Source organism: Enterobacter sp. 3U4 (genome assembly GCF_057224565.1).
The window spans coordinates 57,672-519,044 of the sequence record NZ_CP136665.1 but is presented as its reverse complement, the minus strand read 5'-3'; the positions used below and the strand labels follow the sequence as shown (position 1 = coordinate 519,044).

Here is a 461,373-nt window from a genome sequence, read left to right as displayed (position 1 = left end):
GTGGTGCAGCGATGCCGTGGTAATAAACAGGGTATCAAGCGGCTGGGAGAGGAGTTCAGCCAGTGTGGCACAACGCGTTACCCCCTTCGGCTGTTTTACGGGCTGGATATCAAAACCTAAACAGCGAGGGAGATTATCAAAGCGTTTTCGTATTGCGGGCAGGTAAGCTGTTTCAACGACTGCGCCAAGACCAACAAACCCTAACAGCATGTTCTTACCTCGTTGAGTAAATTGCCGGGGCATAACGCCGCCCCGGCAAGATCGAGGTTTATGAGGCGTTAGCAGCCGGTTTAGTCTGCGCATTTTCCAGCATGCGGCGCACCGGAACAATGAGGACGATCAGTACCGCGGCACAAATCAGCAGGGCGATGGAGCAGCGCGCGAAGAGATCCGGCAGCATATCCAGCTGGTCGGCCTTCACGTGGCCGCCAATCAGACCCGCCGCCAGGTTACCCAGCGCGCTCGCACAGAACCACAGCCCCATCATCTGACCGCGCATTCTCTCCGGCGCCAGCAGCGTCATGGTCGCCAGGCCAATCGGACTCAGGCACAGTTCGCCGAGCGTCAGCATCAGGATGCTGCCCACCAGCCAGAACGGCGACACGCCCGCTCCACCGCTGCTCAGCACGTTCTGTGCCGCCAGCATCATCAGGCCAAAGCCCGCTGCGGCACACAGAATACCGATAACAAACTTGGTGATGCTGCTCGGGCGAATGTTCATGCTCGCCAGCTTCGGCCACGCCCAGCTGAACACCGGTGCCAGCAGGATGATGAACAGGGCGTTGATTGACTGGAACCACACCGCCGGGATTTCGAAATCGCCGATCATGCGGTTAGTGTAGTCGTTGGCAAACAGGTTGAACGAGGTTGGCTTCTGTTCAAACGCGGACCAGAAGAAGGCAGCGGAGATCAGCAGAATAAAGCAGACCAGCAGCCTGGCGCGCTCTTTACGGTTCAGCCCCGCAAAAACAAACAGATAAATAAAGTAGAGGGCAACGGACGCCGCAATCACGTAGACCAGCACGCTGGCTACCGCGACCGGGTTAATCACAATCACGCCCTGCGCAATCAGCGTCACGAGCGTTGCCACGCCTGCCGCCAGCGCCAGCAGCCAAACGCCCACGCCGTTACGCTTCACCACCGGGCTGTTCCAGGTGGAGTCGAGGCCGACTTCGCCGTCATAGCGTTTCATTGCCGGAACGGCAAACACGCGGAAGATAATCAGCGCCACCAGCATCCCGATACCGCCAATGCCAAAGCCCCAGTGCCAGCCGTGGGTTTTAATCAGCCAGCCGGAAATCAGCGGAGCGATGAACGAGCCCATGTTGATGCCCATATAGAACAGCGAGAAACCGCCGTCACGACGCGCGTCGCCTTTTTTATACAGGGTGCCGACCATCACCGAGATACAGGTCTTGAACAGGCCGGAGCCGAGCACGATGAACATCAGGCCGATAAAGAACAGGTTATTGCCCATCACCGCCGAGAGCGCAATCGACAGGTGACCGAGCGCAATCAGGATCGAACCATACCAGACGGCTCTCTGCTGACCGAGCCAGTTATCCGCCAGCCAGCCGCCCGGCAGCGCGGCCAGGTACATGGTACCGGCAAAGATGCCGACAATCGCCGAGGCGTTTTCACGCGCCAGGCCCATCCCGCCGTCATAGACGGTGGCGGCCATAAACAGGATCAGTAACGGACGAATGCCGTAAAACGAGAAACGCTCCCACATCTCGGTGAAGAACAGTGAACCGAGCGGATACGGATGGCCGAAGAACGTTCGGCTCTCTTTTTGATTAACAGAGGATTGCATAATTCTCCCGAAAGGTATGTCGTCGTGCTTGTAAACACCAGCATGTACGCCGGCCAGTTACGTATCAGGCCGATTTTTTACATGCGGCGAAAAGTTGGTTAACCATTTGATAACCAGGCGCTAGTTTTGTCTAGTACCGGACCCTGGACTTTAAGATGAAAATTCGACGATTGTCTACTTTCTTAGATTTAAACATGGTTAAAAGTGAATAGTGATTGACTTCACACAGAGAAAACCAGCGGTATGGTTAGGCGAAAAAAAAGCCCGCGATAATCGCGGGCTTTCGTGAGAGCAGCAAAGCTTATTTGCTTTTCTTAATGTGCTTAATCAAGCGCTTACGCTTACGCATCTGGTTTGGCGTCAGGGTGTTGCGCTTGTTGGCGAACGGGTTTTCCCCTTCCTTAAACTGGATACGGATAGGCGTGCCCATCACGTCCAGCGATTTACGGAAGTAGTTCATCAGGTAACGCTTGTAGGAATCCGGCAGGTCTTTCACCTGGTTGCCGTGAATCACCACGATTGGCGGGTTATAACCACCGGCGTGGGCATATTTCAGCTTCACGCGACGGCCGCGCACCAGCGGCGGCTGATGATCTTCTGCAGCCATGTTCATGATGCGCGTCAGCATCGCGGTGCTCTGACGACGAGTTGAGCTGTCGTAGGCTTCACGCACGGATTCGAACAGGTTGCCGACACCGCTGCCGTGCAGCGCAGAAATGAAGTGCACGCGGGCAAAGTCGATAAAGCCCAGACGGAAGTCGAGGGTCTCTTTCACCTGCTCACGCACCTCGTTGCTCAGGCCATCCCATTTGTTGACCACGATAACCAGTGAGCGCCCACTATTGAGGATAAAGCCGAGCAGAGAGAGATCCTGGTCGGAGATGCCTTCACGCGCATCAATGACCAGCAGCACCACGTTGGCATCTTCAATCGCCTGCAGGGTTTTGATAACGGAGAATTTTTCCACCACATCGGTGATTTTCCCGCGCTTACGCACCCCGGCGGTGTCAATGAGGACATACTCACGTTCATCGCGCTGCATCGGGATGTAGATACTGTCACGGGTGGTGCCCGGCATATCGTAAACGACCACGCGCTCTTCACCCAGAATACGGTTGGTAAGTGTAGACTTACCAACGTTTGGACGACCCACGATGGCCAGCTTGATCGGCAGATCCTGCGGGTTGAAGTCGTCTTCAGGCTCTTCTTCGCCCTCTTCACCTTCTTCGAACTGCGCCCAGTATTCAGCGTCTTCATCGACTTCTTCCGGCGGGTTAACTTCGTCAACCCACGGCAGCAGAACGGTTTCCAGCAGGCTGGTCACGCCGCGACCGTGCGATGCCGCAATCGGGTAGATTTCACCCAGACCTAAAGACCAGAAGTCGGCAACGGCCTGATCGGCATCGATACCGTCAGTTTTGTTCGCCACCAGGAAGGTCGGTTTTTCGCGTGAACGCAGGTGCTTGGCAATAGCGGAGTCCGCCGGCATCAGGCCAGCGCGCGCATCTACCATGAACAGCACCACGTCCGCTTCTTCAATCGCCAGCAGCGACTGTTCCGCCATGCGGGTTTCGACGCCGTCTTCCGTGCCGTCAATACCACCGGTATCAATACAGATGAACTCGCGTCCTTCCACCTCTGCACGACCGTACTTACGGTCACGCGTCAGCCCCGGGAAATCCGCAACCAGCGCATCACGGGTGCGTGTTAAACGGTTAAAAAGAGTGGATTTTCCAACGTTAGGGCGCCCGACAAGCGCGACCACAGGTACCATGTTTGAAGCCTCATAAAATTCAAAATAACGTCGCTTTTGCGGCGTTTTTAAAAATGTCAAAACGGCTCCTGAGTGAACAGGAGCCGTTTAGTATACTACAACCGCCGGGTAATTAACGCGTGATCGCGTACAGCGTGCCGTCTTTTGCCTGAATCAGCAGTTTGCCGTCGGCCACAACCGGATCGGTCAGGAAACCAGAGCTGTCGACTTTTTGCTGCGCAACAAAGCGGCCGTTATCCGGATCGATCCAGTGCATATACCCTTCGCTGTCGCCGACAACCAGGCTACCGTTGTACAGCGCTGGCGCGGTCAGCAGACGGTGCAGCAGGTCGCTTTGCGTCCACAGCGTTACGCCGCCTTCGGTACTCAGGGCCAGCAGACGGTCGTTCTGGTCAACCATATAGATGCGGTTACCCTCAACGATGAAATCATTTACAGAGCCCAGCTCACGTTTCCACATGATCTGGCCGCTGCGCAGATCCAGCGCGGTCAGGTTGCCGTTATAGGCCAGCGCGTAAACCACACCGTTAACGATAACCGGTGTTGTATCCACGTCGCTCAGACGGTCAATTTCCGTTGAGCCAGTAGCCTGAGAGATACGCTGCTGCCAGATCATCTGGCCCTGCTGCATCAGCACGGCGCTCACGCGACCGTTGTCACCGCCCACAATGGCAGCACCAAATGCGGTAGCCGGTGCAGATTCGCCACGCAGAGAGAGCGCAGGCATATCCAGGTTAACGGTCCATTTCACCAGGCCGTCCGCTTCGTTCAGCGCCTGCAGCTGGCCATTGCTGGTGTGAATCAGCACCAGGCCGTCGCTCACCACCGGACGCGACAGGGATTCACCCGCCACGGTTGTTTGCCAGGCAATGGAGCCGTCGCTGCTGTTCAGGGCATAAACCTGCGCTTTTTCGCTGCCCACGTAGACGTGGCCACCGGCAACGGTCAGGCCGCCAGACAGCAGAGCCGGCTTACGGGAGAACCAGCCGTCTTTTTCCGCCAGGTTAACGGACCACACTTCTTTTCCGTCATCAGCGTTCACCGCTTTCACGGTACCTTTGCGGTCAGCGGCATAGACGACGCTGTCGGCATACGCTGGATGAAGGTTGGAATAGAAATCACCAATCCCACTGCCCACGGAGACATCCCACGCGGTGGATGGGGTAAACTGGTTTTCAACCGTCGGCAGTGGGGACATTTTCACAACGTCTTCTTCGCCACTGAACAGTGAACAACCACTCAATAACGTAACAGAAAGCAGTCCTGGCAGAAGTAATTTACGCAATTGCATCGGGTCCCTCTCAGACGGACAAATTATTTATTTTCATCTGCATCATTTCGCTCAGCGCAGGTGAAGCATTGCTCTCTACGCCAGCTTGCCACGCTTTACGCGCGCCCGCTTTGTCACCTTTGCTCAGCAGTGCTTCGCCGCGCAGATCGGCAACGATGGCAGCAAAGCCTTCGCCTTTGATGGTATCGAGCGTTTTCAGCGCATCGTCAGCTTTCTTCTGCTGAACCTGAATACGTGCCAGGCGCAGATTGATCACCGCTTTCAGGTTTTCATCACTGGCGGCAGCGAGGCCCTGAGACAGCTGTGCTACGGCTTTATCCAGTTCGTTCTTATCAACGTACTGCTGAGCCACTTCCAGCGCAGCCAGTGCACCGTAGGTGTTTTTGTTGTCAGCCGCAAATTTTTCTGCTGCCGTCAGCGTTTGCGGCTGATCGGCACGAATTGCGCTCACGGTATTTTCATAGGACAGGGACGCGCCGCGCGCGGAATCTGCCTGATGATTGTTCCAGTAACGCCAGCCTACCAGCGCACCGACACCTAAAATAACCCCAACAACCAGCGCTTTGCCGTTTTCAACAAAGAAGCGTTTAATCGCGTCGACCTGATCGTGTTCGTTCTCGTAAATTTCCACGCAGTCCTTCTCCTTAGCCCAATAGAGTGCGCAAGTGCGCCGCAACGCCGTCCTGCGTTACCGTTGTCTGCTCACCAGAGCGCAGGTCCTTCACCACCACTTCGCCGCTAGCCACTTCGGACTCGCCCAGCACCAGTGCGATACTTGCGCCCCACTTATCGGCACGAGCAAACTGTTTTTTGAAGTTGCCGCCGCCATGGTTGGTCATCAGCTTAACGCCCGGCAGCGCATCGCGCACGCGTTCGGCAAGCTGCATTGCCGCAGACTGCGTTTCCGCGCCTGAGGCTACCAGGTATATATCGACAACGGATTCTGCTTTAAATTCCGGATTAACTGCCTGAACCAGCAAAACAAGTCGTTCAAGACCCATTGCGAAGCCAACAGCAGGCGCTGCGCGACCGCCAAGTTGCTCAACCAGACCGTCATAACGACCGCCCGCGCACACGGTGCCCTGAGAGCCGAGGCTCGTGGTCACCCACTCAAACACGGTACGGTTGTAGTAGTCCAGACCGCGCACCAGGCGCTGGTTTACGGTATAGGCGATGCCTGCCGCTTCAAGCAGCTTGCACAGGCCCGCGAAGTGTTCGCGAGATTCTTCATCCAGGTAGTCACCCAGCGCAGGCGCATCGTTCAGCAGTGCCTGAACATCCGCGTTTTTGGAATCCAGAACGCGCAGCGGGTTACTGTACATGCGACGTTTGCAGTCTTCGTCCAGCTTCTCTTTATGCTGTTCCAGGAACGCTACCAGCGCATCGCGGTAGTTAGCGCGTGCTTCCAGAGAACCGATAGAGTTCAGCTCAAGGGAAACGTGATCGGCGATACCGAGCGCACGCCACCAGCGGGCGGTCAGCATAATCAGTTCGGCGTCGATGTCCGGGCCCTGCAGGCCAAAGACTTCCACACCCAGCTGATTGAACTGGCGATAACGACCTTTCTGAGGACGTTCGTGGCGGAACATCGGGCCGATATACCACAGGCGCTGCTCCTGATTGTACAGAAGACCATGTTCGATGCCGGCGCGTACGCAGCCCGCCGTACCTTCCGGACGCAGGGTCAGGCTGTCGCCGTTGCGGTCCTCAAAGGTGTACATCTCTTTTTCAACCACGTCGGTGACTTCACCAATCGCGCGTTTGAATAACGGGGTCTGCTCTACAATCGGCAAACGGATTTCGCTGTAACCGTAGCTGCCGAGCACCTGCTTCAGCGTGCCTTCAATGCGCTGCCAGATGGCGGTTTCGCCAGGCAGATAATCGTTCATGCCGCGGATGGCTTGAATGTTTTTTGCCACGTTTATTCTCTTTCTATATACAAAAAAAACCCAAAGAATGGGTTCAATCATACATGGGAAGCGGCACGCTTCCCATCACGTTATTTTTCAACCTGCTGAACGCTGATACGCTGTGTTTCGTCCATCATGGCGGCTTTGGCGCGGATGCGGGCTTCAAGCTGGTCGATCATGTCGCTATTATCCAGACGATCTTTACGAACGCCATCTTCATAGAGACCACTTTTCTTGTTACCGCCGGTTACGCCCAGCGTTGACACCAGTGCTTCACCCGGACCGTTTACCACGCAGCCGATAATGGAGACATCCATCGGGGTGATAATGTCTTCCAGACGTTGCTCCAGGGCATTCACCGTCCCGATCACATCAAACTCCTGACGTGAGCAGGTTGGGCAGGCAATGAAGTTGATCCCACGCGCGCGAATACGCAGCGACTTCAGGATATCGAAACCGACCTTGATCTCTTCGACCGGATCGGCCGCCAGCGAGACGCGCAGGGTGTCACCGATCCCTTCAGAGAGCAGCAGCCCCAGACCGATCGCGGATTTTACCGAGCCGCTTCGCAGGCCACCCGCTTCGGTGATCCCGAGGTGCAGAGGCTGGTCGATCTGCTTTGCCAGCAGGCGGTAAGATTCTACGGCAAGGAACACGTCGGACGCTTTTACGCTGACTTTGAACTGATCGAAGTTAAGGCGATCGAGATGATCGACATGACGCATCGCGGATTCCAGCAGCGCCTGCGGCGTAGGCTCACCGTATTTTTCCTGCAGATCTTTTTCCAGCGAACCGGCGTTAACGCCGATACGAATAGGAATATTTTTATCGCGGGCGCAGTCCACGACCGTGCGGATACGCTCTTCGTTACCGATGTTGCCCGGGTTAATACGCAGGCAATCGACGCCATATTCGGCCACTTTCAGGGCGATACGGTAGTCGAAGTGGATATCAGCCACCAGCGGAACGCTGACCTGCTGTTTGATCAGTTTGAACGCCTCAGCAGCATCCATGGTTGGGACGGAGACGCGAACAATGTCCGCGCCTACACGTTCTAATGCTTTGATTTGATTGACCGTCGCTTCCACATCGGTGGTGCGCGTGTTGGTCATCGACTGAACGGCGATAGGTGCCCCATCGCCGATTGGCACATTCCCAACGTAAATCCGTTTCGATTTTCTACGTTGAATCGGAGCCTGGTTATGCATGAAAAATCTCCCGCGTTGCCCGTCTGTTACTGTGCTGCTGATTGTTCGGCATTAACGGTAAGACGTGCAACCTGGTTAGTTCTGATAAAGCGGCTCAGGTCGACAGGTTTTCCTTGATACTGGATCTGTACCGCTGCCGGAGCGCCGATTTTAAGTTTATAGGGAGCCTGGCCGGTTAGATTTAACGTGCCATCTTTACGCTGCAGGCCGCTGAACAGTTTTTTACCTGTCGCATCAGTCACTTCCAGCCAGCAGTCGGCGCTAAAGTTCATCACCAGCGCATTAGGGTCGGCTGCTGTTGTTGCCGTACCCGCCGGGCTGGTTGGCAGAGACGCTGCGGTATTGTCCGCAGGCTGAGTGGCTGCAGGCGCGTTCGCCGCCGTATCAACATTTGCCTGAGAAGGGGCAACTACCGCGTTTTGATCCTGAGACTGAGTCGCAGCGGTGTTAGCCGTGGCTGCCGGAGCCTGTGCAGCACCGGTTGCTGACGCGTCTGGCGCTGCTGTCTGTGGCTCGCTGGAGGACGCTGCGCCGTCGGTATTCAGCGGCACGCTCTGGGCGTTATCATTTCCGGTCTGGTTGAGTTCGGCGGAGGATTGATCGGCCATAGTGGTAATCTCTTCCTGCTGCGCCTTGTGGTTCTGCCACCACCATGCACCGGTCAGACCGATCACCACAAACAGCACCAGCCAGGTAAAGCTCATCAGCCAGCCATCACGTTTTTTACGACGTTTCCCCAGGGAGAAGGTCTGCATCGGCGCAACTTTTGCTGCACGGACCGGCGCCTGCTTCTCCATCATTGGCAGTAATTCGTTTTCGGGGATGTGCACCAGTTTTGCGTAAGAGCGGATATAACCGCGCAAGAACGTTGAAGCCAGATCGGCAGGCGCCTTATCTTCTTCAATATCGCGAACCGTGGAAACCTTCAGGCACAAGCGTTCCGCAACGGCTTGCTGGCTGAGTCCGAGTTGTTCACGGGCGTTGCGAAGACGAACGCCAGTGGAGAGTGCTTCATGTTGGTCGTGAGTGGCTTCAGTATTCATTCGCTACAACTACTGGTACGTGAAAAATAAGGGTTCAGGCGCCGGTGAGTCACAATGCCACCCGCACCGCGAAACTTCTGGTCAGTTAACCTTGAACAGAGAGTATAAGACTGTCAGCCCGGAGATGACAGTACAGCCCTGCCCGTACGGCTAAACTGTTGTTACGTCGTTACATACTGCCCGAAAGTCGGATGAAACGCACCGTAATTATTGATCAGTCTTCACGAATCTGACTGATTATTCAGTAAGACTATGCATCACGGCGCAGATAATGCGCCGTGAGTGCATAATAATCAAACAGCTTTGACCGCGATCGTCTCGCCCTGCATGCGTTTACGCAGCGTACGCTTGGTACGGTCAATAACATCACCAGCCAGCTGTCCACATGCGGCATCAATATCATCACCACGGGTTTTACGCACGATGGTGGTGAAACCGTACTCCATGAGCACCTTGGAGAAACGGTCGATACGGCTGTTCGAGCTACGGCCATACGGCGCACCCGGGAACGGGTTCCATGGGATCAGGTTGATTTTGCATGGCGTATCTTTCAGCAATTCAGCCAGCTGATGCGCATGTTCGGTACCGTCGTTAACGTGGTCCAGCATCACGTACTCGATGGTGACGCGACCCTGGTTAGCGTTGGATTTCTCCAGATAGCGACGCACCGCAGCGAGGAAGGTTTCGATATTGTACTTTTTGTTGATCGGCACAATTTCGTCACGAATTTCGTCGTTTGGTGCATGCAGGGAGATTGCCAGCGCAACGTCAATCATGTCGCCAAGCTTGTCCAGCGCAGGCACAACGCCAGAAGTAGACAGCGTGACGCGACGCTTGGACAGACCAAAGCCAAAGTCATCCAGCATGATTTCCATCGCCGGAACGACGTTGGTCAGGTTCAGCAGCGGCTCACCCATCCCCATCATCACGACGTTGGTGATAGGGCGCGTACCGGTTACTTTTGCCGCACCAACGATTTTCGCGGCACGCCAGACCTGGCCGATAATTTCCGACACTCGCAGGTTACGGTTAAAGCCTTGCTGCGCGGTTGAGCAGAATTTGCATTCCAGCGCACAGCCAACCTGGGAGGAGACGCACAGCGTGGCGCGGTCTTCTTCCGGAATGTAGACCGTCTCAACGCGCTGATCGCCGACCGCAATCGCCCATTTGATGGTGCCATCCGCGGAGCGCTGCTCTTCCACCACTTCCGGCGCGCGGATTTCAGCCACTTCTTTGAGCTTGTTGCGCAGGACCTTGTTGATGTCAGTCATGTCATCAAAATTGTCGCTGCAGTAATGGTACATCCACTTCATGACCTGATCGGCACGAAACGGCTTTTCGCCCATCTCTTTAAAGAACTCGCGCATCTGCTGACGGTTCAGATCCAGCAGGTTGATTTTTCCATTTTTATTGGGAACCGCAGGAATGGCGACTTCGGAGGTATTCACTAATTCAGACATAATATTTACCGGCCTCGTTGTTACACGTTATGGCCCATGGAGGGTTGAATAGAAACGCCCCGGAAAGCGGTCTGCTCGTCCGGGGCGTTGCATTGTACAAAGTCTGGCGCAGGGATGCCACGTCTGGACGCGGCATTTACGAAAATAATGTGTAAACGAAACCGTTAAATTAACGGGTACGTGGACACACTTCGCCTTCTGCGAAGAAGAAAGCGATTTCGCGCGCAGCAGATTCAACAGAGTCAGAACCGTGGGTGCCGTTCTCGGTGAAGCTGTCTGCATAATCAGCGCGCAGAGTACCTGCCAGCGCGTTGTCCGGGTTGGTTGCGCCCAGCAGGTCGCGGTGACGCTGAACTGCGTTTTCGCCTTCCAGTACGGATACCACGATTGGACCGGAGGTCATGAACTCAACCAGGCCGTCAAAGAATGGGCGACCTTCGTGCTCAGCGTAGAAGCCACGAGCCTGCTCAACGGTCAGGTGCAGCATTTTGGTGCCAACAATTTTGAACCCTGCAGATTCAAAGCGAGCGAAGATGCTGCCAATAACGTTTTTTGCCACCGCGTTTGGTTTGATGATGGAAAAAGTACGTTCAATAGCCATGATAACCTCTGTCAATGTTCTGTTGTTTTGCATACCTGAGTATGGTGTGGCGCGGATTATAATGAGCAATGACGCCATTGCCTATGGATTCAGGTAACATTTTTTTAAAATAAGACGAATTTTAGCAACAGCTCACGTCTGAAAGCTGTTTTCAGGTCACTGCAGCGTAAAATTCACCGTCGCGACCTGCCCGGTCTGATCCATAACGAGTAACTGATAATCGCCCGGTTTATCAAGCTGTAATGTGTAAACTCTTCCCTTCACACCCAACGGCTCACCGTTCAAAAACCACCAGCGCTCACCGCTGTTGCCGGTCGCCTGAAGCGGCAGCGAAACGCGGGATTCCCCCGGTAGACGTTTGATAACGGCCCCTTCGCGCACGCCGGTCAGAATGAGTGGCGCAGGTGCGTCCTGCGAGAGTGGAGGACAGGTTGTGGATGAAGGGGGAACCCGTACCGCACGACGCTCGGTTGCTGGTAACCACGGCTCCAGCGGCAGCGGCCAAACATCCAGGACTTTTTCAGTAGCATCCGGGCAATCAGCGGCCACGCGTTTGCCCGTTTTATCCAGCCAGACCGGGAAACGAATGCCGCGTATGCCTTCCTGTTCGGGCAAGAGCAGCGTGGGCGGTTCGCTGCCTTCGAGCAGCCAGGTCGACAAGCGACGTCGACAGTTTTCACTGCCTTCCGGCAGCGACTGGCCGCCCGGCCAGCAGATCACGCCCTGCCCGACGCTTGCCGGACGCGGATCGCGCGGCAGGCGGGCTTCGTCTATCGTTGAGCGCGACTGAAGCAGGTTATTGACCTGGTTTAATAGCGGAACCGCGCTGGCAAACCCAAACTGTCCCGCCACGGGCGTGCCGTCCGGACGTCCGGTCCATATGCCTATCACATAACGGGCATTCAGACCGATGGCCCAGGCATCACGGTAGCCGTAGCTGGTGCCGGTTTTCCACGCCAGCGGCGCAACCTGCGGTAGCGCATTATCCGGCAGCGGCTGCGCTTCATTGGCCAGAATACGGCGAATAATCCACGCCGAGCCTGATGATAACAGCGGACGTTCAGTCAGCGGATCGCCCGGCTGCAGGCGCAGCCTACCCGCCTTACCGTGTCGGGCAAAGGCGCTGTAGGCAGCGGCGATATCGGCCAGCCGCGCGCCTGCTCCACCGAGGATCAGAGACAGATTCGGCTGCGCCCCCGCTGGCAGGATCAGCGGCAAGCCTGCGTTGCTCAGCATCCCGGCAAACCGTTTTGGTCCGTAGGCTTCCAGCACCTGAACGGCAGGCAGGTTGAGGGAGCGTACCAGCGCTTCACTCATGCTGACCGGTCCATGGAACCCGCTGTCAAAATTCCCGGGACGATAATCACCGGTTTTTCTCGGAACGTCCTGAAGCAGCGAGGCGGGATGGATCAGGCCATCATCCAGCGCCATGCCGTAGATAAAGGGTTTTAACACCGATCCCGGGGATCGGATCGCATTGACCATATCCACATGGCTAAAACGCGTGTCATCGTTAATATCCACCGATCCGACCCAGCCGCGCACTTTCATATCGGTATGATCGACCACGATCATCGCCAGCGAGCTGCGTGCCGGCAGGCGGGATTTCCAGTTCATCGCCAGCTCTTCCAGCTGCCGCTGCAGTCCGGCATCCAGCGTGGTGACTATTTTCGTATCGCGGCTTTTGCCGAGCATCATGCGCGCAAAAAGCGGTGCCAGCTGCGGCATCTGCCGGGGCGCCAGCCATACAGATTCTTCACGGGACTCTTTGACCTGCTTTGCGGACCAGACCCCCTGCGTCGCCATGCGGTCGAGCACTTTATTGCGCGCCGCTTCTGCCCGTTCAGGCCAGCGGTCCGGGCGTAAACGACTCGGTGCCTGCGGCAGCACCGCCAGCAGCGCCGCGTCGGAATAGCTGAGCTGCGACGGCGGCTTGCCCAGATACGTCCAGCTTGCCGCCCCGACGCCCTGCAGCGTACCGCCAAACGGAGCGCGGTTGAGATAGAGCGTGAGGATTTCGCGTTTGGAAAGATGCCACTCCAGCTGCATGGCACGCCAGAGCTGGCGAACTTTGCCGCCAAAGGTGCGCGGGTGCGGGTCCAGCAGCCGCGCGACCTGCATGGTGAGCGTGCTTCCGCCGGAGATGACTTTCCCGGAACTGAGATCCTGCCAGGCGGCGCGCAGGACAGAAAGCGGATTTACGCCGGGGTGATCCCAGAACCAGCGATCTTCGTACTGAATCAGCGCTTCAAGATAACGCGGAGAGACCTCTTCGATCGTCACCGGATAGCGCCAGATCCCGTCACTATCAGCAAAGCGCCACAGCGGCGTGCCCTTCTCATCCACCACCACCCGGGCGGGGTTAACCTCTTTCAGAGGCAGCGGCCACAGACGGTCGGCGACGACAATCAGCCCCCATAAAACAAGAAGCGCTCCCGCCAGCCATAGCCAGCGGGAGCGTGACGGACGTGCCATTCGCATATTATGGGACAACAATCAGCGGGCCGCTGGCCGCCCCCGTTGCCCGCCACTGTGGCACATACATAGACTCGACCATCGGCACCGGCACCTGGTAGGTTCCCGGCGTCACGGCGCGTGCCAGATAAACCAGCGTGACCGGCTGACCTTCATTTACCGGCACGGCCGCCACAAAGCGGTCGTCGCGGAATTCCATATGCTGAATGTCCGCCTGCTGCATCTGGCTGAGCAGGTTCTGTAGCTCACTGCCGCTGTCCTGCAGGCTGGCGCTGCTGCTCGCCAGGTTCTGGTTTTCCAGCTCCAGACCCGCAGGAAGGAGATCCACCACCAGCGCATCCGGCACGTTCTGGCTTGCTTTAACTTCCAGCCACACCAGCACCAGTTCGCCGCTCTTAAGGGAAGAGAGTGATTTACTGCTGCCGTCGGTTGCCAGGATATGACGTTCAACCTGCAGCACGTTCGAGCTCGGCTGAGGGGCATATTCCGGATAACCGGTGCTGTCCAGGCGTACCCACAGCGGTGTCGTTCCGGTATTGGTGACCTGCAGCGCGCCAAGCTGGTCGCCGCTCACGTTTTGCACCAGTGACTTATCGCCGCCTGATGCGGTCTCAGACAGAGACGTTTTCGCCTGCCACGTTCCGGACAAGGTTTGCAGCGAACGACCGGCCAGGAACAGCGCATTGCTCTCCTGCGTTGACAGCCAGCGCTGGCTGAAGGCCTGTTCAGACAAGGCATTCAGCAGCGTATTTTGTGCATCCGGCAGGAGCTTGTACTCTTCCAGAAGAGAGAGCATCAGCGCGTTATCGCGAAGCTGGCTGCCGTAATCGGCCATCCAGGTTTTGCTATCGTTGCGCGGCGTTTTAAGTGCCAGGTCCAGCGCTTGCTGGCTGCGCGGGGCATCGCCCATCAGTTTGAGCGCCATGCCCAGCTGCATCAGCGGCAGCCCGGAAGCCGCCTGAGCGTGGCGATCCCAGATTTCACGCAGCGCGCCCAGCGGCGCTTTTTGCTGACGTGCCAGCACCAGAGCGGCATAGGCCTGCACGGCAAATTTACTGGCCTGAGTATCATCGCTGTAGCGAATGGACATCATGCCCGGATCCTGCAGATAGCGCAGCAGGCGGCTATTGGCGTTATTCACCGAGTCGGCAGGCACGCTGTAACCCTGCTCCCCCGCTCGCACCAGGAAGTCGGTCACGTAGGCCGTCAGCCAGTACTCTTCCGGACCGTTTTTATCCCACAGCGCGAACCCACCGTCTCCACGCTGCATCTGCAACAGACGGGAGATGCCAATATCAATCGCTGCACGGCGCTTGTCATCGGTGTCGCCCTTGATGCCAAGTGCAGTAAGCTGCGCCGCGTTGGTGTAGAGCGACGGGAACAGGCCGCTGGCGGTCTGTTCCAGGCAGCCATATGGATAGGCCTGCAGTTCGCGAATATAGCGCGCCAGGTTGAGCGGTGGTTTACCGCTCAGCAGCAGTTGTCCCTGCAGGGTAGCAGGAGAGAAACCGTTGCTGTGCTGCGCCGGTGCGGTCCAGGACTCACCGGGGTTCAGCATGGCACCAGTATTAACCGTCTGCGCCGGGAACGCCGGACGCACGCCGATTTTCCAGCTCTTCTGCTGCGGTGCGAAAGTCTCGCCCGGAAGCTGCAGACCGGTTACCTGCGCGGTTATTTCACCATCTCCATAACCGTCCAGTGCGCGCACCGGAATAAACAGCGTATTGCGCGCGCCCGGTGGCAGCTGAACCGGCTGAGGCTGTGCGCCTTCCAGCGCCAGTTTGCCGTTAGAAGACAGGGCGACGTTGAGCGTTTGAGGCTGGTCGGTCAGGTTGGTGATATCCAGCGTCAGCCGCGAGGTGTCCCCGCTTGCCAGGAAGCGCGGGGTATTAAGCTCGGTAATTACCGGAGCGGCCACCACGACCTTGCTTTCACTGCTGCCGAAATCGTCCTCCGTCCAGGCCTGCGCCATCAGACGCAGCTCGCCGTTGAAATCACCAATCGGCAGCGTAATCGAGCCTTCCCCGTTGGCATCCAGCGTAACCGGCTGCGCCTGCTGGGCAATGATGGTGACGTGGTTCACCGGCGGTTTGCCGCCGCGCTTCAGTTCATCCCCATCGCCGCCAAAGCGCAGCGCGGCCAGACGGCCCTGCCCTTCAATGACCTGGCCGTAAATATCGTAGATATCCGCGCCGTAGCGCTTCTGGCCGAAGAAAGCCTGCCACGGATCCGGCGTGACGTAATCGGTAATGTTCAGCACGCCGCTGTCCACCACCGAGATCAGCACGTTCACTTTCTGCGGAACCGCCCCCTCTTTCACGCTGGCTTTCACCTTCACAGAGAGCGTCTGGTTTGGTCGCATTTTCTGCGGGCTATCGAGCGCAATGTTCAGGCGGCGGTTTTCGTCGCCCATCGGCAGATGCAACAGGCCGACCGCGCGTTTAGGCGTGGCGGATTTGGATTTATCCCCGGGACGTACCACCAGCGTACTCAGGTAGAGATCGTGACGCTTCCAGGCTTTGTCGACCGGGATAGCGAGATCCAGCCCGTTTGCCGGTACGTCGATCTCTTTCCACCACAGCGGCCCTTCGCTGGACTCGATCATCGCATAGCCCTTGCCTGCGGCTGGCGCGGCAATGTGCAGGTTGATGGTATCGCCTGGCTGATAGGCTGGCTTATCCAGTTTCAACGTCACGCGGTCAGGGCGCGCGGCTCCTGTGCCGTCGCTGTTATCCTGCCAGCTATACCCTGCCCAGAAGCGTACGCTGCTGACCATCTCATCAGGTGCTTTCACCTCGAGACGATAAGAGCCCCACTCCACCGGGAAGGTGACTTTACCCGTCTCGTCGGCCTTGAGCGTCAGTTCCTGCTCGCCTTCAACCAGGTCTTTCTGATCGAACTGAGACTGCCAGCCCTCGCTCTCAGACCAGTTCCAGAAGTAGTCGCGGCGCTCGCGGATCAGGCGAACCTGCAAACCGGACACCGCTTTTTTCGCGCCGCTGGCATCGGCGTAAACGATATCGAAGCTGGCGTTGCCGTTCTCATCAACAATCGGCTGGTTGACGGTGGTATCGGTGCGGTAATCGTAAACCGCCTTGCTGGCGAACTGAGGACGGATACCCGGCAATTCCGCTGCGGGCCAGATGGCCTGCTCAGCACGACGCGTCACTGGGCGACCGCCCGACTCCAGCAGGCTGGCCTGCAGGATAAGCTGCAGCGGAGAGTGCACCTCTTTCCACTGGCTTTCGGTAGAAACCTGCCCACGTCCCTGCTCATCCAGCGTAAGCTGCACTTCATCCAGGCTGCGGCTCAGGTTCTCCTCGGCGATATCGCCAAACTGGAAGCCCGGCAGCGCAGCCACCGCGTCACGCAGCGGACGCAGGAAGAGCTGGCCCTGCAGAGAATTACCGTTGGCCGGTGCGCCATACAGGTAATAGCCCACCACGTTAAAGTCGACGTTATCCTGCGGTGAAACCGGGGCTTTTTGCCCGGTCAGGTTGAGGGCCATACGCTCTGGCATGAAGTCTTCAACGTGGAAGTCCCACAGGCGCTGCAGGTTATCGCCCGTGTTGGCGCGGATATGCCACATACCGGTCTGCGCCCCGCTGTCCAGCGGATAGTTAAAGCGATAGAGTCCGTTCTCTGGCTTGACGACAATCGTACGCGCGACCTGTCCATCCGGACGCAGCACGTCAAGCTTCACGGGCTGATCCGGAAGTGGCTTACCGTCACTGTCGCGCAACAGACCGTTGAGGAACACCGTTTCACCCGGGCGGTAGAGATCGCGTGGGCCAAACATAAAGAATTGCTTGCTGTAGCCGGGGCTACCGGCAATATCGAACTCCGCCAGATCCAGCGCCGGAAGCTTAAGGTCAAGCAGCGTGGTCTGACCGTCTTTGCTGGCCAGGATCAACGCGGCCTCTTTGTCGGTCTCAAGCTTTGCGTGGCCATCGCCGTCGCTTTTCGCTTCGGCAAGCGTCTGCCCTTTATCGTTCAGCAGCGTGACGGTCACGCCAGACTGCGCCGCACCGTTTTCCAGACTCTGGGTGAAAATATCCAGGCGGTTATGGTAACGGTGAGCGGACAGACCAATATCGCTTAAGGTAAAGAGCGTTGCGGCGTTGCTGTAGTTGTAGTGCCCGGCCTGGTTCATGACCGCGATATAAACGCCAGACTGCTGGAGCGGTTTAATATCCTTCAGGGGCAACAGCAATTTTTCGCGCGTATTGCGCGCCGGATTAAGATCGAATCGACCGGTGTAAACCAATTCCGCCATCTTAAGCAGGTTATCGGATTCCCAGTTGGTCAGCGAGTTACGGTACTCCCACTGGCTGACAAGGGAGGCCAGCGATTCAGGCTTCACGCGGTAGAAGTTGACGTCAACATTATTGACGTTGAGCGCCATCACCGGCAGACCTTCCACCACTTTGCCCGGCAGCAACGAGCCGCGGCTGGCAAAACCAACGGTGGGTTCAATGTCCCGGGTGGTAAGGGCTTTTTCATAATCAATGCCAAACGACGACTTGTTCAGCGCCTGAAGGTCACGTTCAACGGTGACGACCAGGTTACGGTTAGGCTCCAGATGACGCAGGCGAAGCTCTTTCAGGTTAGGCGCAAGTTCCCACGCCCCGTCAACCTTGCCGCTTTTCTTATCCACAACATGCACCGTTTTAGCGAAATCCTGATCGGGATTTAGCGGAACAGAAAAGGTCAGCACCAGCGTGGCAGCACCGTCAAGCTGGACTTCAGAGGCATCCAGCAGGGTCAGCGCTTTTCCCTGACTCTGGGCGGCAAGCTTAGCCAACGTTTCAGCATTTGGCTTTTCTGCAGCTTTCGGTGTGGATGCGGTAGATGCCGCGGGAGCCGCAGCCTGAGATTTATCGTCACTGTTATCACAGCCGACAAGCGTAAACGTGGTGAGCAGCGCAAGAGAGAGCGCGGCTAAGCGAAACGGTTTCATCCTTTGTCCCTGGCCCATGGAGCCTGTTGGTCGTCGTCCGGATAAGTATTATCCGCAAGTTTCATTAATTCAAAAAGTCCAATTTTAGAATCTGGAAAGCGCCTCGCAGAATGGCATCACTCCGCTACGCCGTGATGGAACCGCGATCACAGCCCCAAACGTCACATGTTACCTTTCAGGTCATTTGTTTTTAAAACAAGAAGATAGCTGGATAAGCGTGCCTGAGGACTGCTAGTTTTATGATCATGACGCACCCCGAGTGCGCGGTTCAAAAAGAGAGAAAGCCATGAAACGAGCCGTGAACGCCCTACAAAATTTCGGAAAATCACTGTACGGACCGGTACTTATCTTACCGATCGTCGGTCTGTTTATCGCCTTTGGTAACGTGCTGGGTAACGGTAATCTCGCTGAATACCTGCCGTTTCTGGGCCATCCACTGATTCAGCATCTTGGTCAGCTTATCGCGAAATCTGCCGTGTCGGTGCTGGTCAACCTGGCGCTGGTGTTTGCCGTCGGGATCCCGATAGGCCTGGCGACGCGTGATAAAGGCTATGCCGCGCTGATTGGTCTGGTGACCTTTGTCGTGTTCATCAACGCTATGAACGTCACGCTGCAGCTGCAGGGCGCGCTGGCGCCAGCAGCCCAGATGAAGGCGGCCGGGCAGACCATGGTGCTGGGCGTGCAGGTGCTGGAGATGGGCGTTTTCGCCGGGATCCTGACCGGAGCGCTCTCCGGATATCTGTACAACAAATACTCCGGCGTACAGTTTAACGGCGCGATGGCGATTTACTCCGGCCACTGTTTTGTCGCCATCGTCATGCTTCCCGTCTCCATGCTGCTCGGCGTAGTGATGAGCGAACTGTGGCCGTTTGCCCAGCACGGCATAAGCGCTCTGGCGCTGGCCATCAAAGGCTCCGGACCGTTTGGCGTGGCCATCTACGGTTTCCTGGAGCGTATTCTGGTCCCCACCGGCCTGCACCATCTTGTCTATACGCCATTCCTCTATACCGAGCTGGGCGGCACGCAGGAGGTGTGCGAGGCAACCTATCAGGGCGCGCGCAATATCTACTTCGCCGAGATGGCCTGCCCGGACGTGAAGCAGCTCAGCGGTACCGTGGTATGGGACGCGCGCGGCATCAGCAAAATGTTCGGCCTGCCTGCCGCCGCGCTGGCGATGTATATGACCGCAAAGCCGGAGCGTAAAGCCGTTGCGAAAGCGATTCTGATCCCGGCGGCGCTGACCTCGCTGCTGGTCGGCGTAACCGAACCGATTGAGTTCTCCTTCCTGTTCGTCGCCCCGCTGCTGTTCGTGGTGCACGCGGTGCTGACCGGCATCGGCATGATGCTGTTTTCCCTGCTGGGCGTTCACGCCATCGGCGCTAATGGGATTATCGACTTCATCCTCTACAACCTGCCGCTAGGCACGGAGAAGTCCAACTGGCCAATGTACATCGTGGTCGGGCTGATCATGTTTGCCCTCTACTTCGCGGTGTTCCGCTTCCTGATCCTGCGCTTCAACATGAAAACGCCGGGCCGTGAAGATGAAGACCAGGAGACGCGCCTCTACAGCAAGCAGGAATACCAGGCGAAGGGCAATAACGACGGTCTGGGCGAATCCATCGTGGCGGGTCTGGGCGGCCGGGAAAACATTGAAGTAGTGGACAACTGCTACACCCGCTTACGCGTCACGGTGAAGGACGTCGACATTATCGACGAGCCGCGTCTGAAGGCGACCGGCGCGAAAGGGATTATCAAACAAGGTAACAACGTTCAGGTGGTCTACGGGCTGCACGTCAAAAAAATGCGAGAAGCCGTTGAGACGTTTCTCTGAAAGGAGCTAAAGATGCTTACACCCCCATTTATTCTGTCAATCGCCGGCGGCGGCAGCACCTACACGCCGGGCATTGTTAAAAGCCTGATGGTGCGCCTGCAGGATTTCCCGCTGGCCGAAATCCGCCTTTATGACATCGACGAGGCGCGTCAGAACACCATTGCTCCCGTCGTTGAAAAGGTCATTCGCGACCACAGTCAGAGCATCAAATTCACCGTCACCAGTGACCCGGAAGTGGCGTTCAGCGGCGCGCATTTTGTCTTCGCCCAGATGCGCGTCGGCCAGTATAAAATGCGCGAGCAGGATGAGAAGATCCCGCTGCGCCACGGCGTGGTCGGCCAGGAAACCTGCGGACCCGGCGGTCTGGCCTACGGCCTGCGCACGATCCTGCCGATGGTGGAGCTTATCGATCTGGTCGATCGCTACGCGCATGAAAAAGCCTGGATCGTGAACTACTCCAACCCGGCGGCGATCGTCGCGGAGGGCGTCCGTCGGCTGCGCCCGAACGCGCGGGTGCTGAACATCTGCGATATGCCTGTCGCCGCCATGCGCAATATGGGGGCGATTCTGGGCGTCGATCGCCACAAGCTCGAAGTCGACTACTTCGGCCTGAATCACTTCGGCTGGTTTACCCGCGTACTGGTGGACGGCGAAGACAAGCTCCCCGAGCTGCGTAAGCATATCGCTAAGTTTGGCCTGCTGACGGAAGATGCGGCTAAAACCGATCCGCAGCATTCCGATCCCTCCTGGGTGAAGACCTGGCGCAACATTAAGCCGATCATGGACAACTTCCCGGAGTATCTGCCGAACCCGTATCTGCAGTACTACCTGATGCCGAACCAGATTGTGGAGCATCAAAACCCGGACTATACCCGCGCCAATGAAGTGATGGACGGGCGCGAGAAAAAGCTGTTCGCCGCAGCTGAAGAATACAAGCGCACCGGGATCCTGCCGGACGCCTTCCACGTGGGCGTCCACGGCGAGTTTATCGTCGATGTCGCCCGCTCGCTGGCCTTTAACCTACGGAGCCGCCATCTGGTGATGGTGGAAAACCGCGGGGCGATCGCCAACCTGCCTTACGATGCCGTGGTGGAAGTGCCCGCTTATATCACCTCCGAAGGCCCGGAACCGATTCGCGTCGGCCAGGTGCCCCTGTTCCATCAGACCCTTTTGCAGCAGCAGCTCGCCTCCGAACAGCTGCTGGTGGAAGCCACCATCGAGGGCAGCTATGAGAAAGCCCTCCAGGCGTTCACCCTCAACCGCACCGTGCCGACCATGGAACACGCGAAGGCGATTCTGGATGAGATGATCGAGGCCAACCGCGACTACTGGCCAGCGCTGCAAAAAGCCTGGCAGGATGGCGAAACGGTGAAAAAATAGGGGCTTGCTCGCGAGTTGAACGTGGTTAGCTTGTCGGTGTCAGAAAAAACACCGACAATCCTTTTTTACGGAAAAGAATGGAGGCAACCCATGTCCACCTCATATTTTGTCGCTGCCGACTGGCTGATCGAGCACGGCGACGATCCGGAAGTTCAGATTATCGACGCGCGTATGGCCCCTCCGGGGCAAGAGCATCGTGACGTGCCCGGTGAATACCGTGCCGGGCATCTGCCGGGTGCGGTATTTTTTGATATTGAAGCCCTCTCCGATCACACCTCTCCCCTGCCGCACATGATGCCGCGCCCGGAAGCGTTTTCCGTGGCGATGCGCGAGCTGGGCATCAGCAAAGATAAGCACCTCGTTGTCTATGATGAAGGTAACCTCTTCTCCGCGCCGCGCGCGTGGTGGATGCTGAAAAACTTCGGCGTGGAAAAAGTCTCGATTCTTGCCGGCGGGCTGGCGGGCTGGAAGCGCGACGAGCTGCCGCTTCAGCAGGGTGACGTGACGCTGCCGGAAGGTGAATTCGACGCGACCTTTGACGCCCACGTGGTAAAACGCCTGACCGACGTGCTGGTCGTGAGCCATGAAAAAACGGCGCAAATCGTCGATGCCCGTCCTGCTCCACGCTTCAATGCCGAAGCGGATGAACCTCGTCCGGGGCTGAAGCGCGGACATATTCCGGGTGCGCTGAACGTGCCGTGGGGCGATCTGGTGTTTGAGGGCGAGCTGAAAACCACCGACGAGCTGCGCGCCATTTTTGACCGTGCAGGCGTTGATTTACATCGTCCGATTATTGCCAGCTGCGGTTCCGGCGTCACGGCCTGCGTGGTGATCCTGGCGCTCGCCACGCTCGGCGTAAGCGACGTCACGCTTTACGACGGTGCCTGGAGCGAATGGGGTGCGCGAGACGATCTGCCTGTCGAACCCGCGAAATAATGGATAACCGCCTGGCCACGCTGTTAACGCGCGGGGCGTCATTGACCCGCGCGGAGTATCGCGTCCTCTCCCACCTCACGGAGCATCCGCTGCTGGTGGGCAATATCACGGTGCGCGAGCTGGCGCAGGCGACGTTCGTTTCTACCGCCACCATCATGCGGCTGTGTCAGAAGCTGGGGTTCAGCGGCTTTAGCGAGTTTATCTGGCACTGCAAGCAGCTGCTTTCCGACACGCCGCACATTGCCGTTCAGGGGCAATCGCCCCCTGAACTCCCGGCGCTGTTTAATCAGTTTATCGCCAACTATCAGCACACCTTTCAATGGGTCACCCAGGACAAACGCCAGCAGTTTGCTAACCTGCTGCGCCAGAAAGAGAGTTTCTTTCTCTACGGCGCCGGGTTTTCTTATTTGTTTGCGGAGTACCTGACCAAGAAGCTGCAGGTAATGGGCAAAACGGCGTTTATCTCCGGACCGGGGGACAGCCGGAACATTTTTCTCAGCAATGCCGCCCGCTATCAGGTGTTTATTGCCGTTTCACGCAGCGGTGAAACGGAGCAGGTGCTGGATAAAGCGCGGATAGCCAAAAACGTCGGCATGACGATCGTCGCGTTTACCCGCGCCTCGGCCAACACGCTGGCGGAAATGGCCGACGTGCACTTTGCGCTCTATGACGAGGCGGTACACTTCGCCGCCGAAGCCGCAGGGGTGACGTCGTTTGAGTCAAATCTGGTGCTGCTGATGGATTTACTGCTGCTGGAAGCAACGGGGTGATATTCACCCCGCCGTAATCAGATGATGCGGTTGGTTTTGAGATCGCGCAGGAAGCCGCCCCAGCGACGCTCGTAGAACGGGGTGATGTGCTCGGTAATAAAGTGGCTGATGCCCTTCTCACCGTTCTTCACCTGACAGATATCAATCGGCTCATCGCCCGGCAGCGTGTCGGTCGCCACGCTGCCCGCCGCCTGAACGATCTCGTCGAAATCGCCATCGGCTTCAATCCCGATCAGCAGCACCGGCTTTTCGTCCGCGCGCTCTTTAATGGAGCAGAGAAACGCGCGCCTGACGGGCTTGAGCGTTTTGAACAGCGTCGTCAGAGAATCAATCATCTGTGCGGGCGGCTCGGCCACTTCAGACAGCAGCAGCGTTTCGCCCCCTTCCAGCACTTCCTGCGTGCTGAGCGGGTTGCCCTCTTCACCTATCAGATGGCTGATTTCACGCGGCGTGAACTCTTTCCCGGTCGGCAGCTTAGCGTTAAGGAACAGCGTCTGGCCGAGCGTCATTTCAAACAGGGTACGCACCGGCATCACCACGAACGCCTGTTCGTCTTCTACCGCTTCCTGCAGCGCTTCCAGCGAGGTGAAGAACGGGATCACCGACGTGCCGTCGTCTTTCTCCCAGTGCAGCAGATCCAGCGCGCTGTCTTCGACAACCTGCTCACCTTCCGCGGCGGTACCCGGAACCCAGACGGTGGACTCCAGCAGCGTGCGGAAAAATGCCGGACGGTGGGCGGGCTCGGTCGCCGCCTGCTCCAGAAGGGTTTCTAATTCGTTTTTGGTATCTGACATAGTTTGGCTACTTCAAAAAACGCCGGGTGGCGCTTCGCTTACCCGGCCTACAAAACCGTAGGCCCGTGCAAGCGCAGCGCCGCCGGGCAATATGATGAGTCCGAAGGCGAGCGTAAACGTAGCGCCACCCGGCAAAAAAGATTACTCAGCCGTCAGCAGGTTCGCCACGGTACGCACGCCCAGACCGGTCGCACCCGCGGACCACTGCTCAACCGCCGCTTTGCGGTAGGTTGCGGAGCAGTCAATGTGCAGCCAGCCTTCGTGATAATTCTCAACGAAGTGGGACAGGAACCCTGCTGCGGTGCTTGCACCCGCCGGGTACGCCGCGCTTGCGGTGTTGTTCAGCTCGGCAAAGTTGGACGGCAGCTGGCTGCGGTGGAACTCGGCCAGCGGCAGACGCCAGAACGGCTCGTTTTCCGCAGCGGCGCTTGCCAGCAGGCGTGCGGCCAGCTTGTCGTCGAAGCTGAACAGCGCATGGTAGTCGTTACCCAGGGCGGTTTTCGCCGCACCGGTCAGGGTCGCCATGTCGATGATCAGCTCTGGCTTCTGCGCAGACGCGTCGATCAGGCCATCGGCCAGCACCAGACGGCCTTCGGCGTCGGTGTTCATCACCTCAACGTTTTTGCCGTTGCGATAGCGAATGATGTCGCCCAGCTTGAAGGCGTTACCGCTCACCATGTTGTCCGCGCAGCACAGATACAGCTTCACGCGCTTGTTCAGACCGCGGGTAATCGCAAACGCCAGCGCGCCGGTGATAGTTGCCGCGCCGCCCATGTCGGACTTCATGGAGTCCATAAACGCGCTCTGCTTCAGGCTGTAGCCGCCGGTGTCGAAGGTGATGCCTTTCCCGACCAGGCAGGCAAAGACCGGCGCTTCTTTATCGCCGGTTGGGTTGTAATCCAGCGCCAGCAGGACCGGAGGGCGCTCAGAACCACGGCCCACGGTGTGGATGCCCATGTAATTCTGCTCGCGCAGGTCTTCACCTTTGGTGATGCGGTAGGACATCTTGTCGCCCGCCACGCCGCACAGAAGGTCAACCGCACGCTGCGCCAGCTGCTCCGGACCGAGCTCTTCCGCCGGGGCGTTGATGGTGTCGCGTACCCAGTCGATAATTTGCAGGCGGCTTTCCAGCTCTTTCTGACCGGCGGCATCGAGGTTTGCCCACTCAATTTTGCGGGTGCCTTTCGGGCCTTTGTAGCCTGCCCAGAATGCCCAGCTGCGGTCGGTGTCCCAGCCTTCGCCTTCCAGCGAGACATGCTTAATGCCCAGACCGTCAATTTTACGCGCGGCGCGCTGGATCAGGCCCAAATCATCGTTGCCCGTCAGGTGCAGGGTAATACCGTCGTTGTTGATGCTGTAGCTGGCTTTCTCGCCCCAGCGCGCGTCGGCGGGCTGCGTAGAGAGCGTAATCTTCATCGCTTCGGTCATTTTATTTTTCCTTATTAGCAACTAGCAAACGGGCCGCCTGAAGGCAGCCCGTTTTGTTATTTATTCTGCTTCATCTAACCAGACTAACAGAATCGCCTCCAGAATTTTTTCATTGGATGCGTTTGGATCGTCGTCGAAATCTTCCAGATCGCAGATCCACTGATGCATATCGGTGAATCGTACGGTCTTCGGATCGAGATCCGGGTTCGCGTCGTAGAGCGCTTCGCCGATTTCACGGCTGTCTGTCCACTTCAGTCCCATATTAATGCTCGCGTGCGTGGTTGATGGTGTAGCGTGGGAACTCCACGACCAGATCTTCATCGGTCACCGCGGCCTGGCAGCTTAAGCGGCTGTCTGGCTCCAGACCCCATGCTTTATCCAGCATGTCGTCTTCGTCTTCGGTGCTCTCGGCGAGAGAGTCAAAACCTTCACGCACGATGCAGTGGCAGGTGGTGCAGGCACAGGATTTTTCACAGGCGTGTTCCACTTCGATACCTGCACGCAGGGCAACATCGAGAATGGTTTCACCGGTCTTCGCTTCCAGAACAGCGCCATCCGGACAGAGGTCCGCATGAGGCAAAATTACAATCTTTGGCATATTAAACCTCGTCCACGGACTGGCCTTTCAGCGCGACGCGGACAGATTTGTCCATGCGGCGAGCAGCAAAGTCCTGGGTTTGTTTATCAACGTTTTTAATGGCTTCTTCTATTGCGTCAGCGTCATTGCCTACTGCGACAGCGCTTAAGTGCGCGGCAGCCTCGTCAATCACCTGGCGCTCAGCGGCGCTTAACAGCGCGGCATCGGCAGCGAGCGCGCCGTTCAGGCTCTCCAGCACGCGTGCGGCTTCAACTTTCTGTTCGGCCAGCATACGCGCCTTCACGTCCTGCTCGGCGTAGCTCATTGAGTCCTGAATCATGGAGGCGATTTCGCCATCGGTCAGGCCGTAGGACGGCTTCACCTGAATGGATGATTCCACGCCGGTGGATTTTTCCATCGCCGTGACGCTCAGCAGGCCGTCCGCATCCACCTGGAAGGTGACGCGAATATGTGCCCCACCCGCAGGCAGCGCCGGGATGCCGCGCAGCGCAAAGCGCGCCAGAGAGCGGCAGTCCTGCACCAGTTCGCGTTCGCCCTGCATCACGTGGATGGACATCGCTGTCTGACCGTCTTTGAAGGTGGTGAACTCCTGCGCGCGCGCCACCGGAATGGTGGTGTTACGCGGGATCACTTTTTCCACCAGGCCGCCCATGGTTTCTAACCCCAGCGACAGCGGAATGACGTCCAGCAGCAGCATTTCGCTGTCCGGCTTGTTGCCGACCAGGATATCGGCCTGGATTGCGGCGCCCACGGCAACCACTTTATCCGGGTCGATGGAGGTCAGCGGCGTGCGGCCAAAGAACTCGCCGACACGCTCGCGCACCAGCGGCACGCGGGTCGAACCGCCGACCATGACCACTTCCAGCACCTCGTTTGCCTCAACGCCCGCATCTTTCAATGCGCGACGGCAGGCCAGCAGGGTGCGTTTCACCAGCGGGGCAATCAGATCGTTGAACTGGTCGCGGGTGATGTCACCCTGCCAGCCAGCAACATTTACGGTAACCGTCTGCGCATCGCTCAGAGCGATTTTGGCGTCGATGGCCGCATCCAGCAGTTCACGCTGTACGCGCGCATCGCTGCGATCGCTGATGCCCGCCTGCTCGCGGATGTAGTCCGCCAGCAGGTGGTCGAAGTCATCGCCGCCCAGCGCGGAATCCCCGCCGGTCGCCAGCACTTCAAACACCCCGCGGCTCAGGCGCAGGATTGAGATATCAAAGGTCCCGCCGCCGAGATCGTAAACCGCGATCACCCCTTCCTGACCGGAATCGAGGCCGTAGGCAATCGCCGCTGCCGTCGGTTCGTTCAGCAGGCGCAGAACGTGCAGGCCCGCCAGACGCGCGGCGTCTTTGGTGCCCTGACGCTGTGCATCGTCAAAGTAGGCCGGAACGGTAATCACCACGCCGTCCAGATCGCCGCCGAGCGTCGCCGTAGCGCGTTCCGCCAGCGCTTTGAGGATGTCGGAGGAAACGCGAATCGGGTTCAGCAGACCGGCCGCGGTCGCGATCATCGGCAGGCCGTTTTCACTGGCCTGCAGCTGATACGGCAGATGCGGATAGCGGGTCTGAATATCGGTCAACGAGCGGCCCATCATGCGCTTTACGGAGCTGATGGTGTTGGCCGGATCGCGCGCGGCGTTGGCGCGGGCATCATAGCCGACCGCGTGACCCTGCTGCTGGTAGTGGACTACGGAAGGCAGCAGATGGCGGCCATGCTCGTCGGCCAGCGTTTCCGCCTGGCCGCTACGCACGGTCGCCACGAGGGAATTGGTGGTGCCCAGATCGATACCGACCGCCAGACGACGCTGGTGCGGTGCGGCACTTAAGCCAGGCTCACTAATTTGTAATAAGGCCATAATTGCTTCCGAAATTAAAAATCGAGCAGCTTTTCTTCGAGTTGTTCAGCACTGCTTCGCAGTTTATCGAGAAAACGGAGTTTGCGCACAGTATCTGCCGCCACGTCCCAGGTCTCGTTGTTCAGTTGCTCCACCATCTGCTGATGGCGGGTATCGAACATGCCCTTCACGCGCTTGATGAAGCTTTCCAGCCGCGCTTCGTCTTTGGCCTGTTCAATCTCATCGAGCTCTTCACGAAGCTCCAGCTGTTCCATCAGAAACGCCGTGTCGCGCACGGTGTGCTGCTCGCTCGCCAGATCAAAACCGTGGAGCGAGAGCAGATATTCAGCGCGCGCCAGCGGATGGCGCAGCGTCTGCCAGGCCTGGTTAATGGTGGCAGAGTGGGAAACCGAAGCCAGCTGCTCTGCCTGAGTACCGCTCGCGAACTTATCCGGATGGTACTGCCGCTGCAGATCCTGAAAACGGATCGTCAGCGCCTGGAGATCAATCGGGTATTGAGCGGGTAGTCCGAAGAGAGTGAAGTAATCCATAACAATCTCAGGGGTAGCCTGTTAGAACAAACCCCACGCGCAGCAGATACGCCACGGTGGGGTTTCGGATGACGCGCGGTTAAACGTGGAAGCTTTCGCCGCAACCACACTCGTCTTTGACGTTCGGGTTCGTGAATTTGAACCCTTCGTTCAGGCCTTCTTTAACGAAGTCCAGCTGAGTGCCGTTGAGGAATTGCAGGCTTTTGCCATCGACCACCACCTTCACGCCCTTGTCTTCAAACACGGTGTCGTCAGACGCCGGTTCGTCAACAAACTCCAGTACGTAAGCCATACCAGAACAGCCGGAGGTACGTACGCCCAGTCGCAGGCCAAAGCCTTTACCACGGTTCGCCAGAAATGAGCTTACTCGCGCGGCAGCGCTGTCGCTAAGGGTAATCGACATACTCAAACCTCAATTATTTTGCTTCACGTTTGCTTTTATAGTCCGCAATAGCGGCTTTGATCGCGTCTTCTGCCAGAATTGAACAGTGAATTTTCACCGGTGGCAGTTCGAGTTCTTCAGCAATATCCGTGTTCTTGATTGCCTGTGCTTCGTCCAGAGACTTGCCCTTCACCCATTCGGTAACCAGGGAGCTGGACGCGATAGCAGAACCGCAGCCGTAGGTCTTGAAGCGCGCGTCTTCAATGATACCTTCATTGTTGACTTTAATCTGCAACTTCATCACGTCGCCACACGCCGGCGCGCCAACCATGCCGCTACCAACAGATTCGTCGCTGTTGTCAAAAGAGCCAACGTTGCGTGGGTTTTCGTAATGATCGATGACTTTTTCGCTGTATGCCATGATTGAATTCTCCTTATGTACCGATTAGTGATGTGACCATTCAATGCTGTTCAGATCCACGCCCTGCTTGAACATTTCCCACAGTGGAGAAAGGTCGCGCAGACGGCCGATGGAGTTGCGAACCAGCTTGATGGTGTAGTCAATCTCTTCTTCGGTAGTGAAACGACCTAAAGAGAAACGGATAGAGCTGTGTGCCAGCTCGTCAGTCATACCCAGCGCACGCAGCACGTAGGATGGCTCAAGGCTTGCAGAAGTACAGGCAGAACCGGAAGAAACCGCCAGGTCTTTCAGCGCCATGATCAGCGACTCGCCTTCAACATAGTTGAAGCTGACGTTGAGGATGTTTGGTGCGCCCTGCTCGAGATCGCCGTTCAGATACACTTCTTCCATATCCTTCACGCCGTCCCACAGACGGTTACGCAGCGTGCGCAGGCGTGCCATCTCGGTTTCCATCTCTTCTTTTGCAATGCGGTAGGCTTCGCCCATGCCCACGATCTGGTGAACAGGCAGCGTACCGGAACGCATGCCGCGCTCGTGACCGCCGCCGTGCATCTGTGCTTCGATGCGGATACGTGGCTTACGACGAACGTAGAGCGCGCCGATCCCTTTCGGGCCATAGATTTTGTGGCCGGAGAAGGACATCAGGTCCACTTTCAGCTGGCTCAGGTCGATAGGCAGTTTGCCCACGCTCTGGGTCGCGTCCACGTGATAGATGATACCGCGCGCGCGGCACATTTCGCCGATGGTCGCGATGTCTTGTACCACGCCGATTTCGTTGTTGACGTGCATGATAGAGACCAGAATGGTGTCATCACGCATGGCCGCTTCGAGCTCTTTCAGGTCGATGATCCCGTTGCTCTGTGGCGCCAGGTAAGTCACTTCGTACCCTTCACGCTCCAGCTGGCGGCAGGTATCCAGCACGGCTTTGTGTTCGGTTTTGCTGGTGATGATGTGCTTGCCTTTTTTCTGATAAAAGTTGGCTGCACCTTTGATCGCCAGGTTGTCGGATTCGGTCGCACCGGAGGTGAAAACAATCTCACGCGGGTCGGCACCCACCAGGTCGGCAATCTGATTGCGGGCGATATCAACCGCCTCTTCAGCATGCCAGCCAAAACGGTGTGAACGGGAAGCTGGGTTACCAAAGTTTCCGTCCAGGGTCAGACACTGCATCATTTTCTCGGCAACACGCGGGTCCACCGGCGTGGTTGCGGAGTAATCGAGATAAATCGGTAATTTCATTGCTCTTTAAACTCCGTACATCGCTTCAATGCAAGGAATCAGGCAACCGGCTGGATGTACGACCGAGTACGCGGGGCGTGACCGCCCCGGCCTGATTCTGAAATCTTTATCGTTTTATTACGCGCGCAATTTGACGTCGATAGAGTCTTGCGCGCGGGTGCTGCGTTGGGAATCATGGCCGTGCTGACGGCCCGATACGTCCAGAACTTCCTGGTTATTCACCAGCTCACCGAGGGTGATGTTGTTCAGGAAGCCGGTCAGACGGTCGCTCAGATCGCGCCACAGCGCGTGGGTCAGGCACTTATCGCCGCCCTGGCAGCCGCCTTTACCCTGGCAACGGGTCGCGTCAACGGATTCGTCAACTGCGCTAATCACTTCACCAACTGCAATACTGCCCGCGTCTTTACCCAGCAGATAACCGCCGCCTGGGCCACGAACGCTGGAAACCAGTCCATTTTTACGCAGTCTGGAGAACAGCTGTTCCAGATAAGAGAGGGAGATCCCTTGTCGTTCAGAAATATCAGCCAACGGAACCGGGCCCGCTTCGGAGTTGAGCGCAACGTCCAGCATCGCGGTCACGGCATAACGCCCTTTAGATGTCAGTCTCATGTCTTACTTAACCTCAAACTCGCCCCTGCCCGGGGTTTTTTATAGTAAAATGGGGTATTGCATAGCAGGGCCAAGTCTGACATTCCTGACTAAAATGGTCAACTATTTACTTGACTGTTTTAGTCAGGTATTTAACCTTCTGTGCCTTCATAATATAGGTGCGGCCTGATGCCCTCACCCCGCCCCTCTCCCACCGGGAGAGGGAGAAAACAAACCGGCACTACTCTTTATTCTTCTGCTCAATCGACGCCAGGATCCCGCGCAGGATGTTCAGCTCCTGGCTTTCCGGGCGCGCGCGGGTAAACATACGGCGCAGCTTGTTCATTACCTGCCCCGGGTGGCCTTCGCGGATAAAGCCGGTTGAGAGCAGCGTCTGCTCCAGGTGACCGTAAAAGCGCTCAAGGTCGTCCACCAGCGGGTAAGCCGTCTCTTCTTTCGGCTCGACCTCTTTTTCCTGCGTTGCCAGCCACGCCATACGGACTTCGTAAGCGATAACCTGCACCGCCATCGCCAGGTTCAGCGAGCTGTACTCCGGGTTTGCCGCAATCGCGACGTGATAATGACACTTCTGCAGCTCGTCGTTGGTCAGGCCAACGCGCTCCCGGCCAAACACCAGCGCAACCGGGGCCTGTTCTGCTTCCGAGACGCTTTTCAGGCCGCATTCGCGCGGATCGAGCATTGGCCACGGCAGCGTGCGCGAACGCGCGCTGGTTCCAACAACGAGGCTGCAGCCGGCCAGCGCTTCGTCAAGGGTATCGACGATCTGGGCGTTGCCGATCACGTCGCTGGCCCCTGCCGCCAGAGCGATGGCCTGCGAGTCAGGTTTCACCAGCGGGTTAACCAGCCACAGGTTCGTTAAGCCCATGGTTTTCATAGCGCGGGCAACGGAGCCCATGTTGCCGGTGTGCGATGTTTCGACCAGCACGATTCGAATGTTTTGCAGCATAATTTTTAATGTCTGAATTCAGCGTCTGAAGAATATTACGGCATATTATCATAAACGGGAGACATAATCCGATCCCACTGCTATACTCTGCGCCGATTTTCCTGTTCTTTAACATCCAGTGAGAGAGACCGATGCATCCGATGCTGACCATCGCCGTGCGCGCAGCGCGCAAGGCGGGTAATGTAATTGCCAAACACTACGAAACGCCAGACTCCGTAGAAACCAGCCAGAAAGGCAGCAATGATTTCGTGACTAACGTCGATAAAGCCGCAGAAGCGATTATTATCGAAACGATCCGCAAATCTTACCCACAGCACACCATCATCACCGAAGAAAGCGGTGAACATGAAGGTACCGATCAGGATGTTCAATGGGTTATCGATCCACTGGATGGCACCACCAACTTCGTCAAACGCCTGCCACACTTCTCTGTGTCTATCGCAGTACGCATTAAAGGCCGTACTGAAGTCGCCGTTGTTTACGATCCAATGCGTAACGAACTGTTCACCGCGACCCGCGGTCAGGGCGCACAGCTGAACGGCTACCGTCTGCGCTGCAGCAACGCACGCGATCTGGACGGCACCATCCTGGCGACCGGTTTCCCGTTCAAGGCAAAACAGCACGCGACCACCTATATGAATATCCTGGGCAAACTGTTCACCGAATGCGCAGACTTCCGTCGCACCGGCTCTGCAGCGCTGGATCTGGCCTACGTGGCAACCGGCCGCGTTGATGGTTACTTCGAGCTGTCACTGAAGCCGTGGGATTTTGCAGCGGGCGAGCTGATCGCACGTGAAGCAGGCGCCATCGTGTGTGACTTCACCGGCGGCCATAACTATTTGTCTACCGGCAACATCGTTGCGGGTAACCCACGCGTTGTTAAAGCCATGCTGGCAAACATGCGTGATGAACTGAGCGATGCGCTGAAGCGTTAATCCCGGTAATACCCTCTCCCAGTGGGAGAGGGTATCCCAACTAAAACGGCCGTAATCCCCTTCCCACCGGCACCGCACTCATCCACATCGTCACCGCCGCCGCCAGCAGAATCACCCCACCCGCCAGCGCAAGCGTGGTCCACCCTACCTGTCGCCACAGCACCGGCGTTTTATTGCCGCTGAGTTTGACCGCCAGCTGACGGAAGCTGTGTACCAACAGCGCTAAAGACGAAATGGTGAGAGAGGTTCCTGCCGCCATCGCCAGCGCAGACAGCATTCCCCAGCCAAACACGCCTATCACCTTACTGAACAGCAGCACCATGATGGCACCCGAGCACGGGCGCATGCCCATCGAGAGAACGATCGTTAGCCGCGCGCGCCAGTCATCGCCGTTCTGTAATTGTTCCTGCGTAGGCAAATGCTGATGTCCGCAGCCGCAGTGTTCATCATGAACGTGGTGCGGCGTAAAGGTTTTGAATGTCGGTTTTTGCAGCAGCACGCGCAGCTTTTTTAGCGCCCGCCAGCAGAGGATCAGCCCCAGCACGCCCACCAGCGCATAGCTGCCCTTCTCCAGCCAGAAGCTGCTCATGTGCAGCTGGCGCGCCGGAAGCTGCAAAAGTGAAAGAACAACAACGACGAGTGCAATCGCCACGCCGCCCTGCAGCAGCGAAGAGGCCAGCGTCAGGCCGATGCTTGATTTGAGCTTTGACGGATGGGTGGCGAGCCAGGTTGTAATGACGATTTTGCCGTGCCCCGGCCCCAGCGCGTGCAGAACGCCATAGACAAAACTGAACGCCAGCAGGGATCCGCCCGCTTTGGTCGGGTTCTCCGCCACCGCCTTCAGCAGTCCGCTCATCTGCTGGTTGACCTCACGCTGCCAGATAATGCTTTTCATCATGACCTGCGGCCAGGCCTGCCATAGCCACAGCGCGCCGCAAAACGCTAACAGCAAAAAGAGCGCCAGCGGCCAGAGGTGCAGCCAGCGGCGAGGTTTTCGAACCGGAGAGGAGATCACTGACATTGTAACGTCACCTCCTGCGCAAACTGTTTACCCAACTCCATGTCCTCAGGTGGGGCATCTTCTTTATCAAGCGAGACCGCAAAGTTCAGCGTCTCTTCGCTGGGTTTCGGGGTGTGCACGCCAATTTTGCAGCTTTTTTGCAGCGCGTCCGGCAGCCGTACGTCGCTGTCTTTGTCATAGCGCATATCGACATAGTAGGTAGGGTCAAAGGTGGAAAAACGGTACGTTTGCCCGGCCAGCGGCTGCGGGTGCGCCAGCGGAAGCACGAACGTCAGCACCGCCTGGTGCCCTTCACGCGTTATCCCGTATTCCGTGGGTCGGTTCAGAAATTTGACCTTTTGACCGTTATGCCAGAACTCGGTGAAGTAGTGCTGGCCGAGCACGTTGGCCATCACTTCCGCAGCCAGCTTTTTCCAGATCTCGTCGCCGGGCTTCGCGTTTCCCGCATCGTAGAGCAGATCGGCCGAGGTGATTTCGTCCATCGTCCAGCGCATTTTCAGGCCGCTCAGCTGCGTGCCGTCGGTAACCAGCTCGGTTTTGATGTCAATAAAGCTGTGAGGGTGTGCGCTGGCGGTGAAGCTGATAACCGCCAAAAATAACGCCATCGCACATTGTTTAACTGTTTGCATCAATTCCTCACGTCATAAATTCTGTGATGTTCTCCAGCAATCCTGAGTGAAAGGCCTGCCGGCGCGCTTTTCAGCGCTCATCCTTTAGCTATTCTTATCAAACATTCACACTGGATACCCGACAGATGATGACGACGCTTGAAATTCCATCTGTGCTTTCCAGTTCGCAGCGCCGCTGCCAGGTGCTTTTGATGCTTTACCTGCCCGATGCTGCCGTCACCGCGCAAAGCATAATCGCTGCCAACGGTGTGGACGACGCGATGGCACGGCAAGATATAGCCGAGACTCGCGATGAAATCCAGCGCTATCACCGGCTGGACATCGTCACGCACCACGACGGCAGCTACCGGATTGAAGGTACAGCCCTGAATCAGCGTTTATGCCTGCTGCACTGGCTGCGCCGGGCGCTGCGGCTTTGCCCGCAGTTTGTCTCGCACCAGTTTACCCCCGCATTAAAAACCGCGCTTAAACAACACGGCATTGCGCGGCCGCTATACGACGATGCGAACCTGCGGGCGCTGATCGGCTTCTGCTCCCGCAAGCTCCAGCGTCAGTTTGAATGCCGCGACGTCCAGTTTTTACAGCTCTATTTGCAGTACTGTCTTATTCAGCACCAGCTCGGGAATACGCCGCAGTTTTCCCACGTTCAGCGCAGCTGGACCCAGTCGAGAGGGGAGTATTTTACGGCGCAGGAGATCGTGCGCCACTGGAGACGGCGCGTCCCGCAGGGTACGCACGGGGATGAACAGCTGTTTCTGGCGCTGCTGTTTATGATGCTCCGCACGCCCGATCCGGTGCTTGATAAGCACCAGCAGGATCAGCGTCTACGCCGGGCCATCGTGCGCATGGTCGCCCGTTTTCGCTCCCAGACCGGGATGAACTTCAGCGATGAGCAAGGGCTGACCGATCAGCTGTATATCCATCTTGCTCAGGCGCTGGACCGCTCGCTGTTTGAGATCGGCATCGACACTAGCCTGCCGGAGGAGATCCATCGTCTCTATCCCCGGCTGTTACGTACCACGAAGGAAGCGCTGTTTGAGCTGGAAGCGGAATTTGGGCTGCGTTTTTCCGATGAAGAGATGAGCCTCGTGGCGGTGATTTTTGGTGCCTGGCTGATGCAGGAGACCGATCTGCACGAAAAACAGGTGATCCTGCTGACGGGAGACGATAAGGCCAGCGAGGATCTGATTGAACAGCAGCTTCGCGAGCTGACGCTGCTGCCGCTTAATATTCGCTATTTGACGCTGCAGGCCTTTCAGAAAGAGGGGGCGCCGCGCGAGGCCGCGCTGGTTATCACCCCCTACCCTACGGCCCTGCCGCTGTTCTCGCCGCCGCTGATCCATGCCGTTGAGACATTAAACGCGCAGCAGCAAGAACATATACGCGCCATGCTGGAATCATAGCGACGCGCGGGCGGCCACTTTAGGGCGAACAACAATGGCGGGCAAGGCGACCAGCGCCATCACCCAGAAGACGCCGTGCCCCAGGTGCTGATAGAGGAACCCGGCAAACACCGTCATGATCGCGATACTGCCTCCCATTGCGACCGCCGAATAGACGGCCTGCAGGCGAATCACGTCCCCGCCCTCGCGCGCAGCGATATAGCGCATGGCCGCCAGATGGCACACGGTAAAGGTGCCGCAGTGAAGAATTTGCGCCACAATCAGCCACGGCAGATCGGTCGTCCATCCCATAATCCCCCAGCGCGCCACGCCGCACACGGCGGAAAGCAGCAGCAGGTCACGCGCGCCAAAGCGACGGAACAGTTTTTTACTCAGGGCAAAGATAATGACTTCGGCCACCACCCCCAGCGACCACAGATAGCCCACGGCGGAAGCAGAATATCCCGCCCCCTGCCAGTAGATGGCGCTGAAGCCATAGTACGCCGCATGTGCCCCCTGAAGGAGACACACGCACGCCAGAAAACGCCAGCTTTGTGCGACCAGGCTTCGCCAGGCGGGCCAGCCAGCGCTCTCCTGATGGCGACTTTCCCCTTGCGGCATCACCGACGGTCGCAGCAGCATGCCCAGCAGCATCGAGGCAATACCGATGCTCAGCAGGGCAAGAATGGCGCGGTAATCGTAAAGACTGACCAGTTTGCCCACCAGCGCCGAGCCAATCACAAAGGCGATAGAGCCCCACAGGCGCACGCGACCGTAGTCCATGGTGATCTGCTTTTGCCAGGTGTTCGCCAGGGCATCCGTCAGCGGCACCAGCGGAGAGAAGAACAGGTTAAAGCCGACCATCACCACCATCAGCCATGCAAACTGGTGGCTGACCCAGAAGCAGGCCACAAAGACCAGGGTCAGCAGAGCCAGAATGCGCACGGCCTTGATCAGTAAGGAGGGATCGCTGACGCGCGGGGCAATCAGCAGGCTGCCGAGGAAACGAGCCACCAGCCCGGCTCCCAGCAGGACGCCGATGGTCTCAGGAGTCAGGCCGATACCCTTGAGCCAGACGCTCCAGAAAGGCAGAAAAATGCCGTAGCTAAAGAAATAGGTGAAATAACTGAGCGCCAGCCAGCGCATGGAATGCAAGACCATGAATCCCTCCCGAAATCGAGGCCATAGTCTGGCGAGAATATAAAAATTAAGCAAGTAGATAGCCTGCTATAAATTAACGAAAATTTAACATCTCGTGCAGTCGCCTGGCTTATGGCAGGGAATAAAAATATGTATTACGTTTAAATTACTCCCCTTGCCGAGGTTTTTCTGCCATGAACTCACTACGTTATCTCGATTTCGGCCAGTCACGTCACCTGCTGCTGCTCATTGGCCGCATCGCGCTTGTCGTGCTGTTTATTATCTTTGGTTATCCAAAACTGACGGGATTTAGCGGCACCGTACAATACATGACCTCGCTGGGGACGCCGATGCCCATGCTGGCGGCCATTATTGCGGTGGTGATGGAAGTGCCTGCCGCCATTCTGATCGTACTGGGCTTTTTCACCCGTCCTCTCGCGGTACTGTTTGTGTTCTACACCCTCGGAACGGCGGTGATTGGGCATCACTACTGGGATATGACCGGTGATGCGGTCGTACCGAATATGATTAACTTCTACAAGAATATCAGTATTGCTGGCGCCTTTATTTTGCTGGCGATTGTGGGGCCAGGCGCCATCTCCCTGGACCGGCGTTAAGCCATAAAAAAAGGCCGCATGCGCGGCCTTTTTTATTTCTGCAAAGCAGAGGAATTATGCGTAAACCGGGAAGCGTGCGCAGATATCCAGAACTTTACCTTTGACGCGCTCGATAACCGCTTCGTCATTGATGTTGTCCAGAACGTCACACATCCAGCCAGCCAGCTCTTTCACTTCCGCTTCTTTGAAGCCGCGGCGAGTCACGGCCGGAGAACCGATACGAATACCGGAGGTCACGAACGGGCTCTTAGGATCGTTTGGCACGCTATTTTTGTTCACGGTGATGTTGGCGCGGCCCAGGGCAGCGTCAGCTTCTTTACCGGTCAGGTTCTTATCAACCAGATCCAGCAGGAACAGGTGGTTTTCAGTCCCGCCGGATACCACTTTGTAGCCGCGGTTCAGGAACACTTCCACCATCGCTTTGGCGTTCTTAGCAACCTGCTGCTGGTAAACCTTGAACTCTGGCTCCATCGCTTCTTTCAGCGCTACCGCTTTTGCTGCGATAACGTGCATCAGCGGGCCGCCCTGCGCGCTTGGGAACACCGCGGAGTTCAGTTTTTTGTACAGCTCTTCGTCACCGCCTTTCGCCAGGATCAGGCCACCGCGTGGACCCGCCAGGGTTTTGTGGGTGGTGGTGGTCACAACGTGAGCGTGTGGAACCGGGTTCGGGTAAACGCCTGCGGCAATCAGGCCCGCAACGTGCGCCATGTCAACGAACAGGTAAGCACCGATGCTGTCTGCGATTTCGCGCATTTTTGCCCAGTCAACGATACCGGAGTAAGCAGAGAAGCCACCGATGATCATCTTCGGCTTGTGCTCTTTAGCCTGCTTCGCCATGTCTTCGTAGTCAATTTTGCCGGACTCATCAATACCGTAAGGGATGATGTTGTACAGTTTGCCGGAGAAGTTAACCGGGGAGCCGTGAGTCAGGTGGCCGCCCTGCGCCAGGTTCATACCCAGAACGGTATCGCCCGGCTGCAGCAGCGCGGTGTAGACCGCAAAGTTAGCCTGAGAGCCAGAGTGCGGCTGCACGTTCGCGTAGTCAGCGCCAAAAAGCTCTTTCGCACGGTCGATAGCCAGCTGCTCAACGATATCAACGTACTCGCAACCGCCGTAATAGCGTTTGCCCGGGTAACCTTCAGCGTATTTGTTGGTCAGCTGAGAACCCTGCGCCTGCATAACGCGCGGGCTGGTGTAGTTTTCGGAGGCGATCAGTTCGATGTGCTCTTCCTGACGTACTTTTTCCTGCTCCATAGCCTGCCACAGTTCGGCATCATAATCGGCAATGTTCATTTCACGCTTTAACATCCGCATCTCCTGACTCAGCTAACAAGTAAATTTTGGCCTGAAAAGGCAGTCCTGTTGGACGACGGGCAACAGTATAACTGATTAGTTCTGTGATAACAGGTCTTGACAAACGATTTTACGCAAACGTTTTCCTACCCGCCACGCAAGGGTTTGAGGAATAAAGCTCTAGCCCTTTCCAGCGGATTTCTTTTCAGGTTTGTGATGCATATTTTTCATCTTGCAAAGAACCATTTACAACGCAGGGGTATTTTTTATAAGATGCATTTAAAATACATCATTAAAGTGACATCAGAAGGACGCGCTCATGCTCGACGCTCAAACCATCGCTACCGTTAAAGCCACCATTCCCCTGCTGGTGCAAACCGGCCCTAAACTCACCGCCCATTTCTACGATCGCATGTTCACGCACAACCCGGAGCTCAAAGAGATATTCAACATGAGCAACCAGCGTAACGGCGATCAGCGTGAAGCGCTGTTCAACGCCATCGCGGCCTACGCCAGCAATATTGAAAACCTGCAGGCATTGCTGCCTGCGGTGGAAAAAATCGCGCAGAAACATACCAGCTTCCAGATCAAACCCGAGCAGTACAACATCGTGGGCGGTCATCTGCTGGCAACCCTGGACGAAATGTTCAGCCCGGGTCAGGAGGTGCTGGACGCGTGGGGTAAAGCCTACGGCGTGCTGGCCAACGTGTTTATCAACCGTGAAGCACAGATCTACAGCGAAAACGCCAGCAAGAACGGCGGCTGGAAAGGCACGCGCGCGTTCCGCATCGTTGAGAAAACGCCGCGCAGCGCGTTAATTACCAGCTTCGAGTTTGAGCCGGTGGACGGACAGCCGGTTGCCGATTACCAGCCGGGCCAGTATCTGGGCGTGTGGCTGAAGCCTGAAGGCTTCCCGCATCAGGAGATCCGCCAGTATTCCCTTACGCGCAAGCCAAACGGCAAAGGCTACCGCATTGCGGTGAAGCGTGAGGACGGCGGTCAGGTTTCCAGCTGGCTGCACAACGAAGCGAACGTGGGTGACGTGGTCCATCTGGCCGCGCCGGCGGGCGATTTCTTTATGGCCGTTGAAGCCCATACGCCGGTCACGCTGATCTCTGCGGGCGTCGGCCAAACGCCAATGCTGGCGATGCTTGATACGCTGTCGAAAGCAAACCACGGTGCGCAGGTAAACTGGTTCCACGCGGCGGAAAATGGCAACGTGCACGCTTTTGCGGATGAAGTGAAAACGCTCGGGACGTCCCTGCCGCGCTTCACCGCGCATACCTGGTATCGCCTGCCGACGGAAGCAGACCGCGCAGCTGCACGCTTTGACAGTGAGGGTCTGATGAATCTGAGCCAGCATGAAGGCCTGTTCAGCGCACCGGATATGCAGTTCTACGTCTGTGGGCCGGTGGCGTTTATGCAGTATGCCGCGAAGCAGCTGGTGGAGCTGGGCTTAAACAAAGACAACATTCATTATGAATGTTTCGGGCCGCATAAGGTGCTGTAATGCAAAAAGCCCCTCTTTCGAGGGGCTTTTCTTTCGCCGGGTGGCGGCTGCGCCTTACCCGGCCTACAAAACCGTTGGCAATGTTAAATCGCGGCGTCGTCTTCTTCGCCGGTACGGATACGGATCACGCGCGCCACGTCAAAGACGAAGATTTTACCGTCGCCAATTTTGCCGGTTTGCGCCGTGCGGATAATGGTGTCCACACAGGTATCGACGATATCGTCGCTGACCACGATTTCAATTTTCACTTTCGGCAGAAAGTCGACCATGTATTCTGCGCCACGGTAAAGCTCGGTGTGACCTTTCTGACGACCAAAACCTTTCACTTCCGTCACGGTCATCCCGGTGATGCCGACTTCCGCCAGCGCTTCACGCACATCATCCAGTTTGAAAGGTTTAATAATCGCATCAATCTTTTTCATGGTGGGTCCTTAAACTCTTGCCTGTAAGCTGCCTCGTAATCGATTGCTCACAGTACCATATTCAGGCAAATTTTGCGGTACTACTCTTTAAAATCGTTTGCTTCCAGCTCGTGGCGCGAGAGTAGCTTGTAAAATTCGGTGCGGTTGCGCCCGGCCATCCGCGCCGCGTGGGTCACGTTGCCTTTGGTGATCTGCAGCAGCTTGCGCAGATAGTTCAGCTCAAACTGGTTGCGCGCTTCCGCAAACGTCGGCAGCGCCGTGTTTTCCCCTTCCAGCGCCTGCTCCACCAGCGCATCGCTGATCACCGGTGAGGAGGTCAGCGCCACGCACTGCTCAATCACGTTGACCAGCTGACGCACGTTACCCGGCCAGCTTGCGGCCATTAGCCGCTTCATCGCATCGGTGGAAAAAGCGCGCACGAACGGTTTATGGCGGTCGGCCGCCTGGCGCAAAAGGTGGTTCGCCAGCAGCGGAATATCTTCCGCGCGCTCCGCCAGCGCCGGGATCTTCAGATTCACCACGTTCAGACGGTAGTAGAGATCTTCACGAAACTCGTTGCGGGCCATCACTTTTGGCAGATCGCGGTGGGTCGCCGAAATAATACGCACATTAATATCGATATCGCGATTGCTGCCCAGCGGGCGCACTTTGCGCTCCTGCAGCACGCGCAGCAGCTTGACCTGCAGCGGCGCGGGCATGTCGCCAATTTCGTCCAGGAACAGCGTGCCACCTTCCGCGGCCTGGAACAGCCCTTCCCGGCTGCTCACCGCGCCGGTGAATGCGCCGCGGGCGTGACCAAACAGTTCGGATTCGAGCAGCTGTTCCGGGAGCGCACCGCAGTTAATGGCGATAAAGGCGTTTTTACTGCGCGGGCTGGCGTTATGGATCGCCTGCGCCAGGATCTCTTTCCCGGTTCCGCTCTGGCCGTTGATGAGCACGCTGACGTCAGACTGTGCTACCATCCTCGCCTGCTCTAGCAGGCGCAGCATCACGGGGCTACGGGTGACGATGGACTCCCGCCACGCTTGATCCCCCGCCGGAGCGGCATGTTCCAGCGCGCTGTCGATAGCCTTATACAGCGCGTCTTTGTCTACCGGTTTGGTCAGGAAGCTGAATACCCCCTGCTGCGTCGCGGCAACCGCATCCGGGATCGACCCGTGCGCGGTCAGGATAATCACCGGCATACCCGGCTGCTGCTTCTGGATCTCCGCGAACAGCTGCAAGCCATCCATTTCGTCCATCCGCAGGTCGCTTATCACGAGATCGATTTTCTCGCGGCTGAGGATCTTAAGCCCCTCCTGCCCGCTTTCCGCGGTCACGACGCTGTAGCCTTCACTCACCAGACGCATGCCCAGCAGCTTTAACAGCCCAGGATCGTCATCCACCAGTAACAGATGGGCAGGTTTACGGCTCGTCATGCTTCACATCCTCTTGTTTCGGCGTATCGCTGTCCGGTGCCGCGGATGAACTCCCCGGCTGATATTTACGCGACGAGAGCTGCCGTTCGATATCGGTCAGGTTCTCCAGCTTACGCGTTGTGGTATCCAGCTGCGTACGTAGATGTTGCTGCTGTTGACGCAGCGTATCAAGCTCGCTGTCGGTTGACTGTTGCAGCTTGCTGTAGCGGGAGCGCTCTTCAGACAGCTGAAGCTGTAATGTCTGCCCATCGCGCCAGAGCTGGTATACCGGGCGTACCTGCACGGGAAGATTGACCACGAACGTGTCCAGTCGCGTCACGTTGGCGCGGCGTTCGACGGGGGTGATTTTGGCATCAGCCAGCAAAATGCCGCGCTTGAAAGCGTCCTGCCAGGTGTCGTCATCCAGCATTGCCGCCTTCGAGCGAGCGTCTACCGGGGCCAGACGCTGGGCGCAATCTATTCCACGCAGCCAGAACAGCGGGTTGCTTTCAACGTCATGACCTGACAGGTTCCAGATATCGTCACAGCGGGTTGAGAGGAAATCGGCCAGCTGGTTATCGGGCCATTTATCTTCCTGTTTATCGCTAATGGCACTTTGTGGCGCATGGGAAACACACCCTGCCAGAAATAAACAGGGCAGGCTCAGGCGAAGCGTGTTGCGGGAAAACACCGCGCGTACGGCGCGGGAAAAGACGTGTGTCATACTCACCAGACATAGATTCATTTTATTGATTTTTCCGGCTCAGGGGCAGTTCAATACGGAAGCAAACATCCGAACGTTCGTCAGTGGCAATGTTTAGCTCACCCTGCATGCGTCGTATGCAGTCCCGGGCGATGCTCAAGCCCAGACCACTGCCTTTCACCGCACCTTTCCGCTGATGACTCCCCTGGAAAAAGGGCTCGAAGATCATGGTTTTTTCGTCATCGGGGATCGGGGTGCCGGTGTTAGCGACGTCGATAAACACCCGGGAACCCTTCGTATAACTTCGGATATAAATGTTACCGGATTCAGTACCATAGTGCACCGCATTGGAATAAAGATTATCCAGCACGCTCATTAAGAGCATGGGTTCAGCGAGACAGGTCGGCGCATTCAGTTCTACACCGGTATGCATCATTTTAGCTCTTGCTGGCAAGCTATGGGCGGATATCACCATATCCACCAGGGGCTCAATCTCAACGTTTTCCAGTACGACCGCCCCGTCAGCCAGCTTGCGGTTGTAATCCAGCAGTTGCTCAATCAGCTTTTGCAGATTGCGGCTGCTGTTATCCAGGATCTCGACAATTTCTTTCTGCTCGGGCGTAAGGGGCCCTGCCACTTCGTCCGCCAGCAGCTCCGTCCCTTCGCGCATGCTGGCCAGCGGCGTTTTAAGCTCATGAGAGATATGGCGCAGAAACTGATGACGCTGAGATTCGAGCCACGCCAGGCGCTCGGACAGCCAGATAATACGCTGACCTACGGATCGCAGCTCGCGCGGACCTTTAAAGGCGACCGTATCTCCGAGCGATTTCCCCTCACCCAGGCGGTTGATCATCCGCTGAATGCCCTTCACCGGGCCGATGATCATGCGGGTAAAGAGCAGTACCAGACCGAGGCTCACCAGGAACAAAACCAGCGCCTGCCAGCCGAAGAACTGGCCGCGCTCTGCAATCTCCTGCTGGAGCTGCTGTCCGCGAGAGAAAATCACCGCGCGCGTTGACTGCACCATCTCGGTGTTGGCGCTGGCAAAAGCTTCGAGGCGCGCGGCGGCGGCGGCATCCGGGCCGCTGTTGCTGCACTGCAGCTGCGCGAGATCGTTCAAATCCTGACGTAACGCCTGGTAGAGCTTGTCGTCAGGCAAAACCCCCGCGTGAGCGTCCAGCATTTCGCTGTAGCGTTTACGCTGACTTTGATAAACCTTTTCCAGCGTCCGATCGTCAAGCACGCAATACTGACGATAGCTGCGCTCCATCTCCAGCGCGGCGTTGGTCATCGCCTCACTGCGTCTGGCGTCGATGAGCGTCGTGCGGTTGGTCAAAGCCGCCTGTGCGCTCAGCGCGTTCAGGCTTTGCCACGCCTGCCAGGCAAGGATAAGCAGCGGCAGCAGGATCAGCAGGAAGGCCATCATGACGAGCTGCCGCAGGGAGCGGGGGAAAACGGGCCAGCGTTTCAACGCATTACTCTCTAAATGGGGGTTTACGCAGAGCGTAACTGAGTCTGCCCTTCAGATACAACAAAGCCGGGTAAAAACCCGGCTTTGTCATGGAATGAGGCGGTGCCTAACTCGACGTTTCGCCCTGGCCTGATAAAGCATCGCTATAATCAGTAGTTGGACGGCAGGCACCTTTTTGTGCGTCATTCGAAGTTTATGTAGCGCTTCCCGAAGGGGCTGACATAAGAAGGTGAATGAGCCACTGGTTAATATTATGCAACACCCGTGCCAGAATGCAAAACAAAATATTAACACATTGAAATATATGATTTTTACTCGTTTAACCTGTTAATTATCGGTTGAATGATTTTCAGGCTAAGTGTCGCTATTAAGCAACACCTTAACAGGAACCTCTACTGCCATATATAAATCAATAAGTTAAGTGTCTCCATTTGGAGACAGCTACATACCCTCTTTGTCGCAATTTTGCGACAGGCATAAAAAAGCCCGGTAGCGCTCGCGCTTACCGGGCCTACAGGTACTGCCTGAAACTTAACCCAGCTGCTTACGCGCGTTGCGGAAGATACGCATCCACGGGCTGTCCTCGCCCCAGTTTTCAGGGTGCCAGGAGTTGCTCACGGTGCGGAACACGCGTTCCGGGTGCGGCATCATGATGGTCGCGCGACCGCTTTCGCTGGTCACCGCGGTAATACCGTTGGCGGAGCCGTTCGGGTTAGCCGGGTAGGTTTCTGTCACCTTGCCGAAGTTATCGACAAAGCGCAGCGCCACCAGACCTTTGCTCTCCAGCTGAGCCAGATGCGCAGCATCACGCACCTCTACCTGACCCTCACCGTGGGAAACAGCGATTGGCATCTGTGAACCAACCATTCCCTGCAGCAGCAGAGACGGGCTTTGGGTCACTTCCACCAGGCTGAAGCGCGCTTCGAAGCGGTCAGACTGGTTACGCACAAAGCGAGGCCAGGCTTCGCTGCCCGGGATCAGCTCGCGCAGGTTAGACATCATCTGGCAGCCGTTACACACGCCCAGCGCCAGGGTCTGCGGCCGGTGGAAGAAAGTTTCGAACTCGTCGCGCACGCGGCTGTTGAACAGGATGGACTTCGCCCAGCCTTCGCCCGCGCCCAGCACGTCGCCGTAGGAGAAGCCGCCGCACGCCACCAGCGCCTGGAAATCCTCCAGACCGGTACGTCCGGCCAGCAGGTCGCTCATGTGGACATCGATAGCGTCAAAGCCCGCACGGTGGAAGGCAGCCGCCATCTCAACGTGGGAGTTAACGCCCTGCTCGCGCAGCACGGCCACTTTCGGACGCGCGCCGGTCGCAATGTACGGCGCGGCGATGTCTTCGTTGATGTCGAAGGAGAGCTTCACGTTCAGGCCAGGATCCTGGTCATTGGCCTTCGCGTTGTGCTCCTGATCGGCACATTCCGGGTTATCACGCAGGCGCTGCATCTGCCAGGTGGTTTCCGCCCACCACATGCGCAGCGTGGTGCGGCTTTCGCTGAACACGGCGTGACCGTCTGCTTCAATGACGAAGCGGTCGCCCTGAACGGCTTTACCCAGATAGTGCACGCAGTCTGCCAGACCGTGCTTCGCCAGAATCGCTTCAACCGCGTCGCGATCTGCCGCACGCACCTGAATCACGGCGCCCAGCTCTTCGTTAAACAGCGCCGCCAGACGATCTACGCCCAGCGTAGCGATGTTGGCTTCAACCCCACAGTGGCCGGTGAAAGCCATCTCTGCCAGGGTCACCAGCAGGCCGCCGTCGGAACGGTCGTGGTAGGCCAGCAGCTTACGCTGCGCCACCAGCGCCTGAATCGCGTCGTAGAAGCCTTTCAGCTGCGCCACGTCGCGCACGTCGGCTGGCTTATCGCCAAGCTGGCGGTAAACCTGCGCCAGCGCGGTGGCACCCAGCGCGTTGTTGCCTTTACCCAGGTCAATCAACAGCAGGGCGTTGTCTTCGGTGGAAAGCTGCGGCGTAACGGTATGACGCACGTCTTCCACGCGGGCAAACGCGGTGATCACCAGCGACAGCGGAGAGGTCATCTCGCGCTGCTCGCTGCCTTCCTGCCAGCGGGTTTTCATCGACATGGAGTCTTTACCCACCGGAATGGTCAGGCCGAGGGCAGGACACAGCTCCTCGCCCACCGCTTTCACGGCTTCATACAGGCCAGCATCTTCGCCAGGGTGACCGGCAGCGGCCATCCAGTTTGCGGAGAGCTTAATACGTTTGATATCGCCAATCTGCGTCGCGGCAATGTTGGTCAGCGCTTCACCGACCGCCAGACGGGCGGAAGCGGCGAAGTCCAGCAGCGCCACCGGGGTGCGTTCGCCGAGCGCCATCGCTTCGCCGTAGTAGCTGTCGAGGCTCGCGGTGGTCACGGCGCAGTTAGCGACCGGGATCTGCCAAGGACCGACCATCTGGTCGCGCGATACCATACCGGTCACGGTGCGGTCGCCGATGGTCACCAGGAAGGTTTTCTCTGCCACAGCAGGCAGGTGCAGCACGCGGTTAACCGCTTCTGCCACGGTAATGCCCTGGCGATCCAGCGCTTTGCCCGCCGCTTTGCGGGTGGTTACGTCGCGGGTCATCTTCGGCGTTTTACCGAGCAGAACGTCGAGCGGCAGATCGATCGGCTGGTTGTCAAAGTGGGTGTCGCTTAAGGAAAGGTGCTGCTCTTCGGTCGCCTCACCGATGACGGCATACGGCGCACGCTCGCGGCGGCACAGCTCGTCAAACAGCGGAAGCTGGTCCGCAGCAACCGCCAGCACGTAGCGCTCCTGGGATTCGTTACACCAGATTTCCAGCGGGCTCATGCCCGGCTCATCGCTCAGGATATCGCGCAGGTTGAAACGCCCGCCGCGGCCGCCGTCGCTCACCAGTTCCGGCATGGCGTTGGACAGACCGCCCGCGCCCACGTCGTGGATGAAGAGGATCGGGTTGGCATCGCCCAGCTGCCAGCAGCGGTCGATCACTTCCTGGCAGCGACGCTCCATCTCAGGGTTGTCACGCTGCACGGAGGCGAAGTCGAGATCCGCATCAGACTGGCCGGAGGCCATAGATGAAGCCGCGCCGCCGCCCAGACCGATGTTCATCGCCGGACCGCCGAGCACGATCAGCTTCGCGCCGACGACGATCTCGCCTTTCTGCACGTGATCGGCACGGATGTTGCCGATCCCACCCGCCAGCATGATCGGTTTGTGGTAGCCGCGCAGCTCTTCGCCGTTGTGGCTGTCCACTTTCTCTTCATAGGTACGGAAGTAACCGTTCAGCGCCGGACGGCCAAACTCGTTGTTAAACGCCGCGCCGCCCAGCGGGCCTTCGGTCATGATATCCAGCGCGGTCACAATGCGCTCTGGCTTGCCGAAATCTTCTTCCCACGGCTGTTCAAAGCCCGGGATACGCAGGTTGGAGACGGAGAAACCGACCAGACCCGCTTTTGGTTTTGCACCACGACCGGTCGCACCTTCATCACGGATTTCACCGCCGGAGCCGGTCGCCGCACCCGGCCACGGGGAGATCGCCGTCGGGTGGTTGTGGGTTTCCACCTTCATCAGGATATGCGCGGGCTCCTGGTGGAAGTCATAGCGCCCTGCTTCGCGATCGGCGAAGAAGCGGCCCACCTCGGAACCTTCCATTACCGCAGCGTTGTCTTTATAGGCAGACAGCACGTGGTCAGGGGTTTGCTCCATGGTGTTTTTGATCATTTTGAACAGCGACTTCGGCTGCTGTTCGCCGTCAATAATCCAGTCGGCGTTGAAAATCTTGTGGCGGCAGTGCTCAGAGTTAGCCTGCGCGAACATGTAGAGTTCGATGTCGTTCGGGTTACGGTTGAGCTTAACGAACGCATCCTGCAGGTAGTCAATTTCGTCTTCTGCCAGCGCCAGGCCGAGACGCAGGTTGGCGTCAATCAGCGCCTGGCGGCCCTGCCCCAGCAGATCTACGCTCTGTACCGGCGCAGGCTGATGGTGAGAGAAAAGCTTCTGCGCGTCATCGAGAGAGGCAAATACGCTCTCCATCATGCGATCGTGCAGTTCAGCCGCAACCGCCTGCCACTGCGTGTCATTCAGGGTAGAGGCTTCCACGTAGTACGCCACGCCGCGTTCCAGACGGTTAATCTGGCTCAGGCCACAGTTGTGGGCGATGTCGGTGGCTTTGGAAGACCAGGGGGAGATGGTGCCCGGACGAGGCGTCGCAAGGATCAATTTGCCGGTTGGCGTATGGCTGCTCAGGCTTGGGCCATACTTGAGCAGGCGTTCCAGCTGTACGCGCTCCTCTGCATTCAGGGGGGCATTCAGGTCAGCAAAATGGACATACTCAGCGTAAATATTGCTTACCGGAAGGTCGGCCGCCTGAAAACGTGCCAGCAGTTTAGTGATACGGAAGGCAGACAGTGCAGGCGAACCACGCAGAATTTCCATCATAAGTCTCTCGTCTTCGAAGCGCCGGGGCGCTTACAGTGTGCGCAAGGGGGGAAAACGGGCGTCATTATAGAGAATCCTGAGCGCCGACGAAACCGTTTGCGTCGAAATAAAATTTGCACAGAGATTTAACAATAGATGTGACCTGTCTCTCTAATTGGTTGCCAAGTGGCGCAAGTTTACGCAAAATGCCGCTCATTCAATGGCAAACCTTATGATTAACATGGCTACAGCAGACTGAGGCAACCGGCGTCGCAGAGAATTAACTAATTGAAAAAATTAAAGATTAATTATCTGCTCATCGGCATTGTAACGTTGCTGCTGGCAGTGGCCCTCTGGCCTTCTATCCCCTGGTTCGGCAAAGCCGAAAACCGTATCGCCGCCATTCAAGAGCGGGGGGAATTGCGCGTCAGTACCCTCAACTCCCCGCTGATTTACAGCGACGTCAACGGCAAAATCATTGGTCTGGATTATGAACTGGCGCAACAGTTCGCCGATTATCTTGGCGTGAAGCTTAAAATCACCGTCCGCCAGAATATCAACGAGCTGTTTGACGACCTCGATAACGACGATGCCGATATGCTTGCTGCCGGGCTGGTGTATAACAGCGAGCGCAGCAAGAACTACCAGCCAGGCCCGACCTACTACTCCGTTTCTCAGCAGCTGGTTTACCGCGTCGGAAGCCTACGCCCGCGCTCGCTGTCTTCAATTAACGATCGGCAGCTGACGATTGCGCCCGGCCACGTGGTGATTGACGATCTGCGGGAGCTCAAGGAGAAGAAATATCCCGAACTGAGCTGGACGGTGGATCCGAAACTCGGCACGACGGAGCTGCTGGAGCAGGTAAAAGATCAGAAGGTGCCGTACACCATCGCCGATTCGGTCGCGATCAGCCTGTTCCAGCGGGTGCATCCTGAAATCGCCGTGGCGCTGGACGTCACCGACGAGCAGCCCGTGACCTGGTTTAGCCAGCTTGATGACGATCAGACCTTCTCTGCCGCGATGCTTGATTTCTTCAACACCATCAATGAAGACGGTACCCTGGCGCGTCTGGAGGAAAAGTACCTCGGGCACGGCGATGACTTTGACTACGTTGACACCCGCAGCTTCCTGCGTGCGGTGGACAGCGTCCTGCCGGACCTGCAGCCGCTGTTCGAAAAATACGCCCAGGAGATTGACTGGAAACTGCTGGCGGCTATTTCTTATCAGGAATCCCACTGGGATACCCAGGCCACGTCGCCCACGGGCGTACGTGGTTTAATGATGTTAACCAAAAATACCGCGCTAAGCCTGGGCGTGAATGACCGTACCGATGCCGAACAGAGCATCAGCGGCGGCGCGCGCTACCTGCAGGATATGATGACCAAAGTCCCGGAAACGGTGCCGGAAGAGGAGCGGATCTGGTTTGCGCTGGCGGCCTACAATATGGGCTACGCGCATATGCTTGATGCGCGAGCGTTGACGGCCAAAACGAAAGGTAACCCGGACAGCTGGTCAGACGTGAAGCAGCGGCTGCCGCTGCTGAGCCAGAAGCCATGGTATAACAAACTGACATACGGCTACGCTCGCGGACATGAAGCCTACGCCTACGTGGAAAATATCCGTAAATATCAGATTAGCCTGGTCGGGTATCTGCTGGAGAAAGAGAAAGAGGCGACCGAGGCAAAACAGCTGGCTCAAAGTTACCCGGTCGTGGCGCCGGACGAGCTTAATCGTCCGACAGCTTCAATTCTGCCTTTTGCTGCTTTTTCTGCTGACGGCGCATTCGAAAGAAATCGCTTAATAGCCCCGAACACTCTGGTGCAAGTACCCCACCGATAGTCTTCACCTGGTGATTCATTCCCGGGTGACCCAGCACGTCCATCAGCGAACCGGCCGCACCGGTTTTTTCATCCCGCGCACCAAAGACCAGAGTCCCGATCCGGCTGTGCACCATTGCGCCGGAGCACATCACGCACGGCTCAAGCGTCACATACAGCGTGGTATCAAGCAGACGATAGTTTTGCAGCACCAGCCCTCCCTGACGAAGCGCCATAATTTCGGCGTGTGCAGTAGGATCGTGGCGGCCTATAGGACGGTTCCACCCTTCGCCAATCACCTGGTTGTTATGAACCAGCACGGCCCCGACGGGCACTTCGCCCTCTTCCCAGGCGCGTTGAGCCAGCGTCAGCGCATGGCGCATCCAGTATTCATGGTCGAGTTCAGGGTTGGACAACGGTTGATACTCCAGTCGAAAAGCGGGCGGCATTATACACGCCCATTATGGATAAGACTATTCGAGTTGCTGGAGTTCACCTGATGGCGTGACGCGCCAGCGATGCTGGCAAAAATAGAGCAGCGGGTTGTCTTGCTTGCTGTCGCTGTAGCCGCTGTACAGGCGCAGCGGCGTACCAATGCGTTTCTCCAGCTGGACCACTTTTTCATGCCCCAGGCAGCGCAGGGTCAGCACCCAGCCGCCGTAACCGCGGGCAATTTGCGTGGCGATAAGATTCACGCGCGGAAGCCAGGGGGTATCAAAATAGACCTGCTCCACCAGCGTCTGCGGGGAGCCGGTAATCAGCCAGATGTCGGCATCGTTCGCGTCGAGGTAGCTGGTCAGGCGCGCCTGCACCACCGGAAAGGCGGCAACGTGGCCGCGAAACCAGTGCGCAAAATCCTGCTCAAGCTGTTTGAGCCGCGCTTCGCTGTGCCCAAAGGTACATCCCCACAGCAGCAGACTCATCGGCCATCGCGCCGCCCGGCCTTTCACCAGCAGCGCGATACCGATCGCCGGTAAGAGCGGCAGCACGAGCAGCGCATTCAAAGGCTGACGCCGCAGCAGGTAACGCATAAACGTACCAAACATATCCTGCTGATGCAGCGTTCCATCCAGGTCGAAAAAGACAACGCGACGCGCGTGATTTGCCAAACCTTACTCCTCTGGGTCGTTGAAACCTAATAGCCAGGTAAACAGGAACCCGGCGATCACCGCCACTAAATAGCCTAACAGATAGAGCATCACTTTTCCGGTCACGATAGTTAATGCCAGCGGTAAACCGGACAGCCCAAAGGTGATCACAGTGGCGACCTTCCAGTAGCTGATCAGCGCCCCGCCTACCGCACCGCCCAGACAGGCGGCGAGGAACGGTTTACCCAGCGGCAGCGTAACGCCGAAAATCAGCGGCTCGCCAATACCCAGCAGGCCGACCGGAAGCGCGCCTTTTATCATTTTTTTCAGACGCGCGTTGCGGGTTTTCATCAGTACGGCAATGGCCGCGCCGACCTGCCCCACGCCCGCCATCGACAGGATAGGCAGCAGCGCGTTATAGCCGTGCGCCTGCACCAGCTCGACGTGGATCGGCACCAGCCCCTGGTGCAGGCCGGTCAACACCAGCGGCAGGAAGGTACCCGACAGCACCGCCCCCACTAACAGGCCGCCGCGGTCAATCGCCAGAGACGCGCCGTGAGCGATGGCTTCAGAGATCCAGCCGCCTAATGGCTGGAGGGCAACAATCGCTACGCTACCGGTAATCAGCGTGGTCAGCAGCGGGTTGAGAATCAGCTCGATCGAGCCGGGCAAAACCGCGCGCAGCCTTTTCTCGATCCAGCACATCAGGATGACCACCAGCAGCACGGCGATCACCCCGCCGCGCCCGGGCTGGAGCGCCTCACCAAACAGCGTGATCTGCGCCAGCTGCGGGCTGGACAATATGCCCGCCATCACGCCGCCCATCGCCAGCGATCCGCCAAACACCTTCGCGGTATTCACCCCGACGAGAATGTTCATGATGGCGAACACAGCGCTGCCGAAGATCCCGAGAATCCCCAGCAGGTTCGGATACTGCGTGGCGAAATCCCCCACAATATCCGGTCGCTTGAGGATATTGATGATCCCGGTGATCAGGCCCGAGGCAATAAACGCCGGGATCAGCGGAATAAAGACGTTTGCCAGCTGTCGCAGCGCGTCGCTCATCGGGGCTTTGTATTTGGCTTTCGCCTGCGCTTTGGTGCGTTCCGCATCGTCAATCGTCACGCTCGCGCTAACGCCCATCAGCGCGCGCATGGCATCGACAACCTGCGCCGCTTTCCCCGGCCCGACGATCAGCTGATGCTGCTGCCCCTGTTTCACGTAGCCGCTGACGCCAGAGAGTTGCTTCAGGCGCGGCACGTCAAGCTGGTCGTCGTTATGCACCTCGACGCGCACGCGCGTCATGCAGTTTTCGAGACGCTGAATATTTTTTTCCCCGCCAATCCCCTGAAGGATATCGCTGGCGAGCGCTGCTGTTTTGTCCATAGACGCCTCTGTTAGTTTTCTAATGCCGCCCGTAAGAAGCCGTTGTGCGCATCGAGTTTGGCTCTCGCGGTCACCGCATCCAGCCCGCTCAGGATCATCAGAATGGCAGGTTTAACATCATGATCGGTCTGTTTAAGTACCGCTTCTGCCTCTTCACGGCCTGCGCCCGTCGCCTCCATCACCATGCGGCAGGCTCTGTCCACCAGCTTGACGTTGGTGGCCTGCATATCGACCATCAGGTTCTGATAAACCTTGCCGAACTTCACCATCGCGCTGGTGGAGATCATATTGAGCACCAGCTTTTGCGCGGTCCCGGATTTGAGGCGCGTGGAGCCGGTGAGCGCTTCCGGCCCGACAACCGGAGAGATAGCGATAGCGGCCACCTGCGCAATCGGTGAGCCCGGATTACAGGAGATGGCCACCGTCGTGCAGCCCGTCCGGTTGGCGTACTCCAGCCCGCCAATGACGTATGGCGTGCGCCCGGATGCCGCCAGCCCGACCACCAGATCCTTCGCGGTGAGATTCAGACCCTTCAGATCATCCTCACCCAGCTGTTTGTTATCTTCCGCCCCTTCAACGGCTTTCAGCAGCGCGCCGGGTCCACCGGCAATCAGCCCAACCACCAGACCATGCGGCACCCCAAAGGTGGGCGGACATTCTGACGCGTCAAGAACCCCAAGACGCCCGCTGGTTCCCGCGCCCATGTAAATAATGCGTCCCCCAGCCTTGAGGGCTTCCGCCGCCGCATCGACCGCATTTGCCACCTCAGGTAATGTCTCTTTTACTGCCTGCGCGACCAGCGTATCCTGTTGATTAAAGCGGTTAACCAGCTCCAGGGTGGAGAGCGCATCCAGATCCATGGTTTGCGGGTTACGCGTTTCAGAAACAAGTGAGCCAAGATTCATTTTTTCACCTCAAGAATTTTTAATTCATAATAATCACACTATAATGGAATATAAAATTCATTCAGGCGAGCAAAATCCGTATTTGCGCAGATAATCACATTTTCGCCAGGAGACCGTATGAACTGTTTAATTCGCATTCGCCAGCGCTACGCAGGCTTTGCCCAAAGCGACAAGAAGCTGGCGGATTTTCTGCTTTCTCAACCCGACCACGCGCGCCATCTCAGCTCGCAGCAGCTGGCGAGTGAAGCCGGCGTGAGCCAGTCCAGCGTGGTGAAATTTGCGCAGAAGATTGGCTTTAAGGGATTTCCCGCCCTCAAGCTGGCGATCAGTGAAGCGCTGGTCAGTAACCCCAACCCACAGTCAATGCCGGTGCATAACCAGATCCGCGGAGACGATCCAATGCGGCTGGTTGGCGAAAAGCTTATCAAAGAGAACGTGGCGGCCATGCACGCGACGCTTGATGTGAATACCGAAGAGAAGCTGCTGGAGAGCGTGGCGATGCTGCGCGGCGCACGGCGGATCGTTCTGACCGGCATCGGCGCGTCCGGACTTGTGGCGCGTAACTTTGGCTGGAAGCTGACGAAAATTGGGCTTAACGCCATCGTCGAACAGGATATGCACGCCCTGCTGGCAACCGTACAGGCAATGGATCCTGACGATCTGCTGCTGGCTATCTCCTACTCCGGCGAGCGCCGTGAAATCAACATGGCGACCGATGAAGCGCTGCGCGTCGGCGGTAAAATTCTGGCAATCACCGGTTTTACGCCGAATGCCCTGCAGCAGCGGGCTACGCGCTGTTTATATACTATTGCCGAGGAGCAGGCCACGCGCAGCGCGGCTATTTCGTCCACCAGCGCACAAATGATGCTGACGGACCTGCTGTTTATGGCGCTGGTGCAACAGGATCTGGAGCGCGCGCCCGAACGCATTCGTCACAGCGAAGAACTGGTAAAGAAACTGGTTTGACGCGTATAATGCCCGCCCAGTTTGTGTTGTTTCTGAGAATTTCCTGATGGCGCTGTTAATTACCAAAAAATGCATTAATTGCGATATGTGCGAGCCCGAATGCCCGAACCAGGCGATTTCGATGGGCGACAGCATTTATGAGATTAACAGAGACCGCTGCACCGAATGCATCGGCCACTATGAAACGCCGACCTGTCAGAAAGTGTGCCCGATCCCGAATACCATCCTGAAGGATCCGGCCCACGTCGAGAGCGAAGAGCAGCTGTGGGATAAGTTTGTCCTGATGCACCACGCGGACAAACTTTAACTTTCGATGATCACCGTTGCGCTGGCATAGTGGCGTTCATCGGCGATCGTCACGTGCATATGATTCACCCCCAGCTTTTCCGCCAGCTTTTGCGCCTCGCCCCATAAACGCAGGCTTGGTTTGCCCAGCTCATCGTTAAACACTTCGAACTGGTTAAACGCCAGGCCGTTACGAATGCCGGTCCCGAAGGCTTTGGCCGCCGCCTCTTTTACCGCAAAGCGCTTTGCCAGAAAGCGCACCGGCTGCTGATGTGCTTCCCAGATGGCCCACTCGTTATCGCTCAGCACGCGTCTCGCCAGGCGATCGCCGCTGCGGGCGATCACCGCTTCAATGCGGGCTATTTCAACGATATCGGTGCCTAAGCCCAGAATGGCCATTACTGACGCGCTTCCAGCATCAGGCGTTTCATTTCTGAGACCGCCTCTTTCAGGCCGCTCATCACCGCGCGGCCAATGATGGCGTGGCCGATGTTCAGCTCGTGCATTTCAGGCAGGGCGGCAATGGCCTTCACGTTATGGTAGGTCAGGCCGTGACCGGCGTTAACCTTCAGGCCCAGGCTTGAGGCATACGTGGCCGCTTTGGCGATACGCTCCAGCTCTTTGGCCTGTTCGACATCATTTTTGGCATCGGCATAGCAGCCGGTGTGGATTTCGATATACGGTGCGCCCACGTCGGCTGCCGCTTTAATCTGTGTGAAATCGGCGTCGATAAACAGAGAAACCAGGATACCGGCATCCGCCAGACGTTTGCAGGCATCGCGCATTTTGTCGAGCTGACCCGCCACATCCAGACCGCCTTCGGTCGTGACTTCCTGGCGTTTTTCCGGCACCAGGCAGCAGAAGTGCGGTTGGGTCTCGCAGGCAATCGCCAGCATCTCTTCGGTGACCGCCATCTCCAGATTCATACGGGTGTCCAGCGTCTGACGCAGAACGCGCACGTCGCGGTCAGTAATGTGGCGACGGTCTTCACGCAGGTGAACGGTAATGCCGTCGGCGCCAGCCTGTTCAGCGATAAACGCCGCCTGAACCGGATCGGGATACGCCGTGCCGCGCGCGTTACGCAGCGTGGCGATGTGATCGATGTTGACGCCTAACAGTAATTCAGCCATGACAATCCTCGGTTTTCTTTTCGATTCTGTGGTCTAACGTTTCGGCACAAACTGCCTGAATAATTCGCGGCTCTTTAAGGGCTTGCCGCCAAGATACGGCTTGAGGGCAATCCGGGTAAAGCGTTTTGCTGCGCGCAGGGTATCCTGATCGGGAAACTCGCGCTCATACAGCGCCCGGAGCTGGCGCCCGGTAAAGGTGCTGTTGTCGATCACGATGCTGGCAATAAAGCCTTTTTCTTCACGGTAGCGGTAGGTCATGGTGTCTTCTACCTCGTCCCCGCTGCCCGCACAGTGCAGAAAATCTACGCCGTACCCGAGGTGGCCCAGCAGCGCCAGCTCGAAACGACGCAAGGCGGGTTCGGGCGTGCCGGTTGCGCCAGCCAGCGCCTGGATACAGTGCAGATAATCGAAGAAAAGTTCAGAGAAGCGAGTCTCATGCTCAAGAACCCGTGAGATGAGTTCGTTGACATACAGGCCGCTGTAGAGCGTGATGCCAGAAAGAGGAAGCGCCAGGGAGACGGCTTCGGCACTGCGCAGGGTTTTGACTTCCCCTCGCCCGCCAAAGCGAACCAGCAGCGGCGTGAAAGGCTGTAGGGCACCTTTCAGATTAGAACGTTTGGAACGTGCGCCTTTCGCAACAAGGCGCACGCGGCCCGACTCTTCCGTGAAGACGTCCAGCATAAGGCTGGTTTCGCTCCAGGGGCGACTATGCAGGACGAAAGCGCGCTGCCATCCATCCATATGCTCGTCGTCTTAAGTTACTGGTCTTCGCCGTAACCGAGGCTGCGCAGAGCACGCTCATCATCGGCCCAGCCAGATTTCACTTTCACCCACAGTTCGAGGTGAACCGGCGCTTCGAACATCTCCATCATGTCCTTACGGGCTTCAATACCGATGGTTTTGATCTTGGCGCCTTTGTTGCCGATCACCATCTTTTTCTGCCCTTCGCGCTCAACGAGGATCAGGCCGTTAATGTCGTAGCCACCGCGCTCGTTGCTCTGGAAACGCTCGATCTCCACCGTCACAGAGTACGGCAGTTCAGCGCCCAGGAAACGCATCAGCTTTTCACGGATGATTTCAGACGCCATAAAGCGCTGAGAGCGATCGGTGATGTAGTCTTCCGGAAAGTGATGAATCGCTTCCGGCAGATGCTTACGCACGATGCCCGCGATGGTATCCACGTTCAGGCCCGTCTCAGCAGACAGCGGAACGATGTCGAGGAAGTTCATCTGGCTACCGAGCCACTGCAGATGCGGCAGCAGGTCGGCCTTTTCCTGCACGTTATCAACTTTGTTGACCGCGAGGATGACCGGCGTTTTGCCGTCACGCAGCTTGTTCAGCACCATCTCGTCGTCCGGCGTCCAGCGGGTGCCTTCCACAACGAAAATCACCAGCTCTACGTCGCCAATCGAGCTGCTCGCCGCCTTGTTCATCAGGCGGTTAATGGCGCGCTTCTCTTCCATGTGCAGGCCCGGGGTATCGACGTAAATCGCCTGATACGCGCCTTCAGTATGGATGCCGACGATGCGGTGACGCGTGGTCTGCGCCTTACGCGAGGTGATAGAAATCTTCTGCCCGAGCAGATTATTCAGCAGGGTGGATTTGCCAACGTTCGGACGTCCGACGATGGCAATAAATCCGCAATAGGTTTTTTCTTCGCTCATTCCAGCTCCAGCATTTTTAACGCCTGTTCGGCGGCAGCCTGTTCAGCCTTACGACGGCTTGAACCTGTGCCCACCACCGGTTCACTCAGGCCACTGACCTGGCAATGGATGGTAAATTCCTGATCGTGCGCTTCGCCACGAACCTGCACCACCAGATAAGACGGCAGCGGCAGATGACGACCCTGCAAATATTCCTGCAGACGCGTTTTCGGATCTTTTTGTTTATCGCCCGGGCTGATTTCGTCCAGACGGGTCTGATACCAGTTCAGGATCAGCTTTTCTACGGTCTGGATATCGCTGTCCAGGAACACACCACCAATTAATGCTTCGACCGTATCGGCAAGAATAGATTCACGACGGAAGCCGCCGCTTTTCAGTTCACCCGGTCCAAGACGCAGACATTCGCCCAGTTCAAATTCGCGCGCGATTTCCGCAAGGGTATTACCCCGAACCAGCGTGGCACGCATGCGGCTCATATCCCCTTCATCCACACGCGGGAAACGATGATAAAGCGCATTCGCAATCACGAAACTTAAAATAGAGTCGCCTAAAAACTCGAGACGCTCATTATGCTTGCTGCTGGCACTGCGGTGGGTTAATGCCTGTTGCAACAACTCCTGATGATGAAAAGTGTAGCCCAGCTTCCGTTGAAGCCGATTAATTACGATGGGGTTCATGCGATACCAATAAATGAATGCGTCAAAAATGCAGCACACGAAACCGACCTGAGAAAACCAACGCGGTTTCGTGTGCCGTGGCACCCTTGCAGGGCCAACCTTAAACTTCGGGGGAATATTCTATACACAACGACAGGGGATGTCGTTAGTTCGAAGAGATTTATCGTGGAAATAATTCACGTAGCCGCTAATTGGAGCGGCTACGCGTTCATTTATTGAGAATTAATGGATTCCGCCAATACGATTCAGGCGAACACCGGTCGGCCATTCGCCTTCCTGTTTCTCAAAACTCATCCAGATGGCGGTGGCTTTACCGACCAGATTCGCTTCCGGCACAAAGCCCCAGTAACGGCTGTCCGCGGAATTATCGCGGTTGTCACCCATCATGAAGTAATGTCCTGGCGGTACAATCCAGCTCGCCAGCTGCTGGCCCGGCTGGCGATAGTACATACCCAGCTGATCCTGCGCGATTGGCACGGTGAGGATTCGGTGCGTCACGTCACCCAGCGTCTCTTTGCGCTCAACCAGACGGATACCGTTATCTTTGGTTTCGCCTTTCGGTACCTGGAAGAATCCGCTGGTCGCTTCGCCGCCGTTACGACGGGCAAAGGTCTGCACAAAATCACTTGGCTCAACGTTTGAGTAGGTGATTGGCAGCGCGTTTTCACAGGCGGTACCGGAGCTGCAGCCCGGCTGAACGGTAACTTCTTTCGCAACCGGATCGTAAGTGACTTTGTCACCCGGCAGACCTACCGCGCGCTTGATGTAGTCCAGGCGCGGATCTTCCGGATATTTGAACACCACGATGTCGCCACGTTTCGGATGACCGGTTTCGATCAGCGTTTTCTGGTAGATCGGATCTTTAATGCCGTAGGCAAACTTCTCTACCAGAATAAAATCACCAATCAGCAGCGTTGGCATCATTGAACCTGATGGGATCTGGAACGGTTCGTAAATAAACGAACGTACCACCAGCACAATCGCCAGCACCGGAAATACCGAGGCGCCCGTTTCCAGCCAGCCCGGCTTCGGACCAACTTTCTTCAGGGTTTTCGCGTCAATCCCATCGCCAGTAGCTGCCTGTGCGGCAGCCTGACGTTCACGACGTTTTGGGGCGAAGATAAACTTATCCAGACACCACAGCAGACCTGTCACCAGGGTAGCAATGACCAGGATCAGGGCAAACATGTTCGCCATGCCAACTCCTTAGGGTTATTTGCCGTCTTTACCAACATGAAGGATGGCAAGGAATGCTTCCTGCGGCAGCTCGACGTTACCGACCTGCTTCATACGCTTCTTACCTTCTTTCTGCTTCTGCAGCAGCTTTTTCTTACGGCTGACGTCACCGCCATAGCATTTCGCCAGAACGTTTTTACGCAGCTGTTTCACGGTTGAACGCGCGATAATGTGGTTGCCAATCGCCGCCTGAATCGCGATATCGAACTGCTGACGCGGGATCAGATCTTTCATCTTCTCAACCAGCTCGCGGCCACGGTACGGCGCATTGTCGTTGTGGGTGATCAGCGCCAGCGCATCCACGCGCTCGCCGTTGATCAGCACGTCCACACGCACCATGTTGGAGGCCTGGAAGCGTTTGAAGTTGTAATCCAGTGACGCATAGCCACGGGAGGTGGACTTCAGACGGTCGAAGAAGTCGAGTACCACTTCAGCCATCGGGATCTCATAGGTCAGCGCCACCTGGTTACCGTGGTAAACCATGTTGGTCTGCACGCCACGCTTCTCAATACACAGCGTAATAACGTTACCGAGGAATTCCTGCGGCAGCAGCATGTGACATTCGGCAATAGGCTCACGCAGCTCGTGAATATTGTTCAGCGGCGGCAGCTTGGACGGGCTGTCGACGTAGATCACTTCTTTCGAGGTGGTTTCAACTTCATACACTACCGTCGGTGCCGTGGTGATCAGGTCCAGATCGTATTCACGCTCCAGACGTTCCTGAATGATCTCCATGTGCAGCAGGCCAAGGAAGCCGCAGCGGAAGCCGAAGCCCAGCGCCGTTGAGCTTTCTGGCTCGTAGAACAGGGAAGCATCGTTCAGGCTCAGTTTACCGAGCGCGTCACGGAAGTTTTCGTAGTCGTCAGAGCTGACCGGGAACAGACCCGCGTAGACCTGCGGTTTTACCTTTTTAAAGCCTGGCAGCGCTTTATCTGCCGGGTTACGCGCACCGGTCAGGGTATCGCCCACTGGCGCGCCGAGGATGTCTTTAATGGCGCAGACCAGCCAGCCTACCTCGCCGCATCTCAGCTCGGTACGGTCAACCTGTTTTGGCGTGAAGATGCCCAGACGGTCGGCGTTGTAGACCTGTCCGGTACTCATAACTTTGATTTTGTCGCCTTTGCGCATGGTGCCGTTTTTAATACGCACCAGGGAGACAACGCCCAGATAGTTATCGAACCAGGAGTCGATAATCAGCGCCTGTAGTGGCGCATCCGGATCGCCTTCCGGGGCTGGAATATCACGCACCAGGCGTTCCAGCACGTCGGTCACGCCGACACCGGTTTTAGCAGAGCAGCGCACAGCATCGGTCGCGTCAATGCCGACAATATCTTCAATCTCTTCCGCGACGCGCTCAGGATCGGCAGCTGGCAGGTCAATCTTGTTCAGAACCGGCACAACTTCGAGGTCCATTTCCATCGCGGTGTAGCAGTTTGCCAGGGTCTGGGCTTCTACGCCCTGCCCGGCATCGACTACCAGCAGCGCGCCTTCACAGGCCGCGAGCGAGCGTGAAACCTCATAGGAGAAGTCAACGTGGCCTGGGGTGTCGATAAAGTTCAGCTGATAGGTTTCGCCATCAGCCGCCTTGTAATCCAGCGTGACGCTCTGCGCCTTGATGGTGATACCGCGTTCGCGTTCCAGGTCCATGGAGTCCAGAACCTGGGCTTCCATTTCACGATCAGACAGGCCACCGCAAATCTGGATAATACGGTCAGACAGCGTCGACTTACCGTGGTCAATGTGAGCAATGATCGAAAAGTTACGTATGTTCTTCATATAGTTAAATAATTATGCCTTACGAATTCCTGGAGGCCGCTGTTCTTAGCCTGACGTTTTTCAGTGCGAAAACGCAGCATTCTACACTACATCCTCGCTACCTGGAAATGCACTTAGAAGCAGGTATAGCGTGAAGAAAGGTCGTTTTCTGTTTTAAGACGTAAAAATGATGAAGCCCGATGAATCACCGGGCCTCAGAAGAGAGCGTCTCAACGCGAAGCTGGTCTGGCGCCAGCCCAACGCTGAGAATGACAGGCTGCCACTCCTCGCGCGCGGCAAGCGTCGGGGAGAGGCCTTTAGCAAGCCAGAATCCCCCCAGACCACCCAATGCGGCACCGCACATAGCGGCTCCGTCGGTGCCAAACAGCATCTGGAAAACGCCGCCCATGATAAACAGCCCGATTAGCGGAGAGAGATACACCAGCATGGCGGAGCTGAGCAGACTGCCTTCAGCGATGCCCAGCTCAACCTTTTGCCCGGCCATCAGCGGCTGTTCACTCGGCACAGAAATCGTGTGCGAGGTTTGCGGCCCGAGCTTATTTAGCACGCGGCTGCCGCAACCGGCTCGGGATGCGCAGCTATTGCACGAGGCTTTTACATCGCAGCTCACCAGCGCAATGCCGTTTTGCCACGAGACTACCGTCGCCCACTCTTTGATCATTGTGCTGCCCTGAATTTAATGCTGTCGGAGATGCGCTTCGCCGTCTGCGGAGGGAGTTCTCCCACAATGGTGATCTCTGCGTTATCGCGTACCGTTGTACTCACCGTACGGCGCCCGGTGCGCAGCATTTGTTCGGCGCTGTTTGCCGTTGCGCGATTGATATTCACCGAGAAGCTGAACAAACCATCGGAATAGAGGCGCGATTCCACCGGCGTTTCAATCGTTGGAAGCTGACGACGGCTGCTGGACACTTCGCTAAACCCTTGCGGGATCCAGGCAGGTACCCAGTTAAAATTAACGGAATCCCCGGCAGGAACTGAAAGCAGCGGCGGCAGGCTGGCCTTAGCCAGATTCTGCATGCTGTTGCCAACCTGATTGTTCACGCTGAAGGAGATAACGCGGAACTGTTCCAGCGTTTCACCGTCACGGTCGAGCAGGTCTACACGCATGGGGAGTTTGGTTTCCGCGTCGATCCAGACGATATAGCTGTATCGCGTTCCATCCCGGGCGACAACGCGGATCACTTCGCACAGTCTGTCCGCGATACGCGTACGCCCTACCGAGATAAAATCGTAGTAAGGGGCCAGCCGTTTGAAGTCGGTGTAAATGAGTGACGGCAGGGAATCAACGATATAGTCGCCATTCAGCGTGAAAGGCTCCAGGCCGGGCTCGAAATAGCTGATTTCGTTACCACGCTGGACAACTTCCCGACGCGGGCCATCCATCTGTAAAAGCTGGGCGAGCGGCTGGTTATCAAGACGGGCATGGCGATAGCGTAACGACTCGACGCCCTGCTTATTAATGCTGATAAATGCCAACTCGTAATTGAGTGACTGGCTGGCCAGATTCATTTGCTGCAACAACGCCCCGGATGATACATCAGCCGAGGCGTTGGCAGAGAAGAACAGGCTACCCGCCATCAGAGACATGGCGAACCAAAGTTGCTTCATTACTGCGATTGCGTTCCTAAAGTTTGGTTTCCGGGCACCTGCACAGCAGCTTGCTGTGTCTGGGCCTGCTCAAACTGAAGCTGTTCAGAGTGCAGACGACGCTGCAACTCGTAATCCTGCAACATCGCATTAATGCGACGGCGCTGCTCCTGAACCTGCTGTTGCTGGCCGCCGCTGGCGGAAGCATCAGCCGGTACGCCCAGGCTTACCGGGCTGGCTTTGCCCATCATCGGCAGTGTGTTAAACACTGGCGCTTCTGGCTGCTGATTAGTTTCAGACTGAGTATTATAGTGCTGGACGCCAACGATAACTGCAAGCGATACGCATGCAGCCACACCCATTTGGGTAAGCTGGCTGGCCCACGGACGCACCTTTTGCCAGAACGGCATTTTCTGCCACTGGTGAGGCGCGGGTTGAGCTTCAGGAATCAGCGGAGTGGTCTGATGAACAGGCTCATTCTCAATCGCCGCCATGACGCGGGCTGAGATATCGAAATGGAGAACCTCGCCGGTGTCACCGCGAAGGGTGTCACGGATGAGATGGTAACTCTCCCAGGTCTCTTGCATTTCGGGAGAATGAGACAGCTCGTTGAGCAGCTCATTATCTACCGTTTCACCATCCATTAAAGCGGAAAGTTTTTCTTTCTGCATGCCTAATACCTTTTCCAGTATCCCGCTATCGTCAACGCCTGATAAGCGGTTGAACTTTATTATCAATAGCTTCTCGCGCACGGAAAATTCGTGAACGTACCGTGCCGACCGGACAATCCATGATAGCGGCTATCTCTTCATAGCTCAGACCATCCAGCTCCCGTAACGTAATTGCCATGCGTAAATCTTCCGGGAGCGACTCGATCGTGCGAAAAACGATTTGTCTCAGTTCTTCTGACAACATTAAGTTCTCAGGGTTCGAAATTTCTTTCAATGCGCCGCCACTTTCGAAGTTTTCGGCGTCGATTGCGTCCACATCACTAGAAGGCGGACGACGGCCCTGAGCGACCAGATAATTCTTTGCCGTATTGACCGCAATACGGTACAGCCAGGTATAAAAAGCACTATCTCCCCGGAAAGAATCCAGCGCGCGATAGGCCTTAATAAAAGACTCTTGCACCACATCAGGCACATCGCCTGACGGTACATAGCGGGAAACCAGGCTCGCCACCTTATGCTGGTAGCGCACCACCAGTAGGTTAAAGGCTTTCTGATCTCCCTTCTGGACCCGTTCAACCAGGACCTGGTCCGTTAACTGCTCGCTCATCCGAGGTAATGTCTCCCCAAACCTAAATTCCACGCGTTATCGAAACGCCACTCTAAAAAAACCGCACTTTGAGCAAGCACCGAATTAGAGTGTCTGATCTTCAATAAGTTCCGTAACGCCTTTGTTTTTGTTCATCGCGCCGCAGACTGTTCATTTTCTCTCATTATAAGTCTGTTCACGATCCGCACCACTTTCTGACAAGAAACATCTTTTTCCCGCCAGAAGAGTAACGCAACCCAGTCTTTATTTCATCACAAAATCTGACGCTAACGATCTGCTTCGCAAAATAATTTCACTCATTTACCCTCCGTTTACCTCCGCTTACGCGTTTAGTCATTGCAACAGCCTCTAAAAAAAACGTGCGATATATCGCATTCGAGTGCTATTCTGACCCAACACTGTTTAGTAAATTAAACAACAATCATGAACACAACACCTGAACTCCATTGTGATGTACTGATCATCGGTAGCGGTGCTGCCGGTCTCTCTCTGGCGCTGCGCCTGGCGGAGCATCAAAACGTTATCGTTCTGAGTAAAGGGCCGATAAGCGAGGGTTCCACGTTTTATGCCCAGGGCGGGATTGCCGCCGTGTTTGATGAGACAGACAGCATTGCCTCCCACGTCGACGATACGCTGATTGCCGGGGCCGGGATCGTGGATGCGCACGCCGCAGAGTTTGTCGCCAGCAATGCCCGCCATTGCGTGCAGTGGCTCATCGACCAGGGCGTATTATTCGATACGCAGGTTCAGCCCAACGGTGAAGAGAGCTACCACCTGACGCGCGAAGGCGGCCATAGCCACCGCCGCATCCTGCACGCAGCGGATGCCACCGGAAAAGAAGTGGAGACCACGCTGGTCGGCAAAGCGCTGAGCCATCCTAATATTCGGGTTCTTGAACGAAGTAACGCCGTTGATCTGATTATCTCCGACAAGATTGGCCTGCCCGGCACGCGTCGCGTGGTGGGCGCCTGGGTCTGGAACCGTAATAAAGAGAAGGTGGAAACCTGCCAGGCGAAGGCTGTAGTGCTGGCGACGGGCGGCGCCTCTAAAGTGTATCAGTACACCACGAACCCGGACATTGCCTCCGGAGACGGTATCGCGATGGCCTGGCGCGCCGGCTGTCGGGTGGCGAATCTTGAGTTCAATCAGTTCCACCCCACCGCCCTGTTTCATCCTCAGGCGCGCAACTTCCTGCTGACGGAAGCCCTGCGCGGCGAAGGTGCCTATCTGAAACGCCCTGACGGCACCCGCTTTATGCCGGACTTTGACGCCCGGGGTGAACTGGCCCCGCGCGATATCGTTGCCCGCGCCATCGAGCATGAAATGAAGCGCCTTGGCGTGGACTGCATGTATCTCGATATCAGCCATAAGCCAGCAGAGTTCATTCGCCAGCATTTCCCGATGATTTACGAAAAGCTGCTCGGTCTGGGCATTGATTTAACCCGCGATCCGGTGCCGATTGTGCCAGCCGCCCACTATACCTGCGGTGGCGTGATGGTTGATGATCATGGGCGTACCGATGTGGACGGACTTTATGCTATCGGAGAGGTCAGCTATACCGGGCTTCACGGCGCGAACCGTATGGCCTCTAACTCGCTGCTTGAATGTCTGGTGTACGGCTGGTCGGCCGCAGAAGACATCACCAAACGCATGCCCTACGCCCGCGAGACAGACCGCCTGCCTGCCTGGGATGAAAGCCGCGTGGATAACCCGGACGAGCTGGTCGTGATCCAGCACAACTGGCATGAGCTACGGCTGTTTATGTGGGACTACGTGGGGATTGTGCGCACCACGAAACGTCTGGAACGCGCCCTGCGCCGCATCACCATGCTGCAGCAGGAAATTGATGAATATTATGCCAATTTCCGCGTGTCGAATAACCTGCTGGAGCTGCGCAATCTGGTACAGGTTGCCGAGCTGATTGTTCGCTGCGCGATGATGCGTAAAGAGAGCCGCGGGTTGCACTATACGCTGGACTACCCGGATCAGCTTGCGGAGTCCGGCCCGTCGATCCTCGCCCCGCAGGTTTACATAAATAGATAAAACGCCTGGGTCAGGGCAGTGTAATCTTCGGAATAACGCTGGTCTGGCCCACGGATCACCATTCGATCATTAAAGCATTCACCCTCTTTTGGCGAGAGCGCCAGCAGCACGCGGTGCGGCAGTCGGCCTTCCGTATCCGAAATATCGGTACGCAGACGTAGCGTCCAGCCGATCTCCTGCGCGATACCGATGAACGTGTTGCCGGTACTCTCAGGCAGGACCACGCAGAAAAAACCTTCTTCGGAGATGAGTTCTGCCGCACTGGTGAGCAGCGCTTTATGATCGAGGGAGCCGGTATAACGCGCCTGTTCACGCTCGGGTGTCCCGCACTCAACGCCGGGCTCGTAGTAGGGAGGGTTGCTGACGATCAGATCGTAACGCGCGGTTTGTTCAGACGCCCAGGCCAGCACATCGGCGCAGTCCACTTTCATGCGGGCAGCCCAGGGGGATTCGGCCATATTGTCACTCGCCTGCTCTGCGGCCTGCGCATCCAGTTCGACGGCATCAATGGTGACATGCTCTTCCGTACGCTGCGCCAGCATCAACGCCACCAGCCCGCTGCCGGTACCGATATCAAGAATACGCTTAACACCTGCGACAGGCGCCCACGCTCCAAGTAAAATGCCGTCTGTACCGACTTTCATGGCACAGCGATCGTGGGCGACAAAAAATTGTTTAAACGTAAAACCATCGCGGCGCAGCTGCGCTTTGAGTTGAGACATGTCAGGGCAACCTTCTAAGTGAAACTGGAGTAGCATAGGGGAAAGCGAAGTGGCCGAAAAGCGATATCCATACAAACAGATGAAGATTACAGCCGTAACGTCTATAATCAGCGCCCCACACAGAGGTAGAACATGACTGTAACGACTTTTTCCGAACTTGAACTCGATGAAAGCCTGCTCAATGCACTTGAGAGCAAAGGCTTTACACGCCCGACCGCCATTCAGGCAGCGGCCATTCCGCCTGCGCTTGAGGGCCGCGATGTGCTCGGTTCTGCGCCAACCGGCACGGGGAAGACAGCAGCCTATTTGCTGCCTGTGTTGCAGCATCTGCTCGACTTTCCGCGTAAAAAATCTGGCCCGCCGCGTATTTTGATCCTGACGCCTACGCGCGAACTGGCAATGCAGGTTGCCGATCACGCGCGTGAACTCGCGGCAAATACTCATCTGGATATCGCCACCATTACCGGCGGCGTCGCGTACATGAACCACGCCGAAGTGTTCAGCGAAAACCAGGACATCGTCGTTGCGACGACGGGCCGTCTGCTGCAGTACATTAAAGAAGAGAACTTCGACTGCCGCGCGGTTGAAACGCTGATCCTCGACGAAGCTGACCGCATGCTGGACATGGGCTTTGCACAGGATATCGAGCACATTGCAGGGGAAACGCGCTGGCGTAACCAGACGATGCTGTTCTCTGCCACCCTCGAAGGGGAAGCGATTAAAGACTTTGCAGAGCGTCTGCTGGAAGACCCGGTGGAAGTCTCGGCGACGCCGTCCACCCGTGAGCGTAAGAAGATCCACCAGTGGTACTACCGCGCGGACAACCTTGAGCACAAGGTCGAATTGCTCAAACACCTGCTGAAGCAGGAAGATGCGCTGCGCACAATCGTGTTTGTGCGTAAGCGCGAGCGCGTGCACGAGCTGGCTGAAATGCTGCGTAACGCCGGGATCAACAACTGCTATCTTGAAGGCGAGATGGCGCAGATCAAGCGTACCGAAGGGATTAAGCGCCTGACCGACGGTCGCGTTAACGTGCTGGTCGCGACTGACGTTGCCGCACGCGGGATCGACATCCCGGACGTCAGCCACGTCATTAACTTCGATATGCCGCGCAGCGGAGATACCTACCTGCACCGTATTGGCCGTACCGGCCGCGCGGGCCGCAAAGGGATTGCGATTTCACTGGTCGAAGCGCATGACTACCTGCTGCTGCAGAAAATTGGCCGCTATGTTGACGAGCCGCTGAAAGCGCGCGTTATTGACGAACTCCGCCCGACCACGCGCGCGCCGAGTGAAAAAATGACGGGTAAACCGTCCAAGAAAGCGCTCGCGAAACGTGCTGAGAGAAAAGAGAAAGAAAAAGAGAAACCGCGCGTGAAGCAGCGCCACCGCGATACCAAAAATATTGGTAAGCGCCGTAAGCCAAGCTCTGCCGCACCAGAGACGAAAACTGAAGAGTAAAAAAAGCCGGGGAAATCCCCGGCTTTTTTATTCCCCCCTGCTGAAGCCGTTACAGGCTTTCAGTAAAGGTACGAGCGATAACGTCGCGCTGCTGTTCTGGAGTCAGTGAGTTGAAGCGTACCGCATAGCCGGACACGCGAATGGTCAGCTGTGGATATTTTTCTGGGTGCTCAACCGCGTCCATCAGCGTTTCGCGACGCAGTACGTTTACGTTCAGGTGCTGACCACCTTCCACGCGCACTTCCGGTTTTACTTCCATTGGAATTTCACGGTATTCGATTTCGCCCAGTTTGCTCACCGGCACGATTTCATCTTCAGCAAAACCCGCTTTCGCAACGACACAACGCGCTTCGTTTTTCTCGCTGTCCAGCAGCCAGAAAGAGTTGAGCAGATCGTCATTTGCAGCTTTAGTAATCTGGATACCTGTAATCATGTGTTGCCTCCCTAGGCTACATTAACTGATGTCGGCCTCTCGCGGCCAATTGGTAAAACCATTGTTTCTTGTGTGTATATATATCATTCACACCCCGGTGATTTATTGATTTAAATCAACAAAAACACCAACCACATAAAGAGTGTGGTTTGAATTTATTGCTTTAGATCAATTTTACGGCCTTACCCATTCAATTTTACCTGCACATTTTCAACATAAATTTAGCCACTTAGCGCGCATTTCAGCGTGTAATTTTGCTCACCGGAGTTAAACAGGTAAGCTAGTCACAGATTGAGATTCGCAGGAGAGCGAGATGACGACACCTTTAACCTGGCATGACGTGCTGGCAGAAGAAAAACAGCAGCCTTATTTTATCAATACGCTCAGCACCGTTGCCGCTGAGCGTCAGTCCGGGCAGACGATTTACCCGCCGCAGAAAGACGTGTTCAACGCCTTTCGCTACACCGAACTGAGCGATGTTAAAGTGGTCATTCTGGGCCAGGATCCTTATCACGGCCCCGGGCAGGCGCATGGGCTGGCGTTTTCCGTTCGTCCGGGCGTGGCTATCCCCCCTTCTCTGCTCAACATGTATAAAGAGCTTGAGGGAACCGTGCCCGGTTTTACCCGGCCAAACCACGGTTACCTGGAAAGCTGGGCGCGCCAGGGCGTGCTGTTACTGAATACGGTGCTTACCGTACGGGCGGGTCAGGCGCACTCGCACGCCAGCCTTGGGTGGGAGACGTTTACCGATAAGGTTATCAGCCTGATCAACGAGCATCGTGAAGGGGTCGTGTTTTTACTCTGGGGTTCTCACGCGCAGAAGAAAGGGGCGATTATTGACCGTCAGCGTCATCACGTGTTGAAGGCACCGCACCCGTCACCGCTGTCTGCTCATCGCGGGTTCTTTGGCAGTAATCATTTTGTTCTGGCGAATGAATGGCTGGAAAAACGTGGCGAAACGCCAATTGACTGGATGCCTGTGTTACCGGCAGAGAGCGAGTAGAATTTGAATGTGCCGGGTCAGGCCCGGCACATTAAGAGGCTTATGCCTTGTTCTGACGCCACCATTCGGCCAGCAGTACGCCGGTAGCAACGGATACGTTCAGACTTTCCACATTGCCTGTCCCATCAATAGAGACGCTCAGATCCGCGCTGGAGAGCGCCGCATCAGACAGACCATCGCGTTCCTGACCCAGCACCAGCACCATTTTACGCGGCAGCGTCGCTTTAAACAGCGGCGTGCCGGCATGGCTCGAGGTGGTCACGATGGAATAACCCGCTTTACGGAACTGCTCAAGGGCATCCAGCACGCTGTCGCCGGTGATCGGCTGTACGTGCTCGGCTCCGCCTTCCGCAGTACGGATCGCGGCACCGGATTCCAGCAGCGCGGCATCCTGCAAAAGCACGCCTTTCACGCCAAAGTGCGCGCAGCTGCGCATCATTGCGCCCAGGTTGTGCGGGTTACCCACATCTTCCAGCGCCAGCACGCAGTCATCGGCATCCGCCTGGCTGACCCACTGCTGCACGGTCGTGCCGTTACGCTTTTTGATCAGGAAGCAGACGCCGCCGTGGTGTTCAGTACCGGACGCTTTGGTCAGCTCCGCATCATCCACCACGTGGTAGGCTTTACGGTTCGCGGCCATCCAGCGCAGCGCTTCTTTAAAGCGCGGGGTCACGCTCTGGATAAACCAGGCGCGGACGATACACTCAGGACGGCTCTGGAATAGCGCCTGGCAGGCGTTCTCGCCATACACGCGGGTCTCTTCCGCACGCTGACGGCGCAGCACTTCCGGGTCGATAAAGCTTTTACCGCTGATACCGCCGTGATCGGCTTTTTCCGGCGTCTCATCGCCAGGGGCGCGAGAAACGGTGCGCCACGGGGAGGCGTTATCACGTGAGAAGTCATCACGCGGACGATCGTCGCGTGGACGGTCACTACGTGGGCGGTCGGAACGCGGACGGTCATCGCGTTTGCGATCGTCGCGTTTGCGGTCATCACCGCGGTTGTTTCTGTCATCGCGGGCGGGGCGACGGCCACCGTCTGCACGAGAAGACGCCGGACGCCCGCCACCTTTTCCGGTACGCGGATTTTGGGTGCGTTTATCAGAGTCATCATCACTGCGGACATACATCACTTTGACCTTGCCGCTTTTATTTTTCATTTCGTCGTTCATGCTTTTCTCCACCAGCGCTGCGCGAAGCGCGCAGATTACCCGATGTGCCAGCGCATAGCCATAATTTCGTACAAAAGCCTGTGACTATTGTTCTCATTGAATAAAACGCATTGTTGTTTCAAACAGGCTCATTGATAATATGTAACATATTAGAAACATTATCGGCATTTTGCCGCTGTCCCACGGCTTTATCAGAGGTTAGTTATGAATACCGTATGTGCCAACTGTCAGGCTCTTAACCGCATTCCGGACGATCGGATGGAAGATGGTGCGAAATGCGGACGCTGCGGCCATGAATTGTTTGATGGCGAGGTCATTAACGCGACGGGTGCTACGCTGGACAAACTCCTCAAGGACGATCTTCCTGTCGTGATCGATTTCTGGGCGCCATGGTGCGGCCCATGCCGTAGCTTCGCGCCGATCTTCGAAGATGTAGCCGAAGAGCGTAGCGGAAAAATGCGGTTCGTTAAGGTCAATACCGAAGCCGAACCCGAACTAAGCGCACGTTTTCGCATTCGCAGCATCCCGACCATTATGATTTTCAAAAATGGCGAAGCGATCGATATGCTCAACGGTGCGGTTCCAAAAGCGCCTTTTGAAAGCTGGTTAAACGAGTCGCTGTAACATTCACGGGGCACATCTTGTGCCCCGCTCCCGCCTCTGCGAAAATAGCGTTTTTCCTGCATTTCGCTCATGACTGATAACGCTGTCCTTAAATTACGCGCCGAACGCCTTGCGCGCGCCACCCGACCGTTCCTCGCCCGAGGCAACCGTATTCGCCGCTGTCAGCGCTGCCTGCTGCCGCTGAAGGTTTGTCTGTGCGAAACGCTGGCTCCGAGTACGGCGGAGAGCCGTTTTTGTCTGGTCATGTTCGATACCGAGCCGATGAAACCCAGCAATACGGGGCGTCTTATCGCCGATATTCTGCCGGATACCGCCGCGTTTCAGTGGTCCCGTACGGAGCCACCTCAGGCCCTGCTCGATTTAGTGACCAGCCAGGACTATCAGCCGATGGTCGTTTTCCCCGCGTCATATGCAGGCGCGGATCGCCAGGTGCTTTCAGTGCCGCCATCCGGTAAACCACCGCTATTTATTATGCTTGACGGCACCTGGACCGAGGCGCGAAAAATGTTTCGCAAAAGCCCCTATCTCGACGCGCTGCCGGTAATTTCTGTCGACCTTTCCCGCGTCTCCGCCTACCGCCTGCGTGAAGCGCATGCTGACGGGCAATACTGCACCGCTGAAGTGGCCATTGCACTTCTGGATTTAGCAGGAGATACCGCTGCGGCTGGTGCCCTGGGCAACCATTTCTCATGCTTCAGGGAGCGCTATCTGGCGGGAAAAACCGTTCATAAGGGCAGCGTCACAGCACTCGAGACAGAAAGCGTTTAAAATCATCAGGTCGCTTGCATTCACAGGAGGCCTGCATGAGCCAGCGAGGGTTAGAAGCGCTACTTCGTCCTAAATCCATTGCCGTCATCGGCGCATCAATGAAACCGGATCGTGCTGGCTATCTGATGATGCGCAACCTGCTGGCCGGGGGTTTTAATGGCCCCGTAATGCCCGTTACGCCGTCTTATAAGGCCGTTCAGGGAGTGCTTGCATGGCCTGATGTACAAAGCCTGCCTTTCGTGCCGGATCTTGCCGTACTTTGTACAAACGCGAAGCGTAACCTGGAACTGCTGGAATCACTCGGCAAGAAAGGGTGTAAAACCTGCATTATTCTCTCGTCTCCGCCTGAACAGAAAGCCGAGCTTCTTGCCTGCGCCAGCCGCTATCAAATGCGCATTCTTGGGCCAAACAGTCTGGGCCTGCTCGCCCCGTGGCAGGGGCTGAATGCCAGTTTCTCCCCGGTTCCGATCCGTAAAGGCAAACTGGCGTTTATCTCACAGTCGGCTGCGGTATCGAACACCATCCTTGACTGGGCGCAGCAGCGTGAAATGGGATTCTCCTACTTCATTGCCCTGGGCGACAGCCTGGATATCGACGTTGATGAGCTACTGGATTTTCTGGCACGTGACGGCAAAACCAGTGCGATCCTGCTTTATCTTGAGCACCTCAGCGACGCGCGTCGTTTTGTCTCGGCTTCGCGAAGCGCTTCGCGCAATAAGCCGATCCTGGTGATCAAAAGCGGGCGCAGCCCTGCGGCACAGCGTCTGCTACATTCGCATTCCGGCATGGATCCCGCCTGGGACGCCGCCATCCAGCGCGCGGGGCTGCTGCGGGTACAGGATACGCACGAGCTTTTTTCCGCCGTTGAAACGTTAAGCCATATGCGTCCGTTGCGCGGTGAGAAGCTAATGATTGTCAGTAACGGTGCGGCCCCTGCCGCGCTCGCGCTGGACGAGCTGTGGCGGCGTTTCGGCAAGCTGGCAACGCTGAGTGAAGAGACGCTGCAGCGCCTGAAAGACGCGCTTCCGACAAGCGTTACGCCCGGCAATCCGCTTGATTTGCGCGATGACGCCAGCAGCGACCGCTATATCAGGGCGATCTCCATTTTGCTGGATAGCCAGGATTTCGATGCGCTGATGATTATCCACTCCCCCAGCGCGGTCGCGCCGGGCAGTGAGAGCGCGCGTGCGCTCATTGACGCCGTGCGCAACCATCCACGCGGTAAATACGTTACCCTGCTCACCAACTGGTGCGGTGAGTTTTCGTCTCAGGAGGCGCGGCGCTTGTTCAGCGAGGCCGGGCTGCCAACCTACCGCACGCCGGAAGGCACTATCACCGCATTTATGCATATGGTGGAATATCGCCGCAACCAAAAACAGCTGCGTGAGACACCGGCTTTGCCGGGTAATCTGACGGCGAACACCGTCGACGTTCACCGGCTGTTGCAGCAGGCAATTGAAGAAGGCGCGACGTCGCTGGATACGCATGAAGTCCAGCCCATTCTGGGCAGCTACGGGATGCAAACCCTGCCGACCTGGATCGCCAGCGACAGCGCTGAGGCGGTGCATATTGCCGAACAGATTGGCTATCCGGTTGCCCTGAAGCTGCGCTCCCCGGATATCCCGCATAAGTCTGATGTTCAGGGAGTTATGTTATACCTGCGTACGGCGACTGAGGTGCAGCAGGCAGCTGATGCCATTTTCGATCGGGTCAAAATGGCCTGGCCGCAGGCAAGGATCCACGGCTTGCTGGTGCAAAGCATGGCAAACCGCGCAGGGGCTCAGGAGTTACGGGTCGTGGTTGAACACGATCCCGTTTTCGGCCCGCTCATTATGCTGGGGGAAGGCGGCGTGGAGTGGCGTCCGGAGGAGCAGGCCGTCGTGGCGCTACCGCCGCTGAACATGAATCTGGCGCGTTATCTGATCATCCAGGCGATTAAAAGCAAAAAGATCCGCGGCCGGAGCGCGCTGCGTCCGCTCGATATTGCCGGACTAAGTCAGTTCCTGGTGCAGGTCTCTAACCTGATTGTGGATTGTGCCGAGATCCAGCGGCTGGATATTCATCCGCTGCTCGCCTCCGGCAATGAGTTTACGGCGCTGGACGTGACCCTGGATATCGCGCCATTCGAAGGTGACAGAGAGAGTCGTCTGGCGATCCGCCCGTATCCCCTGCAGCTGGAGGAGTGGGTTGAGATGAAAAATGGGGAGCGCGCACTCTTCCGCCCTATTCTGCCGGAAGATGAGCCCCAGCTGCGGGCCTTTATCTCTCAGGTAACGAAAGAAGATCTTTATTATCGCTATTTTAGCGAAATCAACGAATTTACCCACGATGATTTAGCCAATATGACCCAGATCGACTACGATCGTGAAATGGCGTTTGTTGCCGTTCGTCGCGTTGATGAGGGGGATGAGATTCTCGGCGTCACGCGTGCGATTTCTGACCCGGATAACGTCGATGCGGAGTTTGCCGTGCTGGTACGCTCCGACCTTAAAGGTCTGGGTCTGGGAAGACGACTGCTGGAAAAACTCATCAGTTATACGCGCGATCACGGATTGTTACGCCTTAATGGCATTACTATGCCTAACAATCGCGGTATGGTGACCCTGGCGCGAAAACTTGGATTTGACGTTGATATTCAGCTGGACGAAGGTATTGTTGCCTTGTCCCTCAGTCTGACATCAGCAGTCAAACGCGAGTAAGCTACTGGAAATGTTACCCACTTTGGACGGGACTGGTGGTATCATTGTCCGCTTATGTTGTTTGCATGGTACAGACAACCCTTCAATGAACAGAGAAGAAACGCACTGTGATGTTGTCAAAATTTAAGCGTAATAAACATCAACAACACCTTGCTCAACTACCGAAGATTTCTCAGTCAGTTGATGATGTAGAGTTCTTTTACGCTCCCGCTCATTTTCGGGAGACGCTTCTGGAAAAGATTGCCAGCGCCACGCGACGCATTTGCATTGTGGCCCTGTATCTTGAACAGGATGAAGGCGGGCGCGCGATCCTGAACGCGCTCTATGAAGCCAAACGCCAGCGTCCGGAACTGGATGTTCGCGTGCTGGTAGACTGGCATCGCGCTCAGCGTGGCCGTATTGGCGCTGCCGCCTCAAACACCAATGCTGACTGGTATTGCCGCACGGCGCAGGAAAATCCTGGCGTCGATGTGCCTGTTTATGGCGTCCCGGTAAATACACGTGAAGCGCTCGGCGTCCTTCATTTTAAGGGGTTTATCATTGATGACAGCGTGCTTTACAGCGGCGCAAGTCTGAATGATGTTTACCTTCATCAGCTCGATAAATATCGCTACGACCGCTACCATCTGATCCGTAATCCGCAGATGGCCGATATCATGTTTAACTGGGTTGATAAAAATCTGGTCCATGGCCGTGGTGTTAATCGCCTTGACGATCCCGAGCGTCCTAAAAGCCCGGAAATTAAAAACGATGTTCGCGCCTTCCGCCAGGAGTTGCGTGATGCGGTCTATCATTTCCAGGGCGATGCGAACAACGAAGAGTTATCCGTTACTCCGCTGGTAGGGCTCGGCAAATCAAGCCTGCTGAACAAAACGATCTTCCATCTGATGCCGTGCGCGGAGCAGAAACTCACCATCTGTACGCCGTATTTCAACCTTCCTGCCGTGCTGGTGCGTAATATCATTCAGCTGCTGCGCGACGGTAAAAAGGTGGAAATCATCGTTGGCGACAAAACCGCAAACGACTTCTTCATTCCTGAAGATCAGCCGTTCAAAATCATCGGTGCGCTGCCTTATCTCTATGAGATTAACCTGCGCCGTTTCCTGAGCCGTTTACAGTATTATGTAAACACTGACCAGCTGGTAGTACGTCTCTGGAAAGACGAAGACAACAGTTACCATCTTAAAGGCATGTGGGTCGACGATGAGTGGATGCTGCTGACCGGTAACAACCTGAACCCACGCGCGTGGCGACTGGATCTGGAAAACGCTATCCTGATCCATGACCCGCAGCATGAGTTAGCCGCAAAACGTGAACGTGAGCTGGAGCTGATTCGCACCCACACGACCGTGGTTAATCATTACCGCGAACTGCAGAGCATTGCCGATTATCCGGTGAAAGTCCGCAAGCTTATCCGCCGCTTACGTCGTATCCGTATCGACCGACTTATCAGCCGTATTCTGTAATGTCCAGGCCCTGCCATCCGCAGGGCTTTTTTATGGAGCCTGTTGATGCGTATTCCTCTGTTACTGAGCGTCATTTTCCTGAGTGGCTGTAGCCATATGGCCAACGATAGCTGGTCCGGACAGGATAAGGCACAGCATTTTCTCGCTTCTGCGATGTTGTCCGCAGCCGGTAATGAATATGCACAGCATCAGGGATACAGCCGGGACCGTAGCGCGGCGATCGGGTTGATGTTCTCAGTCGGTCTTGGGGCATCAAAAGAACTGTGGGATAGCCGCCCCGCAGGGAGCGGCTGGAGCTGGAAAGATTTCGCCTGGGATGTTGCCGGTGCAACGACCGGCTATACCGTATGGCAGATGGCACGCTATTAAAGTCGAATGCCTTTCCCTTTGCGATGCAGCATCAGGGAAACAATAAAGGCCAGTGCGCCCATTATCGTTACGTACCAGAAAAATGTCGTTTCACTTCCCCATGATTTAAGCGACAACGCAACGTACTCCGCCGATCCGCCAAACAACGCGTTGGCTACCGCATAAGAGAGCCCTACCCCTAAAGCACGTACCTGCGCCGGGAACATTTCAGCTTTCAGTATCCCACTGATAGAGGTATAGAAACTGACAATCACCATCGCTATCATCACCAGCGCAAACGCGGCATACGGCGAAGTCACATGCTGAAGGGCTGACAGAATAGGCACGGTACATAGCGCCGACAGGCCGCCAAAAATCAGCATAGATGTACGTCGACCGATTTTATCCGAGAGCGCACCGATAATGGGTTGTATGAGCATAAAGACAAACAGTGCCACGGTCATGACTACGCTGGCAACGTTTGCGTGCATGCCGGTAGTGTTCACCAGGTACTTCTGCATATAGGTCGTGAACGTGTAGAAACTGAGAGAGCCACCCGCAGTAAAGCCCAACACCATCAGGAAAGCTTTGCGGTTTCGCCATAACCCTTTGAATGTTCCCGCCTCCTTCAGCGTTCTGACCTCCTTCTGAGAGGTTTCATCTAACTGACGGCGTAGCCAAAGTGCGACAACCGCCAGTACGGCCCCCATCGCGAAAGGAATTCGCCATCCCCAGGCGTGAAGTTGTTCATCCGTCAGGATCTGCTGCAGGATCACCACCACGAGAATGGCCAGCAGTTGACCACCAATCAGGGTGACGTACTGGAACGAGGCGTAAAAGCCTTTACGCCCTTCCAGGGCAATCTCACTCATGTAGGTCGCACTGGTACCGTACTCACCCCCCACCGATAATCCCTGGAATAAGCGGGCCAGTAATAGTAGCGCCGGTGCCCAGGTACCAATCGATTCGTATCCCGGTAAGCAGGCAATCACCAGAGAGCCAAAGCACATCATGCACACCGAGATCAGCATAGAGGCCTTACGCCCGCGACGATCCGCAATACGGCCGAACAGCCAGCCCCCTATGGGTCTCATTAAAAACCCTGCGGCAAATACCCCTGCTGTTTGAAGCAGCTGCGTAGTGGTGTTGCCGGAGGGGAAGAAGATATGTGCGAAGTAGAGTGAACAGAATGAGTAGACGTAAAAGTCGAACCATTCAACCAGATTCCCTGAAGAGGCGCTGACGATTGCCCATACCCTTCTTCGGGTATCACTGTTAGCCAGCGTCCCGTTTGATGTAATGCTTTCTGTCATTGTGATTATGCTCCTGCCATAAACTGCGGCGTATTGAGCCTGGAGACTCAATTACCTCGTGAACAAAATGTTATAATTTTGTTATAAATAACATTGCGACAGGGATCACACATTCCATTAGCAGGATAAGGGATTAAGAGAAAGGCCAGAGAGGGAAAGCACAAAGCAAAAAACCCGCACCTTCCGGTACGGGGTTCTTCTTATTATTTGATGCCTGGCAGTTCCCTACTCTCACATGGGGAGACCCCACACTACCATCGGCGCTACGGCGTTTCACTTCTGAGTTCGGCATGGGGTCAGGTGGGACCACCGCGCTAAAGCCGCCAGGCAAATTCTGTTAAATCTGTATCAGAGCTGAAAATCGCGTCTCTCTTCGCCGAAACAGCTTCGGCGTTGTAAGGTTAAGCCTCACGGTTCATTAGTATCGGTTAGCTCAACGCATCGCTGCGCTTACACACCCGACCTATCAACGTCGTAGTCTTCAACGTTCCTTCAGGACCCTTAAAGGGTCAGGGAGAACTCATCTCGGGGCAAGTTTCGTGCTTAGATGCTTTCAGCACTTATCTTTTCCGCATTTAGCTACCGGGCAGTGCCATTGGCATGACAACCCGAACACCAGTGATGCGTCCACTCCGGTCCTCTCGTACTAGGAGCAGCCCCCCTCAATTCTCCAGCGCCCACGGCAGATAGGGACCGAACTGTCTCACGACGTTCTAAACCCAGCTCGCGTACCACTTTAAATGGCGAACAGCCATACCCTTGGGACCTACTTCAGCCCCAGGATGTGATGAGCCGACATCGAGGTGCCAAACACCGCCGTCGATATGAACTCTTGGGCGGTATCAGCCTGTTATCCCCGGAGTACCTTTTATCCGTTGAGCGATGGCCCTTCCATTCAGAACCACCGGATCACTATGACCTGCTTTCGCACCTGCTCGAGCCGTCACTCTCGCAGTCAAGCTAGCTTATGCCATTGCACTAACCTCCTGATGTCCGACCAGGATTAGCTAACCTTCGTGCTCCTCCGTTACTCTTTGGGAGGAGACCGCCCCAGTCAAACTACCCACCAGACACTGTCCGCAACCCGGATTACGGGTCTACGTTAGAACACCAGCCATTAAAGGGTGGTATTTCAAGGTCGGCTCCACGCAGACTGGCGTCCACGCTTCAAAGCCTCCCACCTATCCTACACATCAAGGACCAGTGTTCAGTGTCAAGCTATAGTAAAGGTTCACGGGGTCTTTCCGTCTTGCCGCGGGTACACTGCATCTTCACAGCGAGTTCAATTTCACTGAGTCTCGGGTGGAGACAGCCTGGCCATCATTACGCCATTCGTGCAGGTCGGAACTTACCCGACAAGGAATTTCGCTACCTTAGGACCGTTATAGTTACGGCCGCCGTTTACCGGGGCTTCGATCAAGAGCTTCGCGTTGCCGCTAACCCCATCAATTAACCTTCCGGCACCGGGCAGGCGTCACACCGTATACGTCCACTTTCGTGTTTGCACAGTGCTGTGTTTTTAATAAACAGTTGCAGCCAGCTGGTATCTTCGACTGATTTCAGCTCCACCCGCAGGGGCTTCACCTACATATCAGCGTGCCTTCTCCCGAAGTTACGGCACCATTTTGCCTAGTTCCTTCACCCGAGTTCTCTCAAGCGCCTTGGTATTCTCTACCTGACCACCTGTGTCGGTTTGGGGTACGATTTGATGTTACCTGATGCTTAGAGGCTTTTCCTGGAAGCAGGGCATTTGTTACTTCAGCACCGTAGTGCCTCGTCATCACACCTCAGCGTTAAAAGGTACCGGATTTACCTGGAACCTCCGCCTACATGCTTAAACCGGGACAACCGTCGCCCGGCTAACATAGCCTTCTCCGTCCCCCCTTCGCAGTAACACCAAGTACAGGAATATTAACCTGTTTCCCATCGACTACGCCTTTCGGCCTCGCCTTAGGGGTCGACTCACCCTGCCCCGATTAACGTTGGACAGGAACCCTTGGTCTTCCGGCGAGCGGGCTTTTCACCCGCTTTATCGTTACTTATGTCAGCATTCGCACTTCTGATACCTCCAGCATGCCTCACAGCACACCTTCAACGGCTTACAGAACGCTCCCCTACCCAACAACACATAGTGTCGCTGCCGCAGCTTCGGTGCATGGTTTAGCCCCGTTACATCTTCCGCGCAGGCCGACTCGACCAGTGAGCTATTACGCTTTCTTTAAATGATGGCTGCTTCTAAGCCAACATCCTGGCTGTCTGTGCCTTCCCACATCGTTTCCCACTTAACCATGACTTTGGGACCTTAGCTGGCGGTCTGGGTTGTTTCCCTCTTCACGACGGACGTTAGCACCCGCCGTGTGTCTCCCGTGATAACATTCTTCGGTATTCGTAGTTTGCATCGGGTTGGTAAGCCGGGATGGCCCCCTAGCCGAAACAGTGCTCTACCCCCGAAGATGAGTTCACGAGGCGCTACCTAAATAGCTTTCGGGGAGAACCAGCTATCTCCCGGTTTGATTGGCCTTTCACCCCCAGCCACAAGTCATCCGCTAATTTTTCAACATTAGTCGGTTCGGTCCTCCAGTTAGTGTTACCCAACCTTCAACCTGCCCATGGCTAGATCACCGGGTTTCGGGTCTATACCCTGCAACTTAACGCCCAGTTAAGACTCGGTTTCCCTTCGGCTCCCCTATACGGTTAACCTTGCTACAGAATATAAGTCGCTGACCCATTATACAAAAGGTACGCAGTCACACCACGAAGGTGCTCCCACTGCTTGTACGTACACGGTTTCAGGTTCTTTTTCACTCCCCTCGCCGGGGTTCTTTTCGCCTTTCCCTCACGGTACTGGTTCACTATCGGTCAGTCAGGAGTATTTAGCCTTGGAGGATGGTCCCCCCATATTCAGACAGGATACCACGTGTCCCGCCCTACTCTTCGAGTTCACAACCTGTGTGCTTTCGTGTACGGGACTGTCACCCTGTACCGTGCGACTTTCCAGACGCTTCCACTAACACACAAGCTGATTCAGACTCTGGGCTGCTCCCCGTTCGCTCGCCGCTACTGGGGGAATCTCGGTTGATTTCTTTTCCTCGGGGTACTTAGATGTTTCAGTTCCCCCGGTTCGCCTCGTTAACCTATGTATTCAGTTAACGATAGTGCAACGAATTGCACTGGGTTTCCCCATTCGGACATCGCCGGGTCAAAGGTTCATATCACCTCGCCGGCGCTTTTCGCAGATTAGCACGTCCTTCATCGCCTCTGACTGCCAGGGCATCCACCGTGTACGCTTAGTCGCTTAACCTCACAACCCGAAGATGTTTCACTTCTGATTGCGAAAATTTGAGAGACTCGAACACACCTTAAAGATGTGTCGTTTCAATTTTCAGCTTGATCCAGATTTTTAAAGAGCAAATATCTCAAACATGACTCGCAAGTCAGTTTTGAGATATGACGGCAGGTGACTTTCACTCACGAACCAGCAAGTGGCGTCCCCTAGGGGATTCGAACCCCTGTTACCGCCGTGAAAGGGCGGTGTCCTGGGCCTCTAGACGAAGGGGACACTGAAGTCTCAATCGCAAGACGCCTTGCTATTTACTTTTCATCAGACAATCTGTGTGAGCACTACAAAGGCAGGTTCTTTAAGGTAAGGAGGTGATCCAACCGCAGGTTCCCCTACGGTTACCTTGTTACGACTTCACCCCAGTCATGAATCACAAAGTGGTAAGCGCCCTCCCGAAGGTTAAGCTACCTACTTCTTTTGCAACCCACTCCCATGGTGTGACGGGCGGTGTGTACAAGGCCCGGGAACGTATTCACCGTAGCATTCTGATCTACGATTACTAGCGATTCCGACTTCATGGAGTCGAGTTGCAGACTCCAATCCGGACTACGACGCACTTTATGAGGTCCGCTTGCTCTCGCGAGGTCGCTTCTCTTTGTATGCGCCATTGTAGCACGTGTGTAGCCCTACTCGTAAGGGCCATGATGACTTGACGTCATCCCCACCTTCCTCCAGTTTATCACTGGCAGTCTCCTTTGAGTTCCCGGCCGAACCGCTGGCAACAAAGGATAAGGGTTGCGCTCGTTGCGGGACTTAACCCAACATTTCACAACACGAGCTGACGACAGCCATGCAGCACCTGTCTCAGAGTTCCCGAAGGCACCAAAGCATCTCTGCTAAGTTCTCTGGATGTCAAGAGTAGGTAAGGTTCTTCGCGTTGCATCGAATTAAACCACATGCTCCACCGCTTGTGCGGGCCCCCGTCAATTCATTTGAGTTTTAACCTTGCGGCCGTACTCCCCAGGCGGTCGACTTAACGCGTTAGCTCCGGAAGCCACGCCTCAAGGGCACAACCTCCAAGTCGACATCGTTTACGGCGTGGACTACCAGGGTATCTAATCCTGTTTGCTCCCCACGCTTTCGCACCTGAGCGTCAGTCTTTGTCCAGGGGGCCGCCTTCGCCACCGGTATTCCTCCAGATCTCTACGCATTTCACCGCTACACCTGGAATTCTACCCCCCTCTACAAGACTCTAGCCTGCCAGTTTCGAATGCAGTTCCCAGGTTGAGCCCGGGGATTTCACATCCGACTTGACAGACCGCCTGCGTGCGCTTTACGCCCAGTAATTCCGATTAACGCTTGCACCCTCCGTATTACCGCGGCTGCTGGCACGGAGTTAGCCGGTGCTTCTTCTGCGGGTAACGTCAATTGCTGAGGTTATTAACCTCAACACCTTCCTCCCCGCTGAAAGTACTTTACAACCCGAAGGCCTTCTTCATACACGCGGCATGGCTGCATCAGGCTTGCGCCCATTGTGCAATATTCCCCACTGCTGCCTCCCGTAGGAGTCTGGACCGTGTCTCAGTTCCAGTGTGGCTGGTCATCCTCTCAGACCAGCTAGGGATCGTCGCCTAGGTGAGCCGTTACCCCACCTACTAGCTAATCCCATCTGGGCACATCTGATGGCAAGAGGCCCGAAGGTCCCCCTCTTTGGTCTTGCGACGTTATGCGGTATTAGCTACCGTTTCCAGTAGTTATCCCCCTCCATCAGGCAGTTTCCCAGACATTACTCACCCGTCCGCCGCTCGTCACCCAAGAGCAAGCTCCCTGTGCTACCGCTCGACTTGCATGTGTTAGGCCTGCCGCCAGCGTTCAATCTGAGCCATGATCAAACTCTTCAATTTAAGTTTGATGCTCGTGAATTAAACTTCGTAATGAATTACGTATGTTCACTCAGAGACTTGGTATTCATTTATTGTCCGAAGACATTAAGAATCCATGTCACTTTGAGTGCCCACACAGATTGTCTGATAAATTGTTAAAGAGCAGTGCCGCTTCGCTTTTCGCAGCGGCGCGGGGTGTGCATATTACGCTTTCCCGCTTCAGAGTCAAGCGTTTATTTACGCTATTCTCTGCTGACCCGGCGGCGTGTGTGCCGTTGTTCCGTGTCAGTGGAGGCGCATTATAGGGAGTAATTCTGAACCTGCAAGGATAAAGTGAAAATTATTCACTGACTGCTCACTTTCCAGGCAATACCAACTCCAGACCTCAATTTTCGCCTGGTTTTTAAACAAAAACGAGCCGCAAGCGGCTCGTTTTTGCGTTTTGTGACTTACTGCACTGCCACAATGCGATCGTCGTTGGCTTCCAGACGGATAACTTTGCCTGGAATCAACTCTCCGGAGAGGATCTGCTGCGCCAGCGGGTTTTCGATCTGCTGCTGGATAGCACGTTTTAATGGACGCGCACCGTACACCGGATCGTAACCATTCTCGCTCAGCAGCTTCAGCGCCTCGTCGGAGATGTGAATTTCATAGCCACGCTCTTCCAGACGTTTGTACAGACGCTGCAGCTGAATCTGTGCAATCGACGCAATGTGTTTATCCCCCAGAGGATGGAATACCACCACTTCATCAATACGGTTGATGAACTCAGGACGGAAGTTATGGCTCACAACACCGAGCACCAGATCCTTCATATGACCGTAATCCAGTTCACCGAAGCGTTCCTGAATCAAATCAGAACCCAGGTTTGAGGTCATGATGACAACCGTATTACGGAAGTCGACCGTTCTCCCCTGCCCGTCGGTCAGACGACCATCGTCCAGCACCTGAAGCAGAATGTTGAACACATCCGGATGCGCTTTTTCCACCTCATCCAGCAGGATGACGGAATAAGGGCGTCGGCGAACCGCTTCCGTCAGGTACCCCCCTTCTTCATAACCAACGTATCCCGGAGGCGCACCGACCAGACGCGAGACGGAGTGTTTCTCCATAAACTCTGACATGTCGATACGCACCATCGCATCGTCGCTGTCAAACATAAAGTTAGCCAGCGCTTTACACAGCTCGGTTTTACCGACACCCGTCGGCCCCAGGAACAGGAACGAACCAATCGGACGGTTTGGATCGGACAGCCCCGCACGACTACGACGAATAGCGTTCGATACCGCCTCAACCGCTTCGTTTTGACCAATCACACGATTGTGGAGATCGTTCTCCATGCGCAGCAGTTTTTCACGCTCACCTTCCAGCATGCGCGCCACCGGAATACCGGTCCAGCGGGCAAGCACTTCCGCGATTTCTGCATCCGTCACTTTATTACGTAACAGACGCATCGTTTTCCCTTCTGACTGCGTCGCTATCTCAAGCTGTTTTTCCAGCTCAGGAATTTTGCCGTACTGCAGTTCAGACATCCGCGCCAGATCGCCGACGCGGCGAGCTTGCTCAATGGCAATTTTTGCCTGTTCGAGTTCAGCTTTAATGGTCTGAGTGCCGGAAAGGGATGCTTTCTCGGCTTTCCACTCTTCTTCCAGCTCAGAATACTGGCGCTCTTTATCGTCCAGTTCTTCATTGAGCATATCCAGGCGTTTCTTACTGGCTTCATCAGACTCTTTCTTCAGCGCCTGCTGTTCCAGCTTGAGCTGAATGATGCGTCGATCGAGTCTATCCAGCTCTTCCGGCTTCGAGTCAATCTGCATACGAATGCTCGACGCCGCTTCATCAATCAGGTCGATTGCTTTATCCGGCAGCTGACGGTCAGCGATATAACGATGCGAAAGCGTCGCGGCCGCAACGATGGCCGGGTCTGTGATCTGCACGTGGTGATGCAGTTCATAGCGCTCTTTCAGACCACGCAGGATCGCGATGGTATCTTCAACGCTTGGTTCAGCAACAAACACTTTCTGGAAACGGCGTTCCAGCGCAGCATCTTTCTCAATGTACTGCCGATACTCGTCAAGCGTAGTGGCACCGACGCAGTGAAGTTCACCGCGCGCCAGGGCAGGTTTCAGCATGTTCCCGGCATCCATCGCGCCGTCCGCTTTACCCGCACCGACCATGGTGTGCAGTTCATCGATAAACAGAATGACGTTGCCTTCCTGCTTCGCCAGGTCGTTAAGCACGCCTTTGAGACGCTCTTCGAACTCGCCACGGTATTTCGCACCGGCCACCAGCGCGCCCATATCCAGCGCCAGTACGCGGCGACCTTTCAGGCCTTCCGGCACTTCCCCGTTGACGATACGCTGCGCCAGCCCTTCAACGATGGCGGTTTTACCGACACCCGGTTCACCAATCAGCACCGGGTTGTTCTTGGTGCGACGCTGCAGTACCTGAATCGTACGGCGGATTTCTTCATCACGGCCGATAACCGGGTCAAGTTTGCCCTGTTCAGCTCGCTCGGTCAGATCGACCGTAAATTTCTTCAAAGCCTGACGTTGGTCTTCGGCTCCCTGATCGTTCACGCTTTCACCTCCGCGCATTTTCTCAATCGCCTGAGTCACATTGGCGGTGGTCGCACCGGCAGATTTCAGCAGGTCGGTCAAGGTACCGCGTGATTCAAGCGCCGCCAGAACAAACAGCTCTGACGAAATAAAGTTGTCCCCACGTTTTTGCGCCAGCTTGTCGCAAAGGTTCAGCACGCGCACCAGATCCTGCGACGGCTGAACGTCGCCGCCGGTACCTTCTACCTGCGGTAAACGGCTCAGCGCCTGATCGATAGCGGTGCGTAGCTGGCCAGCATTAATGCCAGCGGACGTTAATAAAGGACGTACCGATCCCCCTTCCTGATTCAGCAAGGCGCTCATTAAATGAAGAGGTTCGATAAATTGGTTGTCGTGCCCCAGTGCAAGGGACTGGGCATCGGCGAGAGCAAGCTGGAATTTATTAGTAAGACGATCCAGACGCATAACTCCTCCCATAACAGGTCAAATTTGCTACTGGAGATTAAATGAGGTCATCCCTCAATTATTCAAGGTTAATGACCTGAATTATGTGAAAAGAAAACGGCACGTACCGGATCGTCTTGATTCTTTAGGTTATATCAGCCAAATAAAACTTGCCATACGACCAGTGGTCTTGTCGCGGCGATAAGAGAAAAAATCACCCTTTTCGGTGAATGTGCAGCGATCGCCGCCGGAGATCTGCGTTACGCCCACGTTATTCAAACGCTGGCGGGCAAGCTGGTAAATATCGGCCAGATATTTATCTCCCGTAGGCAGGAATGCTTCCACCGCTTGCGGATCTTTTTCCATAAAGGCTTCGCGGACCTCTGCGCCCACTTCAAAAGCGCGAGGACCAATGGCCGGGCCAAGCCAGGCCAAGATATTGGCTGGCTCATCCTTAAAGCAGGCGACTGTTTCTTCGAGTACGCCTTCACACAGACCACGCCAGCCCGCGTGTGCTGCTGCCACCTCCGTACCTGCACGGTTACAGAACAGAACCGGCAGACAATCAGCGGTCATCACGGCACAAACGGTTCCCGGAGTATTACTGTAAGAGGCATCAGCGCGTTTAGAAGCATAGGGTTCTCCCGTCAACTTCAGTACCGCGTTACCGTGAACCTGTTCCAGCCAGACCGGTTTCGACGGCAAGTTCCCTGCAGCAAAAAGACGCCTGCGGTTCTCTTCCACGTGTTCCAGGTTGTCACCACAGTGCGCGCCGAGGTTCAACGACTCCCACGCGCCCTGGCTAACACCGCCAGTACGGGTTGAACTGCAGGCAGCCACGCCAGCAGGCAATGGCCACTCCGGGACAATCAGTTTGGTCATAACCAGTCCACTTGATCCTTATGTTCTTCGAAATCAGCACGCATGGCGTCAATAAGATCCACCATATCCTGCGGGATAGGCGCATGCCACTCCATCTGAATACCGGTGATAGGGTGGTAAAGACGCAGCATGGTTGCGTGCAGCGCCTGACGATCGAATTTACGCAATACGCTGATGAATTCATCCGATGCGCCTTTAGGCGGACGCGGACGGCCACCGTAGACCTGATCCCCCACCAGCGGATGGGTAATGTGGGCCATATGCACGCGGATCTGGTGAGTACGCCCGGTTTCAAGACGCAGACGCAGGCGCGTATGAATACGGAAGTGTTCCATAATGCGATAGTGCGTCACCGCCGGTTTACCCATCGGATGCACCGACATATGGGTACGTTTGGTTGGGTGACGGCTGATTGGCTCTTCTACCGTCCCGCCAGAGGTCATATGCCCAATAGCTACCGCTTCATACTCACGGGTGATTTCGCGCAGCTGCAGCGATTCCACCAGACGGGTCTGAGCGGGAACGGTCTTCGCCACCACCATCAAACCGGTAGTGTCTTTATCCAGACGGTGCACGATGCCCGCGCGTGGGACATCCGCGATCGGCGGATAGTAATGGAGAAGTGCGTTAAGTACCGTACCGTCCGGATTCCCCGCGCCCGGATGAACAACCAGGTCGCGCGGCTTGTTGATCACCAGAATGTCATCATCTTCATAGACGATGTCCAGTGGGATATCCTGCGGCTCGAAGCGGATTTCCTCTTCGATTTCAGCATTGATGGCGACAGCTTCCCCACCTAACACTTTCTCTTTTGGTTTGTCCCAGATCTTGCCGTTTACCAGCACGCGCTGGTCAAGGATCCATTCTTTTATGCGTGAACGCGAATAATCAGGGAACAATTCGGCCAAAGCCTGATCTAAGCGTTGACCGAGCTGATTTTCGGAGACTGTTGCGGTGAGTTCTACTCGTTGTGCCATAAACTGCTTCTTCGTTTAACGTTGGGTTTTACGGCTTTGCCGTTTAATATAGTGTGCTATTGTAGCTGGTCTTAATCGGGAGCAGGAACAGAGTTTCTCCCGGACAAACATTTGAGGAAAGTCAAAACGTCATGACGCGCATGAAATATCTGGTGGCAGCGGCCACGTTGAGCCTGGCTTTGGTGGGCTGCTCCGGTTCAAATGAACAGGTCCCTGACAATCCGCCGAATGAAATCTATGCGACTGCACAACAAAAGTTGCAGGACGGTAACTGGAAACAGGCGATAACGCAACTGGAAGCGTTGGATAATCGCTATCCATTTGGTCCATATTCGCAGCAGGTACAGTTAGATCTCATCTACGCATACTATAAAAATGCCGATCTGCCGCTGGCTCAGGCAACCATCGATCGTTTCATGCGTCTGAACCCGACTCATCCTAACATCGACTACGTGATGTACATGCGCGGCCTCACTAACATGGCGCTGGACGACAGTGCGCTGCAGGGCTTCTTTGGCGTGGATCGTTCTGACCGTGACCCGCAGCATGCGCGTGATGCCTTCAATGACTTCTCCAAGCTGGTGCGCGGCTATCCGAACAGCCAGTACGTGACCGACGCCACCAAGCGTCTGGTGTTCCTGAAAGATCGTCTGGCGAAATATGAATACTCCGTGGCGGAATACTATACCCGCCGTGGCGCATGGGTCGCCGTGGTTAACCGCGTAGAAGGTATGCTGCGTGATTACCCGGATACTCAGGCAACCCGCGACGGCCTGAAGCTGATGGAAAACGCTTACCGTCAGATGCAGATGACCGCTCAGGCTGAAAAAGTGGCGAAAATCATCGCCGCGAACAGCAGCAACACCTGATTTTGCCTCAATGCAAAACGGCAGCCCTCGGGCTGCCGTTTTTTTATTCGTTTCTCAGCATCGCTGAAGCGCTTAAGCCTCAACACATCCAGTCAACTATGGCTCCAATTTTTGCCTTCTACAAGGTAAATCTCACCTCTTCCTGCCCTGCCTCACAAAAAAGATTCCCTGACAAAAACCGACAAAATAACGTGATCTAAATCACACATTTTGACATTAGGTCGGGTATGCTGGAATCACCAAGACGGAAAGACAAGAGGTAAAATTTATGACAATGAACATTACCAGTAAACAAATGGAAATTACTCCGGCAATCCGCCAGCACGTCGCAGACCGTCTCGCCAAACTGGATAAATGGCAAACTCATTTGATTAATCCACATATCATCCTGTCCAAGGAGCCGCAGGGTTTCATCGCTGACGCAACTATCAATACTCCAAACGGCCATCTGGTCGCCAGCGCAAAACACGAGGATATGTACACCGCTATTAACGATTTGATCAACAAGCTGGAACGGCAGCTCAATAAAGTGCAACACAAAGGTGAAGCCCGTCGCGCCGCAACATCGGTGAAAGACGCCAGCTTCGCGGAAGAAGTTGAAGAAGAGTAATCCTTTAAATTGAGTGTACCGCCAACGCGCCTTCGGGCGCGTTTTTTGTTTTTTATTGACAGGGTGAAAACAGTACGGGTACTTTAACGGTATCAATCACAGGATGACTTCATGAAACTTACGCCGTTCTTCTTCGCATTCTTTTTTACCTTCCCCTGACCGGGAGGCGTTTCGTCGTGTGATAAAGAATGCGAAGACGAACAACAAGGCCTCCCACACCGGGGGGCCTTTTTTATTGATAACGATAAAATGAGACAGGCAACACTATGACACCGGAAAACCCGTTACTGGATCTGCGAGTAAAAATCAGCGCGCTGGATGAGAAACTGCTGGCGCTGCTGGCCGAACGCCGCGCCCTTGCCGTTGAAGTGGGCAAAGCCAAGCTGGACTCCCATCGTCCGGTCCGTGATATTGACCGCGAGCGGGATCTGCTGGAACGTCTTATTCAGCTCGGCAAAGCGCATCACCTTGATGCCCACTACATTACCCGGTTGTTCCAGCTCATCATCGAAGACTCCGTTCTTACCCAGCAAGCGCTGCTCCAGCAGCATCTGAACAAAACCAATCCACACTCTGCGCGTATCGCCTTTCTCGGTCCGAAGGGTTCTTATTCTCACCTGGCAGCGCGTCAGTATGCAGCACGCCATTTCGAAGAATTTATTGAGAGCGGCTGCGCTAAGTTTGCCGACATTTTTAATCAGGTTGAGACCGGCCAGGCGGATTACGCCGTCGTACCGATTGAAAACACCAGCTCCGGCGCCATCAACGACGTTTACGATTTGCTGCAGCACACCAGCCTGTCGCTGGTAGGAGAGCTGACGATCCCTATCGATCACTGTGTGCTGGTCTCCGGCTCAACGGATCTGAACACAATCGAAACCGTCTACAGTCACCCGCAGCCGTTCCAGCAGTGCAGCCAGTTCCTGAACCGCTATCCGAACTGGAAAATTGAGTACACCGAAAGCACCTCGGCGGCGATGGAAAAAGTGGCGCAGGCGAACTCCCCCACCGTCGCGGCGCTCGGCAGCGAAGCGGGCGGCGCGCTGTATGGTTTACAGGTGCTGGAACGTAACCTGGCAAACCAGACGCAAAACATTACCCGCTTCGTGGTGCTCGCCCGCAAGGCAATCAATGTGTCAGACCAGGTGCCAGCCAAAACCACGCTGCTGATGGCCACCGGCCAACAGGCCGGTGCGCTGGTTGAAGCCCTGCTGGTACTGCGTAATCACAACCTGATCATGACCAGGCTGGAATCGCGCCCAATCCACGGTAACCCGTGGGAAGAGATGTTCTACCTCGATATCCAGGCCAACCTGGAGTCTGCTTCCATGCAGAAGGCCCTTCGCGAGCTGGGCGAAATCACCCGCTCTATGAAAGTGCTGGGCTGCTATCCGAGCGAAAACGTCGTGCCGGTCGATCCGAGCTAGCGTTCGATAAAACGGCTTTTCTTCATCCCTGCCACGCTCACCGGCAGGGTGAAGATGGCGCCGGAGAGCGGATATTTCGCCACCTCCTCCGCATCCATATTTTCCCGCGTGGTGGTAATAAACAGCGTTTTCATATCATCGCCGCCAAAGCAAACCATCGTCGGACAACGTACCGGCATACGGTATTCTTCCAGTTGCTCCCCTTGCGGTGAAAAACGCGCAATACGCCAGCCGTCAAACAGCGCGCTCCAGTAGCAGCCTTCCACATCCATCGCCGCGCCGTCCGGTATCCCTTCGCCCTCTTTAAACTGGCGAAACACCTCACGCCTGCCGGGTTCGCCCTGCTCATCAAGCGGCGTACGGTAAATAACGCCGTTTGGCGTGTCTGAGGTAAACATCCACCGCTCATCAGTACTAAACGCTAAACCGTTGTGCCCGTGAATATCGCACTGGATCACTTTCGGCGTCAGGTCGTTGTCGATTCGCATTAACAGGGCACCGTTGTAATCTCCCGGCCCCCAAAACGTGCCCGCGTAGAACCGCCCCAGAGAATCGGTGCCGCCGTCGTTAAAACGCGCCAGCTGAGGGTTAGAGGGGTTGTCACACACCTTGCGGCGCAGCAGCCCGTGTTTATCGGTCAGCCAGATACCCGTTCGCATCGCAACGATAAACCCACCCTGCTCGCGCAGCGCAAAACAACCCACCTCCTCATGGAAAGAGAGCACGGTGTGTTCCGCCGTCGGCAGATGATATTTGTGGATTTCTCCTTCCAGTATATCGGCCCAGTAAAGCGCGTGCTCTTCTGCGCTCCACGTCGGGCATTCAGGCAGATGCCCGGTGTAATTCAACAGCAGCTGCGGTTCGGCCATGACAGTTCCCCAAAATAAAAAAAGCCAGCGATGCTGGCTTTCAGTATATACATCATCGCATTACTGGCGACTGTCATTTGCCTGGCGCAACAGCGTCCGGCTTTCACTCTGGAAACGCTGCGCGTAATCGCCAAACCAGTGCTCGACCTTGCGGAAGCTGTCGATAAACGCCTGCTTGTCTCCGTGCTCCAGCAGCGTAATGGCTTCACCAAAGCGCTGATAGTAACGCTTGATCAGCGCCAGGTTGTTCTCGGAGGACATAATAATGTCCGCGTAAAGCTGCGGATCCTGAGCAAACAGACGCCCGACCATCGCCAGTTCCAGACGATAGATAGGTGAAGAGAGTGCCAGCAGTTGTTCAAGCTGCACGTTCTCCTCCGCCAGATGCAGACCGTAGGCAAACGTCGCAAAGTGGCGCAGCGCCTGAATGAACGCCATGTTCTGATCGTGCTCGACCGCGCTGATGCGGTGCAGTCGCGCACCCCATACCTGAATCTGTTCCAGGAACCACTGATAGGCTTCTGGCTGTCGACCGTCGCAGTAAACCACCACCTGCTTAGCCAGGCTGCCGCTGTCCGGGCCAAACATCGGGTGCAGACCCAGCACCGGGCCAGTATGTGCAGCCAGCATTGCCTGCAGCGGACCATTTTTGACGGAGGCCAGATCCACCAGGATGCAATCTTTCGGTAAAGGAGGAAGCTTCCCGACGATCTGCTCCGTCACGTGGATCGGCACGCTGACGATAACCATCCCGGCATCTTTCATGAGTTCCGGTGCCTGCGCCCAGTCCTCTTTTTCCAGAATGCGCACCTGATAGCCAGAAAGCGTCAGCATCTTTTCAAACAGGCGCCCCATCTGCCCAGCACCGCCGACAATCACCACCGGACGCAGGGTCGGACAGAGGGTTTTGAAGCCCTTGTCGTTTTCGCTGGAATAGGACTCCCGCATCACGCGACGCAGAACATCTTCAATCAAGTCCGGCGAAACGCCCAGCGCCTGCGCCTCTTTGCGACGGGAGGCCAGCATGGAGGCCTCGCGCTCCGGGACGTAAATCGGCAGGCCGTATTTGCTTTTCACCTCACCGACTTCGGCGACCAGGGCCATGCGGCGCGCCAGCAGATCCAGCAGCGCCTTATCCACTTCATCAATTTGATCGCGCAGTGCGGTCAATTCAGCAACCATAACTAACCTCTTAAGCCAGACGCGTCGCCAGCTGGCCGTTCAAATCTTTGTGGATCTCACGCAGCAGCGCATCGGTCGTCTCCCAACTGATGCAGGCATCCGTCACGGAAACGCCGTGCTTCATTGCGCTACGCGGTTGTTCAGATGACTGATTGCCTTCATGAATATTGCTCTCAATCATCAGACCGATAATCGAACGGTTGCCATCTTTGATCTGTGCGACCACGGATTCCGCAACCGCAGGCTGGCGACGGTAATCTTTATTCGAATTACCATGACTGCAATCTACCATCAGTGCCGGGCGCAGTCCCGTCTGCTCCATCTCTTTTTCACACTGCGCTACGTCAGCCGGGCTGTAGTTCGGTGCTTTCCCGCCGCGCAGGATCACATGACCGTCCGGGTTGCCCTGCGTTTGCAGGAGGCAGACCTGGCCCGCCTGGTTGATACCGACGAAACGGTGCGGCATGGCGGCAGCGCGCATGGCGTTGATCGCCGTCGCCAGGCTGCCATCGGTACCGTTTTTAAAGCCAACCGGCATCGACAGACCAGACGCCATCTCGCGATGGGTTTGCGATTCTGTGGTTCGCGCACCAATAGCCGACCAGCTGAACAGATCGCCCAGGTACTGCGGGCTGTTCGGGTCCAGCGCTTCGGTTGCCAGCGGCAGCCCCATGCTGACCAGCTCCACCAGCAGGCGACGCGCAATCTTCAGGCCTGCTTCCACATCAAACGAGCCATCCATGTGCGGATCGTTAATCAACCCTTTCCAGCCGACGGTAGTACGTGGCTTCTCAAAATAGACGCGCATCACCAGATAGAGGCTATCGCTGACCTCCTCCGCTAATGTTTTAAATCGACGAGCGTACTCAATGGCGGTTTCAGGATCGTGAATGGAGCAAGGACCACACACCACCAGCAGGCGCGGATCGCGGCCGGCGATGATATTTGAAATGGTCTGACGCGAGTGCTCAATCTGAGCCTCCTGCGCGACGCTCAGCGGAAATTCCGCTTTCAGTTGATCCGGAGTGATTAACACCTGTTCGTCAGTGATATGTACGTTGTTCAGCGCGTCTTTTTGCATGATGGCGATCCTGTAAAGCTCGTTTGCGATAGTTGTTTTCCTCAATGAGGTGAAACCACGATACCATAAAAAGTAAACATTTCAATCCAAAATACGTACACATTAGTTTACACAAGCCAATTTATTGCAAAAATCAGCCGATAAAAACGTAAACTTTAAATTACATACAGATTTTTCTTAGCCAGGCTATGCTGAAGAAAAAAGGAGAAAGGCTATGCGTTCAATTGCTCTCGCGCTGTTGTCGCTGTTTTTAACGGGCTGTCAGATCAATCCTTACACCTTCCAGCCCGACTGGACCAGCCCATCCTGGTTTGATGCCGGGAAAGAAGACGCCATGAATGGCCTGCCGGTTAAAGATAACCAGGCCCTGGCCGATAGTTTTAACGATACACACGTTGATCGTAGTGAATATCTTCGCGGCTATGCTGACGGTCAGAAGAAAATCTGCGAAGAAGGGTTTATTCACGCCTGGGGATTAGCGGGCAAATCGTTCCCTGCCAGTTGCGATACTGCCGAAAACGCGGCAAAACTACGTGCGTCATGGCAGAAAGGGATGGATGAAAGTATGCGCTCCAGCAGAATGAATTAATCTATTTTTATCCACCGGAAAATAAACAACAGTAGGATTTAGCTTAGGTCGGCCTTAGGCTATTTCTGACATAATGACGGCTCTGACAAACAATGGTATTCTGCCCGCAACTCTTAAGGACATCTATTTCCGGAGCGATGTGGCGGATTCTGGTGAGAAATTTATTCTTGATCTCTTTTTTCCGACTCACTCTGGTGATAACGCTATTCCTTATGGTGGGCCCAGCGACGGCAGGCACGCTTACGGAAACGGATAAATCGGTACGCTCGATTGTCTCAGGCATTGTGAGCTATACGCGATGGCCGTCACTATCCGGACAGCCTAAACTCTGCATCTATGCCACGTCTCACTATACGCACGCGCTTAGCGGCGACGAAGGGCACAACGAGTTTCCTTATACTCCCGTTATTGTACGTAACGATCGGGAAGCCCTGGCCGCGACGTGCGATGCGATATATTTCGGGTCTGAATCGCCGGCAAAACAACTTGAATTAATAAGTCAATACCAGGGCAGAGCGTTGCTATTAATCTCAGAGCAAAATCCGGAATGTGTAATTGGCAGTGCCTTTTGCCTGATGATCGATCGCGGCCAGGTACGGTTTTCCGTCAACCTGGATGCATTGACGCGCAGTGGCGTAAGAGTCAATCCGGATGTATTAATGCTGGCACGGAATAAGCAGCATGGATAAAGATTTCACTTCAACGCCACGTCCGACGTTTAAAAGAACGTTGAGGCGAAACAGCATGATAAGCGTCATCATTACGATGACGTTAATATGGCTGCTGCTCTGTTTCGCTTCCGTCGTGACGTTAAAACAATACGCGCAAAAGAATCTCGAATTAACCGGCGCCACAATGAGCCACAGCCTGGAAGCCTCGCTGGTTTTCAACGACTCGCTGGCGGCCAACGAAACGCTTGCCGCCCTGGGCAAACAGGGGCAGTTTGCTGCGGCGGAGGTGATTAACGCGCATAAAAAGCGGTTCGCCTACTGGTCCTGGAACCCGGAGGATAACAACGACACGCTGGGCGCACTGGTCAGCCGCTGGCTTTTCCCCGTTCCGGTTGCGCAGCCCATCATGCATAACGGCTTAACGATCGGCGAAATCCGCCTTACCGCGCGTGACAGTTTGATCAGCCACTTCATCTGGACGTCGTTTGCCGTACTGACCGGCTGCATTCTTTTTGCCGCCGTCGTCGCCCTCATCATTACCCAGTCTTTGCATCGTGGGATGGTCACGGCCCTGCAGAACATTACCGACGTCGTGCATGACGTACGTACTAACCGCAACTTCTCCCGCCGGGTGAAAGACGGCCGTATCGAAGAATTTCACCAGTTTGGCGAGGACTTCAACAGTCTGCTGGATGAAATGGAAGAGTGGCAACTGAAGCTTCAGGCGAAAAACGCCCAGCTGTTGCGGACCGCCATGCACGACCCGCTTACCGGTCTTGCCAACCGCGCGGCGTTTCGTAACAGCATTGCGGCCTTAATGAACGACCCTTCAGCCAAAACAAACTCGGCCCTGCTCTTCCTCGACGGTGATAATTTTAAGTTTATTAACGACACCTGGGGCCACGCGGCAGGAGACTGCGTGCTGATCGAAGTTGCCAGCAGGATGATGGAGTTTGGCGACAAACGTCATCAGGCATACCGCCTTGGCGGTGACGAATTCGCCATGGTGCTGTACGGCGTGCACTCTGAGCTTGAGGTTCAACACATTTGTGCTGCGCTTTCGCAGCAGTTTATCCGTCCGTTTGATCTTCATAACGGACAAAAAGCATCGATGTCACTCAGCATTGGCTTTGCTCTGGCGTGGGAAAATGCTTCCGTGGAAGCATTACTGGAGAGGGCTGACCGCAACATGTACCAGGTGAAAAACCAGCGTACGAAAACAATAAGTTAGAAAGGATACACTATGTTAAAACGTTACTTCGCGCCGTTAGTCCTGGCCTCACTGGTTCTGGCAGGCTGTCAGTCGCCGCCTCAAGGCAAATTCACTCCTGAGCAAATTACGGCGATGAAGTCTTACGGTTTTAACGAACTGAATGGTGACTGGTCCCTTGGCATGTCGGACACCATCCTGTTTGATAAAAATGACGCCAGGCTGCGCCCGGAAAGTGAAAAGCAGATCCAGTCCATGGCCTCTCGCCTGGCGGAAACCGGTCTGAACCACGCACGAATGGACGGTCACACGGATAACTACGGAGAAGAAAGCTACAACGAAGCGCTGTCGTTAAAACGCGCCAATGCCGTGGCCGACGCCTGGGCGAAGGGGGCAAATATCCCGCGCAGCAATCTTACCACGCGGGGATTAGGTCAAAAATACCCGGTTGCGAGCAACAGTACCCCGCAAGGGCGCGCTGAAAACCGCCGCGTCGCAGTGGTGATCAGCACGCCATAGGGTTATTTAGCGGATGATTCGGCGAGCGTCACCCTGGTTGCCGCTCGCCAGCGCAGCCAGTCCACCAGAACAAACAGTGCCAGACTCGCGCCCATGACCGGCAGGGCCAGCCCCAACAGTACGCTAGTTATCACCGTAACGCCTCTTCCCCATCCTGACAGCGCCAGCCAGCTCTGACAAAGCGTTTGTACCGGACTCACTGCCGATTGCGCCGGACGACGCATCCACCACATCCGGTATCCCCAGATAATGAGCACGCACAGCGCGAGGCCGAACGCCACGAGCAGCAGCTGATTTGCAAGGCCGAATAAGATCCCCATATGGAAATCAACGCCCCAGCGGGTCAGTTTTGCCATTAGCGGGAAATCCTCGAATCGGGTTCTGTCCAGAACCTGCAACGTATGAGGATCAACCGCAACGGCATCGACCTGAGTCGGCCAGCTGCGATCGATTTCCGTCACGGTCCAGGCACTATCCATCGTTTTCGCCGGGCGGATCTCCAGCCTGTTGGCATCAATCCCCGCTTTACGCGCCGCGCTTAATACCCCGTCAAACTGCGTCAAATCCATCGCCGTTTCCGGCATCATCATCCCGCCGTGATGACCGCGATGTTCGGCATGTTCATCCGTAAACTCATGTTGGCCGGATAGCGTCGTGTTCACCTGCGGGGTGAGCCAGTTCATCTCTGCCCGCAGCTTATCCACGTTCCCGCCAGCCCACTGGGACCAGGTCAGGCCGGTTGCGGAGAACAGCAGCATTCCACCCAGCAGAACCCAGCCCAGCGTCACGTGCACCCGACGCCGGTTCTGGAAGCGATTGTTGATCCGCCGTTTGGGTCGGGTATAAAACCAAAGGGCAATACCGCCCAGCGCGGCGATCCACATCCACGAGGCTGCAAGCTCGCTGTAGAGTCGCCCCACGTCGCCCAACATCAGAGAGGTATGCAGGTAATCAATGGTCTGACGCAGCGGTAAAATCCCGCTGGTGCCGTATACCGTCATATCTCCCAGCACCGACAGGCTTACCGGATCCACGAAAATAGCGCGGTTCTCCGATGGCCCAAGTTTCGGATCAGCGAACATCACACGGGTGGTTTCGCCTTCAGCCAGCCCCGGACGAACGGCGTGCAAACGTAAATCTGAGCCAACGGTTTTTTCCGCCACGGCGATTTGTTCTGCCAGAGGCTGCGGCTCGCCCGTGGAATCCGTGTGGAGCGCGTTCCGGTAGAGGGCGTTTTCCAGCTGTGGGGTCGCCACATACAGCGTCCCGGTCAGCGCGGCGAAGAAGATAAACGGGCCGACAAACAGCCCGACGTAGAAATGAAGGCGACGCAGCAGGTTTCCCCATGCCGCGCGCGGAGTGCAGGTAGTCATACTTTTCCTTTTTAAGGCAAAAAGTTATCGATTTTGTTTTTAAAGGGAAAAAGCTGACTGCCGCGGCGGCGCGCGGGTATCAGGGTAAAGCCAGGGGAAGAAGTGCCAGTGGCTGACCGCCTGGCGCGGCGGCTTAACGCGAAGCCTCTGCAGCACCACGCTGAGCAGGACGATGAGCGCCAGCATCACGCCAGGGACATGCGCTAACAGCACGCAGTAGCCGCACGCTTCCGCATGGTCGACAGGCATCGTATGCGTCATATCGTCGTGATGGTCATCCATCGACATCATGCTCATATCATGATGCATGCCCGGCATGGCGCTCATGGGATCTTTCTGCAACGAGACGGAGATAAGCGGCGCCACCACGATCAGCAGGATCGCAAACAGCGCGGTCAATGCCGCTGCGCGTTTACGTTTAGGCTGATGCAGTACGTTATCCACTTCCCCTCCATTCAAGAGGCAAGCATTGTAAATGATTTATGACGAAAGGGTTAACGCGAGAGGTGCGATGGGATAAAAAAAGGCCAGCCTTTCGGCCAGCCCTTTCTAACAGGATGTCGCTTAAGCGAATCTTAGTTCAGACGCTCTTTAATACGAGCAGACTTACCAGTACGCTCACGCAGGTAGTACAGTTTAGCTTTACGTACAGCACCACGACGTTTAACAGCAATGCTGTCAACTACCGGAGAGTGAGTCTGGAAGACACGCTCAACGCCTTCGCCGTTGGAAATTTTACGAACAGTGAATGCAGAGTGCAGACCGCGGTTACGAATAGCGATAACCACGCCCTCGAATGCCTGCAGACGTTTTTTGGAACCTTCAACAACCCATACTTTCACTTCCACGGTGTCACCTGGACGGAAGGAAGGTACGTCCTGCTTCATCTGCTCTTGTTCAAGTTGCTTAATAATGTTGCTCATAATTTAATCTCTTATCCTGGGTAAACTGATATTCGGGAGCGTATTACGCATTCCCATCATGTTCATGCTGCTGTTGCGCGTGTTCGGTTTTGAACTCGGCCAGCAACTTTGCTTGCTCTTCAGTCAGAGCCAGGTTTTCCAGAAGTTCAGGTCTTCTAAGCCAGGTTCGGCCCAGCGACTGCTTCAAACGCCAGCGACGTATCTCGGCATGGTTTCCAGACAGTAACACCGCCGGTACTTCCATCCCTTCTAACACTTCAGGACGAGTATAGTGTGGACAGTCCAGCAACCCGTCGGCAAAGGAATCTTCCGTTGCCGAAGCTTCATGGCCCAGAACACCCGGAATAAACCGGGCGACGGAGTCAATCAGCGTCATTGCCGGTAACTCACCACCGCTGAGAACGTAATCGCCGATAGACCATTCTTCGTCAATCTCGGTTTGAATTACGCGCTCATCTATCCCTTCGTAGCGCCCACAGACCAGAATCAGCTTTTGATTCGTCGCCAGTTCGCTCACGCCCGCTTGATCAAGCTTGCGTCCCTGAGGTGACAGATAAATCACCTTTGCGCCTTCACCTGCCGCGGCTTTTGCTGTGTGAATGGCGTCCCGTAAGGGTTGCACCATCATTAGCATCCCCGGTCCGCCGCCGTAAGGACGATCGTCCACGGTACGGTGCCGGTCATGAGTAAAGTCACGAGGACTCCAGCTCTGGATGCTCAGCAGGCCATTCTTTACTGCCCGGCCAGTTACCCCGTAATCGGTAATCGCGCGGAACATTTCAGGAAACAGGCTAATTATGCCAATCCACATAGCACCGTCTTTTACCGTTTATCCGGAGAATTTAAAAACCAGGATCCCAATCTACTTCAATGGTTTGAGTAGTGAGATCGACTTTCTTGATAACCTGTCCATCGAGGAACGGGACCAACCGCTCCTTGATGCCAAATGCATCTTTCAGGTTTGCCTTAATGACGAGAACGTCATTTGACCCGGTTTCCATCATATCGATGACTTTTCCCAGGCTGTAGCCTTCGGTAGTGACTACCTGGCAACCCATAAGGTCTTTCCAGTAGTAGTCGCCCTCTTCCAGCTGTGGCAACTGCGACGAATCCACGACAATTTCACAATTAGTCAGCGCATTCGCAGCATCACGATCGTCAACGCCTTTCAGCTTGATGATGATGTCCTGATTGTGGTGACGCCAGCTTTCCAGCTCGACCTCTTCCCACTTACCGCCTTTCTGGATAAACCAGGGCTGGTAATCAAAAATGCTATCAGCGTCTTCAGTGGAGGAAAACACTCTGAGCCAACCACGGATACCGTAGCAAGAACCCATTTTTCCCAATACGATCGGTTCAACAGGTGCTTTATTGCTCATCATGACCACCGTGACAGATTAAGCTGCTTTGTTTGCTGCTTTGATCAGCGTAGCAACGCGATCGGATACAGTAGCGCCCTGGCCAACCCAGTGAGCGATACGATCCAGATCCAGACGAGTTTCTTCTTCTGCGCCAGCGGCCAGTGGGTTGAAGAAACCAACGCGCTCGATGAAGCGACCGTTGCGTGCATTACGGCTGTCAGTCACAACAACCTGGTAGAACGGACGCTTTTTAGCGCCGTGACGTGCTAAACGAATAGTTACCATAACATCCTCTTGTGTGAATAAAACAACCGGGCCCCATCGAGGAACGGAGCCCGGGTGTCATATTAAAAGCCCGAAAATTTTACTGATTTTTGGGGAAAATGCAATCAGCATCTTAATGCTGAGCATTAAACACGATTTATCTGCCAGGGAATCCTGGTGGCATCATGCCTTTCATCCCGCGCATCATCTTCGCCATGCCGCCTTTCTTCATTTTCTTCATCATGCGCTGCATGTCGTCAAACTGTTTCAGAAGGCGGTTAACGTCCTGCACCTGCATGCCGCAACCGGCTGCGATACGGCGTTTACGAGAACCTTTGATGATGTCCGGGTTAGCGCGCTCTTTCAGCGTCATAGAGTTGATGATTGCCTCCATGCGCACCAGCACCTTGTCATCCATCTGCGCTTTCACGTTGTCAGGGATCTGGCCCATGCCCGGCAGTTTGCCCATCAGGCTGGCCATGCCGCCCATGTTTTTCATCTGACGCAGCTGCTCAAGGAAGTCGGTGAGATCGAAACCGTCACCTTTTTTCAGCTTGCTGGCCAGCTTCTCGGCCTGCGCGCGGTCAACCTTGCTCTCGATATCTTCGATCAGCGACAGCACGTCGCCCATGCCGAGGATACGGGAGGCGATACGATCCGGGTGGAACGGCTCCAGCGCTTCGGTTTTCTCGCCCACGCCGAGGAATTTGATCGGCTTGCCGGTGATGTGACGAATCGAGAGGGCAGCACCGCCGCGGGCGTCACCGTCCACTTTGGTCAGCACCACGCCGGTTAACGGCAGCGCTTCGTTAAACGCTTTCGCGGTATTCGCCGCATCCTGACCGGTCATGGCGTCAACAACAAACAGGGTCTCTACCGGGTTGATAGAGGCATGCACCTGCTTGATCTCGTCCATCATCGCTTCGTCAACGTGCAGACGACCGGCGGTATCCACCAGCAGCACGTCGTAGAATTTCAGCTTCGCCTCTTTCAGCGCGGCGTTAACGATGTCGACAGGCTTCTGCGCCACGTCTGACGGGAAGAAATCCACGCCAACCTGCTCTGCCAGCGTTTCCAGCTGCTTGATCGCCGCCGGGCGATAGACGTCCGCAGAGACCACCAGCACTTTCTTCTTGTGCTTTTCGCGCAGGAATTTACCGAGCTTACCGACGCTGGTGGTTTTACCCGCACCCTGCAGGCCCGCCATCAGCACCACGGCCGGTGGCTGAGCGGCCAGGTTAAGCACCTGGTTCTCTTCGCCCATCGCCGAAACCAGTTCATTACGAACGATTTTGACGAACTCCTGACCCGGGGTCAGGCTCTTGTTAACTTCATGACCAACCGCCTTCTCTTTAACGCGGTTGATAAAATCACGAACAACCGGCAACGCGACGTCTGCTTCCAGCAGCGCCATGCGCACTTCGCGCAGCGTTTCCTTGATGTTCTCTTCAGTAAGGCGTCCGCGGCCGCTGATGTTGCGCAGCGTGCGCGACAAACGATCGGTTAAATTATCAAACATTGTCTCTCGCCTGAGTAGAAACGTTGGGCCGCCATGGGCGACACATACACAGAATTTTGCCGGAGTATAACATGAAGGCGCCTTTGTTGTTATGCAACGGTTGGAGCAGGCGTCACGTAACGTTATACTGCTTCTCTTTCTTATTAAGACAACTGTCGATGCCTATATGCCTGTTTTCGCACTGATCGCCCTTGTTGCCTACTCTGTCAGCCTCGCGCTGATCATTCCCGGACTGCTGCAAAAAAACAGCGGCTGGCGGCGCATGGCTATTCTCTCGGCGGTGATCGCACTGATTAGCCACGCCTTTGCGCTGGAATCACGCATCATCCCCGGCGACGGCAGCGTGCAAAACCTGAGCGTCCTCAACGTCGGCTCGCTGGTCAGCCTGATGATCTGTACGGTAATGACCATCGTCGCGTCTAAAAATCGCGGCTGGCTGCTGCTGCCGATTGTCTACACCTTCGCGCTGATCAATCTGGCCCTCGCCACCTTTATGCCTAATGAATTCATTACGCATCTTGAGGCCACCCCGGGGATGCTGGTGCATATCGGCCTGTCGCTCTTTGCCTACGCGACGCTGATCATCGCCGCGCTTTACGCCATGCAGCTCGCCTGGATTGACTACCAGCTGAAAAACAAAAAGCTGGCGTTTAACCATGAAATGCCGCCGCTGATGGTCATTGAGCGTAAGATGTTCCACATCACCCAGGTGGGCGTGGTGCTGCTGACGCTCACGCTTTGCACGGGCCTGTTTTACATGAAGAACCTGTTCAGCGTGGAGAATATTGATAAAGCAGTGCTCTCCATCATCGCGTGGTTTGTCTATATTGTCCTGTTATGGGGCCATTATCATGAAGGCTGGCGCGGTCGTCGCGTGGTCTGGTTCAACGTCGCGGGTGCGGGCATTCTCACCCTTGCCTATTTTGGCAGCCGCTTCATACAGCAATTTGCTGGCTAAGTAACAAAAGGAGTTCCCCCTGGAACACATCTCTACCACCACGCTGATCGTTACGCTGATCGTCATGGTGGTCATCTCCGCCTATTTCTCCGGCTCGGAAACCGGCATGATGACCTTAAACCGCTACCGGTTACGGCATCGTGCTAAACAGGGTAACCGCGCCGCCCGTCGCGTTGAAAAACTGCTCCGCAAGCCGGATCGCCTGATAAGCCTGGTGCTTATCGGCAACAACCTCGTCAACATTCTGGCCTCTGCCCTCGGCACCATCGTCGGGATGCGCCTGTACGGCAACGCCGGGGTGGCGATTGCCACCGGCGTGCTGACGTTCGTGGTGCTGGTGTTTGCCGAAGTGCTGCCGAAAACTATCGCCGCGCTTTACCCGGAGAAGGTCGCTTACCCGAGCAGCTTCCTGCTGGCACCGCTGCTGATCCTGATGATGCCGCTGGTCTGGCTGCTGAACATGGTGACGCGCGTCCTGATGCGGATGGTGGGAATCAAAGCCGATGTCACCATCAGCAGCGCGCTCAGCAAAGAAGAGCTTCGCACCATCGTGCATGAATCCCGCTCACAGATCTCCCGGCGCAATCAGGACATGCTCCTGTCGGTGCTGGATCTGGAAAAGGTGAGCGTGAACGACATCATGGTGCCGCGTAATGAAATCGTCGGTATCGACATCAACGACGACTGGAAAGCCATCGTTCGCCAGCTGACGCACTCCCCGCACGGGCGGATTGTGCTGTACCGCGACTCGCTGGATGACGCCATCAGCATGCTGCGCGTGCGCGAAGCCTACCGTCTTATGACCGAGAAAAAAGAGTTTACCAAAGAGGTAATGCTGCGAGCCGCCGACGAAATTTACTACGTGCCGGAAGGAACGCCGCTCAGCACGCAGCTGGTGAAATTCCAGCGCAACAAGAAGAAGGTCGGCCTGGTGGTCAACGAGTACGGCGATATCCAGGGGCTGGTGACGGTCGAAGATATTCTGGAAGAGATTGTCGGGGACTTTACCACCTCAATGTCGCCTTCCCTCGCGGAAGAGGTCACCCCGCAAAACGACGGCTCGGTGCTGATTGACGGTAGCGCGAACATTCGTGAACTCAACAAAGCCTTTAACTGGCATTTGCCGGAAGATGAGGCTCGGACCATTAACGGGATGATTCTGGAAGCGCTGGAAGAGATCCCGGCGGCGGGCACGCGGGTGCGCATTGAGCAGTACGATATTGATATCCTGGACGTGCAGGACAATATGATTAAGCAGGTGAAAGTCCTGCCCGTTAAACCCCTGCGCGAAAGTATCGCGGAGTAAGGCTGTAGGCCGGGTGAGGCGAACGCCGCCACCCGGCACTACGGATAGCGAATTACGCTTTCGCTTTCGCCACGGTCACCATCGCCGCGCGAATGGTACGGCCGTTCAGGGTGTAACCTTTCTGCATCACGCCCAGCACTTTACCGGCTTCCACCTCTTCTGACTCCACCATCGCAATCGCCTGGTGAACGTTTGGATCCAGCGGAACGTTGGTATCGGCAATCACTTCCACGCCAAACTTACGCACCACGTCGAGCATGGATTTCAGCGTCAGTTCGATACCTTCGATCATCGCCGCGTTGTCCGGATTCGCTTTGTCAGCCACTTCCAGCGCGCGATCGAGGCTATCAATTACCGGCAGCAGTTCGTTGACGAATTTCTCCAGCGCAAATTTATGCGCCTTCTCTACGTCCTGCTCGGTACGGCGACGCAGGTTTTCCATTTCCGCCTTGATGCGCAGAACACCATCGCGTTCGCGATTCTGTGCTTCTACCAGCTGGGCTTCCAGATTCGCAATTTTTTCATCGCGCGGGTCCACCTGCTCAGCAGATGCGTCTGGCTCTACAGCCTCAACTTCATCGTGCTGTTCCGTGATAATTTCTTCAGGGGCTTGCCCCTCAGGCGTTTTCTGTTCTTTACTACTCATGAATTTCTCCGCGTTTTTCTGCATTCATCTCGCTAACTTCGCTTATTATGGGGATCAGTTTCCGGGATTCAAGGGAACAAGACAGATTGTCATCATTCATCAGGCACAAGGACCTCCAGAAAATGAATAATCATTTCAGGTGTATTGGGATCGTCGGGCATCCGCGTCACCCTACCGCACTAACGACACATGAAATGTTGTATCGCTGGTTGTGTAGCAAAGGCTATGAAGTGATGGTCGAGCAGCAGATTGCCCAGGAGCTGCAGCTGAAGAGCGTCAAAACCGGCACGCTGGCGGAAATTGGCCAACAGGCCGATCTCGCCGTGGTAGTGGGCGGCGACGGCAACATGCTCGGCGCGGCCCGCACGCTGGCGCGCTATGACATTAAGGTTATTGGCATCAACCGTGGCAACCTCGGCTTTTTAACCGACCTCGACCCGGACAATGCGCAACAGCAGCTGGCCGACGTGCTGGAAGGCCACTATATCAGCGAAAAACGCTTTTTACTGGAAGCGCAGGTGTGCCAGCAGGACTGCCAGAAGCGCATCAGTACCGCGATTAACGAGGTGGTCCTTCACCCCGGTAAAGTGGCGCACATGATCGAGTTCGAAGTCTATATCGACGAAATCTTTGCCTTCTCCCAGCGTTCTGACGGGCTGATTATCTCCACCCCGACCGGCTCAACTGCCTACTCGCTTTCTGCCGGCGGCCCGATTCTGACGCCTTCGCTGGATGCCATCACCCTAGTGCCGATGTTCCCGCACACGCTCTCCGCCCGCCCGCTGGTCATCAACGGCGACAGCACGATACGTCTGCGCTTCTCGCACCGCCGTAACGACCTGGAGATCAGCTGCGACAGCCAGATAGCGCTGCCGATCCAGGAAGGTGAAGATGTTCTTATTCGCCGGTGTGATTACCACCTGAATTTGATTCATCCGAAAGATTACAGCTATTTCAACACATTGAGCTCGAAGCTTGGCTGGTCAAAAAAATTGTTCTGATTTTGCATCCAGTACTTTACTGTATAAAAAACCAGTTTATACTGTATGAAAACACAGTTATGGTTTTTCATACAGGAAAACAATTATGCTGGCACAACTGACCATCAGCAATTTTGCCATAGTTCGTGAGCTTGAGATCGATTTCCACAGCGGCATGACGGCGATCACCGGGGAAACCGGTGCAGGTAAATCCATTGCCATTGATGCCCTCGGCTTGTGCCTTGGCGGCCGCGCCGAGGGCGACATGGTGCGCATGGGCGCAAACCGTGCCGACCTGTGCGCCCGTTTCTCCCTGAAAGACACCCCTGCCGCCCAGCGCTGGCTGGAGCAGAACCAGCTCGAAGATGGACGTGAGTGTTTACTACGCCGCGTGATCAGCAGCGACGGTCGTTCACGTGGCTTTATCAACGGTACGGCGGTTCCGCTCTCCCAGCTTCGCGAGCTCGGACAACTGCTTATCCAGATCCACGGCCAGCACGCACATCAGCAACTCGTCAAACCTGAACAGCAGAAAGCGCTGCTGGATGGCTATGCGGGTGAGTATGCGCTTACTCAGCTTATGGCAGAGCACTATCGCCAGTGGCATCAGAGCTGCCGTGAACTTGCCCAGCACCAGCAGCAAAGCCAGGAGCGCGCCGCACGTGCGGAGCTGCTGGCGTACCAGCTTAAAGAGCTAAACGAATTCAACCCGCAGCCGGGTGAGTTTGAGCAAATCGACGAAGAGTACAAGCGGCTGGCGAACAGCGGCCACCTGCTCTCAACCAGCCAGAATGCGCTTAACCTGCTGGCAGATGGCGAAGACGTGAACCTGCAAGGCCAGCTGTATAACGTCCGCCAGCTGATTACCGAACTGGTCGGCATGGACAGCAAGCTTTCTGGCGTTCTGGATATGCTGGAAGAAGCGGCGATTCAGATCTCCGAAGCCAGTGACGAACTGCGCCACTACTGTGAGCGTCTGGATCTCGACCCTAACCGTCTGTTTGAGCTGGAGCAGCGTATTTCCCGTCAGATTTCACTGGCGCGCAAGCACCACGTCACGCCGGAAGAGCTGCCGGGCTACTATCAGTCTCTGCTGGAAGAACAGCAACAGCTTGACGATCAGGCCGACTCGCAGGAAACCCTCTCTCTGGCGGTGAATCTGCACCATGAACAGGCGCTGGCGACAGCGCAAAAGCTGCATGAAATCCGTCAGCATTACGCCCAGGAGCTAAGCCAGCACATCACCGACAGCATGCACACGCTGGCGATGCCGCACGGTGTTTTCACCATTGATGTCCGCTTTGAAGAGAACCACCTGACGGCGGAAGGTGCGGACCGCATCGAGTTCCGCGTCACTACCAACCCGGGGCAGCCGCTGCAGGCTATCTCCAAAGTGGCCTCCGGCGGTGAACTGTCGCGTATTGCGCTGGCGATTCAGGTGATCACCGCGCGTAAAATGGAAACCCCGGCGCTGATTTTCGATGAAGTGGATGTCGGCATCAGCGGCCCAACGGCGGCGGTGGTGGGTAAACTGCTGCGCCAGCTCGGCGAATCAACGCAGGTGATGTGTGTCACCCACCTGCCGCAGGTTGCGGGCTGTGGTCATCATCACTTTATCGTCAGCAAAGAAACCGACGGTGAAATGACTGAAACGCACATGAAGCCGCTGGATAAACGTGCGCGTCTGCAGGAGCTGGCACGCCTGCTCGGCGGCAGCGAAGTCACGCGTAACACACTCGCGAACGCGAAAGAACTGCTGGCGGCATAAACTTTTTCGGGATCTCAGGGTCATACAGAACAACAAAAACGCCGCCAGACCGGTTTCAAAGTGGGGCAAGGTCTATTATCATCGGCATATTACATATGAGCCGCGTTCTGCTCGGGCCCGAAAAGGAATCAAATCACTATGCGTTGTAAAATGCTGACCGCTGCCGCAGCGGTTCTTCTGATGTTGACCGCAGGCTGTTCCACTCTGGAGAAAGTGGTTTACCGTCCTGACATCAACCAGGGGAACTACCTTACCCCTAACGATGTGTCCAAAATCCGCGTGGGGATGACACAACAGCAGGTCGCTTATACACTGGGAACCCCGATGATGTCCGATCCGTTCGGCACTAACACCTGGTTCTATGTATTCCGTCAAAAGCCGGGCCACGAAGATGCGACCCAGCAGACCCTGACGCTGACCTTCAGCAGCGCCGGCGTGTTGACCAACATCGACAACAAGCCTGCCCTGACCAAATAATCAGAAGTCAGAAATGCAAAAAGGTGCTCATTGAGCACCTTTTTTGTATCTGAATTCTTACGCAGAATCGTAGCCCCGGTTAGCGAAGCGCCACCGGGGGAGAAAGAGCTACTTACCCGCTTTCTCCGCACGCTGACGACGCAGCTCTTTCGGGTCGGCAATCAGCGGACGATAAATCTCCACCCGGTCGCCCTCTTTCAGCATATCACCCAGCTTCACCGGACGGCTGTAAATCCCGACCTTATTCTTCGCCAGGTCGATATCGCTGCGAAGCTCAAGTATGCCGGAAGCACGGATGGCCGCCTCAACGGTCGCTCCCTCTTCCAGCGTCACGCGCTGCAGATACTGCTTCTCCGGCAGAGCGTACACCACTTCTACAGCAATCTTATGCGACACTGTAAACCTCTTTGGCGCGAGTGGTGAACGCCTGAACCATATTCGACGCCAGCTCTTTAAAGATGCGGCCAAACGCCAGCTCAATCAGCTTATTGGTAAATTCAAAGTCCAGCTGGAACTCGATGCGACAGGCGTCAGCGCTCAGCGGCGTAAACTTCCAGCCTCCCATCAGGGTTTTAAACGGACCATCCACCAGATGCATCAAAATACTCTGATTGCTGGTCAGCGTATTGCGGGTGGTGAACGTCTTGCTGATCCCCGCTTTGGAGACATCCACCGCCGCGGTCATCTGCGTCGGGCCGGACTCCAGAACGCGGCTTCCGGTGCATCCCGGAATAAATTCTGGATAAGACTGAACATCGTTCACTAACTGATACATTTGTTCCGCGCTGTAAGGCACAAGCGCAGTACGGCTAATCTGAGGCATAGCATTTCCCATGGTCACACAACGGACAAATAATAACATTTATCACCTGTTAAAAAAACGCTAAGCCTCATCTCGTGCTAAGATAGCGCGTTAGACCTCACGGGACGCAATGAGGTGACTTTTTGAAATCAGATTACCGACGGCTTTACGACACTTATGACGAAGAAAAAAGCACATAAACCAGGCTCGGCGACCATTGCGCTCAACAAGCGTGCTCGCCACGAGTATTTCATTGAAGAAGAATTCGAAGCTGGCCTTGCGTTGCAGGGCTGGGAAGTAAAATCGCTGCGCGCCGGGAAAGCCAACATCGGCGATAGCTACGTGATCCTGAAAGATGGCGAAGCCTTCCTGTTCGGCGCGAACTTTACGCCGCTAACCGTCGCCTCCTCACACTACGTGTGTGACCCAACGCGCACGCGCAAATTGCTGCTGAACAAGCGTGAGCTGGAATCCCTCTACGGACGCATCAACCGTGAAGGTTTCACCGTGGTCGCCCTGTCGCTGTACTGGAAAAACGCCTGGTGCAAAGTGAAAGTTGGCGTTGCGAAGGGTAAAAAACAGCACGACAAACGTACTGACCTGAAAGAGCGCGAGTGGCAGTTGGACAAAGCGCGCATAATGAAAAACGCAGGACGTTGATTCTGCACACTTATTGTACTATTCAATAAGTTAGCGTTCCGGGCTGGTATCCAGGAAGTGAAATCTGGTATACTCAGTTCAACACTATTGGGGCTGATTCTGGATTCGACGGGATTTGCGAAACCCAAGGTGCATGCCGAGGGGCGGTTTGCCTCGTTAAAAGCCGCAAAAAAATAGTCGCAAACGACGAAAACTACGCTTTAGCAGCTTAATAACCTGCTCTGAGCCCTCTCTCCCTAGCTTCCGCTCTTAAGACGGGGATCAAAGAGAGGTCAAACCCAAAAGAGATCGCGTGGAAGCCCTGCCTGGGGTTGAAGCGTTAAAACTAATCAGGCTAGTTCGTTAGTGGCGTGTCTGTCCGCAGCTGGCGTGCGAATGTAAAGACAAACTAAGCATGTAGTACCGAGGATGTAGAAATTTCGGACGCGGGTTCAACTCCCGCCAGCTCCACCAAAATTCTCCATCGGTGATAACCAGAGTCATCCGATGAAGTCCTAAGAGCCCTCACGGCGCAAGCCCTGCGGGCTTTTTTGTGCCCTCAATTTCTCCCGCCAGACCCATAAAATTTCCCGGCGACACAGAAACATCACGCAATTAAAGATTATTTCTCTCATGCTCAATGAGCCATTCTTTGCGTGAAATCCCCCCTCCGTAACCTGTCATCGCGCCATCTTTTCCAATTATCCTGTGACAGGGGATCACAATCGCAATCCGGTTGGCACCGTTAGCTGCAGCGACGGCGCGCACAGCATTGGGCTTATTAAGCCGTAGTGAAATGGCCTGATAGTGTGAGGTCTGTCCATAGGTAACAGCACGCAACGCATGCCAGACGGATTGTTGAAAATCACTGCCCGGAGCATCTAAAGCGAGATCAAACTGTCGGCGCGTTCCGGCAAAATACTCGCCGATCTCTTTTACCGTCTGCCGGGTATGGCTGTTTTCTCCGGTGACGATTCTGGCGTTAAATAAACGCTGGATATCGCGAAATTCTGTTTCTAACATCCGGCGATCGGTAAACTCCAGCAGACAGACTCCCCGCTCTGTCGCGCAGACAAACATCGGTCCAAGCGTCGTAGTAAACCGGTGAATGACTATCACCTGGGTTGCCTGAGTCGGCGCTGCGCCAGTAAGACGCTTGTAGGTATAACCAAACCCGCTCAGGGATTCATAGCCATTGTCCAGCGCAACGTCAGTCGCCGCGCGCCCACTTTTCAGCTCCTGCAGGGCAACGTTCACCCGCTGCATTCGCTGGAAAGCCTGAAAAGTGATGCCGTGATGTTGCAGGAACCAGCGCCTTACCCGCTCCGGGCTGATGCCATGCTGACGAAGCTCCGCGTCTGCTACACGGGATTTGATATCGCGCCTGACAAGCGCAAGCGCCTGCTCAACGAATAATGGCGCGCTGTGCGCATTTTCAGCGGGTCTGCAGACTTTACACGGACGAAAACCGTCCGCCAGGGCAGATTTGGCATCTTTATAAAATTCGACATTTTCGCGTTTGGGCTTTCGCGCCCGGCATACCGAAATGCAAAATACGCCAGTGGTTTTGACGCCAACAAAAAACACGCCAGTGTAGTCTGAAGCACGTTCAAGTAATGCCTGATACCAGATATCACACAGATTTTTATCGGTTATTTTCATCACCAAAAAGTCCTTCAAACGTCTGACGAGAAAGGATCGCATGCATGACATCAGTCAGCGTTGACTGAATAGATGAATGAACAAAATTGCCCATTGAAATGCGCCTTACCCCGGCCCGTTTCAGCCTGTCGAATGACGGAAGATCGGGCATACACATAACATTCAGGGGCAGATCCGTTGCCTCTGCAATGAGGCTGATGTCTTTCTCTGACGTCAGGCAGGGAACAAAAAGGCCGTCAGCACCTGCGGCTTTATAGCGTTGACCCCGTAATATCGTCTCCTGCAACGCGGCTTCATGCCCGAGCAGGTAAGTGTCAGTCCGGATGTTCAGAAACAGGCTGTAATTTTCGCTTCTCAGCGTATCGCATACTGTTCTCAGGTTACGGGAAAAATCAAAGGCATCGTCAAGCTGACGAACCCCGTTTATGACTCGGCTGTCTTCGAGATTAACGCCTGCGACGCCTGTCTGAGCAAGGCGCCGCAGATTGCCTGCTATCTCTTCGGCTGAATCACCATACCCTGCTTCCATGTCAACGCTCAATGGCAGGCTGCTGGCAGCCCGGATCCGGGTGACCATATAAAACAACTCATCAAACGGCATTCCCTGCCCGTCGTCATATCCCAGTGTGGACGCTATAGCTGCACTGGACGTTCCCAGAACCTGGTAGCCTGCTTTTTGCGCTGCGACAGCACTGGCGGCATCCCAGACGTTGGCGATAAGAAGAGGCTCATGCTGATAGTGGCGTTCTGCAAAGTTCATATTCATATCCTCTCGATAGATTGAAAATGAATCTAAGCACTCAGGAAGAACCTCACAACCGAAATTCAGACGACCATTTTTTAGCAAACGTCGACTGAACATGGGGGCGGAACAGACTAAACCTTCTAAGGTCGGGTTCTGGCTTCGAGCATGGCAATAACCGCCCAACGAGCCGCATCGTCTGCGATATTTTCCGGCAGCGCATCAGCCCGCAGCGTGATATAAGCATCAACAGCTTTTCTGATGGCCATGCTGACGGAATCACGATCGTGCGTTGCCAGCGTGGAAGTCAGCAGGGCATCAGGATCAATGCTGAGGAATTCGATGCGGCGAACCCCGCGTTGCGGTAGATTTGCTCGACGGTATAGCATCGGCCCCAGCACTTGCTCCCGAAAGAATGCCAGCATGCCTATCGCTTCAAAGAGTTCTCCCCTTTCCAGTTTCACGACCGCGTAATGAAGCCAGATCCAGGCTCGGGACTCAAACCACTCCGGCGTCATGTTGGGCCAGTGAGCGCTAAATTTTGCCAGCTGGCGCTCCAGAGCCAGGTTATCACGGGTAAATAACACCGCTGGTTCCTCAACGCGTTGAGTGAGCATTTCGAGGGTGACAAATTTCAGATCGACATGAAGGAGTTCGGGGCCATACAGGCAGATAAGCAGACGAGGCTCTCCCACATGTTCCCCGGTGAAAGCATGGAGCAGGTGACCCAGAGTTCCGGCGAACACAATACGCTGAGCCATGATGTCGTCATAATAGAGAGGGTCTACCACAACGACAAAATCGAGATCGGAGTATTTATCGAACCCGCCATGAACAAGCGAGCCGCCAGCGAGAAGGGAATGAATCCGCGAATCAGACTGAAATTTAAGCTTGAGTTGCTCTGCAAAACTTCTGTGTAAATCGGGTAACGTACTAAGCATACTTTTTCCTGTTCACAAAAAAGACAAAGCATTACAGAATATCGCGCTATTTATAGGCAGGCCAGATATTTTTTGCAGGAACAATAATGTCCTGAGAGGTTTCTCCCGATGCGTTATATTGCCCTGTAAATTCGGAGAAATTTCTGACCATCGTAGATTACTCGGATATCTGACTAACATAGTCGTACCAGTAAAGGCAACAAAGCAGTCCTTATGAGATTATGACACGGCCCTCTGCGTAGCCCTTGCTCTGCAAGAACATATGCAAACGAGTAAACATTGTTATATGCTTTTGGCCGGTGCTGGCATAACGCGTTCCTGAGGATATATATGGACATTTCACTGCTTACAGGACAACAGACAAACGCATGGTCAGCGACCATGATTAATCTGGAAGCACGTAAACTCATTAATACCGCAAATAGGGAAGCTGCTGACCATCTCAAAGATGGGCTCACCAGAATTCAGTTTATGGAAGACATTAAGTCTTTTATCACTGAGCAATTTTCTCTTGCCCGCAGAGCGAAATCCGACGAAGAAGGGATTTCCTATATAAAAAATCTCAGGGCAGAGAACGAAAATCTTCTTGAACAAGATCGCCTGCTCAGAACGAAAGCTGCGCAGCTTTATGTAAGGGTTGAGTTCATTAAGGAAAACAATAAAGTTGTTGGCTATGTCATTTCCGCTGTACAGGTTGTTTTTGCTGGGTTACAAGCCGCAGGTGGATTACTCCTTGCGAGCTCGATGACGCCTGTCGGTGTGTTGTTAGGTGCCACACTGGTCATTGATGCGGCTAATACCGTATCCAGAGAAGTGAATAATCAATTACTGAACGAAACTGATTCGCAGGGATTTGTTGCTGACACAGCAATGTCGGTTGCAGAGTTTATGGGATTTCGCGGTGAGACTGGTCTGGCTGCGTATAAAACGGTAAGCCTTGCTGCAAATGCGTACAGCGTATTCGGCTTACTTCGCAAACCGGGTTCCTGGCGTCTTTTTTATTTTATGCGCTCAGATTTTTACAGAAAAATGGACTCTATGAGTCGGCCAAAACTCACCATGAAAATCATCGGATATGGCATAAACGCAAAAATTGTTTTTGACTTGCTGTCTATTGATAATAATCCTGCTTAAAACGCCAGGCTTTATACGTTAATTTGAGGGGAGTCATCCAACAGAAGATACCAAAGATAAACACTACAGCAATGCCTGATGAGATGATATTTTCTCGGGAAGCAAAGCATACCGCCAGGATGAACAGAACCGTAAGTACGACGGAAAGAATGATTGTCCCTTTAAACCGATTTGAAAGCGCAGGAAGCAAAATATCCAGCGTCGAATGCTGAGTATCCACATAACGTTTAAGCTTTTGCAGCTCTTCTTTTGTGAAACCCGACCTAAGCAACGCTTCTTCTGTTATCGCCATGACATTCCTCTCCTTTTAATCAGAGCCAGTATACCGTGATCTTTGCAAAAAAAAACCGACCAACGGGCCAGTAGTTGATATTGTTAACCCCCTGACATTGACAAATATCAACACCCTCTCACTCCCTCCTGTGCAAAATTACCCACACAACCCAGCGCTACGGAATAGCCGCTCAACCCGAAAGGAATCCCATCATGTACAGACCCATAACCGTCATAATATTCATTCTCCTGACCCTCGCCGCCCTCGCGGAAATAGGCTTTTTATCCTTTGGATAATCCTCAGGCGAAGTACCTCACATGAGGGCTCATTGATCTCATTACAGTTTTTTCCTAAAGCCATCCCGCTTCGCCTGTGCCATGCTGAATCACGCTCATAACCGAAACGTTAAATGAGGATATTATGAAAAAAACAATTATCGCATTATCTGCCGTTCTGCTGGCTTCCCCAGTATTTGCTGCGACCACACATGCAACTGACGATACCGTCGCTGCGGCGAACGCAAACGCCAACGAGGCGAAGCAAAAACTGCACGAAGAGCAGAACAAAGGTGAAGAGCTGAAGCTGAAACAGAAGCATGCAGCGGAAGGCAAGAGCGAGAGCCTGGGCAGCAAGGTCAGCGAAGATTCCCAAAAAGCCTGGCATAAAACCAAAGAAGGCACCGAGAAAGGGTGGGATGCCACCAAAGAAGGCGCTGAGAAAGGCTGGAACAAAACCAAAGAAGGTGCCAGCGAGCTGGAAAAGAAAGTCACTGAGTAAGTATTTATACTCACAAAAAGGTCGCGCTTGCGGCCTTTTTTATTTCTTCGAATATAATTAGCACCTCGGGCGTTTACGCAGTGCGCACTTATCGGAGAAACCACGATGTATCGCCTTTTGGCCTTTCTGACCGTTCTGCTGTTATGCCCTTCCCTGCATGCCGCCCCAAAAAGCTACCTTATCGACACCGATAACACCGCCATTCGGCTCTCGTGGCATGCCTTCGGCGGCATCCTCTCCTGGGCGACATTCAGCGGCGTGACGGGCGCCGTGACCCTCAACCCGGAAAACGACGTCGACGACCATATTCACGTCACCATTCCCGTAGCGACTCTCGTCGCCTCAAACAAGCTGCTTACCTGGCAGCTGAAAAGCGACATGTTTTTTGATGCGGAGCACTACCCGACCATTGAGTTCATCAGCTCTCGCGTGGTCGCCCAGGGCGACGGGCGGTTCAGGGTGTTCGGCACGCTGACCGTGCGCAACATCGCCCGCCCGGTGATCCTGGAGGCCGTGGTGAAAGACCCGCACGCGCAGTCCCTCACGCTGGATGCCACCACGGCGATCTCGCGCGCGTCCTACGGGATGGATAAGTTTGCGCTGGTGGTGGACGATCGTATTGCCATCGCCATTGCGATTAAGACAAACGACGTGCCGTCATCCTGAGATAAGGCGCCGCAGCTGCTCCGCGTTTTCCCTCAGGTGAGACGACGGGTTGCGGCCAATAAGAACAAACTGGAAGCCCGCCTCCTGCCACCACGCCAGGTTCATGCCGTGCCGCTGCTCCTGGCGAAGAGAGGCCGTCGTCTTCTCATCCAGAGGAGAGATACAGAGCGCCATCGGGCCGTAGTCGGCGTTGATCCAGGCAATCTGCGCAATCGAGGTGGTTTCATAGCGCAGCATTCGCACCATTTTCAGCTCTGCCCCCTGCAGGACAAGCTGCGACATGTGCAGCTTCATGCCGATATCCTGCGCGGCCCGCTCCAGCCCGCGCTGCAGTACCGGCGTTGCGCTGTCCATATCCAGCAGCGTCTCGACGCTGTACAGGGACATATATTGCGCTTCGAGGTCGCGAATATGGGCATTCTCATCCGCTGGAGCGGAAGCGGGCCGCAGCAGGTAGCCCAGCCCGGAGCCGACCATCAAAAAACTGACCGACGCGGCAATCAGCACCCGCCTGCTGACGCCAGACGGCGTGGAAGACTGTGGTTCGGGAATCGCGGCCAGACGCGCGTGCATCGTCTCCAGAGGAGCGTCATCCAGCAGAGAGGCAAACGCCCCGGCGAAATCCTGGCTGCTTTTCATCAGTTCGGCGGCTCGCCCGGAGAGGTGTTCGTCACTTGTCATCTGTTCTTCAAATTTCTGCGCGTCGGCGCGACACATCTCGCCATCTATCCAGGCCACGATGGCGTCGTCGTTATAGGGCGGTGTAAAACGGTGCGCGTTCAAGAGCGTTTCTCCTTTACCGGAGGCAGTATGTCAGCAGATCTGGCAAGCCGAGCCCGCGCCGTCGCCAGCCGGCTCATCACGGTACCGATCGGCACCGCCAGGGTCTCTGCCGCCTCCTGGTAGGTAAAGCCTTCGACATAAACCAAAAATACCGCATTGCGCTGGGCTTCAGGCAGCGCGTTAACGCGCTGCATCACCTTCAGGTAATGCAGGCGCGTCTCATTCTGTTCGCGAGTGTCCGGTGCCAGCAGCTCGTCGCTGGCAACAAATCCCTGCCCCTGTCGAACGTGTCGTGCCCGAAGCTCAGAGATCCAGATGGAGTGCAGGATCGCGAACAGCCACCTGTCGATGCGCGTACCCGGCGTATACTGGCTGCTTCTTTCAAGCGCGCGCACGCAGGTGGACTGAACCAGCTCTTCGGCGATATCTCTGTTTCGCGACAGCACCAGCCCGTAGCGCCAGAGGCGCGGCAGGTGTGCGGCGAGCTGTTGACGAACCTCACGGGTTGCGATGGGGTTTCCCTCCACGAGAAAATCAGGATTCCGGATGTCCGTTGATGGCCGCCTGCAGGTCACGGTACTCCTCGCAGGACTGGCCACAAATACCGGCAATCACCTTCAACTGTTCTTTCGCGAGGTCCGGACGTCCTTTCACCATCCACGCTTCACCGAGATACTCCCGGGCTTTGGCATAATCCGGGGCGATCGCCAGCGCGCGCTGGTAGTAACCAATCCCTTCGTCCGTGCGGCCCAGTTTGCGCGTGGCGAACCCGCGATAGTTCCACGCTTCAGCCGTATTGCCATTTTTCAGCGAATCAAGCAGATTGAGCGCCGCCTGGTACTCGCCTTTCTTCGCGAGATGGTACGCATAGTTGGTTTTGTCCTGGTCGCTGAGGCTGCTGCTCTTGTCCGGCACGCATTTCTGGGTAGCGCTGTCATACACCTGTCCGGCAGGACAGTCGGGCGTTTTGCTCTCGGTACTATTATTGCCCATTGCCAGCGCCAGTGGGGACAGCAGGGAAAAAATCAGCACTGGGATCAAACGGAACGAGGTCGTGTTCATATAAAGCTCCAGGGTAAGAAGGGAGTGACGTCAGTAAACGCCCGACTGACGATTTTTATTCATTCTCCCCGTAATTTTTTTGCTGGCGCAAAATCATGCTGACGTTGTAGCCCAATGAAATTAAATCAGGTTATTCACCTTCACCTTAACGTTATTATTTCGCGTGATAGCAGAGTTTTAACCCCGCACAAGAATATATTTTATTGTTCAAGTGATATAATATATCTTACATCAAAAACGTTACCCTAACTTAAATGAATATTAAGCAGATTTAAATAATATCGTTTTACATTATATTCAAAATATCCCCTACCAATTATCACAGTGCGTAAACCGCACTAAGAATAAACATTGCGCACCCAAATCAAATCAATACAAAACAACAGGTTATATCAAGTCAATTGTTAACAGCATCAATAGATTAATGCCCTCCACATTGTTTTTGAACTTATTTACGAAAGCTGAATTTGCACAACTCGTGTTTTCTGTCTATATCATTTTTATATCCTCGAAAATAATTCCCCTATTAATTACAGGGTTTTACAAAACATAAAACACGAATAAAACGGTTCTCTTTCATTAGAAATTAGATTCGCTCTGATGTTGCCACTCTGAATCCTGGCGGGCATCGTGCGCGCTAAAAACAACGGTCAGTGCTGCGTTTGCGTTATAACAGCGACTGCGCCGGGGGCGCCCTTTACCTTCTGCAGAGATGGCTCGTCTTGCTCGCCGTTCATGACACATCTGCTGGAGTAATGCCTAAATGAGCCAAATCTCTGTTATATCGAAACTTACTGGCGTGGAAACGACCACGGAAGGCACACAGGTTACGCTGAGCCATTCCTCTATCGTTGAGCTTCATATCGAGCGAGCGAGCGTCTCCCACTTCGCGCGAAATGGTAACGATCTGCTGGTTACGCTGCACTCCGGCGAGGTGATCACCCTTAAAAACTTCTACGTCACGGACGCGCAGGGCGTGAGCCAGCTGGTACTGCAGGACAGCGAGGGCGCATTATGGTGGATTGAAGATCCGACCGGAGCCGCAACGTATGAATCTATCGCGTCCACGGACGTGCTGCTTGCGGCCTCCGGGAGCGACGCCGGTGGTGCCGCCATCTGGCCATGGGCACTGGGCGGCATTGTCGCAGCTGGCGGCATCGCGGCGGCGGCAAGCACCGGTGGTGGTGGCGGCGGCGGTGGTGATGGCGATGGCGGCAATAACAATAGCCCCAACCCCAACACACCCGTCGATCCTGCCGATCCGGATACAACGCCGCCGAACGCACCTTCCGGCCTTAAGTTCTCTCCAGATGGTAAAACCGTCACCGGTACCGCTGAACCCGGCAGTACCATCACGCTGAAAGACGCGAACGGGAACGTTATTGGCTCAGGAAAAACGGGCAGCGACGGCAGCTTTACCGTTTCCCTCGGCACACCGTTGACTAACGGCGAGCAGGTGACTGCCACCGCGACGGATAGCGCCGGGAATACCAGCCCGGGCACAACGCTCAACGCACCGGACATCACCGCGCCCGATGCGCCAGCAATCACCAGCGTAACGGATGATATTGCCCCGCAGACGGGAACAGTCAGCAACGGAGGCAGCACCAACGATCAGCGCCCGCAGCTTACCGGTACCGGCGAAGCGGGCTCGACCGTGACGATTTATGACGGTGGAGTCGCCATTGGTACGGCGGTGGTCGCCAGCAACGGCACCTGGAACTTTACCCCGTCGGTTGATCTGAGTGAAAGAACTCATGAGATTACCGTACGGGCAACCGATGCCGCGGGCAACACCGGGCCTGCCTCACCGGTGTTTACCCTGACGGTGGATCTTACTCCGCCGGACGCGCCGACCGCGATTGTGCTGACCGACGATACGGGCGCTATCAGGGGAACCATCACGTCGGGCGCGCTTACCGATGCTTCACTGCCGATCCTGGCGGGAACCGGCGAGCCCGGCGGAACCATCACCATTTACGATAACGGCGTGGTGATTGGCACAACGACGGTGCAGCCCAACGGCACCTGGAGCGTCACGCCGAACGGCCCGCTCCCGGAAGGGACACACTCCATAACCGTCACTGAAACCGATGCCGCCGGAAACCTGAGCGCGAGCTCAGAGCCTGTCATCTTCACCGTTGACACCACGCCGCCGTCTGCCCCTGGAAACCTCGCGGTGTCGAATGATGGCGGCACCATCAGCGGCATCGCGGAAGCCGGCAGCACGGTGACCATCCGTGAAGGCGATGTCACTCTTGGCACGGTTGTTGCGGACAGCCAGGGTAACTTCAGCCTGACGCTGACCCCGCCGAAGCTCAACGGCGAAATCCTGACCGCTGACGCCACCGACACGGCAGGCAACACGGGACCAGCAACCGCCGCCGCATCACCGGATATTACTCCACCGGCGACGCCAATTATCGTATCTGTGATTGATGACGTGCAGGCCAGCACCGGCCCCGTGGGCCCAAACGGGGTTACCAACGACCGGGCGCCGACCGTGACCGGAACGGGGGAAGCGGGCTCCACCATCACGGTTTATAACGGCAGCGATGTCCTCGGTACGGTGGTTGTTTCCTCTTCCGGCCTGTGGAGCTTTACGCCGCCTGCACCGCTGGCCGATGGCATCTGGGTACTGACCGCGAAGGCGACGGATGTAGCCGGTAACCCGAGCGGGTTATCAGATTCGTGGACAATTACCATCGACGGCACGGCGCCTGGCGCCCCGGTAATTTCACAAGTCGTGGACGATGTCCCCGGCCGCACCGGTTCGCTCGACATTAATGAGACCACTAACGACGCCACCCCAACGCTCAGCGGTACCGCCGAACCAAACGCAACGGTCACCCTCCGCGTGGACGGCGTTGCTATTGGTACGACCGTAGCCAATGGCCTTGGCGTGTGGATCTTTACCCCAAACACCCCGATCGCTGAAGGGCCACATATCCTGACAGCCGTCGCAACTGACGCGGCGGGCAACACCAGCGACGTCTCCAACAGCTGGGGCATCACCATTGACAGCGTTGCCCCGGGAGCGCCGGTCATTACCCAGGTTGTGGATGACGTGCCAGAGCGTCTCGGCGCGCTCAATTCTGGCGACAGTACTAACGACACCACGCCAACGCTCAACGGCACCGCGGAGCCGGGCTCAACCGTCACCATCCGCCAGGACGGCGTCGATGTCACAACGATTGTGATCGACAGCAGCGGCACGTGGACCTATACCCCGACCACGCCGCTCGTTAACGGCACCTATACCTTTACCGCCGTCACCACCGATGGGGCGGGTAACACCAGCCAGCCGTCAAGCGGCTTTACTCTGACCGTCGATACCACGCCGCCAACAGCAGCCACTATCGCCACCGTGACCGATGACGTCGGCGGCGTTCAGGGCACGCTCAGCAACGGCGATTCCACGGATGACACCCAGCCGCTGCTGCAGGGCTCCACCCCGGCGGATACGGTGATCACCGTTTATGACGGTGCCACCCTGCTCGGCACCGCCACCCTCGACGGCAGCGGCGGCTGGAGCTTTACACCCGTTAGCCCGCTCACCGACGGCCCGCATTCCCTGACGGTTCACGCCACGGATGCCGCCGGCAATACCACGATTTCCAGCCCGTTTGTATTGACGGTGGATACCGTCGCGCCTGCCACGCCGGATATCCCGGCAATCACCGTCAACCCTGACGGCACAGAAATACCGTTGAACCCGGGAGAAACCACCCGCGACACCACGCCGACCCTTAGCGGTACCGGCAATCCGGGCGATACCGTGACGATATACAACGGCGGCGTCAAACTTGATGATGTGCTCGTGGACGGTACCGGCAACTGGACCTGGACACCATCAACCCCGCTGCCTAACGGCACCTATGACATTACCCTGACCGTCACCAACATGGACGGCACGGGCAACGAAAGCGCCCCATCGCAGCCGGTCACCATCACCATTGATACCGACCCGCCGGCTACGCCTGCGGCACCGACCGTCACCGACAGCGTCACCCAGATCACCGGCCCCGTTCCCGATGGCGGAACCACTAACGATCCTCGCCCGGTCCTGAGCGGCACCGGCACGCCGAACGACGTAATCAACATCACTGACACCGTCAACGGCATATCCACCGTTGTGGGCACCGTCACGGTAGACAGCAGCGGCAACTGGAGCTGGCGTCCTGGCAGCGACATTGCCGAGGGCAGCCACGCCTGGACCGCCACCGCCACCGATGAAGCAGGCAACATCTCTGACCCGTCGCCAGCGATTACGATCGTCGTGGATACCGTGGCGCCACCTACGCCGGTGATTGGTGCAGTGGGCGGCGCGCCTGATGGTGGTTTTACCACGGATTCGACGCCAGCGGTCGGCGGCACCGGCGCCATCGGTGAGAGAGTGATCGTCTACAACAACGGCGTCGAATTAGGACGCGTAACGGTGAATGGTACTGGCGAATGGTCCTTCACCCTGCCACAACAAACGGACGGCCCGCTAAACATTACCGTGGCGGGCGTGGACACAGCGGGCAACCTTAGCGCGCCGAGTGCGGTCTTTACCGTCACGCTAGATACCGTTGCGCCTGGGATACCGCAGATTAATGCCGTCTCAGACAGCCAGCTTACCAACAACGTGCTCTACACCCGCGACGGCACGCCGACCCTTACCGGGACCAGCGAACCCGGCACCACCGTTATCATCTCCATCGACGGTAGCCCGTCGGGTGTGCCGGTCACGATACAGCCGGACGGCAGCTGGAGCTGGACTGCAGGTACAACCCTGCCGGATGGCCCTCATACCTTCACCGTCTCGTCTGTCGATCCTGCCGGTAACACGTCAGGGAGTTCCGCACCGCTGAGCGTGACGGTGGATACCGCCGCGCCTGCAAATCCGAGCGGCATGGCCCTGGCTCAGGAAGGAACTCCTCTGACCGGTAACGCCGAGGCAGGAAGTACCGTTACCGTGAAAGACAGCGGTGGGACCGTTATTGGTAGTGGCGTTGCCGCAAGCGACGGCAGCTTCTCCATTGCGCTGAGTCCGGCGCAGCTGGACCCGACCACGCTGACCGTGACCGCCACAGATGCCGCTGGAAATGCCAGCCCTGGCGCGTCCTTTATCGTTACCGATTCACCGCTCGACCTGCCGCAGGTGCCGGTCATTACGGCCATCAACGATGACGTCGCCCCGATCGTCGGCGACGTGAAAGGCAAAACAACCAACGACACCACGCCAACGCTTACCGGTACGGCTCAGGCGGGAAGCCTGATCGCCATTTATCAGGACGGTGGCGTAACGCCCGTGACGACGGTGACCGCCGACGGCAGCGGCAACTGGAGCTATACGCCGACCGCGCTTGGCGAAGGGCTGCACACCTTTGAGGTGACCGCGACCCTCAACGGCCAGACCAGCGGCCGCTCTCCGGCGGCCAGCGTCACCGTCGACCTCACCGCACCGGGCACGCCGACCATCGGCGCCGTGATTGACGACGTCGGTCCGGGTACCGGCCCGCTGACCAGCGGCCAGACCACCAACGACAACCAGCCGACCCTCACCGGCACCGGCGCGGTGGGCGATACCATCTCCATTTACAACAACGGCGTGCTGCTGGACAGCGTGGTGATCGGCAACACCGGCACCTGGAGCTTCACCACGCCAGCCCTGGCAGAGGGCAATAACGTCCTGACCATCCGCGAGACCGATCCGGCGGGGAATCAGAGCGGTCCTTCGGCGGGCTTCACCGTCGTGGTGGACTCCGTTTCCGCCACGCCGGTCATCACCAACGTCACGGATAACGTCGGTAACGCCGCCACCACGGTGGTTAGCGGCACCGAGACCAACGACGCCACGCCAACCCTTTCGGGGACAGCGGACGCAAACAGCGTGGTGACCATTTTCGACGGCGGCGCTCAGATTGCCGTGGTAACGGCTGACGGCACCGGCGCGTGGACATTTACTCCTGACACCGCGCTCGGCGAAGGCACGCACAGCTTCACCGTCCGGGCGACCGACCCGCTGGGCAACGTCAGCGCGGTCTCAACGCCCTGGAGCGTGGTGGTTGACCTGACGGCACCGACGGTTCCGACGCTGGATAATGTGAATGACAACGCCCCTGGCGGCGTCACGGGCAACCTCACCAGCGGCCAGGTGACCAACGACAGCACACCGACCATCAGCGGCACCGGCCAGGCGGGCAGCACGATTCACATCATGAACAACGGCACGCAGATTGGTACGGCGCTCGTTGACGGAAGCGGCAACTGGACCTTTACACCGACCGCGCCGCTGGGCGACGGCAGCTACTCCCTGCGCGCGTATGCAACGGATACAGCAGGCAACGCCTCGGCGAACTCGTCGGTCTTCGCCTTTACCATTGATACCGCAGCTCCCGGCGTACCGGTGGTGACGAGCGTCATTGACGATATCGGTCCGGTCACCGGGACGCTCACGTCGGGTAACAGCACCAACGACGCGCGTCCAACCTTCAACGGCACGGGCGACGTGGGTGCTACAGTGCACGTGATCGTTGATGGTACCGAAATTGGCACTGCCGTGGTCAATGCCCAGGGTAACTGGACCTTCACCCCGGGCACCGATCTGGGCGAAGGGCCGCACGCGATCGTCTTCAACGCCACCGACGCGGCTGGCAACACCGGCAGCACGACGGCGCCGTTTAACCTGACGGTGGACACGGTCGCGCCGTCGGCACCGGTCATCTCGACCGCGGGTGACAACGCGGGCAGCATTCAAACCCCGCTCTCTTCCGGGCAGAGCACCGACGACACCACGCCGACGCTGAACGGCACCGCGACCGCCAACGCCACGGTCACCGTTTATGAGAACGGCCAGCCTGTCGGCACCGTGCAGGCGGACGGTACCGGCGCATGGAGCTTTACGCCGTCAACGCCGCTGGCCAGCGGCAGCCATACCTGGACCGCCACGGTCACCGATGCGGCTGGCAACGTCAGCCCGAACTCGCCGGACTTTACCCTCATTGTTGATACCACCGCACCGAACGCGCCGGTTATCAGCCAGGCGATAGACGACGTAGGCAGCATCACCGGCCCGCTTACGTCCGGGCAAACAACCGACGATACCGTTCCGCGCCTTGCCGGAACCAGCGAACCGTTTGCTACCGTTAAGATCTATGAGGGAACCACGCTTGTCGGAACGGGCACCGCGGATGGCAGCGGGAGCTGGAGTATCTTGCTCACCACCACGCTGTCGAGCGGTCCGCACAGCTTCACCGCGCAGGCCACGGATGCGGCAGGCAACACCAGCGTGTCGTCGGCCAGCTTCAGCCTCACCGTCGACACCACGCCGCCTGCGCTGCCGGTGCTGACCAGCATTCTGGATGACGTGGGCAATGCGGCGACGCCGGTTGCCAACGGCGGTTTCACCAACGACGCGCAGCCGACCCTCACCGGTACGGCGGAAGCAGGGTCAACGGTGAAAATCTTTGATAACGGCGTACAGATCGGCAGCGTGACGGCGACCGGCGGGGCGTGGAGCTTTACGCCATCCCCGGCGCTGAGCAACGGCGCGCACACGTTGACCTTTACCGCTACCGATGCGGTGGGCAACGCCAGCGCGCCTACCGCCGGGTATGTGATTAACGTCGATACCCTCCCGCCAGCCGCGCCGGTCATCAGTTCGGTGATTGATGATGTCGGCAGCGTTACCGGGCCGGTAACCGGTACGAACCCGACCAACGATACCCGACCAACGCTGAGCGGGACGGCCGAAGCGAATGCCACGGTAAGGATCTACGATGGCATTACGCTGGTAGGCACGGTGACCGCCGACGGCAGCGGCAACTGGACCCTGCCGCAAACCACCACGCTGACGCAAGGAACGCATAACTTCACCGCCACCGCCACCGATGCGGCGGGCAACACCAGCGTGGCGTCAGCCGTGACGACGATTATCGTCGATACAACCGCCCCAACGGCGCCGACCGGAACCTTCAACGCCGACGGTAGCGTGCTGACCGGGACTGCGGAAGCCGGCAGCACCGTCGCGATCCGCCTTGCGGACGGTACGACGGTGACCGCCATTGCGGGCAGCAACGGCACCTACAGCTACACCTTCATTAACAAACAGACCGAAGGCCAGACGCTGCAGATCACCGCTACCGACGTCGCGGGCAACACCTCCCTGCCGGGCTCTGCCCTTGCGCCGGTGGTGCCGCTCTCCGCCAGTAATAACGTAGAGGAGCTGAACCTCAGCACCACGGCGACCGTGACCAACAGCCAGTACAGTGACTACGGCTTCCTGCTGGTCGGCGCCGTGGGCAACGTCCTGACGCTGATCGGTAATGACACCGCGCAGGTGAACTTCTCGGTGGTCAGCGGCGGCAGCGCGGATATCGTGGTGAACGCCAACGCTACGGGGGCGGTGCTCTCTCTGCTCAATACCCTTGAGCTGGTAGTGCAGCACTACGTCAACGGCGTCTGGACTACCGTGGTGGACACCGGCCAACCGCAGTTTGCCGATCTCCTGACCCTCGGCGCAACCGGCGTATCGCTGAACCTGTCCGGGCTGGCTGACGGTAACTACCGCGTGCTCAGCTACAACACCAACCTGCTGGCGACCGGCTCTTACACCAGCCTCGACGTGGCGGTGAAAGAGACCGGACCGGGTACGGTCACGGGCGATACCAGCCTCAACGGCAACGTGATCCTCGATACGGATCCGACCGCCGGCAGCGACAACGCGCCGGCCGGAACCACCATCTCCGCGGTCACTAACGCGCAGGGGGTCACCACCAGCGTGAACGCCGACGGCACGGTGATCCAGGGCCAGTACGGTACGCTGACCATTAACCGCGACGGCAGCTATACCTACAGCCTGACCGACACCAGCGCCGCGGTCATTGGCCGGACGGAGAGCTTCACCTACACCATCACCCATAACGGCGTCAGCGCGTCGGCGAACCTGGTGCTGTCTCTGGGTGCCGGTACGGTAGTCAACGGCATTGTGGCGGTGGACGACACGGCCTCGCTGACCTTTGACACCACCGTGAGCGAGATTAATAACGGCGCCTCGTCTCAGAACGGTTTTACCCTGGTAGGCATTAATCTCGGCAGCACGCTGGGGCTTAACCTGCTGGACGACATGACCAACCCGATTATCTACAACGTGGAGGAAGGCACGACCCGCACCATGACCATTCAGGCCTCCGTGGGCGGCGTGGCGCTGGCATCGGTATTCGATCTGTACGTCTATAAGTTCAACAACGCTACCCAGACCTTCGAGCAGGTTCGCGTCGAGTCGGGCTGGCTGCGCGCCCCGCTGCTGGGGGGCACGTCATCCCAGCTGACGCTGAATCTGCCTGCCGGGGAGTACCTGTTCTTACTCAATACCGCATCGGGGATCGCCGTCCTGACGGCCTACACGCTGAGCGTCCTGCAGGATCATGTCTACAGCGTGGCGAGCATCAGCGAAACTACCACGGGCGACGTGCTGGCGAATGACCCTGTTCCGGCGGGCACGGTAGTTACCGAAGTGAACGGCGTGGCGGTCAACAGCAGTGGAACAACCACTATTCAGGGGGAATACGGCACGCTGACCATTAATTCGTCCGGTCAGTACACCTACACCCTGAGGAGCGGCGTGGGGGCGGACCATATCAGCACGCCGGACACCTTCGTCTACACCGTTACCGCGCCTGACGGCTCGAAGGATACGGCATCGCTTAACATCACCCCAACCGCGCAGGCGATGAATGCGGTCAACGACGTCAGCACCGCAATGGACGTCACCTCGGTGCACCACACGTCGGTCTACTCCGATACCACCGTGGGCGTCGCCAGCTGGACGACCGCGGTGCTTTCATCAACCCAGGGCAGCGGCAGCGGAACCTTCGTGGTCGACCCGAACACCGCGCTGCATAACGCGTCGCTGCACTTTAGCGTGGTCTCGCTGCTGGCGCTGGGCGGGCTGACGGTGAACTGGACGATTAGCGATGCCAACGGCGCGATCCGCAGCGGCTCCTTCAGCGGCGCCTCGCTGCTGGGCGGCAGTATCGACGTCCCGCTGACCGGGCTGGATCTCAACGCCGGGACCTATACGCTGAGCTTTACCGGTAGCGTACCGGGGCTCAGCGTCGGGAACATCACCATCACGCCAAGCGTAAACGGCACCACCTACTCGCTGACTGACTTCGACGCGACCGGCACCCACACCGTCAACGGCAATATCTTTGACGGCACCGATTCTGGCGGCGTGCTGGATCAGCTCCACTCGGTGGACACCCGCCTGAGCGTGACCGGCTACAACGGCGTGACCACCACGCTTGATCCGTATACCGGCAGCGCAACGGTGAATATCACCGGCCATTACGGCGTCCTGGCGATCGGCGCTGACGGCCACTACACCTATACCCTCAACAGCGGGGTATCGCTCTCAACCATGACCTCGAAGGAGACCTTCAACTACACCCTGACCGACTCTGCCGGAAGGACGGACAGCGCCACGCTGACTATCAATATGGCGCCGCAGTTCATCAGCTCGGAGCATAACGACACCATCACCGGCACGGCCTACGGCGATACGCTGATTTACCAGGTGCTGAACAGTACGGTAGGGAATGCCACGGCGGGTAACGTCAGCAGCACCGCGGGCGATCACTGGACCGGCTTCTCGCTGGCGCAGGGGGACAAGATCGACATCGGCGATCTGCTGGTGGGCTGGAACGGTAGCGCCTCGACGCTGGGGAATTATCTCCATGTTACTAATAGTAATGGCAATACCGTGATCTCCATCGACCGTGACGGTGCGGGGGGCACCTACACTAATACCACGCTCGTTACGCTTGATGGCGTTCAGACCACCTACGACGAGCTTGTTAACCAGCAGCACATCATTACCTGATAGCACCTGCAGTACCTAACCCGGGCGCACAGCGCCCGGGCATAAATAATAAAGCCGTACTCTTTTTATTAGGGACATGACATGGGAATGAAGATGCCTTACTGGTGGCTCTCGTGCTGCCTGATATCTGTGTCCGCTTTCTGCGCAAATCCGGCGGCAACCATCAATACCGGACAGCTTCGCGAAACGCAGGAACTCCCCTCACTCAACGGTCGCGTGGCCCCGGTGGCCGGCAACGCCGCTCCCGGCTCATTACAGCTTGGCGAGGCCGTTAACCGCGCCGTTACCTGGCATCCGGCCATCAGCGAAGCCGTGGGCAAACTCTACCAGCAGAGCGAAGAGGTGGACGTCGCGAAATCAAAATACTATCCGCAGATTAATGCCGGCGTGGACAACGGTTATTCCCATGACGGCGACCAGAACGGCTTTACGCCATCGCTGGTGCTTTCTCTCTCACAGATGCTCTACGACTTTGGCAAAGTGGACAGCCAGGTGAGGGCCGAGAGCGCGGGCGTTGCCCAGCAGCAGGCCAACGTGCTGGTGAGTATCGACACCATCGCCCACGATACCGCTATCGCCATGGTGCAGGTGCAAACCTGGCAGCAGATGGTCGACACCGCCAAAGAGCAGCTTGAGGCCCTCTCCTCCATCGGCACGCTGACCCGCCAGCGTAACGACGAAGGCGCCACGTCGCTCTCTGACGTGGTGCAGACCGATGCCCGTATCGAAGGCGCACGCGCCCAGCTAATGCAGTATCAGGCCAGCCTGGACAGCGCCCGCGCGACGCTGATGAGCTTTCTCGGCTGGAACAGCCTGAACGCGATCGGCAACGACTTTCCGCAAAAGCTGGCCCGCAGCTGCGATGTCGCCGAACCGGATGACCGCCTGGTCCCTGCGGTACTTGCCGCCTGGGCACAGGCTAACGTCGCCCAGGCTAACCTCGACTACGCCGACGCGCAGATGACGCCAACCGTCTCGCTGGAGCCGGAGGTGCGCCACTACATGAACGATCGCTATGCGGGCAGCGACACGCGGGATCGGACCCAGTATTCCGCCTGGGTGAAAGTGCAGATGCCGCTCTATCAGGGCGGCGGCCTCACCGCCCGGCGTAACGCCGCCGGACACGCGGTGGAAGCGGCGCAGTCCACCATTCAGCGCACGCGCCTGGATGTCCGCCAGAAACTGCAGGAAGCCCGCAGCCAGGTGATGAGCCTGCAAAGCACGCTGCAAATTCAGGGCCGCCAGGAGGCGCTCAGCGCCCGCACCCGCGAACTGTACCAGCAGCAGTATCTTGACCTCGGCTCGCGCCCGCTGCTCGACGTGCTCAACGCCGAACAGGAGGTTTATCAGGCGCGCTTCACCCAGCAGCAGACCCTCGGTCAACTGCACCAGCTGCAGCTCAACTGCCTGTATAACACCGGGCAGCTGCGACATGCGTTCGATCTTGATAACCGCACCATCCAGACCGTGGAGATCCAGCCATGAAGCAGCGTGATATCCCGCAGGGTGAAAACATGACGGATGAGGCGCTGGCGCAGTGGGCGCAGGCCTTTGGCTTTATCGCCACCCGCTACCGCGTCGCCTGCTCGCCCGGCGCGCTGATCGCAGGCGCACCGTGGCTGAAAGGCAAACCGATGGTACCCGCCCTCACCCAGCTGGCGCGCGAGGCGGGGCTGTCGTTTCAACTGCTCACCGCTGACCAGCAGTCGATCAACAGCTGGCGTCTGCCGGTGGTGGTGGCGCTGAATGACGGCCGGGTCGGCGCGATCGAACACTTCGACGGCGACGACACGCTGGAAGTCAGCTTCTTCGACGAACAGACCTACACTAACCGGCTGTCGATGACGGCCATGCTGCCCGCCATCCGCCACGTCATTGCCCTGCGGCCACTTGCCGCGCTGAAGGACAGCCGCGTGGACGCCTATATTTCAAAATACCGACCGGACTGGCTCTACAGGCTGGTGATGCGCGATCTCCGCCCCTACAGCTGGGTGATGCTGGCCGCCCTCTTTATCAACGTGCTCTCCCTCTCCGGGATTGTCTTTTCCATGCAGGTGTATGACCGGGTGATCCCCGCCCAGTCCTACCCGACGCTGTACGTCCTGACCATCGGGGTGCTGATCGCCACCCTGTTTGGCTTCGTGCTGCGCGTGGCGCGCGGGCACATTATGGATCTGCTGGGCAAGCGCTCGGATATGCGCGTCTCGGATCGCGTCTTCGGCCACGCGCTGCGGCTGCGCAACAGCGCGATCCCCCGATCCACCGGGAGCTTTATCTCACAGCTGCGCGAGCTGGAGCAGATCCGCGAGATGGTGACCTCGTCCACCATCTCGACGATTGTCGACCTGCCCTTCTTTTTACTGTTCGTGGTGGTGCTGGCGATCATCGCCCCGCAGCTGGCGTGGATCGCCCCGGTCGCGGCGGTGATCATGGTCCTGCCCGGCCTGCTGCTGCAGAAGAAGCTGGCGGAGCTGGCAAAGCAGTCGGCCCATGAATCGACCCTGCGCAACGCGGTGCTGGTGGAGAGCGTGCAGGGGCTGGAGGACATCAAGCTGATGCAGGCGGAAAACCGCTTTTTGCAGCAGTGGAACAGCTATATCCAGATCACCGCCGAATCCGGCCTGCGCACCCGCGAGCTGACGCAGAACCTCATCAGCTGGGGGATGACCATCCAGAGCCTGGTTTACGCCGCCGTGATTGTGGTCGGCGCCCCGATGGTGATCGACGGCACCCTGACCACCGGCTCGGTGGTCGCCGCGTCGATGCTGGCATCCCGCATGATCGCCCCGATGGCGACGCTGTGCGGCGTGCTGGCCCGCTGGCAGCAGGTCAAAGCCGCAAAAGAGGGGCTGGACAGCATCATGCAGCTCCCCACCGAAAACCAGCGCGAGGAGACGCCGATCCGCCGGGACGTGCTGCGCGGTCACTACCTCTTTGAACAGGCGCAGTTCCGCTACCAGCCGGACGATCCGCGCATGGCGCTGCGCATTAACCGGCTGGAGATCCGGCCGGGAGAAAAAGTGGCGATCCTCGGGCGCAACGGCGCGGGTAAATCGACCCTGCTGCAGGCGATGGCGGGCGGGATGGACCTGGCGGCGGGCGAGCTGCGGCTCGACGGCTTCAGCCTGCCGCATCTCGACGTCGCCGACGTCCGGCGCAACGTCGGCTTTATGACCCAGAACGCGCGGCTGTTTTACGGCACCCTGCGCGAGAACATCACTCTCGGCATGCCGCGCGCCACCGACGAAGAGATTTTCGAGGCGCTGGAGCTGACCGGCGCGGCGGGCTTCGTGCAGAAGCTGCCCAAGGGACTGGACTACCCGATCATGGAAAACGGCGTAGGGCTCTCCGGCGGGCAGCGCCAGTCTATTCTGCTGGCGCGAATGCTGCTGCGCGATCCGAATATCGTTCTGATGGATGAACCCACCGCCTCGCTGGACGAGCACACCGAGCGGGAATTCATCCAGCGGCTGGGCGACTGGCTCGGGCATCGCACCCTCATCGTCGCCACCCATCGCGTACCGGTGCTTGAGCTGGTGGAGCGCGTAGTGGTGTTGAAAGAGGGGATGCTGGTGATGGATGCGCCAAAAGCCCAGGCGCTGAGCAACAGCCGCATGCAGCAGCAACAGCAGCAGGCAGCAACCGGACGGGAGTGGAAAAATGAAAATCAGTCAGCGTGACGTGGCGGCAATGGACGATCTGGATAACGCCCTCGACTCCGAAAGCGGCTACACCGGCGCGCGTCGGATCGTGATCTTCTCGCTGCTGATGTTTGTGGTGCTGGGCGTCTGGGCGTGGTTTGGCGTGCTGGATGAGGTGTCAACCGGTTCGGGGAAAGTGATCCCCAGCTCGCGCGAGCAGGTCTTACAGTCTCTCGACGGCGGGATCCTCACCGAGCTGAACGTCCACGAGGGCGATCAGGTGCAGGCCGGACAGGTTCTGGCGCGGCTTGACCCAACTCGTTCCGAGTCAAACGTCGGCGAAAGCGCGGCGCGCTACCGCGCGTCTCTGGCCTCCAGCGCCCGCCTGTACGCCGAGGTGAACGATCTGCCGCTGAAGTTCCCTCCTTCGCTGGCGAAATGGCCGGATCTAATTGCCGACGAAACGCGGCTGTACAACTCGCGCCGCGCGCAGCTGGAGGATACCCAGCGGGAGCTGCGCGCCGCGTTAGATCTGGCGAATAAAGAGCTGACCATTACCCAGCGGCTGGTAAAAACCGGGGCTGCCAGCCACGTGGAGGTGCTGCGCCTGCAGCGGCAGAAAAGCGATCTGGAGCTGAAGCTCACCGACGTGCGTTCGCAGTATTACGTCCAGGCCCGCGAGGCGCTCTCCAAGGCCAACGCGGAGGTGGATATGGTTTCGGCGATCCTCAAAGGCCGCCAGGATTCCGTCACCCGTCTGACGGTAAAATCCCCGGTGCGCGGGATCGTGAAAAACATCAAGGTCACCACCATCGGCGGGGTGATCCCGCCCAACGGCGAGCTGATGGAGATTGTGCCGGTGGACGATCACCTGCTGATCGAAACCCGCCTGTCGCCGCGCGATATCGCTTTTATCCACCCGAATCAGGAGGCGCTGGTTAAAATCACCGCCTACGATTACGCCATTTACGGCGGGCTGCACGGGGTGGTGGAGACGATTTCCCCGGATACCATCCAGGACGAAGCCAAGCCGGAAGTGTTCTATTACCGGGTGTTTATCCGCACCAGCCAGGATTACCTGGTCAATAAGGCGGGCAGGCACTTCTCGATTGTGCCGGGGATGATTGCCACGGTGGACATTAAGACCGGCGAGAAAACGGTGCTGGATTATCTGATTAAGCCGTTTAACCGGGCGAAAGAGGCGCTGAGGGAGCGGTGATGAAACGCCTTACATCATTTTCTGAAGCCGCCTCGCAGGATTTAACTTCTTCTGGGTAGCCTGCTTTTTCTTAGGGTTAATCGGGCGTATGTTCCTTCCACACCAGCAAAATCTGGCGTCGGGATTGGCATCCCGGTTAAACTTAATGGCGGCGTGAGCTCTTGTTGCGCCGTGCGTCTGGCTACATTTCAATGGTGGGCTGGACGGGGGCGTCGCAAGACGCGCCGGTGTCCATTAAGGCCGGTAATGCCAACTCCGTTCAGTCCTGCCACCCGGGAAATTGGCATTTCTCTGGCAGGGTCTTAATCACTTAATGGAAACTGTCATATGACCACCAGTAACGCACTTTTCACGACCCCCTTCGGCCACAATACCGACTTCACTGAACTTGCCGACAACTGCCAACGCTATTGCGAAGCATTGGTGGAAGAGACCGATCCTGCAAGAAAAATAGCGCTCTGCGGTCGTCTTGCATCGACCCTCGCCCTGCTTCGCCCGATGCTGCTGGAGCCGCTCCCTGAGCACTTACAGGAACGTCTTACCGTCAGTGTGTTCCCCGAATGTGAACCTGCATTCAACGCTGAATCCGATCAGCTCTGTCGCTACTGTGAGGAAATTACGCAACTGTTGATGGGGGGCGCGCTCGCCCCTGAATCCGCTGGTGTGATGGGAGATTTACTCTTTGAACTGACGGGATATTTTGCTGACCAGCTAAAAGCCCCGCGCTGGCTGAGAACCGAGGCTGGCGTCGCGTTGCTGGGTTGACATGGTTTTCTCCCTCTCCCTGTGGGAGAGGGTCGGGGTGAGGGCATCAAACCGCACTCATTTTATATTTATAAACAGGACGTTAATTATGAATAACCAGGAAAAGCTACGCATCTCAACCACACCAGGCGAAGTTTTGCTGCACGATTATCTTAAGCCACTCAGTCTCGGCATCTCAGAACTGGCAGAGAGAATAAACACCGATCACACCACTGCCAGCGCGCTGGTAAACAATAAAATCAAACTCACCGTTGATTTGGCCACAAGACTGGCGAACGCATTCGATACCAGCATGGAATTCTGGCTGAATCTGCAGCAAAACGCAGAAAACCAAGGAGCGAGAATCGAACACCTCTAACATAATCATCCTCCCTATCTGCTAAAGTAGCCCAAACTCATTTTTCAGGAAGAAATCATGCGCCAACGAACCATTGTCTGCCCCATCATCCAGAACGACGGTGCCTACCTGCTATGTAAAATGGCCGACGATCGCGGCGTTTTCCCCGGCCAGTGGGCTCTCTCCGGCGGTGGAATGGAGCCGGGCGAAACCATGGAACAGGCGTTGCGCCGTGAGATCCGCGAAGAGCTGGGCGAAGCGCTGGAGATCGCCTCGGTCACGCCATGGGCTTTTCGCGACGACATCAGGGTGAAAACCTACGCCGATGGCACCACTGAGGAGATTTACATGATCTATCTGATCTTCGACTGCATCAGCACCAACCGGGCAGTCACGTTTAATGAAGAGTTTCAGGAGATCGCCTGGGTTTATCCGGAATCGTTAAAAGAGCTGGATCTCAACGAAGCCACGCGCATTACCTTCGCCCAAAAGGGCCTTCTTTAATTGCCCACTGCCCCGGCGTTTTACCGGTCCATGCTCTGAAAACCTCAATAAATGCGCTGACGCTGCTGTAGCCGCAGGACAGCGCAATCCACCCTACCGGCTTCCCCGCCGCCAGCCACTCCATTGCTCGCATGACGCGTGCCAGCTGCCGCCAGTTAACAAAGTTCATCCCGGTCTGGGCACTAAACCGACGGTTGAACGTACGCACGCTCATCCCAGCATGAATAGCATGGCTCTCGACCGTCTGGTTATCATCGACAAACTGCAGTAAATGGCTGACCACGTTCTTCAGACGCGGATCCGTCGGCACGGGAAGAGAAAAGTGAGCCTGGGGCGTCAGGGCAAGCTCATCCAGCAGCAAAGTCAGCTTTCGCGGATCGTACTCACTCTCTGCACCACATAAACGGCTAAACAGTGCATGAGTGAGATCGTCGGGCTCGAACAGCGCGGGCGTATCGGGAAGCCCTGCACAGCTGGCGGGTTCAAGATAGATAGCACAGCCCTCTATCTCACTTTCAGAAAAAGCGGCGTGCTGCTGTTCCGGAGGGATCCAGCCGATGTGTTTTGCCGGTACGACCGAGCGCGCCTGCAGCGTCTCAATGACCAGCAGCCCTGTTGCAATGCGCCACAGCTGGCCGGTGCGATGACTGTGCCAGGGCGTTCGGTACCCGCTGGGATGAAGGAGCGTTTCAAAACTGACCATATCATTTTGACCGAAAATCGTTATTCATTGACGCATTACGGAAAAAACGTCTTCGGCTGTCAAGGATAATGGTGATTCAACCATATAAGGAGCCCGCATGAGCATTATCACGTCCCTGATAGCCGACACCGACAACGCCGCGCAGCGCGAAAAGATGGCGTGCCTGTTAACCCGCTTATTCAACGGTGATATCGATCCGGCAGAGATATTTACGCCCGATTACCAGCAGTTTACGGACGGTCACGCGCTTGACTACCGGGGTTTTGTCCAGCATCTGAGCCACGTAAGCTCACAGATCCGCGCGATCGCCTTTACCGTGGCAGAGATAGCCTGTCATAGAGAACTTCTGGCTGACCGGCATATCGTGACGGTCACGTATCCCGATGGTCGTCAGGCAGAGATCGAGGTTTATCTGTTTGCCGCGCTGCGTGAAGGGAAAATCTGGCGGATCCATGAAGTCACGCGAGCCCTCAGCGGCGATGCTGCAGACCGCACGCTGGCACACGCGACAGAATAACGTCACTCCGCCGGGCGCGGTGCGGCGCTGTTATACACGCCAATATAACGCGCAAATTTCCCAATAAACACACCGGCAAACACGCCGCCGGAGACGATCGCCAGCGCGCTCATGGCAGGCTGCTGCATCGTCTGAGGAGAGACCGCGCTCATCACGCCCAGCACATACTTCACGCCGAACGCCAGCATCATAAACGGCAGCGCGGTATAGTCTGCCTGGCGGAAAAGGGTGCGCGGCGCCTCTGTGCGGGTGATAACCGCCTGCTTAATCAGGAAATACCCCAGCGCAGCTCCGGCGAGGATCCCCGCCGTCCACAATGCCACGGTCCCGGGAGTCAGCGTGCGGTAGACCACCAGATCGTAGATATCCCAGATAAGAAAGATCGCCGGAATAATGGCAAGCCTCTCCAGCGTGACGGTGGCAGGCCTGCGGGCCTTAATGCCGCGAGAGATGAGAAAGATAAACAGCACCCACACCCACACGGGGGTGTGGGTAACGACACCGAGCAGAAATTCAAACATGGAACTCACCATGAACGATCGCGGCCCCTGCCGCCCTGAACGCGTATTGCGCATAACGGCAGGAAAGCCATTATGCGCAGCTCTTTTAGAGCGATTTTTTCAGGCGTTGAACCGCCTCTTTCAGATCTTCATCCGTTGGCGTGACAAACGACATGCGCAGCGTCGTTGGGTCTGGCTCATTGCAGTAGAAAAACTCGCCAGGCACAAATACTACGCCGTTGCTTAACGTTTTTTCAAGCCAGCGGGTGGTGTTCATGCCGTTGTTCATTTTCGCCCACAGGAACATGCCGCCCTTCGGCTTGTGGAACGACATCACATCGCCCAGCTCCGCCTCCAGCTCGGTTGCGAACGTCTGGTATTTCTGGCGATAGGCTTCGCGGATCGTTTTAATCTGATCGGCCAGACGACCGGTTTTCAGGTATTCATACGTCATCAGCTGCGACAGCGTGCTGGTGTGCAGATCGGTGGTTTGCTTAAGGTTCACTACCGCGCGCTTCAGCCATTCCGGTACCAGCACCCAGCCTACGCGAGTACCCGGCGCGAGAATTTTAGAGAAGGTTGAGGTATACACCACGTTCTCTTCATTGCCGATATCTTTGGCGTGAGCAATCAACGGGCGGAACACTTCGTCGGTGTAATTAATTTCGCTGTACGGATCGTCTTCAATAATCACGAAGTCATAGCGCTTCGATAATTCCACCAGCTGTTTACGACGCGCTTCAGAAAGGGTTACCCCGCCAGGGTTGCCAAACGTCGGAACAATATAGACCGCTTTGATGGTTTTCTTCGCCGCCAGCGCTTCAAGCTCATCCACCTTCATGCCGTCGCCGTCGGTGCCAACGGATTCAAAATTCGCCTGCGCCAGACCGAAGACCTGCAGCGCGGCAAGATAGGTTGGACGCTCAACCACAACGGTGTCACCCGGGTTGATTAACGCACGCGCCAGCACGTCAAGCGATTGCTGTGAACCAGAGGTCACGACCACATCATCGGCCTTACAGGCGATACCGCGCCCCTCGCAGATGCGTTTAATTTCCTCGCGCAACCCCGGGACGCCTTCCGTCAGGCCGTATTGAAACGCCTCGCCAAAATGCTGATATAATACGGCATCAGCGGCAATTTTCAGCCCTTCGCGATCGAACAGGTCAGGGTTTGGAATACCGCCCCCAAGCGAGATCACGCCCGCCATTTTGCTGTGTTTTAATAATTCGCGGATGGCAGATGATTGCAGGCCCTGCGCGCTGCTGGCGAGTTTACTCACGGACATTCTCTTGTTACCTTCTTTTTTTATGATATGACCACTCTTACTAGCACAAGTCCCCGGATTTTTCATGCGCTTCGTAGGATCCTCGCTACACTGCTCGGTATGGGCTTATCTGCCAGCACATTCTCATAAGGCATTATTAATGAAAATCATCGTAACGTTATCCTGTTTCCTGCTGAGCGGCTGTGTTGTCGGTAACATGGACTCTACCGACTATAAATATGTTCGCTATGCTCAAACCTTCCAGAAGCCGGGGACGGGAGGCTACACCGATAATGAGCAGCGCAAGAAAGATCTTTACTTCTGCGGCGTAGACAAAGACGCCAATCTTGATGACGGCAGCTATAACGGGGGCAACAGCAGACCTGACCAAACACTTCAGGAAATCGTTGCCAGAAACGATAAAATATCGAATTGCATGAAGCAGAAGGGCTATACGGTCTACGGCTATGACGAGTGTGGCCCCCTCAAAGCGCCAACCGGACGTTGCCCTAATTAACGCTGATATGCCCATTCTGCATGATGTGCGCAATAAACTGAGTGAGTTTAGGCAGCGGCCGCAAATCCTGCCGCCACAATAAATGCACCGGCCTCGGCGCGGGCGTGAACGGCTCCAGCACCCGCACCAGCCTGCCGCTTGCCAGCTCTTCCGCCACCAGCACTTCCGGTTGCAGCAACAGCCCCGCCCCGGCCCGCGCCGCCATGCGTAAGCCGTAGCCGTCGTTACATCTTAAGATTGCATCCCGCTTCCAGCGCACCTCCCCTTCCACGCCCGGCAGCCGCCACTCGTTGCGTGCCGTCCACACCGTGTGCGAAAGACAGAGATGATCCAACAGATCGTCTGGCGTTTGCGGCGTGCCGTGTCGCGCTAAATAGTCCGGCGCGGCGCAGATCACCATGTTGTAGGGGCATAGGTATTTCGCCACCAGATCGTCATTGCGAACGTCACCAATGCGAATGGCCAGATCGACGCCCTCCTCCACCAGATCGACCATCCGGTTGGTGAGATCCAGCTCGATGCGTACCTCCGGGTAGCGCTGTAAAAAGGTTGCCGTCAGCGGGGCTATCACGCAGCCGCCAAACGACGTGGGCGCCGTGACGCGCAACGTTCCGGCGGGTGCAGCACGCAGCCGTTCAACCGAGCTTTCGGCAATCATGACCTGCTCCAGCACCCGCTTCGCCTCGTCGAAATAGACGCGTCCGGCATCCGTCAGGCTCTGGCGGCGCGTGTTGCGCTCCAGCAGCCGAGTGCCGAGCTGGGACTCCAACAGGGCAATATACTTCCCCACCATCACCGCCGACATCTCCAGCCGCGTCGCCGCACCGGTGAAGCTGCCGCTTTCCACCACGGCAATAAACGTCTCCATGCTGCGGAGCTTATCCATATTCCAAACCTCTGGTTAGTAATCTTCTAACTTTAGCCCAGTTTATCTGCATTTTTATTTATTAAAGAATGAAGGCTCACAACATAAGGAGTCGGCTATGAAAATCGTCATTATTGGTGCCAGCGGTACGGTCGGTCGTGCGGTAACGGAAGAGCTGAGTCGTCGCCACGAGGTCATCCGCGTCGGCCGCACGCAGGGTGACGCGCAGGTGGATATCACCTCACAGGCGAGCGTTCAGGCGCTGTTTGAGAAAATCGGCCCGGTAGATGCGATTGTGTCCGCCAGCGGTGGCCTCTACTTCGGCCCGCTCGCGACCATGAAAGACAGCGACTTTAACCAGGGTCTGCAGGATAAGCTGCTGGGGCAGGTGCGCCTGGCGCTGACCGGCCAGCATTATCTTAACGAAGGCGGCTCGATTACGCTGATAAGCGGAATTGTGGCGCACGAGCCGATTGCGCAGGGCGTGAATGCCACCACGGTGAATGCGGCGCTGGAAGGGTTTGTTCGCGCCGCAGCCTGCGAACTGCCGCGCGGGATCCGCATCAACCTGATTAGCCCGACGGTCCTCACCGAATCCGTCGAGACGTACGACGGCTTCTTCCCGGGTTTTGAAAGCGTTCCCGCCGCGACCGTGGCGCAGGCCTACCGCCGCAGCGTGGAAGGCGTGCAGAGCGGGCGGGTGTATAAGGTGGGTTACTGAGCCTTACGGGCGGCGATCAGCACCAGCATCGGGCGCTCCGCCTCTTCGGCCAGCGCGGGCCAGGCGTCAATCTGCGCCTGCGTTGGCCCCCACTCGTTGACTTCGCTTATCGTTAATCCGGCCCTGATGAGCGCGTTAAGCGTGGTGCCCAGCGTGCGGTGGTATTTGATCACCCCGTTCGCCAGCCAGTTGCTGACGCGCTGGCCTTCGTCCTGATAATGGTTCACGCCCCAGAACCGCTCGCCGTTATCGTCGGTAAGCCAGCCCTGACGCGAGGCGCAGGTGTATATAGGGTGCTCCATCGAAAAGACCAGGCTGCCGCCGGGCTTGAGCGCGCGCTGAACCCTGGCGAAAAGCGTGTCCAGCTCCGGAAGGTAGTGCAGCGCCAGCGAGCTGTAGACCAGATCGAGGCTGTTCTCGTTGAGCTTGAGTGACTCCAGATCGCTACGCTGATAGTGAATCCGTGGGTCCGCGGTAAGCTCCGCTGCGCGGGCAAGCATCTTTTCTGAGATATCGACCCCCGTGACGTGAGCAGCGCCCAGCTCGCGCGCGGCGCGGCAGAACCAGCCGTAGCCGCAGCCGAGATCGATAACCGATTTACCGTTTAAATCCGGCAGCATGGCCTTAAGCGCGGGCCACTCCGGCGCGCCGTCCAGCCCCTGCACCGAGCGCGGAAGCTGGGCGTAGCCTTCAAAAAATGCCGGGTTGTCGTAGATGTTTTGTGCCATGGCAGATCCCTCTTTAAGAATGTGCATAGCAGTATACTGCATTGTCGGGTGGCGGCTTCGCCTTACCCGACCTACAAAACCGTGAACCGTAGGCCGGGTAAGCGCAGCGCCACCCGGCGCCATATTAGTCCACCGAGCCCCAAACCAGATTTCCCTTATGGAACGTTGCGGTACGAGGTGAAATGCGCGCCACGGCCTCGGCGGAGCAGGTGGCGTCCACCAGCACAAAGCTTGCATCGTCCTGCGCCTTCGGCCACACGCGCTCGCCTTTCTCATTCAGCGGCAGCACGTCTCCGGTGGCTATACCGAGCGCGCGGGAGAGCGTCTGCTCGTTCGGACGGATGTAGAGCTGGGCATAAAGATTGGCTTTTTCCAGCATGTCCCCCAGACCGTACGGCGACCAGTGGTCGATCACGCTGTCGGTGCCGGTCATCACAAATACGCCCTTGTCCCGCAGCTGCTTCAGCGGCATATGCAGGGTGCCAATCGGCACGGTGGAGGCGATGGTCACCTGCTGCGCCGCCATGCGGGTAGCGATCTCATCCACCTGCTGCTCGTTGAGCGTCGCCAGCGCGAAGGCGTGGCTGATGGTCAGCTTGCCCTTCAGTTCCGGCGTTTTCTCCACGGTTTCGACCATATAGTTCACCGCCGCCACGCCCGCCGGGCTGGTTTCGTGCAGGTGAATATCCACCCCTTTGTCGTAGTCCAGCGCAATCTGGAACATCAGATCGAGAGATTTCTCCATCGCGCCGTCGACGTTGGTCGGGTCCAGCCCGCCCACGTAGTGCGCCCCGGCCTGCATCGCCTCGCGCATCAGCTTTTCGGAATTCGACAGCAGCAGCCCGTGCTGCGGGAAAGCGACGATTTCACAGTCAAAACCCGCTTTGCGGCGCGCCAGCACCGCCTGCAAATTTTCCAGGTTTTTCAGGCCGGAAACCGGCTCAATGTTGCAGTGGCTGCGGGCGATGGTAGAGCCTTTCGACTGGATCAGGTCGATGAGCTTTTCCGCACGCTCCTGGGTGTAGGGCTGTAGCTCCGGCAGCAGCTTCTGCTCCAGGCGGATCATGTCCTGAATCGTGGTACCCGCAGGGCGGTTGAGCGATCGCCACGGGCCGCCGTAGAAGGTTTTATCCAGGTGGATGTGCATGTCGCGCATCGCCGGAAGCATCAGCTTGTTGCCCGCATCGTAGCGCGGCAGGGTGGCGTCGGCGTGGCGCTTGTTGTCGCGCAGGGCGACGATCTTCCCGTCCTTAATCTCCAGCGTTTTCAGCTCGGTGCGTGTGCCTGTCGCCACGCCGCCGTCGAAATTAAACCCGGCTTCGAGCAGCACGTTATCCAGATAGTAATGTTTCGCTTTGATATTCATCGGTTTACCGGTCTCGCAGAGTGGCTTCGCGGAGTCAGCAGCATACGCGACGGATCCGGTGGCGCCAAACAGCGCGCAGGCGGTGACCATTTTGCCGCTCTGGCTGATAAATTCGCGGCGGCTTTTGTTTTCACTCATCTTATCTTCCTTCATTAACGATATGTGTGCCGGTTTCTCCGCGCAGCGCGGCGGGCAGGCAGTCCGGCGAGGTGATGATCACCCGCCTGCCGCCGTGGTGTAAAAATTCCAGCGAGGCGACGATTTTGGGCAGCATGCTGCCCGCCGGGAAATGCCCTTCTTCCCTGTAGCGCATCATCTCCGCTACGTTGACGGTGTCCAGCGCCTGCTGGTTTGGCTTGCCGAAGTTGACGCACACTTTTTCCACGCCGGTGGTAATCACCAGCACGTCGGCGCGGATCTCGCGCGCCAGCAGCGCGGTGGAGAGATCTTTATCTATCACCGCATCGACGCTCTGGTAATCGCCCTGTTCGCTGCGCACCACGGGAATACCGCCGCCGCCCGCGCCAATCACTACAAAGCCTTTTTGCGTCAATGCCTTGATCGCATCAGCCTCGACAATGCGCAGCGGCTGCGGAGAGGCCACCACGCGACGATATCCCCGGCCCGAATCCTCAACAAAGTGCCAGTCCGGGTGTGCGCGCTGCAGTTCGTCGCGCTGCGCCTCGCTGAAGAACGCGCCGATCGGTTTCGTTGGGTGCGTAAAGCCGGGATCGTTTTTATCCACTTCCACCTGCGTGACGACCGTAACCGCTTTTTGCTCCCCGCGCGCGGCCAGGCGGTTGTTAAGCGCCTGCTGGATCAGGTAGCCAATCCCGCCCTGGGTGTCCGCCACGCAGTTTGCCAGCGGCGTCAGGGGAAGCCCCTCCCGCTCGTGGGCGATTTCAGCGCGGCGCAGATCCAGCCCCACCTGAGGACCATTGCCGTGGGTAAGCACGATGTCATAGTCGGAGGCCAGCATTTCGAGCACGGACTCTGCCACCGCTTTTACCGCCTGCGTCTGATGTTCAACCGACTGGCTGGCGTTGTCTTTGATAATGCTGTTGCCGCCAATGGCGACGACCATAAGCTCTTTCATACGTGCTCCTTCGCAACAGTACCCGGCTCAGCGCTCGCCGCTTCGCGGCTATCCAGCACATGCTTCACCACAAACATGCCGCCCATCATCAGATATGCGGTGACGAACATCAGCGAACTGCCTTCGGCAAAGCCCACGACCGGAGCGTGGATCACCCCAAACAGCGCCAGCAGCGCCCCGCCCGCCGCAGCCACGGCTCCGCGCAGCGGTTTGTTGATGATGGCGAAAATGGCGATACAGCCCCACAGCATGCTGGCGAGCGGCGCGCCGTTCCCCAGATGGACTAATCCTTCGTAGTAGATCCCCTTGCTGTGCAGCACGTCAGTACCGATTTTGGCGGCATTCGTGCCCGCCGCACCCATCACGCTGTTCATCATGGTCAGCGCCCAGTTGGCGATCCACGGGAACAGACAGATGAAGATCACCGGCACCTCCACTTTCGGCGTTTCCCTTACCACCTGATTGGCGGTGACGACGCCGATAAACACCAAAATCGGCACGATGGCGGTCATCGGAATGATGGCGAGCATAAACGCCCCCAGCCCGAACAGCGGCACGATGAACATTGTTACGCCGGAGGCCAGCGTGTAGCCGATGCTCGCGCCCATCGCTTTCCAGCCGGGATGGCCGACGTAGACCGTCACCGGGAACGGGTTCCCCATCAGGCAGCCGAGCATGGAGGCCAGACCATTCGCCAGCATGACTTTACGCGTCGGATATTCATCTCCCGCCGCGTGGGCGCTTTCGATGTTCTCCAGGTCAAAGATGTAGTTCGCCAGCCCCAGCGGCACGGCAGAGGCAAGATACGGCAGCGCGTGCGGCAGCCCCTGCAGGAAACCTTCCACGTGCACCTGCGGCGGGTTAAAGCCGAAGGATGACATCGACGCTTTGATCGCCTCCGGGCTTTGCAGGCCGGAGATCCACGCCAGTGCTGTACCGGCTATCAGCAACAGCAGGCCGGTCGGGATGCGGGCGAAAATCGGCTTTTTGCCGAACCAGTTGATGAAAATCAGCAGCAGGACGATAAACGACACGGTCGGCGCTTCGAACGCCTGCAGCATCGGGTTCATCGCCAGCAGCAGCAGACCCAAACCGGAGAGACACGACAGCAGCACGGTACGCGGGATCATCTTGCGGATGGTTTCGCCTAAGAACGAACCGCCCGCGAGGATCATCGCCTCCACGAAGCACCACACCAGGCCAATCTGGATCGCGAACTCCGCATCGCCCGTTTGCTGATAAACCGGCATCAGCACCAGGAAGGTCACGGTAAAAATCGACGGCGCGCTGGGGCCGGACGGCAGCGCGGTGACGTCCGTTCGTCCGGTGGCGCGCGCCATCTGCATGCCGAACCAGGCGTAGCAAATACTCGCGGTCAGCACCGCCAGCCCGAAGGCTGGCGCAATGCGTCCATAAACAATCTCCTTCGGGATGCCGACGACAAAAATGAGCAACCCCATCATGGTCAGCAAATTGGTCAGGTTGTTGGTCATCAACCCGAAATACGCCGCCCAGTCACCTCTTTTCCACTCCAGTTTCATGTTTTTCATGGATGCATGCCTTATAAAAAGTAGCGATCGCGGAAGGTCAACAGCGCCTTTTCAAAACAGCTAAACGGCGGGTGAACGATGCCCGCCCCAATCATGCCGATGCCCGCATCTTTATGGGCAATGGCGGTGTTAATCACAGGCAGAATGCCGCTGCCCGCGACTCTGGTGATGTCGATGGCGGTCGGAATGCCCATAAACGAGAGCAGCGGAATGGTGACGTTCGGGTTTTCGCCGAGGGTGATTTCGCGCATCTGACGGGAGAAGTCGATGGCTTCCTCCACCGTCCCGCCCACCAGGGCGACGATCGCAGGGGCCGTCGCCATCGCAAAGCCACCTATGCCGTAGGTTTCGGTGATTGCGCTGTCGCCGATATCCAGCCCGGAATCCTCCGGCTTATAGCCCGCGAACATCGGGCCAATCACCTGCTGCGCCGGGCCGGTGAACCACTGCCCCGGCAGGCCGGAAACGCGCAGGCCGAACTCGTAGCCGTTGCGCGCCATAGTGGTGACGACGGTGCTGTACTCAATGCCGTGGGCGGCGTCCAGCGCGGCCTTACACATCGCCATCCACGTCGGGCCGGAGAAGTAGTCGCTGCTGGCGACAAATTCGAATACCTCGCGCTGCTGCTCCACCGGATAGCCCGCCTGGATCAGCCCCGGCGTCAGCGCCTGGATCAGCAGCGTGGTGCCCGCGTTGTTGCGGTTGTGGCACTCGTCACCCATGTGCAGCGCCTGGGCCAGCATCAGGCGCAGGTCGATTTCGCCGATAATGTTCATCGCATCGCGCAGCATCGGGCCGAGCACGTCGCGCATCCAGTTCAGGCGGTCGATGACGCTCTGGTCGTTGGCCCCCATGCGCAGGATCTTCGCCATCTGCTCGCTGAGGTTGGTGAACGCGCGGTTGCCGTAGGTTTTGTTTTCAACGATGTGCATAAACATCGACGCGGAGGTGACGCCCGCCATCGAGCCCACGCAGTCATGCTCGTGGCACGGCGAGAACGTAATATCTCCGGAGGCGGCGAGCCGTGCCGCGTCGTCCAGATCTTTCGCCAGCCCTTCAAACACCAGCGCCCCGGTGACCGCGCCCTTCATCGCGCCGCACATGTTTTCCCAGGAGACAGGCGGACCGGCGTGCAGAATGGTGGTGCGGGTCATCCCCGGCACGACGTTAATCGCCTGGTCATAGCCCACCAGCACCGGGTGGGACTGGATAATGCGCTCAAGCGCGATTTGGTTGGCGGCGGCGATCTTCTCCGCCAGCGGTTTTTCCGCCAGCCGATCCAGCGCTTCCACCACCTGCATATTGCCCTGCCCCGGCGGCGTCCAGTCGAGCTGGGTCACGGGAACGTGCTGCTTTTTAAGATCGTCGCTGAACATCGCAATGCCGACGTTAATGACGTTCAGCGGCTGGTTGAATAAGGTCGTCATTGTGCTTTCTCCCCTTTGCAGACAAATTCGCGTGCCAGTAATCCGGTATTGGTGCTGCTGCTTGCCCAGATGACGCCTGCGTCGGTCAGCATCTGGCACTGCTGCGCCAGCGACTGCGGATCCCGATCGGTGCCGAGCACGTAGCCGAGGATCTCAAGCGGACGGTTATCGGCCTTCGCGACGGCCTGCGCCTCTTTAATGGCGTCGATCATCACGCCGACCGGATCCTCATGCGCGCCGAAGCCCAGCACAAAGTCCATCACGATGACGCCCACTTCAGGATCGCGGGCCTCCTGCAGCAGGCGGCTGATGCGGTTGGTCGGGTCGATCATCGGGTGCGGCTTGCCGTTGGTGAAATCGTCATCGCCAAAGTCGAGGAAGGTGTGGGCTTTACTGACGTTGATGTCGCTCAGGCGCTTAGACAGATCCGGCTGGATGTTGCTGTAGACGTCGTCGAACTTCTCCAGCGCGGCAAACATCGCCTCGTCGCACAGGGTGCCGCCGCAGAACAGGCCGCGAATGTACTTCTGCTGCGGGGTCAGGCGGGCGCGCACCTCTTCAATCAATGGCCAGTTGAGCGGATGCAGATCCAGGAACTCTTTTTTGATGCCGGTGAGCAGAACGGCCTTCAGGGCAGCCTCTTTGGTGCCGCGCGCAAACTGCAGGCCGCCTTCATCGGCGGCCGGTTCGCTGCGGCCGAGGAAGCAAACAACCACCGGCTTGCGGCAGGCTCTGGCGCGGGCCAGCACCTTTTCTGCCACCGCTGGCGCCGGCGGCTTGGAGATCAGCGCGATAACCTGGGTACCCTCGTCGGCTTCCAACATGTCGATGGCGTCGAGCATCATCAGGCCGCCGATTTTCTCGCTGAGATCGCGCCCACCGGTGCCGATCAGCTGGGACACGCCGCCGCCGAATTCGTGAATGCGCACGCTCAGCTCCTGGCTGCCGGTGCCGGATGCGCCGACGATGCCAATCGAGCCGCGGCGCACCGCGTTAGCAAAGCACAGTCCCGTGCCGTTGATGATGGCGGTGCCGCAGTCCGGCCCCATCATCAGCAGCCCTTTCTGATGCGCCAGCTGCTTCAGCGCCAGCTCGTCGTCCAGCGACACGTTATCGGAAAACAGCATCACGTTGAGATCGTTTTCCAGCGCCTGGCGCGCTTCGCGGGCGGCGAAGGTGCCGTTGACGGAGATCGCCGCAAGGTTGCTGTCCGGGCGATGTTTTTTGGCGCTGGCAATCGTCGCGTAGCGCGCTTCATGGGAGCCCGCGCTCTCTTTACGCGTGAACAGCGCTTCAATAGCGGCCAGCGTTTCATCATTCGCCGCGTCGCCTTTAATGACGATCATCAGGTCGCCGTTTTTCGCCTCATTTAATTCCGGCGTTAACAGCCCGAGGTTTTTTAATACGCCTTTATTCATTTCCGTTGCCATGGCGACAAAGGCCTGTTCGACGCCCGGCAATTTATTGGCTTTTGTGGAAACGGACATTAATGACACGGAGTCAAAATACGTGTTCTTTTTAATCACGATTTTCGTTGGCATTATTTTCTCCAGAATGCGGATAAAAGGGGGCCGCCAACGTGCAAAATGCACGTCGGTAAAAATGCTTTATTTAATTAACGGTCAGCCGGAACGGGCTGACCGATCGTTTTACGCGCCCGCCGCCAGAAGCAGGTCAGCAATCTCAGTGAAGCCTTTCTCCCGCGCCAGTTCGAGCGGGGTTTTGCCGTATTTATCGGTCATATGCGGGTTCGCGCCGTGATCCAGCAGCAGCTTTACGATCGCCTGCTGCTTTGCGCCGCCGTCGTTTAACACGATGGCTTCCAGCAGCGGCGTCCAGCCGACAAAGTTGGTGTGGTTGACGTTTATATCGGTTTTTTCCAGCAGCTCGCGGACAATCTCCACGTGCCCTTTTTCACTGGCTGGCGTAATGCCCACGCCGCCAAAACGCGTCAGGCGGTCAAGATCCGGGCTCGCGGGTAATACCAGCCGCAGGAGAGTTAAATCATTCGTCAGGCAGCTAATCAGGAAGGGGTTAAAGCAGGTCTGATCCTGTTTATCAATATCCGCCCCGGCGGCAATTAATAACTCCACGCAGGCATAATGTTTTTTCAGGCTGGCAATCGTAACGGCGGTTCTTTTCTGGCGGTTAGTGGCGTTAATATCCACGCCTTTCTCCAGACAGGCTTTTAGCGCATCGCTATTTCCCTCTTCTGCCGCCAGCAAAAATTCCGTAACCAGGTCAGTTGCAGACATATTCAGACTCCCGATGTTTTTATTTCTGTTGACCTGAGAATAGCAACAGCCTGGTCATAAAAGAATCCGCTTAAAAATGATTCATCGACAGTCAATTCATTGTTGAGTTAAATTCAATAGTTCGGTCAAAACGTGCGTCTGTGCAACCTTTTTCTTATGTTTAACCGCTTTTTAGCGCATCAAAACGCATTATGCTTATGCCTGATAAAGCCTTATACACCAGGACTTTCCGCAAAGATTCAGAACTGTGATCGGCTTCAAATGCGTTGTAACAGCGTTGTTAAAATATGTTCAAAACTGATGTCTGACGGAGCCGTGATATGAATTCCATCTTTACCGAAGAGAACCTGCTGGCCTTCACCACCGCCGCACGCTTCGGCAGCTTCAGCAAAGCCGCCGCCGAACTGGGCGTTACCACCTCCGCCATCAGCTACACCATTAAGCGCATGGAGACCGGGCTGGACGTGGTACTGTTTGTGCGTAACACGCGCAGCATTGAGCTGACCGAGTCCGGCTTTTACTTTTACCGCAAAGCCACCGACCTGCTTAATGACTTTCACGCCATCAAGCGCGGGATTGATACCATCTCGCAGGGCATCGAGGCGCGGGTGCGCATCTGTATCAACCAGCTGTTATATACGCCGCGCCATACCGCGCGGCTGCTGCAGGTGCTGAAAAAGCAGTTTCCCACCTGCCAGATCACCGTCACCACCGAGGTATACAACGGTGTGTGGGACTCCATCATCAACAACCAGGCCAATATAGCTATTGGCGCGCCGGACACGCTGCTCGACGGCGGCGGAATTGACTACACCGAGATCGGCGCTATTCGCTGGGTGTTTGCCATCGCGCCGGCGCACCCGCTGGCGTTCGTTCCGGAACCGATAGCGGAAAGCCAGCTGCGCCTGTATCCCAACATCATGGTAGAAGATACCGCGCACACCATTAACAAAAAGGTCGGCTGGCTGCTGCACGGGCAGGAGGCGATTCTGGTCCCGGACTTTAATACCAAATGCCAGTGTCAGATTCTGGGCGAAGGGATAGGTTTTTTACCGGAGTATATGGCGCGGGAAGCGGTGGAAGACGGGCTGCTGGTGACGCGGCGTATCAATAACCCGCGTCAGGACTCGCGCATGCTGCTCGCCACCCAGCATGCCGCGACCGGCCAGGTCACGCGCTGGATCAAACAGCAGTTTGGCCCCCAGGGCGTGCTGACCGGGATCTACAGCGACTTACTCTGGCGTGCTTAGCTTTTGCTCTGTACCCAAAACGCGTGAATGAGGCCGGGGAAGTAGCCCAGCAGCGTCAGAAGAATGTTGATAATAAACGCCCAGCCAAACCCTTTACCCAACAGCACGCCCAGAGGCGGCAACAGGATGGTAAAAACAATACGCCAAAAACCCATATCAAAACTCCGTGCAAGCTAATCCATTGAAAATAATAAAGAGAACTATCTCTAAGCATAGCCAGTTTACCTGTCTGCGCCAGTTCTCTCCCCTGCGTTTACCCTCTTTTACGCTTTTGAGGCTGGCGTAATGCGCACAATTACTTTAGCATTATCTTAATTAAGCAAATTCTAAATTACCATGACCGAACTCGAACAGCTTCAGGCCAGCGCAGAGCAGGCCGCAAACCTTTTAAAAGCGATGAGCAACCCGCGTCGGCTACTGATCCTCTGCACCCTGTGCGGAGCGCCCGGCACCAGCGCGGGGGAACTGGCGCGAGCCACGGGGCTAAGCCCTTCCGCAACGTCGCAGCATCTGGCGCGCATGCGTGAGGAAGGTCTGATCGACAGCACCCGCGACGCGCAGCGCATTCTCTATTTCATTAAAAACGATGCGGTGCATCAGCTCATCAGCACCCTGAAAAAGCTTTATTGCCCGTAAGGAGCCGCCATGTCACTTCCCCTTCTTTCGCCGCGTGAGGCCAGTGCCCGCATCGCTGAGGGCGCAAAACTAATTGATATTCGTGATGCCGATGAGTACGCCCACGAGCATATTGCCGACGCTCGGTCCGTGCCGCTGGATACCTTACCCGGCGGACTTAAAACGCAGGCAGGCGAAACGGTGATTTTTCACTGCCAGTCCGGTGCCCGTACCTCAGGCAATGCCGATCGCCTGGCGCAGGCTGCCCTTCCCGCTCAGGCATTTGTCGTCGAGGGAGGCATTCAGGGCTGGAAGCAGGCGGGCCTGCAGACCGTCGAAGACAAATCCCAGCCGCTGCCGCTGATGCGTCAGGTGCAAATTGCCGCCGGGCTGTTGATACTCTGTGGCGTAGTGCTGGGCTATAGCGTCTCCAGCGGCTTTTTCCTGCTCAGCGGTTTTGTTGGAGCCGGGCTGCTGTTTGCCGGTGTGACTGGCTTTTGCGGCATGGCCAGGCTGCTTAAGGTGATGCCATGGAACCGGCGTACCTCATAAGCAGTAATCAGTGAAATACGCTGTACCCCGCGTCATGCGTGGGCTAATGTGAAGATCGCTAAAACGATGAGGAGGTAATATGTTTTCTGTCGGTGATTATGTGCAACCGCGTAAAGGCGGCCCGAAACTGAAAGTGCTCGAAGTGAACGGTGACAGCATTGTGGCGGTCCAGGCCAGCAATGAGCAAGGTGAGAAATATACGCTGAAAGCCGCCGATGTGGCGCCGTATACCGAAGAAGGTGATTTCGGCGTCTGCTGAACTGATAACCGGGCGGCATGTTCCGCCCGGTCCATGCATTAGATCAGAAAATCATCCAGTGATTTACCGTTTGCCAGCGCGCTGGCAATAGGCTTAGGCGTGCGGCCCTGACCAGTCCACGTTTTCTCTTCACCGTTCTGGTCAATAAAGCGATATTTTGCTTCACGCGGCTTACGCTTTTTCGCTGGCTTACCCGCCTGCGCCAGTTCAGAACCCAGCAGGTCGGTCGGTGAAATACCATCGGCTTTCATCAGCTCTAGCAGGGCATTAATTTTTTCCTGCTGCTCAGCACGCTGCTGCTCTAATTCCGTCAGCTCGCTGCGTTTCTCTTCAGTAACGACCCTGACCTTTTCCAGCATTTCCTCAAGAACGTCCAGGGATAATTCACGCGCCATGGCGCGCAGGGTTCGGATATTATTAAGATTCTGTAGCGTCAAAGACATATTATTTGAAAACCTTTTCTTTGGGGTAAATAGATAAATCGTCGACAGAATAATTCATTTGAGTTGAAATATCTACCCAAGGATCCGGATGGGCATCAGTGTAAATATATTAAGATCTCATTTCGAATAATAACGCACGGGGCTGTCTGGAAACAGGGGAATCGAATCACCGCATTAATATAAATGGTCAACTTTACTTCAAATCGCAGCATACTGTGCCGCTACCAGGAGAGGATTCGCCACCCTCGTCACCCACAAAATCAAGACATTGATTTAAATAGAAAAAAAAGCAAACAAGACAGATTATAACGATCGGGACAAAAAACGAACAATTTTAGAGAATTTTGTGGACAAAAGGCGATTAAATAAAAATTAATCACTAGTTGTTAGTTCAAACTCAGAGATATACGCTATACACGTCAACCAAACCAACCTAAAGCACTAAACACTGAAGGAAAATCGTTTCTTTTGTGTTCTTCTCAAGGAGTTCAGACATGTTCTCGCCGCAATCTCGCCTGCGCCACGCGGTGGCGGATACTTTCGCGATGGTTGTTTACTGTTCCGTCGTGAACATGCTGATCGAGATATTCCTCTCCGGAATGTCCTTCGAGCAGTCACTTTCTTCTCGTCTGGTGGCGATCCCGGTCAATATTATTATTGCATGGCCTTACGGGTTATACCGCGATGCGGTAATGCGTTTCGCGCGTCGAATCAGTCCTGCAGGCTGGGTGAAAAACCTGGCAGACGTTCTGGCGTATGTGACGTTCCAGTCGCCGGTTTACGTGGCCATTCTCCTGACAGTCGGTGCAGACTGGCACCAGATTGCAGCGGCCGTCAGTTCGAATATTGTGATTTCAATGCTGATGGGTGCGGTATACGGCTATTTTCTCGACTACTGCCGCCGCCTGTTTAAGGTCAGCCAGTACAGCCAGGCTAAAGCGTGAAGTGAAACGACTGGCGAAAGCCAGTCGCGAATTTACTGTACGTCGCCAAACAGCCCCTTCAAAAACCGCTCCAGCGCCATACGCGAGCTGAAACCATGCGGAATACCATAATGCTCATGCCGTTCACCGCCTAAATAGAGCGGAAATTGCTGATAATGATCGCAGGTTTTAATATCCGAGGCAGGCTCAGCAAATGACAGACTTCTGTCTTTCAGCGTCGGGTGAATAATGAGAGCGGTACGTCCCATTCTTGCTTCACGATTAACGTAAACATAATTCTCGCCACGGCGATATCCATACGCTTTTGGCGTCACCTCATCCATGGTGAATCCCTCTTTTTCAAGAACGCGTGCCACCTCGTCAGGTCGTAAATACATATCTTTTCCTCGTTATCTTTTCCTGCCCGGCAACCTTACAGTATTCAGCAATAGCAGGGCTTTCAGAATAGTCCATAAACTGCCGGATAACTCGTGATGCGCTTCCGATATTAAATTTCTGAACTAAACTGAACGGGAACACAAAATTACGGAGGATCGTATGTTTAACAGACCGAACCGAAACGATATTAACGACGACGCTCAGGATATTCGTAATGATGTCAGCCAATTAGCGGACACGCTGGAAGAGGTGCTGAAGTCCTGGGGAAGTGACGCGAAGGACGAAGCGGATGCAGCAAAGCGTAAGGCTCAGTCTCTGCTCCGTGAAACCCGCGCGCGTTTAAACGGCCGCACGCGTACGACACAGACTGCCTGCGATGCGGTCAACTGCGCAACGACCTTCGTGCGCGAAAAACCGCTCTGTACGCTCGGCACGGTAGCGGCGGTCGGTATCTTTGTGGGCGCTCTGCTTAGCCTGCGTAAATAACCCGCTCACGCACCGTTATCTGCCCCGGGGGTCAGTGGCTGCCGGGGCTTTTCTTTGCCTTCTCGCCTGTAATACCCGTATAGCCTGCCCAGCCCCGCTGAGCTCATCATCGGGACAACATCAATCTGAATTTCCCATATCTTGTATGGTTAAAACTTAAGACAACTACATCTAGTATTCCTTTTAGCAAGACACACACAACCTGACGCGATGATTCGCGCCGCTCTCTCATTTTAAATGGAAATACGAATCATGAGCATTATTATTTACACTCGTAACGATTGTGTTCAGTGCCACGCGACCAAACGGGCGATGGAAAGCCGCGGCGTGGCGTTTGAGATGGTGAATATCGACCAGCAGCCCGAGGCCGCCGATACCCTTCGCGCGCAGGGTTTCCGTCAGCTTCCGGTGGTGGTGGCCGGGGAGACCAGCTGGTCTGGCTTCCGCCCGGACATGATCAACCGCATCGCCGCGCAGGCCGCCCGGGCATGAGTGGGCTGGTGTTCTTCTCCAGCAGCTCGGAAAACACGCTCCGCTTTATTGAGCGCGTCGGGCTGCCTGCGGTGCGCATTCCCCTTAACGAGCGGGAGCGGATCCGGGTAGAGGAACCTTACATTCTGGTGGTGCCCAGCTATGGCGGAGGCGGTACGGCGGGCGCTGTGCCTCGCCAGGTGATCCGCTTTCTGAACGATCCCCATAACCGGGAGCTGATCCGCGGCGTCATTGCGGCGGGGAATCGCAATTTCGGCGATGCCTTTGGCCGCGCCGGAGATGTCATCTCTCAAAAGTGCGGCGTGCCGTATCTCTATCGCTTTGAGCTGATGGGGACGCAGCAGGACGTCGAAAACGTGCGTAAAGGAGTGAACGAATTTTGGCAACGACAACCGCAGAACGGGTAATGCAGGCGACGCCGGATTACCACGCATTAAACGCCATGCTTAACCTCTATGACCGGGAGGGACGCATTCAGTTTAATAAAGACCGTGAGGCGGTGGACGCCTTTTTTGCCGCCCACGTGCGGCCCAACAGCGTGACTTTTGCAAGCCAGAATGAACGTCTCGACTATCTGGTTAACGAGGGCTACTACGACGCGCGCGTCCTCACCCGCTACGCACGCGCCTTCGTCGTGAAGCTGTTTGAACGCGCCCACGCCAGCGGCTTTCGTTTCCAGACGTTCCTTGGCGCGTGGAAATACTACACCAGCTATACCCTGAAGACCTTCGACGGTAAACGCTACTTAGAAAGCTTTGAAGATCGCGTGGTGATGGTCGCGCTGACCCTGGCGCAGGGCGATGAAGCGCTGGCGGAACAGCTCACCGACGAGATCCTCTCCGGACGCTTCCAGCCCGCCACGCCAACCTTCCTCAACTGCGGCAAGACCCAGCGCGGTGAGCTGGTCTCCTGCTTCCTGCTGCGCATCGAAGACAATATGGAGTCGATTGGCCGCGCGGTGAACTCGGCGCTGCAGCTTTCCAAACGCGGCGGCGGCGTGGCGTTTCTGCTCTCTAACCTGCGTGAAGCGGGCGCGCCGATCAAGCGCATCGAAAACCAGTCCTCCGGCGTGATCCCGGTGATGAAGATGCTGGAAGATGCGTTCTCCTATGCCAACCAGCTTGGTGCGCGCCAGGGCGCGGGCGCGGTTTACCTGCACGCGCACCATCCGGACATTCTGCGTTTTCTCGATACCAAACGCGAAAACGCCGACGAAAAAATCCGTATCAAAACCCTGTCGCTGGGGGTGGTGATCCCGGATATCACCTTTAAGCTCGCCAAAGAGAATGCCGAGATGGCGCTCTTCTCGCCGTATGACGTTGAGCGAATTTACGGCAAGGCCTTTGGCGACGTGGCCATCAGCGAGCTCTACGACGAACTGGTGGCCGACGATCGCATTCGCAAAAAAACCATCAACGCCCGCGATTTCTTCCAGACGCTTGCCGAAATTCAGTTTGAGTCCGGGTATCCGTACATCATGTACGAAGATACGGTGAACCGCGCGAACCCGATTGCCGGGCGCATCAACATGAGCAACCTGTGCTCGGAGATTTTGCAGGTCAACGGCGCGTCAGCCTACGACGAGAACCTGGATTACGCGGACATCGGGAAGGATATTTCCTGCAACCTCGGCTCGCTGAATATTGCCCACACCATGGATTCCCCCGACTTTGGCCGTACGGTGGAGACCGCCATTCGCGGGCTGACTGCGGTGTCGGACATGAGCCACATCCGCAGCGTGCCGTCTATTGAAGCGGGCAACGCCGCGTCGCACGCCATCGGGTTGGGGCAGATGAACCTCCACGGCTATCTGGCGCGGGAAGGCATCGCCTACGGCAGTCCGGAAGGTCTGGATTTCACCAACCTCTATTTCTACACGATTACCTGGCACGCGCTGCACACCTCGATGATGCTGGCGCGCGAGCGCAACCAGCGGTTCGCGGGCTTTGAGCAGTCCCGCTACGCCAGCGGGGAATATTTCAGCCCGTACCTGGAAGGCGACTGGCAGCCGAAAACCGAAAAAGTGCGCGAACTGTTTGCCCGCGCCGGGATCGTGTTGCCGACGCGCGAGATGTGGCTGCAATTGCGTGATGACGTGATGCGCTACGGCATCTACAACCAGAACCTGCAGGCCGTGCCGCCAACCGGATCGATTTCCTACATCAACCACGCCACGTCGAGCATTCACCCGATCGTGTCGAAAATTGAGATTCGTAAGGAAGGCAAAACCGGACGCGTTTACTACCCTGCCCCGTTTATGACCAATGAGAACCTGGCGCTGTATCAGGACGCGTATGAGATCGGCCCGGAAAAAATCATCGATACCTACGCGGAGGCGACAAAACACGTGGATCAGGGACTCTCGCTGACGCTGTTCTTCCCGGATACCGCCACCACGCGGGACATCAACAGAGCGCAGATCTACGCCTGGAAGAAAGGTATCAAGACGCTCTACTACATTCGCCTGCGCCAGCTTGCGCTGGAAGGCACCGAAATCGAAGGCTGCGTGTCCTGCGCGCTGTAAGGAGAAAGGATGAAACTGTCACGCGTGAGTGCCGTTAACTGGAACAAAATCCAGGACGACAAAGACCTGGAGGTGTGGAACCGCCTGACCAGCAACTTCTGGCTACCGGAAAAGGTCCCGCTCTCCAACGATATTCCGGCCTGGCAAACGCTCGGTCACGCCGAACAGCAGCTGACGATCCGCGTCTTTACCGGCCTGACGCTGCTGGACACCATTCAGAATACCGTCGGCGCACCGGCGCTGATGAGCGACGCGCTGACGCCGCACGAAGAGGCGGTGATGTCGAACATCAGCTTTATGGAGGCGGTACATGCCCGCTCCTACAGCTCAATTTTCTCCACCCTGTGCCAGACCAAAGACGTGGACGCAGCCTACGCCTGGAGCGAGGAGAGCGAGTCATTACAGAGAAAGGCGGAGCTGGTTCTGGAATATTACCGCGCCGACGAGCCGCTGAAGAAGAAGATCGCCAGCGTGTTCCTGGAATCGTTCCTCTTCTATTCTGGCTTCTGGCTGCCCATGTACTGGTCGAGCCGGGGCAAGCTCACCAACACCGCCGATTTGATTCGGCTCATCATTCGTGATGAAGCGGTGCACGGGTATTACATCGGCTATAAATATCAGAAAGGGCTGGAGAAAGTCAGCGAGGCAAAGCGCGAGGAGCTTAAAGGCTTTGCGCTCGATTTACTGATGGATCTGTACGACAACGAGCTGAGCTATACCGAGGAACTCTACGCCGGCACCGGCTGGGAGGAAGACGTGAAGGCCTTCCTCTGCTACAACGCCAACAAGGCGCTGATGAACCTGGGTTACGAGGCGCTTTTCCCGCCTGAGATGGCGGAGGTGAACCCGGCGATTCTGGCCGCGCTGTCGCCCAATGCCGACGAAAACCACGATTTCTTCTCGGGATCGGGCTCATCGTACGTGATGGGCAAAGCGGTAGAAACCGAGGATGAAGACTGGGATTTTTAATGAACGCTAACGTTCGTTAATTTAATATAAACCCAACAATTCCCACTCTAATATTTACAAAACAACTACACTGTAATTTCCACGTCATATTCGCCTGAATCATTCCAGTTCAGGCGAAATTTCCCGATGCAGCAGCAAAAAATTGAGAAAAATTCAGATCACGCTCAGCCCTTTACTCATGGGAAATTCAGCCGTTTCGCTTACCTGAAAATTCATGCCATAAGCAAACCTAGGGTTGTCTCAGATTCTCAGTATGTTAGGGTTATGCCCGTTAACAATTTACCATGGTAATCATATCGGCATAAACAAATAACAGGACATTCTCTATTGCATGGCAATTAAATTAGAAGTGAAAAATCTTTATAAAGTATTTGGCGAGCATCCGCAGCGCGCATTCAAATATATTGAGAAAGGCCTTACGAAAGAGCAAATTCTGGAAAAAACCGGGCTATCGCTTGGCGTTAAAGACGCCAGTCTGGCCATTGAAGAAGGCGAGATTTTTGTCATCATGGGATTATCCGGTTCGGGTAAATCCACTATGGTTCGCCTTCTCAATCGCCTGATTGAACCCACCCGCGGACAGGTGCTGATTGACGGCGTGGATATCGCCAGAATATCAGACGCCGAGCTTCGCGAGGTGCGCAGAAAGAAGATCGCAATGGTGTTCCAGTCATTCGCGCTGATGCCCCACATGACGGTGCTGGATAATACCGCTTTCGGCATGGAATTAGCCGGCACGCCGGCTCAGGAACGTCAGGAAAAAGCCCTGGATGCACTGCGTCAGGTTGGGCTGGAAAATTATGCGCATGCGTACCCGGATGAACTTTCCGGCGGTATGCGTCAGCGCGTAGGATTAGCCCGCGCATTAGCCATTAATCCAGACATATTATTAATGGACGAAGCCTTCTCCGCCCTCGATCCGTTAATTCGTACCGAGATGCAGGACGAGCTGGTAAAATTACAGGCTAAACATCAGCGAACTATTGTGTTTATTTCCCACGATCTGGATGAAGCCATGCGTATTGGCGACCGTATTGCCATTATGCAAAACGGTGAAGTGGTGCAGGTCGGCACGCCGGATGAAATTCTCAATAATCCGGCGAACGATTATGTCCGCACCTTCTTCCGCGGCGTGGATATTAGCCAGGTCTTTAGCGCCAAAGATATTGCCCGCCGAACGCCAAACGGCATTATCCGTAAAACCCCAGGCTTCGGCCCGCGCTCGGCGCTGAAGCTGCTGCAGGACGAAGACCGTGAATACGGTTATCTGGTTGAACGCGGTAATAAATTTGTTGGCGTTGTCTCCATCGACTCCCTGAAAACGGCTCTCACTGAAAACCAGGGAATCGATGCGGCGTTAATTGACGCTCCGCTTGCCGTGGACGCCGAAACGCCGCTCAGCGAGTTGCTCTCTCACGTGGGCCAGGCGCCGTGCGCCGTACCGGTCGTGGGTGAGGAACAACAGTACGTCGGCATCATATCAAAACGGATGCTGCTGCAGGCTTTAGATCGCGAGGGGACAAATAATGGCTGATCAATCAAACCCGTGGGGCACCACTGAAGCAGCGGACAACGCTGCGCAATCCGCCGACGCGTGGGGTTCCACGCCAGCTCCTGCCGACGGCGGCGGCGCGGCAGACTGGCTGAACAGCGCACCCGCGCCTGCGCCAGAGCACTTCAATATTATGGATCCGTTCCATAAAACACTGATCCCGCTGGACAGCTGGGTCACGGAGGGGATCGACTGGGTGGTCACGCACTTCCGTCCGGTCTTCCAGGGGATCCGCGTCCCGGTGGATTACATCCTGAACGGCTTCCAGCAGCTGATGCTGGGCATGCCGGCACCGGTGGCGATTATCCTGTTCTCCCTGATCGCCTGGCAGTTTGGCAGCGCCGGAATGGGTATCGCCACGCTGGTTTCGCTGATTGCCATCGGCGCGATTGGGGCCTGGTCGCAGGCGATGATCACCCTGGCGCTGGTGCTGACCGCCCTGCTCTTCTGCATCGTCATCGGCCTGCCGATGGGGATCTGGCTGGCGCGCAGCCCGCGGGCTGCGAAGATTATCCGTCCGCTGCTGGATGCAATGCAGACCACCCCGGCGTTCGTCTATCTGGTGCCGATTGTGATGCTGTTCGGCATCGGCAACGTGCCGGGCGTGGTGGTTACCATTATCTTTGCCCTGCCGCCGATTATTCGTCTGACCATTCTCGGGATCAACCAGGTGCCTGCGGACCTGATCGAAGCGTCACGCTCGTTCGGTGCCAGCCCGCGCCAGATGCTGTTTAAGGTTCAGCTCCCGCTGGCGATGCCGACCATCATGGCGGGCGTAAACCAGACGCTGATGCTGGCCCTGTCGATGGTGGTGATTGCCTCGATGATCGCCGTTGGCGGTCTGGGCCAGATGGTGCTGCGCGGCATTGGCCGTCTCGATATGGGGCTGGCCACCGTCGGCGGCGTCGGAATTGTGATCCTCGCCATTATTCTTGACCGCCTGACCCAGGCCGTCGGTCGTGATTCACGCAGTCGCGGCAACCGTCGCTGGTATTCCACCGGCCCTGTCGGGTTACTCACCCGCCCTTTCACGAAATCAAAATAAGGACCAACGATGCGACATAACGTACTTTTTGCCACAGCGTTTGCCACCCTTGTCTCCACCAGCACGTTCGCGGCTGACCTGCCGGGCAAAGGCATTACCGTGCAGCCGGTGCAGAGCACCATTTCGGAAGAGAGCTTCCAGACCCTGATCGTCAGCCGCGCGCTGGAGAAGCTCGGCTACACGGTTAACACGCCGAGCGAAGTGGATTACAACGTGGGCTACACTTCGATTGCCTCGGGTGACGCCACCTTTACCGCCGTCAACTGGCAGCCGCTGCACGACGATATGTATGCCGCCGCCGGTGGCGACAAGAAATTCTATCGCGAAGGGACTTTCGTGACGGGCGCGGCGCAGGGTTATCTGATCGACAAGAAAACCGCCGATAAGTATCACATCACCAATATTGAACAGCTGAAAGACCCGAAGATCGCCAAACTGTTCGACACCAACGGTGACGGCAAGGCCGATATGATGGGCTGCTCGCCGGGCTGGGGCTGTGAAGCGGTGATTAACCACCAGAATAAAGCTTTCGATCTGGCGAAAACGGTCGACGTGAGCCACGGCAACTATTCAGCGATGATGGCCGACACCATTGCCCGCTTCAAAGAGGGTAAACCGGTGATCTACTACACCTGGACGCCGTACTGGGTGAGCGACGTGCTGAAGCCGGGTAAAGACGTGGTGTGGCTGCAGGTGCCGTTCTCCTCCCTGCCGGGCGAGCAGAAAGATATCGACACCAAACTGCCGAACGGCATGAACTACGGCTTCCCGGTTAACACCATGCATATCGTGGCGAACAAAGCCTGGGCAGAGAAAAACCCGGCGGCGGCGAAGCTGTTCTCGGTGATGAAGCTGCCGCTGGCGGACATCAACGCCCAGAACGCGATGATGCACGCGGGCAAATCCTCCGAAGCAGATGTGAAAGGCCACGTGGACGGCTGGATCAAAGCCCACCAGCAGCAGTTTGACGGCTGGGTGAAAGAGGCGCTTGCGGCGCAGAAGTAAAAACAAAACCTTACTCCTCACCCTAACCCTCTCCCCAAAGGGGAGAGGGGACTTTATACACCCTCTCCCCTTTGGGGAGAGGGTCGGGGTGAGGGGGCACCAGACCGCCCCCAACCTAAACCGCACAATCCATCACCCAACTATCCCCCAACTTTCACAATCATTCGCTATTATGGTTTCCGGAAAAATAATCACTCAACTAACGATTCCCGAAACTAATGACAAAAACAACTCAAGGGCTTAGCCCCGCACTCATCCTTTTAATGTCCGTGGCAACGGGTCTGGCCGTCGCCAGCAACTATTACGCGCAACCTCTTCTCGACACCATCGCCCGCGCGTTTGACCTTTCCGCCAGTTCAGCAGGCTTTATTGTTACCGCTGCACAGCTGGGCTATGCCGCCGGGCTGCTGTTCCTGGTGCCGCTCGGCGATATGTTTGAACGCCGAATGCTGATTGTCTCCATGACCCTGCTGGCCGCCGGTGGAATGCTGATCACCGCCAGCAGCCAGTCGCTGACGATGATGATCGTCGGTACCGCGCTAACGGGGCTGTTCTCCGTGGTGGCGCAAATCCTGGTTCCGCTCGCCGCGACCCTCGCCTCCCCGGAAAAACGCGGCAAGGTGGTGGGTACCATCATGAGCGGCCTGCTGCTGGGGATTTTGCTGGCGCGTACCGTTGCAGGACTGCTGGCCAGCCTCGGCGGCTGGCGCACCGTATACTGGGTGGCGAGCGTGCTGATGGTCATCATGGCTCTGGCGCTGTGGCGTGGGCTGCCAAAAGTGAAGCAGGACAATCACCTGAACTACCCTCAGCTGTTGGCCTCCGTGTTCAGCTTGTTCACCCAGGATAAGCTTCTGCGCACCCGCGCCCTGCTGGGCTGCTTCACCTTCGCCAACTTCAGCATCCTGTGGACGTCGATGGCGTTTCTGCTGGCCGCGCCGCCGTTCAATTATTCGGAAGGGGTGATTGGCCTGTTCGGCCTGGCCGGTGCCGCAGGCGCACTGGGCGCGCGTCCCGCAGGCGGGCTGGCCGATAAGGGCAAATCCCACCTGACCACCTCCGCAGGGCTGGTTTTACTTCTGCTCTCCTGGGCGGCGATCTGGTACGGACACATCTCGGTGCTGGCGCTGATCGTCGGTATCCTGGTACTCGATCTCACCGTACAGGGCGTTCACATCACCAATCAGACCGTCATCTATCGCGTGAAGCCTGAGGCGCGTAACCGCCTGACGGCCGGATACATGACCAGCTACTTCATTGGCGGCGCTGCGGGTTCGCTAATTTCAGCGTCGGCGTGGCAGCATGCGGGCTGGTCTGGGGTATGTGCGATAGGGGCCATCGTCGCCACCCTTAACCTGCTAGTATGGTGGCGCGGCTACCATCGTCAGGATGCAATTCACTAAGTTTTACATTGCGTTGGCCTCTTAGGGTGTTAAGAGGCCTTTCACTCTGTTAATGTAAACGTAATCATTTATCCCAGAAATTTTAATGTGGGTGACATATTTACGATCGGCATGAATAGTTCAGACCCCCGTCCTCACATCCTCTCTTCAGCGGGTTCACACCCTACGCTTTCTGTGCTCACCGGGTCACGGACTTACCCGGCGCTTTCTGATGGTGACATAATTTTGGCGGATATAACCGCACAAATAATTCATTTACATTATTTGTCACTATCGTTACTATATCGGCTGTAATTAATGAGGTTATGCCCAAATGGATAGTTCGTTTACGCCCATTGAACAAATGCTTAAATTCCGCGCCAGTCGCCATGAGGACTTCCCGTACCAGGAAATCCTGCTGACCCGCCTGTGTATGCACATGCAGGGTAAGCTACTGGAAAACCGTAATAAAATGCTGAAAGCTCAAGGGATTAACGAGACGTTGTTTATGGCGTTGATTACGCTGGAGTCTCAGGAAAATCACAGCATTCAGCCTTCCGAACTGAGCTGCGCGCTGGGCTCCTCCCGTACCAATGCGACGCGTATTGCCGATGAACTCGAAAAGCGTGGCTGGATTGAGCGCCGTGAAAGCGACAACGATCGCCGCTGCCTGCATCTGCAACTGACCGATAAAGGTCACCAGTTCCTGCGCGAGGTGCTGCCACCTCAGCACAATTGCCTGCACAAACTCTGGTCTGTCCTCAGCACCGCCGAGCGCGACCAGCTTGAGCACATCACTCGCAAGCTGCTCACCCGTCTGGACCAGATGGATGAAGACGGTGCCGTTCTTGAGGCGCTGCGCTAACGCGACGACACGCTCACCATTCCAGATTCATAAGAAAACCGACAGGCCAGCACGTCACACTGCTGGCCTTTCTGACAACAGGTCGGCTCAGCCGATGTGAAAATAAGAAGATCGTGGAGAACTACAATGAGCGCAAATGCGGAGAGCACTACCCCGCAGCAACCGGCCAACAAGAAAGGCAAACGTAAGAGCGCCCTTCTTCTGTTGACCTTGCTCTTTATCATTATTGCCGTGGCATATGGGATCTATTGGTTTTTAGTACTGCGTCATGCCGAAGAGACTGACGACGCGTACGTGGCAGGGAACCAGGTACAAATTATGGCGCAGGTGTCGGGCAGCGTGACGAAAGTCTGGGCTGACAATACCGACTTTGTGCAAAAAGGCGATGTGTTGGTGACCCTCGATCCAACCGACGCTCAGCAGGCGTTTGAAAAAGCACAGACCGCGCTCGCCTCGAGCGTCCGTCAGACCCGCCAGCTGATGATCAACAGCAAACAGCTGCAGGCCAACATCGACGTGCAGAAAACCGCACTCGCACAGGCGCAGAGCGACCTGAACCGCCGCGTACCGCTCGGCACGGCTAACCTGATTGGCCGTGAAGAGCTGCAGCACGCCCGCGACGCCGTCGCCAGCGCTCAGGCACAGCTGGATGTGGCCATTCAACAGTACAACGCCAACCAGGCGATGGTGCTGGGCACCAGCCTGGAAAACCAGCCCGCCGTTCAGCAGGCGGCGACCGAAGTGCGTAACGCGTGGCTTGCCCTGCAGCGTACTAAAATCGTCAGCCCGATGACCGGCTATGTCTCCCGTCGTTCCGTCCAGCCAGGGGCGCAGATTAGCCCAACCACGCCGCTGATGGCGGTCGTGCCGGCAGACAATCTTTGGGTCGACGCCAACTTTAAAGAGACGCAGCTTGCCCATATGCGTATCGGCCAGACCGCGACGGTTGTCAGCGACATCTACGGCGATGACGTGAAGTACACCGGTAAAGTGGTCGGCCTGGATATGGGGACCGGCAGCGCCTTCTCCCTGCTGCCTGCGCAGAACGCCACCGGTAACTGGATCAAAGTGGTTCAGCGTCTGCCCGTGCGTATTGAGCTGGATGCTAAACAGCTGGCGGATCACCCGCTGCGTATCGGCCTCTCTACGCTGGTGACGGTTGACACCGCCAACCGCGACGGTCAGATCCTGGCAAGCCAGGTGCGTAGCAGCCCGGCTTATGAAAGTAACGCCCGTGAAATTAGCCTCGATCCGGTCAACAAGCTGATCGATGACATCGTGAAGGCAAACGCCGGTTAATCCGAAGGTGAGCGTTATGCAACAGCAAAAGCCGCAAAAACCGCTGGAAGGGGCGCAGCTGGTCATTATGACCATCGCGCTCTCTCTTGCGACATTCATGCAGGTGCTGGACTCCACCATCGCAAACGTGGCGATCCCGACCATCGCCGGTAACCTTGGCTCGTCGCTGAGCCAGGGGACCTGGGTCATTACCTCGTTTGGGGTGGCAAACGCCATCTCCATTCCGATTACCGGCTGGCTGGCAAAGCGCGTCGGTGAGGTGAAGCTGTTCCTCTGGTCGACGGTATTGTTCGTTCTTGCCTCCTGGGCGTGCGGCATGTCCAGCAGCCTGACGATGCTGATCTTCTTCCGCGTTATTCAGGGGATTGTCGCCGGGCCGTTGATTCCGCTGTCGCAGAGTTTACTGCTGAACAACTACCCGCCCGCCAAGCGCTCGATTGCGCTGGCGCTGTGGTCAATGACCGTGATTGTCGCCCCGATTTGCGGACCGATTCTCGGTGGCTACATCAGCGACAACTATCACTGGGGCTGGATCTTCTTCATCAACGTACCGATTGGCGCCGTCGTGGTAATGATGACGCTCCAGTCGCTGCGCGGCAGAGAAACCCGGACGGAACAGCGGCGTATCGACGCCATTGGTCTGGCATTGCTGGTTGTCGGCATCGGTAGCCTGCAGGTCATGCTCGACCAGGGCAAAGAGCTGGACTGGTTCAACTCCCGGGAGATCATCATCCTGACGATTGTCGCGGTGGTGTCGCTGAGCTTCCTGATTGTCTGGGAGCTGACGGACGATAACCCGATAGTCGACCTGTCGCTGTTTAAGTCGCGAAACTTCACCATAGGCTGTCTGTGTATCAGTCTCGCCTACATGCTCTACTTCGGCGCGATTGTACTGCTGCCGCAGCTGTTGCAGGAGGTATACGGCTACACCGCAACCTGGGCAGGTTTAGCCTCGGCGCCGGTTGGATTGATTCCGGTTCTGCTGTCGCCGATTATTGGCCGCTTTGCCCACAAGCTCGACATGCGCAGGCTGGTGACGTTCAGCTTTATTATGTACGCCGTGTGCTTCTACTGGCGCGCGTATACGTTCGAACCGGGAATGGACTTTGGCGCGTCCGCGTGGCCGCAGTTTATTCAGGGCTTTGCCGTGGCGTGTTTCTTTATGCCACTGACCACCATCACGCTTTCCGGTTTACCGCCTGAGCGCATGGCGGCGGCATCTAGCCTGTCGAACTTTACGCGAACGCTGGCGGGCTCGATTGGTACGTCGATCACTACCACCCTGTGGACTAACCGTGAATCGATGCACCATGCCCAGCTGACCGAAGCGGTGAACCCGTTCAACCCGAACTCCCGGGAGATGTACAACCAGCTTCAGGGAATGGGTATGACGGAGCAGCAGGCGTCAGGGTGGATTGCCCAGCAGATCACCAACCAGGGGCTGATTATCTCGGCCAACGAGATTTTCTGGGTATCGGCGGGGATCTTTATCATCCTGCTGGGGCTGGTGTGGTTTGCTAAACCACCGTTTGGCGCCGGTAGCGGCGGCGGTGGCGCGCACTAGTCCTGCGCGCGGGTTGCCGGGTGGCGGTTACGCCTTGCCCGGCCTACGATAACCGGGCACTTCCGTAGGCCCGGTAAGCGCAGCGCTACCGGGCAACCATTGCCACCGTGTCCAGAACGCGACAGCCATTGTCAGTTCCGATAAAGCAGCGCGCCTGAAATCGTTTCACGATAGTGAAAAGACAACAGGAGCGCATCATGCTGAACACACCCGCCGATAAGTACCAACCCTACCCAACCCTTTCCCTGTCAGACCGCCTCTGGCCGGAGCAACGCATCACCCGCGCGCCGCGCTGGCTTTCCACCGACTTACGCGACGGCAACCAGGCCCTTGCCGAGCCGATGGACAGCGCGCGCAAGCAGCAGTTCTGGGAACTGCTGCTGAGCTGCGGGTTTAAAGAGATCGAGGTTGCCTTTCCTTCCGCCTCGCAGACGGATTTCAACTTCGTTCGCCAGCTGATTGAAGAGAACCGCATCCCGGATGACGTGACGATTCAGGTGCTGACCCAGGCGCGGGAAGACCTCATTCATCGTACTTTCGAATCCCTGCGCGGCGCGAAACGGGCCACCGTCCATCTGTACAACGCCACCGCCCCGCTGTTCCGCCGTCTGGTGTTCGGCATGGAGAAAGCGCAGGTCGTCGAACTGGCGACGCGCTCCACGCGGCTTATTCGTCAGCTGTGTGAAGAGAACCCGGACACCCGCTGGCAGTATGAATACTCCCCGGAGACCTTCTGCTTTACCGAGCCGGAATTTGCGCTGGAGATTTGTGAAGCCGTAGCGGAGATCTGGCAGCCGTGCGACGAACGCCCGATGGTGATCAACCTACCGGCCACCGTCGAAGTGAGCACGCCGAACGTCTATGCCGACCAGATCGAGTTTTTCTGTCGCCACTTCAGCCGCCGCCGCGATGTCTGCATCAGCGTGCATCCGCATAACGACCGCGGTACCGGCGTCGCCTGCGCGGAGCTGGCCGTAATGGCGGGGGCTGACCGCGTGGAGGGCTGTCTGTTTGGTAACGGGGAGCGCACGGGCAACGTCTGCCTGGTGACGCTGGCAATGAACCTCTACAGCCAGGGAGTTAGCCCGAATCTGGACTTTAGCGATATGAACCGGGTGGTGGAAGTGGTGGAAACCTGCAATCAGCTGCCGGTCCACCCGCGCCATCCGTGGGCGGGCCGTCTGGCCTATACCGCCTTCTCCGGCTCGCACCAGGACGCGATCAAAAAAGGTTTTGATGCCCGCAGGCCAGGCGATCGCTGGGAGATGCCTTACCTTCCCGTCGATCCCCAGGATATCGGCTGTACCTACGAAGCGGTGATCCGCGTGAACAGCCAGTCAGGGAAAAGCGGCAGCGCGTGGCTGATCGAACAGAATCATGGGCTGAAACTGCCCCGCGCCCTGCAGCAGGATTTCAGCCAGCACGTGCAGCAGGAAACCGATCGTCACGGAAAAGAGATGACGCAAAACGCGCTGTGGCAGCTGTTCCGCACCCGCTACGGCCTGGTGGCAACGCCGCACTATGCGCTGCAATCCTACCGCAGCGATAGCCAGCAGGACGGCCAGCTGCGTTTGACGGCCAGCGTCGCCACACAGGGAGGAACGCGCCAGCTGGAAGGTCAGGGTAACGGCCTGCTTTCCGCCGCCGCTCAGGGCTTAAGCCGCTGGGTCAACGATCCGTTCGTGATTAAGGATTATCACGAGCATACGTTAGGCGAACGCAGCGACAGCCGCTCGGTGGCCTACATCCGCTGTCTGTTCCAGGACGGCAGCAGCCGCTGGGGCGTGGGCATTGACAGCGACGTGGCGCGCGCGTCGCTTCAGGCGCTGTTTAACGCCGTCAGTCGTTCTTAAAGTAATCGCTGGGGGAGACGCCCATCACCCGACGGAACATCGCCGTAAAGGCGCTGTGGCTGCCGTATCCCAGATCCAGCGCCACGCGCAATACCGGCTGGCCCTGCGCCAGCCGCACTAAGGCTTCCAGCAGGCGCGCCCTTCTCAGCCACTCTCCGTAGCTTAATCCCGTCTGCTGTTGAAAATGGCGGTTCAGCGTGCGCTCGCTCATGTTCATCATGCTCGCGGCCTGCGCGCTGCTCCAGCTTTCCCCCGGATTTTGCCGGATATGCAGACACAGGCGACGTAGCGCCTCACTTTCCGGCTCCGGCAGGTGAAACGGCAGCACCGGCATAATGCGGATTTCATCGAGAATGAGCTCATAGACGCGTTCATCCCGGCTTCCGGGTGAGTACGATTCAGGTAAAGCAAGGGAGATGAGGATCAGCTCGCGCAGCAGCGGCGAGATCTGAACGATCTGGCAGGTGGCCGGGAGATCGGCCCGCGCCAGCGGATCGATAAACAGCGTTCGCGCCGCCACGTTGCCGGTAATGCGCAGGGAATGCTGCGTGCCCGCCGGCAGCCAGACGCCGCGACCGGGAGGAACAACCCAACAGCCCGATGCGGTATCTACCCGTACCACGCCGCTCAGGGTGTGCAGCAGCTGCGCGCAGTCGTGCTTGTGCCAGGGTTCGCTGTCACCATGAACGTAATCATGGGCAAACGGAACGAGGGGACGGTGGGTAAAGGAGAAGGTTAAGGTTGTGGTCATGGGATTAAACCACCCTCACCCTACCCTCTCCCTGAGGGAGAGGGAAAAGGTGCACTAGATGTGCAGTTCCTGCAGTTTTTCTTTCGGCAGGGCCAGCTCTTCATTGCTGTTCACGCGAACATCACGCTCGATGATGTGACGCGCAATTTCCTGCGCTTCTTCCAGAGAGTGCATCTGGTAGGTACCGCACTGGTAAACGTTTAGCTCAGGGATCTGGTTCTGCTCTTTCACCTTCAGCACGTCTTCCATCGCCGCTTTCCACGCATCTGCGACGCGCTTCTCATCAGGCACGCCAATCAGGCTCATGTAGAAACCGGTACGGCAGCCCATAGGAGAGATATCGATGATCTCCACGCCGTTGCCGTTCAGGTGGTCACGCATAAAGCCAGCAAACAGGTGCTCCAGCGTATGAATGCCTTTCTCGGGCATCACTTCTTTGTTTGGCACGCAGAAACGCAGATCGAAGACGGTGATCGTGTCGCCGTGCGGGGTGTGCATGGTCTTCGCCACGCGGACTGCAGGTGCTTCCATACGGGTATGGTCGACAGTAAAGCTATCTAATAACGGCATACGTCACCTCCGATAGTGATTTTTTTTAAAATAAACTGAACTCTTCTACAGAATGCACGTCTGAGTATATGAAAGACGCGCATTTGTTATCATCATCCCTGAATTCAGAGATGTATATTTTGGCCACAGCGATGTGGCCTTTTTCTTTTCTGCTTAAGCCTGTTTCGCCAGAAACGCCTCAAACGACTCGGTATCCGCCGCTTCAACCTCTTTCTGACGCACAACGGACGCATCGCGTTCCGCTACAAAATCCGCTTCGCTCAGCACCTCTAACGGCTCCTGCATCAGCATCTCACGGTACTCCGATGAGAGTGAACGCCCCGTGCCGCCAATGCCCTGATCAATCATAGAACGCAGAATGCGTGCTGAGAACGTCAGTTCCGGGTTATCAAAGCACGCCACCAGCTGGTCGCAGATCTGTTGATACGCATCTCCGCCGTCGATGCTGTCCATCGTCCTGGCAACACGCTTCAGATCGCGGAACAGATCTTTGCCGACTTTGGTCAGCGGGAACTGTGCCGTTTCGCAGCCGATACCCAGCGTCAGACCCGGCTTACGCCCTTCCAGAATCACGCGGTTCCAGTTTGTACGGGTACAGAGCAGTTCGTCTGAACTCATTTCCGGCGCATCCGCCAGCACGCACCAGACCATAAACAGATCCAGGAAGCGAATCTGCTGTTCATCAACGCCAATCGGTGAGAACGGGTTGATATCCAGCGAGCGCACTTCAATGTATTCAATCCCGCCGCGCTGCAGCGCATCCGACGGGGTTTCGCCGCTGCGCGTCACGCGCTTAGGACGAATAGGCGCATACAGCTCGTTTTCAATCTGCAGCACATTGCTGTTGATTTGCAGGCGCTTGCCGTCTTTTTCGAGGCCGATTTTCTCGTACTCTTCCGACGGGGTTTTGATCGCCCGCTTCAATCCTGCCACATATTCGTGCAATTCGTTAAACGTAATACCGAGATTGCTTTGCGATTTATTGGTATAGCCGAGATCGCTCAGGCGCAGAGAGGTAGCGTACGGGAGATAGTACATTCCGCATTCGGTCTTCTCGAACGGCAGCGTGGTCGGTTTCCCCTGCAGGAACGAAGAACAGATCGCCGGGGAGGCACCAAACAGATACGGGATCACCCAGCCGAAACGGTAATAGTTGCGAATCAGGCGGAAGTAGCCTGCTGAGATGGCATCTTTATCCGTTTCACCGCATTTCGCTTCCCAGAAAGCCATCGGCAACGAGAAGTTGTAGTGCACGCCAGAGATGGTCTGCATCAACGCGCCGTAGCGGTTTTTCAGCCCCTCACGGTAGAGCGTTTTCAGCCGACCGATATTTGACGTGCCGTACTGTGCCAGCTCAATTTCCTGGCCCTGCTCGATATAGCACGGCATGCTGAGGGGCCACATGCGCTCGTCGCCCATGTTGCGCGCGGTGTAGCGATGGATATCGCGCATGATCGTCAGCATATGATCAATATCACCCTCTACTGGGGTGATGAACTCCAGCAGCGCTTCAGCGAAATCGGTTGTGATCCATTTATGTGTCAGCGCCGAGCCTAACGCCTTCGGGTGACCCGTCGTCGCTAAACTGCCGTCCGCGTTAACGCGCAGCGTTTCACGCTCAAGACCACGCTGAATACCCTTCAATGCCTGAGGGTGGTTTTCCAGCCAGGCCAGCGCCTGAGATACGTCCGGGATCAAATTGACCTCCCGCCTGTCAAAGTAATGTTACTCAGCATAATTGTAATGGTTGACGATTGAAGGTCGCGTATTCATTCCACCAATTAGTGCCACCACGTCATACCCTGTAGTGTTGCCCACGCCACGAGAACATAGCGCAACGCCTTGCCAAGGCACAAAAAAAAGAGCACCGGTCCCCAGGGGATGCGCATCCATCCCGCCAGCAGACACAGTAAATCGCCTATTACAGGCATCCAGCTTAATAACAGCGTGGCAGCGCCATAGCGTTTTAGCCAGCCGACTGCCTTTTCCTGCCAGCGTGATTTTTCACGCAGCGGAAAGAAACGCCCAAGAATAACGTTAGTCAGCCCTCCAAGGCTATTACCCATTGTTGCTATTACTACAAGCAGCCAGGGCTGACTCACGCCGGACAACAGCATCGCCACCAGCACCACTTCCGAATTGCCCGGTAACAGCGTGGCGCTTAAGAAACTGCTGGCGAATAATGAGGCAAGTGACAGCAAGTCACTCACAGTAAGCGCACATCCACCGCATCCATTCCGGCATCACGCGCGGCCTGGATACCGAAATCGGCATCTTCAAACACGACACATTTTGCCGCCGGGACGCCCATTAATTCTGCGCAAAGCAGGAAGGTGTCCGGTGCGGGCTTGTGATGTTTAACATGATCGGCGGCAACCACGGCAGAGAAATAGTGGCGCAGGCCAAGATGGTTGAGTAATGCCTCTGCAATCGCGCTTTCGCTGCCCGTCCCCACCGACATCGGGCGACGCCCGTGCCACTCTTTTACCACATCAACCAGCGGCAGAGGGCGTACGGTATCTAAAAGCATGGCTTTTACCGCATCGGTTTTTTCGCGCGCGAGCAGGTGCGGGTCGAGATCGGCCTGATTCAGTTCAATCACGGCCTGTGCAATACGCCAGGTGGGGGATCCGTTGAGGGCAATCATCGCCTGAAGGTCGAAACGCATACCGTAGCGGCCCAGGACGTCAGTCCAGGCTTGACGATGCGTGGGTTCGGTATCCAGAAGAGTGCCGTCCATATCGAAGATCAAACCGTCATACTGTGCGTACATCGTGCTCTCGCTAACCGATTAACAAAGCATTACTTTATCGTAAATGGTGGTTTTTGTCGCTGACAGAGAGTGTGATTGCTGACGGAACGTCGAAGGAATAAACAGAGAAGGAGAAGATGGTGCATCCGGGAGGATTCGAACCTCCGACCGCTCGGTTCGTAGCCGAGTACTCTATCCAGCTGAGCTACGGATGCATCGGGAAATGCTTTTAGAAACAGTAAATGGTGCATCCGGGAGGATTCGAACCTCCGACCGCTCGGTTCGTAGCCGAGTACTCTATCCAGCTGAGCTACGGATGCATCAGGGTACTGCTTTCAGAAATAGTAAATGGTGCATCCGGGAGGATTCGAACCTCCGACCGCTCGGTTCGTAGCCGAGTACTCTATCCAGCTGAGCTACGGATGCATCGGGATTTACTACTGTACTGCTCGATATTCATATCACTTCTAAAGCAATATGAAGTAATAGATGGTGCATCCGGGAGGATTCGAACCTCCGACCGCTCGGTTCGTAGCCGAGTACTCTATCCAGCTGAGCTACGGATGCAAAATGGCGGTGAGGCGGGGATTCGAACCCCGGATGCAGCTTTTGACCGCATACTCCCTTAGCAGGGGAGCGCCTTCAGCCTCTCGGCCACCTCACCACACAACGCCTCTTTCGAGTGCTTCGAGTTACTCGTTAAGAGCTTCTCGTCGCTGCGTGGCGCATATATTACTTTCTGGGACTTATAAGTCAAACAATTTTCCAAAAGCTTTTATCGTTTGCACAAATCACACGCAATTCGCATGTAAAAGCCGCAAAGAGGGTGTTTTATAAGCGGATTTTGCAGGCATCTTCAAAGAAAACCTTTGCAGAAATGGCGGCGTAAGGGCGAGTTTACGGTAACAGAGTGGTTAAAAAGAGAGCGGTTGAAATTAAACGGTAACGTTGAGCAGGAAAAATGACAGGAGGGTTGCGTCTCGCCCGACAGCGAGACGCGACAATATCAGTAACTGGACTGCTGGGATTTTTCAGCCTGGATACGCTGGTAGATCTCTTCACGGTGGACAGAAACTTCTTTAGGAGCGTTAACACCAATACGTACCTGGTTACCCTTTACCCCTAAAACTGTCACGGTGACCTCATCCCCAATCATGAGGGTCTCACCAACTCGACGAGTCAGAATCAGCATTCTTTGCTCCTTGAAAGATTAAAAGAGTCGGGTCTCTTGTATCCCGGCATTATCCATCATATAACGCCAAAAAGTAAGCGATGACAAACACGTAAAGTGTAAGCAGTCACGGCATCACATTCTGTTAAACGTAAGTTTAGCCGATATACACAAACTCAACCTGACTTTATCGTTATCGATAGCACAGTGAACAAGACGCCATAACGTTACCGCTATGGCGTCTGCTTGTGCTTTGTAGTTATTACAGTTTCGCGCTTACCCAGCTTTCAACGCTGGCTAATGCCGCGGGAAGTGCCGCCGCATCCGTACCACCGGCTTGCGCCATGTCCGGACGACCGCCACCCTTGCCGCCCACCTGCTGAGCGACCATACCAATCAGTTCCCCTGCTTTTACGCGGTCGGTCACATCCTTAGAGACGCCCGCAATCAGAGAAACCTTACCTTCTGCCACTGTCGCCAGCACGATAACGGTAGAACCAAGCTGGTTCTTGAGATCGTCGACCATAGTACGCAGCATCTTAGGCTCAACGCCCGCCAGATCGCTGACCAGCAGTTTGACGCCCTTAATGTCTACAGCCTTGCTGGAGAGGTTTGCACTCTCCTGCGCCGCAGCCTGCTCTTTAAGCTGCTGCAGCTCTTTTTCCAGCTGACGCGTGCGATCCAGCGCAACGCGCACTTTCTCACCCAGGTTCTGGCTATCGCCTTTCAGCAGCTGCGCGATGTCATGCAGCTGATCGCTCTGCGCATGCAGGCTGGCAATCGCACCTTCACCGGTCACCGCTTCAATACGACGCACGCCTGCCGCCGTACCTGATTCGGAAACAATGCGGAACAGGCCGATATCGCCGGTGCGCGAGGCGTGCGTACCGCCGCACAGTTCGGTAGAGAAGTCGCCCATGCTCAGCACGCGAACGCGGTCGTCATATTTCTCGCCAAACAGCGCCATCGCACCTTTCTTCTTCGCGTCCTCGAGATCCATGATATGGGTCTCGATTGGCAGGTTACGACGGATCTGCGCGTTCACCAGATCTTCTACCGCACGGATTTCAGAAGGCTTCATCGCTTCAAAATGCGAGAAGTCGAAACGCAGCACTTTGTCGTTAACCAGAGAACCTTTCTGTGCAACGTGGGTACCGAGTACGTCGCGCAGGGCAGCGTGCATCAGGTGGGTTGCCGAGTGGTTCAGACGAATGCGCGCGCGGCGAGCTTCATCCACGTTAGCCTGGACGCCCTCGCCCACTTTCAGAGAACCGGAAACCAGTTTGCCCTGGTGGCCAATTGCCTGACCGTATTTTTGGGTGTCGGTCACGCTGAAGCTAAAGCCATTGCCTTTCAGCTCGCCTTTATCGCCAACCTGACCGCCGGATTCGGCGTAGAACGGCGTTTTGTCCAGAATGACAACCGCATCCTGACCCGCGCTGATGCTGTCCACGGCTTTACCGTCAACAAACAGAGCGGTCACTTTGCCGGTCAGTTCCAGTGCTTCATAGCCTTTGAATTCAGACGCGCTGTCAACGCGGATCATCGCGTTGTAGTCTGCACCGAAACCGCTGGACTCACGCGCACGACGGCGCTGCTCTTCCATCGCGGCTTCGAAGCCCGCTTCGTCAACTTTGATGTTGCGCTCGCGGCAAACGTCCGCCGTCAGGTCAACCGGGAAGCCGTAGGTGTCGTACAGACGGAAAGCGGTTTCGCCATCCAGGGTGTCGCCCTTAAGCTTAGCCAGCTCTTCGTCCAGCAGCGCCAGACCGCGCTCCAGCGTACGAGCAAACTGCTCTTCTTCGGTTTTCAGAACCTGCTCTACCTGCGCCTGCTGGCGTTTCAGCTCATCACCGGCAGAACCCATCACGCCAATCAGTGGCCCAACGAGTTTATAGAAGAAGGTGTCCTTCGCGCCCAGCATGTTGCCATGACGGATAGCACGACGAATGATACGACGCAGCACGTAGCCACGGTTTTCATTCGACGGGATAACGCCGTCGGCAATCAGGAACGCACAGGAACGAATGTGGTCCGCGATAACGCGCAGCGATTTGTTGTTCAGATCGGTCGCACCGGTCACTTCGGCAACGGCTTTGATCAGGGTGCTGAACAGGTCAATCTCGTAGTTGGAGTTAACGTGCTGCAGAACCGCAGCAATACGCTCCAGCCCCATACCGGTATCGACGGAAGGCTTTGGCAGCGGCTCCATCGTTCCGTCGGCCTGACGGTTGAACTGCATGAAGACGATGTTCCAGATCTCAATGTAGCGATCGCCGTCTTCTTCCGGGCTGCCTGGAGGGCCGCCCCAGATGTGGTCGCCGTGATCGTAGAAGATCTCGGTGCACGGACCGCAAGGACCGGTGTCACCCATTTGCCAGAAGTTGTCGGACGCGTAAGGCGCGCCTTTGTTATCGCCGATGCGAATAATACGCTCGCGCGGGATCCCGACTTCTTTTTCCCAGATTTCGTAGGCTTCGTCATCGGTTTCATAGACGGTAACCCACAGACGCTCTTTCGGCAGGTTGAACCAGTTTTCACCGGTCAGCAGTTCCCACGCATATTGAATGGCATCGTGTTTGAAGTAGTCGCCGAAGCTGAAGTTACCCAGCATTTCGAAGAAGGTGTGGTGACGCGCGGTGTAACCGACGTTTTCCAGGTCGTTGTGTTTACCGCCCGCACGCACGCAACGCTGTGAGGTTGTGGCGCGGGAATAATTACGCTTGTCGAGACCAAGGAACACATCCTTGAACTGGTTCATCCCGGCGTTGGTAAACAGCAGAGTCGGATCGTTGTTCGGTACCAGGGAGCTGCTGGCAACAACCTGGTGTCCCTTACTATGGAAAAAATCGAGAAACGCCTGACGGATCTCAGCGGTGCTCTTGCTCATAATTATCCTGAAATCAAGCTAACGAAATGTCGTAGCCAGCCTGTGTCGGTAAACCGTTGGACGGACCAGCTACTGGAAAAAGTGGGAATAAGATAAGTTTTCTTTGGTGGGAAGTAAAATCCCGCATGCGTTCAATCGGCAAAATTACGCCAGATATCCTGAATATCTTCCATCAGGAAGCCGCGGTAGAGCAAAAAGCGCTGGATTTTGACTTTTTCTGAAAATTCACGCGGCAGCGGTTCGCCGTATTTACGAATGGCCTGATCTTTTGCCAGCTCGCACCAGTCAATGTCGCATTCGCGCATCGCTTTTTCGATGATCTCCCGGGCCACCCCTTTCTGGTTCAGCTCCTGCCGGATGCGAGCGGGCCCATACCCTTTACGGCCGCGGCTGGCGAGAAATCGTGAGGCAAAACGCTCGTCATCAAGGTAACGATGCTCATAGCACCAGGCGATCACGCGGTCATAATCTTCCGCGGTGGCATCAATCTCTTCCGGGCCGTTTTTACTCATCACCGGTGCCGACAGCTTCCGCCGCAGCTCCTGTTCACTGTGGTCACGAACGGCCAGGATGCGAACCGCGCGGTCCAGTAGGCGTGCATACGCGGGTCGACGTGTTGTCGGTTCACTCATAAAAAACCTGCTGATTCAGAAATGCAAAAAGGGCCGCATCAGCAGCCCTTCATTTTTAAACGAAAGAATTAAAAGTCTTCGTTAGTTTCTTCAGCATCCGCGGCATCCACCACGAAATCAGGTTTGGAGTCCTGGTTGTTCAGCAGAAGCTCACGCACTTTCTTCTCAATCTCTTTCGCTGCAGCCGGGTTCTCTTTCAGCCAGGAGATCGCGTTCGCTTTACCCTGACCAATCTTGTCACCGTTGTAGCTGTACCAGGCGCCCGCTTTTTCAATCAGCTTCTCTTTCACGCCCAGGTCAACCAGCTCGCCGAGGAAGTTGATCCCTTCGCCGTAGAGGATCTGGAACTCAGCCTGTTTGAACGGCGCGGCGATTTTGTTCTTCACAACCTTCACGCGGGTTTCGCTACCGACGACGTTCTCACCCTCTTTCACCGCGCCGATACGGCGGATATCCAGACGGACAGAGGCGTAGAATTTCAGTGCGTTACCACCGGTAGTGGTTTCCGGGTTACCGAACATCACGCCAATTTTCATACGGATCTGGTTGATGAAGATCAGCAGCGTGTTGGACTGCTTCAGGTTACCCGCCAGCTTACGCATCGCCTGGCTCATCATACGTGCCGCGAGGCCCATGTGAGAGTCGCCGATTTCACCTTCGATTTCGGCTTTTGGCGTCAGTGCGGCAACGGAGTCGACCACGATAACGTCAACGGCACCAGAACGCGCCAGCGCGTCACAAATTTCCAGCGCCTGCTCACCGGTGTCCGGCTGAGAACACAGCAGGTTGTCGATATCGACGCCCAGCTTACGGGCATACACAGGGTCCAGCGCGTGCTCGGCATCGATAAACGCACAGGTTTTACCTTCGCGCTGTGCTGCGGCAATGACCTGCAGCGTCAGGGTGGTTTTACCGGAGGACTCTGGCCCGTAGATCTCTACGATACGGCCCATAGGCAGACCGCCAGCGCCCAGCGCGATATCCAGAGAAAGCGAACCGGTGGAGATGGTTTCCACATCCATGGAACGGTCTTCACCCAGGCGCATGATGGAGCCTTTACCGAATTGCTTTTCGATCTGGCCCAGTGCTGCCGCCAACGCTTTCTGTTTGTTTTCGTCGATAGCCATTATTACTCCTGTCATGCCGGGAGAAGCGACTGTGCTTCACCGTGGATTTCTGTTCTGTTGGTGCAATTATACTGTATGGTCATACAGTATCAAGTGTTTTGTAGAAATTGTTGCCAGAGCGTTTTTAACGCATAAACGGTTGCCTGACGACGCACGCTTTCGCGATCGCCGCTGAAGCACTCCCGGCGGGTGATCCCTTCGCCTTTCGCGGTGGCAAAACCAAACCAGACGGTGCCGACAGGCTTCACGTCGCTGCCGCCATCCGGCCCCGCGATGCCGCTTATGGAAATGGCGAAATCTGCGCGCGCCTCTTTGAGCGCGCCAATGGCCATCTCGATCACCACCGGTTCGCTGACCGCGCCATGCTGTTCAAGCGTGGATTCGCGCACGCCAATCATCTGTACTTTAGCTTCGTTACTGTAGGTCACAAAACCGCGTTCAAACCAGGCGGAACTGCCGGCAATATCGGTAATCGCTTTCGCCACCCAGCCGCCGGTACAGGATTCCGCAGTGGTGATTGTCGCGCCACGCTGCTTCAGCGCAAGGCCAACGATCTCGCTAAGCTGCATCAATTCATGGTCAGTCATTCTCGCTCCAGGCATCAGAAAAACGTGCTGCACAAGATAGCACTTTCTCGTCAGATGTGGGGATGCACTTCAGGTTTTACGAGGGGGCTTCAGAAAAAAGCCGGTACGGACGCACCGGCGATGGAAAGGTTATTTCATGCTGTCAGCGAGAGTGTTCACATTGTGGCGAAACGCCTTAACGTAGGTGTCTGCTACCCCGCCTTTTGCCGACAGCGCTTCGGGGTAAAGCTCGCCCCCCGGCTGTGCGCCCGTCGCCGACGCAATCTGTTTAACCAGACGCGGATCGAGCTGATTTTCCATAAACCAGGTTTTCACGCCGTCGGTTTTGATCTGATTGATAATTTCACCGACCTGCGCCGCGCTGGCCTCGCTCTCAGACGACAGCCCCTGTGGCGCCATAAACGTCACGCCGTAGGCGCGGCTGAAATAGCCGAACGCGTCATGGCTGGTCAGCACTTTACGCTTCGCCGACGGGATCTGGCTAAAGCGCGTTTTGGCCCAGTCATCCAGCTGGCTAAGCTGTGCGATATACGTTTTGCCAGAGGCTTCCAGCGCGGCTTTGTCATCCGGATCGGCTTTCACCAGCCCGTTCAGAATATTTTGTGCATACAGCGCCCCGTTCGCCGCGCTGTTCCACGCGTGCGGATCGGTCACGGTCTTTCCATCTTCCTCAAGCGTGTGGGTTTTCACCCCGGTTGAGGCGACGACCAGTTGCCCTTTGAACCCGGAGGCTTTCACCAGCCGATCGAGCCAGCCCTCCAGCCCCAGGCCGTTCACCACCACCACATCGGCCTTGCTCAGCGCCGCGCTGTCTTTCGGCGACGGTTCGAAGGTATGCGGATCGCCGTCCGGCCCCACCAGCGTCGTCACCTTCACATGGTCACCGCCCACCTCCTGGGTGATATCCCCCAGTATCGAAAAGCTGGTGACCACATTCAACGTTTTCGCCATCACGCCGTGCGACATCATCCCCAGCGCGAGCGCCACTACTAATCCTGTACGTTTCATCGTTTCCCCTTGCGTTAAAAATACGCCCGCAGACTGCCAGCGAGCCTGCTTCGCGTACCCAATAAAATGGAAATAAAGAACAGCGCGCTGGCGGTGAGCACGATGGATGGCCCGGCGGGAAGACCCATCGCCCAGGAGAGGCTCAGCCCCAGCCATGCGCAGAAAATACCGCTGATGCCCGCCATCAGCAGTAACGCCGGTAGCGTGCGCACCCAGCAGCGGGCCGCCACGGCTGGAAGCATCATCAGCCCGACGGCCATCAGCGTGCCGAGCACCTGAAAACCGGCCACCAGGTTAAGCACCAGCAGCGCCAGAAAAAGTCCGTGCAGCAACCCAGGCAGCCAGCGGGCGTTCACCTCTAGCCAGGCGGTATCAAACGCTTCGGTAACCAGCCCGCGATAGAACAGCGCCAGCACGATAAGGGTGAACATGCACACGCCCGTGACAAACAGCGCGGCGTCGTTGTCCACGGCGAGGATGGAGCCAAACAGCAGATGCAGCAGATCGACATTCGACCCACGAAGCGACACCAGCGTGACCCCCAGCGCCAGCGAGCCAAGATAAAACCCGGCAAAGCTGGCGTCTTCCTTAAGCGGCGTGCGTCGACTGACCAGACCGGCCAGCAGCGCCACGGTAATGCCCGCGATAAAACCGCCAATGCTCATCGCCAGCAGCGACATGCCGCTGAGCAAGTATCCCACGGCGACGCCCGGTAAAATGGCGTGAGAAAGGGCATCGCCCATCAGGCTCATTCGGCGCAGCTGAAGAAACACGCCGAGCGCGGTGGTGCTGACCGAGAGCGCCAGGCAAACCACCAGCGCGCGCCGCATAAAGCCGTATTCAATAAACGGCTGAAAAAAGAGATGCCAGATCATGCCACCCTCACCCGCTCGGTTTTCCACTGGGGAACGTCAGCATCCAGCCGTAACGTCTGCGGGAAATGGCGCGACACGCGCTCGCTGTCGTGCAGTACCGCGAGCAGCGTTTGCCCCTGCATATACATCTCCAGCATCACATCCATCAGCACGTTGCAGGTGGCTTCATCGACCCCGGTAAAGGGCTCATCCAGCATCACCAGCGGCGCCTGCTGCACCAGGACGCGGGCAAACAGCATGCGCTGGAACTGACCGCCGGAGAGCTCATCGATGGTGGATAACGCCATGGATTCCAGCCCGACCCGCTCAAGCGCGCTGGCAATGCGCAGCCGCGTTTCGCGGCGAAACCCGGAAAACAGCGAAATGCCCGGCCAGCAGCCCATGCTTACGACGTCCTGTACGGTTAACGGAAACTGCGCCTCCAGCGCGTGACGCTGTGCCAGCCAGCCGATTACCAGACGCTTACCCTGCCAGCGGAAGCCGCCGCTGACGGGCGGGATAAATCCCGCCAGCGTTTTCAGCAGCGTGGATTTCCCGCAGCCGTTAGCGCCGATAATGGCAGTCATGCTTCCGCGCTCAATCGTGCCCGAGAGAGGCCGCGTAACGGGCTGGCGTTCATAACCCGCGACCAGTTCATTCATCACAATCATGGCAACGCCACCGCCCAGCGCACGGCCAGCCCGAGAAAGACAATAAGCACCAGCGCCAGCAAAAGCCGAACCGGAGCAGACAGAGAAAAAAGGGAGGTTGACATCTCGACACCATTTCAAATGTTATAACATAACAATAATGAAAGGTGATTAAGATGTAAATGGCAGGTTTGAAAAGGGAGTGTGGCGAAATGTTTCTGCAAAACTTCCCTCTCCCGTGGGAGAGGGTCAGGGTGAGGGCATCAGGCTGCACCGTGCGCGCAGCCATGCCGGGTGGCGGCGTTGCCTTACCCGGCCTACCGTCGGAGCGGCTTACTGACTAAACGGTGACGCCGCCGGCACGCGGGCCTGCGATACCGCCAGCCCCAGCTGCCATACGGCCATTGCATAGTGGGTGCTGTGGTTATAGCGGGTGATGGTGTAGAAGTTCGGCAGACCGTACCAGTACTGATAGCCCGTTCCGACGTCCAGACGCAGCAGGCTCGCCTGCTGTGCATTACCCAGCGGCTGCGTTGGCGTTAGGCCTGCCGCCGTCAGCTGCGAAATGCTGTAGTTGGTTTTGAAGCCGTTTTCCAGACCAAACGCCTCGCCGTTTGCCTGCACCGCTACCTGGCCGCCCGGCACCCAGCCGTGCGCCTTGAAGTAGTTCGCCACGCTGCCGATGGCATCCACCGGATCCCACAGGTTGATGTGACCATCTCCGTTAAAGTCGACGGCATACTGTTTATAGGACGACGGCATAAACTGGCCGTAGCCCATCGCGCCGGCAAACGACCCTTTCAGATCGAGCGGATCGTCCTGTTCGTTACGCGCCATCAGCAGGAAGGTTTCCAGCTCGGAAGAGAAATACTCCGCGCGGCGCGGATAGTTAAAGGAGAGCGTCGCCAGCGCGTCAAGGATGCGGGTTTTGCCCATCACGCGGCCCCAGCGGGTTTCCACGCCGATAATCCCGACGATGATTTCAGGCGGTACGCCGTACACCTGCCATGCGCGGTTGAGCGCCTCTTCATACTGATTCCAGAACGCCACGCCGTTTTGCACGTTATCCGGGGTAATGAACTGTTTGCGATAGCGCAGCCACGCTCCGTTTGGCCCGCTCGGCACCTGGGCCGTCGGCGCCTGTCTGTCCATCAGGCGCAGCACGTAGTCCAGACGCTTGGCCTGAGACAAAATTTCGTGCAGCTGTTGTCTGTCAAAGCCGTGTTTGCTCACCATTTTATCGATGAACTGCTCGGCCGCCGGGTTATTCGCGAAGTCGCCGCCCATCTGCATCATATTGTGCTGCGGCTCCAGCAGAAATCCTCCGGAAGGCGCGCCCGCCGTTTGCTGAACGGCTTCGGTCTTAGGTTTGCTACTACAGGCAGACAGCAGAATAAGCGCAGGCAACAGCGCTGCATAACGACGCTTGAACATGAGACATCCATTTAACGGGTTCGATAAGAACCCAGTATGGTAAAGCATCCGCAACACCTCAAGGAAGCGGTACGCACCTCCCCTACGCAAATCCGCGCTTTTTTCCACCGAAAATCCTTGCCCTCACCAATAAACTTTCAAAATAATCCATTTTTCTTTCATTGTGAGATCTAACTAACACTTTAAAACCTTTCAAAGTGATTATTATTAGCCCAGCCAGACAAAAACAAAAAAGCCTTACAGGAGAGAAGAATGATAGAAACCATCACCCACGGCGCCGAGTGGTTCATCGGGCTGTTTCAGAAAGGCGGAGAAGTGTTCACCGGCATGGTGACCGGGATCCTGCCTCTGCTGATCAGCCTGCTGGTGATTATGAACGCGCTGATTAACTTTATCGGCCAGCAGCGCATTGAACGCTTCGCCCAGCGCTGTGCCGGGAATCCGCTGTCCCGCTACCTGGTGTTGCCGTTCATCGGTACCTTCGTGTTCTGTAACCCGATGACCTTAAGCCTCGGCCGCTTTATGCCAGAGAAGTACAAGCCGAGCTATTACGCCGCCGCCTCCTACAGCTGCCATTCCATGAACGGCCTGTTCCCGCACATCAACCCCGGCGAGCTGTTCGTTTATCTCGGGATCGCCAGCGGCCTTACCACGCTTGGCCTGCCGCTCGGCCCGCTGGCGGTGAGCTACCTGCTGGTCGGTCTGGTGACCAACTTCTTCCGCGGCTGGGTAACCGACCTTACCACCGCTATTTTCGAGAAAAAAATGGGCATCCAGCTTGAACAGAAAGTCCATCTTTCAGGAGCCACAGCATGAACCGGATCCGCATTGAAAAAGGCACGGGCGGCTGGGGCGGCCCGCTGGAGTTCGACGCCACCGAAGGCAAAAAGATCGTCTACATCACCGCGGGTACTCGCCCGGCGATCGTCGACAGGCTGCGCGAGCTGACCGGCTGGGAAGCGGTCGACGGCTTCAAGGAAGGCGAGCCGCCGGAGGCGGAAATCGGCGTGGCGGTGATCGACTGCGGCGGCACGCTGCGCTGCGGCATCTATCCGAAGCGCCGCATTCCGACGGTGAATATTCACTCCACCGGAAAATCCGGCCCGCTGGCGCAGTACATCCTCGAGGACATTTACGTTTCGGGCGTCAAGGAAGACAACATCACCCTGGTGAAGGGGACGCCTGCGCCGCAAAAAGCGGCCCCGCGCGAGTACGACACCAGCAAGAAAATCACCGAGCAGAGCGACGGCCTGCTGGCGAAAGTCGGGATGGGCATGGGTTCCGCCGTGGCGGTGCTGTTCCAGTCCGGGCGCGACACCATCGATACGGTGCTCAAGACCATTCTGCCGTTTATGGCGTTCGTCTCGGCGCTGATCGGCATCATCATGGCTTCCGGCCTGGGCGACTGGATTGCCCATGGCCTCGCCCCGCTCGCCAGCCACCCGCTCGGGCTGGTGACGCTGGCGCTGATCTGCTCCTTCCCGCTGCTGTCGCCGTTCCTCGGCCCGGGCGCGGTGATTGCTCAGGTCATCGGCGTGCTGATTGGCGTGCAGATTGGTCTGGGGAACATTCCTCCGCACCTCGCCCTGCCCGCCCTGTTTGCCATTAACGCCCAGGCGGCGTGCGACTTTATCCCCGTGGGTCTGTCGCTGGCGGAAGCGCGCCAGGACACCGTGCGCGTGGGCGTGCCGTCCGTGCTGGTCAGCCGCTTCCTGACGGGCGCGCCGACGGTGCTGATTGCCTGGTTTGTCTCCGGCTTTATTTATCAATAAGAGGTTCCTGCCATGACCGTGATTTACCAGACCACCATTACCCGCATCGGCCAGAGCGCTGCGGATGCGCTGAGCGATCAGATGCTGATCACCTTTCGCGAAGGTGCCCCTGCGGATATCGAAGAGTTTTGCTTTATCCACTGCCACGGCGAGCTGAACGGTGAGCTGAAGGTCGGGAGCCAGCTGGAACTGGGCGAGGCGCGCTATGCCGTGACCGCCGTCGGCGACGTCGCTGAACAAAACCTGCGCGAGCTGGGCCACATCACCCTGCGTTTCGACGGCCAGCCGCAGGCCGAATATCCCGGCACGGTTCACGTCGATGGTCCGGTTCCGCAGGCTGTCACCCCAGGCTGCACGTTAAAATTTGTTGCGTAATTAAGGAGAAACACATGAGTCAGGTTGCCGTTGTCATTGGTGGAGGACAAACCTTAGGCGAGTTCCTCTGCCGTGGGCTTGCCGCAGAGGGCTATCGCGTGGCGGTAGTGGACATTCAGAGTGAAAAAGCCGCCCGCGTGGCGGACGCCATCAACACCGAGTTTGGCGAAGGAATGGCGTACGGGTTTGGCGCCGACGCCACCAGCGAGCAGAGCGTGATGGCGCTGGCCCGCGGCGTGGACGAGATTTTTGGGCGTACCGACCTGCTGGTCTACAGCGCGGGAATTGCGAAAGCGGCCTTTATCAGCGATTTCGAGCTGGGGGATTTTGACCGCTCGCTGCAGGTCAATCTGGTGGGCTATTTCCTCTGCGCCCGCGAGTTTTCCCGCCTGATGATCCGCGACGGCATTCAGGGGCGCATCATTCAGATCAACTCAAAATCGGGGAAAGTAGGCAGCAAACACAACTCCGGCTACAGCGCGGCGAAGTTTGGCGGCGTGGGGCTGACGCAGTCTCTGGCGCTGGATCTGGCCGAATACGGTATTACCGTTCACTCGCTGATGCTGGGCAACCTGCTGAAATCGCCGATGTTCCAGTCCCTGCTGCCGCAGTACGCCACCAAGCTCGGCATCAAAGCGGAAGAAGTGGAGCAGTACTACATCGATAAAGTGCCGCTCAAGCGCGGGTGCGATTACCAGGACGTGCTGAACATGCTGCTGTTTTACGCCAGCCCGAAAGCCTCGTACTGCACCGGGCAGTCGATCAACGTGACCGGCGGACAGGTGATGTTCTGATCGAGCGGTTTGTTCCCCCTCACCCTAACCCTCTCCCCGGAGGGGAGAGGGGACGCTCAGGTGCAGCCTTTTCCCCCTCGCCCCTTTGGGGAGAGGGACGGGGTGAGGGGACAAATAAGGAGCCAACATGGTAACAACACTCATCACCGTCGCCGCCCTCGCCTGGCTGTGCCAGATGGCGTTCGGCGGCTGGCAGATCCACCAGTTTAACCGCGCGTTTGATGCCCTGTGCCAGAAAGGCCGCGTCGGTGTAGGGCGTTCCGGCGGACGCTTCAAACCGCGGGTCGTCGTGGCTATTGCGCTGGATGAAAACAATAACGTCTGCGATTCCCTCATCATGCGCGGCATGACCGTCTTTGCCCGACCGGTGAAAATCCAGGCAATCAACGGCATTTCGCTGCAGGAATTGCAGCCTGATGTGATCTTTCCCCATGATCCACTCTGTCAGAATGCACTATCATTAGCGCTTAATCTGAAACATGGATAATTTCGTTGTGAAAGATATAGACTTGCGAAATTATCATTTCGCAACCTAAGGAACGAAGCGCCTATGAAACCTCGTCAGCGGCAGGCGGCCATTCTCGAGCATCTGCAAAAGCAGGGAAAATGTTCGGTAGAGGATCTGGCCCACTACTTTGACACCACCGGCACGACGATACGCAAGGATCTTGTATTGCTCGAAAACTCTGGCGCCGTTATTCGAACCTACGGCGGCGTGGTGCTTAACAAGGACGAAGCAGACCCGCCCATCGACCACAAAACGCTGATCAATACACACCAGAAAGCGATGATTGCCGAAGCCGCAGTAAAATTTATCCACGATGGCGACTCCATCATTCTGGATGCCGGCAGCACCGTCCTGCAGATGATCCCGCTGCTCAGCCGCTTTAATAACATCACGGTGATGACCAACAGCCTGCACATCGTCAACGCGCTGTCGGAGTTCGACAGCGAGCAAACCATCCTGATGCCCGGCGGCACCTTCCGCAAAAAATCAGCGTCGTTTCACGGCCAGCTGGCGGAAAACGCCTTCGACCACTTCAGCTTCGACAAGCTGTTTATGGGCACCGACGGCATCGACCTGAACGCGGGCGTCACGACCTTCAACGAGGTGTTCAGCGTCAGTAAAGCCATGTGCAACGCCGCGCGGGAAGTGATTTTGATGGCAGACTCCTCGAAGTTTGGCCGCAAAAGCCCCAACATTGTCTGTAGCCTGGAAAGCGTCGATAAGCTGATTACCGACGCGGGTATCGATCCGGCGTTCAGGAAAGCGCTGGAAGAGAAAGGCATCGACGTGATCGTAACCGGAGAGAGAGATGAGTGATTTTCTGTTAGAAACGGGCCGCCAGACGCTGATGCTGGAGCTGCAGGAAGCCAGCCGCCTGCCGGAACGTCTGGGCGAGGATTTTGTCCGCGCCGCCAACACCATTATCCACTGCGAAGGCAAAGTGATCGTGGCGGGCATCGGTAAATCCGGCCACATCGGCAAAAAGATTGCCGCAACGCTGGCCAGCACCGGCACCCCGGCGTTCTTTGTGCATCCTGCAGAAGCGCTGCACGGCGATCTGGGGATGATTGAGAGCCGCGACGTGATGCTGTTTATCTCCTACTCCGGCTCGGCGAAAGAGCTGGATCTGATCATCCCGCGGCTGCAGGAAAAGTCCGTCGCCCTGCTGGCGATGACCGGGAAATCCCGCTCGCCGCTGGCGCTGGCCGCCAAAGCGACGCTGGATATTTCCGTTGAGCGAGAAGCCTGTCCGATGCACCTCGCCCCGACCTCAAGCACCGTCAATACGCTGATGATGGGCGACGCGCTGGCGATGGCGGTAATGCAGGCGCGCGGCTTTAACGAAGAAGATTTCGCCCGCTCGCATCCGGCGGGGGCGCTCGGCGCACGCCTGCTCAACAAGGTTCACCACCTGATGCGCACTGACGATGCCATTCCGCAGGTCAAACTCGATACCAGCGTGATGGACGCGATGCTGGAGCTCAGCCGCACCGGACTGGGGCTGGTGGCGGTGTGCGACGACGACGGGTACGTCAAAGGCGTATTCACCGACGGCGACCTGCGCCGCTGGCTGGTGGGCGGCGGCAAGCTGGAAACCAAAGTGTCGGACGCTATGACCCAGGGCGGGCTGACGCTGAACGCCGAGAGCCGCGCCATCGAAGCCAAAGAGGTGCTGATGAAGCGCAAAATCACCGCCGCACCGGTGGTGGATGACGCCGGCAGGCTGTGCGGCGCCATCAACCTGCAGGATTTCTATCAGGCGGGGATAATCTAACCCTTCAGCCCAAGACGCTTCGCCAGCCGGTGCAGGTTGGCGACGTCCATCTCCAGCGCCCGGGCGCACGCCGCCCAGCTGCGGTTGTTCTGATCCAGCGCGCGTATAATCATCTGACGCTGAAACGCCTCCGTGGCGTTACGCAGGTTTTCACTCGTTATCTCCGGTGCTGCATGGGCAATCGTCGGTGCGGCTTCATCATGCTGCGCAAAATGCCGCGCGTGAATCACCACTTCATCACCCGAACGCGTCGCCCGCGCCAGTACCACCGCGCGGTGAATCGCATGCTCCAGCTCGCGCACGTTGCCCGGCCACCCGTAGCTCAACAGATGAGCCCTCGCCCCCGGGCTCAGCACCACGCGGGAAAGCCCCATCCTGAGACGGCACTGCTCGCAGAAAAAGCCTGCCAGCAGCACCACGTCGTCCCCGCGCTCGCGCAGCGGCGGCACAGAGAGCGGGAACACGCTCAGGCGGTGGAACAGGTCGGCGCGGAACTGCCCGGCCAGCACCGCCTCGCGCAGGTCGCGGTTGGTTGCCGCCAGCACGCGCACGTCCACTCTGTGACTGCGGTCATCCCCCACGCGCTGGATGTCGCCGTACTGCAATACGCGCAGGAGCTTGGCCTGTAGCGACAGGGAGAGCTCGCCGATTTCATCCAGAAACAGCGTGCCGTTATCGGCCATTTCGAACTTGCCGCTGCGGTTGCTGATGGCCCCGGTAAACGCCCCTTTGACGTGACCGAACAGCTCGCTTTCCGCCACGCTTTCCGGCAGCGCGGCGCAGTTGAGGTACACCAGCGGATTGACCGCGCGCGGCGAAGCTTCGTGAATGGACTTCGCCACCAGCTCCTTCCCGGTGCCGGTCTCCCCGAAGATCAGCACGTTCAAATCGGACGCGGCGACGATCTCAATCTCTTTTTTGAGCTGCGCCATGCCCGGCGAGAGGCCGATCATCTCCGTGTGCGCGACCTGCTCAAACGCCGCCGGGCTGCCGGGAAGAATGTTCTGGCTCTCCAGCTGTTCAATCAGCAGCGCGTTGTTAAGCGCCCCGGCGGCCAGGGCGGCAATGAGGCGCAGCTCTTCATCGCTGAAAGTATCGAACTGGTCCGGCGACATGCCGTCGAGGGTTAACGCGCCAATCAGGTTCTGCCCGGCAAACAGCGGCAGTCCGATGCAGGCGTGTACCTTCAGGCTTTCCTGTCCGGGAATAAGCCCGTCGTACGGATCGGGCAGATCGCTGTCCGCCGGGAAGCGCACCACGTCACCCGCGCGGGCAATGGTTTCCAGACGCGGATGGCCTTCAAGGGTAAAGCGCCGTCCGAGCACGTCCTTCGCCAGGCCGTCGATTGCCAGGGGAATAAACTGACGTCCTTCGTAGCGCAGCAGCGCCGAGGCGTCGCACGCCAGCACGTGGCGCAGCGTGGAGATCAGCCGCTGAAAGCGGTCCTGATGGCCGATACCGGTCTGCAGCTCAATGGCGATCTTCGCCAGCACGTCTACGGAAAAACTCATCTTGACCTCGCTGTCATTTTGACAATCCATATTGTCATATTGACACTATATTTGATAGTCATAATGACTACCCATTACGGATCATAAAAACATTAATCAAATAAAATCAACAGATTAAAAGTTGGCACGCAGCTTGATATAAGCAAACCATCTTATTTGAAAAACGCGATATTACGCTGAGGTTTGCTATGTCTATTCTGGTTAAAAACAACATTCATTGGGTGGGGCAACGTGACTGGGAAGTGCGCGATTTCCACGGGACGGAATATAAAACGCTGCGCGGCAGCAGCTACAACAGCTATCTCATCCGCGAAGGAAAAAACGTGCTGATCGATACCGTCGATCACAAATTCAGCCGCGAGTTCGTACAGAACCTGCGCGGTGAAATCGATCTGAACGCCATCGACTACATCATCATCAACCACGCGGAAGAGGATCACGCCGGGGCGCTGACCGAGCTGATGTCCCACATTCCGGATACCCCGATCTACTGCACCACCAACGCCATTGACTCCATCAACGGCCACCACCACCATCCGGAGTGGAACTTCCACACCGTGAAAACCGGCGACACGCTGGATATCGGCAACGGCAAACAGCTGATCTTCGTGGAAACCCCAATGCTGCACTGGCCGGACAGCATGATGACCTACATGACCGGCGACGCGGTGCTGTTCAGCAACGACGCCTTCGGCCAGCACTACTGCGACGAGCGCCTGTTTAATGACGAAGTGGATCAGACCGAGCTGTTCGAACAGTGCCAGCGGTACTATGCCAACATCCTGACCCCGTTCAGCCGCCTGGTGACGCCAAAAATTACCGAAATCCTCGGCTTCAACCTGCCGGTGGATATGATTGCCACCTCTCACGGCGTGGTGTGGCGTGAAAATCCTACCCAGATCGTCGAGCTGTACCTGAAGTGGGCGGCGGATTATCAGGAAGACCGCATCACGATCTTCTACGACACCATGTCCAATAATACCCGCATGATGGCGGACGCCATCGCCCAGGGCATCAACGAAGTGGACCCCAACGTGGCGGTGAAAATCTTCAACGTGGCGCGCAGCGATAAGAACGAGGTATTGACCAACGTGTTCCGCTCTAAGGGCGTGCTGGTGGGCACCTCCACCATGAATAACGTGATGATGCCGAAAATTGCCGGTCTGGTCGAAGAGATGACCGGCCTGCGTTTTCGCAACAAGCGCGCCAGCGCCTTTGGCTCCCACGGCTGGAGCGGCGGCGCGGTCGACCGCCTTTCCACCCGTTTACAGGATGCCGGTTTTGAAATGTTCCTGAGCCTGAAGGCGAAATGGCGGCCGGGTATCGACGCTCTGGAGATCTGCCGCCAGCACGGCCGCGACATCGCCCGTCAGTGGGCACTCGCACCGCTGCCCGAAGTGGCGGTAAAACCAACCGAACAGCAGGACGCCTGCGCCGCCGCAACAGCCGCCGATCCCGGACCGCGCATGCAGTGCAGCGTCTGCCAGTGGATTTATGACCCTGAACTGGGCGAGCCGCTGCAGGATGTTGCCCCGGGCACGCCGTGGCGCGACGTACCGGACAACTTTCTCTGTCCGGAATGTTCCCTCGGGAAAGACGTCTTTGACGAACTGGGTACGGAGGCAAAATGAGCAACGGTATCGTCATCATCGGATCGGGCTTCGCCGCCCGCCAGCTGGTGAAAAACATCCGCAAACAGGATGCCAGCGTGCCGCTGACGGTGATTGCCGCCGACAGCATGGACGAGTACAACAAGCCCGATTTAAGCCACGTCGTCAGCCAGAATCAGCGCGCCGAAGACCTCACCCGCCAGACGGCGGGGGAGTTCGCAGAACAGTTTAACCTGCGTCTGTTTCCGTACACCTGGGTCACCGATATCGACGCCAGCGCCCACGTGGTGATAGCGAAAGATAAAACGTGGCAGTACGACAGGCTGGTGCTGGCGACGGGAGCCTCTGCGTTTGTGCCGCCGGTTGAGGGCCGCGAGCTGATGTTCACCCTCAACAGCCTGCAGGAGTATCAGGCCAGCGAAACGGCGCTTCGCGACGCGCAACGGGTAATGATTGTCGGCGGCGGGCTGATAGGTACCGAGCTGGCGATGGACTTCTGCCGGGCGGGTAAATCCGTGACGCTGGTCGACCATGCGGCGAGCATTCTGTCGTCGCTAATGCCAGCAGAAGTAAGCAGTCGCTTACAGCATCGCCTGACCGACATGGGGGTGCATCTGCTGCTCAAATCGCAGCTGCAAAGCCTGAGCAAAACCGAAGGCGGCATTCGTGCCACGCTCGACCGCAGCCGCAGCGTTGATGTGGATGCGGTAATCGCGGCAACGGGCCTGCGCCCGGAAACCGCGCTGGCTCACCGCGCAGGCGCCGAAACAGGACGTGGCGTGAAGGTAAATAGCTACCTGCAAACCACCCAGCCCGATATATACGCGTTAGGTGACTGCGCTGAAATTAACGGTCAGGTGCTGCCCTTTTTACAGCCAATTCAATTAAGCGCGATGTATCTGGCGAAAAACCTGCTCGGCGACAGCGCGCCGATAAAATTACCCACCATGCTGATTAAAGTCAAAACGCCGGAATTACCGCTGCATCTTGCCGGTGAAATGCGACGTCATGATTTGAACTGGCAAATTACCCTCGAACCGCAGGGAATGGTCGCGCGCGGCGCGGATAACGAGGGTAAGATTCGCGCTTTTGTTGTTAGTGAAGACCGGATGAAGGAGGCTTTCGCTCTGCTGAAACTGCTACCTTCTTAACCCTCTTTTTGCCGGGTGACGCTTCGTTCACCCGGCCAACAACAAGTCTACGCTGACTTAACCTTTGGATTTTATTATTCACTACCCCGATATTCCTGGGCTTTTTTTTACGCATTCTATTCATCAAAAAAATGCAAAGTAGATATATCATCACCATTAATCCCTTATTTATTATTTCCATTAATACTTAAATGCGGAACAGCTTAAAAACATCACCCTGTTTTATTATTTGCATCCGGCCTAGTCTGAAAAGGTATAATCAGCCGGAGACAAATCATGACGACTTTTCATAAAGAACTCAATTATCTTTCTCGCTATTTCAAAAAAGCGAAGCATGCTGAACACGTTTTATTTCGCTGGCTTTATTTGAGCCCTGAGGCGCGCATTGAGCGTCTGCGTGAGCTGATGATGCCGGTCAGTGAACATAAGCGGTAATTGCCGGGTGGCGCTACGCTTACCCAGCCAACAAAGCCCGCAGGCCCGCGTAGCGCCGCCGGGCAAAAAAACCGGAACACTTTATCCATCCTGGCCTTATTTATTCCGCAAAAAGCCCTACACTCTCAGCATCCCTCTTTTTACCGGTATGCCGCTATGCGCCAGCTTCAGAAAATCCGTCAGTATCAACGGCTTTATCAGCACTACGGCGCATCGCCTGCGTCCACGACAATCTCTGAAGTCGCGGAGGTTGCGCTGTGCAGCGAACGTCATGCGCGCACCCTGCTGCGCCAGCTCGCGCAAAGCGGATGGCTAAGCTGGGACGCGCAGCCGGGGCGCGGGCACCGTGCCACCCTGCACTGCCTGGCCACCACCAGCGAGCTGAGCGCGCCGCTGATGCACGCCTGTCTGGAAAAAGGAGATTACCAGAGCGCGCTGCAGCTGGCCGACGGCGATCCGGCCAGCCTGCACCACATCATCACCCCGTTTTTAGGCGGCAAATGGCTTAAGCATCAGCCAACGCTGCGCATTCCGTGGTATCGCCCGCTGACCTCGCTGCATCCTGCCCTTCAGCGCCGCCGCGCCGAACAGCATATTATCTGCGCGGTTCACGCGGGGCTGACGCGCTACGCGCCCGGCCACAATCAGCCGGTAGCGGATTTAGCCCATCACTGGGATACCCGTGACGACAAACGTCGCTGGCGCTTTTACCTGCGCAGCGGCGCGCACTGGCATAACGGGCAGGCCATCAGCGATGAAGATGTTCTCAGCGCGATGCGGCAGATGCTGGCCGATCCGGCGCGCAGCGCGGGGTTTGCGCACGTTCAAACGGTGTCGCTTGTCGCCCCCTGGTGCCTGGAGATTGTGCTGATCGCGCCCGATGCCATGCTGGCGCATCGTCTCGCGCATCACGCCTGTCGGCTGCCGCATCCGCAGCAGCCGACTATCGGCGCGGGTCCCTTTGCTATCGCCCATCACCACTCGCACTACCTGCGCCTTGAGCGCCAGCCCTGGTACTTTGCGGCGCACCCGCTGCTGCATGCGATTGAGTTCTGGCGAACCCGCAGCGAGGCGGAAAAATCGGCGTGGATCACCGTGGGAAAAGGCGAAAATGCCCGGAAGTCCGTCACCTCCACCAGCAGCGGCTTTGCCTGGCTGATGCTGAATGGCGGACTGGCACACCCGCTGGCCGACTGGCTGCGTCAGGAAATTCAGCATCTTAACCAGCAGTACCTCCGTCGGGAGGATGTCGATACCCGCACCGAAATTCTACCCGGCATCAAAACGCCCGCGTTTGCGGATGCCTCCGACGTGGCGCTCCCGGCGACCCTTTCTCTGATCTGTTACGACACGCCGGGGCTGTGCGATCTGGCCAGCATGCTGCAAACGCGCCTGAAAAAGCGCGGCTGTGACGTTAACATCCAGCGGAAGGACCGCGAGGCGTGGCACGCCCCCGACGCGCTGGCGCAGGGGGATATTTTACTGGGGGATTATCTGGCGGGTGAAGCGGCGGAATTCGCGCTGGCAGAGTGGTTTACCGAAGAGCCCGCGTGGGCCACAGCGCTGGGACAGACCGCCTGGCAAAAAGCGAAGCAGACCCTGATGGCGTACTGCGAAAGCGAAGAGAGCCTGCTAAAACATCTGCCCGCCTTCTTTCAACGCCTGCTGGAAAGCGGCGCCTGCACGCCGCTGTTCCACTACCGCTATCGTCTTAACACCCTGGAAAACGTGCAGGACATTGTGCTGACCGCCAGCGGCTGGCTTGATTTTACCCGTGCCTGGCTGCCGCCGGATCAGGAACGCACCACAAGCGCGTCGTAGCCGCGCCAGCGGTAGTTGACCATGGAGATCAGCCAGCAGGCAACGAACAGCCCGACCACCACAAACCCGGCGTTGCCCAGGTTGTCGTTCACCGCGCCAATCAGATCCCAGACGCCGCCGCTGAGGGCAAATTTATCCATCAGCAGACCCAGCGCTTCCAGCCCGCCGATAAACAGCGCCACCACCACGGAGGTGCCGGTGATGGTCATGTTGTAATAGAGCTTGCGCTGCGGCTTGTTAAACGCCCAGCCGTAGGCACCGACCATCAGCAGGTTATCGAGGGTATCCACCAGCGCCATGCCGCTGGCGAAGAGTGCCGGGAAGATCATGATTGACCACACCGACATACCGCTGGATGCGCTGGCGGCAGAGATCCCCAGCACGCCAATCTCGGTGGCCGTGTCAAAGCCGAGACCAAACAGGAATCCCACCAGGTACATCTGCCAGCTTTTATTGACGAGGCGGAAGGTCTTGCCAAACAGCCAGTTCATGACGCCGCCCTGGGCAGGCAGCGTGATGTCGCCCTGCACGGGCCTGCCGTGTTTCAGCGCCTGAAAACTGCGCCAGACGCCGCGCAGGATCACCATGTTCACCAGCGCCATCGCCAGCAGGAAAGTCGCCGACACCGCCGTGCCAATCAGGCTGCCGGTTTCGTGGAACCATTCCATGTTTTTCTGAAACGCCGTCGCGGTAGCGGCGATAGCAATGGAGGCCAGCACCACGATGGTGGAGTGCCCCAGCGAGAACCACGCCCCCACGCCGGACGGGCGTTTGCCCTGCTGCATCATCTTACGCGTCACGGTATCAATAGCCGCGATGTGGTCAGCATCCACCGCGTGACGCAGCCCGTAGCACCACGCCAGCAGGCTCGCGGCCATCAGCGCCGTGCTGCCGTTAAAAGCGTGCCATGCCCATCCCCAGGCCAGCAGGTTTGCCATTACCAGAGCCAGCAGCAGAAGCGCGGCGCGAGGTTCATTGCGTAAGAGTCGTAACATTTTAAGTCCTTTGTGAACATGACCGGGCAGCGGCGATCGCCGCCTGCCCGAAGGAGATCGCTCCGTCACCTGCGGGCAGGCGCGAAGGAAAAAGAAGCGTAAAGTCAGAAAGATAATGGCGCATGCGCGCGCGCAGCAGACGGTTGTGCAGCACGCCTCCGCTGAGACAAATTGTCGAAAGCGACAAGCGTCGGGCATGGAGCGCGGCGAGATGCGCCAGCCCTTTAGCCAGCGCGTCGTGAAACGCCCACGCGCGCTCGCAGGGCTCTGCCTGCCAGCTCAGCCACTGCTGCCAGAAAAGCGCGAAGTCTTCCACCGACAGCGTAACCGGGTGTTCGACGCCGTTGCACTGTGCCGCCAGCGCTTCCAGCCTGCAGGCCGCTTCACCCTCCCAGGATTGGGTTTCTATACCCAGCGCGCAGGCGACGGCATCGAACAGGCGACCACAGGACGAGGCCTGCGGCGCGTTGATGCCGCGCCGGATCGCCGTCGCCAGCAGCGGCCAGTTCTGGCGCCGTACCGCGTGGGTTTCCGGGTGCTGCTGCCAGTCAGAGACAAACGCCAGGCAGTGGGCGAGTAAATTACGCCACGGCTGCCGCGCCGCCAGATCGCCGCCCGGCAGCGCAACGGCAGGCAGGCCGCCCAGACGCTCGCACTCAAGATAGTTCACCCGCAGGCACTCCCCACCCCACAGCGCGTCGTTTTCACCCATGCCGATCCCGTCCAGCGTCAGGGCAATTGCGTCTCCGCCGTCGAGCGGCCAGCCGTTCTCCGCCAGGCACGCCGCCGCATGGGCGTGATGATGCAGCACGGTTTCAACGGGCAGCCCCTGCGCCTGCGCCCACTGGCGGGCGCGGTACCCCGGATGGGCGTCGCACACCACGCGCTCCGGCTGGAAGGCGTAAATGTCCTGCATCACCGACAGCGCGGAACGCCACTGCGCTTCGACACCCTCGTCTCCGAGATCGCCAAAATGCTGGCTCAGCACCGCCTGATTTCCACGCACCAGGCAGAAGGTGTTTTTCATATCCGCCCCGGTGCACAGCATGGCGGGGATATTGTCGAACCCGGCAGGCAGCGTGATGGCATCAGGCACAAAACCGCGCGCGCGGCGAAGCATCGCGCCGTCGCGATCCATCACTGAATCATCCATCCGCTGCAGGATTTCGCGATTGTGCAGCAGGAAGCCGTCTGCGATGTCGCCTAGCTCATCCAACGCCTGCCGGTTGGTCATCGCAGGCGGTCTGCCGCTGAGGTTGCCTGAAGTCATCACCAGCGGGCGCTGGCTGTCTGTCATCAGCAAATGCTGCAGCGGGTTAGCGGGAAGCATGATGCCAATACAATCGAGCCCCGGGGCAATCTCTTCGGGAAACCCGGGAAGCGAGGCTTTTGGGGTCAGCACAATCGGCGCTGCGGAGGAGCGTAACAGCGTCTGGATCGCCTCCTGCACGCCGTCCGAATTTGGGATCATCACCGCCAGCGGCTTCGACGGGCGCTTCTTGCGTGACCGTAATTTCACTATCGCCTGTGGGTTTTGCGCATCGCAGACGAGGTGAAACCCGCCCAGTCCTTTGACCGCGACAATACCGCCGCTTTTCAGCATCGCCACCGCAGCGCGCAGCGCAGCCTCGCGCTCGGCGGTCATGTCGCCCGCACGCCACTCCAGCGCGGGTCCGCAGTCCGGGCAGGCTACCGGCTGGGCGTGAAAACGGCGGTCGGCAGGATTGCGGTATTCTGCTTCACACGGCCCGCAGAGCGGGAACGGCGCCATTGCCGTGGCCGGGCGGTCGTAGGGCATGGCGCGGATAATGGTAAACCGCGGCCCGCAGTGGGTGCAGTTGATAAACGGATAGCGATAGCGACGTTCGCGTGGGTCGCACATCTCAGCCAGACACGCCGGGCAGGTCGCCGCATCGGGGACAATCTGGGTGTCCATCGTCCCGGCCGCGCTGTGGCGGATGGTAAAGTCTTCCGGTACGCGCGCCCAGGTCAACGGCTGCATTTCCACGCGGTCAATGCGTGCCAGCGGCGGGCAGTCCTGATGCAGCCTCGCGGTAAAGGCCCCCCCATTACCCGCGAGGCGCACCAGCACGCCCTCTCCGTCATTGCAGACGTCACCGGTCAACTGAAGCGCCTGCGCCAGCTGCCAGACGAAGGGACGAAACCCGACGCCCTGCACTTTGCCGCGCACGCGCAGCTGAACGCCGTTGCTGCTCATACGGTTCAGAACAGCAGTGATGACGAGGTGTCGAACGCCGCGCGACGGCGCTTTTCGGCGCTCATCTGCTCAAGCTTGTCGCGATCCACGCAGACCAGCGCATGCGTCGGGCAGGCTTCCATACAGGCCGGGCCGGCGTCGCGGTGGTAGCACAGGTCGCATTTATTGGCTTCGGCTTTGTCCGCGCGCACGTTCAGCCCCATGCCGCTGTTGCGCACCACCGGACGGACTACCACCTCCATCGCGCCATACGGGCAGGCGACCACGCAGGTTTTGCAGCCAATGCAGCGCTCCTGCATGACATGCACAAAGCCTTTCTCGCGTTTAATCGCCCCGTTCGGGCAGACGTTCGCGCACGGTGCGTCTTCGCACTGGCGACAGATGGCGGCGGTAGAAATATTCACGCCTTTGATGACGTGGATGCGCGGCAGGAAGGTGTCAGGGGTAAGCGACGCGCAGTCCTGCTCCGCCTGATGGGAAACCACGCACGCCACTTCACAGGTACGGCAACCAATACACTTACTGGCATCGGCCATAATAAAACGGTTCATCTGCTTCTCCAGCATTACAGTTATGCGCGGAGATATTCATAAACCGTGCCAATAATTAAGCTATTGATTTTATTTAATTTTAAAAATCACAGCGGTGCCGTCATCGTCACTTATGACGATGACAGCTGTCGACATCAGCGGTGCGGGCCGTCAATAACCGAGTCGCGCAGGACAAGCTCGCCGGAGAAGGTTTGCTGATATTTAAACTCACCGCCGTCGAGCATGAAGATCAGGCGGCTGATGGTCTCTTTGATCATCTCCGTTACCGGGATGCGGACGCTGGAGAGCGACGGCACAATGTAAGGCGCGATGGCCACATCGTCGAAACCAATCACCGACACCGCGTCCGGCGTGGCCACGCCGCTGTCGTGCAGCTGCTTCATGGCGCCGATTGCCATATCGTCATTGCTCGCCACCAGCGCCGTAAAGCGCTCACCGCGAGCAAGCAGTTCGGACACCGCCGCCGCGCCGCTGGCGGGGTTCCACTTCCCCTGCGCAATCAGCCCCTCGCGCAGCGGAATACCGTGCTGCGCCAGCGCGTCCTTATAGCCGGAGAGACGCTCAACCCCGGTGGGGGAATCCAGCGAGCCGGTGATAAAGGCGATCTCCCGATGCCCTTTCGCAATCAGCTGTGACACCGAGTCCTGGCTGGAGGCTTTATGATCGGACCACACGCTGTGGCTGCTGTTTTTCCGCAGGCGGCGGTTAAGCACCATAATGGGCTGCTCGCACTTCTCGACGATCTGATCCATCTCTTCCACGCTCAGAAAACGCGGATAGATAATCACCGCGTCGCAGCGCATATCGAGCAGATACTGGATCGCCTCGCGCTCCTCATCGGCGCTGTGCTTGCCGTCCGCGAGGATCAGCTGCCGCCCTTTCTCTTCCGTCATGCGCGCGGCGTGAAACAGCAGCTCGCTAAAGTAGACGCCGTGATACAAGGTGTTCGTCATTACCAGGCCCAGCGTCTGGGTGCGTTTGGTCGCCAGGTTGCGCGCCAGCAAATTTGGGCGATAGCCGCTCTCTTCAATGGCCTGAAACACCCTGTCTTTGGTCTCCTGGCTGACATAGCCGTTGCCCGACAGCACCCGGGACACCGTGGCTTTCGAAACGCCTGCCCGCTTCGCCACTTCAAGCATCGTGGTCATGTTGTTATTCCGTCTGAATCTGATGAAGCGCAGTGTACTGCACTGCAGAAAAATTGTCGCAGCGGCGAAATCACGCTTTTGGTTCGCGCTGGTGATCGGCGTCACGAAATAAAAAAATGGTTAAAAAGCGATCTTGTTTCACTCAAAGAAACTGATGATGATTATGTGAAACCGGTTTCCTACATTTCACACAACGATAACAGGATCACATCCGATGGCCAAAAATTACGCCGCGCTGGCGAACGACGTTGTCAGCGCCCTGGGCGGCAAAGAGAACATCGTCGCCGTCACCCACTGCATGACGCGTCTGCGTTTTGTTCTGAAAGATGAAAGCCTCACCGACGCCACGCGCCTGAAAAGCATCAGCGGCGTGCTCGGCGTGGTGCGCAGCGACAACCAGTGCCAGGTGATCATTGGCAATACCGTCTCTCAGGCGTACCGCGAGGTGGTGAGCCTGCTGCCTACGGACCTGCAGCCCGCAGTGCCGGAAGGCCCGCAGAAGCTGACGCTGCGCCGGATTGGCGCGGGGATCCTCGACGCGCTGATCGGCACTATGTCCCCGCTGATCCCGGCGATCATCGGCGGCTCGATGGTCAAGCTGCTGGCGATGATCCTTGAGATGACCGGCGTGCTGCCAAAAGGCGCGCCGACGCTGACTATTCTGACCGTCATCGGTGACGGCGCGTTCTTCTTCCTGCCGCTGATGGTGGCGGCCTCGGCAGCGGTGAAATTCAAAACCAACATGTCGCTGGCGATAGCCATCGCGGGCGTGCTGGTGCACCCGAGCTTTATCGAGCTGATGGCGAAAGCCGCGCAGGGCGAGCACGTTGAGTTCGCCTTTATTCCGGTGACGGCGGTGAAATACACCTACACCGTCATCCCCGCGCTGGTAATGACCTGGTGCCTGTCGTACATCGAACGCTGGGTGGATCGCATTACGCCGGCGGTAACGAAAAACTTCCTCAAGCCGATGCTGATCGTGCTGATTGCCGCCCCGCTCGCCATCGCGCTGATTGGCCCGCTGGGGATCTGGATCGGTAGCGCCATCTCCGCGCTGGTCTACACCATTCACGGCTATCTCGGCTGGCTCTCCGTCGCCATCATGGGTGCGCTGTGGCCGCTGCTGGTCATGACCGGCATGCACCGCGTGTTTACGCCAACCATCATTCAGACCATCGCCGAAACGGGCAAGGAAGGGATGGTGATGCCGTCGGAAATCGGCGCCAACCTGTCGCTCGGCGGCTCGTCGCTGGCGGTGGCGTGGAAAACCAAAAACCCGGAGCTGCGCCAGACGGCGCTGGCGGCGGCGGCCTCTGCCATCATGGCGGGGATTTCTGAACCGGCCCTGTACGGCGTCGCGATACGTCTGAAACGCCCGCTGATTGCAAGCCTGATCAGCGGCTTTATCTGCGGCGCGGTTGCCGGTATCGCGGGTCTTGCCAGCCACTCGATGGCGGCTCCGGGGCTGTTTACCAGCGTACAGTTCTTCGACCCGGCGAACCCGATGACCATCGTCTGGGTGTTTGGCGTGATGGGTCTGGCAGTGGTGCTGTCGTTTGTTCTGACCCTGATACTGGGCTTTGAGGATATTCCGGTCGAAGACGACGCTGAAAAAGCCCGCGCCCTGCAGACCGCACCGGTACAGAACAACGCAGCAAAAGCATAAATTGAAAGCGAGGTAAGAATGTCTGTTTTTCCACAAGGATTTTTATGGGGCGGCGCGCTTGCCGCCAACCAAAGTGAAGGCGCTTACCGTGAGGGCGGCAAAGGGCTGACGACGGTCGATATGATCCCCCACGGCGCGAACCGCCTGGCGGTGAAGCTGGGTAAGGAAAAGCGTTTTTCGCTGCGTGACGACGAATTCTACCCGAGCCATGAAGCGATTGATTTTTACCATCGCTATAAAGAGGACATCGCCCTGATGGCGGAGATGGGCTTTACGGTGTTCCGCACCTCGATCGCCTGGAGCCGCCTCTATCCGAACGGCGACGAGCCGCTGCCGAACGAAGAGGGCATTGCCTTCTACCGCGCGGTGTTCGAGGAGTGCAAAAAGTACAACATCGAGCCGCTGGTGACCCTCTGTCACTTCGACGTGCCGATGCACCTGGTGACGGAGTACGGCTCATGGCGCAACCGCAAGATGGTCGATTTCTTCGCCCGCTACGCCCGCACCTGCTTTGAAGAGTTTAACGGGCTGGTGAAATACTGGCTGACCTTCAACGAAATCAACATCATGCTGCACAGCCCGTTCTCCGGCGCGGGGCTGGTGTTTGAGGAAGGCGAAAACGAAGACCAGGTGAAATACCAGGCCGCACACCACGAGCTGGTGGCGAGCGCGCTGGCGACCAAAATCGCCCACGAGGTGAACCCGGAAAACCAGGTCGGCTGCATGCTGGCGGGCGGAAATTTCTATCCGTACTCCTGCAAGCCGGAAGACGTGTGGATGGCGCTGGAGAAAGACCGCGAGAACCTGTTCTTTATCGACGTGCAGGCGCGCGGCAGCTATCCGGCCTATTCTGCCCGCGTATTCCGCGAGAAAGGCGTCGTGATTGTTAAAGACCCGGGCGACGATCTACTTCTGAAAAACACCGTCGATTTTGTCTCGTTCAGCTATTACGCCTCGCGCTGCGCCTCGGCGGATATGAACGCGAACAATACCAATGCGGCGAACATCGTCAAATCTCTGCGCAACCCGCACATTCAGGTGAGCGAATGGGGCTGGGGCATCGACCCGCTCGGCCTGCGCATCACCATGAACATGATGTACGACCGCTACCAGAAGCCGCTGTTCCTCGTGGAAAACGGCCTGGGAGCCAAAGATGTCGTTGATAAAAACGGCGAGATCAACGACGACTACCGCATTAGCTATCTGCGCGAGCACATCCGCGCAATGGGCGACGCGATTGAGGACGGCGTGCCGCTGATGGGCTACACCACCTGGGGCTGTATTGACCTGGTGGCCGCCTCAACGGGCGAGATGAGCAAGCGCTACGGGTTTGTGTACGTCGACCGCGACGACGCCGGGAACGGCACGCTGGAGCGGAAACGCAAGAAATCGTTCTGGTGGTATAAGAAGGTGATTGCGAGTAACGGGGGGGATCTGGCGTAGCCCCTCACCCTAACCCTCTCCCCAGAGGGGAGAGGGGACTGTTTCGGTGCGGTTTTCACCCTCTCCCCTCTGGGGAGAGGGTCGGGGTGAGGGGTTCAAACCCGCCATCTCCAACCCACTCTACAAGCCGTGAATAAACCACTTCCACCGCCTCCTTCACAGGCGGCGTCATCGGGTAATAAAACCCGACGATGTCCGGCTGAATCCCCAAAAACAGCACCTCGCCCACGTCGTCTTTAATCTGATCGACCAGGTAGTTCAGCGGCATGTTGTGGGTGGTCATCATAAACATCTCGGCGATATCGTCCGGGTCAATCAGGCGGATCTCGCCGGGGTTGAGCCCCATATCGGTGGCATCGACGATTAACAGCCTCTCCGGCCGCAGCTCGCGAATGGCGACCACGTCGTTTTCCGGCGCGCTGCCGCCGTCAATCACCACCCAACTGCCCTGCGGATTTGCGGTGCACATCTCCGCCAGCAGCGGGCCCGCGCCGTCGTCGCCCATCATGCTGTTGCCGACACACAGTAAAACGTCAGTCACGTAATCTCCTCACCATCAGGTAGATGGCGCTCTCCTGATGAATATCATGCAGCATGCCGAGCAGCGTTTTGCTCCACGCCTGCTGCTCGGGGGTTTGTCTGTTCAGCGCTGCGTCAAAGGCGTTGGCGAGCATCGCAATGTGGTTGGCATCGATCACGATCTCGCCGTACTTCGGCACGCCCTCCATCTTGCGCCGCGCCGTGCTGCCCTCCTCCAGCGTGGCGATCCACGCCAGGTATTCCGGCCACGGGCAGCTCAGCGCGGCCTCCAGGCAGTCAATCACCCCGAGGTGATGCCCAATCGCCAGGCTGTAATAGACCACCTGCTGCGCCGCATCCGGCGTGGCATCGTTCTCATCAATAAACTTACGGCTCAGCTGGCTGAACACCACCGTTTCACTCATCGGATACGCGCCTCATCCACAATGCTGTTCAGGTTCGCCACAATCTCATTGAGGCGCGGATCGTTTTCCGCCTCCAGCCAGCGCGCCACCTGATGCTCGCCCTGGCTCAGCAGGCGCAGATAGTCGTCGGCAATCTGACGGCCGTAGCGATAGCCCGCCAGCCTGCGCGCCGTGCGGTCGACCTTCACGCGCAGCGGCTGCACAATATCCGGGTGCAGAATGGCGGCCGGCTGGTTGTCCAGCTCGCCCGGCTCGCGGGCGTGGATTTTCTGCTCCAGCAGGCCGAGCGCCATGGCAAAGCCGTACAGCGTCGCGGCGGGCGTTGGCGGGCAGCCCGGAATGTAGACGTCCACCGGCACGATTTTGTCGGTGCCGCCCCAGACGCAGTAAAGATCGTGGAAGATGCCGCCGCTGTTGCCGCAGGCGCCGTACGAGATGCAGATTTTCGGGTCCGGCGCGGACTGCCAGGCGCGCAGCGCGGGCGAGCGCATGGCGCGGGTGACGGCCCCGGTAAACAGCAGGATGTCCGCATGACGCGGGGACGGCACCACTTTGATGCCGAAGCGCTCGGCGTCAAACAGCGGCGACAGGGTGGCAAAGATCTCAATCTCGCAGCCGTTGCAACCCCCGCAGTCCACGCGGTAAACGTAGGCCGAGCGTTTGATTTTTTTCAGCAGCGACGCCTTCATGCTGGCGATGGATTCGTCCACCGTCATCGGCACCGGAATGCCGTTAGCGTCGCGCGGGCCCAGTAGGTTTTCCATCAGCTGGCCTCTCTCATATGGCGGGTGATATCAATGCGGTCGGACGGCAGCAGGCACTTCTGACGCTTGCACTCCGGGCAGGTTTCAAAGCTTTCACGGTGATGCTCCGCGCGGGCGTCGCCGTTGTGCTGCAGCAGCGCGATGGCATAGTCGATCTCTTTCTGCACGGCGAACGGGCGTCTGCAGACGCGGCAGCTGCACAGCTCAAAGCGCGACTGCTGCAGGAAATCCTCTTTCTTCCACACCGCGAGCTCGTACTCCTGCGACAGGCGAATGGCGACCGTCGGACAGACCTCCTCGCAGCGGCCGCAGAAGATGCAGCGCCCGAGATTGAACTGCCAGGCCAGCTCGCCGGTTTTGAGATCCGTTTCCACCGTCAGGGCATTCGACGGACAGGCGTTGACGCAGGCCGCGCAGCCTATGCACTGCTGCGGGTTGTGCTCCGGCTTGCCGCGAAAGTTTTTATCGACCGGCATCGGCTCCAGCGGATAACGGCTGGTCTGCGTGCCGGTTTTGATCACTTTTTTGATAAAGGTAAACATGACGAATCCTTATTTCAGCGGCGAGTTCTTACGCTCGATGCTGTAGCGCTCAAGCTCTTTGTACGGCACCACCTGGCTTTTCTTCTTGCGCACGTCCACGACGGTCATGCGGTCGGTGCAGGAGTAGCACGGGTCGAGGCTGCCGATGATCAGCGGCGCATCGGAAACCGTGTTACCGCGCAGCATGTAGCGCAGGGTTGGCCAGTTGGCGTAGGTCGCCGCACGGCAGCGCCAGCGGTAGAGCTTCTGGTTGTCGCCGGTCATGCTCCAGTGAATGTCGTCCCCGCGCGGCGCTTCGGCAAAGCCGAGGGCAAAGCGGTTTGGAATGTAGGTGAAGCCCTCCACCATCAGCGGGCCGCCCGGCAGGTTGTCCAGACCAAAGTCGATCATGTTCAGCGCGGTGAACACCTCGTTGATGCGCACCTTGAGGCGCGAGATGACGTCGCAGCCCTGCTCGCTGTGCACGGTCATCGGCAGCAGGCCGTAGCCGACGAACGGGTGATCGGCACGCGTGTCGCGGGCGTGGCCGCTGGCGCGCACCATCGGGCCGACGTTGCTGAAGTCGCGGGCGATTTCCGGGTCAAGGCGGCCGATGCCGACGGTGCGCTGCTCGATGTTTGGCGTGCTGAGCAGCATGTCCACCAGCTCCTGCACGTCGCGGCGCATCTGCTGCGCCAGCTGGCGGGTCTGGATCATGTCGTCCTTCAGCAGGTCGCGGCGGATCCCGCCGATCAGGTTCAGGCCGTAGGTTTTACGCGCCCCGGTGAGGATCTCCGCCATCTTCATCGACGCCTCGCGCACGCGGAAGAACTGCATAAACCCGGAATCAAAGCCGACAAAGTGGCAGGCCAGGCCGAGGTTCAGCAGGTGCGAGTGCAGGCGCTCCACCTCCAGCAGGATGGCGCGGATCATCTGCGCGCGTTCCGGCACCACGATCCCCATGCCGTTCTCCACCGAGGTGGTGTAGGCGGTGCTGTGGGCAAAGCCGCAGATGCCGCACACGCGGTCAGAAAGAAACGTCACTTCGTTATAGCCCATGCGGGTTTCCGCCAGCTTTTCCATGCCGCGGTGGACGTAGAACAGGCGGTAGTCGGCGTCGATGATATTCTCGCCGTCGACGAACAGGCGGAAGTGGCCCGGCTCGTCGGAGGTGACGTGCAGCGGGCCGATCGGCACCACGTTGTTCTTCTTGCTGCCCAGCTCGTTGATGAATTCGTAGGTTTCACTGTCGGTGGTCGGCGCCGGGCGCTGGCGGTAGTCCATGCTGTCTTTGCGCAGCGGATAGAGTTCGTCCGGCCAGTCGTCCGGCAGCACCAGACGGCGTTCATCCGGCAGGCCGACCGGCACCAGGCCATACATGTCGCGCACTTCGCGCTCGCCCCAGACGGCGGCGGGCACGCGCGGCGTGACGGACGGGTATTCCGGCTTATTCGGGTCAACCTCGACGCGCACGGTGAGCCAGCACTTTTCGCCCTGCTCCATCGACATTACGTAGTACACCGCATAGCTGCCGCACAGCTGGCGCTCGTCGTTGCCGAACAGCACCGACAGCCAGCCGCCCTGCCGGTAGTAGAGAAACTCCACCACTTCCGGCAGGTAGTTCACCTTAATGGTGACGGTTACCTGGTCTTTGGTTTGCCAGGACTCCTCCAGCACCACGCCGGGGAAAGCCTGATGCAACGCGGCGAGATACTGCTGACCTTTCTTTTCTTCAGACATAAATACTCTCTTTAATCACGCCACCAGCAAGGAGACGAACGCTAAAAATGCAAAACCAAAACCGGCCCAGGTGATGCGTGACGTTTCGACAAAACGCAGTCGCGCCATGCTGTTTTCAAACAGGGCAATGACCAGCACGCCGACCAGCAGCTTGAGGGCGGCAACCACGACGGCCAGCAGCAGACCGCCCGCGGAGAAGTGCGTCATCTGCCCCCACGGGAAGAAGACGCCGACAAACATCTGCAGCACCACCAGCTGTTTGAGGCTGATGCCCCACTTCAGCACCGCGAAGCCGTAGCCGCTGTACTCGGTAAGCGGCCCTTCCTGCAGCTCCTGCTCGGCTTCGGCCAGATCGAACGGCAGTTTGCCCATCTCGATAAAGGTGGCGAACGCGCAGGCGCACAGCGCCAGCACCAGCGGAATGGAGCGGGCAACCGGCCAGTGATAAACGGTGTGGGTGATAAAGCTGATATGGGTTGAGCCCGCAACCTGCGCGGCAACCCACAGCCCCAGCAGCAGGATCGGCTCAACCAGCACGCCGAGCATCGCCTCGCGGCTGGCGCCGATGCCGGTAAACGGGCTCCCGGTGTCGAGACCCGCAATCGCAAAGAAGAAGCGGGCGATGGCAAACAGGTAGATCAGCGTAATCAGATCCCCGAGCGCCGGCAGCGGCGATCCCACCGTGACCACCGGCAGCGCGGTGGCGATGGTGAGCATCACGCCCACCATCACGAACGGCGTCAGGCGGAAGACCCAGCCTGCGGCATCCGGCGCCACGCTCTGGCGAGAAAGCAGCTTGAAGAGATCGCGGTACTCCTGAAGCACCCCAGGCCCGCGACGGTTGTGCATCCTGGCGCGCACCACGCGGCTCACCCCGGAAAGCAGCGGCGCCACGGCGAACAGCACCAGCGCCTGAAGAATTGCCAGTAACAGACTCATGTCAGGCTCCTCGTGAAATCACAATGACCACCAGCACCGCCAGTTCGATCAGCGCCAGACGGCGGAACAGCGCGGGCGCGGCGGCGCTCTGCCAGCCGGGTACCCAGCCCACCGGGTTGAGCCAGTGGCGCAGCTTCAGCACGGCGGCGAAGTTCTCCTTCACCGGCATGGCGAAACCGTGGGCGGTGATGACCATCGACTGTTCGTGTTCGTAGCCGCAGGCCCACGCCGCACCGCGCGAGCGGGAGGTGAGCCGGTCGCGTTTGAAGAACAGCATCAGGACGAGCGGCAGCAGCGGTGCGCCTATCAGCAGCAGCGCGATCGAGGGCTGGGAAACGGTGGTATTCGCCACGGTCAGCGGCAGCGGAATGGCGTTACCCAGCAGCGGCAGCAGCCACGGTGCGGCGACGCCGCCCGCGATGCAGCACAGCGCCAGCGCGACCACGCTTACGCCCATAAGTAGCGGTGCGCAGCAGGCGTTTTCCGCTTCGCGGGTGCGCGGCGCGCCGAGGAAGGTCACGCCGTAGACTTTCGCCATACACATCACCGCCAGCGCCCCGGTAATCGCCAGCCCGACCGCCAGCAGCGGGCCGAGCAAACGCGCGATAAAGACATCGCTCTGGCCGAGGGCGAAGAAGGACTGATAGATCACCCACTCTCCGGCAAAGCCGTTCAGCGGCGGCAGCGCGGCCATCGCCATCAGCCCGACCAGCATCGCCAGTGAAATCACCGGCATCTTTTTGCCAATCCCGCCCAGCTTTTCGATATCCCGATGTCCGGTGCGGAACCAGACGCTTCCCGCGCCGAGGAACAGGGTGCTTTTAAACAGGCTGTGGTTGACGAGGTGATAAAGACCGCCGATAAACCCGGCCGCAATCAGCGCCGGCTGGTTAAGCGCCAGTCCGGTCACGCCCGCGCCAATGCCGAGCAGGATGATGCCGATATTTTCAAGCGTGTGGTACGCCAGAAGACGCTGGATATTGTGCTCCATCAGCGCGTACAGGCCGCCAACGAACGCGGTAATCATTCCGGCGACCAGCAGCACGACGCCCCACCACAGCGGCGGTTGTCCGCCGGTCAGCGTAATCGCTAAAATCCCGAACAGACCGACCTTCATCACCACCACAGAAAACAGCGCGGCGGCGGGCGCGGAGGCATTCGCATGCGCCTGCGGCACCCAGCCGTGCAGCGGGATGATGCCGGCGAGCAGGCCAAAGCCGAGTACGCCCAGCAGCCATACGTCATTCCCCAGCGGATGCCCGTTGAGCGCAGCGAAGTCCAGCGTCCCGAAGCGCTGCCACACCAGCCAGCAGGCCAGCGCCAGCAGCAGCGTCCCCAGGCGTCCCAGCGCAAACCACAGCTTGCCGGAGGCGCTGCATCCGGTCAGGAACACGCCGCACAGCGCCATGATCTCCGCCATCACCACCAGCGCGCCGAGATTGCTGGCGATAACGGTGCAGACCGCCGTCGCCATCAGCAGATTAATCAGCAGGCCGTTGGCCCTGGCGTGCGGATGGCGGTGCCAGTCGATATTGAACAGGCTGATAAACAGCCCGCACAGGCCAAACGTCACCAGCCAGATGGCGTTCAGCGGCGTGATCTCAACCGCGTGGCGAATCAGCGGCATAACGGCCTCTGCGGACAGGCCGCCGAGCAGGACAACGCCGCCTGCCGCCAGCGTCAACAGGCTAGCTACCGCCCCGCCAATCCCGGCGATCGCGCCGCTGAGAGTTTTGTGGAATGAGAAGATCTGCGCCAGAACAGCGGCGGCAGCAAAACAGGCTACCGCGCCGGTAATCATCATTGCCGCGTTCATTTCGCCCCCTCGTTAAGCGCCTGTAGCAGAGAAAGGTCGCCAAAATCACTGTTGATGGTCAGCTCGCGCTTGCGCTTGCTGGTACGGGCGATGTCGCGAATGTTAACCAGAATCAGCGCTTTCGTCGGACAGGTCCGCACGCAGGCCGGGCCCTGTTCATCGAAGCTGCACAGGTCGCACTTCACCGCCACGGCACGGATGCCGGGCACCCAGTCCAGCAGCGTGCTGACGCGTGCAGGAGCCGGAGGCGCGGGCGGGGCTTTAGGCGAGTTGGCGTTCGCCGGGATGTGCAGCGGGCGGCTGCCGGAAAATTCAATCGCGCCGAACGGGCAGGCAATGCCGCACAGCTTGCAGCTTACGCACAGGCTTTCGTTCAGCTGGACAGCGCCATCCACGCGGGTGATGGCATTTACGGGGCAGACACCCGCGCAGGGGGCGTCTTCACAGTGATGGCAGAGCTGCGGGGCAGACTCTTTTTCATTACGCATGACGTGCAGGCGCGGCATGGACTGCAGCCCATGCAGGCGATGCGTTTCCGAACACGCCGCCTCGCAGGTTCGACAGCCAATGCAGACCGTCGAGTCAGCAATTACAAAACGGTTCACCGGGTTATCCTCTGGTGATAGTCATTTTTGACGAAAAACTGTCTTGTCGACACTTCTCGACACGGATGGGTCAGGCCACGTTTGCTGAGGCATTTCCATCCATCAGCTGCTTCAGGTTGACCGGAAGATCGTGCTCAACGGCGGCGTACAGGCCGTTATAGACCGGCGCGATTTTTTCCAGATAGTGCTCCAGCACCTGCTGGCGATCGCGGTTGCTGACGTGGCCGTCCACCATGCCGTCGGCCATCAGCTGCGCCTTCGCAATACACTGTTTTTCGCCGTCTTTTGTCTCGAGGTAGTACTCAATGGTGTGGCTGTTGAAGTTATCCGCCAGGGTAACGTTGATCGTGAAATGGCCGAACAGAACGAAGCGCATGTCGCCCTGCGCCGCGCAGCTCATCGCGTGGTGAAGACGCGCTTTCGAGAGGGTAATGCCCTGAACCAGAGAGTTGCAGTAGAGGTGCCACTGGTCCTGCAGCTGCTGATGACGCTGCGCGATGTAATCCGCTTTTTCGCTGATTTCCCAAATAGTCATAGAAGGTATCCGTTTAATGGAGATAGCGGCTGTTAAGCAGATTCCATGCCAGTTTTTATCTTTATGATTTTAAAATGATTTAACTTAAAAAGCGCTGTCAACACCGCGGTGTCGACGTGTCATTTCGACAGCGTTGACATCGTCACGCCTTAACAAAAATCAAGCTGGCACTGTTATTGCATTACCGGGGCAATTCATTGAGGAGGCGTTATGCACGAAATCACCCTCTGCCAGCGGGCTCTGGAACTTATCGAACAGCAGGCAGTGCAAAACCACGCGAAACGCGTCACCGGCGTCTGGCTGAAGGTCGGGGCATTTTCCTGCGTCGAGACAAGCGCCCTGACCTTCTGTTTTGAGCTGGTATGCCGCGGCACGCTGGCGGAAGGCTGCGAGCTCCATATCGAAGAGCAGCAGGCGGAGTGCTGGTGCGAGCAGTGCCAGCAGTACGTCACCCTGCTTTCATCGAAGATACAGCGCTGCCCGCAGTGTCAGAGCAGCGGGCTGCGCATCGTGGCGGATGACGGCATGCAGATCCAACGCCTCGAAATCGAGAAGGAGTAAAGTATGTGTAGTACCTGCGGTTGCGCCGAAGGCAACCTGTATATAGAAGGGGATGAACACCGCCCCCACTCCGCGTTTCGCTCCGCGCCCTTTTCACCTGCTCCGCGCCCTTCTGCGGCGTTGACCGGTATCACTTTCGCCCCGCAACGGTCCGCTGCGGGCGATCTGCATTACGGCCACGGCGAAGCGGGCACCCACGCGCCGGGCATCAGCCAGCGCCAGATGCTGGAAGTGGAAATCAACGTGCTGGACAAAAATAACCAGATCGCCGCCCGCAACCGCGCGCGCTTCGCCGCACGCAAACAGCTGGTGCTGAACCTGGTCTCCAGCCCCGGCTCCGGCAAAACTACGCTGTTAACGGAAACGCTCAATCGCCTGAACGGGCGCGTCTCCTGTGCTGTGATTGAAGGCGATCAGCAAACCGTTAACGACGCGGCGCGCATTCGCGAAACCGGCACCCCGGCGATTCAGGTCAATACCGGCAAAGGCTGCCATCTGGATGCGCAGATGATTGCCGATGCGTCCCCGCGCCTGCCGCTGGCGGATAACGGCATTCTGTTTATTGAAAACGTCGGCAACCTGGTCTGCCCGGCGAGCTTCGACCTGGGCGAACGGCACAAGGTGGCGGTGCTTTCAGTGACCGAAGGTGAAGACAAACCGCTGAAGTACCCGCATATGTTTGCCGCCGCGTCCATCATGCTGCTGAACAAAGTCGACCTGCTGCCATACCTGAATTTCGACGTGGATAAGTGCCTGGCGTATGCCCGCGAGGTGAACCCGGAGATTGAGATCCTGCTGGTCTCCGCCACGCGCGGCGACGGCATGGACGGCTGGCTACAGTGGCTGGAGAGCGAACGATGTGCATAGGCGTACCTGGGCAAATTTACGCCATCGACGGTAAACAGGCCAAAGTCGAGGTCTGCGGCATTCTGCGCGACGTGGACCTGACCCTGGTGGGCAGCAGCGATGAAACGGGCGCATCGCGTCTCGGCCAGTGGGTGCTGGTCCACGTGGGGTTTGCCATGAGCGTGATTAACGAAGCGGAAGCCCGCGACACGCTCGATGCCCTGCAAAACATGTTCGACGTGGAGCCGGACGTGGGCGCGCTGCTGTACGGCGAGGAGCGGTAATCATGCGTTACGTTGATGAATACCGCGCGCCGGAGCAGGTGCTGCAGCTTATTGGCCACCTGAAAACGCGCGCAGCGCTGCTGGACTACACGAAAGAAAGGCCGCTGCGGATCATGGAGGTGTGCGGCGGGCACACGCACGCGATCTTCAAATTTGGCCTCGACCAGCTGCTGCCGGAGAACATAGAGTTTATCCACGGCCCCGGCTGCCCGGTCTGCGTGCTGCCGATGGGGCGCATCGACAGCTGTATCGAAATAGCCAGCCAGCCCGACGTCATTTTCTGCACCTTTGGCGACGCGATGCGCGTGCCGGGGAAAAATGGCTCGCTGCTCCAGGCGAAAGCGCGCGGAGCCGACATCCGGATCGTCTATTCGCCGATGGATGCCCTGACGCTGGCAGAGAGTAATCCCGCGCGCAAGGTGGTGTTTTTTGGCCTGGGATTTGAAACCACCATGCCCGCCACCGCCATCACGCTGCAGCAGGCGAAAGTGCGCGGCGTCGATAACTTTTTCTTCTTTTGCCAGCACATTACGCTCATCCCCACCCTGCGCAGCCTGCTGGAAGAGCCAGGTAATGGCATTGATGCCTTTCTGGCACCGGGCCACGTCAGCATGGTGATTGGCACAGACGCCTACGGTTTTATCGCTCAACAGTACAATCGTCCGTTAGTGGTCGCTGGTTTCGAACCTCTTGATCTACTGCAAGGTGTCACCATGCTGGTTGAGCAGAAAATAGCGGCCCTGAGCGCGGTCGAAAACCAGTACCGCCGCGTGGTGCCGGATGCGGGAAATGAACGGGCTCAGCAGGCGATAGCCGACGTCTTTAGCGTTGAGGGCGACAGCGAATGGCGAGGCCTGGGGCTGATTGCCGAATCCGGCGTACGCCTGACGCCAGCCTATCGCGCGTTCGACGCCGAAGCGCATTTCCGCCCGCAGCCGCAGCAGGTTTGCGACGATCCCCGGGCGCGCTGTGGCGAGGTGCTCACCGGCAAATGCAAACCGCATCAGTGCCCGTTATTTGGCAATACCTGTAACCCGCAAACGGCGTTTGGCGCGCTGATGGTCTCCTCCGAAGGGGCGTGTGCCGCGTGGTATCAGTATCGCAACCAGGAGTGTGAAGCATGAATACGGTGGAAATGGCGCACGGCAGCGGCGGACAGGCGATGCAGCAGCTTATTAACCGGCTGTTTATGGAGGCCTTTAACAATCCCTGGCTTGCCGAACAGGAAGACCAGGCGCGCATTGACCTCGCCACCCTCACCGCACAGGGCGACAGGCTGGCCTTCTCCACTGACAGCTACGTGATCGATCCGCTGTTCTTCCCGGGCGGCGATATCGGCAAGCTTGCCGTCTGCGGCACGGCCAACGACGTCGCCGTCAGCGGCGCCATCCCGCGCTACCTCTCCTGCGGATTTATCCTCGAAGAGGGGTTACCGATGGAGACGCTCACGGCCGTGGTCAACAGCATGGCGCAGACCGCGCGCGAGGCGGGGATAGCTATCGTCACCGGCGACACCAAAGTGGTGCAGCGCGGCGCGGCCGACAAGCTGTTTATCAACACCGCCGGCATGGGCGCGATCCCCGCCGATATTCGCTGGGGCGCGCAGCGCCTCAGCGCGGGCGACGTGCTGATCGTGACCGGAACGCTGGGCTGCCACGGGGCGACCATCCTGAACCTGCGCGAAGGCCTGGGGCTGGACGGTGAACTGCGCAGCGACTGCGCGGTACTCACCCCGCTGATTCAGACGCTGCGCGGTATTCCCGGTGTGAAGGCCCTGCGGGACGCCACGCGAGGCGGCGTGAATGCCGTGGTCCACGAATTTGCAGCAAGCTGCGGGTACGGGATTGAACTCACCGAGCGCAGCCTGCCCGTTAAGCCCGCCGTTCGTGGGCTTTGCGAACTGCTGGGGCTGGACCCGCTCAACTTCGCAAACGAAGGCAAGCTGGTGATTGGCGTTGAACGGGCCGCGGCGCAAGCCGTTCTTGAACAGCTGCGGGCTCATCCGTCAGGAAAAGAGGCGGCGATGATTGGTGAAGTGGTCGAGCGCAAAGGGGTGCGCCTGACCGGACTTTATGGCGTGAAGCGCACGCTGGATCTGCCGCACGCTGAACCCTTACCCCGTATTTGCTAGGCCGCGCCACAAGCGGCCAGCATGGATTTTTTTGCTCGTTTCTACTGGAAAGCACTATGCCGTATACACCGATGAGCGATCTTGGACAGCAGGGCCTGTTTGACATCACGCGCACACTTTTACAGCAGCCCGATCTCGGCGCGCTGAGCGATGCCCTGACGCGGCTGGTCAGGCAGTCGGCGCTGGCGGACAGCGCCGCGATTGTGCTCTGGCATAGCGGAACGCACCGCGCGAGCTACTACTCAACGCGTGACAATGGCAAAACGTTTGAATACGAAGACGAAACGTATCTCGCGCATGGCCCAGTGCGCCGCATTCTCTCCCGACCTGAAGTGCTGCACTGTAACTTTGAGGAGTTCCGGCAGGCGTGGCCGCGGCTCGCGGAGAGTAACCTCTATCAGCCTTTCGGGCATTACTGCATGCTGCCGCTGGCGGCAGAGGGTCAGATTTTCGGCGGCTGCGAGTTTATCCGCACGACCGACCAGCCCTGGAGCGAGGCGGAATACGAGCGCCTGCATACCTTTACCCAGATTGTGGCCGTCGTCGCGGAGCAGATCCAAAGCCGCGTGACCAATAATGTGGATTACAACCTGCTGAGCCGCGAACGCGACAACTTTCGCATTCTGGTCGCCATCACCAACGCCGTGCTGTCACGGCTCGATATGGACGAGCTGGTCAGCGAAGTATCGAAAGAGATCCACCACTATTTCAAAATCGACGCCATCAGCATCGCGCTGCGCGGCCATCGCAAGGGCAAGCTGAACATCTACTCCACGCATTATCTCGATGAAGCTAACCCGGCACACGAGCAGAGTGAAGTGGATGAAGCGGGGACCCTTTCGGAGCGAGTTTTCAAAAGCAAAGAGATCCTCCTGATCAACCTCAACGAACAGGATCCGGTGGCACCGTACGAGCGGATGCTGTTTAACACCTGGGGCAACAAAATTCAGACCCTGTGCCTGCTGCCGCTGATGTCCGGCAACACCATGCTGGGCGTGCTTAAGCTGGCGCAGTGCGAGGAAGGCGTCTTCACCACCGCCAACCTGAAGCTGCTGCGTCAGATCGCCGAGCGTATTTCCATCGCCCTTGATAACGCCCTCGCCTATCAGGAAATTCATCGTCTGAAGGAGCGGCTGGTGGACGAGAACCTGGCCCTGACCGAACAACTCAACAACGTGGACAGCGAGTTTGGTGAAATCATCGGACGCAGCGACGCCATGTACAACGTGCTCAAGCAGGTTGAGATGGTGGCGCAAAGCGACAGCACGGTGCTGATCCTGGGCGAAACCGGTACGGGTAAAGAGCTGATTGCCCGCGCCATCCACAACCTGAGCAACCGCAACAGCCGTCGGATGGTGAAGATGAATTGCGCCGCGATGCCCGCAGGGCTGCTGGAAAGCGACCTGTTCGGCCACGAACGGGGCGCCTTTACCGGGGCAAGCAGCCAGCGGCTGGGCCGGTTTGAGCTGGCGGACAAAAGCTCGCTGTTCCTCGACGAAGTGGGCGATATGCCGCTGGAGCTACAGCCGAAGCTGCTGCGCGTCCTGCAGGAGCAGGAGTTTGAACGTCTTGGCAGCAACAAGCTTATCCAGACCGACGTGCGGCTGATTGCCGCGACCAACCGCGACCTGAAAAAAATGGTCGCCGACCGCGAGTTTCGCAGCGATCTCTACTATCGCCTGAACGTCTTCCCGATCTTCCTGCCGCCGCTGCGCGAGCGTCCGGAAGATATTCCCCTGCTGGTCAAAGCCTTTACCGCCAAGATCGCGCGTCGGATGGGGCGAAACATCGACAGCATTCCTGCCGAGACGTTGCGTACCCTTTCATCGATGGAGTGGCCCGGCAACGTGCGCGAGCTGGAAAACGTCATCGAACGTGCGGTGCTGCTGACGCGCGGTAACGTGCTGCAGCTCTCCCTGCCTGAAGTGACGCTGCCTGACGTGATCGTGCCCGCCGCGGAGACAGCAAAAGAGGGAGAAGATGAATATCAGCTCATTATGCGCGTACTCAAAGAGACCAACGGCGTGGTCGCCGGGCCAAAAGGTGCCGCCCAGCGTTTAGGGTTAAAACGCACTACCCTGCTGTCGCGCATGAAGCGTCTCGGGATCGATAAAGAGAGCCTGGTTTAAGCCCCCAAACCGGCGGTGTTGTTCTGACACCGCCTTTCGTTACCCTGCGCAACTGTCCCTCATTGACACAAAATCGTTTCCTCTGTATAAAATTCCGCCTTAATAATGAGTTTCATTTGCATCAATAATAATATTAATCAAGGGTAGCGTTTCATGAAGAAGGTCATCTGCGCGTTAGGCCTGGCGGTTGCGTCGGTCAGTTCTGCTCTGGCAACCACATATCCTCTGACCATTGAAAACTGTGGCTATAAAGAGACATTCACCAAAGCGCCGGAACGCGTCGTGGCCCTGGGTCAGAATACCGTCGAAATCTTGCTCCTGCTGGGGCTTGAAGATAAGGTGAAGGCCAGCGCCTTCTGGCCGACGAAAGTGTTGCCGCAGCTCGCGGAACAGAACGCAAAAATCAAAACCCTGACGGTCGAAATCCCTACCCTTGAATCCGTGCTTGCGCAAAATCCCGACTTTGTCCCTGCCCAAACGCCGCTGTTGCTGGGGCCGGAAAGCAAGGTCGCAAAACGTGACGATCTGATGACCCTGGGCGTGAACAGCTACGTGTCGCCGGGCACGTGCGCGACCAAAAAAGCCACCGGCGATATGTACGGCAGCCGCCAGAAACTGTGGGATATGACGTATCTCTACCAGGAGATTGAGGATTTCGCCAAAATCTTTAACGTTGAAGACCGCGGTCAGGCCGTGATTGCCGATTTCAAAAAACGCGAGGCCGACCTGCGTAAGGAGTTCGGCAAGAACAAAAAAGACCTCTCGTTTGTCTTCTGGTTCTCCAGTTCGTCCCCTTCTGCGGACGCCTACGTCGGCGGTAAAAATAGCCCCTCCGGGTTTATCGCCAGCCTGATGGGCGGTCATAACGCCATCACCTCCGAGACCGAATGGCCAACCGTGGGTTGGGAGAGCATTATTGCCGCCAATCCGGATGTCATTGCGGTGTCCAGCCTGGACCGCAACCGCTGGGCGCTGGATAACGCGGAAGAAAAAATCAAATTCCTGAAGAGCGATCCGGCGGTCAGCCAGCTGGACGCGGTGAAAAAAGGCCATATTGTGGTAATGGACGGTCAGGCGATGAACCCGACGATCCGCACGATTTACGGGGCTGAGCAGGTCGGCGAACAGCTCAGAAAGCTGGGGCTGAACTGATGACAACCGCCGTTCTTCAGGCCCGGCAGAGCCTGGTTCTGACGACCTCGGCTTTGCTCGCCCTGGTACTGCTATTTCTGGTGATAGCCCTGAGCGTCAGCGTTGGCGAGCTGTCCATCCCGCTGGATAACGTGTTTTACGCCATCAGCAATAAAATGGGGCTCACCGAGGTCCCGCTCACTCGCATCTATGAGAGCGTCATCTGGGACTTTCGCCTGAGCCGCGCGCTGGTGGCGGCCTGCTGCGGCGCGGGGCTGGCCATCTGCGGTGCCGTATTGCAGAGCCTGCTAAAGAACGCGCTGGCGGAACCCTACGTGCTCGGCGTGTCCGCAGGCGCGTCGACCGGGGCGGTTTCTGTTGTCGTATTGGGGATCGGCACCGGTGCGGTCTCCCTCTCTGCCGGTGCCTTTGCCGGGGCGTTCGCCGCGTTTGCGTTTGTCGCATTTCTGACGAACGGCGCGCGCGGCGGGAATGAACGTACTATTCTGGCAGGCGTCGCCGCCTCGCAGCTTTTTAACGCCATTACCGCCTACACCATCAGCACCTCCGCCAGCGCCCAGCAGGCGCGCGACGTGATGTTCTGGCTGCTGGGCAGCTTCAGCGGCGTACGCTGGCCTGAATTCCAGCTGGCACTGGTCGTGGTGCTGATTGGGTTAGCCATTTGCCTCTACTATTCCCGGGCGCTGGATGCCTTTACGTTTGGTGACGACGCCGCGGCGTCGCTGGGCATTGCCGTTCCCTGGGTGCGCCTGGCGCTCTTTACCACCACCGCGCTGATTACCGCGACCATCGTCAGCATGGCGGGGTCAATCGGCTTTGTCGGGCTGGTGGTGCCGCACGTGATGCGTTTCCTGTTCGGGCCGCTGCACCGCACGCTGCTGATTGCCAGCGCGCTGGCAGGGGCGATCCTGATGGTGCTGGCAGACATTGCCTCGCGCATGCTGATTGCGCCGCAAAGCCTGCCCGTCGGCGTGGTCACCGCGCTGGTTGGCGTTCCCTTCTTTGCCGTGATTATCTACCGTTCAAGGAATAAGTGATGAGCATCTGCGCGGAAAATATTACCTGGAAGGTCGGCAAAAAAGTCATCGTTAATGACGTCTCGCTGAAGGTGTCACGGGGCGAAACGGTAGGGCTGCTTGGTCCTAACGGCTGCGGTAAATCGTCTCTTTTACGTATCCTCGCGGGGCTGCGTCGCCCGGATGCTGGCTGCGTCACCCTGGACGGACAGGACATTACCCGCATCGCCAAAAAGCAGCTTGCCCGCCGGGTCGCCTTCGTCGAGCAGCACGGCATGACGGACGCCAACATGCGCGTGCGCGACGTGGTGAAACTTGGACGTATCCCGCACCACTCCGCCTTTTCCAACTGGAGCAAGCACGATGACGAGACCGTCACCGCCGCTCTGCAGCGCGTGGATATGCTGGATAAAAGTGACCAGGGCTGGCTGAGCCTCTCCGGCGGTGAGCGCCAGCGCGTCCACATTGCCCGCGCGCTGGCCCAGACCCCGACGGAAATCCTGCTGGACGAGCCAACCAACCACCTGGATATTCATCATCAGATGCAGCTGATGCAGTTGATCAGCGAATTACCGGTCACCAGCATTGTCGCTATCCACGATCTCAACCACGCCTCGATGTTCTGCGACTCGCTGATTGTGATGCAGAAAGGACACATTGTGGCGACGGGGACACCGCAGGACATCTTATCCGAGTCGTTGCTGTGGGATGTCTTCCGGGTCAAAACCAAAATCGAGATCTCACCGTTCCATGGCAAAAAGCACATTCACTTTATCGTTTAGGGGCGACTGAACAACGATGCCCCTTCGCCCTGCCAACACGCTCTGGCCGCCCGTCTTACTGGGTAGCCAGTTTGTTTTTAACATTGGCTTTTACGCCGTTGTTCCCTTCCTGGCGATATTCCTGCGCGACGACATGCTGCTCTCCGGCGGGCTGATCGGGCTGATCCTCGGCCTGCGTACGTTCTCTCAGCAGGGGATGTTTATCGTCGGTGGTGCGCTCTCGGACAGGTTTGGCGCAAAAGTGGTGATCCTGAGCGGCTGTATTGTTCGCGTTGCGGGTTACCTGCTGCTGGCATTCGGGGGTTCGCTGTGGCCGATTATTCTGGGCGCGTGTCTGACAGGCGTGGGCGGCGCGCTGTTTTCTCCGTCGATTGAAGCATTGCTGGCGAAAGCGGGCACGCACAGCGAGGCGAAAGGTAAACGAAGCCGCGCGGAGTGGTTTGCGCTCTTTGCCGTCTGCGGAGAACTCGGCGCGGTACTGGGCCCGGTTGCCGGCGCCCTGCTCACCGGCCTCGGCTTTCGTCAGGTGGCGCTGGCGGGGGCAGGCGTCTTTGTGATTGCGCTAGTGGTGCTCTACTTTTGTCTGCCTGCTTCTGGTCACCGTTCACAGACGCTGAAAATGCAGCCCTGGTGGACAACGTTCCGTCAGCCGCGCTTTGTTGCCTTTATCATTGCCTACAGCTCGTGGCTGTTAAGCTATAACCAGCTTTATCTGGCGCTGCCGGTGGAGATCCAGCGTTCTGGCGGTGACGAGAAAGATCTCGGCCCGCTTTTTATGCTGGCCTCCGTTCTGATCATCACCTTACAGCTGCCGCTGGCGCGTTTCGCACGTCGCGTGGGCGCGGTGAGAATTTTGCCGGTGGGATTTTTGCTGCTCTCCACCGCTTTTGCAAGCGTGGCAATGTTTGCGTCGACGGCACCGCCAGAGGGCTGGCTGCGCCTGCTGCCGTCGGTCTGTTTCGTGACGCTGTTGACGCTGGGACAGATGCTGCTGGTGCCATCGGCTAAAGATCTGATCCCCCGGTTTGCGGAGGAATCCACGCTTGGCGCGCACTACGGTGCACTCGCCACCGCTGGCGGAGTCGCGGTACTGACGGGGAATCTGCTGTTTGGCAGTCTGCTGGATCGCGCGCTGGTGCCCTCAACGCAGGCAATCTATCCCTGGCTGCTGCTGGCCCTCTTCCCGCTCTGCAGCGCGATGGCCCTGAGTGTGATTTGCCGCCCGCTGAGACGCTGAAACCATCACTTTTTCGGTCGGTACTTCTCCGGCAGCTCCGGCACGGGACGGCGGTCATCCATAAGGTGACGAACGGTCAGGATGGGGTGACGCCATAACATGCGCGGACCAGCCCAGCGCATAACCTGCTTCATCTCTTCACGTCTGGCAGGCTGATAGCAGTGTACGGGACACTGCCTGCAGGCAGGCTTTTCCTCACCGAAAACGCACTTATCCAGGCGCCTATCGGCATACGCGTTGAGCGCCTGATAATGCCCTTCCTCCTGAGATGCCTGCGGGCACTGCTTTTCATACAACGCGATCATTTTCGCGATAGTCTCTTTTTCTCGTGAGATACGTTTACCGGACATAACGGCTTACCGAACAATAAAGTGCATTAATAATACACTTTTCAACGCTGGATTTCAGCGGTTGCATTTCGTTTCCTGAAGCCTGATTCCAGTTTTAGCCCTGCACCGACCGATAATCACTGGTATTTTATACAGGTATCAGTAATGATTTTTTTATCCGTGCCGTCGGGAGACCCTATGCAAGACATCGCTATCAACAAACCCTACCGCCATTTAACAGTGGGATATTTCAGAAAGCGCCATGAAGACCGCAATACCAAGATACCGAAGCGCTACAGCGTGCATGCGGCGCTGAGCTTAAAAGGAGACTGGCTTGAACAGGCGGGGTTTGCCACCCATTCCCGGGTTCGAGTGGGCGTAGAGCATGGAAAAATAGTGATTGAGTTAATGTCGGAAGACGCCTCGTAAAGCCACGACATTTTTCTGCGCCGGACCTTTTTTTCATGCGACAATAGAAGGAACAAACGGCCACTGAGCCCATCAAAACGGTTTATTTTCAAAGAAATGGACATCATAACTCCATGAGCACAATCGACAATTTCGACGCACATACGCCGATGATGCAGCAGTATCTGAAGCTGAAGGCACAGCATCCGGAAATTCTGCTGTTTTACCGTATGGGCGATTTTTACGAGCTGTTTTATGACGACGCTAAGCGTGCATCGCAGCTGCTCGACATCTCGCTGACCAAACGTGGCGCATCGGCAGGCGAACCCATTCCGATGGCAGGCATTCCTCACCACGCGGTAGAAAACTACCTGGCGAAGCTGGTGAATCAGGGTGAGTCCGTTGCCATCTGCGAACAGATCGGCGATCCGGCAACCTCAAAAGGTCCGGTGGAACGCAAAGTCGTGCGCATCGTCACGCCAGGCACCATCAGCGATGAAGCCCTGTTACAGGAGCGACAGGATAACCTGCTGGCAGCGCTGTGGCAGGACGGTAAAGGGTTTGGCTACGCGACGCTGGACATCAGCTCCGGGCGTTTTCGTCTGAGTGAACCGGCTGACCGTGAAACAATGGCTGCCGAACTTCAGCGCACCAACCCGGCAGAATTGCTCTACGCCGAAGATTTCGCCGAAATGGCGCTGATTGAAGGTCGTCGCGGGTTGCGCCGTCGTCCGCTGTGGGAATTCGAAATTGATACCGCGCGCCAGCAGCTGAATCTGCAGTTTGGCACCCGCGATCTGATTGGCTTTGGCGTTGAAAACGCTCCGCGCGGGCTGTGTGCGGCCGGTTGCCTCCTGCAGTACGTGAAAGATACCCAGCGCACCGCCCTGCCGCATATCCGCTCTATCACCATGGAGCGCCAGCAGGACAGCATCATCATGGATGCCGCCACGCGCCGTAACCTGGAGATCACGCAGAACCTGGCGGGTGGCGTAGAAAATACGCTCGCGTCGGTCCTCGACAGTACGGTCACGCCAATGGGCAGCCGCATGCTGAAACGCTGGCTGCATATGCCGATCCGCAATACCGAGACGCTGGTTTGCCGTCAGCAGACGATTGCTGCGTTGCAGGATCGCTACAGCGAGCTGCAGCCGGTCCTGCGCCAGGTGGGCGATCTGGAGCGTATCCTTGCTCGTCTGGCGCTGCGCACGGCACGACCACGCGACCTCGCGCGGATGCGTCATGCTTTCCAGCAGCTGCCGGAACTGCGTGCGCAGCTGAGTGACGTTGACAGCGCGCCGGTACAGAAACTCCGCGAAACCATGGGTGAATTTACCGAACTCCGCGAGCTGCTGGAGCGCGCCATTATTGATGCGCCTCCGGTTCTCGTGCGTGATGGCGGCGTGATTGCTCCGGGCTACAACGAGGAGCTGGACGAATGGCGCGCGCTGGCCGACGGCGCGACGGACTACCTCGATAAGCTGGAAATCCGCGAGCGAGAGCGTCTTGGGCTCGACACCCTAAAAGTGGGTTATAACGCGGTACACGGTTACTACATTCAGATCAGCCGCGGGCAGAGTCATCTGGCGCCGATTCACTACGTTCGTCGCCAGACGTTGAAAAACGCCGAACGCTATATCATTCCCGAGCTGAAAGAGTACGAGGACAAAGTGCTCACCTCGAAAGGGAAAGCGCTGGCCCTGGAAAAACAGCTCTATGAAGAGCTGTTCGACATGCTGATGCCGCACCTGGCCGACCTGCAGCTCAGCGCCAGCACGCTGGCGGAGCTGGACGTGCTGGTGAATCTGGCTGAACGCGCGGAAACGCTAAACTACACCTGCCCAACCTTTACCGACAAGCCCGGCATTCGCATCACTGAAGGCCGTCACCCGGTGGTCGAGCAGGTGCTGAACGAACCGTTCATCGCCAACCCGCTGAGCCTGTCACCGCAGAGAAGAATGCTGATCATTACCGGTCCGAACATGGGCGGTAAGAGTACCTATATGCGTCAGACCGCGCTGATTGCCCTGCTTGCCTATATCGGCAGCTACGTTCCGGCGCAAAACGTGGAGATTGGCCCCATCGACCGCATATTTACCCGCGTCGGAGCTGCAGACGATCTGGCAAGCGGTCGCTCAACCTTCATGGTCGAGATGACAGAAACGGCAAACATTCTGCATAACGCGACGGAGCACAGCCTGGTGCTGATGGACGAAGTCGGACGCGGAACGTCAACCTATGATGGACTGTCGCTGGCATGGGCCTGTGCGGAAAGCCTTGCTAATAAAATCAAGGCCATGACGCTGTTCGCCACCCACTACTTCGAGCTGACGCAGCTGCCGGAGAAAATGGAAGGGGTTGCGAACGTTCATCTGGATGCGCTGGAGCACGGCGATACCATTGCCTTCATGCACACGGTGCAGGATGGCGCGGCGAGCAAGAGCTATGGCCTGGCCGTAGCGGCGCTGGCAGGCGTACCGAAAGAGGTGATCAAGCGCGCACGTCAGAAACTGCGTGAACTGGAAAGCCTGTCACCGAATGCGGCGGCGACGCAGATTGATGGCACGCAGATGTCGCTGCTGGTGCCGGCGGAAGAGACATCCCCTGCCGTGGAAGCGCTGGAGAACCTCGACCCGGATTCACTGACGCCGCGTCAGGCGCTGGAGTGGATTTATCGCTTGAAGAGTCTGGTATAGTTTTCTGCGGTCTGTTTTGTCGGGTGACGGCTTCGCCTTACCCGAGCTACAAAACCCGTAGGCCCGGTAAGCGCAGCGCCACCGGGCAAAAGACCGCACAATATTATCGCCCGGTAAGCGCAGCGCCACCGGGCTTTCTTTACAGCAGCGGCGGGATCGTCGGCACCTGCGGCGCCTCGTCAATATCCTTCTGCGTCATGCGGAACGCTTCCGGGTAATGCTCGCGGCTGGTACGGCGCAGCGGTTCGGTATCGCGCCAGGTATACAAACAATGCTGGCACTGGTAAACGGTCCAGACCCCTTTCACCGGCGACGTCGCCATCACTTCAATATGCTCATCGGCACAACGTGGACAAATCATCTTTTCCTCCTTATTGGCGTGCAGCCAGCATCGCGGTCAGTTTTTCAGCCCAGGCTTTGGTTTCGGGCAGATCCTGTACCGGCTGGCTATAGTGGCCCCGGGTATCCGGTGCGACAGGCGTGGTCGCATCAATAATCAGTTTGTCGGTAATGCCCGCCGGACTGGATCCTGGATCGAGTTCCAGCACCGACATGTTCGGCAACTGCACCAGATCGCCTGCCGGGTTGACCTTCGATGACAGCGCCCACATCACCTGCGGAAGGTTGAACGGGTCTACATCCTCATCCACCATGATCACCATCTTCACGTAGCCCAGGCCGTGCGGCGTGGTCATGGCGCGCAAACCAACCGCGCGGGCAAAACCGCCGTAACGCTTTTTGGTGGAGATAATCGCCAGCAGGCCGTGGGTGTACATCGCGTTCACCGCCTGCACTTCCGGGAACTCCGCTTTCAGCTGCTGGTAGAGCGGCACGCAGGTGGCTGGCCCCATCAGATAATCAATTTCGGTCCACGGCATACCGAGGTAAAGTGATTCGAAAATCGGTTTGGTGCGGTAAGAAACTTTGTCGATACGTACAACCGTCATGTTGCGGCCACCGGAGTAGTGCCCGGTAAACTCGCCGAACGGCCCTTCAATTTCGCGCTTACGGCCTTCAATCACCCCTTCCAGGATCACTTCAGAACCCCACGGCACGTCGAAGCCGGTCAGCGGCGCGGTGGCAATCGGATATGGGCTTTCACGCAGCGCGCCGGCCATTTCATACTCTGACTGATCGTATTTCAGCGGCGTCGCGCCCATCAGCGTAATGATCGGATCGTTGCCGAGGGTAATCGCGATCGGCAGGTCTTCGCCGCGCTCTTCCGCTTTGTGCAGATGCAGAGCGATATCGTGCATCGGTACCGGCTGCAGGCCGAGCTTGCGCTTGCCCTTTACTTCCATGCGGTAGATGCCAACGTTCTGCTTGCCGAAGTGATCCGGATCGAGCGGATCGCGCGAGACGACGCACGCTTTATCGAGATAAAAACCCCCGTCGCCGTCGTTCAGACGGAACAGCGGCAGAATATCGAACAGGTTAATGTCTTCACCTTCCACCGTATTCTGTGCCCAGGCAGGGTTGGCGCGGCGCTCTGGCGCAATCGGGAATTTATCCCAGCGGCGGATAAACTCGTCGATCTGCTTTTTCACCGGCGTGTTCGCAGGCAGCCCCATCGAGATGGCATGGTTCTGCCAGGAGCCGATGGTGTTCATCACCACGCGGGCATCGGTAAACCCGCGAATGTTGTCGAACCACAGCGCGGGCGCGCCGTCACCGATGCGCCCCGTCGCGTTGGCTGCCGCCGCCAGATCGGGCTCCGCGTTTACCTCTTCCTCAATTTTCAGCAGTTGCCCTTGCTCATCGAGCGCCTGCAGGAAGCTTCTCAAATCATCAAATGCCATCTTTATTCTCCTGTGAAAAATGTTTCGCCTCCCGCAACCCGTTCCAGCGGCGCGCCTTTTTATGCTCCAGACCAAACTGGTCAAGCACGCGGGTCACAATATGCTGGGTAATGTCATCGGCGGTTTGCGGGTGGTTGTAATACGCAGGCATAGGCGGCACCATCGCCACGCCCATGCGGGAGAGCGCAAGCATATTCTCCAGATGAATGGTGCTGAGCGGCGTTTCACGGGGTACCAACACCAGCTTGCGCCCCTCTTTCAGCACCACATCCGCCGCACGGCCCACCAGCCCTTCGGCATAGCCCGCGCGGATCCCGGCCAGCGTTTTCATACTGCAGGGAATGACGATCATGCCGTCGGTACGAAACGAACCGGAGGAGATAGTGGCGGCCTGGTCAGCCGGGCTATGGACAACGTCAGCCAGCGCAGCAACGTCCTGCGCGGTGTATGGCGTTTCCAGCTCAATGGTAGTTTTTGCCCACTTCGACATCACCAGATGCGTCTCTACTTCCGGCATTTCCCGCAGCGCCTGCAGCAGCGCCACGCCCAGCGGAGCACCCGTTGCCCCCGTCATTCCCACGATTAATCTCATTCAACACCTCAATCAATTTGTTCGTACACGAACATTATGAATAAACTACTCCCGGATCGATTTCCTGACAAGATTGTTCGTATACGATCACACGAATTGCTAAAAAATGCCGCGTTAAAATCCAGAGCAAGAGCGGCTATCATAGAGGGAGATTTTTTCCGTCGGAGTGTTCATGGAACTAAGACAAGAGGCGTTCCACCTGTTACGTCAGCTTTTTCAACAGCATACCGCTCAGTGGCAACATGCATTACCGGAGCTGACCAAGCCGCAGTATGCGGTGATGCGCTCCATTGCCGAGCATCCGGGCATCGAACAGGTGGCACTGACTGAAGTCGCGGTCAGCACGAAAGCGACCCTGGCGGAGATGCTCAGCCGCATGGAGGCGCGCGGTCTGGTCAAACGCGAGCACGATCCGGCCGATAAGCGACGCCGGTTTGTCTTCCTGACCCCAGAAGGTGAGGCCCTGCTTGCAGACTGTAAGCCGGTAGGCAATGAGGTTGATGAGGCCTTTTTAGGCCGTCTGAACAAGGCCGAGCGAGAGCAGTTCTCGGCTCTCATCAAAAAGATGATGCATGATTAATTCACGCTGGTGCGCATAAAATCGATAAAGGTACGCACCTTTGCTGATACATGCCGGGCATCAGGATAGACCGCATAGATGCCCTGCCGCGCAAAAGTATATTCCGGTAACACCGGGACCAGTTCTTCCGCATCAAGCGCATCTCGCACCAGCCATTCCGGCAGTAACGCCACGCCACCGCCTGCGAGCGCAAAGGCCATAAGAGCCTGAGCGCTGTCGGCAAACAGGCGCGGCGCTTTTTTTATCTCCAGCATGTCAGGCGCACCGCTGGCATCTCTCACCTGCCAGCGCAGCGGCGAGGCCAGACGCTCGTGGATGATCCAGTCAGCATGGGCCAGCTGCGCAAACGATTCGATCGGGTTTCTCACAAGCCACTCGGGCGTCGCGACGGGGAGAATAGAAAAGTGAGAAATCAGTGCGGCGTGGTTGCGTGAATCGACAAGCGTCCCCAGCCGGATGGCGACGTCAAAGCGCTCCGAGATAAGGTCGGCGTGCAGGGACGACGAAACGTGTCGCACGCGAAGATCCGGGTGCTGCTGGCTAAATCTGGCCAGCAGCGGCACCACGATCCGGGAGCCATATTCAGGCGTAGTCGTGATCCGCAGTTCACCGGTAAGCCCTGCATGGTTCGCGCGGACATCATCCTGCAGCCGTTCGGCGTCCTTCAGAAGCGCCACGCTGCGCTGATGAAACAGCACGCCCGCCTCGGTTAACGTCAGGCGGCGGGTGGAGCGCAGCAGCAGCGTAACGCCCAGCTCATCTTCAAGCTGGCGGATATTAAAGCTGACCACAGCTTTTGTCAGCCCCATTGCCTCGGCTGCGGCAGTGAAACTGCCGGTATCGGCCACCGCGACAAACATCTGCGCCCGCTGTAGGTTAATCATCCTCACGCCTTTTATTGTCAAAATATTTTTGACAGTATATCGCGCTTTGTCAGGTTTATCCGTGCTTCCCGGATCGATACGATACGCCACCTCACCGGAGGATCCGCCATGACGTATCGCAGCAAAATTGCCGTTGTCTATCTGCTGGGCTTTTTTCTTGATTTAATCAACATGTTTATTGCCAGCGTCGCTTTTCCGGCAATGGCTCACGCCTTTACAGCCACGCCTTCTGCGCTTGCCTGGGTCAGTAACGGGTATATTGCCGGCCTGACGCTGGCGATCCCGTTCAGCAACGTGCTGGCGCGCCGCATCGGGCCAAAGCGCGTTATCCTGCTTTCGCTTTTTCTGTTCAGTGCAGCCTCAGCTGCGGCGGGCCTGTCTGCAACGCTGGAAACGCTGATCGCCTGGCGAGTGCTTCAGGGCGTGGGAGGAGGCTTACTGATCCCCGTCGGACAGGCGCTGACCTGGCAACAGTTTAAGCCTCACGAGCGCGCCAAACTCTCCTCGGCGGTGATGATGGTTGCGTTGCTTGCCCCGGCCTGCTCCCCGGCTGTCGGCGGCATGCTGGTGCAGACGCTGGGCTGGCGATGGATCTTTTTCGTCACGCTCCCGGTGGCTATCGTGACCTTTGTTCTGGCCTGTCTGTGGCTTAAACACGAAAAACCCACGATGAACGCGGCCAGACTGCTAAACCTGCCCCTGCTCGTGGACCCACTTTTGCGTTTTTCCATGCTTGTCTATTTATGCGTCCCCGGCATATTTATTGGGGTGAACGTCACGGGCATGTTTTATCTTCAGCACGAGGCGAACATGAGCCCAGCCGCAACGGGAATGCTCATGCTGCCGTGGTCTGTGGCATCGTTTATCGCCATCACGGCGACGGGACGTTATTTTAACCGTATCGGCCCCCGGCCGCTGATCGTCATCGGCTGCCAGTTGCAGGCGGCGGGTATTCTGCTTTTGGTTGACGTCAGCTCGTCAACGCTGTTGCCTGTCGTCGCGTTTACCCTGATGGGCGCGGGAGGAAGCCTGTGCAGCAGTACGGCTCAGAGCAGCGCGTTTCTGACAACGCGCCGGGACGAGATGCCGGATGCCAGCGCGCTGTGGAATCTCAATCGCCAGCTGAGCTTTTTTGCCGGTGCCCTGCTGCTGGCGCAGGTGCTGAACCTGGCGCAGTCGTGGCTGACACCGCACGACGCCTGGCAGGGAATGTTTATTTTTGCCGCAGGCATAACCTTGCTGCCTGTACCGTACGTTTTTCGTCTTAACAATACGCAGGTGCTAAACCAGCTGCGACAGGAGAATTCATGACGCCTTTCGAACACGACATTATCGACCTCCACATTGCGCTTGAAGACTGGTTAGGCAAAGGTGAAGGCGACCCCGACATCCTGCTTGCCCGTTTCCGTCCCGATTTTCTGATGATCCCGCCGGGCGGTGTGCAGGTCGACTATAGCGGCCTGGCCAGTTTTCTGGAAAAACAGCGCGGAAGCCGTCCCGGGCTGAAAATCGTCATTGACGAATTAACCACGATCCAGAGCGGCGATCGAGGTGCAGTGCTTCACTACAGGGAGACGCAAACCCGGCCAGACCTGCCCGTCAACGTGCGCTGGTCGACCGCGGTGCTCAGTCAGGAAGGCGACAAAATAACGTGGCGTCTGCTGCACGAGACGGCGGCACAGCCGTAACACAAAAGAAAAAGGCCCGTCTCACGACGGGCCTTTTTTGACGAAAGGTTGCTTATTCGCGGAACAGCGCTTCGATATTCAGACCTTGCCCCTGCAGGATTTCACGCAGGCGGCGCAGACCTTCAACCTGAATCTGACGAACACGTTCACGGGTCAGGCCAATTTCGCGGCCGACGTCTTCCAGTGTCGCAGCTTCATACCCCAGTAAACCGAAACGACGTGCCAGCACTTCACGCTGTTTGGCGTTCAGTTCGAACAGCCATTTGACGATGCTCTGCTTCATGTCATCGTCCTGCGTGGTGTCTTCCGGACCGTTATCTTTTTCATCGGCCAGGATGTCCAGCAGCGCTTTTTCGGAGTCGCCACCCAGCGGGGTGTCGACGGAGGTAATGCGCTCGTTGAGACGCAGCATACGGCTTACGTCATCAACCGGTTTATCGAGTTGTTCGGCAATCTCTTCTGCGCTTGGCTCGTGGTCCAGTTTATGGGACAACTCGCGCGCGGTGCGCAGATAAACGTTCAACTCTTTGACGATGTGAATCGGCAGGCGGATCGTACGGGTCTGGTTCATAATAGCCCGTTCGATGGTCTGACGAATCCACCAGGTCGCGTAGGTTGAGAAACGGAACCCGCGTTCCGGGTCAAACTTCTCAACTGCGCGGATGAGACCTAAGTTGCCCTCTTCAATCAGATCCAGCAGAGCCAGACCACGATTGCCGTAACGGCGGGCAATTTTCACGACCAGTCGCAGGTTACTTTCAATCATGCGACGACGCGAGGCCACATCACCACGCAAAGCACGACGTGCGAAATAGACTTCTTCTTCGGCCGTTAGCAGTGGAGAGTAACCAATCTCCCCAAGGTAAAGCTGAGTCGCGTCCAGTACACGCTGTGTGGCACCCTGCGATAACAGCTCTTCTTCAGCCAAATCGTTATCACTGGGTTCCTCTTCTACTAAGGCTTTTTCGTCAAAAGCCTCTACTCCGTTCTCATCAAATTCCGCGTCTTCATTTAAATCATGAACTTTCAGCGTATTCTGACTCATAAGGTGGCTCCTACCCGTGATCCCTGAACGAGACACCCTGGCTGGCATGCCCCGTCAAATTATCGCTGCGGCAAATACTGCAGCGGGTTTACGGATTTCCCCTTGTAACGAATTTCAAAATGCAAGCGTGTAGAACTGGTTCCGGTGCTACCCATGGTAGCGATTTTTTGCCCCGCCTTAACTTCTTGTTGTTCCCGGACCAGCATTGTGTCGTTATGGGCGTAGGCACTCAGGTAATCATCGTTATGTTTGATGATAACAAGATTACCGTAACCGCGCAGAGCGTTACCGGCATACACAACGCGTCCGTCTGCGGTCGCGATGATAGCCTGTCCTTTACTCCCTGCGATATCGATCCCTTTATTTCCCCCTTCGGAGGAAGAGAAGTTTTCGATAACCTTGCCGTCAGTCGGCCAGCGCCATGCAGAAATCGGCGAACTGGAGGTCATACTGCTGGCAGTCGGTTCAGTAGAGCTAACCACAGGTGCCGTAACCGGTGCTGTGACAGCAGTCGCAGTACCTTTATTATTCGGCAACATTTTGTTAGCAGTCTGATCACCTGAATCCTCAGAATACGTAATTACAGGTTGTGAAGCAACAACCGTGGTGGATTTTTGTGCAGGCTTAACGCTGTTATTTTGAGCCGTTACATCGGCCGCTGAAACCGTATTGCCAGGGGTCAGAGGCGTGCCCGTCGCGTTGCCCACCTGGAGCGTTTGCCCGACTTCCAGACCGTATGGGGCCTGGACGTTATTGCGCTGCGCGAGGTCACGGAAATCGTTCCCGGTGATCCAGGCAATATAGAACAGCGTATCGCCGCGTTTCACGGTATAGGTGCTGCCACCGGTGTAGCTGCCTTTCGGAATGTTCCCATACTTTCGGTTATAGACTATGCGGCCATTTTGGGTCTGAACAGGTTGTTCAACTGGCTGAACCTGTGTTGGCTGTGTAACAGGATGTTGCACAGGCTGAATTTGTGGTGTTTGCTGCGGCGCAGCACTACCCATTTTAGGTGGCGGCGTGATTAACATTCCGCTGGACGTGTTACCGGAGCCGCTGTTTCCGCCGACGGAACTGACGGGCGCAGGCGCGTTGTTAGAACTTGTACAGCCTGCCAGCCAGAGCGAAACCAGTGATAATGCCGCAACACGGCTGATGGTGAATTTAGGGCTTCCCGCGCTCATTTATCCCCCAGGAATGTGTTAACTACCAGTGACTTAAAATTTACCGTGATGGCACGAATCTTTCGCGCCACACCATACGCTGAATTTGCCTTAATAACCCTGGATAATTCCGAGTCTCAGGCCAACTCCCCCTTGACCAGAGGCACAAAGCGCACGGCTTCTACGGTGTCGATAATAAACTCGCCTCCGCGCCGACGAACGCGCTTCAGCAGCTGCTGCTCGTCCCCGACAGGCAGAACCAGAATGCCCCCCTCATCCAGCTGCGACAACAGGGCTGCTGGAATTTCAGGCGGGGCCGCCGTCACGATGATAGCGTCAAACGGGGCGCGAGCCTTCCAACCCTGCCATCCATCACCGTGTCGTGTCGAAACATTATGTAAATCAAGTTGTTTCAGGCGACGACGCGCCTGCCACTGTAAACCTTTAATCCGCTCAACGGAGCAAACATGATGCACCAGATGCGCCAGGATCGCGGTCTGATACCCCGACCCGGTGCCAATCTCCAGCACGCGGGAGTCGGGCGTCAGCTCCAGCAGCTCCGTCATTCGCGCGACCATATAAGGCTGCGAAATCGTCTGGCCCTGCCCGATGGGCAGCGCTACGTTTTCCCACGCTTTGTGCTCAAACGCCTCGTCTACAAATTTCTCACGCGGAACCTGAGCAAGCGCTTCGAGCACGTGCTCGTCGCGGATCCCCTGCGCGCGGAGTTGTTCCAGAAGAGTTTGTACACGTTTGTTTACCATTGCGCGTTCACTCCTGCGCGATCCAGCCAGCCCGACACCACATCATGCGCGCTATACGCGGTTAAATCTACGTGCAGCGGAGTAACCGAAACATAGCCTTCCTCTACGGCGGCAAAGTCGGTATCCGGACCCGCATCGCACTTATCGCCGGGAGGGCCAATCCAGTAAAGCGTGTTGCCGCGAGGATCCTGCTGCGGGATCACCTGATCGGCAGGATGTCGGCTTCCGCAACGGGTGACGCGAATGCCTTTAATTTCATCAAGAGGAAGATCCGGCACGTTGATGTTGAGGATGCGCCCGGTACGCAACGGCTCGCGGCCGAGCGCCCGCAGGATCGAACAGGTTACCGCGGCAGCGGTGTCGTAGTGCGTGTGGCCGTTTAACGAGACCGCCAGCGCCGGGAACCCCAGATGGCGCCCTTCCATTGCGGCCGCCACGGTACCGGAGTAAATCACGTCATCGCCGAGGTTAGGACCGGCGTTAATGCCGGAGACGACGATATCCGGACGCGGACGCATCAGCGCGTTCACGCCCAGAAAAACGCAGTCGGTTGGCGTGCCCATCTGCACGGCAATATCGCCATTTTCAAAGGTAAAGGTGCGAAGCGACGACTCCAGCGTCAGAGAGTTAGACGCTCCACTGCGGTTACGATCGGGTGCCACGACCTGCACGTCCGCAAATTCGCGGAGGTGTTTCGCCAGGGTCTGAATGCCTGGCGCGTGGATCCCGTCATCGTTACTCAGCAATATTCGCATAATCACCCGAGGTGTTGATAAGTTCCCTGACAACACTGGTGGCAAAGCTACCTGCCGGTAGCCAGAAGCGTAACTCGACGGTCACGTCATCCCACCAGTTCCAGCTTAACTGCTGCGGATAGAGCAGCATCGCGCGGCGTGCCGCTTCAACTTTTTCCCGCACCAGCAAGGATTGCAATTCTGGCGCATCCGCTACGGCTGACTGCTCGGCGGCCAGCGCGTCGCCCAGTGTTCCCCAGTCGCCCGTGCCGGGCAGCGCGGCGGTAATCATCAGCGCTTTTGCGTCCACGCGCGACTGCACATCGGCCATTTCTTCGGCCGTTGCCACAAACCAGCTTCCGCGTCCCGCTAATTGTAGCGCATCGCCAACAACAACTTGATTCGCGTCCGGTTTTTTCAGCCTTTCGCTCACAATCTGATTAAACAACGCACTGCGGGCCGCCGACAACCAAAAACTGCGTTTATTCCTGTCCCGCACCGGCGCGTCGCTTTGCGCCCAGCGCAGCGCGCCCTGCAGGTTGCTGCCGCCAATGCCAAAGCGCTGCGCGCCAAAGTAGTTCGGCACGCCGCGTTCACTGATAGCGTTCAGACGTTTTTCAACGTCTTCGCGGTGGGTCACTTCCCGCAGTACCAGCGTAAAGTCGTTACCCTTCAACGCCCCCAGACGCAGCTTGCGCTTGTGGCGGGCATATTCCAGTACCTTACAGCCCTCAAGCTCAAATTTGCTTAAATCAGGCATCGTATTGCCGGGAACGCGCGCGCAGAGCCACTGTTCAGTGACGGCGTGTTTATCTTTCTGCCCGGCAAAGCTCACTTCGCGGGCATGAATTTTAAGGAATTTTGCCAGCGCGTCGGCCACAAAGCGGGTATTGCAGCCATTTTTCAGAATACGCACCAGGATATGTTCGCCTTCGCCATCCGGCTCGAAGCCCAGATCCTCCACCACGAGGAAATCTTCCGGGCTGGCTTTCAGCACCCCGTTCCCCTGCGGTTTGCCGTACAGATATGTCAGGTTGTCGAAGTCTGTCATTTGCTCGCCTTCACCAGCAGCGCTACGGCTTCGCAGGCAATCCCTTCGCCACGACCGGTGAAGCCCAGCTTCTCGGTGGTCGTCGCTTTGACGTTCACGTCGTCCATATGGCAGCCCAGATCTTCTGCGATAAACACGCGCATCTGCGGAATGTGCGGCAGCATTTTCGGGGCCTGGGCAATAATCGTCACGTCGACGTTACCGAGGGTATAGCCTTTCGCCTGAATGCGGCGCCACGCTTCGCGCAGCAGTTCGCGACTGTCCGCGCCTTTAAATGCCGGGTCGGTGTCCGGGAACAGCTTGCCGATATCCCCCAGCGCGGCAGCGCCCAACAGCGCGTCGGTCAGCGCATGCAGCGCCACGTCGCCATCAGAATGCGCCAGCAGTCCTTTTTCATAAGGAATGCGCACGCCGCCAATGATAATTGGGCCTTCTCCGCCAAAGGCGTGTACATCAAAACCGTGTCCAATTCGCATTATGCCTTCTCCTGATGGGTCGAACGGGTAAGATAAAATTCCGCGAGCTGTAAATCTTCCGGACGCGTCACTTTAATATTATCAGCGCGTCCTTCAACAAGCTCAGGATGGAAACCACAATACTCCAGCGCAGAGGCTTCGTCCGTAATGGTCGCCCCTTCGTTAAGCGCGCGCGTTAGGCAGTCGTGGAGTAATTCGCGGGGGAAAAATTGTGGCGTCAGCGCGTGCCATAGATCGACGCGATCGACGGTGTGGGCGATAGCCTGTTTGCCCGGCTCGGCGCGCTTCATGGTGTCGCGCACGGGGGCGGCCAGAATGCCACCCACTTTGCTGGTTTCGCTCAATGCCAGCAGGCGAGCGAGATCGTCCTGATGCAGGCACGGACGCGCTGCGTCATGCACCAGCACCCAGGGCGCGTTTCCGGCGGCCTGAATCCCTGCCAAAACGGAATCGGCGCGCTCGGCACCGCCATCGACAACGGTAATCTGTGGATGATTAGCCAGCGGCAGCTGCGCGAAGCGCGCATCGCCCGGGCTGATAGCGATGATCACCCGCGTCACCCGCGGGTGCGCCAGCAGCGCCGCCACGGCGTGCTCGAGGATCGTTTTATCGCCAATAGAGAGGTATTGCTTGGGACATTCTGTCTGCATGCGCCGGCCAAAACCTGCGGCCGGCACCACGGCGCATACGTCCGAAAAAGTTACTGCCATGTCGTAATCCTGGGCCTGATTATCGATTGTTTTGTGCTGAGCCCTGATTGCGTTTAGACGCATCCGGAACCAGACGATAAAAGGTTTCGCCCGGCTTAGTCATACTGAGTTCATTGCGTGCGCGTTCCTCAATCGCCTCTTGCCCGCCATTGAGGTCATCAATTTCAGCAAAGAGTTGATCGTTTCGCGCCTTAAGTTTGGCGTTTGTTGCCTGCTGAGCCGCGACGTCATCGCTTACCCGGCTATAGTCGTGCAGTCCGTTCTTACCGAACCACAGCGAGTATTGCAGCCAGATTAGCAAAGCCAGCAACAGCAGCGTTAGTTTACCCATCCTGCCCCCTGAAAAACGGCATCATCATCCCAAGACTTCCCCAGAGCACTACGCCGGGGTAACAGAGATGCCGCAACATCGCGGGCAAATGTACCACATTTTTTCCGCAGAATCGTCCTGCACAATATCGTTACACAGTTGGTTACGGTTTGAATTATGGCTGAAGTTAGCCCATGAGCCACAAAAATAACAGACCAAACATCAGCACCACCGTCACAATCGTGACCACGGTGCTGTACAGGAGCTTACCGTTGAGCAGCGAGTGCAGCGCAATGCCGACGACAACCGCCACGGGCATCAGCGCCAGAAAGAAAGGCCAGGTGTAGAGAAAGAAGAACAGCGTGTTACCGCCGTAGATGAGAAACGGGATACCCAGCGCCAGCAACCATGAGACGAAGCCAATGATGGCCCCAGGAAATGACCAGGTCGTTTCGTCGTCGGTCGCAAGCGGCTCCGACCCGGTGGTGGTGATGTAATGTTCACTGTTGCGCATAGCTAGTCCTGTGACCGTGACTCATCGTTCGGGAAGACAGCTCCCGAACGATACCGTCTCAGGATCTGATAATATCGTCCCGTCTGAGCAGGTCTAATAATTGGCTTACTAAATTTGTTACCAATTGTTGACCTTCCAGGTGAATTTCAGGCGATTCAGGCGCTTCGTATACCGCGTCAATTCCGGTGAAGTTGCGCAGTTCTCCGGCACGCGCTTTTTTGTACAGCCCTTTCGGGTCGCGCGCTTCGCAAATCTCCAGCGGCGTATCGACAAACACCTCGATAAAGCGCTCGTGACCCACGCGTTCGCGCACAATCTGGCGCTCGGCGCGGTGCGGAGAGATAAACGCGGTCAGCACCACCAGCCCGGCATCGGCCATCAGGCTGGCCACTTCGCCCACCCGGCGGATGTTCTCTTTGCGGTCGTCGTCGCTGAACCCCAAATCGCTGCACAGGCCGTGGCGCACGTTGTCGCCATCCAGCAGGTACGTGCTTACGCCCTGCTGATGCAATGCCTCTTCCAGCGCGCCCGCCACCGTCGATTTACCCGAGCCGGACAGCCCGGTAAACCACAGCACAACCCCACGGTGACCGTGGAGCTGTTCGCGCTGGGCGACGGTGACCGGATGAGGATGCCAGACGACGTTCTCATCATGGGCAGCCATTACTTGCCTCCCAGCAGATCGCGCGCGCCCCAGTGCGGGAAGTGTTTACGCACCAGCGCGTTCAGTTCCAGCTCAAAGGCGCTGAATTCTGAAGCGGTGGACGCCTGTTCGTTTGGCTCGCGGACCATCCCCGCGCCGACGGTGACGTTCGTCAGGCGGTCAATAAAGATCAGTCCTCCCGTCACCGGATTCTGCTGATACGGATCCAGCACCAGCGGTTCGTCGAAGGTCAGATCGACCAGACCAATCCCGTTCAGCGGCAGCTCGGTAACCTCACGCTGGGTCAGGTTGTTGATATCAACCTGGAACTGGATACCGTCCACGCGGGCGCGGGTTTTCTTGCCGGCAATTTTGATGTCGTAGCTCTGGCCCGACGTCAGCGGTTGCTCCGCCATCCACACCACGTCCACGGAAGCCCCCTGTACGACGGCCAGCGTTTCCTGCGCGTCGACCAGCAGGTCGCCCCGGCTAATATCAATTTCGTCTTTCAGCACCAGCGTTACGGCTTCACCGGCGCCCGCGTCCTGCAGGTCACCGTCGAAGGTGACGATGCGGGCGATGGTCGATTCCACGCCGGATGGCAGCACCTTGACGCGCTGACCAACCTTCACGGAGCCTGACGCGAGGGTGCCGGAAAAACCGCGGAAATCGAGGTTAGGACGGTTCACGTACTGCACCGGGAAGCGCATCGGCTGGGTATCGACCACGCGCTGGATTTCAACCGTTTCCAGCACTTCCAGCAGCGTCGGGCCGCTGTACCACGGCATGTTCGCGCTCTGGGACGCGACGTTATCCCCTTCCAGCGCCGAGAGCGGCACAAAGCGAATGTCTAGGTTGCCCGGCAGCTGTTCGGCAAAGGTCAGATAGCTCTGGCGGATCTCCTCGAATTTTTCTTCGCTGAAGTTGACCAGATCCATCTTGTTGACCGCCACCACCAGGTGTTTGATCCCCAGCAGCGTCGAGATAAAGCTGTGGCGACGGGTCTGATCCAGCACGCCTTTACGCGCGTCCATCAGCAGGATCGCCAGGTCGCAGGTGGACGCGCCGGTCGCCATATTGCGGGTGTACTGCTCGTGCCCCGGGGTGTCAGCAATAATAAATTTGCGCTTCTCGGTAGAGAAATAGCGGTAGGCCACGTCGATGGTGATGCCCTGCTCGCGCTCCGCCTGCAGGCCATCCACCAGCAGCGCCAGATCGAGTTTTTCACCCTGGGTGCCGTGACGTTTACTGTCGTTATGCAGGGACGAGAGCTGATCTTCGTAAATCTGGCGCGTATCGTGCAGCAGGCGGCCAATCAGGGTACTTTTCCCGTCATCCACGCTGCCGCAGGTCAGAAAACGCAGCAGGCTTTTGTGTTGCTGCGCGTGCAGATACGCTTCCACGCCGCCTTCTTTGGCAATTTGTTGAGCAATAGTGGTGTTCATGGCGGCTCCTTAGAAATAACCCTGACGTTTCTTCAGCTCCATGGAGCCTGCCTGGTCGCGGTCAATCACGCGCCCCTGTCGCTCGCTGGTGGTGGACACCAGCATCTCTTCGATGATTTCCGGCAGCGTCTGCGCGCTGGACTCCACCGCGCCGGTCAGCGGCCAGCAGCCGAGTGTACGGAAACGCACCATCTGTTTTTTGATCACTTCGCCCGGCTGCAGGTCGATGCGATCGTCGTCGATCATCATCAGCATGCCGTCGCGCTCCAGCACCGGACGCTCGGCGGCCAGATACAGCGGAACGATCTCGATGTTTTCCAGATAGATGTACTGCCAGATATCCAGCTCGGTCCAGTTGGAGAGCGGGAAGACGCGGATGCTTTCGCCTTTGTTAATCTGACCGTTGTAGTTGTGCCACAGCTCCGGACGCTGGTTTTTTGGGTCCCAGCGGTGGAAGCGGTCGCGGAAGGAGTAGATACGCTCTTTAGCGCGGGATTTCTCTTCGTCTCGGCGAGCGCCGCCGAAGGCCGCGTCAAAACCGTATTTATTCAGCGCCTGCTTCAGCCCTTCGGTTTTCATGATATCGGTGTGTTTGGCGCTGCCGTGCACGAACGGGTTAATGCCCATCGCTACCCCTTCCGGGTTTTTATGCACCAGCAGCTCGCAGCCGTAGGCTTTCGCAGTACGGTCGCGGAACTCGTACATTTCGCGGAATTTCCAGCCGGTATCCACGTGCAGCAGCGGGAACGGCAGCGTGCCCGGATAAAACGCTTTACGCGCCAGATGCAGCATGACGCTGGAATCTTTACCGATGGAGTACATCATCACCGGGTTAGAAAACTCGGCGGCCACTTCGCGGATAATATGGATACTTTCCGCTTCGAGCTGCCGCAGGTGTGTAAGACGTTTTTGGTCCATAACCGTTCCTTAAGCCAAATTTACAACAGAAGAACCAAAGCCTTCTGTATCGGTTGTATGTTGGAACCAGGCGAGCGTGCTGTGCAGCTGCACCACTTCTCCCACCACGATCAGGGCGGGCATAGGGGCGTCTTTCGCCAGGGTTGCAAGATGTTCCAGGGTGCCCGTCGCAACGTGCTGATCGACGCGCGTGCCGCGAGAAATGACGGCAACGGGCGTCGTCGCCTCGCGACCGTGCTGAATAAGCTGTTCGCTGATGTCTGCCGCCTTCATCGTGCCCATGTATATCGCCAGCGTCTGGCGGCTCTGAGCGAGATGCGACCAGTCAAACGGCGTGCTGTCCGCCTTATAGTGGCCGGTCACAAAGGTGACGCTCTGGGCGTAATCGCGATGGGTGAGCGGAATACCGGCGTAAGCCGTCACCGCAGAGGCCGCCGTAATGCCGGGCACTACCTGAAACGGTACGCCCGCTTCGGCTGCCGCCTGCAGCTCTTCGCCGCCGCGACCAAAGATAAACGGGTCTCCCCCTTTCAGGCGCACCACGGTTTTCCCCGCTTTTGCGGCGTCAACCAGCATCTGGTTGGTGTCGTGCTGCGGCACAGAGTGCTCGCCTGCCCGCTTGCCGACGCAGATTTGCTCCGCGTCGCGACGGATCAGCTCGCGCACGCCATCGGTGACCAGGTGGTCGTAGAACACCACGTCCGCGTCCTGCAGCACCTGCAGGCCACGCAGCGTCAGGAGCCCGGCATCGCCCGGCCCTGCGCCTACCAGAATGATCTCCCCGCCCGTACTGCCAGGGTTATCCAGTTCGTCTTCAAGAATTTTTTGCGCCGCCGTCTCATTACCGGCATGCATCAGGCTGGCAAAGCGGCCGCGAAACACGCGTTCCCAGAAGCGACGGCGTTCCGTTACGCTGGTCAGGCGGGTTTTCAGATGGTTGCGCCAGTAGCTGGCTTTCTCCGCCATGCGCCCGAGGCTGGTCGGCAGCAGCGCTTCGATTTTTTCACGCAGCACGCGCGCCAGCACCGGTGCGGTACCGCCAGAGGAGATCGCCACCAGCAGCGGCGAACGGTCAACGATTGACGGAAAGATAAATGAGCATAATGGCTGGTCGTCCACCACGTTAACCAGGCGGTAACGGGCCTGAGCGGCGTCGGAGATCCGCCGGTTCAGATCGCGATCTTCGGTCGCCGCAATCACCAGCACTACGCTGTCGATTTGTGATTCGTCAAAATCCGCTTCTGGCACTACCCGGACCTGCGCCCCTGCGCGCTGCAGAAACGCGATTTTGCGATCGGCAATTTCACCCGTGCCTACAACCAGCACCGGTTTTTCTTTTATCGCGGCAAATAAGGGCAGATAGTCCACAAGCAACAACTCACTAACAACGAGGAATAGAGGGACTATAGGGGGCGGCTTAGACCGAATGAAATTACGAATTGGAATGAGTAGTTACTCAATGGAATAACGCCGTGAAAAAGCTAATACCAAAAAGTGCTTAACACGCGAAATTTCGGGCATTTAAGAGCAATTCAAATTGTGTATGGGCGATCACAGTTTCATACTAGGCGGGTTAATATTTTGCTCTGTTTTTAAGGACTCACTATGTTTTCCGCAATGCGCCACCGTATTGCTGCCCTGGCGCTCGGCGTTTGCTTTATTCTTCCTGCTCAGGCAAAAAACCAACCTTATGGTGATATCGCCAATATGCAGGCGCGGCATATTGCCACCGTCTTCCCCGGACGCATGACCGGCTCGCCTGCGGAGATGCTCTCCGCTGACTATCTTCGCCAGCAGTTTGCCGACATGGGCTACCAGAGCGATATCCGGTCGTTTCACAGCCGCTACGTCTATACCTCACGAAATAAAACCAAAAACTGGCATAACGTGACCGGCAGTACGGTGATTGCGGCGCATGAAGGTAGCGCAAAAGAGCAAATTATTATTATGGCGCACCTTGATACCTACGCCCCGATGAGTGACGCCGATACGGATAACAACCTTGGCGGGCTGACTCTGCAGGGCATGGACGACAATGCCGCAGGCCTGGGCGTGATGCTCGAACTGGCCGAGCGAATGAAAGATATTCCCACCCAATATGGCATTCGTTTTGTTGCCACCAGCGGTGAAGAAGAGGGCAAACTCGGCGCTGAGAATCTCCTAAAACGCATGAGCGCTGAGGAGAAGAAAAATACGCTGCTGGTGATCAACCTCGATAACCTGATCGTCGGCGACAAGCTCTATTTCAACAGCGGGCAGAGTACGCCGGGTACAGTGCGGAAACTGACGCGCGACCGGGCCCTGGCGATAGCCCGCAGCCACGGGGTTTATGCCACCAGCAACCCTGGCGGTAACCCGGATTATCCGCGAGGAACGGGCTGCTGCAACGACGGGGAAGTGTTCGATAAGGCGGGCATTCCGGTGCTGTATGTCGAAGCAACAAACTGGGCATTGGGCAAAAAAGATGGCTACCAGCAGCGGGCTAAATCGAAGGCCTTCCCGGACGGGACAAGCTGGCACAACGTGATGCTGGACAATCAGCAGCACATCGATCGCGCGCTGCCGCAGCGGATTGAACACCGCAGTCGTGATGTGGTGAAGGTGATGCTGCCGCTGGTGAAGGAGCTGGCGAAAGCGGGGAAAGCCTGAGGTCGTTAAGCATACTGCGGCCTGATGCCCTCACCCCAACCCTCTCCCACCGGGAGAGGGAGAATTAAGGATCACCCTTCGTGCAGCCCGCACTCGCGCTTCAGCCCGAAGAATCGCGTCTCTTCTTCAGCCATTCCCGGTTCCCACTTACGCGTGGTGTGGGTGTCTCCCACCGACAGATAGCCCTGGTCCCACAGAGGATGATACTTCAGCCCGTGCTTTTGCAGGTACTGATACACCGTCCGGTTATCCCAGTCGATTATCGGCAGCACTTTAAACACCCCGCGCTGCACCGCCAGCACCGGTAAGGTTGCCCTGCTACCGGACTGCTCGCGGCGCAGACCCGCAAACCACGTCTGCGCATTGAGCTCTTTCAGCGCCCGATTCATCGGCTCAACTTTGTTGATTTCATTGTATTTCTCAATGCCCTCAACGCCCTGTTCCCACAGCTTGCCGTAGCGCGCCTCCTGCCAGGCCGCGCTTTCCGTCGCGCGGTAAACTTTGAGGTTCAGCCTGAGCTTGTCCGTCAGCTCGTCAATAAACTGGTAGGTTTCCGGGAACAGGTAGCCGGTATCGGTGAGGATCACCGGAATGTCCGGACGGATCTGATTCACCAGATGCAGGCTAACCGCCGCCTGAATACCAAAGCTCGACGACAGCACATAGTCTCCCGGCAGGTTTTCCAGCGCCCACGCCACGCGCCCTTCGGCGTCCAGCTTTTCAAGGTGAGCATTGGTTTCTGCCAGCGCCAGAATGCGTTCGACTTTTGGCAGGTCATTAAGGGCGTTTAGATCGAGTACGGACATAGTTACCTCTCGTGGTTACTCCCAGAAATCCCTTGCGGGATCGAGCACCGGGCGAATGATGCCCGCACGCACCGTAAAGTCGCCGAAGCCTTCACACGCTTCGCGCTCTTTCGCCCAGCGCCCGACAAGCTCGTCGATGGAATCAAGAATTTCCGGCTCGGTGATGTTCTCGCGGAACATACGCGGAATGCGCGTGCCGATACGGTTACCGCCCAGGTGCAGGTTGTAACGCCCCGGCGCTTTCCCCACCAGTCCGACCTCGGCCAGCATCGCGCGACCGCAGCCGTTCGGACACCCTGTGACGCGCATAACAATATGCTCGTCCGGAATGCCGTGTTTTTCCAGAATCGCTTCCACTTTGTCGGTAAACGACGGCAGGAAACGTTCTGCCTCCGCCATCGCCAGCGGGCAGGTCGGGAACGACACGCAGGCCATTGAGTTTTCGCGCTGCGGTTTCACCGCATCCATCAACCCGTGCTCGCGCGCCAGCTTCTCGATCTTCGCCTTCTGGCTTTCCGGCACGCCGGCAATGATGAGGTTCTGGTTAGCGGTAATGCGGAACTCGCCCTTATGGATCTTAGCAATTTCCAGCAGGCCGGTTTTCAGCGGACGCCCCGGATAATCCAGAATACGGCCGTTTTCGATAAACAGCGTCAGGTGCCATTTATTGTCGATGCCTTTTACCCAGCCAATGCGATCGCCGCGGCCGGTGAATTCGTAAGGGCGGATCGGCTCAAACTTGATCCCCGCGCGACGCTCAACTTCCGCTTTGAACGTTTCGACGCCCACGCGCTCCAGGGTGTATTTGGTTTTCGCGTTTTTACGGTCGGTACGGTTGCCCCAGTCGCGCTGGGTGGTCACTACCGCTTCCGCCACGGCCAGCGTATGCTCAAGCGGCAGGAAGCCGAACTCGCTCGCGGTGCGGGCATAGGTTTTCTTGTTACCGTGTTCGATAGACAGGCCGCCGCCCACCAGCAGGTTAAAGCCAATCAGCTTGCCGTTTTCGGCAATCGCCACGAAGTTCATGTCGTTGGCGTGAAGGTCGATATCGTTCTGAGGTGGAATAACGACCGTGGTTTTAAACTTACGCGGCAGATAGGTCTGGCCAAGGATCGGCTCTTCGTCCGTGGTCGCGACTTTTTCCTGATCGAGCCAGATCTCTGCATAGGCGCGCGTGCGCGGCAGCAGGTGCTCGGAGATCTTCTTCGCCCACTCGTACGCTTCGGCATGCAGCTCGGACTCATACGGGTTCGAGGTGCAGAGCACGTTACGGTTCATGTCGTTGGCGGTTGCCAGCGCGTCCAGCCCAACGGAGTGCAGCATCTGGTGCACCGGCTTGACGTTTTTCTTCAGAATGCCGTGGAACTGGAAGGTCTGACGGTTGGTCAGACGGATGCTGCCGTAGATCGTGTTTTCACCGGCAAACTTGTCGATCGCCTGCCACTGTTTGGTGGTGATCACCCCGCCCGGCAGACGGCAGCGCAGCAGCATCGCGTGACGCGGCTCCAGCTTCTGCTCTGCACGCTCGGCGCGGATGTCGCGATCGTCCTGCTGGTACATGCCGTGGAAGCGGATCAGCAGGAAGTTGTCGCCTTTGAAACCGCCGGTGAGACCGTCATTCAGATCTTCAGCAATGGTGCCGCGCAGGTAGTTGCTTTCCAGCTTCATGCGCTCGGCGTCTGTCAGTTTACCTTCGACCACCAGTGGCCCTGGATGTTTTTCGCTCATTAGTAGACATCTCGCTGATAACGGCGCTCGACGCGCAGCTCACTTAAAAATTCATCCGCCGCTTCGGCATCCATACCGCCGAATTCGGCAATCACTTCCAGCAAAGTCTGCTCAACGTCTTTCGCCATGCGATTGGCGTCGCCGCAGACATAAATGTGGGCACCGTCATTGATCCAGCGCCACAGCTCTGCGCCCTGTTCGCGCAGCTTGTCTTGTACGTATACTTTTTCTTTCTGGTCTCGGGACCAGGCCAGATCGATGCGGGTCAGTACGCCTTCTTTCACATAGCGCTGCCACTCAACCTGGTAGAGGAAATCTTCAGTAAAGTGCGGGTTGCCGAAGAACAGCCAGTTTTTACCCGGCGCGCCGTCTGCCGCGCGCTGTTGCATAAAGGCGCGGAACGGCGCAATGCCGGTGCCCGGGCCAATCATAATGACCGGCGTTTCCGGGTTTGCCGGCAGGCGGAAGTTATCGTTGTGCTCGATAAAGACGCGCACTTCGCCCTCTTCTTCCACGCGATCCGCCAGGAAGCCTGATGCCCCACCCGTACGGGCGCGGCCTTCGATATCGTAGCGCACCACGCCGACGGTAACATGCACTTCACTCTCCACTTCGGCCTGCGAAGAGGCGATCGAGTACAGGCGCGGGGTCAACGGACGCAGCAGACCGATCAGCGCATCGGCATCCAGCTGAGCCGGAGAGAAACGCACCATATCGACAATTGGGGTCGTCGCGGCGTAATGCTGCAGTTTCGCTTTGTCGCCCACCAGCGGCAGCAGGGATTCGCTGCGCGTCAAGGTCGCATAGTTTTCGACGATATTCGGGGTGTTCACCGTCAGCTCAAAATGCCACTGCAGCGCTTCAGAAAGCGGCTGCGTTTTACCGTCAACCGTGACAGGCTCGTCGCCTTTCAGCCACAGCAGCTCAACCAGCTCTTTCACCAGCGCCGGATCGTTCTGATACCAGACGCCCAACGCATCGCCCGGCTGATAGCGCAGGCCAGAGTCGCCGAGATCGATTTCGATATGGCGCACGTCTTTTTCCGAGTCGCGGCCGGTAATTTTCTGGTTCACCGACAGGCTCGCCGCCAGCGGCGCCTCTTTGGTGTACGGGCTGGTGTGGATGTCGTTAACTGCACCCGTCGCGGTGAACGCGGCCTGCGTCGACGTCTCTTTCGGCACGCGCGCTTTTAGCACGTCAACGATGCGGGCGCGCCATTCGGCGGCGGCGGCCTGGTATTCGACATCCGCGTCAACGCGGTCCAGCAGGCGCTCCGCGCCCAGCTCCGCCAGCCTGCTGTCGAAGTCTTTACCGGACTGGCAGAAGAATTCATAGGAAGTATCGCCCAGGCCAAAGACGGCAAACGCCGTGCCATCCAGCTTCGGCGCTTTTTTCGAGAACAGGAACTTATGCAGCGCCACCGCTTCTTCAGCGGGTTCACCTTCACCCTGCGTAGAGGCAACCACCACCAGCAGTTTTTCCGACGCGATTTGCTTAAATTTATAATCCCCGGCGTTGACCAGGTTCACGTTCAGTTTGGCGGCCAGCAGGTCGTCGCGCAGCGCTTCGGCCACGCGGCGGGCATTGCCGGTCTGCGAGGCGGAAATCAGGGTAATGGCCGGAATTTCAACGGCCGTGGCCGGTGCACCCGCCACGGCGCCAGGCTGCTGATTGAGCATTCCCCAGAAATAACCGGAGACCCAGGCAAGCTGAGTGGGAGAAAAATCAGAGGTGGCAGCCTGAAGGCGCGCCAGCTGCTCCGGGTTCAGGGGAAGCAAATTTGAAGGTGGGGCCTGTGTTGTCATGCGTCGTTATGTTCCAGTAGCCAAGCGGACTTTAAGCGAATAAATCCAAACTGAAGATAAGGTTAACGGCGAGGATAATAACAATTAAAGAAGGGATGGAAATAATAAATAACCAAATGGACTAACCTGTTTTACTTATCGTTCTTAACAGTAAAAGCGATTAACCAACTCGTTGATATATAATATGAAAATCAACAAAAACTGGACGTTTAGCGGCTCAGTACCTATTGAGCCGTTTTAGTTAATGCTAAAAATTGTGCTTTCCGGTACTATGCGGCGGTTTTTTCCGCATTACTGAGAGCGATCATGTCCACCACACTGTTTAAAGATTTCACCTTCGAAGCCGCCCACCACCTTCCGCATGTCCCAGAAGGGCATAAATGCGGCCGTCTGCACGGGCATTCGTTCATGGTGCGTCTTGAGATCACCGGTGAAGTTGATCCGCATACCGGTTGGATCATGGATTTTGCCGAGCTGAAGGCGGCGTTTAAGCCGACCTACGATCGGCTGGATCACTACTACCTGAATGAGATCCCGGGCCTTGAAAACCCGACCAGCGAAGTGCTGGCAAAATGGATTTGGGATCAGATGAAGCCGCTGGTACCGCTGCTGAGCGCGGTGATGATCAAAGAGACCTGTACCGCTGGCTGTATCTATCGCGGGGAGTGATGCTTGCCGGGTGGCGCTGACGCTTGCCCGGCTTAAAAGAGCATCGAACCGTACGCCCGGTAAGCGCTCGCGCCACCGGGCTTTTTTTATGCAATATTCAGGTACTTGTGCGTCTGCATCGACAGGCGCCAGTTGCGCGCAATACAGGTTTCAATGCACAGGCGCGTTGCATCTTCTTTCTGGCTGATAGGCTGCAGGGCAATAACCCGCTGCTTTTCATCCGTCAGCGTGGCCAGCAGTTCATCCAGCGCTTCGATATCACGCACGCGCCCTACCGGGTGCTTAATCTCATCCGCGCGCTCCAGCGCCTGAGACAGCACGTCATACCCGCCGCGCATATTCACTTTTGGCGATACCGTCACCCAGGTGGTGTGCGAACAGCGCACTTCATGGGTGCCGCTGGTTTCAATCTGGCAGCTGTAGCCGTTCTTTTCGAGCAGCTCGGTCAGCGGGGTCAGATCGTGGATGCAGGGTTCACCGCCGGTAATCACGACGTGGCGCGCCGTCCAGCCCTGACGACCAATAATGGCCAGCAGATCTTCGGAACTGCCCGCGCCCCACTTATCGCTCTCTTTGGTTTTCGCCAGAATGCTAAACAGCGACACTTCCCGATCTGCGAGCTTATCCCACGTATGTTTGGTATCACACCAGGCACAGCCAACCGGGCATCCCTGTAAACGAATGAAAATAGCGGGAACGCCGGTAAAGTAACCCTCGCCTTGCAGGGTCTGGAACATCTCGTTAATCGGGTACTGCATAGTCATCTCAGTAAAGGGGATAAACGATAAGTATCGCAGATCCCCGCCTGATGGTCATGCTCCATCGGTGCTTTGCGCGCCAATCGCCGCCATAAACCGTTCCGTGATTTGCTGCGGTCGGGTGATCGCACCGCCGACGACGACCGTATGCGCACCCAGCGCCAGGCATCTGGCCGCGCGTTCAGGCGTATCCACGTTGCCTTCGGCAATTACGGGAACCGTCACGGCGGCCAGCACGGCCTTCAGGAACGCGCAGTCATTCTCGGGAAGCGAATGGCCCGCCGTTTCCGCCGTATAGCCGTAAAGCGTGGTGCCGACGCAGTCGAAGCCCAGCGCCTGCGCCGTCACGGCTTCGTCCACGGAGGAGATATCCGCCATCAGCAGTACCGCGGGATAGCGTGAGCGGATGCGCGAGACCAGCGTTTCCAGGGATTCTCCGCCGGGACGCTCCCGCGCCGTCGCATCAAGCGCAATGATTTCCGGCGAGACGCTCATGAGCTCATCCACCTCTTTCATCGTGGCGGTGATAAACACCTCGCTTTCCGGGTAATCCCGTTTGATGATGCCGATGACCGGCAAAGACACCTGCTGCTTAATGGCCTCGATATCCACCACGCTGTTGGCACGAATGGCAACGGCCCCGCCCTGCGCCGCCGCCAGCGCCATTCGCGACATAATAAACGGGCTATGCAGCGGTTCATTTTCCAGCGCCTGACAGGAGACGACCAGTTTTCCCTTCAGGTTATCCAGTACAGTTTTCATTACGATAAGATCTCTTCCACTTCGTTTTTGATAATCGTGACGTGCGGTCCATAGATGACCTGAACACCGTTGCCACGCACGATGACGCCCCGCGCACCGGTGGCTTTCAGCGCCGCGTCATTCACTTTGCTGCCGTCTTTCACCGTGACGCGAAGACGCGTGGCGCAGCAGTCCACCTCTTCCAGATTGTCTTTTCCGCCTAATCCGGCGATTACCGCAACCGCGCGATCGCTCTGCGAGAAGGTAACTTCATTGGCCATCGCCTCCTTTTCCCGACCCGGCGTAGCAAAATCGAAGCGGTTAATCAGGTAGCGGAAGGTGAAGTAGTAAAGGAAGAACCACGGCACGCCGACCAGCGGGACGAACATCCAGTTGGTTTTGGCCTCTCCCTGCAAAATGCCGAACAGCACGAAGTCGATGAAACCGCCTGAGAAGGTTTGCCCGATGGTGATATGCAGCATGTGTGCGAGCATGAACGCCAACCCGTCAAACAGCGCATGAATGACGTAGAGCACCGGCGCAATAAACAGGAACGAGAACTCGATAGGCTCGGTAATCCCGGTCAGGAACGAGGTTAACGCCGCAGAGAGCAGCAGACCCGCAACGCGCTTTTTGTTCTCCGGTTTTGCCGTGTGGTACATAGCCAGGCACGCCCCGAGCAGGCCAAACATCATCGTAATAAAGCGCCCGGACATGAAGCGTGACGTGCCTTCGTAAAACTGACGCGTGGACGGATCGGCCAGCTGGGCGAAGAAGATCCGCTGCGTGCCTTCCACCAGATGGCCGTTGACGATTTCACTCCCGCCAAGCGCGGTGGTCCAGAACGGCAGATAGAAGATGTGGTGCAGACCAAACGGGCCCAGCATACGGAGAATAAAGCCGTACAGCAGAGTGCCCAGATAGCCGGTCGCATCCACCAGCCCGCCCAGACCAAAAATCAGCTTCTGGAAATGCGGCCAGACCACGGTCATTGCGGCCCCGACGAGTATCGCCGCCAGCGAGCTGATAATGGGGACAAAGCGCGAGCCGCCAAAGAACCCGAGGAACTGTGGAAGCGCAATTTTATTAAACCGATGATGGAGCGTGCAGGTCACCAGCCCAATCACCACGCCGCCAAACACGCCGGTTTCCAGCGTCTGAATACCCAGCGTCATGCCCTGCCCCACGGCCCCCGGGTTCTCATGCGCCAGTTTGCCGGTGAGGATCAGCAGCGCGTTGATGGTGGCATTCATCACCAGAAAAGCGAGTAATGCCGCCAGCCCGGCCGTACCCTTATCGCTTTTTGCCAGCCCGACGGCAACGCCAACCGCAAACAGCACCGAGAGGTTCGCAAACACAATTGAACCGGCGCTGCTCATGATGGTGAAAATGGCCTGTAGCCAGCTCACGTCTAAAAACGGATAAGCCGCCAGCGTGTTGGGATTCGATAACGCGCCGCCTATTCCCAGCAGCAGACCCGCCGCAGGCAACACGGCAATCGGCAACATAAAGGATTTGCCAAAGCGCTGCGCTTTTTCAAACCATCCCCCAGAAGAAGCGCCACTGAACATTTGCATCATTTTTTTCATCTCCCCATTAAGCGATGAAAATTTTTACCACATAAATAATTAATAGTGAAAATTATCTTCAACAACCAGGACGACGATCATACTTTTTCAAAATGACTGGCATCTTTCCCCCGCTTTCCGCCACACTAGTCGCAGCGAAACACATTAAGGACGTGGCATGTCGGACCATGAAAATCTGCTGCTGAAGCTCCGCCAGGAGGCTTCCGGGTACAGCCCAACGCAACAAAAACTCGGCGAGTTTGTCCTCAGCGATCCTGCCCGGGTGCTCTACCTGACGATCACCGAGCTGGCGCGCGAGAGCCATACCAGCGAGGCCAGCGTCACGCGTCTTTGCCGGACGCTGGGCTGCAAGGGCTATAACGAATTTAAAATGGCGCTTGCGCTGGATATTCAGCAGGGCCAGCCCGCGCGTCAGGCGGGAGATGAGATAGATAATGTGGTTGATGAGTCGGTGCAGGCATTGCAGGATACCGCCCGGCTCCTTGACCGCACGCTGCTTGAAAAGGCCGCAATGGCGCTGCATCAGGCGCAGTCGGTGCAGATTTATGGCGTTGCGGCCAGCGCGATCCTCGGGGAGTACCTCCACTACAAGCTGTTGCGCCTGGGGAAACCCGCACAGCTGTTTAGCGATATGCACCGCGCGGCCATGAATGCGACAACGCTTTCAAAAGAGACCCTGGTGGTGGCTATCTCCAGCTCGGGTTCAACGCGGGATTTACTCCACGTGGTGAAGCTTGCCCGCAAGCGCGGCGTTCAGGTTCTGGCACTCAGCAATACGCCCCGCAGCCCGCTGGCGTCCCTGAGCGACATGCTGCTGGTTGCCGCCAAACCTGAGGGTCCCCTTAGCGCAGGCGCACTCAATGCTAAGGTTGGGGTGATGCTGCTGGTCGAGCTGCTGACCACTTCCATGATTGCGCTGGATGGTCATTACGGCGACGTTAGCCAGCAAACAGCCAGCGCCACGCTTCCGCTTTTGCTCTGAAAATCATTCGCAGGCTAAATAAATCGGCCTGCGGCTTATATTGTCTGATTTTCGTTAAGTGGTGTTTAAATGATTTATTTGGTAAATGTTTGGTGTAACAAATTATTATATTTATTACATTTTGAATTAACTTTACCATTCGGAAATCCATCCATAAAAAACATCAAATTCAATAGGTTAAAATTTAAATTTTAATAGACTGAATTTTTACCCTTCCGCTAATGTCCAATATATCCACCCGATTTCCTTACCTTAAAATAAGCTTAAGATACTGCCAGTTTCGGCGATTTATTATTTAAATGCCGTTTACTTTTGCGCGCCTACAATCCGCCTCATCAATCATAATGAGACGGTATTAATGAAGATGTTATTGATTACAGGCGTAACCGGATTTCTGGGTGGTGCAGTTCTTGAAAAAATCCTGACCAGCGATCGATCCGTAGAACTCCTTTTGCTTGCGCGCGCCGGCGATCCGCAGAGCGGGCTGGAGCGCGTGCTGGAGAATATGCGCAAGTTCAACGTTCCTGAGGACAAACTGGCCTCCCTGAGCGTGGATAATATCCTGATTGGCGACCTCAGCCAGCCTGAAGCCTTTCTGAACGATCCCCGTCTGGATCGGGTCACGCATGTCGTGAACTGTGCGGCTGTCGCCTCATTTGGTAATAACCCGCTCATCTGGAAGGTCAACGTTGAAGGAACGCTGGCGCTGGCGCGCCGTATGGAGCAGGTTTCAACGCTACAACGTTTCCTCCACGTCGGCACCGCGATGTCATGCACGCCGGAGCAGGATTCCCTGGTCGCCGAAAGCGCCGAATTCAGAGAGAATGCTGAACACCTGGTGGAATACACGTTTTCGAAGTCAACCATCGAACAGCTGATGCGCCAGGAGTGCCCTAACCTTCCGCTGCTCATCGCCCGTCCGTCCATCGTCGTTGGCCATACCCGTCACGGCTGCACGCCGTCGAGCAGCATTTTCTGGGTCTTTAGCATGGGCCTGATGCTGCAGAAGTTTATGTGCTCAATGGAAGACCGGATCGACGTTGTTCCGGTGGATTATTGCGCTGACGCGATGTTAATGCTGCTGAACAGCAACGCGCGTCCGGGGGAAGTGGTGCACATTTCTGCGGGTGAAGAGAACAGCGTTCGCTTTGCGGATATCGATCAGGCAATGGCGCAGGCGCTGGAGAAAGCCCCCGTCGGTGATAAATATGCCCAGGTCAGCTACGAAACGCTGGTCAGAATGCGCCGCGAGTTGAAACATATTTTTGGCCCGTGCAACGAACGTCTGATGCTGAAAGCCATGCGTTTATACGGTGCGTTTGCCACGCTTAACGTGCGCTTCAGCAACGATAAGCTGCTGAGCATGGGAATGCCTAAGCCGCCCCGTTTTACGGATTATATCGCCCGCTGCGTGCAAACCACCCAGGGGCTGACCATTCCGGAGCAAATGGCGGTCGATTTTAAATAGCCAAAAAAAATGCCAGTCATTCGACTGGCATTTTCATTTTAAGGCTTAAGCAATTATGCCTGGCCTTTGATCTCTTTACGACCGTTGTATGGTGCTTTTTCGCCCAGCGCTTCTTCGATACGAATCAGCTGGTTGTATTTAGCAACACGGTCAGAACGGCTCATAGAACCGGTTTTGATCTGGCCTGCAGCGGTACCCACAGCCAGGTCGGCAATGGTAGCGTCTTCAGTTTCGCCAGAACGGTGAGAGATAACAGCGGTGTAGCCAGCGTCTTTCGCCATTTTGATCGCAGCCAGAGTTTCGGTCAGAGAACCGATCTGGTTGAATTTGATCAGGATGGAGTTAACGATGCCTTTCTCGATGCCTTCTTTCAGGATCTTGGTGTTGGTTACGAACAGGTCGTCACCAACCAGCTGGATTTTGTCGCCCAGTACTTTAGTCTGGTATGCGAAGCCAGCCCAGTCAGACTCGTCCAGACCGTCTTCGATAGACACGATTGGGTACTGTTTGGTCAGATCTTCCAGGAAGTGAGTGAACTCTTCGGAGGTGAACGCTTTGTTGCCTTCGCCAGCCAGAACGTATTTACCGTCTTTGTAGAATTCAGATGCTGCACAGTCCATCGCCAGGGTGATGTCTTTGCCCAGCTCGTAGCCAGCAGCTTTTACTGCTTCTGCGATAACAGCCAGAGCTTCTGCGTTAGAACCCAGGTTTGGCGCATAGCCACCTTCGTCACCAACAGCCGTGTTCATACCTTTAGCTTTCAGAACTTTAGCCAGGTTGTGGAACACTTCAGAACCCATACGTACCGCTTCTTTCAGGGATTTCGCGCCAACTGGCTGAATCATGAATTCCTGAATATCAACGTTGTTGTCTGCGTGCTCACCACCGTTGATGATGTTCATCATTGGTACAGGCATGGAGTATTTGCCTGGGGTGCCGTTCAGTTCAGCGATGTGCTCGAACAGTGGCTGACCTTTCGCTGCTGCAGCTGCTTTGGCGTTCGCCAGAGAAACAGCCAGGATTGCGTTCGCACCGAAGTTAGATTTGTTTTCAGTACCGTCCAGATCGATCATGATCTTGTCGATGCCAGCCTGGTCTTTGGCGTCTTTGCCAATGATTGCCTGAGCAATAGGACCGTTTACAGCGCCAACCGCTTTCAGTACGCCTTTACCCAGGAAGCGAGATTTGTCGCCATCGCGCAGTTCCAGCGCTTCGCGGGAACCGGTAGAAGCACCTGATGGAGCAGCAGCCATACCAACGAAACCACCTTCCAGGTGAACTTCGGCTTCAACGGTCGGGTTACCACGGGAGTCGATGATTTCACGACCGATGACTTTAACGATTTTGGACATTAGATTTTCCTCAGTACAAGTTAAACTAAAACTCCAGACAAACAACGCGTACCAAAGGTACGCGTTGCCGTTCTAACTTTTTTTACTTCGCCTGACGCTTCTGGTAGTCGCTGGCGGCCTTCACAAAGCCTGCAAACAGCGGATGCCCGTCACGTGGCGTTGAAGTAAATTCCGGGTGGAACTGGCAGGCGACAAACCAAGGATGGTTTGGCACTTCAATGATCTCGACTAACTGATCATCCCCGGAGCGTCCCGCAACACGCAGGCCCGCGGCTTCAATCGGTTTCAACAACATGTTGTTGACTTCATAGCGGTGACGATGGCGCTCGGTGATGACCGGCTCGCCATACAGCTTGCGAACCACGCTATCGTCAGTCAGCTGGCAGGCCTGTGCGCCAAGACGCATGGTGCCACCCAGATCGCTCTTCTCGGTACGGACTTCGACGTTACCTTCTTCGTCACGCCATTCGGTGATAAGCGCCACAACAGGGTACTTACAGTCTGGCACAAATTCCGTAGAGTTCGCGTTTTCCATTCCCGCTACGTTGCGCGCAAATTCGATCAGCGCAACCTGCATACCCAGACAGATGCCGAGGTATGGAATATTGTTTTCACGCGCATAGCGCGCGGTGGCGATCTTGCCTTCTACACCACGGTAGCCGAAGCCGCCAGGGATAAGGATAGCATCCAGATCTTTCAGGATTTCAACGCCACGCGTTTCAACATCCTGCGAATCAATCAGCTTGATGTTCACGGAGACACGGTTCTTCAAACCACCGTGTTTCAGCGCTTCGATCACTGACTTATAGGCATCCGGCAGTTCAATGTACTTGCCGACCATACCGATAGTCACTTCGCCTGCCGGATTGGCTTCTTCGTAAATAACCTGTTCCCATTCAGACAGGTTAGCTTCCGGACAGTTCAAGCTGAATCGTTTACAAATATAATCGTCCAGGCCCTGAGATTTCAACAGGCCCGGGATTTTATAAATGGAATCGACATCTTTCATTGAAATAACGGCTTTTTCAGGCACGTTACAGAACAATGCAATTTTCGCACGTTCGTTCGCCGGAACCGCGCGATCGGAGCGGCAAACCAGGATGTCTGGCTGAATACCAATGGAGAGCAGCTCTTTCACAGAGTGCTGAGTCGGCTTGGTTTTCACTTCACCTGCAGCGGCCATGTACGGCACCAGAGTCAGGTGCATGAACAGCGCGTGTTCACGGCCAATGTCTACCGCCAGCTGACGAATCGCTTCCAGGAATGGCAGGGATTCGATATCACCCACGGTACCGCCGATTTCAACCAGCACCACGTCGTGGCCTTCGCCACCCGCAACAATGCGTTCTTTGATGGCGTTAGTGATGTGCGGGATAACCTGAACGGTGGCACCAAGATAATCACCACGGCGCTCTTTACGCAGAACGTCGGAGTAGATGCGACCGGTCGTGAAGTTGTTACGACGGGTCATTTTGGTGCGGATGAAACGCTCGTAGTGGCCAAGATCCAGATCGGTTTCAGCGCCGTCTTCAGTAACGAACACTTCCCCGTGTTGGATTGGACTCATGGTGCCCGGATCGACGTTGATGTACGGATCCAGTTTCATCATGGTCACATTGAGGCCACGGGCTTCAAGAATGGCTGCGAGGGAGGCTGCGGCAATGCCTTTACCCAGAGAGGATACGACCCCGCCGGTCACAAAAATATAGTTCGTTGTCATGCTGAACCTGAGAAGTTAGGGTGAAACGATGGAATAACCAGGACGGGAAAGTAGTATACCCGAACACGGCGAGCGCCACAAACTTTCATTCTCCGTCTCCATTCCAGGCCATGACAAACATAAGGAGTGAGAAAATAGCCCCTTTTGGGTAAATGTTTTTGACGCAAATCAAGCGCTTGTCATTTAAAAAATCACACAAATTGCGCTTGATCGCAAAATTTCGTTAGAGATCAGATTCCTGGCGCTTTACTTCCTGCCAGACTTCTTCCATCGCTTCGAGGTCAATACCGCTCATTTCCAGGCCTCGTGAGGCGACAATCCGCTCCACTTCGCGAAAGCGGCGTTCGAATTTCAGGTTGGCTTTTTGCAGCGCCGTTTCCGCTTTTACACCCAGGTGGCGAGAAAGGTTGACGGTTGCAAACAGCAGGTCGCCCATCTCTTCCTCAAGCTTTGCTTCATCCACCACCGCCTGCTGCGCTTCGTGCATGACCTCGTCAATCTCTTCGTGCACTTTATCCAGCACCGGGCCGAGGGAGGTCCAGTCAAACCCCACGGCGGAGCAGCGTTTCTGAATTTTATGCGCGCGCATCAGCGCGGGCAGGCTCAGCGGAATGTCGTCCAGCGCGGAGTGCTGGGATTTTTCTGCCCGCTCGGCGCTTTTGATTTGCTCCCAGCGGGCCAGAACTTCGGTGCTGTTTCCTGCGGTAGCGTCACCGAAAATATGGGGATGACGGCGCTCAAGCTTGTCGCTGATGGCAGCGCAAATATCGTCAAAGTTAAAGCGCCCTTCTTCCTGCGCCATCTGCGCGTAGAACACCACCTGGAACAGCAGATCGCCCAGCTCGCCGCGCAGGTCGTCAAAATCTTCACGGGAAATCGCGTCCAGCACCTCGTAAGTCTCTTCAAGGGTGTACGGGGCGATGGTAGCGAAAGTCTGCTCTTTGTCCCACGGGCAGCCGTTTTCCGGGTCGCGCAGGCGTTTCATGATGCCGAGCAGGCGGTCGATTTGAGTCATGGTTATGTCCTGATGAAAAAATGCCGGGTGGCGGCTTACGCCTTACCCGGCCTACAAAAGAGGGAAATCTTAGCCGCCGTGCAGACGACGCGCGTCAATCACATCCGGCACCTGGTTCAGCTTGCCGAGCACGCGGCCCAGCACCTGCAGGTTGTAGATTTCGATAGTCATATCGATGGTGGCAAGCTGCTCGCGGGTATCGCTGCGGCTGGCGACGCCCAGCACGTTGACCTTCTCGTTGGCGAGAATGGTCGTGATGTCGCGCAGCAGGCCGCTGCGGTCGTTGGCGGTAACGCGCACCACCAGCGAGTAGCCAGCGGAATAGCTTTCCCCCCAGACCGCTTCCACGATGCGCTCCGGCGCATGGGACTGAAGCTCGGCAAGCTGGTCGCAGTCGGAACGGTGAATTGAAATTCCGCGCCCCTGGGTGATAAAGCCGACGATATCGTCCCCGGGAATTGGCTGACAGCAGCGGGCAATGTGGTGCATCAGATTGCCCACGCCCTCTACCACCACGCGGCCGTTGTCTTTGCTGCGCTGCTGCGGCGCGTAGGTTTTCTGCTGCAGCTGCTTCAGCGCCGCCGCGTCCTGCTCTGCCGCGCTTGGCTTATTGAACTGCGCCTGCAGGAAGTTCACCATCTGATTCAGACGGATATCACCGCCGCCAATGGCCGCTAACAGCTCGTCAAGCTCGTTGAAGTTGTAGCGCGGCAGCAGGAATTTCTCCGCCTCTTTCAGGCTGATTCCGATATGCTCCAGCTCGTCGTCGAGGATCTGACGACCGGCAAGGATATTCTTGTCACGGTCCTGTTTACGGAACCAGGCGTGAATTTTCGAGCGTCCGCGGCTGGTGGTGACATACCCCAGGTTCGGGTTAAGCCAGTCCCGGCTCGGGTTCGGCTGCTTCTGGGTAATGATTTCAATCTGGTCACCCATCTGCAGCTGATAGGTGAACGGTACGATACGCCCGCCAATTTTCGCCCCGATGCAGCGGTGCCCCACATCGCTATGGATGTGGTAGGCAAAGTCGAGCGGCGTAGAGCCGGCCGGCAGGTCGACAACGTCCCCTTTCGGCGTAAAGACATACACCCGATCGTCAAAGACCTGGCTGCGCACTTCGTCGAGCATCTCGCCGGAATCGGCCATCTCTTCCTGCCACGCAATCAGCTTACGCAGCCAGGCAATGCGGTCTTCATGGCCTGAACGCGCCCCGCCGGACGTGCCTTCTTTGTATTTCCAGTGCGCGGCAACGCCCAGCTCGGCATCTTCATGCATCTGTTTGGTGCGGATCTGAATCTCGACCGTTTTACCGCCGGGGCCAAGCACCACGGTATGAATTGACTGGTAGCCGTTCGGTTTTGGGTTGGCGACATAGTCATCGAACTCATCGGGCAGATGACGGAAGTGAGTGTGCACTATCCCCAGCGCGGCGTAGCAGTCCTGCAGACGCTCCGCCACGATACGCACGGCGCGCACGTCAAACAGCTCGTCAAAGGCGAGGTGTTTCTTCTGCATTTTGCGCCAGATGCTGTAGATATGCTTAGGCCGACCGTAGACTTCGGCGCGGACGTTCTCTTCTTTCATCGCCTGGCGCAGGCCGCCGACAAACTCCTCAATATAGTGCTCGCGGTCGATGCGGCGCTCGTGCAGGAGTTTGGCAATCCGTTTATATTCCGCCGGGTGCAGATAGCGGAAGCAATAATCTTCCAGCTCCCATTTCAGCTGACCAATCCCTAAGCGGTTCGCCAGCGGCGCATAGATGTTCGTACACTCTTTGGCGGCGAGCACGCGCTCGTCTTCCGGCGCATCCTTCACCTCTCGCAGGTGGGCAATACGCTCGGCCAGCTTGATGACCACGCAGCGGAAATCATCCACCATGGCCAGCAGCATCCGGCGAACGTTATCGACCTGCTCTGAGGAGACGGAATCGGTGTGCGCGGCTTTGAGCTGGCGGATGGCCGCCATATCGCGCACGCCGTGGATCAGCGCGACGACGGATTTCCCGACGCTGTCGCGCAGCACGTCTTCGCTGACGACGTCCGCATCCGCGAGGGGGAAGAGCAGCGCGGCCTGCAGCGTTTCGATGTCCATGTTCAGCATGGACAGGATTTCAACCATCTCCACGCCGCGCCACAGGAGAAGATCGGCGTCGGGATGCCCCTGCGTGGTGCGCAGACAATAGGCCCAGGTTTCGGTTAAGCGTTCACACGACTGCTGGCTGGAAATTCCCAGACTTGCGATCCATTTTTGTGGGTCAAACTCCCCAGCTTTATTGAGATGTGCACTTCTTACCGCAACCATTGTCCTCTCCTTTAGGGACCAGGGCCTGTCGAAGTCGACAAGCCAAACAAATTAGATGTGCTCGAACAACACCATCGATTCCAGATGCCCAGTGTGCGGGAACATGTCCAGCATTGCCAGACGCTGAATTTGGTAACCCGCGCTGAGTAATGCCTCGCTGTCCCGGGCAAGCGTTGCCGGATTACAGGAAACATAGACCACACGCTTCGGCGCGAGTTTAATAATATGTGCCATCACGCCCGGCGCACCGGCGCGTGCCGGGTCGAGCAAAATTTTATCAAAGCCCTGCTTTGCCCACGGCTGTTGGGTGACATCTTCCTCAAGATTTTGATGAAAGAAGGTCACATTTTGCAAGCCGTTCTGCCGCGCGTTCTCCTGCCCTTTCGCCACCAGCGCCTCAACGCCTTCCACGCCGACGACGCTGGCCGCTTCTCGCGCCAGCGGCAGCGTGAAGTTGCCCATTCCGCAGAACAGATCGAGCACCCGGTCGCTTTTCTGAACATCCAGCCACGCCAGCGCTTTCGCCACCATCTGCTGGTTAACGCCATCATTCACCTGAATGAAATCCCGCGGGCTGAACGTTAAGCGTAGCCCGTTTGAGGCATACCAGGGCGCTTCACCGGTAACCTGTTCAAGTATCTCGCTTTGTGGTGCAAGGAAAAGCGCCAGGTCGTGGGAATGCGAAAAGCGTTCCAGTTTTTCGCGATCTTTTTTCGACAACGGCGCGGTATGGCGCAGCACCATCAGCGGGCCATTGTTTGCCATGACCAGTTCGACGTGCCCGAGGTGGCGAACGCCGTCCAGCCCGGAGAGGCAGATGCGCACTTCCGGAAGCAATGCCTCAAGATGGGGCACCAAAATGGGGCACTGCTTCACGTCCACGATGTCGCTGGAGCCGGCCTTGCGAAACCCCATCTCTAGCCGCTCCGTTTTTGGCTGATAGCTGAGGCTCAGGCGCGCGCGACGACGATAGCCCCAGGGCGCATCGGCGACAATTTCGTTAACGTCATGTTTGAGCAGACGCGCCAGCGCGCGGCTTTTGCTTTTTTGCTGTAATTCTGTGCTCGCATGCTGTTGCTGGCAGCCGCCGCACACGCCAAAATGGGGACAGCGGGGCGCCACACGCTCCGGGCTATCGTTGAGGCGACGCTTAACCTGCCCGCGCGCAAACTGGCGTTTATCTTCCGTCAGCGTAATTTCTGCTCGTTCTGCTGGCAGTAAACCTGTTATAAACAGAGCCTTACCATTGTGGCGTGCCACTCCCTGACCAAACGGATCGAGATCCGTGGCTTCAACAGTGATGATTTGACGCGTCGTCACGCGTCGCTTTGCAGAGTAGAATTGCGCCATTGCCGAGATTTTTCTCACATAAACATAATTATCTTAATTGTCCCATAACGGAACGCCATGACCAACTACAGCCTGCGCGCGCGCATGATGATTTTGATCCTCGCCCCCACCGTTCTCATCGGTTTGCTGCTGAGTATCTTCTTTGTGGTGCACCGCTATAACGATTTGCAGCGACAGCTGGAGGATGCAGGCGCCAGCATAATCGAACCGCTTGCCGTCTCCAGCGAGTACGGCATGAACCTGCAAAACCGCGAATCCATTGGGCAGTTAATCAGCGTACTCCACCGCCGCCACTCGGACATCGTACGCGCCATTTCCGTTTACGACGAACACAACCGCCTGTTCGTCACCTCGAACTTTCATCTCGATCCCGCAGCCCTGAAAATCCCGGACGGTACGCCGTTCCCGCGCCACCTCACCGTACTGCGGCGCGGCGATATCATGATCCTGCGCACGCCGATCGTGTCGGAAAGCTATTCCCCCGATGAGTCTGCGCAATCCGACGCCAAATCCAGCAATAATATGCTGGGATATGTAGCGCTGGAGCTGGATCTCAAGTCGGTCCGGCTACAGCAGTACAAAGAGATCTTCATCTCAGGCGTGATGATGCTGTTCTGCATTGGCATTGCGCTGATCTTCGGCTGGCGCCTGATGCGCGACGTGACGGGCCCCATCCGCAACATGGTTAACACGGTTGACCGCATCCGCCGGGGACAGCTCGACAGCCGTGTGGAAGGGTTTATGCTGGGCGAGCTGGATATGCTGAAAAACGGCATCAACTCGATGGCGATGTCGCTGGCGGCGTATCACGAAGAGATGCAGCACAACGTTGACCAGGCGACGTCCGACCTGCGCGAAACGCTGGAGCAGATGGAGATCCAGAACGTTGAGCTGGATCTGGCGAAAAAGCGCGCTCAGGAAGCGGCGCGTATTAAATCGGAATTCCTTGCCAATATGTCGCACGAGCTGCGCACGCCGCTCAATGGCGTGATCGGCTTTACCCGACTGACTCTGAAAAGCGAGCTGAATCCTACTCAGCGCGATCACCTGCACACCATTGAACGCTCGGCCAACAACCTGCTGGCGATCATCAACGACGTGCTGGACTTCTCCAAGCTGGAAGCGGGCAAGCTGATCCTTGAGAGTATCCCCTTCCCGCTGCGCAGCACGCTGGATGAGGTGGTGACGCTGCTCGCGCACTCGTCGCACGACAAAGGCCTTGAGCTGACGCTTAATATTAAAAACGACGTGCCGGATAACGTCATTGGCGATCCGCTGCGCCTGCAGCAGGTCATTACTAACCTTGTCGGGAATGCCATTAAATTCACCGAAAGCGGTAATATCGACGTCCTGGTAGAGAAACGCTCGATCAGCAGCAATAAGGTGCAGATTGAAGTCCAGATCCGCGATACCGGCATCGGTATTCCGGAGCGGGACCAGTCGCGTCTGTTCCAGGCGTTCCGTCAGGCAGACGCCAGTATCTCCCGCCGTCATGGCGGCACCGGCCTGGGGCTGGTGATCACGCAACGCCTGGTGAACGAGATGGGCGGCGATATCTCTTTCCACAGCCAGCCAAACCGCGGTTCAACCTTCTGGTTCCACATTAATCTGGATCTCAATCCGAACGTGCTGACCGATGGCCCGGTGACGGACTGTCTGAAGGGCAAGCGTCTGGCCTACGTCGAACCTAACGCTGCGGCGGCGCAGTGTGCGCTCGACATCTTAAGCACCACGCCGCTGGAGGTGGTCTACAGCCCAACCTTCTCAGCGCTTGCCGTTGAGCATTACGACATTCTGCTGATGGGGATCCCGGTGACCTTCACCGGCGAACTGACCATGCAGCAGGAGCGGCTGGCAAAAGCCGCGTCGATGACCGACTACCTGCTGCTGGCGCTGCCCTGCCACGCGCAGATTAATGCGGAGGAGTTGAAAAATGACGGGGCCGCCGCCTGTCTGCTAAAACCGCTTACCGCGACCCGCCTTCTGCCCGCGCTCACGGAGTATTGTCGTCTTAGCCAGCATGCCCTTCCGCTGATTAACGATGAGCAAAAATTGCCGATGAGCGTGATGGCGGTGGATGATAATCAGGCCAACCTGAAGCTCATTGGCGCATTGCTGGAAGACCAGGTTCAGCATGTTGAGCTGTGCACCAGCGGCGTGCAGGCGGTTGAACAGGCTAAGCAGATGCAGTTCGATTTAATCCTGATGGATATTCAGATGCCGGATATGGACGGTATCCGGGCCTGCGAGCTGATCCACCAGCTGCCGCATCAGCAGCAAACGCCGGTCATTGCGGTCACCGCGCACGCGATGGCCGGTCAGAAAGAGAAGCTGCTGAGCGCCGGGATGAACGACTATCTGGCAAAGCCCATCGATGAAGAGAAACTTCATAGCCTGCTGTTGCGCTACAAGCCGGGTCATATTGGCGGAACGTACACGGTTTCCAGCGAGCCGGTAGAAATCAGCGTCAACCAGAACGCGACCTTTGACTGGCAGCTTGCCCTGCGCCAGGCGGCTGGTAAACCCGATCTCGCCCGCGACATGCTGCAAATGCTGGTCGCGTTTCTGCCGGAAATTCGCAATAAGGTGGAAGAGCAGCTGGTGGGTGAAAACCCGGAAGATTTGCTGGATGCGATCCACAAGCTGCACGGCAGCTGCGGGTACAGCGGCGTACCGCGGCTGAAAAACCTCTGCCAGCTGCTGGAGCAGCAGCTGCGTGCGGGCACGCCGGAATCGGAGCTTGAACCGGAGTTCCTGGAACTGCTGGATGAAATGGATAACGTGACGCGGGAAGCGATGAAGGTGTTGGGGAGCTGAGGTAAAAGCCCGGTGGCGGTTTCGCCTTACCGGGCCTACGATTGCGGGTGCGGCCTGATGCCCTCACCCCGCCCCTCTCTCACAGGGAGAGAGAATTACATCCCCTGCCCCACTTTCAGCACCGCCGCGATATTCCTGGCGGCCATCCTGACATTTTCGCCAGCATTTTCCAGCGCGTCTTCCAGCGAGCAGATGGTGTAGATCACGCTAAACACGGCATCAATGCCGTGATCGTGTACCACGCCAACGTCCGCCGTCAGGCTGCCCGCAATGCCGATGACGGGTTTGTTAAAGCGTTTCGCCACTTTCGCCACCCCCACCGGGACTTTGCCGTGGATCGTCTGGCTGTCAATGCGGCCTTCCCCCGTGATCACCAGATCCGCATCGGCCACCTGGTCGGCCAGGTGAAGCGCATCGGTCACGATCTCAATGCCCTGGCGCAGCTGCGCGCCGCAAAAGGCGTACAGCGCGGCCCCCATGCCACCCGCCGCGCCGCCGCCAGCAAGGTTTAGCACGTCGATATCCAGATCCCGGGCAATGACGCTCGCATAGTGCGCAAGCGCGTTGTCCAGGGTGACGATCATTTCTGCGGTGGCGCCCTTTTGCGGGCCAAATACGGCTGACGCACCGTCCTTCCCGGTGAGCGGATTGGTCACATCGCAGGCGACTTCTATCCGGCACTCCGCCAGACGTCTGTCCAGCCCGCTCAGGTCGATACGCGCGAGTTTTCCCAGCTCGCCACCGCCCTGCCCAAGAGGCTGTTCACTCGCATCGAGCAATTTAGCGCCCAGCGCCTGCACCATCCCTGCGCCGCCGTCATTGGTGGCGCTGCCGCCAATGCCAATGATGATATGCTTAACGCCCGCATCCAGCGCGTGACGAATCAGTTCGCCCGTGCCCCAGGAGGTGGTTTTCAGCGGATTACGCTGCGAAGGCGCAACCAGCTCCAAGCCGCTTGCCGCCGCCATTTCAATAAAGGCGCTCTGCTCGTCACCGGATAAGCCATAAAATCCTTCTACGCGTTCACCCAGCGGGCCCGTCACCGGAACATGCACAATGCGTCCCTGCGTTGCCGCGATCATCGCCTCAACCGTCCCTTCGCCACCGTCCGCGACCGGCAGTTTGACGTAAACCGCCTCGGGAAAGATCTCGCGAAAACCACGCTCTATCGCTGTCGCAACCTCAAGCGCACTCAAACTTTCCTTATACGAGTCCGGTGCGATAACAATTTTCATAAGCCATCCTTACGCATAGTCGTTACGTTAAGCATACACCACGTAAAAGACCGCTCATGGGAGCGGTCCCAATGCGTTTATCGTACCATGCACGGGCGTTTATTGTCGAATGTCCAGTCGGGGATCAGGTACTGCATCGCCATCGCGTCGTCCCGCGCGCCCAGACCGTGTTTTTGATACAGCTCATGAGCCTTCATGACCTGGTCCATATCCAGCTCAACCCCCAGCCCCGGTGTGGAAGGCACCTGCACCATGCCACCTTTGATCTCAAACGGCTGCTTAGTCAGACGCTGATTACCTTCCTGCCAGATCCAGTGGGTGTCGATAGCGGTGATTGTCCCCGGCGCGGCGGCGGCGACGTGCGTGAACATCGCCAGAGAGATATCGAAGTGGTTGTTGGAGTGCGAACCCCAGGTCAGGCCAAACTCATGGCACATCTGCGCCACGCGCACCGAACCCTGCATCGTCCAGAAGTGCGGGTCCGCCAGCGGAATATCGACTGACTGGAGGGATAATGTATGCCCCATCTGACGCCAGTCTGTAGCAATCATATTGGTCGCGGTCGGCAGCCCCGTTGCGCGGCGGAATTCCGCCATGACTTCACGGCCCGAGAAGCCTTGCTCAGCCCCACAGGGATCTTCCGCATACGCCAGCACGCCTTTCAGCTGTTTACCAATTTCGATCGCTTCATCAAGCGACCATGCTCCGTTCGGATCCAGCGTCACGCGCGCCTGCGGGAAACGTTTTGCCAGCGCGGTGATGGCTTCCGCCTCTTCTTCCCCGGCCAGCACGCCGCCCTTCAGTTTAAAATCGTTGAAACCATATTTCTCGTAAGCGGCTTCCGCCAGGCGCACCACCGCATCAGGGGTCATTGCCTCGTCGTGGCGGAGTCGGTACCAGTCGCAGTGTTCTTCGGGCTGGCTCTGATACGGCAGTGGCGTCAGCTTGCGGTCACCGACAAAGAACAGATAGCCCAGCATTTCCACTTCGCTGCGCTGCTGCCCCTCGCCCAGCAGCGACGCAACGTTAACGCCCAGATGCTGGCCCAGCAGATCCAGCATCGCGGCTTCAATTCCGGTCACCACGTGGATAGTGGTGCGCAGATCGAAGGTCTGCAGACCCCGGCCCCCGGCATCGCGATCGGCAAAGGTATTGCGCACGGTGTTGAGGACATTTTTGTACTCGCCCAGCGTTTTACCCACCACCAGCGGAATGGCATCTTCCAGGGTTTTGCGGATCTTCTCCCCGCCCGGAATCTCGCCCACGCCGGTATGGCCGGAATTGTCTTTGATAATGACAATGTTGCGGGTAAAGAATGGCGCATGCGCTCCGCTCAGGTTCATCAGCATGCTGTCATGGCCCGCAACCGGAATGATTTGCATGGAAGTAACGACAGGGGTCGTAAATGTACTCATCGTGTAATCCTTTTATCAGTGACGTCCAAAAACAGGGCGCTTACGGTCAAATGTCCAGCCGGGGATAAGGTACTGCATCGGGCCCGCATCGTTACGCGCGCCGCCCGGCAGCTTTTTATACGCCTCATGGGCTTTATGGATCCTATCCCAGTCCAGCTCCACGCCCAGGCCCGGCTCATCCTGTACGGCAATTTTGCCATTGATGATTTCCAGCGGATTTTTCGTCAGGCGGGCTTCCCCTTCCTGCCAAATCCAGTGGGTGTCGATGGCGGTTGGGTTACCCGGCGCTGCGGCGCCAACGTGGGTAAACATCGCCAGCGAAATATCAAAGTGATTGTTCGAGTGACAGCCCCAGGTGAGCCCCCAGTCATCGCACAGCTGGGCCACGCGCACTGCGCCGGAGAGCGTCCAGAAGTGCGGGTCCGCCAGCGGTATGTCGACCGCGTTCAGCATCACTGCGTGACCCATTTCGCGCCAGTTGGTGGCGATCATATTGGTCGCGACAGGGAGCCCGGTGGCGCGACGGAACTCGGCCATGACTTCGCGGCCCGAGAAGCCCTGCTCCGCGCCGCAGGGGTCTTCCGCATAGGTCAGGACATCCCCCAGCCCTTTGCACAGGCTAATCGCTTCATCCAGCAGCCATGCGCCGTTGGGATCGACGGTGATCCGTGCATCCGGGAAGCGTTTTTTCAGCGCCCGGGCCGTTTCAATCTCCTGCTCGCCGGGCAGCACGCCGCCCTTCAGCTTGAAATCCTTAAAGCCGTAGCGATCCTGCGCCGCCTCGGCCAGCCGCACTACCGCGTCGCTGGAGAGCGCATCCTGGTGGCGCAACTGATACCAGTCGTGGTTGCCCGCGGTTCGGGCCAGATAGGGGAGATCGGTTTTATTGCGATCGCCAACGTAAAACAGATAGCCCAGCACGGTGACCGCATCGCGCTGTTTGCCGGGCCCCAGCAGTTCGCAGACCGGGACATTGAGCGCCTTCCCCAGTAAATCAAGCAGCGCCGCTTCCAGAGCGGCGACCGCGTTGACGCGCAGTTCAAACGTCCAGGCACCTTTTCCGAACGTATCAAAGTCTGCCGACTGGTTGCCTTTATGCACCCGCTGAACCACCTTGTTCAGGCGGGCAATCTCCTGCCCCACGACCTGCGGAATGGCATCGACCAGCGTCTGGTAAATCACCTCTCCACCAGGGGCCTCGCCCACGCCGGTATTCCCTGCGCTGTCTTTCAGCACAACGATATTACGGGTAAACCAGGCATTATGCGCACCGCCAATATTGAGCAGCATGCTGTCCTGTCCGGCCACCGGGATGACCTTCATTTCAGTGACGGTTGGGCTCGATTGGGTTGTCATCATCCACGCTCCGCAACAGGTTTAAGTTCGACGCGTTTGATATCCCCCACCAGCACCAGGTAACTCAGTACCGCCACCAGCGCATGCACACCCACGTAGATTAGCGCACCGTTAAACGATCCGGTGGTGCCGACGATGTAGCCGATAGCGATGGGCGTAACAATCCCGGAGATGTTGCCGAACATGTTGAACAGACCGCCGCTCAGGCCGCTGATCTCTTTCGGGGCCGTATCCGCCATCACCGCCCAGCCCAGCGCGCCAATGCCTTTGCCGAAGAAGGCCATCGCCATAAAGCCGATAATCATCCACTCGGCATTGACGTAGTTACAGAACACCATGGTCATGGAGAGCAGCATGCCGAGCACGATAGGCGTTTTACGCGCGATGTTCAGCGAGCCCGTGCGGCGCATCAGCCAGTCGGAGATCACCCCGCCGAGCACGCCCCCCACGAAGCCGCAGATGGCCGGGACCGAGGCGACAAATCCCGCTTTCAGAATCGACATGCCGCGTGCCTGCACCAGGTATACCGGGAACCAGGTGATGAAAAAGTAGGTTAAGGCGTTGATACAGTACTGGCCCAGATAGATCCCTATCATCATGCGTGAGCCAACGAGCTGCCTGATCTGCGCCCATTTCTGGCTGAACGGGACTTTCGCCGTCGAGGATTTCTGATCCATGTTGATCAGCGCGCCGCCTTCCGCGATGTACTCCAGCTCTTTTTTATTCACGCCTGGATGCTGGTTGGGTTCGTGGATCACTTTCAGCCAGACGAAGCTGATGACGATCCCGAGTCCGCCCATAAAGAAGAACACGTGTGACCAGCCCACCTCATGGGTCAGCCAGCCCATAATGGGCGCAAAGATCACCGTCGCGAAGTACTGTGCGGAGTTAAAAATTGCCACCGCCGTTCCCCTCTCCTGCGCCGGGAACCAGGCCGCCACAATGCGGCTGTTACCCGGGAAGGAAGGCGCTTCCGCTAGCCCTACCAGGAAGCGCAGCGTGAAGAGCGCCACGATAATGCCGAAGCCGCTGAAGATATCGACGAAGCCCTGCAGCAGGGTAAAGGCAGACCAGATGAAGATGGACCAGAAATAGACCCGTTTAGAGCCAAAGCGGTCCAGCAGCCAGCCGCCAGGGATTTGCCCGATGACGTAGGCCCATGAGAATGCGGAGAAAACGTAACCCATGCCCACCGGATCAAGGCCGATATCTTTTGCCATTTCCGAACCGGCAATCGACAGCGTGGCGCGGTCACCATAGTTAAAGGACGTGACGATAAACAGCATCACCACTATCCAGTAGCGGGCATTGGTGCGCTTTTCAGCGCTGCTCGCTGCGTGGCTTAATGTACTCATTGTTGCACTCCTGAAACATAGCTTTCGCCTGGTTCATTCTGTACAGCACCGGTAGGGTAAGCAGAATGAGATTGGTTTTGTCGTTTTGGTACGGCCTGACGCCGTTTTATAGTGACCGGAAAAGTATATGAAGGAGTGGCGCTGCTACTCACCGTGCAAAAACACAGTATTAAAGGGTGTGAGGGAGGTTGTTTAGGGCATAAGCCCAGAGGAGTGGAAGGTAGTTCACGGAAATGGCGTTTGGTGGGGGTGTAATGCCGGGTGGCGGCTACGCCTGACCCGGCCTACCATTGGTATCGCGCAGGGTTATTTAAGCAGCGTTGCCCAGTGTTCGACCCACGGGTTTGATTGGCTTTCTGGCTCCGGGTGCTCACCCGCATCAATCAGCAGCATCTCGCCAACGCGCTGGGCGCTCTGCTCCTGCAGGAGCGCATCGAACTGCTTTCCGCCGTCGCAGAAGTTGACGTAAGAGCTGTCGCCGAGGGCGATGATGCCGTAGTGAACATCTGGCTGATAGCCAAGCTGGTCTTTAATGCCCTGGAACAGCGGCACGATGCTGTCCGGCAGATCGCCCTGCCCGGTGGTGGAGGTCACCACCAGAATGTATTTATCTTTATACTTTTCCCAGTCCGCCAGCTCCGGATCTTCATAGACCGTGGCTTTATGGCCCAGGCCTGCCAGAATCGCTTCCGCCTCTTCCGCGACCAGCAGCGAGTTGCCGTACATTGTGCCGACAAAAATGCCTACTTCAGCCATGCTATTTTCCCATATTGAATGCGCTTACTCTTCATCCTGAACGTTGCCCGGTACAAACTCAACCCTTTCATTTTCGGGGAGTTGTCCCAGCCAGCCAAACTGTGACAGCGCCTGCATCCAGACCTCGTCCAGTCCCGCGCGGATAGTCAGCGGCTCGCCGGTAAACGGGTGCGTCAGGCTGAGCTCGCTTGCGTGTAGCATCAGACGATGGCAGCCAAAATGTTCAGCCGCGCTGCGGTTCTGGCGTAAATCACCGTGTTTGCTGTCGCCAATAATCGGGTGACGCAGATGCGCAAGGTGGCGTCGCAGCTGGTGCTTACGCCCGGTTTTGGGCAGAAGCTCAACCAGGCTGTAGCGTGTGGTCGGAAATTTGCTGGTGGCCACCGGCATTTCCGTCGTCGCCATGCCGCGATAATCCGTCACGGCGGGCTGCGGGCCTTTGTCATCCCGGGCAAATTTATCGGCGATTTTGTCCAGCTCCTCCACCAGCGGGTAGTCCAGGGTGGCGGACTCGGTCAGCCAGCCACGCACGATCGCGTGATAGCGCTTCTGGATCTGGTGCTGTTCAAACTGCTGCGCCAGCAGACGGCCAGCTTCGCTGGAAAGCCCCATCAGCAGCACGCCGGAGGTCGGCCGGTCGAGGCGATGGGCGGTAAAAACATGCTGACCAATCTGGTCGCGAACGGTCTGCATCACCACCACCTTCTCATCGCGATCCAGCCAGCTGCGGTGCACCAGCCAGCCTGACGGTTTATTCACCGCCACCAGCCACTCGTCCTGATAGAGGATCTCAAGCGTCATGCATCTTCACCGGCAAATAGGGCATCCAGTTTTTCCAGTTCGACCAGCATGACGTCGCGCGCAGGGTGCGTCGCCTCGAGCGCCATTTCATAATAGGGAGAGACAGCAAACGCCTGCGGCAAGGGGTGCCCCCCCTCAAGCAGGGCGTGCATGCGCGGAATTAACACCCACTGCAGCCACTCGAAAGGAGCCAGCGTATCCAGGCAAAAGGGCTGGGTGCTGGCGAACGCTTCTGGCTGCGGCGCGGTCTCCTGCCACAGCTGATGTTGGCGCAAAAGGGCTTCGATGGCGTGCAACTGAGCACGAACGCTATCGTGTTGCGTCATAGTAACCTCAACTGAAAAAGTGAACGGCGCGCAGCATAGCATTGCGAAAGGCAGAAATAAAAAAAGGGAGCACTGTAAAAACAGTGCTCCCGGTTCGTTCCGCAGCATTCCAGCTACAATTCGTGCTCCCTGCTCATCCGTGACAACTTTTCCTGAAGCCCGAAGGCCTGGTCATCCGTCTACCTTTTGCATCCTTCACACATCTTCCTGACGTGTTTGTTTCATCCTGAAACGTCCTGGCCTTCCTGACCCACCGACCATCCTGACCGGCTCTCATTCTCCTTCCTGGAGGTGTCCCTTACGCATCCTGCGTCATCCACTTCGCTTCATCCTGAAGCCTTCCTGCAGCGCCATCCTGACGAGTCCTGAGTGAGAAACGCCATCATCCTGATGTTCGTTTCTCGTGTCGGCTTCCTGTCGACGGAGATAGAATCCGCTATTCCGCTTCGTCTTACAACCCACTCAGCCAGCCTTGTAAGACGCCGGGACTCCCTAAAAATAATAGGACGAACAACTAATTCATTGAAAAATAGAGTGATATTAATCTGAATTTAATGAGGTAATACTGAATGTTCCAGCGATCTCTCACAAACCTTGTAAGAGATCTCTCACACGCGCTGTAGCAGCATGGATTACAGAAGGGGCTCAAGTCGGGTGAGGAAATCCGCAAGAGAGGGAGCGAGAGTCTCGCGATTGCGGGTGCCGATAGTCTCTTTAACCACTTCACCTGACAGGTTACAGACGGAGATAACGTCAAGTTCGCTGTCCAGCGTGGCAATAAAGAGCGTCGGAGAAAGCTTCAGGCGCTTTTGCGTGACCAGATGACCAATCAGGTTTTCCTGAACACGCTGCAGATCGTCTTCGCTCCAGGTCTGCAACAGCGTCAGCGTGATATCAGCAAAGCGCGCGGGCATATCCCCTGCGAACTGCGTGGTATAAAACGCATGAACCGCTGGTTGTACCACAATGTCCATTGCCCGTTCAACCGCATTTACATTTTGCTCGCCGGTATTGGGCTTCGGCTGCCAGATAACGTAATCGTCGAGCGAAGAGATAATGCACGGCGAGGGTACGCCATATAAATCAGCACTTTGCGGCCACGATCCCTGCTTTTCATGCCATGCGTCGCAATAGCGGGTCGTGAAGGTAGTGAGGGCATTTGCAGTTTCGATGTCCACCGATTTCTCTCTTCTTGTAAGACAGGATAAACTCAGCCCATAAGTGTACCTGTAAAGTGGCTATGAAACATGTCTTACGAAAATCATCAGGCGTTAACCGGCTTAACGCTGGGTAAATCGACCGATTACCGCGATACCTACGATGCGAGCCTGCTGCAGGGCGTGCCGCGCAGCCTGAACCGCGATCCTCTGGGCCTGCATGCGGACGCGTTGCCGTTTGTCGGCGGCGATATCTGGACGCTGTATGAACTCTCGTGGCTAAACGCGCGCGGTCTGCCGCAGGTGGCGGTGGGCCACGTTGAGCTGGATTACGCCAGCGTTAATCTCGTCGAGTCCAAAAGCTTTAAGCTCTATCTCAACAGCTTTAACCAGACCAAATTCAACAGCTGGGACGACGTTCAGCACACTCTGGAACGTGATTTAAGCGCTTGCGCGCAGGGAAAGGTGAGCGTCTCACTTTATCGCCTGCACGAGCTGGAAGGGCAGCCTGTTGCCCACTTCAACGGGACCTGCATCGACGATCAGGATATTGAGGTGGCGAATTATGAATTCAGCGCCGATTACCTCGAAGACGCGGCGAGCGGAAAGGTGGTCGAAGAGACGCTGGTCAGCCATCTGCTGAAATCCAACTGCCTGATCACCCACCAGCCGGACTGGGGCTCGGTGCAGATCCAGTACCGCGGCCCGAAAATTGACCGAGAAAAGCTGCTGCGCTACCTGGTGTCGTTCCGCCATCACAATGAATTCCACGAGCAGTGCGTGGAGCGCATCTTTAGCGATATTCAACGTTTCTGCCAGCCAGAAAAATTGAGCGTTTACGCGCGCTACACCCGCCGCGGCGGTCTGGACATCAACCCATGGCGCACCAACACTGATTTTGTGCCGGCGACCGGACGGCTGGTGCGTCAGTAATATAAATATTTTCACAATATGCGCGGTATCTTCCGCGCTTTAGGTTGTGAAACGTCACGCGCCAGGGCTATTGTAATCAACAGGGAAAGACGATAATCGTCCCGTAAGGAGCTCACTTGATTACACATATTAGCCCGCTTGGCTCAATGGATATGTTGTCGCAGCTGGAAGTGGACATGCTTAAACGCACGGCCAGCAGCGATCTTTATCAACTGTTTCGTAACTGTTCACTTGCCGTTCTGAACTCCGGAAGCCTGACAGATAACAGTAAAGAACTGCTGTCCCGCTTCGAAAGCTTTGATATCAACGTGCTGCGCCGCGAGCGTGGCGTGAAGCTTGAAGTCATCAACCCGCCGGAAGAGGCGTTTGTCGACGGACGCATCATTCGTTCACTTCAGGCTAACCTGTTTGCCGTGCTGCGTGACATCCTGTTTGTTAACGGGCAGATCCACAACGCAGGCCGTTTCCAGCATCTCGACCTGGAAAGCTCGGTCCATATCACCAACCTCGTGTTCTCCATTTTGCGTAACGCCCGTGCCCTGCACGTGGGTGAAGCACCGAACATGGTCGTCTGCTGGGGCGGTCACTCCATTAACGAAACCGAATACCTTTATGCGCGTCGGGTGGGCACCCAGCTCGGCCTGCGCGAGCTGAATATCTGTACCGGCTGTGGTCCGGGTGCGATGGAAGCGCCTATGAAAGGTGCGGCGGTTGGGCATGCGCAGCAGCGTTATAAAGAGGGGCGGTTTATCGGCATGACCGAACCGTCAATCATCGCGGCTGAGCCACCTAACCCGCTGGTCAACGAGCTGATTATCATGCCGGATATCGAGAAACGTCTTGAGGCGTTTGTCCGTATCGCCCACGGCATTATCATCTTCCCGGGCGGCGTGGGGACAGCGGAAGAGCTGCTCTACCTGCTGGGTATTCTGATGAATCCGGCCAACAAAGATCAGGTTCTGCCGCTGATCCTGACCGGGCCAAAAGAGAGCGCCGACTACTTCCGCGTGCTGGACGAATTTATCGTGCACACGCTGGGTGAAGCCGCACGTCGTCACTATCGCATCATCATTGACGATGCCGCAGAAGTGGCGCGCCAGATGAAGAAAGCGATGCCATTGGTGAAAGAGAACCGTCGCGATACCGGTGATGCGTACAGCTTTAACTGGTCAATCCGCATTGCGCCGGACCTGCAGATCCCGTTCGAGCCTTCACACGAGAACATGGCGAACCTGAAACTCTACCCGGACCAGCCGGTGGAGGTCCTGGCCGCCGATCTACGTCGTGCCTTCTCCGGGATTGTGGCGGGCAACGTCAAAGAGGTGGGCATCCGCGCCATTGAGCAGTACGGTCCGTACAAGATCCACGGAGACCCGGAGATGATGCGCCGTATGGACGACATGCTGCAGGGCTTTGTCGCCCAGCACCGCATGAAGCTGCCGGGCTCTGCCTATATTCCTTGCTACGAAATCTGCACATAACGCTTAGCGGTATCTCATTAAAGCCGGGTCGCCCTGTCGCGCGTCCCGGCTTTTTTATTCCCGATGTAATTCATAGGCATCACTTATATCTTTTACAAAATCATCACAAACGCAAACGATTACCTCTTTTTTACAACCGTGAGTTATCAGCCTTAATCCAAATTACCCGCCAGAAAATACTAAAAACCCATTTCTTTACAGCTAAAGACACCTATATCACGGCTCAGTCTTTCAGCTCACATGTCGTTGGTGGTAGCCTTCGCGCCCGTAAATTCTCTTTGATGTTTTTTTAACAGATAAATGGTCTAAAGATGCCCACATCATAAGTGGATTATTGCATTTGGGATCACGATCACTGATAGATTCATTACTAGAATGTATCTTTCCGCCCGCCAATAGTTACGGGCAAAAATTATTAAAAAACCGTCACTGAACGAATTTCATATTACCGTCAGGCACTTTTTCATCGGATTTGACTAAAAACCTGACAATTCGCTTCCTCCAGGAGATACAGATGGAAACCACTCAAACCAGCACCGTTGCTTCGATTGAATCCCGAAGTGGTTGGCGCAAAACGGATACCATGTGGATGCTTGGCCTTTACGGCACAGCAATCGGCGCTGGTGTACTGTTCCTTCCTATCAACGCAGGCGTCGGCGGTCTGATCCCGCTGATCATCATGGCTATCATTGCTTTTCCGATGACCTTCTTTGCACACCGCGGTCTGACCCGCTTCGTGCTGTCCGGTAAAAACCCGGGCGAAGACATCACTGAAGTGGTTGAAGAGCATTTCGGCGTTGGCGCAGGTAAGCTGATTACCCTGCTCTACTTCTTCGCGATTTACCCTATTCTGCTGGTCTACAGCGTGGCGATCACCAACACCGTTGAAAGCTTCATGACGCACCAGCTGCACATGACGCCGCCACCGCGTGCGATTCTGTCTCTGATCCTGATTGTGGGCATGATGACCATCGTGCGCTTCGGTGAGCAGATGATTGTGAAAGCGATGAGCGTACTGGTCTTCCCGTTCGTGATTGCTCTGATGGTACTGGCTTGCTATCTGATCCCACAGTGGAACGGTGCAGCGCTGGAAACCCTGTCCCTGAGCAGCGCATCGGCAACCGGTAACGGCCTGCTGATGACCCTCTGGCTGGCGATTCCGGTGATGGTGTTCTCTTTCAACCACTCCCCAATCATCTCTTCTTTCGCTGTTGCGAAACGTGAAGAGTACGGTAATGGCGCAGAGAAGAAGTGCTCCAGCATCCTGGCACGCGCTCACATCATGATGGTATTGACCGTTATGTTCTTCGTCTTCAGCTGCGTACTGAGCCTCTCCCCGGCGGACCTGGCGGCAGCGAAAGAGCAGAACATCTCTATTCTGTCTTACCTGGCGAACCACTTTAACGCACCGGTCATTGCGTGGATGGCACCTATCATCGCGATTATCGCCATCACCAAATCCTTCCTGGGCCACTACCTCGGCGCACGTGAAGGCTTCAACGGTATGGTGATTAAATCTCTGCGCGGTAAAGGCAAGAGCATTGAAATCAACAAGCTGAACAAAATCACTGCACTGTTCATGCTGCTCACCACCTGGGCGGTAGCAACGCTGAACCCAAGCATCCTGGGCATGATTGAAACCCTGGGCGGCCCGGTCATCGCGATGATTCTGTTCCTGATGCCGATGTACGCGATTCAGAAAGTCCCTGCTATGCGTAAGTACAGCGGACATGTGAGCAACGTCTTTGTGGTTATCATGGGTCTTATCGCAATCTCTGCGATCTTCTACTCCCTGTACACCATGTTCTGATTATCACCCGCGCCGTCTTCGGACGGCGCACTCCTCCCTCTCTGACTGAAAGCAATGGACGCATCATGATTAGCGTATTCGATATCTTCAAAATCGGTATTGGTCCTTCCAGCTCTCACACCGTCGGACCAATGAAAGCCGGTAAGCAGTTCACGGATGACTTGATTGCACGCGGCATCTTGCATGACATTACCCGCGTGGTTGTCGATGTATACGGCTCGCTTTCCCTTACCGGGAAAGGCCACCATACCGATATCGCCATTATCATGGGCCTGGCGGGAAACCTGCCGGATACCGTTGATATTGATGCGATCCCTGGCTTCATCCAGGACGTTAATACCCACGGTCGCCTGCTGCTGGCAAACGGCGAACACGAAGTGGAATTCCCGGTTGACCACTGCATGAATTTCCATGCGGACAACCTGTCGCTGCACGAAAACGGCATGCGCATTACCGCGCTGGCCGGCGACAAAGCGGTATATAGCCAGACGTATTACTCTATCGGCGGCGGTTTTATCGTCGACGAAGACCACTTTGGTCAAACCAATACTTCTTCTGTTGAGGTACCGTATCCGTACAAAACGGCGGCGGACCTTCAGCGTCACTGCCAGGAGACGGGCCTTTCCCTCTCCGGCCTGATGATGAAAAACGAGCTGGCACTCCACAGTAAAGAAGAGCTCGAACAGCACTTCACTAACGTCTGGGAAGTGATGCGCGGCGGTATTGAGCGCGGGATCACCACCGAAGGCGTTCTGCCGGGCAAGCTTCGCGTGCCGCGTCGTGCTGCTGCGCTGCGCCGCATGCTGGTGAGCACCGATAAAACGACAACGGACCCGATGGCCGTCGTAGACTGGATCAACATGTTCGCCCTGGCGGTAAACGAAGAGAACGCCGCAGGGGGCCGCGTGGTCACCGCACCGACTAACGGCGCCTGCGGTATCGTTCCGGCGGTGCTGGCGTACTACGACAAGTTTATCCGTGAAGTGAACGCGAACTCACTGGCGCGCTACCTGCTGGTCGCAAGTGCGATTGGTTCCCTGTATAAGATGAACGCGTCCATTTCCGGTGCGGAAGTGGGCTGTCAGGGTGAAGTCGGCGTGGCATGCTCCATGGCGGCGGCGGGTCTGGCGGAGCTGTTGGGCGCAAGCCCGGCGCAGGTGTGCATTGCTGCGGAAATCGGCATGGAACACAACCTGGGGCTGACCTGTGACCCGGTGGCCGGACAGGTTCAGGTGCCGTGCATAGAACGTAACGCGATTGCCTCCGTGAAGGCGGTAAACGCGGCACGTATGGCGCTGCGCCGCACCAGCGAGCCGCGCGTCTGTCTCGATAAGGTTATCGAAACCATGTACGAAACGGGTAAAGATATGAACGCCAAATACCGCGAAACCTCTCGCGGCGGCCTGGCGATGAAGATCGTGACCTGCGATTAAGCCTCTCGGGAAGCCTCGTTTTGCGAGGCTTCTTCCTGTTTTCCCCACCATTCATAGTTTCACGCTGCTGACAGTGTTACCCTTCTTGCATTAGATAGAAGGGAGATTATCTGTGGCCGTTCATTTACTTATCGTCGATGCTCTTAACCTGATTCGCCGTATCCATGCGGTACAGGGGACGCCTTGTAAAGACACCTGCCTGCATGCGCTGGAACAGCTTATCCGCCACAGTGAGCCCACCCACGCGGTCGCGGTATTTGATGACGAAGCCCGCAACACGGGCTGGCGACACCAGCGTCTGCCGGACTACAAAGCCGGACGCGCACCGATGCCGGACGATCTTCACGCTGAATTACCCATGCTGCGCGCTGCATTTGAACAGCGGGGCGTCCCCTGCTGGGGCGCACAGGGAAATGAAGCCGACGATCTCGCGGCCACCCTGGCCGTGAAGGTGGCGAGTGCCGGGCATCAGGCCACTATCGTTTCAACTGACAAAGGCTACTGCCAGCTGCTCTCCCCGACTATCCGCATTCGCGACTATTTTCAAAAACGCTGGCTGGACGCGCCGTTTATTGCCAGCGAGTTCGGCGTCTCGCCTGAGCAACTACCGGATTACTGGGGACTGGCAGGCATCAGCAGCTCTAAGGTTCCGGGTGTCGCCGGTATTGGACCGAAGAGCGCCGCGCAGCTACTGACCGATTTTCAGAGTCTGGAAGGGATTTACGCCCGTCTGGATGAGGTGCCAGAGAAGTGGCGCAAGAAGCTGGAGGCACATAAAGAGATGGCGTTTATCTGCCGGGAAATCGCAACGCTACAGACGGATTTACAGCTGGACGGGAATTTACAGCAGTTGCGTTTAGAACGTTAATATCCCCTCACCCTAACCCTCTCCCCATAGGGGAGAGGGAACTGCTCGGTGCGGTCTTTTCCCCCTCGCCCCTTTGGGGAGAGGGAACTGCTCGGTGCGGTCTTTTCCCCCTCGCCCCTTTGGGGAGAGGGCCGGGGTGAGGGGCAATCAGCGCACTATCGCTCGTCGCGACGTCCGCCAACCGCAGCCCACCAGCGACGAATATGCACCGTCACCTCTTCGCGGTCGTGATACAGCTGACGCGCCTGGATCTCCACGTTAATACCGTGTTCATCCATCTGCTCCTGAATATAGGCCAGATTCTGCGACACTTCCTCATAGCGCTTTTTCATCGGCAGCTTGAGGTTGAATATTGTCTCACGACACCAGCCGTTGACCAGCCAGGAGGCCATCAGCGCGGCCACTTTTGCCGGCTTCTCAACCATATCGCACACCATCCACGAGATGTTGTTACGGTTCGGGCGATAGCGGAAACCGTCTTCACGCAGCCAGGTGACCTGCCCGGTATCCATCAGGCTTTGCGCCATTGGGCCGTTATCAACGGACGATACCCACATATTTCGTTTCACCAGCTGATAGGTCCAGCCGCCCGGGCACGCGCCAAGGTCGACGGCGTACATGCCGTTTGCCAGACGCTCGTCCCACTCATCCGCCGGGATAAAGACGTGGAACGCCTCTTCCAGCTTGAGCGTGGAACGGCTTGGCGCATCGGCCGGGAAGCGCAGACGCGGGATGCCCATAAAGAAGGGAGAGTTGTTGGTGGTGTACGAATAGCCCGTATAGCAGCAGCCCGGTGCGATAAAGAAGATATGCACCACCGGACGCTTCGGCGTTTCGTAGTTCGTCAGCACGCCCGCGTCACGCAGCGCCGCACGCAGCGGCACGGTGAACTTACGGCAGAACTTCATCAGCTCTTTACTTTCGTTGGTATCCGCCACTTCAACGCGCAGATCGCCGCCCTTTTCCACCACGCCCTGCAGCATGCCGACAATTGGCGTGATGCGGTCTTCAGGCGGAAGATCCTTCAGCAGCTCACCCGCAACAAACATCTGGCGAGCAAAGATCAGCGAGCTGAACGGCAGCTCGCGTACCAGCTTGTCTGCGTCTTCAGGCTGATAGCACTCGAATACCACATAGCCCGCGTTCTCTTTTACGCGGGCAAAGCCGAAGACTTCGCGCTTCGCCGCTTTATCGGTAATTTCCGCGGCACACTCTTTCTCAAACCCCGGGCGACAATATAAAACAACCTTATTCATGAACAACGCCCTTGCGTTTCAGACGGATAGCTCCGATAAACATTAATACCCAACCTGCCAGGAAGCTGAAGCCGCCGACAGGTGTAACGAACGCCCACAGGCGCAGATGTGAGAGCGCAAGGCAGTACAGGCTACCGCTGAACAACACGGTACCCAGCGCCATAAACACGCTGCTCCAGTAAAACCAGATACTGATACGACGCTGCATCGCCACCGCCAGCCCAAAAATAGCCAGCGTATGGAACGCCTGATATTCAAGGCCGGTCTGGATCCAGCCCATCTCTACTGCGCCCAAAGACTTGCTTAATACATGTGCGCCAAAGGCGCCCAGTGCAACAAAAATAAAGCCACTCACCGCGGCAAAAATCAGCATGAATCGGCTGGTCATGTTTAAGTCCTGAATTGATGCGTGCCCGGCACACAAACGTTATTGCTCATACCTGAAGCGGAATTTTTCTTGCTCGGTTGCCGCTTTCGCCAGTATCCACTGCCGGAAGGCGGCTATTTTACCCAGTTCTGCCTGACTGTCATGACAAACCAGATAAAACGCATTCTTGCTGACCAGTACATCATTAAAAGGGCAAACCAGGCGGCCTGCCTCAATTTCGGACTGCGCCATGACGTTGTTCGCCAACGCCACGCCCTGCCCGTGAATGGCAGCCTGTAACACCATCGCACTGTGGCTAAAGATGGGTCCCTGCTGCACGTTTATATGAGTAAGACCTAATTGACGGGTATAAGTTTGCCAGTCGCGGCGAGAGGCATCATGCAAAAGCGTATGCTGAGCCAGATCAGCGGGTGACTTCAGCGCCTTTTCACCTGTTAACAGCAGGGGAGAACAGACCGGCAGGAGATATTCTGCGTATAATTTCTCAACACGCAAGCCCGGCCAGTTACCGCGACCATAAAAAATAGCGACATCCACGTCATCGGCCAGCTTGTCCTCCTGGCGATCTACCGCCTGGATTCGAACGTCGATCCCCGGATAAGCTGAGTTAAAGCTTGAGAGTCTTGGCACCAGCCAATGAATGGCAAAACTGGGCAATAAACTAACGGTCAGGGCACCTTTTGCACTGCGAGCCTGCAGCTTACGCGTGGCTTCCGTAAGCTGGGAAAAAATCTCTTTAATATCCTGAAAATAGCTCTGCCCCTCTTCGGTCAACAGCAACGAACGGTTGCGTCGACGAAACAGCTTAAGGCCCAGAAAATCCTCCAGAGACTTGATTTGGTGACTTACTGCGGCCTGTGTCACAAAAAGCTCATCTGCTGCGCGGGTAAAGCTCAGGTGACGGGCTGCTGCATCAAAAACACGTAATGCATTAAGGGGTGGCAATCGCTTTGACATGGTTATCTGGCTTAGATGTTAACGGATTTTAACAAACAGGAAACAACGTTTAACCTATTAGTTTTTTTTATCTGAGCCATTATAATTTGTCCGTTGAGGAACTACCAGCAAATACCTATAGTGGCGGCACTTCCTGAGCCGGAACGAAGAGCTTTTTTCGGAATGCGTGTTCTGAAGGGCTTTTGGCTTACGGTTGTGATGTTGTGTTGTTGTGTTTGCAATTGGTCTGCGATTCAGACCACGGTAGCAACGCTACCAATTTTTCACTTCCTGTACATTTACCCTGTCTGTCCATAGTGATTAATGTAGCACCGCCAATTTGCGGTGCTTTTTTTTCGCCTGCGATCTGTTAGTGCTCGATCTCTTTCATCTCTTTCACGTCCGTGCGGTTGATCTGCTGCTTGTTCCCGTTAGCATCTTTGTACGAAATCATCCCGGTATCATTATCGGTAGTCGGTTTCCCTTCCGAAACGATAGAACGACCATCGTTGGTGTGCATCACGTAGTTGTTACCAGAACACGCGCTCAGGGCAAAAGTAAACGCACAGGCAGAAATGATTGCAGCTGTCTTATTCATGATTATTCTCCTTTAGCAATTAATGCTATTCAAACCTCGATTTATAACAGGCTAAAACATCCGCCTAACACTATTTAGCATAACCTGCTTTTTTGAGGTCGTAAGGATAAGCAGACAATTCTGATAGATATCAACCTCCTTGCCCTGCCGCTGAAATTGCGCGACGATCGCTATATTGAAATGAGGAATCCCATGAACGCTTTCAGTCCTGCGCAGTTTCGCGCACAGTTTCCGGCCCTGGCCGATGCCGGTATTTACCTGGACAGCGCCGCCACCGCCCTTAAGCCACAGGCGGTGATTGAAGCCACGCAGCAGTTCTACAGCCTGAGCGCCGGGAACGTGCATCGCAGCCAGTTTGCCGAAGCGCAGCGATTAACCGCGCGCTACGAAGCCGCACGCGATCAGGTCGCGCGCCTGATCAACGCCGAAAGCGGGAAAAACATCGTCTGGACGCGCGGCACGACCGAGGCCATCAATATGGTGGCCCAGTGCTACGCGCGCCCGCTGCTTCAGCCGGGCGATGAGATTGTAGTCAGCGAAGCGGAACATCACGCCAACCTGGTGCCATGGCTGATGGTGGCCGAGCAAACGGGTGCGCGCGTGGTGAAACTCCCGCTAGGTGCAGACCTTCTGCCCGATGTGGCCCGTCTCCCCGAGCTGATTACTCCCCGCAGCCGCATTCTGGCGCTCGGACAGATGTCGAACGTCACGGGTGGTTGCCCGGACCTCGCTCAGGCTATTCGCATTGCCCATGCCAGCGGGATGGTGGTGATGGTCGACGGCGCTCAGGGCGTGGTGCACTTCCCCGCTGATGTGCAGGCGCTGGATATAGACTTCTATGCCTTCTCAGGACATAAGCTTTATGGGCCAACCGGTATAGGAGCGCTGTACGGCAAGCCAGAACTGCTGGCAAAAATGACGCCCTGGCTCGGTGGCGGCAAAATGATTACCGAAGTATCGTTCGATGGCTTCAAAACTCAGGATGTTCCCTATCGTCTGGAAGCCGGTACGCCGAACGTGGCGGGGGTGATTGGCTTAAGCGCGGCGCTGGAGTGGCTGGCTGAAACCGACATTGTTCAGGCTGAAAGCTGGAGCCGGGGGCTGGCGACGCTGGCAGAGGAAGAACTGAAAAAGCGCCCGGGTTTCCGCTCGTTCCGCGTTCAGGACTCAAGCCTGCTCGCCTTTGATTTTGCAGGCGTGCATCATAGCGACATGGTGACGCTGCTGGCCGGATACGGCATCGCCCTTCGCGCCGGGCAGCACTGCGCGCAGCCGCTGCTGGCGGCGCTCGGCGTGAGCGGTACGCTGCGCGCCTCGTTCGCGCCCTATAACACACAAAGCGATGTTGACGCGCTGGTCGCCGCCGTTGACCGCGCGCTTGAAATACTGGTGGATTAATGACTAGCGCTGCTTTAGCCGGACATCCGTTTGGCACCGTCATCACTGAAGAGACGTTAAAACAGACCTTTGCCCCGCTTTCACAGTGGGAAGATAAATATCGCCAGCTGATTATTCTCGGTAAGCAATTACCAACCCTCTCTGACGATCTCAAGGCGCAGGCGAAAGAGATCGCAGGCTGTGAAAACCGCGTCTGGCTGGGCGCGAGCGTTTCCGGCGAGAAGCTGCACTTCTTCGGCGACAGCGAAGGCCGCATCGTCCGGGGCCTGCTGGCCGTATTGTTGACCGCTGTGGAAGGGAAAAGCGCGGCGGAATTGCTGGCGCATTCGCCGCTGGCGTTATTTGATGAGCTGGGGCTGCGCGCGCAGCTAAGCGCCTCGCGCGGTCAGGGGCTGATCGCGCTCAGCGAAGCCGTACAGGACGCCGCACGTCAGGCTCAGGCCTGACGTTCCGCCTTCGCCATCATCTTCTTTAGGGCGTGAGACACCGCCACAAAGCCAAAGGAAGCGGTCACCATCGTGGCCGCACCAAAGCCTGAGGCGCAATCCATTCTCTTTGGCCCTTCCGCCGTGCTTTTCATCGCACACACGGAACCATCCGCCTGCGGGTAGACCAGCGCTTCGGTCGAGAACACGCAGTCGACGCCCAGCTTGCCTTTGCTGTTCTTCACGACGTTAAAGTCGCTCTTCAGGCGTTCACGCAGCTTGGCGGCAAGAGGATCCTGAATGGTTTTCGCCAGATCGGCCACCTGGATCTGCGTCGGATCGATTTGCCCGCCCGCGCCGCCCGTCGTGACCAGCGGCACCTTGTAGCGTCGGCAGTACGCGATCAACGCCGCTTTTGGCCGCACGCTGTCGATGGCGTCAATCACATAGCTATAGCCTTTGCTCATGTACTCCGCGACGTTATCTGCCGTCACAAAGTCGTCGATCACCGTCACGCGGCACTCCGGGTTGATCAAACGGATACGCTCCGCCATGACCTCAGACTTCGCCAGCCCGATGCTATCCCGCAGGGCGTGGATTTGACGGTTGGTGTTGGTGACGCAAACGTCATCCATATCAATCAGCGTGATTCCGCCAATACCGGTTCTCGCCAGCGCTTCTGCCGCCCACGACCCCACACCGCCAATGCCCACGACGCAGACGTGCGCATCCGCAAACAGCTGCAGGGCTTTTTCACCATATAAACGTGCCGTTCCGCCAAAACGCTGGCGCCAGGCGTCGCTGATTACCACAGACATAAAACCTCAGATGTAAAAAGGGTGAGGTTTTCCTCACCCTGAACAGTAATCCGTATTGCGCTCAGAATACCACAATCAGCCGCTGAATACGTTTCCAGCGCCCGGCGCCGCCTTAAGTACCCACACGCGTCCGTAGTGGTTATACCAGCCCGCGCGATGGCCTGCATCAGGGCCAATACCCTGATAGATGTCGAAGTGCTGGCCTTTAATCGCCCCGCCGACGTCCAGCGCCACCATCAGACGCAGCTCATACTGGCCGTTGAACTTGCCGTTATGGTCCAGCAGAGGAACTTCAGCCAGCAGCGTGGTGCCAGCAGGAATAATCGAACGATCCGATGCTACCGACGCGCGGCCAATCAGCGGTACCGCACTCGCCCCTTTCACCGGCGCGAAGTTTTGCGGTTTGAAAAAGACGAACGACGGGTTCTGCTCCAGCAGCTCGCGCACCTCGGCTTCGCTGTGTTTCTCGCCCCACTCGCGGATCGCCTGCATCGACATATCTTCTTTCTTCACTTCGCCGCGGTCGATCAGCACCTTGCCAATACTGCGATAGGCGTGGCCGTTTTTACCGGAATAGCTGAAGAAGTTAAGCGGTGAACCGTCGCCAAAATCAATGTAGCCGCTGCCCTGAACGTCCATGATGAAGTTATCCATCAGGGAGTTGCTGTAGGCCAGAACGTAGTTTTCGCTCAGCGCACCGGCGTAGATCTCAGCACGAGACGGCAGACGACCGCGTTTTGGCGGCATACGGTAGATAGGATACTGGAACTCGCCCTGACGCGAGTGTCGTGCCTGGATAACCGGGGTGTAATAGCCGGTAAACTGAACGTTGCCGTAGTTATCGGCCCCTTCCATCTGCCAGGCGTCGATACCAAACTGGCGCATGTTGCGCGTATCGCCACCTGCTTTCAGCCAGTCCTGGACTGCGTTATACACGCTACTCTGGGTGCCATACAGACGCGGCGAGGCGTTGCGGATCTGGTAGACCTGCTCGGAGAAATCACCGGCATTAATCGGTGCGCCAACCGCATCAGGCTGATTAACTAAAGAGAAAGGCTGGGATAACTTCCCGTCTTTATACTGTTGACCGCGATCGGTCGGTTTGGAAGAACAGGCCGCAAGAATCGCTACCATTGCGCCCGCCATCAGATACTTCGCCCAACGTCCTTTCATTATATCTCGTCTTTAAGTTGCCCATTTCCGCGTGATGAAGATAACAAACCGCCAGGGCTAATGAAATGCGATCGCATGCCCTTTGGCAAATTTTGCGCAAAAAATAGTCCAAACAACGCCATGTCGTTCAATTTGCATACAAAATCATGATAAATGTCAAAAAGGGGTTGCATCACAAACCTATCCGAGTATAGTGCGCATCCACGGACGCGGGGTGGAGCAGCCTGGTAGCTCGTCGGGCTCATAACCCGAAGGTCGTCGGTTCAAATCCGGCCCCCGCAACCAATTAAAATTTGATGAAGTATCTTCTACGACTGTAGAAAGACGGACGCGGGGTGGAGCAGCCTGGTAGCTCGTCGGGCTCATAACCCGAAGGTCGTCGGTTCAAATCCGGCCCCCGCAACCAATCAAATTTGAAGAAGTAAGTTTCTACACGAGTAGAAAGACGGACGCGGGGTGGAGCAGCCTGGTAGCTCGTCGGGCTCATAACCCGAAGGTCGTCGGTTCAAATCCGGCCCCCGCAACCAACACTTCTAAAACAATAAACACCCTTAAGGGTGTTTTTTTGTATCTGTCGTTTGTGAATTTGCCGGGCGTGAACCCGGCTGAAAGATTTACCCGCGCCGCGCCAGCGTCGCCCCGTCAGAGAAATACGCCCGTATCCCCGCCAGAATCGACTCCGCAACCTCCTGCTGGAATTTTGCCGTCTTGAGCTTACGCTCCTCTTCCACGTTACTGATGAACGCGGTTTCTACCAGAATGGACGGGATGTCCGGCGCCTTGAGTACCGCAAACCCGGCCTGTTCAACGCTGTTTTTATGCAGCTTATTGATGTTGCCCAGCTTGCCCAGCACCGCTTTACCAAACTTCAGGCTGTCGTTAATGGTCAGCGACTGCACCATATCGAACATAGTGTGGTCAACATAGCGATCGCCGCTTTTGCTCACGCCACCAATCAGGTCAGAGGCGTTCTGGGTGTCCGCAAGGTATCTCGCGGCGGTACTGGTCGCGCCTTTGGTTGAGAGCGCAAACACTGACGAGCCGCTTGGCTGACGGCTGGTAAACGCATCCGCATGAATCGACACGAACAAATCGGCGCGCTGCTTCTGCGCTTTCGCCACCCGGACCTTCAGCGGAATGAAGACGTCTTCATTACGCGTCATATAGGCGCGCATATTGCCTTCTTTATCGATTAAGGCCTTCAGACGGCGCGCAATTTGCAGCACCACGTCTTTTTCACGCGTGCGGTATTTTCCCACCGCGCCGGAGTCTTCGCCGCCGTGGCCTGGATCGAGCATGATCACAATCGGACGATCGCGCCCTGCTTTCCCCGGCTGCGGACCGCTTTGCGCAGGGGGAACCTGACGCTGCAGATCGCCTTTATTGTAATCTTCCAGCAGGGCAAGAAGCGGATCCTGAATATCCGTCGCGTTGGCCGGGTAGAGATCCATCACCAGACGCTCTTTGAAGGTCGCAACAGGCGCCAGGGCAAACAGCTGCGGCTTCACGTTCTGCTTCAGTTCAAACACCATGCGCACGGTTTGCGGATCGAACTGCCCGACGCGCGCCGATTTAATAAACGGATCGTCGCCGCGGATCTGCGCCGCCATTCCTTTCAGCACGGAGTTGAGATTAACGCCTTCGAGATCCACCACCACACGTTCCGGGTTGCTGAGGGCAAATTGCTTATATTTCAACACGCGATTGGATTCGACCGTCACGCGCGTATAGGTCGACGACGGCCAGACGCGCACCGCCACGACCTGACTGGTGGCGGCAAGACCGACCTGACTGACGCTAAGCAACCACATTGCCCCGGCCCCTTTTAACAAACGGCGGCGGCTTATTGCTGAATTGGATCCCGACATGCTTCTCCCGAGCAAGAACACTGACTGATATACAAAATGTCCAGATTGACCGAAAACTTTAACGAATGACGCATAAACTGTCATCTATAAAAGGGTAAACAATCATACGCTAACGCACGGATTACTTACCAATTTCTGTGGGTCGCGGAAAATTTGCGCTTGCACACGCGCCCACAATCGAATAAAAATACAGAAATTACGAATAAACATTCATTAAGGGTTGTGCCATGGTGAAGGAACGTAGAACCGAACTGGTCCAGGGATTCCGCCATTCTGTTCCCTATATCAACGCCCATCGGGGAAAAACGTTTGTCATCATGCTTGGCGGCGAAGCCATTGAGCATGAAAATTTTTCCAGCATCGTCAATGACATTGGCCTGCTGCACAGCCTGGGGATCCGCCTGGTGGTGGTCTATGGCGCGCGCCCGCAGATAGACGCCAACCTGGCCGCTCACCACCACGAGCCGATTTACCACAAGCATACTCGCGTCACGGATGCCAAAACCCTTGAGCTGGTGAAACAGGCGGCAGGTCTGCTGCAGCTGGATATTACCGCTCGCCTGTCCATGAGCCTGAACAACACGCCGCTGCAGGGCGCGCATATCAACGTCGTGAGCGGCAACTTCATCATTGCCCAGCCGCTCGGCGTGGACGATGGCGTGGATTACTGCCACAGCGGCCGCATTCGTCGTATTGATGAAGAAGCCATTCACCGCCAGCTGGACAGCGGCGCCATCGTGCTGATGGGCCCGGTCGCCGTTTCCGTGACCGGCGAAAGCTTTAACCTCACCTCAGAAGAGATCGCCACGCAGCTGGCGATCAAGCTGAAGGCGGAAAAAATGATTGGGTTTTGCTCGTCCCAGGGCGTCGTGAACGATGAAGGTACGATCGTGCCGGAACTCTTCCCGAATGAAGCCCAGGCCCGCGTGGAGGCGCTGGAAGCCGAAGGCGATTACCACTCCGGCACCGTCCGCTTCCTGCGTGGCGCCGTGAAGGCCTGCCGCAGCGGCGTGCGACGCAGCCACCTGATCAGCTATCAGGAAGACGGGGCCCTGCTGCAGGAGCTTTTCTCCCGCGACGGTATTGGTACGCAGATTGTGATGGAGAGTGCGGAGCAGATCCGCCGCGCCACCATCAACGACATCGGCGGTATTCTGGAGCTGATTCGCCCGCTGGAACAGCAGGGTATTCTGGTGCGTCGCTCACGCGAACAGCTGGAGATGGAGATCGACAAATTCACCATTATTCAGCGTGATAACCTGACCATCGCCTGTGCCGCGCTCTATCCGTTCCCGGAAGAGAAGATCGGTGAAATGGCCTGCGTGGCGGTGCATCCTGATTACCGAAGCTCTTCACGCGGCGAAATGCTGCTTGAGCGCGTGGCGGCACAGGCGCGCCAGATGGGCCTGAGTAAGCTGTTCGTCCTGACGACGCGCAGTATTCACTGGTTCCAGGAGCGCGGGTTCACGCCGGTGGATATCGATTCGCTGCCGGAAACGAAGAAAGAGATGTACAACTATCAGCGTCGTTCAAAGGTGCTGATGGCTGACCTGGGATAATACGACGCCCTCACCGTCCGGCGAGGGCTTTCGTTCAGAGGGATTCAAATATCGCGCCCAGCCCGCTTCGGCGTTCCGTGCGGGTGGCGATCGCCTGCACCAGCACCCGCTCATCGGCATACAGCGACAGACGCTGACGCGCGCGCGTGATGGCGGTATAGATTAGCTCGCGGGTAATGACGGGGGAAAGCTGCGTGGGCAGGATCAGCGCCGCGTGGTTAAATTCGGATCCCTGAGATTTATGCACCGTCATCGCCCAGGCGGTTTCATGCTCGGGCAAACGGCTGGGCTGGAAGGACTTCACGCTGCCGTCCGGCATCTGGAACCAGACGCGCAGGCCCTGGCCGCAGTCGAGCGCAATCCCGATATCCCCGTTAAAGAGCCCCAGCGCGCTGTCGTTGCGGGAGATCATCACCGGTCGCCCTTCATACCAGCGCGAGTGCGGGGTACGGTTAATTTTGCGTTTTTGCGCCAGCAGCTGTTCCAGCCTGTCGTTCAGACCCCGGACGCCAAAGGGGCCTTCCCTCAGCGCACAGAGCAACTGGTATTCGCCAAACGCGGCAATGACCTGCTCCGGCGTACTTTGCTGCTGTACGCCCGTCAGAAAGCGCTGGTACCCCTGCAGGGCGTCATCAAGCATCGCCTGATACTCTTCCCCGCTTTGCAGCGATTTTTTCTCAATATCCGTATAGGTTCCGTCAAATACAGCAGTGGTGGTGCGCCGGTCACCCCGGTTAACTGCCGCCGCAAGCTGGCCGATGCCGGAGTCGCTGCCGAAACGATAGCTTTTTTGCAGCAGACACAGGCTGTCGCGCAGCGCGCCCGCAAGCGAGTGGCTTTCAGAGGTGAGCGTACATCCTGTGAGACGGGCTAGCTCCTGAGCGCGTTCTGCGGTATATCCCAGACTGGCATAGGTGCAGATATCGCCCAGTACGGCTCCCGCCTCCACGGAGGCAAGCTGGTCACGATCGCCGAGGAAAATGACGCGCGCGTGCGGCGGTAGCGCATCGATCAAACGCGACATCATCGTCAGGTCAATCATCGACGCTTCATCCACCACCAGCACATCCAGGTGCAGCGGGTTACCGGCATGGTAGCGCAGACGCTGGCTACCGGGCTGTGCGCCAAGCAAACGGTGCAGCGTGCTGGCTTCATTAGGGAAAAGCGCAAGCTGATCCCCGGTTAGCGGCAGCTTTTGCAGCGCGCCGCCTAACGACTCCGTCAGACGCGCCGCCGCTTTACCGGTGGGAGCCGCCAGGCGAATACGGCACTTTTGCTCACCAGATAGCTGAATCAGCGCAGCAAGCAGTTTTGCCACGGTGGTCGTTTTTCCGGTGCCCGGACCGCCAGAAATCACCGAGATCCGTCGCGTTAAGGCCACGGCTGCCGCCACTTTCTGCCAGTCTGTCGCGTCGTCAGAGGTAAACAGCGCATCCAGCGTTTGCCGGAGCTTTACTTCATCGCAGGGAAGCGGGGCGTTGGTCTCGCTGAAAAAGCGCGCCACCGTCAGTTCGTTACGCCACAGCCGGTTAAGATACAAACGCTCGCCGACAAGGATCATCGGCGTGCCGGTATCGGCTCCGCTCACGGCAGGCGAGCTGAGTAATATCCCCTGCCAGTCCACTGCGTCTCCCAGCAGCGCGAAACACGCCTGTAAAGCCGGAGGCATCTTCTCATCCACCGCCAGACGCGACAGCGGCAGACATACGTGCCCTTCCCCCGCGTCTTTGCTCAGAATGGCGGCGGCAAGCATGACGGCAGGCTCCTCGCCTGCCACCATCATGGCGAACTGCACATCCAGGTGGCGCAGTAATCGTTGTTCAACCGCGTCAAGCAGTAGCCCCTGCATCGTCATGCCACCTCCTCCGTGCCTGTAGCAAACAGGTTATCCATTTTTTCAATCAGTTCCGCAGCCGGACGCGTACTAAAGACGCCGGAACGCGGGTCGTCGGCGTCCACGCCGCGCAGGAACAGGTAAATCACGCCGCCAAAATGCGCGTCGTAGCGATAATCGGCAATACGATGGCGCAGGTAGCGGTGCAGCGCCAGGGTGTAAAGCTGGTACTGCAGATCGTAGCGATGCATTTGCATAGCCGATGCCATCGCCTGTTGGGTATAGGCTGTGCTGTCTTCGCCCAGCCAGTTCGATTTGTAATCCAGCAGGTAGTAGCGCCCTTCGTGACGGAAAACGAGGTCGATAAAGCCTTTGAGCATCCCCTGCACCTGGCGGAAGTTCAGCGGAGGGCACCCGGCGGATAACGGATCGTACTCGCGGATCAGCGCATCAAGCGCCTCGGCCCTGAGCGGGCTGGCGATAGGGAGGTAAAACTCCATCTCCACCTGCTTATCTTTGGCAGTCAACTGGCTAAGCGAGATCCCCTGCGCAGTGAGCGGCGCGTGCAGAACCGCACGGATCCAGTCGGTGAGAACCGGCTGCCACTGTGCGTCGTAGCCGCCGCTCTGTAACATCTTTAGCACCCACTCATCGGAAACCGGCTGGGTAAAATCCAGCTCTTCAAACAGGCTGTGCAAAAACGTGCCGGGCGAGGCGCCGCGCGGAAACTGGTGCGGCGTCAGCACCGGCTCAACGGGTACGCTACCGGCGCCTGCGGCATCCACGTCCAGTTTTGGCATCAGATCCTGCGCAATACTCTGCCCGTGCTGCTGTAAGCCGGAGTAGCTGGTAACGCGCCAGTCGTCGGCAATCGTACGTACCACCTGACGGGCATGGAGATCTGACTCGTGCGGCTCCGGCATGTGCCAGCGGCTTTTGTCGGGCAGAGAAGGAATATGCAGGGCAACATGCTCAGTGCAAAGGGATTCGATGCACTGGCGCAGGCCCGCCGCGTCTTTGGGTTCACCCTGCTGAATAAGCCGTCCCAGCGCGCTAAGATGAAAATCGCTCTCCCCGCTCTTTTCACCCCGACGCCGGAACAGAGGCGCAACGCCCAGGCTGCAGTGCCACACCGAGCGGGTCAGCGCCACGTAGAGCAGGCGTAAATCTTCCGCCAGACGCTCGGCCTCCGCCAGCTCAACGCTGGACTCCGCGTTGCTGAGATCGAGCACCGCCTCAAACGACTCGCGATCGTGGTAAAAGGCCTGATCCTGCGCTCGGTAATTGGCGATAAACGGCAGCCAGACCAGCGGATATTCCAGGCCTTTCGATTTGTGAATGGTGACGATCTGCACCAGATGCTTATCACTCTCGAGGCGCATCTGCTGGCTGGACGAATTGCTGTTCGGATCGGCAATCTGCTGCGCCAGCCAGCGCACCAGGGCGTGCTCGCTCTCCAGCTGCGTACCCGCTTCCTGCAACAGCTCGCTGATATGTAAAATATCGGTCAACCGACGCTCGCCTCCTGCTGTCGCCAGCATATTCTCCGCAATGTGGCGCTGTGCCATAAGTTCACGCACCATCGCCATGACCCCGCGCTTCTGCCATTTTTCGCGGTAGCGAACAAACTCTTCTACCACGGCATCCCATGCGGCTTCGTCATTGTTGAGCGCATCAATATCACGCGCGTTCAGCCCGAGCATCGCGCTGGCTAATGCGCTTCGCAGCGTGCTTTCCCGCTCCGGGGCCAGCACGGCCTGCAGCAGCCATAGCATCTCCTGCGCTTCCAGCGTTTCAAAGACGCTGTCGCGGTTCGAGAGATAGACGGAGGGAATATTCAGTAACGTCAGGGCGTCGCGGATGAGCGAGGCCTCCTGACGGCTACGCACCAGTACCGTAATGTCTGATGCCTTTACCGGAGTGGGTTTATCTCCCTTCCACAGCAGCGCGTCACCGCGCGCCCCCGCGCTGAGCCAGTCACGGATTTGCGCGGCACAGTGCTGGGCCATGGCATTTTGATAGTCGGCAACGCCGCACCCTTCCCCATCCAGCAGCCAGAAGTTCATGGCAGGCTGCGTCACTCCGTTAAACTCGAAGCGCAACGAGGCATTTTTCGGGGCAAATTTTACCGGCTGAAACGGGATCTCCCGGAACATAAACGCCGTATCCATGCGGCTAAACAGCGCGTTGACGCTTTCCACCATGCCGGGAGAGGAGCGCCAGTTGGTATCGAGCGTGTAGTGCGCGTCAACCTCGCTGCGGGCTTTCATATAGGTGAAAATATCCGCACCGCGGAAGGCGTAGATGGCCTGTTTCGGATCGCCAATTAACAGCAGCGCGGTGTCGGGCTGCTGGCGCCAGATACGGCGAAAAATGCGGTACTGCTGAGGGTCAGTGTCCTGAAATTCGTCAATCATCGCCACCGGGAAACGGGTGCGAATCGCGGCGGCAAGCGCTTCGCCGTTTTCACTGCACAGCGCCGCATCAAGGCGGCTCAGCATATCGTCGAAACCCAATTCCCCCCGGCGGCGTTTCTCGCGCGCCACGGCTTCACGAATTTCGGTCATGGCGCGGGCGATCATCAGATCGTTGAGCGTGAGGGGCTCCGCCAGCAGGGTTTCAATCGCCACAAACAGGGGATGCTCAGGCACAATGCCGTCGGCTTTGGTCCGCTCAGCCAGGAAACGTTGGGAGAATTTCTCCAGCGCGTCCGGGAGCTGGTAGCCTCGCGTCTCTTCCTGCGCCCAGGCGCTGATCTTGTCGATCCATTTTCCCTGATTGCCGCGGTTAAACTTGCGTCGGTCAATCCCGGAGTTTTCGATGATGGCGTCAATCTCGCCGACTGACTCCATCCATTTTTGCTTGATATCGGCAACCTGCGCGATGATTTTTTCATGCCGTGAGGCCAGGGTTTCATCTGCCGGCGGCGGGGATTTGATGACCGGCGCTTCCCCCTGCAGATAACGATCGATCGCGCGCAGCAGCGCCTCCGGGCCTTTCCACAACGCATGTACCGCTTCAGCGATATCGCGCGGTAACGGGTAACAATGGCGACGCCAGAAATCCGCGCAGGCCTGATAGCGAAGCACGGATTCATCTTCAATGAGCTGCTGTTCGAACAGCATACCGGACTCGAACGCATTCAGGCTCAGCATGCGCTGGCAAAAACCGTGAATGGTAAAGACGGACGCTTCGTCCATCTGCCGTTCAGCGAGCAGCAGCCACTGGGCGGCCTGTTGCTTATCGGCAATCTCTTCCAGAAGGCTCGCGTAGAGGGGATTATCCGTGCTCTGACGCAGACAGGCGATGCGCAGCTCGTGGATATTGGTGCGAATACGGCCCCGCAGCTCAGCGGTAGCGGCCTCGGTGAAGGTCACCACCAGCAGCTCTTCCACGCTTAAGGGGCGTGGAAAAGCAGCGTTGCCGCCAAGCCCCAGCAGCAGACGCAGATAGAGGGCGGCGATGGTGAAGGTTTTTCCCGTTCCCGCTGAGGCTTCAATCAATCGTTCACCCTGCAGAGGTAAACGTAAGGGATCAAGGGACTCAGCGGTATCGGTCATTCTTTCTTACTCCAGGGCATAGATTGCTGCAGCGCGCTGACGCTTTTCCAGACTTTCCAGCCTTTCGGGTTCACGTACTCCGTTTTCCCGTTCTGGCTACCGGAAACCTGAGACAGGATGGTGATTCCCTGCGGCTTAATGACCGCCTGATGGAAGAAGTCGGCAACCTTCTGCGGCGTCAGCTGTTTTATCTCGGCCACTACTTTATCACGCGAATCAAATTTCAGATTACCGCGATCGAAATCTTTGCTCAGCTGCGAGGCTTCTTCACCCAGCGTTTGCGGCGGCTGCATCACCTGCGCGATGACGGCCTGCTGGATCTGAGCAAATTCTTCCGGCTTCATGGCGCGCAGTTTTGCTTCCACCTGCGGGAAGAAGGCCTGGTAACGCTGCCAGAGATACGCCGGCTGTTTATCGCTGCTTTGCAGCAGGAAGCCAAGCCCCCACTGTCGGCCTACGTTCATGGAGAAGGCAAATACCGCGTAGCCAAGCTGCTCCTCTGTGCGTAACTGGTTATAGAACCACGGCTGAATAATTTGCCCCAGCACGGCGCTCTGCGCTGAGCTGGCGAATTCATCATAGCCCGTTGGCACAAATACCGCGGCCAGCGCGGAATCCGTGCTGTTGCCCGCCTTTTCAAAAATCACATTCTGTTTTTTCTCAACCAGCACGTCCTGGTTGCGGCACCACTCGTCGCCTTTAGAGCCGAGCTGAGTGCGAACATTCTCCGCCAGGGTTTTGGCCTGCTCCTCACTCATGTTGCCGACGATCAGGAACTCCGGACGCGTGTTGCTTTTCAGCGCATCGCGGTACGCCAGCACGTCTTTTAAGGAGATGGAAGGCAGCAGCGCGCGGCGATCCTCACGCTGGAAATAAGGAACCTGCGACAGCATTTGCGCTGGCATAAGCGCCAGATCGTAAGCCTTGCCCTTATCGGCAGAATCCATCATCTGCGCATACCAGGATTTAGCCTGCTCAAGCTGCTCTTCCGTCGGCGTGTAGCTGAAATACCCTTCCAGCAGGGCCTGGAACAGCTGAGGCAAACGCTGGGTATAGCCGTTTGCATTGAGCATCAAACCGTTGTTGGCGTTGGTGGAGAAGCTGATGCCGCCCACGGCCGCCTGGTTGCTGAGCTGATCGAGCGCGATACCGGCGAGATAGTCATTGAGCGCGAACATCACCTGATTTTTGGCACTGTTCATCGCTTTCGGGTTACGCAGCACCACGCTCACATCGGCCTTTGGCTCGCTGGCGAAATAGCGGCTTGGGGTATACACCACGCGCAGCGTCGGCTCATCAATGATAAGTTCGGGATGCGGGTAATCTTTAGTCGTTTTGGTCAGCGAGAAGTCATCCGGAATATAGGGGTTCAGCTCCGGCAGCTTCAAAGCAATCTCCCCGGCCTTTTTCTGCCAGTCGGCGAAGGTCTGAGCGCTGATTTTATCTACCTGATAAGGAGCATCGACAAAATAGGCCGTCTTGTTATGCGGTTCGTTCGGGCTGATGTACCAGATGCGGGCATTCTCCGGCGTCATCATCGCCAGGCGGGCTTTTACCGCCCCGGCATCGTACCGGTCGGCAATATTCACCGCGTCGAGAGTATGTTCCACCGGCACGCGGATCATGGTATCCGCCAGCCACTCCACATAGTCCATGTCGCGGGTGATGGACGGGTAGCGGAAATCGAGATCCAGCACGTGCGCAAGTTCATCAAAATAGCGCTTATCGACGCCTTTCTCGCGCAGTAAAGCGAGGTAGCTAAAGATAGCCGCCACGACCTCATCGCGGTTGGCCTGTCCTTTGTCGGTCAGCGTCGCGGAGATCGCCAGCACGCCGCTATTGCCGTTCACAACCGGATCGGAATCGGCGCGAATACCTTCCACCAGCCCCTGTTTTTGCAGCCAGTCAGACAGCGTGCCCGGGCTACGGTTACCTATCAGGTAGGTCACCAGCTCATCGGTTTTACTGCGAAACTGTGCGGTATTGTTATCAATGCGGAATTCCACGCGCAGGACTTTACGAGGCATGGCAGGAACGTAGTGGATCACGATGCCTTTTTGCGCGTCCGTGACAACCGGTACGTCTATCTGCGGCAGGTCGATATTTTTATTCGGCACCCGGCCAAACGTTTTAGCCGCCATGCCCGCCAGCTCTGGCAACGGTTTATTGCTGTAGATGACCGCTTTCATCAGGTTGGCGGAGTAGTATTTATCGCGAAACGCATGCAGAGCATCCAGCACCGGGCTGTTGGGTTTGTCGCTCAAGGTTTCCAGATTACCGCCGGAGAAGCGCGAGCCCGGGTGCGCAGGGTTGATGGTTTCAGCGCTGACCTGCGCCATGCGCATACCGTCTCGCGTGCGGGCCATGGTCAGCTCGGCATTCACCGCATTGCGTTCACGATCGGCGTATTTTTTATCCAGCAAAGGCGCGGCGATGGAATCAGCAAGGCGATCGACCGCCCCTTCCAGCGCATCATTTTCGACTTCGAGATAAAAGGCCGTGCGGTACGGCGCCGTACTGGCATTGTGGCTGCCGCCATGCATCTTCAGAAATTCAGACAGGCTATCTGGCTGCGGGTATTTTTTTGACCCCATCAGCGTCATATGTTCCAGATAGTGTGCAAGCCCAGGATGAGCGTCAGGATCTTCCAGCGACCCAACCGGCACCACTAATGCCGACAGGGATTTCACCGCCTGCGGATCGGAAACCAGCAGCACAGTCATCCCGTTATCAAGACGAATAGCCTGATATTGACGGGTATCTTTTTCGCTCTTACGGATAGTTTCCTGAACGGGTTGCCAACCGGAATCTGCGTGAGTGACGGGCGCCCAAAGGGCAATAAACAAAACAAACGCTTTAAACAAGGTGCTGCCTGGCATTACGACCTCTTTATCACGGCTACATCATTAACAAACTGCGTGCTGGACACGCCAACATCTCTTTATTGGGTACATCAGTCCGTGATAAGAAATGCATCATAAATGAACACCCTTAACTGCGCAATTTTTATACAGCGCTCAGGACTGATTAAATTTAAACAACGGCAGCAGGTAGCGCTGCGCCTCTTCCGTGATAGCCTCGAAGTACTCTGGCTCAAGGGTTCGCCATAAGCGCTGATACCAGACATCTTCACCTTCGCCCCGCACCATCATGTTACCTTCGTAGGCCTGCATAAATTTACTGCGTGCTTTCTGCTGCGAAGGCTCATCCGTTAACATCGCATCATTCTGCGCGTCATAACAGGCTTTTATCCACGCCCCGCCACTTTCCGGCAGTAACAGGAGCGGTTTGTTCATTCCCTGACGGTAGCCCTCTATGTACAAAGAGAGATACCCTAACGCCTGCTCGGCTTCCATCGGCGGGAAGCGCCACTCGCCTTCTTTGCGCACAAAAATCCGGCTTTCACCTTTATGACCACCCGCACTGTAGACAAGATGTTCCAGCCAGAGTTGCAACCCCTGTGAAACGCTCAGCATAGAGGGCCGCCAGCGAAGCAGCCCGTCCGGCTGAACCTGAGTTAACCAGCCCGTGAGCTCTACGCCATTGCAGTTGAGATCGATTTCAATACTTTTTCCCGGCTGTCGGCACGCTCTTACGCGCTCCGCCAGGGCGGTCATCTCCTGACACTGCGCCTCCCAGACAATTTCCCCGAACGCCCCATAGGGCAACTGCCCTGCAGCACGGTAGCGGCGGTAAAGTTTGTCAGCGTCTTCCTCTTCAACCAGCGCATTCAGCAGCTGGAGGTTTAGCTGATAGCGCTCCAGCCCTTCCAGCGTAAAAGGCTCTGCATCCGGAATTTCGCTCTCTTCAGAACGGAAGTTGACCTGCAATCGTTGCTGGAAGAAGGCCCGCACCGGATGCGCCCAAAAACGCTGAAGCTGTTCGAAGGTCAGGGTGTTAATGGGCAGAGGGTCAAGCGTCTGAATGAAATCCGTATGCGCATTCCCCTCCTTTTTCGCCGCCGGTAGCCACTCCTGTGCATAGCTCTGGCGCTCGCTGGCCGTGTAGTTGACTGGGTCAAACGGCATGCGGCTGTGGATACAGGTGATATGGGCTTTCACTCTCTGCTCGCTTTCATCGCAGTTGCGATCTTCATCTCCCGGCAGATAGTGGCTCTGGCCTATATAGTCCACCAGCTCCTGCACCAGAACGGAGGGGAAACGCTCGCTGTTGTCCTGAATGGAACGGCCGATATAGCTGATATAGAGCTTATTCTGGGCAGAAATGAGTGCCTCAAGGAAGAGGTAACGGTCATCATCCCGGCGGCTACGGTCTCCCCGTTTTGGGTTTGCGCTCATCAAGTCGAACCCCAGCGGCGGCAGCGCGCGCGGATAGACGCCGTCGTTCATGCCAAGCAGGCAGACCACCCTGAACGGGATAGAACGCATTGGCATCAGGGTGCAGATATTGATGGGGCCTGCCAGGAAACGCTGGCTGATTCGCTCCTGATCGAGCCGCTGCGTCAGCTCATCCCGCAACAGAGACAGCGGGATGGCCTCCTGATAATGGGAATTCACGCCTTCGTCGATGATAGCCTGCCACTGCGTTTCAATGAGCGCCATTGCCGCTTCGGTATCACTGTCCGGCAGGAAGAAATCATTGAGTAACGCCCTGCAGACCGGGAGCCATTCTTCAAGTGGACGCGGCTGCAGCAGCGCATATCGCCAGCGGTTAAGCTGCATCAGGAGTGACGCTAAATGCCCGACCAGTTCAGCAATTAACCCGCTGGACTCATCGTAAGGCAGCACCTCGTTCCACTCGCCCTGGCTGCTCTCCATGGCGTAGCCCAACAGCATACGCGTCAGGCCAAATCGCCAGGTGTGCTGCCCGGTTGGGGGAAGTTCGAACTCCTGAACGTTATCGTCATCGATCCCCCAGCGCACGCCAGACTCGTTAACCCACTGACGAAGGTAGCGCAGGCCCTCTTCATTGATGTTGAAGCGTGCAGCCAGCACGGGAACATCCAGCAACGCCAGGACATCCTCGGAGATAAAGCGGCTATCCGGCAGCGAAAGCAGGGTGATAAATGCCTGCAATGCCGGATGCGACTGGCGGGCACGACGGTCAGAGATAGCGTAAGGCAGGTATCGCTCGCCCGTCGCACTGCCAAAGACGGCCTGAATAAAGGGACTGTAGCTGTCGATATCCGCCACCATCACCACGATATCGCGTGGCGTCAGGTCGGGGTCCTCCTGCAGCATCGCCAGCAGCTGGTCGTGAAGCACTTCGACCTCACGCTGTGGGCTATGGCAAACATGGATCGTGATGCTGCGATCGTCAGCCTCCAGCTTCCGCTTGCTGTCGCTGCGTTCGAACTCGTTCGCCGTCACGCCCATGACGGCACGGTTTTCCAGATCGAGGATATCCAGCTGAATATGATGCAGCAGGCTATCCGGGGCAATATCGACAAAGGCATCCACGTCGCCTTCACCTGATGAAGTGATGTCTGAGAGCATATGAATATAGTCACGCCCCAGCTTTCCCCATGAGGCAAGCAGCGGATTGGGGAGGTTCTGGATACCGTCTTCATCGAAAAGCTGCCCGGCAGTTGAGCCGTCTTTAAACAGCGGGACGGCTCGCTCTTCAAAAAGGCGTTTTCTTTGGCGGGTAACCAGCCGGGCAAGCCAACGTTCGTCGAGGATATCCCCCCAGTATTGTCGGCAGGGGTTGGTAAATAAAATGTGGATATCAATATGCTTACCCAGCGCATTTAACGCCTTCAGATAAACAGGGGGTAATGCGGATATCCCGCAGATAAAGACGCGTGACGGCAGTCGGGCCGGGCGCTCCGACGCATTTTCAAGTATCGAGATAAATCGCTCGTACAGGTTGGCACGGTGCCACTTAGGCTGGCCCAATTTCTCCGTATGCTCAACCAGCGCTTTCCACAGCGGTGCCTGCCATATTTGCGCCTCCGGCAGCCCTTCAATCAACTCGCCCGCTTCCCAACGAATTAACCAGTCAGAGCGGTAAACAAGGTATTGGTCGTAGAGATCGGCGGTGCGCGACGCCAGCTGGAACAGCTTGCGCTTATCGGTGTCGTCATTGAGGTAGTGGCGCAGCATGGCAAATTCATCGTGCTGCAGCATTTCCGGCAGCAGCGCCATGAGCTTCCAGCTCATGCTCTGCTTGTTGAAGGCGCTCTGCTCCGGGATGTCCGGCAACACGCGGACAAACATCTCCCAGATAAAGCTCGCGGGCAGCGGAAAATCAATATTCGCGGCTATGCCAAATTTACGGGAAAGCGACATTTGCAGCCACTGCGCCATACCGGTGCTCTGCACCAGCACCATTTCAGGCTCAAAAGGATCGTCAAGCCGCTCGCGCTCAACGATAAATTCCATCAGCGCTTCCAGCACATCCAGACGATTTGAGTGGTAGACCCTTAACATAGACGCTCCCGACTACTGGCTAACCGGGCAATGCAGACGCGTTATCTCACCGCGCCGCCCCAGAGGAGAAATAAGTGTAACCGTGATGCTGACACATCCTGCGTGTGTTGTCTGCACCCGACTGGCCTGCCAGCCTGCGGGAAGAACATTTGTTGAAAGCTGAGACTGATTCCAGGCATGGTGCCAGAGCTGGCGATACTGGTTAAACAGGGTAAACCGAGCCGCCAGCGCCCGGTGATAACCAGACAGAGCCGTCACGACGATTACCAGCAGCATCATCGCCAGCAGGACTTCCACCATGCTAAACCCTTTTTCTTTGCTCACGGCAGCTGGCATAACGCGCGCTCCTTTAGGGGACAAAAATCACTCCAGCCGTGAGGCGAAAAGCGAACGTTCCCGTCGACAATCTCTGCTGCGCGCCAGAGCAGCAGGTCACTTTCTCCGGCAATCAGCAACGCGCGCCCCCCGCTCAGCAGGCGCAAACATACCTGCCACGCAGGTGTCTTTTTGCACTGAACCTGGGGCTCTGACGACCAGCTCTGAACCCGTCCCCACTCAAGTGCTGACTGTACCGTCGCCTGCTGTTGAAGCGAGCGGCTCTCGCCGCCAACGAGCGCACTAAACGTTGTGAGCTGCTGATTGAGACCCGTGAGGATCAGGGTGCCGAGCACCAGTAAAAGCAGAACCAGCGCCAGCGAAGATATGCCGCGTTGTCGATTCACAGGTTGTACCCCGTAACCGTATACAACGCCTGCCAGGGCTCCCCCTGCTCGCCTTTATGAATCGCGGCCAGTTCGATATTCACCTCTGGCGCAAAACCGGCATGTTCAACTGTCCTCACAACAAAACGCGCGATAGTAAGGCTGCCCGGGTCAGTAAGCTTTTCCCATCCTTTTCCTTCACATGAGGTCGCTCCACGCTGGGTTTCAAGCGCGCCCGACTCCAGACGAAAGCCGGTGCTGTCATTTTCTGATGCGCTGTTATCCCAGTTGCCGTTACTGTTGGCATCCCACCGCACAATAACGCAACTTCCTTGTCTGGCAGTCACCAGCGCCTGTCCCTGACAGTTTCCCGCGCAGTACCCCGCCCGCTGAAGCTGTTTGCCCAAGGCAAAAAGGTGGTGCCAGACCTCTTCCTCCAGTTGTCTCTGGCCAGATTGCACTAAGACCGCCCGCTGCAAGCCGGGTAAAAAACGCGATGCGCTTATCAGCAAAAGGCTGCTAATCGCCGTGGCTATCAGAACTTCAGTCAGTGAGAAACCGCGCTGCCTCATCAACATGAACCTCCCGCTGAGACCTTACACATCCTGATGCGTCCTCCATTTGAGACAATAATAAGCCATGCTCCTGCACGGCTTTGAACGCGTATCCGCCCTGCCCATGCCGTGTCCCTTAATCCATAGAACGCGAGCGACGGCGTGACCTCGCCAATCGTGACCTCAGACCAGAGTGGAATCAGTACAAAGGGATTGTCCTTCTCACAGCCTTGCACGGCAGAGCTCGTCAGACAGTCCCGGTCACCCATCCGCTGACGGGTAATTTGATGGTCGCGGTTGTGGCGGTTGGCATGGTTGCGCAGAAACAGCAGGTAATCTCGCACCTGGCTGGCGGTTTGCCACAGCCGCTGCTGCCGTTGCCAGCTGTCCCAGCCGTACAGACCTGAGGCGCTAAGGATGACGACAAGCGAAATCGCGACCAGCGTTTCGATAAGCGTAAAGCCGTTCTCTTTTTTCATGCCGGGAGTGTGGCGAAGCGCCGTGAACATGACGAGCGACGGATCCTCGTTTTACGAGGCGTTATCCGAAGAATTGAGTGAGTTGCAGCGCGTTACACGCTTTCTGGATAGCGCTTCGGGAAACGGGATAAAGGCGAAAAAAAACCGGCGCTAAAGAGCACCGGTTGTGTCACGCTTTATCGCATCAGATAGCGACGGGCGCTTTGATGCCCGGATGCGGGTCATAGCCCTCAATCTCGAAATCATCAAAGCGGTAATCGAAGATTGATGCCGGTTTGCGCTTGATGACAAGCTTCGGCAGAGCACGCGGTTCGCGGGTCAGCTGGAGATGCGTCTGTTCCATATGGTTGCTGTAAAGATGGGTGTCCCCACCGGTCCAGACAAAATCACCCACTTCCAGATCGCACTGCTGCGCCATCATGTGGACCAACAGCGCATAGCTGGCAATGTTAAACGGCAGGCCGAGGAACACGTCACAGGAGCGCTGGTAGAGCTGACAGGACAGCTTTCCATCCGCCACATAGAACTGGAAGAACGCGTGGCACGGCGCCAGCGCCATTTTATCCAGCTCACCGACGTTCCAGGCGGAAACGATGATTCGGCGCGAGTCCGGATCGTTTTTCAGCTGGTTCATCACGGTGGTGATCTGGTCAATATGGCGACCATCAGGCGTAGGCCAGGCGCGCCACTGCTTGCCGTAAACCGGGCCCAGGTTGCCATTTTCATCTGCCCACTCGTCCCAGATTGAGACGTTATTTTCGTGCAGATACGCAACGTTGGTATCGCCTTGCAGGAACCAGAGCAGTTCATGAATGATCGAGCGCAGGTGGCAGCGCTTTGTCGTCACCAGTGGGAAGCCTTCTTGCAGATTGAAGCGCATCTGGTGGCCAAAAATGGAGAGCGTACCGGTACCGGTGCGGTCGTTTTTCGGCGTGCCCTCGTCGAGCACTTTTTTCATCAATTCAAGATACTGTTTCATGGTTCCTCAGGAAATTTGTTGCTGTGGACGACGATACGCCCAAATCATCATAATGGCACCCGCGACAATCATCGGAATGGAGAGGATCTGCCCCATGCTGATGTACTGTACCCATTCACCGGTGAACTGCGCGTCTGGCTGACGGAAGAACTCGACGATAATACGGAATGCGCCATAGCCAATCAGGAACAGGCCGGAGACAGCGCCCATCGGACGCGGTTTGCGGATAAACAGGTTAAGGATGATAAACAGCACCACGCCTTCCAGCGCCAGCTCGTAAAGCTGAGACATATGGCGCGGCAGAACGCCGTAGGTATCAAAAATGGACTGCCACTCCGGGTGTGATGGCAACAGCGCGATATCTTCTGCGCGGGAGCCCGGGAAAAGCATCGTGTACGGCACGCTCGGGTCGACGCGGCCCCACAGCTCACCGTTGATAAAGTTACCCAGACGGCCGGCGCCCAGACCAAACGGGATCAGCGGTGCGATAAAATCTGAAACCTGGAAGAAGTTGCGTTTGGTGCGTTTGGCAAAAATCACCATTACCAGGATCACCCCAATCAGGCCGCCGTGGAAGGACATGCCGCCGTCCCACACGCGGAACAGATAGAGCGGATCGTTCAGGAATACCGGGAAGTTATAGAACAGCACGTACCCAATACGGCCACCGAGGAACACGCCGAGGAAGCCCGCATAGAGCAGGTTTTCAACTTCGTTTTTCGTCCAGCCGCTGCCAGGACGACTGGCGCGACGGCCAGCGAGCCACATGGCAAAAATGAAGCCCACCAGGTACATCAGACCGTACCAGTGAAGCGAAACAGGTCCTACTGAGAAAATGACCGGATCAAATTCCGGAAAATGCAGATAACCACTGTTCATCTGTCACCACAAGATGTTGTTATTCCGCTGAAAGTGGACAGCGGTAGAAATGCGATTCTGCCGTAAGCAGAGGCTCCAAAGTTGCGAATCATAGCACAAGGCGGGCGCGGAGGATGCGCCAGAGATGTAAAAGATGTGTATAGGGTTTTATGCGCGCTGATGCCCTCACCCCAGCCCTCTTCCTCAAGGAAGAGGGAGAAAGGCTTTAGCGGCCGCCGCGGATCAGACCGCCCATACCGCGCCGTTCCATAAACGCCGCGACCTGATGACGAACCTCAGCTGCCAGCTGCGCCTCAAGGCTGCGTTCTGCCAGCTCGCGGGCATCATCGATGTCGATATGCCGCAGCAGGTACTTCACGCGTGCGACAGCGCGACCGTTCATCGACAGATGGCGGTATCCCAGACCAATCAGGATCGCAACGCACATTGAATCGCCGGCCATTTCACCGCACAGGCGTAAATCAATGCCGTACTGAGCCGCTTCACGGGCAATCATCGCTAAGGCGCGAATGATCGCCGGATGCAGGCTGTCGTAGATACTGGCGACACGCGTATTGTTACGGTCGACGGCCAAAATATATTGCGTCAGGTCGTTCGTGCCGACAGAGATAAAATCAACGCGGTTTGCCAGCTGCGGCAGCATAAAGACCATAGACGGCACTTCAAGCATCACCCCGATCCGCGGTTTCGGGATCGCATAGCCGATCATTTCTTCCACTTCACGGCCTGCACGTTCGATCAGTCGCCGGGACTCGTCGATCTCATCAATGCTGGTGACCATCGGCAGTAAGATGCTGAGATTACCCGTCGCCGCGTTGGCGCGCAGCATCGCACGGACCTGGATCAGGAAGATCTCCGGCTGATCGAGCGTAATGCGGATCCCACGCCAGCCCAGGCACGGGTTTTCTTCGCTGATCGGCATATAGGGCAGCTGTTTATCCGCGCCGACATCCAGGGTTCGCAAGGTGACAGGTTTGTCGTTAAACATCTGCAGCATCCCCTGATACTGGGCCACCTGCTCCTCTTCTGAGGGAAAGCCGCTCTGCAGCATGAAAGGGATTTCAGTACGGTACAGGCCAATGCCGTCGATGCGGCTGCCAAGCTTTTCTTCATGCTCAGGGCTTAAACCGGCGTTGAGCATGACTTTGATCCGCTCTCCGCTCTTAAGCTGCGCGGGCAGGTTAACGTCATCTTCCGCCAGCTTGCTTAATTCATTCTCTTCGCTGATAAGACGCTGGTATTCCTGGAGCAGAACCGGCTCAGGATCGACCAGCAGCTCACCGCGATAGCCGTCAACTACCAGCGTACGACGGTGCAGTACCGACGGCTGGATATCCGCTCCCATAACGGTTGGAATACCCAGCGCGCGCACCATAATGGCGGCATGCGAGTTGGCGGCACCATCGCGCACCACCACACCGGCCAGCCTGTCCTGAGGCAGTTCAGCCAGCGTCGTTGCCGAGAGTTCATCGGCGACCAGAACAAACCGTTTTGGCCAGGCATTCGGCCCCTGAATGGTGTCATCAAGATGGAACAGCAGGCGCTGTCCCAGGGCGCGGAGATCGCCAGCCCGTTCTTTCAGGTAACCGTCGGTTAATGCAGCAAATTGTTCGGCAAATTTTTCGATAACCTTCTTAACCGCCCACTCCGCGACCGAACCTTTATCCACTTCCGCAAAAAGCTCACGACGCAGACGCGCGTCGGAGAGCAGGTGCGAATAGAGGTCGAAGATGGCCGCCGTCTCTTTTTGTGCGCCTGCGGCAAAACGCTTGCTGTAACGACGAAATTCATTCGCCGCCTCTTCCAGCGCGGCGGTCAGACGCTCGCGCTCAAGCGCTTCATCAAGCGTTGAGGCTTCGTAAACCTGCTCCATCAGCGGCAGCGTGGCGTCCATCCAGCCTTCAGCAATCGCTACGCCTGGCGATGCCGGAAGGGCACGAATGCGCGTATGGCGATACTGACCAAAGAGCGCGGCAAGCTGGGACTGGGAGAGGATCGCCGCCATCTGCGTGGCCAGCGTGACGAGGAAAGACTCCTCGCTCTCGTCGTACTGACGTAGCTCACGCTGCTGGACGACCAGCACGCCAAGCAGCTGGCGACGCTGGATAATCGGTACGCCAAGGAAAGCGCGGAAGCGCTCTTCTTTTACGGAAGGGATGTATTTAAAGCTGGGGTGTTTTTGCGCGTCAGCAAGGTTGATGGGTTCAGCCAGTCGCCCAACCAGCCCCACGATACCTTCATCAAATGCGAGCGTGACGGTGCGTCCACGTGGTTTTTTCAAACCACGGGTCGCCATCAGGTAATAGCAGCGGCGATCGTGATCGGCCAGATACACCGAACAGACCTCGGTCTCCATCGCAAGACAGATGTCGGTGACCAGAATATTCAGCGCCTCGTTCAGACGCGGAGCACTGGCCACCTTCTCGACTATTTCTCGCAAGCGGGTGAGCATGATTTGCGTAGCTTAACCTCTTTTACGTCGCCATGCAGGTGCGCTCTGCGGCTTAGGCGGGATCTCCTGAAGCTGCATGACCACACTTGCAAACTCTTTCATCACCCTACGGTAAACATCGCGTTTAAATGACACGACCTGACGAACAGGATACCAATAGCTCACCCAGCGCCAGCCATCGAACTCCGGCGTACTGCTGGTTTGCATATTGATGTCTGAATCGTTGCCCACCAACTGCAACAGAAACCACTTCTGTTTCTGGCCGATACAAACCGGCTTTGTGTCCCAACGCACCAAACGTTTCGGTAACTTGTAACGCAACCAGTTGCGGGTCGAAGCCAGGATGCGAACATCTTTTCGGCTTAAACCGACCTCTTCAAAAAGCTCCCGGTACATCGCTTGTTCTGGGGACTCTCCCGGATTGATCCCGCCTTGCGGGAACTGCCAGGAGTGCTGACCATATCGCCGGGCCCACATTACCTGGCCCTGGCGATTACAAATTACTATTCCTACGTTCGGGCGGTAGCCATCGTCATCAATCACCGGACTACCCCAAACTAAACCTTATATATGAATGATTGTTTCACACTACAGGGAGGCGGTAAACCACTCTCTTACAGGCCTGTAACCTAATAACAATTGAATAACTCACAAATAAGTGCTGAGTTATGAACAGATGAGAGGCAGTGAAGGGAATTTTATTCACCTTTTCTGTGGATATAGTTGTGAAGAAGTGTCTGATTACCGATGAACAACCTTAGACGCTGCCGTATCCCCTCTTTAATCCGAATCCAATAATTCAATTATTTTCATAGAGTTAAATGCATTTCTATGAAGACAAAACAGAATATCGTGACGATCGTCACATCACGGATCGTCGTGCTGATGAAAGATCGAACAGCGTCGGTTTTATCCACAGATTGTGCAAATAAGTTAGTCACAATTTGTTTGAAAATTCGATTTTCATCGCACGTCAAGGCTGTAAATTGAAACAGTAGTCAGGGTTATGCCCAGTTATCCCACTTTTCTGTGGATAACATGGTGTAAGATCCTGTTCATTGTCAGTGACCAGATTTGAACAACCGGTTTTCTGAGTCTGGTGAAACGATTTCAAACCCATAAAAAAACCTATAAATCATAGACATGGAATATTGGTACAGAAATAGTTAAACTCTATCCACAGGGGACAATTTCTTCGTTTATTTTTTAATCAAAAGGTTACCTTCATGCATCCGCTTACACCCTTGCTCTCACCGCCGTCCAGCGAGGACCAGTTGCTCCAGCAGGCACAGCGTCTTGCAGGCTTTTCGCTTGGCGAGCTGGCGGCAATGGCAGGGCTTCAGATCCCGAAGGATCTGAAACGGGATAAAGGCTGGATCGGCATGCTGCTTGAGCTATGGCTGGGTGCCAGCGCAGGGAGCAAACCGGAGCAGGATTTTGCAGCGCTTGGCGTGGAGTTAAAAACCATCCCAATAGACAGCCAGGGCAAACCCCTTGAGACCACCTTTGTCTGCGTTGCGCCATTAACCGGCAACACCGGCGTGACCTGGGAAACCAGTCACGTTCGCCATAAGCTGAAGCGCGTGTTGTGGGTACCGGTCGAAGGTGAGCGTCAGATCCCCCTGGCTGAGCGTCGCGTTGGCGCGCCGCTGCTCTGGAGCCCGGACGACGATGAGGAGCGTCAGCTTCGTCTGGACTGGGAGGAGCTGATGGACATGATTGTTCTTGGGCAGGTAGAACGCATCACCGCCCGACACGGAGAGGTATTACAGCTGCGTCCAAAAGCGGCCAACAGTAAAGCGCTTACCGAGGCAATCGGCGCGCTGGGTGAACCGATACTGACGTTGCCGCGCGGTTTTTATCTCAAAAAGAATTTCACCGGCGCACTCCTTGCCCGTCATTTCCTGTTAAAAACATAGTTTTTTACTTATTTTGCGAGCTCTCAAACATAATCGACTGCTTTTTAAGATTTTACCGCTTCCTCCTGTTGCCATATCGGGTTAAAACTAAACTATGATTTGATACGAGCCAGATGAGGACGATAACGATGAAAAAATGGGCAGTGTTAGTTTCAGCAGTCGGTTTAGCATTTGCCGTATCCGGATGTAGTAGCGATTACGTTATGGCGACAAAAGATGGCCGAATGATCCTGACTGACGGTAAACCCGAAGTCGACGATGATACCGGTCTGGTCAGCTATCGCGATCAGCAAGGTAATAAAATGCAGATCAATCGCGACGAAGTCTCGCAAATTATCGAGCGATAAACAGAGAGAGGTCAGTAGCTTGCTGGCCTTTTTGATTTTTTTCTTCCCCTTTTGCTTCCCCTCTGCCATGTTTATATTCCTTTGTCGGGTACATCCTGACGCGGTTTATATGTCTACTGAGGAAGCCGGCTATGCATTATCACCGTATCCCCCACAGCGCTCTGGAAATTAGCCAACTGGGGTTGGGCACGATGACATTTGGTGAACAAAACAGCGAAGCCGATGCCCATGCACAACTCGATTATGCCGTCAGCCAGGGGATTAACCTGATTGATGTCGCAGAGATGTATCCTGTTCCGCCACGTCCTGAGACGCAGGGACTTACCGAAACCTACGTTGGTAACTGGCTGGCAAAACGCGGCAACCGTGAAAAGCTGGTGATTGCCTCCAAAGTCAGCGGCCCCGCGCGCAACAACGATACCGGGATCCGCCCGAACCAGATCCTCGATCGCAAAAATATCCGCGCCGCGCTGGACGCCAGCCTCAAGCGCCTGCAAACCGACTATCTCGACCTCTACCAGGTACACTGGCCGCAGCGGCCAACCAACTGCTTTGGCAAGCTCGGGTACAGCTGGAATGAGAGCGCCCCTGCCGTAACGCTGCTGGAAACCCTGGAAGCGCTGACCGAATGCCAGCGCGCGGGAAAAATCCGCTACATTGGCGTCTCTAACGAAACGGCCTTTGGCGTAATGCGCTATCTGCACCTGGCGGATAAGCACGATCTGCCGCGTATCGTGACTATTCAGAACCCGTACAGCCTGCTTAACCGCAGCTATGAAGTGGGTCTGGCCGAGGTGACGCAGTATGAAGAAGTGGAACTGCTCGCCTATTCCTGTCTCGGATTCGGCACGCTGACGGGGAAATACCTGAACGGCGCGAAGCCGGTCGGGGCGCGAAATACCCTCTTTAGCCGATTCACCCGCTACAGCGGCGAGCAGACGCAGAAAGCCGTTGCCGCCTATGTTGATATTGCGAAGCGTCACGGTCTTGACCCTGCGCAGATGGCGCTGGCCTTCGTGCGCCGTCAGCCGTTTGTTGCCAGCACCCTGCTGGGCGCGACAACGATGGAACAGTTGAAAACCAATATTGAGAGTTTCCACCTGAACCTGAGTGAAGAGGTGTTAGCGGAGATTGAAGCGGTGCATCAGGTATACACATACCCTGCACCGTAATAAAAGCAAAACGGCAACGCACGTTGCCGTTTTTAGGGTTTGCTCCCTCTCCCTGTGGGAGAGGGCATCAGGCCGCACTTATCAGCGGCGACGTTGCCAGATCCACAAACCCGCAATCGCCAGCGCAAACAGCCCGCCAAACCCGACGCCAATTCCCACCACCGGCACACCCACTTTTACCGCCAGCGAGTAGAGCCCCAGCATTAACAGCATTGCCAGGTTTTCACCCAGGTTTTGTACCGCGATGGCATTCCCTGCCCCGACGGTCTGCTTGCCCCGCTCCTGCAGTAGCGCGTTCAGCGGCACCACGAAGAAGCCCCCCAGAATACCAATCAGGATGAGGAGTACATACGCGGGCAGTAACGCATGCTGCAGCGAGAAAATCAGCACCACGACGCCAATCAGGATCCCTGCGGGCATGCAGCGTGCTACCGTCTCCAGCGTCACCAGCTTCGCCGCAGCACCAGCCCCGACCACAATGCCGATGGCCACCATCGCATTAAGATAGGTCGGCGTCGCGTTGTCAGTAATCCCCAGCGCCACAGGCACCCACAGCACCAGCAGGAAGCGCAGCGTGACGCCCGCCCCCCAGAACATACTCGTCCCCATCAAGGAGAAACGCGTTTCACCGTTACGCCACAGCACGCGACAGGCGGTAAAGAAGCTGCCGGTCATCGGTTTAAAGCGCCAGGATTGCCCCGGGCGAGCCGCCGGCAGTTTGGGAATAAACAGGTTCGCCACGACCGCGCCGCCATACACCACCGCGCATACGCCCAGTGCCGCCAGGACATGCCAGTCGGCCAGAACGCCGCCCGCGACCGAACCAAGCAGGATAGCGGCAATGGTTGACGACTCCATCAGGCCGTTGGCTTTTACCAGCTTGTCGCCCGTAGTCAGCTCTCCGAGAATGCCATACTTCGCCGGAGAGTAGGCGGCGGCACCAATGCCCACCAGCGTGTAGCCAATAAACGGATTGAAGCCAAAGCAAATGCTGGCGGCCCCCAGCAGCTTGAGGCCGTTGGCAAACATCATTACCCGGCCTTTGGGAAAACTGTCCGCCACCTGCCCGACGAACGGAGCAAAGATAATGTAAGCGCCCACAAACACCATCTGCAGGATCGGCTGACTCCAGTCGGGGTAAAACTCTGCTTTCAGCAGCGCCAGAGTGGCAAATAACAGCGCGTTATCACCGAACGCAGAGAGAAACTGCGCGGCGATGACGGCCATCATGCCTTTCGACCTGAGCGATGTGTTAGTGTGTACTGACTCACGCATTTTGCTGTTCCGCCTCTTCAACCATGCCTTTCAGGGTCACGAAATCGGGCTTACCGCTACCCAGCACCGGAAGCTGCTTGAGGTGGCGAATATCGCGCGGCACGGCCAGTTCAGGAATACCGTGTTCACGCGCATAGCTCAGTAACCTGTCGCGCTTAAGCTCAGCGTCGGTCGTAAACAGCACCAGCGCCTCGCCTTTGCTGGCATCGCTCTTCACCACGGTCGCATGCATCTTATCTGCGGACACTGCCGTCGCCAGCTGCTCAACCATTTCCAGAGAGACCATTTCACCGGCAATTTTGGCGAAGCGTTTCGCGCGTCCCTGAATCTGTACAAAGCCCTGTTCATCGAAACGGACGATATCACCGGTGTCGTACCAGCCGGTTTCAACCTCACCGTTGACGTTTTCCGCCGTCGGCGCTTCCAGCACGCCCGGATTTTCCACGCGCAGATAACCGTTCATCACGTTTGGCCCTTTGAGCTGCAGACGGCCACCGTCCGCAATGCCCGGTACCGCCAGCAGACGCGCATCCATTCCCGGCAGAATTCGGCCAACCGTGCCCGGTTTCGCCGCCATCGGTACGTTAATCGAGACCACGGGAGCACACTCGGTAACGCCATAACCTTCGAGAATGCGCAGGCCAAACTTGTCCTGCCAGATCTGACGCGTGCTATCCTGCAGTTTTTCCGCACCGGCCACCACATACCGCACGCGATAGAAATCATACGGATTTGCAAAACGCGCATAGTTGCCGAGGAAGGTTGAGGTGCCGAACAGGACGGTGCAGTTACGGTCATACACCAGCTCTGGCACAATCCGGTAATGCAGCGGGCTTGGATAGAGGAACACTTCTGCGCCGGTCAGCAGCGGCGTAAACAGCCCCACCGTCAGGCCAAAGGAGTGGAACAGCGGCAGCGCCGACATAAAGCGGTCGTTCGCGGTAAAGTCGGCAATGCTTTTGATCTGCTCAACGTTCGCCAGAATGCTCTTGTGGCTGTGGACGACGCCTTTCGGGTTACCCTCTGATCCTGAGGTGAAGAGGATAATGGCGTCATCTTCCGGCTGCTGTTTGACCTGCGCCAGACGCGGCATCAGCAGATGCGCAAAAATCCACAGCTTGTCGCCGGTGGTCACGTCTGCTTTCAGATCCTCCAGGAAGACCCAGCGCACCTGGGTGAGCTGCTCGGGAAGGTGCCAGAGCTTGCCTTTTTCGAGGAACTGACGGGAGGTAAAGACGGTATTGATCTGAGCTGCAGTAATGGCGCTGGTCAGCCCCTTCACGCCCGCCGTGTAGTTCATCATCGCCGGGATCCGGCCCCGGGAAACCGCCCCAAAAATCACCGCCGCGCTGATGCCCGCGTTAGGCAGCATCAGGCCAATCTTTTCGCCCTTCTTGCTGTACTTCTCCAGAATACGGCCCACAAACAGGGTCTTGGTCAGCAGTTTGCGATAGGTATCCGGGGTAAAGTTGATGTCTTCGATGCAGTTTTTCTTCGCGCCATAGCGGTACTGGGCGGAAAGCAGAGATTCGTACAGCGTTTCGCGCGGACGCACGGCCATGCGCGCTTCCATCATAATCTGGTGCAGCATTTCCCCGGCGATTTTACGGCGATCGCGGGCACGCGGCGCTTCCGGCATCGGTAACGACGTTGGCGGCAGAATATGCAGCGTGATTTTTGGGAACAGACGCTGCTTCACCAGCCCCTTCAGGCGGCTGAAATGGCTCAGCTCTGCGCCTTCAATGCGCAGCGGCACCACGGTCGCTTTTGACTTCGCCGCGACAAACCCCGCGCCGTCGTAGATTTTCATCAGCGAACCGGTTACTGAAATACGCCCTTCAGGGAAAATGACCACCGGACGCCCCTGCTCAACCAGACGCACCAGATGCTTAATCATCATCGGCTTTGTCGGGTCGAGCGGCACAAAATCAATCAGCGGCGTGAGCCAGCGCATGTACCACTGCTGGCTAATAGAGGTATAGACCGCAAATACCGGGCGCACGGGCAGAAACAGCGCCAGCAGGATGCCATCTATAAAGGAAACATGATTTGGTGTGATAAGAACGCGTTCGCCGCGAAGCGCCTGGGCATCGCCAGTGACGCGGATGCGAAAGAGAATGCGGAACAGTGTACGGAAGAACCCAAATAGCATCTCAACTCCCTTTGCCAGCCAGTGTGGAGGGTTGATAGTAAATGGTGGCAGATTACACGAGAAGTGATACGGGAGCGACAGCAAAAGTGGAGGCGAAAAAAAACCTGCGCATCCGCGCAGGTTGGTGCAAGAGATGAGTACGAAATCGTACTAAGAATTCTCACCAATCAATACCTCTGGGATCTCAACTGTATCAATCTCATTAACATCCTCGCCATCGGACAATCGCAACAGCCTGAGGCAAAGTGTAACCAAAGGTTCAGATTGACATTTTTCAGACATGACTGCGCGTGTAACGATTACACCGTCAGGGTTGTTCTGCGTCACGTTTGTGGAGAGCGGAAATCCGCTCCCCTTGAATGCGCGCCGCTTTTCCGCAACACTATTTGGTGTGTAAACGCTTACCCCCAATAAGAAGGTAATGAATGGCGACAATAAAGGATGTGGCCCGTCTGGCAGGTGTGTCGGTGGCAACCGTCTCCCGCGTGATTAATGACTCACCAAAAGCGAGTGACGCATCACGCCAGGCGGTACAAAACGCCATGGAATCCCTGAACTATCATCCCAATGCCAATGCCCGCGCGCTCGCCCAGCAGTCCACCGAAACCATCGGTCTGGTGGTGGGTGATGTTTCCGACCCTTTTTTCGGCGCGATGGTGAAAGCCGTTGAACAGGTCTCTTATCAGACGGGCAATTTTTTGCTGATCGGCAACGGCTATCATAATGAACAAAAAGAACGCCAGGCCATCGAGCAGCTGATCCGCCACCGCTGCGCGGCGCTGGTGGTTCACGCCAAAATGATCCCGGACGCCGAACTGATTCATCTGATGGAGCAGATCCCGGGCATGGTGATTATCAACCGCATTATTCCCGGATTTGAAAAACGCTGCGTCGCGCTCGATGACCGCTACGGCGCATGGCTTGCGACCCGTCATCTGATTCAACAGGGCCATACCCGAATTGGCTATCTCTGTTCCAACCACCCGATCTCTGATGCAGAAGACCGCCTGCAGGGCTACTACGACGCCCTGCGCGAAAACGGCCTGCCGTGTAACGATCGCCTGGTGGCCTACGGCGAACCGGATGAGAGCGGCGGTGAACAGGCCATGACCGAGCTGCTGGGTCGCGGACGGAATTTCACGGCGGTTGCCAGCTATAACGACTCGATGGCCGCAGGGGCAATGGGGGTGTTGAATGACAACGGGATTGAGGTACCGGCAGAAATTTCGCTGATTGGCTTCGATGACGTGCTGGTCTCTCGCTACGTGCGACCGCGTCTTACCACCGTGCGCTACCCGATTATCACCATGGCAACGCAGGCCGCAGAGCTGGCGTTAGCGCTGGCTGAACAGCGTCAGCCACCGGAAATTACGCATCTGTTTAGCCCGACGCTGGTACGCCGTCACTCCGTTGCGTCACCTGCGGAAGCGCAGAGCGAATAACGGTAGAGGTGAACCCGCGTGTTCGGGTATTCGAGCCCATCACCGATATACTGCCAGCCGTAACGTTCGTAAAAGTCGCGGCAGGCAGACCACAGATGGAGTTCCTCATACCCGGACTGCGCGGCGTAAGCGATAACATGCCGCTGAAGTTCTCCTGCCAGCCCCTTGCCTCGCGCCGCGTCGTCAACGTAGAGCGCCGCCAGCCACGGAAAGAGATCCTGTCGGGTGATCAAATCGCAGCGCCAGAGTCCCACCGTACCAAGAAGCTTTTCGTCCTCAACGGCAATAAAAGTCAGCGGTAATGCTCCCGGCGTCTGGCTGTGCTCAACAACGCTGTGGAAAAACTCCCGAGAAAGCCCTTCGCCAAAGGCCTGCCAGAGCCAGTCGATGACCTGCTCCGCATAGTGCGGTGCCTGGTAAAGCGGGAGGATGGCTATCTTTTTCACGTTGCACCTGCGTTTTCTCATGTTTTTGCTGGCCTGTCGCCCCAGCTCGGTTCGGCGATTATTTTACCAGAGTCAGACTATTTCGTTTTACTTCAGGCAGGCCAGACGAATCGCGACCAAAAAGCGTGATCGTGGCGGAAGTTTTGCGCTTCCCGCATCGCTTATACGCCGTGAGGTCTGTGTTAAACTGCAAACCATTACGTGGAAGCAGGAATGTAGAATGGCAACAATGCTGGATGTCTCACTGCGTGCGGGCGTGTCGAAGGCTACCGTCTCGCGCGTGCTGAACGGCACGGGTCAGGTTAAAGAGAGTACGCGTCAGCAGGTGTTTGCTGCGATGGAAGAGCTGGGCTATCGCCCGAACTTTCTCGCGCGTTCACTGGCAAACCAGACCAGCAACAGCATTGGTCTGGTCGTCTCGACCTTCGACGGCTTTTACTTTGGTCGTCTTCTCCAGCAGGCGTCCCGGCAGACCGAAACTCACGGGAAACAGCTGATCGTCACCGACGGTCACGACGCGCCGGAACAGGAAGAACAGGCGGTGCAGATGCTGGCCGATCGCCAGTGCGATGCCATCGTGCTTTACACGCGCTACATGAGCGAAAAAGCGATCGTCAAACTGATGAACACCGTGAAAACGCCGCTGGTGGTCATTAATCGTGAAGTGAGCCAGGCGCCGGATCGCTGCGTGTTTTTCGAACAGCAGGATGCCGCGTTTAAGGCCGTGGATTACCTGATCGCCCAGGGCCATCGCGAGATCGCCTGTATCACCGTTCCGATCCACACCCCCACGGGTAAAGCGCGGTTGATGGGCTACCGTAAGGCGCTGGAAAAACACGGCATTCGCCTGGACGAGCGTCGGATAAAGTACGGCGATGCGGGAATGACGCGGGGATACGAACTGTGCAAGGAGCTGATTGCCGACAGTGTGCCGTTTAGCGCCCTGTTTGCCTGTAACGACGATATGGCGCTGGGAGCGTCCAAAGCGTTACACCAGGCGGGGCTTAAAATTCCGCAGGATATTTCACTGTTCGGCTTTGACGATGCCCCAAGCGCGAAATGGCTGGAGCCCGCGCTCTCATCGGTTTATCTGCCCATCGACAATATGATTGTCACCGCCATCGATCAGGCGATCCGGCTGGCAAGAAACCAGCCGGTCGATGCCATCCCGCCGTTTACCGGCACGCTGGTGTTACGCGACTCGGTCACAACGGGGCCGTACTTTCATCAGATAAGTTCTAAAGCCAGCAGTTCCTGAATGGTCTGACGACGACGGATAAGCCGTGCTTTACCGTTATCAAACAGCACTTCCGGCAGCAGCGGACGGCTGTTGTAGTTGGATGACATAGATGCCCCGTAGGCACCGGTATCATGCAGCACAAGATAATCACCCGGTTTGAGCTCTGGCAGCGCGCGGGTTTCCACTTTGCCGCCTTCCTGCTGGGTAAACACGTCGCCCGATTCGCACAGCGGCCCCGCAACGACCGTCTCAATCCGCGGCGCCTGCGTTAAGTCACGGCCATCTGCGGCCAGGGCGGTAATGTGGTGATAGCTGCCGTACATGGACGGACGCATCAGATCGTTAAAGCCTGCATCAATCAGGACGAAGTGGCGAGACCCCATCTCTTTCACGCTGCGCACCTGCGAAACCAGCACGCCGGCTTCCGCCACCAGGAAACGACCCGGCTCAATTTCCAGCTTCACCGCATGGCCCAGATGCGCGGCAATTTGGTCACGCGCGGCGCTCCACAGACCGTAATAGTGATCGGTATCGATCGCCTCTTCGCCTTCGCGATAAGGAATGGAGAGACCGCCGCCGGCAGAGATCGCCTCAAGATCCTGACCGAAGTCGACAACCTGGCGCACCATCGCACCGCACACCTGCTCCAGGTGGCCGTAATCGACGCCAGAGCCAATGTGCATATGAATCCCGACCAGCTTCAGGCCGTAGCGCTGTAATACCTCCAGCGCGGCAGGCATATCGGCATACCAGATCCCGTGCTTGCTGTTTTCGCCGCCGGTATTGGTTTTTTGGCTGTGACCATGACCAAAGCCCGGGTTCACGCGCAGCCAGACGCGATGGCCGGGAGAAACCTGACCCAACTGCTCCAGCATATCCACAGAACCGGCATTCACCGGGATCTGCAGTTCGTGGACGCGCGCAAGCGTCGCATCGTCGATAACGTCTGCGGTAAAGACAATCGCGTCGCCGTCGGCTTTCGGATCGTATCCGGCCGCCAGCGCGCGCTCGATTTCGCCGAGTGAAACAGAGTCAACCTTCACGCCCTGCTCGCGCATCAGGCGCAGAATATGAATATTGGAGCAGGCCTTCTGGGCAAAACGCACCACGTCAAACTGATGCAGGGCGGCGATCTTCTCGCGAACGATCTGCGCGTCGTAGACCCACACCGGGCAGCCAAACTCGGCAGGCAGGCGCAGCAGGTTGTCGGCGTTCAAATCGGTATCAGTCTGGTTCAGCGGGCGTGGCATGGTCTTCTCCGGGTAAATGCGTTTAGATGATTACGCCACAGCGCAAAGAGAATAAAAAATATCGTTTTATCGCGAGTCTATGCAAAAATGATATGGACAGTCCTCTGCTTTCAGGTGCCCTATGCCCGCCGTCAATTTACGCCATATTGAGATTTTTCACGCCGTGATGACCACCGGCAATCTCACCGAAGCCGCACAAATGCTGCATACCTCGCAGCCTACGGTAAGCCGCGAGCTGGCCCGCTTCGAGAAAGTGCTGGGGCTGAAGCTGTTCGAACGTACCCGAGGCAGGCTTCACCCGACGGTTCAGGGGTTACGCCTGTTCGAGGAAGTACAGCGCTCCTGGTACGGACTGGACAGAATAGTGAGTGCTGCGGAAAGCCTGCGCGAGTTTCGCCAGGGCGAGCTGTCGATCGTCTGCCTGCCCGTCTTCTCGCAATCCTTTCTGCCGATGCTGCTGCAGCCCTTTCTGGCCCGATACCCGGAGGTTAGCCTCACCATCGTGCCTCAGGAATCACCTCTGCTTGAAGAGTGGCTTTCGGCCCAGCGCCATGATCTAGGCCTAACCGAAACGCTCTCCACGCCAGCGGGCACGACGCGCACGGAGTTGATCTCGTTAGATGAAGTGTGTGTTTTGCCCGCCGGGCATCGGCTTGCCGGTAAGGCGGTGCTCACACCGGAGGATTTCCACGGGGAAAACTACATTAGCCTGTCGCAGACCGACGGTTACAGACAGCTGCTGGATACCCTGTTTGCCGAGCATCAGGTCAAACGGAGATTGGTGGTGGAAACGCACAGCGCGGCTTCGATTTGCTCGATGGTGCGTGCTGGCGTCGGCGTCGCGGTGGTGAATCCACTCACGGCGCTGGACTATGCCGGAAGCGGGATTGTCATCCGCCGCTTTAGCGTGTCCGTCCCGTTCACCGTGAGCCTGATCCGCCCGCAGCACCGTCCGGCCTCCGCGCTGGTGGACGCTTTCACCGAACACTTAAAGGAACACGCACGTCAGGTGGCGCTTCGCTTACCTGACCTGCAAAATCCGTTATGACAGCATAAATTCCACGGCATCCGCGGCATGGATGGCGGTGGTATCAAATACCGGGACGGGGCTTTGCTCGACGGGGACCAGCAAACCGATCTCGGTGCAGCCGAATATCACCCCTTCGGCCCCCAGCTGCGCGAGTTTATCGATGATGCTGACGTAATACGCGCGGGAAGATTCGCTGAAGGTCCCGAGGCAGAGCTCGTCAAAGATAATCTGGTTGATGCGCGCCCGATCTTCTTCATCCGGGATCAGGCTCTCGATCCCAAATTCACTGTACAAACGCCCGCGATAAAAATCCTGTTCCATGGTGTAGCGTGTACCCAAAAGCGCTACGCGGCGCATCCCGGATGCCGCAATCGCACGACCGGTCGCGTCCGCGATATGCAGAAACGGCAGCGAGCAGCGGTCCTCAATATGCGACGCCACTTTGTGCATGGTATTGGTACAGAGCACTATACCCTCGGCACCGGCACGCTCCAGTCCCAGTGCCGCCCGGGCCAGGATCTCCCCGGCTTTATCCCACTCACCGCTCGACTGACAGGCCTCGATTTCATGGAAATCAACGCTGTGCAACAGCAGACTTGCGGAGTGCAGACCACCCAGACGCTGCTTTACCCCTTCATTAATCAGGCGGTAATAAGGGATTGTCGATTCCCAGCTCATTCCACCTAACAGGCCGATCGTTTTCATCATCCCTCCTTATCTTTGTTTCTTTTTTAACACAACCGATGCACATAAAAAAAGGCGCTGTATTCAGCGCCTTTTTAAACTGCTGCGTTTATTCCGTCACCGGCTCGGGGAGTGGATTACGGGTGAGCATCGCCTCGCGAAGTAAAACGCTACCGCAGGCAAACAGGCCCCCCAGGAGCGCCGCCAGAATGACAATCAGGGCCTTGCCCGGACCATCCTTTTTCACCGGCATGGAAGGTGTGAGCTGGTACCGGAATGGCTCAAGTTTAACATCAGCAAAGGAGAGCTTTTTAAGCTGCGCCAGATAGTATTCACGGTTCTGGAAATCCGCATTCAGCTCGGTCACGTCCTTAAGATTTTTTTCAATCTGCAGCTTTTGCGCGATACCGTCAGCGCCGAGCGCAACGGAGTAATCCGGATCATCTTTTACCGCCTGCCCGTTGCTGTAAACCGGTTTCTTAATGCCGGCCGCATTTGCCACTTCCAGCGAATAATTGAGTCGCTGCAGGTTGGTATTGTGAATAGTGGTCAGACGGACGCGATCCAGTTCCAGCTGCTGCTCAACGACGTTCTTTTTCAGGGCGATCTGGTTGCGGATATTCTGTACCGTCTCTTTTTCGACGATAGCCGCGATATAATCGATGTATCCCTCCAGAACGTTTTGCGCATCGCCTGCTGTCGGTGCAGTGAAGCTTAATGTCCAGGAAACATAGGGGATTTTATCCGCGTCTTTTCCCTGAGCGTTATTCACCGCTATCATTCTGTCTGAGATGTTGACTATCGCCCGATGCAGCTCAAGCGGATCCACCTCCGTGTCTTTAAGCTGCGACATCACGTAAGAAGAGGATTTCAGATACTCTTCAAGCAAAGACTGCGACTGAAACTTTTTAATGAACAGGTCAAAGACTTCCGGACGGGTAATCTTCACGTCCACATCAAGCACCTGTAGCGCCACCATCATCTGGCGCAGCGGGTTCCACTGCGACAGTTCTGCCGGGGTGATCACCGCTTTGCTGGTCCACTTCTGCGGCAGTAAAAATGAAATGGCCAACCCCGCCAGTGCAAAAGCAAGCGTAACGGCGAAGATGCGCTTTTTCGCTGCCACTAAAACAGCGAATAAACCGAAAAGATCTATTTCTTTAGCGTGTTCAGTTCGGGAGGTATAACGGGAAAAATCAATATCTGTGTTTTTTTTGAAATCCATTTCTGACATAGGAATTCTTCTTTCTCATGATGCAATGCATCTTTGTTCATTGATCTTGGTGGCCCAATAATACAATAGATTAAGAAAAATCCTAATTGCAAATCTCTTTATCTGACTACACCCTGCCAAAGTTGGTAGAGAGTTTCGTCACGTTATTATTGTGATTCATCTCTTTGTCCACCTCTGGCATAGGTTATAACGTGTAAACAGACAATACGATCACACGCCGATATTTCGCAGCTTCTCTCCGGCCATCAGCTTGCGCTCGATGTGTTCCAGCGTCACGCCTTTGGTTTCGGGGATCAGCCAGAACGTGACGCCAATAAACGCCACGTTCAGCACCGTATAGAGCCAGAACGTTCCCGCTGCGCCAATCGCGTCCAGCAGCGTCAGGAAGGTCGCGCCGATGATCATGTTCGACACCCAGTTGGTGGTCGTGGAACAGGTAATGCCAAAGTCACGACATTTGAGCGGCTGAATTTCGGAGCACAGGATCCACACCACGGGCGCGGCGCTCATCGCGTAGCCTGCGATACACATCATGGTCATCCCGACAGAAAGCCAGGAAAGCCCGCTTGAGGCCGTGCCGTTATCAAACTGCATCAGGCAGTAGCCCAGGATCAGCGTGCCGAGCGCCATCACGCTGAAGCCAATTTTCAGCGCCGGTTTACGGCCGGCTTTGTCCACGGTGAACACCGCAATAAAGGTGGCGAACATAAAGGTCAGCCCGACCACCAGGGTGGCGATCATCTGCTGTTCCGTGGTGGTGAACCCGGCCATTTTGAAAATGCGCGGCGCGTAGTACATGATGATGTTCATGCCGGTGAACTGCTGCATCGCCTGCAGCAGCATGCCGAGGAAGACCGCCCGGCGCACGTTGCGGTTGATTTTAAACAGCGCCCAGCCCCCCTGCTTGAGCTTCAGGCTTTCGCGGATCTCATTCAACTCTTCGCGGGCTTTTTCTGATGTGTCGCGCAGCATGCGCAGCACCTCTTCTGCCTCCACGTGGCGCCCTTTCTGCGCCAGCCAGCGCGGGCTGTTCGGCAGAAAAATGACGAGGACGATCAGCACCAGCGCCGGTAAGGCCAGCACGCCCAGCATCGCGCGCCAGTTACCGCTGTAGCTGAAGTAGGTGTCAGACAGAAACGCCAGCACAATACCCAGCGTGACCATCAGCTGATACATGCTGATCATCTTGCCGCGCACGTTTTCGCTTGCCATTTCGGAGAGATAAAGCGGTGCCGTGTAGGAGGCAATCCCCACCGCCACGCCCAGCAGCACGCGGGAGAGCAGCAGGATTTCAACGTTAGCGGCAAACGCCGAACCGATCGAACCCGCGACGAACAGGATCGCCCCGACCATCAGGCTGTATTTGCGCCCCAGGCGGAACGACAGCCAGCCGTTGAACAGCGCCCCGATGGCCGCGCCAAGCATCATGCTGCTCACCACCCACTCCTGCAGGCGACTGCTGAGGGTAAAGTGATCGGTAATAAACGGTAATGCGCCGGCAATGACGCCGATATCCAGTCCAAATAACAGACCCGCCACGGCGGCGGCTATGGAGACAAACTGGTTCATGCGGCGAGTATCGCGCAGCGCAGCGGGCATTAGGGTAGAGTCATTTATAGATGTCATATTTTTCCTGCCTCAACAGCAAATTCGTTAACTGAAATTACGAGAAAGCGAGGAAAAGTGTCAGGCCGGAAATCGCGAAGTTATGGATTATTCCGCTACGGCATACGGTTCTGTGATGGACATTACAATTTCAACTCACGGCGAATAATCACGTATTTTTACTAATCAGTTAATATCTAAGAAATAAAAGTGTGATTGCCGTCATTGGTGATTTTTTAGTATGGATTTTTCATCTTTTGCAATATGGACTAAGCCAATTATTGCGAAAAAAAACCTCCGCCCATGGGCAGAGGTTCTTAATGCAGGGGAAATTAACGCGCCAGCCAGCCGCCGTCTACAGCCACGGTGTAACCGTTGATGTAATCCGATGCGGAGGAGGCCAGAAATACCACTGGCCCCATCAGATCGCCCGGCAGACCCCAGCGTCCCGCCGGAATGCGGTCGAGGATTTCCGCGCTACGCTGCTCGTCTGAGCGCAGCTGCTGGGTGTTGTTGGTCGCCATGTAACCCGGCGCAATCGCATTCACGTTGATGTTGTGTTTCGCCCACTCGTTTGCCAGCAGGCGGGTCACGCCCATCACGGCGCTTTTGGACGCAGTGTAAGACGGCACGCGGATACCGCCCTGGAACGAGAGCATGGAGGCAATATTCACGATCTTGCCGCCGTTCCCCTGCGCGATAAAGTGCTTTGCCGCCGCCTGGGACATGAAAAATACGCTCTTGATGTTCAAATCCATCACGTCGTCCCAGTCGCGCTCGCTGAAGTTGATTGCATCTTCACGGCGAATCAGCCCGGCGTTGTTGACCAGAATGTCGATATGACCGAATTCCGCCACCGCACGATCCAGCAGTTCAGGAATGGCATCGATTTTACGCAGGTCGGCGGTCAGGCTCAGGAAACGGCGACCCAGCGCCGTCACGCGTTCGATGGTTTCCGTCGGCTCAACGATATTAATCCCGACGATATCGCAGCCCGCTTCCGCCAGGCCTAACGCCATCCCCTGACCCAGCCCGGTATCACATCCGGAAACCACCGCCACTTTCCCCTGCAGAGAGAATGCATCCAGAATCATGTTTATTCCTTACTCTTTCAGAGCCTGTCACTCACAGGCAGGTTTATGCTTCACCGCCCGCGACTAGCGCAGATCGCTGACCGCAACATGGTCCATATCATCGAAGACCTGGTTTTCGCCCACCATTCCCCAGATAAAGGTGTAGGCTTTCGTCCCTACGCCGGAGTGAATAGACCAGCTCGGTGAAATCACCGCCTGCTCGTTGTGCATCACGATATGGCGCGTTTCCTGCGGCTGTCCCATCATGTGGAAGACGCAGGCGTCCTCATCCATATTGAAGTAGAAGTAGACTTCCATACGGCGCTCGTGGGTATGGCACGGCATGGTGTTCCACAGGTTGCCCGGCGCCAGCTCGGTCAATCCCATGCTAAGCTGGCAGGTCTCCAGCACGTCCGGCACGAAGTATTTATTGATGGTGCGGCGGTTGCTGGTGAGGTTGTCGCCCAGGGTCACGGGGGCGACGTCTGCCGTGGTCACTTTTTTGGTTGGGTAGGTGCAGTGCGCCGGCGCGCAGTTGTAGTAAAACTTCGCAGGCTTGCTGGCGTCGATGCTGGCAAAGACCACGTCTTTCGCCCCTTTCCCCACGTACAGCGCCTCGCGATGGCCAATCTCATAGCACTGTCCGTCTACGGTGATGGTACCCGGCCCACCGATGTTAATTACCCCCAGCTCGCGACGCTCAAGGAAATAGCTCACGCCCAGCTGTTTACCGACCTCACCGCCCACGGAGACGGTTTTCATGACGGGCATAATTCCACCCACAATAATGCGGTCGATATGGCTGTAGACCATGGTGTATCTGTCGGCCTCGAATACCTGCTCGACTAAAAATGCCTTGCGCAGCCCCTGAGTATCCAGCGTTTTGGCGTGCGCGCTGTGGATGCTTTCTCTGACGTCCACGATAACCTCCAGATGTGGTCATGCCCGAAGGCGGGATTGAAAACGAAACAGCGTTCCGTTTTTTCATAATGAGCACATACTATCGGCATAAAGTGGGCTTTTCAATTACATTTAAAACAACGTTTCATTTTTATTTTTGTTTATCACGGAAATGACGCTCGGATCACGCTAAAACCGTCGTGAGACAAAGAGGACGAAAAAAAACCTCCCGGAGGAGGTCTTTTCAATGAGGAAATATTAGCGTTCAATGGCCAGAGCCACCCCTTGCCCGCCGCCTATACAGAGCGTGGCAATCCCTTTACGGGCATTGCGCTTCTTCATTTCGTGGACCAGCGAAACCAGGATCCGGCAACCGGACGCCCCGATCGGGTGCCCCAGCGCGATCGCCCCACCGTTCACGTTGACCCGCAGCGGATCCCACTCCAGCATTTTTCCGACGGAAATTGCCTGCGCGGCATAAGCTTCGTTCACTTCGATCAGATCCACATCAGAAAGTTGCCACCCCGCGCGCTCCAGACAGCGACGGGTCGCGTAAACCGGCGCGATCCCCATTAACGCAGGATCAACCCCTACGCTTGCGAATGCCTTAATGCGGGCTAATACGGGAAGATCGAGCTCGAGGGCTTTGCTTTCGCTCATCATCATGACGGCGGCAGCGCCGTCGTTAATGGAAGAGGCATTTCCAGCCGTCACCGAGCCCTGCATTTCAAACGCGGGATTCAGCCTCGCCAGCCCTTCAGCGCTGGCGTCGGTGCGCGGCTGCTCATCGGTATCCACAACCATAACTTCGCCGTTCTGCCGCAGCGCGCTGACCGGGACAATTTCGTCGCGAAAACGGCCGGAATCGATCGCCGCGCGCGCTTTTTGCTGCGAGCTTAGCGCATAGGCATCCTGCACCTCACGGCTGATGCCGTACTCGCGCGCCAGGTTTTCCGCCGTCACGCCCATATGATAATCGTTGAAGGCATCCCACAGCCCGTCATGCACCAGGCTGTCGAGCAGCTGGCTGTTGCCCAGCTGTGCGCCGGTACGGCTGTCGGTCAAGACGTGCGGCGCGCGGCTCATGTTCTCCTGCCCGCCCGCAATGATCACGTCCGCCTCGCCACACTGAATGGCCTGCGTCGCGAGATGCAGCGCTTTTAATCCTGAACCACAGACGTCGTTAATGGTGATGGCGGAGACGGTATTGGGCAGCCCGCCCTTCAGCGCCGCCTGACGCGCAGGGTTTTGCCCGGCACCGGCCGTGAGGACCTGTCCCAGAATCACCTCATCAACTTCATGTGCTGCGATCCCGCTACGTTCCACCAGCGCTTTCACCACCACGCTTCCCAGGTCAACCGCCGAGTGACGCGCAAGCGCTCCCTGAAAACAGCCGATAGCTGTACGCAACGCACCCACTATTACGACATCTTTCATCACGACCTCTGTGTTAAATGACATGACGATAGTAGAGGATTGTTACTGGCAATTATCTTAATTGTTTAAAAATAGTGAGTTTAATCACAAGGATCAGCGTGCATCCTGCAGATACTGCCGCAGCCAGCTTCCGGCAACGCCGGGAGGGGATCGTTTATTCCACAGCAGATCGATGCCGATCTCCCGCGGCCAGCCGGGAACATTAAGCTGTACCAGGGATTTCGCGGCGGCAAATTCATCCACCAGCGCGCACGGCAAGACGCACCAGCCAAAACCCTGTACCGCCATACTCAAGAGTAACAGGTAATTCGGGGCTGACCAGACGGGCCCGCGCGCGATCTCCGCCTCGCGCTCAAGATAGGTGCTCAGCCGCAGCTCTCGCCAGCCGTGCAGCTCGTCACGCTGAACGTCATGCTGCCCGGCCAGCGGATGCGTGGTCGCGACATAGATCGCCATGCGGGTCTGCATCGGCAGCCGGATGGCGCCGATATCCGTAGGATAACCGTCTCGCGCCTCGGTGAGGCCAACCTGCGCACGCTCCTTTTGCAGCAGATCGATCACGTCCTCCTCCTCGCCAATCAGACATTCGAATTCCGTATGGGGAAAACGCGCGTCAAACTGTTTCATCATCTCTTCCAGCACGTCCGGGTTGAGGGTATCGGAAAGAACAAACGTCAGACGCGCCTCCGTTTGCGCCGTTAGCGACACCGCCAGCTCATCCAGCCGCGTGCTGGCGGCGAGAATAGCCTGCACGTAGCCCAGCACCTGTTCCCCCTGGGCCGTTAACATCGGCTGGCGCGCCGAGCGGTCAAACAGCTCGAAGCCCAGATCGGCTTCAAGATTGGCAATGGACGTGCTGATCGTCGACTGGCTTTTACGCAGCCGGCGTGCGGCCGCAGAGAAAGAGCCAGCCGCAACGGTCTCGACAAACGCGGTAAGGGCTTCGGGTGAATAGCGCATAACCTATCTACTTTAGCGATGGATACTATCTTTAATATATCAGCTTTAGCGATGAAAATAGGCCACATCACCGCCCATAACGGCGAATTAATGAGGTCTATAGCTATGCAACATCAGGATGCACTCCAACGTAAACTGCCGGAGCGGATCTTTCATGCTGTCTGTTTTGAAGGGATTGCAACGGCGATCCTCGCCCCTACGGCGGCGTGGCTCATGCAGCGTTCCGTGGTGGAAATGGGCGGGTTGACCATTGTTCTGGCGACCACCGCCATGCTGTGGAACATTATTTATAACTTCGGCTTTGACCGTTTCTGGCCCGTTCAGCGCGTCAAACGTACGGCAAAAGTGCGTGCGCTGCATGCGCTGGGGTTCGAATGCGGGTTTATTGTGATTGGCGTGTCGATTGTCGCCGCCGTGCTGGGCGTCACCCTGCTGCAGGCATTCACACTGGAAATAGGTTTCTTCCTGTTCTTCCTGCCGTACACCATGTTCTATAACTGGGCGTACGATTGCCTTCGCGAGAAATTTCTTAAGCGCCGCCAGCAACGACGCGCCCTGGCAGGCTAAACGCCTTCTGGCCGGACGCCCGTTCCGGCCAAACGCTTTCGAAGCAACTGCGCTCTCCGTGCATAACTATGGTAAATTGCACTCCATTCCGATGGTTTGATAGTTGATACGTTGCTCTAATGTCGAAAATTTGGTCAAAAGATGAGACTCTCTGGAGTTTCGCTCTCTACGGCACGGCCGTGGGCGCAGGAACGCTCTTCCTGCCCATTCAGCTGGGCTCCGCAGGCGCAATCGTCCTGTTTATTACCGCCCTCGTGGCCTATCCCTTAACCTACTGGCCGCACAAAGCGCTGGCGCAATTTATCCTGTCGTCGAAAACGAAAGGCAACGAAGGGATCACCGGCGCCGTTTCGCACTATTACGGCAGGAAGATCGGCAACCTGATTACCACGCTCTATTTCATCGCCTTCTTTGTGGTGGTACAGATTTATGCGGTGGCCATCACCAACTCGTTAACCGAGCAGCTGGCAAAACACCTGACGGTGGATACCACCGTTCGCGTACTGGTTAGCCTGGGCGTGGTGCTGGTCCTGAATCTGATCTTCCTGATGGGACGGCATATCACGATAAAAGTGATGGGCTTCCTGGTGTTTCCGCTGATTGCCTATTTCCTGTTTGTCTCGCTCTACCTGATCGGCAGCTGGCAACCTTCGCTGCTAACCAGCCAGATGGCCGTCGATCGCCACACGCTGCACCAGGTCTGGATTTCGATTCCGGTGATGGTGTTTGCGTTCAGCCATACCCCGATTATCTCCACGTTTGCCGTTGACCGTCGCGAGAAGTTTGCCGACGGCGCCATGGATAAATGCAAGAAAATCATGAAGGTGGCGTACCTGATTATCTGCCTCAGCGTGCTGTTCTTTGTCTTCAGCTGCCTGCTCTCTATTCCGCCGTCGTATATTGTGGCCGCCAAAGAGGAAGGGGTGACGATCCTGTCTGCGCTGTCGATGATGCCCTCTTCACCGGCGTGGCTGGGGATTTCCGGGATTGTCGTGGCGATAATTGCGATGTCGAAATCGTTCCTCGGCACCTATTTTGGGGTGATTGAAGGGGCGACGGAGATCGTGAAGTCGTCGCTGAATCAGGTGGGGGTGAAAAAGAGCCGCGCCTTTAACCGCGCGATTTCCATTATGGGGGTGTCGTTAATCACCTTTGCCGTGTGCTGCATTAACCCGAACGCCATTTCGATGATTTACGCCATCAGCGGCCCGCTTATCGCCATGATCCTGTTTATCATGCCGACGCTGTCGACGTATCTGATCCCCTCCCTGAAACAGTACCGTTCCATTGGCAACCTGCTGACGCTGATCGTCGGGGTGCTGTGCGTGTCGGTGATGTTTGTCGGCTAACTCCCCTTTCGTGCCCGGCGCTCTGCCGGGTGCAACTTTCTCGATCTGGTTCGCATCTTGCCTTTCCGAAGACCCTACAATGATTGACTATATATTACCTTTAGGGTAATTTTTACCCTATATATGACTATAAATTGTAGTCATCAGACACACTATCTAAGGGGGTTAATATGACAAAAGCATATGACGAGTTTGACGGCTTTTAAGCTGAACTAACCTCTATGAGGCGGGGATTTTAGCCCCGCCTTTTTCATGGATGAAAGACATGACATTAGACTCAAATACCCTTCAACTCATCAGCAACGTTCTTGTTTTTATCGGCGTAGTGGTTGCCGTTGGCACTATCATATATAACGTCCAAACGGCGAAGAAAACACAGACTGCAAATTTTCTCTTTGAAAGCCGACAGGATCGCCAATACATAGAATCTTTGCATGTTCTAAAAAAAGTACATCGCTCGGGTAAATCATTTCGCTCTTATGTATTTCCGCCAGAGGGACACATCATCACCGATGATGAGATGGAAGAACGCCGAGAATTTCAATACATACTCAATTTCTATGAACGCGTTGCAGTCAGCATCCGTGAAGGCATCTACAACGAACGAATGATCAAACGAACATCTTTCACAACCGTGATTGAAACGTATGACATTGCCGAGCCTTTAATCAAAGCCATCAGGGAGCACATCAATTCGGACACCACTTATCAAGAGTTTGAGTGGCTGGTAAAACGCTGGAAAGCCAGTCCGTTAAAGAAAAATAAATAGAAAGCTGCCTGCAATGGCAGCTTTCTAAACGTTCCTGATGAACGGAACCTTCTCACCATAGAAATTTACGCCCGAATATCGTCATATTCCCGCGTTTTATCAAACTCATGTTTCGCGAACGGACACAGCGGAATAATTTTGCGGTTCTCACCGCGCATCTTCTCCACCACTTTCGCCACCAGCTGTTTACCGACACCCTGCCCCTTAAGGCTCTCATCCACATCGGTATGCTCGATAATGCTCAGGTGCTCGCCGGTCGGCACGAAGACAATCTCCGCGACCTGGTTGCCGTTCGCATCATTCACGTAAAACTTGTTATGGCCTTCCAGAATATCCATGGTTCCTCGCTTATTTTTGGCGATACTTCAGCGCACCGCTCGGGCAGGTATCGATTACGCGTACAACCGTTTCAACGTCCACTTCATCGGGAATAATCCACGGTTTACGTTTCAGATTAAACAGCTTTGCGCTGCCACGCACGCAGTTGCCGGAGTGTTTGCAGATCCCGGTGTTGAAGTAAACGTCAATTTTCTCGCCGGTATAGGCCCGGTAACCCGCATCCAGTAGCTCTTTATCCATGACATTGCCTCTGTAATTATTATCGTGCTGAATGAAGCATAGCCTTACGGGATCCTGATGGCTATAACGCCGAAAACGAAAAGCCAGGTCACAACTCTTTTAATGCCAGATTGCGTCCGCTATGGGCCCATGTCAGGCTCGGCAAATGTCACTTTTACATAACTTTTGCAGGTTGAATGAAACGCAGACTCTCTTTTCAGGTAAAGCTGTTTTTAGCGCTGGTGTGCTTCTCCTGCCTGCTGTTAGTTCTGCTGGGAACGATCCTGTTTCATTTTATTGACCGGCAACTTCATCACGATCTCGGCCAGCGCGCCCGGGTGCAGGCCAGCCAGATTGCGCTGATGCCGGGTCTGTCGGCCATGGTCGCGGCCAGAGATATCCCCGGCATCGCCCGGTTAATTCAGCCGCTGCGCGCCGAAAGCGATGCCAGCTACATTGTGATTGGCGATACCGAGGAACAGCACCTTTATCATTCGGAATCTCCGGAGCGTATTAATTTACCGATGATCGGCGGGGATAATGCGGAGGTATTAAAGGGCAAAACCATTATTTCCGTGCGCCAGGGCGGGATTGGGGTTTCACTGCGCAGCAAAGCGCCGATCTTTAACGCGCAGCACCAGGTGATTGGTATTGTCTCAGTAGGCTATCTGACCTCCTATATTGCCAATATTAATGCCCGCATTCTCTGGCAGTCCGGGCTGTACGGAGCGGCTCTTCTGCTGCTGCTGTTTATGTTCTCCTGGCTGTTTACCCGCAATCTCAAAAAACAGATGTTCCGACTGGAGCCGAAAGATATCGCTCAGCTGGTTTTGCAGCAGCGCGCGCTATTAGAAGCCATGTACGAGGGGGTATTTGCCGTCAATGAAGAGAAACAGCTGATTTTAATTAACCGCGCCGCACGAGAAATGCTGGATATTCGGCAAAGTGAGAAAGAGCTTATCGGCAAACCGCTGGAAGACGTTCTGCAGACGTCGCCGGGCTTTTTATCCCAGCGCTACGCCTCGGTGAGCGCTGGCAGCCACGACCAGATTGCCGTGCTGAACCAGCGCGAGGTGATCGTCAACCGGGTGGCGATTGAGGTTGAACCCGGCGTTGAAAGCGGCTGGGTCTACAGCTTTCGCGACAAAAACGACATTAACACGCTCAGCAGCCAGCTCAGTCAGATCAAGCGCTATGCGGATAACCTGCGCATTATGCGCCACGAGCAGCTGAACTGGACCGCCACGCTGGTGGGCTTGCTGCAGATGAAACACTATGACGAAGCGATCCGTTACATCCAGGTGCAGTCCGAAGGCGCGCAGCGGGTGCTGGACTTTGTCTCCGCCCGTTTTTCCTCTCCCGCACTGTGTGGGCTGCTGCTCGGAAAATACGTCAGCGCGCGCGAAAAAGGCATCGAGCTGCTGTTTGATCCCGCCTGCCAGCTCACCCGCATGCCCGCCACGCTCAACGAAACGGAGCTGATGTCCATTATTGGTAACCTGCTGGATAACGCGGTGGACGCGACCCTTAAGGCTCCGGTCCCTGCGCCGGTGGAACTCTACATTTCTGACCGTAACCAGGAGCTTCTGATCGAGGTGGCCGACCGGGGCTGCGGGGTGGATGATGCGATGAAGCCGCATATTTTCCGCCAGGGATTCAGCAGCAAACCGGAACGTGAAAACGACATTGTGGGCACCGAGCACGGTATTGGCCTGTTTCTGGTGGCAGGATATATCGACAAGGCTGGCGGCAGTATTGAGATTGCCGACAACACGCCACAAGGGACTATTTTTTCTGTGTTTATTCCGAATGGGCTAAAGCATGACCCGAGCACTTGATGTTGTGATCGTTGAGGATGAGCCGCACCTGGCGGAGCTGCATCGCGAGTATATCGAGCAGCATTTTCACTTGCGCGTGGTGGGCATCGCCGCGTCGATTGATCAGGCATGCAGCCTGATTCGTCAGCATCAGCCGCGGCTTATCCTGCTGGACAACTATCTCCCGGACGGTAAAGGCGTGGAGCTCATCGATAACCCGCTGCTGAAAAGCTATGAGTGCTCGGTTATCTTCATCACCGCCGCGAGCGATATGCAGACCTGTAGCCACGCCATGCGCAGCGGCGCGTTTGACTACCTCATCAAGCCCGTCTTTTTCCAGCGCCTGCACGCCTCGCTGGAGCGGTTTATGCGCTTCATCCACACCGTGCAGCAGGTGAAGGTGGTCGACCAGCACGCGCTGGATCGCCTGTTTCATCTGCCTGCCGCGGAAGCCTCCGTTACGCCGTCGACGAAGGGCATTGAACCCCAGACGCTGGAACGCATTAAACGCCTGTTCGCCGAGCATCCTGACAGTGCGATGTCGGTTGAAGAGGTGGTGGAAAACGTGGGGATCAGCAAAACCACGGGACGACGCTACCTTGAATACTGCGTGGAGAGCGGGTTAATCAGCATCGAAATGCTGTACGGCAACATTGGTCATCCTCGCCGGTTATACCGCAAAGCGCCCGATAAACCGTAATCCAGAACCGTTCACAGGCTAACGTTCGCGGATTTTATGGTGTTAATTGCTGAAACGACGGCGACAATCACACTTCGGAATCATTGCCCACGCCTCCCTATTGCCGGAGGCGCGCTTTACGCTATGTTGACAATTAGTTCCTCAAATGTAACTAAAAGGTTAACTATAATGTCGAACACGTTCCGAATTTCTCTGCTTACCGCTACCGTACTGTTCTCTGCTTCTGCACTGTCTGCCCTGCCGCAGGGATATCCTGCTGAGTATCAAAAAGTGGTGGATGCCGCCACGAAAGAGGGCAAGGTTGTCATCTATTCCACCACCGATATTAAAGCTGCCGGACCGCTGATCCAGGGCTTCGAAAAAACCTACCCGGGCATTAAAGTCGAATACAACGACATGAACAGCACCGAGCTGTACAACCGTTTCATCAGCGAACAGGCTTCCGGCGGCGTGAGCGGCGACGTGGTCTGGAGTTCCTCGATGGACACCGGCCTGAAGCTCGCCACCGACTACGCCATGGAATACAAATCTCCGGAGCAAAGCCAGCTGCCGAAATGGGCGGTCTGGAAAGATAAGGCCTACGGCACCACCTACGAGCCAGTGGTCTTTATCTACAACAAGCGCCTGATCCCGGCCGGTGACGTGCCGGATTCTCACGCCGCGCTGGCGAAGCTGATTGCCAGCCAGACGGACAAATTCAAGGGCAAAGTCACCACCTACGACATCGAAAAATCGGGTCTGGGCTTTATGCTGTCGGTGCAGGATCACAACGCCGATCCAAACTACTTTAAGACCCTGGCCGACGTCGCCAAAGGCGGCTTATCGGTACAGTCGTCTACCGGCACCATGATGGAGCGCGTCTCCTCCGGTGAAAACCTGATCGGCTTCAACATCCTCGGCTCCTACGCGGAGGCGCGTGCGAAGAACGATCCGTCGCTCGGCATTGCCTATCCGAAAGATTACACCCTGGTGCTGTCGCGCGTGTCGTTCATCAGCCAGCAGGCGCAAAACGGCAATGCCGCGAAGCTGTGGCTGGACTACGTGCTGTCTGAACAAGGGCAAAACATTCTGGCCAATCAGGCGGACATCCCTTCCATTCGTAACGATATCGAAGGCAAGAATGATATCGACGGCCTGACCAAAATCCTCGGCAACGCGCTGAAGCCGATCCCGGTTGATGAAACGCTGCTGGAATACCTGCAGCCGAAAAAACGCCTGGAGTACATCAAAGAGTGGCGTACCGCCGCCGGTAAATAAGCGTCTGAGCGCGGCGCTGGTCGCCGCGCTTCCTTATCGACTGAGTTCGTTTTTCTGGGCTGCAATACCAGGGATACCCCATGAATACTTTACGCAGAAAGTGGCAAAGCCTGCCGCGAGGCATCGTCGTGCTGATAACCGCCCTGGTTATTTACACGCCGCTGTCGTTTATCGTGATACAGAGCTTCCTGTCCGCGCCGTTCTTTTCGCCGTCAAAAGAGTGGAGCTTTGAATCATTTGAATTTATTTTCACCGACCCTGATTTTTATAAGGCCCTGAAAAGCGGCTTTATTCTGGCTTTCGGGCTGGTCTTTATCTCCATTCCGCTGGGCGGCGTGCTGGCGTTTCTGATGGTGCGTACCGACCTGCCCGGCCGCCGGTTGATTGAGCCGCTGATCCTGGTCCCGATTTTCGTTTCACCGATGGTGCTGGGCTTCGGCTACGTGGTGGCCGCCGGTCCGGTGGGCTTTCTCTCCCAGTGGGCTGAGGCGCTGATTGGCTTTGTGCCGTGGAACATCTACGACATGTCGAGCATTGTGGTCATTGCCGGCCTGACGCACGTCCCGCACGCCTATCTGTATATCTCGTCAGCGCTGCGCAGCGTGGGCTCCGACGTGGAAGAAGCCGCACGTACCGCGGGCGCGTCGCCCTGGCAGGTGATGACCTCCGTCAGCCTGCCGATGGTGCGCCCGTCTATTCTGTACGCCACTGTGCTGCTGTTCTTCCTGGGGCTGGAGGTGTTCGGCCTGATGCTCGTCCTCGGCGACCCGGAAGGCAACATGGTGCTGGCAACCTATCTCTATAAGCTGACGAACAAGATGGGGACCCCATCCTATAACCTGATGGCGGCAGTTGCCGTGGTGCTGATCTGCATCACCATCCCGCTGGTGATGCTCCAGCGTCGCCTGATGCGCACCGCCAACCGCTTCGTCACCATGAAGGGTAAGGCCTCGCAGGCCCGCGCGCTACCGCTGGGTAAATGGCGCTGGGTAGCTGGCGCGGTGATTGCCTTCTGGCTCACCGTCACCATCGGCGTTCCGCTGCTCGGGGTGGTATTGCGCGCGTTTATCTCCAACTGGGGCGTGGGCGTTTCGCTGTGGGACGAGCTTTCTCTGAACACCTTCCGCACCATCTGGGCGCAGCCCAACCTGCTGCGCGCCATCGTCAACTCCATGGCGATTGGCGTGATTGGCGGCGCGCTGGCCGTGGTGTGCTACCTGTTTGTCGGCATTGCCATGCACCGCAAGCCGGATAACACCACGCGTTTTCTGGACTACAGCGTGCTGGTGCCGCGCGCCGTACCGGGCCTGCTGGCGGGTCTGGCGTTCCTGTGGGTGTTTCTGTTCCTGCCGATGTGGCTGGATAACTCGCTGAAATCCGGCTGGCTTTCCGGGTTCGCCTGGACCGACTGGATGCGTGAAAACGTCATCGTCTGGCTGCGTTCGCTGCGCAGCACCATTTTCAGCGTCTGGCTGGCCTATACCGTGGTGTGGATGGCTTACGGCCTGAGGCTTATCTCTTCCACGCTGCTGCAGGTAGGGCCGGAGCTTGAAGAGGCGGCGCGCAGCACCGGGGCGACGCGCGGGCAGATCACCCGCCACGTCACCATCCCGCTCTCCCGCTACGGTCTGATCGGTTCGTGGCTGCTGATGTTCCTGATCTTTGAGCGCGAATATTCAACGGGTGTGTACCTGCTTTCACCCGGCACGGAGACCATCGGCTCGATGCTGGTTTCCCTCTGGGCCGCGGGTGCCATCGATATCGTGGCGGCGCTCTCTTTCATTAACATCCTGCTGGTCGTGGTAGGTCTGGGCATTGCCCTTCGTTTCGGAGTGAAAATACATGATTGAATTAGCGGTTGACGATCTGCACTTAACCTACGGCGACAATCCTGTTTTAAAAGGTGTCTCCATGAACCTGAAGCGCGGCGAAGTGGTCTCCCTGTTAGGCCCCTCCGGCAGCGGTAAAACCACCCTGCTCCGCGCCGTCGCGGGACTGGAAAAACCGACCCATGGGTCGATTGTGATTGGCAGCAATAAAGTTTACGACGGCACGCCGCGCAGTGAGGTCCCGGCGGAAGAGCGTAACCTGGGGCTGGTATTCCAGTCCTATGCCCTGTGGCCGCACAAGACCGTGTTTGAGAACGTGGCCTATCCGCTCAAGCTACGCAAAGTCCCGGCCAAAGACATCCAGCAGCGCGTGCAGGACGTGCTGGACCAGCTTGGTCTGGGCCATCTTGGCAAACGTCACCCGCACCAGCTCTCCGGTGGGCAGCAGCAGCGCGTGGCGATTGGTCGTGCGCTGGTGTACAACCCGCCGGTGATTTTGCTGGACGAGCCGCTTTCCAACCTCGACGCCAAGCTGCGCGAAGAGGCCCGCGTGTTCCTGCGCGAGCTGATTATCAAGCTCGGGTTATCGGCGCTGATGGTGACGCACGACCAGAACGAAGCGATGTCCATTTCCGACCGCATCCTGCTGCTTAACAACGGCAAAATTGAGCAACAGGGTACGCCGCAGGAGATGTACGGCTCGCCGAAAACGCTGTTTACCGCCGAGTTCATGGGCAGCAACAACCGCCTGCACGGCAAGGTCACCGAAGTACGCGACGGCAGAGCGCGCATCGAAGGAAAAGGCTGGGTGCTGTGGGGCCAGGCCGGTGAAGGGGTGCAGAGCGGTGCTGAGGCCACGGCGGTGATCCGCGTCGAGCGCGTGGCGGTGGTTGAGGGGCCAGGGGAAAATCAGCTTGAGCTGCCGCTGCTCACCAGCATGTATCTCGGCGACCGCTGGGAGTACCTGTTCCGCACGGTTGGGGATGATTTTGTAATCCGCGCGTATGGGCATGAGGTTCGGGATCCGCAGCACTGCCATCTTTCGCTGCCGGAAAAGCATGTCTGGGTATTCCCGAAAGGGTGAATGTGAAAAGAAAAGGCTGCGGGATGCGGCCTTTTTGCTGTTACACAGTGAGCGCCTGTAATCTTTCTTAAATACGAAGTGCTATTAAATTGCCCTTCCCGGTTATTACCAGAAAGGTTGGGTACGTGCTCTGACCGGGTATTGGCTATTTCTGCTCAACAGAGGCAGCGTGAATCGCGATCGGGTTAGCACAACCGCACCGGTTTTTTTCAACGTACACAAACATTCCCTGAAATCCACTGAAGCGGTTTGAGGACGAAAAAGGCCCACCTGGGTGAGCCATTTATTCATTAGCAATCGGGGTAGCCGATTGCAGATTTCTTACTGCTCCGTTAACACCATCACCGCATTGGCGGTAAATGAGCCTGTCGGAATATCTTTTTGCTCAACAGTCGGGTCCCGCACAGCTTCGAATGCCAGCTCAAGCGTGTTAGAGCCCGGCAGGAAAGTGAGGTTGGTCGTATCCGTTGTTGACAGCGGTTTGTCGTTGTAGCTGATCGCCACGCCCACCCCATTAACAGAAGATTTGATGACCTCCGTTCCGCTTACCGTAACCGGGGTGTATTGGATTTTCATACTTTCAGCGACATTTTTATCACCTTTACACTGAACCGGTATTTGGATTTTTTTGTTTGCTCCCGTTCCCGGCACGGTGGCCAAAGCCGTACGTTCCATAGTCCCTAAGTCAACGCTAAGCGCGGCACCATTGTTAATATCGCAGGTCTCCTCTGGAGGGGGAGAAGGCGGGAAATACTCGCCTATGCACCATCCTGTACCGTTTAAGGAATATAATGAGTTCGTGGATATATCAACCAACGCATAGCAAGCACTGCCCGATAACATAGTGTTAGGAGGCAAAGAATCTAAATTGTTGGGTAACGAAATATTTTGCATAGAGGTACCTTTTTCAATATGAACAAAAGTATTCCCTGTGCTGCGCCAGACGGCATCCTTCACATGACAAGCGGACGTTTCATAAGTACAGATAAACGTAAATACGCCATAGTCTCCTGTTTTTGGCACATAGGCATCGTTGACAGTTGCCGTCGCATTACTTCCTCTCATATATTTCATAGCGCCGCTAGCGCAGATATAACGTCCACCACGGGTTGCTTCAGATGTGGCGGGATGTCCAGGCACCAAATTCTTGCTCGATCCCCCCGAAGACCACCCCCCCGAAAATGTGCAACTTTGAGAGTCCTCTATCCCCATGGTTCCTCCAGTAAAAGGGAAATACATCTCCGCACAGGAAAAGTGGCTAAACGTGCTAATAAATATAGCAAACGCTGCGCCTATATATTTTTTATACATCATGATTGCCTATAAGTTTGAAATTAATCAATCTATCATCTTTAAATTAAAAACATGCTCAGCGAGCACCCTTAATAAATAAAATTCCCGTTCAAAGAATTTCGGTCACGTTAATACAAGCTCAGCACGCTCATTATTGGTAAGCCATTTCAAACGTCGCGATGGATGAGAAGCTGCCGGTAGCAATTGTATGCTGGCTTATCGCATCCGGTTCCGCTTGTACAAATGCATTGAACGTCACGCTGTTATTTCCGGCAAAAATTTGTGACGCTGGTGATGGCTTATTAAATGGAACTGGCGTTCCTGTGTTAGATTCCATCCCAATGGTAACGCCAGGTGTTCCCGTTACGGCTAAAAAGCCAGGCAGCGCGGAGCTTTCTGTACCAGAAAATGTCATCGTCACGGAGTTTGCCAGTGAGGGGTCGCACTCGGTCAAATTGATCGTAAATGGCTTGCCCGCTGTTCTGGCATATTTATACAATTCCTTGTCAATAACCGTTCCGAAATCAACCGTTATCTCAGAGGTCGCCGGGTCCAGATTGCAGGGTTCGCTAACCAGCGTACCGTCGAAGCTAAGATTATTATTCGCTGCCAGTGTTGAACCACACGGGAATACCATTGCAGAAATCAGCAAGACCTGAAATACACGTAATGTCTTGTAAAAAGGTAATGTCATCATATGCCTCACTGATAATAAACTCTCAAAGTCGCGATAGCAGAAAATTGTTGCGCGGTAAGCGTGGCCGCTGGATCTTTTACCGGAACCGCCGTCAACGAAAGTGACTGCATTTGATCCAGTGTGGTCTCGAGTGGTTTATTCAGCGTGAGAGGCTGACCATTCTCTTTAATCTGGATGCCCAAACCGGTTACGCTGGATTTCAACGCGGCGTTGTCATAAAGCTCTGCCGTTCCGGAGACTTCTACCTGCACAGCTGTATTATCTGACGCGCCTTTGCAATCAACGGTGTACGGAATAGATTGTTCATAGTTAATCCCATCCACCTTGTTCACTCCAACGTTGCCGAACGAAACCGTAATATCCTTGTCGTTACTGATAGTGCAGGGTGACAGAACGGAAAATGTTCCCTGAAAATCAACAGTACTGGTATCCCCTTTTTGTTCAGCATAGGTGGTTTGAATCATCGAACAAATAAGTAATGAAGCACTGAAGAGTAATTTACCTTTCATTCTTTTCTCCTCAATTGAATGCCAGCACAAGTGTACCGGAAGCGGTAAATTTATCCCCACTTACGACATTATTGGTGTTTGCGGTGCTGAACTGAACCAATTTTGCCTGGAGCACCGGCAGGCTTTTTTTATCAACACTAAACCACTCATCCATATTTTGGGCAGTACCATCTACAAGTAATTCGATCCCCACAATACCTTTATCGGTACCTAAGATCTTCTTGTTATTATACGTTTCATAACTGCCCGTACTGGATGTGAATTTCATTTGTAGCAGCCCTTCTGAATCACCACTGCAAGTAAAATTGCTGCTCAATGATTTCTGATAATCTCCAGTAAGCTCAACGGTATTTGAGCCTGTGCTGACCAATAAGACTTTGCCAAAATCAATAGTCTGAGCGCCTCCTTGATCAAACGTACAGGTACCGTTAGCAACCAGCACACCGGAAATATTAATATTTGTCGATGATACAGCCCCACTAGCGGTCAAATTAGTTTTAGCATGTGCAGCACTGCTGTTAAAGACAATAACCAGGCACATTATCATCAATAGTTTCATTTTTACCCGCATTTTATTGCTAGTCATAGCTTACCCAAAAGTCAATTACCGCGCGAAACGACCCAGTTGTTAACGGTGCAGATGTACGAACAGCCGTTACGGTATAACCCAATGCATTAGAGCCGGGAGAGATAAACTGTGGTTTGTCTTTCTTACCCAGACTTATCTTTCTGCCGTTGCTATCTTTCAATAAAAGCCCCATGCCTGTTATCCCATTGACTTTAATGAGATCAGGGTTATCCGAATCGACTGCCGCCATAAAACTGACCGTAACAACTGGTCTTTTATCATCCCATGTTGAAACATTCGTCGCCGGGCTAACACTATGTCCACCAATCGCCTGACAATCGCTCATTTGAATAGTAAGCGCAGTCGCAGGACCAAAATCACCCAGGTTAAGTAAGTTGCCGGTGGTGGTTCCCTGAATATCAATTTCCTGATATGCAGACTGCATATCCAACTGACACGCACCTACAACTAGCGCACCGTGTACGTGAAGATCGGTAGCATCACTATTGATATTGGCATTATTACTGGCAAAACAGCTGTTCCCTGTAAATATTAAAAAGATACTTGCCAGTATCGCAAACCATCCAGGATATCTCTGTCGTCTTTTCATACTTATATTTATTACTCGCATCCAATGCTATGCTTATTTTTATAATCAACCCGCTTTAACATTCGCAACAGTGCAAGTACTTCCACTGCAATTAAAATTCAGCTGCGGGTGTCCACCGTAATCATTAATAAAACTCAACACCGGATGACTTCCAAGTGCAGAAACACTCACACCCAGACTTGAAGAGCTTTTAGGCGCGACCATTATAGGCTGAAAATCTTTAGACTCTGCAGCCTTTCCAGATGCTGAGACCCCAGAAATGGTGACATAATATGGTGTTGGGTTATTCAGCTGATAGCTATCTCCTTGCGCTGTCAGCGTAAGTTTTTTCTGGATTTCATTATCTTCTGACGGCGTCAGTGCAAGCGCTGCAGGGCGATAAAACATTTTAACGCGGGTTTGCAGAGCCAACTGTAATGTATTTGGTTTACTGCTCTTTGGTGGAATCTCTCGCACATTGAAATAGAAGATCGATTCTCTGTCCTGCGGCAGTGCGCTTGTATTACCAGTGGATTGAATTTTAATTTGACCTTTAGCACCAGGCTCTACACGCTGGAGTGGCGGCAGTGCGGTAAAAGGTGAATCAATTTTATTACCTTTACCATCTTCAATCCATGTCTGAGCAAGATAAGGTAATGTTTTATTCTGATTCGTAATGGTCGTCGTGGTCGAACTTTTGTCACCGTTGAAGATAACACGAGTTCTGTCCAAAGCGATTGCGGCCTGAGCCTGCTGAGATAATATCGTCAACAGAATTACACCAACCGCTGTTTTTAATGTAACTGATGAATTATTCATGGGATTAACACTCAATATTATTAATAAAAATGGAACATTCTGTCTGGGGCCATGTCCGGATAAATTCCAAACATGGCCTCTCTTCATTTGGCTTTTTTCTCAGTCGTCACCAGCTTACAAGGCAACAGCAATCCTTTGGTCAATGGCGGCAACGGAGTAGGTAACTCAATAAGGCATTGCGTTTTATCATCCCAGTAGACCGCCATCTCTTCGCCGGCTTTTATTCCTGACAGCCAGACGCTTCCATTTTCACCCACTATCCCTGTCTGAATATCCTTGAGGTTATGCACCTCTGCACCGAACGGAGGAGAACTACCGTCAGGCAGCTTGATGGTAGCCATCGATTTCTCACCCGACAACAGACCAAATTTCTTATAGCCGATTGCCCCTTCGGTCAGTGTGTCCTCGACTACAGAACGGGTTGCATCAACATTCTCAGGCAGTTTATCCAGATCGACTCTCACCGTATTTCGGTAGTAGCTGCTTAAATCGGTAACCACCGCTTTACCGAACGCGTTACTGTGAATCGTTCCGCCGCTTCCCTGGACTGGTACATCACTCACACCATCAGTATCAATAAGCATTCGTGTGCTTCCTGATCCTGTTGAACGGTGTAACGCGGCTCCTTGCCCCGTGACAGTCATGCCTCCAGACATTGACATACCGAATGCCTGGTAATCGCTTCCGTTAAAGCTGGCATTAGCCGTCATGCTGGTATAATCGCCATCATGAGTGAAATAGCCGCTGCCCGTCCCCTCACCATGGTTTGTTGTACCGGCATCAATACGGTAGTTATTATTCGCGTCAATACGGTTGTAGTACCCAACGCTATGATTACTCTCTCCACCGTTAAACTGGCTATTGTAGTTAATTGTGCCGCTTTCCCCCCATGGCATGGAGAGACCGACGTATACACCGTCATCATTCGTATCATCATACTGAGTCCTGTACGCAGAAAGACTAAGGTTGATGTTCTTAAATGAGCCAATATCAAAATAGTTTGAAACCGAAATATTCCATGTATCCGTTGAAGGACGATTCCAGTATGTTTGGTGGTTGTAATTAAGATACGTACTGAAATTCAAGTCGCGGAACTGTTTGTTCAACGAAATGGTATACATTTCCTTATCATCACCACTATCACCATCATGATATCTCGCGTTTAAATACTCAGCCATGCTCATAAAGCCGCGCTCTGAGAATTTATAACCTGCAAATGAAACCTGGCTATCATATTCATCAAAACGTTTCGAGTAACTCACGCGATAGGAATTACCGGTTTTGGTATCCTCTGCGGGTAATACTGCTCGAGAGTTTGTCACGTCAAAGGAAATCGCACCAAAAGCAAGTAAGTCTCGGCCGATACCTATCGCTAACGCGTTATAGTCCTGAGCATACAATTCCCCACCGTAAAGCGACCAACCATTATTAACCCCCCAGGAGAATTCCCCTGTACCAAATTCTGGCCCTTGGGAGTGATGATCGTAATCACTAGGTTTCCCGGCAGTAAACTTATATCTCACCATGCCTGGACGTGTGAGATACGGAATATTACTGGTATCCACCTGGAAATTTTGTTCTGTGCCATCCTGTTCGGTGACTTTGACGTCCAGTTTACCCGTTACTGCAGTGTTCAGATCCTGGATACGGTACGGACCGGCCGCAACGGTCGTTTCGTATATCACCCGCCCCTGTTGACTGATAGTGACTTTGGCGTTGGTTTTGGCAACACCGGTTACTTCAGGTGCGTATCCTCGTAAATTTGGTGGTAGCTGATTGTCATCAGTCTTCAAACTGACGCCACGATAACCGAAGCTGTCAAACATGGACGAGTCAAGATAGTTCTCGCCAACGGTCAGCTTAGCTTTAAGTGAACGAATAGCGCGATACGCATAGTATCTGCTCCAGTCCCAGTTATGACTGGAATCACCCGTAGAGCTTTTGTTGTATTGTGCCTGCCAGTCACCACGAACTCGCCAGGGCCCAATATTGATACCTGTTGTACCATTTCCGCTCAGAGAGTCACTGGTTCCATCTGACTGCTGGTGCGTACTCATGGCGTTCATGTTGTAGTCCAGTAAGAGTCCTGGAATACCATCGTCCCAACGAGCAGGCGGATCCCAGTTTTCTGCCGTGTACTCCAGATAAGCCTGAGGTATGTTCACATAGACATGCCCACTCCCCAGATCAGGACGAATATTGACGCCAGGCAAAGAACTCAGATCGAGACATTGCTCTTTATTCCACCACTTAAGAGACTTATAAATTTTTTCATTCAGACCAAATTGCTGAACTTGCTCCGGTTTGAAACAAACGACGCTACCTTTTGGATCATTTACCGGTGCTATAAATTCTACTGTATCTTCCGGTAATTCAGACTTATTAAGTTGAATGACCATTTGATACTTCCCGGGCATTACATATCCCTTCTGGGAGAACTGCGACAAATCAATATTAGCACGCTCTTTAACGTCCAATACGTCTGTATTAAATTCTATTGTATCATCAGTACTAACAGTCTCGCCTGCACTTGCAGCATGCACAATGCTGAACGTGCAAAAACCACTGAGTAGTATTGCACCCAGCGAATCATGCCAGGCAGGCATAATGTTATATTTTTTTTTGTTTATCAGCATCGACTAGTGTTCTCAAAAATATTCAATTTTAAAACGCAATGCAGAAAAATACTCTCCAGACCTCAGGCTTTGGCGATTACGAACCAATTGAAGAGTAAAATCCAAACGCTGATTCCCTGTTGTTATTTCAGAAAGTGGTAGAGGAAAACCTGGTACAGCAATATTTCCTACGCTGTCCTTGATCTGTAATCCAACGCCTTCCGCACCACTTACTTTAAATAATCCATCAGAAGAAGGGCCATCAAATGTCGTTCTAAAACTTTGTCCGCCAGGATGAGTATCGACTTCGCCTGGGCCATAACAATTAACTAAATTAACCGAAAAGTTTCGAAGCCTACCGTGTCCATCATGAAATATACGTCCGATCGTCTCCTCGCCCATTTCAATGGTTTGGTCACGATATTGTGTCGCAATGGCACAAGGTGTATTAATAATGGCACCTTGCATACTGATGGTGCCCTTATCCGCAGATGCAGTCTGACTACTCTCAGCATGTATTATTCCAGAACAGCTCAACAGCATGAGAGGTATCACTCTTCTTATTATTTTTGTCATGCCTGACATAGACAATCCCATCTTATTAACAAAGGACGAATCGCGCCATTCACCAAAAAAATGGCTGTTTGGCGCGATAAAAGTAATTTAACTAATTAAATATCGTAGTTAAAATTAATTACTTATAATCAAGAGTAAAATCAGCAACAGTCTGGAAGCTGCCAGGGACGACAGTTGCAGTTGCGCCATCACCCTTCAGGTAAGCTCCGAATTCCAGAGTGTTGCTACCGTTACCAATAGTCTGAGCCGGGCTAGCGGTACCCAGTTTAACCAGCTGACCAGAACCGTCTGTTACTGCAACAGAAGCACCTGAGGCACTACCATTGATGCCCAGAAGATCCGCGTTAGCTGCAGACGCTGCACCCGTGAAGGTTACCGCTACAGTTTTTAAAGTAGAGGCATCACACTGTTCCAGTTTGATATCAAAGAACTTAGGTGTAGAGGTACCGCCATCTTTCAGAGCAACATCAGATACCTGACCGAGGTCAACAGTCTGGTCAACTGAATCTGGGGAAATAGAGCACGGTGCAGAAATGATTGAGCCAGTGAAGGTTACTTTACCATGCCCCATATCGTCTGCAGCATTTGCTGCACTAATAGCCATACCAGAAATGATAGCTACCGCAACAGCAACTTTCTTCATATTCATTTATTAATATCCTAATATTCCATGTCGACTATGTTGTGATAATATAGCCATTCTTTACTAGATTACGTTTGATTAACAAAAATCAAACAACACAAAAAAACATCTTATTTAAGGCACTGGATCTCATCTCTGGCCTCGAACAAATTCTAACGAGTGGAAATATTAAACCAACAAATCAGTGGTCTCATTTGGGACAACAAAGTGCGAAGGTCATTAGCTTAACCACTAATAATTTTCCGAAGTTTTAGACTTTGTATATAATAAGTGCTTCTGATTAACGGCAATTTTGTGTTACCAACCTTGCCTGGGCTGTAAGCTGCAGAGGGATGAAGTCGACGTCAAGGAGTGAGCTATGAAGTTGTTATTCAGGAAGAAGGCAGATTGTAGACGCTTCGAACCACGTGATACTGCGTTTCTTGTGGTTTTGTCCACCGCTCCTGACTCTCTCACCCCAAGTCCCGCAAACGCTGGTTAACGGTAGACCAGACATATCAGATGCGAGCTGATGTTCCTGACGCTAAACCGATCGCTGTTTGATAGAAAGGGGGATGTTGAGCCAGTCGATGAAGGATTGACCTGGACGCAGGGCGATCTGTGAGAGCTCTTTAACCAGCTTTTGCTGCCAGGTTAAAAATCTGATCTTTTTTTATTGATGTTCCATAACAAACACAGTCTGGTCCTCATGGCCAGAACCGCGGATGCTCATGCCGTTACTGCCGGACCATGAAGAACACATTCGTGGGGAAGAAAGCGATCGTGAATTTCTGAAAAACGGCGTCTGAAGGGCTGGGATTTCCACGAATAGTGATGACTGGCCGGACAAGGCACCAGTATCGTTACATTTTATTCTCACATGACGGTAGGCAGGCCATACGTAATCAGCTCCATCCGGTGAGAGACAGACTGAAAGTGCGTCAATCCCCCATCAGCCACAATTCACACTCTGAAATTTATTTGAATACTACATTTCCCCGCATCCATGGCGAGGGCTTTTTTATATTCCGATCCCGATGTAGATATCTCTAAATAAATACGCCCCGTTTCCCGGCGAAGATCAGGCTACAGTAGCATCATGCGACCGATCAGTAGCGTTCCGGAATATATTTTATCTCCTTCAGTATTCCTCTCTCCATCACGATATAACCGCCGGCCCTTAAGTCAGACAGCACACGCATAAGCGAACTGCGTGAAATGCGTGTTTTCCCCTTGATGTAGCTTTCCGCAGTGATGGCTTCACGGATTTCCAGCGGTTTTTCCATTAATTCATATAACTGGAAACGGATCATATCGAAGACGGTGGGAGATATCAGCTTAAAGATAACTTCAATAGTCATGCCTTGCATGGCCTGAAGATGCCGTGCAAAAGTTTCCCAGAGCTGTTTCTCTGTAAGAATTTCATAAAAACGTTCAGAGTCCAGCATGGCGATCTCCGCCTGGGAGACCATTCTCATCGTGAACTGAGATTGCGATCCTTCTGGCACAGGGATGATCCCGCGCAACGAAGGTGCTTCCGTCAGTTCAATCAGAACGTCGTCCGGCTGGCGATAAAGCGCAATTATCCCTGTACGAATAAAATAACAGACTTGCTGGTTTGCTGAACTGAATGAAAAACGTTTACCTGCCGGATACAACCGATAGGTCAGATAGGGTTCAAATTGTTTTAACAGATCAGACATATAGGTTTTAACTACCCGCGTGGATTTTGGGCCGGGTACGTTATCAGACGCATGATGATTCATACAAAAACGAGTGCCTGTTATTAGGATGACGTTAACTTAGCGTAGCACAAGGGTTGTGGATGTTCATATTTACTGGTTAGATTTTTCCGTTTGACTCAAAGAGATAAAACCAATGTTTAACAAGCTCCAGACTCACATAAATTACCTCGAAATTTTCGTCGGCGACTAATGGTATGCAGGGATAGCTTCGGGGAGCCTCATCATCCAGAACGGCAAGGATATCCTCGTCCGAAAACATACTAAAATCGTGGGAACTCAGGTACCACTTACGAAAATCATCGAAATCATGGAGTAATGCAATGTGTTTATTGGCCTCATTATGACAAATGACAGGCTTACTGATATTTAGCATAAACACTCCCGAAATAAAGTTTATCGAATAATAATAAGTTCAGAATGTTACCTACTCCTCTAGATTCAGCATACAGATCTCTGTCATTATATCAAACCACTTTCCTGTCTCGTATGGGACTAGAATATGGTTTTAATTTTACCGTCATGGATAATGAATAACAAAATAGATACATAACTATATTTAAAGTATTTTATAGAAACCAAATATTTTACTAACCCGTTAATATAAAAAGAATCAGATTCCAAAAGCATTCATCGGGAAAATTATTATTAGAAAAAAACTACTGGCTTGTGCGCTGATTTTACTTCGATTGTTCAGCCTGAGTGCAAATGCCAATGGCCTACGTGTGGGTACCATTCATTTATCAGCGATATGGATACCGGAACAGGGATCTGCATAGCACGCCCGGCCCCTGAGAGCGGGAGACAGAAAGTGGTCGACACGGCAGAAGGCATTAGATGGTTCTTTCAGCAGGGAAGGAGTAGAAAAGTCCCGATAAGAGAAAGAACCCCGGGTGTTTTTAATCCTCTGCCTGCATGTCCATCATCGCGTTGTGCAGCTCCAGGTCGTTTTTTACCCCCAGCTTCTGCATGATTCTTCGCTTATGCGAACTGATGGTTTTCTGGCTACGGAATATCTTCCGCGATATTTCCACTCCATTATGACCGCAACGCAGCCCTTTGATAATCTGCCTCTCAGCCGGCGTGAAATATACTGCTACAGGGCGTTGCTCGACATTCTGACATGCATGCAGAAAGAACGGACTGATATAACGGCGGTTTTTAAGGCTGCTTTCCACCAGTTCACGCAGACGCAACTGTCGTTCATCCACGCATAACAGTGAACAGGAATATGACAGCATCAACTGCCGGGCTAGCACAACTTGCCGGGCCGAGAGCAACACCAGTATTTTACCAGTTTTGCCCTGGCTAATTCGTAAAAATGCCTCCGGCGTTAGCCGGGCCAACGAATCATATAGGGTAAAATCAAGCACAACCAGATGTGCGTTCTCATTGTCGACAAGCTGATAATTCCAGCTGGGATTGTGTCTGCGCAACGTGTTCAGATTTTCAAGCAGCCCGGTAAGCAAGGTGGGATGCATCTCATAGGGAAAAAGGGTAAAGGTAAACATATCTCACCTTATTGAATGTAATGTGCGGAATTGCGTCAGCCTGGCGAGTAAATCGAGCCACTGGACTGAATTTCCGAGATTCAGTCGTCGCCGTACATTGCTTCTGTGGACGTAGATGGTTTTATAGCTGGCATGGCGCAAACTGGCGATTTCATACGGATTCAGGCCACGGGCGCAGTCAATCAGCGTATCCAGCTCCCTGTCTGACAGACGTACTTTATTTTGACTTATCCCGTCGGGAGGACACCACTGGGGCAGATGCGGAGAGCTGAATGCAGGATTACGGATACGCTGCGGGAGCTCCTCCTGCAGGTAGCTCTCACACAGCAGAGTCTGCACACCCAGCCCGTACATTAACTGCACAAGAAGCGCATCGCCCGCAGGGATCCAGACGGTAAGTTCCACATTTTCTGCCGCTAGAGAATGTATAATGCGCAACAGCGAAAACAGCTCGTCCCCTGCACCACTGAGGCCGGTTGCAAACAGCGCATTGTCAGTCCTCAGGGTAATCACCTCTTCCGACAGCCCACCTGGGTGAATACAGGTAAGGGAACAGCCGTGGCTTTCAATGCTGTGACGTGCCGCGTGATGAAATAACGGCCTTGGCTCATACAGTATCGTATTCTTTATTTTTTGCATCTCTGGTATTAAATCATTTATGAAGCGTTTTAACAGTTCATATGGTAATGAAAATAATCCGGAAAAAATGCAGGCTATAAAGTCCAGGATCAGACTAAACGCAAAAGGGTCAGGATATGGTTAGCCGGGATATTTACTGGTTCTGAGCATGTGCGCGATTAAACCCGAAGAACACAATGTAAAACGGCCCTTTTGAAGTGGAGCCAGGAGATTGTCTGTACGTCCGGCATCAGATAGGGAACTGTCTCTCTTCCAGCGTCACAAGAATGCCTCCAGCTCGATCGCATGCCCGGTAGTCGACGGATCGATGCGACTGGTCAGTGTTCCGGGGTATCCCAGCTATCCGTCATAAAGTCCGTTCTATTCGGACGGGATCAGTTTTAACGTTCTTAAAATACCGTATCCAGAAAAGGGACCTTTCGACGTGAATGAGAGAAATCCTTTGTAAAGGCAACTGATGTAAATATGGCAATAATCAAATAAAAATAACACAGCACCAATACTTATGTGATAATAATTATATTTCCTATTGCGTATAAAGCCTATGTTTCGCCCTTCTGTTTCAGAGTTCCGATTTATGGCATTTCCGGGGCTTTAGAATCTCTCCGTCGCGAATATTCCACCTGCCATAAAATATAGCAATGCCAGATAATGCCTGCCCTAAATGCTGAGCCAAGCCTCCAATCCATGGAACGTCGTGCGGTCGCGAAAAACGCCGTTTTGCTTATTTCCGCATCGAGAGCCACCGCCGAAAAATCATTAATAAGCAATAAATCGGATCACTGAGAAACAGCCATCCGGTAATTTAAAAACGTATTATGTGAGCTATTGGCAGCAGATGTATGATATTGCTGTTAAGAAATATAAAACTGGCAATACTCAGGCCAGTGAAAAATGTAGGATAGTGTCTGAACAATTTTCCACGCAAAATAATTACATTCATAAACGATTGCGATGTGATGGAAGTGTACTCATTTCGCCAGCAGTTTCTCTTTACCTAAACAACGGTATTTAAGACGCAAGTATCTCTTGCCGTTGGGATTCACCAATAGAGTACTATAACTTCTTGATTAGCAAGGGAAATTGAGTTTGGTAGACTTGAGAAGACTTGAGTTTGGAGCGGGCGAAGGGAATCGAACCCTCGTATAGAGCTTGGGAAGCTCTCGTTCTACCATTGAACTACGCCCGCTTTGAGGTGCGTAAGGCATTATAGACCTTACGCACCTTCATACAAGCCTCTTCACAACTAACAGGCGATAAAATAATCACTTAGCACTTCGGTTTGCTGCCGGGCGCAGGAAGGTAACGCTGCGGATCGATGGCCGTCGCCTTATAGCGAATCTGGAAATGCAGCTTCACCGCGTCCGTACCGGTACTGCCCATGGTGGCAATCTTCTGCCCTGCTTTGACGTTCTGCCCGTTGTTGACCAGCATCGTGTCGTTGTGCGCATACGCCGTGATGTAGTCTTCGCCATGCTTAATCATGATCAGGTTACCGTAGCCGCGCAGCTGGTTACCCACATACACCACCTTCCCTGCCCCGGAGGCATAAACCGGCGTCCCGCGCGCAGCGGCGATATCAATACCCTTGTTGCCACCTTCAGAGAGTGAGTAAGGGGCGACCACTTTACCGCTGGCAGGCCAAATCCAGCAGCGCTGTCCAACCGGCGGCCATGACGATTGCGGCACCTGATAGGACGGCGTTACTTTAGCTGTTTTGCCTTTCGAAGAGGATTTTTTGCCCGAGGACGATCCGCCGCTGACCTTCAGCTGCTGCCCCACCTCGATGGTGTAGGGCGGAGAAAGGTTATTCAGCCGCGCCAGATCCTTCACGCTGGTCCCCGTTGCGCGCGAAATCCGGTACAGGGTGTCCCCGCGCTTAACGGTATAGACCGAACCGGAATAGCTACCCATATCCGAAGATTTGCTCCCTGAACAGCCCGCCAGTAATAGCGTCAGCGTCAGGCAAAAAATGGCGGTGATGGGGTTTCTCGTCAGGCTTCCTGCAAACAAAACAGATCCTCGGTCAGCGTGAATGGCGCACTATGATAACAGCCAAAATGAATATGGGTCATGCCCTTTTCCGCTCTACACGCCAAACCGTTCGTATAAGAATGCAGTATAATGATCCGGCTGATGGTGCTGAACCACTCGGCATTTTGGCACTGGAGCATCAATGAGTATTCAAGAACACGTTATTTTGGTAAACGACCAGGGAATGGTGATTGGCACTCAGGAAAAATATGCCGCGCACACGTTACATACCCCGCTGCATCTGGCTTTCTCCTCCTGGCTTTTTAATGCAAAAGGCGAATGTCTGATCACCCGACGCGCCTTAACAAAAAAAGCCTGGCCCGGCGTCTGGACCAACTCCGTCTGTGGCCACCCGCAGTCCGGTGAAGAGACGATACAGGCCATAATCCGCCGCTGCCGCTTTGAAGTGGGCGCTGAGCTGACCGATATCACCGCCGTCGCCCCTGAATTTCGCTATCGGGAAACCGACCCGTCCGGGATCGTGGAAAACGAAATTTGCCCGGTATTCGCGGCCCGCATCACCAATGACGTGACGATAAACGAAGATGAAGTGATGGACTATCAGTGGGTTGAGCTGGACGCGCTATTCCGCGCGCTGGACGCGACGCCCTGGGCCTTTAGCCCGTGGATGGTCATGGAAGCGACGACCGCCCGCGAAAAACTCAAAGCTTTCGCGGCGCAATAAAAAAGCCCCTTTCGGGGCTTTTTTTACATCTTAACGTCTTACTTCACCGGGCGCATCGCCGGGAACAGGATCACGTCGCGGATGGTGTGGCTGTTGGTGAACAGCATCACCATACGGTCGATACCAATCCCCAGACCCGCCGTTGGCGGCAGGCCGTGCTCCAGCGCGGTCACGTAGTCTTCGTCGAAGAACATCGCTTCGTCGTCGCCTGCCGCTTTCGCGTCAACCTGATCCTGGAAGCGCTGAGCCTGGTCTTCCGCATCGTTCAGCTCGCTGAAGCCGTTGCCGATTTCACGGCCGCCGATGAAGAATTCGAAGCGATCGGTGATCTCCGGGTTCTCGTCATTACGACGCGCCAGCGGAGAGACCTCAGCCGGGTACTCGGTGATGAAGGTCGGCTGAATCAGGTGCGCTTCGGCCACTTCTTCGAAGATCTCGGTCACGATACGGCCCAGACCCCAGCTCTTCTCAACCTTGATACCGATGCTTTCGGCGATCGCTTTCGCAGAATCGAAGTTATCCAGATCCGCCATGTTGGTTTCCGGACGGTACTTCTTGATCGCTTCGCGCATGGTCAGTTTTTCGAACGGCTTGCCGAAGTCGAAGACTTCTTCACCGTAAGGGACCTGCGTGGTGCCCAGAATATCCTGCGCCAGTGTACGGAACAGGGATTCGGTCAGCTCGATCAGATCTTTGTAATCCGCATACGCCATATAGAGTTCCATCATGGTGAACTCTGGGTTATGACGAACGGAGATACCTTCGTTACGGAAGTTACGGTTGATTTCGAACACGCGGTCAAAACCACCAACCACCAGACGCTTCAGGTACAGTTCCGGCGCGATACGCAGGTACATGTCCAGGTCCAGCGCGTTGTGATGGGTGATGAACGGACGCGCAGACGCGCCACCAGGGATCACCTGCATCATCGGGGTTTCCACTTCCATAAAGTCGCGGTTAACCATGAACTGGCGGATACCGGCCATGATCTGGGAGCGAATTTTGAAAGTCTTGCGGGATTCATCGTTAGAGATGAGATCCAGGTAGCGCTGACGATAGCGCGCTTCCTGATCCTGCAGGCCATGGAATTTGTCCGGCAGCGGGCGCAGGGCTTTGGTCAGCAGACGCAGCTCGGTGCAGTGGATAGACAGTTCACCGGTCTTAGTTTTGAACAGTTTACCTTTCGCGCCCAGGATATCGCCCAGATCCCACTTCTTGAACTGCTCGTTGTAGATGCCTTCCGGCAGATCGTCACGGGAAACGTACAGCTGAATACGGCCACCAACGTCCTGCAGGGTCACGAAGGAGGCTTTACCCATGATACGACGGGTCATCATGCGGCCCGCAACGGCCACTTCAACGTTCAGCGCTTCCAGCTCTTCGTTCTCTTTCGCGTCGAAGTCAGCGTGCAGTTGGTCTGAGGTGTGGTCACGACGAAAATCGTTCGGGAACGGCACGCCCTGCTCGCGCAGCGCTGCCAGCTTCTCGCGGCGGGTTTTCAGTTCGTTGTTAAGATCGACTACCGCGTCAGCGCCCTGTGCTTGTTGTTCAGACATGTTGGTTCCTCATAACCCTGCTTTCAAACTTGCTTCGATAAATTGGTCCAGGCTGCCGTCCAGCACCGCCTGCGTGTTGCGGGTTTCAACCCCGGTACGCAGGTCTTTGATGCGGGAGTCATCAAGGACGTAAGAACGGATCTGGCTGCCCCAACCGATGTCGGACTTGTTGTCTTCCATCGCCTGTTTCTCAGCATTTTTCTTTTGCATCTCCAGCTCATATAGCTTCGCTTTCATCTGCTTCATGGCCTGGTCTTTGTTCTTATGCTGGGAACGGTCGTTCTGGCACTGTGTTACCAGCCCGGTTGGAATGTGGGTAATACGCACCGCCGATTCCGTACGGTTAACGTGCTGGCCGCCAGCGCCGGATGCGCGATAAACGTCGATACGCAGGTCCGCCGGGTTAATTTCAATATCGATATCTTCGTCAACTTCCGGGTAAACGAACGCGGAGCTGAAGGAGGTATGACGACGGCCGCCGGAGTCAAACGGGCTCTTACGCACCAGGCGGTGAACGCCGGTTTCGGTGCGCAGCCAGCCGTAGGCGTAATCACCGATGATCTTAATGGTGACGGATTTCAGACCCGCTACTTCACCTTCAGACTCTTCGATAATTTCAGTTTTGAAGCCGCGCGCTTCTGCCCAACGCAGGTACATACGCGTCAGCATGCTGGCCCAGTCCTGCGCTTCGGTACCGCCAGAACCTGCCTGAATATCGAGATAGCAGTCAGCGCTGTCGTATTCGCCGGAGAACATGCGACGGAATTCCAGCTGCGCCAGCTTCTCTTCCAGCACGTCGAGTTCTGCCACGGCTTCGTTAAAGGTTTCTTCGTCGTCGGCTTCGACGGCCAGCTCCAGCAAACCGGAAACATCTTCCAGCCCCTGGGCCATTTGATCCAGCGTATCTACGATAGCTTCGAGAGAGGAACGCTCTTTACCCAGCGCCTGTGCGCGTTCAGGTTCGTTCCAGACGTCCGGCTGTTCCAGCTCGGCGTTTACTTCTTCAAGACGCTCTTTCTTGGCATCGTAGTCAAAGATACCCCCTAAGAACGTCAGAGCGCTCCGTGAGGTCCTGAATACGGTTTTTTACCGGATTAATTTCAAACATGGTCTGTTTTCTTTTATGGACTTGTCAAAATGCGGTGATAAGAGCGGGATTGTACCGAATCCACGCCCTTTTTTATAGAGATTACTGCCGCTAAATTGGCCAGATATTGTCGATGATGATCTGTAGGGTGCGGTTACCGCGAAACTCGTTGATGTCCAGTTTGTAAGCCAGCTCGACCTCGCGCACGCCGTTGTCCGGCCATACCGCCGTGTCAACGTTAAAGGCAATGCCGTCCAGCAGCGGGCCGCCGCCGACCGGCTCAACCATCACCTTCAAATGACGTTCGCCGACGATGCGCTGCTGCAGCAGGCGAAAACGACCGTCGAACAGCGGTTCCGGGAACATCTGCCCCCACGGGCCGGCATCGCGCAGCATTTGCGCCACGTCCATCGTCATTTCAAGCGGTGAGAGCTCGCCATCGGACACTACTTCTCCCTGCAGCAGGGCCGGGTCAATCCAGTCGGTGACAAGCTCGCCGAACAGGCGCTGAAACTCGTCGAACTTCGCCTCTTCCAGCGACAGGCCAGCCGCCATCGCATGGCCGCCGAACTTGATCATCAGGCCCGGGTACAGCGTATCAAGCCGCTCCAGCGCGTCACGCATGTGTAGGCCCTGAATCGAGCGGCCAGAGCCTTTCAGCGTGCCGTCGCCCGCGGGGGCGAACGCGATCACCGGGCGGTGGAAGCGCTCTTTAATGCGCGACGCCAGAATGCCGACCACGCCCTGATGCCACTCGGGATGGTACATCGCCAGGCCGCCCGGCAGCGTATCGCCGCTGCGTTCAAGCTTTTCGCACAGGGTCAGCGCTTCGGCCTGCATTCCCTGCTCAATCTCTTTACGGGTCTGGTTCAGGGCGTCCAGCTCGTTGGCCAGCACGCGCGCTTCACCGATGTTGTCGCACAGCAGCAGCGCCACGCCAACGGACATATCGTCCAGCCTTCCGGCTGCGTTAAGACGCGGCCCAAGGGCGAAGCCCAAATCGCTTGCCGCCAGCTTGAGCGGGTCGCGGTTGGCGATTTCCAGCAGCGCCTTGATCCCCGGACGGCACTTGCCCGCCCGAATGCGGCTTAAGCCCTGCCAGGTCAAAATACGGTTGTTGGTATCGAGCGGCACCACGTCCGCGACGGTGCCCAGCGCCACCAGATCGAGATATTCGGCCAGGTTCGGTACGGCAATACCGCGAGATTCGAACCAGCCCTTATCGCGCAGCAGGGTACGCAACGCCAGCATCAGATAAAACGCCACGCCGACACCGGCCAGGGATTTCGATGGGAAATCGCAGTCGCGCAGGTTGGGGTTAATAATCGCTTCCGCTGCGGGCAGCGTTTCGCCCGGCAGGTGGTGATCCGTGACCAGCACAGGGATCCCCAACGCATGGGCATGATCGACCCCCGCATGGGAAGAGATCCCGTTATCGACGGTCATGATCATCTGCGCACCGCGGGCGTGGGCCTGATCGACCACTTCCGGGCTGAGTCCGTAGCCGTCTTCAAAACGGTTCGGCACCAGATACGTGACGTTATCGCAGCCCAGCGCGCGCAGGCTGAGCACGCTCAGCGCGGTGCTGGTTGCGCCGTCGGCGTCGAAATCGCCTACCACCACAATCCGCGTTCCCTCACGAAGCGCGTTGTAGAGCATCTCAGCGGCTTTTTCGATACCGCTCAACCGCTGCCAGGGCAGCATCCCTTTCACGCTGCGTTCAAGATCCTCAGCGCTACGCACGCCTCGGCTGGCGTAGAGACGCTTAAGCAGCGCCGGGAGATCGTCCGGCAAATCAACGCGTTCAACCGCCTCGCGGCGGCGCAATTTTATCGGGGCTTTCACGCGGATTATTTACCACCAAACTGTTTCTGGTGCGCGTCGAGAAACTCTTTCATCTCTTTTGGACCCTGATAGCCCGGAACAACATACCCGTTGCTCAGAACAATCGCTGGCGTACCGCTCACGCCAAACTGCACGCCCAGCGCGTAGTGGTTAGCAATATCAATGTCGCAGGAGGCCGGCTTAACGCCTTTGCCGTTCATCGCGTCGTCAAACGCTTTGTTGCGGTCTTTCGCACACCAGATAGCCTTCATGTCCTGCTCCGGCTGGCTCTGTACGCCCGCGCGCGGGAAGGCCAGGTAGCGCACGGTAATGCCCAGCGCGTTGTAGTCTTTCATCTCTTCATGCAGCTTGTGGCAGTAGCCGCAGGTGATGTCGGTGAAGACGGTAATGACGTGTTTTTCCTGCGCCGCCTTATAGACGATCATCTCTTTTTCGAGCGCGTTCAGGTTTTTCATCAGCAGCTGGTTGGTCACGTTGACCGGCTGCGCGCCGCTCACGTCGTACATTGGCCCCTGAATAATGTGTTTGCCGTCTTCGGTGACGTACAGCACGCCGCTGTTGGTCAGTACCGTTTTCATGCCGGCAACCGGTGCAGGCTGAATATCGCTGCCGGTGACGCCAAGCTTAGCGAGCGACTGTTTGATAGCGGCGTCGTCCGCATGGGCGAAACCGGTAAAGGAGGCTGCCAGCAGGGTGAACAGCGCGAAAGACTTTTTCATATGTGATCCTGTTACAATTCGTCGGCACTCACGCACGAGGGTGGTGCTGTTGGTGTAGCTGCCGCAGGCGTTCCGTCGCGACATGGGTGTAAATTTGCGTCGTGGAAAGATCGCTGTGGCCCAGCAGCATCTGCACCACGCGTAAATCAGCGCCGTGGTTTAACAGATGCGTCGCGAAGGCGTGACGCAATACGTGCGGCGAAAGCTTTTCACTGTCGATACCCGCCAGTGTGGCGTAATGCTTGATGCGATGCCAGAACGTTTGCCGCGTCATCTGCTGTGCGCGCTGGCTAGGAAACAGAACGTCGATAGACGTACCATTAAGCAGCCACGGGCGACCATGCTCCAGATACGTTTCCAGCCAGTAAACCGCCTCTTCACCCAGCGGAACCAGCCTTTCCTTGTTTCCTTTACCGATGACGCGCACCACGCCCTGACGCAGGCTGATGTCGCTCATCGTCAGGCCAACCAGTTCCGAAACGCGCAGGCCGGTAGCATACAATAGCTCAAGCATGGCTTTATCGCGTAACTCCAGCGGCAGGTCAACAGCCGGTGACTGTAATAATCTCTCAACTTGTGCTTCGCTGAGATCTTTCGGCAGCCGCTGCGGAAGCTTAGGAGATGCCAGCAGCGCGCTGGGATCGTCTTCGCGAATCTTCTCACGGTAGAGGTGCTGGAACAGCCGACGCATGGCGCTGAGCAAACGCGCGGAACTGGTGGCTTTGTAGCCCCCCGCGACACGTTCCCCAAGCAGCGCCTGCAGATCGTCACGCTGTGCGCTCGCAAGGGATAACCCCCGGTGCGCAAGCCACTCCACCAGCATGGTGAGATCGCGACGGTAGGCGCTGAGGGTATTCTCGGCCAGATTTTTCTCCAGCCACAGCGCGTCGAGAAACTGTTCGATCAGTGCGAGATCCTTTTCCACATCAGCCCCTTTGATTCTGCAGTCAGGCCATTATGCCTGATTACGACCGGTTTCTGGTACACTACGCGCATAGTGAAAGCAAGAATTGAGATAGTTACGCGATGAATATTGGTCTGTTCTATGGTTCCAGCACCTGCTACACCGAAATGGCGGCAGAGAAAATTCGCGACATCATTGGCCCGGAACTGGTGACGTTGCATAACCTGAAAGATGACGCGGTCGCGCTGATGGAACAGTACGATGTCCTGATCCTTGGCATCCCAACCTGGGATTTTGGTGAGATACAGGAAGACTGGGAAGCCATCTGGGATCAACTCGATTCAGTCAATCTCGACGGCAAAATCATCGCCATGTACGGCATGGGGGATCAGCTGGGCTACGGGGAGTGGTTCCTGGACGCGCTCGGCATGCTGCATGACAAGCTGGCGCCGAAAGGGGTGTCGTTCATCGGCTACTGGCCAACCGAAGGTTACGAGTTCACCAGTAAAAAACCGATTATTGCCGACGGCGAGCTGTTTGTTGGGCTCGCGCTGGATGAAACCAACCAGTACGATCTCAGCGATGAACGCCTGCAAAGCTGGTGCGAGCAGATTCTGGGCGAAATGGCGGAAAAGTTTAGCTAACGCGCGTTACTCCTGCGTCGTCTGTTGCAACAGCATCCGGCGCAGGTCTCGCCACTCGGCAGCATCCATACTGTCAGCCGCCAGCCACAGATGCTGGCAACGCCCGCCGTCCACCTTGCGTAACCGCAACATCATGCCGCAGTTGAGCATCCAGGGCATACCGAGGATATCCCACTCTTTACCCTGCCAGCGCAGACGGGAATCCATCAGTAATTTAATCTCTCCCTGGCGGGCATTAATGCGACGCTGGCTGCGTACGCTGTCAAAAACGACAAACGACAGTAACAGCAGCCACAGCGGCGTATAGCTCAGCGGCCACGGCATCAGTAACACAATGGCCGCAACCAGGCCGTGGAGCAATAAAGACATCCACTGCGAGCGCCACGAGACGCGAAGATCAGATTGCCACAGGACCACGTTCCCGATTCCGTGTTTGAATTAATTGCACCATCCGTTGCAACTCGGTGTCGGCGGGTTTGCCGTGGTTCATCAGCCAGTTGAATAAATCCGGATCGTCAGACTCAAGCAGGCGAACAAACAGACGCTTATCATCATCGCTTAAGCTGTCATACTCATATTCGAAGAAAGGCATGATGGAAATATCAAGTTCACGCATGCCGCGACGGCACGCCCAGTGAATACGGGCCTTGTTGTTAATATCCATGTTCAGTTTCCTGCATTACGTTTGGCACAGTCGGTACCCCGTTCAGTGTTCTTTATTTCTCTACGGGGACACCAGCTAGTGTAACGTGTTTTTGACCGTTTCATTACTGGAATATTGCGATCGCCGAGCAGGCTTCCAGAATAATCCCTACAAAGACAGAGGATTACATTATTTTGCGTAGCGCTACGCATAACCGGTTTAGGGCACAAATGGTCTGTTGAAAGCGCTTGCATTGCCTGCAGGCTCTTTTACCATTAGGCATTATCAAAGCGTTAAGCAATTCAGGATATCGTTATGGCATTTACACCATTTTCTCCTCGCCAGCCCGCCGCCTCTGCGCGTCTGCCGCTGACGCTTATTTCTCTTGATGACTGGGCGCTGGCAACGCTCACCGGTGCCGACGCCGAAAAATATCTGCAGGGCCAGGTGACCGCCGACGTCAGCCAGATGACCGAACACCAGCATCTGCTGGCCGCGCATTGCGACCCAAAAGGCAAAATGTGGAGCAACCTGCGCCTCTTCCGCCGCCAGGACGGCTTTGCCTTTATTGAGCGCCGCAGCCTGCAAGAGGCCCAGCTCAAAGAGCTGAAAAAGTACGCGGTCTTTTCCAAAGTCACTATCGCCCCGGACGACGAACATGTCCTGCTGGGAGTGGCCGGGTTCCAGGCGCGTGCGGCGCTGAAAAATCTCTTCAGCGAACTGCCGGATGCTGAAAAGCAGGTGGTTAGCGAAGGCGCAACCTCCATCCTGTGGTTTGAACACCCGGCGGAGCGTTTCCTGTTAGTCACGGATGCGGCAACGGCCGAACGCGTGACCGAAGCGCTGCGCGGCGAAGCGCAGCTCAACAACAGTCAGCAGTGGTTGGCGCTGAACATCGAAGCGGGTCTGCCGGTGATTGACGCCGCAAACAGCGCGCAGTTTATTCCTCAGGCAACGAACCTGCAGGCGCTGGGCGGCATCAGCTTTAAAAAAGGCTGCTACACCGGCCAGGAGATGGTGGCGCGTGCAAAATTCCGCGGGGCAAACAAACGAGCGCTGTGGACGCTGGCGGGCCATGCCAGCCGCGTACCTGAAGCGGGTGAAGACTTAGAGCTGAAGATGGGTGATAACTGGCGCCGCACCGGCACCGTGTTAGCCGCCGTACAGCTGGATGATGGACGCCTTTTGGTACAGGCCGTCATGAACAACGACATGGAAGCCGACAGCGTGTTCCGCGTGCGTGACGATGCGAATACGCTGAGCATCGAGCCGCTGCCGTATTCACTGGAAGAGTAATGCTGTATCGCCCGGTGGCGCTGCGCTTACCGGGCCTACGGTTTTAGTGTCCTCCCTCTCCCTGTGGGAGAGGGCCGGGGTGAGGCACGGTGGAAAAACTACGCCTGCCCCACGTACAAATAAATAGCCAAAAAGTGGCATACGCTGCCGCCCAGCACAAAGCCGTGCCAGATGGCATGGTTGTACGGGATGCGCTTGCAGACGTAGAAAATCACGCCGAGCGAGTACACCACGCCGCCCAGGGCCAAAAGCGTCACGCCCCCTACCGACAGTTTGACCGCCAGTTGATACACCACAATCAGCGACAGCCAGCCCATTGTCAGATAGGTGACCAGTGACAGCACCTTAAACCGGTGCGCAATGGTCAGCTTAAACAGGATCCCCAGCAGGGCCAGGCTCCAGATAACAATCATCAGGCCACGCGACAGCGGTGAGTTAAGCCCCACCAGCAGAAACGGCGTGTAGGTGCCTGCAATAAGAAGATAGATAGCGCAGTGGTCAAATTTCTTGAGCCACGTCTTGGCCCGCTGATGCGGGATCGCGTGATACAGCGTCGACGCCAGGAACAGCAGGATCATACTCCCGCCATACAGGCTGTAGCTGGTAATAGCCATCGCGCTGGCATTGGCATCCACCGCCTGCACCAGCAATAACACTAAACCGACAATCCCAAACACCAGGCCAATGCCGTGGCTGATGCTGTTGGCTACTTCCTCAGCCAGCGAATATCCCTGTGCGATTAATGGTCTGCTCACCATACAAAACTCCGGGAAAACAAAAGATGATTATTCATCGCATAACTATGCTAACTGAGAATGATTCCAGTGAACACCTGTTAGCTAAAATAATTTCATTTCAAAATTTATACCTAAAAATCATAGATATAAAGAAATCTTTCACCTAACAATTGTTCACATAAAAATTTAATCATTATGAATCAAGAGCATAAAAATGGATCCTGCCCTCTGGGTGCATGTTATGATATGACGATGAGGTCAGAATGAGAGTTATGCCATTGTGAGTATGTTCACCCACTCCGCCATTGCCAGTCTCAACAACCTGGAGATGATGGTCTACAACTATGTCATAAAAAATCGTGACAAAGTCATGTACATGACCATCCGCGAGCTGGCGGATGCAGCGGGTGTCTCAACCACCACTATCCTGCGCTTTTGCCGCAAGCTTAACTGCGAAGGGTATTCTGAATTCCGCGTGCGATTTAAGCTTTATCTTGAACAGAACGAGCCCCAGCAGGCGAATTTCGGTGCCAGCGAAATTATCAGCTTTTTTAAAAGCGTGAACAATGAAGAGTTCGACGCGTTATTAGATAATGCGGTAGATATTATTTTATCATCCGAGCGAATTATATTTGTCGGTGCCGGGACATCGGGTTCGCTGGCAAAATATGGCGCACGTTTCTTTTCTAATATCGGTAAATTCAGTAACCATATTGACGACCCTTATTTCCCGGTCACCAATGATATGGCGAAAAATGCGCTGGCGATTGTGCTCTCCGTCTCGGGAGAGACCGAGGAGATCCTGCGCTTCGCCAGCCAGTTCAGCCTGCATCACTGCAAGGTGCTCTCTATTACCAGCCACGAGCACTCGCGACTCGCAAAACTGGCGGACTTTAATCTCTCCTGGCACGTTCCTCAGACGCGTATCGCAGGCGTCTACGACATCACCACGCAAATTCCCGTCATTTATATTCTGGAATCTCTCGGGCGTAAACTGGCGAAGAAACTCACGGAATAAAACATCCTGTTTTTTTGATGTAACAAATCACATTTACTGTGAATTGTTATATCGTGACATTTAATTTCGCTTTGCTAGACTCGATGCCAATAAGCCATTTATTGAGAATAGCAGCGATGAAAAAACTGACCTTACCAAAAGATTTTTTATGGGGCGGCGCGGTTGCCGCTCACCAGGTTGAAGGCGGCTGGAACAAAGGCGGCAAAGGGCCAAGCATTTGCGACGTATTGACCGGCGGCGCGCACGGCGTGCCGCGCGAAATCACGCAGGAAGTAGTGCCGGGTAAATACTACCCAAACCACGAGGCCATCGACTTTCACGGCCACTATAAAGAAGACATCAAGCTGTTTGCCGAGATGGGCTTCAAGTGTTTCCGCACCTCTATCGCCTGGACGCGCATCTTCCCGAAAGGTGACGAAGCGCAGCCAAACGAAGAGGGGCTGAAGTTTTACGACGACATGTTCGATGAGCTGCTGAAGTACAACATCGAACCGGTGATCACCCTCTCCCACTTCGAAATGCCGCTGCACCTGGTGCAGGAGTACGGTAGCTGGACCAACCGTAAAGTGGTCGATTTCTTTGTGCGCTTCGCGGAAGTGGTTTTTGAGCGCTACAAAAACAAGGTCAAATACTGGATGACCTTCAACGAAATCAACAACCAGCGCAACTGGCGCGCGCCGCTGTTCGGCTACTGCTGCTCGGGCGTGGTCTATACCGAACATGACAATCCGGAAGAGACCATGTATCAGGTCCTGCACCACCAGTTTGTGGCCAGCGCCCTGGCGGTGAAAGCCGCGCGCCGCATCAACCCGGAGATGAAAGTCGGCTGCATGCTGGCGATGGTGGCGCTCTATCCGTTCTCCTGTAAACCGGAAGACGTGATGTTCGCCCAGGAATCGATGCGCGAGCGCTACGTCTTTACCGACGTCCAGCTGCGCGGTTACTACCCGTCCTACGTGCTGAACGAGTGGGAGCGCCGCGGATTCTCCATCAAAATGGAGGCAGGCGACGAGCAAATCCTGCGTGAAGGCACCTGCGACTACCTGGGCTTCAGCTACTACATGACCAACGCGGTGAAGGCGGAAGGCGGTACCGGCGATGCGATCTCAGGTTTCGAAGGCAGCGTGCCGAATCCGCACGTGAAGGCGTCCGACTGGGGCTGGCAGATTGATCCGGTAGGCCTGCGCTATTCTCTGTGCGAACTGTACGAGCGTTACCAGAAGCCGCTGTTTATCGTGGAAAACGGCTTCGGCGCCTACGACAAGGTGGAAGAAGACGGCAGCATCAACGATGACTATCGTATCGACTACCTGCGTGCCCACGTGGAAGAGATGATCAAAGCCGTCACCCACGATGGCGTGGATCTGATGGGCTATACGCCATGGGGCTGTATCGACTGCGTGTCGTTCACCACCGGCCAGTACAGCAAGCGCTATGGCTTTATCTACGTGAACAAGCACGACGACGGCACGGGCGACATGTCGCGTTCCCGTAAGAAGAGCTTCGAGTGGTATAAAGGCGTGATTGCCAGCAACGGCGAGGCGCTGTGATTTTTTGCCCGGTGGCGCTGCGCTTACCGGGCCTACTACTCGTGTAGGCCGGGTAAGGCGAAGCCGCCACCCGGCTTTTATTTCCCGCCAGCCAACTCTATAAAACTGCCCGTGACGTACGACGCCTTTTCGCTCAGCAGCCAGACAATCGCCTGGGCGACCTCTTCCGGCTGGCCGCCGCGCTGCATCGGCAGTAACGATTTTACGCGATCCACTCGCCCCGGCTCTCCGCCGGAAGCATGGATATCGGTATAGATCAGACCCGGACGGACGCAGTTGACGCGAATGCCCTGCGCCGCCACCTCCAGCGACAGTCCGGTTGTTAGCGAATCCACCGCCCCCTTGGACGCGGCGTAATCCACATATTCACCCGGCGCGCCCAGGCGCGACGCCGCGGAAGAGACATTCACTATCGCCCCACCCTTGCCGCCATGTTTGAAGGACATGCGTTTTACCGCTTCCCGGCAGCAGAGAAAGTAGCCCGTAACGTTGGTCGCCAGGACGCGGTTAATGCGCTCGGCGGAGAGATTCTCGATGGTGGATTGCTCAAACAGAATCCCCGCATTATTGACCAGCGCGGTCAGCGGCTCGCCTTCGCGATCGAGGCTGTTAAACATCGCCAGCACCTGAGCTTCATCGCTGATGTCTGCACGTACGGCAAAGGCTTTCCCGTCCGCATCCACAATCTGCCTGATGACGTCCGTCGCGGCTTTAATGTTGTGATGATAGTTCACCGCCACGGTGTAGCCTTCGCGAGCCAGCTGCAGCGCGGTGGCTTTCCCGATTCCGCGGCTGGCGCCGGTGACCAGTGCAATTGCCATTCGTTTCTCCCAATAAAAAAGCCGGGTGGCGGCTTCGCCTTACCCGGCCTACGTTACTACATCAGCAATATTACTGGTATTCGCTCATCGGTACGCAGGAGCAGAACAGGTTACGGTCGCCGTAGACGTCATCGAGACGCTTCACGGTCGGCCAGTATTTGTTCGCCACACCTGCCGGGAAGACCGCCAGCTCGCGGGAATAGCCGTGGTTCCACTCTGCTACCATTTCGTGCTGGGTGTGCGGGGCGTTGACCAGCGGATTATCTTCCAGCGTCCACTCGCCGTCCTGCACGCGGTCGATCTCCATGCGGATCGCCAGCATCGCGTCGATAAAGCGGTCCAGCTCGGCTTTGCTTTCAGATTCCGTTGGCTCCACCATCAGCGTACCCGCTACCGGGAACGACATGGTAGGCGCATGGAAGCCGTAGTCGATCAGGCGCTTGGCGATATCCAGCTCGCTAATGCCGGTCTGCTCTTTCAGCGGACGAATATCCAGAATGCACTCGTGCGCCACGCGACCGTCGCGGCCGGTATAGAGCACCGGGAAGGCGGACTTCAGGCGCGTCGCAATATAGTTGGCATTCAGGATCGCCACCTGGCTCGCCTGCTTCAGCCCTTCCGCGCCCATCATACGGATATACATCCAGCTGATTGGCAGGATAGAGGCGCTGCCGAACGGTGCCGCAGAGACTGCGCCCTGACGGGTCAGCATGCCTTCAATCTGCACCACGCTGTGGCCCGGCACAAACGGCGCCAGGTGCGCTTTAACGCCGATAGGACCCATGCCCGGGCCGCCACCGCCGTGAGGGATGCAGAAGGTTTTGTGCAGGTTGAGGTGCGATACGTCCGCGCCGATAAAGCCCGGTGAGGTAATGCCCACCTGAGCATTCATGTTTGCGCCGTCGAGGTAAACCTGACCGCCGAACTGGTGCACTACTTCACACACTTCACGGATGGTCTCTTCGTACACGCCGTGGGTAGACGGGTAGGTCACCATGATGCAGGAGAGCTTGTCGCCCGCCTGCTCGGCTTTCGCACGCAGGTCGGCCAGGTCGATGTTGCCGTTCTTATCGCACGCCACCACTACCACTTCCATGCCGGCCATTTGGGCAGAGGCCGGGTTGGTGCCGTGGGCGGAGCTTGGGATCAGGCAGATATCGCGATGGCCTTCGTTGCGGCTTTCGTGATAGTGACGGATAGCCAGCAGGCCCGCGTATTCACCCTGCGCGCCGGAGTTCGGCTGCATGCAGAGCGCGTCGTAGCCGGTCAGCTTCACCAGCCAGTCTGAAAGCTGGTTAATCATCACGTGATAACCTTCCGCCTGCTCCGGCGGGCAGAACGGGTGCAGCTCGGAGAATTCAGGCCAGGTGATCGGAATCATCTCTGCCGCGGCGTTCAGCTTCATGGTGCAGGAGCCCAGCGGGATCATCGCCTGGTTCAGCGCCAGATCCTTGCGCTCCAGAGAGTGCATATAGCGCATCATCTCGGTCTCGCTGTGGTAGCGGTTAAAGACCGGATGCGTCAGGATTGCGTCGTTACGCAGCATGCTGTCCTGAATGGAGCGGCTGTCGAGCGCGACCTCTTTGTCGAGCGCATCAACGTCCAGACCGTGCGCGTCACCCAGCAGCACGCTGAACAGGTTCAGGATATCGTCGCGGGTGGTGCTTTCATCCAGCGTAATGCCGACGGCGTTGTGGATGTCGCTGCGCAGGTTGATCTCTGCCGCATTCGCACGCGCCAGCACGGCCGCTTTGTCCGCCACGTCCACGCACAGGGTGTCGAAGTAGTGGGCATGGCGCAGCTTAAGGCCTTTCTGCTGCAGGCCGCAGGCCAGAATATCGGCCAGGCGGTGAATGCGGCTGGCAATGCGCTTCAGGCCTGCCGGGCCGTGGAACACGGCGTACAGGCTGGCGATGTTTGCCAGCAGCACCTGCGAGGTACAGATGTTAGAGTTCGCTTTTTCGCGGCGGATATGCTGCTCGCGGGTCTGCATCGCCATGCGCAGCGCGGTATTACCGGCAGCATCTTTGGATACGCCGATAATTCGGCCAGGCATGGAGCGTTTGAATTCATCTTTCGCGCCGAAGAACGCCGCGTGTGGACCGCCGTAGCCCATCGGTACGCCGAAGCGTTGTGCAGAGCCAAATACGATATCTGCGCCCTGTTTGCCCGGCGCCGTCAGCAGCACCAGCGCCATAAAATCGGCGGCAACGCTGACAACCACTTTGCGGGATTTCAGCTCGGCAATCAGCGCGCCGTAGTCGTGAACTTCACCGGTAGTGCCCACCTGCTGCAGCAGCACGCCAAAGACGTCCTGATGATCCAGCACTTTGTCAGCGTCGTCGACAATCACGTCAAAGCCGAAGGTTTCCGCACGTGTGCGCACCACGTCCAGCGTCTGCGGATGCACGTCCGCCGCCACGAAGAAGCGGTTGGCGTTTTTCAGCTTGCTCACGCGTTTTGCCATCGCCATCGCTTCGGCAGCGGCGGTCGCTTCATCCAGCAGAGAAGCAGAGGCGATATCCATTCCGGTCAGGTCCAGCGTCACCTGCTGGAAGTTCAGCAGCGCTTCCAGGCGGCCCTGGGATACTTCTGGCTGATACGGGGTGTAAGCGGTGTACCAGCCCGGGTTTTCCAGCATGTTGCGCAGGATAACCGGCGGCAGCTGCACGTTGGTGTAGCCCATGCCAATGTAAGACTTATAGCGCTTGTTGAGGCCGGCGATAGCCTTCAGCTCCGCCAGCGCGGCGAATTCCGTCGTGGCTTCACCCACCTGAGGCGGCGTGGCAAGCTGGATGTCTTTTGGCACAATCTGGCCGATCAGTGCGTTTAATGAATCCGCGCCAACCGTCTTCAGCATCTCCTGCTGTTGCTGAGCATCCGGCCCAATGTGACGTTCAATGAAGGCGCCACGGTTTTCAAGCTGGCTTAAAGTCTGTGTCATGAGCGATGGTTCCTGAAACGTGCAGTGAATGTGTTTTCTCCCTCTCACTTAGGGAGAGGGCTGGGGTGAGGGTGTCGTCTGTTCCCCTCACCCTACCCTCTCCCCAAAGGGGAGAGGGATAATGGCTTACTCGTCTTCTAACAGTGCTTCGTACGCGGTCGCATCCAGCAGCGCGGCAACCTGGGATTCGTCGCTGGCTTTGATCTTGAAGATCCAGCCGCCTTCATAAGGCTCGCTGTTAACCAGCTCTGGCGAATCGCTCAGCGCGTCGTTAACGGCAACAATCTCACCGCTTACCGGCGCGTAGATATCGGATGCCGCTTTTACGGACTCCGCCACGGCGCAGTCGTCGCCCGCGCTAACGGTCGTACCCACGTCAGGCAGGTCAACAAACACCATGTCGCCCAGCAGCTCTTGCGCGTGCTCGGTGATCCCTACGGTGTAAGTGCCGTCCGCCTCTTTGCGCAGCCACTCGTGTTCTTTGCTGTATTTCAGTTCTGCTGGCACATTGCTCATTGAAGTTCTCCTGATAAAAATGATTAGGCGACCGGCTTACCGGCGCGAACAAAAATCGGTTTGGTTACGTTGACGGGCATTTCGCGGTTGCGGATTTGCACCACCGCCGTTTCGCCAATCCCCGCCGGCACGCGTGCCAGTGCAATACTGTAGCCCAGGGTCGGGGAGAAGGTACCGCTGGTGATCACGCCTTCGCGAGGATTGCCGTCGGCATCGGTAAAGCGCACCGGCAGTTCGCCGCGCAGCACGCCCTTCTCGGTCATCACCAGGCCCACCAGCTGTTCAGTGCCCTTCTCGCGCTGCATCTCCAGCGCTTCACGGCCAATAAAGTCACGGTCAGCCGGTTCCCACGCGATGGTCCAACCCATGTTGGCGGCCAGCGGAGAGACGCCTTCGTCCATCTCCTGACCGTAGAGGTTCATGCCCGCTTCCAGACGCAGCGTATCGCGCGCGCCCAGACCCGCAGGCTTCACGCCCGCTTCCACCAGCGCACGCCAGAAATCAGCGGCCTTCTCGTTCGGCATGGCAATTTCGTAGCCCGCTTCACCGGTGTAGCCGGTGGTGGCGATAAACAGATCGCCCGCCTGCACGCCGAAGAACGGCTTCATGCCAGCGGTGGCTTTGCGCTGCTCGTCGTTAAACAGAGAGGCGGCTTTCGCCTGCGCGTTCGGCCCCTGCACGGCGATCAGCGACAGATCGTCACGGACGGTGATGTCGATGGCATAAGGTTCGGCGTGTTGGGCGATCCAGGAGAGGTCTTTTTCGCGGGTGGCGGAGTTTACAACGAGGCGGAAGAAATCTTCAGTGAAGTAATAGACGATAAGGTCATCAATCACGCCGCCCGAGGCATTCAGCATGCCGGTATAGAGCGCTTTACCCGGCGTCTTCAGTTTGGCGACGTCGTTTGCCAGCAGATAACGCAAAAACTCCCGGGTGCGGCTACCGCGCAGATCGACAATTGTCATGTGGGACACGTCGAACATACCGGCATCGGTGCGCACCGCGTGGTGCTCATCAATCTGCGAGCCGTAGTGCAGCGGCATCATCCAGCCGTGGAAGTCCACCATGCGGGCGCCGCATAACACGTGTTGTTCGTACAAAGGAGTCTGTTGAGCCATCTTGTCCTCGTTGAAAAATTCACCGTGAAACCCGGTATCGGCCCCGCGTTCGGGCACCGACGCAAACGTTCTCTTTTACCTGAACTTACCACCGAAACCGGCGGTTAACCATAAGGCAAAATGGGTCATCACATTAGCTTATGACCAAAAAACGCTAAAAAGCCTACAGAGTTATTCACTGGAAAAATGCGATTAACCCCGCACAAAATTAACAATGATCTAACAGGATTTAGCACATGGTGATATTTCGTGCGGAAAATCGGGCCGAATTTCCGTAACGAGAAAAACACGACATTAGATTATCTAATGCGAAAAATGACGTGAAATTAGAATATTTCAAACGAGGGAATTTCCCCGGCGCAGAGGCCGGGAAAAGAAAGTGTGACAGGGGTCAATACACAAAATCATTCAAGTTGCATCAAGGCGGCAAGTCTGAGAGTCCCCAGGAGCTTACATAAGTAAGTGACTGGGGTGAGCAGACGCGGCCAACGCAGAGGCAGCTTGAAGGATGACGTGTATTTTAACGTAGCCAGTCCGGCAGGTCGTTAAGACCCATCGCCTGACGGAGGAGCTGGGGCTTAACGCCCGGAAGGGTGTCAGCAAGCTTGAGGCCGATATCGCGCAGCAGTTTTTTCGCCGGATTCGCCCCGGCAAACAGCTCGCGGAAGCCCTGCATGCCCGCCAGCATCATCGCTGCGCTGTGCTTGCGGCTGCGCTCGTAGCGACGCAGATAGAGATGCTGACCGATGTCTTTCCCTTCGCGATGCAGGCGACGCAGCTCCTCAACCAGCTCCGCCGCGTCCATAAAGCCTAGGTTAACGCCCTGCCCGGCCAGCGGATGAATGGTATGCGCCGCATCCCCCACCAGCGCCAGACGGTGCGCGGCAAACTGACGCGCGTAGCGGCCGGTTAACGGGAATACCTGACGCTCGCTTTCAAGCGTGCACAGGCCAAGGCGGTTATCAAAGGCCACGCACAGCGCCTGGTTAAAGGCGTCCGGCGTCGCCTCATGCATCTGCCGGGCTTTCTCCGGCACCAGGGACCAGACAATCGAGCACAGGTGCGGATCGGCAAGCGGCAGGAACGCCAGTATGCCGTCGTTGTGGAAAATCTGGCGCGCCACGCCGCCGTGTGGCTCTTCGGTGCGGATCGTCGCGACCAGAGCGTGATGACGATAGTCCCAGAAGGTCAGCGGGATATCGGCTTTATTACGCAGCCAGGAGTTGGCACCGTCAGCACCGACAACCAGACGCGCGGTCAGCATATCGCCGCTCTGCAGGGTGATAAACGCCTCGTTTTCGCCCCATGCCACCTGCTGGACCTGCGCAGGCGCAATCAGCGTCACGTCGCTGCACTGCTGTGCTTTCTGCCACAGCGCGTGGTGGATCACCGCGTTTTCAACAATGTGACCCAGATGGCTGTAGCCCATGCTTTCATCATCAAAAGCAATATGACCAAAGCTGTCTTTATCCCACACTTCCATGCCGTGATAGCAGCTGGCGCGGTTCGCCACAATATCTGACCAGACGCCAAGGTGCGTCAGCAGCTTTTCGCTGGCCGCATTAATTGCCGAGACGCGGAGTTCCGGCGGCGCATCAGGGGCAACGGGCTGGGGCTGTTTTTGCTCCAGCACCGCCACGCGCAGGCCGCTGCCCTGTAAACCACAGGCCAATGCCAGTCCGACCATTCCGCCGCCAACGATGGCGACATCAACATTTTGCACGGTGATAACTCCTTAACGCGCGACCCAACCCAGGGTCCGCTGCGCCAGCACGTCACGTGCCGGAATGAATAGTTCCATCGCCATCAGCCCGAGGTTGCGGCCCGCAACCAGCGGTGCCCAGCGATTGGCAAAGAGATGGACCAGGCCATCGGTCACACCGATGGTGGCCTCTTTATCCGCCTGACGGCGCTTCTGGTAATGACTCAGCACCGAATACGCCCCGCAGTCTTTTTGCTCGCTCCACGCCTGCGCCAGCGATTCGGCCAGGCTCATGACGTCGCGTAAACCAAGGTTAAAGCCTTGCCCCGCGATGGGGTGCAGCGTCTGCGCGGCATTACCGACAAGCGCCAGACGATGGGAGATGGACTGAGATGCCGTGGTGAGCGAAAGCGGATATACCGTCCGCTTGCCGGCATGGGTAATACGCCCCAGCCGCCAGCCAAAGGCTTTTTGCAGCTCGGTACAAAAACGTTCGTCGGACCAGGCCTTCACCTCTTCAGTCTTATCCTGCGGATGACACCACACCATGGAACAGCGCCCGTCCGACATCGGCAGCATCGCCAGCGGACCATGCTGCGTAAAGCGCTCAAACGCCCTGCCGCTGTGGTCAGCTGCGGTAGCAACGTTCGCAATGACCGCCACCTGGCCGTAAGGCTGCTGGCGCCACTCCACGCCGCACTGGGCGCCGAGCGACGAGCGCGAACCGTCCGCGGCGACCAGAAGCTCGCCTTCAAGGACGGTGCCGTTTTCCAGCGTCACGCTGACCGACGCTTCACTTCGGCTCACGCTGGCCACCCGCGCGGGGCAATGCAGCGTGACGCCCGGCGCGTCCTGGAGCAGGCGGAACAGACGTAATCCGACGTCGTGTAGCTCAACAACCTGACCCAGGGCATCAATCCGGTAATCCTGCGCGTCCAGCGTGACAAACCCCGCATGGCCGCGATCGCTGACGTGAACGGTTTTAATTGCCGTGGCGCGGTCAGCAATGGCCTGCCAGATGCCAATGCGGGAAAGCTGCTGGCAGGTGCCCTGCGCCAGCGCAATGGCGCGGGCATCAAAACCGGGGTGGTTGGACGCCTCTGGCGCAACGGCTTCGACCAGGTGCACCGGAAGCTGCCCCTGCGTCAAATGCGAAATGGCCAGCGCCAGCGTGGCCCCGGTCATGCCGCCGCCAACGATAATCACGCTCATGCGCGCGCCGCTGCCATCAGCGCCTCGATATCGTCAGCGCTTTTCACGACGCTGGCGGTCAGGTTTTCGTTACCGGTCTCGGTAATTACGATGTCATCTTCAATACGAATGCCAATCCCGCGGTACTCTTCAGGCACGTCGGCATCCGGCGCGATATACAGACCCGGCTCCACGGTTAACACCATGCCCGGCTCCAGCACGCGCGAACGGTCGGTGCCGTATGCGCCAACGTCATGCACGTCCAGCCCCAGCCAGTGGCTCAGGCCGTGCATAAAATACGGTCGATGCGCATTTTCAGCAATCAGGGTGTCTACGTCCCCTTTCAGGATACCGAGCCTGACCAGACCGGTAATCATGATACGCACCACTTCGCCGGTCACTTCCTGGATGGACGTACCCGGACGATACAGCCTGAGCGCCGTCTCAAGGGATTCGAGAACAATGTCGTAAATCGCGCGCTGTGCCGGCGAGAATTTACCGTTCACCGGGAAGGTACGGGTGATGTCCCCCGCGTAGCCCTGATATTCGCAACCGGCGTCAATCAGCACCAGATCGCCGTCGCGCAGCGCACTTTCGTTTTCGGTGTAGTGCAGAATGCAGCCGTTTTCCCCGCCGCCAACGATGGTGTTGTAAGACGGATAACGCGCGCCGTGGCGGTTAAATTCGTGGTGAATTTCGCCTTCCAGCTGGTATTCGAACATCCCGGGACGGCATTTCTCCATCGCGCGGGTGTGCGCCAGCGCGCTGATTTCGCCCGCGCGGCGCATCACGTTCAGCTCTTCTTCAGACTTGAACAGGCGCATCTCATGCACCACTGGACGCCAGTCCGTCAGCGTAGCCGGTGCGGACAGGTTCTGCCGCGAGCCTTTGCGCAGCTTATCCAGCGCGGTGAAGACAATCTCATCGGCGTAAGCATATTCGCCCTGCGCGTGATAGAGCACGTCGAGGCCGTTAAGCAGCTGATAGAGCTGCTGGTTGATTTCGCTAAACGCCAGCGCGCGGTCAACGCCCAGCTTTTCCGGTGCGGCCTCCTGCCCTAAGCGGCGGCCAAACCAGATTTCAGCGGTTAAGTCTCGTACGCGGTTGAAAATCACGCTGTGATTGTGGGTGTCATTGCTCTTAATCAGCACCAGCACCGCTTCCGGCTCGTTAAAGCCGGTGAAGTACCAGAAATCGCTGCTCTGGCGATAGGGATATTCGCTGTCGGCGCTGCGCGTCACTTCGGGCGCGGCAAAAATCAGCGCAGCGCTGCCCGGCTGCATTGTTGCCAGCAGCGCCTGACGGCGGCGCGAATACTCTTGACTTGAGATAACCATGACACCCTCCTGTGCGTTATTTTTTTAATGTAAGGTTGGCTTACGAACTTCCGGTGCGGTCGGCTGTGAGCGCGTAAAGTTGTCGTGGCACAGCAGAGCCGCCACGCGCACGTACTCGATAATCTCTTCAAGCGACATTTCCAGCTCTTCCTGGTCTTCGTCTTCATCGTAGCCAAGCTGGGCGATGTTACGCAGATCGTCGATCGCTTCACCCGCTTCGCCGGTCACTTTATCCAGTTTAGGCTGCGTGACGCCTAGACCCAGCAGATAGTGGTTTACCCACCCCGCCAGCGCATCGGCGCGATCGAACACGCTCACGTCGTCGCCTTCAGGCAGATAAAGCTGAAAAAGGAAGCCATCGTCTTCCAGCGAATCGCTGATGGCGGCGTGCATTTTACGCAGCGCTTCCGCCAGCTCGTGACCAAACGCCAGACCTTCATTCGTGAGGTCGTGGATCAGCGGCTGCCATGAGCTGTCGCTGTTTCCGCCGCACAGCATGCCACTGATCAGACCGTGCATTTCGGCAGGGGTTAGACCGACTCCCTGCTGGTTCAGTAACTGGTTTAAATCCTTGTAACCAGGCATTTCGTTCTGTATAGACATGCGCATTCGTCATCATTGGGGGGAAGTTTCATGATATGCTACCACTTTGGACCCTGGTGATACCAGAAAAGGGCTTGTATCTTCACATCAGGGTAGCTATAGTGTCGCCCCTTCGCAGCCCCCGGGGCATCAGGCGAAGGCAGCGCAGTCAATCAGCAGGAAGGTGGCATGTCTGCACAACCCGTCGATCTCCAGATTTTTGGCCGTTCACTGCGAGTGAATTGTCCGCCTGAACAAAGGGATGCTTTGAATCAGGCTGCGGACGATTTGAATCAGCGGTTGCAAGATCTAAAAGAACGCACTAGAGTCACAAATACTGAGCAGCTGGTTTTCATCGCCGCGTTGAACATCAGCTATGAACTGACTCAGGAAAAAGCTAAGACCCGCGACTACGCGGCAAGCATGGAGCAGCGCATTAAAATGCTCCAGCAGACCATAGAACAGGCATTGCTTGATCAAGGTCGCAATCCCGAAAGACCGGGACCCAAGTTTGAATAACACTTCTCAGTTGACTATGGTAGAGTAACTGTGAAGACAAAATTTCTCTGAGATGTTCGCAAGCGGGCCAGTCCCCTGAGCCGATATTTCATACCACAAGAATGTGGCGCTCCATGGTTGGTGAGCATGCTCGGTCCGTCCGAGAAGCCTTAAAACTATGACGACACATTCACCTTGAACCAAGGGTTCAAGGGTTACAGCCTGCGGCGGCATCTCGGAGATTCCCTCTCTTTTCTTCTACCGACTACCATGACTCAATTCCCTGAAGTTTCGGCTTCACGCCAGGACATTCGTCAGCTTATTCGTCAACGCCGCCGTGCGTTAACCCCCGTTCAGCAAGCGCATTTTGCCCAGCAGGCCGCCGCCCGTATGATGGCGTATCCCCCTGTCGTGATGGCCCACACGGTTGCCCTGTTTCTGTCGTTTGACGGCGAACTGGACACCCAACCGCTGATAGAGCAACTCTGGCGCGCCGGGAAGAAGGTATACCTGCCGGTGCTGCACCCGTTCAGCGAAGGCAATCTGCTGTTTTTGCACTATCACCCGCACAGCGAGCTGGTGGTGAATCGTCTGAAAATCACTGAACCGAAACTCGACGTGCGCGACGTGCTCCCGCTGTCACAGCTGGATGTGCTGATTACCCCGCTGGTCGCGTTTGATGAACAGGGACAGCGTCTGGGAATGGGCGGTGGTTTTTACGACCGGACGCTGCAAAACTGGCAGCAGTATGGGTTACAGCCGGTGGGCTATGCGCATGATTGCCAGGGCGTGGAGGCGTTGCCGGTAGAAAAATGGGATGTGCCGTTGCCGGCGGTGGTGACGCCATCGAAGTTGTGGGAGTGGTGAAACAGGCGTGCAGCCTAATGCCCTCACCCCAGCCCTCTGCCACAGGGAGAGGGTGAAAACATAAAAACGGTAACTATCGTTACCGTTTTGCATTTACCTCACACCATCAGTACAGCAGACGCGCGCGAATCGTCCCCGGAATGGCCTTCATGCTCAGCAACGCTTTCTCGGCAACATCGTCATCCGCTTCGATATCAATAACCACATAGCCCATCTGCGAGTTGGTCTGCAGATACTGCGCGGCAATGTTGACGCCCTGCTCGGCAAAGATCTGGTTGATCGCGGTCAGCACGCCCGGACGGTTTTCGTGGATGTGCAGCAGACGACGACCACCGTGCAGCGGCAGCGACACTTCCGGGAAGTTCACCGCAGAAAGCGTAGAACCGTTGTCGGAGTATTTGCTCAGCTTACCCGCCACTTCCAGACCGATATTCTCCTGCGCTTCCTGGGTAGAACCGCCGATATGCGGCGTCAGGATCACGTTGTCGAACTCGCACAGCGGAGAGGTGAACGGATCGCTGTTGGTGGCTGGCTCCGTCGGGAAGACGTCGATGGCAGCGCCCGCCAGGTGCTTGCGCTTCAGCGCATCCGCCAGTGCCGGGATATCGACAACCGTACCGCGCGCGGCGTTAATCAGCAGTGAGCCCGGCTTCATCAGCGCCAGCTCTTCCGCGCCCATCATGTTTTTGGTGGACGCATTTTCCGGAACGTGGAGGCTCACTACGTCACTCATGTTCAGCAGGTCAGACAGGTGTTGAACCTGGGTGGCATTGCCCAGCGGCAGCTTGCTTTCGATATCGTAAAAATAGACATGCATACCGAGAGATTCCGCCAGAATCCCCAGCTGGGTACCGATGTGGCCATAGCCGATGATACCCAGTTTTTTTCCACGGGCTTCGTAGGAGCCCGCCGCCAGCTTGTTCCACACGCCGCGGTGCGCCTTGGCGTTCGCCTCCGGAATGCCGCGCAGGAGCAGCAGCAGTTCGCCAATCACCAGCTCCGCCACGGAACGGGTGTTGGAGAACGGGGCGTTGAAGACAGGAATACCGCGTTTCGCGGCAGCATTCAGGTCAACCTGGTTGGTACCGATGCAGAAGCAGCCGATAGCCACCAGCTTTTCCGCCGCGGCAATAACGTCTTCAGTCAGGTGGGTACGGGATCGCAGGCCAATGAAGTGGGCATCACGGATGGACGCTTTCAGCTCTTCGGTATCGAGCGCCCCTTTGTGAAATTCGATGTTAGTGTAACCTGCCGCACGAAGGCTATCGATTGCTTTTTGATGCACGCCCTCGACCAGCAGGAATTTAATCTTGTCTTTCTCCAGTGATACCTTTGCCATTTACCCGACCCTGTTTTTGTCTGAACTGATGTTGTGCTGGATATAAATCCGCTGTAGCCAACATATCAAAAAAAACTATTGCAGCAATATGAACGTTTGCGTCGGCACGCTGAAGGAAAGTCATACAGCGCAAAATGGCAGATGAAAATGCTATGGAAATTTACAAACGCGGAAGGATCGGCAAAGGAGGCATAAAAACGTGACACAAGTCACCGAATTTAGCGTTTCAAAAATTTTTTAGCGGGGGGAGGACTCCCCCCGTCAGATCATTTTACGATGGTTTTCACGCCGTCAGCGGTGCCGATCAGCGCTACATCCGCGCCACGGTTGGCGAATAGCCCTACGGTCACGACGCCTGGAATGCCGTTGATGGCATTTTCCAGCGCAATCGCGTCGAGAATTTCCAGACCGTGAACGTCGAGGATCACGTTACCGTTGTCGGTCACTACGCCCTGACGATATTCCGGACGACCACCCAGCTTCACCAGCTGACGGGCAACCGCGCTGCGGGCCATCGGGATCACTTCAACCGGCAGCGGGAAATTACCCAGAATGTCGACCTGCTTGGAGGCGTCGGCGATGCAGATGAACTTGTCCGCAACGGAGGCAATGATCTTTTCACGCGTCAGCGCCGCGCCGCCGCCTTTGATCATCTGCATGTGGCCGTTGATTTCATCCGCGCCATCAACGTAAATCCCCAGACGGTCCACTTCGTTGAGATCGAAAACGGTAATGCCGAGGCTTTTCAGCTTTTCCGTGGAAGCATCAGAGCTGGACACCGCGCCCTCGATTTGCCCCTTCATCGTGCCCAGCGCATCGATAAAGTGTGCCGCGGTTGATCCCGTACCGACACCGACAATGGTACCCGGCTGCACGTACTGGAGAGCGGCCCATCCTACTGCTTTTTTCAGTTCATCCTGCGTCATGATCGTTTTGCCTGTGGTGTGAAAACTCAGGGCGCATTATAGAACACGTCGAATGGAATTCGTCTGCCACAAAGGGAAAATTGTGTCATAGTGCAGAATAAGCAAAATTAAGGAGCCAGCCAGAGCAATGAAACGTCCGGACTACAGAACACTACAGGCACTTGATGCAGTTATTCGTGAACGAGGTTTTGAGCGCGCGGCGCAAAAGCTTTGCATCACCCAGTCCGCCGTATCACAGCGTATTAAACAGCTTGAAAACATGTTCGGCCAGCCGCTGCTGGTGCGTACCGTGCCGCCACGTCCAACCGAGCAAGGGCAAAAGCTTCTCGCCCTGCTGCGCCAGGTTGAACTGCTGGAAGACGAGTGGCTGGGTGACGAACAAACGGGCTCTACGCCGCTGCTGCTCTCCCTGGCGGTCAACGCCGACAGTCTGGCAACCTGGCTGCTGCCGGCCCTTGCGCCGGTTCTCGCGGACTCCCCTATCCGCCTGAATTTACAGGTTGAAGATGAAACCCGTACCCAGGAACGCCTGCGTCGCGGTGAAGTGGTTGGGGCGGTCAGTATTCAGCCTCAGGCACTGCCGAGCTGTCTGGTCGATCAACTGGGTGCCCTGGATTACCTGTTTGTGGGTTCAAAAGCCTTTGCCGAGCGCTACTTCCCGAACGGGGTGACCCGCGCGGCGCTGCTGAAAGCCCCTGCCGTGGCGTTCGACCATCTGGACGATATGCATCAGGCGTTCCTGCAGCAAAACTTCGATCTGCCGCCGGGCAGCGTGCCGTGCCATATCGTCAACTCGTCTGAAGCGTTTGTGCAGCTTGCGCGCCAAGGCACCACCTGCTGCATGATCCCGCATCTGCAGATTGAGAAAGAGTTGAAAAGCGGTGAGCTGATTGACCTGACGCCGGGGCTGTATCAGCGCCGGATGCTCTACTGGCACCGTTTTGCGCCGGAAAGCCGGATGATGCGCAACGTCACCGACGCGCTGCTGGCGTACGGGCACAAGGTGTTGAGACAGGATTAAAAAATAAGCCGGGTGGCGGCTTCGCCTTACCCGGCCTGCAGATTACTGAGCCGGTTTAGGCTGTGCTGCAACAGGCTCCAACTGGAAGACCACATCCACCTGATCGTCGAACTGAATGGTTGGCTGCTCGTAAGTTTCCTGAGCGGACACCGGGGCTGCATCAGCCTTCATCATACGAACCATCGGGCTTGGCTGGTAGTTAGAGACGTGGTAACGCACGCTGTAAACCGGGCCAAGCTTGCTCTTAAAGCCAGAAGCCAGCTGTTCCGCCTGGTGAATGGCATCATCAATCGCCGCTTTACGCGCTTCGTCTTTGTACTTCTCCGGTTGCGCAACGCCCAGCGACACGGAACGAATTTCGTTCAGACCCGCCTTCAGCGCACCATCCAGCAGCGCGTTGAGCTTATCAAGCTGACGCACGGTCACTTCGACGGTACGCACGGCACGGTAGCCCTTCAGGATGCTTTTGCCATTCTGGTAGTCGTAATCGGGTTGAGTACGCAGGTTCGCAGAGTTGATATCTTTTTTACCGACACCGTTCTGCTCGAGGAAAGAGAGGTATTGCGCAACGCGATCGTCAGCCTGCTTCTTGGCAGTTGCCGCATCCTTCGCAGCCACATTTACCTCAATTGCCAGGGTTGCAACATCGGGTACCGCATCCACGCTTGCGGTGCCTGAAGTGACGATGTGCGGGCCATCCGGCAGTTCACTTGCCTGCGCCGACACCGCACCAAAACTTACTAATGCCGCCAGGGCCATCACCTTAAACTTCACTGTTATTCCTCCATGTTGCGAAGAGTGCCCAATAACAGGGCGCATGCCAGCAAGCTTAGCGGGTCTTGTTCAGTTGTCCATAAGACAAGGATTAGTTGAACAATTCCTGGACATGATGAATCCCCTCTTTCGCCAGCTGGAAAGCGATAAACCACATCACCAGGCCGACCAGGGTATTAATGATGCGCTGGGCTTTGGCCGTACGCAGGCGGGGTGCCAGCCATGCCGCCAGAATGGCGAGACCGAAGAACCAGAGGAATGAGGCGCTGACCGTACCGAGCGCAAACCAGCGTTTCGGCTCAACGTCCAGCTGTCCGCCCAGGCTGCCCAGCACCACAAAGGTGTCGAGATAAACATGCGGATTAAGCCAGGTGACCGCCAGCATGGTGACGATAATCTTCCAGCGGCCCTGCTTCATGACCTCCGCGCTCGCCAGCTCGAGGTTGCTGCTCATCGCCGTTTTCAGGGCACCAAAACCGTACCAGAGCAGAAACGCCACTCCGCCCCAGGTGACCAGCGCCAGCAGCCACGGAGACTGCATCAGCAGCGCGCTGCCGCCAAAAATCCCGGCACAGATAAGCAGCAAATCGCTTACCGCGCACAGCAGCGCAATCATCAGATGATACTGGCGGCGGATGCCCTGATTCATTACGAACGCATTTTGCGGGCCGAGCGGAAGGATCATGGCCGCACCTAATGCAAACCCTTGAAAATAATAAGATAGCATGACGATTTTCTCGCAGTGTTGTTCTGGAAGCAGACTATACTGCGCGAATCACATTAGAGGAAATGGATAATATTAATTGGGTATTAGCGGAGCTTATTAAAATAAAGCCCGGTAGCGCTAGCGCTTACCGGGCCTACGGGTGAAGTTATTCTGCTTCTTTGACTTTTTTGACGTTCACGTCCATCTGCGGGTACGGGAAGCTGATGCCGTTGGCGTCGAAGTCGCGCTTAATGCGTTCCAGCACGTCCCAGTACACGTTTTGCAGATCGCTGCTCTTGCTCCAGATACGCACCACGAAGTTAATCGACGACGCGCCCAGTTCATTCAGGCGAACCGTCTGCTCTTTGTCTTTCAGAATGCGATCGTCTGAAGCAATGATGTTGCTAATCAGCGACTTCACCCGATCGATGTCGGAGTCGTACGCCACGCTGATAATCAGTTCGTTACGACGCACCGGTTCACGGGAGAAGTTAATGATGTTGCCCGCGATGATTTTCCCGTTCGGCACAACCACGATGCGGCCATCGACGGTACGCATGGTCGTTGAGAAAATCTGCACCTGCAGCACGGTCCCGGCAATGCCGCCAAGGTCAACGTATTCGCCAGAGCGGAACGGACGGAAGGTGACCAGCAGAACGCCTGCCGCCAGGTTTGAAAGCGAGCCCTGCAGCGCCAGACCAATAGCCAGACCGGCGGCACCGAGAACGGCAATGACGGAGGCGGTTTGCACCCCAACACGGCCCAGCGCCGCAATCAGCGTAAAGGCGATAATGCCGTAACGCACCAGCGCGGAGAGGAAGTCAGCCACCGTGGCGTCAATGTGACGGGCTAGCATTACGCGGTTAACCGCGTTCGATACGATACGCGCCACGATCATCCCGACGATGATGATGGCAATCGCCGCGACGATGTTCACGGCATAGCTCAGCAGCAGGGCCTGGTTGCGCACCAGCCAGTTACCGGCGTTATTGATGCTGTCTACAACATCGAGTTGTTCCATTTATTCTTCCTTTTGTTAAACCAAAACACAAAATCCATCCCCCATGGAGACAGGCAGGTCCGTAAAGGGTAAACAAAAAGCGCCGGGTTTGCCAAACAGATCACAAAAACCGGCCCGGCAGGGTATTGAAAAAGCATAAAAAAAGGCCCGCATTTGCGGGCCTTCTGATGCTATTAGCAGCTCAAATTACAGAACGTCTACCGCGTTCAGCTCTTTGAATGCCTGCTCCAGACGAGTAATCATAGAAGTCTGGGCAGCGCGCAGCCATACGCGTGGATCGTAGTATTTCTTGTTCGGCTGGTCTTCGCCTTTCGGGTTGCCCAGCTGGCCCTGCAGGTAAGCTTCGTTCGCTTTGTAGTACTGCAGGATACCGTCCCAGGTTGCCCACTGGGTGTCGGTATCGATGTTCATTTTCACTACGCCGTAGCTTACAGAGTCTTTGATTTCCTGAGCAGAAGAACCGGAACCGCCGTGGAAGACGAAGTTCAGGCTGTTGTGCGGCAGGTTGTGTTTCTTAGAAACGTATTCCTGAGAATCACGCAGGATGGTCGGAGTCAGAACCACGTTACCTGGTTTGTAAACGCCGTGTACGTTACCGAAGGACGCTGCAATGGTGAAGCGTGGGCTGATTTTGCTCAGCTCGGTGTAAGCGTAATCAACGTCTTCTGGCTGGGTGTACAGTGCAGAAGCGTCCATGTGGCTGTTGTCCACGCCGTCTTCTTCACCGCCGGTGCAACCCAGTTCGATTTCCAGGGTCATGCCCATTTTGGCCATGCGAGCCAGGTATTTGGAGCAGATTTCGATGTTTTCGTGCAGTGACTCTTCAGACAGGTCGATCATGTGAGAAGAGAACAGTGGCTTACCGGTTGCCGCGAAGTGTTTTTCACCCGCGTCCAGCAGACCGTCGATCCACGGCAGCAGTTTCTTCGCGCAGTGGTCAGTGTGCAGGATAACTGGAACACCGTAGTGTTCAGCCATCTGGTGTACGTGATGCGCACCAGAGATAGCACCCAGGATTGCAGCACCCTGAGGAATGTCAGTCTTAACGCCTTTACCTGCGATGAACGCAGCGCCGCCGTTAGAGAACTGAACGATAACTGGAGCTTTAACTTTAGCAGCAGTTTCCAGTACGGCGTTGATGGAGTCGGTACCCACGCAGTTAACTGCTGGCAGAGCGAAGTTGTTTTCTTTAGCTACCTGGAACACTTTCTGTACGTCATCACCAGTGATAACGCCAGGTTTTACGAAATCAAAAATTTTAGACATGTTGCTTAGTCCTGTATCTTCGGCCGTTAGAAAAGGTGCGAGCTCTTAAAAGCGCGCTGAAAATTGGGCAGGTTTCCCTGCCCTTGAATGGCTTACTTCTTAGCGCGCTCTTCGAGCATTGCTACTGCTGGCAGTACTTTGCCTTCCACGAATTCGAGGAATGCGCCGCCACCAGTGGAGATGTAGGAGATCTTGTCAGCGATACCGAACAGGTCGATTGCTGCCAGGGTGTCACCACCGCCTGCGATAGAGAACGCTTCGCTGTCTGCGATAGCGTTAGCCACGATTTCAGTCCCTTTGCGGAAGTTCGGGAATTCGAACACGCCAACAGGACCGTTCCACAGGATAGTTTTTGCGTTTTTGAGGATTTCAGCCAGTTTCTGTGCAGAAACGTCGCCCAGATCCAGAATTTGCTCTTCGTCTTTGATGTCGTTTACAGACTTCAGAGTCGCGGTTGCGGTTTCGGAGAACTCGGTCGCGACGCGAACGTCAGTTGGAACAGGGATATCGCAGGTGCTCAGCAGGCGTTTGGCTTCGTCAACCAGGTCTGCTTCGTACAGGGATTTGCCCACGTTGTGGCCCTGAGCGGCAACGAAGGTGTTCGCGATACCACCACCAACGATCAGCTGGTCAGCGATTTTAGACAGGGAATCCAGAACGGTCAGCTTGGTAGAAACTTTAGAACCACCAACGATAGCTACCATTGGACGAGCTGGTTCTTTCAGTGCTTTACCCAGCGCTTCCAGTTCGTCAGCCAGCAGAGGACCGGCACACGCTACGTCTGCGAATTTACCGATACCGTGAGTTGACGCCTGCGCACGGTGAGCCGTACCGAATGCATCCATCACGAATACGTCACACAGTGCAGCGTATTTTTTGGACAGAGTTTCGTCGTCTTTCTTCTCGCCTTTGTTGAAGCGAACGTTTTCCAGAACAACCAGTTCACCGGCTGCAACGTCAACGCCGTCCAGGTAATCTTTCACCAGGCGAACCGGGTTGGACAGTTTGTCTTTCAGGTAATTAACCACTGGCAGCAGAGAGAACTCTTCGTTGTACTCGCCTTCAGTTGGACGACCCAGGTGGGAGGTGACCATCACTTTAGCGCCCTGCTTCAGAGCCAGTTCGATGGTTGGCAGAGATGCACGGATACGCGCGTCGCTGGTCACTTTGCCATCTTTAACCGGTACGTTCAGATCGGCACGGATGAAAACGCGTTTACCAGCCAGATCCAGATCGGTCATCTTAATTACAGACATGGTGAATCCTCTCGTTGATTCTTAAAGTTTTGCAGACGCACGATGCGTCTTACCTGAAACCTTGAGCGGCCATTGCTAACGTGGTGTCGAGCATTCGGTTAGCAAAGCCCCATTCGTTATCACACCAGACCAGCGTCTTGATAAGGTGTGCACCACTAACCCTCGTTTGCGTGCCATCGACGATGGCGCTGTGCGGGTCGTGGTTAAAATCTACTGAGACCAACGGTAATTCCGTATAGTCAACTATACCATGAAATGCCCCCTGTGCCGCTTTTTGCAGCAACAGGTTGACTTCACAGGCTTTTACCGGTTTTTTCACCGTCACGCTAAGGTCGATTGCGGTGACGTTAATCGTCGGGACACGCACGGCAATCGCTTCAAACCGGTCATTAAACTGCGGAAAAATTCGGGTGATCCCTGCCGCCAGTTTCGTATCCACCGGAATGATTGACTGGCTCGCCGCGCGAGTGCGTCGTAAATCCGGATGGTAGGCGTCGATAACCTGCTGATCGTGCATGGCGGAATGAATCGTGGTCACGGTGCCGGATTCAATGCCATACGCATCGTCTAACAGTTTGATGACCGGAATAATGCAGTTGGTGGTACAGGAGGCGTTGGAAACAATGCGATGTTCGGCCTGCAGCTCATGCTGGTTGACGCCAAACACGACTGTCGCGTCGAGATCGTTACTGCCGGGATGAGAAAACAGGACTTTTTTCGCGCCTGCAGTCAGATGCGCTTCGCCGTGTTCGCGGTTGCCATACACACCGGTACAGTCAAGCACCACATCCACACCCAGTTCACGCCAGGGTAGCCCGGAGATGCTGTTCTCATGCAGCACACGAATAGCGTCGTCACCCACAAAAAGCAGATCTCTTTCCTGGCGCACATCCCAGGCAAAGCGTCCGTGGCTGGTGTCATATTTCAATAAATGCGCCATGCCCGTAGCATCCGCCAGTTCATTGATTGCAACCACGGTTATTTCCGCCCGACGTCCGGATTCATACAAAGCACGAACCACGTTACGTCCGATGCGACCGAAGCCATTAATCGCTACGCGTACGGTCATAGATCTCCTGCAAAGCAATCCCTGAGTTTGAGGTGGCTGAAAGAGTAATCCAGCTACGCCCGAAGGGGAATCCTTGCTATCACAAACTGCGATTGATTGGTCAATTGTCGAACATTTAATCGACTGAAACGCTTCAGCAAGAATAAGCGAATCAGGGAATAAAAGGAATGTCTGTCCAGATGAATAAGCGAGCTATATGACTTGCGTCACATTTTAGGTGGAATAATTTACGGCGGGGTAAAAGCAAAACGGTAACCGAGAGGTTACCGTTTTTAGTGTTTGCACCCTCTCCCTGTGGGAGAGGGTCGGGGTGAGGGCATCAGCCCGCACCGCCCAAACGATTACAGCAGCTCTTTCGCTTTCGCGACAACGTTCTCAACGGTGAAGCCAAACTCTTCGAACAGCAGCTCTGCCGGAGCAGACTCACCGAAGGTGGTCATACCGACGATAGCGCCGTTCAGGCCCACGTATTTGAACCAGTAGTCAGCGATACCCGCTTCCACTGCCACGCGAGCGGAAACCGCTTTAGGCAGAACGGATTCACGGTAAGCGGCATCCTGCTTATCGAACGCATCGGTAGACGGCATGGAGACCACGCGCGCCTTCACGCCTTCGGCAGTCAGTTTTTCCCATGCAGCTACAGCCAGCTCAACTTCAGAACCGGTAGCGATGAAGATCAGCTCAGGCTGGCCCGCGCAATCTTTCAGCACGTAACCACCGCGAGCGATGTTTGCCAGTTGCTCAGGGGTACGCTCCTGCTGTGCCAGGTTCTGACGGGAGAGGATCAGCGCGGTAGGACCGTCCTGACGCTCAACGCCGTATTTCCACGCTACCGCGGATTCAACCTGGTCACACGGACGCCATGTGCTCATGTTCGGGGTCACGCGCAGGGAAGCCACCTGCTCTACCGGCTGGTGAGTCGGGCCATCTTCGCCCAGACCGATGGAGTCGTGGGTGTAGACCATCACCTGACGCTGTTTCATCAGCGCGGCCATACGCACGGCGTTACGTGCATATTCAACGAACATCAGGAAGGTAGAGGTGTACGGCAGGAAACCACCGTGCAGGGAGATACCGTTGGCAATCGCAGTCATACCGAATTCACGTACACCATAATGGATGTAGTTACCGGCAGTATCTTCGTTGATTGGCTTAGAACCGGACCACAGGGTCAGGTTAGATGGTGCCAGGTCAGCGGAGCCGCCGAGGAATTCAGGCAGCAGAGGACCAAACGCTTCAATGGCATTCTGAGACGCTTTACGGCTCGCGATTTTAGACGGGTTCGCCTGCAGCTTAGCGATGAACTCGTTCGCTTTCGCGTCGAAGTCAGACGGCATGTCGCCTTTCATACGACGGGTGAATTCAGCCGCTTCCTGCGGGAAGGCTTTCGCGTAAGCAGCGAACTTCTCGTTCCAGGCCGCTTCTTTCGCCTGGCCAACTTCTTTTGCATCCCACTGAGCATAGATCTCAGATGGGATTTCGAATGCAGGGTATTTCCAGCCCAGCGCTTCGCGGGTCAGTGCGATTTCCGCGTCGCCCAGCGGCGCGCCATGGGAGTCGTGCGTACCCGCTTTGTTCGGCGAACCGAAGCCGATGATGGTTTTGCACATCAGCAGGGACGGTTTATCCGTCACAGCGCGCGCTTCTTCTACTGCACGTTTAATCGAGTCAGCATCGTGGCCATCAACGCCACGCACAACGTGCCAGCCGTAGGCTTCAAAACGTGCTGCGGTGTCGTCAGTGAACCAGCCTTCAACGTGACCGTCGATGGAGATACCGTTGTCGTCATAGAACGCAACCAGTTTACCCAGCTTCAGGGTACCTGCCAGGGAGCACACTTCGTGAGAAATGCCTTCCATCATGCAGCCGTCGCCCATGAACGCGTAGGTGAAGTGGTCAACGATGTCGTGGCCAGGACGGTTGAACTGCGCCGCCAGGGTCTTCTCAGCAATCGCCATACCCACAGCGTTAGCAATACCCTGACCCAGCGGGCCGGTGGTGGTTTCTACGCCAGCGGTGTAGCCCACTTCCGGGTGACCTGGAGTTTTGGAGTGCAGCTGACGGAAGTTTTTCAGCTCATCGATAGGCAGATCGTAGCCGGTGAGGTGCAGCAGGCTATAGATCAGCATAGAGCCGTGGCCGTTGGACAGCACGAAGCGGTCGCGGTCAGCCCATGACGGGTTCTGCGGGTTGTGGTTCAGGAAATCACGCCACAGGACTTCGGCGATATCAGCCATACCCATAGGAGCCCCTGGGTGGCCGGATTTGGCTTTCTGTACTGCGTCCATGCTCAGCGCACGAATAGCATTAGCAAGCTCTTTACGTGAGGACATTTTAACTCCAGATCGGACTGTTAAAGGCCATGCCCTTGACGACAGCGCGTTTTGGGCTACGCCGGAAAAAAGTGCCAACAATGTAACCCAAGCGGCATGCCATGTACATGGACCATTCTTTTGCAGCTTAAGAAATCTCTGGATCATGCTCGCATGTTGCGCAATCTGCTCGCCCGGCCCTGCAGATATTCCTTATACTTAGCCCGACACCGGCTTCGCTGACGGTGCATTTTTCGGATTTTATTCAGTTTAACGAGTACGGAAGCAACCTCATGAAAATGCGTGCAATAGTGCTGGCCCTGGGTACAACGCTCCTGCTGAGCGGCTGTCAGAATATGGATTCTAACGGTCTGATGACGTCAGGCGCAGAGGCCTTTCAGGCCTATTCCCTGAGCGATGCGCAGGTTAAAGCGCTGAGCGACCAGGCCTGTAAAGATATGGACGGCAAAGCCACGCTTGCGCCGGCTAACAGTACCTACACGCAGCGTCTGAATAAGATTGCTTCCGCGCTGGGCGATAACATCAACGGCCAGCCGGTGAACTACAAGGTTTACATGGCGAAAGACGTGAACGCCTTCGCGATGGCGAACGGCTGTATCCGCGTCTATAGCGGGCTGATGGACATGATGACCGACAACGAAGTGGAAGCAGTCATCGGCCACGAAATGGGCCACGTTGCCCTGGGCCACGTGAAGAAAGGGATGCAGGTTGCCTTAGGCACCAATGCCATCCGCGCAGCGGCGGCCTCAGCGGGCGGTATCGTCGGCAGCCTGTCGCAGTCACAGCTTGGCGATGTGGGTGAAAAACTGGTGAACTCCCAGTTCTCCCAGCGTCAGGAGTCCGAAGCGGATGACTACTCCTACGATCTGTTGCGCAAACGCGGCATTAATCCATCAGGTTTAGCCACCAGCTTTGAAAAACTGGCCAAGCTGGAAGCGGGACGCCAAAGCTCCATGTTTGACGATCACCCTGCCTCAGAAGAGCGCGCACAGCATATTCGCGACCGTATGGCCGCAGACGGAATTAAATAATTTCAGAAGGAGGCAGTTTTGCCTCCTTTTTATTTCGCATGAATTGTTAACTTAACCGCACGTATCGATAACACCTCTGAAAGCCCCGCCAAATCTGCCCTATGGCATTGAAATGTCTGGTCACATAATTATTGCAAAGGTAACTTTTTCCGGTAATTATCACCCCGCAGTTATTCAAATTAATATATCCAGACAGAGACGTTCCCTCCGTGAAAAAAGAATTATCATTAATCGCTTTAAGCTTATTTGCCGCATTACCTGCCGCCGCAAGCCAGCAATCCGACAGCCAGGGTTTTATTGACGACAGCCATCTGGATCTGTTTTTCCGCAATGCGTATATCAGCCGCGACTACCATCAGGGCCAGCAGGATAAAGCCGAATGGGGTCAGGGGATCATCGCCACGTTTGCATCCGGCTATACCGAAGGGCTGGTCGGCTTTGGTGTGGACGGTATTGCTCAATATGGCGTACGCCTGGACGGAGGCCGCGGCAAAAGCGGCGCAGGCGGCATCGACTTCTTTAAACAGGAAGAGGATGGCCGGGCAAAATCCGATCTGGCAAAGTTTGGCGCAACCGCCAAAATGCGCATCTCCAATACCGTACTGAGCTACGGAAATCAGCGTCCTGAGCTGCCTATTATCAATGCCGACAGCTCTCGCCTGCTGTTTGAAAGCTACACCGGCACCATGCTGACCTCGAAAGAGATCGACGGTCTGGAAATCAACGCGGGTTACTTCACCGACGAGCAGCGTAAAAGCGATGACCGCCACGACAGCGGACTGAAAAGCCTTTCCTTCGGCGGCGCGAGCTACCAGTTCAACGACCAGTTCAGCGGCGCGTTTTACGCCTCTCATAATGAAGAGGTGATGAACAAGCAGTACCTGGGCCTGAACTTCAAACAGCCGTTCAGCACCGGGCAGCAGCTGGTACTCGACTTCAACGGTTATAACTCCCGTCTGGACCAGGGTTACGCGGACAGCCTCGACACGGGACGCAGCAACACGATCTGGAGCCTGGCGGCGAGCTACATCTGGGACATTCACACGTTCAAAGTAGCGTACCAGCAGAGCAGCGGCAGTACCGGCTACAACTACGGCGGCTATCGCGACCAGGGCGGCGTGGGTGACGGCGGTAACACCATCTGGCTGGCGAACTCCTACTGGTCTGATTTTAACGGTGAAGATGAACGTTCCTGGCAGGCATCCTACGGTCTGGACTTTGGCGGCCTTGGCTTGCCGGGCCTGAGCTGGACCACCGCCTACGTGCGTGGCGATAACATCAAAACCTCTGAAACCAGCAACGGCAAAGAGCACGAGTGGTTTAACCAGATCCAGTACCAGGTGCAGGATGGTCCGGCGAAGGATCTGAAACTGAAACTGCGCTACTCCGTGCTGCGCGTCTCCAGCAACGCCAGCGAGTACAACGTGGGTGGGGACGAGATCCGCGCTTACGTGGAATACCCGTTTAACGTATTCTAAAGGCAATAAAAAAACCTCTCCATGGAGAGGTTTTTTTCACGTCAGGCGGGGCTTACTCGCCTTTTTTAGCAGCCTGAATGTAGAGCATTTCCAGCGCCAGAGTCGCTGCGGCCAGCGCGGTGATCTCGGACTGATCGTACGCAGGCGCCACTTCCACCACGTCCATCCCGACAATGTTCAGATCCTTCAGACCGCGCACCAGCTTGATGGCACGATCTGAGGTCAAACCGCCGATGACCGGCGTACCGGTGCCCGGTGCAAATGCTGGATCCAGGCAGTCGATGTCGAAGGTCAGATACACGGGCATATCACCCACGATCTGCTTCACCTGAGCGATGATGTCATCGACGCCGCGATCGTTAACCTGGCCCGCATCCAGCACGGTGAAACCGTTGTCTTTGTCGAACTCGGTGCGAATACCGATCTGCACGGAGTGGTTCGGGTCGATCAGACCTTCGTTCGGCGCGGTGAAGAACATGGTGCCGTGGTCAAACTCACAGCCGTTCGCGTAGGTGTCGGTATGTGCATCGAAGTGCACCAGAGCCATTTTACCGAAGTGCTTCGCATGGGCGCGCAGCAGCGGCAGGGTCACGAAGTGGTCGCCGCCGAAGGAGAGCATGCGCTTACCGGCAGCCAGCAGCTTCTCGGCGTGCGCCTGCAGCTTCTCGCTCATCTCACGCGCGTCGCCGAAGGCGTACACCAGGTCACCGCAGTCCACCACGTTCAGGCGCTCGCGCATGTCGAAGTTCCACGGGAAGCGGTTATGCTCCCAGGCCAGGTTAGTGGAAACCTGACGGATCGCTGCCGGGCCGTGACGACCACCTGCACGGCCTGATGTCGCCATATCGAACGGCACGCCGGTGATCACCCAGTCCGCGTCGCTGTCGTACGGCTGGAAGTTCATCGGAAGGCGTAAAAAACCAAACGCGTTAGATACCAGAGAGTTATCGTACTGATGACCTAAAGTGCTCATGTCCTGACCTCTTTTAAAGTCGATACATTAAAAACAGATGAAAAAAAATCCCCTCCGCGTCGTTAAACCCGACGAGGAAGGGATTGATTCGTAAATCGCTTATTGGGGCGAATTATCGCCGGTAATGCATACGGGTTCAAGTGAGTATAGGCGCTGATGCGGTCTTTGCCCCTCACCCTAACCCTCTCCCCAAAGGGGAGAGGGAATTTGAACACCCTCTCCCCTTTGGGGAGAGGGCTGGGGTGAGGGGGAAAGGCGGATGCCTTACTCGTCTTCCAGGTAGGTGTACCCGTACAGACCCGCTTCAAACTCTTCCAGGAACTGCTGCTGGAGCGCATCGTCCAGACCGGTGTTTTTCACCTGGTCGCGGAACTGGGTGAGCAGTTTTTTCGGGTCCAGCTGAACGTATTCCAGCATGTCCGCCACGGTGTCACCTTCATCGGACAGCTCGATTTCAACATTGCCGTCAGGGAACACGAACACGTCCACCGCTTCGGTATCACCGAACAGGTTGTGCATGTTGCCGAGGATCTCCTGATAAGCGCCGACCATAAAGAAGCCCAGCATAGGCGGGTTCTCCGGGTCGTATTCCGGCATTGGCATCGTCGTTGCGATACCGTCGCCGTCAACGTAGTGGTCGATTGCGCCGTCGGAGTCACAGGTGATGTCCAGCAGCACCGCGCGACGTTCCGGGGCGTGGTTCAGCCCTTCCAGCGGCAGAACCGGGAACAGCTGATCGATCCCCCAGGCATCCGGCATCGACTGGAACAGCGAGAAGTTGACGTAAATCTTATCCGCCATTCGCTCCTGCAGCTCGTCGATAATCGGACGGTGCGCGCGGTTGCTCGGGTCGAGCTGTTTCTGCACTTCATGGCACATGTTCAGGTAAAGCTGCTCCGCCCACGCGCGCTCCTGCAGGCTGAATGTGCCTGAAGAATAGCCCACGTGAATATCGTGCAGGTCCATCTGGCTGTCGTGCAGCCATTCGCGCAGGGAACGACGCGTGCCCGGCTCGTGCATCTCCTGCCAGGTTTCCCACATGCTTTGCAGGGAACGCGGGGCATCGTCTGCCGGCGGCGTCGCTTCGGTGGTTTCGCTGCGCTCAACGCCGATGATGTTCGAGACCAGCACCGTATGGTGCGCGGTCACCGCGCGACCGGATTCGGTGATCACCGTCGGGTGGGGCAGGCCGTTCTCTTCACAGGCATCGCCGATAGCCCAGATGATGTTGTTGGCGTATTCGTTCAGGCCGTAGTTCACGGAGCAGTCAGACTGCGAGCGGGTCCCTTCGTAGTCCACGCCCAGGCCGCCGCCCACGTCGAAGCACTGAATATTTACGCCAAGCTTGTGCAGCTCCACGTAGAAACGCGCCGATTCACGCACGCCGGTGGCGATATCGCGAATGTTGGCCATCTGCGAGCCGAGGTGGAAGTGCAGCAGCTGAATGCTGTCCAGACGACCGCGCTCACGCAGGATCTCCACCAGCTGCAGCACCTGGTTCGCCGCCAGGCCGAACTTGGATTTTTCGCCGCCGGAGGACTGCCATTTGCCGGAACCCTGTGACGCCAGACGCGCACGCACGCCAAGGCGCGGCACCACGTTCAGACGCTCGGCCTCTTCCAGCACGATGGCAATTTCGGTCATCTTCTCGATAACCAGATAGACCTTGTGGCCCATCTTTTCGCCAATCAGCGCCAGACGAATGTATTCGCGGTCTTTATAGCCGTTACAGACGATCACGGAACGGGTCATGCCCGCGTGCGCCAGAACCGCCATCAGCTCCGCTTTGGAGCCCGCTTCCAGGCCCAGCGGCTCGCCGGAGTGGATCAGGGACTCAATCACGCGGCGGTGCTGGTTCACCTTGATCGGGTAAACCAGGAAGTAGTCGCCTTTATAGCCGTAGGACTCACGCGCGCGCTTGAACGCGGCGTTAATAGAACGCAGGCGATGTTGCAGGATCTGCGGGAAGCAGAACAGTGCAGGCAAACGCTGGCCCTGAGCTTCACGGGCTTTCACCAGTTTAGCGAGATCCACGCGCGCCTCAGGGACGTCCGGATCCGGGCAGACGCTGATGTGGCCCAGTTCGTTGACGTCGTAGTAGTTATTGCCCCACCAGGCAATATTGTAAGTGCGCAGCATCTTGCTGGCTTCCTCGGAGCTCATCGCAACCTCCTGCATAGAACGTAGTACACCCTGTTCGCCCGCTGACGAAGGCGAAAAAGAAGACATGTCGTCAGACATAGCGAACCTCAACTCTTTGTATTAAGTGTAAAACAGTTGACTACTATCGCAGCGTTATACGGCGATAACAACCCATAAACGGCTCCGTTTCCCAGCAGAGTATGCTGAAAACCAGACCGTGCGACCGGTTTCTTATTCATATCATTGTAAAACACGTATCCGAACTCTGTATGACAAGGTTCGGCGAAACCACGAGAAAACTCTTGTATTAACAAGAGCGCCCTTGTTCAGTTTTCACAAAGCGTGACCGGCCCTGGAATCCTGAGAAGCGCCGAGATGGGTATAACATCGGCAGGTTTGCAGACTAGAAATGCGGGTTGCGGGAATCAAATGCGCGCCAGGACGGCTGCGCTGAATTAGCGGAAAACGATGGTTCATTATCTCGTATCACCTCCACGGCCGCCTCTGCTGAAACGGACCACAAGCCAAAGCTAAAAGTTAACTGCTTAACCCGGCTGGAAGTGGCGACACGATGAGTTCATCGAGCGCTTTTTTGTATGAGCCGCGCGCCGCGTTTTATACCGAGAACAGGGGTAAAAAGCAAAAGATAAATGTGCGTGTTGCCGGAGCCGTCAGGAATTATTGCCAGCAGCAATTTCAACTGAGTGAGAGGTTAGTCAAAAAAAACTGGAAATCGGGCGAAGAAGTGACCTAAAATAGCCATCCAGATGTTAATCCATCTATACTGATTAACACTCATACTGCCAGTGTCAAAAACCTGCTGGCCTTGGTAGAATTATCTCCTTTGGCTATTCCACACAGCAGCTTGAGCTAACCAAATTCCTCTTAGGTGAAATAAAACATGGCAAAACACCTGTTTACGTCCGAGTCCGTATCAGAAGGACATCCTGATAAAATTGCTGACCAAATCTCCGATGCGGTGCTGGATGCGATCCTGGCGCAGGATCCAAAAGCGCGCGTAGCGTGTGAAACCTATGTCAAAACCGGCATGGTTCTGGTTGGCGGTGAGATCACCACCAGCGCATGGGTTGATATCGAAGAGATCACCCGTAACACGGTGCGTGAGATCGGCTATGTGCATTCTGATATGGGCTTTGATGCCAACTCCTGCGCGGTACTGAGCGCAATTGGCAAACAGTCTCCGGATATCAACCAGGGCGTTGACCGTGCCGATCCGCTGGAACAGGGCGCGGGCGACCAGGGCCTGATGTTTGGCTATGCAACCAACGAAACCGACGTGCTGATGCCAGCACCGGTAACCTACGCACACCGTCTGGTGCAGCGTCAGGCTGAAGTGCGTAAAAACGGCACCCTGCCGTGGCTGCGCCCGGATGCAAAAAGCCAGGTCACCTTCCAGTACGATGACGGCAAAATCGTCGGTATTGACGCGGTGGTTCTGTCTACCCAGCACTCCGAAGAAATCGATCAGAAATCCCTGCAGGAAGCGGTGATGGAAGAGATCATCAAGCCGGTTCTGCCGACCGAATGGCTGAGCTCTGCGACCAAATTCTTTATCAACCCAACCGGACGCTTCGTTATCGGCGGCCCAATGGGTGACTGCGGTCTGACCGGTCGTAAAATCATCGTTGACACCTACGGCGGCATGGCGCGTCACGGCGGCGGTGCGTTCTCCGGTAAAGATCCGTCTAAAGTTGACCGTTCTGCTGCGTACGCGGCACGTTATGTGGCGAAAAACATCGTTGCCGCCGGCCTGGCTGACCGCTGTGAGATCCAGGTTTCCTACGCTATCGGCGTGGCTGAACCAACCTCCATCATGGTTGAAACCTTCGGTACTGAGAAAGTGCCTTCAGAACAGCTGACGCTGCTGGTGCGCGAGTTCTTCGACCTGCGTCCATACGGCCTGATTCAGATGCTGGATCTGCTGCACCCAATCTACAAAGAAACCGCTGCATACGGTCACTTTGGTCGTGAACATTTCCCATGGGAAAAAACCGACAAAGCCGCTCTGCTGCGTGAAGCTGCCGGTCTGAAGTAATCGACTGACATCGCTTTTAAAAGGCCAGCCTTCGGGCTGGCCTTTTGCATTTGTGCGATCATCTTCGCTCGGCGGCGCTTCGCTTGCACGGGCCTACGGATTTTAAGGTATTTGTAGGCCGGGTAAGGCGCAGCCGCCACTCGTCTGAAGGGCGCACTATTTGGAACCGATTACACCGCACCGGACAACCTTCGCTTTCAGAATATTCTCTTTGCATGATCGTCTTTCTTCTGCTGTTACATCGCCTTTCAGTTAAGTCTGAAATGTGTTCTTTCGCGATGCATATCACCTCGTTTACCTCTATATTTTCAAAGCTTTAATTATATTTACGGTTGTACGTTAGTGTAACCGATTACACCTATGTGATTAATCTCACATATTTTTACGGGTCACTCACCTACCCTTTACATCAATAAAACTGATAACCCAACTGGAGGGCATAATGCCTGACAATAAAAAACAGGGGCGTACGTCCAACAAGGCGATGACATTCTTTGTCTGTTTCCTCGCCGCCCTGGCAGGATTACTTTTTGGCCTGGATATCGGCGTCATTGCCGGTGCATTACCTTTCATCACTGACGAGTTCCAGATCAGCGCTCACACCCAGGAGTGGGTGGTCAGCTCCATGATGTTTGGCGCGGCCGTCGGGGCCGTCGGCAGCGGCTGGCTCTCTTTCAAACTCGGGCGTAAAAAGAGCCTGATGATTGGCGCGATCCTGTTCGTTGCCGGCTCACTCTTCTCTGCCGCAGCGCCTAACGTTGAGGTCCTGCTGGTTTCCCGCGTGCTGCTCGGTCTTGCCGTGGGCGTGGCGTCCTATACCGCCCCGCTTTACCTGTCCGAAATTGCGCCGGAGAAAATCCGCGGCAGTATGATTTCGATGTACCAGCTCATGATCACCATCGGTATTTTGGGCGCGTACCTTTCCGATACCGCGTTTAGCTACAGCGGCGCATGGCGCTGGATGCTTGGCGTGATTATCATCCCGGCCATTCTGCTGCTGATTGGCGTCTTCTTCCTGCCGGACAGCCCGCGCTGGTTTGCCGCAAAACGTCGATTCCACGATGCCGAACGCGTACTGATGCGCCTGCGCGACACCAGCGCCGAAGCGAAAAACGAGCTGGAAGAGATCCGCGAAAGCCTGAAGGTCAAACAGTCCGGCTGGGCGCTGTTTAAAGAGAACAGCAACTTCCGCCGCGCGGTGTTCCTCGGGGTACTGCTTCAGGTGATGCAGCAGTTCACCGGGATGAACGTCATCATGTATTACGCGCCAAAAATCTTCGAGCTGGCGGGTTATACCAATACCACCGAGCAGATGTGGGGGACCGTTATCGTGGGTCTGACCAACGTGCTGGCGACCTTTATTGCCATCGGTCTGGTAGACCGCTGGGGACGTAAGCCAACGCTGACGCTGGGCTTCCTGGTAATGGCGGCCGGTATGGGCGTCCTCGGTACCATGATGCATGTGGGCATTCACTCCCCAACCGCCCAATACTTTGCGGTAGGCATGCTGCTGATGTTTATCGTCGGGTTTGCGATGAGCGCTGGCCCGCTGATCTGGGTGCTGTGCTCTGAGATCCAGCCGCTGAAAGGGCGTGATTTTGGTATCACCTGCTCTACCGCAACTAACTGGATTGCCAACATGATCGTCGGCGCAACGTTCCTGACCATGCTTAATACCCTGGGCAACGCGAACACCTTCTGGGTCTACGCCGGTCTGAACATCTTCTTTATTGTGCTGACCATCTGGCTGGTTCCAGAAACCAAACATGTGTCCCTGGAACATATTGAACGTAACCTGATGAAAGGTCGTCCTCTGCGCGAAATCGGCGCCCACGACTAATCCTCACTCGGGAGGTGCCCCTTGCACCTCCCCGCTTCGCGCTTTATGCTCTGCCCCTATGAAATCTCCCCGTCTCCCCATCGCACTTCAGCAGGCCGTTATGCGCAGCCTGCGGGAAAAGCTCGCCCAGGCGAACCTGAAGCTCGGTCGCAACTATCCTGAACCCAAGATCGTTTATCAGCAGCGTGGCACCGCGGCCGGTACCGCCTGGCTCGAGTCTTATGAGATCCGCCTTAACCCGGTGCTGATGATGGAAAACCAGCAGGCGTTTATCGAGGAAGTGGTGCCGCACGAGCTGGCGCATCTGCTGGTGTGGAAGCACTTCGGGCGCGTCGCCCCCCACGGGAAAGAGTGGAAGTGGATGATGGAGGCGGTGCTCGGCGTTCCGGCGCGCCGTACCCATCAGTTCGAGCTGGAATCGGTGCGCCGCAATACCTTCCCCTACCGCTGCCAGTGCCAGCAGCACCAGCTAACCGTCCGCCGCCATAATCGCGTGGTGCGCGGCGAGGCGACCTACCGCTGCGTCAAATGCGGCGAGCCGCTGGTTGCGGAATAATCATCTGAACTTTCAGGAACTTTCCTGATCTGACTGATTGCATACAGGAACAACATTCGTTACGTTGCGGGCTCGTTTTGACACGGAGTGTAAGATGTCCCGTAATTTTTCTCTCGCGGTCGCCTTTCTGGCGACGGCGCTCTCAGGCCACGCGCTGGCCGATGGTATCAACAGTTTCTCTCAGGCCAAAGCGGCCGGTGTAAAGGTCAACGCTGACGTGCCGGGCGATTTCTACTGCGGCTGTAAAATTAACTGGCAGGGTAAAAAAGGGGTCGTTGACCTTGAGTCCTGCGGCTATAAGGTGCGTAAAAACGAAAACCGCGCCAGCCGTATTGAATGGGAACATGTCGTTCCGGCATGGCAGTTTGGCCACCAGCGCCAGTGCTGGCAGAACGGCGGGCGCAAAAATTGTTCTAAAGATCCTGTCTACCGTCAGATGGAAAGCGATATGCATAACCTGCAGCCTGCCGTAGGTGAAGTGAACGGCGACCGGGGTAATTTCATGTACAGCCAGTGGAACGGTGGCGAAGGCCAGTACGGCCAGTGCGGAATGAAGGTTGATTTTAAAGAGAAAGTCGCCGAGCCCCCTGCCCGCGCGCGCGGCAGCATTGCCCGCACCTACTTCTATATGCGTGACCGTTACGATCTCAACCTTTCCCGCCAGCAGACGCAGCTATTCAACGCCTGGGACAAGCAGTACCCGGTGACGGAATGGGAATGCCAGCGCGACGAACGTATCGCCAGAGTCCAGGGGAATCACAACCCTTACGTCCAGCGGGCTTGCCAGGCGCAAAAGAGCTAACCTACACTACGGCAATTCGCTTATATCGCATGACACATGGAATTTCTGACTATGCGCATTCCCCGCATTTACCATCCTGAACTGATTACCCCAGGCCGCGAAATCGCCCTGTCTGATGACGCCGCCAACCACGTTGGCCGCGTGCTGCGCATGGGCGCCGGTCAGGCAATCCAGCTGTTCGACGGCTCGAACCAGGTTTTCGACGCGGAAATCACGCGGTCTGATAAAAAAAGCGTACACGTTAACGTTCTGCGCGGTGAAGTGGATGACCGGGAATCACCGCTGCACATTCATCTGGGCCAGGTGATGTCGCGCGGTGAGAAAATGGAGTTCACCATTCAGAAATCCATTGAACTGGGTGTAAGCCTCATTACGCCACTTTTTTCTGAGCGCTGTGGCGTTAAACTGGATGCGGAACGTCTGAACAAAAAGATCCAGCAGTGGCAGAAAATTGCCATCGCGGCTTGTGAACAGAGTGGCCGCAACCGTATTCCGGAGATCCGCCCGGCGATGGATCTGGAGGAGTGGTGTGCAGAAGAGGACAGTGGGCTAAAGCTCAATCTTCATCCGCGCGCCAGCGCCAGCATCAATACGCTGCCGCTGCCCGTTGAGCGCGTTCGCCTGCTGATTGGCCCCGAAGGCGGACTGTCGGCGGACGAAATTGCGATGACGGCACGTTACCAGTTTACTGATATTCTGTTGGGACCTCGCGTTCTGCGCACTGAGACAACGGCACTCACGGCCATTACCGCGCTACAGGTACGGTTTGGCGATCTGGGTTGAAGCATTAACGGAGAAGAACATGATCAAGCTCGGCATCGTGATGGACCCCATCGCAAACATTAACATCAAGAAAGATTCCAGCTTCGCCATGCTGCTGGAAGCGCAGCGTCGCGGCTATGAACTCCACTATATGGAGATGAACGATCTTTACCTGATCAACGGTGAAGCACGCGCGCGCACCCGCATCGTTAACGTCGAGCAGAACTACGACAAATGGTACGAATTTGGCACCGAGCAGGACATTGCGCTGGCCGATCTCAACGTCATCCTGATGCGTAAAGATCCGCCGTTCGACACCGAGTACATCTACTGCACCTATATTCTCGAACGCGCAGAAGAGAAAGGCACGCTGATCGTCAACAAGCCGCAGAGCCTGCGCGACTGTAACGAAAAGCTCTACACCGCCTGGTTCTCTGACCTGACGCCTGAAACCCTGGTGACCCGCAGCAAAGCGCAGCTGAAAGAATTCTGGCAGAAGCACGGCGATATCATCATGAAGCCGCTGGACGGCATGGGCGGCGCGTCGATTTTCCGCGTGAAAGAGAGCGACCCGAACATTGGCGTGATTGCCGAAACCCTGACCGAACTGGGCACGCGCTACTGCATGGCGCAGAACTATATTCCGGCGATCAAAGACGGCGACAAACGCGTTCTGGTGGTGGATGGCGAACCGGTCCCTTACTGCCTGGCACGAATCCCGCAGGGTGGCGAAACCCGTGGTAACCTGGCAGCCGGTGGCCGCGGTGAGCCGCGCCCGCTGACCGAAAGCGACTGGGAAATTGCCCGCCGCGTTGGCCCAACGCTGAAAGCCAAAGGCCTGATCTTCGTCGGACTGGATATCATCGGCGATCGTCTGACCGAAGTGAACGTCACCAGCCCAACCTGCATTCGTGAAATTGAGGCGGAATTCCCTGTCTCAATCACCGGAATGCTGATGGACGCTATCGAAAAACGTTTACAAAAATAACCTAACAATACTATTAGTGACAGCGCCTGAGTTTGTCCCCATACTGGGCGCTGTCGCTTTTTAAACCAGGAAACAGTACCTCTGACAATGAATTTACAGCATCACTTTCTTATTGCCATGCCTGCTCTCCAGGATCCGATTTTTCGCCGCGCCGTGGTTTATATTTGTGAATACAATGAAGACGGCGCGATGGGCATTATCATCAATAAACCACTGGAAAATCTTCAGGTTGAAGGGATTCTGGACAAGCTGAAAATATCGGCTGAAGCGCGACTGCCGGAAATCCGGCTGGATAAACCGGTGATGCTCGGTGGACCTCTTGCAGAAGATCGCGGATTTATTCTGCATACGCCGCCGGTATTCTCTTCCAGCATTCGCATCTCCGACAACACCGTTATCACGACCTCGCGTGACGTGCTCGAAACGCTGGGCACCGCAGAGCAGCCTTCTGAAGTGCTGGTGGCGCTGGGCTATTCGTCGTGGGAGAAAGGCCAGCTTGAGCAGGAGATCCTCGATAACGCCTGGCTCACCGCGCCTGCAGACATGAATATCCTGTTTAAAACGCCGATTGCCGATCGCTGGCGCGACGCGGCGAAACTGATTGGCATTGATATCCTGACCATGCCTGGCGTAGCGGGGCACGCCTGATGAGCGGAACGCTTCTGGCCTTCGATTTTGGTACCAAAAGCATCGGCGTCGCCGTGGGGCAGCGCATCACCGGTACCGCGCGTCCGCTAACGGCCCTGAAGGCCAACGACGGTACGCCGGACTGGAACCTCATTGAGCGCCTGCTCAAAGAGTGGCAGCCGGATGACGTGATTGTTGGGCTGCCGCTGAACATGGACGGTACCGAACAGCCGCTGACCGCACGGGCGCGTAAGTTCGCCAACAAAATCCATGGCCGCTTTGGCGTCTCCGTGAAGCTGCACGACGAGCGTCTGAGCACCGTCGAAGCGCGTGCGGGTCTGTTTGAGCACGGCGGCTTCCGGGCGCTGAACAAAGGCAGCGTGGACTCCGCTTCTGCCGTTATCATCCTCGAAAGCTATTTCGAGCAGGGCTTTTAATCACAGGGGCTTACAGCCGCCCCTGCGCCCGTCTCTCCGCCAGGCTCTGGTCAAAGTTCTGCATTCCCGCCTGCTGACCGGTCTGGATAATGCCGGGCAGTTGCCACGTTTTCCCTTCACGAATAAGATTCGCCGCCGCTGCGGTGTTCACCAGCAGTTCATACAGCGCGACGCGCCCGCCCTGCAGATCGGGAAGCAGCCTCTGCGCCAGCACCGCCCGCAGGCTGCCAGCCAGCTGGTTACGCACCGGATCTTTCTCCTGCGCCGGGAACGTATCGACCAGCCGTTCGATCGCCTGCGATGCCCCGCGCGTATGCAGCGTCGCCAGCACCAGATGTCCGGTTTCCGCCGCCGTCAGCGCCAGGCGGATCGTTTCGCTGTCGCGCAACTCCCCGAGGAGAATCACGTCAGGATCCTGGCGTAAGGCGCTGCGCAGCGCGTCGGCAAATGACGGGCTGTGCTGGCCTATCTCCCGCTGCTGGATCAGGCAACGCTCGCTCTGGTAGATAAACTCCACCGGATCTTCAAGCGTGAGGATATGGCCGTCAGTGTGGTGGTTGAGAAAATCGACCATCGCCGCCAGCGTCGTGGATTTACCGCTGCCGGTCGCCCCCGTCACCAGAATCAACCCGGCGTCATTGGACAGTAGTTCCGGGATGGCCCGCGGCGCGCCCAGTGAAGCGAGCTGCGGACAGGTACGCGGCAACAGCCGCAGCGTCACAGAGATACCGCGCATCTGCTTAAAGGCACTGCCGCGCAGCCGGTGGCCTCCCGCCACCGTCGCGGCAAAATCCACCTGCCCGCTGGCCCACCATATCCCCTGCTGCTCATCGTTGAGCCACGCTTTTAACAACGCCCCGACGTCAGGAGGAGGAAACGGTGCCGGTTCAAGGCGGCCCGTTCTGCGCCAGCGGGGTGGCGAATCACTGCGCAGGTGTAGATCGGAGACATTATGCTTTACACTAAGGGCCACAATTTCTTCCACATCCATAGACTACTCCTCGGAAAATGAACGACATTGCGCATAACCTGGCACAGGTCCGGGACAAAATCTCAGCCGCCGCAACACGTTGCGGCCGGGCTTCAGAAGAAATTACGCTGCTTGCAGTCAGCAAAACCAAGCCTGCGAGCGCCATCGCAGAAGCCATTGATGCAGGCCAGAGGGCGTTCGGTGAAAACTACGTGCAGGAAGGCGTGGACAAAATTCGCTACTTCCAGGAACAGGGGAAGACGGATCTGCAGTGGCACTTTATTGGCCCACTGCAGTCGAACAAAAGCCGTCTGGTGGCAGAACACTTCGACTGGTGTCATACCATTGACCGCCTGCGTATTGCGACGCGTCTGAACGACCAGCGTCCGGCAGATATGCCAGCGCTTAACGTACTGATTCAGGTCAACATCAGCGACGAAAACAGCAAGTCCGGCATTGCGCTGAGCGAGCTGGACGCGCTGGCCGCAGAGGTGGTCGAACTGCCGCGCTTAACCCTGCGCGGGCTGATGGCAATCCCGGCGCCTGAGTCAAGTTATGAAAGGCAGTTTGCCGTGGCACAGCAAATGGCTGTAGCATTTGAGGCGCTTAAAGCGCGCTATAACACGGTAGACACGCTTTCTCTGGGCATGTCGGATGATATGGAAGCCGCCATCGCGGCAGGCAGCACTATGGTGCGCATCGGCACGGCAATTTTCGGTGCGCGCGACTACTCAAAATAATAAGGAAACCTGAGGAACGCCATGAAGACGTTGACTTTCCTGCTCTCAACTGTGCTTGAGCTGTATACGATGGCGCTTTTGCTGCGCGTCTGGATGCAGTGGGCCCGCTGTGATTTTTACAATCCGTTCTCGCAGTTTGTCGTGAAAATTACGCAGCCTGTTGTTGGACCGCTGCGCCGTATTATCCCGGCCATGGGCCCCATCGACAGTTCGTCTCTGCTGGTGGCGTTTATTCTGAGCGTTATCAAAGCGATTGTGCTGTTTATGGTCATCACATTCCAGCCGATTATCTGGATTGCCGCGGTTCTGATTCTGATCAAAACCATCGGCCTGCTGATTTTCTCGGTGCTGCTGGTCATGGCCATCATGAGCTGGGTCAGCCAGGGACGTAGCCCGGTGGAGTATGCATTGATTCAGCTGGCCGAGCCGCTGCTGCGTCCGATCCGTAACCTGCTTCCCTCTATGGGCGGCATCGATTTTTCCCCGATGATCCTGGTTCTGCTGCTCTATGTGGTCAACATGGGGATCGCAGAGCTGTTACAGTCCACGGGCAATATGCTGCTGCCGGGGCTGTGGATGGCGCTATGAGTGCAGTAAGCACCTGCGCTGACGGGCTGGTTTTGCGGCTGTATATTCAGCCCAAAGCCAGCCGTGACGGTATTGTCGGGCTGCATGGCGACGAGTTAAAAGTCGCCATCACCGCCCCGCCGGTTGACGGCCAGGCGAACGCGCATCTGACCAAATATCTGGCTAAACAGTTTCGCGTCGCCAAAAGCCAGGTCATCATTGAAAAAGGTGAACTTGGGCGACATAAACAGGTAAAAATCCTTAATCCGCAATCTATCCCGACGGAAGTCGCGGCTCTGAAAGAACAGGACTAAACCATGCAGAAAGTTGTTCTCGCGACCGGCAACGCCGGTAAAGTGCGCGAGCTGGCCTCGCTATTAAATGATTTTGGTCTGGACGTGGTCGCCCAGACCGATCTTGGCGTGGAATCCGCCGAAGAGACGGGGCTGACGTTTATCGAAAACGCGATCCTGAAAGCGCGCCACGCCGCGCAGATTACTGGCCTGCCCGCGATTGCCGACGACTCAGGCCTGGCCGTGGATTTTCTCGGCGGTGCGCCGGGGATCTACTCCGCGCGCTACTCCGGCGTTGACGCCACCGACCAGCAGAATCTGGAAAAGCTGCTTGTCGCCCTAAAGGACGTACCGGACGAACAGCGCACCGCGCAGTTCCACTGCGTGCTGGTCTATCTGCGTCACGCGGAAGACCCTACGCCGATCGTCTGCCACGGCAGCTGGCCGGGTGTGATTACCCGTGAAGCGGCTGGCAACGGCGGCTTTGGCTACGACCCGATTTTCTTTGTCCCGACCGAGGGCAAAACCGCTGCGGAACTGACCCGCGAAGAGAAAAGCGCGATTTCCCACCGCGGACGCGCGCTGAAACTGTTACTGGAAGCACTGCGTAATGGCTAATTTGCCGCCTCTGAGTCTTTATATTCACATCCCGTGGTGCGTGCAGAAATGCCCGTACTGCGATTTCAACTCGCACGCGCTGAAGGGCGAAGTGCCGCACGATGACTACGTTGCGCATCTGTTGGCCGACCTGGACGCCGATGTACCTTACGCACAGGGACGTGAAGTTAAGACCATTTTCATTGGTGGCGGTACGCCGAGCCTGCTGTCAGGCCCGGCGATGCAGACGCTGCTGGACGGCGTGCGCGAGCGCCTGAACCTGGCAGCGGATGCTGAAATTACGATGGAGGCCAACCCCGGCACCGTTGAGGCCGACCGTTTTGTCGACTATCAGCGCGCGGGCGTAAACCGCATCTCCATCGGCGTGCAGAGCTTTAGCGAGCCGAAGCTGAAACGCCTGGGGCGTATTCACGGCCCGGAAGAGGCGAAGCGCGCGGCAAACCTGGCGACCGGGCTTAATCTTCGCAGCTTCAACCTCGATTTGATGCACGGCCTGCCGGATCAGTCGCTGGAAGAGGCGCTGGACGACCTGCGCCAGGCCATTGCGCTGAACCCGCCGCATCTGTCGTGGTATCAGCTCACCATCGAGCCCAACACCCTGTTTGGCTCGCGCCCGCCGGTGCTGCCGGACGACGACGCGCTGTGGGATATTTTCGAGCAGGGTCACAGGCTTTTAACCGCTGCGGGCTATCAGCAGTACGAAACGTCGGCGTATGCGAAGCCGGGCTACCAGTGTCAGCACAACCTGAACTACTGGCGCTTTGGCGACTATCTGGGGATTGGCTGCGGCGCGCACGGCAAGGTGACCTTCCCGGACGGACGCATTCTGCGCACCGCCAAAACCCGCCACCCGCGCGGGTATATGGAAGGCCGCTACCTGGAGCGTCAGCACGACGTAGAGGCAGCGGATAAACCGTTTGAGTTCTTTATGAACCGCTTCCGCCTGCTGGAAGCCGCGCCGCGCGCGGAGTTTGCGCTGTATACCGGGCTGACGGAATCGGTGATTCGCCCGCAAATCGACGAGGCGCTGGCCCAGGGGTATCTCACCGAAAGTGAGGAATACTGGCAGATCACCGAGCACGGCAAACTGTTCTTAAACTCCCTTCTTGAGCTGTTCCTCGCCGAAGGATCCTGAAGGCTGATTCAGGATTTTGCATCCCGTTCTGCCGGCTGAGGGAAAGGCTGGCAGAGTGTGGGGATGGAAATTACTCGTACATATGCAAAACAGCTCAGACGCGAACTGACAACGGAAGAAAGGCGGCTTTGGTATCTACTGCGCAGCCGCCGTTTCGAAAATTATAAATTTCGCCGACAGCATCCGGTAGGAAACTACATACTGGATTTCGCCTGCTGCGCTGAGCGGCTGGCTATAGAACTGGATGGCGGACAGCATGCTGAAAATCTGGAATATGATTGCCAAAGGACAACCTGGCTAAATCATAAAGGCTGGCATGTCATTCGATTCTGGAACAACGAACTCTGGAATAACGAAGAAGCGGTGTTAGAAAAAATATTTGAGACACTGCAAATGTTGCAACCCTCACCCCGGCCCTCTCCCTGAAAGGGAGAGGGAGCAAACCATCCCCTCGCCCCTTTGGGGAGAGGGATAGGGTGAGGGGAACTTACTTCAGCGTCCCCACCAGCGCCTTCCGGCTGTCTTCCAGCGACACCACGCGTTTACACACGTCTTTACCGAACTGCTGGAAATCATCTTCCTGGTTCTTCCACTCGTTCTGAATGGAGGTTTGCAGGCCGCCCAGACTGCCCAGCACGCCCTGCAGCGGGTTACCGCCGCCTTTCAGCACCGCTTTGGCGCCCATCTCGTTGATACTGTCCTGCAGGATGCCGCCCATCGCCTGGTTCACCAGCTGCTGCCCGTCGGCACGGACCTGATCAATCGCCTTGTAGTGGAACGTCAGGCCGTCGGTGCGCGTCTCGATAATGCGGTTCATTTGCTCTTTAAGCTGCTTATCGAGCTTCGTCAGGCGGGTGCGCATGTTGCTGCTCTCACCCACCTCTTTGGTGATGATCTTATCCAGCGCCACGCGGCTCTTTTCGACGCGCGTCAGGGCACCTTCATTAATCCACGGCAGCGCGGTACGCAAATCGGCCTGATAGTCTTTCGCCTGCTCGCGCTGTGCGGCAGAAAGGTTGTACTGCTTGCCGTTAAAGGTGACGTTCCCCTCTGGCGTAATCACCAGATTGCCGTTCTCGCCTTTAACCTGCACGGTTTGCGGGCTTAACACCACGTCATCACGCGGGGTGACGCTACATTGATAATCCGCATGGGCGGTGAATCCGGTTGCCATCAAAGCAACAGCCAGCAACGTTTTGCGCATCTTAAACACTCCCTCAGACAAAATGGGCCAGCTAATGCTGGCCCCTTACTGCTTTATTAGTCCCACCAAACGTCGAAAAGTTCGCTAACGCGGACATCTTCGAGCCTGTGGTCTTCAAGCCATTTACGTACCAGCGCCTGATGTTCTTCGGTGCATTTACCCACTTCCTGGGTGCAGATCAGACCTTCCCAGGCCAGGTAGCCGCTACCGTCGAAGGCCAGCTTGTTTGGCTCAATCACGTCATTGATGAACGCATCCACGTCCTGATCGATCTGTTCTACACTGGTGCCTTCCGGGAAACGCCACGCAACGGAGAAGCCCACTTCCTGGAATTCTTCGATGTGCATCTTTTTACGCAGACGACGGCTACGATTCTTTGCCATTATTTCACCCTCTCGAACATTAAGTCCCATACACCGTGACCAAGACGATGGCCACGCTGTTCAAATTTCGTTACCGGACGCGATTCCGGACGCGGTACATAGTCGTTGCTCGCAGACTGGTTTTTATACCCGTCCAGCGACGACATCACTTCCAGCATATGTTCCGCATACGGTTCCCAGTCGGTCGCCATATGGAAGACACCGCCCAGCTTCAGCTTGCTTTTTACCAACTCGGCAAACGGCGCCTGAACGATACGGCGTTTATTATGACGTGCTTTGTGCCACGGGTCAGGGAAAAAGAGCTGAACCATGGTTAAAGAATTGTCAGGAATCATTTTGTGCAGCACTTCCACCGCGTCGTGACACATCACACGCAGGTTCTCAACGCCCTCTTCATGGGCCGTTGCCAGGCATGCACCCACGCCCGGGGAGTGGACTTCGATACCGAGGAAGTTCTGCTCCGGGCGCGCTTGTGCCATGGTCACCAGCGAGGTGCCCATACCAAAACCGATCTCCAGCGTGACGGGTGCTTCGCGGCCGAACAGTTCAGTAAAGTCCAGAGGCTGCTCGCTGAACTCAACGCCCATCACCGGCCAGTAGTTGTCCAGCGCGTGTTGCTGACCTTTTGTCAGGCGGCCCTGACGACGGACAAAGCTGCGAATACGGCGCAGCGGGCGACCGTTTTCATCAAATTCCGGTGAAATGACGTCGTTTTTCATAAAAGAGTTGTCTGCTTGTGAGATTGTTCGGGAAACGGGCATTATCCAAAGTTAAGGCTTCTATGCAAGCATGGGAAAGATCCGGTTTACAGCAGATTGACGCTGTGCTGCAATCTGCGTCCCTGATTATGCGAATCGATGACCATGCAAGCCTCTCAATTTTCAGCCCAGGTGCTGGACTGGTACGACAAATACGGGCGTAAAACCCTGCCCTGGCAAATTGAAAAAACGCCTTACAAAGTATGGCTCTCCGAGGTGATGTTGCAACAAACGCAGGTCGCCACGGTGATCCCTTACTTCGAGCGTTTTATGGCGCGCTTCCCGACGGTGACCGATCTGGCCAACGCCCCGCTGGACGAGGTCCTGCACCTGTGGACCGGTCTTGGCTATTACGCCCGCGCGCGTAACCTTCACAAGGCCGCACAGCAGGTCGCGACGCGCCACAACGGGAAATTCCCGGAAACTTTCGATGAGGTGGCAGATCTCCCCGGCGTCGGACGTTCAACCGCAGGCGCCATTCTCTCCCTGTCTTTAGGCAAGCATTTCCCGATCCTCGACGGCAACGTAAAGCGCGTTCTGGCACGCTGCTATGCCGTCGAAGGCTGGCCGGGGAAGAAAGACGTTGAAAAACGTCTTTGGGAAATTAGTGAAGCGGTCACCCCGGCCAACGGCGTCGAGCGTTTCAACCAGGCGATGATGGATCTCGGCGCGATGGTCTGCACGCGCTCAAAGCCCAAATGCGAACTCTGCCCGGTGAATAATCTCTGCGTGGCGTATGCCAACCATTCATGGGCACAGTATCCGGGTAAGAAACCCAAACAGACGCTGCCGGAGCGCACCGGCTATATGCTGCTGATGCAGCACGGCGACGAGGTCTTCCTGGCCCAGCGTCCGCCGAGCGGTCTGTGGGGTGGTCTATACTGCTTCCCACAGTTTGAAGACGAAGACTTGCTGCGTGAATGGCTTAAACAGCGCGGGATTGCTGCCGATAACCTGACGCAGCTGACCGCGTTTCGCCATACCTTCAGCCACTTCCACCTGGATATCGTACCCATGTGGCTTCCCGTGTCGTCATTAGCCTCGTGCATGGATGAAGGCACCGCTCTCTGGTATAACTTAGCGCAACCGCCATCAGTCGGACTGGCGGCTCCCGTGGAGCGCCTGTTACAGCAATTACGTGCCGGTGCAATGGTTTAGCATCGACAAGAAAAAGAGGAATGAGTATGGCCAGAACGATTTTTTGTACTTTCCTGCAGCGTGACGCTGAAGGCCAGGATTTCCAGCTTTATCCGGGCGAGCTGGGTAAACGCATCTACAATGAAATCTCCAAAGAAGCCTGGGGACAGTGGCAGAAAAAGCAGACCATGCTGATCAACGAGAAGAAACTCAGCATGATGAACCCGGAACACCGCAAGCTGCTGGAGCAGGAGATGGTGAGCTTCCTGTTCGAAGGTAAAGACGTGCACATCGAAGGCTATACGCCACCGGAAAAATAACAGCGTGCGGGGGAAACCCCGCCGTTAAAGCAAACACAACACGCACTCCCGGAATGATGAAAAAACTATTAGCGCTAGCCCTTGTTGCGCCGTTGCTGGTCTCGTGTTCGTCAAAAAAAGGCGAAGATTACAACGAAGCCTGGATCAAGGACACCAACGGTTTTGACATTTTGATGGGGCAGTTTGCCCACAACATCGAGAACATATGGGGATTTAACGAAGTTCTTATTGCCGGACCCAAGGACTACGTTAAGTACACCGACGCCTATCAGACCCGTAGCCACATCAACTTTGATGAGGGGACGATCACGATCGAGACCATCGCAGGCACTGACCCTGCGGCACGACTCCGTCAGGCCATTATCAAAACCCTGCTGATGGGTGACGATCCGGGATCTATCGATCTCTACTCCGATGCCGACGATATCACCATCTCGAAAGAGCCGTTCCTGTACGGCCAGGTCGTCGATCAGACCGGTCAGCCGATCCGCTGGGAAGGTCGCGCCACGAAATTTGCCGACTACCTGCTGCAGACGCGCCTGAAGAGCCGCTCTAACGGCCTGAAGATTATCTACAGCGTCACCATCAACCTCGTCCCGAACCACCTCGACAAGCGTGCGCATAAGTACATTGGGATGGTGCGTCAGGCCTCGCGTAAGTATGGCGTGGATGAGTCGCTGATCCTGGCGATTATGCAGACCGAATCCTCATTTAACCCGTACGCGGTAAGCCGTTCCGACGCCCTGGGGCTGATGCAGGTGGTGCAGCACAGCGCGGGTAAAGACGTCTTCCGCGCGCAGGGGAAATCCGGCACGCCGAGCCGCAGCTATCTGTTCGACCCGCAGAGCAACATTGATACCGGCACGGCCTATCTGGCTATGCTGAACAATGTGTATCTGGGCGGCATCGATAACCCAACGTCGCGTCGCTATGCGGTGATCACCGCCTATAACGGCGGCGCGGGCAGCGTGCTGCGCGTCTTCTCGAATGACAAAGTTCAGGCCGCGAACATCATCAACAGCATGGCGCCGGGGGATGTCTACTCCACCCTGACCACCCGCCACCCGTCTGCGGAATCCCGCCGGTACCTGTATAAGGTGAATACGGCGCAGAAGAACTATCGTCGCCGGTGATCGGCACACCTCCTCCCACAGGGAGGAGGTGTTCTGTTTCCCCTCTCCCTGTGGGAGAGGGTCAGGGTGAGGGCATCAGGCCGCACCTAAACCACCTCACTCCACCCACCCATACGAAAATGTTATTTGCATCACAATCCAAACTGCAAATTAATGTGGATTGCATTTTTTTGCGGGAGGTAACAAAACATATCGTTGCCAACTGATAGAATTGCATCAAATAACAACCCTGAATGTTCCTATAACAACATATCTCCCGCTCACTTGTGAGGAAAGTAACATGAACCTTAAGCTGCAGCTTAAAATATTGTCGTTTCTGCAGTTCTGCCTGTGGGGTAGCTGGCTGACTACACTCGGCTCCTATATGTTTGTGACGCTCAAGTTCGATGGTGCGTCAATCGGTGCCGTATACAGCTCGCTCGGTATTGCGGCGGTCTTCATGCCAACGCTGCTGGGGATCGTGGCGGATAAATGGCTAAGCGCCAAATGGCTGTACATGCTGTGCCATCTGGTGGGTGCGGGGACGCTGTTTATGGCAGCCCAGGTGACCACGCCGGGGGCGATGTTCATGGTGATCCTGCTTAACTCGCTGGCCTATATGCCAACGCTTGGGCTGATCAACACCATCTCCTACTACCGCCTGAAGTCTGCGGATATGGATATCGTGACCGATTTCCCGCCAATCCGTATCTGGGGCACCATCGGCTTTATCATGGCGATGTGGGGCGTGAGCTTCGCGGGCTTCGAACTGAGCCATATGCAGCTCTATATCGGTGCTGCACTCTCCGTAGTGCTGGCGATCTTCACCCTGACGCTGCCGCATATTCCGGTCTCAAACCAGCAGAAAAACCAGAGCTGGAGCACCATGCTCGGCCTGGACGCCTTCGCGCTGTTCAAAAACAAACGCATGGCGATCTTCTTCATCTTCTCCATGCTGCTGGGCGCGGAGCTGCAGATCACCAACATGTTCGGCAACACCTTCCTGCACAGCTTCGATAACAACCCGCTGTTCTCCGGCAGCTTTATCGTTGAACATGCGTCGGTGATGATGTCCATCTCTCAGATCTCTGAGACGCTGTTCATCCTGACCATCCCGTTCTTCCTGAGCCGCTACGGCATCAAAAACGTCATGCTGATCAGTATCGCGGCGTGGATGTTGCGCTTCGGTCTGTTCGCCTACGGCGACCCAAGCCCGTTCGGTACCGTGCTGCTGGTGCTGTCGATGATCGTTTACGGCTGTGCCTTCGACTTCTTCAACATCTCCGGTTCGGTGTTTGTGGAAAAAGAAGTGAAGCCTGAAATCCGCGCCAGCGCGCAGGGTATGTTCCTGATGATGACTAACGGCTTCGGCTGTATTCTGGGCGGCGTGGTGAGCGGTAAAGTGGTCGAGATGTACACCACCAACGGCATCACCAACTGGCAGCCGGTGTGGCTGATCTTCGCGGCGTACTCGCTGGTGCTGTTCTTCGCGTTCATCGCGTTGTTCAAGTACAAGCACGTGCGTGAACCGCACGGTGCGCAGCCGATCGCGCATTAATATCTGCTGTTTTTGCCCGGTGGCGCTTCGCTTACCGGGCCTACAAAACCAAACCGTAGGCCGGGTAAGGCGAAGCCGCCACCCGGCTATTTTATTGCAGACAGCACCCACCCCACCGACAGCAAATCCGCACTGCCGCCCGGGCTCAGGTTCCGTTCAATTAACGCGTTATCCATCTTAAGCAACGCCTCGCGGTCCCAGCCAGTAGCCAGTAATTCCCGCGCATAGCCCTGAACGTAGCGCAGCCCTTCCATGCCGCCGCGTGAAACCAGATTGCTGTCCTGATTAACCGCCATCAGGCGCAACAGCAGGTCGTGAAGTGAATGTCCGTTCCACTGCGCCAGCGCCTTACGCACCGTCGCAAAGCCGCTCTCCGCCTCACCGCGCGCGCCGGTTAAGCCGTACAGCTGAAACTGCCGCTCGCCCGCCGTCGCCTGTCCGCTGCGTGCGTCCAGCTCCCGCAAAACCAGCCCGCGACAGATGTTACTCACCTCACAGCAAAGGCTGTCTACGGAGATATTTTTCACACGACCGGCGGCGAAGCACAGTAAACCCAGGGCAAAAATCCCGCCCTTGTGCGTGTTCACTCCGTTCGTCGCGGCGTACATCGCCTGCTCGCAGGCCATCCCCATCGGACGGAGTAGCCGTAGCTGTTCGCCAGCGGGTTTATCCGCATGCGCGCTGCCCAGCTCGGCAAAGCGCGAAAACCACGGCGTAATTGCCGCGATGCTGCGGACAAACAGCGCGTGGTCCATATCGCGATGGGAACCGTTATTGACCTTGTCCACCAGCCCCGGCTTGGGCGTCAGCTCCAGCTCCTGCCAGAGCGCCGCTTCGGCAAGCGCGGGCACTTCAACCGGGCGCGGTTTAGTCGCGAGCAAACCAGTCATCGATCGTATTCTCCACGCGGGAAACCACCTGCTCAACGGGGTGATTGCGCGAACGGGAGCAGGCGTGTGCGGGCGCGTCGCAGATCAGGCAGCGCCTAAGATTCGCTCCCAGCGACTGACGTCCGACGTGGCCGTGCTGAGGGCAAATCACGTCCAGATCCCACAGCCTGCCGAGCGGGTGCGTCTGCTCCAGATCCGCACAGTGCGCTTTGATTTCCACCGCCGGATGGGCCACACACCACAGGGCCTCTGGCCCGGTCGGGAGCCACAGCACCTGGCGGTCCAGCACCTGCCAGCGGTTCTCCCACAGCAGTTGGTCACACATCTGCAGCGCCACGCCCATGGTATTGCGGTAGCGCAGGCTGTCCTTGATTTCCCCTGGCGTGACCAGCGTGAGGGAAATCACCGGTTGTTGATAGTGCTCGAGCATGTCAGCCTGGCGCGCTGCGCGGCGCTCTTTCGCCGCCAGCAGTTCGTCCAGGCTGACACCCGCCCGCACGGGTGTCGCTGTTGTCATAACTACTCCTTCACCTGTCGTACAGTGTCGATCACGCTGCCGTCGCGGTAGCGAATGACCCCGACGATTTTGTCGGTAAATTCAATCGGTTTCGGTTCGCCCGTCAGGGAGATCGCCCGCTCATACAGCGCGTTGATACCCACAATCTTCAGCCCGGCTTCCAGCAGCCGCTCGCGGATCTCCGGGCGCGCCGGGTTAACCGCGATACCGTGGTCGGTGACCAGAACGTCGATACTTTCGCCCGGCGTGAGGCGCGTGGTAACCCGCTTAACGACCGTCGGAATGCGGCTGCGCAGCAGCGGCGCGACCACGATGGTCAGGTTTGCCGCAGCGGCCACGTCGCAGTGCCCGCCGGAGGCGCCGCGCATCACGCCGTCGGAGCCGGTGATGACGTTGACGTTGAACTCAACGTCGATTTCCAGGGCGCTGAGGATCACCACGTCGAGCTGGTCGCAGCTTGCCGCCTTGCTGCCGGGGTTGGCGTAAACGTTGGTTGAGATCTCCACGTGGTTCGGGTTGCGCGCCAGCGAAGCCGCCGCCTGGCCGTCAAAGCACTGGGTATCGAGCAGCTTTTCGATGAGCCCCTTCTCGTGCAGATCCACCAGGCTGCCGGTGATGCCGCCAAGCGCAAAGCGCGCCTTCACGCCGCTGCGCTCCATCTTCTCTTCCATAAAGCGGGTGCAGGCCGTGGCCGCCGCGCCGGAGCCGGTCTGCATCGAGAAGCCCGGTTTGAAGTAGCCGGAGTGTTCAATCACGTCCGCCGCATAGCGGGCGATCATCAGCTCGCGCGGGTTGCTGGTGACGCGCGCCGCGCCAACGCTGATTTTCGCCGGATCGCCCACGCTTTCAACCTGCACGATGTAGTCCACCTGGTCCTGCACCAGGCTGGCGGGCATATTGGGAAACGGCACCAGCTCTTCGGTCAACAGCACCACCTTGCGGGCAAAGTGGGCATCCACCATCGCGTAGCCCAGGGAACCGCAGCACGATTTGCCGTGCGTCCCGTTGGCGTTGCCAAACTCATCGCTGCACGGCACGCCGAGAAACGCCACGTCGATATTCAGCTCGCCGTCCTGAAGCAGCTTCACGCGACCGCCGTGGGAGTGAATTTGCACCGGCTCGTCCATCAGCCCGTGGGAGATGGCGTCCGCCAGCCTGCCGCGCATGCCGGAGGTATAAATCCGGGTGATGACGCCGCTTTCAATATGCTCGATCAGCGCATCGTTGCAGGTCATCAGCGAGCTGGAGGCCAGCGTCAGGTTTTTGAAGCCCATTCGCGCCAGCAGCGCCACGACGGTGTTGATTACCCGGTCGCCTTCGCGAAACGCATGGTGGAAGGAGATGGTCATCCCGTCCTGCAGGCCGCAGCGCTTAACCGCCTCTTCAACAGAGGCGCAGAGCTTGCGGCTGTGCTTCGCGTCGCTGTCCGCCAGCCACGGCGTAGCGCTGTGGGCGGTATCAAACGGTTTTAAGTCCCGCAGATGGGGAAAATTCACGTGAAGAAGTTCTGTCTGATTCATTATTTTATCCTTACCGACGCACGCCGGAGGCCGCCGCGCGCTCCAGCACCACCTGCGCGTGGTTAATAATCGGTGCATCCACCATTTTGCCGTTGAGCGACACCACGCCCAGGCCGTTACGCTCGCCCTCTTCTGCAGCCTCAATCACCCTTTTGGCGTGCTCTACCTCTTCCTGAGTCGGAGCGTAGGCGTTGTGCAGCAGGTCAATCTGGCGCGGGTTAATCAGCGATTTGCCGTTAAAGCCCATCTTGCGAATCAGATCGACCTCGCGCAGGAACCCGGCCTCGTCGTTAACGTCTGACCACACCACGTCGAAAGCGTCGATGCCTGCCGCACGGGCGGCGTGCAGCACGGCGCAGCGGGCGTAAAACAGCTCGGTGCCGTCGCCGCGCTCGGTCTGCATGTCCATCACGTAGTCAAACGCCGCGAGGGCGATGCCGATGAGGCGCGGAGAGCTGCGGGCAATCGCCACGGCGTTGATGACGCCAACGGCCGACTCAATCGCCGCCATCACGCGGGTGGAGCCGACCTCGCGGCCGCACTCCTGCTCGATGCGCTCGAGGTGGCCTTCCAGCTCGTAGATATCGTCCGGCGTGTCGGTTTTCGGCAGGCGGATCACGTCCACGCCTGCCCGCACGGCGGCCTCCAGATCCAGCAGGCCAAACGGCGTGCTGAGCGGGTTAATGCGCACCACGGTTTCGATATCCTGATACATCGGATGCTGCAGCGCGTGGAACACCAGCATGCGCGCGGTGTCTTTTTCACGCAGCGCCACCGCGTCTTCAAGGTCGAACATGATGGAGTCGGGGCGGTAGATAAAGGCGGTGGAGAGCATGGCGGCGTTGGCGCCCGGCAGGAACAGCATACTGCGGCGGAGTTTGCTCATTTCAGCGCCCCCCAGTTGATGGCCTGTTCATCGGCGGCACGCATCAGCGCGCTTTGCAGGCGGGCGCGGATCACACAGTCCAGCGCCCCTTTGTCTTCAATAATGATTAATCCCTGGTGCACGTTCATGGCGCGCAATGTGTCGTTGACCACCTGGCGAATTTGCTCGCCAAACTGCTTAATCACTTCACTGTGGATGACTATTTCCAGCTCGCCGTGAGCGGGAGCGATTTTCACCATCAGGTCGCTGGACTCCTGCGTTCCGGCCAGCGCCTCCCTTACAATTTTCATGATAAATTCCTGGTAGTTAAGCGACTTCCGCACTCGCACGGTAATGCGTTTCGAGATGCGCGAAGGTGGAGTCCGGGACAATCTCCCGGATCCGGGAAAACTGCTGTGTCTTCAGTAATCGGCGCACTTCGGACGCTGAAATAGCGTTGCCGGTGGCCTTAATGCGCGGCATTTCCACCACCTCGATATGCGAGGCCAGCAGGTCGTGCAGCGTCTGGTTGTACTGGCGGGTGATATCGCAGAACGGCTCCGAGCCGATGAAGCGGTGCGTGATGCCGAGCGCCGGGGCGATGAAGTCCCGGAAGATCAGCACGTCGATCTCGCTCCACGCCTGCTGCACTTTGCCGCTCTCCTTCAGGAAGTAGGCCGGAAACGTGGCGCGAGAGATGATGTACTGCGAGCCCTCATGCACCACCACGTTCGGCAGATGCGCCACGCCCGCGCGCACCATCTCGAGGCGCGCGCTGAACGGGAAGAACGAGGCGTCTTCACGCACCACGAACAGGTGCAGGGCGTCGCACCGCTGCGCCGCCTGCTCCACCAGATGGCGGTGGCCGAGGGTGAACGGATTGGCGTTCATCACGATGGCGCCAATTTTCTCTCCGCACTTACGGTTCGCGCGCAGAGAACGGCAGTAGCGCTCGATCCCCTGCGGGGTGTTCTCCATCAGCACGGCGTTGTTCCCGCTCTGGGCAATCGGCCAGAAGCCGCTGCGGGCAAAGCGCTCCCGATTGCACGGACGGGTGCAGAGGAAGAGGTGAAAATGGCCGCGCTCCAGCGCCGCATTTTCCACCTCTGCCAGCAGCCGCGCGCTGAGGTTCTCACCGCGAAGCTGCTCGTTCACCGCCACACACTTGATGACGTTGGCGGCAAGCCCTGCGCAACCCACCAGCTGCGGGCCGGACCAGGCTTCGACGAACAGCGTGATGTCGTTGTCCAGGCCAAGGCCGCTGTCCGCCAGCAGATAACGAATCTGACTTAAGCGTTCCGGATGCTTCGCCACCAGCGTGTGGCGAAAATCGATGGGTTGCGAGTGCATGCTGCCGCCTTACTTAATGTGCTGCCGCAAGCCCGACGGCTGGCGCTTCCACGATCACGTTGCTCAGATGACCGATATGCTCGATCTCCACCTCAATGCGATCCCCCTCTTTCATAAACAGCGGCGGATTGCGCTTTTTACCCACGCCGCCCGGTGAGCCGGTGATGATCACGTCGCCCGGGCTGAGGCGGGTGAAGGTGCTGATGTACTCGATCAGCTCCGCCACCTTGTGGATCATGCTGCTGGTGTTGTCTTCCTGCACCATGCGACCGTTCAGCCAGGTGCGGATTGCCAGCTGGTGCGGATCGGGGATCTCATCCGCCGTCGCCATCCACGGGCCAAACGCGCCGGTTTTGCGCCAGTTTTTACCGGCGGTAAACCAGGTGTGCTGCCAGTCGCGGGCGGAGCCGTCCATGTAGCAGCTGTAGCCCGCCACGTGGCAAAGGGCGTCGTCGCGGCTGATGTTCTCCCCGCCTTTACCGATGATCACCGCCAGCTCGCCTTCGTAGTCGAATTCGCTGGAGTGGCGCGGCTTCAGCACCGGCTCGTTGTGGCCGGTCTGTGAATCCGGGAAGCGGACAAACAGCGTCGGGGCCGGGTTGTGCTGGTCAAACTCCTTGCGCTTGTCGGCGTAGTTCATGCCCACGCAGAGGATTTTTTCCGGCTGCTCAATCACCGGTAAGAAGGTAATGGCGCTCATCGGCACGTCCACGGCATCGTTCAGGTAGCGGGTGGCCTGCACCAGCCCGTTACCCTGCAGCAGCGCTTTAAGGTCGCTGTAGCGGTCGCCAAGACGGCGGCCTAAATCAATCACGCCGTCGGCCTGGACGATGCCGTAGCTGCGTTTTCCCTGGTATAAAAAGCTTGCGAGTTTCATTGTTCTTTCCTGAAAACTTAAACGAGGAAGTTGCCCAGAATCAGCAGTGAGATAGAGACGTTAATCGCCCCGCCGATACGGGTAGCAATCTGGGCGAACGGCATCAGGCTCATGCGGTTGCCTGCGGTCAGGATCGCCACGTCGCCGGTCCCGCCCTGGCCGCTCTGGCAGCAGGAAACGATGGCGACATCAATCGGGTGCATACCAATCTTTTTGCCGACGAAGAACCCGGTCGCCACCAGCGCGGAGACGGTGCTGATAATCACCAGCAGGTTGGTCAGCGTGAAGGCGGCCACCAGTTCATGCCATGGCGTGATGGCCACACCAACGGCAAAGAGAATCGGGTAGGTCACAGAGGTCTGGAAGAACTTGTACACCACCTGAGAGCCTTCCAGCAGGCGCGGAGAGGCGCCGTTGCAGAGCTTCACCAGCACCGCCATAAACAGCATGCCGACCGGAGCTGGCAGGCCAATCAGCTTGTGGCCGAGCATGCCCAGCATGTAGAGCAGTACCGCCAGCAGCGCGCCGGAGGCAATAGTGGTCACGTCCGCTTTGCCGGAGAACGCAGGCTGGGAGACGGTGGCATCGGCATTTGCGCGGTTAGGCATCAGCTGGCCTTCACCGGTCAGATGCGGGTAGCGTTTACCAAGCTGGTTGAGGCAGCCGGAGATAATGATCGCCGTCAGGCCGCCGAGCATGACCATCGGCAGTACGCGACCGAGCGCCACGCCCTGGTCCATATGCAGCAGGGTGGCATAGCCGATGGAAAGCGGGATCGCTCCTTCCCCGACGCCGCCCGCCATAATCGGCAGAATGATAAAGAAGAAGATCTGGAACGGCTCAAGGCCCAGCGCCAGGCCGACGCCCATCCCGACCAGCATGCCGACGATTTCGCCGCACAGCATCGGGAAGAAGATGCGCAGGAAGCCCTGAATCAGCACCGTGCGGTTCATGCTCATGATGCTGCCAACAATAATGCAGCAGATGTAGAGGTAGAGAATGTTGGTGGATTTGTAGAACTTGGTGGTGGACTCGACCACCACGTCCGGCAGCAGGCCGTAATAGACCAGTGCGGAAGGGATAAAGGTGGCGCAAATCGCCGCCGCGCCGAGCTTGCCGACAATCGGCAGGCGTTTGCCAAACTCGCCGCAGGCAAAGCCGAAGAAGGCCAGCGTCGCCACCATCACCACGATATCGCTCGGCAGTTTTCCGCCCAGGCAATCAATCGCGATCAGCGCGCCCGCCAGAACGAACAGCGGCAGAGGAATAATCCCGATTTTCCAGGTATCCATAATATGCCACCAGCGCTCTTTGAGCGAAGGTCGCTGAATTTCAATCGGGTCGTGGGTAACAGAGAAAGAATCGTCAGTTGTGCTCATAATAAGCCCCTTGGTTATTTTGTGCGTTCAGCTTAGAGTCACAAAGGCTTACTTTATGTGAGGGATGGCATATTAAAAGCGAAGTTTTAATGGCAGCTATGGTTTTAATGGTTTCTTTTATTTAATGTGATTTATGCCTTATTTATTGCCGTGGTTTTTATGGTTTCTTTTCTGAATTGAACAAACAAATAACATTTATTCATGCCGCCCAAAGCACGTTAGCCTTTTCGATAACGCTTTTACATCGCCCGCTGTGCAAGGGATCACAAGTTTTCGGGCAAAGCGGGCGCCCGCGCAAAAAAAGATGATATATTGGCGATCTTTGTCGCTACCTTGCGTGATAGTTATGAAAGTCTCTTTCCAGATCAAGCTGTTTATTTCGCTGGTTGCCTTTTTCTCAGTGCTTTTTACGTTACTGGGCGGATATTATTATGCCGATGTCGGGAAACAGCTTTATCAGGAAATGAGCACGCGCGCTAAAATACAGGCTGAAGAGATTGCGCTTATTCCGACATTGCGTAATGAAGTTGAACAAAAAAATATCTACGCCATCCATGATTTTATGCAGAAGATTTCTGCGCACAGTGACGCCAGCTTTATTGTGATTGGCGATAATAAGGGCCAGCATCTTTTTCACTCCGTCTTTGCCGACAGAGTGGGCACCACGCTGATAGGCGGTGACAACGAAGCCGTATTGCAGGGTAAAAGCACCACCACCATCCGCAAAGGCGGGTTGGGTATTTCGCTGCGCAGTAAAGCCCCCATTTTCAACGCTGCCGGACAGGTGGTCGGCATTGTTTCGGTCGGCTATCTCACCAGCTACCTGGACACCATTACCGTCAGTAAGGTAGTCAATATCCTGATTGCCGCCGCGCTGCTGTTGATTGCGCTCTTTATCTTCTCCTGGTTCTTTACCCGCAGTATTAAGAAGCAGATCTTCTCCCTTGAGCCGCGCGAGATTGGCCTGCTGGTGCGCCAGCAAAAGGCACTGATGGAGTCTATTTATGAAGGCGTGATTGCCATTGACGATAAACGGCGGATTGAGGTGATCAACCAGGCCGCGCGTAAGCTGCTTGGGCTGAGCCAGCCGGCCCGTGAGCTGCGCGGGCAGCTGATAAGCCAGGTGATCGATCCGGTCCCGTTCTTCGACACGCAGACGATGCTGGCGAAAGATACCCATGACGAGATTTGCCGTTTTAACGATCTCACGGTGATCGCCAGCCGGGTGCACATCATGCTTGAGGGGTCGCTGCAGGGCTGGGTGATCACCTTCCGCGATCGCAACGAGATCGACTCGCTGAGCGCCCAGCTCAGCCAGGTCAAACGCTATGTCGATAACCTCCGCATTATGCGCCATGAGCAGTTAAACCGGATGACCACCCTCTCCGGCCTGCTGCATATGGGCCGGTATGAGGAGGCGATTGGCTATATTCAGGCGCAGTCTGAACACGCCCAGGAGCTGCTGGACTTTATCTCTTCACGCTTCAGCTCCCCGACCCTGTGCGGCCTGCTGCTGGGGAAAGCCGCCCGCGCGCGGGAGAAAGGCGTCGAGCTATGCTTCGACCCGTCCTGTCGGCTGGACAGATCGTTCCTTCCCCTCGGGGAGCAAGAGCTGATTTCGATTATTGGCAACCTGCTGGATAACGCCATCGAAGCGACACAGCGATCGCCGCTTCCCCACGCGCCGGTAGAAGTGCTGATAAAACTCAGCGACCAGGAGCTGATTATTGAAGTCGCCGACCAGGGCGTGGGCATCAAGCCGGAGATCCGTGACCGGATCTTTGAACGCGGCATTACCACCAAAACACGCGGCGATCATGGGATTGGTCTGTATCTGATCGAAAGCTATGTCACACAGGCTGGCGGCGCGATAGAAGTTGCCGATAATATGCCGCGCGGCGCCATTTTCTCCTTGTTTATCCCGGCCACGGGAACCGCCCGGCAACTGGAAGACACCGACTATGCAACATGAACTTATCGACGTACTGATTGTTGAAGACGAGAACGAGCTGGCGCAACTGCACGCGGAGCTGATAAGCAAACATCCGCGTCTGAGGCTGGTGGGCATTGCCTCGTCGCTGGCTGCGGCCCAGACAGAGCTTGCAACCAAACAGCCGCAGCTGATGCTGCTGGATAACTATCTGCCGGACGGCAAAGGGATCTCGCTGATCAATAACCCCATGCTGGCCCGCGCCAACTGCTCGGTGATTTTTATTACTGCCGCCAGCGATATGGACACCTGCAGCCAGGCGATCCGCAACGGCGCTTTCGACTACATCCTTAAACCCGTCTCCTGGAAGCGGCTCAGCCAGTCGCTGGAGCGATTTGTGCAGTTTGCCGAACAGCAGCGGGTCTGGAAGATTGTCGACCAGCAGAACGTCGATTCGCTGTATCAGCTCCAGGCGAAAAACTACCGCCAGGACAACGGCAGTAAAGGCATTGAGGAAAACACGCTGGCGCGGGTGCAGTCGCTGTTTAACGACAAAGCAACGCACTGCTTTACCGTGGATGAGGTGGTGAGCGAGACGGGGTTGAGCAAAACCACCACCCGTCGCTATCTGGAACACTGCGTGGAGGCGGGTTTTCTGACGGTGGAGATGCTGTACGGCAAGATTGGGCATCCGAGGAGGATGTACAAGCGTAGTGCGGTTTGATGAAACCCTCCCCCTCACCCCGGCCCTCTCCCCAAAGGGGCGAGGGTGAAAAGACGGCCCCGTGCAATCCCCTCTCCCCTTTGGGGAGAGGGTTAGGGTGAGGGGGTCTACTTTAATACGTACCCATACAGCCGCTTAATCCCGTCGGCGTCCTTCTCGCTGTAAACGCCCTGCAGTTCCGGCGAGAAGCCCGGCAGCAGGTTGATCCCCTCCTCCAGCGCCAGGAAGTAACGCTGTACCGCCCCGCCCCAGACTTCACCCGGCACCACGCACAGCACGCCCGGCGGATAGGGCAGCGCCCCTTCGGCAGCAATTCGCCCTTCGGCATCCCGTATGCGAACCAGCTCCACGTCTCCGCGAATATACGCCCGGTTCGCGTCCTGCGGGTTCATTACCACCTCAGGCAGGCTCTCCTTGCGGAACATCGCCTTCTGCAGATCCTTGACGTCAAAGCTGACATAGAGATCGTGCATCTCCTGGCACAGCTGGCGAAGGGTGTAATCCCGGTAGCGCACCGGGTATTTCTGGAAGATCGTCGGCAGCACGTCCGCCAGCGGCGTGTCGTCTTCAATATGCTGTTCAAACTGGCCCAGCATCGCCACCAGCTGCGCCAGCTTCTCGCTGCTTTCGGCAGGCGTCAGCAGGAACAGGATCGAGTTAAGGTCGCACTTCTCCGGCACGATGCCGTTTTCACGCAGGTAGTGTGCCAGAATCGTCGCCGGGATCCCGAAATCGGTGTACTCCCCCGTTTCGGCATCAATGCCCGGCGTGGTCAGCAGCAGCTTGCACGGGTCGACAAAGTACTGCTCGCTCGCATAGCCCTCAAACCCGTGCCATTTTGCCCCCGGCTCGAAGCTGAAGAAGCGCAGCTCGCGGGCAATCGCGTGTGTCGGATGATCCTGCCACGGCCGCCCCGCCACCACCGGTGGGATAAACGGTTTGATCATATGGCAATTCGCAATGATTGCCTTGCGCGCTTCAATCCCCAGCTCGACGCACTCCGCCCACAACCTGCGCCCACTTTCTCCTTCGTGGATCTTGGCATTCACATCCAGCGCTGCGAACAGCGGATAAAACGGGCTGGTGGAGGCATGCAGCATAAAGGCGTTGTTCAGCCGCTTGTGCGGGCAGAAACGCGCCTGACCACGAATGTGGTTGTCCTTTTTATGGATCTGCGACGTTTGCGAGAACCCGGCCTGCTGTTTGTGCACCGACTGGGTCACGAAAATTCCCGGATCGTTCTCGTTCAGCTCCAGCAAGAGCGGGGACGTTTCCGCCATCATCGGAATAAACTGCTCGTAGCCCACCCATGCGGAGTCAAAGAGGATGTAGTCACACAGATGACCGATCTTGTCGATCACCTGACGGGCGTTGTAGATCGTCCCGTCGTAGGTGCCAAGCTGAATGATCGCCAGGCGGAACGGACGCGCCTCGTCGGCTTTCTCCGGGGCCGCCTCGCGTATCAGGTCCCGCAGATACGCGTCATCAAAGCAGTGGTCGTCAATCCCGCCAATAAAGCCAAACGGGTTACGCGCGGCCTCAAGGTAGACCGGCGTGGCGCCCGCCTGGATTAGCGCCCCGTGGTGGTTAGATTTATGGTTGTTGCGGTCAAACAACACCAGATCGCCGCGGGTGAGCAGCGCGTTGGTCACTACCTTGTTGGCCGCCGACGTTCCGTTCAGCACGAAGTAGGTTTTATCCGCGTTGAACACTTTCGCCGCGAACTTTTGCGCATGCTTGGCGGACCCTTCGTGGATCAGCAGATCGCCCAGCTTCACGTCGGCGTTGCACATATCGGCGCGAAACACATTCTCGCCGAAGAAATCATAGAACTGTCGCCCTGCCGGGTGTTTTTTGAAAAAGGCGCCGTGCTGGTGGCCTGGACAGGCGAAAGTGCTGTTGCCCATCTCCACATACTGGCTCAGGGTGTCGAAAAACGGCGGCAGCAGGTTTTCTTCATACCGGCAGGCTGCGGTCTCCAGTTCCAGAAACTCCTGAGCTTTACCCGAGATGACCGCGGTGGCGCCGTCGGGTACGTCCGTCGGCTCCTGCGAGAAAATAAACACCGGCAGCTGAAAACCCGTGCGTTTCAGCAGTGCAAGAATACCGCTGCGGCTTTCAGCCGTTGTGACGACGACGGCCGCCACATCGGTAAAATCAGTGCTGTCCAGCGTCACCTTTTCGCGGTGCGTAGACACAGTGGAGAGCAGCTCGCGGCTGACGGCAATTTTCATGGTTTTCATAGGCGCAGTTACCCTCACCGGGCGGTGAGACAGGGAGGAGAAAATTCGCGCAATAATGTCACCTTTTATTTTGAGGTGCAAGAAGGAATCAATATGCACGAAACCACCCAAAGCTAAGGCCTGCGCAGCCCTGACGTGCCATAATAATGCAATATCAATGATTAAATAACAGGAGTTAACTTTGGTAATCGGGCCATTTATTAACGCAGGCGCCGTATTGCTGGGCGGCGTACTCGGCGCAATGCTAAGCCAGCGGCTGCCGGAGCGTATTCGCACCTCCATGCCCTCAATATTCGGCCTGGCATCGTTAGGGATCGGTATTCTGTTAGTGATCAAATGCGCCAACCTGCCGGTGATGGTGCTGGCGACCCTGCTCGGCGCGCTGATTGGCGAATTTTGCTATCTGGAAAAAGGCATTAACAGCGCGGTGAGCAGAGCCAAAAACCTGATAGCCCGACCGGGCAAGGCGAAACACGGCACGCACGAGACGTTTATTCAAAACTATGTCGCCATCATTATTCTATTTTGCGCCAGCGGCACCGGGATTTTCGGTTCAATGCAGGAGGGGATGACGGGCGACCCGAGCATTTTGATTGCAAAAGCGTTTCTTGATTTCTTCACTGCCGCCATTTTCGCCACTACTCTTGGCATTGCCGTGGCGGCGATTTGCGTCCCGATGCTGCTTATCCAGCTCGCGCTCGCCACCTGCGCCACGTTGATTCTCCCGCTCACCACGCCGGCGATGATGGCGGATTTTACCGCTGTCGGCGGCCTGCTGCTGCTGGCAACAGGGCTGCGCATCTGTGGGATCAAGATGTTTGCCGTGGTGAATATGCTGCCCGCGCTGTTGCTCGCCATGCCCCTCTCCGCGCTCTGGACGCACTTTTTCGCTTAAGGATGCGGCGAAATGGTGAGAGATTGCGCAGTCTGTAACGAAAACAACATTTTTCGTTGACGACGGAGAGTGAATCGGGTTTAATGCGCCCCGTTGCCCGGATAGCTCAGTCGGTAGAGCAGGGGATTGAAAATCCCCGTGTCCTTGGTTCGATTCCGAGTCCGGGCACCACTATTTAAAGAACCCGCCCTCGTGGCGGGTTTTTGCTTTTGATCTATTCCCGCAGCTCAATGCTTTCCTTTTTTGTTCTTAGCTAACGCAGTGTCTTCAGCGTGGTATCCCACCCGTTCAAACAGCAAATCACTGACAAAGTCTTAAGCTTCCAGTGTCAGATTTTCTTTTAATTTCTGGTTAAAAAATATCAAGTCATTGTCTTAAAAAACGAAGACAGGCCGTGAACATGACCTGATATGAACTTTCATACCAGCTATACGTATACGCTTGCCCGAGTGGTCTGCGAAAGCAGAATGGAGACCCACACGCAAAAAGGAAGGAGTATTCGAATGGCTATACCGGCTTATCTATGGCTGAAGGACGATGGTGGTGCGTTGATCAAAGGCGGAGTTGATGTTCAGCACAGAGAATGCAGCATTGAGGTGAAAGGTTTCCATCATAACCTTGTTATCCCAACAGATAATGCAACCGGTAAAATAACAGGTACGCGAATGCACTCGCCAATGTTGGTTATTAAGGAATTCGATTGTTCAAGCCCATACCTCTACAAAGCCGTTGCGACAGGACAAAATCTGTTATCAGCAGAGATAAAGTGGTATCGGATAAACTACTCCGGCCAGGAAGAAGAGTATTTCAACATGTTGCTTGAAGGCGTAAGGATAATGTCGATTTCCCCTGCGATGGCCACTGGCGATAACCCTAACGAAAACCATATGGAAACCGTCGAACTCAGGTACGAGAAAATCACCTGGAAGCATAACGATGGGAACATCATTTTTAGCGATGCATGGAACGAGCGCCAATCGGCATAAACATCTTAAGGGGCGTTCAGCCCCTCAGTCATAGAGCCAGCGTCCCGCTTTTGCCGACTCAATAATCATTTCGAGCGTCAGCGGCTTGTACTGCCGATCGCGGAATTTTTTTCTGAACAAGGATGTTGTCACCATCCAGTTTTCTTAAAACTCAGAATACCACCCGCAAATCAATTTTATGCTTTAGGTCTCTCCCCAGCCTCAGGGATCGTTCCCATCTGCGCCCAGCAGTTTGTTTTTGAAGATAAACAGACACGCCTCATTGAAGTTCTCAGCCCCCAGCCGTTCCGAGAGCGCCGTACGTTTGCGGTAGAGGCTTTTCACCGACGTATTCAGCTCGCCAGCCACCTCCTCCATCGACATCCCTGCCCTCAACAACCGCAACATAATCGTTTCATGCGTGCTAAGCCGTAAGTTCAGCAGCCACTTCGTGGTCAGGCGCCTGCCCTTCATATTGAGCACCAGGTTAAACAACGACGCCATATCCGGCGCAGTGAGCGGCGTGTTCATAAATAGCTTCATACTGAGCAGATTCTCCTCGCGGTGTCGCATATCAAGCATAACGCAGCAGATTGTTTTTTTCGTTCTGGCCGGATGGCGTATCAGGTAATCATATAAACGGAGCGGAGAACGACTATCAATCAATACAGAATATTCATCTGCACCGTTATCAAATATGTTTCTGTCAATCGAATCGAGCAGGATAATATCCGGAAAAAATATCCGCATGCCCCTGACAAGGTAGCGATCCTGAGTCACTAACACTATTGAAGTTGCCACTAACCATCCCTTTTAGATTAAAGCAAGAACGATCCCTCGGAAAGAAGGCCGCCTTCGTTTTATAGCGCTGTTATATTAACGATAAATGTATTCTGGCTTTGGACATCCCTCAATACACACATTGATGAGTAAGACTTCCTGTAGACTATCATTCAATGGCTGCCATTAATTATAAATAAAAAACAATCGCAGAAAAGTCACTTCTCTAAACATTAAGAATTTTTGTCATGAAACTTCCCAAACATGCACCAGAAAGTACTTTAATTGAGGCAGACAAGCGTCATTAAAAATATATACAAAACTGTCACAATAAAAATAAAACCATTGCATTTCAATGCATTACAATTAATAGCTCAATTCAAAATAAACACAAAAAACTGCTCATTACAGAATTATCTCAAAACTACGAAGCCGCTTTTCAGCATATTTATCCAGCAACATATCAGGTGTACATTAGCTTTCACCCAGTCCACTGAGATAAGGATCCATAATTACCTTTAAGTAAGTACCCCGTAACATCACTGCATTCAGATTTAATGTTCTCATTTATGGCCTTTTACGCTGAGCTTAAAGGCGGCCGTGTTATGCAATGGATTCATGATAAACAAATGGCAAATAGATATGGAAAGATCGCTTCGCTTCAATACGTTATTCTTTTATCGCGCCCCAACATTATTGTTTCTGTTATTACTCTTTCCTGTTCTGGTTCAGGCTACGGAATCCGTTTACGAGCAACAGATTCAACAGGCGCGTAATGGTAATTACACGTCGTTTCTCGATTATCTTCAGCGTTATGAACAGCAGCATGCCCTGACGCCTGAACACGTTGCGGACTGGTTACAGGTGGCAGCCTGGGCGGGTCATGATGACGAGGTTATTCAGGTCTGGCAGCGTTACGGTATTTATATGCCGCTGCCCGCCCGCGGCGTTGCGGCTGTCGCACAGGCCAGGCGAAATCAGAAAGCGTGGCAGCCCGCTCTGACGCTCTGGAAAGAAGCCCGTAGCCTTGCGCCGGATAACGACGACTATCGTATCGGCTATATCAAAACCCTGGCCGATGCCCGTAAAGATACGCTTGCCCTGCAGGAAGCCCGACGGCTGGTGGCGGAAAATCCCTCTCAGGCGCATCTTCAGACGCTGGCGTATGTCTGGTTACGCCAGGGAAAAAGCTGGGATCGGCTTTTAGCAGACACGCGCGCGCTGAATATCGCACCTGAGAACAAAGCGCTCCTCAGCGAGCTGATCGACGCGCTTACGGATAACCGGGTGAATACCCCCGCGCTCCAGCTTTCACAAAGCGTTACGCTGTCTCCTGCAGAGAGTCGTCGTCTTGAGCGTAATGCCGTCGCCGAACGGGTTCGCCTTGCCGACGTGCCCGGCCGAACAGAAAAGGAACGCCTCCAGCTTGCGCAATCTGCGCTGAATCTTTACGACGCCCTGCTTTCCCGCTGGCAAAACGAGCCGCAGGCGGCGGAAGACGTCATCCTTGCGCGTATCGACAGGCTTGGCGCGCTGTACGCCCATGCTGATTACCCACAGGTGATTAGCGAATATCAGGATCTTACGGCAGCCCAGCATCCGGTGCCGGGCTGGGCAATCGGCTGGGCGATCTCCGCATATCTGCAGGAGAAAAACGCGGCCGCCGCCTTCGCGCTTCTGCAACGCTACCCGCAATACGCTTCCGACCCGCAGGACGAGGAGCACGCGCTTTTCTATGCCTGGCTGGATACGGGACAGTATCAGTCCGCCCGCCAGTACGTTGAGCGCCAGACCCGCAACGTCCCCTGGACCCGTTACGATTTCGGCTCCCCTACCCCTCAGCCGAACGATAGGTGGCTTACCGGGCAGTCGCTCCGTTTTAACTATTTGCTGGCGACGAACGCCCTGCCGGAAGCCGAAAAGCTGGCGCACCGTCTGGCGACAACGGCGCCGGGCAATCAGGGATTACAGATTGACTACGCCACCCTGCTTCAGGCGCGGGGCCTGCCGCGCGCGGCCGAGCAGAAGCTGAAAACAGCGGAGGCGCTGGAGCCCTCGAATCTGGAACTTGAGCAGCAGCAGGCCTACGTCGCGATGGATCTGCAGGAGTGGCGGCAGATGGATTTACTGTCCGACGACGTGCTTGCCCGCGCGCCCGCTGACCGCAGCGCCAGGCGTCTCGACAGGCTCCGCACCGTCCACCATATGTCCGAGCTGCGCCTCCACGCGAGCAAAGGCTTGCACTCCGATAACCCCGTCAGCGGGACGCAGGACCTCAACTGGGACGCCACGCTCTATGGCCCGCCCGTAGCGGATAACTGGCGGCTATTTGCCGGCACCCGCTATGCGCAGAGTAATTTCGAAGAAGGCAAAGGCACCAGCCGTCACCTGTTGGGCGGCGTCGAATGGCGGCCACGCGACCTTCTGCTCGAAGCCGAGCTTTCCAGCAACCGCTATCACGGGGCAAACAAGCCGGGCGCTCGTCTCTCAACAACGTACTTTGTAACCGATAACTGGCAGGTCAGCGGCAGCCTTGAACGGCTGTCGCGCACTACGCCCCTGCGGGCGTTACGCAACGGGATCAGCGCAAACCGGGGAGAAGGCGGCGTGCGCTGGTATCAAAACGAGCGTCGTGAATATCAGTTCAACGCCGCCCTCAGCCGCTTCTCCGATCATAACCGTCGCCAGGAATACACCCTCACGGGTAAGGAACGTCTCTGGCAGACACCGTCCCTGACGCTGGATCTCGAACCGGGGATCGCCGCCAGTAAAAACAGCCTGCGGGACACGCTCTATTACAACCCGGCGCGGGATATCTCCGTGACGGCGGCACTGGCCGTTGACCATGAGATGTACCGCCATTACGACACCCTCTGGAGCCAGCAGTTCGTGGCCGGAGGCGGCAGCTACTGGCAGAAAAATCAGTCCGCTGGCGCCATCGCCCTGCTGGGTTACGGACAGCGCGTCCAGTGGAACAACGTCATTGATACCGGCGTGATGCTGAACTGGGATAAACGCCCTTACGACGGCAAACGCGAGAGCAATCTCTCCGTCACGTTTGACGCGACTTTACGCTTTTAAGGATGAATATGCTGAACACACGTTTTTCCGCGAGCCTGATACTACTCGGCTGGCTCTGCCTCAGCGCAAATGTCTGCGCGCAGGCGATCTCGTTCATTGCGCCCAAAGATCGGCCGCAGCTGGAGGCGAGTAAACCCTGGCCGCAGAACCAGTTTCTGGTCCTGGCCTACCACGACGTCGAAGACGATGCCGCCGATCAGCGCTATCTCTCCGTTCGCACCAGCGCGCTAAACGAGCAGATAAGCTGGCTGCTGCACAACGGCTATCACGCCATCAGCGTGCAGGACATTCTCGATGCCCATGACGGAAAAAAAACGCTGCCGCCCAAAGCCGTTCTGCTCAGCTTTGACGACGGCTACAGCAGCTTTTACACCCGCGTGTGGCCACTGCTTCAGGCGTGGAACGTTCCTGCGCTGTGGGCGCCGGTGGGCAGCTGGGTGGATACGCCGGAAAATCAAAAAGTTAACTTCGGCGGCCTGATGACGCCCCGCGATCGCTTCGCGACGTGGGACATGGTGCGCGAGCTCAGCCGGTCTCCGCTGATTGAGATCGGATCGCATACCTGGGCCTCGCATTACGGCATTCCGGCTAACCCGCAGGGCAGCCGCGAACCGGCGATCGCCAACCGCTTTTATGACAAAGCCACGGGCCGCTATGAAACGGACCAGCAGTTCAACCAGCGGATAGGCAATGACGTTCGCAAAGTGACTGAAAAAATCACGCAGGTTACGGGCAAGGCGCCGCGCGCCTGGGTCTGGCCCTACGGCGCCGCCAGCGGTACGTCGCTCGCTATCGCCAGACAGCAGGGTTATCAGCTGGCCTTCACCCTCGAGGACGGACTGGGGAGTGTGCAGGATCTGGGCAACATCCCTCGTCTGCTGATCGCCGGAAATCCCTCGCTCAAGGCGTTTGCCACCACGGTCAGCCAGGTTCAGGAGCGCGATCCCGTGCGCGTCATGCACGTCGATCTCGACTACGTTTACGACCCCGATCCGGCCCAGCAGACGCAAAACATCAACAGGCTGATCCAGAGGGTCTACGACATGAAAATCAGCCATGTTTTCCTGCAGGCGTTTGCCAACCCACAGGGCGACGGCAGGATCAAGGCGCTCTATTTTCCCAACCGCCAGCTGCCGGTCCGGGCCGATCTCTTTAATTTTGTCTCCTGGCAGCTGCAAACCCGCGCGGGCGTGAAAGTCTTCGCGTGGATGCCGGTGCTCTCGTTCGATCTCGATCCTGCCCTGCCGCGCGTGCAGCGTCGGGACCGCTCGTCAGGCCAGCTGCGCGAAGCCACCGAGCCCTATATCCGGCTTTCTCCGTGGAACCCGCAGGTGCGCCAGCAGGTGACGGACATCTATGAAGATCTGGCCCGCTATGCCAGCTTCAATGGGATCTTGTTCCATGACGACGCGGTGCTGACGGACGTGGACGATGCCGGGCAGGACGCCGCTCAGAACACAACGCGTCAGAAAAGCCAGCTGCTGATTGGGTTTACCCATGCTCTGGGCCTGGCGGTGAAGCACATTCGTGGCCCGCAGATAAAAACCGCCCGTAACATGTTCGCCTTGCCCATTTTGCAGCCCGAAAGCGAGGCGTGGTTCGCGCAGAATGTTGATGATTTTCTGGCGGAGTATGACTGGACGGTGCCGATGGCCATGCCGCTGATGGAGTCCGTCCCGGCAGACGAGAGCGATGCCTGGCTGGCGCGTCTGGTGAAAGCGGTCGCCACGCGTCCCGGCGCGCTCGATAAAACCATTTTTGAACTGCAGGCCAGGGACTGGGATCGGAAACCGCAGCGCGCCGTTTCCGATAGCCAACTGGCACAGTGGATGCGAGTGCTCCAGCTGAACGGCGTCAAAAACTACGGCTACTACCCCGACGACTTCCTCAACAACCAACCTGATATCTCACGCATCAGGCCTGTATTTTCTTCGTACTGGTACCCTGACAATGACTGATCGCATTATCGCCTTTTCCATTTTATGTCTGGTATTCGGGTTGCCGTTAGGCGTGGCCGCCCTCTTTACCGGCGAGCTGATACTGGATTTTGTGTTCTTCTGGCCGCTGTTCATGTCGGTGCTCTGGATAACCGGCGGCCTCTATTTCTGGTTTCAGCTTGAACGCCACTGGTCGTGGGATAAAGAGACGCCCGCCCCAACGCTCGCCGGTGAGCCGCTCGTCTCCATTCTGATCCCCTGCTTCAACGAGGGACGAAATGCCCGGGAGACCATCAGCGCCGCGCTGGATCAGCGGTATGAAAATATAGAAGTTATCGCCATCAACGACGGTTCGTCTGACAACACGGCGGAGGTATTGCAGGCGCTGGCGCAGGAACAGCCGCGCCTGCGGGTGATTAACCTCGCGGAAAACCAGGGCAAAGCGCTGGCGCTCAAAGCCGGCGCGGCGGCGGCCCGGGGCGATCTGCTGGTCTGCATTGACGGCGACGCCCTGCTCGATCGCGATACGGCAGCGTATCTGGTGGCGCCGCTGATTCAGTATCCCCACGTTGGGGCGGTCACCGGGAATCCGCGTATTCGCACGCGTTCCACGCTGATTGGCCGCATTCAGGTAGGGGAGTTCTCCTCCATCATTGGGCTCATCAAGCGAACGCAGCGGATCTATGGCCGGGTCTTTACCGTCTCGGGCGTCATCGCCGCCTTTCGCCGACAGGCGCTGGCGGACGTCGGGTACTGGAGCCCGGACATGATCACCGAAGACATCGACATCAGCTGGAAGCTGCAGCTCCGCCACTGGGATATCTTTTTTGAGCCGCGGGCGCTGTGCTGGATCCTGATGCCGGAGACGCTGAAGGGCCTGTGGAAACAGCGTCTGCGCTGGGCCCAGGGCGGCGCTGAGGTGTTTCTGGTCAACCTCCGCAAGATTGTGCGCTGGGAGCATCACCGCATGTGGCCGTTGTTCATGGAGTACGCGCTGTCAACGCTGTGGGCCTTCGCGTACGCGATGACGGTGCTGTTATTCCTTCTCAGTCATGTCGCGCCAGTTCCACCCAACCTGACCGTGGAGAGCCTTTTTCCACCGGAGTTTACCGGGCTGCTGCTGGGCGTGATGTGTCTGCTGCAGTTCCTGGTCAGCTTGTTCATCGAGCGGCGCTATGAACGAAAAGTGGCCAGCTCGCTTTTCTGGGTGATCTGGTTCCCGATGGTGTACTGGATGATAGGCCTGTTCACCACCCTCGTTGCATTTCCAAAAGTCATGCTTAAACGCCAGCGCGCCCGCGCGCGCTGGATCAGCCCGGACCGGGGAAAAGGACGCATTTAATGAACGAAAATACCTTAATTCTGACCGAACATCGGCTGTTGCCACGTCTTTTCGATGCCGCGTTAACGCTGGTGGCGTGGGGAGGATTTCTGTTTTTCCTGTATGCCCGGCTCTGGATGCAGCTCACCGATGAGAGCGACCACCGCTGGGGCGTGATTATCGCGTCCTTTAATACGGTGTTGCTCTACCTGCTGTTCGCCGCGCTCAACGGCTGGCTGCTGATTTTATGGTATCAGTACAATCGCCGTCGGGCCCACGTGAGTCGGCGTCAGCCGGGCTATTTTCACCAGGAGGAGCTGGCCCGCAGCTTTAATGTCTCACCGCAGATCATCTCCGAGATGAGCCAGTACAACCTGCTGACGGTCTATCATGACCAGATTGGCCGCATCATCGATCTGAAGATCAACGGGCAAGAAGAGGAAGAACAGTAACGAAAAGCCCCCGCAGGATGCCGTGCGGGGGCTTTTTTATTGCGGGTAAGAACTACTTATCTTTAACCACGATCAGCGGCTCGATATCGCTCTCTTTCTTCACCACCAGCGAGTCATCGCCGCGCAGACAGGTTCCGCCGTAGTTCCCGCCCACGGTGAAGGTGCAAACCTGTATGTACTTGCCGTCAACCTTCGGCAGGCACCACAGCTGCTGGTAGATGTTTTTACGGTCGACAAACTTGCCGCTGGATTTATCCAGCAGTTCGTCCTGGGCGCTAATCAGGTCGATATTGCTGCCGCAGCGTCCGGCAATCGGCTTGACGGCATAGCCGGTCTGCTTCAGCAGATCGTTAACCTCAAAATCGGTGTCGAGCAGGTAACGGTGATTCGGGAACAGCTGCCACAGCACCGGAAGAATCGCCTTGTTGCCGGGAATGACGGTCCACAGCGGTTCAAAGACCAGCACCTCCGGGCGCAGCAGGACGTCAATCAGGCGCACTTCGCCTTCAGGATGTCCGGTGCGGATCGGCACGGCGGCGTATTCGGTTTCACTGACCTCGCGGATCTGCTCAATCGCCGTCTCCCACGCCCATGTTTTCCACACGCAGTTGACGTGGCGACCTTCGTCGTCAATCAGCTGTCCGGCGGCATCCCAGCTGAGCGCCTCCAGCCCGTGCAGGATTTTGGTTTCGAAACCAGCCTGCATCAGCGAACGCTGAATAAAGAGCGCGTGATAGCCCTCTTCGACATCGTTGTCCTGCATGATGTGGACGAACGGCCGCGCGTGGCTATGCTTCCAGGCGCCGGTCAGCTCTTCCAGCAGGCCTTCCGCCGGGTTATGCCCGTTGCCGCGATAGCCATTTTTCACCCACTCCTCAAGGATAAGTCCGCCCTCGGTATGGCAGGAGGCGGAGTCGGCGTTGTACTCGTAGACCTTGATGCCGCGCTCATCCATGCAGAAATCCATACGACCGGTGATCATATGATGGCGACGCCACTGCCAGGAGAGGCGCAGGCGCGGCCAGAGGATTTTCGGGATGTCGAAAAGCGCCAGCAGGCTGTCGTCTTTGAGCACCTTGTCCGTCGCGTGCAGATACATCAGGTGCAGCTCGTTGGTGGCCTTGATCAGCTCCTGCTCGGCGCTTTCGGTAATGGTGAAGTACTGGCAGGGATCTTTGTTGATCACATGGCCGTTGGCGCGGATATACGCCTGCTGCAATGCGTCATTTTCGTTAAGCCATTTTCCGTCGAACTGACGCGTGTTTTTCAGCCGCGCGCCGCCGATCTTCAGCAGTTCGCCGTCGATTACCGGCTGGGGAATGCTGTGTTCCGTGTCGTCGGTCTGGATCATCCAGCCGAGGATCTCCGTGTCGTTGAAGGTGTCATGGATTGTATAACACCCGTTCTCCACGCTCAGACGCAGCTCGCGCGTCCACTGCTGCCCGAGCGGCAGCGGGGAGTGAATTACGTTCTGCTCGGCGATACGCACCTTATCGTCCAGAAGCTGGGTGATCACCGCCACGTGGCCGGTATCATGAAACTCGCCGCCCTTTTGCCAGATCAGCAGCGCCCCGGCACGCGGCGCGCGTTTTGAACCGTTGGCAAAAGCCTGAAGGGGCAGAATGTTATCGTTAACCACCTGACGCAAAAAGCGCAGGGAGAAGATTTCCCACGCCATACCGACGTCGGTAAACACGAAGCCATAGTTGAGGAACAGGAAACGGCGGGCAAATTCAACGCACTGCCACTTGTGGCCCATGTATTCGTTGCCGATATAGCTGCGGAAATCCGCATCTTGCGGGTAGTTGCGCGGGTCCAGACTGCCGTAATTTGAAGAGTAAATCGCCACGCCACCGGGCGCATAGCCTAACAATGTCCCGAATGGCGCATCACTGCTTAACTTTCCTTTACGCATGTATCCAACCTAAAACAGGCAGGCGGCAATTTTTTATGGGTTGTCGTCGTCTGCACGTTGTAATTAACCAGACAGAGGAGCGTTTATCATACACCTGCGCGGCGCATTAACTACATGTTAAACAGCCAGCACGCCGCGAAATGCCCTGGCGCAATCTCCCGCATGGCAGGCTCCTGCGTCTGGCAAACCGGCATGGCGTGCGGGCATCGGCTGCAAAACTTACAGCCCGGCAGCGCGGACGTAGGGCCGGGCATTTCGCCGCGCAGGTTCGCGTCTTCAAGGTTGCGAATCCGCGGATCGGGCAGGGGAACCGCCGCCAGCAGCGCGCGAGTGTAAGGGTGCGCCGGACGCTGATACAGTTCATTCGCCGGGGCCATCTCCACCAGCTTACCGAGATACATCACCCCAATGCGGCTGGAGATATGGCGCACCATCGAGAGATCGTGGGCGATAAACAGATAGGTCAGCCCCAGCTCCTGCTGCAGATCCTGCAGAATATTCACCACCTGCGCCTGTACAGAGACGTCCAGCGCCGAGAGCGGCTCATCGCACAGCACAAACTCGGGACGCACGGACAACGCGCGGGCAATACTGATGCGCTGGCGCTGCCCGCCGCTGAACTCATGCGGGAACCGCTCAAGGTGCTCCTGCTTCAGCCCCACTTTGTAGAGCAGCGTTTCCGTCCGTTCCCGCTGTTCTTCACGGCTGTAGCCGTGGATCTGCATCGGCTCGGCCACCAGCTGCCGCACCGTCATGCCGGGGTTGAGCGAGGAGTAAGGATCCTGAAAAATCGCCTGCATCCGTTTACGCAGCGGCTTAAGCTCTTTTTCGCGGGCGTGGGCGATCGCCTGCCCGGCAAAGTGGATCTCGCCGGAGGTAATATCGAAAAGGCGCAGTATGGCGCGCCCGAGGGTGGATTTTCCGCAGCCGGATTCGCCCACCAGGCCAAACGTCTCGCCGGGCTGGATATCAAAGCTCACGCCATCAACCGCCTTCACGGCCGCGCCTTTACGCAGCACACCGCCGTTTAGCGGAAAGTGTTTGCGCAGATCGCGCACGCTCACTAATGGAGCCTGTTGTTCACTCATGCCTGAATCTCCTTATCGGCCCATAGCCAGCAGGCGGCGCGATGGCCTTCTCCCATAGCGTAAAAGGCGGGCTGCCGTTCGCACTGGGGCAGGCGTTTCGGGCAGCGTTCGGCGAACGGACAGCCCGGCGGCGGGTTAAGCAGGCCAGGCGGCGCGCCTTCAATGGGCGATAAGCGTTGATTGACTTCATCCGGGCGCGGCAGCGAGGCCAGCAGCCCCTGGGTGTAAGGATGCGCAGGGCGATAAAAAATGTCCTCCACGCTCCCCTCCTCCATCACCAGCCCGCCGTACATCACCACCACGCGGCTGCAGACCTGCGCCACCACGCCGAGATCGTGAGTTATTAGCAGAATCGCGGTCCGGGTCTGCTGCTGCAGACTTTTCAGCAGGCGCAGGATCTGCGCCTGAATGGTGACGTCCAGCGCGGTGGTCGGCTCATCGGCAATAAGAAGCTTCGGATTGCAGGAGAGCGCAATGGCGATCATCACCCGCTGGCGCATCCCGCCGCTAAACTCGTGGGGATACTGGTCGTATCGGCGTTCCGCCTCAGCAATGCCCACCTGTTCCAGCATGGCGATGGTCGCCGCTTTGGCCGCATTTTTGGTCAGCCCTTTGTTGCGCATCAGGATCTCAGCCATCTGCTTGCCGATAGTCAGCACCGGGTTCAGTGCGGTCATCGGATCCTGGAAAATCATCGCGATCTCGTTGCCGCGAATGGCGCGCATCTGCGCAGGGGTTTTCTGCGCCAGATCGTCATTCTGGAAGCGGATGCTGCCGCCGGTTATCCGTCCGTTGTTTCCCAGAAGCTGGATAATCGACTTACAGGTGACGCTTTTCCCGCAGCCCGACTCGCCGACGATGCCGACGAGTTCGCCCGGCTGCACCTGAAAGCTCACGCCGCGCACCGCGTGAACCTCTCCCTCGCGGGTGCGGAAGGTGGTTTGCAGGTTCTCAAGCGCTAATAAGTTACTCATCGCGATTCGCTCCCGGCTCAAAGGCGGTACGGAACACATCGCCCAGCACGTTAAAGCTGAACACCGTCAGCAGGATAAGAATGCCGGGGAACATCGCCAGCCACGACGCTTCGCCAATATAAGACTGGGCGTTGTTGAGCATGCTTCCCCACGACGCCGCCGGCGCCTGCACGCCCAGCCCTAAGAAGCTGAGCGTCGACTCCATCAGAATGGCCGAGGCGATATTGAGCGTGGCGGCCACGATAATGGTCGGCAGCACGCCGGGAATAATGTGGCGCACGATAATACGCAGCGGGTTTTCCCCCGATGCGCGGGCATAAAGCACATACTCGCGCTCTTTCACCGATAGGGTTTCTGCGCGCACCAGCCGCGACATGTTCATCCACGTCAGCAGGCTGATAATCAGAATGATGTTATCCACGCCCGGCTTCAGGTAAGCATTAACCACCAGCAGCAGGAAGAAGGCCGGAATGGCCATCAGGATATCCACGGCGCGCATCATCAGGTTATCCAGCCAGCCGCCGAAATAGCCGCTCACCGTTCCCACCACCGTACCGATAAGCGTGGAAAAGAGCATGGCGAGAAAACCGACCATCAGGGAGATCTGGCCGCCATACAGCGCGCGGGTAAAGTAGTCGCGGCCATACTCGTCGGTGCCGAACCAGTGCGCGGCATCCGGCGGTAGCGTGCGCGCGCCGAGCGCCATCCGATCCGGATCGTACGGGCTTAAGCCCGCACAGAGCGCGGCGACAACGAAAATAAAAAGCACAAACAGGGAGAACTGCGCCGGACGGTTGCGGCGCAGCTGGTGACGAACCTGCTGCCAGCGTCTGCTCATCCGGGTTACCTCAGCGTACGAATGCGGGGATCGGCGAAGCGATAAAGCACATCGGCGATCAGGTTACCGACGATCAGCATCATCGACGAGAGCATGATGATCGCCATGATCAGCGGGTAGTCCAGCGAGGCGATCGACTGGATCCCAAGCAGCCCCATCCCCGGCCAGGAGAAGACGCTCTCGGTTACATAAGCGCCCACAATCAGCTCACCGAACGACAGGCCGAACAGGGTAATCACCGGCAGCAGCACGTTTTTCAGCACGTGGCGAAACAGAATGCTGGAACGCGTCGCGCCGTAAGCCAGCTGGGTCTGCACGTAATCGGCCGAGAGCTGCGAGATGGTGTTGGAGCGGATGTAGCGCACGTAGCTGGAGAGGTTGTAGAACGTGAGGGCAATACACGGCAGCACGCCGTGACGCAACACGTCCAGCGCGTTATCCTCCATGCCGATGGTGCGCATCCCCATGCTGGGGAACCAGTTAAGCTGCACGGCAAAAACGGTGATAAGCAGAATGCCGAACCAGAAAATCGGTACCGAGATGCCAATATAGGCGAAAAGGTTCAGCACGTGATCCAGCCAGCGGTGCTTAAATGCCCCCGCCAGCAGGCCCAGCGGGATCGCCAGCACGATCGCCATCAGCAGCGACGCGCCCATCAGCCCCAGCGTGGCCGGAATGCGTTCGCCGATCATCTCCAGCACCGGGCGGTGGTAAATCAGCGAATAGCCGAGATCGCCCTGCAGGACGTTTTTCAGCCACAGGACGTACTGCGTAACCAGCGGCTTATCCAGCCCCAGGCTCTGGCGAATACGTTCGATATCTTCCGGGGCCATGCGCGGCGTAATGTACGCCGCCACCGGATCGCCGGGCGCCAGTTTGACCAGCAAAAACGCCACCAGTGAAATAAAGAACAGCATCGGCAACAGCTGCAGCAGCCGACGCGTGAGAAGTGTGTTCACGACATGCCCTTACAAAATCCCCGACCTGACGGCCGGGGCAATTACTTATTTCTGATAGATTTTTGACAGATCCTAGAACAGATAGACCGGTTTCGGCTCTGCCTCCTCGGTGCCGCCAAAACGCTTGTCCACCGCGACGGTCGCATTGGTGTAGGCAATCGGGTAGTAGGTCATGTCGTTCGCCACGGTCTGCTGAATTTGCTTGTAGATATCAGCCCGTTTCGCGGCGTCGGTTTCCACGGCGCCTTTATCCCACAGGGCATCAAACTGCGGATTTTTATAGTGCGCGTAGTTATAGGCTTCGTTGCTCATGAACAGCGATTTGTAACCGTCCGGCTCGGAGCCCATGATGTAGCCGCCCAGGTTCAGCTCCCACGCGGTGTTGTTCATATCGAGGCTGCGCTGAGACATGGCGTTGGAGTCCAGCGGCATCAGCTCCACGTTCACTCCGATACCCTTCAGCGCCTGCTGAATATAGAGCGCCATACTCTCCTGGGTTTTGTTGGTGTTCACATACGCCAGGCGCAGCTTGAGGTTGTCCGGCGCGCCGGACGTCTTCAGCAGATCTTTGGCTTTTTGCAGATCGAATTTGTACTGTTCAACGTCATCCGTCTTGTAAAGCGTATCGGGCGTCAGGAAAGACGTTGCCGGTTTAGCATAGTCCAGCGAGGTAAACGCGGTCTGGGTCAGCTCGTCTTTGTTGATGGCGTAAGCAATGGCCTGACGGAGTTCTTTGCTCTTCATCACCGGCACGTTCTGGTTGAACGTCATATAGGCCAGACGGCCTTCCGGATAGACCACGAAGTCAAACTTACCGGTATTTTTCAGGCGGTTCACATCCTGCGGGTCAACCATCTTGAGGTTGATTTCCCCGTTTTGCAGCGCAAGGTTGGCGGCGTTACTGTCTTTGGCGAAACGGTAGGTGACCGAATCAAGCTTCGCTTTGCCGTTCCAGTAATCGTCAAAACGGGTCAGGGCGTAGTACTGCCCGGCGCGGTACTCTTTAAATTTGAACGGCCCGGAGCCTACCGGTGCATCGTTTTTGCTGCTCTTTTCCAGATCGCCTTCACCGGCGAAAACGTGCTGCGGGATCGGGTAGATCTGAACCAGGGTGCCGGTAAAGGCCGCGCTGACCTGCGGTAAGGTGAACTTAACGGTGCGGTCGTCAACCTTGCTAACCTGTACCGGCTTATCGCCGTAGGTAAACATGCTGCGGAAAAAGCTGTGCTGTTTGGCATCCAGCAGCTTATTGAACGTAAAGACCACGTCGTCCGCCGTCAGCGGCTGGCCGTCCTGCCATTTCAGATTGGGTTTTAACGTCAGGGTATAGCTCAGGTTGTCGGCGGAGGGCGTCAGGCTTTCCGCCAGGCCCCATTCGATCTTACCGTTGTTGAAGCTATACAGGGGAGCATACAGCGCCTGCATGATGGTTAACGTTGTGCGGTCGCTGGCATAGAGCGGATTAACGGCTAACGGGTCGCCAGAGGTAATTCCAATAATTAGCGAACCGCCCTCTTTTGGCGCGTCGCTTTTTGCCGCTGAGGGCGTATTTGTTTCTTTATTTTTCGCATCATCACAGCCCGCCAGGCCTAACGCGAGCGAAACGACCACTGCCGATAACAGAAGCTTGCGCATCTCACTAACTCCTTGCCTTATAAAGTGTTTATTACTGCATCTTTTATTTATGTTGAAGCATCATATGCAGCTTTATCGGTTAACGCATTAATTATGAAAATGCGATTTTCGATTAAGCTTATGCCGGATTTGATATATATAAGCGCCGGAAGGAATAGAGGCAGATCGATTACGCTCAGTTCGTTAAACGCTTCACAAATCTCCTGCTACACTGCCTCAACACATCACTCAAAAGGCAGGCCAACATGTCAGACAACACGTATCAGCCACCAAAAGTGTGGGAATGGAAAAAGAACAACGGCGGCGCGTTCGCCAACATCAACCGCCCCATTTCCGGCGCAACCCATGAGAAAGATCTTCCTGTCGGTTCGCACCCGCTGCAGCTCTACTCGCTGGGGACACCGAACGGCCAGAAAGTGACGATCATGCTTGAAGAGCTGCTGGCGCTGGGCGTGACGGGCGCAGAGTATGACGCCTGGTTGATCCGCATCGGCGAGGGCGATCAGTTCTCCAGCGGATTTGTTGAGGTGAACCCGAACTCGAAAATACCGGCGCTTCGTGACCACTCCACGAACCCGCCAACGCGCGTATTTGAATCCGGCAATATTCTGCTTTATCTGGCAGAGAAGTTCGGCCACTTCCTGCCGAAAGATCCGGCGGGACGCACCGAGACGCTGAACTGGCTGTTCTGGCTGCAGGGCGCGGCGCCGTTCCTCGGCGGCGGTTTTGGCCACTTCTACAACTATGCCCCGGTGAAAATCGAGTACGCGATTGACCGCTTCACCATGGAAGCCAAACGCCTGTTCGACGTGCTGGATAAACAGCTGGCGCGCGGACGCTACGTGGCGGGTGAGGAGTACACCATCGCGGATATCGCCATCTGGCCGTGGTTCGGCTGCGTGGCGCTGGGCAGCGTGTACAACGCCGCCGAGTTCCTGGACGCCGGGAAGTACACCAACGTCCAGCGCTGGGCGAAAGACGTGGCGAATCGCCATGCCGTTAAGCGCGGACGTATCGTTAACCGCACCAGCGGCGAGCTGAATGAGCAGCTCCACGAACGCCACGCGGCGAGCGATTTCGAGACCAATACGGAAGATAAGCGTCAGGGCTAAGGCCAGCGGTTTGATGCCCTCACCCTAACCCTCTCCCACGGGGAGAGGGAATCACTATAGGCCGGGTAAGCGCAGCGCCACCCGGTATGTCAGACTCCATTTTTGGACCCTTTATTACCACAGGCATACGTTCTGCCCTCGTTATAATAGCGATTTCCGCAAATGGATTTTCGCTATGAAGTTCGAAGCTTTTCCTGGCGTCAGGCAATTTATTTTCTGGGTCAGCAATAATGAATCCGTCATTGTACAGGGCATTATTAACCTGCTTGGTGCCGTGTTTATCCTCTGCACGGGCGTTTTTATTGCACGGATCACCAGCGCCGGGTTTAAACGCCTGCTCCTCAGCCGCAACGTCGACAAGACCATTACCCAGTTCTGTAGCGCGCTGCTGCGCTACGCGATGGTAGCCTTTGCGGCCATCGCTGCACTCGGACGTATCGGGGTTGAAACGTCTTCTATCATCGCCGTGATCGGTGCGGCAGGCTTAGCCATCGGTCTGGCGCTACAGGGTTCGCTGGCTAACTTCGCCGCTGGCGTGCTGCTTGTGACGCTGCGACCGATTCGCGCAGGTGAATATGCCAGCGTCGGCGCGGTGGCGGGCACTATCGAAGAAGTGCATATCTTTTCCACCACGCTACGCACATCAGACAACAAAGTCGTTGTGGTACCTAACGGCAAAATCATTGCCAGTGAAATCACTAACTTCTCCCGTCAGAAAGAACGTCGTGTGGATATCACACTTGGCGTGGACTACAACACCTCGATTGAACACATTAAAAGCGTGTTGAAAACGGTCGTGATGCTCGACCCGCGCATTTTGCACAGTAAAGGCTACACCATTCGGTTGAGCGAATTTGCCCCGTCATCGCTCAATTTTGTGGTGCGTGTCTGGACGGAAAACAGACACTACTGGGACGTCTATTACGACCTGATGGAGAACATCAAAAACGCGCTGGATGACAATCATATTCAGATGCCTTTCCCGCAAATGGACGTCCATTTGAACGATCTGCGCAAGATTAATAACACACAGGAAGTGTCCCACTGATGTATGCCGTTAAACCCGCGCGCGATCTGCCGCAAACCCTGTTCAGTACTATCATCATCCTGACACTTCTGTGTTGCGCCCTCTGGCTGCTCCATCCTTTTCTGCTGAGCGTGGTCTGGGCTGGGCTGATAGTGATTGCCACCTGGCCGCTGTTTATGCTGGTAACACGAAAACTCAACGGACACAAAGGCGTCGCCATTGCCCTGATGATGCTCTTTTTGAGCGCCATGTTTGTGATGCCGATTATTTTCAGTGCAGGCATGCTTTCTCTGGCGATAGAAAACACCCTTAACTGGCTAATGCACCTTGATAAATCGCACCTTCCACAGTTTGATTTTCTGCTAAATATTCCCCTGATTGGCGAGCATCTACATGATAAATGGCACGCTTTTACCACTCATTACACCGATAATTTTTTCACCACCCTTAAACCGTGGGTGATGAAAATCGCGCTAATAACGATGAAAGGGCTGTCGCAGTTTGGCGCGTTATTAGTCAACGGTGTGCTGATGTTGATTGCATGTCTGGCGTTTTATCTTCACGGGCAGACTATCGCCAGAGGGCTGCGTAAATTTGGCTGGCGTATCGCCCGTGAACGCGGGGATTCCGCGATTATTCTCGCGGGGAAAACAGTCCAGGCGGTGGCGATGGGCGTGGTGCTCACCGCCGTCATCCAGGCTACCGTCGCCGGGCTGGGCCTGTTCGTTTGCGGGATCCCCTCAGCGGCATTGTTGAGCGGGATAATTTTTTTGCTCTGCCTGATGCAGCTTGGTCCCGTCATAATTATGCTGCCAGCGTCTGTCTGGCTGTTTTATAGCGGCTATCACTGGAGCGGCTCACTGCTGCTCATCTGGACATTTATCGCCGGTTCGCTGGATAACATTCTTAAACCGATGCTGATCAAGCGCGGCGCGGATACCTCGCTGTTGCTGATTATGGCGGGTGTCATTGGAGGAATGTTGACCTGGGGCATGATCGGCCTAATGGTCGGGCCAGTTTTGCTGGCAGTATCCTGGACGCTTCTCTCCACCTGGGTGAGTGAAGCAGAGTATCAACCTACAGCAGTCACAAAGGAACTGTTATGAAAGTGATTAAAACCGCGCTAATCGTCAGCACATTGATTTTCTCTGCCTCTGGCATGGCCATAGATAAAACCGCCGGCGGAGCCATTGCCGGCGCGGCCATTGGTGCTGCGACAGGCAAAGATCTCAAATCGACCGTCGGAGGTGCCGTCGTCGGTGCCGGTACAGGAGCCATGTTCAAAAGTGGTGAGAAAGGCAAAGCCGCGCGTAAAGGCGGTGCTGTGGGTGCCGTCGTTGGCGCTGGCGCTGCAGCGGTGACCGGCAAGAACGTGCTCAAGGGCGCGGCGGTGGGCGCGGGTTCGGGCGCGCTGATTGGGGAAGCAACTCACTAAGAAATATCGCCGGGCGACATACGTTTGCCCGGCGAACCCTTCATTCACGATCAATGATGATCGTCATATTGATGTTCAATCACCATCCCTTCCGCCACGCTCGCCATATGACGTGCACGCGGATGATAAACCGGGGCCGGTGCTGGCGCGGCATAGACAGTTTGTGACGGAGCTGGCGCAACGGTTACCGCCTCCGGAACCGTGGCTGACTGCGGAACAATCACGACCTTATACCCGGCAGGGACATCGACCGTGACGCTCTGGGCCATCGCTGTATTGACCACGGCCAAACCTGCCATGGCAGCAAATAAAATAATACGGTTTTTCATAAATTGAATTATTTCCGGTATCAAGAAGATAATTCATTATGTCGACTGAATCTTAAGACAATATTAATTTTCATGTTCTGGAATGTGCATAAAATGCCAAATATATTGCTACAAACCAATAACTTAATATTTAAAAAATATTCAATTACGTTTTTTAAAAAGGCGGCAAGAAATAGGCTTGCGTGCCGCCTCACCTGTTATGTTAATACTTAATATCTCGCGCTTTTTGTCTGCCGGACTGTTTCATCTGGCGCTTGTCCTGACGGCAGTCGTGATTACTCTGGTTATTGTTCGCCACGCAGGTCTGCTTCACCTGCCGCGACGCGTCGCGGGTATCCTGCCTGACATCACGCGCTACGCGCCGTTCCTGCGCCTGCTGGGTCGCACTGGCGGAAACCGAGAAAAGCGTCAGAAAAATGAGAGAAAGGACGGGGATAAAAGATAACGATCTGTTCATAGCAACACCTCGTAGAAGAGAGCCCAGAACGTCAGGGGTTAGCAAAAGAATAGCAGTTTCAGCGCCGCTGAATGAGGAAGGCGTTAATAATATAAGACCGCACAAGGCGGCCTTATAACGCTGCATTACGCTGTCAGGCGGAACTTCTGTACCGAGCGCTGAAGATCTTCGGTCTGACGCTCCAGCGCCGCCGCCGCCGCGGAAACTTCCTCCACCAGCGAGGCGTTTTGCTGGGTAACGCCATCCATCTGGGTAATGGCGATCCCGACCTGCGAAATGCCCTTGCTTTGCTCCTCGGAGGCAGAGGCAATTTGCTTCATGATGGTCGTCACTTCCGTCACGTCCCGCAAAATCGCATCCATTGTGGTGCCAGTATCGCCCACCAGCTTCGCCCCCTGCTCGACGCGGGAAACGGAATCGGTAATCAGCCCCTCAATCTCTTTAGCCGCGTTGGCGCTGCGGCTTGCCAGGTTGCGAACTTCGCCTGCCACTACCGCGAAACCACGCCCCTGTTCCCCCGCGCGCGCCGCTTCAACCGCCGCATTGAGTGCCAGAATATTGGTCTGGAAGGCAATGCTGTTGATCACGTTGGTGATTTCAGCAATTTTCTTCGAGCTTTCCGAAATCCCGCTCATGGTGGTCACCACCTCTTCCACCAGCGAGCCGCCGCGGCTGGCGGTGGTTGAGGCCACATCGGCCAGCTGGCTGGCCTGACGCGCGCTTTCCGCGTTCAGTTTCACCGTGGCGGTTAGCTGTTCCATGCTGGCTGCCGTCTCTTCCAGCGCAGCCGCCTGCTCTTCGGTACGGGAAGAGAGATCGTTGTTACCGCTGGAGATTTCCGTCGCGCCGCGCCAGATATTTTCACTGCCGGAGCGAATCGTGCTGACCGCTTCGCGCAGGCTGTCCTGCATGGCGCTCAGAAGCGGCACCAGCAGGCCCACGCAGTTGCGGCCGAACGGCTCGATGGGCTGGCTGAGATCGCCCTGGGCAATCTGGCGGAACTGCTGGCGAATGCGATCCAGCGGTTTGACCAGCATCGCCACCAGGTAGCGGTCGGTGAAGAGCAGGATCAGCAGACCGATTATCGTGGCGACGATAATCACCGTACGGGTCATGCTTGTCAGGCCGTCCACCACCACGCGGGTACTGTCGAGCGACTTCGCGGCGGCATTGTTGAACTCTTCAGCCGCCGCACCGAACGCGCGGCTCAGCGGTGGCGTGACGTTGTTGGCCTGCTGGCGATAGCCGTCCAGCTCGCCCAGCTTCGCCTGCTGCATTTGCGGCGTCACGCCCTGTTCGAGCAACGCCTGCCAGGTGCCGATCACTCGGGAAGAGATCTGCTGATCCATTGGGCCTGGTGAGATCGCTTTCATCTCGGCCAGCTTCTTGCCCATGTTATCCAGCGCCTGCTGGGCAGAGGCTAAATCCGGCGTGCCGCCTGCGGCTTTGACTTCCATTGCGCGGCTCAGACGGGTTACAAAGCGGAAATACTGATCGTTGCCCTGGCTGAGCACCGTCATCTGTTTAACCAGCTGGCGATCGACTTCATTGCCATCTGAAACGCGAGAAAGGGACCAGGTGCTGTACAAGCCAACACCCGCCCACATTAAACAAAAGATCCCGAGAATCGCCAGCATGACGAAACGGATCGTGAAATTACGGAGCATATTCATAAGTCTTCCTTGCCGTGAGGGTGAGTTCGCCCAGAGGCGAGTACTACTCTCGTTATCGGCAGGAAAGAGGGAAATTATAACGTTTTGTGATCATTTTTAATTAGCGTGGCTTCACTAGTCGCACAGCCGCCGTTAACCATTATCTTCGCGCTTTGTGATGTGATAAGTTCAGAATGAAAACGACGTTTCAAAAAATTATCGATAAGAAAGGAGACATCATGTCCTGGCACCCTTACCCCGGCCGCTATGAGAATATGCAATACCGTTATTGCGGCAAAAGTGGCCTGCGCCTGCCCGCGCTGTCGCTGGGACTGTGGCATAGCTTCGGCCACGTCCAGCCTCTTGATGCCCAGCGCGCGCTGCTGCGAAAAGCCTTCGACCTCGGCATCACCCATTTCGATCTCGCCAATAACTACGGACCACCGCCGGGTAGCGCGGAAGAGAATTTTGGCCGCCTGCTGCGGGAGGATTTTGCCGCCTACCGCGACGAACTGATTATCTCCACCAAGGCGGGATACGACATGTGGCCGGGGCCTTACGGTTCGGGTGGTTCACGCAAATATCTGCTCGCCAGCCTCGACCAGAGCCTGAAGCGTCTGGGCGTCGAGTATGTGGATATTTTCTATTCCCACCGCGTGGATGAAAACACGCCGATGGAAGAGACGGCCTCTGCGCTGGCCCACGCCGTGCAGAGCGGAAAAGCGCTGTACGTGGGCATTTCCTCCTACTCAACAGAGCGCACACAAAAAATGGCCGAGCTGCTGCGCGAGTGGAAGATCCCCCTGCTGATCCACCAGCCGTCCTATAACCTGCTTAACCGCTGGGTCGATAAGACCGGCTTGCTGGATGCCCTGGAAGCAAACGGTACGGGGTGTATTGCCTTCACCCCGCTGGCGCAGGGGCTGCTGACCGGAAAATACCTGAACGGTATTCCTGAAGATTCACGTATGCAGCGTGAAGGCAAGAAAGTGCGTGGTCTAAACGAAAAAATGCTGACCGAAGCCAACCTGAACAGCCTGCGTTTGCTGAGTGAAATGGCGCAGGCGCGCGGTCAGACTATGGCGCAGATGGCGCTAAGCTGGCTGCTGAAAGATGCGCGCGTGACGTCCGTGCTGATTGGCGCAAGCCGCCCGGAACAGCTGGAAGAGAACGTTCAGGCGCTGGAAAACCTGCGCTTTACGGAGGACGAACTCAAGCGGATTGACCAGCATGTTGCGGATGGGGAGTTGAATCTGTGGCAGGCGTCTTCGGATAAATAGTGCGGGCTGATGCCCTTGCTCCTCGCCCCGTCCTCTCCCCAAAGGGGAGAGGGCGAATGGCCGCACCGAGCAGTCCCCTCTCCCCTCTGGGGAGAGGGTTAGGGTGAGGGGTAAAGTGTACTTCATTTCTTACTGATCTTATCCAGATACCCCATCACAAACGCTGACAACACAAACGTCAGGTGGATGATGACGTACCACATCAGTTTGTTATCCGGCACGTTCTTTGCGTCCATAAACACGCGTAACAGGTGGATAGAGGAGATCGCCACAATCGACGCGGCCACTTTATTCTTCAGCGACGAGGCATCCATTTTGCCCAGCCAGCTGAGCTTCTCTTTACGCTCGTCGATATCAAGCTGGGAGACAAAATTCTCGTAGCCGGAGAACATCACCATCACCAGCAGCCCGCCCACCAGGGTCATATCCACCAGCGACAGCAGAACCAGAATCAAATCCGCTTCGGCAATGGAAAAGATATTCGGCAGAACGTGCAGGATTTCCTGAAAGAACTTAATCGTCAGCGCGATAAGTGCCAGCGAGAGGCCAAAATAGACGGGAGCCAGTATCCAGCGGGAGGCGTACATGGCATTTTCAAAAAAGCGTTCCATAAAGTCCTGTTTGCAAAAGAAACCAGCGCCCAGTATATCTCAACGGCGCTGGCTGTTTGCAATAACTCAACGGTACGTCACTCAGACGTTGTCCGGGTTAACCTCGGGACGTGCGTACTCCGGCCAGACAAGCGCCACCAGCTCAGGATAAGCCTCCAGGCTGAATTCGCGGAAACACTGACGCAAATTTAATACGTCCAGATCGGAATAAGAGACCTTCTCGCCGTTAAGACAGCGCTTTTTGATATTGTCATAATATTTATAGACTGCTGAATTCAGATCGCTACAGCGACGCTGCGCCTCAAACAGTCCAGGCGTATCATTAATTTCCGACATTTTCATACGCTTAATTGTCGCGTGTAAAAAGTCGATATATTCGTGGTTCACCCGCCAGTACCAGACAGGCGTAACGGAGTTCATCAATACAGAGAAATGGTCTTCACCTTCCTCTTTTGTCATCAGTTCAGGTTGCGGGGGTTCACTGGCGTCTTTCGACACTTTCGTTTTATTGAACTCCTGCATCAATAAAAGCACACCAGCGGTCAGTAATAGTAATGTGATGACCGTAAAAAAGATGCTGTTCATGGGTAGGCTCCATTTTTTTTGATTTTAAATTTGCCTCATGATATTGTCAACGAATCTCACGCCTTTACCAACCCCACCCTGTTGAAATTAAAGGAAATTAAAAATGCTGCCCGACTATCTCGTCCCGGCTAAGTACCACATTACGCCTGTGGAACAGCAACCGACGGAAGCAGAAAAAGAGGCCAGTTTCACTCAGGGGAAAAGAAAGCTCTCTGATTTCGAGCCCGATATATTAATTGGTGTTTCCCGAACTGGCAAATCCCGAAATATGTTGCTGGAAGAGCACGATCGCCATATAAAAGAACGCTTATTTCGCGCCATAAAAATTGAAGCCTTTGTCCACCTGCTGAATGACCTGCAGGCCGAGGGTGAAATAGATGCCCAGAAACTAAGTCAAATATTGGCCGAGAAAACCGAACAAATTAATGATGCGGGCAATGAAATTTGGCTTAACTTAATTACGCGCGAAAAAAACAACCCAATTTTTTATAACCTGGGGGAAGATTAACGTGAAAGAAGTTAAAAACAACGACGTTTATTTGACTTTAGATGATAAAAAAAGTGATGAATTTATCTTAAAGCAAAATCTCGACGCGCTAAGAAACACAAAAAATGACGAGATGACGCGTATTACGCAAGACCTGGTATCGATCCCGGCGACGCTGGTTCGGCTGAAATGGCACAATCGCCGTGAAATTTATCCGCTGCAGGTCAAAGAAGAAATTTACGGCGCCGTGATGAATGCCATCATTGAAGAGCGTCCTGAGCTGAAAGAGAAGCTTCTGGGGCGTCTCGAGGCCAATTATCAGTATTTGCTTGCCAGAGAAATCGCCACCCTGCGCCTGACGCGCAAGCTGTCAGACGGTGAGTACCGTACCTCAAACGTCACCTGCGTGGCGCTGGATGAGGACGCGCTGGCAACCCCTTCGACTGCACCGACAGATAACAAAAACGCATAAACTGACAGGCATAAAAAAAGCCGGCTTTCGCCAGCTTCTTTATCACTTCGAGGCCGCTTTCTCTTCGCCGACCAGTCCAATCTTCAGGTAACCCGCCTGATGCAGCGTGTCCATTACCTTCATCATGGTTTCATAATCAACGGTTTTATCCGCACGGAAGAAGACCGTGGTGTCTTTCTTACCGCCCGTAAGCTGCTCCAGCGCGGGGATGACCGAGTCGGCCGTCACCGGGTCGTTCCCAAGGAACATGGATTTATCCGCCTTCACCGACAGGTAGACAGGCTTCTCCGGCCGCGGCTGGGGCTGGCTGGAAGATGCCGGCAGATTTACCTTCACATCCACCGTCGCCAGCGGCGCAGCCACCATGAAGATAATCAGCAGAACCAGCATGACGTCGATAAACGGCGTCACGTTGATCTCATGCATTTCGCCGTTATCGTCCAGATTTTCGTTTAGACGCATCGCCATACTATCAACCTGCGCGCAGTTTAGACGCCGCATGCACCGGCTTAACCGAGCTGGCATTCAGGTCGAGATCGCGGCTTTGCAGCAGCAGAACCTGCGCGGCAACGTCACCCAGCGTGGCTTTGTAGCTGCCAATCATACGCGCGAAGATGTTGTAGATAACCACCGCAGGAATCGCTGCAACCAGACCAATCGCCGTCGCCAGCAGCGCTTCTGCGATACCCGGCGCCACAACCGCCAGGTTGGTGGTTTGGGTCTGCGCGATACCGATAAAGCTGTTCATGATGCCCCAGACCGTACCGAAAAGACCGATGAACGGTGAGATCGCGCCGATAGTCGCCAGATAACCATTGCCGCGTCCCATGTGTCGGCCAACGGCCGCAACGCGACGCTCAAGGCGGAAACCGGTACGCTCTTTGATACCTTCGTTATCTTCACTGCCAGCGGAGAGTTCCAGCTCGTTCTGCGCTTCATTCACGAGCAGGGTGGTCAGGCTTTTGGCGTGGAAGGATGAGGTTATATCCGAAGCCTGATCCAGAGAGCGGGCTTCAGCCAGCTGCTGCTGTTCCCGCTTAAGGCGACGCTTCTGCGAAAGCAGCTCGGCGCTTTTACTGAAGAAGATAGCCCAGGTGACAACGGACGCCAGAATCAGGCCGATCATCACAATCTTAACCACGATGTCAGCATGCTGATACATGCCCCAAACGGAGAGATCCGTCTGCATCAAATTATTACCCACTCTGTATCTCCAGGACGCAAATCACAAAATCTGAGCGTAATAATATCAAAACGTCGTCGAATTGATAGTAGTTCTCATTAGTATTTGCATGGTGCCGTAATTTTCGCTCACTTTCCTTGCGCTTACGCAGTAAAAATTTCTTATGCGAATTTTTGATAAAATTTTCTGCTTATTCGATAAGCCTGCGGGTGCAGTTTTTTCCAATCGTGGTAGTCTGGACGTCCAGACGTATAAAAACAGGGTTAGCGAACATGACAAAGAAGCATCTTGATACCACGCTGGTACAGGCAGGACGCAGCAAAAAATATACTCAGGGATCGGTCAACAGCGTGATTCAACGCGCCTCCTCGCTGGTGTTTGACACCGTTGAGGAGAAAAAAATCGCCACGCGCAACCGCGCAAATGGCGGGCTATTTTATGGCCGTCGCGGCACGCTAACCCATTTTTCTCTGCAGGAAGCGATGTGCGAGCTGGAAGGTGGCGCAGGCTGCGCGCTGTTCCCATGTGGGGCGGCGGCGGTCGCCAACACGATTCTGGCGTTTGTGGAACAGGGCGATCACATCCTGATGACCAATACCGCCTATGAACCCAGCCAGGACTTCTGCACCAAAATCCTCAGCAAGCTCGGCGTAACGACCGGCTGGTTCGACCCGCTGATTGGTGAAGGCATTGCCGAACTTATTCAGCCAAACACGCGCATTGTGTTCCTGGAATCGCCGGGCTCACTCACCATGGAAGTTCACGACGTGCCGGCTATCGTGAAGGCCGTGCGCAGCAAAGCGCCAGAGGCGATCGTTATGATCGACAACACCTGGGCGGCAGGCGTGCTGTTTAAAGCGCTGGAATTCGACATTGATATCTCGATTCAGGCGGCAACGAAATACCTGATTGGTCACTCAGACGGCATGATTGGCACTGCGGTCTCCAACGCGCGCTGCTGGGATCAGCTGCGTGAAAATGCCTACCTGATGGGCCAGATGGTGGATGCCGACACGGCCTACATGACCAGCCGCGGTATCCGCACGCTGGGCGTTCGCCTGCGTCAGCACCATGAAAGCAGCCTGACGGTGGCCGAATGGCTGGCGCAGCATCCGCAGGTTGAGCGCGTGAATCACCCCGCGCTACCCGGCAGTAAAGGCCATGAGTTCTGGCAGCGTGACTTTACAGGCAGCAGCGGGTTGTTCTCGTTCGTGCTGAAAAAACGGCTAAATAATGACGAGCTGGCAAGCTATCTGGATAATTTTACCCTCTTCAGCATGGCCTACTCGTGGGGCGGTTTTGAATCCCTGATTCTGGCTAACCAGCCGGAACAGGTTGCGGCCCTGCGCCCCGGCGGTGAAGTGGACTTCAGCGGAACCCTGATTCGACTGCATATCGGTTTAGAAAATGTTGACGATCTGATTGCCGATTTAGCAGCAGGGTTCGAGCGTATCGTGTAGAGTGCAGGCTGAAAATGTACTCTCTGGACGCTTTTGTGGACACCACCATCAGAAAAGTCTGCATGAGTTGCGCCCGGGATCAAACCCGACGGACGAATAAGGGAGTACAATAGCGCTATATCTGCTGTTCCACAGGAAAGTCCATGGCTGTTATTCAAGATATTATCGCGGCGCTCTGGCATCACGACTTTGCCGCGCTGGCGGATCCTCACATCGTTGGTATTGTTTACCTCGTGATGTTCGCAACTCTGTTTCTGGAAAATGGATTACTGCCAGCCTCGTTCTTGCCCGGTGACAGCCTGCTTTTACTTGCCGGGGCGTTAATCGGGAAAGGCGTCATGGACTTCACGCCAACGATGGTTATCCTGACCTCCGCAGCCAGCCTGGGCTGCTGGCTGAGCTATCTGCAGGGCCGCTGGCTGGGGAACACGCGCGTCGTCAAAAGCTGGCTGGCGCAGCTGCCGCATAAATATCATCAGCGCGCGACCTGCATGTTTGACCGGCACGGCCTGCTGGCGCTGCTGGCCGGACGTTTCCTCGCGTTCGTTCGCACCCTTCTGCCGACGATGGCAGGCATTTCGGGTCTGTCGAACCGCCGCTTCCAGTTCTTCAACTGGCTGAGCGCTCTGCTGTGGGTTGGCGTGGTGACGACGCTCGGCTACGCGCTGAATATGATCCCCTTTGTGAAACACCACGAAGATCAGGTGATGACCTTCCTGATGGTGCTGCCAATGTTCCTGCTGGTAGCGGGTCTGGTGGGAACCATCGCGGTGGTGATTAAGAAGAAGTACTGCAGCGCGTGATCCCCTCACCCTGACCCTCTCCCCATAGGGGAGAGGGAAAAAAGCCTAAGCTCCCTGCATAGTTCGGATGCGTGACGCATCCTCTCCCGGCGTGACGCCGAAATAGCGCTTAAACTCCCGACTGAACTGCGAAGCACTTTCATAGCCCACCCGCATCGCCGCCGCACTGGCCTTCATGCCGTCGTGGATCATCAGCATCCGCGCCTTATGCAGCCGGTAGGTTTTGAGGTACTGCAGCGGCGAGGTGCTGGTCACCGATTTAAAATTATGGTGAAACGCCGAGACGCTCATGTTCGCTTCCGCCGCCAGCTGGTCGACGCTGAGGTTTTCCGTGTACTGGCTTTCGATACGCTTGAGCACGCGGCTTATCAGGCTGAAGTGGGTCTGTCGGCTCACCAGGGCGAGTAACGCACCGCCGCCCGGGCCCAGCAGCACGTGGTAGAGAATTTCACGGACGATCTGCTTGCCCAGAATGCGCGCGTCAAGCGGCCTCTCCATCACGTCCAGCAGACGCTCGATGGCGCAGAGGATCTCTTCTGAAAGCGTCGCCGAGTTAATCCCGCTCGACGCCATCGAAGGCTGGAAGAGTTCATCTTCGCCAATCTCCATCAGCAGCTCCTGCAGCTGAAGAATATCGACGTTGACGCGAATACCCGCCAGCGGAACCGCCTCTGTCGCGAAGGTTTCACATTCAAAGGGTAAAGGTACCGTCAGAAGCAGATATTCATTGGTGTCGTAGCGGAACACGCGCTCGTTGATATAGCCAATTTTATGGCCTGAAAAGAGAAAAACGATGCCCGGCTGGTACATGACCGGCGTGCGCGTTCCCGGCTGCGTGCCATAGAGCAGGCGAATGTCCGGCAGCAGGTCGCTGGCGCGATTTTCATTATCTATCAATCTCTTAATCTGCACAGTGAGCTGCTGGCAGATAGCCTCACGGTTCATCTTGCATTACTCCGGGTGCGGTTTTCGACGTTGACAGTGTGCGTTGTTTTCCGCGCTTTCTCCAGCGCTCTGTAGAAATGGGCAAGACATCGGCAGGAATGTGCATTGAGGGCGTAGCCCCGGACGGCCACAATGAGCAGCATCAGGTCGCCCTCTGCGCACCACGGTTTTTCACCCACTAAAGGGAACGAGCAATGAACAACTTTAATCTTCACACCCCAACCCGCATTCTGTTTGGTAAAGACGCTATCGCTGACCTGCGCGCGCAGATCCCTGCTGACGCCCGCGTGCTGATCACCTACGGTGGCGGCAGCGTGAAAAAAACCGGCGTGCTGGATCAGGTTTACAGCGCGCTGGACGGTATGGACGTGCGTGAGTTCGGCGGCATTGAGCCAAACCCGTCCTACGAAACGCTGATGAAGGCGGTGAAAATCGCCCGCGAAGAAAACATTACCTTCCTGCTGGCGGTCGGCGGCGGCTCGGTGCTGGACGGCACCAAATTCATCGCGGCGGCAGCGCACTACGCTGACGGCATCGATCCGTGGCACATCCTGGAAACTCGCGGCAGCGACATCAAAAGCGCTATCCCGATGGGCTCCGTGCTGACCCTGCCGGCCACCGGTTCTGAATCCAACAAGGGTGCGGTAATCTCCCGTAAAACCACCGGGGACAAACAGGCCTTCATGAACGAACACGTTCAGCCTGTGTTCGCCATTCTGGATCCGGTTTACACCTACACCCTGCCTGCGCGTCAGGTGGCGAACGGCGTGGTCGATGCCTTTGTACATACCGTTGAGCAGTACGTCACGTCTCCGGTGAATGCCAAAATTCAGGATCGCTTCGCGGAAGGCATTCTGCTGACGCTCGTCGAAGAGGGTCCGAAAGCGCTGAAAGAGCCGGAAAACTATGACGTTCGCGCCAACGTAATGTGGGCCGCCACGCAGGCGCTGAACGGCCTGATCGGCGCTGGCGTGCCGCAGGACTGGGCAACCCACATGCTGGGCCACGAGCTGACGGCGATGCACGGCCTGGACCATGCTCAAACGCTGGCCGTTGTGCTGCCTGCGCTGTGGAACGAAAAACGCGACACCAAACGCGCCAAGCTGCTGCAGTACGCCGAGCGCGTGTGGAACATTACCGAGGGTTCTGACGATGCGCGCATTGATGCCGCCATCGAAGCGACCCGCAGCTTCTTTGAAGACCTGGGCGTGCCAACGCGTCTGTCAGGCTATGGCCTGGACGGCAGCTCCATCCCCGCCCTGCTGGCGAAACTCGAAGAGCACGGCATGACCCATCTGGGCGAGCACGGCGACATCACCCTGGACGTCAGCCGTCGTATTTACGAGGCGGCGCGCTAAGCGTTTTTGTCTCCCCGACTTTCGTTTTTTGACATTTCGTCCAGACTTAATGCACACCCCATCGCCGGAGTCTCCCTCCGGCGATGCGCACCTGAAGGAGGAAAAATGGCAAACCAAACCGTAATCAAGCTGCAGGACGGCAACGTGATGCCCCAGCTGGGGCTAGGTGTATGGAAAGCCGGTAACGACGAGGTCGTCTCCGCCATTCATAAAGCCCTGGAAGTCGGCTACCGGTCGATTGACACCGCCGCCGCGTACAAAAACGAGGACGGCGTAGGTACCGCACTGGCCAGCGCCGGTGTCCCTCGCGATGAATTATTCATCACCACGAAACTGTGGAATGACGATCAAAAGCGTCCCCGCGAAGCCCTGCAGGAGAGCCTCGAGAAACTCCAGCTCGATTTCGTCGATCTGTATCTGATGCACTGGCCGGTTCCGGCCATCGACCATTACGTTGATGCCTGGAAAGGGATGATAGAGCTGCAAAAAGAGGGGCTGGTGAAAAGTATCGGCGTCTGTAATTTCCAGGTTCATCACCTGCAGCGGCTGATTGACGAGACGGGCGTCGCACCCGTGATTAACCAGATCGAACTGCACCCGCTGATGCAGCAGCGTCAGCTTCACGCCTGGAACGCCACGCATAAAATCCAGACCGAGTCCTGGAGCCCGCTGGCTCAGGGTGGTGAAGGGGTATTCGATCAGAAAATTATCCGCGACCTAGCGGATAAATACGGCAAAACCCCGGCGCAGATCGTCATTCGCTGGCATCTGGACAACGGCCTGGTGGTGATCCCGAAATCGGTCACGCCATCGCGCATCGCCGAGAATTTCGACGTCTGGGATTTCCGGCTGGACAAAGATGAGCTTGGCGAGATTGCGAAGCTGGATAAGGGTAAGCGGCTTGGGCCGGACCCGGATCAGTTTGGCGGGTAATACCTAAAACGAGCCCGGTCTTCCGCCGGGCTCGTTTTAATTTATAAACCGGACTGACATCTCGCTTCTCCGGGAAGGTCAGGCAATGTGCAAATAACGTTATACGCTTTCCCTTCAAGTTTATGCGGCCCACCGAGACCGCCGCCTGCTTCTGCATCATATTCCTTTCCGTTGACACTTATCTGGAGCGGGGTGTGATAAATCCAGTCCATCGGGCCTATTGGCAGAAAAAAGATCCACTCAAGCTGGCTCTGAAAAGCAAAACGACCGTTGTCGTCAGAAAGCGTTTGCTCCCTCTCTAATGTTATTTTAGCGCCAGAGACTGGCTTACCTGCGCTGTCGATTAGACGTCCTTCCACTTCTGGCTGTGTCTGGCGGTGCATTACACAACCGCATAACGTCAGGCTAATCAGCATCGTTCCTGTTAACTTCCTTATTTTCATTTTGGGCCTCCTATCCTTATGCAGAAAAAAGCCGGGTGGCGGCTACGCCTTACCCGGCCTACGCCCTGACCTGTAGGCCCGGTAAGCGCAGCGCCACCGGGCATTGTTACAGGTTTAACCGATCTTACGTTTTACGTTCTTCTTCGTTCCCGCCCCACCGTTCGAACGCTGATGCACAATCGGCGTGTGCTTGGTCAGCGCCGGACGCGTATTGCGGTTCTGGCGACGCGCTTCGCGCATCTCATCCAGCGTCGGGGCCGGTACCAGACAGTCGCGGCGCGAGCCGATCAGGTGTTTTTTGCCCATTTCTTCCAGCGCCTGGCGGATCAGCGGCCAGTTTTTTGGGTCGTGGTAACGCAGCAGCGCCTTGTGCAGACGACGCTGTTTATCCCCTTTCGGCACCACCACCTCTTCACTCTTGTAGCCAATCTTACTCAGCGGGTTCTTGCCGGTGTAATACATGGTCGTCGAGTTGGCGAGCGGTGACGGATAGAAGTTCTGCACCTGATCCAGACGGAAGCGACGCTGTTTCAGCCACAGCGCCAGGTTCACCATGTCCTCATCGCGCGTGCCTGGATGGGCGGAGATGAAGTACGGGATCAGATACTGCTCTTTGCCCGCCTGCTTCGAGTAGGTGTCGAACAGCTCTTTAAAGCGGTCATAGCTGCCCATGCCCGGCTTCATCATCTTCGACAGCGGGCCTTCTTCGGTGTGCTCCGGCGCAATCTTCAGATAGCCACCGACGTGGTGCGTCGCCAGCTCTTTGATGTAGCGCGGATCTTCCACGGCGATGTCGTAACGCACCCCGGAGGCGATCAGGATCTTCTTGATGCCTTTCAGGTCACGGGCGCGGCGGTAGAGGTTGATCGTCGGCTCATGGTTGGTGTCCATGTGCTCGCAAATGCTTGGATAGACGCAGGAGAGACGGCGGCAGGTTTGCTCCGCGCGCGGCGACTTGCAGCGCAGCATGTACATGTTCGCGGTTGGGCCGCCAAGATCGGAAATCACGCCGGTAAAACCCGGCACCGTGTCGCGAATCGCTTCGATCTCGTTGATGATCGACTCTTCCGAACGGCTCTGAATGATGCGCCCCTCGTGCTCGGTAATGGAGCAGAAGGAACAGCCGCCGAAGCAACCGCGCATGATGTTGATCGAGAAGCGGATCATCTCATACGCCGGGATACGTGCGTTGCCGTACGCCGGGTGCGGCACGCGCTTGTACGGCAGCGCAAAGACGCTGTCCATCTCTTCGGTGGAGAGCGGTATAGCTGGCGGGTTGATCCAGATAAAGCGCTCGCCGTGCTTCTGCATCAGCGCGCGGGCGCAGCCCGGGTTGGTTTCATGGTGCAGAATACGGGACGCGTGCGCGTAGAGCACCTTGTCGGCTTTCACCTTCTCGTAGGACGGCAGCAGCACGTAGGTCTTTTCCCACGGCTTCGGGCGCGGCGGCTGCACGACGATAGCCTTCGCTTCCGTTTTTTTCGGCTCTACCGGTTTGTTATCCGCACACGGCAGATCGTCGCCATACGGGTGTGGGATCGGGTCGATTTTGCCCGGCATATCGATGATGCGGGAATCCACCCCGCTCCAGCCCGGGAGCGCCTCTTTCACCATGATGGCGGTATTGCGCACGTCGCGGATGCTGCTCACCGGCTCGCCCTGCGACAGACGGTGCGCCACTTCCACCAGCGGACGCTCGCCGTTTCCGTAAATCAGCATGTCGGCTTTGGAATCCACCAGCACCGAGCGGCGCACGGTATCAGACCAGTAATCATAGTGCGCGGTACGGCGCAGGCTCGCCTCGATGCCGCCCAGGATCACCGGCACGTCCTTCCAGGCTTCTTTGCAGCGCTGGGTATAGACGAGGGTCGCGCGGTCCGGACGTTTACCCGCCACGTTATCCGGCGTGTAGGCGTCGTCATGGCGCAGCTTGCGGTCGGCGGTATAGCGGTTGATCATCGAGTCCATGTTGCCTGCGGTCACGCCGAAGAACAGGTTGGGTTTACCCAGACGCATAAAGTCGTCTTTGCTGTTCCAGTCAGGCTGGGAGATGATCCCCACGCGGAAGCCCTGCGCTTCAAGCATACGGCCACAAATGGCCATACCGAAGCTCGGATGGTCAACGTAGGCATCGCCCGTGACCAGAATGATGTCGCAGCTGTCCCAGCCCAGTTGGTCCATCTCTTCACGGGACATCGGCAGGAACGGCGCCGGTCCAAAGCAGGCTGCCCAGTACTGGGGCCAGGAGAAGAGGTCACGATCCGGCTGGATCAGGGAAATTGCGCTCATAATGCTTCCGAAGAAAAAATAGACAAAAGGGCGGGGATTATACGCTGGAACATTGTGGGAAATGAAGGGGTATTATGCGGGCTGTTGCCCTCACCCCAACCCTCTCCCACAGGGAGAGGGAGAAAAGCAATTTACGATGCCGGATTGACCAGCATCTGCCCTACCGAGCCCCTGTCCATCATCTCCAGCGTCTGGCTGTGGAACAGGAACGGGAAGTGCGGCCACGAAGGTTGACCGTAATAGACAAGCAGTTCAACCTGGCCGTCCACCCAGACGGTATCTTTCCAGCCGCGATCTTCCGGGAACGGCATCGCGCCGTTGACGTTGCGGATCAGGAATGACACCCCTTCAATATGGAACGACTGTGGCATATCTGAACGAACCGTCCAGCGTTCCCAGGTGCCCTGCTGCGCGGTGATGTCGATGCGGTTGACGTCCCACAGCGCGCCGTTGATGCCCGGGTCGTCGCCCAGGCTGATATCACGGCTGCGCACCGGCGAGCCGCTCATGATCTCCTGCGGCAGCAGACGCATTGGCAGGCTATCGGTCACCAGCGGCAGCAGACCGGTTGGACGCAGGGTCAGCACCAGGGTCGAGACAAGTATGCTCGACGGTTCAAAGAACCCGCGAATACGGTCGACAATGCTGGCCGCTTCACCGCAGGTGACAGACACTTCATCCCCATTGGTCATATCAATGAGAACTTCGCGACGTTCGCCCGGCGAGAGCGCCAGCTGTTTGACGGACACCGGCGCCGGTAAAAAGCCCTGATCGCCGGAGATCACGTGCAGCGGACGGCCATCGCTCATCTGCAGCTGATAGCGGCGCGAGTTAGACGCGTTGAGCAGACGCAGGCGCACCCAGCCACGGGACACTTCGACATACGGGCTCTGCGCGCCATTAACCAGCAGCGTATCGCCGACGAAGCCACCGCTGCCCGGCTCGCTGTATTCTGGCGTACCGAAATTATCCAGACGTTTGTCCTGGATGATAATCGGGAAATCATCCACGCCGTAGTGGTTTGGGATCGGCAGGGATTTGCTGACCTCATCTTCAACCAGCCACATTCCGGCCAGGCCGTTATAGATCTGCTGCGCCGTGCGGTTAGGCGTGTTGGCGTGATACCACAGAGTTGCCGCGCTCTGGCGAATCGGCAGAACGGGCGCCCAGTCGGCGCTGGGCGACATCATTCGCGCCGCGCCGCCAATTAACGGGCCAGGTACCTGTAAGCCGCTGATGGTCATGGCGACATTTTCAGGGGTACGGTTGCTGTAGATGAGCTTA

427 protein-coding genes, 11 tRNA genes, 3 rRNA genes, 2 other RNA genes, 2 pseudogenes and 1 other annotated feature (2 of these 446 running past the window's edge) are annotated in these 461,373 nt (G+C 56.4%); of the genes and pseudogenes, 173 read left to right on the top strand and 272 right to left on the bottom strand.

What is annotated here, in order from left to right; all coding sequences use genetic code 11:
• From RVY89_RS02515 to RVY89_RS02460, 12 genes are all read right to left on the bottom strand, one after another.
• Positions 1-210 carry the start of a Gfo/Idh/MocA family oxidoreductase gene (locus RVY89_RS02515; RefSeq protein ID WP_484826800.1) on the bottom strand. It extends 825 nt beyond the left edge of the window, so the window shows 210 of its 1,035 coding nt (coding positions 1-210); it begins with the start codon at positions 208-210; the stop codon falls past the left edge of the window.
• A gap of 58 nt (positions 211-268) precedes the next feature.
• The gene (locus tag RVY89_RS02510) at positions 269-1,813 is read right to left on the bottom strand and encodes a peptide MFS transporter (protein WP_484826799.1); all 1,545 of its coding nucleotides are present in this window, start codon (positions 1,811-1,813) and stop codon (positions 269-271) included.
• A gap of 301 nt (positions 1,814-2,114) precedes the next feature.
• The gene (der, locus tag RVY89_RS02505; protein WP_047346809.1) at positions 2,115-3,587 is read right to left on the bottom strand and encodes a ribosome biogenesis GTPase Der; all 1,473 of its coding nucleotides are present in this window, start codon (positions 3,585-3,587) and stop codon (positions 2,115-2,117) included.
• A 112-nt stretch (positions 3,588-3,699) separates the two neighbouring features.
• Positions 3,700-4,878, bottom strand: coding sequence for an outer membrane protein assembly factor BamB (gene bamB, locus RVY89_RS02500; protein WP_090392989.1), 1,179 nt, complete (start codon positions 4,876-4,878; stop codon positions 3,700-3,702).
• A 10-nt stretch (positions 4,879-4,888) separates the two neighbouring features.
• Positions 4,889-5,509, bottom strand: coding sequence for a YfgM family protein (locus tag RVY89_RS02495; RefSeq protein ID WP_023617317.1), 621 nt, complete (start codon positions 5,507-5,509; stop codon positions 4,889-4,891).
• A gap of 13 nt (positions 5,510-5,522) precedes the next feature.
• Positions 5,523-6,797, bottom strand: coding sequence for a histidine--tRNA ligase (gene hisS / locus RVY89_RS02490; RefSeq protein WP_484826798.1), 1,275 nt, complete (start codon positions 6,795-6,797; stop codon positions 5,523-5,525).
• Between the two features lie 80 nt (positions 6,798-6,877).
• Entirely contained in the window at positions 6,878-7,996 is a 1,119-nt protein-coding gene (ispG, locus tag RVY89_RS02485) for a flavodoxin-dependent (E)-4-hydroxy-3-methylbut-2-enyl-diphosphate synthase (RefSeq protein WP_223604595.1), read from the bottom strand.
• Between the two features lie 26 nt (positions 7,997-8,022).
• Positions 8,023-9,039, bottom strand: coding sequence for a cytoskeleton protein RodZ (gene rodZ / locus RVY89_RS02480; RefSeq protein WP_484826797.1), 1,017 nt, complete (start codon positions 9,037-9,039; stop codon positions 8,023-8,025).
• Positions 9,040-9,332: 293 nt separating this feature from the next.
• Positions 9,333-10,499: a dual-specificity RNA methyltransferase RlmN gene (gene rlmN, locus RVY89_RS02475; protein WP_014171168.1), complete on the bottom strand. Its 1,167-nt coding sequence runs from the start codon at positions 10,497-10,499 to the stop codon at positions 9,333-9,335.
• A 169-nt stretch (positions 10,500-10,668) separates the two neighbouring features.
• Positions 10,669-11,100, bottom strand: coding sequence for a nucleoside-diphosphate kinase (ndk, locus tag RVY89_RS02470; RefSeq protein WP_003860625.1), 432 nt, complete (start codon positions 11,098-11,100; stop codon positions 10,669-10,671).
• Positions 11,101-11,256: 156 nt separating this feature from the next.
• Positions 11,257-13,581: a peptidoglycan glycosyltransferase PbpC gene (gene pbpC, locus RVY89_RS02465; protein ID WP_484826796.1), complete on the bottom strand. Its 2,325-nt coding sequence runs from the start codon at positions 13,579-13,581 to the stop codon at positions 11,257-11,259.
• A gap of 1 nt (position 13,582) precedes the next feature.
• Positions 13,583-18,535 carry an alpha-2-macroglobulin family protein gene (locus RVY89_RS02460; RefSeq protein ID WP_484826795.1) on the bottom strand — a complete coding sequence of 1,651 codons (4,953 nt, stop codon included), beginning with the start codon at positions 18,533-18,535 and terminating at the stop codon, positions 13,583-13,585.
• Positions 18,536-18,821: 286 nt separating this feature from the next.
• Here RVY89_RS02460 and RVY89_RS02455 point away from each other — a divergent pair, with 286 nt between their 5' ends.
• From RVY89_RS02455 to RVY89_RS02440, 4 genes are all read left to right on the top strand, one after another.
• Positions 18,822-20,366, top strand: coding sequence for a PTS transporter subunit EIIC (locus tag RVY89_RS02455; RefSeq protein ID WP_484826794.1), 1,545 nt, complete (start codon positions 18,822-18,824; stop codon positions 20,364-20,366).
• Positions 20,367-20,378: 12 nt separating this feature from the next.
• Positions 20,379-21,746, top strand: coding sequence for a 6-phospho-alpha-glucosidase (locus RVY89_RS02450; protein ID WP_484826793.1), 1,368 nt, complete (start codon positions 20,379-20,381; stop codon positions 21,744-21,746).
• A gap of 90 nt (positions 21,747-21,836) precedes the next feature.
• Positions 21,837-22,682 (top strand): 3-mercaptopyruvate sulfurtransferase, encoded by an 846-nt coding sequence (sseA, locus tag RVY89_RS02445; RefSeq protein WP_484826792.1) that lies wholly within the window; start codon positions 21,837-21,839, stop codon positions 22,680-22,682.
• Entirely contained in the window at positions 22,682-23,452 is a 771-nt protein-coding gene (locus tag RVY89_RS02440) for a MurR/RpiR family transcriptional regulator (protein WP_484826791.1), read from the top strand. The genes sseA and RVY89_RS02440 overlap by 1 nt, the downstream gene beginning before the upstream one ends.
• Before the next feature lie 17 nt (positions 23,453-23,469).
• On the opposite strand, the gene sseB is transcribed toward RVY89_RS02440, so the two are convergent.
• The 11 genes from sseB to trmJ all read right to left on the bottom strand — a co-directional run bounded on the left by sseB (position 23,470) and on the right by trmJ (position 32,251).
• A complete protein-coding gene (sseB, locus tag RVY89_RS02435) occupies positions 23,470-24,246 on the bottom strand; it encodes an enhanced serine sensitivity protein SseB (protein ID WP_032648693.1) in 777 nt (258 codons plus the stop codon).
• 141 nt (positions 24,247-24,387) lie between these two features.
• Complete coding sequence (gene pepB, locus RVY89_RS02430; RefSeq protein ID WP_371897445.1) at positions 24,388-25,674, bottom strand: aminopeptidase PepB; 1,287 nt, start codon at positions 25,672-25,674, stop codon at positions 24,388-24,390.
• A gap of 60 nt (positions 25,675-25,734) precedes the next feature.
• A complete protein-coding gene (iscX, locus tag RVY89_RS02425) occupies positions 25,735-25,935 on the bottom strand; it encodes a Fe-S cluster assembly protein IscX (RefSeq protein ID WP_003860650.1) in 201 nt (66 codons plus the stop codon).
• Position 25,936: 1 nt separating this feature from the next.
• Positions 25,937-26,272, bottom strand: a complete 336-nt coding sequence (fdx, locus tag RVY89_RS02420) for an ISC system 2Fe-2S type ferredoxin (protein WP_003860652.1) — start codon at positions 26,270-26,272, stop codon at positions 25,937-25,939.
• A gap of 1 nt (position 26,273) precedes the next feature.
• Positions 26,274-28,124 (bottom strand): Fe-S protein assembly chaperone HscA, encoded by a 1,851-nt coding sequence (gene hscA, locus RVY89_RS02415; RefSeq protein ID WP_484826790.1) that lies wholly within the window; start codon positions 28,122-28,124, stop codon positions 26,274-26,276.
• 14 nt (positions 28,125-28,138) lie between these two features.
• Entirely contained in the window at positions 28,139-28,654 is a 516-nt protein-coding gene (hscB, locus tag RVY89_RS02410; RefSeq protein WP_484826789.1) for a co-chaperone HscB, read from the bottom strand.
• A 79-nt stretch (positions 28,655-28,733) separates the two neighbouring features.
• A complete protein-coding gene (gene iscA, locus RVY89_RS02405) occupies positions 28,734-29,057 on the bottom strand; it encodes an iron-sulfur cluster assembly protein IscA (protein ID WP_003860659.1) in 324 nt (107 codons plus the stop codon).
• Between the two features lie 13 nt (positions 29,058-29,070).
• Positions 29,071-29,457, bottom strand: a complete 387-nt coding sequence (iscU, locus tag RVY89_RS02400) for a Fe-S cluster assembly scaffold IscU (protein WP_003860661.1) — start codon at positions 29,455-29,457, stop codon at positions 29,071-29,073.
• 24 nt (positions 29,458-29,481) lie between these two features.
• Positions 29,482-30,696, bottom strand: coding sequence for a cysteine desulfurase (gene iscS, locus RVY89_RS02395; RefSeq protein WP_008502157.1), 1,215 nt, complete (start codon positions 30,694-30,696; stop codon positions 29,482-29,484).
• A gap of 117 nt (positions 30,697-30,813) precedes the next feature.
• Complete coding sequence (gene iscR / locus RVY89_RS02390) at positions 30,814-31,305, bottom strand: Fe-S cluster assembly transcriptional regulator IscR (RefSeq protein ID WP_484826788.1); 492 nt, start codon at positions 31,303-31,305, stop codon at positions 30,814-30,816.
• Between the two features lie 220 nt (positions 31,306-31,525).
• Positions 31,526-32,251: a tRNA (cytosine(32)/uridine(32)-2'-O)-methyltransferase TrmJ gene (gene trmJ / locus RVY89_RS02385; RefSeq protein WP_024908640.1), complete on the bottom strand. Its 726-nt coding sequence runs from the start codon at positions 32,249-32,251 to the stop codon at positions 31,526-31,528.
• Between the two features lie 131 nt (positions 32,252-32,382).
• Here trmJ and suhB point away from each other — a divergent pair, with 131 nt between their 5' ends.
• Positions 32,383-33,186 (top strand): inositol-1-monophosphatase, encoded by an 804-nt coding sequence (suhB, locus tag RVY89_RS02380; protein WP_024908639.1) that lies wholly within the window; start codon positions 32,383-32,385, stop codon positions 33,184-33,186.
• Between the two features lie 40 nt (positions 33,187-33,226).
• On the opposite strand, the gene RVY89_RS02375 is transcribed toward suhB, so the two are convergent.
• Together RVY89_RS02375 and RVY89_RS02370 are read right to left on the bottom strand one after the other, a co-directional pair.
• Positions 33,227-34,207, bottom strand: coding sequence for a nickel/cobalt transporter (locus RVY89_RS02375; RefSeq protein ID WP_484826787.1), 981 nt, complete (start codon positions 34,205-34,207; stop codon positions 33,227-33,229).
• On the bottom strand, positions 34,198-34,836 hold the full coding sequence (locus RVY89_RS02370) for a DUF1007 family protein (protein WP_484826786.1): 639 nt from the start codon (positions 34,834-34,836) through the stop codon (positions 34,198-34,200). The genes RVY89_RS02375 and RVY89_RS02370 overlap by 10 nt, the downstream gene beginning before the upstream one ends.
• 125 nt (positions 34,837-34,961) lie before the next feature.
• On the opposite strand from RVY89_RS02370, the gene csiE reads away from it, so the two are divergent.
• Complete coding sequence (gene csiE, locus RVY89_RS02365; protein WP_371897451.1) at positions 34,962-36,239, top strand: stationary phase inducible protein CsiE; 1,278 nt, start codon at positions 34,962-34,964, stop codon at positions 36,237-36,239.
• Here the strand turns inward: csiE and RVY89_RS02360 are convergent.
• Positions 36,234-37,379, bottom strand: coding sequence for a 3-phenylpropionate MFS transporter (locus tag RVY89_RS02360; RefSeq protein WP_484826785.1), 1,146 nt, complete (start codon positions 37,377-37,379; stop codon positions 36,234-36,236). The genes csiE and RVY89_RS02360 overlap by 6 nt on opposite strands.
• A 173-nt stretch (positions 37,380-37,552) precedes the next feature.
• Here RVY89_RS02360 and RVY89_RS02355 point away from each other — a divergent pair, with 173 nt between their 5' ends.
• On the top strand, positions 37,553-37,975 hold the full coding sequence (locus RVY89_RS02355) for a DoxX family protein (RefSeq protein WP_024908634.1): 423 nt from the start codon (positions 37,553-37,555) through the stop codon (positions 37,973-37,975).
• Positions 37,976-38,029: 54 nt separating this feature from the next.
• On the opposite strand, the gene glyA is transcribed toward RVY89_RS02355, so the two are convergent.
• Positions 38,030-39,283: a serine hydroxymethyltransferase gene (gene glyA / locus RVY89_RS02350; protein WP_008502165.1), complete on the bottom strand. Its 1,254-nt coding sequence runs from the start codon at positions 39,281-39,283 to the stop codon at positions 38,030-38,032.
• Between the two features lie 304 nt (positions 39,284-39,587).
• On the opposite strand from glyA, the gene hmpA reads away from it, so the two are divergent.
• Entirely contained in the window at positions 39,588-40,778 is a 1,191-nt protein-coding gene (hmpA, locus tag RVY89_RS02345) for an NO-inducible flavohemoprotein (protein ID WP_484826784.1), read from the top strand.
• An 83-nt stretch (positions 40,779-40,861) separates the two neighbouring features.
• On the opposite strand, the gene glnB is transcribed toward hmpA, so the two are convergent.
• From glnB to purL, 5 genes are all read right to left on the bottom strand, one after another.
• Positions 40,862-41,200 carry a nitrogen regulatory protein P-II gene (gene glnB / locus RVY89_RS02340; protein ID WP_003860685.1) on the bottom strand — a complete coding sequence of 113 codons (339 nt, stop codon included), beginning with the start codon at positions 41,198-41,200 and terminating at the stop codon, positions 40,862-40,864.
• 80 nt (positions 41,201-41,280) lie between these two features.
• On the bottom strand, positions 41,281-42,618 hold the full coding sequence (glrR, locus tag RVY89_RS02335; RefSeq protein ID WP_484826783.1) for a two-component system response regulator GlrR: 1,338 nt from the start codon (positions 42,616-42,618) through the stop codon (positions 41,281-41,283).
• Positions 42,605-43,342 carry a two-component system QseEF-associated lipoprotein QseG gene (qseG, locus tag RVY89_RS02330; protein WP_484826782.1) on the bottom strand — a complete coding sequence of 246 codons (738 nt, stop codon included), beginning with the start codon at positions 43,340-43,342 and terminating at the stop codon, positions 42,605-42,607. The genes glrR and qseG overlap by 14 nt, the downstream gene beginning before the upstream one ends.
• A gap of 1 nt (position 43,343) precedes the next feature.
• Positions 43,344-44,771 carry a two component system sensor histidine kinase QseE/GlrK gene (gene qseE, locus RVY89_RS02325; RefSeq protein WP_371897456.1) on the bottom strand — a complete coding sequence of 476 codons (1,428 nt, stop codon included), beginning with the start codon at positions 44,769-44,771 and terminating at the stop codon, positions 43,344-43,346.
• Between the two features lie 531 nt (positions 44,772-45,302).
• Positions 45,303-49,190: a phosphoribosylformylglycinamidine synthase gene (purL, locus tag RVY89_RS02320; protein WP_484826781.1), complete on the bottom strand. Its 3,888-nt coding sequence runs from the start codon at positions 49,188-49,190 to the stop codon at positions 45,303-45,305.
• A 267-nt stretch (positions 49,191-49,457) separates the two neighbouring features.
• On the opposite strand from purL, the gene mltF reads away from it, so the two are divergent.
• Entirely contained in the window at positions 49,458-51,008 is a 1,551-nt protein-coding gene (gene mltF / locus RVY89_RS02315; protein ID WP_484826780.1) for a membrane-bound lytic murein transglycosylase MltF, read from the top strand.
• On the opposite strand, the gene tadA is transcribed toward mltF, so the two are convergent.
• The 4 genes from tadA to murQ are packed head-to-tail and all read right to left on the bottom strand — an operon-like array spanning position 50,896 to position 54,365.
• Positions 50,896-51,435, bottom strand: coding sequence for a tRNA adenosine(34) deaminase TadA (tadA, locus tag RVY89_RS02310; RefSeq protein ID WP_484826779.1), 540 nt, complete (start codon positions 51,433-51,435; stop codon positions 50,896-50,898). The two genes, mltF and tadA, sit on opposite strands and share 113 nt — an antisense overlap.
• A gap of 24 nt (positions 51,436-51,459) precedes the next feature.
• Positions 51,460-52,095 (bottom strand): phosphatidylglycerophosphatase C, encoded by a 636-nt coding sequence (gene yfhb, locus RVY89_RS02305; protein WP_484826778.1) that lies wholly within the window; start codon positions 52,093-52,095, stop codon positions 51,460-51,462.
• 3 nt (positions 52,096-52,098) lie between these two features.
• Positions 52,099-53,460, bottom strand: a complete 1,362-nt coding sequence (locus RVY89_RS02300; protein ID WP_484826777.1) for a PTS transporter subunit EIIC — start codon at positions 53,458-53,460, stop codon at positions 52,099-52,101.
• An 11-nt stretch (positions 53,461-53,471) separates the two neighbouring features.
• On the bottom strand, positions 53,472-54,365 hold the full coding sequence (gene murQ / locus RVY89_RS02295) for an N-acetylmuramic acid 6-phosphate etherase (RefSeq protein WP_484826776.1): 894 nt from the start codon (positions 54,363-54,365) through the stop codon (positions 53,472-53,474).
• Between the two features lie 117 nt (positions 54,366-54,482).
• On the opposite strand from murQ, the gene RVY89_RS02290 reads away from it, so the two are divergent.
• Both RVY89_RS02290 and RVY89_RS02285 read left to right on the top strand, forming a co-directional pair.
• Entirely contained in the window at positions 54,483-55,331 is an 849-nt protein-coding gene (locus tag RVY89_RS02290) for a MurR/RpiR family transcriptional regulator (RefSeq protein ID WP_058841745.1), read from the top strand.
• A gap of 46 nt (positions 55,332-55,377) precedes the next feature.
• Positions 55,378-55,638, top strand: a complete 261-nt coding sequence (locus tag RVY89_RS02285; protein ID WP_484826775.1) for a YfhL family 4Fe-4S dicluster ferredoxin — start codon at positions 55,378-55,380, stop codon at positions 55,636-55,638.
• On the opposite strand, the gene acpS is transcribed toward RVY89_RS02285, so the two are convergent.
• The 12 genes from acpS to rseD all read right to left on the bottom strand — a co-directional run bounded on the left by acpS (position 55,635) and on the right by rseD (position 65,047).
• The gene (gene acpS, locus RVY89_RS02280) at positions 55,635-56,015 is read right to left on the bottom strand and encodes a holo-ACP synthase (protein WP_023294331.1); all 381 of its coding nucleotides are present in this window, start codon (positions 56,013-56,015) and stop codon (positions 55,635-55,637) included. The genes RVY89_RS02285 and acpS overlap by 4 nt on opposite strands.
• Positions 56,015-56,746 carry a pyridoxine 5'-phosphate synthase gene (gene pdxJ, locus RVY89_RS02275; protein WP_484826774.1) on the bottom strand — a complete coding sequence of 244 codons (732 nt, stop codon included), beginning with the start codon at positions 56,744-56,746 and terminating at the stop codon, positions 56,015-56,017. Before pdxJ ends, acpS begins: the two co-directional genes overlap by 1 nt.
• Before the next feature lie 33 nt (positions 56,747-56,779).
• On the bottom strand, positions 56,780-57,487 hold the full coding sequence (gene recO, locus RVY89_RS02270; protein ID WP_023333058.1) for a DNA repair protein RecO: 708 nt from the start codon (positions 57,485-57,487) through the stop codon (positions 56,780-56,782).
• A 17-nt stretch (positions 57,488-57,504) separates the two neighbouring features.
• Positions 57,505-58,410, bottom strand: coding sequence for a GTPase Era (gene era / locus RVY89_RS02265; RefSeq protein WP_111965125.1), 906 nt, complete (start codon positions 58,408-58,410; stop codon positions 57,505-57,507).
• Positions 58,407-59,087, bottom strand: a complete 681-nt coding sequence (rnc, locus tag RVY89_RS02260; protein WP_003860711.1) for a ribonuclease III — start codon at positions 59,085-59,087, stop codon at positions 58,407-58,409. The genes era and rnc overlap by 4 nt, the downstream gene beginning before the upstream one ends.
• Positions 59,088-59,309: 222 nt before the next feature.
• Entirely contained in the window at positions 59,310-60,284 is a 975-nt protein-coding gene (gene lepB, locus RVY89_RS02255; RefSeq protein WP_248229545.1) for a signal peptidase I, read from the bottom strand.
• A gap of 15 nt (positions 60,285-60,299) precedes the next feature.
• Positions 60,300-62,099 (bottom strand): translation elongation factor 4, encoded by a 1,800-nt coding sequence (lepA, locus tag RVY89_RS02250; RefSeq protein WP_023333059.1) that lies wholly within the window; start codon positions 62,097-62,099, stop codon positions 60,300-60,302.
• 184 nt (positions 62,100-62,283) lie between these two features.
• On the bottom strand, positions 62,284-62,760 hold the full coding sequence (rseC, locus tag RVY89_RS02245; RefSeq protein WP_032653064.1) for a SoxR-reducing system protein RseC: 477 nt from the start codon (positions 62,758-62,760) through the stop codon (positions 62,284-62,286).
• Positions 62,757-63,710 (bottom strand): sigma-E factor regulatory protein RseB, encoded by a 954-nt coding sequence (rseB, locus tag RVY89_RS02240; protein WP_023308851.1) that lies wholly within the window; start codon positions 63,708-63,710, stop codon positions 62,757-62,759. Before rseB ends, rseC begins: the two co-directional genes overlap by 4 nt.
• Positions 63,710-64,360, bottom strand: a complete 651-nt coding sequence (gene rseA, locus RVY89_RS02235; RefSeq protein WP_257833345.1) for an anti-sigma-E factor RseA — start codon at positions 64,358-64,360, stop codon at positions 63,710-63,712. The genes rseB and rseA overlap by 1 nt, the downstream gene beginning before the upstream one ends.
• A gap of 31 nt (positions 64,361-64,391) precedes the next feature.
• The gene (gene rpoE / locus RVY89_RS02230) at positions 64,392-64,967 is read right to left on the bottom strand and encodes an RNA polymerase sigma factor RpoE (RefSeq protein WP_006176728.1); all 576 of its coding nucleotides are present in this window, start codon (positions 64,965-64,967) and stop codon (positions 64,392-64,394) included.
• On the bottom strand, positions 64,964-65,047 hold the full coding sequence (gene rseD, locus RVY89_RS02225; RefSeq protein ID WP_223605340.1) for a rpoE leader peptide RseD: 84 nt from the start codon (positions 65,045-65,047) through the stop codon (positions 64,964-64,966). The genes rpoE and rseD overlap by 4 nt, the downstream gene beginning before the upstream one ends.
• A gap of 343 nt (positions 65,048-65,390) precedes the next feature.
• Between rseD and nadB the strand changes: the two genes are divergently transcribed.
• Positions 65,391-67,010, top strand: a complete 1,620-nt coding sequence (nadB, locus tag RVY89_RS02220; RefSeq protein ID WP_484826773.1) for an L-aspartate oxidase — start codon at positions 65,391-65,393, stop codon at positions 67,008-67,010.
• Here the strand turns inward: nadB and trmN are convergent.
• Entirely contained in the window at positions 66,995-67,732 is a 738-nt protein-coding gene (gene trmN / locus RVY89_RS02215; protein ID WP_484826772.1) for a tRNA(1)(Val) (adenine(37)-N(6))-methyltransferase TrmN, read from the bottom strand. The two genes, nadB and trmN, sit on opposite strands and share 16 nt — an antisense overlap.
• 132 nt (positions 67,733-67,864) lie before the next feature.
• On the opposite strand from trmN, the gene srmB reads away from it, so the two are divergent.
• Positions 67,865-69,193 (top strand): ATP-dependent RNA helicase SrmB, encoded by a 1,329-nt coding sequence (gene srmB, locus RVY89_RS02210; protein ID WP_023308854.1) that lies wholly within the window; start codon positions 67,865-67,867, stop codon positions 69,191-69,193.
• Between the two features lie 49 nt (positions 69,194-69,242).
• Here the strand turns inward: srmB and grcA are convergent, their stop codons facing one another.
• Entirely contained in the window at positions 69,243-69,626 is a 384-nt protein-coding gene (gene grcA, locus RVY89_RS02205; protein WP_008502190.1) for an autonomous glycyl radical cofactor GrcA, read from the bottom strand.
• Positions 69,627-69,939: 313 nt separating this feature from the next.
• Between grcA and ung the strand changes: the two genes are divergently transcribed.
• The gene (ung, locus tag RVY89_RS02200; protein ID WP_023333064.1) at positions 69,940-70,629 is read left to right on the top strand and encodes a uracil-DNA glycosylase; all 690 of its coding nucleotides are present in this window, start codon (positions 69,940-69,942) and stop codon (positions 70,627-70,629) included.
• A 40-nt stretch (positions 70,630-70,669) separates the two neighbouring features.
• Here ung and RVY89_RS02195 read toward each other — a convergent pair whose 3' ends face one another.
• Positions 70,670-71,800, bottom strand: coding sequence for a tRNA/rRNA methyltransferase (locus RVY89_RS02195; protein ID WP_023308857.1), 1,131 nt, complete (start codon positions 71,798-71,800; stop codon positions 70,670-70,672).
• Positions 71,801-72,004: 204 nt separating this feature from the next.
• On the opposite strand from RVY89_RS02195, the gene trxC reads away from it, so the two are divergent.
• The 5 genes from trxC to RVY89_RS02170 all read left to right on the top strand — a co-directional run bounded on the left by trxC (position 72,005) and on the right by RVY89_RS02170 (position 77,726).
• Positions 72,005-72,424: a thioredoxin TrxC gene (trxC, locus tag RVY89_RS02190; protein WP_371897467.1), complete on the top strand. Its 420-nt coding sequence runs from the start codon at positions 72,005-72,007 to the stop codon at positions 72,422-72,424.
• 69 nt (positions 72,425-72,493) lie between these two features.
• Entirely contained in the window at positions 72,494-73,192 is a 699-nt protein-coding gene (locus tag RVY89_RS02185; protein ID WP_484826771.1) for a tRNA-uridine aminocarboxypropyltransferase, read from the top strand.
• A 35-nt stretch (positions 73,193-73,227) separates the two neighbouring features.
• Positions 73,228-75,891 (top strand): bifunctional acetate--CoA ligase family protein/GNAT family N-acetyltransferase, encoded by a 2,664-nt coding sequence (locus RVY89_RS02180; RefSeq protein WP_484826770.1) that lies wholly within the window; start codon positions 73,228-73,230, stop codon positions 75,889-75,891.
• A gap of 110 nt (positions 75,892-76,001) precedes the next feature.
• A complete protein-coding gene (pssA, locus tag RVY89_RS02175; RefSeq protein WP_484827892.1) occupies positions 76,002-77,357 on the top strand; it encodes a CDP-diacylglycerol--serine O-phosphatidyltransferase in 1,356 nt (451 codons plus the stop codon).
• A gap of 45 nt (positions 77,358-77,402) precedes the next feature.
• Complete coding sequence (locus tag RVY89_RS02170) at positions 77,403-77,726, top strand: YfiM family lipoprotein (protein ID WP_484826769.1); 324 nt, start codon at positions 77,403-77,405, stop codon at positions 77,724-77,726.
• Here the strand turns inward: RVY89_RS02170 and RVY89_RS02165 are convergent.
• The 8 genes from RVY89_RS02165 to rluD all read right to left on the bottom strand — a co-directional run bounded on the left by RVY89_RS02165 (position 77,723) and on the right by rluD (position 89,042).
• The gene (locus RVY89_RS02165; RefSeq protein WP_484826768.1) at positions 77,723-79,018 is read right to left on the bottom strand and encodes an MFS family transporter; all 1,296 of its coding nucleotides are present in this window, start codon (positions 79,016-79,018) and stop codon (positions 77,723-77,725) included. The genes RVY89_RS02170 and RVY89_RS02165 overlap by 4 nt on opposite strands.
• A gap of 212 nt (positions 79,019-79,230) precedes the next feature.
• Positions 79,231-79,346, bottom strand: a 5S ribosomal RNA gene (gene rrf / locus RVY89_RS02160).
• Positions 79,347-79,415: 69 nt separating this feature from the next.
• A 23S ribosomal RNA gene (locus tag RVY89_RS02155) occupies positions 79,416-82,319 on the bottom strand.
• Positions 82,320-82,501: 182 nt separating this feature from the next.
• Positions 82,502-82,577, bottom strand: a tRNA-Glu gene (locus tag RVY89_RS02150).
• 85 nt (positions 82,578-82,662) lie between these two features.
• Positions 82,663-84,202: ribosomal RNA gene (locus RVY89_RS02145) — 16S ribosomal RNA — on the bottom strand.
• Together the 16S, 23S and 5S rRNA genes with 1 tRNA gene alongside form the textbook arrangement of a ribosomal RNA operon.
• Before the next feature lie 428 nt (positions 84,203-84,630).
• Positions 84,631-87,204, bottom strand: coding sequence for an ATP-dependent chaperone ClpB (gene clpB, locus RVY89_RS02140; protein ID WP_484826767.1), 2,574 nt, complete (start codon positions 87,202-87,204; stop codon positions 84,631-84,633).
• A gap of 129 nt (positions 87,205-87,333) precedes the next feature.
• Positions 87,334-88,065: a purine nucleoside phosphorylase YfiH gene (gene yfiH / locus RVY89_RS02135; protein WP_484826766.1), complete on the bottom strand. Its 732-nt coding sequence runs from the start codon at positions 88,063-88,065 to the stop codon at positions 87,334-87,336.
• On the bottom strand, positions 88,062-89,042 hold the full coding sequence (rluD, locus tag RVY89_RS02130) for a 23S rRNA pseudouridine(1911/1915/1917) synthase RluD (RefSeq protein ID WP_023308866.1): 981 nt from the start codon (positions 89,040-89,042) through the stop codon (positions 88,062-88,064). The genes yfiH and rluD overlap by 4 nt, the downstream gene beginning before the upstream one ends.
• A 131-nt stretch (positions 89,043-89,173) precedes the next feature.
• Here rluD and bamD point away from each other — a divergent pair, with 131 nt between their 5' ends.
• From bamD to pheA, 4 genes are all read left to right on the top strand, one after another.
• Positions 89,174-89,911 (top strand): outer membrane protein assembly factor BamD, encoded by a 738-nt coding sequence (gene bamD, locus RVY89_RS02125; protein WP_023308867.1) that lies wholly within the window; start codon positions 89,174-89,176, stop codon positions 89,909-89,911.
• Between the two features lie 268 nt (positions 89,912-90,179).
• Positions 90,180-90,521 carry a ribosome-associated translation inhibitor RaiA gene (gene raiA, locus RVY89_RS02120; RefSeq protein ID WP_003863162.1) on the top strand — a complete coding sequence of 114 codons (342 nt, stop codon included), beginning with the start codon at positions 90,180-90,182 and terminating at the stop codon, positions 90,519-90,521.
• 110 nt (positions 90,522-90,631) lie between these two features.
• Positions 90,632-90,757, top strand: a sequence feature (Phe leader region).
• Positions 90,633-90,680: a pheA operon leader peptide PheL gene (pheL, locus tag RVY89_RS02115; RefSeq protein ID WP_100249759.1), complete on the top strand. Its 48-nt coding sequence runs from the start codon at positions 90,633-90,635 to the stop codon at positions 90,678-90,680. Its footprint overlaps the feature before it by 48 nt.
• 30 nt (positions 90,758-90,787) lie before the next feature.
• Positions 90,788-91,948, top strand: coding sequence for a bifunctional chorismate mutase/prephenate dehydratase (pheA, locus tag RVY89_RS02110; RefSeq protein ID WP_028014117.1), 1,161 nt, complete (start codon positions 90,788-90,790; stop codon positions 91,946-91,948).
• Here the strand turns inward: pheA and RVY89_RS02105 are convergent.
• The 3 genes from RVY89_RS02105 to aroF are packed head-to-tail and all read right to left on the bottom strand — an operon-like array spanning position 91,945 to position 95,080.
• The gene (locus tag RVY89_RS02105) at positions 91,945-92,817 is read right to left on the bottom strand and encodes an SMP-30/gluconolactonase/LRE family protein (RefSeq protein WP_484826765.1); all 873 of its coding nucleotides are present in this window, start codon (positions 92,815-92,817) and stop codon (positions 91,945-91,947) included. The genes pheA and RVY89_RS02105 overlap by 4 nt on opposite strands.
• Before the next feature lie 60 nt (positions 92,818-92,877).
• Positions 92,878-93,999: a bifunctional chorismate mutase/prephenate dehydrogenase gene (gene tyrA / locus RVY89_RS02100; protein ID WP_126796488.1), complete on the bottom strand. Its 1,122-nt coding sequence runs from the start codon at positions 93,997-93,999 to the stop codon at positions 92,878-92,880.
• Between the two features lie 10 nt (positions 94,000-94,009).
• The gene (gene aroF / locus RVY89_RS02095; RefSeq protein ID WP_484826764.1) at positions 94,010-95,080 is read right to left on the bottom strand and encodes a 3-deoxy-7-phosphoheptulonate synthase AroF; all 1,071 of its coding nucleotides are present in this window, start codon (positions 95,078-95,080) and stop codon (positions 94,010-94,012) included.
• Positions 95,081-95,294: 214 nt separating this feature from the next.
• Between aroF and RVY89_RS02090 the strand changes: the two genes are divergently transcribed.
• The 4 genes from RVY89_RS02090 to RVY89_RS02075 all read left to right on the top strand — a co-directional run bounded on the left by RVY89_RS02090 (position 95,295) and on the right by RVY89_RS02075 (position 98,069).
• Entirely contained in the window at positions 95,295-95,669 is a 375-nt protein-coding gene (locus RVY89_RS02090; protein ID WP_484826763.1) for a DUF2799 domain-containing protein, read from the top strand.
• A gap of 152 nt (positions 95,670-95,821) precedes the next feature.
• Complete coding sequence (yfiR, locus tag RVY89_RS02085) at positions 95,822-96,358, top strand: regulatory sequestration protein YfiR (RefSeq protein ID WP_484827891.1); 537 nt, start codon at positions 95,822-95,824, stop codon at positions 96,356-96,358.
• Complete coding sequence (dgcN, locus tag RVY89_RS02080) at positions 96,351-97,571, top strand: diguanylate cyclase DgcN/YfiN (protein WP_484826762.1); 1,221 nt, start codon at positions 96,351-96,353, stop codon at positions 97,569-97,571. Before yfiR ends, dgcN begins: the two co-directional genes overlap by 8 nt.
• A gap of 12 nt (positions 97,572-97,583) precedes the next feature.
• The gene (locus tag RVY89_RS02075) at positions 97,584-98,069 is read left to right on the top strand and encodes an OmpA family protein (protein ID WP_371898009.1); all 486 of its coding nucleotides are present in this window, start codon (positions 97,584-97,586) and stop codon (positions 98,067-98,069) included.
• A 2-nt stretch (positions 98,070-98,071) separates the two neighbouring features.
• On the opposite strand, the gene RVY89_RS02070 is transcribed toward RVY89_RS02075, so the two are convergent.
• The 7 genes from RVY89_RS02070 to ffh all read right to left on the bottom strand — a co-directional run bounded on the left by RVY89_RS02070 (position 98,072) and on the right by ffh (position 103,509).
• On the bottom strand, positions 98,072-99,442 hold the full coding sequence (locus RVY89_RS02070; RefSeq protein ID WP_484826761.1) for a PepSY-associated TM helix domain-containing protein: 1,371 nt from the start codon (positions 99,440-99,442) through the stop codon (positions 98,072-98,074).
• Between the two features lie 39 nt (positions 99,443-99,481).
• Complete coding sequence (locus RVY89_RS02065) at positions 99,482-99,886, bottom strand: DUF2946 domain-containing protein (protein WP_484826760.1); 405 nt, start codon at positions 99,884-99,886, stop codon at positions 99,482-99,484.
• A 131-nt stretch (positions 99,887-100,017) separates the two neighbouring features.
• On the bottom strand, positions 100,018-100,365 hold the full coding sequence (gene rplS, locus RVY89_RS02060) for a 50S ribosomal protein L19 (protein ID WP_002914145.1): 348 nt from the start codon (positions 100,363-100,365) through the stop codon (positions 100,018-100,020).
• Between the two features lie 43 nt (positions 100,366-100,408).
• On the bottom strand, positions 100,409-101,176 hold the full coding sequence (gene trmD / locus RVY89_RS02055) for a tRNA (guanosine(37)-N1)-methyltransferase TrmD (RefSeq protein WP_008502493.1): 768 nt from the start codon (positions 101,174-101,176) through the stop codon (positions 100,409-100,411).
• Positions 101,177-101,207: 31 nt separating this feature from the next.
• Positions 101,208-101,747, bottom strand: a complete 540-nt coding sequence (gene rimM / locus RVY89_RS02050) for a ribosome maturation factor RimM (RefSeq protein ID WP_029741020.1) — start codon at positions 101,745-101,747, stop codon at positions 101,208-101,210.
• Positions 101,748-101,762: 15 nt separating this feature from the next.
• On the bottom strand, positions 101,763-102,011 hold the full coding sequence (rpsP, locus tag RVY89_RS02045; RefSeq protein ID WP_003863133.1) for a 30S ribosomal protein S16: 249 nt from the start codon (positions 102,009-102,011) through the stop codon (positions 101,763-101,765).
• Positions 102,012-102,147: 136 nt separating this feature from the next.
• On the bottom strand, positions 102,148-103,509 hold the full coding sequence (gene ffh / locus RVY89_RS02040; protein ID WP_014884878.1) for a signal recognition particle protein: 1,362 nt from the start codon (positions 103,507-103,509) through the stop codon (positions 102,148-102,150).
• A 166-nt stretch (positions 103,510-103,675) separates the two neighbouring features.
• On the opposite strand from ffh, the gene RVY89_RS02035 reads away from it, so the two are divergent.
• The gene (locus tag RVY89_RS02035; protein WP_032623031.1) at positions 103,676-104,467 is read left to right on the top strand and encodes a cytochrome C assembly family protein; all 792 of its coding nucleotides are present in this window, start codon (positions 103,676-103,678) and stop codon (positions 104,465-104,467) included.
• 19 nt (positions 104,468-104,486) lie between these two features.
• Positions 104,487-105,773 carry an HlyC/CorC family transporter gene (locus tag RVY89_RS02030; protein ID WP_032640969.1) on the top strand — a complete coding sequence of 429 codons (1,287 nt, stop codon included), beginning with the start codon at positions 104,487-104,489 and terminating at the stop codon, positions 105,771-105,773.
• Between the two features lie 52 nt (positions 105,774-105,825).
• On the opposite strand, the gene grpE is transcribed toward RVY89_RS02030, so the two are convergent.
• Positions 105,826-106,419, bottom strand: coding sequence for a nucleotide exchange factor GrpE (gene grpE, locus RVY89_RS02025; RefSeq protein ID WP_023333122.1), 594 nt, complete (start codon positions 106,417-106,419; stop codon positions 105,826-105,828).
• Between the two features lie 122 nt (positions 106,420-106,541).
• On the opposite strand from grpE, the gene nadK reads away from it, so the two are divergent.
• The 3 genes from nadK to bamE all read left to right on the top strand — a co-directional run bounded on the left by nadK (position 106,542) and on the right by bamE (position 109,644).
• The gene (gene nadK / locus RVY89_RS02020) at positions 106,542-107,420 is read left to right on the top strand and encodes an NAD(+) kinase (protein WP_008502500.1); all 879 of its coding nucleotides are present in this window, start codon (positions 106,542-106,544) and stop codon (positions 107,418-107,420) included.
• Positions 107,421-107,505: 85 nt separating this feature from the next.
• Positions 107,506-109,167: a DNA repair protein RecN gene (gene recN, locus RVY89_RS02015; RefSeq protein ID WP_420277290.1), complete on the top strand. Its 1,662-nt coding sequence runs from the start codon at positions 107,506-107,508 to the stop codon at positions 109,165-109,167.
• Between the two features lie 138 nt (positions 109,168-109,305).
• Positions 109,306-109,644: an outer membrane protein assembly factor BamE gene (bamE, locus tag RVY89_RS02010; RefSeq protein WP_023308883.1), complete on the top strand. Its 339-nt coding sequence runs from the start codon at positions 109,306-109,308 to the stop codon at positions 109,642-109,644.
• 108 nt (positions 109,645-109,752) lie between these two features.
• Here bamE and RVY89_RS02005 read toward each other — a convergent pair whose 3' ends face one another.
• Positions 109,753-110,040 carry an RnfH family protein gene (locus RVY89_RS02005; RefSeq protein ID WP_484826759.1) on the bottom strand — a complete coding sequence of 96 codons (288 nt, stop codon included), beginning with the start codon at positions 110,038-110,040 and terminating at the stop codon, positions 109,753-109,755.
• Positions 110,030-110,467, bottom strand: a complete 438-nt coding sequence (locus tag RVY89_RS02000; protein WP_024908332.1) for a type II toxin-antitoxin system RatA family toxin — start codon at positions 110,465-110,467, stop codon at positions 110,030-110,032. Before RVY89_RS02000 ends, RVY89_RS02005 begins: the two co-directional genes overlap by 11 nt.
• A 156-nt stretch (positions 110,468-110,623) precedes the next feature.
• On the opposite strand from RVY89_RS02000, the gene smpB reads away from it, so the two are divergent.
• Together smpB and ssrA are read left to right on the top strand one after the other, a co-directional pair.
• Positions 110,624-111,106, top strand: coding sequence for an SsrA-binding protein SmpB (gene smpB / locus RVY89_RS01995; protein WP_008502505.1), 483 nt, complete (start codon positions 110,624-110,626; stop codon positions 111,104-111,106).
• 89 nt (positions 111,107-111,195) lie between these two features.
• Positions 111,196-111,559: a transfer-messenger RNA gene (ssrA, locus tag RVY89_RS01990) on the top strand.
• Between the two features lie 141 nt (positions 111,560-111,700).
• Here the strand turns inward: ssrA and RVY89_RS01985 are convergent.
• The 3 genes from RVY89_RS01985 to RVY89_RS01975 form a co-directional block, all read right to left on the bottom strand.
• Positions 111,701-112,747: a bifunctional transcriptional activator/DNA repair enzyme AdaA gene (locus RVY89_RS01985; protein ID WP_484827890.1), complete on the bottom strand. Its 1,047-nt coding sequence runs from the start codon at positions 112,745-112,747 to the stop codon at positions 111,701-111,703.
• On the bottom strand, positions 112,731-113,507 hold the full coding sequence (locus RVY89_RS01980; protein WP_484826758.1) for an isocitrate lyase/PEP mutase family protein: 777 nt from the start codon (positions 113,505-113,507) through the stop codon (positions 112,731-112,733). The genes RVY89_RS01985 and RVY89_RS01980 overlap by 17 nt, the downstream gene beginning before the upstream one ends.
• 125 nt (positions 113,508-113,632) lie before the next feature.
• Positions 113,633-114,430 (bottom strand): nucleotidyltransferase domain-containing protein, encoded by a 798-nt coding sequence (locus RVY89_RS01975; RefSeq protein ID WP_484826757.1) that lies wholly within the window; start codon positions 114,428-114,430, stop codon positions 113,633-113,635.
• A 330-nt stretch (positions 114,431-114,760) separates the two neighbouring features.
• On the opposite strand from RVY89_RS01975, the gene RVY89_RS01970 reads away from it, so the two are divergent.
• A complete protein-coding gene (locus tag RVY89_RS01970) occupies positions 114,761-115,564 on the top strand; it encodes a DUF4225 domain-containing protein (protein ID WP_484826756.1) in 804 nt (267 codons plus the stop codon).
• Here the strand turns inward: RVY89_RS01970 and RVY89_RS01965 are convergent.
• Positions 115,542-115,856: a hypothetical protein gene (locus RVY89_RS01965; protein WP_045909269.1), complete on the bottom strand. Its 315-nt coding sequence runs from the start codon at positions 115,854-115,856 to the stop codon at positions 115,542-115,544. The two genes, RVY89_RS01970 and RVY89_RS01965, sit on opposite strands and share 23 nt — an antisense overlap.
• A 402-nt stretch (positions 115,857-116,258) precedes the next feature.
• Here RVY89_RS01965 and RVY89_RS01960 point away from each other — a divergent pair, with 402 nt between their 5' ends.
• Both RVY89_RS01960 and RVY89_RS01955 read left to right on the top strand, forming a co-directional pair.
• The gene (locus RVY89_RS01960) at positions 116,259-116,615 is read left to right on the top strand and encodes a hypothetical protein (RefSeq protein ID WP_023333137.1); all 357 of its coding nucleotides are present in this window, start codon (positions 116,259-116,261) and stop codon (positions 116,613-116,615) included.
• A gap of 105 nt (positions 116,616-116,720) precedes the next feature.
• Positions 116,721-117,281 carry a YceI family protein gene (locus RVY89_RS01955; RefSeq protein WP_484826755.1) on the top strand — a complete coding sequence of 187 codons (561 nt, stop codon included), beginning with the start codon at positions 116,721-116,723 and terminating at the stop codon, positions 117,279-117,281.
• Here the strand turns inward: RVY89_RS01955 and RVY89_RS01950 are convergent.
• From RVY89_RS01950 to RVY89_RS01940, 3 genes are read right to left on the bottom strand one after another with little or no spacing between them, the layout of a single operon-like run.
• Complete coding sequence (locus RVY89_RS01950) at positions 117,273-118,064, bottom strand: anti-sigma factor family protein (RefSeq protein ID WP_484826754.1); 792 nt, start codon at positions 118,062-118,064, stop codon at positions 117,273-117,275. The two genes, RVY89_RS01955 and RVY89_RS01950, sit on opposite strands and share 9 nt — an antisense overlap.
• The gene (locus RVY89_RS01945) at positions 118,061-118,591 is read right to left on the bottom strand and encodes an RNA polymerase sigma factor (RefSeq protein WP_484826753.1); all 531 of its coding nucleotides are present in this window, start codon (positions 118,589-118,591) and stop codon (positions 118,061-118,063) included. Before RVY89_RS01945 ends, RVY89_RS01950 begins: the two co-directional genes overlap by 4 nt.
• A 7-nt stretch (positions 118,592-118,598) precedes the next feature.
• Entirely contained in the window at positions 118,599-119,126 is a 528-nt protein-coding gene (locus tag RVY89_RS01940; RefSeq protein ID WP_024908319.1) for a tetratricopeptide repeat protein, read from the bottom strand.
• Positions 119,127-119,889: 763 nt separating this feature from the next.
• Here RVY89_RS01940 and RVY89_RS01935 point away from each other — a divergent pair.
• The 7 genes from RVY89_RS01935 to nudI all read left to right on the top strand — a co-directional run bounded on the left by RVY89_RS01935 (position 119,890) and on the right by nudI (position 136,462).
• Complete coding sequence (locus tag RVY89_RS01935; RefSeq protein WP_484826752.1) at positions 119,890-129,996, top strand: BapA/Bap/LapF family large adhesin; 10,107 nt, start codon at positions 119,890-119,892, stop codon at positions 129,994-129,996.
• A gap of 81 nt (positions 129,997-130,077) precedes the next feature.
• On the top strand, positions 130,078-131,481 hold the full coding sequence (locus tag RVY89_RS01930; protein WP_484826751.1) for a TolC family outer membrane protein: 1,404 nt from the start codon (positions 130,078-130,080) through the stop codon (positions 131,479-131,481).
• The gene (locus tag RVY89_RS01925) at positions 131,478-133,676 is read left to right on the top strand and encodes a type I secretion system permease/ATPase (RefSeq protein ID WP_484826750.1); all 2,199 of its coding nucleotides are present in this window, start codon (positions 131,478-131,480) and stop codon (positions 133,674-133,676) included. Before RVY89_RS01930 ends, RVY89_RS01925 begins: the two co-directional genes overlap by 4 nt.
• A 10-nt stretch (positions 133,677-133,686) precedes the next feature.
• Positions 133,687-134,856: a beta-barrel domain-containing protein gene (locus RVY89_RS01920; RefSeq protein WP_484827889.1), complete on the top strand. Its 1,170-nt coding sequence runs from the start codon at positions 133,687-133,689 to the stop codon at positions 134,854-134,856.
• Positions 134,857-135,183: 327 nt separating this feature from the next.
• Positions 135,184-135,621 (top strand): hypothetical protein, encoded by a 438-nt coding sequence (locus RVY89_RS01915; protein ID WP_484826749.1) that lies wholly within the window; start codon positions 135,184-135,186, stop codon positions 135,619-135,621.
• A gap of 88 nt (positions 135,622-135,709) precedes the next feature.
• Positions 135,710-135,979 carry a HigA family addiction module antitoxin gene (locus RVY89_RS01910; RefSeq protein WP_484826748.1) on the top strand — a complete coding sequence of 90 codons (270 nt, stop codon included), beginning with the start codon at positions 135,710-135,712 and terminating at the stop codon, positions 135,977-135,979.
• A 57-nt stretch (positions 135,980-136,036) separates the two neighbouring features.
• Positions 136,037-136,462 (top strand): nucleoside triphosphatase NudI, encoded by a 426-nt coding sequence (gene nudI / locus RVY89_RS01905; protein ID WP_484826747.1) that lies wholly within the window; start codon positions 136,037-136,039, stop codon positions 136,460-136,462.
• Here nudI and RVY89_RS01900 read toward each other — a convergent pair.
• Positions 136,434-137,165, bottom strand: coding sequence for an AraC family transcriptional regulator (locus tag RVY89_RS01900; RefSeq protein WP_484826746.1), 732 nt, complete (start codon positions 137,163-137,165; stop codon positions 136,434-136,436). The genes nudI and RVY89_RS01900 overlap by 29 nt on opposite strands.
• 97 nt (positions 137,166-137,262) lie before the next feature.
• On the opposite strand from RVY89_RS01900, the gene RVY89_RS01895 reads away from it, so the two are divergent.
• Positions 137,263-137,682, top strand: a complete 420-nt coding sequence (locus RVY89_RS01895) for a nuclear transport factor 2 family protein (protein WP_484826745.1) — start codon at positions 137,263-137,265, stop codon at positions 137,680-137,682.
• A 2-nt stretch (positions 137,683-137,684) separates the two neighbouring features.
• Here the strand turns inward: RVY89_RS01895 and RVY89_RS01890 are convergent, their stop codons facing one another.
• Positions 137,685-138,203, bottom strand: coding sequence for a DUF6622 family protein (locus RVY89_RS01890; protein WP_484826744.1), 519 nt, complete (start codon positions 138,201-138,203; stop codon positions 137,685-137,687).
• 85 nt (positions 138,204-138,288) lie between these two features.
• Positions 138,289-139,470 (bottom strand): aminotransferase-like domain-containing protein, encoded by a 1,182-nt coding sequence (locus RVY89_RS01885; protein ID WP_484826743.1) that lies wholly within the window; start codon positions 139,468-139,470, stop codon positions 138,289-138,291.
• A 139-nt stretch (positions 139,471-139,609) separates the two neighbouring features.
• On the opposite strand from RVY89_RS01885, the gene RVY89_RS01880 reads away from it, so the two are divergent.
• A complete protein-coding gene (locus tag RVY89_RS01880; protein ID WP_484826742.1) occupies positions 139,610-139,966 on the top strand; it encodes a hypothetical protein in 357 nt (118 codons plus the stop codon).
• On the opposite strand, the gene RVY89_RS01875 is transcribed toward RVY89_RS01880, so the two are convergent.
• Positions 139,959-140,852 (bottom strand): LysR substrate-binding domain-containing protein, encoded by an 894-nt coding sequence (locus RVY89_RS01875; protein WP_484826741.1) that lies wholly within the window; start codon positions 140,850-140,852, stop codon positions 139,959-139,961. The two genes, RVY89_RS01880 and RVY89_RS01875, sit on opposite strands and share 8 nt — an antisense overlap.
• 97 nt (positions 140,853-140,949) lie before the next feature.
• On the opposite strand from RVY89_RS01875, the gene RVY89_RS01870 reads away from it, so the two are divergent.
• On the top strand, positions 140,950-141,552 hold the full coding sequence (locus tag RVY89_RS01870; protein ID WP_484826740.1) for a short chain dehydrogenase: 603 nt from the start codon (positions 140,950-140,952) through the stop codon (positions 141,550-141,552).
• Here the strand turns inward: RVY89_RS01870 and RVY89_RS01865 are convergent.
• From RVY89_RS01865 to RVY89_RS01835, 7 genes are all read right to left on the bottom strand, one after another.
• Positions 141,546-142,280 carry a class I SAM-dependent methyltransferase gene (locus RVY89_RS01865; RefSeq protein ID WP_484826739.1) on the bottom strand — a complete coding sequence of 245 codons (735 nt, stop codon included), beginning with the start codon at positions 142,278-142,280 and terminating at the stop codon, positions 141,546-141,548. The genes RVY89_RS01870 and RVY89_RS01865 overlap by 7 nt on opposite strands.
• Positions 142,281-142,404: 124 nt before the next feature.
• Positions 142,405-143,784, bottom strand: coding sequence for an amidohydrolase family protein (locus RVY89_RS01860; RefSeq protein WP_484826738.1), 1,380 nt, complete (start codon positions 143,782-143,784; stop codon positions 142,405-142,407).
• A 1-nt stretch (position 143,785) separates the two neighbouring features.
• On the bottom strand, positions 143,786-144,742 hold the full coding sequence (locus RVY89_RS01855) for a carbamate kinase family protein (RefSeq protein ID WP_484826737.1): 957 nt from the start codon (positions 144,740-144,742) through the stop codon (positions 143,786-143,788).
• On the bottom strand, positions 144,739-146,292 hold the full coding sequence (locus tag RVY89_RS01850; RefSeq protein ID WP_048226635.1) for a hypothetical protein: 1,554 nt from the start codon (positions 146,290-146,292) through the stop codon (positions 144,739-144,741). Before RVY89_RS01850 ends, RVY89_RS01855 begins: the two co-directional genes overlap by 4 nt.
• Before the next feature lie 11 nt (positions 146,293-146,303).
• Positions 146,304-147,719 carry a YlbE family protein gene (locus RVY89_RS01845; RefSeq protein ID WP_484826736.1) on the bottom strand — a complete coding sequence of 472 codons (1,416 nt, stop codon included), beginning with the start codon at positions 147,717-147,719 and terminating at the stop codon, positions 146,304-146,306.
• Complete coding sequence (gene fdrA, locus RVY89_RS01840) at positions 147,716-149,260, bottom strand: acyl-CoA synthetase FdrA (protein WP_484826735.1); 1,545 nt, start codon at positions 149,258-149,260, stop codon at positions 147,716-147,718. The genes RVY89_RS01845 and fdrA overlap by 4 nt, the downstream gene beginning before the upstream one ends.
• A gap of 108 nt (positions 149,261-149,368) precedes the next feature.
• On the bottom strand, positions 149,369-149,974 hold the full coding sequence (locus RVY89_RS01835) for an ankyrin repeat domain-containing protein (protein ID WP_484826734.1): 606 nt from the start codon (positions 149,972-149,974) through the stop codon (positions 149,369-149,371).
• A gap of 320 nt (positions 149,975-150,294) precedes the next feature.
• Between RVY89_RS01835 and RVY89_RS01830 the strand changes: the two genes are divergently transcribed.
• Positions 150,295-151,224: a LysR substrate-binding domain-containing protein gene (locus tag RVY89_RS01830; protein ID WP_045909292.1), complete on the top strand. Its 930-nt coding sequence runs from the start codon at positions 150,295-150,297 to the stop codon at positions 151,222-151,224.
• Here RVY89_RS01830 and RVY89_RS01825 read toward each other — a convergent pair.
• A complete protein-coding gene (locus RVY89_RS01825; RefSeq protein ID WP_045286357.1) occupies positions 151,221-151,379 on the bottom strand; it encodes a YqaE/Pmp3 family membrane protein in 159 nt (52 codons plus the stop codon). The two genes, RVY89_RS01830 and RVY89_RS01825, sit on opposite strands and share 4 nt — an antisense overlap.
• 181 nt (positions 151,380-151,560) lie before the next feature.
• Here RVY89_RS01825 and RVY89_RS01820 point away from each other — a divergent pair, with 181 nt between their 5' ends.
• The 3 genes from RVY89_RS01820 to RVY89_RS01810 all read left to right on the top strand — a co-directional run bounded on the left by RVY89_RS01820 (position 151,561) and on the right by RVY89_RS01810 (position 152,650).
• Entirely contained in the window at positions 151,561-151,860 is a 300-nt protein-coding gene (locus RVY89_RS01820) for an ArsR/SmtB family transcription factor (protein ID WP_484826733.1), read from the top strand.
• A gap of 9 nt (positions 151,861-151,869) precedes the next feature.
• The gene (locus RVY89_RS01815; RefSeq protein WP_484826732.1) at positions 151,870-152,391 is read left to right on the top strand and encodes a rhodanese family protein; all 522 of its coding nucleotides are present in this window, start codon (positions 151,870-151,872) and stop codon (positions 152,389-152,391) included.
• 79 nt (positions 152,392-152,470) lie between these two features.
• Positions 152,471-152,650, top strand: coding sequence for a YodC family protein (locus RVY89_RS01810; RefSeq protein WP_023308920.1), 180 nt, complete (start codon positions 152,471-152,473; stop codon positions 152,648-152,650).
• A gap of 38 nt (positions 152,651-152,688) precedes the next feature.
• On the opposite strand, the gene stpA is transcribed toward RVY89_RS01810, so the two are convergent.
• Positions 152,689-153,093 carry a DNA-binding protein StpA gene (gene stpA / locus RVY89_RS01805; RefSeq protein ID WP_484826731.1) on the bottom strand — a complete coding sequence of 135 codons (405 nt, stop codon included), beginning with the start codon at positions 153,091-153,093 and terminating at the stop codon, positions 152,689-152,691.
• 494 nt (positions 153,094-153,587) lie between these two features.
• On the opposite strand from stpA, the gene alaE reads away from it, so the two are divergent.
• Positions 153,588-154,037 carry an L-alanine exporter AlaE gene (alaE, locus tag RVY89_RS01800; protein ID WP_008502567.1) on the top strand — a complete coding sequence of 150 codons (450 nt, stop codon included), beginning with the start codon at positions 153,588-153,590 and terminating at the stop codon, positions 154,035-154,037.
• Positions 154,038-154,069: 32 nt separating this feature from the next.
• On the opposite strand, the gene RVY89_RS01795 is transcribed toward alaE, so the two are convergent.
• Entirely contained in the window at positions 154,070-154,414 is a 345-nt protein-coding gene (locus RVY89_RS01795; RefSeq protein WP_023308923.1) for a DUF2002 family protein, read from the bottom strand.
• Positions 154,415-154,574: 160 nt separating this feature from the next.
• On the opposite strand from RVY89_RS01795, the gene RVY89_RS01790 reads away from it, so the two are divergent.
• From RVY89_RS01790 to leuA, 13 genes are all read left to right on the top strand, one after another.
• Complete coding sequence (locus tag RVY89_RS01790) at positions 154,575-154,901, top strand: ElaB/YgaM/YqjD family protein (RefSeq protein WP_484826730.1); 327 nt, start codon at positions 154,575-154,577, stop codon at positions 154,899-154,901.
• Positions 154,902-155,153: 252 nt separating this feature from the next.
• Positions 155,154-155,393, top strand: a complete 240-nt coding sequence (nrdH, locus tag RVY89_RS01785; RefSeq protein WP_008502570.1) for a glutaredoxin-like protein NrdH — start codon at positions 155,154-155,156, stop codon at positions 155,391-155,393.
• Positions 155,390-155,800, top strand: a complete 411-nt coding sequence (gene nrdI / locus RVY89_RS01780) for a class Ib ribonucleoside-diphosphate reductase assembly flavoprotein NrdI (protein WP_032647987.1) — start codon at positions 155,390-155,392, stop codon at positions 155,798-155,800. The genes nrdH and nrdI overlap by 4 nt, the downstream gene beginning before the upstream one ends.
• On the top strand, positions 155,773-157,917 hold the full coding sequence (gene nrdE, locus RVY89_RS01775; protein ID WP_484826729.1) for a class 1b ribonucleoside-diphosphate reductase subunit alpha: 2,145 nt from the start codon (positions 155,773-155,775) through the stop codon (positions 157,915-157,917). Before nrdI ends, nrdE begins: the two co-directional genes overlap by 28 nt.
• A gap of 9 nt (positions 157,918-157,926) precedes the next feature.
• The gene (gene nrdF / locus RVY89_RS01770) at positions 157,927-158,886 is read left to right on the top strand and encodes a class 1b ribonucleoside-diphosphate reductase subunit beta (protein ID WP_484826728.1); all 960 of its coding nucleotides are present in this window, start codon (positions 157,927-157,929) and stop codon (positions 158,884-158,886) included.
• A gap of 331 nt (positions 158,887-159,217) precedes the next feature.
• On the top strand, positions 159,218-160,420 hold the full coding sequence (proV, locus tag RVY89_RS01765) for a glycine betaine/L-proline ABC transporter ATP-binding protein ProV (RefSeq protein ID WP_484826727.1): 1,203 nt from the start codon (positions 159,218-159,220) through the stop codon (positions 160,418-160,420).
• Positions 160,413-161,483 (top strand): glycine betaine/L-proline ABC transporter permease ProW, encoded by a 1,071-nt coding sequence (gene proW, locus RVY89_RS01760; RefSeq protein WP_484826726.1) that lies wholly within the window; start codon positions 160,413-160,415, stop codon positions 161,481-161,483. Before proV ends, proW begins: the two co-directional genes overlap by 8 nt.
• A 9-nt stretch (positions 161,484-161,492) precedes the next feature.
• Entirely contained in the window at positions 161,493-162,488 is a 996-nt protein-coding gene (proX, locus tag RVY89_RS01755) for a glycine betaine/L-proline ABC transporter substrate-binding protein ProX (protein ID WP_032647997.1), read from the top strand.
• Positions 162,489-162,706: 218 nt separating this feature from the next.
• Positions 162,707-163,891 (top strand): MFS transporter, encoded by a 1,185-nt coding sequence (locus RVY89_RS01750; RefSeq protein ID WP_484826725.1) that lies wholly within the window; start codon positions 162,707-162,709, stop codon positions 163,889-163,891.
• 313 nt (positions 163,892-164,204) lie between these two features.
• Positions 164,205-164,735, top strand: coding sequence for a transcriptional repressor MprA (mprA, locus tag RVY89_RS01745; RefSeq protein WP_023333174.1), 531 nt, complete (start codon positions 164,205-164,207; stop codon positions 164,733-164,735).
• A gap of 126 nt (positions 164,736-164,861) precedes the next feature.
• Positions 164,862-166,034, top strand: coding sequence for a multidrug efflux MFS transporter periplasmic adaptor subunit EmrA (emrA, locus tag RVY89_RS01740; protein ID WP_045909303.1), 1,173 nt, complete (start codon positions 164,862-164,864; stop codon positions 166,032-166,034).
• A gap of 16 nt (positions 166,035-166,050) precedes the next feature.
• Positions 166,051-167,598: a multidrug efflux MFS transporter permease subunit EmrB gene (gene emrB / locus RVY89_RS01735; RefSeq protein WP_371897968.1), complete on the top strand. Its 1,548-nt coding sequence runs from the start codon at positions 166,051-166,053 to the stop codon at positions 167,596-167,598.
• Positions 167,599-167,795: 197 nt separating this feature from the next.
• On the top strand, positions 167,796-169,451 hold the full coding sequence (gene leuA, locus RVY89_RS01730; protein WP_484826724.1) for a 2-isopropylmalate synthase: 1,656 nt from the start codon (positions 167,796-167,798) through the stop codon (positions 169,449-169,451).
• Here the strand turns inward: leuA and RVY89_RS01725 are convergent.
• From RVY89_RS01725 to mltB, 19 genes are all read right to left on the bottom strand, one after another.
• The gene (locus RVY89_RS01725) at positions 169,438-170,202 is read right to left on the bottom strand and encodes an AraC family transcriptional regulator (RefSeq protein WP_484826723.1); all 765 of its coding nucleotides are present in this window, start codon (positions 170,200-170,202) and stop codon (positions 169,438-169,440) included. The genes leuA and RVY89_RS01725 overlap by 14 nt on opposite strands.
• Positions 170,203-170,256: 54 nt before the next feature.
• Positions 170,257-170,772 (bottom strand): S-ribosylhomocysteine lyase, encoded by a 516-nt coding sequence (luxS, locus tag RVY89_RS01720; protein WP_047646219.1) that lies wholly within the window; start codon positions 170,770-170,772, stop codon positions 170,257-170,259.
• Positions 170,773-170,925: 153 nt separating this feature from the next.
• Entirely contained in the window at positions 170,926-172,470 is a 1,545-nt protein-coding gene (gene gshA, locus RVY89_RS01715; RefSeq protein WP_484826722.1) for a glutamate--cysteine ligase, read from the bottom strand.
• Between the two features lie 83 nt (positions 172,471-172,553).
• Positions 172,554-172,982: a YqaA family protein gene (locus RVY89_RS01710; protein WP_484826721.1), complete on the bottom strand. Its 429-nt coding sequence runs from the start codon at positions 172,980-172,982 to the stop codon at positions 172,554-172,556.
• On the bottom strand, positions 172,979-173,545 hold the full coding sequence (gene yqaB / locus RVY89_RS01705) for a fructose-1-phosphate/6-phosphogluconate phosphatase (protein WP_484826720.1): 567 nt from the start codon (positions 173,543-173,545) through the stop codon (positions 172,979-172,981). The genes RVY89_RS01710 and yqaB overlap by 4 nt, the downstream gene beginning before the upstream one ends.
• A gap of 117 nt (positions 173,546-173,662) precedes the next feature.
• A tRNA-Arg gene (locus tag RVY89_RS01700) sits at positions 173,663-173,739 on the bottom strand.
• Between the two features lie 28 nt (positions 173,740-173,767).
• Positions 173,768-173,844, bottom strand: a tRNA-Arg gene (locus RVY89_RS01695).
• Between the two features lie 29 nt (positions 173,845-173,873).
• A tRNA-Arg gene (locus RVY89_RS01690) sits at positions 173,874-173,950 on the bottom strand.
• 64 nt (positions 173,951-174,014) lie between these two features.
• Positions 174,015-174,091: transfer RNA gene (locus RVY89_RS01685), tRNA-Arg, on the bottom strand.
• A 4-nt stretch (positions 174,092-174,095) separates the two neighbouring features.
• Positions 174,096-174,188, bottom strand: a tRNA-Ser gene (locus RVY89_RS01680).
• Between the two features lie 342 nt (positions 174,189-174,530).
• Positions 174,531-174,716 carry a carbon storage regulator CsrA gene (gene csrA, locus RVY89_RS01675; protein WP_000906486.1) on the bottom strand — a complete coding sequence of 62 codons (186 nt, stop codon included), beginning with the start codon at positions 174,714-174,716 and terminating at the stop codon, positions 174,531-174,533.
• 241 nt (positions 174,717-174,957) lie between these two features.
• On the bottom strand, positions 174,958-177,585 hold the full coding sequence (alaS, locus tag RVY89_RS01670; RefSeq protein WP_371897962.1) for an alanine--tRNA ligase: 2,628 nt from the start codon (positions 177,583-177,585) through the stop codon (positions 174,958-174,960).
• Between the two features lie 131 nt (positions 177,586-177,716).
• Positions 177,717-178,217 carry a recombination regulator RecX gene (gene recX, locus RVY89_RS01665; protein ID WP_484826719.1) on the bottom strand — a complete coding sequence of 167 codons (501 nt, stop codon included), beginning with the start codon at positions 178,215-178,217 and terminating at the stop codon, positions 177,717-177,719.
• Between the two features lie 68 nt (positions 178,218-178,285).
• Positions 178,286-179,344, bottom strand: coding sequence for a recombinase RecA (recA, locus tag RVY89_RS01660; RefSeq protein WP_023308943.1), 1,059 nt, complete (start codon positions 179,342-179,344; stop codon positions 178,286-178,288).
• Between the two features lie 89 nt (positions 179,345-179,433).
• Complete coding sequence (gene pncC, locus RVY89_RS01655) at positions 179,434-179,931, bottom strand: nicotinamide-nucleotide amidase (RefSeq protein ID WP_484826718.1); 498 nt, start codon at positions 179,929-179,931, stop codon at positions 179,434-179,436.
• Between the two features lie 129 nt (positions 179,932-180,060).
• Entirely contained in the window at positions 180,061-180,939 is an 879-nt protein-coding gene (locus tag RVY89_RS01650) for a metal ABC transporter substrate-binding protein (protein ID WP_484826717.1), read from the bottom strand.
• 14 nt (positions 180,940-180,953) lie between these two features.
• Positions 180,954-181,814, bottom strand: coding sequence for a metal ABC transporter permease (locus RVY89_RS01645; protein ID WP_484826716.1), 861 nt, complete (start codon positions 181,812-181,814; stop codon positions 180,954-180,956).
• On the bottom strand, positions 181,811-182,464 hold the full coding sequence (locus tag RVY89_RS01640; RefSeq protein WP_484826715.1) for a metal ABC transporter ATP-binding protein: 654 nt from the start codon (positions 182,462-182,464) through the stop codon (positions 181,811-181,813). The genes RVY89_RS01645 and RVY89_RS01640 overlap by 4 nt, the downstream gene beginning before the upstream one ends.
• A 312-nt stretch (positions 182,465-182,776) precedes the next feature.
• Positions 182,777-183,877 carry a lytic murein transglycosylase B gene (mltB, locus tag RVY89_RS01635; protein ID WP_484826714.1) on the bottom strand — a complete coding sequence of 367 codons (1,101 nt, stop codon included), beginning with the start codon at positions 183,875-183,877 and terminating at the stop codon, positions 182,777-182,779.
• Positions 183,878-184,129: 252 nt separating this feature from the next.
• On the opposite strand from mltB, the gene srlA reads away from it, so the two are divergent.
• From srlA to gutQ, 7 genes are all read left to right on the top strand, one after another.
• On the top strand, positions 184,130-184,693 hold the full coding sequence (srlA, locus tag RVY89_RS01630) for a PTS glucitol/sorbitol transporter subunit IIC (protein WP_023333189.1): 564 nt from the start codon (positions 184,130-184,132) through the stop codon (positions 184,691-184,693).
• On the top strand, positions 184,690-185,649 hold the full coding sequence (gene srlE / locus RVY89_RS01625) for a PTS glucitol/sorbitol transporter subunit IIB (RefSeq protein WP_335245971.1): 960 nt from the start codon (positions 184,690-184,692) through the stop codon (positions 185,647-185,649). The genes srlA and srlE overlap by 4 nt, the downstream gene beginning before the upstream one ends.
• A 12-nt stretch (positions 185,650-185,661) precedes the next feature.
• On the top strand, positions 185,662-186,024 hold the full coding sequence (gene srlB / locus RVY89_RS01620) for a PTS glucitol/sorbitol transporter subunit IIA (protein ID WP_484826713.1): 363 nt from the start codon (positions 185,662-185,664) through the stop codon (positions 186,022-186,024).
• A gap of 14 nt (positions 186,025-186,038) precedes the next feature.
• Positions 186,039-186,818, top strand: a complete 780-nt coding sequence (gene srlD, locus RVY89_RS01615) for a sorbitol-6-phosphate dehydrogenase (RefSeq protein WP_032643018.1) — start codon at positions 186,039-186,041, stop codon at positions 186,816-186,818.
• Between the two features lie 127 nt (positions 186,819-186,945).
• Entirely contained in the window at positions 186,946-187,305 is a 360-nt protein-coding gene (gene gutM, locus RVY89_RS01610) for a transcriptional regulator GutM (protein ID WP_262802301.1), read from the top strand.
• Between the two features lie 63 nt (positions 187,306-187,368).
• Positions 187,369-188,142, top strand: a complete 774-nt coding sequence (srlR, locus tag RVY89_RS01605) for a glucitol operon DNA-binding transcriptional repressor SrlR (RefSeq protein WP_484826712.1) — start codon at positions 187,369-187,371, stop codon at positions 188,140-188,142.
• Entirely contained in the window at positions 188,135-189,100 is a 966-nt protein-coding gene (gene gutQ / locus RVY89_RS01600; protein ID WP_024907709.1) for an arabinose-5-phosphate isomerase GutQ, read from the top strand. Before srlR ends, gutQ begins: the two co-directional genes overlap by 8 nt.
• Here gutQ and norR read toward each other — a convergent pair.
• Entirely contained in the window at positions 189,097-190,611 is a 1,515-nt protein-coding gene (gene norR / locus RVY89_RS01595; RefSeq protein ID WP_484826711.1) for a nitric oxide reductase transcriptional regulator NorR, read from the bottom strand. The two genes, gutQ and norR, sit on opposite strands and share 4 nt — an antisense overlap.
• Positions 190,612-190,799: 188 nt before the next feature.
• On the opposite strand from norR, the gene norV reads away from it, so the two are divergent.
• The 4 genes from norV (at position 190,800) to RVY89_RS01575 (ending at position 195,628) form a co-directional block, all read left to right on the top strand.
• Complete coding sequence (norV, locus tag RVY89_RS01590; RefSeq protein ID WP_484826710.1) at positions 190,800-192,242, top strand: anaerobic nitric oxide reductase flavorubredoxin; 1,443 nt, start codon at positions 190,800-190,802, stop codon at positions 192,240-192,242.
• Complete coding sequence (gene norW, locus RVY89_RS01585; RefSeq protein ID WP_484826709.1) at positions 192,239-193,372, top strand: NADH:flavorubredoxin reductase NorW; 1,134 nt, start codon at positions 192,239-192,241, stop codon at positions 193,370-193,372. The genes norV and norW overlap by 4 nt, the downstream gene beginning before the upstream one ends.
• Before the next feature lie 276 nt (positions 193,373-193,648).
• Positions 193,649-193,807, top strand: a complete 159-nt coding sequence (locus RVY89_RS01580) for a hypothetical protein (RefSeq protein WP_484826708.1) — start codon at positions 193,649-193,651, stop codon at positions 193,805-193,807.
• A 156-nt stretch (positions 193,808-193,963) separates the two neighbouring features.
• Positions 193,964-195,628, top strand: coding sequence for an SgrR family transcriptional regulator (locus tag RVY89_RS01575; protein ID WP_484826707.1), 1,665 nt, complete (start codon positions 193,964-193,966; stop codon positions 195,626-195,628).
• On the opposite strand, the gene RVY89_RS01570 is transcribed toward RVY89_RS01575, so the two are convergent.
• From RVY89_RS01570 to RVY89_RS01555, 4 genes are all read right to left on the bottom strand, one after another.
• Positions 195,601-196,623, bottom strand: a complete 1,023-nt coding sequence (locus tag RVY89_RS01570) for a HoxN/HupN/NixA family nickel/cobalt transporter (protein ID WP_484826706.1) — start codon at positions 196,621-196,623, stop codon at positions 195,601-195,603. The genes RVY89_RS01575 and RVY89_RS01570 overlap by 28 nt on opposite strands.
• A gap of 1 nt (position 196,624) precedes the next feature.
• On the bottom strand, positions 196,625-198,841 hold the full coding sequence (gene hypF / locus RVY89_RS01565; protein WP_484826705.1) for a carbamoyltransferase HypF: 2,217 nt from the start codon (positions 198,839-198,841) through the stop codon (positions 196,625-196,627).
• Between the two features lie 5 nt (positions 198,842-198,846).
• Entirely contained in the window at positions 198,847-199,392 is a 546-nt protein-coding gene (gene hydN, locus RVY89_RS01560) for an electron transport protein HydN (RefSeq protein ID WP_235400465.1), read from the bottom strand.
• Positions 199,393-199,526: 134 nt separating this feature from the next.
• Positions 199,527-200,540, bottom strand: a complete 1,014-nt coding sequence (locus RVY89_RS01555) for a LacI family DNA-binding transcriptional regulator (protein WP_484826704.1) — start codon at positions 200,538-200,540, stop codon at positions 199,527-199,529.
• A 214-nt stretch (positions 200,541-200,754) separates the two neighbouring features.
• Between RVY89_RS01555 and ascF the strand changes: the two genes are divergently transcribed.
• The gene (gene ascF, locus RVY89_RS01550) at positions 200,755-202,206 is read left to right on the top strand and encodes a PTS cellobiose/arbutin/salicin transporter subunit IIBC (protein ID WP_484826703.1); all 1,452 of its coding nucleotides are present in this window, start codon (positions 200,755-200,757) and stop codon (positions 202,204-202,206) included.
• Between the two features lie 18 nt (positions 202,207-202,224).
• A complete protein-coding gene (locus RVY89_RS01545; RefSeq protein ID WP_484826702.1) occupies positions 202,225-203,649 on the top strand; it encodes a 6-phospho-beta-glucosidase in 1,425 nt (474 codons plus the stop codon).
• Positions 203,650-203,704: 55 nt separating this feature from the next.
• Here RVY89_RS01545 and hycI read toward each other — a convergent pair whose 3' ends face one another.
• The 9 genes from hycI to hycA all read right to left on the bottom strand — a co-directional run bounded on the left by hycI (position 203,705) and on the right by hycA (position 211,513).
• Positions 203,705-204,190: a hydrogenase maturation peptidase HycI gene (gene hycI, locus RVY89_RS01540; protein ID WP_484826701.1), complete on the bottom strand. Its 486-nt coding sequence runs from the start codon at positions 204,188-204,190 to the stop codon at positions 203,705-203,707.
• Positions 204,183-204,593: a formate hydrogenlyase maturation HycH family protein gene (locus RVY89_RS01535; RefSeq protein ID WP_484826700.1), complete on the bottom strand. Its 411-nt coding sequence runs from the start codon at positions 204,591-204,593 to the stop codon at positions 204,183-204,185. The genes hycI and RVY89_RS01535 overlap by 8 nt, the downstream gene beginning before the upstream one ends.
• Positions 204,590-205,357, bottom strand: a complete 768-nt coding sequence (locus RVY89_RS01530; protein ID WP_484826699.1) for an NADH-quinone oxidoreductase subunit B family protein — start codon at positions 205,355-205,357, stop codon at positions 204,590-204,592. The genes RVY89_RS01535 and RVY89_RS01530 overlap by 4 nt, the downstream gene beginning before the upstream one ends.
• The gene (locus RVY89_RS01525) at positions 205,357-205,899 is read right to left on the bottom strand and encodes a formate hydrogenlyase complex iron-sulfur subunit (RefSeq protein WP_407602285.1); all 543 of its coding nucleotides are present in this window, start codon (positions 205,897-205,899) and stop codon (positions 205,357-205,359) included. The genes RVY89_RS01530 and RVY89_RS01525 overlap by 1 nt, the downstream gene beginning before the upstream one ends.
• 9 nt (positions 205,900-205,908) lie before the next feature.
• Positions 205,909-207,618, bottom strand: coding sequence for a formate hydrogenlyase subunit HycE (gene hycE, locus RVY89_RS01520; protein ID WP_148769288.1), 1,710 nt, complete (start codon positions 207,616-207,618; stop codon positions 205,909-205,911).
• A 15-nt stretch (positions 207,619-207,633) separates the two neighbouring features.
• Entirely contained in the window at positions 207,634-208,557 is a 924-nt protein-coding gene (locus RVY89_RS01515; protein WP_484826698.1) for a respiratory chain complex I subunit 1 family protein, read from the bottom strand.
• A 1-nt stretch (position 208,558) separates the two neighbouring features.
• Complete coding sequence (gene hycC / locus RVY89_RS01510) at positions 208,559-210,373, bottom strand: formate hydrogenlyase subunit 3 (protein WP_484826697.1); 1,815 nt, start codon at positions 210,371-210,373, stop codon at positions 208,559-208,561.
• Positions 210,370-210,978 (bottom strand): 4Fe-4S dicluster domain-containing protein, encoded by a 609-nt coding sequence (locus tag RVY89_RS01505; RefSeq protein WP_023308971.1) that lies wholly within the window; start codon positions 210,976-210,978, stop codon positions 210,370-210,372. Before RVY89_RS01505 ends, hycC begins: the two co-directional genes overlap by 4 nt.
• Positions 210,979-211,048: 70 nt before the next feature.
• Positions 211,049-211,513 carry a formate hydrogenlyase regulator HycA gene (hycA, locus tag RVY89_RS01500; protein WP_032653166.1) on the bottom strand — a complete coding sequence of 155 codons (465 nt, stop codon included), beginning with the start codon at positions 211,511-211,513 and terminating at the stop codon, positions 211,049-211,051.
• 210 nt (positions 211,514-211,723) lie between these two features.
• Between hycA and hypA the strand changes: the two genes are divergently transcribed.
• The 10 genes from hypA (at position 211,724) to RVY89_RS01450 (ending at position 221,651) form a co-directional block, all read left to right on the top strand.
• The gene (gene hypA, locus RVY89_RS01495) at positions 211,724-212,074 is read left to right on the top strand and encodes a hydrogenase maturation nickel metallochaperone HypA (RefSeq protein ID WP_484826696.1); all 351 of its coding nucleotides are present in this window, start codon (positions 211,724-211,726) and stop codon (positions 212,072-212,074) included.
• A 3-nt stretch (positions 212,075-212,077) separates the two neighbouring features.
• A complete protein-coding gene (gene hypB / locus RVY89_RS01490; RefSeq protein ID WP_484826695.1) occupies positions 212,078-212,941 on the top strand; it encodes a hydrogenase nickel incorporation protein HypB in 864 nt (287 codons plus the stop codon).
• Positions 212,932-213,204 carry a HypC/HybG/HupF family hydrogenase formation chaperone gene (locus tag RVY89_RS01485; protein WP_484826694.1) on the top strand — a complete coding sequence of 91 codons (273 nt, stop codon included), beginning with the start codon at positions 212,932-212,934 and terminating at the stop codon, positions 213,202-213,204. Before hypB ends, RVY89_RS01485 begins: the two co-directional genes overlap by 10 nt.
• Positions 213,205-213,206: 2 nt before the next feature.
• Positions 213,207-214,328, top strand: a complete 1,122-nt coding sequence (gene hypD, locus RVY89_RS01480) for a hydrogenase formation protein HypD (RefSeq protein ID WP_484826693.1) — start codon at positions 213,207-213,209, stop codon at positions 214,326-214,328.
• Positions 214,325-215,335, top strand: coding sequence for a hydrogenase expression/formation protein HypE (gene hypE / locus RVY89_RS01475; protein ID WP_484826692.1), 1,011 nt, complete (start codon positions 214,325-214,327; stop codon positions 215,333-215,335). Before hypD ends, hypE begins: the two co-directional genes overlap by 4 nt.
• 56 nt (positions 215,336-215,391) lie before the next feature.
• On the top strand, positions 215,392-217,464 hold the full coding sequence (flhA, locus tag RVY89_RS01470) for a formate hydrogenlyase transcriptional activator FlhA (protein WP_484826691.1): 2,073 nt from the start codon (positions 215,392-215,394) through the stop codon (positions 217,462-217,464).
• 153 nt (positions 217,465-217,617) lie between these two features.
• Complete coding sequence (gene eitA / locus RVY89_RS01465) at positions 217,618-218,616, top strand: siderophore ABC transporter substrate-binding protein EitA (RefSeq protein WP_484826690.1); 999 nt, start codon at positions 217,618-217,620, stop codon at positions 218,614-218,616.
• The gene (locus RVY89_RS01460) at positions 218,616-219,653 is read left to right on the top strand and encodes a FecCD family ABC transporter permease (protein WP_047743926.1); all 1,038 of its coding nucleotides are present in this window, start codon (positions 218,616-218,618) and stop codon (positions 219,651-219,653) included. Before eitA ends, RVY89_RS01460 begins: the two co-directional genes overlap by 1 nt.
• Entirely contained in the window at positions 219,653-220,414 is a 762-nt protein-coding gene (eitC, locus tag RVY89_RS01455; protein ID WP_484826689.1) for a siderophore ABC transporter ATP-binding protein EitC, read from the top strand. The genes RVY89_RS01460 and eitC overlap by 1 nt, the downstream gene beginning before the upstream one ends.
• 16 nt (positions 220,415-220,430) lie before the next feature.
• The gene (locus RVY89_RS01450; protein WP_484826688.1) at positions 220,431-221,651 is read left to right on the top strand and encodes an MDR family MFS transporter; all 1,221 of its coding nucleotides are present in this window, start codon (positions 220,431-220,433) and stop codon (positions 221,649-221,651) included.
• Between the two features lie 5 nt (positions 221,652-221,656).
• Here the strand turns inward: RVY89_RS01450 and RVY89_RS01445 are convergent, their stop codons facing one another.
• A complete protein-coding gene (locus tag RVY89_RS01445) occupies positions 221,657-222,001 on the bottom strand; it encodes a nitrous oxide-stimulated promoter family protein (RefSeq protein WP_371897929.1) in 345 nt (114 codons plus the stop codon).
• Positions 222,002-222,178: 177 nt separating this feature from the next.
• On the opposite strand from RVY89_RS01445, the gene RVY89_RS01440 reads away from it, so the two are divergent.
• Together RVY89_RS01440 and mutS are read left to right on the top strand one after the other, a co-directional pair.
• Positions 222,179-222,409: a SymE family type I addiction module toxin gene (locus RVY89_RS01440; RefSeq protein WP_484826687.1), complete on the top strand. Its 231-nt coding sequence runs from the start codon at positions 222,179-222,181 to the stop codon at positions 222,407-222,409.
• 113 nt (positions 222,410-222,522) lie between these two features.
• Complete coding sequence (mutS, locus tag RVY89_RS01435) at positions 222,523-225,084, top strand: DNA mismatch repair protein MutS (protein WP_484826686.1); 2,562 nt, start codon at positions 222,523-222,525, stop codon at positions 225,082-225,084.
• Positions 225,085-225,223: 139 nt separating this feature from the next.
• Here mutS and RVY89_RS01430 read toward each other — a convergent pair whose 3' ends face one another.
• Genes RVY89_RS01430 through RVY89_RS01420 form a run of 3 tightly spaced genes read right to left on the bottom strand, consistent with a single transcriptional unit; the run spans position 225,224 to position 227,475 of the window.
• Entirely contained in the window at positions 225,224-225,445 is a 222-nt protein-coding gene (locus RVY89_RS01430; protein WP_003862116.1) for a non-oxidative hydroxyarylic acid decarboxylases subunit D, read from the bottom strand.
• Between the two features lie 10 nt (positions 225,446-225,455).
• Positions 225,456-226,883 (bottom strand): non-oxidative hydroxyarylic acid decarboxylases subunit C, encoded by a 1,428-nt coding sequence (locus RVY89_RS01425; RefSeq protein ID WP_484826685.1) that lies wholly within the window; start codon positions 226,881-226,883, stop codon positions 225,456-225,458.
• Entirely contained in the window at positions 226,873-227,475 is a 603-nt protein-coding gene (locus RVY89_RS01420) for a non-oxidative hydroxyarylic acid decarboxylases subunit B (RefSeq protein WP_008499595.1), read from the bottom strand. The genes RVY89_RS01425 and RVY89_RS01420 overlap by 11 nt, the downstream gene beginning before the upstream one ends.
• A 172-nt stretch (positions 227,476-227,647) precedes the next feature.
• Between RVY89_RS01420 and RVY89_RS01415 the strand changes: the two genes are divergently transcribed.
• The gene (locus tag RVY89_RS01415) at positions 227,648-228,055 is read left to right on the top strand and encodes a MarR family winged helix-turn-helix transcriptional regulator (RefSeq protein WP_023294441.1); all 408 of its coding nucleotides are present in this window, start codon (positions 227,648-227,650) and stop codon (positions 228,053-228,055) included.
• On the opposite strand, the gene RVY89_RS01410 is transcribed toward RVY89_RS01415, so the two are convergent.
• Entirely contained in the window at positions 228,052-228,939 is an 888-nt protein-coding gene (locus RVY89_RS01410) for a LysR family transcriptional regulator (RefSeq protein ID WP_484826684.1), read from the bottom strand. The two genes, RVY89_RS01415 and RVY89_RS01410, sit on opposite strands and share 4 nt — an antisense overlap.
• A gap of 108 nt (positions 228,940-229,047) precedes the next feature.
• Here RVY89_RS01410 and RVY89_RS01405 point away from each other — a divergent pair, with 108 nt between their 5' ends.
• Complete coding sequence (locus RVY89_RS01405; RefSeq protein WP_484826683.1) at positions 229,048-230,250, top strand: MFS transporter; 1,203 nt, start codon at positions 229,048-229,050, stop codon at positions 230,248-230,250.
• Positions 230,247-230,627, top strand: coding sequence for a DUF4440 domain-containing protein (locus RVY89_RS01400; RefSeq protein ID WP_484826682.1), 381 nt, complete (start codon positions 230,247-230,249; stop codon positions 230,625-230,627). The genes RVY89_RS01405 and RVY89_RS01400 overlap by 4 nt, the downstream gene beginning before the upstream one ends.
• A 52-nt stretch (positions 230,628-230,679) precedes the next feature.
• On the opposite strand, the gene rpoS is transcribed toward RVY89_RS01400, so the two are convergent.
• From rpoS to cysG, 13 genes are all read right to left on the bottom strand, one after another.
• Complete coding sequence (rpoS, locus tag RVY89_RS01395; protein ID WP_008499600.1) at positions 230,680-231,672, bottom strand: RNA polymerase sigma factor RpoS; 993 nt, start codon at positions 231,670-231,672, stop codon at positions 230,680-230,682.
• 59 nt (positions 231,673-231,731) lie between these two features.
• A complete protein-coding gene (gene nlpD / locus RVY89_RS01390; protein ID WP_484826681.1) occupies positions 231,732-232,856 on the bottom strand; it encodes a murein hydrolase activator NlpD in 1,125 nt (374 codons plus the stop codon).
• 116 nt (positions 232,857-232,972) lie between these two features.
• Complete coding sequence (locus RVY89_RS01385; protein WP_023333224.1) at positions 232,973-233,599, bottom strand: protein-L-isoaspartate(D-aspartate) O-methyltransferase; 627 nt, start codon at positions 233,597-233,599, stop codon at positions 232,973-232,975.
• The gene (surE, locus tag RVY89_RS01380; RefSeq protein WP_023333225.1) at positions 233,593-234,354 is read right to left on the bottom strand and encodes a 5'/3'-nucleotidase SurE; all 762 of its coding nucleotides are present in this window, start codon (positions 234,352-234,354) and stop codon (positions 233,593-233,595) included. Before surE ends, RVY89_RS01385 begins: the two co-directional genes overlap by 7 nt.
• Positions 234,335-235,384: a tRNA pseudouridine(13) synthase TruD gene (gene truD / locus RVY89_RS01375; protein ID WP_484826680.1), complete on the bottom strand. Its 1,050-nt coding sequence runs from the start codon at positions 235,382-235,384 to the stop codon at positions 234,335-234,337. Before truD ends, surE begins: the two co-directional genes overlap by 20 nt.
• On the bottom strand, positions 235,381-235,860 hold the full coding sequence (ispF, locus tag RVY89_RS01370; RefSeq protein ID WP_008499607.1) for a 2-C-methyl-D-erythritol 2,4-cyclodiphosphate synthase: 480 nt from the start codon (positions 235,858-235,860) through the stop codon (positions 235,381-235,383). The genes truD and ispF overlap by 4 nt, the downstream gene beginning before the upstream one ends.
• The gene (gene ispD, locus RVY89_RS01365) at positions 235,860-236,570 is read right to left on the bottom strand and encodes a 2-C-methyl-D-erythritol 4-phosphate cytidylyltransferase (RefSeq protein WP_484826679.1); all 711 of its coding nucleotides are present in this window, start codon (positions 236,568-236,570) and stop codon (positions 235,860-235,862) included. The genes ispF and ispD overlap by 1 nt, the downstream gene beginning before the upstream one ends.
• 19 nt (positions 236,571-236,589) lie before the next feature.
• A complete protein-coding gene (ftsB, locus tag RVY89_RS01360) occupies positions 236,590-236,901 on the bottom strand; it encodes a cell division protein FtsB (RefSeq protein ID WP_008499609.1) in 312 nt (103 codons plus the stop codon).
• Between the two features lie 166 nt (positions 236,902-237,067).
• Positions 237,068-237,394 carry a DUF3561 family protein gene (locus RVY89_RS01355; RefSeq protein ID WP_008499610.1) on the bottom strand — a complete coding sequence of 109 codons (327 nt, stop codon included), beginning with the start codon at positions 237,392-237,394 and terminating at the stop codon, positions 237,068-237,070.
• A gap of 58 nt (positions 237,395-237,452) precedes the next feature.
• Positions 237,453-238,058 carry an adenylyl-sulfate kinase gene (gene cysC / locus RVY89_RS01350; protein WP_484826678.1) on the bottom strand — a complete coding sequence of 202 codons (606 nt, stop codon included), beginning with the start codon at positions 238,056-238,058 and terminating at the stop codon, positions 237,453-237,455.
• The gene (gene cysN, locus RVY89_RS01345) at positions 238,058-239,482 is read right to left on the bottom strand and encodes a sulfate adenylyltransferase subunit CysN (RefSeq protein ID WP_484826677.1); all 1,425 of its coding nucleotides are present in this window, start codon (positions 239,480-239,482) and stop codon (positions 238,058-238,060) included. Before cysN ends, cysC begins: the two co-directional genes overlap by 1 nt.
• A gap of 9 nt (positions 239,483-239,491) precedes the next feature.
• A complete protein-coding gene (gene cysD, locus RVY89_RS01340) occupies positions 239,492-240,400 on the bottom strand; it encodes a sulfate adenylyltransferase subunit CysD (protein ID WP_006811770.1) in 909 nt (302 codons plus the stop codon).
• 9 nt (positions 240,401-240,409) lie between these two features.
• Positions 240,410-241,768, bottom strand: coding sequence for a siroheme synthase CysG (gene cysG / locus RVY89_RS01335; protein ID WP_484826676.1), 1,359 nt, complete (start codon positions 241,766-241,768; stop codon positions 240,410-240,412).
• Positions 241,769-242,005: 237 nt separating this feature from the next.
• On the opposite strand from cysG, the gene RVY89_RS01330 reads away from it, so the two are divergent.
• Positions 242,006-243,049, top strand: coding sequence for an aminopeptidase (locus RVY89_RS01330; protein ID WP_484826675.1), 1,044 nt, complete (start codon positions 242,006-242,008; stop codon positions 243,047-243,049).
• Positions 243,050-243,120: 71 nt separating this feature from the next.
• Here the strand turns inward: RVY89_RS01330 and cysH are convergent, their stop codons facing one another.
• Genes cysH through cysJ form a run of 3 tightly spaced genes read right to left on the bottom strand, consistent with a single transcriptional unit; the run spans position 243,121 to position 247,388 of the window.
• Positions 243,121-243,855, bottom strand: a complete 735-nt coding sequence (gene cysH, locus RVY89_RS01325) for a phosphoadenosine phosphosulfate reductase (RefSeq protein WP_032675427.1) — start codon at positions 243,853-243,855, stop codon at positions 243,121-243,123.
• A 15-nt stretch (positions 243,856-243,870) separates the two neighbouring features.
• Positions 243,871-245,583 (bottom strand): assimilatory sulfite reductase (NADPH) hemoprotein subunit, encoded by a 1,713-nt coding sequence (gene cysI, locus RVY89_RS01320; RefSeq protein ID WP_484826674.1) that lies wholly within the window; start codon positions 245,581-245,583, stop codon positions 243,871-243,873.
• Complete coding sequence (gene cysJ / locus RVY89_RS01315; RefSeq protein WP_484826673.1) at positions 245,583-247,388, bottom strand: NADPH-dependent assimilatory sulfite reductase flavoprotein subunit; 1,806 nt, start codon at positions 247,386-247,388, stop codon at positions 245,583-245,585. Before cysJ ends, cysI begins: the two co-directional genes overlap by 1 nt.
• Positions 247,389-247,694: 306 nt before the next feature.
• Between cysJ and queD the strand changes: the two genes are divergently transcribed.
• Positions 247,695-248,057 (top strand): 6-carboxytetrahydropterin synthase QueD, encoded by a 363-nt coding sequence (gene queD, locus RVY89_RS01310; RefSeq protein ID WP_111965448.1) that lies wholly within the window; start codon positions 247,695-247,697, stop codon positions 248,055-248,057.
• A gap of 86 nt (positions 248,058-248,143) precedes the next feature.
• Here queD and queE read toward each other — a convergent pair whose 3' ends face one another.
• From queE to RVY89_RS01295, 3 genes are read right to left on the bottom strand one after another with little or no spacing between them, the layout of a single operon-like run.
• On the bottom strand, positions 248,144-248,815 hold the full coding sequence (gene queE / locus RVY89_RS01305) for a 7-carboxy-7-deazaguanine synthase QueE (protein WP_023309006.1): 672 nt from the start codon (positions 248,813-248,815) through the stop codon (positions 248,144-248,146).
• A gap of 54 nt (positions 248,816-248,869) precedes the next feature.
• The gene (locus tag RVY89_RS01300; protein WP_484826672.1) at positions 248,870-249,577 is read right to left on the bottom strand and encodes an N-acetylmannosamine-6-phosphate 2-epimerase; all 708 of its coding nucleotides are present in this window, start codon (positions 249,575-249,577) and stop codon (positions 248,870-248,872) included.
• The gene (locus RVY89_RS01295) at positions 249,577-251,136 is read right to left on the bottom strand and encodes a PTS transporter subunit EIIC (protein WP_484826671.1); all 1,560 of its coding nucleotides are present in this window, start codon (positions 251,134-251,136) and stop codon (positions 249,577-249,579) included. The genes RVY89_RS01300 and RVY89_RS01295 overlap by 1 nt, the downstream gene beginning before the upstream one ends.
• Positions 251,137-251,302: 166 nt before the next feature.
• Between RVY89_RS01295 and RVY89_RS01290 the strand changes: the two genes are divergently transcribed.
• Positions 251,303-252,127 carry a MurR/RpiR family transcriptional regulator gene (locus RVY89_RS01290; RefSeq protein WP_371897914.1) on the top strand — a complete coding sequence of 275 codons (825 nt, stop codon included), beginning with the start codon at positions 251,303-251,305 and terminating at the stop codon, positions 252,125-252,127.
• 358 nt (positions 252,128-252,485) lie between these two features.
• Positions 252,486-253,595 carry an SDR family oxidoreductase gene (locus RVY89_RS01285; RefSeq protein ID WP_484826670.1) on the top strand — a complete coding sequence of 370 codons (1,110 nt, stop codon included), beginning with the start codon at positions 252,486-252,488 and terminating at the stop codon, positions 253,593-253,595.
• 53 nt (positions 253,596-253,648) lie between these two features.
• Here the strand turns inward: RVY89_RS01285 and eno are convergent, their stop codons facing one another.
• From eno to rlmD, 5 genes are all read right to left on the bottom strand, one after another.
• Positions 253,649-254,947, bottom strand: coding sequence for a phosphopyruvate hydratase (gene eno, locus RVY89_RS01280; protein WP_484826669.1), 1,299 nt, complete (start codon positions 254,945-254,947; stop codon positions 253,649-253,651).
• 82 nt (positions 254,948-255,029) lie between these two features.
• Positions 255,030-256,667, bottom strand: coding sequence for a glutamine hydrolyzing CTP synthase (pyrG, locus tag RVY89_RS01275; RefSeq protein WP_032648095.1), 1,638 nt, complete (start codon positions 256,665-256,667; stop codon positions 255,030-255,032).
• Between the two features lie 223 nt (positions 256,668-256,890).
• Positions 256,891-257,682, bottom strand: coding sequence for a nucleoside triphosphate pyrophosphohydrolase (gene mazG, locus RVY89_RS01270; RefSeq protein WP_149366631.1), 792 nt, complete (start codon positions 257,680-257,682; stop codon positions 256,891-256,893).
• Positions 257,683-257,751: 69 nt separating this feature from the next.
• A complete protein-coding gene (gene relA / locus RVY89_RS01265; RefSeq protein ID WP_023309015.1) occupies positions 257,752-259,983 on the bottom strand; it encodes a GTP diphosphokinase in 2,232 nt (743 codons plus the stop codon).
• A 51-nt stretch (positions 259,984-260,034) separates the two neighbouring features.
• On the bottom strand, positions 260,035-261,333 hold the full coding sequence (gene rlmD, locus RVY89_RS01260; RefSeq protein WP_484826668.1) for a 23S rRNA (uracil(1939)-C(5))-methyltransferase RlmD: 1,299 nt from the start codon (positions 261,331-261,333) through the stop codon (positions 260,035-260,037).
• Between the two features lie 57 nt (positions 261,334-261,390).
• Here rlmD and barA point away from each other — a divergent pair, with 57 nt between their 5' ends.
• Positions 261,391-264,150: a two-component sensor histidine kinase BarA gene (gene barA, locus RVY89_RS01255; RefSeq protein WP_484826667.1), complete on the top strand. Its 2,760-nt coding sequence runs from the start codon at positions 261,391-261,393 to the stop codon at positions 264,148-264,150.
• Between the two features lie 95 nt (positions 264,151-264,245).
• Here barA and RVY89_RS01250 read toward each other — a convergent pair whose 3' ends face one another.
• From RVY89_RS01250 to syd, 8 genes are all read right to left on the bottom strand, one after another.
• On the bottom strand, positions 264,246-265,385 hold the full coding sequence (locus tag RVY89_RS01250; protein WP_484826666.1) for a glycerate kinase: 1,140 nt from the start codon (positions 265,383-265,385) through the stop codon (positions 264,246-264,248).
• Between the two features lie 77 nt (positions 265,386-265,462).
• Positions 265,463-266,800, bottom strand: coding sequence for a glucarate dehydratase (gene gudD, locus RVY89_RS01245; protein ID WP_484826665.1), 1,338 nt, complete (start codon positions 266,798-266,800; stop codon positions 265,463-265,465).
• Between the two features lie 15 nt (positions 266,801-266,815).
• Positions 266,816-268,156 carry an enolase C-terminal domain-like protein gene (locus RVY89_RS01240; protein ID WP_484827888.1) on the bottom strand — a complete coding sequence of 447 codons (1,341 nt, stop codon included), beginning with the start codon at positions 268,154-268,156 and terminating at the stop codon, positions 266,816-266,818.
• The gene (locus RVY89_RS01235) at positions 268,156-269,511 is read right to left on the bottom strand and encodes an MFS transporter (protein WP_371897907.1); all 1,356 of its coding nucleotides are present in this window, start codon (positions 269,509-269,511) and stop codon (positions 268,156-268,158) included. Before RVY89_RS01235 ends, RVY89_RS01240 begins: the two co-directional genes overlap by 1 nt.
• A gap of 306 nt (positions 269,512-269,817) precedes the next feature.
• Complete coding sequence (locus tag RVY89_RS01230) at positions 269,818-270,267, bottom strand: flavodoxin (protein ID WP_484826664.1); 450 nt, start codon at positions 270,265-270,267, stop codon at positions 269,818-269,820.
• A 24-nt stretch (positions 270,268-270,291) separates the two neighbouring features.
• Positions 270,292-271,068, bottom strand: coding sequence for a tRNA pseudouridine(65) synthase TruC (gene truC, locus RVY89_RS01225; protein ID WP_484826663.1), 777 nt, complete (start codon positions 271,066-271,068; stop codon positions 270,292-270,294).
• Positions 271,065-271,394, bottom strand: a complete 330-nt coding sequence (locus tag RVY89_RS01220; RefSeq protein ID WP_023309024.1) for a YqcC family protein — start codon at positions 271,392-271,394, stop codon at positions 271,065-271,067. The genes truC and RVY89_RS01220 overlap by 4 nt, the downstream gene beginning before the upstream one ends.
• A 632-nt stretch (positions 271,395-272,026) precedes the next feature.
• Positions 272,027-272,572: a SecY-interacting protein gene (gene syd, locus RVY89_RS01215; RefSeq protein ID WP_484826662.1), complete on the bottom strand. Its 546-nt coding sequence runs from the start codon at positions 272,570-272,572 to the stop codon at positions 272,027-272,029.
• A 69-nt stretch (positions 272,573-272,641) separates the two neighbouring features.
• Between syd and queF the strand changes: the two genes are divergently transcribed.
• From queF to xni, 5 genes are all read left to right on the top strand, one after another.
• Positions 272,642-273,484 (top strand): NADPH-dependent 7-cyano-7-deazaguanine reductase QueF, encoded by an 843-nt coding sequence (queF, locus tag RVY89_RS01210; RefSeq protein WP_484826661.1) that lies wholly within the window; start codon positions 272,642-272,644, stop codon positions 273,482-273,484.
• A gap of 116 nt (positions 273,485-273,600) precedes the next feature.
• The gene (gene ppnN / locus RVY89_RS01205; protein ID WP_008499641.1) at positions 273,601-274,965 is read left to right on the top strand and encodes a nucleotide 5'-monophosphate nucleosidase PpnN; all 1,365 of its coding nucleotides are present in this window, start codon (positions 273,601-273,603) and stop codon (positions 274,963-274,965) included.
• Between the two features lie 514 nt (positions 274,966-275,479).
• Entirely contained in the window at positions 275,480-276,775 is a 1,296-nt protein-coding gene (locus RVY89_RS01200; RefSeq protein WP_484826660.1) for an HAAAP family serine/threonine permease, read from the top strand.
• 65 nt (positions 276,776-276,840) lie between these two features.
• Positions 276,841-278,208, top strand: coding sequence for an L-serine ammonia-lyase II (gene sdaB / locus RVY89_RS01195; RefSeq protein WP_249576924.1), 1,368 nt, complete (start codon positions 276,841-276,843; stop codon positions 278,206-278,208).
• Positions 278,209-278,320: 112 nt separating this feature from the next.
• Positions 278,321-279,076, top strand: a complete 756-nt coding sequence (gene xni, locus RVY89_RS01190; protein WP_021241892.1) for a flap endonuclease Xni — start codon at positions 278,321-278,323, stop codon at positions 279,074-279,076.
• Positions 279,077-279,231: 155 nt separating this feature from the next.
• Here the strand turns inward: xni and rlmM are convergent, their stop codons facing one another.
• From rlmM to RVY89_RS01170, 4 genes are all read right to left on the bottom strand, one after another.
• Positions 279,232-280,332, bottom strand: coding sequence for a 23S rRNA (cytidine(2498)-2'-O)-methyltransferase RlmM (gene rlmM, locus RVY89_RS01185; RefSeq protein WP_484826659.1), 1,101 nt, complete (start codon positions 280,330-280,332; stop codon positions 279,232-279,234).
• On the bottom strand, positions 280,325-280,720 hold the full coding sequence (locus RVY89_RS01180) for a DUF423 domain-containing protein (RefSeq protein ID WP_023309031.1): 396 nt from the start codon (positions 280,718-280,720) through the stop codon (positions 280,325-280,327). Before RVY89_RS01180 ends, rlmM begins: the two co-directional genes overlap by 8 nt.
• A gap of 39 nt (positions 280,721-280,759) precedes the next feature.
• Positions 280,760-281,677, bottom strand: a complete 918-nt coding sequence (gene gcvA / locus RVY89_RS01175; RefSeq protein ID WP_023309032.1) for a glycine cleavage system transcriptional regulator GcvA — start codon at positions 281,675-281,677, stop codon at positions 280,760-280,762.
• Positions 281,678-282,026: 349 nt separating this feature from the next.
• Positions 282,027-282,254, bottom strand: coding sequence for a YgdI/YgdR family lipoprotein (locus RVY89_RS01170; RefSeq protein ID WP_008499648.1), 228 nt, complete (start codon positions 282,252-282,254; stop codon positions 282,027-282,029).
• A 192-nt stretch (positions 282,255-282,446) separates the two neighbouring features.
• On the opposite strand from RVY89_RS01170, the gene csdA reads away from it, so the two are divergent.
• On the top strand, positions 282,447-283,652 hold the full coding sequence (gene csdA / locus RVY89_RS01165; RefSeq protein WP_484826658.1) for a cysteine desulfurase CsdA: 1,206 nt from the start codon (positions 282,447-282,449) through the stop codon (positions 283,650-283,652).
• Positions 283,652-284,098 carry a cysteine desulfurase sulfur acceptor subunit CsdE gene (csdE, locus tag RVY89_RS01160; RefSeq protein WP_484826657.1) on the top strand — a complete coding sequence of 149 codons (447 nt, stop codon included), beginning with the start codon at positions 283,652-283,654 and terminating at the stop codon, positions 284,096-284,098. The genes csdA and csdE overlap by 1 nt, the downstream gene beginning before the upstream one ends.
• Here the strand turns inward: csdE and tcdA are convergent.
• Positions 284,089-284,895, bottom strand: a complete 807-nt coding sequence (gene tcdA, locus RVY89_RS01155) for a tRNA cyclic N6-threonylcarbamoyladenosine(37) synthase TcdA (protein ID WP_484826656.1) — start codon at positions 284,893-284,895, stop codon at positions 284,089-284,091. The genes csdE and tcdA overlap by 10 nt on opposite strands.
• Before the next feature lie 75 nt (positions 284,896-284,970).
• Complete coding sequence (mltA, locus tag RVY89_RS01150; RefSeq protein WP_213328667.1) at positions 284,971-286,068, bottom strand: murein transglycosylase A; 1,098 nt, start codon at positions 286,066-286,068, stop codon at positions 284,971-284,973.
• Between the two features lie 208 nt (positions 286,069-286,276).
• Here mltA and RVY89_RS01145 point away from each other — a divergent pair.
• The 3 genes from RVY89_RS01145 (at position 286,277) to RVY89_RS01135 (ending at position 286,595) form a co-directional block, all read left to right on the top strand.
• A tRNA-Met gene (locus RVY89_RS01145) sits at positions 286,277-286,353 on the top strand.
• 44 nt (positions 286,354-286,397) lie between these two features.
• Positions 286,398-286,474: transfer RNA gene (locus RVY89_RS01140), tRNA-Met, on the top strand.
• A 44-nt stretch (positions 286,475-286,518) separates the two neighbouring features.
• Positions 286,519-286,595: transfer RNA gene (locus RVY89_RS01135), tRNA-Met, on the top strand.
• An 87-nt stretch (positions 286,596-286,682) separates the two neighbouring features.
• On the opposite strand, the gene amiC is transcribed toward RVY89_RS01135, so the two are convergent.
• Positions 286,683-287,936 (bottom strand): N-acetylmuramoyl-L-alanine amidase AmiC, encoded by a 1,254-nt coding sequence (gene amiC, locus RVY89_RS01130; RefSeq protein ID WP_021242006.1) that lies wholly within the window; start codon positions 287,934-287,936, stop codon positions 286,683-286,685.
• A gap of 227 nt (positions 287,937-288,163) precedes the next feature.
• Here amiC and argA point away from each other — a divergent pair, with 227 nt between their 5' ends.
• The gene (gene argA, locus RVY89_RS01125) at positions 288,164-289,495 is read left to right on the top strand and encodes an amino-acid N-acetyltransferase (RefSeq protein ID WP_008499655.1); all 1,332 of its coding nucleotides are present in this window, start codon (positions 288,164-288,166) and stop codon (positions 289,493-289,495) included.
• A gap of 34 nt (positions 289,496-289,529) precedes the next feature.
• On the opposite strand, the gene recD is transcribed toward argA, so the two are convergent.
• The 12 genes from recD to rppH all read right to left on the bottom strand — a co-directional run bounded on the left by recD (position 289,530) and on the right by rppH (position 307,868).
• Positions 289,530-291,350 (bottom strand): exodeoxyribonuclease V subunit alpha, encoded by a 1,821-nt coding sequence (recD, locus tag RVY89_RS01120; RefSeq protein ID WP_484826655.1) that lies wholly within the window; start codon positions 291,348-291,350, stop codon positions 289,530-289,532.
• Complete coding sequence (recB, locus tag RVY89_RS01115) at positions 291,347-294,889, bottom strand: exodeoxyribonuclease V subunit beta (protein ID WP_484826654.1); 3,543 nt, start codon at positions 294,887-294,889, stop codon at positions 291,347-291,349. The genes recD and recB overlap by 4 nt, the downstream gene beginning before the upstream one ends.
• Positions 294,886-297,768, bottom strand: a complete 2,883-nt coding sequence (ptrA, locus tag RVY89_RS01110) for a pitrilysin (RefSeq protein ID WP_484826653.1) — start codon at positions 297,766-297,768, stop codon at positions 294,886-294,888. The genes recB and ptrA overlap by 4 nt, the downstream gene beginning before the upstream one ends.
• Positions 297,769-297,906: 138 nt before the next feature.
• Positions 297,907-301,281: an exodeoxyribonuclease V subunit gamma gene (gene recC / locus RVY89_RS01105; protein ID WP_484826652.1), complete on the bottom strand. Its 3,375-nt coding sequence runs from the start codon at positions 301,279-301,281 to the stop codon at positions 297,907-297,909.
• 12 nt (positions 301,282-301,293) lie between these two features.
• The gene (locus tag RVY89_RS01100; RefSeq protein ID WP_484826651.1) at positions 301,294-301,617 is read right to left on the bottom strand and encodes a prepilin-type N-terminal cleavage/methylation domain-containing protein; all 324 of its coding nucleotides are present in this window, start codon (positions 301,615-301,617) and stop codon (positions 301,294-301,296) included.
• Positions 301,602-302,003, bottom strand: a complete 402-nt coding sequence (locus tag RVY89_RS01095; RefSeq protein ID WP_484826650.1) for a DUF2509 family protein — start codon at positions 302,001-302,003, stop codon at positions 301,602-301,604. The genes RVY89_RS01100 and RVY89_RS01095 overlap by 16 nt, the downstream gene beginning before the upstream one ends.
• Complete coding sequence (locus tag RVY89_RS01090; protein WP_484826649.1) at positions 302,000-302,560, bottom strand: prepilin peptidase-dependent protein; 561 nt, start codon at positions 302,558-302,560, stop codon at positions 302,000-302,002. Before RVY89_RS01090 ends, RVY89_RS01095 begins: the two co-directional genes overlap by 4 nt.
• Positions 302,554-303,015 carry a prepilin peptidase-dependent protein gene (locus RVY89_RS01085; RefSeq protein WP_484827887.1) on the bottom strand — a complete coding sequence of 154 codons (462 nt, stop codon included), beginning with the start codon at positions 303,013-303,015 and terminating at the stop codon, positions 302,554-302,556. Before RVY89_RS01085 ends, RVY89_RS01090 begins: the two co-directional genes overlap by 7 nt.
• A gap of 184 nt (positions 303,016-303,199) precedes the next feature.
• On the bottom strand, positions 303,200-303,994 hold the full coding sequence (thyA, locus tag RVY89_RS01080) for a thymidylate synthase (protein ID WP_249576997.1): 795 nt from the start codon (positions 303,992-303,994) through the stop codon (positions 303,200-303,202).
• Between the two features lie 6 nt (positions 303,995-304,000).
• Positions 304,001-304,873: a prolipoprotein diacylglyceryl transferase gene (gene lgt, locus RVY89_RS01075; protein ID WP_045355584.1), complete on the bottom strand. Its 873-nt coding sequence runs from the start codon at positions 304,871-304,873 to the stop codon at positions 304,001-304,003.
• Between the two features lie 205 nt (positions 304,874-305,078).
• Entirely contained in the window at positions 305,079-307,325 is a 2,247-nt protein-coding gene (ptsP, locus tag RVY89_RS01070; RefSeq protein WP_484826648.1) for a phosphoenolpyruvate--protein phosphotransferase, read from the bottom strand.
• Between the two features lie 12 nt (positions 307,326-307,337).
• Complete coding sequence (gene rppH / locus RVY89_RS01065; protein WP_013098553.1) at positions 307,338-307,868, bottom strand: RNA pyrophosphohydrolase; 531 nt, start codon at positions 307,866-307,868, stop codon at positions 307,338-307,340.
• Between the two features lie 442 nt (positions 307,869-308,310).
• Here rppH and RVY89_RS01060 point away from each other — a divergent pair.
• The 4 genes and pseudogenes from RVY89_RS01060 to RVY89_RS01045 form a co-directional block, all read left to right on the top strand.
• Positions 308,311-308,400: pseudogene (locus RVY89_RS01060) on the top strand (hypothetical protein); the annotation flags it as partial.
• Positions 308,401-308,551: 151 nt separating this feature from the next.
• Positions 308,552-309,244, top strand: coding sequence for a DNA mismatch repair endonuclease MutH (gene mutH, locus RVY89_RS01055; protein ID WP_484826647.1), 693 nt, complete (start codon positions 308,552-308,554; stop codon positions 309,242-309,244).
• 128 nt (positions 309,245-309,372) lie between these two features.
• A complete protein-coding gene (locus RVY89_RS01050; RefSeq protein WP_032643191.1) occupies positions 309,373-309,591 on the top strand; it encodes a YgdI/YgdR family lipoprotein in 219 nt (72 codons plus the stop codon).
• 131 nt (positions 309,592-309,722) lie between these two features.
• Positions 309,723-310,763 (top strand): NADP(H)-dependent aldo-keto reductase, encoded by a 1,041-nt coding sequence (locus RVY89_RS01045; RefSeq protein WP_484826646.1) that lies wholly within the window; start codon positions 309,723-309,725, stop codon positions 310,761-310,763.
• 81 nt (positions 310,764-310,844) lie between these two features.
• Here the strand turns inward: RVY89_RS01045 and lplT are convergent, their stop codons facing one another.
• Positions 310,845-312,038 carry a lysophospholipid transporter LplT gene (gene lplT, locus RVY89_RS01040; RefSeq protein WP_484826645.1) on the bottom strand — a complete coding sequence of 398 codons (1,194 nt, stop codon included), beginning with the start codon at positions 312,036-312,038 and terminating at the stop codon, positions 310,845-310,847.
• Entirely contained in the window at positions 312,031-314,190 is a 2,160-nt protein-coding gene (gene aas, locus RVY89_RS01035; protein ID WP_484826644.1) for a bifunctional acyl-ACP--phospholipid O-acyltransferase/long-chain-fatty-acid--ACP ligase, read from the bottom strand. The genes lplT and aas overlap by 8 nt, the downstream gene beginning before the upstream one ends.
• 425 nt (positions 314,191-314,615) lie before the next feature.
• Here aas and galR point away from each other — a divergent pair, with 425 nt between their 5' ends.
• Positions 314,616-315,632, top strand: coding sequence for an HTH-type transcriptional regulator GalR (gene galR / locus RVY89_RS01030; RefSeq protein ID WP_484826643.1), 1,017 nt, complete (start codon positions 314,616-314,618; stop codon positions 315,630-315,632).
• On the opposite strand, the gene RVY89_RS01025 is transcribed toward galR, so the two are convergent.
• Positions 315,593-316,069 (bottom strand): GNAT family N-acetyltransferase, encoded by a 477-nt coding sequence (locus tag RVY89_RS01025; protein WP_484827886.1) that lies wholly within the window; start codon positions 316,067-316,069, stop codon positions 315,593-315,595. The two genes, galR and RVY89_RS01025, sit on opposite strands and share 40 nt — an antisense overlap.
• 229 nt (positions 316,070-316,298) lie before the next feature.
• On the opposite strand from RVY89_RS01025, the gene RVY89_RS01020 reads away from it, so the two are divergent.
• Complete coding sequence (locus RVY89_RS01020; protein ID WP_484826642.1) at positions 316,299-317,336, top strand: LacI family DNA-binding transcriptional regulator; 1,038 nt, start codon at positions 316,299-316,301, stop codon at positions 317,334-317,336.
• Here RVY89_RS01020 and lysA read toward each other — a convergent pair.
• Entirely contained in the window at positions 317,306-318,568 is a 1,263-nt protein-coding gene (lysA, locus tag RVY89_RS01015; RefSeq protein ID WP_484826641.1) for a diaminopimelate decarboxylase, read from the bottom strand. The two genes, RVY89_RS01020 and lysA, sit on opposite strands and share 31 nt — an antisense overlap.
• 121 nt (positions 318,569-318,689) lie before the next feature.
• Here lysA and RVY89_RS01010 point away from each other — a divergent pair, with 121 nt between their 5' ends.
• Positions 318,690-319,616: a LysR family transcriptional regulator gene (locus RVY89_RS01010; RefSeq protein WP_484826640.1), complete on the top strand. Its 927-nt coding sequence runs from the start codon at positions 318,690-318,692 to the stop codon at positions 319,614-319,616.
• On the opposite strand, the gene RVY89_RS01005 is transcribed toward RVY89_RS01010, so the two are convergent.
• The 7 genes from RVY89_RS01005 to RVY89_RS00975 all read right to left on the bottom strand — a co-directional run bounded on the left by RVY89_RS01005 (position 319,611) and on the right by RVY89_RS00975 (position 327,491).
• Complete coding sequence (locus RVY89_RS01005; protein WP_484827885.1) at positions 319,611-320,303, bottom strand: aspartate/glutamate racemase; 693 nt, start codon at positions 320,301-320,303, stop codon at positions 319,611-319,613. The genes RVY89_RS01010 and RVY89_RS01005 overlap by 6 nt on opposite strands.
• Before the next feature lie 88 nt (positions 320,304-320,391).
• Complete coding sequence (gene wzz(fepE), locus RVY89_RS01000; RefSeq protein ID WP_484826639.1) at positions 320,392-321,516, bottom strand: LPS O-antigen length regulator Wzz(fepE); 1,125 nt, start codon at positions 321,514-321,516, stop codon at positions 320,392-320,394.
• 210 nt (positions 321,517-321,726) lie between these two features.
• Positions 321,727-323,142, bottom strand: coding sequence for an arabinose-proton symporter AraE (gene araE / locus RVY89_RS00995; RefSeq protein WP_032660200.1), 1,416 nt, complete (start codon positions 323,140-323,142; stop codon positions 321,727-321,729).
• A 311-nt stretch (positions 323,143-323,453) separates the two neighbouring features.
• On the bottom strand, positions 323,454-324,215 hold the full coding sequence (gene kduD, locus RVY89_RS00990) for a 2-dehydro-3-deoxy-D-gluconate 5-dehydrogenase KduD (RefSeq protein ID WP_484826638.1): 762 nt from the start codon (positions 324,213-324,215) through the stop codon (positions 323,454-323,456).
• A gap of 63 nt (positions 324,216-324,278) precedes the next feature.
• Positions 324,279-325,115, bottom strand: a complete 837-nt coding sequence (gene kduI / locus RVY89_RS00985) for a 5-dehydro-4-deoxy-D-glucuronate isomerase (protein ID WP_484826637.1) — start codon at positions 325,113-325,115, stop codon at positions 324,279-324,281.
• Between the two features lie 237 nt (positions 325,116-325,352).
• Positions 325,353-326,531, bottom strand: a complete 1,179-nt coding sequence (locus RVY89_RS00980) for an acetyl-CoA C-acetyltransferase (protein WP_045415627.1) — start codon at positions 326,529-326,531, stop codon at positions 325,353-325,355.
• A 93-nt stretch (positions 326,532-326,624) separates the two neighbouring features.
• Positions 326,625-327,491, bottom strand: a complete 867-nt coding sequence (locus RVY89_RS00975) for a LysR family transcriptional regulator (protein WP_484826636.1) — start codon at positions 327,489-327,491, stop codon at positions 326,625-326,627.
• Between the two features lie 105 nt (positions 327,492-327,596).
• Between RVY89_RS00975 and RVY89_RS00970 the strand changes: the two genes are divergently transcribed.
• The 3 genes from RVY89_RS00970 (at position 327,597) to RVY89_RS00960 (ending at position 330,176) form a co-directional block, all read left to right on the top strand.
• Positions 327,597-328,058, top strand: a complete 462-nt coding sequence (locus tag RVY89_RS00970; protein WP_115876214.1) for a multidrug/biocide efflux PACE transporter — start codon at positions 327,597-327,599, stop codon at positions 328,056-328,058.
• A 119-nt stretch (positions 328,059-328,177) separates the two neighbouring features.
• On the top strand, positions 328,178-329,407 hold the full coding sequence (locus tag RVY89_RS00965) for an amino acid permease (protein ID WP_484826635.1): 1,230 nt from the start codon (positions 328,178-328,180) through the stop codon (positions 329,405-329,407).
• Between the two features lie 265 nt (positions 329,408-329,672).
• On the top strand, positions 329,673-330,176 hold the full coding sequence (locus tag RVY89_RS00960) for a DUF4760 domain-containing protein (RefSeq protein WP_196352724.1): 504 nt from the start codon (positions 329,673-329,675) through the stop codon (positions 330,174-330,176).
• Between the two features lie 65 nt (positions 330,177-330,241).
• Here the strand turns inward: RVY89_RS00960 and RVY89_RS00955 are convergent, their stop codons facing one another.
• Complete coding sequence (locus RVY89_RS00955; RefSeq protein WP_008499687.1) at positions 330,242-330,514, bottom strand: GNAT family N-acetyltransferase; 273 nt, start codon at positions 330,512-330,514, stop codon at positions 330,242-330,244.
• A 10-nt stretch (positions 330,515-330,524) separates the two neighbouring features.
• On the bottom strand, positions 330,525-330,755 hold the full coding sequence (gene yjdI / locus RVY89_RS00950; RefSeq protein WP_008499689.1) for a 4Fe-4S mono-cluster protein YjdI: 231 nt from the start codon (positions 330,753-330,755) through the stop codon (positions 330,525-330,527).
• A 176-nt stretch (positions 330,756-330,931) separates the two neighbouring features.
• Here yjdI and RVY89_RS00945 point away from each other — a divergent pair, with 176 nt between their 5' ends.
• From RVY89_RS00945 to RVY89_RS00925, 5 genes are all read left to right on the top strand, one after another.
• Positions 330,932-332,572, top strand: a complete 1,641-nt coding sequence (locus tag RVY89_RS00945; RefSeq protein WP_484826634.1) for an ATP-binding protein — start codon at positions 330,932-330,934, stop codon at positions 332,570-332,572.
• Complete coding sequence (locus tag RVY89_RS00940) at positions 332,556-333,251, top strand: response regulator (RefSeq protein ID WP_484826633.1); 696 nt, start codon at positions 332,556-332,558, stop codon at positions 333,249-333,251. Before RVY89_RS00945 ends, RVY89_RS00940 begins: the two co-directional genes overlap by 17 nt.
• Before the next feature lie 168 nt (positions 333,252-333,419).
• Positions 333,420-334,508 carry an ABC transporter substrate-binding protein gene (locus RVY89_RS00935; protein WP_484826632.1) on the top strand — a complete coding sequence of 363 codons (1,089 nt, stop codon included), beginning with the start codon at positions 333,420-333,422 and terminating at the stop codon, positions 334,506-334,508.
• A gap of 80 nt (positions 334,509-334,588) precedes the next feature.
• On the top strand, positions 334,589-336,358 hold the full coding sequence (locus tag RVY89_RS00930) for an ABC transporter permease (protein ID WP_032675455.1): 1,770 nt from the start codon (positions 334,589-334,591) through the stop codon (positions 336,356-336,358).
• Complete coding sequence (locus RVY89_RS00925) at positions 336,351-337,421, top strand: ABC transporter ATP-binding protein (RefSeq protein ID WP_484826631.1); 1,071 nt, start codon at positions 336,351-336,353, stop codon at positions 337,419-337,421. The genes RVY89_RS00930 and RVY89_RS00925 overlap by 8 nt, the downstream gene beginning before the upstream one ends.
• A 321-nt stretch (positions 337,422-337,742) precedes the next feature.
• Here RVY89_RS00925 and RVY89_RS00920 read toward each other — a convergent pair whose 3' ends face one another.
• The 16 genes and pseudogenes from RVY89_RS00920 to actS all read right to left on the bottom strand — a co-directional run bounded on the left by RVY89_RS00920 (position 337,743) and on the right by actS (position 351,614).
• On the bottom strand, positions 337,743-338,735 hold the full coding sequence (locus tag RVY89_RS00920) for a fimbrial protein (RefSeq protein WP_484826630.1): 993 nt from the start codon (positions 338,733-338,735) through the stop codon (positions 337,743-337,745).
• A 130-nt stretch (positions 338,736-338,865) separates the two neighbouring features.
• Positions 338,866-339,411, bottom strand: coding sequence for a fimbrial protein (locus RVY89_RS00915; protein WP_484826629.1), 546 nt, complete (start codon positions 339,409-339,411; stop codon positions 338,866-338,868).
• A 5-nt stretch (positions 339,412-339,416) separates the two neighbouring features.
• Positions 339,417-339,920, bottom strand: a complete 504-nt coding sequence (locus RVY89_RS00910) for a fimbrial protein (RefSeq protein WP_484826628.1) — start codon at positions 339,918-339,920, stop codon at positions 339,417-339,419.
• Between the two features lie 10 nt (positions 339,921-339,930).
• Positions 339,931-340,479, bottom strand: a complete 549-nt coding sequence (locus RVY89_RS00905) for a fimbrial protein (protein WP_484826627.1) — start codon at positions 340,477-340,479, stop codon at positions 339,931-339,933.
• A 19-nt stretch (positions 340,480-340,498) separates the two neighbouring features.
• Positions 340,499-341,098 carry a fimbrial protein gene (locus RVY89_RS00900; RefSeq protein WP_484826626.1) on the bottom strand — a complete coding sequence of 200 codons (600 nt, stop codon included), beginning with the start codon at positions 341,096-341,098 and terminating at the stop codon, positions 340,499-340,501.
• A 45-nt stretch (positions 341,099-341,143) separates the two neighbouring features.
• The gene (locus RVY89_RS00895) at positions 341,144-341,896 is read right to left on the bottom strand and encodes a fimbria/pilus periplasmic chaperone (RefSeq protein WP_484826625.1); all 753 of its coding nucleotides are present in this window, start codon (positions 341,894-341,896) and stop codon (positions 341,144-341,146) included.
• Between the two features lie 83 nt (positions 341,897-341,979).
• Entirely contained in the window at positions 341,980-344,532 is a 2,553-nt protein-coding gene (locus RVY89_RS00890) for an outer membrane usher protein (RefSeq protein WP_484826624.1), read from the bottom strand.
• Between the two features lie 12 nt (positions 344,533-344,544).
• Positions 344,545-345,096, bottom strand: coding sequence for a fimbrial protein (locus tag RVY89_RS00885; protein ID WP_484826623.1), 552 nt, complete (start codon positions 345,094-345,096; stop codon positions 344,545-344,547).
• A gap of 109 nt (positions 345,097-345,205) precedes the next feature.
• Positions 345,206-345,736, bottom strand: a complete 531-nt coding sequence (locus RVY89_RS00880) for a fimbrial protein (RefSeq protein WP_484826622.1) — start codon at positions 345,734-345,736, stop codon at positions 345,206-345,208.
• Positions 345,737-346,818: 1,082 nt separating this feature from the next.
• Positions 346,819-347,412, bottom strand: coding sequence for a helix-turn-helix domain-containing protein (locus RVY89_RS00875; protein WP_484826621.1), 594 nt, complete (start codon positions 347,410-347,412; stop codon positions 346,819-346,821).
• Positions 347,413-347,551: 139 nt separating this feature from the next.
• Positions 347,552-347,827, bottom strand: a complete 276-nt coding sequence (locus RVY89_RS00870) for a hypothetical protein (RefSeq protein ID WP_484826620.1) — start codon at positions 347,825-347,827, stop codon at positions 347,552-347,554.
• A 523-nt stretch (positions 347,828-348,350) separates the two neighbouring features.
• Positions 348,351-348,962 (bottom strand): helix-turn-helix transcriptional regulator, encoded by a 612-nt coding sequence (locus RVY89_RS00865; protein WP_484826619.1) that lies wholly within the window; start codon positions 348,960-348,962, stop codon positions 348,351-348,353.
• A gap of 3 nt (positions 348,963-348,965) precedes the next feature.
• Positions 348,966-349,601, bottom strand: coding sequence for a helix-turn-helix domain-containing protein (locus RVY89_RS00860; protein WP_484826618.1), 636 nt, complete (start codon positions 349,599-349,601; stop codon positions 348,966-348,968).
• Positions 349,602-350,578: 977 nt separating this feature from the next.
• Positions 350,579-350,653, bottom strand: a pseudogene (locus RVY89_RS00855) (Arm DNA-binding domain-containing protein); the annotation flags it as partial.
• 63 nt (positions 350,654-350,716) lie between these two features.
• Positions 350,717-350,790 (bottom strand) — tRNA-Gly (locus RVY89_RS00850).
• 80 nt (positions 350,791-350,870) lie between these two features.
• The gene (actS, locus tag RVY89_RS00845; protein ID WP_039262983.1) at positions 350,871-351,614 is read right to left on the bottom strand and encodes an amidase activator ActS; all 744 of its coding nucleotides are present in this window, start codon (positions 351,612-351,614) and stop codon (positions 350,871-350,873) included.
• A gap of 163 nt (positions 351,615-351,777) precedes the next feature.
• Between actS and idi the strand changes: the two genes are divergently transcribed.
• Complete coding sequence (idi, locus tag RVY89_RS00840; protein ID WP_484826617.1) at positions 351,778-352,320, top strand: isopentenyl-diphosphate Delta-isomerase; 543 nt, start codon at positions 351,778-351,780, stop codon at positions 352,318-352,320.
• 38 nt (positions 352,321-352,358) lie between these two features.
• Here idi and lysS read toward each other — a convergent pair whose 3' ends face one another.
• The 5 genes from lysS to xerD form a co-directional block, all read right to left on the bottom strand.
• Positions 352,359-353,876, bottom strand: a complete 1,518-nt coding sequence (lysS, locus tag RVY89_RS00835) for a lysine--tRNA ligase (protein ID WP_023309094.1) — start codon at positions 353,874-353,876, stop codon at positions 352,359-352,361.
• Between the two features lie 9 nt (positions 353,877-353,885).
• Positions 353,886-354,984 (bottom strand): peptide chain release factor 2 gene (prfB, locus tag RVY89_RS00830; protein WP_096151315.1). Its coding sequence is split into 2 segments (ribosomal slippage): positions 353,886-354,908 and positions 354,910-354,984, totalling 1,098 coding nucleotides; the frame shifts between segments, so codons are not numbered across the junction.
• Between the two features lie 90 nt (positions 354,985-355,074).
• Positions 355,075-356,808: a single-stranded-DNA-specific exonuclease RecJ gene (gene recJ, locus RVY89_RS00825; RefSeq protein ID WP_484826616.1), complete on the bottom strand. Its 1,734-nt coding sequence runs from the start codon at positions 356,806-356,808 to the stop codon at positions 355,075-355,077.
• A 5-nt stretch (positions 356,809-356,813) separates the two neighbouring features.
• Positions 356,814-357,527, bottom strand: a complete 714-nt coding sequence (dsbC, locus tag RVY89_RS00820; RefSeq protein ID WP_029740340.1) for a bifunctional protein-disulfide isomerase/oxidoreductase DsbC — start codon at positions 357,525-357,527, stop codon at positions 356,814-356,816.
• A 28-nt stretch (positions 357,528-357,555) separates the two neighbouring features.
• A complete protein-coding gene (gene xerD / locus RVY89_RS00815; RefSeq protein WP_484826615.1) occupies positions 357,556-358,452 on the bottom strand; it encodes a site-specific tyrosine recombinase XerD in 897 nt (298 codons plus the stop codon).
• A gap of 101 nt (positions 358,453-358,553) precedes the next feature.
• Between xerD and fldB the strand changes: the two genes are divergently transcribed.
• Positions 358,554-359,075 (top strand): flavodoxin FldB, encoded by a 522-nt coding sequence (fldB, locus tag RVY89_RS00810; protein ID WP_023309099.1) that lies wholly within the window; start codon positions 358,554-358,556, stop codon positions 359,073-359,075.
• Between the two features lie 6 nt (positions 359,076-359,081).
• On the opposite strand, the gene RVY89_RS00805 is transcribed toward fldB, so the two are convergent.
• A complete protein-coding gene (locus RVY89_RS00805; protein WP_484826614.1) occupies positions 359,082-359,492 on the bottom strand; it encodes a protein YgfX in 411 nt (136 codons plus the stop codon).
• Positions 359,473-359,739: an FAD assembly factor SdhE gene (gene sdhE / locus RVY89_RS00800; protein ID WP_010435322.1), complete on the bottom strand. Its 267-nt coding sequence runs from the start codon at positions 359,737-359,739 to the stop codon at positions 359,473-359,475. The genes RVY89_RS00805 and sdhE overlap by 20 nt, the downstream gene beginning before the upstream one ends.
• A gap of 294 nt (positions 359,740-360,033) precedes the next feature.
• Here sdhE and ygfZ point away from each other — a divergent pair, with 294 nt between their 5' ends.
• A complete protein-coding gene (gene ygfZ / locus RVY89_RS00795; RefSeq protein ID WP_029739202.1) occupies positions 360,034-361,014 on the top strand; it encodes a tRNA-modifying protein YgfZ in 981 nt (326 codons plus the stop codon).
• Between the two features lie 98 nt (positions 361,015-361,112).
• Here ygfZ and trhA read toward each other — a convergent pair whose 3' ends face one another.
• A complete protein-coding gene (gene trhA, locus RVY89_RS00790; RefSeq protein WP_148243533.1) occupies positions 361,113-361,772 on the bottom strand; it encodes a PAQR family membrane homeostasis protein TrhA in 660 nt (219 codons plus the stop codon).
• Between the two features lie 265 nt (positions 361,773-362,037).
• On the opposite strand from trhA, the gene RVY89_RS00785 reads away from it, so the two are divergent.
• Both RVY89_RS00785 and bglA read left to right on the top strand, forming a co-directional pair.
• Positions 362,038-362,769 carry a MurR/RpiR family transcriptional regulator gene (locus RVY89_RS00785; RefSeq protein WP_484827884.1) on the top strand — a complete coding sequence of 244 codons (732 nt, stop codon included), beginning with the start codon at positions 362,038-362,040 and terminating at the stop codon, positions 362,767-362,769.
• Positions 362,770-362,885: 116 nt separating this feature from the next.
• Positions 362,886-364,319, top strand: a complete 1,434-nt coding sequence (gene bglA / locus RVY89_RS00780) for a 6-phospho-beta-glucosidase BglA (RefSeq protein WP_484826613.1) — start codon at positions 362,886-362,888, stop codon at positions 364,317-364,319.
• Between the two features lie 77 nt (positions 364,320-364,396).
• On the opposite strand, the gene RVY89_RS00775 is transcribed toward bglA, so the two are convergent.
• The 8 genes from RVY89_RS00775 to RVY89_RS00740 all read right to left on the bottom strand — a co-directional run bounded on the left by RVY89_RS00775 (position 364,397) and on the right by RVY89_RS00740 (position 374,551).
• Positions 364,397-365,140, bottom strand: a complete 744-nt coding sequence (locus tag RVY89_RS00775) for an SDR family oxidoreductase (protein ID WP_484826612.1) — start codon at positions 365,138-365,140, stop codon at positions 364,397-364,399.
• Between the two features lie 70 nt (positions 365,141-365,210).
• Positions 365,211-368,084 carry an aminomethyl-transferring glycine dehydrogenase gene (gene gcvP, locus RVY89_RS00770; RefSeq protein WP_484826611.1) on the bottom strand — a complete coding sequence of 958 codons (2,874 nt, stop codon included), beginning with the start codon at positions 368,082-368,084 and terminating at the stop codon, positions 365,211-365,213.
• A 126-nt stretch (positions 368,085-368,210) separates the two neighbouring features.
• Entirely contained in the window at positions 368,211-368,600 is a 390-nt protein-coding gene (gene gcvH, locus RVY89_RS00765) for a glycine cleavage system protein GcvH (RefSeq protein WP_008499718.1), read from the bottom strand.
• A gap of 23 nt (positions 368,601-368,623) precedes the next feature.
• Complete coding sequence (gcvT, locus tag RVY89_RS00760; RefSeq protein WP_484826610.1) at positions 368,624-369,718, bottom strand: glycine cleavage system aminomethyltransferase GcvT; 1,095 nt, start codon at positions 369,716-369,718, stop codon at positions 368,624-368,626.
• 520 nt (positions 369,719-370,238) lie between these two features.
• Complete coding sequence (gene ubiI, locus RVY89_RS00755; protein WP_484826609.1) at positions 370,239-371,441, bottom strand: FAD-dependent 2-octaprenylphenol hydroxylase; 1,203 nt, start codon at positions 371,439-371,441, stop codon at positions 370,239-370,241.
• A gap of 12 nt (positions 371,442-371,453) precedes the next feature.
• Positions 371,454-372,632, bottom strand: a complete 1,179-nt coding sequence (ubiH, locus tag RVY89_RS00750; protein ID WP_484826608.1) for a 2-octaprenyl-6-methoxyphenyl hydroxylase — start codon at positions 372,630-372,632, stop codon at positions 371,454-371,456.
• Positions 372,629-373,942: a Xaa-Pro aminopeptidase gene (pepP, locus tag RVY89_RS00745; RefSeq protein ID WP_484827883.1), complete on the bottom strand. Its 1,314-nt coding sequence runs from the start codon at positions 373,940-373,942 to the stop codon at positions 372,629-372,631. Before pepP ends, ubiH begins: the two co-directional genes overlap by 4 nt.
• 30 nt (positions 373,943-373,972) lie before the next feature.
• Entirely contained in the window at positions 373,973-374,551 is a 579-nt protein-coding gene (locus RVY89_RS00740) for a YecA/YgfB family protein (protein ID WP_024906571.1), read from the bottom strand.
• Between the two features lie 168 nt (positions 374,552-374,719).
• On the opposite strand from RVY89_RS00740, the gene zapA reads away from it, so the two are divergent.
• The 3 genes from zapA to RVY89_RS00725 all read left to right on the top strand — a co-directional run bounded on the left by zapA (position 374,720) and on the right by RVY89_RS00725 (position 375,895).
• Positions 374,720-375,049, top strand: coding sequence for a cell division protein ZapA (zapA, locus tag RVY89_RS00735; protein WP_006811891.1), 330 nt, complete (start codon positions 374,720-374,722; stop codon positions 375,047-375,049).
• Positions 375,050-375,090: 41 nt separating this feature from the next.
• Positions 375,091-375,274, top strand: a non-coding RNA gene (gene ssrS / locus RVY89_RS00730) — 6S RNA.
• Between the two features lie 24 nt (positions 375,275-375,298).
• Entirely contained in the window at positions 375,299-375,895 is a 597-nt protein-coding gene (locus RVY89_RS00725) for a 5-formyltetrahydrofolate cyclo-ligase (RefSeq protein ID WP_484826607.1), read from the top strand.
• A 106-nt stretch (positions 375,896-376,001) separates the two neighbouring features.
• On the opposite strand, the gene serA is transcribed toward RVY89_RS00725, so the two are convergent.
• Both serA and rpiA read right to left on the bottom strand, forming a co-directional pair.
• A complete protein-coding gene (gene serA, locus RVY89_RS00720; protein WP_032643292.1) occupies positions 376,002-377,234 on the bottom strand; it encodes a phosphoglycerate dehydrogenase in 1,233 nt (410 codons plus the stop codon).
• Positions 377,235-377,500: 266 nt separating this feature from the next.
• Entirely contained in the window at positions 377,501-378,160 is a 660-nt protein-coding gene (rpiA, locus tag RVY89_RS00715; RefSeq protein ID WP_003860091.1) for a ribose-5-phosphate isomerase RpiA, read from the bottom strand.
• 127 nt (positions 378,161-378,287) lie between these two features.
• On the opposite strand from rpiA, the gene argP reads away from it, so the two are divergent.
• A complete protein-coding gene (gene argP, locus RVY89_RS00710; RefSeq protein WP_008499727.1) occupies positions 378,288-379,181 on the top strand; it encodes a DNA-binding transcriptional regulator ArgP in 894 nt (297 codons plus the stop codon).
• A gap of 42 nt (positions 379,182-379,223) precedes the next feature.
• Here argP and RVY89_RS00705 read toward each other — a convergent pair whose 3' ends face one another.
• The 7 genes from RVY89_RS00705 to tkt all read right to left on the bottom strand — a co-directional run bounded on the left by RVY89_RS00705 (position 379,224) and on the right by tkt (position 387,606).
• Positions 379,224-379,955: an oxidative stress defense protein gene (locus RVY89_RS00705; RefSeq protein ID WP_371897848.1), complete on the bottom strand. Its 732-nt coding sequence runs from the start codon at positions 379,953-379,955 to the stop codon at positions 379,224-379,226.
• A gap of 91 nt (positions 379,956-380,046) precedes the next feature.
• Positions 380,047-380,682 (bottom strand): arginine exporter ArgO, encoded by a 636-nt coding sequence (gene argO, locus RVY89_RS00700; protein ID WP_252009594.1) that lies wholly within the window; start codon positions 380,680-380,682, stop codon positions 380,047-380,049.
• Between the two features lie 145 nt (positions 380,683-380,827).
• Complete coding sequence (mscS, locus tag RVY89_RS00695; protein WP_202773640.1) at positions 380,828-381,682, bottom strand: small-conductance mechanosensitive channel MscS; 855 nt, start codon at positions 381,680-381,682, stop codon at positions 380,828-380,830.
• Between the two features lie 186 nt (positions 381,683-381,868).
• Entirely contained in the window at positions 381,869-382,948 is a 1,080-nt protein-coding gene (gene fbaA, locus RVY89_RS00690; protein ID WP_014885155.1) for a class II fructose-bisphosphate aldolase, read from the bottom strand.
• 92 nt (positions 382,949-383,040) lie between these two features.
• Entirely contained in the window at positions 383,041-384,204 is a 1,164-nt protein-coding gene (pgk, locus tag RVY89_RS00685) for a phosphoglycerate kinase (protein WP_024906565.1), read from the bottom strand.
• Positions 384,205-384,253: 49 nt separating this feature from the next.
• Positions 384,254-385,273: an erythrose-4-phosphate dehydrogenase gene (epd, locus tag RVY89_RS00680; protein WP_371897847.1), complete on the bottom strand. Its 1,020-nt coding sequence runs from the start codon at positions 385,271-385,273 to the stop codon at positions 384,254-384,256.
• A 341-nt stretch (positions 385,274-385,614) separates the two neighbouring features.
• Positions 385,615-387,606 carry a transketolase gene (gene tkt / locus RVY89_RS00675; RefSeq protein ID WP_484826606.1) on the bottom strand — a complete coding sequence of 664 codons (1,992 nt, stop codon included), beginning with the start codon at positions 387,604-387,606 and terminating at the stop codon, positions 385,615-385,617.
• A gap of 272 nt (positions 387,607-387,878) precedes the next feature.
• On the opposite strand from tkt, the gene loiP reads away from it, so the two are divergent.
• The gene (gene loiP, locus RVY89_RS00670; RefSeq protein ID WP_021242066.1) at positions 387,879-388,637 is read left to right on the top strand and encodes a metalloprotease LoiP; all 759 of its coding nucleotides are present in this window, start codon (positions 387,879-387,881) and stop codon (positions 388,635-388,637) included.
• Positions 388,638-388,846: 209 nt separating this feature from the next.
• Entirely contained in the window at positions 388,847-390,115 is a 1,269-nt protein-coding gene (locus tag RVY89_RS00665; protein WP_484826605.1) for an OprD family outer membrane porin, read from the top strand.
• A 52-nt stretch (positions 390,116-390,167) separates the two neighbouring features.
• Here the strand turns inward: RVY89_RS00665 and speB are convergent, their stop codons facing one another.
• The 4 genes from speB to RVY89_RS00645 form a co-directional block, all read right to left on the bottom strand.
• Complete coding sequence (speB, locus tag RVY89_RS00660; RefSeq protein ID WP_014071686.1) at positions 390,168-391,088, bottom strand: agmatinase; 921 nt, start codon at positions 391,086-391,088, stop codon at positions 390,168-390,170.
• 264 nt (positions 391,089-391,352) lie between these two features.
• Positions 391,353-393,329, bottom strand: a complete 1,977-nt coding sequence (gene speA, locus RVY89_RS00655) for a biosynthetic arginine decarboxylase (RefSeq protein ID WP_248228173.1) — start codon at positions 393,327-393,329, stop codon at positions 391,353-391,355.
• 8 nt (positions 393,330-393,337) lie between these two features.
• Positions 393,338-393,469, bottom strand: a complete 132-nt coding sequence (gene yqgB, locus RVY89_RS00650) for an acid stress response protein YqgB (protein ID WP_127312443.1) — start codon at positions 393,467-393,469, stop codon at positions 393,338-393,340.
• 94 nt (positions 393,470-393,563) lie between these two features.
• On the bottom strand, positions 393,564-393,707 hold the full coding sequence (locus tag RVY89_RS00645) for a hypothetical protein (RefSeq protein WP_484826604.1): 144 nt from the start codon (positions 393,705-393,707) through the stop codon (positions 393,564-393,566).
• 424 nt (positions 393,708-394,131) lie between these two features.
• Between RVY89_RS00645 and metK the strand changes: the two genes are divergently transcribed.
• The 8 genes from metK to ruvX all read left to right on the top strand — a co-directional run bounded on the left by metK (position 394,132) and on the right by ruvX (position 401,298).
• A complete protein-coding gene (gene metK / locus RVY89_RS00640) occupies positions 394,132-395,286 on the top strand; it encodes a methionine adenosyltransferase (RefSeq protein WP_014885184.1) in 1,155 nt (384 codons plus the stop codon).
• 442 nt (positions 395,287-395,728) lie between these two features.
• Positions 395,729-397,126: a galactose/proton symporter gene (gene galP / locus RVY89_RS00635; RefSeq protein WP_023309123.1), complete on the top strand. Its 1,398-nt coding sequence runs from the start codon at positions 395,729-395,731 to the stop codon at positions 397,124-397,126.
• Positions 397,127-397,184: 58 nt separating this feature from the next.
• Positions 397,185-397,682, top strand: coding sequence for a SprT family zinc-dependent metalloprotease (locus RVY89_RS00630; protein WP_484826603.1), 498 nt, complete (start codon positions 397,185-397,187; stop codon positions 397,680-397,682).
• Positions 397,683-397,776: 94 nt separating this feature from the next.
• On the top strand, positions 397,777-398,484 hold the full coding sequence (gene endA / locus RVY89_RS00625; RefSeq protein ID WP_484826602.1) for a deoxyribonuclease I: 708 nt from the start codon (positions 397,777-397,779) through the stop codon (positions 398,482-398,484).
• Positions 398,485-398,535: 51 nt separating this feature from the next.
• The gene (rsmE, locus tag RVY89_RS00620; RefSeq protein ID WP_484826601.1) at positions 398,536-399,267 is read left to right on the top strand and encodes a 16S rRNA (uracil(1498)-N(3))-methyltransferase; all 732 of its coding nucleotides are present in this window, start codon (positions 398,536-398,538) and stop codon (positions 399,265-399,267) included.
• A gap of 19 nt (positions 399,268-399,286) precedes the next feature.
• Positions 399,287-400,234 (top strand): glutathione synthase, encoded by a 948-nt coding sequence (gshB, locus tag RVY89_RS00615; RefSeq protein WP_024906557.1) that lies wholly within the window; start codon positions 399,287-399,289, stop codon positions 400,232-400,234.
• 87 nt (positions 400,235-400,321) lie between these two features.
• Positions 400,322-400,882: a YqgE/AlgH family protein gene (locus RVY89_RS00610; RefSeq protein WP_028014368.1), complete on the top strand. Its 561-nt coding sequence runs from the start codon at positions 400,322-400,324 to the stop codon at positions 400,880-400,882.
• Entirely contained in the window at positions 400,882-401,298 is a 417-nt protein-coding gene (gene ruvX / locus RVY89_RS00605) for a Holliday junction resolvase RuvX (RefSeq protein ID WP_021242076.1), read from the top strand. The genes RVY89_RS00610 and ruvX overlap by 1 nt, the downstream gene beginning before the upstream one ends.
• Before the next feature lie 10 nt (positions 401,299-401,308).
• Here the strand turns inward: ruvX and RVY89_RS00600 are convergent, their stop codons facing one another.
• The gene (locus RVY89_RS00600) at positions 401,309-402,289 is read right to left on the bottom strand and encodes a type IV pilus twitching motility protein PilT (protein WP_484826600.1); all 981 of its coding nucleotides are present in this window, start codon (positions 402,287-402,289) and stop codon (positions 401,309-401,311) included.
• A 17-nt stretch (positions 402,290-402,306) separates the two neighbouring features.
• On the opposite strand from RVY89_RS00600, the gene RVY89_RS00595 reads away from it, so the two are divergent.
• The 6 genes from RVY89_RS00595 (at position 402,307) to RVY89_RS00570 (ending at position 406,047) form a co-directional block, all read left to right on the top strand.
• Positions 402,307-403,008, top strand: a complete 702-nt coding sequence (locus tag RVY89_RS00595; RefSeq protein ID WP_484826599.1) for a YggS family pyridoxal phosphate-dependent enzyme — start codon at positions 402,307-402,309, stop codon at positions 403,006-403,008.
• A gap of 21 nt (positions 403,009-403,029) precedes the next feature.
• Positions 403,030-403,596 (top strand): YggT family protein, encoded by a 567-nt coding sequence (locus RVY89_RS00590; RefSeq protein WP_484826598.1) that lies wholly within the window; start codon positions 403,030-403,032, stop codon positions 403,594-403,596.
• Positions 403,593-403,889 (top strand): DUF167 family protein YggU, encoded by a 297-nt coding sequence (gene yggU / locus RVY89_RS00585; RefSeq protein WP_023309131.1) that lies wholly within the window; start codon positions 403,593-403,595, stop codon positions 403,887-403,889. Before RVY89_RS00590 ends, yggU begins: the two co-directional genes overlap by 4 nt.
• A gap of 3 nt (positions 403,890-403,892) precedes the next feature.
• A complete protein-coding gene (locus tag RVY89_RS00580) occupies positions 403,893-404,486 on the top strand; it encodes an XTP/dITP diphosphatase (RefSeq protein ID WP_032643339.1) in 594 nt (197 codons plus the stop codon).
• The gene (hemW, locus tag RVY89_RS00575) at positions 404,479-405,621 is read left to right on the top strand and encodes a radical SAM family heme chaperone HemW (protein WP_484826597.1); all 1,143 of its coding nucleotides are present in this window, start codon (positions 404,479-404,481) and stop codon (positions 405,619-405,621) included. The genes RVY89_RS00580 and hemW overlap by 8 nt, the downstream gene beginning before the upstream one ends.
• 63 nt (positions 405,622-405,684) lie before the next feature.
• A complete protein-coding gene (locus tag RVY89_RS00570; RefSeq protein ID WP_484826596.1) occupies positions 405,685-406,047 on the top strand; it encodes an endonuclease domain-containing protein in 363 nt (120 codons plus the stop codon).
• Between the two features lie 61 nt (positions 406,048-406,108).
• Here the strand turns inward: RVY89_RS00570 and RVY89_RS00565 are convergent, their stop codons facing one another.
• Genes RVY89_RS00565 through trmB form a run of 3 tightly spaced genes read right to left on the bottom strand, consistent with a single transcriptional unit; the run spans position 406,109 to position 407,927 of the window.
• On the bottom strand, positions 406,109-406,825 hold the full coding sequence (locus RVY89_RS00565; protein ID WP_484826595.1) for a YggN family protein: 717 nt from the start codon (positions 406,823-406,825) through the stop codon (positions 406,109-406,111).
• A 56-nt stretch (positions 406,826-406,881) separates the two neighbouring features.
• Positions 406,882-407,208 carry a YggL family protein gene (locus RVY89_RS00560; protein WP_484826594.1) on the bottom strand — a complete coding sequence of 109 codons (327 nt, stop codon included), beginning with the start codon at positions 407,206-407,208 and terminating at the stop codon, positions 406,882-406,884.
• Positions 407,208-407,927 carry a tRNA (guanosine(46)-N7)-methyltransferase TrmB gene (gene trmB / locus RVY89_RS00555; protein ID WP_484826593.1) on the bottom strand — a complete coding sequence of 240 codons (720 nt, stop codon included), beginning with the start codon at positions 407,925-407,927 and terminating at the stop codon, positions 407,208-407,210. Before trmB ends, RVY89_RS00560 begins: the two co-directional genes overlap by 1 nt.
• A gap of 144 nt (positions 407,928-408,071) precedes the next feature.
• Here trmB and mutY point away from each other — a divergent pair, with 144 nt between their 5' ends.
• The 4 genes from mutY (at position 408,072) to RVY89_RS00535 (ending at position 412,093) form a co-directional block, all read left to right on the top strand.
• Positions 408,072-409,124, top strand: a complete 1,053-nt coding sequence (mutY, locus tag RVY89_RS00550; protein ID WP_484826592.1) for an A/G-specific adenine glycosylase — start codon at positions 408,072-408,074, stop codon at positions 409,122-409,124.
• Between the two features lie 26 nt (positions 409,125-409,150).
• The gene (locus RVY89_RS00545; RefSeq protein WP_008499765.1) at positions 409,151-409,423 is read left to right on the top strand and encodes an oxidative damage protection protein; all 273 of its coding nucleotides are present in this window, start codon (positions 409,151-409,153) and stop codon (positions 409,421-409,423) included.
• Positions 409,424-409,479: 56 nt separating this feature from the next.
• Positions 409,480-410,556: a membrane-bound lytic murein transglycosylase MltC gene (gene mltC / locus RVY89_RS00540; RefSeq protein WP_032660036.1), complete on the top strand. Its 1,077-nt coding sequence runs from the start codon at positions 409,480-409,482 to the stop codon at positions 410,554-410,556.
• A gap of 280 nt (positions 410,557-410,836) precedes the next feature.
• A complete protein-coding gene (locus RVY89_RS00535; RefSeq protein ID WP_484826591.1) occupies positions 410,837-412,093 on the top strand; it encodes a nucleoside permease in 1,257 nt (418 codons plus the stop codon).
• An 86-nt stretch (positions 412,094-412,179) separates the two neighbouring features.
• Here the strand turns inward: RVY89_RS00535 and citG are convergent, their stop codons facing one another.
• From citG to RVY89_RS00495, 8 genes are read right to left on the bottom strand one after another with little or no spacing between them, the layout of a single operon-like run.
• Complete coding sequence (gene citG, locus RVY89_RS00530; protein WP_484826590.1) at positions 412,180-412,983, bottom strand: triphosphoribosyl-dephospho-CoA synthase CitG; 804 nt, start codon at positions 412,981-412,983, stop codon at positions 412,180-412,182.
• Positions 412,961-413,500: a citrate lyase holo-[acyl-carrier protein] synthase gene (gene citX, locus RVY89_RS00525; protein ID WP_484826589.1), complete on the bottom strand. Its 540-nt coding sequence runs from the start codon at positions 413,498-413,500 to the stop codon at positions 412,961-412,963. The genes citG and citX overlap by 23 nt, the downstream gene beginning before the upstream one ends.
• 2 nt (positions 413,501-413,502) lie before the next feature.
• A complete protein-coding gene (gene citF / locus RVY89_RS00520; protein ID WP_484826588.1) occupies positions 413,503-415,020 on the bottom strand; it encodes a citrate lyase subunit alpha in 1,518 nt (505 codons plus the stop codon).
• Between the two features lie 10 nt (positions 415,021-415,030).
• Positions 415,031-415,906: a citrate (pro-3S)-lyase subunit beta gene (citE, locus tag RVY89_RS00515; protein ID WP_484826587.1), complete on the bottom strand. Its 876-nt coding sequence runs from the start codon at positions 415,904-415,906 to the stop codon at positions 415,031-415,033.
• Complete coding sequence (gene citD / locus RVY89_RS00510) at positions 415,903-416,196, bottom strand: citrate lyase acyl carrier protein (RefSeq protein ID WP_008499773.1); 294 nt, start codon at positions 416,194-416,196, stop codon at positions 415,903-415,905. The genes citE and citD overlap by 4 nt, the downstream gene beginning before the upstream one ends.
• Before the next feature lie 16 nt (positions 416,197-416,212).
• Positions 416,213-417,235 (bottom strand): [citrate (pro-3S)-lyase] ligase, encoded by a 1,023-nt coding sequence (gene citC / locus RVY89_RS00505; protein WP_484826586.1) that lies wholly within the window; start codon positions 417,233-417,235, stop codon positions 416,213-416,215.
• A 13-nt stretch (positions 417,236-417,248) separates the two neighbouring features.
• On the bottom strand, positions 417,249-418,112 hold the full coding sequence (locus RVY89_RS00500) for a fumarylacetoacetate hydrolase family protein (RefSeq protein WP_484826585.1): 864 nt from the start codon (positions 418,110-418,112) through the stop codon (positions 417,249-417,251).
• 17 nt (positions 418,113-418,129) lie between these two features.
• Entirely contained in the window at positions 418,130-419,491 is a 1,362-nt protein-coding gene (locus RVY89_RS00495; protein WP_021242090.1) for a 2-hydroxycarboxylate transporter family protein, read from the bottom strand.
• A 346-nt stretch (positions 419,492-419,837) separates the two neighbouring features.
• Between RVY89_RS00495 and RVY89_RS00490 the strand changes: the two genes are divergently transcribed.
• Together RVY89_RS00490 and RVY89_RS00485 are read left to right on the top strand one after the other, a co-directional pair.
• Positions 419,838-421,463: an ATP-binding protein gene (locus RVY89_RS00490; RefSeq protein WP_484826584.1), complete on the top strand. Its 1,626-nt coding sequence runs from the start codon at positions 419,838-419,840 to the stop codon at positions 421,461-421,463.
• Positions 421,453-422,145 carry a response regulator gene (locus RVY89_RS00485; RefSeq protein WP_484826583.1) on the top strand — a complete coding sequence of 231 codons (693 nt, stop codon included), beginning with the start codon at positions 421,453-421,455 and terminating at the stop codon, positions 422,143-422,145. The genes RVY89_RS00490 and RVY89_RS00485 overlap by 11 nt, the downstream gene beginning before the upstream one ends.
• A 107-nt stretch (positions 422,146-422,252) precedes the next feature.
• On the opposite strand, the gene RVY89_RS00480 is transcribed toward RVY89_RS00485, so the two are convergent.
• Positions 422,253-424,388, bottom strand: coding sequence for an ornithine decarboxylase (locus RVY89_RS00480; protein WP_484826582.1), 2,136 nt, complete (start codon positions 424,386-424,388; stop codon positions 422,253-422,255).
• 181 nt (positions 424,389-424,569) lie between these two features.
• On the opposite strand from RVY89_RS00480, the gene RVY89_RS00475 reads away from it, so the two are divergent.
• From RVY89_RS00475 to RVY89_RS00465, 3 genes are all read left to right on the top strand, one after another.
• Positions 424,570-425,283, top strand: a complete 714-nt coding sequence (locus RVY89_RS00475) for a DUF554 domain-containing protein (RefSeq protein ID WP_484826581.1) — start codon at positions 424,570-424,572, stop codon at positions 425,281-425,283.
• A 95-nt stretch (positions 425,284-425,378) separates the two neighbouring features.
• Positions 425,379-425,454, top strand: a tRNA-Phe gene (locus RVY89_RS00470).
• Between the two features lie 332 nt (positions 425,455-425,786).
• A complete protein-coding gene (locus tag RVY89_RS00465) occupies positions 425,787-426,269 on the top strand; it encodes an Hcp family type VI secretion system effector (RefSeq protein WP_484826580.1) in 483 nt (160 codons plus the stop codon).
• A 24-nt stretch (positions 426,270-426,293) separates the two neighbouring features.
• Here RVY89_RS00465 and RVY89_RS00460 read toward each other — a convergent pair whose 3' ends face one another.
• Positions 426,294-426,404, bottom strand: coding sequence for a DUF1493 family protein (locus RVY89_RS00460; protein WP_484826579.1), 111 nt, complete (start codon positions 426,402-426,404; stop codon positions 426,294-426,296).
• Between the two features lie 66 nt (positions 426,405-426,470).
• Positions 426,471-426,998, bottom strand: a complete 528-nt coding sequence (locus RVY89_RS00455) for a LuxR family transcriptional regulator (RefSeq protein WP_484827882.1) — start codon at positions 426,996-426,998, stop codon at positions 426,471-426,473.
• Positions 426,999-427,670: 672 nt separating this feature from the next.
• Here RVY89_RS00455 and pgaA point away from each other — a divergent pair.
• Genes pgaA through pgaD form a run of 4 tightly spaced genes read left to right on the top strand, consistent with a single transcriptional unit; the run spans position 427,671 to position 433,819 of the window.
• A complete protein-coding gene (gene pgaA / locus RVY89_RS00450; RefSeq protein WP_484826578.1) occupies positions 427,671-430,109 on the top strand; it encodes a poly-beta-1,6 N-acetyl-D-glucosamine export porin PgaA in 2,439 nt (812 codons plus the stop codon).
• 8 nt (positions 430,110-430,117) lie between these two features.
• Positions 430,118-432,067 (top strand): poly-beta-1,6-N-acetyl-D-glucosamine N-deacetylase PgaB, encoded by a 1,950-nt coding sequence (gene pgaB, locus RVY89_RS00445; protein ID WP_484826577.1) that lies wholly within the window; start codon positions 430,118-430,120, stop codon positions 432,065-432,067.
• A complete protein-coding gene (gene pgaC / locus RVY89_RS00440; RefSeq protein WP_484826576.1) occupies positions 432,060-433,388 on the top strand; it encodes a poly-beta-1,6-N-acetyl-D-glucosamine synthase in 1,329 nt (442 codons plus the stop codon). The genes pgaB and pgaC overlap by 8 nt, the downstream gene beginning before the upstream one ends.
• Positions 433,388-433,819, top strand: coding sequence for a poly-beta-1,6-N-acetyl-D-glucosamine biosynthesis protein PgaD (gene pgaD, locus RVY89_RS00435; RefSeq protein ID WP_484826575.1), 432 nt, complete (start codon positions 433,388-433,390; stop codon positions 433,817-433,819). Before pgaC ends, pgaD begins: the two co-directional genes overlap by 1 nt.
• Positions 433,820-433,871: 52 nt before the next feature.
• Here the strand turns inward: pgaD and gss are convergent, their stop codons facing one another.
• The 6 genes from gss to RVY89_RS00405 form a co-directional block, all read right to left on the bottom strand.
• Positions 433,872-435,734: a bifunctional glutathionylspermidine amidase/synthase gene (gene gss, locus RVY89_RS00430; RefSeq protein WP_484826574.1), complete on the bottom strand. Its 1,863-nt coding sequence runs from the start codon at positions 435,732-435,734 to the stop codon at positions 433,872-433,874.
• 110 nt (positions 435,735-435,844) lie between these two features.
• Positions 435,845-436,822: an ABC transporter ATP-binding protein gene (locus tag RVY89_RS00425; RefSeq protein WP_484826573.1), complete on the bottom strand. Its 978-nt coding sequence runs from the start codon at positions 436,820-436,822 to the stop codon at positions 435,845-435,847.
• Positions 436,819-437,796, bottom strand: coding sequence for an ABC transporter ATP-binding protein (locus tag RVY89_RS00420; protein ID WP_484826572.1), 978 nt, complete (start codon positions 437,794-437,796; stop codon positions 436,819-436,821). The genes RVY89_RS00425 and RVY89_RS00420 overlap by 4 nt, the downstream gene beginning before the upstream one ends.
• Complete coding sequence (locus tag RVY89_RS00415; protein WP_021242100.1) at positions 437,789-438,634, bottom strand: ABC transporter permease; 846 nt, start codon at positions 438,632-438,634, stop codon at positions 437,789-437,791. Before RVY89_RS00415 ends, RVY89_RS00420 begins: the two co-directional genes overlap by 8 nt.
• 5 nt (positions 438,635-438,639) lie before the next feature.
• Complete coding sequence (locus RVY89_RS00410) at positions 438,640-439,593, bottom strand: ABC transporter permease (protein ID WP_371897814.1); 954 nt, start codon at positions 439,591-439,593, stop codon at positions 438,640-438,642.
• A 72-nt stretch (positions 439,594-439,665) separates the two neighbouring features.
• On the bottom strand, positions 439,666-441,228 hold the full coding sequence (locus RVY89_RS00405) for an ABC transporter substrate-binding protein (RefSeq protein WP_484826571.1): 1,563 nt from the start codon (positions 441,226-441,228) through the stop codon (positions 439,666-439,668).
• Between the two features lie 245 nt (positions 441,229-441,473).
• On the opposite strand from RVY89_RS00405, the gene yghU reads away from it, so the two are divergent.
• The 4 genes from yghU to RVY89_RS00385 all read left to right on the top strand — a co-directional run bounded on the left by yghU (position 441,474) and on the right by RVY89_RS00385 (position 444,802).
• Positions 441,474-442,340, top strand: coding sequence for a glutathione-dependent disulfide-bond oxidoreductase (yghU, locus tag RVY89_RS00400; protein WP_484826570.1), 867 nt, complete (start codon positions 441,474-441,476; stop codon positions 442,338-442,340).
• 175 nt (positions 442,341-442,515) lie between these two features.
• Positions 442,516-443,388, top strand: a complete 873-nt coding sequence (gene mscS / locus RVY89_RS00395) for a small-conductance mechanosensitive channel MscS (protein WP_484826569.1) — start codon at positions 442,516-442,518, stop codon at positions 443,386-443,388.
• A complete protein-coding gene (gene ydiK, locus RVY89_RS00390) occupies positions 443,388-444,473 on the top strand; it encodes an AI-2E family transporter YdiK (protein WP_484826568.1) in 1,086 nt (361 codons plus the stop codon). The genes mscS (RVY89_RS00395) and ydiK overlap by 1 nt, the downstream gene beginning before the upstream one ends.
• Entirely contained in the window at positions 444,470-444,802 is a 333-nt protein-coding gene (locus RVY89_RS00385) for a glycine zipper family protein (protein ID WP_262765028.1), read from the top strand. The genes ydiK and RVY89_RS00385 overlap by 4 nt, the downstream gene beginning before the upstream one ends.
• Before the next feature lie 50 nt (positions 444,803-444,852).
• On the opposite strand, the gene RVY89_RS00380 is transcribed toward RVY89_RS00385, so the two are convergent.
• The 3 genes from RVY89_RS00380 to RVY89_RS00370 all read right to left on the bottom strand — a co-directional run bounded on the left by RVY89_RS00380 (position 444,853) and on the right by RVY89_RS00370 (position 447,261).
• Entirely contained in the window at positions 444,853-445,131 is a 279-nt protein-coding gene (locus RVY89_RS00380; protein WP_484826567.1) for a hypothetical protein, read from the bottom strand.
• 202 nt (positions 445,132-445,333) lie between these two features.
• Entirely contained in the window at positions 445,334-445,588 is a 255-nt protein-coding gene (locus RVY89_RS00375; protein ID WP_484826566.1) for a hypothetical protein, read from the bottom strand.
• A 125-nt stretch (positions 445,589-445,713) separates the two neighbouring features.
• Positions 445,714-447,261, bottom strand: coding sequence for a methyl-accepting chemotaxis protein (locus RVY89_RS00370; protein WP_484826565.1), 1,548 nt, complete (start codon positions 447,259-447,261; stop codon positions 445,714-445,716).
• Positions 447,262-447,479: 218 nt separating this feature from the next.
• Here RVY89_RS00370 and RVY89_RS00365 point away from each other — a divergent pair, with 218 nt between their 5' ends.
• Positions 447,480-448,520, top strand: coding sequence for an aldo/keto reductase (locus tag RVY89_RS00365; RefSeq protein ID WP_371897808.1), 1,041 nt, complete (start codon positions 447,480-447,482; stop codon positions 448,518-448,520).
• Positions 448,521-448,642: 122 nt separating this feature from the next.
• Here RVY89_RS00365 and RVY89_RS00360 read toward each other — a convergent pair whose 3' ends face one another.
• The gene (locus RVY89_RS00360) at positions 448,643-449,131 is read right to left on the bottom strand and encodes a TIGR00645 family protein (protein WP_008499805.1); all 489 of its coding nucleotides are present in this window, start codon (positions 449,129-449,131) and stop codon (positions 448,643-448,645) included.
• Between the two features lie 81 nt (positions 449,132-449,212).
• The gene (locus RVY89_RS00355) at positions 449,213-449,716 is read right to left on the bottom strand and encodes an ESA_00282 family adhesion-associated protein (protein ID WP_111963268.1); all 504 of its coding nucleotides are present in this window, start codon (positions 449,714-449,716) and stop codon (positions 449,213-449,215) included.
• 103 nt (positions 449,717-449,819) lie between these two features.
• On the opposite strand from RVY89_RS00355, the gene RVY89_RS00350 reads away from it, so the two are divergent.
• Positions 449,820-450,224, top strand: coding sequence for a hypothetical protein (locus RVY89_RS00350; RefSeq protein WP_484826564.1), 405 nt, complete (start codon positions 449,820-449,822; stop codon positions 450,222-450,224).
• 1 nt (position 450,225) lies between these two features.
• Positions 450,226-450,675 (top strand): cytoplasmic protein, encoded by a 450-nt coding sequence (locus RVY89_RS00345; RefSeq protein WP_484826563.1) that lies wholly within the window; start codon positions 450,226-450,228, stop codon positions 450,673-450,675.
• A gap of 42 nt (positions 450,676-450,717) precedes the next feature.
• Here the strand turns inward: RVY89_RS00345 and exbD are convergent, their stop codons facing one another.
• Entirely contained in the window at positions 450,718-451,143 is a 426-nt protein-coding gene (gene exbD, locus RVY89_RS00340; protein WP_023333404.1) for a TonB system transport protein ExbD, read from the bottom strand.
• A gap of 4 nt (positions 451,144-451,147) precedes the next feature.
• The gene (gene exbB / locus RVY89_RS00335; protein WP_484826562.1) at positions 451,148-451,879 is read right to left on the bottom strand and encodes a tol-pal system-associated acyl-CoA thioesterase; all 732 of its coding nucleotides are present in this window, start codon (positions 451,877-451,879) and stop codon (positions 451,148-451,150) included.
• Between the two features lie 251 nt (positions 451,880-452,130).
• On the opposite strand from exbB, the gene metC reads away from it, so the two are divergent.
• The gene (metC, locus tag RVY89_RS00330; RefSeq protein ID WP_484826561.1) at positions 452,131-453,318 is read left to right on the top strand and encodes a cystathionine beta-lyase; all 1,188 of its coding nucleotides are present in this window, start codon (positions 452,131-452,133) and stop codon (positions 453,316-453,318) included.
• A gap of 143 nt (positions 453,319-453,461) precedes the next feature.
• A complete protein-coding gene (gene yghB / locus RVY89_RS00325) occupies positions 453,462-454,121 on the top strand; it encodes a DedA family general envelope maintenance protein YghB (protein WP_484826560.1) in 660 nt (219 codons plus the stop codon).
• Positions 454,122-454,166: 45 nt separating this feature from the next.
• Here the strand turns inward: yghB and RVY89_RS00320 are convergent, their stop codons facing one another.
• Entirely contained in the window at positions 454,167-455,066 is a 900-nt protein-coding gene (locus RVY89_RS00320; RefSeq protein ID WP_115876279.1) for an AraC family transcriptional regulator, read from the bottom strand.
• A 194-nt stretch (positions 455,067-455,260) separates the two neighbouring features.
• Here RVY89_RS00320 and yqhD point away from each other — a divergent pair, with 194 nt between their 5' ends.
• Together yqhD and dkgA are read left to right on the top strand one after the other, a co-directional pair.
• On the top strand, positions 455,261-456,424 hold the full coding sequence (gene yqhD, locus RVY89_RS00315; RefSeq protein WP_484826559.1) for an alcohol dehydrogenase: 1,164 nt from the start codon (positions 455,261-455,263) through the stop codon (positions 456,422-456,424).
• Between the two features lie 105 nt (positions 456,425-456,529).
• Complete coding sequence (gene dkgA / locus RVY89_RS00310; protein WP_335244783.1) at positions 456,530-457,357, top strand: 2,5-didehydrogluconate reductase DkgA; 828 nt, start codon at positions 456,530-456,532, stop codon at positions 457,355-457,357.
• A 41-nt stretch (positions 457,358-457,398) separates the two neighbouring features.
• On the opposite strand, the gene RVY89_RS00305 is transcribed toward dkgA, so the two are convergent.
• The 3 genes from RVY89_RS00305 to ftsP form a co-directional block, all read right to left on the bottom strand.
• Complete coding sequence (locus RVY89_RS00305; protein ID WP_484826558.1) at positions 457,399-457,800, bottom strand: transthyretin-like family protein; 402 nt, start codon at positions 457,798-457,800, stop codon at positions 457,399-457,401.
• Positions 457,801-457,914: 114 nt separating this feature from the next.
• Positions 457,915-460,089 (bottom strand): YgiQ family radical SAM protein, encoded by a 2,175-nt coding sequence (locus tag RVY89_RS00300; protein WP_484826557.1) that lies wholly within the window; start codon positions 460,087-460,089, stop codon positions 457,915-457,917.
• Between the two features lie 131 nt (positions 460,090-460,220).
• A protein-coding gene (gene ftsP, locus RVY89_RS00295) for a cell division protein FtsP (protein ID WP_371897800.1) crosses the window boundary here: on the bottom strand, positions 460,221-461,373 show its 3' portion. The gene runs 260 nt beyond the window's last position; only the last 1,153 of its 1,413 coding nucleotides appear in the window; its start codon lies beyond the right edge, outside the window — the gene reads right to left on this strand; it ends in the stop codon at positions 460,221-460,223.

Coding starts and splice junctions, on each gene's coding strand:
- RVY89_RS02510 (WP_484826799.1), bottom strand. CDS start 1,813: ATGCAATCCTCTGTTAATCAAAAAGAGAGCCGAACGTTCTTCGGCCAT.
- der (WP_047346809.1), bottom strand. CDS start 3,587: ATGGTACCTGTGGTCGCGCTTGTCGGGCGCCCTAACGTTGGAAAATCC.
- bamB (WP_090392989.1), bottom strand. CDS start 4,878: ATGCAATTGCGTAAATTACTTCTGCCAGGACTGCTTTCTGTTACGTTA.
- ispG (WP_223604595.1), bottom strand. CDS start 7,996: ATGCATAACCAGGCTCCGATTCAACGTAGAAAATCGAAACGGATTTAC.
- rodZ (WP_484826797.1), bottom strand. CDS start 9,039: ATGAATACTGAAGCCACTCACGACCAACATGAAGCACTCTCCACTGGC.
- rlmN (WP_014171168.1), bottom strand. CDS start 10,499: ATGTCTGAATTAGTGAATACCTCCGAAGTCGCCATTCCTGCGGTTCCC.
- ndk (WP_003860625.1), bottom strand. CDS start 11,100: ATGGCTATTGAACGTACTTTTTCCATCATCAAACCAAACGCGGTGGCA.
- pbpC (WP_484826796.1), bottom strand. CDS start 13,581: ATGCGAATGGCACGTCCGTCACGCTCCCGCTGGCTATGGCTGGCGGGA.
- RVY89_RS02460 (WP_484826795.1), bottom strand. CDS start 18,535: ATGAAACCGTTTCGCTTAGCCGCGCTCTCTCTTGCGCTGCTCACCACG.
- RVY89_RS02455 (WP_484826794.1), top strand. CDS start 18,822: ATGAAACGAGCCGTGAACGCCCTACAAAATTTCGGAAAATCACTGTAC.
- RVY89_RS02450 (WP_484826793.1), top strand. CDS start 20,379: ATGCTTACACCCCCATTTATTCTGTCAATCGCCGGCGGCGGCAGCACC.
- sseA (WP_484826792.1), top strand. CDS start 21,837: ATGTCCACCTCATATTTTGTCGCTGCCGACTGGCTGATCGAGCACGGC.
- RVY89_RS02440 (WP_484826791.1), top strand. CDS start 22,682: ATGGATAACCGCCTGGCCACGCTGTTAACGCGCGGGGCGTCATTGACC.
- sseB (WP_032648693.1), bottom strand. CDS start 24,246: ATGTCAGATACCAAAAACGAATTAGAAACCCTTCTGGAGCAGGCGGCG.
- pepB (WP_371897445.1), bottom strand. CDS start 25,674: ATGACCGAAGCGATGAAGATTACGCTCTCTACGCAGCCCGCCGACGCG.
- iscX (WP_003860650.1), bottom strand. CDS start 25,935: ATGGGACTGAAGTGGACAGACAGCCGTGAAATCGGCGAAGCGCTCTAC.
- fdx (WP_003860652.1), bottom strand. CDS start 26,272: ATGCCAAAGATTGTAATTTTGCCTCATGCGGACCTCTGTCCGGATGGC.
- hscA (WP_484826790.1), bottom strand. CDS start 28,124: ATGGCCTTATTACAAATTAGTGAGCCTGGCTTAAGTGCCGCACCGCAC.
- hscB (WP_484826789.1), bottom strand. CDS start 28,654: ATGGATTACTTCACTCTCTTCGGACTACCCGCTCAATACCCGATTGAT.
- iscA (WP_003860659.1), bottom strand. CDS start 29,057: ATGTCGATTACCCTTAGCGACAGCGCTGCCGCGCGAGTAAGCTCATTT.
- iscU (WP_003860661.1), bottom strand. CDS start 29,457: ATGGCATACAGCGAAAAAGTCATCGATCATTACGAAAACCCACGCAAC.
- iscS (WP_008502157.1), bottom strand. CDS start 30,696: ATGAAATTACCGATTTATCTCGATTACTCCGCAACCACGCCGGTGGAC.
- iscR (WP_484826788.1), bottom strand. CDS start 31,305: ATGAGACTGACATCTAAAGGGCGTTATGCCGTGACCGCGATGCTGGAC.
- trmJ (WP_024908640.1), bottom strand. CDS start 32,251: ATGCTGCAAAACATTCGAATCGTGCTGGTCGAAACATCGCACACCGGC.
- suhB (WP_024908639.1), top strand. CDS start 32,383: ATGCATCCGATGCTGACCATCGCCGTGCGCGCAGCGCGCAAGGCGGGT.
- RVY89_RS02375 (WP_484826787.1), bottom strand. CDS start 34,207: ATGTCAGTGATCTCCTCTCCGGTTCGAAAACCTCGCCGCTGGCTGCAC.
- RVY89_RS02370 (WP_484826786.1), bottom strand. CDS start 34,836: ATGCAAACAGTTAAACAATGTGCGATGGCGTTATTTTTGGCGGTTATC.
- csiE (WP_371897451.1), top strand. CDS start 34,962: ATGATGACGACGCTTGAAATTCCATCTGTGCTTTCCAGTTCGCAGCGC.
- RVY89_RS02360 (WP_484826785.1), bottom strand. CDS start 37,379: ATGGTCTTGCATTCCATGCGCTGGCTGGCGCTCAGTTATTTCACCTAT.
- RVY89_RS02355 (WP_024908634.1), top strand. CDS start 37,553: ATGAACTCACTACGTTATCTCGATTTCGGCCAGTCACGTCACCTGCTG.
- glyA (WP_008502165.1), bottom strand. CDS start 39,283: ATGTTAAAGCGTGAAATGAACATTGCCGATTATGATGCCGAACTGTGG.
- hmpA (WP_484826784.1), top strand. CDS start 39,588: ATGCTCGACGCTCAAACCATCGCTACCGTTAAAGCCACCATTCCCCTG.
- glnB (WP_003860685.1), bottom strand. CDS start 41,200: ATGAAAAAGATTGATGCGATTATTAAACCTTTCAAACTGGATGATGTG.
- glrR (WP_484826783.1), bottom strand. CDS start 42,618: ATGACGAGCCGTAAACCTGCCCATCTGTTACTGGTGGATGACGATCCT.
- qseG (WP_484826782.1), bottom strand. CDS start 43,342: ATGAATCTATGTCTGGTGAGTATGACACACGTCTTTTCCCGCGCCGTA.
- purL (WP_484826781.1), bottom strand. CDS start 49,190: ATGATGGAAATTCTGCGTGGTTCGCCTGCACTGTCTGCCTTCCGTATC.
- tadA (WP_484826779.1), bottom strand. CDS start 51,435: ATGCCGCCCGCTTTTCGACTGGAGTATCAACCGTTGTCCAACCCTGAA.
- RVY89_RS02300 (WP_484826777.1), bottom strand. CDS start 53,460: ATGGACAAAACAGCAGCGCTCGCCAGCGATATCCTTCAGGGGATTGGC.
- murQ (WP_484826776.1), bottom strand. CDS start 54,365: ATGAATCTTGGCTCACTTGTTTCTGAAACGCGTAACCCGCAAACCATG.
- RVY89_RS02290 (WP_058841745.1), top strand. CDS start 54,483: ATGAACTGTTTAATTCGCATTCGCCAGCGCTACGCAGGCTTTGCCCAA.
- RVY89_RS02285 (WP_484826775.1), top strand. CDS start 55,378: ATGGCGCTGTTAATTACCAAAAAATGCATTAATTGCGATATGTGCGAG.
- acpS (WP_023294331.1), bottom strand. CDS start 56,015: ATGGCCATTCTGGGCTTAGGCACCGATATCGTTGAAATAGCCCGCATT.
- pdxJ (WP_484826774.1), bottom strand. CDS start 56,746: ATGGCTGAATTACTGTTAGGCGTCAACATCGATCACATCGCCACGCTG.
- recO (WP_023333058.1), bottom strand. CDS start 57,487: ATGGATGGATGGCAGCGCGCTTTCGTCCTGCATAGTCGCCCCTGGAGC.
- era (WP_111965125.1), bottom strand. CDS start 58,410: ATGAGCGAAGAAAAAACCTATTGCGGATTTATTGCCATCGTCGGACGT.
- rnc (WP_003860711.1), bottom strand. CDS start 59,087: ATGAACCCCATCGTAATTAATCGGCTTCAACGGAAGCTGGGCTACACT.
- lepB (WP_248229545.1), bottom strand. CDS start 60,284: ATGGCGAACATGTTTGCCCTGATCCTGGTCATTGCTACCCTGGTGACA.
- lepA (WP_023333059.1), bottom strand. CDS start 62,099: ATGAAGAACATACGTAACTTTTCGATCATTGCTCACATTGACCACGGT.
- rseC (WP_032653064.1), bottom strand. CDS start 62,760: ATGATCAAAGAGTGGGCGACGGTAGTCTCGTGGCAAAACGGCATTGCG.
- rseB (WP_023308851.1), bottom strand. CDS start 63,710: ATGAAGCAACTTTGGTTCGCCATGTCTCTGATGGCGGGTAGCCTGTTC.
- rseA (WP_257833345.1), bottom strand. CDS start 64,360: ATGCAGAAAGAAAAACTTTCCGCTTTAATGGATGGTGAAACGGTAGAT.
- rpoE (WP_006176728.1), bottom strand. CDS start 64,967: ATGAGCGAGCAGTTAACGGACCAGGTCCTGGTTGAACGGGTCCAGAAG.
- nadB (WP_484826773.1), top strand. CDS start 65,391: ATGAACACAACACCTGAACTCCATTGTGATGTACTGATCATCGGTAGC.
- trmN (WP_484826772.1), bottom strand. CDS start 67,732: ATGTCTCAACTCAAAGCGCAGCTGCGCCGCGATGGTTTTACGTTTAAA.
- srmB (WP_023308854.1), top strand. CDS start 67,865: ATGACTGTAACGACTTTTTCCGAACTTGAACTCGATGAAAGCCTGCTC.
- grcA (WP_008502190.1), bottom strand. CDS start 69,626: ATGATTACAGGTATCCAGATTACTAAAGCTGCAAATGACGATCTGCTC.
- ung (WP_023333064.1), top strand. CDS start 69,940: ATGACGACACCTTTAACCTGGCATGACGTGCTGGCAGAAGAAAAACAG.
- RVY89_RS02195 (WP_023308857.1), bottom strand. CDS start 71,800: ATGAACGACGAAATGAAAAATAAAAGCGGCAAGGTCAAAGTGATGTAT.
- trxC (WP_371897467.1), top strand. CDS start 72,005: ATGAATACCGTATGTGCCAACTGTCAGGCTCTTAACCGCATTCCGGAC.
- RVY89_RS02185 (WP_484826771.1), top strand. CDS start 72,494: ATGACTGATAACGCTGTCCTTAAATTACGCGCCGAACGCCTTGCGCGC.
- RVY89_RS02180 (WP_484826770.1), top strand. CDS start 73,228: ATGAGCCAGCGAGGGTTAGAAGCGCTACTTCGTCCTAAATCCATTGCC.
- pssA (WP_484827892.1), top strand. CDS start 76,002: ATGTTGTCAAAATTTAAGCGTAATAAACATCAACAACACCTTGCTCAA.
- RVY89_RS02170 (WP_484826769.1), top strand. CDS start 77,403: ATGCGTATTCCTCTGTTACTGAGCGTCATTTTCCTGAGTGGCTGTAGC.
- RVY89_RS02165 (WP_484826768.1), bottom strand. CDS start 79,018: ATGACAGAAAGCATTACATCAAACGGGACGCTGGCTAACAGTGATACC.
- clpB (WP_484826767.1), bottom strand. CDS start 87,204: ATGCGTCTGGATCGTCTTACTAATAAATTCCAGCTTGCTCTCGCCGAT.
- yfiH (WP_484826766.1), bottom strand. CDS start 88,065: ATGACCAAACTGATTGTCCCGGAGTGGCCATTGCCTGCTGGCGTGGCT.
- rluD (WP_023308866.1), bottom strand. CDS start 89,042: ATGGCACAACGAGTAGAACTCACCGCAACAGTCTCCGAAAATCAGCTC.
- bamD (WP_023308867.1), top strand. CDS start 89,174: ATGACGCGCATGAAATATCTGGTGGCAGCGGCCACGTTGAGCCTGGCT.
- raiA (WP_003863162.1), top strand. CDS start 90,180: ATGACAATGAACATTACCAGTAAACAAATGGAAATTACTCCGGCAATC.
- pheA (WP_028014117.1), top strand. CDS start 90,788: ATGACACCGGAAAACCCGTTACTGGATCTGCGAGTAAAAATCAGCGCG.
- RVY89_RS02105 (WP_484826765.1), bottom strand. CDS start 92,817: ATGGCCGAACCGCAGCTGCTGTTGAATTACACCGGGCATCTGCCTGAA.
- tyrA (WP_126796488.1), bottom strand. CDS start 93,999: ATGGTTGCTGAATTGACCGCACTGCGCGATCAAATTGATGAAGTGGAT.
- aroF (WP_484826764.1), bottom strand. CDS start 95,080: ATGCAAAAAGACGCGCTGAACAACGTACATATCACTGACGAACAGGTG.
- RVY89_RS02090 (WP_484826763.1), top strand. CDS start 95,295: ATGCGTTCAATTGCTCTCGCGCTGTTGTCGCTGTTTTTAACGGGCTGT.
- dgcN (WP_484826762.1), top strand. CDS start 96,351: ATGGATAAAGATTTCACTTCAACGCCACGTCCGACGTTTAAAAGAACG.
- RVY89_RS02075 (WP_371898009.1), top strand. CDS start 97,584: ATGTTAAAACGTTACTTCGCGCCGTTAGTCCTGGCCTCACTGGTTCTG.
- RVY89_RS02070 (WP_484826761.1), bottom strand. CDS start 99,442: ATGACTACCTGCACTCCGCGCGCGGCATGGGGAAACCTGCTGCGTCGC.
- rplS (WP_002914145.1), bottom strand. CDS start 100,365: ATGAGCAACATTATTAAGCAACTTGAACAAGAGCAGATGAAGCAGGAC.
- trmD (WP_008502493.1), bottom strand. CDS start 101,176: ATGTGGATTGGCATAATTAGCCTGTTTCCTGAAATGTTCCGCGCGATT.
- rimM (WP_029741020.1), bottom strand. CDS start 101,747: ATGATGAGCAATAAAGCACCTGTTGAACCGATCGTATTGGGAAAAATG.
- rpsP (WP_003863133.1), bottom strand. CDS start 102,011: ATGGTAACTATTCGTTTAGCACGTCACGGCGCTAAAAAGCGTCCGTTC.
- ffh (WP_014884878.1), bottom strand. CDS start 103,509: ATGTTTGATAATTTAACCGATCGTTTGTCGCGCACGCTGCGCAACATC.
- RVY89_RS02035 (WP_032623031.1), top strand. CDS start 103,676: ATGCCTGTTTTCGCACTGATCGCCCTTGTTGCCTACTCTGTCAGCCTC.
- grpE (WP_023333122.1), bottom strand. CDS start 106,419: ATGAGTAGTAAAGAACAGAAAACGCCTGAGGGGCAAGCCCCTGAAGAA.
- nadK (WP_008502500.1), top strand. CDS start 106,542: ATGAATAATCATTTCAGGTGTATTGGGATCGTCGGGCATCCGCGTCAC.
- recN (WP_420277290.1), top strand. CDS start 107,506: ATGCTGGCACAACTGACCATCAGCAATTTTGCCATAGTTCGTGAGCTT.
- bamE (WP_023308883.1), top strand. CDS start 109,306: ATGCGTTGTAAAATGCTGACCGCTGCCGCAGCGGTTCTTCTGATGTTG.
- RVY89_RS02000 (WP_024908332.1), bottom strand. CDS start 110,467: ATGCCTCAGATTAGCCGTACTGCGCTTGTGCCTTACAGCGCGGAACAA.
- smpB (WP_008502505.1), top strand. CDS start 110,624: ATGACGAAGAAAAAAGCACATAAACCAGGCTCGGCGACCATTGCGCTC.
- RVY89_RS01985 (WP_484827890.1), bottom strand. CDS start 112,747: ATGAAAATAACCGATAAAAATCTGTGTGATATCTGGTATCAGGCATTA.
- RVY89_RS01980 (WP_484826758.1), bottom strand. CDS start 113,507: ATGAACTTTGCAGAACGCCACTATCAGCATGAGCCTCTTCTTATCGCC.
- RVY89_RS01975 (WP_484826757.1), bottom strand. CDS start 114,430: ATGCTTAGTACGTTACCCGATTTACACAGAAGTTTTGCAGAGCAACTC.
- RVY89_RS01970 (WP_484826756.1), top strand. CDS start 114,761: ATGGACATTTCACTGCTTACAGGACAACAGACAAACGCATGGTCAGCG.
- RVY89_RS01965 (WP_045909269.1), bottom strand. CDS start 115,856: ATGGCGATAACAGAAGAAGCGTTGCTTAGGTCGGGTTTCACAAAAGAA.
- RVY89_RS01960 (WP_023333137.1), top strand. CDS start 116,259: ATGAAAAAAACAATTATCGCATTATCTGCCGTTCTGCTGGCTTCCCCA.
- RVY89_RS01955 (WP_484826755.1), top strand. CDS start 116,721: ATGTATCGCCTTTTGGCCTTTCTGACCGTTCTGCTGTTATGCCCTTCC.
- RVY89_RS01940 (WP_024908319.1), bottom strand. CDS start 119,126: ATGAACACGACCTCGTTCCGTTTGATCCCAGTGCTGATTTTTTCCCTG.
- RVY89_RS01935 (WP_484826752.1), top strand. CDS start 119,890: ATGAGCCAAATCTCTGTTATATCGAAACTTACTGGCGTGGAAACGACC.
- RVY89_RS01930 (WP_484826751.1), top strand. CDS start 130,078: ATGGGAATGAAGATGCCTTACTGGTGGCTCTCGTGCTGCCTGATATCT.
- RVY89_RS01925 (WP_484826750.1), top strand. CDS start 131,478: ATGAAGCAGCGTGATATCCCGCAGGGTGAAAACATGACGGATGAGGCG.
- RVY89_RS01920 (WP_484827889.1), top strand. CDS start 133,687: ATGGACGATCTGGATAACGCCCTCGACTCCGAAAGCGGCTACACCGGC.
- RVY89_RS01915 (WP_484826749.1), top strand. CDS start 135,184: ATGACCACCAGTAACGCACTTTTCACGACCCCCTTCGGCCACAATACC.
- RVY89_RS01910 (WP_484826748.1), top strand. CDS start 135,710: ATGAATAACCAGGAAAAGCTACGCATCTCAACCACACCAGGCGAAGTT.
- nudI (WP_484826747.1), top strand. CDS start 136,037: ATGCGCCAACGAACCATTGTCTGCCCCATCATCCAGAACGACGGTGCC.
- RVY89_RS01900 (WP_484826746.1), bottom strand. CDS start 137,165: ATGGTCAGTTTTGAAACGCTCCTTCATCCCAGCGGGTACCGAACGCCC.
- RVY89_RS01895 (WP_484826745.1), top strand. CDS start 137,263: ATGAGCATTATCACGTCCCTGATAGCCGACACCGACAACGCCGCGCAG.
- RVY89_RS01890 (WP_484826744.1), bottom strand. CDS start 138,203: ATGTTTGAATTTCTGCTCGGTGTCGTTACCCACACCCCCGTGTGGGTG.
- RVY89_RS01885 (WP_484826743.1), bottom strand. CDS start 139,470: ATGTCCGTGAGTAAACTCGCCAGCAGCGCGCAGGGCCTGCAATCATCT.
- RVY89_RS01880 (WP_484826742.1), top strand. CDS start 139,610: ATGAAAATCATCGTAACGTTATCCTGTTTCCTGCTGAGCGGCTGTGTT.
- RVY89_RS01875 (WP_484826741.1), bottom strand. CDS start 140,852: ATGGATAAGCTCCGCAGCATGGAGACGTTTATTGCCGTGGTGGAAAGC.
- RVY89_RS01870 (WP_484826740.1), top strand. CDS start 140,950: ATGAAAATCGTCATTATTGGTGCCAGCGGTACGGTCGGTCGTGCGGTA.
- RVY89_RS01865 (WP_484826739.1), bottom strand. CDS start 142,280: ATGGCACAAAACATCTACGACAACCCGGCATTTTTTGAAGGCTACGCC.
- RVY89_RS01860 (WP_484826738.1), bottom strand. CDS start 143,784: ATGAGTGAAAACAAAAGCCGCCGCGAATTTATCAGCCAGAGCGGCAAA.
- RVY89_RS01855 (WP_484826737.1), bottom strand. CDS start 144,742: ATGAAAGAGCTTATGGTCGTCGCCATTGGCGGCAACAGCATTATCAAA.
- RVY89_RS01850 (WP_048226635.1), bottom strand. CDS start 146,292: ATGAAAAACATGAAACTGGAGTGGAAAAGAGGTGACTGGGCGGCGTAT.
- RVY89_RS01845 (WP_484826736.1), bottom strand. CDS start 147,719: ATGACGACCTTATTCAACCAGCCGCTGAACGTCATTAACGTCGGCATT.
- fdrA (WP_484826735.1), bottom strand. CDS start 149,260: ATGCCAACGAAAATCGTGATTAAAAAGAACACGTATTTTGACTCCGTG.
- RVY89_RS01835 (WP_484826734.1), bottom strand. CDS start 149,974: ATGTCTGCAACTGACCTGGTTACGGAATTTTTGCTGGCGGCAGAAGAG.
- RVY89_RS01830 (WP_045909292.1), top strand. CDS start 150,295: ATGAATTCCATCTTTACCGAAGAGAACCTGCTGGCCTTCACCACCGCC.
- RVY89_RS01825 (WP_045286357.1), bottom strand. CDS start 151,379: ATGGGTTTTTGGCGTATTGTTTTTACCATCCTGTTGCCGCCTCTGGGC.
- RVY89_RS01820 (WP_484826733.1), top strand. CDS start 151,561: ATGACCGAACTCGAACAGCTTCAGGCCAGCGCAGAGCAGGCCGCAAAC.
- RVY89_RS01815 (WP_484826732.1), top strand. CDS start 151,870: ATGTCACTTCCCCTTCTTTCGCCGCGTGAGGCCAGTGCCCGCATCGCT.
- RVY89_RS01810 (WP_023308920.1), top strand. CDS start 152,471: ATGTTTTCTGTCGGTGATTATGTGCAACCGCGTAAAGGCGGCCCGAAA.
- stpA (WP_484826731.1), bottom strand. CDS start 153,093: ATGTCTTTGACGCTACAGAATCTTAATAATATCCGAACCCTGCGCGCC.
- alaE (WP_008502567.1), top strand. CDS start 153,588: ATGTTCTCGCCGCAATCTCGCCTGCGCCACGCGGTGGCGGATACTTTC.
- RVY89_RS01795 (WP_023308923.1), bottom strand. CDS start 154,414: ATGTATTTACGACCTGACGAGGTGGCACGCGTTCTTGAAAAAGAGGGA.
- RVY89_RS01790 (WP_484826730.1), top strand. CDS start 154,575: ATGTTTAACAGACCGAACCGAAACGATATTAACGACGACGCTCAGGAT.
- nrdH (WP_008502570.1), top strand. CDS start 155,154: ATGAGCATTATTATTTACACTCGTAACGATTGTGTTCAGTGCCACGCG.
- nrdI (WP_032647987.1), top strand. CDS start 155,390: ATGAGTGGGCTGGTGTTCTTCTCCAGCAGCTCGGAAAACACGCTCCGC.
- nrdF (WP_484826728.1), top strand. CDS start 157,927: ATGAAACTGTCACGCGTGAGTGCCGTTAACTGGAACAAAATCCAGGAC.
- proV (WP_484826727.1), top strand. CDS start 159,218: ATGGCAATTAAATTAGAAGTGAAAAATCTTTATAAAGTATTTGGCGAG.
- proW (WP_484826726.1), top strand. CDS start 160,413: ATGGCTGATCAATCAAACCCGTGGGGCACCACTGAAGCAGCGGACAAC.
- proX (WP_032647997.1), top strand. CDS start 161,493: ATGCGACATAACGTACTTTTTGCCACAGCGTTTGCCACCCTTGTCTCC.
- RVY89_RS01750 (WP_484826725.1), top strand. CDS start 162,707: ATGACAAAAACAACTCAAGGGCTTAGCCCCGCACTCATCCTTTTAATG.
- mprA (WP_023333174.1), top strand. CDS start 164,205: ATGGATAGTTCGTTTACGCCCATTGAACAAATGCTTAAATTCCGCGCC.
- emrA (WP_045909303.1), top strand. CDS start 164,862: ATGAGCGCAAATGCGGAGAGCACTACCCCGCAGCAACCGGCCAACAAG.
- emrB (WP_371897968.1), top strand. CDS start 166,051: ATGCAACAGCAAAAGCCGCAAAAACCGCTGGAAGGGGCGCAGCTGGTC.
- leuA (WP_484826724.1), top strand. CDS start 167,796: ATGCTGAACACACCCGCCGATAAGTACCAACCCTACCCAACCCTTTCC.
- RVY89_RS01725 (WP_484826723.1), bottom strand. CDS start 170,202: ATGACCACAACCTTAACCTTCTCCTTTACCCACCGTCCCCTCGTTCCG.
- luxS (WP_047646219.1), bottom strand. CDS start 170,772: ATGCCGTTATTAGATAGCTTTACTGTCGACCATACCCGTATGGAAGCA.
- yqaB (WP_484826720.1), bottom strand. CDS start 173,545: ATGTACGCACAGTATGACGGTTTGATCTTCGATATGGACGGCACTCTT.
- csrA (WP_000906486.1), bottom strand. CDS start 174,716: ATGCTGATTCTGACTCGTCGAGTTGGTGAGACCCTCATGATTGGGGAT.
- alaS (WP_371897962.1), bottom strand. CDS start 177,585: ATGAGCAAGAGCACCGCTGAGATCCGTCAGGCGTTTCTCGATTTTTTC.
- recX (WP_484826719.1), bottom strand. CDS start 178,217: ATGAGTGAACCGACAACACGTCGACCCGCGTATGCACGCCTACTGGAC.
- recA (WP_023308943.1), bottom strand. CDS start 179,344: ATGGCTATCGACGAAAACAAACAGAAAGCGTTGGCGGCAGCACTGGGC.
- pncC (WP_484826718.1), bottom strand. CDS start 179,931: ATGACTGACCATGAATTGATGCAGCTTAGCGAGATCGTTGGCCTTGCG.
- RVY89_RS01650 (WP_484826717.1), bottom strand. CDS start 180,939: ATGAAACGTACAGGATTAGTAGTGGCGCTCGCGCTGGGGATGATGTCG.
- RVY89_RS01645 (WP_484826716.1), bottom strand. CDS start 181,814: ATGATCTGGCATCTCTTTTTTCAGCCGTTTATTGAATACGGCTTTATG.
- RVY89_RS01640 (WP_484826715.1), bottom strand. CDS start 182,464: ATGATTGTGATGAATGAACTGGTCGCGGGTTATGAACGCCAGCCCGTT.
- mltB (WP_484826714.1), bottom strand. CDS start 183,877: ATGTTCAAGCGTCGTTATGCAGCGCTGTTGCCTGCGCTTATTCTGCTG.
- srlA (WP_023333189.1), top strand. CDS start 184,130: ATGATAGAAACCATCACCCACGGCGCCGAGTGGTTCATCGGGCTGTTT.
- srlE (WP_335245971.1), top strand. CDS start 184,690: ATGAACCGGATCCGCATTGAAAAAGGCACGGGCGGCTGGGGCGGCCCG.
- srlB (WP_484826713.1), top strand. CDS start 185,662: ATGACCGTGATTTACCAGACCACCATTACCCGCATCGGCCAGAGCGCT.
- srlD (WP_032643018.1), top strand. CDS start 186,039: ATGAGTCAGGTTGCCGTTGTCATTGGTGGAGGACAAACCTTAGGCGAG.
- gutM (WP_262802301.1), top strand. CDS start 186,946: ATGGTAACAACACTCATCACCGTCGCCGCCCTCGCCTGGCTGTGCCAG.
- srlR (WP_484826712.1), top strand. CDS start 187,369: ATGAAACCTCGTCAGCGGCAGGCGGCCATTCTCGAGCATCTGCAAAAG.
- gutQ (WP_024907709.1), top strand. CDS start 188,135: ATGAGTGATTTTCTGTTAGAAACGGGCCGCCAGACGCTGATGCTGGAG.
- norR (WP_484826711.1), bottom strand. CDS start 190,611: ATGAGTTTTTCCGTAGACGTGCTGGCGAAGATCGCCATTGAGCTGCAG.
- norV (WP_484826710.1), top strand. CDS start 190,800: ATGTCTATTCTGGTTAAAAACAACATTCATTGGGTGGGGCAACGTGAC.
- norW (WP_484826709.1), top strand. CDS start 192,239: ATGAGCAACGGTATCGTCATCATCGGATCGGGCTTCGCCGCCCGCCAG.
- RVY89_RS01580 (WP_484826708.1), top strand. CDS start 193,649: ATGACGACTTTTCATAAAGAACTCAATTATCTTTCTCGCTATTTCAAA.
- RVY89_RS01575 (WP_484826707.1), top strand. CDS start 193,964: ATGCGCCAGCTTCAGAAAATCCGTCAGTATCAACGGCTTTATCAGCAC.
- RVY89_RS01570 (WP_484826706.1), bottom strand. CDS start 196,623: ATGTTACGACTCTTACGCAATGAACCTCGCGCCGCGCTTCTGCTGCTG.
- hypF (WP_484826705.1), bottom strand. CDS start 198,841: ATGAGCAGCAACGGCGTTCAGCTGCGCGTGCGCGGCAAAGTGCAGGGC.
- hydN (WP_235400465.1), bottom strand. CDS start 199,392: ATGAACCGTTTTATTATGGCCGATGCCAGTAAGTGTATTGGTTGCCGT.
- RVY89_RS01555 (WP_484826704.1), bottom strand. CDS start 200,540: ATGACCACGATGCTTGAAGTGGCGAAGCGGGCAGGCGTTTCGAAAGCC.
- ascF (WP_484826703.1), top strand. CDS start 200,755: ATGGCCAAAAATTACGCCGCGCTGGCGAACGACGTTGTCAGCGCCCTG.
- RVY89_RS01545 (WP_484826702.1), top strand. CDS start 202,225: ATGTCTGTTTTTCCACAAGGATTTTTATGGGGCGGCGCGCTTGCCGCC.
- RVY89_RS01535 (WP_484826700.1), bottom strand. CDS start 204,593: ATGAGTGAAACGGTGGTGTTCAGCCAGCTGAGCCGTAAGTTTATTGAT.
- RVY89_RS01530 (WP_484826699.1), bottom strand. CDS start 205,357: ATGGAAAACCTACTGGGCCCGCGCGACGCTAACGGCATTCCGGTGCCG.
- RVY89_RS01525 (WP_407602285.1), bottom strand. CDS start 205,899: ATGTTTACCTTTATCAAAAAAGTGATCAAAACCGGCACGCAGACCAGC.
- hycE (WP_148769288.1), bottom strand. CDS start 207,618: ATGTCTGAAGAAAAGAAAGGTCAGCAGTATCTCGCCGCGTTGCATCAG.
- RVY89_RS01515 (WP_484826698.1), bottom strand. CDS start 208,557: ATGAGTCTGTTACTGGCAATTCTTCAGGCGCTGGTGCTGTTCGCCGTG.
- hycC (WP_484826697.1), bottom strand. CDS start 210,373: ATGAACGCGGCAATGATGATTACCGGCGCGGTAGCCTGTTTTGCTGCC.
- hycA (WP_032653166.1), bottom strand. CDS start 211,513: ATGACTATTTGGGAAATCAGCGAAAAAGCGGATTACATCGCGCAGCGT.
- hypA (WP_484826696.1), top strand. CDS start 211,724: ATGCACGAAATCACCCTCTGCCAGCGGGCTCTGGAACTTATCGAACAG.
- hypB (WP_484826695.1), top strand. CDS start 212,078: ATGTGTAGTACCTGCGGTTGCGCCGAAGGCAACCTGTATATAGAAGGG.
- RVY89_RS01485 (WP_484826694.1), top strand. CDS start 212,932: ATGTGCATAGGCGTACCTGGGCAAATTTACGCCATCGACGGTAAACAG.
- hypD (WP_484826693.1), top strand. CDS start 213,207: ATGCGTTACGTTGATGAATACCGCGCGCCGGAGCAGGTGCTGCAGCTT.
- hypE (WP_484826692.1), top strand. CDS start 214,325: ATGAATACGGTGGAAATGGCGCACGGCAGCGGCGGACAGGCGATGCAG.
- flhA (WP_484826691.1), top strand. CDS start 215,392: ATGCCGTATACACCGATGAGCGATCTTGGACAGCAGGGCCTGTTTGAC.
- eitA (WP_484826690.1), top strand. CDS start 217,618: ATGAAGAAGGTCATCTGCGCGTTAGGCCTGGCGGTTGCGTCGGTCAGT.
- RVY89_RS01460 (WP_047743926.1), top strand. CDS start 218,616: ATGACAACCGCCGTTCTTCAGGCCCGGCAGAGCCTGGTTCTGACGACC.
- eitC (WP_484826689.1), top strand. CDS start 219,653: ATGAGCATCTGCGCGGAAAATATTACCTGGAAGGTCGGCAAAAAAGTC.
- RVY89_RS01450 (WP_484826688.1), top strand. CDS start 220,431: ATGCCCCTTCGCCCTGCCAACACGCTCTGGCCGCCCGTCTTACTGGGT.
- RVY89_RS01445 (WP_371897929.1), bottom strand. CDS start 222,001: ATGTCCGGTAAACGTATCTCACGAGAAAAAGAGACTATCGCGAAAATG.
- RVY89_RS01440 (WP_484826687.1), top strand. CDS start 222,179: ATGCAAGACATCGCTATCAACAAACCCTACCGCCATTTAACAGTGGGA.
- mutS (WP_484826686.1), top strand. CDS start 222,523: ATGAGCACAATCGACAATTTCGACGCACATACGCCGATGATGCAGCAG.
- RVY89_RS01430 (WP_003862116.1), bottom strand. CDS start 225,445: ATGATTTGTCCACGTTGTGCCGATGAGCATATTGAAGTGATGGCGACG.
- RVY89_RS01425 (WP_484826685.1), bottom strand. CDS start 226,883: ATGGCATTTGATGATTTGAGAAGCTTCCTGCAGGCGCTCGATGAGCAA.
- RVY89_RS01420 (WP_008499595.1), bottom strand. CDS start 227,475: ATGAGATTAATCGTGGGAATGACGGGGGCAACGGGTGCTCCGCTGGGC.
- RVY89_RS01415 (WP_023294441.1), top strand. CDS start 227,648: ATGGAACTAAGACAAGAGGCGTTCCACCTGTTACGTCAGCTTTTTCAA.
- RVY89_RS01410 (WP_484826684.1), bottom strand. CDS start 228,939: ATGATTAACCTACAGCGGGCGCAGATGTTTGTCGCGGTGGCCGATACC.
- RVY89_RS01405 (WP_484826683.1), top strand. CDS start 229,048: ATGACGTATCGCAGCAAAATTGCCGTTGTCTATCTGCTGGGCTTTTTT.
- RVY89_RS01400 (WP_484826682.1), top strand. CDS start 230,247: ATGACGCCTTTCGAACACGACATTATCGACCTCCACATTGCGCTTGAA.
- rpoS (WP_008499600.1), bottom strand. CDS start 231,672: ATGAGTCAGAATACGCTGAAAGTTCATGATTTAAATGAAGACGCGGAA.
- nlpD (WP_484826681.1), bottom strand. CDS start 232,856: ATGAGCGCGGGAAGCCCTAAATTCACCATCAGCCGTGTTGCGGCATTA.
- RVY89_RS01385 (WP_023333224.1), bottom strand. CDS start 233,599: ATGGTAAACAAACGTGTACAAACTCTTCTGGAACAACTCCGCGCGCAG.
- surE (WP_023333225.1), bottom strand. CDS start 234,354: ATGCGAATATTGCTGAGTAACGATGACGGGATCCACGCGCCAGGCATT.
- truD (WP_484826680.1), bottom strand. CDS start 235,384: ATGACAGACTTCGACAACCTGACATATCTGTACGGCAAACCGCAGGGG.
- ispF (WP_008499607.1), bottom strand. CDS start 235,860: ATGCGAATTGGACACGGTTTTGATGTACACGCCTTTGGCGGAGAAGGC.
- ispD (WP_484826679.1), bottom strand. CDS start 236,570: ATGGCAGTAACTTTTTCGGACGTATGCGCCGTGGTGCCGGCCGCAGGT.
- ftsB (WP_008499609.1), bottom strand. CDS start 236,901: ATGGGTAAACTAACGCTGCTGTTGCTGGCTTTGCTAATCTGGCTGCAA.
- RVY89_RS01355 (WP_008499610.1), bottom strand. CDS start 237,394: ATGCGCAACAGTGAACATTACATCACCACCACCGGGTCGGAGCCGCTT.
- cysC (WP_484826678.1), bottom strand. CDS start 238,058: ATGGCTGCCCATGATGAGAACGTCGTCTGGCATCCTCATCCGGTCACC.
- cysN (WP_484826677.1), bottom strand. CDS start 239,482: ATGAACACCACTATTGCTCAACAAATTGCCAAAGAAGGCGGCGTGGAA.
- cysD (WP_006811770.1), bottom strand. CDS start 240,400: ATGGACCAAAAACGTCTTACACACCTGCGGCAGCTCGAAGCGGAAAGT.
- RVY89_RS01330 (WP_484826675.1), top strand. CDS start 242,006: ATGTTTTCCGCAATGCGCCACCGTATTGCTGCCCTGGCGCTCGGCGTT.
- cysH (WP_032675427.1), bottom strand. CDS start 243,855: ATGTCCGTACTCGATCTAAACGCCCTTAATGACCTGCCAAAAGTCGAA.
- cysI (WP_484826674.1), bottom strand. CDS start 245,583: ATGAGCGAAAAACATCCAGGGCCACTGGTGGTCGAAGGTAAACTGACA.
- cysJ (WP_484826673.1), bottom strand. CDS start 247,388: ATGACAACACAGGCCCCACCTTCAAATTTGCTTCCCCTGAACCCGGAG.
- queD (WP_111965448.1), top strand. CDS start 247,695: ATGTCCACCACACTGTTTAAAGATTTCACCTTCGAAGCCGCCCACCAC.
- queE (WP_023309006.1), bottom strand. CDS start 248,815: ATGCAGTACCCGATTAACGAGATGTTCCAGACCCTGCAAGGCGAGGGT.
- RVY89_RS01300 (WP_484826672.1), bottom strand. CDS start 249,577: ATGAAAACTGTACTGGATAACCTGAAGGGAAAACTGGTCGTCTCCTGT.
- RVY89_RS01295 (WP_484826671.1), bottom strand. CDS start 251,136: ATGATGCAAATGTTCAGTGGCGCTTCTTCTGGGGGATGGTTTGAAAAA.
- RVY89_RS01290 (WP_371897914.1), top strand. CDS start 251,303: ATGTCGGACCATGAAAATCTGCTGCTGAAGCTCCGCCAGGAGGCTTCC.
- RVY89_RS01285 (WP_484826670.1), top strand. CDS start 252,486: ATGAAGATGTTATTGATTACAGGCGTAACCGGATTTCTGGGTGGTGCA.
- eno (WP_484826669.1), bottom strand. CDS start 254,947: ATGTCCAAAATCGTTAAAGTCATCGGTCGTGAAATCATCGACTCCCGT.
- pyrG (WP_032648095.1), bottom strand. CDS start 256,667: ATGACAACGAACTATATTTTTGTGACCGGCGGGGTCGTATCCTCTCTG.
- mazG (WP_149366631.1), bottom strand. CDS start 257,682: ATGACTCAAATCGACCGCCTGCTCGGCATCATGAAACGCCTGCGCGAC.
- relA (WP_023309015.1), bottom strand. CDS start 259,983: ATGGTTGCGGTAAGAAGTGCACATCTCAATAAAGCTGGGGAGTTTGAC.
- rlmD (WP_484826668.1), bottom strand. CDS start 261,333: ATGGCGCAATTCTACTCTGCAAAGCGACGCGTGACGACGCGTCAAATC.
- barA (WP_484826667.1), top strand. CDS start 261,391: ATGACCAACTACAGCCTGCGCGCGCGCATGATGATTTTGATCCTCGCC.
- RVY89_RS01250 (WP_484826666.1), bottom strand. CDS start 265,385: ATGAAAATTGTTATCGCACCGGACTCGTATAAGGAAAGTTTGAGTGCG.
- gudD (WP_484826665.1), bottom strand. CDS start 266,800: ATGAGTACATTTACGACCCCTGTCGTTACTTCCATGCAAATCATTCCG.
- RVY89_RS01240 (WP_484827888.1), bottom strand. CDS start 268,156: ATGACAACCCAATCGAGCCCAACCGTCACTGAAATGAAGGTCATCCCG.
- RVY89_RS01235 (WP_371897907.1), bottom strand. CDS start 269,511: ATGAGTACATTAAGCCACGCAGCGAGCAGCGCTGAAAAGCGCACCAAT.
- RVY89_RS01230 (WP_484826664.1), bottom strand. CDS start 270,267: ATGGCTGAAGTAGGCATTTTTGTCGGCACAATGTACGGCAACTCGCTG.
- truC (WP_484826663.1), bottom strand. CDS start 271,068: ATGACGCTTGAGATCCTCTATCAGGACGAGTGGCTGGTGGCGGTGAAT.
- RVY89_RS01220 (WP_023309024.1), bottom strand. CDS start 271,394: ATGACGCAACACGATAGCGTTCGTGCTCAGTTGCACGCCATCGAAGCC.
- queF (WP_484826661.1), top strand. CDS start 272,642: ATGTCTTACGAAAATCATCAGGCGTTAACCGGCTTAACGCTGGGTAAA.
- RVY89_RS01200 (WP_484826660.1), top strand. CDS start 275,480: ATGGAAACCACTCAAACCAGCACCGTTGCTTCGATTGAATCCCGAAGT.
- sdaB (WP_249576924.1), top strand. CDS start 276,841: ATGATTAGCGTATTCGATATCTTCAAAATCGGTATTGGTCCTTCCAGC.
- rlmM (WP_484826659.1), bottom strand. CDS start 280,332: ATGAATAAGGTTGTTTTATATTGTCGCCCGGGGTTTGAGAAAGAGTGT.
- RVY89_RS01180 (WP_023309031.1), bottom strand. CDS start 280,720: ATGACCAGCCGATTCATGCTGATTTTTGCCGCGGTGAGTGGCTTTATT.
- gcvA (WP_023309032.1), bottom strand. CDS start 281,677: ATGTCAAAGCGATTGCCACCCCTTAATGCATTACGTGTTTTTGATGCA.
- RVY89_RS01170 (WP_008499648.1), bottom strand. CDS start 282,254: ATGAATAAGACAGCTGCAATCATTTCTGCCTGTGCGTTTACTTTTGCC.
- csdA (WP_484826658.1), top strand. CDS start 282,447: ATGAACGCTTTCAGTCCTGCGCAGTTTCGCGCACAGTTTCCGGCCCTG.
- csdE (WP_484826657.1), top strand. CDS start 283,652: ATGACTAGCGCTGCTTTAGCCGGACATCCGTTTGGCACCGTCATCACT.
- tcdA (WP_484826656.1), bottom strand. CDS start 284,895: ATGTCTGTGGTAATCAGCGACGCCTGGCGCCAGCGTTTTGGCGGAACG.
- mltA (WP_213328667.1), bottom strand. CDS start 286,068: ATGAAAGGACGTTGGGCGAAGTATCTGATGGCGGGCGCAATGGTAGCG.
- amiC (WP_021242006.1), bottom strand. CDS start 287,936: ATGTCGGGATCCAATTCAGCAATAAGCCGCCGCCGTTTGTTAAAAGGG.
- argA (WP_008499655.1), top strand. CDS start 288,164: ATGGTGAAGGAACGTAGAACCGAACTGGTCCAGGGATTCCGCCATTCT.
- recD (WP_484826655.1), bottom strand. CDS start 291,350: ATGACGATGCAGGGGCTACTGCTTGACGCGGTTGAACAACGATTACTG.
- recB (WP_484826654.1), bottom strand. CDS start 294,889: ATGACCGATACCGCTGAGTCCCTTGATCCCTTACGTTTACCTCTGCAG.
- ptrA (WP_484826653.1), bottom strand. CDS start 297,768: ATGCCAGGCAGCACCTTGTTTAAAGCGTTTGTTTTGTTTATTGCCCTT.
- recC (WP_484826652.1), bottom strand. CDS start 301,281: ATGTTAAGGGTCTACCACTCAAATCGTCTGGATGTGCTGGAAGCGCTG.
- RVY89_RS01100 (WP_484826651.1), bottom strand. CDS start 301,617: ATGCCAGCTGCCGTGAGCAAAGAAAAAGGGTTTAGCATGGTGGAAGTC.
- RVY89_RS01090 (WP_484826649.1), bottom strand. CDS start 302,560: ATGTTGATGAGGCAGCGCGGTTTCTCACTGACTGAAGTTCTGATAGCC.
- RVY89_RS01085 (WP_484827887.1), bottom strand. CDS start 303,015: ATGAAAAAAGAGAACGGCTTTACGCTTATCGAAACGCTGGTCGCGATT.
- thyA (WP_249576997.1), bottom strand. CDS start 303,994: ATGAAACAGTATCTTGAATTGATGAAAAAAGTGCTCGACGAGGGCACG.
- lgt (WP_045355584.1), bottom strand. CDS start 304,873: ATGAACAGTGGTTATCTGCATTTTCCGGAATTTGATCCGGTCATTTTC.
- ptsP (WP_484826648.1), bottom strand. CDS start 307,325: ATGCTCACCCGCTTGCGAGAAATAGTCGAGAAGGTGGCCAGTGCTCCG.
- mutH (WP_484826647.1), top strand. CDS start 308,552: ATGCATCCGCTTACACCCTTGCTCTCACCGCCGTCCAGCGAGGACCAG.
- RVY89_RS01050 (WP_032643191.1), top strand. CDS start 309,373: ATGAAAAAATGGGCAGTGTTAGTTTCAGCAGTCGGTTTAGCATTTGCC.
- RVY89_RS01045 (WP_484826646.1), top strand. CDS start 309,723: ATGCATTATCACCGTATCCCCCACAGCGCTCTGGAAATTAGCCAACTG.
- lplT (WP_484826645.1), bottom strand. CDS start 312,038: ATGCGTGAGTCAGTACACACTAACACATCGCTCAGGTCGAAAGGCATG.
- aas (WP_484826644.1), bottom strand. CDS start 314,190: ATGCTATTTGGGTTCTTCCGTACACTGTTCCGCATTCTCTTTCGCATC.
- galR (WP_484826643.1), top strand. CDS start 314,616: ATGGCGACAATAAAGGATGTGGCCCGTCTGGCAGGTGTGTCGGTGGCA.
- RVY89_RS01020 (WP_484826642.1), top strand. CDS start 316,299: ATGGCAACAATGCTGGATGTCTCACTGCGTGCGGGCGTGTCGAAGGCT.
- lysA (WP_484826641.1), bottom strand. CDS start 318,568: ATGCCACGCCCGCTGAACCAGACTGATACCGATTTGAACGCCGACAAC.
- RVY89_RS01010 (WP_484826640.1), top strand. CDS start 318,690: ATGCCCGCCGTCAATTTACGCCATATTGAGATTTTTCACGCCGTGATG.
- RVY89_RS01005 (WP_484827885.1), bottom strand. CDS start 320,303: ATGAAAACGATCGGCCTGTTAGGTGGAATGAGCTGGGAATCGACAATC.
- araE (WP_032660200.1), bottom strand. CDS start 323,142: ATGACATCTATAAATGACTCTACCCTAATGCCCGCTGCGCTGCGCGAT.
- kduD (WP_484826638.1), bottom strand. CDS start 324,215: ATGATTCTGGATGCATTCTCTCTGCAGGGGAAAGTGGCGGTGGTTTCC.
- RVY89_RS00980 (WP_045415627.1), bottom strand. CDS start 326,531: ATGAAAGATGTCGTAATAGTGGGTGCGTTGCGTACAGCTATCGGCTGT.
- RVY89_RS00975 (WP_484826636.1), bottom strand. CDS start 327,491: ATGCGCTATTCACCCGAAGCCCTTACCGCGTTTGTCGAGACCGTTGCG.
- RVY89_RS00970 (WP_115876214.1), top strand. CDS start 327,597: ATGCAACATCAGGATGCACTCCAACGTAAACTGCCGGAGCGGATCTTT.
- RVY89_RS00965 (WP_484826635.1), top strand. CDS start 328,178: ATGTCGAAAATTTGGTCAAAAGATGAGACTCTCTGGAGTTTCGCTCTC.
- RVY89_RS00960 (WP_196352724.1), top strand. CDS start 329,673: ATGACATTAGACTCAAATACCCTTCAACTCATCAGCAACGTTCTTGTT.
- RVY89_RS00955 (WP_008499687.1), bottom strand. CDS start 330,514: ATGGATATTCTGGAAGGCCATAACAAGTTTTACGTGAATGATGCGAAC.
- yjdI (WP_008499689.1), bottom strand. CDS start 330,755: ATGGATAAAGAGCTACTGGATGCGGGTTACCGGGCCTATACCGGCGAG.
- RVY89_RS00945 (WP_484826634.1), top strand. CDS start 330,932: ATGAAACGCAGACTCTCTTTTCAGGTAAAGCTGTTTTTAGCGCTGGTG.
- RVY89_RS00940 (WP_484826633.1), top strand. CDS start 332,556: ATGACCCGAGCACTTGATGTTGTGATCGTTGAGGATGAGCCGCACCTG.
- RVY89_RS00935 (WP_484826632.1), top strand. CDS start 333,420: ATGTCGAACACGTTCCGAATTTCTCTGCTTACCGCTACCGTACTGTTC.
- RVY89_RS00930 (WP_032675455.1), top strand. CDS start 334,589: ATGAATACTTTACGCAGAAAGTGGCAAAGCCTGCCGCGAGGCATCGTC.
- RVY89_RS00925 (WP_484826631.1), top strand. CDS start 336,351: ATGATTGAATTAGCGGTTGACGATCTGCACTTAACCTACGGCGACAAT.
- RVY89_RS00920 (WP_484826630.1), bottom strand. CDS start 338,735: ATGATGTATAAAAAATATATAGGCGCAGCGTTTGCTATATTTATTAGC.
- RVY89_RS00915 (WP_484826629.1), bottom strand. CDS start 339,411: ATGATGACATTACCTTTTTACAAGACATTACGTGTATTTCAGGTCTTG.
- RVY89_RS00910 (WP_484826628.1), bottom strand. CDS start 339,920: ATGAAAGGTAAATTACTCTTCAGTGCTTCATTACTTATTTGTTCGATG.
- RVY89_RS00905 (WP_484826627.1), bottom strand. CDS start 340,479: ATGAAACTATTGATGATAATGTGCCTGGTTATTGTCTTTAACAGCAGT.
- RVY89_RS00900 (WP_484826626.1), bottom strand. CDS start 341,098: ATGAAAAGACGACAGAGATATCCTGGATGGTTTGCGATACTGGCAAGT.
- RVY89_RS00895 (WP_484826625.1), bottom strand. CDS start 341,896: ATGAATAATTCATCAGTTACATTAAAAACAGCGGTTGGTGTAATTCTG.
- RVY89_RS00890 (WP_484826624.1), bottom strand. CDS start 344,532: ATGCTGATAAACAAAAAAAAATATAACATTATGCCTGCCTGGCATGAT.
- RVY89_RS00885 (WP_484826623.1), bottom strand. CDS start 345,096: ATGTCAGGCATGACAAAAATAATAAGAAGAGTGATACCTCTCATGCTG.
- RVY89_RS00880 (WP_484826622.1), bottom strand. CDS start 345,736: ATGAATATGAAGAAAGTTGCTGTTGCGGTAGCTATCATTTCTGGTATG.
- RVY89_RS00875 (WP_484826621.1), bottom strand. CDS start 347,412: ATGTCTGATCTGTTAAAACAATTTGAACCCTATCTGACCTATCGGTTG.
- RVY89_RS00870 (WP_484826620.1), bottom strand. CDS start 347,827: ATGCTAAATATCAGTAAGCCTGTCATTTGTCATAATGAGGCCAATAAA.
- RVY89_RS00865 (WP_484826619.1), bottom strand. CDS start 348,962: ATGTTTACCTTTACCCTTTTTCCCTATGAGATGCATCCCACCTTGCTT.
- RVY89_RS00860 (WP_484826618.1), bottom strand. CDS start 349,601: ATGCAAAAAATAAAGAATACGATACTGTATGAGCCAAGGCCGTTATTT.
- idi (WP_484826617.1), top strand. CDS start 351,778: ATGAGTATTCAAGAACACGTTATTTTGGTAAACGACCAGGGAATGGTG.
- lysS (WP_023309094.1), bottom strand. CDS start 353,876: ATGTCTGAACAACAAGCACAGGGCGCTGACGCGGTAGTCGATCTTAAC.
- dsbC (WP_029740340.1), bottom strand. CDS start 357,527: ATGAAAAAGTCTTTCGCGCTGTTCACCCTGCTGGCAGCCTCCTTTACC.
- fldB (WP_023309099.1), top strand. CDS start 358,554: ATGAATATTGGTCTGTTCTATGGTTCCAGCACCTGCTACACCGAAATG.
- sdhE (WP_010435322.1), bottom strand. CDS start 359,739: ATGGATATTAACAACAAGGCCCGTATTCACTGGGCGTGCCGTCGCGGC.
- ygfZ (WP_029739202.1), top strand. CDS start 360,034: ATGGCATTTACACCATTTTCTCCTCGCCAGCCCGCCGCCTCTGCGCGT.
- trhA (WP_148243533.1), bottom strand. CDS start 361,772: ATGGTGAGCAGACCATTAATCGCACAGGGATATTCGCTGGCTGAGGAA.
- RVY89_RS00785 (WP_484827884.1), top strand. CDS start 362,038: ATGTTCACCCACTCCGCCATTGCCAGTCTCAACAACCTGGAGATGATG.
- bglA (WP_484826613.1), top strand. CDS start 362,886: ATGAAAAAACTGACCTTACCAAAAGATTTTTTATGGGGCGGCGCGGTT.
- RVY89_RS00775 (WP_484826612.1), bottom strand. CDS start 365,140: ATGGCAATTGCACTGGTCACCGGCGCCAGCCGCGGAATCGGGAAAGCC.
- gcvP (WP_484826611.1), bottom strand. CDS start 368,084: ATGACACAGACTTTAAGCCAGCTTGAAAACCGTGGCGCCTTCATTGAA.
- gcvH (WP_008499718.1), bottom strand. CDS start 368,600: ATGAGCAATGTGCCAGCAGAACTGAAATACAGCAAAGAACACGAGTGG.
- gcvT (WP_484826610.1), bottom strand. CDS start 369,718: ATGGCTCAACAGACTCCTTTGTACGAACAACACGTGTTATGCGGCGCC.
- ubiH (WP_484826608.1), bottom strand. CDS start 372,632: ATGAGCGTGATTATCGTTGGCGGCGGCATGACCGGGGCCACGCTGGCG.
- RVY89_RS00740 (WP_024906571.1), bottom strand. CDS start 374,551: ATGTCTATACAGAACGAAATGCCTGGTTACAAGGATTTAAACCAGTTA.
- zapA (WP_006811891.1), top strand. CDS start 374,720: ATGTCTGCACAACCCGTCGATCTCCAGATTTTTGGCCGTTCACTGCGA.
- RVY89_RS00725 (WP_484826607.1), top strand. CDS start 375,299: ATGACTCAATTCCCTGAAGTTTCGGCTTCACGCCAGGACATTCGTCAG.
- serA (WP_032643292.1), bottom strand. CDS start 377,234: ATGGCAAAGGTATCACTGGAGAAAGACAAGATTAAATTCCTGCTGGTC.
- rpiA (WP_003860091.1), bottom strand. CDS start 378,160: ATGACGCAGGATGAACTGAAAAAAGCAGTAGGATGGGCCGCTCTCCAG.
- argP (WP_008499727.1), top strand. CDS start 378,288: ATGAAACGTCCGGACTACAGAACACTACAGGCACTTGATGCAGTTATT.
- argO (WP_252009594.1), bottom strand. CDS start 380,682: ATGCTATCTTATTATTTTCAAGGGTTTGCATTAGGTGCGGCCATGATC.
- mscS (WP_202773640.1), bottom strand. CDS start 381,682: ATGGAACAACTCGATGTTGTAGACAGCATCAATAACGCCGGTAACTGG.
- fbaA (WP_014885155.1), bottom strand. CDS start 382,948: ATGTCTAAAATTTTTGATTTCGTAAAACCTGGCGTTATCACTGGTGAT.
- pgk (WP_024906565.1), bottom strand. CDS start 384,204: ATGTCTGTAATTAAGATGACCGATCTGGATCTGGCTGGTAAACGCGTT.
- epd (WP_371897847.1), bottom strand. CDS start 385,273: ATGACCGTACGCGTAGCGATTAATGGCTTCGGTCGCATCGGACGTAAC.
- tkt (WP_484826606.1), bottom strand. CDS start 387,606: ATGTCCTCACGTAAAGAGCTTGCTAATGCTATTCGTGCGCTGAGCATG.
- loiP (WP_021242066.1), top strand. CDS start 387,879: ATGAAAATGCGTGCAATAGTGCTGGCCCTGGGTACAACGCTCCTGCTG.
- speB (WP_014071686.1), bottom strand. CDS start 391,088: ATGAGCACTTTAGGTCATCAGTACGATAACTCTCTGGTATCTAACGCG.
- speA (WP_248228173.1), bottom strand. CDS start 393,329: ATGTCTGACGACATGTCTTCTTTTTCGCCTTCGTCAGCGGGCGAACAG.
- yqgB (WP_127312443.1), bottom strand. CDS start 393,469: ATGAATAAGAAACCGGTCGCACGGTCTGGTTTTCAGCATACTCTGCTG.
- RVY89_RS00645 (WP_484826604.1), bottom strand. CDS start 393,707: ATGAACCATCGTTTTCCGCTAATTCAGCGCAGCCGTCCTGGCGCGCAT.
- metK (WP_014885184.1), top strand. CDS start 394,132: ATGGCAAAACACCTGTTTACGTCCGAGTCCGTATCAGAAGGACATCCT.
- galP (WP_023309123.1), top strand. CDS start 395,729: ATGCCTGACAATAAAAAACAGGGGCGTACGTCCAACAAGGCGATGACA.
- RVY89_RS00630 (WP_484826603.1), top strand. CDS start 397,185: ATGAAATCTCCCCGTCTCCCCATCGCACTTCAGCAGGCCGTTATGCGC.
- endA (WP_484826602.1), top strand. CDS start 397,777: ATGTCCCGTAATTTTTCTCTCGCGGTCGCCTTTCTGGCGACGGCGCTC.
- rsmE (WP_484826601.1), top strand. CDS start 398,536: ATGCGCATTCCCCGCATTTACCATCCTGAACTGATTACCCCAGGCCGC.
- gshB (WP_024906557.1), top strand. CDS start 399,287: ATGATCAAGCTCGGCATCGTGATGGACCCCATCGCAAACATTAACATC.
- RVY89_RS00610 (WP_028014368.1), top strand. CDS start 400,322: ATGAATTTACAGCATCACTTTCTTATTGCCATGCCTGCTCTCCAGGAT.
- ruvX (WP_021242076.1), top strand. CDS start 400,882: ATGAGCGGAACGCTTCTGGCCTTCGATTTTGGTACCAAAAGCATCGGC.
- RVY89_RS00600 (WP_484826600.1), bottom strand. CDS start 402,289: ATGGATGTGGAAGAAATTGTGGCCCTTAGTGTAAAGCATAATGTCTCC.
- RVY89_RS00595 (WP_484826599.1), top strand. CDS start 402,307: ATGAACGACATTGCGCATAACCTGGCACAGGTCCGGGACAAAATCTCA.
- RVY89_RS00590 (WP_484826598.1), top strand. CDS start 403,030: ATGAAGACGTTGACTTTCCTGCTCTCAACTGTGCTTGAGCTGTATACG.
- yggU (WP_023309131.1), top strand. CDS start 403,593: ATGAGTGCAGTAAGCACCTGCGCTGACGGGCTGGTTTTGCGGCTGTAT.
- RVY89_RS00580 (WP_032643339.1), top strand. CDS start 403,893: ATGCAGAAAGTTGTTCTCGCGACCGGCAACGCCGGTAAAGTGCGCGAG.
- hemW (WP_484826597.1), top strand. CDS start 404,479: ATGGCTAATTTGCCGCCTCTGAGTCTTTATATTCACATCCCGTGGTGC.
- RVY89_RS00570 (WP_484826596.1), top strand. CDS start 405,685: ATGGAAATTACTCGTACATATGCAAAACAGCTCAGACGCGAACTGACA.
- RVY89_RS00565 (WP_484826595.1), bottom strand. CDS start 406,825: ATGCGCAAAACGTTGCTGGCTGTTGCTTTGATGGCAACCGGATTCACC.
- RVY89_RS00560 (WP_484826594.1), bottom strand. CDS start 407,208: ATGGCAAAGAATCGTAGCCGTCGTCTGCGTAAAAAGATGCACATCGAA.
- trmB (WP_484826593.1), bottom strand. CDS start 407,927: ATGAAAAACGACGTCATTTCACCGGAATTTGATGAAAACGGTCGCCCG.
- mutY (WP_484826592.1), top strand. CDS start 408,072: ATGCAAGCCTCTCAATTTTCAGCCCAGGTGCTGGACTGGTACGACAAA.
- RVY89_RS00545 (WP_008499765.1), top strand. CDS start 409,151: ATGGCCAGAACGATTTTTTGTACTTTCCTGCAGCGTGACGCTGAAGGC.
- mltC (WP_032660036.1), top strand. CDS start 409,480: ATGAAAAAACTATTAGCGCTAGCCCTTGTTGCGCCGTTGCTGGTCTCG.
- RVY89_RS00535 (WP_484826591.1), top strand. CDS start 410,837: ATGAACCTTAAGCTGCAGCTTAAAATATTGTCGTTTCTGCAGTTCTGC.
- citG (WP_484826590.1), bottom strand. CDS start 412,983: ATGACTGGTTTGCTCGCGACTAAACCGCGCCCGGTTGAAGTGCCCGCG.
- citX (WP_484826589.1), bottom strand. CDS start 413,500: ATGACAACAGCGACACCCGTGCGGGCGGGTGTCAGCCTGGACGAACTG.
- citF (WP_484826588.1), bottom strand. CDS start 415,020: ATGAATCAGACAGAACTTCTTCACGTGAATTTTCCCCATCTGCGGGAC.
- citE (WP_484826587.1), bottom strand. CDS start 415,906: ATGAGCAAACTCCGCCGCAGTATGCTGTTCCTGCCGGGCGCCAACGCC.
- citD (WP_008499773.1), bottom strand. CDS start 416,196: ATGAAAATTGTAAGGGAGGCGCTGGCCGGAACGCAGGAGTCCAGCGAC.
- citC (WP_484826586.1), bottom strand. CDS start 417,235: ATGCACTCGCAACCCATCGATTTTCGCCACACGCTGGTGGCGAAGCAT.
- RVY89_RS00500 (WP_484826585.1), bottom strand. CDS start 418,112: ATGAAACTCGCAAGCTTTTTATACCAGGGAAAACGCAGCTACGGCATC.
- RVY89_RS00495 (WP_021242090.1), bottom strand. CDS start 419,491: ATGAGCACAACTGACGATTCTTTCTCTGTTACCCACGACCCGATTGAA.
- RVY89_RS00490 (WP_484826584.1), top strand. CDS start 419,838: ATGAAAGTCTCTTTCCAGATCAAGCTGTTTATTTCGCTGGTTGCCTTT.
- RVY89_RS00485 (WP_484826583.1), top strand. CDS start 421,453: ATGCAACATGAACTTATCGACGTACTGATTGTTGAAGACGAGAACGAG.
- RVY89_RS00480 (WP_484826582.1), bottom strand. CDS start 424,388: ATGAAAACCATGAAAATTGCCGTCAGCCGCGAGCTGCTCTCCACTGTG.
- RVY89_RS00465 (WP_484826580.1), top strand. CDS start 425,787: ATGGCTATACCGGCTTATCTATGGCTGAAGGACGATGGTGGTGCGTTG.
- RVY89_RS00460 (WP_484826579.1), bottom strand. CDS start 426,404: ATGGTGACAACATCCTTGTTCAGAAAAAAATTCCGCGATCGGCAGTAC.
- RVY89_RS00455 (WP_484827882.1), bottom strand. CDS start 426,998: ATGCGGATATTTTTTCCGGATATTATCCTGCTCGATTCGATTGACAGA.
- pgaA (WP_484826578.1), top strand. CDS start 427,671: ATGGAAAGATCGCTTCGCTTCAATACGTTATTCTTTTATCGCGCCCCA.
- pgaB (WP_484826577.1), top strand. CDS start 430,118: ATGCTGAACACACGTTTTTCCGCGAGCCTGATACTACTCGGCTGGCTC.
- pgaC (WP_484826576.1), top strand. CDS start 432,060: ATGACTGATCGCATTATCGCCTTTTCCATTTTATGTCTGGTATTCGGG.
- pgaD (WP_484826575.1), top strand. CDS start 433,388: ATGAACGAAAATACCTTAATTCTGACCGAACATCGGCTGTTGCCACGT.
- gss (WP_484826574.1), bottom strand. CDS start 435,734: ATGCGTAAAGGAAAGTTAAGCAGTGATGCGCCATTCGGGACATTGTTA.
- RVY89_RS00425 (WP_484826573.1), bottom strand. CDS start 436,822: ATGAGTGAACAACAGGCTCCATTAGTGAGCGTGCGCGATCTGCGCAAA.
- RVY89_RS00420 (WP_484826572.1), bottom strand. CDS start 437,796: ATGAGTAACTTATTAGCGCTTGAGAACCTGCAAACCACCTTCCGCACC.
- RVY89_RS00415 (WP_021242100.1), bottom strand. CDS start 438,634: ATGAGCAGACGCTGGCAGCAGGTTCGTCACCAGCTGCGCCGCAACCGT.
- RVY89_RS00405 (WP_484826571.1), bottom strand. CDS start 441,228: ATGCGCAAGCTTCTGTTATCGGCAGTGGTCGTTTCGCTCGCGTTAGGC.
- yghU (WP_484826570.1), top strand. CDS start 441,474: ATGTCAGACAACACGTATCAGCCACCAAAAGTGTGGGAATGGAAAAAG.
- mscS (WP_484826569.1), top strand. CDS start 442,516: ATGAAGTTCGAAGCTTTTCCTGGCGTCAGGCAATTTATTTTCTGGGTC.
- ydiK (WP_484826568.1), top strand. CDS start 443,388: ATGTATGCCGTTAAACCCGCGCGCGATCTGCCGCAAACCCTGTTCAGT.
- RVY89_RS00385 (WP_262765028.1), top strand. CDS start 444,470: ATGAAAGTGATTAAAACCGCGCTAATCGTCAGCACATTGATTTTCTCT.
- RVY89_RS00380 (WP_484826567.1), bottom strand. CDS start 445,131: ATGAAAAACCGTATTATTTTATTTGCTGCCATGGCAGGTTTGGCCGTG.
- RVY89_RS00375 (WP_484826566.1), bottom strand. CDS start 445,588: ATGAACAGATCGTTATCTTTTATCCCCGTCCTTTCTCTCATTTTTCTG.
- RVY89_RS00370 (WP_484826565.1), bottom strand. CDS start 447,261: ATGAATATGCTCCGTAATTTCACGATCCGTTTCGTCATGCTGGCGATT.
- RVY89_RS00365 (WP_371897808.1), top strand. CDS start 447,480: ATGTCCTGGCACCCTTACCCCGGCCGCTATGAGAATATGCAATACCGT.
- RVY89_RS00360 (WP_008499805.1), bottom strand. CDS start 449,131: ATGGAACGCTTTTTTGAAAATGCCATGTACGCCTCCCGCTGGATACTG.
- RVY89_RS00355 (WP_111963268.1), bottom strand. CDS start 449,716: ATGAACAGCATCTTTTTTACGGTCATCACATTACTATTACTGACCGCT.
- RVY89_RS00350 (WP_484826564.1), top strand. CDS start 449,820: ATGCTGCCCGACTATCTCGTCCCGGCTAAGTACCACATTACGCCTGTG.
- exbD (WP_023333404.1), bottom strand. CDS start 451,143: ATGGCGATGCGTCTAAACGAAAATCTGGACGATAACGGCGAAATGCAT.
- metC (WP_484826561.1), top strand. CDS start 452,131: ATGACAAAGAAGCATCTTGATACCACGCTGGTACAGGCAGGACGCAGC.
- yghB (WP_484826560.1), top strand. CDS start 453,462: ATGGCTGTTATTCAAGATATTATCGCGGCGCTCTGGCATCACGACTTT.
- RVY89_RS00320 (WP_115876279.1), bottom strand. CDS start 455,066: ATGAACCGTGAGGCTATCTGCCAGCAGCTCACTGTGCAGATTAAGAGA.
- yqhD (WP_484826559.1), top strand. CDS start 455,261: ATGAACAACTTTAATCTTCACACCCCAACCCGCATTCTGTTTGGTAAA.
- dkgA (WP_335244783.1), top strand. CDS start 456,530: ATGGCAAACCAAACCGTAATCAAGCTGCAGGACGGCAACGTGATGCCC.
- RVY89_RS00305 (WP_484826558.1), bottom strand. CDS start 457,800: ATGAAAATAAGGAAGTTAACAGGAACGATGCTGATTAGCCTGACGTTA.
- RVY89_RS00300 (WP_484826557.1), bottom strand. CDS start 460,089: ATGAGCGCAATTTCCCTGATCCAGCCGGATCGTGACCTCTTCTCCTGG.